The organism is Saccharopolyspora sp. CA-218241 (genome assembly GCF_050954615.1).
In the GTDB taxonomy this organism is placed as follows: Bacteria; Actinomycetota; Actinomycetes; order Mycobacteriales; family Pseudonocardiaceae; genus Saccharopolyspora; species Saccharopolyspora cebuensis.
Genome location: NZ_CP191860.1, coordinates 5,495,853 through 5,920,819, shown reverse-complemented (window position 1 = coordinate 5,920,819; position 424,967 = coordinate 5,495,853). Strand labels below are relative to the sequence as shown.

421 protein-coding genes, 5 tRNA genes and 10 pseudogenes (1 of these 436 only partly in view) are annotated in these 424,967 nt (G+C 72.3%); 257 read left to right on the top strand and 179 right to left on the bottom strand.

Features of this window, described 5'->3' with window-relative positions; all coding sequences use genetic code 11:
• The first annotated feature begins 603 nt into the window (after positions 1-603).
• The 5 genes from rpmH to ACQP0T_RS28085 are packed head-to-tail and all read left to right on the top strand — an operon-like array spanning position 604 to position 3,155.
• A complete protein-coding gene (gene rpmH / locus ACQP0T_RS28105) occupies positions 604-747 on the top strand; it encodes a 50S ribosomal protein L34 (protein WP_345360124.1) in 144 nt (47 codons plus the stop codon).
• Between the two features lie 10 nt (positions 748-757).
• A complete protein-coding gene (gene rnpA, locus ACQP0T_RS28100) occupies positions 758-1,153 on the top strand; it encodes a ribonuclease P protein component (protein ID WP_433870725.1) in 396 nt (131 codons plus the stop codon).
• On the top strand, positions 1,150-1,458 hold the full coding sequence (yidD, locus tag ACQP0T_RS28095; protein WP_345360130.1) for a membrane protein insertion efficiency factor YidD: 309 nt from the start codon (positions 1,150-1,152) through the stop codon (positions 1,456-1,458). Before rnpA ends, yidD begins: the two co-directional genes overlap by 4 nt.
• 6 nt (positions 1,459-1,464) lie before the next feature.
• Complete coding sequence (gene yidC / locus ACQP0T_RS28090) at positions 1,465-2,508, top strand: membrane protein insertase YidC (protein ID WP_433870724.1); 1,044 nt, start codon at positions 1,465-1,467, stop codon at positions 2,506-2,508.
• A 32-nt stretch (positions 2,509-2,540) separates the two neighbouring features.
• Positions 2,541-3,155: a protein jag gene (locus tag ACQP0T_RS28085; RefSeq protein ID WP_433870723.1), complete on the top strand. Its 615-nt coding sequence runs from the start codon at positions 2,541-2,543 to the stop codon at positions 3,153-3,155.
• A gap of 65 nt (positions 3,156-3,220) precedes the next feature.
• Here the strand turns inward: ACQP0T_RS28085 and ACQP0T_RS28080 are convergent, their stop codons facing one another.
• Positions 3,221-4,396, bottom strand: a complete 1,176-nt coding sequence (locus tag ACQP0T_RS28080; RefSeq protein ID WP_433873818.1) for an IS30 family transposase — start codon at positions 4,394-4,396, stop codon at positions 3,221-3,223.
• Positions 4,397-4,672: 276 nt separating this feature from the next.
• Here ACQP0T_RS28080 and rsmG point away from each other — a divergent pair, with 276 nt between their 5' ends.
• Genes rsmG through ACQP0T_RS28065 form a run of 3 tightly spaced genes read left to right on the top strand, consistent with a single transcriptional unit; the run spans position 4,673 to position 7,373 of the window.
• Complete coding sequence (gene rsmG / locus ACQP0T_RS28075) at positions 4,673-5,383, top strand: 16S rRNA (guanine(527)-N(7))-methyltransferase RsmG (RefSeq protein ID WP_433870722.1); 711 nt, start codon at positions 4,673-4,675, stop codon at positions 5,381-5,383.
• Positions 5,384-5,433: 50 nt separating this feature from the next.
• Positions 5,434-6,366 (top strand): ParA family protein, encoded by a 933-nt coding sequence (locus ACQP0T_RS28070; protein ID WP_433870721.1) that lies wholly within the window; start codon positions 5,434-5,436, stop codon positions 6,364-6,366.
• Positions 6,363-7,373: a ParB/RepB/Spo0J family partition protein gene (locus ACQP0T_RS28065; RefSeq protein WP_433870720.1), complete on the top strand. Its 1,011-nt coding sequence runs from the start codon at positions 6,363-6,365 to the stop codon at positions 7,371-7,373. The genes ACQP0T_RS28070 and ACQP0T_RS28065 overlap by 4 nt, the downstream gene beginning before the upstream one ends.
• Positions 7,374-7,510: 137 nt before the next feature.
• On the opposite strand, the gene ACQP0T_RS28060 is transcribed toward ACQP0T_RS28065, so the two are convergent.
• Entirely contained in the window at positions 7,511-8,458 is a 948-nt protein-coding gene (locus tag ACQP0T_RS28060) for a D-alanine--D-alanine ligase family protein (protein WP_345360148.1), read from the bottom strand.
• A gap of 103 nt (positions 8,459-8,561) precedes the next feature.
• Positions 8,562-9,893 carry a PLP-dependent aminotransferase family protein gene (locus tag ACQP0T_RS28055; protein WP_433870719.1) on the bottom strand — a complete coding sequence of 444 codons (1,332 nt, stop codon included), beginning with the start codon at positions 9,891-9,893 and terminating at the stop codon, positions 8,562-8,564.
• Between the two features lie 248 nt (positions 9,894-10,141).
• On the opposite strand from ACQP0T_RS28055, the gene ACQP0T_RS28050 reads away from it, so the two are divergent.
• Positions 10,142-10,762, top strand: a complete 621-nt coding sequence (locus ACQP0T_RS28050) for a GNAT family N-acetyltransferase (protein ID WP_433870718.1) — start codon at positions 10,142-10,144, stop codon at positions 10,760-10,762.
• A 305-nt stretch (positions 10,763-11,067) separates the two neighbouring features.
• Here the strand turns inward: ACQP0T_RS28050 and ACQP0T_RS28045 are convergent, their stop codons facing one another.
• The 9 genes from ACQP0T_RS28045 to ACQP0T_RS28005 all read right to left on the bottom strand — a co-directional run bounded on the left by ACQP0T_RS28045 (position 11,068) and on the right by ACQP0T_RS28005 (position 22,074).
• A complete protein-coding gene (locus ACQP0T_RS28045; protein ID WP_345360156.1) occupies positions 11,068-12,219 on the bottom strand; it encodes an N-acetylmuramoyl-L-alanine amidase in 1,152 nt (383 codons plus the stop codon).
• Between the two features lie 297 nt (positions 12,220-12,516).
• Positions 12,517-12,843, bottom strand: coding sequence for a thioredoxin (gene trxA, locus ACQP0T_RS28040; RefSeq protein ID WP_345360159.1), 327 nt, complete (start codon positions 12,841-12,843; stop codon positions 12,517-12,519).
• Positions 12,844-12,871: 28 nt separating this feature from the next.
• Positions 12,872-13,864: a thioredoxin-disulfide reductase gene (gene trxB / locus ACQP0T_RS28035; protein ID WP_433870717.1), complete on the bottom strand. Its 993-nt coding sequence runs from the start codon at positions 13,862-13,864 to the stop codon at positions 12,872-12,874.
• Between the two features lie 312 nt (positions 13,865-14,176).
• A complete protein-coding gene (locus tag ACQP0T_RS28030) occupies positions 14,177-14,962 on the bottom strand; it encodes a hypothetical protein (protein WP_433870716.1) in 786 nt (261 codons plus the stop codon).
• Positions 14,959-15,567 (bottom strand): RNA polymerase sigma factor SigM, encoded by a 609-nt coding sequence (gene sigM / locus ACQP0T_RS28025; protein ID WP_433870715.1) that lies wholly within the window; start codon positions 15,565-15,567, stop codon positions 14,959-14,961. Before sigM ends, ACQP0T_RS28030 begins: the two co-directional genes overlap by 4 nt.
• Before the next feature lie 117 nt (positions 15,568-15,684).
• On the bottom strand, positions 15,685-17,250 hold the full coding sequence (locus ACQP0T_RS28020) for a protein kinase family protein (protein ID WP_433870714.1): 1,566 nt from the start codon (positions 17,248-17,250) through the stop codon (positions 15,685-15,687).
• A gap of 98 nt (positions 17,251-17,348) precedes the next feature.
• Complete coding sequence (gene murJ / locus ACQP0T_RS28015) at positions 17,349-19,256, bottom strand: murein biosynthesis integral membrane protein MurJ (protein ID WP_433870713.1); 1,908 nt, start codon at positions 19,254-19,256, stop codon at positions 17,349-17,351.
• Between the two features lie 71 nt (positions 19,257-19,327).
• Entirely contained in the window at positions 19,328-21,550 is a 2,223-nt protein-coding gene (locus ACQP0T_RS28010) for a DUF6049 family protein (protein WP_433870712.1), read from the bottom strand.
• Positions 21,547-22,074: an NUDIX hydrolase gene (locus tag ACQP0T_RS28005; protein ID WP_433870711.1), complete on the bottom strand. Its 528-nt coding sequence runs from the start codon at positions 22,072-22,074 to the stop codon at positions 21,547-21,549. The genes ACQP0T_RS28010 and ACQP0T_RS28005 overlap by 4 nt, the downstream gene beginning before the upstream one ends.
• Before the next feature lie 212 nt (positions 22,075-22,286).
• Between ACQP0T_RS28005 and ACQP0T_RS28000 the strand changes: the two genes are divergently transcribed.
• Together ACQP0T_RS28000 and ACQP0T_RS27995 are read left to right on the top strand one after the other, a co-directional pair.
• On the top strand, positions 22,287-23,786 hold the full coding sequence (locus ACQP0T_RS28000) for a CCA tRNA nucleotidyltransferase (protein ID WP_433870710.1): 1,500 nt from the start codon (positions 22,287-22,289) through the stop codon (positions 23,784-23,786).
• A 176-nt stretch (positions 23,787-23,962) separates the two neighbouring features.
• Complete coding sequence (locus tag ACQP0T_RS27995) at positions 23,963-24,535, top strand: YqgE/AlgH family protein (protein WP_345360186.1); 573 nt, start codon at positions 23,963-23,965, stop codon at positions 24,533-24,535.
• A 266-nt stretch (positions 24,536-24,801) separates the two neighbouring features.
• Here the strand turns inward: ACQP0T_RS27995 and ACQP0T_RS27990 are convergent, their stop codons facing one another.
• The 7 genes from ACQP0T_RS27990 to ACQP0T_RS27960 form a co-directional block, all read right to left on the bottom strand.
• Entirely contained in the window at positions 24,802-25,116 is a 315-nt protein-coding gene (locus ACQP0T_RS27990; RefSeq protein ID WP_433870709.1) for an SdpI family protein, read from the bottom strand.
• A gap of 76 nt (positions 25,117-25,192) precedes the next feature.
• On the bottom strand, positions 25,193-25,339 hold the full coding sequence (locus tag ACQP0T_RS27985; RefSeq protein WP_433870708.1) for a hypothetical protein: 147 nt from the start codon (positions 25,337-25,339) through the stop codon (positions 25,193-25,195).
• 127 nt (positions 25,340-25,466) lie between these two features.
• Positions 25,467-26,414, bottom strand: coding sequence for a hypothetical protein (locus ACQP0T_RS27980; RefSeq protein ID WP_433870707.1), 948 nt, complete (start codon positions 26,412-26,414; stop codon positions 25,467-25,469).
• Positions 26,411-26,728, bottom strand: coding sequence for a TauD/TfdA family dioxygenase (locus ACQP0T_RS27975; RefSeq protein ID WP_433870706.1), 318 nt, complete (start codon positions 26,726-26,728; stop codon positions 26,411-26,413). Before ACQP0T_RS27975 ends, ACQP0T_RS27980 begins: the two co-directional genes overlap by 4 nt.
• 552 nt (positions 26,729-27,280) lie before the next feature.
• Positions 27,281-29,674, bottom strand: a complete 2,394-nt coding sequence (locus ACQP0T_RS27970; protein WP_433870705.1) for a tyrosine-type recombinase/integrase — start codon at positions 29,672-29,674, stop codon at positions 27,281-27,283.
• A 58-nt stretch (positions 29,675-29,732) separates the two neighbouring features.
• Entirely contained in the window at positions 29,733-30,833 is a 1,101-nt protein-coding gene (locus tag ACQP0T_RS27965; RefSeq protein WP_433870704.1) for a tyrosine-type recombinase/integrase, read from the bottom strand.
• A 130-nt stretch (positions 30,834-30,963) separates the two neighbouring features.
• Positions 30,964-31,485, bottom strand: coding sequence for a hypothetical protein (locus ACQP0T_RS27960; protein ID WP_433870703.1), 522 nt, complete (start codon positions 31,483-31,485; stop codon positions 30,964-30,966).
• Between the two features lie 406 nt (positions 31,486-31,891).
• On the opposite strand from ACQP0T_RS27960, the gene leuS reads away from it, so the two are divergent.
• Together leuS and ACQP0T_RS27950 are read left to right on the top strand one after the other, a co-directional pair.
• A complete protein-coding gene (gene leuS / locus ACQP0T_RS27955) occupies positions 31,892-34,777 on the top strand; it encodes a leucine--tRNA ligase (protein WP_433870702.1) in 2,886 nt (961 codons plus the stop codon).
• 404 nt (positions 34,778-35,181) lie between these two features.
• Positions 35,182-37,149 (top strand): acyl-CoA dehydrogenase family protein, encoded by a 1,968-nt coding sequence (locus tag ACQP0T_RS27950; RefSeq protein ID WP_433870701.1) that lies wholly within the window; start codon positions 35,182-35,184, stop codon positions 37,147-37,149.
• An 86-nt stretch (positions 37,150-37,235) separates the two neighbouring features.
• On the opposite strand, the gene ACQP0T_RS27945 is transcribed toward ACQP0T_RS27950, so the two are convergent.
• Both ACQP0T_RS27945 and ACQP0T_RS27940 read right to left on the bottom strand, forming a co-directional pair.
• The gene (locus ACQP0T_RS27945) at positions 37,236-37,709 is read right to left on the bottom strand and encodes a hypothetical protein (RefSeq protein ID WP_433870700.1); all 474 of its coding nucleotides are present in this window, start codon (positions 37,707-37,709) and stop codon (positions 37,236-37,238) included.
• A gap of 146 nt (positions 37,710-37,855) precedes the next feature.
• On the bottom strand, positions 37,856-38,557 hold the full coding sequence (locus ACQP0T_RS27940; protein WP_433870699.1) for a TetR/AcrR family transcriptional regulator: 702 nt from the start codon (positions 38,555-38,557) through the stop codon (positions 37,856-37,858).
• A 126-nt stretch (positions 38,558-38,683) separates the two neighbouring features.
• On the opposite strand from ACQP0T_RS27940, the gene ACQP0T_RS27935 reads away from it, so the two are divergent.
• Positions 38,684-40,819 (top strand): MMPL family transporter, encoded by a 2,136-nt coding sequence (locus ACQP0T_RS27935; protein WP_433870698.1) that lies wholly within the window; start codon positions 38,684-38,686, stop codon positions 40,817-40,819.
• 23 nt (positions 40,820-40,842) lie between these two features.
• Positions 40,843-41,181, top strand: coding sequence for a glutaredoxin domain-containing protein (locus ACQP0T_RS27930; RefSeq protein ID WP_433870697.1), 339 nt, complete (start codon positions 40,843-40,845; stop codon positions 41,179-41,181).
• A gap of 337 nt (positions 41,182-41,518) precedes the next feature.
• On the opposite strand, the gene ACQP0T_RS27925 is transcribed toward ACQP0T_RS27930, so the two are convergent.
• A complete protein-coding gene (locus ACQP0T_RS27925; RefSeq protein WP_345360212.1) occupies positions 41,519-41,788 on the bottom strand; it encodes a hypothetical protein in 270 nt (89 codons plus the stop codon).
• A gap of 212 nt (positions 41,789-42,000) precedes the next feature.
• Between ACQP0T_RS27925 and ACQP0T_RS27920 the strand changes: the two genes are divergently transcribed.
• Entirely contained in the window at positions 42,001-43,638 is a 1,638-nt protein-coding gene (locus tag ACQP0T_RS27920) for a putative PEP-binding protein (protein ID WP_433870696.1), read from the top strand.
• Between the two features lie 31 nt (positions 43,639-43,669).
• Here the strand turns inward: ACQP0T_RS27920 and ACQP0T_RS27915 are convergent, their stop codons facing one another.
• From ACQP0T_RS27915 to macS, 4 genes are all read right to left on the bottom strand, one after another.
• The gene (locus ACQP0T_RS27915) at positions 43,670-44,398 is read right to left on the bottom strand and encodes a MerR family transcriptional regulator (protein ID WP_433870695.1); all 729 of its coding nucleotides are present in this window, start codon (positions 44,396-44,398) and stop codon (positions 43,670-43,672) included.
• Between the two features lie 508 nt (positions 44,399-44,906).
• Positions 44,907-45,158, bottom strand: a complete 252-nt coding sequence (locus ACQP0T_RS27910) for a hypothetical protein (protein ID WP_433870694.1) — start codon at positions 45,156-45,158, stop codon at positions 44,907-44,909.
• 101 nt (positions 45,159-45,259) lie between these two features.
• Positions 45,260-45,934, bottom strand: coding sequence for a response regulator (locus tag ACQP0T_RS27905; RefSeq protein WP_433870693.1), 675 nt, complete (start codon positions 45,932-45,934; stop codon positions 45,260-45,262).
• The gene (macS, locus tag ACQP0T_RS27900) at positions 45,931-47,112 is read right to left on the bottom strand and encodes a MacS family sensor histidine kinase (protein WP_433870692.1); all 1,182 of its coding nucleotides are present in this window, start codon (positions 47,110-47,112) and stop codon (positions 45,931-45,933) included. Before macS ends, ACQP0T_RS27905 begins: the two co-directional genes overlap by 4 nt.
• A 250-nt stretch (positions 47,113-47,362) precedes the next feature.
• Between macS and ACQP0T_RS27895 the strand changes: the two genes are divergently transcribed.
• Positions 47,363-48,559 (top strand): diguanylate cyclase, encoded by a 1,197-nt coding sequence (locus tag ACQP0T_RS27895; protein WP_433870691.1) that lies wholly within the window; start codon positions 47,363-47,365, stop codon positions 48,557-48,559.
• A gap of 27 nt (positions 48,560-48,586) precedes the next feature.
• On the opposite strand, the gene ACQP0T_RS27890 is transcribed toward ACQP0T_RS27895, so the two are convergent.
• Entirely contained in the window at positions 48,587-49,813 is a 1,227-nt protein-coding gene (locus ACQP0T_RS27890) for an AI-2E family transporter (protein ID WP_433870690.1), read from the bottom strand.
• Between the two features lie 206 nt (positions 49,814-50,019).
• On the opposite strand from ACQP0T_RS27890, the gene ACQP0T_RS27885 reads away from it, so the two are divergent.
• Both ACQP0T_RS27885 and ACQP0T_RS27880 read left to right on the top strand, forming a co-directional pair.
• Positions 50,020-50,904 carry a hypothetical protein gene (locus ACQP0T_RS27885; protein ID WP_433870689.1) on the top strand — a complete coding sequence of 295 codons (885 nt, stop codon included), beginning with the start codon at positions 50,020-50,022 and terminating at the stop codon, positions 50,902-50,904.
• Between the two features lie 129 nt (positions 50,905-51,033).
• Positions 51,034-52,314 (top strand): hypothetical protein, encoded by a 1,281-nt coding sequence (locus ACQP0T_RS27880; protein WP_433870688.1) that lies wholly within the window; start codon positions 51,034-51,036, stop codon positions 52,312-52,314.
• A gap of 97 nt (positions 52,315-52,411) precedes the next feature.
• Here the strand turns inward: ACQP0T_RS27880 and ACQP0T_RS27875 are convergent, their stop codons facing one another.
• On the bottom strand, positions 52,412-53,701 hold the full coding sequence (locus ACQP0T_RS27875) for a glycosyltransferase 87 family protein (protein ID WP_433870687.1): 1,290 nt from the start codon (positions 53,699-53,701) through the stop codon (positions 52,412-52,414).
• A gap of 316 nt (positions 53,702-54,017) precedes the next feature.
• On the opposite strand from ACQP0T_RS27875, the gene ACQP0T_RS27870 reads away from it, so the two are divergent.
• Positions 54,018-54,854, top strand: a complete 837-nt coding sequence (locus ACQP0T_RS27870; RefSeq protein ID WP_433870686.1) for a GGDEF domain-containing protein — start codon at positions 54,018-54,020, stop codon at positions 54,852-54,854.
• 34 nt (positions 54,855-54,888) lie between these two features.
• Here ACQP0T_RS27870 and ACQP0T_RS27865 read toward each other — a convergent pair whose 3' ends face one another.
• Both ACQP0T_RS27865 and ACQP0T_RS27860 read right to left on the bottom strand, forming a co-directional pair.
• On the bottom strand, positions 54,889-55,989 hold the full coding sequence (locus ACQP0T_RS27865) for an inositol-3-phosphate synthase (protein WP_433870685.1): 1,101 nt from the start codon (positions 55,987-55,989) through the stop codon (positions 54,889-54,891).
• Between the two features lie 13 nt (positions 55,990-56,002).
• The gene (locus ACQP0T_RS27860; RefSeq protein WP_345360251.1) at positions 56,003-56,593 is read right to left on the bottom strand and encodes a PadR family transcriptional regulator; all 591 of its coding nucleotides are present in this window, start codon (positions 56,591-56,593) and stop codon (positions 56,003-56,005) included.
• A gap of 221 nt (positions 56,594-56,814) precedes the next feature.
• Here ACQP0T_RS27860 and ACQP0T_RS27855 point away from each other — a divergent pair, with 221 nt between their 5' ends.
• Positions 56,815-57,216, top strand: coding sequence for a DUF5318 domain-containing protein (locus tag ACQP0T_RS27855; RefSeq protein ID WP_433870684.1), 402 nt, complete (start codon positions 56,815-56,817; stop codon positions 57,214-57,216).
• Positions 57,217-57,374: 158 nt separating this feature from the next.
• Here ACQP0T_RS27855 and ACQP0T_RS27850 read toward each other — a convergent pair whose 3' ends face one another.
• Positions 57,375-58,316, bottom strand: a complete 942-nt coding sequence (locus ACQP0T_RS27850) for a hypothetical protein (protein WP_433870683.1) — start codon at positions 58,314-58,316, stop codon at positions 57,375-57,377.
• On the opposite strand from ACQP0T_RS27850, the gene ACQP0T_RS27845 reads away from it, so the two are divergent.
• The 3 genes from ACQP0T_RS27845 (at position 58,287) to ACQP0T_RS27835 (ending at position 62,887) form a co-directional block, all read left to right on the top strand.
• Complete coding sequence (locus ACQP0T_RS27845; RefSeq protein ID WP_433870682.1) at positions 58,287-60,707, top strand: transglycosylase domain-containing protein; 2,421 nt, start codon at positions 58,287-58,289, stop codon at positions 60,705-60,707. The genes ACQP0T_RS27850 and ACQP0T_RS27845 overlap by 30 nt on opposite strands.
• A gap of 79 nt (positions 60,708-60,786) precedes the next feature.
• Entirely contained in the window at positions 60,787-62,418 is a 1,632-nt protein-coding gene (locus tag ACQP0T_RS27840) for a glycosyltransferase family 87 protein (protein WP_433870681.1), read from the top strand.
• Between the two features lie 67 nt (positions 62,419-62,485).
• Positions 62,486-62,887: a hypothetical protein gene (locus ACQP0T_RS27835; protein WP_433870680.1), complete on the top strand. Its 402-nt coding sequence runs from the start codon at positions 62,486-62,488 to the stop codon at positions 62,885-62,887.
• 80 nt (positions 62,888-62,967) lie between these two features.
• Here ACQP0T_RS27835 and ACQP0T_RS27830 read toward each other — a convergent pair whose 3' ends face one another.
• Together ACQP0T_RS27830 and ACQP0T_RS27825 are read right to left on the bottom strand one after the other, a co-directional pair.
• Positions 62,968-64,320, bottom strand: a complete 1,353-nt coding sequence (locus ACQP0T_RS27830) for a glycosyltransferase 87 family protein (RefSeq protein WP_433873869.1) — start codon at positions 64,318-64,320, stop codon at positions 62,968-62,970.
• 48 nt (positions 64,321-64,368) lie between these two features.
• Entirely contained in the window at positions 64,369-65,136 is a 768-nt protein-coding gene (locus ACQP0T_RS27825; protein WP_433870679.1) for a deoxyribonuclease IV, read from the bottom strand.
• Between the two features lie 172 nt (positions 65,137-65,308).
• On the opposite strand from ACQP0T_RS27825, the gene ACQP0T_RS27820 reads away from it, so the two are divergent.
• The 6 genes from ACQP0T_RS27820 to dnaB all read left to right on the top strand — a co-directional run bounded on the left by ACQP0T_RS27820 (position 65,309) and on the right by dnaB (position 70,140).
• Positions 65,309-66,286 carry a hypothetical protein gene (locus ACQP0T_RS27820; RefSeq protein WP_433870678.1) on the top strand — a complete coding sequence of 326 codons (978 nt, stop codon included), beginning with the start codon at positions 65,309-65,311 and terminating at the stop codon, positions 66,284-66,286.
• Positions 66,287-66,542: 256 nt separating this feature from the next.
• Entirely contained in the window at positions 66,543-66,878 is a 336-nt protein-coding gene (gene rpsF, locus ACQP0T_RS27815) for a 30S ribosomal protein S6 (protein ID WP_433870677.1), read from the top strand.
• 54 nt (positions 66,879-66,932) lie between these two features.
• Positions 66,933-67,412 (top strand): single-stranded DNA-binding protein, encoded by a 480-nt coding sequence (locus ACQP0T_RS27810; RefSeq protein ID WP_345360273.1) that lies wholly within the window; start codon positions 66,933-66,935, stop codon positions 67,410-67,412.
• 44 nt (positions 67,413-67,456) lie between these two features.
• Positions 67,457-67,696 carry a 30S ribosomal protein S18 gene (rpsR, locus tag ACQP0T_RS27805; RefSeq protein ID WP_345360276.1) on the top strand — a complete coding sequence of 80 codons (240 nt, stop codon included), beginning with the start codon at positions 67,457-67,459 and terminating at the stop codon, positions 67,694-67,696.
• Positions 67,697-67,767: 71 nt separating this feature from the next.
• Positions 67,768-68,220, top strand: coding sequence for a 50S ribosomal protein L9 (gene rplI / locus ACQP0T_RS27800; protein ID WP_433870676.1), 453 nt, complete (start codon positions 67,768-67,770; stop codon positions 68,218-68,220).
• Between the two features lie 531 nt (positions 68,221-68,751).
• Positions 68,752-70,140, top strand: a complete 1,389-nt coding sequence (gene dnaB, locus ACQP0T_RS27795; protein WP_433870675.1) for a replicative DNA helicase — start codon at positions 68,752-68,754, stop codon at positions 70,138-70,140.
• A 101-nt stretch (positions 70,141-70,241) separates the two neighbouring features.
• Here the strand turns inward: dnaB and ACQP0T_RS27790 are convergent, their stop codons facing one another.
• A complete protein-coding gene (locus tag ACQP0T_RS27790) occupies positions 70,242-71,183 on the bottom strand; it encodes an NmrA family NAD(P)-binding protein (RefSeq protein WP_433870674.1) in 942 nt (313 codons plus the stop codon).
• 98 nt (positions 71,184-71,281) lie between these two features.
• On the opposite strand from ACQP0T_RS27790, the gene ACQP0T_RS27785 reads away from it, so the two are divergent.
• Both ACQP0T_RS27785 and rox read left to right on the top strand, forming a co-directional pair.
• Positions 71,282-71,848 (top strand): TetR/AcrR family transcriptional regulator, encoded by a 567-nt coding sequence (locus ACQP0T_RS27785; protein WP_433870673.1) that lies wholly within the window; start codon positions 71,282-71,284, stop codon positions 71,846-71,848.
• Positions 71,849-72,319: 471 nt separating this feature from the next.
• Positions 72,320-73,770 (top strand): annotated as a pseudogene (gene rox, locus ACQP0T_RS27780) (rifampin monooxygenase).
• Between the two features lie 71 nt (positions 73,771-73,841).
• Here the strand turns inward: rox and ACQP0T_RS27775 are convergent.
• Together ACQP0T_RS27775 and ACQP0T_RS27770 are read right to left on the bottom strand one after the other, a co-directional pair.
• Positions 73,842-74,675, bottom strand: a complete 834-nt coding sequence (locus ACQP0T_RS27775) for an alpha/beta hydrolase family protein (RefSeq protein ID WP_433870672.1) — start codon at positions 74,673-74,675, stop codon at positions 73,842-73,844.
• Between the two features lie 175 nt (positions 74,676-74,850).
• The gene (locus ACQP0T_RS27770; protein WP_433870671.1) at positions 74,851-75,276 is read right to left on the bottom strand and encodes a DUF6010 family protein; all 426 of its coding nucleotides are present in this window, start codon (positions 75,274-75,276) and stop codon (positions 74,851-74,853) included.
• A 196-nt stretch (positions 75,277-75,472) separates the two neighbouring features.
• On the opposite strand from ACQP0T_RS27770, the gene ACQP0T_RS27765 reads away from it, so the two are divergent.
• From ACQP0T_RS27765 to ACQP0T_RS27755, 3 genes are all read left to right on the top strand, one after another.
• Positions 75,473-76,108, top strand: a complete 636-nt coding sequence (locus ACQP0T_RS27765) for a GNAT family N-acetyltransferase (protein WP_433870670.1) — start codon at positions 75,473-75,475, stop codon at positions 76,106-76,108.
• A 71-nt stretch (positions 76,109-76,179) separates the two neighbouring features.
• The gene (locus ACQP0T_RS27760) at positions 76,180-76,368 is read left to right on the top strand and encodes a PspC domain-containing protein (protein WP_433870669.1); all 189 of its coding nucleotides are present in this window, start codon (positions 76,180-76,182) and stop codon (positions 76,366-76,368) included.
• A gap of 281 nt (positions 76,369-76,649) precedes the next feature.
• The gene (locus tag ACQP0T_RS27755) at positions 76,650-77,591 is read left to right on the top strand and encodes an ethyl tert-butyl ether degradation protein EthD (protein ID WP_433870668.1); all 942 of its coding nucleotides are present in this window, start codon (positions 76,650-76,652) and stop codon (positions 77,589-77,591) included.
• A gap of 48 nt (positions 77,592-77,639) precedes the next feature.
• On the opposite strand, the gene ACQP0T_RS27750 is transcribed toward ACQP0T_RS27755, so the two are convergent.
• Both ACQP0T_RS27750 and ACQP0T_RS27745 read right to left on the bottom strand, forming a co-directional pair.
• Entirely contained in the window at positions 77,640-79,061 is a 1,422-nt protein-coding gene (locus ACQP0T_RS27750; RefSeq protein ID WP_433873867.1) for a M20/M25/M40 family metallo-hydrolase, read from the bottom strand.
• Positions 79,062-79,092: 31 nt separating this feature from the next.
• Complete coding sequence (locus ACQP0T_RS27745; protein ID WP_433870667.1) at positions 79,093-79,734, bottom strand: GOLPH3/VPS74 family protein; 642 nt, start codon at positions 79,732-79,734, stop codon at positions 79,093-79,095.
• Positions 79,735-79,940: 206 nt separating this feature from the next.
• Here ACQP0T_RS27745 and ACQP0T_RS27740 point away from each other — a divergent pair, with 206 nt between their 5' ends.
• Entirely contained in the window at positions 79,941-80,798 is an 858-nt protein-coding gene (locus ACQP0T_RS27740; RefSeq protein WP_433870666.1) for a PIG-L family deacetylase, read from the top strand.
• A gap of 129 nt (positions 80,799-80,927) precedes the next feature.
• On the opposite strand, the gene ACQP0T_RS27735 is transcribed toward ACQP0T_RS27740, so the two are convergent.
• From ACQP0T_RS27735 to ACQP0T_RS27720, 4 genes are read right to left on the bottom strand one after another with little or no spacing between them, the layout of a single operon-like run.
• Positions 80,928-81,146, bottom strand: coding sequence for a hypothetical protein (locus ACQP0T_RS27735; RefSeq protein WP_433870665.1), 219 nt, complete (start codon positions 81,144-81,146; stop codon positions 80,928-80,930).
• The gene (locus ACQP0T_RS27730) at positions 81,143-81,535 is read right to left on the bottom strand and encodes a hypothetical protein (protein WP_433870664.1); all 393 of its coding nucleotides are present in this window, start codon (positions 81,533-81,535) and stop codon (positions 81,143-81,145) included. Before ACQP0T_RS27730 ends, ACQP0T_RS27735 begins: the two co-directional genes overlap by 4 nt.
• The gene (locus ACQP0T_RS27725; protein WP_433870663.1) at positions 81,532-81,882 is read right to left on the bottom strand and encodes a hypothetical protein; all 351 of its coding nucleotides are present in this window, start codon (positions 81,880-81,882) and stop codon (positions 81,532-81,534) included. Before ACQP0T_RS27725 ends, ACQP0T_RS27730 begins: the two co-directional genes overlap by 4 nt.
• Positions 81,879-82,031 (bottom strand): hypothetical protein, encoded by a 153-nt coding sequence (locus ACQP0T_RS27720; protein ID WP_433870662.1) that lies wholly within the window; start codon positions 82,029-82,031, stop codon positions 81,879-81,881. Before ACQP0T_RS27720 ends, ACQP0T_RS27725 begins: the two co-directional genes overlap by 4 nt.
• A gap of 138 nt (positions 82,032-82,169) precedes the next feature.
• Here ACQP0T_RS27720 and ACQP0T_RS27715 point away from each other — a divergent pair, with 138 nt between their 5' ends.
• The 3 genes from ACQP0T_RS27715 to ACQP0T_RS27705 all read left to right on the top strand — a co-directional run bounded on the left by ACQP0T_RS27715 (position 82,170) and on the right by ACQP0T_RS27705 (position 84,234).
• A complete protein-coding gene (locus tag ACQP0T_RS27715) occupies positions 82,170-83,042 on the top strand; it encodes a helix-turn-helix domain-containing protein (protein WP_433870661.1) in 873 nt (290 codons plus the stop codon).
• A complete protein-coding gene (locus tag ACQP0T_RS27710) occupies positions 83,039-83,275 on the top strand; it encodes a DUF397 domain-containing protein (RefSeq protein ID WP_433870660.1) in 237 nt (78 codons plus the stop codon). The genes ACQP0T_RS27715 and ACQP0T_RS27710 overlap by 4 nt, the downstream gene beginning before the upstream one ends.
• 203 nt (positions 83,276-83,478) lie before the next feature.
• On the top strand, positions 83,479-84,234 hold the full coding sequence (locus tag ACQP0T_RS27705) for a MerR family transcriptional regulator (RefSeq protein WP_433870659.1): 756 nt from the start codon (positions 83,479-83,481) through the stop codon (positions 84,232-84,234).
• Here the strand turns inward: ACQP0T_RS27705 and ACQP0T_RS27700 are convergent.
• Positions 84,231-84,761 carry a GNAT family N-acetyltransferase gene (locus ACQP0T_RS27700; RefSeq protein ID WP_433870658.1) on the bottom strand — a complete coding sequence of 177 codons (531 nt, stop codon included), beginning with the start codon at positions 84,759-84,761 and terminating at the stop codon, positions 84,231-84,233. The two genes, ACQP0T_RS27705 and ACQP0T_RS27700, sit on opposite strands and share 4 nt — an antisense overlap.
• A 93-nt stretch (positions 84,762-84,854) precedes the next feature.
• Between ACQP0T_RS27700 and ACQP0T_RS27695 the strand changes: the two genes are divergently transcribed.
• The 5 genes and pseudogenes from ACQP0T_RS27695 to ACQP0T_RS27675 all read left to right on the top strand — a co-directional run bounded on the left by ACQP0T_RS27695 (position 84,855) and on the right by ACQP0T_RS27675 (position 87,480).
• Positions 84,855-85,280 carry a fluoride efflux transporter FluC gene (locus ACQP0T_RS27695; protein WP_433870657.1) on the top strand — a complete coding sequence of 142 codons (426 nt, stop codon included), beginning with the start codon at positions 84,855-84,857 and terminating at the stop codon, positions 85,278-85,280.
• 2 nt (positions 85,281-85,282) lie between these two features.
• Positions 85,283-85,608: pseudogene (locus tag ACQP0T_RS27690) on the top strand (DUF190 domain-containing protein).
• Entirely contained in the window at positions 85,605-85,949 is a 345-nt protein-coding gene (gene crcB, locus ACQP0T_RS27685; protein WP_433870656.1) for a fluoride efflux transporter CrcB, read from the top strand. The pseudogene ACQP0T_RS27690 and the gene crcB overlap by 4 nt, the downstream one beginning before the upstream one ends.
• A 281-nt stretch (positions 85,950-86,230) precedes the next feature.
• On the top strand, positions 86,231-87,091 hold the full coding sequence (locus ACQP0T_RS27680) for a hypothetical protein (RefSeq protein ID WP_433870655.1): 861 nt from the start codon (positions 86,231-86,233) through the stop codon (positions 87,089-87,091).
• 8 nt (positions 87,092-87,099) lie between these two features.
• Positions 87,100-87,480 carry an SdpI family protein gene (locus tag ACQP0T_RS27675; protein ID WP_433870654.1) on the top strand — a complete coding sequence of 127 codons (381 nt, stop codon included), beginning with the start codon at positions 87,100-87,102 and terminating at the stop codon, positions 87,478-87,480.
• Positions 87,481-87,644: 164 nt separating this feature from the next.
• Here the strand turns inward: ACQP0T_RS27675 and ACQP0T_RS27670 are convergent.
• Positions 87,645-87,715 (bottom strand) — tRNA-Gly (locus ACQP0T_RS27670).
• Between the two features lie 78 nt (positions 87,716-87,793).
• Between ACQP0T_RS27670 and dcd the strand changes: the two genes are divergently transcribed.
• From dcd to ACQP0T_RS27650, 4 genes and pseudogenes are all read left to right on the top strand, one after another.
• A complete protein-coding gene (gene dcd / locus ACQP0T_RS27665; protein ID WP_433870653.1) occupies positions 87,794-88,375 on the top strand; it encodes a dCTP deaminase in 582 nt (193 codons plus the stop codon).
• A gap of 51 nt (positions 88,376-88,426) precedes the next feature.
• A pseudogene (locus tag ACQP0T_RS27660) lies at positions 88,427-89,997 on the top strand (sugar porter family MFS transporter).
• 356 nt (positions 89,998-90,353) lie between these two features.
• Positions 90,354-91,511, top strand: coding sequence for an epoxide hydrolase family protein (locus tag ACQP0T_RS27655; protein ID WP_433870652.1), 1,158 nt, complete (start codon positions 90,354-90,356; stop codon positions 91,509-91,511).
• A 240-nt stretch (positions 91,512-91,751) separates the two neighbouring features.
• Positions 91,752-91,982 (top strand): hypothetical protein, encoded by a 231-nt coding sequence (locus ACQP0T_RS27650; RefSeq protein WP_345360366.1) that lies wholly within the window; start codon positions 91,752-91,754, stop codon positions 91,980-91,982.
• Between the two features lie 126 nt (positions 91,983-92,108).
• Here the strand turns inward: ACQP0T_RS27650 and ACQP0T_RS27645 are convergent, their stop codons facing one another.
• Positions 92,109-94,325 carry a (Fe-S)-binding protein gene (locus ACQP0T_RS27645; RefSeq protein ID WP_433870651.1) on the bottom strand — a complete coding sequence of 739 codons (2,217 nt, stop codon included), beginning with the start codon at positions 94,323-94,325 and terminating at the stop codon, positions 92,109-92,111.
• A 474-nt stretch (positions 94,326-94,799) separates the two neighbouring features.
• Here ACQP0T_RS27645 and ACQP0T_RS27640 point away from each other — a divergent pair, with 474 nt between their 5' ends.
• The 9 genes from ACQP0T_RS27640 (at position 94,800) to ACQP0T_RS27600 (ending at position 102,430) form a co-directional block, all read left to right on the top strand.
• On the top strand, positions 94,800-95,294 hold the full coding sequence (locus ACQP0T_RS27640; protein WP_433870650.1) for a DUF1707 SHOCT-like domain-containing protein: 495 nt from the start codon (positions 94,800-94,802) through the stop codon (positions 95,292-95,294).
• A gap of 49 nt (positions 95,295-95,343) precedes the next feature.
• A complete protein-coding gene (locus ACQP0T_RS27635; RefSeq protein WP_433870649.1) occupies positions 95,344-95,667 on the top strand; it encodes a DMT family transporter in 324 nt (107 codons plus the stop codon).
• Positions 95,664-96,236: a TetR/AcrR family transcriptional regulator gene (locus ACQP0T_RS27630; RefSeq protein ID WP_433870648.1), complete on the top strand. Its 573-nt coding sequence runs from the start codon at positions 95,664-95,666 to the stop codon at positions 96,234-96,236. Before ACQP0T_RS27635 ends, ACQP0T_RS27630 begins: the two co-directional genes overlap by 4 nt.
• Positions 96,237-96,460: 224 nt before the next feature.
• Positions 96,461-96,979: an O-acetyl-ADP-ribose deacetylase gene (locus tag ACQP0T_RS27625; RefSeq protein WP_433873866.1), complete on the top strand. Its 519-nt coding sequence runs from the start codon at positions 96,461-96,463 to the stop codon at positions 96,977-96,979.
• Positions 96,980-97,094: 115 nt separating this feature from the next.
• On the top strand, positions 97,095-97,871 hold the full coding sequence (locus tag ACQP0T_RS27620; protein WP_433870647.1) for a DUF4097 family beta strand repeat-containing protein: 777 nt from the start codon (positions 97,095-97,097) through the stop codon (positions 97,869-97,871).
• A gap of 238 nt (positions 97,872-98,109) precedes the next feature.
• Positions 98,110-99,984 carry a molecular chaperone DnaK gene (dnaK, locus tag ACQP0T_RS27615; RefSeq protein WP_433870646.1) on the top strand — a complete coding sequence of 625 codons (1,875 nt, stop codon included), beginning with the start codon at positions 98,110-98,112 and terminating at the stop codon, positions 99,982-99,984.
• 17 nt (positions 99,985-100,001) lie between these two features.
• Entirely contained in the window at positions 100,002-100,682 is a 681-nt protein-coding gene (grpE, locus tag ACQP0T_RS27610) for a nucleotide exchange factor GrpE (RefSeq protein WP_433870645.1), read from the top strand.
• A 99-nt stretch (positions 100,683-100,781) separates the two neighbouring features.
• Positions 100,782-101,978 carry a molecular chaperone DnaJ gene (gene dnaJ, locus ACQP0T_RS27605; RefSeq protein ID WP_433870644.1) on the top strand — a complete coding sequence of 399 codons (1,197 nt, stop codon included), beginning with the start codon at positions 100,782-100,784 and terminating at the stop codon, positions 101,976-101,978.
• Positions 101,979-101,980: 2 nt separating this feature from the next.
• Complete coding sequence (locus ACQP0T_RS27600; protein WP_345360396.1) at positions 101,981-102,430, top strand: heat shock protein transcriptional repressor HspR; 450 nt, start codon at positions 101,981-101,983, stop codon at positions 102,428-102,430.
• A gap of 197 nt (positions 102,431-102,627) precedes the next feature.
• Here ACQP0T_RS27600 and ACQP0T_RS27595 read toward each other — a convergent pair whose 3' ends face one another.
• Entirely contained in the window at positions 102,628-103,734 is a 1,107-nt protein-coding gene (locus ACQP0T_RS27595) for an FAD-binding oxidoreductase (protein ID WP_433873864.1), read from the bottom strand.
• Between the two features lie 344 nt (positions 103,735-104,078).
• Between ACQP0T_RS27595 and ACQP0T_RS27590 the strand changes: the two genes are divergently transcribed.
• From ACQP0T_RS27590 to ACQP0T_RS27570, 5 genes are all read left to right on the top strand, one after another.
• The gene (locus tag ACQP0T_RS27590; protein WP_433870643.1) at positions 104,079-104,831 is read left to right on the top strand and encodes a pyridoxamine 5'-phosphate oxidase family protein; all 753 of its coding nucleotides are present in this window, start codon (positions 104,079-104,081) and stop codon (positions 104,829-104,831) included.
• Positions 104,832-104,880: 49 nt separating this feature from the next.
• Positions 104,881-105,354, top strand: a complete 474-nt coding sequence (locus ACQP0T_RS27585) for a MarR family winged helix-turn-helix transcriptional regulator (protein WP_433870642.1) — start codon at positions 104,881-104,883, stop codon at positions 105,352-105,354.
• 196 nt (positions 105,355-105,550) lie between these two features.
• Positions 105,551-106,093, top strand: a complete 543-nt coding sequence (locus tag ACQP0T_RS27580) for a MarR family winged helix-turn-helix transcriptional regulator (RefSeq protein ID WP_433870641.1) — start codon at positions 105,551-105,553, stop codon at positions 106,091-106,093.
• The gene (locus tag ACQP0T_RS27575) at positions 106,090-108,552 is read left to right on the top strand and encodes an MFS transporter (protein ID WP_433870640.1); all 2,463 of its coding nucleotides are present in this window, start codon (positions 106,090-106,092) and stop codon (positions 108,550-108,552) included. Before ACQP0T_RS27580 ends, ACQP0T_RS27575 begins: the two co-directional genes overlap by 4 nt.
• A gap of 8 nt (positions 108,553-108,560) precedes the next feature.
• Positions 108,561-109,391, top strand: coding sequence for a YceI family protein (locus ACQP0T_RS27570; RefSeq protein WP_433870639.1), 831 nt, complete (start codon positions 108,561-108,563; stop codon positions 109,389-109,391).
• A gap of 70 nt (positions 109,392-109,461) precedes the next feature.
• Here ACQP0T_RS27570 and ACQP0T_RS27565 read toward each other — a convergent pair whose 3' ends face one another.
• From ACQP0T_RS27565 to ACQP0T_RS27555, 3 genes are all read right to left on the bottom strand, one after another.
• Complete coding sequence (locus tag ACQP0T_RS27565) at positions 109,462-109,638, bottom strand: hypothetical protein (protein ID WP_433870638.1); 177 nt, start codon at positions 109,636-109,638, stop codon at positions 109,462-109,464.
• Positions 109,635-109,802 (bottom strand): hypothetical protein, encoded by a 168-nt coding sequence (locus ACQP0T_RS27560; protein ID WP_433870637.1) that lies wholly within the window; start codon positions 109,800-109,802, stop codon positions 109,635-109,637. The genes ACQP0T_RS27565 and ACQP0T_RS27560 overlap by 4 nt, the downstream gene beginning before the upstream one ends.
• A gap of 155 nt (positions 109,803-109,957) precedes the next feature.
• A complete protein-coding gene (locus ACQP0T_RS27555; RefSeq protein ID WP_433873862.1) occupies positions 109,958-111,529 on the bottom strand; it encodes an alanine/glycine:cation symporter family protein in 1,572 nt (523 codons plus the stop codon).
• Between the two features lie 197 nt (positions 111,530-111,726).
• Here ACQP0T_RS27555 and clpB point away from each other — a divergent pair, with 197 nt between their 5' ends.
• The 5 genes from clpB to ACQP0T_RS27530 all read left to right on the top strand — a co-directional run bounded on the left by clpB (position 111,727) and on the right by ACQP0T_RS27530 (position 117,255).
• Positions 111,727-114,306: an ATP-dependent chaperone ClpB gene (gene clpB, locus ACQP0T_RS27550; protein ID WP_433870636.1), complete on the top strand. Its 2,580-nt coding sequence runs from the start codon at positions 111,727-111,729 to the stop codon at positions 114,304-114,306.
• A gap of 130 nt (positions 114,307-114,436) precedes the next feature.
• Positions 114,437-115,138 carry a hypothetical protein gene (locus ACQP0T_RS27545; RefSeq protein WP_433870635.1) on the top strand — a complete coding sequence of 234 codons (702 nt, stop codon included), beginning with the start codon at positions 114,437-114,439 and terminating at the stop codon, positions 115,136-115,138.
• A gap of 127 nt (positions 115,139-115,265) precedes the next feature.
• Positions 115,266-116,039: an SDR family NAD(P)-dependent oxidoreductase gene (locus ACQP0T_RS27540; protein ID WP_433870634.1), complete on the top strand. Its 774-nt coding sequence runs from the start codon at positions 115,266-115,268 to the stop codon at positions 116,037-116,039.
• A 32-nt stretch (positions 116,040-116,071) separates the two neighbouring features.
• Entirely contained in the window at positions 116,072-116,611 is a 540-nt protein-coding gene (gene pyrE, locus ACQP0T_RS27535; protein WP_433870633.1) for an orotate phosphoribosyltransferase, read from the top strand.
• Positions 116,608-117,255 carry a TrmH family RNA methyltransferase gene (locus ACQP0T_RS27530; protein WP_345360431.1) on the top strand — a complete coding sequence of 216 codons (648 nt, stop codon included), beginning with the start codon at positions 116,608-116,610 and terminating at the stop codon, positions 117,253-117,255. The genes pyrE and ACQP0T_RS27530 overlap by 4 nt, the downstream gene beginning before the upstream one ends.
• A gap of 274 nt (positions 117,256-117,529) precedes the next feature.
• Here ACQP0T_RS27530 and ACQP0T_RS27525 read toward each other — a convergent pair whose 3' ends face one another.
• The 4 genes and pseudogenes from ACQP0T_RS27525 to ACQP0T_RS27510 all read right to left on the bottom strand — a co-directional run bounded on the left by ACQP0T_RS27525 (position 117,530) and on the right by ACQP0T_RS27510 (position 120,418).
• A complete protein-coding gene (locus ACQP0T_RS27525) occupies positions 117,530-117,703 on the bottom strand; it encodes a hypothetical protein (protein ID WP_345360434.1) in 174 nt (57 codons plus the stop codon).
• Positions 117,704-117,720: 17 nt separating this feature from the next.
• Positions 117,721-118,868, bottom strand: a pseudogene (gene nagA, locus ACQP0T_RS27520) (N-acetylglucosamine-6-phosphate deacetylase).
• Positions 118,865-119,770, bottom strand: a complete 906-nt coding sequence (locus ACQP0T_RS27515) for an ROK family protein (RefSeq protein ID WP_433870632.1) — start codon at positions 119,768-119,770, stop codon at positions 118,865-118,867. The pseudogene nagA and the gene ACQP0T_RS27515 overlap by 4 nt, the downstream one beginning before the upstream one ends.
• A gap of 75 nt (positions 119,771-119,845) precedes the next feature.
• A complete protein-coding gene (locus ACQP0T_RS27510) occupies positions 119,846-120,418 on the bottom strand; it encodes a SigE family RNA polymerase sigma factor (protein ID WP_345360443.1) in 573 nt (190 codons plus the stop codon).
• A gap of 84 nt (positions 120,419-120,502) precedes the next feature.
• On the opposite strand from ACQP0T_RS27510, the gene ACQP0T_RS27505 reads away from it, so the two are divergent.
• The 4 genes from ACQP0T_RS27505 to ACQP0T_RS27490 all read left to right on the top strand — a co-directional run bounded on the left by ACQP0T_RS27505 (position 120,503) and on the right by ACQP0T_RS27490 (position 123,724).
• Positions 120,503-120,781 carry a YciI family protein gene (locus ACQP0T_RS27505; RefSeq protein ID WP_345360446.1) on the top strand — a complete coding sequence of 93 codons (279 nt, stop codon included), beginning with the start codon at positions 120,503-120,505 and terminating at the stop codon, positions 120,779-120,781.
• A gap of 181 nt (positions 120,782-120,962) precedes the next feature.
• Positions 120,963-121,997, top strand: coding sequence for a class II fructose-bisphosphate aldolase (fbaA, locus tag ACQP0T_RS27500; protein ID WP_345360449.1), 1,035 nt, complete (start codon positions 120,963-120,965; stop codon positions 121,995-121,997).
• A gap of 162 nt (positions 121,998-122,159) precedes the next feature.
• Complete coding sequence (locus tag ACQP0T_RS27495; protein WP_433870631.1) at positions 122,160-122,573, top strand: DUF3151 domain-containing protein; 414 nt, start codon at positions 122,160-122,162, stop codon at positions 122,571-122,573.
• Positions 122,574-122,626: 53 nt separating this feature from the next.
• The gene (locus tag ACQP0T_RS27490) at positions 122,627-123,724 is read left to right on the top strand and encodes an FUSC family protein (RefSeq protein WP_433870630.1); all 1,098 of its coding nucleotides are present in this window, start codon (positions 122,627-122,629) and stop codon (positions 123,722-123,724) included.
• Between the two features lie 139 nt (positions 123,725-123,863).
• On the opposite strand, the gene ACQP0T_RS27485 is transcribed toward ACQP0T_RS27490, so the two are convergent.
• Complete coding sequence (locus ACQP0T_RS27485; protein ID WP_433870629.1) at positions 123,864-124,244, bottom strand: winged helix-turn-helix transcriptional regulator; 381 nt, start codon at positions 124,242-124,244, stop codon at positions 123,864-123,866.
• A 110-nt stretch (positions 124,245-124,354) separates the two neighbouring features.
• Here ACQP0T_RS27485 and ACQP0T_RS27480 point away from each other — a divergent pair, with 110 nt between their 5' ends.
• Positions 124,355-124,762: a RidA family protein gene (locus ACQP0T_RS27480; protein WP_433870628.1), complete on the top strand. Its 408-nt coding sequence runs from the start codon at positions 124,355-124,357 to the stop codon at positions 124,760-124,762.
• A gap of 21 nt (positions 124,763-124,783) precedes the next feature.
• On the opposite strand, the gene ACQP0T_RS27475 is transcribed toward ACQP0T_RS27480, so the two are convergent.
• The 3 genes from ACQP0T_RS27475 to ACQP0T_RS27465 form a co-directional block, all read right to left on the bottom strand.
• Positions 124,784-125,038 (bottom strand): hypothetical protein, encoded by a 255-nt coding sequence (locus ACQP0T_RS27475; RefSeq protein WP_433870627.1) that lies wholly within the window; start codon positions 125,036-125,038, stop codon positions 124,784-124,786.
• 24 nt (positions 125,039-125,062) lie between these two features.
• Positions 125,063-125,701, bottom strand: coding sequence for an HNH endonuclease family protein (locus ACQP0T_RS27470; protein ID WP_433870626.1), 639 nt, complete (start codon positions 125,699-125,701; stop codon positions 125,063-125,065).
• 277 nt (positions 125,702-125,978) lie between these two features.
• Positions 125,979-126,584, bottom strand: coding sequence for a hypothetical protein (locus ACQP0T_RS27465; protein ID WP_433870625.1), 606 nt, complete (start codon positions 126,582-126,584; stop codon positions 125,979-125,981).
• Positions 126,585-126,750: 166 nt separating this feature from the next.
• On the opposite strand from ACQP0T_RS27465, the gene ACQP0T_RS27460 reads away from it, so the two are divergent.
• Complete coding sequence (locus ACQP0T_RS27460; RefSeq protein WP_345360473.1) at positions 126,751-128,037, top strand: adenylosuccinate synthase; 1,287 nt, start codon at positions 126,751-126,753, stop codon at positions 128,035-128,037.
• A 304-nt stretch (positions 128,038-128,341) separates the two neighbouring features.
• On the opposite strand, the gene ACQP0T_RS27455 is transcribed toward ACQP0T_RS27460, so the two are convergent.
• Positions 128,342-129,949, bottom strand: a complete 1,608-nt coding sequence (locus tag ACQP0T_RS27455; RefSeq protein WP_433870624.1) for a Na+/H+ antiporter — start codon at positions 129,947-129,949, stop codon at positions 128,342-128,344.
• 59 nt (positions 129,950-130,008) lie between these two features.
• Positions 130,009-131,127: a glycerophosphodiester phosphodiesterase gene (locus ACQP0T_RS27450; RefSeq protein WP_433870623.1), complete on the bottom strand. Its 1,119-nt coding sequence runs from the start codon at positions 131,125-131,127 to the stop codon at positions 130,009-130,011.
• A 194-nt stretch (positions 131,128-131,321) separates the two neighbouring features.
• Between ACQP0T_RS27450 and purD the strand changes: the two genes are divergently transcribed.
• From purD to ACQP0T_RS27430, 4 genes are all read left to right on the top strand, one after another.
• The gene (gene purD, locus ACQP0T_RS27445) at positions 131,322-132,587 is read left to right on the top strand and encodes a phosphoribosylamine--glycine ligase (RefSeq protein WP_433870622.1); all 1,266 of its coding nucleotides are present in this window, start codon (positions 131,322-131,324) and stop codon (positions 132,585-132,587) included.
• An 895-nt stretch (positions 132,588-133,482) separates the two neighbouring features.
• Positions 133,483-134,406 (top strand): YihY/virulence factor BrkB family protein, encoded by a 924-nt coding sequence (locus ACQP0T_RS27440; RefSeq protein WP_433870621.1) that lies wholly within the window; start codon positions 133,483-133,485, stop codon positions 134,404-134,406.
• Positions 134,407-134,793: 387 nt separating this feature from the next.
• The gene (locus ACQP0T_RS27435) at positions 134,794-134,982 is read left to right on the top strand and encodes a hypothetical protein (protein WP_433870620.1); all 189 of its coding nucleotides are present in this window, start codon (positions 134,794-134,796) and stop codon (positions 134,980-134,982) included.
• Between the two features lie 88 nt (positions 134,983-135,070).
• Positions 135,071-135,541 (top strand): pyridoxamine 5'-phosphate oxidase family protein, encoded by a 471-nt coding sequence (locus ACQP0T_RS27430; RefSeq protein ID WP_433870619.1) that lies wholly within the window; start codon positions 135,071-135,073, stop codon positions 135,539-135,541.
• A gap of 278 nt (positions 135,542-135,819) precedes the next feature.
• On the opposite strand, the gene ACQP0T_RS27425 is transcribed toward ACQP0T_RS27430, so the two are convergent.
• Genes ACQP0T_RS27425 through pdhA form a run of 3 tightly spaced genes read right to left on the bottom strand, consistent with a single transcriptional unit; the run spans position 135,820 to position 139,483 of the window.
• Entirely contained in the window at positions 135,820-137,184 is a 1,365-nt protein-coding gene (locus ACQP0T_RS27425) for a dihydrolipoamide acetyltransferase family protein (protein WP_433870618.1), read from the bottom strand.
• Positions 137,185-137,240: 56 nt separating this feature from the next.
• A complete protein-coding gene (locus ACQP0T_RS27420; protein ID WP_433870617.1) occupies positions 137,241-138,260 on the bottom strand; it encodes an alpha-ketoacid dehydrogenase subunit beta in 1,020 nt (339 codons plus the stop codon).
• Positions 138,260-139,483, bottom strand: coding sequence for a pyruvate dehydrogenase (acetyl-transferring) E1 component subunit alpha (gene pdhA / locus ACQP0T_RS27415; protein ID WP_433870616.1), 1,224 nt, complete (start codon positions 139,481-139,483; stop codon positions 138,260-138,262). Before pdhA ends, ACQP0T_RS27420 begins: the two co-directional genes overlap by 1 nt.
• A gap of 400 nt (positions 139,484-139,883) precedes the next feature.
• On the opposite strand from pdhA, the gene ACQP0T_RS27410 reads away from it, so the two are divergent.
• From ACQP0T_RS27410 to ACQP0T_RS27395, 4 genes are read left to right on the top strand one after another with little or no spacing between them, the layout of a single operon-like run.
• Positions 139,884-140,186, top strand: a complete 303-nt coding sequence (locus tag ACQP0T_RS27410) for a type VII secretion target (protein WP_433870615.1) — start codon at positions 139,884-139,886, stop codon at positions 140,184-140,186.
• Complete coding sequence (locus ACQP0T_RS27405) at positions 140,183-141,463, top strand: DUF6973 domain-containing protein (protein WP_433870614.1); 1,281 nt, start codon at positions 140,183-140,185, stop codon at positions 141,461-141,463. The genes ACQP0T_RS27410 and ACQP0T_RS27405 overlap by 4 nt, the downstream gene beginning before the upstream one ends.
• A gap of 23 nt (positions 141,464-141,486) precedes the next feature.
• The gene (locus tag ACQP0T_RS27400) at positions 141,487-141,831 is read left to right on the top strand and encodes a hypothetical protein (RefSeq protein WP_433870613.1); all 345 of its coding nucleotides are present in this window, start codon (positions 141,487-141,489) and stop codon (positions 141,829-141,831) included.
• Positions 141,828-142,229 (top strand): hypothetical protein, encoded by a 402-nt coding sequence (locus ACQP0T_RS27395; RefSeq protein WP_433870612.1) that lies wholly within the window; start codon positions 141,828-141,830, stop codon positions 142,227-142,229. The genes ACQP0T_RS27400 and ACQP0T_RS27395 overlap by 4 nt, the downstream gene beginning before the upstream one ends.
• Positions 142,230-142,392: 163 nt before the next feature.
• Here the strand turns inward: ACQP0T_RS27395 and ACQP0T_RS27390 are convergent, their stop codons facing one another.
• The 3 genes from ACQP0T_RS27390 to ACQP0T_RS27380 all read right to left on the bottom strand — a co-directional run bounded on the left by ACQP0T_RS27390 (position 142,393) and on the right by ACQP0T_RS27380 (position 146,213).
• Positions 142,393-144,240 carry a dynamin family protein gene (locus tag ACQP0T_RS27390; RefSeq protein ID WP_433870611.1) on the bottom strand — a complete coding sequence of 616 codons (1,848 nt, stop codon included), beginning with the start codon at positions 144,238-144,240 and terminating at the stop codon, positions 142,393-142,395.
• The gene (locus ACQP0T_RS27385) at positions 144,237-144,581 is read right to left on the bottom strand and encodes a nucleotide exchange factor GrpE (protein WP_433870610.1); all 345 of its coding nucleotides are present in this window, start codon (positions 144,579-144,581) and stop codon (positions 144,237-144,239) included. The genes ACQP0T_RS27390 and ACQP0T_RS27385 overlap by 4 nt, the downstream gene beginning before the upstream one ends.
• A 90-nt stretch (positions 144,582-144,671) precedes the next feature.
• A complete protein-coding gene (locus ACQP0T_RS27380; protein ID WP_433870609.1) occupies positions 144,672-146,213 on the bottom strand; it encodes a dynamin family protein in 1,542 nt (513 codons plus the stop codon).
• 235 nt (positions 146,214-146,448) lie between these two features.
• Between ACQP0T_RS27380 and ACQP0T_RS27375 the strand changes: the two genes are divergently transcribed.
• The 5 genes from ACQP0T_RS27375 to ACQP0T_RS27355 all read left to right on the top strand — a co-directional run bounded on the left by ACQP0T_RS27375 (position 146,449) and on the right by ACQP0T_RS27355 (position 151,271).
• Positions 146,449-147,645 (top strand): sensor histidine kinase, encoded by a 1,197-nt coding sequence (locus ACQP0T_RS27375; protein WP_433870608.1) that lies wholly within the window; start codon positions 146,449-146,451, stop codon positions 147,643-147,645.
• A 38-nt stretch (positions 147,646-147,683) separates the two neighbouring features.
• Positions 147,684-148,340 (top strand): response regulator, encoded by a 657-nt coding sequence (locus ACQP0T_RS27370; RefSeq protein WP_433870607.1) that lies wholly within the window; start codon positions 147,684-147,686, stop codon positions 148,338-148,340.
• Positions 148,341-148,392: 52 nt separating this feature from the next.
• Positions 148,393-149,193, top strand: coding sequence for an HAD family hydrolase (locus tag ACQP0T_RS27365; RefSeq protein ID WP_433870606.1), 801 nt, complete (start codon positions 148,393-148,395; stop codon positions 149,191-149,193).
• A 411-nt stretch (positions 149,194-149,604) separates the two neighbouring features.
• On the top strand, positions 149,605-150,549 hold the full coding sequence (locus ACQP0T_RS27360) for an ATP-binding cassette domain-containing protein (RefSeq protein ID WP_433870605.1): 945 nt from the start codon (positions 149,605-149,607) through the stop codon (positions 150,547-150,549).
• The gene (locus tag ACQP0T_RS27355; RefSeq protein WP_433870604.1) at positions 150,546-151,271 is read left to right on the top strand and encodes a hypothetical protein; all 726 of its coding nucleotides are present in this window, start codon (positions 150,546-150,548) and stop codon (positions 151,269-151,271) included. The genes ACQP0T_RS27360 and ACQP0T_RS27355 overlap by 4 nt, the downstream gene beginning before the upstream one ends.
• Positions 151,272-151,685: 414 nt before the next feature.
• Here ACQP0T_RS27355 and ACQP0T_RS27350 read toward each other — a convergent pair whose 3' ends face one another.
• Both ACQP0T_RS27350 and ACQP0T_RS27345 read right to left on the bottom strand, forming a co-directional pair.
• Positions 151,686-151,976 (bottom strand): universal stress protein, encoded by a 291-nt coding sequence (locus ACQP0T_RS27350; RefSeq protein ID WP_433870603.1) that lies wholly within the window; start codon positions 151,974-151,976, stop codon positions 151,686-151,688.
• Positions 151,977-152,047: 71 nt separating this feature from the next.
• Positions 152,048-152,107, bottom strand: a pseudogene (locus ACQP0T_RS27345) (hypothetical protein); the annotation flags it as partial.
• Between the two features lie 286 nt (positions 152,108-152,393).
• On the opposite strand from ACQP0T_RS27345, the gene ACQP0T_RS27340 reads away from it, so the two are divergent.
• The 3 genes from ACQP0T_RS27340 to ACQP0T_RS27330 all read left to right on the top strand — a co-directional run bounded on the left by ACQP0T_RS27340 (position 152,394) and on the right by ACQP0T_RS27330 (position 155,647).
• Positions 152,394-152,963 (top strand): hypothetical protein, encoded by a 570-nt coding sequence (locus ACQP0T_RS27340; protein WP_433870602.1) that lies wholly within the window; start codon positions 152,394-152,396, stop codon positions 152,961-152,963.
• Between the two features lie 126 nt (positions 152,964-153,089).
• Entirely contained in the window at positions 153,090-153,734 is a 645-nt protein-coding gene (gene trmB, locus ACQP0T_RS27335) for a tRNA (guanosine(46)-N7)-methyltransferase TrmB (protein ID WP_433873860.1), read from the top strand.
• A gap of 743 nt (positions 153,735-154,477) precedes the next feature.
• On the top strand, positions 154,478-155,647 hold the full coding sequence (locus ACQP0T_RS27330; RefSeq protein ID WP_433870601.1) for a nitric oxide synthase oxygenase: 1,170 nt from the start codon (positions 154,478-154,480) through the stop codon (positions 155,645-155,647).
• Between the two features lie 92 nt (positions 155,648-155,739).
• Here the strand turns inward: ACQP0T_RS27330 and ACQP0T_RS27325 are convergent, their stop codons facing one another.
• The 3 genes from ACQP0T_RS27325 to ACQP0T_RS27315 form a co-directional block, all read right to left on the bottom strand.
• Entirely contained in the window at positions 155,740-155,871 is a 132-nt protein-coding gene (locus ACQP0T_RS27325; RefSeq protein ID WP_345360542.1) for a hypothetical protein, read from the bottom strand.
• 176 nt (positions 155,872-156,047) lie between these two features.
• The gene (locus tag ACQP0T_RS27320) at positions 156,048-158,249 is read right to left on the bottom strand and encodes an FtsX-like permease family protein (protein WP_433870600.1); all 2,202 of its coding nucleotides are present in this window, start codon (positions 158,247-158,249) and stop codon (positions 156,048-156,050) included.
• A complete protein-coding gene (locus tag ACQP0T_RS27315) occupies positions 158,246-158,893 on the bottom strand; it encodes an ABC transporter ATP-binding protein (protein WP_433870599.1) in 648 nt (215 codons plus the stop codon). The genes ACQP0T_RS27320 and ACQP0T_RS27315 overlap by 4 nt, the downstream gene beginning before the upstream one ends.
• 203 nt (positions 158,894-159,096) lie before the next feature.
• Between ACQP0T_RS27315 and ACQP0T_RS27310 the strand changes: the two genes are divergently transcribed.
• The 3 genes from ACQP0T_RS27310 to ACQP0T_RS27300 all read left to right on the top strand — a co-directional run bounded on the left by ACQP0T_RS27310 (position 159,097) and on the right by ACQP0T_RS27300 (position 163,120).
• The gene (locus ACQP0T_RS27310; RefSeq protein WP_433870598.1) at positions 159,097-160,923 is read left to right on the top strand and encodes a sensor histidine kinase; all 1,827 of its coding nucleotides are present in this window, start codon (positions 159,097-159,099) and stop codon (positions 160,921-160,923) included.
• A complete protein-coding gene (locus ACQP0T_RS27305) occupies positions 160,898-161,563 on the top strand; it encodes a response regulator transcription factor (RefSeq protein ID WP_345360554.1) in 666 nt (221 codons plus the stop codon). The genes ACQP0T_RS27310 and ACQP0T_RS27305 overlap by 26 nt, the downstream gene beginning before the upstream one ends.
• Before the next feature lie 231 nt (positions 161,564-161,794).
• Positions 161,795-163,120 (top strand): amidohydrolase family protein, encoded by a 1,326-nt coding sequence (locus ACQP0T_RS27300; protein ID WP_433873859.1) that lies wholly within the window; start codon positions 161,795-161,797, stop codon positions 163,118-163,120.
• Positions 163,121-163,798: 678 nt separating this feature from the next.
• Here the strand turns inward: ACQP0T_RS27300 and ACQP0T_RS27295 are convergent.
• A complete protein-coding gene (locus tag ACQP0T_RS27295; RefSeq protein ID WP_433870597.1) occupies positions 163,799-164,482 on the bottom strand; it encodes an SDR family oxidoreductase in 684 nt (227 codons plus the stop codon).
• Between the two features lie 166 nt (positions 164,483-164,648).
• Between ACQP0T_RS27295 and ACQP0T_RS27290 the strand changes: the two genes are divergently transcribed.
• On the top strand, positions 164,649-165,932 hold the full coding sequence (locus ACQP0T_RS27290; protein ID WP_433873857.1) for an MFS transporter: 1,284 nt from the start codon (positions 164,649-164,651) through the stop codon (positions 165,930-165,932).
• 63 nt (positions 165,933-165,995) lie between these two features.
• On the opposite strand, the gene ACQP0T_RS27285 is transcribed toward ACQP0T_RS27290, so the two are convergent.
• Positions 165,996-168,071 (bottom strand): PhoX family protein, encoded by a 2,076-nt coding sequence (locus tag ACQP0T_RS27285; protein WP_433870596.1) that lies wholly within the window; start codon positions 168,069-168,071, stop codon positions 165,996-165,998.
• Positions 168,072-168,438: 367 nt separating this feature from the next.
• Between ACQP0T_RS27285 and erm the strand changes: the two genes are divergently transcribed.
• Complete coding sequence (gene erm, locus ACQP0T_RS27280) at positions 168,439-169,176, top strand: 23S ribosomal RNA methyltransferase Erm (protein WP_433870595.1); 738 nt, start codon at positions 168,439-168,441, stop codon at positions 169,174-169,176.
• Between the two features lie 63 nt (positions 169,177-169,239).
• Positions 169,240-170,019 carry an SDR family NAD(P)-dependent oxidoreductase gene (locus tag ACQP0T_RS27275; protein WP_433870594.1) on the top strand — a complete coding sequence of 260 codons (780 nt, stop codon included), beginning with the start codon at positions 169,240-169,242 and terminating at the stop codon, positions 170,017-170,019.
• Positions 170,020-170,042: 23 nt separating this feature from the next.
• On the opposite strand, the gene ACQP0T_RS27270 is transcribed toward ACQP0T_RS27275, so the two are convergent.
• Positions 170,043-171,092: a zinc-binding dehydrogenase gene (locus ACQP0T_RS27270; RefSeq protein WP_433870593.1), complete on the bottom strand. Its 1,050-nt coding sequence runs from the start codon at positions 171,090-171,092 to the stop codon at positions 170,043-170,045.
• Positions 171,093-171,520: 428 nt separating this feature from the next.
• Here ACQP0T_RS27270 and ACQP0T_RS27265 point away from each other — a divergent pair, with 428 nt between their 5' ends.
• The 5 genes from ACQP0T_RS27265 (at position 171,521) to ACQP0T_RS27245 (ending at position 178,401) form a co-directional block, all read left to right on the top strand.
• Positions 171,521-172,210: a heme oxygenase (biliverdin-producing) gene (locus tag ACQP0T_RS27265; protein ID WP_433870592.1), complete on the top strand. Its 690-nt coding sequence runs from the start codon at positions 171,521-171,523 to the stop codon at positions 172,208-172,210.
• Between the two features lie 105 nt (positions 172,211-172,315).
• On the top strand, positions 172,316-174,160 hold the full coding sequence (locus ACQP0T_RS27260; protein WP_433870591.1) for an acyl-CoA dehydrogenase: 1,845 nt from the start codon (positions 172,316-172,318) through the stop codon (positions 174,158-174,160).
• A 131-nt stretch (positions 174,161-174,291) separates the two neighbouring features.
• Complete coding sequence (locus tag ACQP0T_RS27255; RefSeq protein WP_433870590.1) at positions 174,292-175,500, top strand: MFS transporter; 1,209 nt, start codon at positions 174,292-174,294, stop codon at positions 175,498-175,500.
• Positions 175,501-175,702: 202 nt separating this feature from the next.
• The gene (locus ACQP0T_RS27250; RefSeq protein ID WP_433870589.1) at positions 175,703-177,667 is read left to right on the top strand and encodes a PhoX family protein; all 1,965 of its coding nucleotides are present in this window, start codon (positions 175,703-175,705) and stop codon (positions 177,665-177,667) included.
• Between the two features lie 179 nt (positions 177,668-177,846).
• Positions 177,847-178,401, top strand: a complete 555-nt coding sequence (locus ACQP0T_RS27245; RefSeq protein ID WP_433870588.1) for a TetR/AcrR family transcriptional regulator — start codon at positions 177,847-177,849, stop codon at positions 178,399-178,401.
• A gap of 111 nt (positions 178,402-178,512) precedes the next feature.
• On the opposite strand, the gene ACQP0T_RS27240 is transcribed toward ACQP0T_RS27245, so the two are convergent.
• The 5 genes from ACQP0T_RS27240 to ACQP0T_RS27220 form a co-directional block, all read right to left on the bottom strand.
• Complete coding sequence (locus tag ACQP0T_RS27240) at positions 178,513-178,713, bottom strand: hypothetical protein (RefSeq protein ID WP_433870587.1); 201 nt, start codon at positions 178,711-178,713, stop codon at positions 178,513-178,515.
• Positions 178,710-178,931, bottom strand: coding sequence for a hypothetical protein (locus tag ACQP0T_RS27235; protein ID WP_433870586.1), 222 nt, complete (start codon positions 178,929-178,931; stop codon positions 178,710-178,712). The genes ACQP0T_RS27240 and ACQP0T_RS27235 overlap by 4 nt, the downstream gene beginning before the upstream one ends.
• A gap of 72 nt (positions 178,932-179,003) precedes the next feature.
• Positions 179,004-179,999: a helix-turn-helix transcriptional regulator gene (locus ACQP0T_RS27230; protein ID WP_433870585.1), complete on the bottom strand. Its 996-nt coding sequence runs from the start codon at positions 179,997-179,999 to the stop codon at positions 179,004-179,006.
• Between the two features lie 117 nt (positions 180,000-180,116).
• Complete coding sequence (locus ACQP0T_RS27225) at positions 180,117-181,325, bottom strand: acyl-CoA dehydrogenase family protein (RefSeq protein ID WP_433870584.1); 1,209 nt, start codon at positions 181,323-181,325, stop codon at positions 180,117-180,119.
• 7 nt (positions 181,326-181,332) lie between these two features.
• Entirely contained in the window at positions 181,333-181,869 is a 537-nt protein-coding gene (locus ACQP0T_RS27220; protein WP_433870583.1) for an SCP2 sterol-binding domain-containing protein, read from the bottom strand.
• Between the two features lie 119 nt (positions 181,870-181,988).
• On the opposite strand from ACQP0T_RS27220, the gene ACQP0T_RS27215 reads away from it, so the two are divergent.
• On the top strand, positions 181,989-182,645 hold the full coding sequence (locus ACQP0T_RS27215; protein WP_433870582.1) for a TetR/AcrR family transcriptional regulator: 657 nt from the start codon (positions 181,989-181,991) through the stop codon (positions 182,643-182,645).
• A gap of 82 nt (positions 182,646-182,727) precedes the next feature.
• Here the strand turns inward: ACQP0T_RS27215 and ACQP0T_RS27210 are convergent, their stop codons facing one another.
• The 3 genes from ACQP0T_RS27210 to ACQP0T_RS27200 form a co-directional block, all read right to left on the bottom strand.
• On the bottom strand, positions 182,728-183,279 hold the full coding sequence (locus tag ACQP0T_RS27210; RefSeq protein ID WP_433870581.1) for a DUF4232 domain-containing protein: 552 nt from the start codon (positions 183,277-183,279) through the stop codon (positions 182,728-182,730).
• A 166-nt stretch (positions 183,280-183,445) separates the two neighbouring features.
• Positions 183,446-184,264 carry a MaoC family dehydratase gene (locus tag ACQP0T_RS27205; protein WP_433870580.1) on the bottom strand — a complete coding sequence of 273 codons (819 nt, stop codon included), beginning with the start codon at positions 184,262-184,264 and terminating at the stop codon, positions 183,446-183,448.
• Positions 184,265-184,266: 2 nt separating this feature from the next.
• The gene (locus ACQP0T_RS27200; protein ID WP_433870579.1) at positions 184,267-185,604 is read right to left on the bottom strand and encodes a 3-oxoacyl-ACP reductase; all 1,338 of its coding nucleotides are present in this window, start codon (positions 185,602-185,604) and stop codon (positions 184,267-184,269) included.
• Positions 185,605-185,715: 111 nt separating this feature from the next.
• Here ACQP0T_RS27200 and ACQP0T_RS27195 point away from each other — a divergent pair, with 111 nt between their 5' ends.
• Positions 185,716-186,990 carry an acetyl-CoA C-acetyltransferase gene (locus ACQP0T_RS27195; protein ID WP_433870578.1) on the top strand — a complete coding sequence of 425 codons (1,275 nt, stop codon included), beginning with the start codon at positions 185,716-185,718 and terminating at the stop codon, positions 186,988-186,990.
• 245 nt (positions 186,991-187,235) lie between these two features.
• Here the strand turns inward: ACQP0T_RS27195 and ACQP0T_RS27190 are convergent, their stop codons facing one another.
• Positions 187,236-187,853 (bottom strand): SIMPL domain-containing protein, encoded by a 618-nt coding sequence (locus ACQP0T_RS27190; protein WP_433870577.1) that lies wholly within the window; start codon positions 187,851-187,853, stop codon positions 187,236-187,238.
• Positions 187,854-188,369: 516 nt separating this feature from the next.
• Here ACQP0T_RS27190 and ACQP0T_RS27185 point away from each other — a divergent pair.
• Positions 188,370-188,813, top strand: a pseudogene (locus tag ACQP0T_RS27185) (trimeric intracellular cation channel family protein); the annotation flags it as partial.
• Positions 188,814-189,028: 215 nt separating this feature from the next.
• On the opposite strand, the gene ACQP0T_RS27180 reads toward ACQP0T_RS27185, so the two are convergent.
• The 4 genes from ACQP0T_RS27180 to ACQP0T_RS27165 form a co-directional block, all read right to left on the bottom strand.
• A complete protein-coding gene (locus ACQP0T_RS27180) occupies positions 189,029-189,973 on the bottom strand; it encodes a phosphotransferase family protein (protein WP_433870576.1) in 945 nt (314 codons plus the stop codon).
• A gap of 58 nt (positions 189,974-190,031) precedes the next feature.
• Positions 190,032-190,439, bottom strand: coding sequence for a type II toxin-antitoxin system VapC family toxin (locus tag ACQP0T_RS27175; protein ID WP_433870575.1), 408 nt, complete (start codon positions 190,437-190,439; stop codon positions 190,032-190,034).
• Positions 190,436-190,720, bottom strand: a complete 285-nt coding sequence (locus tag ACQP0T_RS27170) for a type II toxin-antitoxin system Phd/YefM family antitoxin (protein ID WP_345356574.1) — start codon at positions 190,718-190,720, stop codon at positions 190,436-190,438. The genes ACQP0T_RS27175 and ACQP0T_RS27170 overlap by 4 nt, the downstream gene beginning before the upstream one ends.
• A gap of 76 nt (positions 190,721-190,796) precedes the next feature.
• Positions 190,797-191,507: an SDR family oxidoreductase gene (locus ACQP0T_RS27165; protein WP_433870574.1), complete on the bottom strand. Its 711-nt coding sequence runs from the start codon at positions 191,505-191,507 to the stop codon at positions 190,797-190,799.
• Positions 191,508-191,625: 118 nt separating this feature from the next.
• Between ACQP0T_RS27165 and ACQP0T_RS27160 the strand changes: the two genes are divergently transcribed.
• From ACQP0T_RS27160 to ACQP0T_RS27115, 10 genes are all read left to right on the top strand, one after another.
• Entirely contained in the window at positions 191,626-191,994 is a 369-nt protein-coding gene (locus ACQP0T_RS27160) for a MerR family transcriptional regulator (RefSeq protein WP_433870573.1), read from the top strand.
• 140 nt (positions 191,995-192,134) lie between these two features.
• A complete protein-coding gene (locus ACQP0T_RS27155; RefSeq protein ID WP_433870572.1) occupies positions 192,135-193,928 on the top strand; it encodes an NHL domain-containing thioredoxin family protein in 1,794 nt (597 codons plus the stop codon).
• A gap of 46 nt (positions 193,929-193,974) precedes the next feature.
• Complete coding sequence (locus tag ACQP0T_RS27150) at positions 193,975-194,295, top strand: GroES family chaperonin (protein ID WP_433870571.1); 321 nt, start codon at positions 193,975-193,977, stop codon at positions 194,293-194,295.
• 93 nt (positions 194,296-194,388) lie between these two features.
• Positions 194,389-196,410, top strand: a complete 2,022-nt coding sequence (locus ACQP0T_RS27145; protein WP_433870570.1) for a VanW family protein — start codon at positions 194,389-194,391, stop codon at positions 196,408-196,410.
• Between the two features lie 414 nt (positions 196,411-196,824).
• Positions 196,825-197,634 carry a basic amino acid ABC transporter substrate-binding protein gene (locus tag ACQP0T_RS27140; RefSeq protein ID WP_433870569.1) on the top strand — a complete coding sequence of 270 codons (810 nt, stop codon included), beginning with the start codon at positions 196,825-196,827 and terminating at the stop codon, positions 197,632-197,634.
• 172 nt (positions 197,635-197,806) lie between these two features.
• Complete coding sequence (locus tag ACQP0T_RS27135; protein ID WP_433873855.1) at positions 197,807-198,616, top strand: amino acid ABC transporter permease; 810 nt, start codon at positions 197,807-197,809, stop codon at positions 198,614-198,616.
• Positions 198,613-199,368, top strand: coding sequence for an amino acid ABC transporter ATP-binding protein (locus tag ACQP0T_RS27130; protein WP_433870568.1), 756 nt, complete (start codon positions 198,613-198,615; stop codon positions 199,366-199,368). The genes ACQP0T_RS27135 and ACQP0T_RS27130 overlap by 4 nt, the downstream gene beginning before the upstream one ends.
• Positions 199,369-199,538: 170 nt before the next feature.
• Complete coding sequence (locus ACQP0T_RS27125) at positions 199,539-199,757, top strand: hypothetical protein (RefSeq protein WP_433870567.1); 219 nt, start codon at positions 199,539-199,541, stop codon at positions 199,755-199,757.
• 230 nt (positions 199,758-199,987) lie between these two features.
• The gene (locus ACQP0T_RS27120) at positions 199,988-202,255 is read left to right on the top strand and encodes an oxidoreductase (protein WP_345358667.1); all 2,268 of its coding nucleotides are present in this window, start codon (positions 199,988-199,990) and stop codon (positions 202,253-202,255) included.
• Positions 202,256-202,340: 85 nt separating this feature from the next.
• Positions 202,341-203,207 (top strand): SGNH/GDSL hydrolase family protein, encoded by an 867-nt coding sequence (locus tag ACQP0T_RS27115; RefSeq protein WP_433870566.1) that lies wholly within the window; start codon positions 202,341-202,343, stop codon positions 203,205-203,207.
• 59 nt (positions 203,208-203,266) lie between these two features.
• Here the strand turns inward: ACQP0T_RS27115 and ACQP0T_RS27110 are convergent, their stop codons facing one another.
• The gene (locus ACQP0T_RS27110; RefSeq protein WP_433870565.1) at positions 203,267-204,451 is read right to left on the bottom strand and encodes a serine hydrolase domain-containing protein; all 1,185 of its coding nucleotides are present in this window, start codon (positions 204,449-204,451) and stop codon (positions 203,267-203,269) included.
• Positions 204,452-204,586: 135 nt separating this feature from the next.
• On the opposite strand from ACQP0T_RS27110, the gene ACQP0T_RS27105 reads away from it, so the two are divergent.
• The 5 genes from ACQP0T_RS27105 (at position 204,587) to ACQP0T_RS27085 (ending at position 208,681) form a co-directional block, all read left to right on the top strand.
• Positions 204,587-205,711 (top strand): sensor histidine kinase, encoded by a 1,125-nt coding sequence (locus tag ACQP0T_RS27105; protein ID WP_433870564.1) that lies wholly within the window; start codon positions 204,587-204,589, stop codon positions 205,709-205,711.
• Entirely contained in the window at positions 205,708-206,400 is a 693-nt protein-coding gene (locus tag ACQP0T_RS27100; protein ID WP_433870563.1) for a response regulator, read from the top strand. The genes ACQP0T_RS27105 and ACQP0T_RS27100 overlap by 4 nt, the downstream gene beginning before the upstream one ends.
• 222 nt (positions 206,401-206,622) lie before the next feature.
• Positions 206,623-206,994, top strand: coding sequence for a type VII secretion target (locus ACQP0T_RS27095; RefSeq protein ID WP_433870562.1), 372 nt, complete (start codon positions 206,623-206,625; stop codon positions 206,992-206,994).
• An 8-nt stretch (positions 206,995-207,002) separates the two neighbouring features.
• Positions 207,003-208,094 (top strand): polymorphic toxin type 44 domain-containing protein, encoded by a 1,092-nt coding sequence (locus tag ACQP0T_RS27090; RefSeq protein ID WP_433870561.1) that lies wholly within the window; start codon positions 207,003-207,005, stop codon positions 208,092-208,094.
• Positions 208,094-208,681, top strand: coding sequence for a hypothetical protein (locus tag ACQP0T_RS27085; protein ID WP_433870560.1), 588 nt, complete (start codon positions 208,094-208,096; stop codon positions 208,679-208,681). Before ACQP0T_RS27090 ends, ACQP0T_RS27085 begins: the two co-directional genes overlap by 1 nt.
• Here the strand turns inward: ACQP0T_RS27085 and ACQP0T_RS27080 are convergent.
• On the bottom strand, positions 208,662-209,891 hold the full coding sequence (locus tag ACQP0T_RS27080; protein ID WP_433870559.1) for an ROK family transcriptional regulator: 1,230 nt from the start codon (positions 209,889-209,891) through the stop codon (positions 208,662-208,664). The genes ACQP0T_RS27085 and ACQP0T_RS27080 overlap by 20 nt on opposite strands.
• 112 nt (positions 209,892-210,003) lie before the next feature.
• Between ACQP0T_RS27080 and ACQP0T_RS27075 the strand changes: the two genes are divergently transcribed.
• Genes ACQP0T_RS27075 through ACQP0T_RS27065 form a run of 3 tightly spaced genes read left to right on the top strand, consistent with a single transcriptional unit; the run spans position 210,004 to position 213,043 of the window.
• Complete coding sequence (locus ACQP0T_RS27075; protein WP_433870558.1) at positions 210,004-211,338, top strand: extracellular solute-binding protein; 1,335 nt, start codon at positions 210,004-210,006, stop codon at positions 211,336-211,338.
• Positions 211,338-212,207 (top strand): carbohydrate ABC transporter permease, encoded by an 870-nt coding sequence (locus tag ACQP0T_RS27070; RefSeq protein WP_433870557.1) that lies wholly within the window; start codon positions 211,338-211,340, stop codon positions 212,205-212,207. The genes ACQP0T_RS27075 and ACQP0T_RS27070 overlap by 1 nt, the downstream gene beginning before the upstream one ends.
• An 8-nt stretch (positions 212,208-212,215) precedes the next feature.
• Entirely contained in the window at positions 212,216-213,043 is an 828-nt protein-coding gene (locus ACQP0T_RS27065; protein ID WP_433870556.1) for a carbohydrate ABC transporter permease, read from the top strand.
• A 156-nt stretch (positions 213,044-213,199) separates the two neighbouring features.
• Here the strand turns inward: ACQP0T_RS27065 and ACQP0T_RS27060 are convergent, their stop codons facing one another.
• Positions 213,200-213,361 (bottom strand): hypothetical protein, encoded by a 162-nt coding sequence (locus ACQP0T_RS27060; RefSeq protein ID WP_433870555.1) that lies wholly within the window; start codon positions 213,359-213,361, stop codon positions 213,200-213,202.
• A gap of 96 nt (positions 213,362-213,457) precedes the next feature.
• Between ACQP0T_RS27060 and ACQP0T_RS27055 the strand changes: the two genes are divergently transcribed.
• Positions 213,458-215,077 (top strand): alpha/beta hydrolase, encoded by a 1,620-nt coding sequence (locus tag ACQP0T_RS27055; protein WP_433870554.1) that lies wholly within the window; start codon positions 213,458-213,460, stop codon positions 215,075-215,077.
• A gap of 513 nt (positions 215,078-215,590) precedes the next feature.
• Here ACQP0T_RS27055 and ACQP0T_RS27050 read toward each other — a convergent pair.
• The 4 genes from ACQP0T_RS27050 to ACQP0T_RS27035 all read right to left on the bottom strand — a co-directional run bounded on the left by ACQP0T_RS27050 (position 215,591) and on the right by ACQP0T_RS27035 (position 219,414).
• Positions 215,591-215,749 carry a hypothetical protein gene (locus tag ACQP0T_RS27050; protein WP_433870553.1) on the bottom strand — a complete coding sequence of 53 codons (159 nt, stop codon included), beginning with the start codon at positions 215,747-215,749 and terminating at the stop codon, positions 215,591-215,593.
• Positions 215,750-216,036: 287 nt separating this feature from the next.
• Positions 216,037-217,851, bottom strand: coding sequence for a phosphoenolpyruvate carboxykinase (GTP) (locus ACQP0T_RS27045; RefSeq protein WP_433870552.1), 1,815 nt, complete (start codon positions 217,849-217,851; stop codon positions 216,037-216,039).
• 396 nt (positions 217,852-218,247) lie between these two features.
• Positions 218,248-218,946 (bottom strand): DUF6802 family protein, encoded by a 699-nt coding sequence (locus tag ACQP0T_RS27040; protein ID WP_433870551.1) that lies wholly within the window; start codon positions 218,944-218,946, stop codon positions 218,248-218,250.
• A gap of 87 nt (positions 218,947-219,033) precedes the next feature.
• Complete coding sequence (locus ACQP0T_RS27035) at positions 219,034-219,414, bottom strand: effector-associated constant component EACC1 (RefSeq protein ID WP_433870550.1); 381 nt, start codon at positions 219,412-219,414, stop codon at positions 219,034-219,036.
• A 201-nt stretch (positions 219,415-219,615) separates the two neighbouring features.
• Here ACQP0T_RS27035 and ACQP0T_RS27030 point away from each other — a divergent pair, with 201 nt between their 5' ends.
• On the top strand, positions 219,616-221,520 hold the full coding sequence (locus ACQP0T_RS27030) for a caspase, EACC1-associated type (RefSeq protein ID WP_433870549.1): 1,905 nt from the start codon (positions 219,616-219,618) through the stop codon (positions 221,518-221,520).
• A gap of 49 nt (positions 221,521-221,569) precedes the next feature.
• Here the strand turns inward: ACQP0T_RS27030 and ACQP0T_RS27025 are convergent, their stop codons facing one another.
• Both ACQP0T_RS27025 and ACQP0T_RS27020 read right to left on the bottom strand, forming a co-directional pair.
• A complete protein-coding gene (locus ACQP0T_RS27025) occupies positions 221,570-221,755 on the bottom strand; it encodes a DUF397 domain-containing protein (RefSeq protein WP_433870548.1) in 186 nt (61 codons plus the stop codon).
• The gene (locus ACQP0T_RS27020) at positions 221,752-222,609 is read right to left on the bottom strand and encodes a helix-turn-helix domain-containing protein (RefSeq protein WP_433870547.1); all 858 of its coding nucleotides are present in this window, start codon (positions 222,607-222,609) and stop codon (positions 221,752-221,754) included. The genes ACQP0T_RS27025 and ACQP0T_RS27020 overlap by 4 nt, the downstream gene beginning before the upstream one ends.
• Before the next feature lie 145 nt (positions 222,610-222,754).
• Here ACQP0T_RS27020 and ACQP0T_RS27015 point away from each other — a divergent pair, with 145 nt between their 5' ends.
• The 5 genes from ACQP0T_RS27015 (at position 222,755) to ACQP0T_RS26995 (ending at position 225,808) form a co-directional block, all read left to right on the top strand.
• Positions 222,755-223,042: a zinc finger protein gene (locus ACQP0T_RS27015; protein WP_433870546.1), complete on the top strand. Its 288-nt coding sequence runs from the start codon at positions 222,755-222,757 to the stop codon at positions 223,040-223,042.
• The gene (locus tag ACQP0T_RS27010; protein ID WP_433870545.1) at positions 223,039-223,497 is read left to right on the top strand and encodes a hypothetical protein; all 459 of its coding nucleotides are present in this window, start codon (positions 223,039-223,041) and stop codon (positions 223,495-223,497) included. The genes ACQP0T_RS27015 and ACQP0T_RS27010 overlap by 4 nt, the downstream gene beginning before the upstream one ends.
• A gap of 174 nt (positions 223,498-223,671) precedes the next feature.
• Positions 223,672-224,697 carry a MerR family transcriptional regulator gene (locus tag ACQP0T_RS27005; protein WP_433870544.1) on the top strand — a complete coding sequence of 342 codons (1,026 nt, stop codon included), beginning with the start codon at positions 223,672-223,674 and terminating at the stop codon, positions 224,695-224,697.
• A gap of 134 nt (positions 224,698-224,831) precedes the next feature.
• The gene (locus ACQP0T_RS27000) at positions 224,832-225,056 is read left to right on the top strand and encodes a DUF2283 domain-containing protein (RefSeq protein WP_433870543.1); all 225 of its coding nucleotides are present in this window, start codon (positions 224,832-224,834) and stop codon (positions 225,054-225,056) included.
• A gap of 68 nt (positions 225,057-225,124) precedes the next feature.
• Entirely contained in the window at positions 225,125-225,808 is a 684-nt protein-coding gene (locus tag ACQP0T_RS26995) for a TenA family protein (protein ID WP_433870542.1), read from the top strand.
• Positions 225,809-226,151: 343 nt separating this feature from the next.
• Here the strand turns inward: ACQP0T_RS26995 and purB are convergent, their stop codons facing one another.
• Positions 226,152-227,585, bottom strand: a complete 1,434-nt coding sequence (gene purB / locus ACQP0T_RS26990; protein WP_433870541.1) for an adenylosuccinate lyase — start codon at positions 227,583-227,585, stop codon at positions 226,152-226,154.
• 294 nt (positions 227,586-227,879) lie between these two features.
• Between purB and ACQP0T_RS26985 the strand changes: the two genes are divergently transcribed.
• Complete coding sequence (locus ACQP0T_RS26985) at positions 227,880-228,146, top strand: hypothetical protein (protein ID WP_433870540.1); 267 nt, start codon at positions 227,880-227,882, stop codon at positions 228,144-228,146.
• 72 nt (positions 228,147-228,218) lie between these two features.
• Positions 228,219-229,589: pseudogene (locus ACQP0T_RS26980) on the top strand (ABC transporter transmembrane domain-containing protein); the annotation flags it as partial.
• On the opposite strand, the gene ACQP0T_RS26975 reads toward ACQP0T_RS26980, so the two are convergent.
• Positions 229,574-229,762: a hypothetical protein gene (locus ACQP0T_RS26975; protein WP_433870539.1), complete on the bottom strand. Its 189-nt coding sequence runs from the start codon at positions 229,760-229,762 to the stop codon at positions 229,574-229,576. The pseudogene ACQP0T_RS26980 and the gene ACQP0T_RS26975 sit on opposite strands and share 16 nt — an antisense overlap.
• A 17-nt stretch (positions 229,763-229,779) precedes the next feature.
• Here ACQP0T_RS26975 and ACQP0T_RS26970 point away from each other — a divergent pair, with 17 nt between their 5' ends.
• Complete coding sequence (locus ACQP0T_RS26970; protein ID WP_433870538.1) at positions 229,780-231,519, top strand: ABC transporter ATP-binding protein; 1,740 nt, start codon at positions 229,780-229,782, stop codon at positions 231,517-231,519.
• Here ACQP0T_RS26970 and ACQP0T_RS26965 read toward each other — a convergent pair.
• From ACQP0T_RS26965 to ACQP0T_RS26950, 4 genes are all read right to left on the bottom strand, one after another.
• Positions 231,507-232,091 (bottom strand): TetR/AcrR family transcriptional regulator, encoded by a 585-nt coding sequence (locus ACQP0T_RS26965; protein WP_345356700.1) that lies wholly within the window; start codon positions 232,089-232,091, stop codon positions 231,507-231,509. The two genes, ACQP0T_RS26970 and ACQP0T_RS26965, sit on opposite strands and share 13 nt — an antisense overlap.
• A gap of 169 nt (positions 232,092-232,260) precedes the next feature.
• Positions 232,261-232,581 (bottom strand): DMT family transporter, encoded by a 321-nt coding sequence (locus ACQP0T_RS26960; protein ID WP_345356703.1) that lies wholly within the window; start codon positions 232,579-232,581, stop codon positions 232,261-232,263.
• 133 nt (positions 232,582-232,714) lie between these two features.
• A complete protein-coding gene (locus ACQP0T_RS26955) occupies positions 232,715-233,362 on the bottom strand; it encodes a hypothetical protein (RefSeq protein WP_345356706.1) in 648 nt (215 codons plus the stop codon).
• Positions 233,363-233,375: 13 nt separating this feature from the next.
• The gene (locus tag ACQP0T_RS26950; protein ID WP_345356709.1) at positions 233,376-233,891 is read right to left on the bottom strand and encodes a SigE family RNA polymerase sigma factor; all 516 of its coding nucleotides are present in this window, start codon (positions 233,889-233,891) and stop codon (positions 233,376-233,378) included.
• 157 nt (positions 233,892-234,048) lie between these two features.
• Between ACQP0T_RS26950 and ACQP0T_RS26945 the strand changes: the two genes are divergently transcribed.
• Together ACQP0T_RS26945 and ACQP0T_RS26940 are read left to right on the top strand one after the other, a co-directional pair.
• Positions 234,049-235,080: a threonine aldolase family protein gene (locus ACQP0T_RS26945; protein WP_433870537.1), complete on the top strand. Its 1,032-nt coding sequence runs from the start codon at positions 234,049-234,051 to the stop codon at positions 235,078-235,080.
• Entirely contained in the window at positions 235,077-235,673 is a 597-nt protein-coding gene (locus ACQP0T_RS26940) for an HAD family hydrolase (protein WP_433870536.1), read from the top strand. The genes ACQP0T_RS26945 and ACQP0T_RS26940 overlap by 4 nt, the downstream gene beginning before the upstream one ends.
• Positions 235,674-235,959: 286 nt before the next feature.
• Here ACQP0T_RS26940 and ACQP0T_RS26935 read toward each other — a convergent pair whose 3' ends face one another.
• The gene (locus tag ACQP0T_RS26935; protein ID WP_345356718.1) at positions 235,960-236,124 is read right to left on the bottom strand and encodes a hypothetical protein; all 165 of its coding nucleotides are present in this window, start codon (positions 236,122-236,124) and stop codon (positions 235,960-235,962) included.
• Positions 236,125-236,245: 121 nt separating this feature from the next.
• Complete coding sequence (locus ACQP0T_RS26930) at positions 236,246-237,424, bottom strand: pyridoxal phosphate-dependent aminotransferase (protein ID WP_433870535.1); 1,179 nt, start codon at positions 237,422-237,424, stop codon at positions 236,246-236,248.
• An 82-nt stretch (positions 237,425-237,506) separates the two neighbouring features.
• On the opposite strand from ACQP0T_RS26930, the gene ACQP0T_RS26925 reads away from it, so the two are divergent.
• Entirely contained in the window at positions 237,507-238,391 is an 885-nt protein-coding gene (locus tag ACQP0T_RS26925) for a phosphoribosylaminoimidazolesuccinocarboxamide synthase (protein WP_433870534.1), read from the top strand.
• Between the two features lie 45 nt (positions 238,392-238,436).
• Entirely contained in the window at positions 238,437-238,985 is a 549-nt protein-coding gene (locus tag ACQP0T_RS26920) for a hypothetical protein (protein ID WP_433870533.1), read from the top strand.
• Between the two features lie 87 nt (positions 238,986-239,072).
• Here the strand turns inward: ACQP0T_RS26920 and ACQP0T_RS26915 are convergent, their stop codons facing one another.
• The gene (locus ACQP0T_RS26915) at positions 239,073-239,708 is read right to left on the bottom strand and encodes an MBL fold metallo-hydrolase (RefSeq protein WP_433870532.1); all 636 of its coding nucleotides are present in this window, start codon (positions 239,706-239,708) and stop codon (positions 239,073-239,075) included.
• A gap of 403 nt (positions 239,709-240,111) precedes the next feature.
• Positions 240,112-241,110, bottom strand: a complete 999-nt coding sequence (locus ACQP0T_RS26910; RefSeq protein WP_433870531.1) for an NAD-dependent epimerase/dehydratase family protein — start codon at positions 241,108-241,110, stop codon at positions 240,112-240,114.
• A gap of 211 nt (positions 241,111-241,321) precedes the next feature.
• On the opposite strand from ACQP0T_RS26910, the gene purS reads away from it, so the two are divergent.
• From purS to purL, 3 genes are read left to right on the top strand one after another with little or no spacing between them, the layout of a single operon-like run.
• The gene (gene purS, locus ACQP0T_RS26905; protein WP_433870530.1) at positions 241,322-241,561 is read left to right on the top strand and encodes a phosphoribosylformylglycinamidine synthase subunit PurS; all 240 of its coding nucleotides are present in this window, start codon (positions 241,322-241,324) and stop codon (positions 241,559-241,561) included.
• The gene (gene purQ / locus ACQP0T_RS26900; protein ID WP_433870529.1) at positions 241,558-242,235 is read left to right on the top strand and encodes a phosphoribosylformylglycinamidine synthase subunit PurQ; all 678 of its coding nucleotides are present in this window, start codon (positions 241,558-241,560) and stop codon (positions 242,233-242,235) included. The genes purS and purQ overlap by 4 nt, the downstream gene beginning before the upstream one ends.
• On the top strand, positions 242,232-244,535 hold the full coding sequence (purL, locus tag ACQP0T_RS26895; RefSeq protein ID WP_433870528.1) for a phosphoribosylformylglycinamidine synthase subunit PurL: 2,304 nt from the start codon (positions 242,232-242,234) through the stop codon (positions 244,533-244,535). Before purQ ends, purL begins: the two co-directional genes overlap by 4 nt.
• A gap of 108 nt (positions 244,536-244,643) precedes the next feature.
• Here the strand turns inward: purL and ACQP0T_RS26890 are convergent, their stop codons facing one another.
• Together ACQP0T_RS26890 and ACQP0T_RS26885 are read right to left on the bottom strand one after the other, a co-directional pair.
• Complete coding sequence (locus ACQP0T_RS26890; protein ID WP_433870527.1) at positions 244,644-245,639, bottom strand: pentapeptide repeat-containing protein; 996 nt, start codon at positions 245,637-245,639, stop codon at positions 244,644-244,646.
• A gap of 126 nt (positions 245,640-245,765) precedes the next feature.
• Positions 245,766-246,500: a lysozyme gene (locus ACQP0T_RS26885; protein ID WP_433870526.1), complete on the bottom strand. Its 735-nt coding sequence runs from the start codon at positions 246,498-246,500 to the stop codon at positions 245,766-245,768.
• A gap of 544 nt (positions 246,501-247,044) precedes the next feature.
• On the opposite strand from ACQP0T_RS26885, the gene ACQP0T_RS26880 reads away from it, so the two are divergent.
• Positions 247,045-249,204, top strand: coding sequence for a putative bifunctional diguanylate cyclase/phosphodiesterase (locus ACQP0T_RS26880; RefSeq protein WP_433870525.1), 2,160 nt, complete (start codon positions 247,045-247,047; stop codon positions 249,202-249,204).
• A gap of 72 nt (positions 249,205-249,276) precedes the next feature.
• Here the strand turns inward: ACQP0T_RS26880 and ACQP0T_RS26875 are convergent, their stop codons facing one another.
• The 3 genes from ACQP0T_RS26875 to ACQP0T_RS26865 all read right to left on the bottom strand — a co-directional run bounded on the left by ACQP0T_RS26875 (position 249,277) and on the right by ACQP0T_RS26865 (position 252,281).
• Positions 249,277-251,208 (bottom strand): glycoside hydrolase family 15 protein, encoded by a 1,932-nt coding sequence (locus ACQP0T_RS26875; protein WP_433870524.1) that lies wholly within the window; start codon positions 251,206-251,208, stop codon positions 249,277-249,279.
• A 33-nt stretch (positions 251,209-251,241) separates the two neighbouring features.
• Positions 251,242-251,823 (bottom strand): type VII secretion system-associated protein, encoded by a 582-nt coding sequence (locus ACQP0T_RS26870; protein WP_433870523.1) that lies wholly within the window; start codon positions 251,821-251,823, stop codon positions 251,242-251,244.
• An 80-nt stretch (positions 251,824-251,903) separates the two neighbouring features.
• Positions 251,904-252,281: a PRC-barrel domain-containing protein gene (locus tag ACQP0T_RS26865; RefSeq protein ID WP_433870522.1), complete on the bottom strand. Its 378-nt coding sequence runs from the start codon at positions 252,279-252,281 to the stop codon at positions 251,904-251,906.
• Between the two features lie 383 nt (positions 252,282-252,664).
• On the opposite strand from ACQP0T_RS26865, the gene ACQP0T_RS26860 reads away from it, so the two are divergent.
• From ACQP0T_RS26860 to ACQP0T_RS26850, 3 genes are all read left to right on the top strand, one after another.
• Positions 252,665-253,672 carry a sodium:calcium antiporter gene (locus ACQP0T_RS26860; RefSeq protein ID WP_433870521.1) on the top strand — a complete coding sequence of 336 codons (1,008 nt, stop codon included), beginning with the start codon at positions 252,665-252,667 and terminating at the stop codon, positions 253,670-253,672.
• Positions 253,673-254,081: 409 nt separating this feature from the next.
• Complete coding sequence (locus ACQP0T_RS26855) at positions 254,082-255,245, top strand: S8 family serine peptidase (RefSeq protein ID WP_433870520.1); 1,164 nt, start codon at positions 254,082-254,084, stop codon at positions 255,243-255,245.
• Between the two features lie 317 nt (positions 255,246-255,562).
• A complete protein-coding gene (locus ACQP0T_RS26850; RefSeq protein WP_433870519.1) occupies positions 255,563-256,261 on the top strand; it encodes a DNA-binding response regulator in 699 nt (232 codons plus the stop codon).
• Between the two features lie 243 nt (positions 256,262-256,504).
• Here ACQP0T_RS26850 and ACQP0T_RS26845 read toward each other — a convergent pair whose 3' ends face one another.
• From ACQP0T_RS26845 to ACQP0T_RS26830, 4 genes and pseudogenes are all read right to left on the bottom strand, one after another.
• The gene (locus tag ACQP0T_RS26845; RefSeq protein ID WP_433870518.1) at positions 256,505-257,287 is read right to left on the bottom strand and encodes a sensor domain-containing protein; all 783 of its coding nucleotides are present in this window, start codon (positions 257,285-257,287) and stop codon (positions 256,505-256,507) included.
• 106 nt (positions 257,288-257,393) lie between these two features.
• Positions 257,394-257,797: pseudogene (locus tag ACQP0T_RS26840) on the bottom strand (DUF4259 domain-containing protein).
• A gap of 2 nt (positions 257,798-257,799) precedes the next feature.
• On the bottom strand, positions 257,800-259,545 hold the full coding sequence (locus ACQP0T_RS26835) for a polymorphic toxin-type HINT domain-containing protein (RefSeq protein ID WP_433870517.1): 1,746 nt from the start codon (positions 259,543-259,545) through the stop codon (positions 257,800-257,802).
• Between the two features lies 1 nt (position 259,546).
• Entirely contained in the window at positions 259,547-260,338 is a 792-nt protein-coding gene (locus tag ACQP0T_RS26830; protein WP_433870516.1) for a sensor domain-containing protein, read from the bottom strand.
• Positions 260,339-260,829: 491 nt separating this feature from the next.
• Here ACQP0T_RS26830 and ACQP0T_RS26825 point away from each other — a divergent pair, with 491 nt between their 5' ends.
• The 4 genes from ACQP0T_RS26825 to purM all read left to right on the top strand — a co-directional run bounded on the left by ACQP0T_RS26825 (position 260,830) and on the right by purM (position 265,445).
• Positions 260,830-261,726, top strand: coding sequence for a MerR family transcriptional regulator (locus tag ACQP0T_RS26825; RefSeq protein ID WP_433870515.1), 897 nt, complete (start codon positions 260,830-260,832; stop codon positions 261,724-261,726).
• A gap of 398 nt (positions 261,727-262,124) precedes the next feature.
• Positions 262,125-262,514, top strand: a complete 390-nt coding sequence (locus tag ACQP0T_RS26820) for a sterol carrier family protein (RefSeq protein WP_433870514.1) — start codon at positions 262,125-262,127, stop codon at positions 262,512-262,514.
• 130 nt (positions 262,515-262,644) lie between these two features.
• Positions 262,645-264,240 carry an amidophosphoribosyltransferase gene (purF, locus tag ACQP0T_RS26815; protein WP_433870513.1) on the top strand — a complete coding sequence of 532 codons (1,596 nt, stop codon included), beginning with the start codon at positions 262,645-262,647 and terminating at the stop codon, positions 264,238-264,240.
• A 98-nt stretch (positions 264,241-264,338) separates the two neighbouring features.
• Positions 264,339-265,445: a phosphoribosylformylglycinamidine cyclo-ligase gene (purM, locus tag ACQP0T_RS26810; protein ID WP_433870512.1), complete on the top strand. Its 1,107-nt coding sequence runs from the start codon at positions 264,339-264,341 to the stop codon at positions 265,443-265,445.
• 405 nt (positions 265,446-265,850) lie between these two features.
• On the opposite strand, the gene ACQP0T_RS26805 is transcribed toward purM, so the two are convergent.
• The 3 genes from ACQP0T_RS26805 to ACQP0T_RS26795 all read right to left on the bottom strand — a co-directional run bounded on the left by ACQP0T_RS26805 (position 265,851) and on the right by ACQP0T_RS26795 (position 267,698).
• The gene (locus ACQP0T_RS26805) at positions 265,851-266,483 is read right to left on the bottom strand and encodes a DUF305 domain-containing protein (RefSeq protein ID WP_433870511.1); all 633 of its coding nucleotides are present in this window, start codon (positions 266,481-266,483) and stop codon (positions 265,851-265,853) included.
• A 68-nt stretch (positions 266,484-266,551) separates the two neighbouring features.
• Positions 266,552-266,944 (bottom strand): DUF6153 family protein, encoded by a 393-nt coding sequence (locus ACQP0T_RS26800; protein ID WP_433870510.1) that lies wholly within the window; start codon positions 266,942-266,944, stop codon positions 266,552-266,554.
• A gap of 565 nt (positions 266,945-267,509) precedes the next feature.
• On the bottom strand, positions 267,510-267,698 hold the full coding sequence (locus tag ACQP0T_RS26795) for a DUF3073 domain-containing protein (RefSeq protein WP_345356808.1): 189 nt from the start codon (positions 267,696-267,698) through the stop codon (positions 267,510-267,512).
• Between the two features lie 223 nt (positions 267,699-267,921).
• On the opposite strand from ACQP0T_RS26795, the gene ACQP0T_RS26790 reads away from it, so the two are divergent.
• On the top strand, positions 267,922-268,791 hold the full coding sequence (locus ACQP0T_RS26790) for a hypothetical protein (RefSeq protein ID WP_345356811.1): 870 nt from the start codon (positions 267,922-267,924) through the stop codon (positions 268,789-268,791).
• Positions 268,792-268,918: 127 nt separating this feature from the next.
• On the opposite strand, the gene ACQP0T_RS26785 is transcribed toward ACQP0T_RS26790, so the two are convergent.
• The 5 genes from ACQP0T_RS26785 to ACQP0T_RS26765 form a co-directional block, all read right to left on the bottom strand.
• The gene (locus tag ACQP0T_RS26785; RefSeq protein ID WP_433870509.1) at positions 268,919-269,704 is read right to left on the bottom strand and encodes a methyltransferase domain-containing protein; all 786 of its coding nucleotides are present in this window, start codon (positions 269,702-269,704) and stop codon (positions 268,919-268,921) included.
• A 14-nt stretch (positions 269,705-269,718) separates the two neighbouring features.
• The gene (locus ACQP0T_RS26780; RefSeq protein ID WP_433870508.1) at positions 269,719-270,651 is read right to left on the bottom strand and encodes an asparaginase; all 933 of its coding nucleotides are present in this window, start codon (positions 270,649-270,651) and stop codon (positions 269,719-269,721) included.
• Positions 270,648-271,208, bottom strand: a complete 561-nt coding sequence (locus ACQP0T_RS26775; RefSeq protein ID WP_433870507.1) for an RsiG family protein — start codon at positions 271,206-271,208, stop codon at positions 270,648-270,650. The genes ACQP0T_RS26780 and ACQP0T_RS26775 overlap by 4 nt, the downstream gene beginning before the upstream one ends.
• A 135-nt stretch (positions 271,209-271,343) precedes the next feature.
• Positions 271,344-272,486, bottom strand: a complete 1,143-nt coding sequence (locus ACQP0T_RS26770; RefSeq protein WP_345356823.1) for a YgfZ/GcvT domain-containing protein — start codon at positions 272,484-272,486, stop codon at positions 271,344-271,346.
• On the bottom strand, positions 272,483-272,914 hold the full coding sequence (locus ACQP0T_RS26765; protein ID WP_433870506.1) for a Fur family transcriptional regulator: 432 nt from the start codon (positions 272,912-272,914) through the stop codon (positions 272,483-272,485). The genes ACQP0T_RS26770 and ACQP0T_RS26765 overlap by 4 nt, the downstream gene beginning before the upstream one ends.
• A gap of 103 nt (positions 272,915-273,017) precedes the next feature.
• Between ACQP0T_RS26765 and ACQP0T_RS26760 the strand changes: the two genes are divergently transcribed.
• On the top strand, positions 273,018-273,866 hold the full coding sequence (locus tag ACQP0T_RS26760) for an aminodeoxychorismate lyase (protein ID WP_433870505.1): 849 nt from the start codon (positions 273,018-273,020) through the stop codon (positions 273,864-273,866).
• 47 nt (positions 273,867-273,913) lie between these two features.
• Here ACQP0T_RS26760 and ACQP0T_RS26755 read toward each other — a convergent pair whose 3' ends face one another.
• Positions 273,914-274,408 (bottom strand): DinB family protein, encoded by a 495-nt coding sequence (locus ACQP0T_RS26755; RefSeq protein ID WP_433870504.1) that lies wholly within the window; start codon positions 274,406-274,408, stop codon positions 273,914-273,916.
• Positions 274,409-274,460: 52 nt separating this feature from the next.
• Positions 274,461-275,102, bottom strand: coding sequence for an FABP family protein (locus tag ACQP0T_RS26750; RefSeq protein ID WP_433870503.1), 642 nt, complete (start codon positions 275,100-275,102; stop codon positions 274,461-274,463).
• Between the two features lie 228 nt (positions 275,103-275,330).
• On the opposite strand from ACQP0T_RS26750, the gene ACQP0T_RS26745 reads away from it, so the two are divergent.
• The gene (locus tag ACQP0T_RS26745) at positions 275,331-276,074 is read left to right on the top strand and encodes a methyltransferase domain-containing protein (protein ID WP_433870502.1); all 744 of its coding nucleotides are present in this window, start codon (positions 275,331-275,333) and stop codon (positions 276,072-276,074) included.
• A 187-nt stretch (positions 276,075-276,261) separates the two neighbouring features.
• Here ACQP0T_RS26745 and ACQP0T_RS26740 read toward each other — a convergent pair whose 3' ends face one another.
• The 6 genes from ACQP0T_RS26740 to ACQP0T_RS26715 all read right to left on the bottom strand — a co-directional run bounded on the left by ACQP0T_RS26740 (position 276,262) and on the right by ACQP0T_RS26715 (position 280,469).
• On the bottom strand, positions 276,262-276,561 hold the full coding sequence (locus ACQP0T_RS26740; protein ID WP_433870501.1) for a DUF1416 domain-containing protein: 300 nt from the start codon (positions 276,559-276,561) through the stop codon (positions 276,262-276,264).
• Between the two features lie 17 nt (positions 276,562-276,578).
• Positions 276,579-277,421 (bottom strand): sulfurtransferase, encoded by an 843-nt coding sequence (locus tag ACQP0T_RS26735; RefSeq protein WP_433870500.1) that lies wholly within the window; start codon positions 277,419-277,421, stop codon positions 276,579-276,581.
• 33 nt (positions 277,422-277,454) lie between these two features.
• On the bottom strand, positions 277,455-277,889 hold the full coding sequence (locus ACQP0T_RS26730; protein WP_433870499.1) for a DUF4395 domain-containing protein: 435 nt from the start codon (positions 277,887-277,889) through the stop codon (positions 277,455-277,457).
• 565 nt (positions 277,890-278,454) lie between these two features.
• Positions 278,455-278,883, bottom strand: coding sequence for a TlpA family protein disulfide reductase (locus ACQP0T_RS26725; RefSeq protein ID WP_433870498.1), 429 nt, complete (start codon positions 278,881-278,883; stop codon positions 278,455-278,457).
• The gene (locus ACQP0T_RS26720) at positions 278,880-279,668 is read right to left on the bottom strand and encodes an LmeA family phospholipid-binding protein (protein ID WP_433870497.1); all 789 of its coding nucleotides are present in this window, start codon (positions 279,666-279,668) and stop codon (positions 278,880-278,882) included. Before ACQP0T_RS26720 ends, ACQP0T_RS26725 begins: the two co-directional genes overlap by 4 nt.
• A gap of 39 nt (positions 279,669-279,707) precedes the next feature.
• Positions 279,708-280,469: an alpha/beta hydrolase gene (locus tag ACQP0T_RS26715; protein WP_433870496.1), complete on the bottom strand. Its 762-nt coding sequence runs from the start codon at positions 280,467-280,469 to the stop codon at positions 279,708-279,710.
• A gap of 183 nt (positions 280,470-280,652) precedes the next feature.
• On the opposite strand from ACQP0T_RS26715, the gene ACQP0T_RS26710 reads away from it, so the two are divergent.
• The 6 genes from ACQP0T_RS26710 to pstB all read left to right on the top strand — a co-directional run bounded on the left by ACQP0T_RS26710 (position 280,653) and on the right by pstB (position 287,163).
• Complete coding sequence (locus ACQP0T_RS26710; protein WP_433870495.1) at positions 280,653-281,387, top strand: winged helix-turn-helix transcriptional regulator; 735 nt, start codon at positions 280,653-280,655, stop codon at positions 281,385-281,387.
• Positions 281,388-282,004: 617 nt separating this feature from the next.
• Positions 282,005-282,961, top strand: coding sequence for a mycothiol synthase (gene mshD, locus ACQP0T_RS26705; protein WP_433870494.1), 957 nt, complete (start codon positions 282,005-282,007; stop codon positions 282,959-282,961).
• A 216-nt stretch (positions 282,962-283,177) separates the two neighbouring features.
• Positions 283,178-284,293, top strand: a complete 1,116-nt coding sequence (gene pstS / locus ACQP0T_RS26700) for a phosphate ABC transporter substrate-binding protein PstS (protein WP_433870493.1) — start codon at positions 283,178-283,180, stop codon at positions 284,291-284,293.
• Positions 284,294-284,424: 131 nt separating this feature from the next.
• A complete protein-coding gene (pstC, locus tag ACQP0T_RS26695; protein WP_433870492.1) occupies positions 284,425-285,465 on the top strand; it encodes a phosphate ABC transporter permease subunit PstC in 1,041 nt (346 codons plus the stop codon).
• A complete protein-coding gene (gene pstA, locus ACQP0T_RS26690; RefSeq protein ID WP_433870491.1) occupies positions 285,462-286,376 on the top strand; it encodes a phosphate ABC transporter permease PstA in 915 nt (304 codons plus the stop codon). The genes pstC and pstA overlap by 4 nt, the downstream gene beginning before the upstream one ends.
• Before the next feature lie 10 nt (positions 286,377-286,386).
• Positions 286,387-287,163, top strand: a complete 777-nt coding sequence (pstB, locus tag ACQP0T_RS26685; protein ID WP_345356868.1) for a phosphate ABC transporter ATP-binding protein PstB — start codon at positions 286,387-286,389, stop codon at positions 287,161-287,163.
• Positions 287,164-287,340: 177 nt separating this feature from the next.
• Here the strand turns inward: pstB and ACQP0T_RS26680 are convergent, their stop codons facing one another.
• From ACQP0T_RS26680 to ACQP0T_RS26650, 7 genes are all read right to left on the bottom strand, one after another.
• Positions 287,341-288,198 carry a helix-turn-helix domain-containing protein gene (locus tag ACQP0T_RS26680; protein WP_345356871.1) on the bottom strand — a complete coding sequence of 286 codons (858 nt, stop codon included), beginning with the start codon at positions 288,196-288,198 and terminating at the stop codon, positions 287,341-287,343.
• A gap of 169 nt (positions 288,199-288,367) precedes the next feature.
• The gene (phoU, locus tag ACQP0T_RS26675; protein WP_433870490.1) at positions 288,368-289,015 is read right to left on the bottom strand and encodes a phosphate signaling complex protein PhoU; all 648 of its coding nucleotides are present in this window, start codon (positions 289,013-289,015) and stop codon (positions 288,368-288,370) included.
• A 92-nt stretch (positions 289,016-289,107) separates the two neighbouring features.
• Positions 289,108-291,753 carry an LCP family protein gene (locus ACQP0T_RS26670; protein WP_433870489.1) on the bottom strand — a complete coding sequence of 882 codons (2,646 nt, stop codon included), beginning with the start codon at positions 291,751-291,753 and terminating at the stop codon, positions 289,108-289,110.
• 250 nt (positions 291,754-292,003) lie between these two features.
• Entirely contained in the window at positions 292,004-292,864 is an 861-nt protein-coding gene (locus ACQP0T_RS26665; RefSeq protein WP_433870488.1) for a GGDEF domain-containing protein, read from the bottom strand.
• Positions 292,865-293,270: 406 nt separating this feature from the next.
• Positions 293,271-293,693: a hypothetical protein gene (locus tag ACQP0T_RS26660; RefSeq protein ID WP_433870487.1), complete on the bottom strand. Its 423-nt coding sequence runs from the start codon at positions 293,691-293,693 to the stop codon at positions 293,271-293,273.
• A complete protein-coding gene (gene dusB / locus ACQP0T_RS26655) occupies positions 293,690-294,838 on the bottom strand; it encodes a tRNA dihydrouridine synthase DusB (RefSeq protein ID WP_345356886.1) in 1,149 nt (382 codons plus the stop codon). The genes ACQP0T_RS26660 and dusB overlap by 4 nt, the downstream gene beginning before the upstream one ends.
• Positions 294,826-295,638, bottom strand: coding sequence for a helix-turn-helix transcriptional regulator (locus tag ACQP0T_RS26650; RefSeq protein WP_433870486.1), 813 nt, complete (start codon positions 295,636-295,638; stop codon positions 294,826-294,828). Before ACQP0T_RS26650 ends, dusB begins: the two co-directional genes overlap by 13 nt.
• 103 nt (positions 295,639-295,741) lie before the next feature.
• Here ACQP0T_RS26650 and ACQP0T_RS26645 point away from each other — a divergent pair, with 103 nt between their 5' ends.
• Complete coding sequence (locus tag ACQP0T_RS26645; protein WP_433870485.1) at positions 295,742-296,188, top strand: nuclear transport factor 2 family protein; 447 nt, start codon at positions 295,742-295,744, stop codon at positions 296,186-296,188.
• Complete coding sequence (locus ACQP0T_RS26640; RefSeq protein ID WP_433870484.1) at positions 296,185-297,015, top strand: NAD(P)H-binding protein; 831 nt, start codon at positions 296,185-296,187, stop codon at positions 297,013-297,015. Before ACQP0T_RS26645 ends, ACQP0T_RS26640 begins: the two co-directional genes overlap by 4 nt.
• Positions 297,016-297,026: 11 nt before the next feature.
• On the opposite strand, the gene ACQP0T_RS26635 is transcribed toward ACQP0T_RS26640, so the two are convergent.
• Positions 297,027-297,707, bottom strand: a complete 681-nt coding sequence (locus ACQP0T_RS26635) for a superoxide dismutase family protein (protein WP_433870483.1) — start codon at positions 297,705-297,707, stop codon at positions 297,027-297,029.
• A 174-nt stretch (positions 297,708-297,881) separates the two neighbouring features.
• On the opposite strand from ACQP0T_RS26635, the gene ACQP0T_RS26630 reads away from it, so the two are divergent.
• Together ACQP0T_RS26630 and ACQP0T_RS26625 are read left to right on the top strand one after the other, a co-directional pair.
• Entirely contained in the window at positions 297,882-298,808 is a 927-nt protein-coding gene (locus ACQP0T_RS26630) for a DMT family transporter (RefSeq protein WP_433870482.1), read from the top strand.
• 88 nt (positions 298,809-298,896) lie between these two features.
• Positions 298,897-298,969: transfer RNA gene (locus tag ACQP0T_RS26625), tRNA-Lys, on the top strand.
• Positions 298,970-299,040: 71 nt separating this feature from the next.
• Here ACQP0T_RS26625 and ACQP0T_RS26620 read toward each other — a convergent pair.
• Positions 299,041-299,871: a site-specific integrase gene (locus ACQP0T_RS26620; protein ID WP_433870481.1), complete on the bottom strand. Its 831-nt coding sequence runs from the start codon at positions 299,869-299,871 to the stop codon at positions 299,041-299,043.
• 397 nt (positions 299,872-300,268) lie between these two features.
• Between ACQP0T_RS26620 and ACQP0T_RS26615 the strand changes: the two genes are divergently transcribed.
• Positions 300,269-300,790, top strand: a complete 522-nt coding sequence (locus ACQP0T_RS26615) for a DUF6416 domain-containing protein (protein WP_433870480.1) — start codon at positions 300,269-300,271, stop codon at positions 300,788-300,790.
• A 434-nt stretch (positions 300,791-301,224) separates the two neighbouring features.
• Positions 301,225-301,989 (top strand): class I SAM-dependent DNA methyltransferase, encoded by a 765-nt coding sequence (locus ACQP0T_RS26610; RefSeq protein ID WP_433870479.1) that lies wholly within the window; start codon positions 301,225-301,227, stop codon positions 301,987-301,989.
• 14 nt (positions 301,990-302,003) lie between these two features.
• On the opposite strand, the gene ACQP0T_RS26605 is transcribed toward ACQP0T_RS26610, so the two are convergent.
• Entirely contained in the window at positions 302,004-302,573 is a 570-nt protein-coding gene (locus ACQP0T_RS26605) for a maleylpyruvate isomerase family mycothiol-dependent enzyme (RefSeq protein ID WP_433870478.1), read from the bottom strand.
• 93 nt (positions 302,574-302,666) lie between these two features.
• On the opposite strand from ACQP0T_RS26605, the gene ACQP0T_RS26600 reads away from it, so the two are divergent.
• Together ACQP0T_RS26600 and ACQP0T_RS26595 are read left to right on the top strand one after the other, a co-directional pair.
• Positions 302,667-303,101: a VOC family protein gene (locus tag ACQP0T_RS26600; protein ID WP_433870477.1), complete on the top strand. Its 435-nt coding sequence runs from the start codon at positions 302,667-302,669 to the stop codon at positions 303,099-303,101.
• A gap of 412 nt (positions 303,102-303,513) precedes the next feature.
• Positions 303,514-303,825 (top strand): hypothetical protein, encoded by a 312-nt coding sequence (locus ACQP0T_RS26595; RefSeq protein ID WP_433870476.1) that lies wholly within the window; start codon positions 303,514-303,516, stop codon positions 303,823-303,825.
• A 48-nt stretch (positions 303,826-303,873) separates the two neighbouring features.
• Here the strand turns inward: ACQP0T_RS26595 and ACQP0T_RS26590 are convergent, their stop codons facing one another.
• Entirely contained in the window at positions 303,874-304,362 is a 489-nt protein-coding gene (locus tag ACQP0T_RS26590) for an SRPBCC family protein (RefSeq protein WP_433870475.1), read from the bottom strand.
• 154 nt (positions 304,363-304,516) lie between these two features.
• On the opposite strand from ACQP0T_RS26590, the gene ACQP0T_RS26585 reads away from it, so the two are divergent.
• Complete coding sequence (locus ACQP0T_RS26585; protein WP_433870474.1) at positions 304,517-304,828, top strand: DUF6506 family protein; 312 nt, start codon at positions 304,517-304,519, stop codon at positions 304,826-304,828.
• Positions 304,829-304,870: 42 nt separating this feature from the next.
• Here ACQP0T_RS26585 and ACQP0T_RS26580 read toward each other — a convergent pair whose 3' ends face one another.
• Both ACQP0T_RS26580 and ACQP0T_RS26575 read right to left on the bottom strand, forming a co-directional pair.
• Positions 304,871-306,031, bottom strand: coding sequence for an esterase-like activity of phytase family protein (locus ACQP0T_RS26580; protein ID WP_433870473.1), 1,161 nt, complete (start codon positions 306,029-306,031; stop codon positions 304,871-304,873).
• A gap of 117 nt (positions 306,032-306,148) precedes the next feature.
• Positions 306,149-306,820, bottom strand: coding sequence for a helix-turn-helix domain-containing protein (locus ACQP0T_RS26575; protein WP_433870472.1), 672 nt, complete (start codon positions 306,818-306,820; stop codon positions 306,149-306,151).
• Between the two features lie 20 nt (positions 306,821-306,840).
• Here ACQP0T_RS26575 and ACQP0T_RS26570 point away from each other — a divergent pair, with 20 nt between their 5' ends.
• Genes ACQP0T_RS26570 through ACQP0T_RS26560 form a run of 3 tightly spaced genes read left to right on the top strand, consistent with a single transcriptional unit; the run spans position 306,841 to position 308,148 of the window.
• The gene (locus tag ACQP0T_RS26570; RefSeq protein ID WP_433870471.1) at positions 306,841-307,272 is read left to right on the top strand and encodes a VOC family protein; all 432 of its coding nucleotides are present in this window, start codon (positions 306,841-306,843) and stop codon (positions 307,270-307,272) included.
• 20 nt (positions 307,273-307,292) lie between these two features.
• The gene (locus ACQP0T_RS26565) at positions 307,293-307,727 is read left to right on the top strand and encodes a helix-turn-helix transcriptional regulator (RefSeq protein ID WP_433870470.1); all 435 of its coding nucleotides are present in this window, start codon (positions 307,293-307,295) and stop codon (positions 307,725-307,727) included.
• Between the two features lie 10 nt (positions 307,728-307,737).
• Complete coding sequence (locus ACQP0T_RS26560; protein WP_433870469.1) at positions 307,738-308,148, top strand: VOC family protein; 411 nt, start codon at positions 307,738-307,740, stop codon at positions 308,146-308,148.
• Positions 308,149-308,150: 2 nt separating this feature from the next.
• Here the strand turns inward: ACQP0T_RS26560 and ACQP0T_RS26555 are convergent, their stop codons facing one another.
• The 4 genes from ACQP0T_RS26555 to ACQP0T_RS26540 form a co-directional block, all read right to left on the bottom strand.
• Positions 308,151-308,684 (bottom strand): GAF domain-containing protein, encoded by a 534-nt coding sequence (locus ACQP0T_RS26555; RefSeq protein WP_345356955.1) that lies wholly within the window; start codon positions 308,682-308,684, stop codon positions 308,151-308,153.
• 112 nt (positions 308,685-308,796) lie between these two features.
• A complete protein-coding gene (locus ACQP0T_RS26550; protein ID WP_433870468.1) occupies positions 308,797-309,600 on the bottom strand; it encodes an ABC transporter permease subunit in 804 nt (267 codons plus the stop codon).
• Positions 309,593-310,504 carry an ABC transporter ATP-binding protein gene (locus tag ACQP0T_RS26545; RefSeq protein ID WP_433870467.1) on the bottom strand — a complete coding sequence of 304 codons (912 nt, stop codon included), beginning with the start codon at positions 310,502-310,504 and terminating at the stop codon, positions 309,593-309,595. Before ACQP0T_RS26545 ends, ACQP0T_RS26550 begins: the two co-directional genes overlap by 8 nt.
• Before the next feature lie 194 nt (positions 310,505-310,698).
• Positions 310,699-311,544, bottom strand: a complete 846-nt coding sequence (locus ACQP0T_RS26540) for a methylenetetrahydrofolate reductase (protein WP_433870466.1) — start codon at positions 311,542-311,544, stop codon at positions 310,699-310,701.
• Between the two features lie 138 nt (positions 311,545-311,682).
• Here ACQP0T_RS26540 and ACQP0T_RS26535 point away from each other — a divergent pair, with 138 nt between their 5' ends.
• Entirely contained in the window at positions 311,683-312,432 is a 750-nt protein-coding gene (locus ACQP0T_RS26535) for a maleylpyruvate isomerase family mycothiol-dependent enzyme (protein WP_433870465.1), read from the top strand.
• On the opposite strand, the gene ACQP0T_RS26530 is transcribed toward ACQP0T_RS26535, so the two are convergent.
• Together ACQP0T_RS26530 and ACQP0T_RS26525 are read right to left on the bottom strand one after the other, a co-directional pair.
• Positions 312,433-313,074, bottom strand: coding sequence for a DUF6518 family protein (locus ACQP0T_RS26530; RefSeq protein WP_433870464.1), 642 nt, complete (start codon positions 313,072-313,074; stop codon positions 312,433-312,435). It lies immediately after the preceding gene.
• A gap of 28 nt (positions 313,075-313,102) precedes the next feature.
• Positions 313,103-313,555 carry a nitroreductase family deazaflavin-dependent oxidoreductase gene (locus tag ACQP0T_RS26525; protein WP_433870463.1) on the bottom strand — a complete coding sequence of 151 codons (453 nt, stop codon included), beginning with the start codon at positions 313,553-313,555 and terminating at the stop codon, positions 313,103-313,105.
• Between the two features lie 164 nt (positions 313,556-313,719).
• On the opposite strand from ACQP0T_RS26525, the gene ACQP0T_RS26520 reads away from it, so the two are divergent.
• A complete protein-coding gene (locus ACQP0T_RS26520; RefSeq protein ID WP_433870462.1) occupies positions 313,720-314,946 on the top strand; it encodes an NRAMP family divalent metal transporter in 1,227 nt (408 codons plus the stop codon).
• A 357-nt stretch (positions 314,947-315,303) separates the two neighbouring features.
• On the opposite strand, the gene aroQ is transcribed toward ACQP0T_RS26520, so the two are convergent.
• Positions 315,304-315,843 carry a gamma subclass chorismate mutase AroQ gene (gene aroQ / locus ACQP0T_RS26515; RefSeq protein WP_433870461.1) on the bottom strand — a complete coding sequence of 180 codons (540 nt, stop codon included), beginning with the start codon at positions 315,841-315,843 and terminating at the stop codon, positions 315,304-315,306.
• 128 nt (positions 315,844-315,971) lie between these two features.
• Between aroQ and ACQP0T_RS26510 the strand changes: the two genes are divergently transcribed.
• Both ACQP0T_RS26510 and ACQP0T_RS26505 read left to right on the top strand, forming a co-directional pair.
• Positions 315,972-316,586, top strand: a complete 615-nt coding sequence (locus ACQP0T_RS26510; protein WP_433870460.1) for a phosphatase PAP2 family protein — start codon at positions 315,972-315,974, stop codon at positions 316,584-316,586.
• Between the two features lie 100 nt (positions 316,587-316,686).
• On the top strand, positions 316,687-317,265 hold the full coding sequence (locus ACQP0T_RS26505) for a phosphatase PAP2 family protein (protein ID WP_433870459.1): 579 nt from the start codon (positions 316,687-316,689) through the stop codon (positions 317,263-317,265).
• On the opposite strand, the gene ACQP0T_RS26500 is transcribed toward ACQP0T_RS26505, so the two are convergent.
• Positions 317,235-318,377 carry a DUF418 domain-containing protein gene (locus ACQP0T_RS26500; RefSeq protein ID WP_433870458.1) on the bottom strand — a complete coding sequence of 381 codons (1,143 nt, stop codon included), beginning with the start codon at positions 318,375-318,377 and terminating at the stop codon, positions 317,235-317,237. The two genes, ACQP0T_RS26505 and ACQP0T_RS26500, sit on opposite strands and share 31 nt — an antisense overlap.
• 96 nt (positions 318,378-318,473) lie before the next feature.
• Here ACQP0T_RS26500 and ACQP0T_RS26495 point away from each other — a divergent pair, with 96 nt between their 5' ends.
• Positions 318,474-319,070: a TetR/AcrR family transcriptional regulator gene (locus ACQP0T_RS26495; protein WP_433870457.1), complete on the top strand. Its 597-nt coding sequence runs from the start codon at positions 318,474-318,476 to the stop codon at positions 319,068-319,070.
• A 50-nt stretch (positions 319,071-319,120) separates the two neighbouring features.
• Here the strand turns inward: ACQP0T_RS26495 and ACQP0T_RS26490 are convergent, their stop codons facing one another.
• Positions 319,121-319,735, bottom strand: a complete 615-nt coding sequence (locus ACQP0T_RS26490) for a YigZ family protein (RefSeq protein WP_345356996.1) — start codon at positions 319,733-319,735, stop codon at positions 319,121-319,123.
• 162 nt (positions 319,736-319,897) lie between these two features.
• Here ACQP0T_RS26490 and ACQP0T_RS26485 point away from each other — a divergent pair, with 162 nt between their 5' ends.
• Positions 319,898-320,098 carry a hypothetical protein gene (locus ACQP0T_RS26485; protein WP_345356999.1) on the top strand — a complete coding sequence of 67 codons (201 nt, stop codon included), beginning with the start codon at positions 319,898-319,900 and terminating at the stop codon, positions 320,096-320,098.
• A 56-nt stretch (positions 320,099-320,154) separates the two neighbouring features.
• Here the strand turns inward: ACQP0T_RS26485 and ACQP0T_RS26480 are convergent, their stop codons facing one another.
• The gene (locus ACQP0T_RS26480) at positions 320,155-321,273 is read right to left on the bottom strand and encodes a 5-methyltetrahydropteroyltriglutamate--homocysteine S-methyltransferase (RefSeq protein WP_345357002.1); all 1,119 of its coding nucleotides are present in this window, start codon (positions 321,271-321,273) and stop codon (positions 320,155-320,157) included.
• Between the two features lie 188 nt (positions 321,274-321,461).
• Here ACQP0T_RS26480 and ACQP0T_RS26475 point away from each other — a divergent pair, with 188 nt between their 5' ends.
• The 3 genes from ACQP0T_RS26475 to ACQP0T_RS26465 all read left to right on the top strand — a co-directional run bounded on the left by ACQP0T_RS26475 (position 321,462) and on the right by ACQP0T_RS26465 (position 324,716).
• The gene (locus ACQP0T_RS26475) at positions 321,462-322,616 is read left to right on the top strand and encodes an FAD-dependent monooxygenase (protein WP_433870456.1); all 1,155 of its coding nucleotides are present in this window, start codon (positions 321,462-321,464) and stop codon (positions 322,614-322,616) included.
• Between the two features lie 161 nt (positions 322,617-322,777).
• Complete coding sequence (locus ACQP0T_RS26470) at positions 322,778-324,028, top strand: FAD-dependent monooxygenase (RefSeq protein ID WP_433870455.1); 1,251 nt, start codon at positions 322,778-322,780, stop codon at positions 324,026-324,028.
• Positions 324,012-324,716 carry a TetR/AcrR family transcriptional regulator gene (locus tag ACQP0T_RS26465; RefSeq protein WP_433870454.1) on the top strand — a complete coding sequence of 235 codons (705 nt, stop codon included), beginning with the start codon at positions 324,012-324,014 and terminating at the stop codon, positions 324,714-324,716. The genes ACQP0T_RS26470 and ACQP0T_RS26465 overlap by 17 nt, the downstream gene beginning before the upstream one ends.
• Positions 324,717-324,864: 148 nt before the next feature.
• Here the strand turns inward: ACQP0T_RS26465 and ACQP0T_RS26460 are convergent, their stop codons facing one another.
• Entirely contained in the window at positions 324,865-325,062 is a 198-nt protein-coding gene (locus tag ACQP0T_RS26460; RefSeq protein WP_433870453.1) for a DUF397 domain-containing protein, read from the bottom strand.
• Positions 325,025-325,906 (bottom strand): helix-turn-helix domain-containing protein, encoded by an 882-nt coding sequence (locus ACQP0T_RS26455; protein ID WP_433870452.1) that lies wholly within the window; start codon positions 325,904-325,906, stop codon positions 325,025-325,027. The genes ACQP0T_RS26460 and ACQP0T_RS26455 overlap by 38 nt, the downstream gene beginning before the upstream one ends.
• Positions 325,907-326,057: 151 nt before the next feature.
• On the opposite strand from ACQP0T_RS26455, the gene ACQP0T_RS26450 reads away from it, so the two are divergent.
• On the top strand, positions 326,058-326,291 hold the full coding sequence (locus ACQP0T_RS26450) for a zinc finger protein (RefSeq protein WP_345357014.1): 234 nt from the start codon (positions 326,058-326,060) through the stop codon (positions 326,289-326,291).
• Positions 326,288-326,782, top strand: coding sequence for a hypothetical protein (locus ACQP0T_RS26445; RefSeq protein WP_433870451.1), 495 nt, complete (start codon positions 326,288-326,290; stop codon positions 326,780-326,782). Before ACQP0T_RS26450 ends, ACQP0T_RS26445 begins: the two co-directional genes overlap by 4 nt.
• A 1-nt stretch (position 326,783) precedes the next feature.
• On the opposite strand, the gene ACQP0T_RS26440 is transcribed toward ACQP0T_RS26445, so the two are convergent.
• From ACQP0T_RS26440 to ACQP0T_RS26425, 4 genes are all read right to left on the bottom strand, one after another.
• Positions 326,784-327,614: an aldo/keto reductase gene (locus ACQP0T_RS26440; RefSeq protein ID WP_433870450.1), complete on the bottom strand. Its 831-nt coding sequence runs from the start codon at positions 327,612-327,614 to the stop codon at positions 326,784-326,786.
• Between the two features lie 129 nt (positions 327,615-327,743).
• Complete coding sequence (locus ACQP0T_RS26435; RefSeq protein ID WP_345357023.1) at positions 327,744-328,952, bottom strand: MFS transporter; 1,209 nt, start codon at positions 328,950-328,952, stop codon at positions 327,744-327,746.
• 198 nt (positions 328,953-329,150) lie between these two features.
• Complete coding sequence (gene ctaD / locus ACQP0T_RS26430; RefSeq protein WP_433870449.1) at positions 329,151-330,893, bottom strand: aa3-type cytochrome oxidase subunit I; 1,743 nt, start codon at positions 330,891-330,893, stop codon at positions 329,151-329,153.
• A 252-nt stretch (positions 330,894-331,145) separates the two neighbouring features.
• Positions 331,146-331,718 (bottom strand): SACE_7040 family transcriptional regulator, encoded by a 573-nt coding sequence (locus ACQP0T_RS26425; RefSeq protein ID WP_345357029.1) that lies wholly within the window; start codon positions 331,716-331,718, stop codon positions 331,146-331,148.
• 79 nt (positions 331,719-331,797) lie between these two features.
• On the opposite strand from ACQP0T_RS26425, the gene ACQP0T_RS26420 reads away from it, so the two are divergent.
• The 3 genes from ACQP0T_RS26420 (at position 331,798) to ACQP0T_RS26410 (ending at position 336,645) form a co-directional block, all read left to right on the top strand.
• Positions 331,798-333,411 carry a carboxyl transferase domain-containing protein gene (locus ACQP0T_RS26420; RefSeq protein WP_433870448.1) on the top strand — a complete coding sequence of 538 codons (1,614 nt, stop codon included), beginning with the start codon at positions 331,798-331,800 and terminating at the stop codon, positions 333,409-333,411.
• Positions 333,412-333,422: 11 nt separating this feature from the next.
• Entirely contained in the window at positions 333,423-335,405 is a 1,983-nt protein-coding gene (locus ACQP0T_RS26415) for an acetyl/propionyl/methylcrotonyl-CoA carboxylase subunit alpha (RefSeq protein WP_433870447.1), read from the top strand.
• 88 nt (positions 335,406-335,493) lie between these two features.
• A complete protein-coding gene (locus tag ACQP0T_RS26410) occupies positions 335,494-336,645 on the top strand; it encodes an acyl-CoA dehydrogenase family protein (RefSeq protein WP_433870446.1) in 1,152 nt (383 codons plus the stop codon).
• Between the two features lie 42 nt (positions 336,646-336,687).
• Here ACQP0T_RS26410 and ACQP0T_RS26405 read toward each other — a convergent pair whose 3' ends face one another.
• Entirely contained in the window at positions 336,688-337,311 is a 624-nt protein-coding gene (locus ACQP0T_RS26405) for a hypothetical protein (protein ID WP_433870445.1), read from the bottom strand.
• A 262-nt stretch (positions 337,312-337,573) separates the two neighbouring features.
• Positions 337,574-337,795: a heavy-metal-associated domain-containing protein gene (locus tag ACQP0T_RS26400; RefSeq protein ID WP_345357044.1), complete on the bottom strand. Its 222-nt coding sequence runs from the start codon at positions 337,793-337,795 to the stop codon at positions 337,574-337,576.
• Positions 337,796-337,997: 202 nt separating this feature from the next.
• On the opposite strand from ACQP0T_RS26400, the gene ACQP0T_RS26395 reads away from it, so the two are divergent.
• The 4 genes from ACQP0T_RS26395 (at position 337,998) to ACQP0T_RS26380 (ending at position 339,016) form a co-directional block, all read left to right on the top strand.
• A complete protein-coding gene (locus ACQP0T_RS26395) occupies positions 337,998-338,240 on the top strand; it encodes a hypothetical protein (RefSeq protein ID WP_345357047.1) in 243 nt (80 codons plus the stop codon).
• A 500-nt stretch (positions 338,241-338,740) separates the two neighbouring features.
• A tRNA-Glu gene (locus ACQP0T_RS26390) sits at positions 338,741-338,813 on the top strand.
• 25 nt (positions 338,814-338,838) lie between these two features.
• Positions 338,839-338,915: transfer RNA gene (locus ACQP0T_RS26385), tRNA-Asp, on the top strand.
• 27 nt (positions 338,916-338,942) lie between these two features.
• Positions 338,943-339,016: transfer RNA gene (locus ACQP0T_RS26380), tRNA-Phe, on the top strand.
• Between the two features lie 88 nt (positions 339,017-339,104).
• Here the strand turns inward: ACQP0T_RS26380 and ACQP0T_RS26375 are convergent.
• Entirely contained in the window at positions 339,105-339,212 is a 108-nt protein-coding gene (locus tag ACQP0T_RS26375) for a lasso RiPP family leader peptide-containing protein (RefSeq protein WP_433870444.1), read from the bottom strand.
• A 190-nt stretch (positions 339,213-339,402) separates the two neighbouring features.
• Entirely contained in the window at positions 339,403-340,593 is a 1,191-nt protein-coding gene (locus ACQP0T_RS26370) for an MFS transporter (RefSeq protein ID WP_433870443.1), read from the bottom strand.
• 54 nt (positions 340,594-340,647) lie between these two features.
• On the opposite strand from ACQP0T_RS26370, the gene ACQP0T_RS26365 reads away from it, so the two are divergent.
• The 4 genes from ACQP0T_RS26365 to ACQP0T_RS26350 all read left to right on the top strand — a co-directional run bounded on the left by ACQP0T_RS26365 (position 340,648) and on the right by ACQP0T_RS26350 (position 344,657).
• Entirely contained in the window at positions 340,648-341,391 is a 744-nt protein-coding gene (locus ACQP0T_RS26365) for an AraC family transcriptional regulator (protein WP_433870442.1), read from the top strand.
• A gap of 100 nt (positions 341,392-341,491) precedes the next feature.
• Positions 341,492-342,430, top strand: coding sequence for a hypothetical protein (locus tag ACQP0T_RS26360; protein ID WP_433870441.1), 939 nt, complete (start codon positions 341,492-341,494; stop codon positions 342,428-342,430).
• A 52-nt stretch (positions 342,431-342,482) separates the two neighbouring features.
• Complete coding sequence (locus tag ACQP0T_RS26355; RefSeq protein ID WP_433870440.1) at positions 342,483-342,704, top strand: hypothetical protein; 222 nt, start codon at positions 342,483-342,485, stop codon at positions 342,702-342,704.
• A 558-nt stretch (positions 342,705-343,262) separates the two neighbouring features.
• Positions 343,263-344,657, top strand: coding sequence for an amidase (locus tag ACQP0T_RS26350; RefSeq protein WP_433870439.1), 1,395 nt, complete (start codon positions 343,263-343,265; stop codon positions 344,655-344,657).
• A gap of 211 nt (positions 344,658-344,868) precedes the next feature.
• Here the strand turns inward: ACQP0T_RS26350 and ACQP0T_RS26345 are convergent, their stop codons facing one another.
• The gene (locus ACQP0T_RS26345; RefSeq protein ID WP_433870438.1) at positions 344,869-345,525 is read right to left on the bottom strand and encodes a YczE/YyaS/YitT family protein; all 657 of its coding nucleotides are present in this window, start codon (positions 345,523-345,525) and stop codon (positions 344,869-344,871) included.
• Between the two features lie 52 nt (positions 345,526-345,577).
• Here ACQP0T_RS26345 and ACQP0T_RS26340 point away from each other — a divergent pair, with 52 nt between their 5' ends.
• Positions 345,578-347,005: a PLP-dependent aminotransferase family protein gene (locus ACQP0T_RS26340; RefSeq protein WP_433870437.1), complete on the top strand. Its 1,428-nt coding sequence runs from the start codon at positions 345,578-345,580 to the stop codon at positions 347,003-347,005.
• 257 nt (positions 347,006-347,262) lie between these two features.
• Here ACQP0T_RS26340 and ACQP0T_RS26335 read toward each other — a convergent pair whose 3' ends face one another.
• Complete coding sequence (locus tag ACQP0T_RS26335) at positions 347,263-347,946, bottom strand: hypothetical protein (protein WP_433870436.1); 684 nt, start codon at positions 347,944-347,946, stop codon at positions 347,263-347,265.
• Positions 347,947-348,137: 191 nt separating this feature from the next.
• On the opposite strand from ACQP0T_RS26335, the gene ACQP0T_RS26330 reads away from it, so the two are divergent.
• The 18 genes and pseudogenes from ACQP0T_RS26330 (at position 348,138) to hypE (ending at position 366,333) form a co-directional block, all read left to right on the top strand.
• Positions 348,138-349,280 carry a S8 family serine peptidase gene (locus tag ACQP0T_RS26330; protein WP_433870435.1) on the top strand — a complete coding sequence of 381 codons (1,143 nt, stop codon included), beginning with the start codon at positions 348,138-348,140 and terminating at the stop codon, positions 349,278-349,280.
• A gap of 111 nt (positions 349,281-349,391) precedes the next feature.
• Positions 349,392-349,976: an RNA polymerase sigma factor gene (locus ACQP0T_RS26325; RefSeq protein ID WP_433870434.1), complete on the top strand. Its 585-nt coding sequence runs from the start codon at positions 349,392-349,394 to the stop codon at positions 349,974-349,976.
• Positions 349,973-350,440 carry a hypothetical protein gene (locus tag ACQP0T_RS26320; protein WP_433870433.1) on the top strand — a complete coding sequence of 156 codons (468 nt, stop codon included), beginning with the start codon at positions 349,973-349,975 and terminating at the stop codon, positions 350,438-350,440. The genes ACQP0T_RS26325 and ACQP0T_RS26320 overlap by 4 nt, the downstream gene beginning before the upstream one ends.
• Complete coding sequence (locus ACQP0T_RS26315; RefSeq protein WP_433870432.1) at positions 350,437-353,064, top strand: CHAT domain-containing protein; 2,628 nt, start codon at positions 350,437-350,439, stop codon at positions 353,062-353,064. The genes ACQP0T_RS26320 and ACQP0T_RS26315 overlap by 4 nt, the downstream gene beginning before the upstream one ends.
• 378 nt (positions 353,065-353,442) lie before the next feature.
• On the top strand, positions 353,443-353,775 hold the full coding sequence (locus ACQP0T_RS26310) for a hydrogenase maturation nickel metallochaperone HypA (RefSeq protein WP_433870431.1): 333 nt from the start codon (positions 353,443-353,445) through the stop codon (positions 353,773-353,775).
• Complete coding sequence (gene hypB / locus ACQP0T_RS26305) at positions 353,776-354,954, top strand: hydrogenase nickel incorporation protein HypB (RefSeq protein WP_433870430.1); 1,179 nt, start codon at positions 353,776-353,778, stop codon at positions 354,952-354,954.
• A 46-nt stretch (positions 354,955-355,000) separates the two neighbouring features.
• Complete coding sequence (locus ACQP0T_RS26300; protein WP_433870429.1) at positions 355,001-356,401, top strand: hypothetical protein; 1,401 nt, start codon at positions 355,001-355,003, stop codon at positions 356,399-356,401.
• Positions 356,398-356,859: pseudogene (locus ACQP0T_RS26295) on the top strand (hydrogenase maturation protease); the annotation flags it as partial. The gene ACQP0T_RS26300 and the pseudogene ACQP0T_RS26295, both read left to right, overlap by 4 nt.
• Before the next feature lie 40 nt (positions 356,860-356,899).
• Positions 356,900-357,939: pseudogene (locus ACQP0T_RS26290) on the top strand (hydrogenase expression protein HypE).
• A 20-nt stretch (positions 357,940-357,959) separates the two neighbouring features.
• Positions 357,960-359,738, top strand: a complete 1,779-nt coding sequence (locus ACQP0T_RS26285) for a nickel-dependent hydrogenase large subunit (RefSeq protein ID WP_433873853.1) — start codon at positions 357,960-357,962, stop codon at positions 359,736-359,738.
• Positions 359,731-360,249 (top strand): NifU family protein, encoded by a 519-nt coding sequence (locus tag ACQP0T_RS26280; RefSeq protein ID WP_345357104.1) that lies wholly within the window; start codon positions 359,731-359,733, stop codon positions 360,247-360,249. The genes ACQP0T_RS26285 and ACQP0T_RS26280 overlap by 8 nt, the downstream gene beginning before the upstream one ends.
• A complete protein-coding gene (locus ACQP0T_RS26275) occupies positions 360,246-360,857 on the top strand; it encodes a DUF5947 family protein (protein ID WP_433870428.1) in 612 nt (203 codons plus the stop codon). The genes ACQP0T_RS26280 and ACQP0T_RS26275 overlap by 4 nt, the downstream gene beginning before the upstream one ends.
• 14 nt (positions 360,858-360,871) lie before the next feature.
• Positions 360,872-361,081, top strand: coding sequence for a hypothetical protein (locus tag ACQP0T_RS26270; protein ID WP_433870427.1), 210 nt, complete (start codon positions 360,872-360,874; stop codon positions 361,079-361,081).
• Between the two features lie 310 nt (positions 361,082-361,391).
• Complete coding sequence (locus tag ACQP0T_RS26265; RefSeq protein WP_433870426.1) at positions 361,392-361,502, top strand: DUF6893 family small protein; 111 nt, start codon at positions 361,392-361,394, stop codon at positions 361,500-361,502.
• Positions 361,502-363,853, top strand: a complete 2,352-nt coding sequence (hypF, locus tag ACQP0T_RS26260) for a carbamoyltransferase HypF (protein ID WP_433870425.1) — start codon at positions 361,502-361,504, stop codon at positions 363,851-363,853. The genes ACQP0T_RS26265 and hypF overlap by 1 nt, the downstream gene beginning before the upstream one ends.
• A 5-nt stretch (positions 363,854-363,858) precedes the next feature.
• Positions 363,859-364,173, top strand: coding sequence for a HypC/HybG/HupF family hydrogenase formation chaperone (locus ACQP0T_RS26255; RefSeq protein WP_433870424.1), 315 nt, complete (start codon positions 363,859-363,861; stop codon positions 364,171-364,173).
• Positions 364,170-365,282 (top strand): hydrogenase formation protein HypD, encoded by a 1,113-nt coding sequence (gene hypD, locus ACQP0T_RS26250; RefSeq protein WP_433870423.1) that lies wholly within the window; start codon positions 364,170-364,172, stop codon positions 365,280-365,282. The genes ACQP0T_RS26255 and hypD overlap by 4 nt, the downstream gene beginning before the upstream one ends.
• The gene (hypE, locus tag ACQP0T_RS26245; protein WP_433870422.1) at positions 365,275-366,333 is read left to right on the top strand and encodes a hydrogenase expression/formation protein HypE; all 1,059 of its coding nucleotides are present in this window, start codon (positions 365,275-365,277) and stop codon (positions 366,331-366,333) included. Before hypD ends, hypE begins: the two co-directional genes overlap by 8 nt.
• Positions 366,334-366,689: 356 nt before the next feature.
• Here hypE and ACQP0T_RS26240 read toward each other — a convergent pair whose 3' ends face one another.
• A complete protein-coding gene (locus ACQP0T_RS26240; RefSeq protein WP_433870421.1) occupies positions 366,690-367,064 on the bottom strand; it encodes a VOC family protein in 375 nt (124 codons plus the stop codon).
• A 139-nt stretch (positions 367,065-367,203) separates the two neighbouring features.
• Here ACQP0T_RS26240 and ACQP0T_RS26235 point away from each other — a divergent pair, with 139 nt between their 5' ends.
• A complete protein-coding gene (locus ACQP0T_RS26235) occupies positions 367,204-367,761 on the top strand; it encodes a CGNR zinc finger domain-containing protein (RefSeq protein ID WP_433870420.1) in 558 nt (185 codons plus the stop codon).
• A 108-nt stretch (positions 367,762-367,869) separates the two neighbouring features.
• Here ACQP0T_RS26235 and ACQP0T_RS26230 read toward each other — a convergent pair whose 3' ends face one another.
• Positions 367,870-369,078 carry a DUF445 domain-containing protein gene (locus tag ACQP0T_RS26230; protein ID WP_433873852.1) on the bottom strand — a complete coding sequence of 403 codons (1,209 nt, stop codon included), beginning with the start codon at positions 369,076-369,078 and terminating at the stop codon, positions 367,870-367,872.
• Positions 369,079-369,208: 130 nt separating this feature from the next.
• Here ACQP0T_RS26230 and ACQP0T_RS26225 point away from each other — a divergent pair, with 130 nt between their 5' ends.
• From ACQP0T_RS26225 to ACQP0T_RS26195, 7 genes are all read left to right on the top strand, one after another.
• On the top strand, positions 369,209-370,378 hold the full coding sequence (locus tag ACQP0T_RS26225; protein ID WP_433870419.1) for a pyridoxal phosphate-dependent aminotransferase: 1,170 nt from the start codon (positions 369,209-369,211) through the stop codon (positions 370,376-370,378).
• A 202-nt stretch (positions 370,379-370,580) separates the two neighbouring features.
• Entirely contained in the window at positions 370,581-370,970 is a 390-nt protein-coding gene (locus ACQP0T_RS26220) for a helix-turn-helix domain-containing protein (protein ID WP_345357134.1), read from the top strand.
• Between the two features lie 5 nt (positions 370,971-370,975).
• Entirely contained in the window at positions 370,976-371,581 is a 606-nt protein-coding gene (locus tag ACQP0T_RS26215) for a hypothetical protein (RefSeq protein ID WP_433870418.1), read from the top strand.
• Between the two features lie 61 nt (positions 371,582-371,642).
• On the top strand, positions 371,643-371,906 hold the full coding sequence (locus ACQP0T_RS26210) for a DUF2516 family protein (RefSeq protein WP_345357140.1): 264 nt from the start codon (positions 371,643-371,645) through the stop codon (positions 371,904-371,906).
• Positions 371,907-371,944: 38 nt separating this feature from the next.
• Complete coding sequence (locus tag ACQP0T_RS26205) at positions 371,945-372,652, top strand: alpha/beta fold hydrolase (protein ID WP_433870417.1); 708 nt, start codon at positions 371,945-371,947, stop codon at positions 372,650-372,652.
• Between the two features lie 10 nt (positions 372,653-372,662).
• Positions 372,663-373,211, top strand: coding sequence for a YbaK/EbsC family protein (locus tag ACQP0T_RS26200; RefSeq protein ID WP_433870416.1), 549 nt, complete (start codon positions 372,663-372,665; stop codon positions 373,209-373,211).
• 143 nt (positions 373,212-373,354) lie between these two features.
• A complete protein-coding gene (locus ACQP0T_RS26195; protein ID WP_433870415.1) occupies positions 373,355-374,530 on the top strand; it encodes a TerC/Alx family metal homeostasis membrane protein in 1,176 nt (391 codons plus the stop codon).
• Positions 374,531-374,678: 148 nt separating this feature from the next.
• On the opposite strand, the gene purU is transcribed toward ACQP0T_RS26195, so the two are convergent.
• The 4 genes from purU to ACQP0T_RS26175 all read right to left on the bottom strand — a co-directional run bounded on the left by purU (position 374,679) and on the right by ACQP0T_RS26175 (position 377,748).
• Positions 374,679-375,545, bottom strand: a complete 867-nt coding sequence (gene purU, locus ACQP0T_RS26190; RefSeq protein ID WP_433870414.1) for a formyltetrahydrofolate deformylase — start codon at positions 375,543-375,545, stop codon at positions 374,679-374,681.
• Positions 375,546-375,609: 64 nt separating this feature from the next.
• On the bottom strand, positions 375,610-376,332 hold the full coding sequence (locus ACQP0T_RS26185; protein WP_433870413.1) for a maleylpyruvate isomerase family mycothiol-dependent enzyme: 723 nt from the start codon (positions 376,330-376,332) through the stop codon (positions 375,610-375,612).
• A 46-nt stretch (positions 376,333-376,378) separates the two neighbouring features.
• The gene (locus ACQP0T_RS26180) at positions 376,379-377,230 is read right to left on the bottom strand and encodes a class I SAM-dependent methyltransferase (protein ID WP_433870412.1); all 852 of its coding nucleotides are present in this window, start codon (positions 377,228-377,230) and stop codon (positions 376,379-376,381) included.
• Positions 377,227-377,748 carry a DUF2505 domain-containing protein gene (locus ACQP0T_RS26175; RefSeq protein WP_433870411.1) on the bottom strand — a complete coding sequence of 174 codons (522 nt, stop codon included), beginning with the start codon at positions 377,746-377,748 and terminating at the stop codon, positions 377,227-377,229. Before ACQP0T_RS26175 ends, ACQP0T_RS26180 begins: the two co-directional genes overlap by 4 nt.
• Between ACQP0T_RS26175 and ACQP0T_RS26170 the strand changes: the two genes are divergently transcribed.
• Positions 377,735-378,901: a UDP-N-acetylmuramate dehydrogenase gene (locus ACQP0T_RS26170; RefSeq protein WP_433870410.1), complete on the top strand. Its 1,167-nt coding sequence runs from the start codon at positions 377,735-377,737 to the stop codon at positions 378,899-378,901. The two genes, ACQP0T_RS26175 and ACQP0T_RS26170, sit on opposite strands and share 14 nt — an antisense overlap.
• Before the next feature lie 91 nt (positions 378,902-378,992).
• The gene (locus ACQP0T_RS26165) at positions 378,993-379,997 is read left to right on the top strand and encodes a hypothetical protein (protein WP_433870409.1); all 1,005 of its coding nucleotides are present in this window, start codon (positions 378,993-378,995) and stop codon (positions 379,995-379,997) included.
• A gap of 144 nt (positions 379,998-380,141) precedes the next feature.
• On the opposite strand, the gene ACQP0T_RS26160 is transcribed toward ACQP0T_RS26165, so the two are convergent.
• Entirely contained in the window at positions 380,142-380,882 is a 741-nt protein-coding gene (locus tag ACQP0T_RS26160; protein WP_433870408.1) for an SDR family NAD(P)-dependent oxidoreductase, read from the bottom strand.
• Between the two features lie 175 nt (positions 380,883-381,057).
• Between ACQP0T_RS26160 and ACQP0T_RS26155 the strand changes: the two genes are divergently transcribed.
• From ACQP0T_RS26155 to ACQP0T_RS26105, 11 genes are all read left to right on the top strand, one after another.
• On the top strand, positions 381,058-382,194 hold the full coding sequence (locus ACQP0T_RS26155) for a L,D-transpeptidase (RefSeq protein ID WP_433870407.1): 1,137 nt from the start codon (positions 381,058-381,060) through the stop codon (positions 382,192-382,194).
• Between the two features lie 519 nt (positions 382,195-382,713).
• Positions 382,714-384,003 carry a D-inositol-3-phosphate glycosyltransferase gene (gene mshA, locus ACQP0T_RS26150; protein WP_433870406.1) on the top strand — a complete coding sequence of 430 codons (1,290 nt, stop codon included), beginning with the start codon at positions 382,714-382,716 and terminating at the stop codon, positions 384,001-384,003.
• Positions 384,000-384,506, top strand: coding sequence for a YbjN domain-containing protein (locus ACQP0T_RS26145; protein WP_433870405.1), 507 nt, complete (start codon positions 384,000-384,002; stop codon positions 384,504-384,506). Before mshA ends, ACQP0T_RS26145 begins: the two co-directional genes overlap by 4 nt.
• Positions 384,507-384,943: 437 nt before the next feature.
• Positions 384,944-385,729: a DUF4349 domain-containing protein gene (locus ACQP0T_RS26140; RefSeq protein WP_433870404.1), complete on the top strand. Its 786-nt coding sequence runs from the start codon at positions 384,944-384,946 to the stop codon at positions 385,727-385,729.
• A 558-nt stretch (positions 385,730-386,287) separates the two neighbouring features.
• Positions 386,288-387,031 (top strand): phosphoglyceromutase, encoded by a 744-nt coding sequence (locus ACQP0T_RS26135; RefSeq protein WP_433870403.1) that lies wholly within the window; start codon positions 386,288-386,290, stop codon positions 387,029-387,031.
• Between the two features lie 159 nt (positions 387,032-387,190).
• Complete coding sequence (locus ACQP0T_RS26130; RefSeq protein WP_433870402.1) at positions 387,191-388,417, top strand: sensor histidine kinase; 1,227 nt, start codon at positions 387,191-387,193, stop codon at positions 388,415-388,417.
• Entirely contained in the window at positions 388,414-389,097 is a 684-nt protein-coding gene (locus ACQP0T_RS26125; RefSeq protein WP_433870401.1) for a response regulator, read from the top strand. The genes ACQP0T_RS26130 and ACQP0T_RS26125 overlap by 4 nt, the downstream gene beginning before the upstream one ends.
• Before the next feature lie 259 nt (positions 389,098-389,356).
• Positions 389,357-390,400 carry a hypothetical protein gene (locus tag ACQP0T_RS26120; protein WP_433870400.1) on the top strand — a complete coding sequence of 348 codons (1,044 nt, stop codon included), beginning with the start codon at positions 389,357-389,359 and terminating at the stop codon, positions 390,398-390,400.
• The gene (locus ACQP0T_RS26115; protein ID WP_433870399.1) at positions 390,397-391,662 is read left to right on the top strand and encodes a hypothetical protein; all 1,266 of its coding nucleotides are present in this window, start codon (positions 390,397-390,399) and stop codon (positions 391,660-391,662) included. Before ACQP0T_RS26120 ends, ACQP0T_RS26115 begins: the two co-directional genes overlap by 4 nt.
• Positions 391,663-391,737: 75 nt before the next feature.
• On the top strand, positions 391,738-392,619 hold the full coding sequence (locus ACQP0T_RS26110) for a sugar phosphate isomerase/epimerase family protein (RefSeq protein WP_345357204.1): 882 nt from the start codon (positions 391,738-391,740) through the stop codon (positions 392,617-392,619).
• A 69-nt stretch (positions 392,620-392,688) separates the two neighbouring features.
• Complete coding sequence (locus ACQP0T_RS26105; protein ID WP_433870398.1) at positions 392,689-393,480, top strand: thioesterase family protein; 792 nt, start codon at positions 392,689-392,691, stop codon at positions 393,478-393,480.
• A 148-nt stretch (positions 393,481-393,628) separates the two neighbouring features.
• Here the strand turns inward: ACQP0T_RS26105 and ACQP0T_RS26100 are convergent, their stop codons facing one another.
• On the bottom strand, positions 393,629-395,254 hold the full coding sequence (locus tag ACQP0T_RS26100; protein WP_433870397.1) for a long-chain fatty acid--CoA ligase: 1,626 nt from the start codon (positions 395,252-395,254) through the stop codon (positions 393,629-393,631).
• A 150-nt stretch (positions 395,255-395,404) separates the two neighbouring features.
• Between ACQP0T_RS26100 and proC the strand changes: the two genes are divergently transcribed.
• From proC to ACQP0T_RS26075, 5 genes are all read left to right on the top strand, one after another.
• Positions 395,405-396,217 carry a pyrroline-5-carboxylate reductase gene (proC, locus tag ACQP0T_RS26095; protein ID WP_433870396.1) on the top strand — a complete coding sequence of 271 codons (813 nt, stop codon included), beginning with the start codon at positions 395,405-395,407 and terminating at the stop codon, positions 396,215-396,217.
• 241 nt (positions 396,218-396,458) lie between these two features.
• Positions 396,459-396,677, top strand: coding sequence for a helix-turn-helix domain-containing protein (locus ACQP0T_RS26090; protein WP_345357216.1), 219 nt, complete (start codon positions 396,459-396,461; stop codon positions 396,675-396,677).
• A gap of 134 nt (positions 396,678-396,811) precedes the next feature.
• Positions 396,812-396,913, top strand: a complete 102-nt coding sequence (locus ACQP0T_RS26085) for a 30S ribosomal protein bS22 (protein WP_003402602.1) — start codon at positions 396,812-396,814, stop codon at positions 396,911-396,913.
• A 151-nt stretch (positions 396,914-397,064) separates the two neighbouring features.
• On the top strand, positions 397,065-398,099 hold the full coding sequence (locus tag ACQP0T_RS26080; protein ID WP_433870395.1) for an NAD-dependent epimerase/dehydratase family protein: 1,035 nt from the start codon (positions 397,065-397,067) through the stop codon (positions 398,097-398,099).
• Positions 398,100-398,157: 58 nt separating this feature from the next.
• Complete coding sequence (locus ACQP0T_RS26075) at positions 398,158-399,057, top strand: lysophospholipid acyltransferase family protein (RefSeq protein WP_433870394.1); 900 nt, start codon at positions 398,158-398,160, stop codon at positions 399,055-399,057.
• Between the two features lie 37 nt (positions 399,058-399,094).
• On the opposite strand, the gene ACQP0T_RS26070 is transcribed toward ACQP0T_RS26075, so the two are convergent.
• Both ACQP0T_RS26070 and ACQP0T_RS26065 read right to left on the bottom strand, forming a co-directional pair.
• On the bottom strand, positions 399,095-399,841 hold the full coding sequence (locus tag ACQP0T_RS26070; protein ID WP_433870393.1) for an HAD family hydrolase: 747 nt from the start codon (positions 399,839-399,841) through the stop codon (positions 399,095-399,097).
• A 356-nt stretch (positions 399,842-400,197) separates the two neighbouring features.
• Complete coding sequence (locus tag ACQP0T_RS26065; RefSeq protein WP_433870392.1) at positions 400,198-400,821, bottom strand: RNA polymerase sigma factor; 624 nt, start codon at positions 400,819-400,821, stop codon at positions 400,198-400,200.
• Positions 400,822-401,136: 315 nt separating this feature from the next.
• On the opposite strand from ACQP0T_RS26065, the gene ACQP0T_RS26060 reads away from it, so the two are divergent.
• From ACQP0T_RS26060 to ACQP0T_RS25970, 19 genes are all read left to right on the top strand, one after another.
• Entirely contained in the window at positions 401,137-401,379 is a 243-nt protein-coding gene (locus tag ACQP0T_RS26060; RefSeq protein WP_345357234.1) for a glutaredoxin family protein, read from the top strand.
• A gap of 392 nt (positions 401,380-401,771) precedes the next feature.
• Complete coding sequence (locus ACQP0T_RS26055; protein ID WP_433870391.1) at positions 401,772-402,611, top strand: redox-sensing transcriptional repressor Rex; 840 nt, start codon at positions 401,772-401,774, stop codon at positions 402,609-402,611.
• Positions 402,608-404,020 (top strand): glutamyl-tRNA reductase, encoded by a 1,413-nt coding sequence (locus tag ACQP0T_RS26050; RefSeq protein ID WP_433870390.1) that lies wholly within the window; start codon positions 402,608-402,610, stop codon positions 404,018-404,020. Before ACQP0T_RS26055 ends, ACQP0T_RS26050 begins: the two co-directional genes overlap by 4 nt.
• Positions 404,017-404,952 carry a hydroxymethylbilane synthase gene (gene hemC, locus ACQP0T_RS26045; protein WP_433870389.1) on the top strand — a complete coding sequence of 312 codons (936 nt, stop codon included), beginning with the start codon at positions 404,017-404,019 and terminating at the stop codon, positions 404,950-404,952. The genes ACQP0T_RS26050 and hemC overlap by 4 nt, the downstream gene beginning before the upstream one ends.
• Before the next feature lie 18 nt (positions 404,953-404,970).
• The gene (locus ACQP0T_RS26040; protein ID WP_345357246.1) at positions 404,971-406,503 is read left to right on the top strand and encodes a bifunctional uroporphyrinogen-III C-methyltransferase/uroporphyrinogen-III synthase; all 1,533 of its coding nucleotides are present in this window, start codon (positions 404,971-404,973) and stop codon (positions 406,501-406,503) included.
• A 290-nt stretch (positions 406,504-406,793) separates the two neighbouring features.
• Positions 406,794-407,768 (top strand): porphobilinogen synthase, encoded by a 975-nt coding sequence (gene hemB, locus ACQP0T_RS26035; RefSeq protein ID WP_433870388.1) that lies wholly within the window; start codon positions 406,794-406,796, stop codon positions 407,766-407,768.
• On the top strand, positions 407,765-408,298 hold the full coding sequence (locus tag ACQP0T_RS26030; protein ID WP_433870387.1) for a hypothetical protein: 534 nt from the start codon (positions 407,765-407,767) through the stop codon (positions 408,296-408,298). Before hemB ends, ACQP0T_RS26030 begins: the two co-directional genes overlap by 4 nt.
• A 61-nt stretch (positions 408,299-408,359) precedes the next feature.
• Positions 408,360-409,271 (top strand): hypothetical protein, encoded by a 912-nt coding sequence (locus tag ACQP0T_RS26025; protein WP_433870386.1) that lies wholly within the window; start codon positions 408,360-408,362, stop codon positions 409,269-409,271.
• Positions 409,272-409,333: 62 nt separating this feature from the next.
• Positions 409,334-410,011 (top strand): hypothetical protein, encoded by a 678-nt coding sequence (locus ACQP0T_RS26020; RefSeq protein ID WP_433873851.1) that lies wholly within the window; start codon positions 409,334-409,336, stop codon positions 410,009-410,011.
• Positions 410,012-410,016: 5 nt separating this feature from the next.
• Positions 410,017-410,442 (top strand): hypothetical protein, encoded by a 426-nt coding sequence (locus ACQP0T_RS26015; protein ID WP_433870385.1) that lies wholly within the window; start codon positions 410,017-410,019, stop codon positions 410,440-410,442.
• Positions 410,435-410,872, top strand: a complete 438-nt coding sequence (locus ACQP0T_RS26010) for a hypothetical protein (protein ID WP_433870384.1) — start codon at positions 410,435-410,437, stop codon at positions 410,870-410,872. The genes ACQP0T_RS26015 and ACQP0T_RS26010 overlap by 8 nt, the downstream gene beginning before the upstream one ends.
• Before the next feature lie 345 nt (positions 410,873-411,217).
• The gene (locus tag ACQP0T_RS26005) at positions 411,218-411,535 is read left to right on the top strand and encodes a hypothetical protein (protein WP_433870383.1); all 318 of its coding nucleotides are present in this window, start codon (positions 411,218-411,220) and stop codon (positions 411,533-411,535) included.
• Between the two features lie 52 nt (positions 411,536-411,587).
• Entirely contained in the window at positions 411,588-412,913 is a 1,326-nt protein-coding gene (gene hemL / locus ACQP0T_RS26000) for a glutamate-1-semialdehyde 2,1-aminomutase (protein WP_433870382.1), read from the top strand.
• Positions 412,910-413,539 carry a histidine phosphatase family protein gene (locus ACQP0T_RS25995; RefSeq protein ID WP_433870381.1) on the top strand — a complete coding sequence of 210 codons (630 nt, stop codon included), beginning with the start codon at positions 412,910-412,912 and terminating at the stop codon, positions 413,537-413,539. Before hemL ends, ACQP0T_RS25995 begins: the two co-directional genes overlap by 4 nt.
• A gap of 11 nt (positions 413,540-413,550) precedes the next feature.
• Positions 413,551-414,147: a TlpA disulfide reductase family protein gene (locus ACQP0T_RS25990; RefSeq protein ID WP_345357273.1), complete on the top strand. Its 597-nt coding sequence runs from the start codon at positions 413,551-413,553 to the stop codon at positions 414,145-414,147.
• 666 nt (positions 414,148-414,813) lie between these two features.
• Positions 414,814-415,596 carry a cytochrome c biogenesis CcdA family protein gene (locus ACQP0T_RS25985; protein ID WP_345357276.1) on the top strand — a complete coding sequence of 261 codons (783 nt, stop codon included), beginning with the start codon at positions 414,814-414,816 and terminating at the stop codon, positions 415,594-415,596.
• A complete protein-coding gene (gene resB / locus ACQP0T_RS25980; RefSeq protein WP_433870380.1) occupies positions 415,596-417,218 on the top strand; it encodes a cytochrome c biogenesis protein ResB in 1,623 nt (540 codons plus the stop codon). Before ACQP0T_RS25985 ends, resB begins: the two co-directional genes overlap by 1 nt.
• Complete coding sequence (gene ccsB, locus ACQP0T_RS25975; RefSeq protein WP_433870379.1) at positions 417,218-418,219, top strand: c-type cytochrome biogenesis protein CcsB; 1,002 nt, start codon at positions 417,218-417,220, stop codon at positions 418,217-418,219. Before resB ends, ccsB begins: the two co-directional genes overlap by 1 nt.
• 223 nt (positions 418,220-418,442) lie before the next feature.
• A complete protein-coding gene (locus ACQP0T_RS25970; RefSeq protein ID WP_433870378.1) occupies positions 418,443-419,948 on the top strand; it encodes an AAA family ATPase in 1,506 nt (501 codons plus the stop codon).
• 18 nt (positions 419,949-419,966) lie between these two features.
• Here the strand turns inward: ACQP0T_RS25970 and ACQP0T_RS25965 are convergent, their stop codons facing one another.
• Together ACQP0T_RS25965 and ACQP0T_RS25960 are read right to left on the bottom strand one after the other, a co-directional pair.
• The gene (locus ACQP0T_RS25965; protein ID WP_433873850.1) at positions 419,967-420,146 is read right to left on the bottom strand and encodes a hypothetical protein; all 180 of its coding nucleotides are present in this window, start codon (positions 420,144-420,146) and stop codon (positions 419,967-419,969) included.
• Positions 420,147-420,412: 266 nt separating this feature from the next.
• Entirely contained in the window at positions 420,413-420,637 is a 225-nt protein-coding gene (locus ACQP0T_RS25960; RefSeq protein ID WP_345357288.1) for a BldC family transcriptional regulator, read from the bottom strand.
• A 184-nt stretch (positions 420,638-420,821) separates the two neighbouring features.
• Here ACQP0T_RS25960 and ACQP0T_RS25955 point away from each other — a divergent pair, with 184 nt between their 5' ends.
• From ACQP0T_RS25955 to ACQP0T_RS25945, 3 genes are read left to right on the top strand one after another with little or no spacing between them, the layout of a single operon-like run.
• A complete protein-coding gene (locus tag ACQP0T_RS25955; RefSeq protein WP_433870377.1) occupies positions 420,822-421,136 on the top strand; it encodes a DUF4229 domain-containing protein in 315 nt (104 codons plus the stop codon).
• Positions 421,133-422,230 carry a PLP-dependent cysteine synthase family protein gene (locus ACQP0T_RS25950; RefSeq protein WP_345357294.1) on the top strand — a complete coding sequence of 366 codons (1,098 nt, stop codon included), beginning with the start codon at positions 421,133-421,135 and terminating at the stop codon, positions 422,228-422,230. Before ACQP0T_RS25955 ends, ACQP0T_RS25950 begins: the two co-directional genes overlap by 4 nt.
• Positions 422,224-422,820: a DUF3558 family protein gene (locus tag ACQP0T_RS25945; RefSeq protein WP_433870376.1), complete on the top strand. Its 597-nt coding sequence runs from the start codon at positions 422,224-422,226 to the stop codon at positions 422,818-422,820. The genes ACQP0T_RS25950 and ACQP0T_RS25945 overlap by 7 nt, the downstream gene beginning before the upstream one ends.
• A 333-nt stretch (positions 422,821-423,153) precedes the next feature.
• On the opposite strand, the gene ACQP0T_RS25940 is transcribed toward ACQP0T_RS25945, so the two are convergent.
• On the bottom strand, positions 423,154-423,591 hold the full coding sequence (locus ACQP0T_RS25940) for a DUF3224 domain-containing protein (RefSeq protein WP_433870375.1): 438 nt from the start codon (positions 423,589-423,591) through the stop codon (positions 423,154-423,156).
• An 84-nt stretch (positions 423,592-423,675) separates the two neighbouring features.
• Between ACQP0T_RS25940 and ACQP0T_RS25935 the strand changes: the two genes are divergently transcribed.
• A complete protein-coding gene (locus ACQP0T_RS25935) occupies positions 423,676-424,482 on the top strand; it encodes an AraC family transcriptional regulator (protein WP_433870374.1) in 807 nt (268 codons plus the stop codon).
• A gap of 25 nt (positions 424,483-424,507) precedes the next feature.
• Here ACQP0T_RS25935 and ACQP0T_RS25930 read toward each other — a convergent pair whose 3' ends face one another.
• Positions 424,508-424,967, bottom strand: partial view of a 1,4-dihydroxy-2-naphthoate polyprenyltransferase gene (locus ACQP0T_RS25930; protein WP_433870373.1) — the 3' portion only. 413 nt of this gene lie beyond the right edge of the window; 460 of the gene's 873 nt are visible here — the last part of the coding sequence; the start codon falls outside the window, past its right edge; the stop codon is at positions 424,508-424,510.

Genomic DNA, 424,967 nt, shown 5'->3' with positions numbered 1-424,967 from the left:
CGCTGTGCTCCCCTCCCCTCGTTCGCGCTCGGCTTCCCCGCGGACCGACGTTCCGGCCACGGCGTCGGACGCTGGGACGGGTGATACCGGACGTGGTTGAACTTCTGTTCGACGAGCTGTCCACAGAGTTGTCCACAGCCTGTGTATGAAGGTACGGCAGCGCGCCCCGGTGATCAGCCGGACCCCCGAGATTCCGCTGCCACCGAGGTCAGCTCGGTCGTCCCCCGTCGAACCCGGTGCTCCCACCACCGGGTCGCGCAACGCAGAGGGGCACGCTAACAAGCTGTCCTGCCGCTCACAAGCACACCCCGCTGACTGTAGGGCCATGATCGGCATGTGGCAGGCTGAGATCGACTCGGTAGCCCGGTCGTGGCGCCCCCGGTTGTGAGCGCCACGTGTGCGGTGCGTATTCTCGTGCAGTCCCCCGCTTTGACGAGCGGGCGTGTCACTGCGCCTGGTGGCCGGTGTGCGTGCACCCGCTCGGTTCGTGCCGACGATCGCACGACCGGCCCGCAGCGGATGCGGCTTCGTCGAGACGGGGATACCTGACCGAACCGTGGCCCACGAGGGTCAACGCGCCTGTAGTAACCGGGAGATCCGACCGTGAGCAAGGGCAAGCGCACTTTCCAGCCGAACAACCGCCGCCGCGCGAGGAAGCACGGGTTCCGGCTGCGCATGCGCACCCGGGCGGGGCGGGCCATCGTGGCCGCCCGTCGTCGCCGGGGTCGCGCTCGCCTGTCTGCCTGATCGCGCCGCCGTGCTTCCCGCGGCAGCCCGGCTGACCAGCAGCGAGGAGTTCCGGTTGGTGGTCCGTCGGGGCCGCCGGGCCGGTCGTCCACGCCTGGTCGTCCACGCGCTGCGGCCGGACGCGGTGACGTCGTGGCAGCAGACGTCGCTGGAAGCCGAGCTGAATACGGCACCCACCCGGGACTCGAGGGTCTCGACCCGGGTGGGTTTTGTCGTGAGCAAAGCCGTGGGCAACGCCGTGGTGCGGCACCAGGTGACCCGGCGGCTGCGGCACCTCCTGCGCGACCGCCTCGACGCCGTGGCGCCTGGCACACTGGTGGTGGTCCGCGCGCTGCCACCGGCGGCGACCGCGTCCAGTCGCGAACTCGGCGCGGACCTCGATGCTGCGCTGCGAAGGCTGCGATGACGAAGGACTCCGCCCCCTCGGCTGCCCGGCCGAGCCCGATGGCCCGGGTGCTGCTGGGGCCGGTCCACGTCTACCGCAAGGTGATCTCGCCGCTGCTCCCGCCGACCTGCCGGTTCTACCCGACCTGCAGCGCGTACGCGGTGGAGGCGCTCACCGCGCACGGCGCGCTGCGCGGCGGTTGGCTGGCCGCGCGCCGCCTGCTGCGCTGCGGTCCCTGGCACCCCGGCGGCCTGGACCCCGTCCCCCCGGCGCGCGGACCCGCGGACCGGACCGGGGGATCAACCGCATCCGAGACCCAGGAGTAGCCCGCTTTGCTGGACTTCATCTACTACCCGGTGTCGGCCATCCTGTGGTTCTGGCACAAGGTGTTCGGCTTCCTCCTCGACCCGGCGAGCGGGTACGCCTGGGCGCTGTCGATCATCTTCCTCGTCTTCACCCTGCGGGCCCTGCTGTTCAAGCCGTTCGTGCACCAGGTGCGCGCGATGCGCAAGATGCAGGAGTTCGCGCCGAAGATCCGCGAGCTCCAGGCCCAGCACGGCGACGACCGCGAGAAGCTCGCGCGGGAGATGCAGAAGCTCCAGCTCGAACAGGGCTTCAACCCGCTGGGCGGCTGCTTGCCGATGCTGGTGCAGATCCCGGTGCTGTTCGGCCTGTTCCACGTGCTCAACGGCTTCAAGCCGGGGGCGCCGTCGAACTTCGTGTTCAACGCCGACGAGGTCGCCTCCTTCGTGGCGGCGGACCTGTTCGGCGCCAAGCTGTCGAACCACATCGTGCAGCCCGCCGAGGTCCTGGCGAACTTCGACACCGACCGGTTCCACATGCTGCTGGTCGGCATCCCGCTGATGATCGCCGCCGCGATCGCCACCCACTTCACCGCCCGGCACTCGGTGCAGCGGCAGACCGCCGAGCAGGCGGACAACCCGCAGGCGCAGATGATGAACCGGATGACGCTGTGGATCTTCCCGATGTTCGCCATCATCGGTGGTCCGTTCCTGCCGCTGGCGATCCTGCTCTACTGGCTGGCGAACAACTTCTGGACGCTCGGCCAGCAGCGCGTGGTGTTCGGCCGGATCGACCAGGAGGAAGCGGCGAAGCAGGCCGAGTCCACCACCGTCGTCGAGTCGACGGTCGTGACGGCCGAGCGGGAGGACTCCCCCGCCGCCGAGGCCGATCCGGCGCAGCGGACCGAGACGCCGCAGCAGATCGACGCCGCTCCGGCCACCGACTCCGATGCCGAGACGCCGCGGACGGCGCCGTCGGAGCGGGTCGAGGCCGCTCAGGACCAACCCGGTGAGACCCCCGGGGTGATCGAAGACCGTTCCCGCGACGCGGACAAGCCGGGCGAGACCCGGTAACCGCGCGCGACCCCGTGGAGAGGAGACACCTAGTGTCCGAAACCGTGCAGGAGCCGAGCCAGGTCACCGAGGCGCCGGTCGAGCCGGAGGCCCCGGAGCAGACTGACGCGGACCAAACCGAGTCGGAGGCCGCAGAGTCGGAGGCCGCAGAGTCGGAGGCCGCCGAAGAGGGCGAGTCGAACACCGAGTCGCTGCTGGTCCAGGAAGGCGACATCGCGGGCGACTACCTCGAACGCCTGCTCGACCTCCTTGACTTCGACGGCGACATCGATCTCGACGTCGAGGCCGGCCGTGCGGTGGTGAGCATCGACGGCGGGAGCGATCTGGAGAAGCTGGTCGGCAACCGCGGCCAGGTGCTCGAAGCCCTCCAGGAGCTGACCCGGCTCGCGGTGCAGCAGGACACCGGCGTCCGCAGCAGGCTCATGCTCGACGTCGCCGGGTGGCGGGCCGACCGCCGCGCGGAGCTCACCGAGCTCGGCCGCTCCACCGCGCAGACCGTGCTGGAGACCGGCGAGGAGGCGCGGCTGCGGCCGATGACGCCGTTCGAGCGCAAGATCATCCACGACGCGGTCGCCGCGGTGGACGGCGTGCGGAGCGAGAGCGAGGGCGAGGAGCCGAACCGCAAGGTGGTCGTGCTCAAGGGCTGACCCCTCCCCGCCCGCGGTGCCCCCGACCGGCGAGGTGGATTCCAGGGGTTGTTGCAACACCGCTGCTAGTTGGTGTTGGTGAGTAGCGTAGCGAGACGCTCGGCTGGGGTTTTCCAGCCGAGCGTTTTGCGTGGACGGCCGTTGAGTTCGGCGGCGACGGCATCCAGGTGCTCGCGGCTGTGGATGCTGAGGTCGGTGCCTTTCGGGAAGTACTGGCGCAGCAGGCCGTTCGTGTTTTCGTTCGAGCCGCGTTGCCAGGGTGAGTGCGGATCGCAGAAGTAGACCGGGATGCCAGTGGCCAGGGAGAACTCGCGGTGCAACCCCATCTCCACGCCCTGGTCCCAGGTCAGCGACCGGGTCAGGTGCTCAGGCACTCGCCGCATGGTGCGGATGAGGGCATCGCGAACAGCCACGGCGTCGCGGCTGCCCGACAGGTGCATGAGCATGACGTAGCGGGTGCTGCGTTCGACCAGGGTGCCGATCGCCGAACCGCTGTCCCGGCCGATGATCAGATCGCCTTCCCAGTGGCCGGGCACGGCCCGGTCAGCGACTTCGGCCGGCCTCTGGCTGATCATCAGCATAGGATGGGTGAACCGGGGAAGTCGCTGGTCAGGCTTGCGGTGGGGCTTGCGTATCGCCCGGCCGGTGCGCAGCGCCTTGGCCAGCTCACGCCGTAGCTCGCCGCGGCCCTGGACGTAGAGCGCCTGGTAGATCGTCTCGTGAACCACGTGCATCTCCTGGTCATACGGGTAGTCCTGGCGGAGCATGGTCGCGATCTGTTCCGGACTCCACTTGCGGTTCAACCCGTCCTGAATGACCGCTCTGAGCTGCGGAGTCGTGTGGATCTTGCGTGGTTTGGGCCGTTTGCGGCGCGTTTTCGCACGTCGATGCGCTGAGTGAGGCCGGTAAGACCACCGGCGAGCATCGCCCCGCAGCGGCATCCCATTGCGGCGGATCTCCCGGCTGACCGTCGACGGTGCGCGCCCCAGCTCCTGGGCGATGGTGCGGATCGACGCCCTCTCCCGCCACCGGTCGGCGATGTGAACCCGCTCGTCCTCGCCTAGGTAGCGCGAGGACCCGCGTACCTCGATCGACCTGCCCGAACGAGAAAGAGCCACGGGACCGGCCGCATCAGCCGGAACCCGTGGCCTCTTCTTACGTCCGTCCGGTCGCCCGTGACGCCATTCCCGCCCGGTCCGCTCATTCACACCGACGAGCGCGCACGCCTGCCGGTTGCTCAACCCCTGCCGCACAAGATCAAGATAGGCAGCCCGCTCCTCGTGGAGCTTCTTGCCTCCCTGCGGCTTGCGGTCCTTGCGGATCTCGAAGTCCATCGCATCCCCGGAACCCGGGTGTTGCAACGACCACTAGAACCCAAGTGCTCGGCCGGGGGCACCGTTGTTTCACGTGGAACATCGGCGGGTTGCCGCGAGTGCTCCGGACGTGATCCGGCAGGCTGGGGTGGCACGTCCGCGCGGACGTGTTTCACGTGGAACATCGACATCGGGGTAGAGGCAGTGACCGCAGCGGAAGGTGAGCCGGAGCAGGTGCCTGCGGCGGCTGGAGACGTGTTCGGCGATCGGGTGGAGCTCGCGGAGCGGTTCGTGGCGCGGCTTCGGGAGGAGGGCGTGCGCCGCGGACTGATCGGTCCGCGCGAAGCGGGACGCCTCTGGGAGCGACATGTGCTGAACTCCGCGATCGTTGCGGAGTTGCTCCCAGCGGAGTGCGGGGTGATCGACGTAGGCTCTGGGGCGGGGCTGCCGGGCATCCCGTTGGCGATCGCCCGCCCGGATCTCCACCTGACCCTGTTGGAACCGATGGCTCGACGGGTGACGTGGTTGCAGGAAGTCATCACCGAGTTGGACCTCAGCGTCGAGGTGGTGCGCGGTCGTGCCGAGGAAGTACCGGTGCGCACGCGACTGGCGGATCACGACGTCGTGACCGCCCGTGCCGTGGCGCCGATGGAACGGCTCGCCAAGTGGTGCATCCCCCTGCTGCGCCCCGGTGGCCGGCTGCTCGCGATGAAGGGCGAGTCGGCGGCCGAGGAACTGGAGCGGGACGCGGCAGCCATCGCCGCGGTCGGAGGCGACCGGGGCGAAGTGGTCTCGTGCGGTGACGGTGTGCTCGACGTGCCGACAACGGTCGTCGTGGTCGAACGGGTGGCGGCGAACGCATCCGCCCGGCGTCGCGACGGCGGACGTCGGCCGAGGAAGGATCGTGGACGGTGAATCCAAACGGAGCGGGTCGTGTTTCACGTGAAACCAGGTCGGTCGGGGGGATGCGCTTCCCCAGCACCGGCGGTGACGGTGCGGTCAGCGGTCTCGGCGCCGACGACATCGGCTGGACCCCGATCATGGAGGAGGCGCAGCGGGCGACCAGCGTGCTGCACCCCGAGGCGTTGCAACTCCCCCGCCCCGAGCGCAGGCGGATCATGACCGTCGCCAACCAGAAGGGCGGCGTCGGCAAGACGACCAGCACGGTGAATCTCGCGGCCGGGCTCGCGCTGCACGGGCTCACGGTGCTCGTCATCGACCTCGACCCGCAGGGGAACGCGAGCACCGCGCTCGGCGTGGAGCACCGCGCGGGCACGCCCTCGGTGTACGAGGTGCTGCTCGGCGAGATGAGCGTGGTCGACGCCGCGGGCCAGAGCACCCAGTCCCCCAACCTGTGGTGCGTGCCCGCGACGATCGACCTGGCCGGGTCGGAGATCGAGTTGGTCACGATGGTCGCCCGCGAGGGGCGGCTCAAGGAGGCGCTGAACTCGCCGGCGATGGACGAGCTCGCGCCCGACTACGTCCTCATCGACTGCCCGCCGTCGCTGGGCCTGCTCACGGTGAACGCGATGGTCGCCGCGCACGAGGTGCTGATCCCGATCCAGTGCGAGTACTACGCGCTGGAGGGGCTGGGGCAGCTCCTGCGCAACATCGAGCTGGTCCAGGCGCACCTGAACCCCTCGCTGTGGGTGTCGACGGTTCTGCTGACCATGTACGACGGGCGCACCAAGCTGGCCGACCAGGTCACCGCGGAGGTGCGCGGTCACTTCGGCGACCTGGCGCTGCGGACGGTCATCCCGCGCAGCGTGAAGATCTCCGAGGCCCCGGGCTTCGGGCAGACGGTGCTGACCTACGATCCCGGCTCGCGCGGCTCGATGAGCTACCTCGACGCCGCTCGCGAGATCGCGGAACGCGGGGCGGAAAGGAAGACGGCATGACCGAGCGTCGAGGCGGATTGGGGCGCGGCCTGGCCGCGCTGATCCCCAGCGGCCCGCAGCAGGGCGCCGAGACCCCGGTTCTGCGCGGCGGTGGGGCGGACGGTCCGCGTTTCGGCGAGGGGGCGTGGGCGCCGACCGCCGAGGCGGCTCCGGTTTCACGTGAAACGTCCGGCGGTGAGGTCGCGGGGGCCGTGTACCGGGAGATCCCGGTCGCGGCCATCACGCCCAATCCGCGCCAGCCGCGCCAGGTCTTCGACGAGGCCGCGCTGGCCGAGCTGGAGCACTCGATCCGCGAGTTCGGGCTGATGCAGCCGATCGTCGTGCGCGAGATCGCGCCCGAGGCGTTCGAACTCATCATGGGCGAGCGCCGCTGGCGGGCGTCGCAGCAGGCCGGGCTCGACGTGATCCCGGCGATCGTGCGCGAGACCCAGGACGACGACCTGCTGCGCGACGCGCTGCTGGAGAACATCCACCGGGTCCAGCTCAACCCGCTCGAGGAGGCGGCGGCGTACCAGCAGTTGCTGGACGAGTTCGGGGTGACGCACGACGAGCTCGCGGACCGGCTCGGCCGGTCCCGCTCGGTCATCACCAACACCATCCGGCTGCTCCGGCTGCCGGTCATGGTGCAGCGGCGGGTCGCGGTCGGCGTGCTCACCGCCGGGCACGCCCGGGCGCTGCTCGGGCTGAGCGATCCGGACGGTCAGGAGGAGTTGGCCGGCCGCGTCGTCAAGGAAGGGCTGTCGGTCCGGGCGACCGAGGAGGAAGTTACCCTCAAGAAGGGCGAAGCCCCGGCCAAGAAGAAGGCCCCGGCGAAGAAGTCCGAACCCGAGTCCCCCGACTTCGACGGGCTGGCGAACCGGCTCTCCGATCGGCTCGACACCCGGGTGAAGGTGGAGCGGGGCCAGCGCAAGGGACGGATCGTCGTCGAGTTCGGCTCGGTGGACGATCTGGAACGGCTGGCGATGGTGATCTTGGGCGATCAGGCCGATGAAGACCACGATCTATGACACCGACGCCTTTCGTCACGGTGACGGTGACATTCAGTAGTGGTTTTCCGGACGACGCGTCTCGACCGCGGACCGCGTAGCGACCAAGGGGCCGCCTCCCAGTGGAAGGCGGCCCCTGATGTTTCACGTGGAACAGTTCAGTCGCGAGCGATCGCCTGCTCGATCAACCCGGCGAAGACCTCGCCCAGCGAGCGGTCCGCCGCCTCGACCGCCATCGGCAGCAGCGAGGTCTCGGTCAGCCCGGGCGAGACGTTCACCTCCAGGAAGTGCGGCACGCCGCGCTGGTCGATGATCGCGTCGGTGCGGGAGAGGTCGCGCAGGCCGAGCAGCCGGTGCGCGGCGACGGCCAGCTCCCCCGCCGCGGTCGCGACCTCGCGCGGCAGTTCCGCCGGGGTGCGGTAGCTCGTCAGTCCGGCGGTGTAGCGGGCGGTGTAGTCGTACACGCCGTCCGCGGCCTCGATCTGCACCGCGGGCAGCGCCTGCGGTCCGTCCGCCCCGTCGACGACGGTGATCGCCACCTCGGTGCCTTCGATGAACTTCTCGACCAGCACGGTGTCGCCGTAGGACAGGGCGCCGACCATCGCCGAGGGCAGCTCCGCGGCATCGCGGACCACGTGCGCGCCCAGCGCCGACCCGCCCTGGTCGGGCTTGAGCATCAGCGGCAGCCCCAGCTTGGAGACCAGCGCGTCGAGCACGGCCTGGGCACCCAGCTCGCGGAAGGTCGCGTGCGGCAGCACCACCCAGTCCGGCGTGGCCAGGCCGGAGCGGGCCAGCTCGGCCTTCGCGGTCGGCTTGTCCCAGGCGCGGCGGCAGGCGTGCGGGCCGGTGCCGACGTAGGGCACGCCCATCATGTCGAGCACGCTCTGCACCGCGCCGTTCTCGCCCTCGCCGCCGTGCAGCGCGACGACGACCGCCTCCGGGCGCTCCTGCTCGATCCGGGCCAGCAGCCGGGAGTCGGCGTCCCACTCCTCCACCGTCATGCCGGAGGACCGCAGCGCCGCGGACAGGCGGCGGCCCGATCGCAACGAGACCTCGCGCTCGTGCGACAAGCCCCCGGCCAGCACGGCAACCCAGCGATCAGACACGTTCAGCACACCTCAGCTACTACTACTCGACGGACGACAGACGAGCAGTCCACCGCGCGGGCGGGCGCGGTGGACTGCACGGACGGACCCTTGACCCGGACGCTCAGGCGGTGTCCGGGGACGGTGCCTGCGGGCCGGGCACCTCGCGTTGCGGGATGCTGCCGAAGGTGCGGACCAGTTCCCGCTCCTCGGTCAGCGTGTTGGCCAGACGCCGGACGCCCTCGCGGATGCGTTCCGGCGTCGGGTAGCAGAAGGACAGCCGCATCTGCCTGCTGCCGAAGCCATCGGTGTAGAAGCCGGTGCCCGAGGCGTAGGCCACGCGCTGGGTCACCGCCCGCGGCAGCATCGCCTTGGTGTCGATGCCCTCCGGCACGGTGACCCACACGAAGAAGCCCCCGTCCGGCGTGTTCCAGGTGCAGCCCTCGGGCATGTGCTGCTCCAAGGCGCTGAGCATCGCGTCGCGGCGCTCCCGGTACTGCTCGCGGAAGGCCTTGATCTGGCCCTTCCAGTCGTGCGTGGTGAGGTAGCGGGACACGATCATCTGGTTCAGCGTGGGCGGGCACAGCGTCGCCGACTCGGCCGCCAGCACCAGCTTCTCCCGGACCGCGTGCGGGGCCAGCACCCAGCCCACCCGCAGGCCCGAGGCGAAGGTCTTGGAGAACGAGCCGAGGTAGACCACGTTGTCCGCGTCGAGGCTGCGCAGCGGCGGGTAGACTTGCCCGTCGAAGCCGAGCAGCCCGTACGGGTTGTCCTCCACCACGAGGATGCCGTGCTCAGCGCAGATCTCCAGCACCTCGGCGCGCCGGTTCAGCGCCATCGTCACGCCGCCCGGGTTGTGGAAGTTCGGGATGGTGTAGAGGAACTTGATCCGCCCGCCCCGGGCCGTCACGTTCCCGATGGCCTCGCGCAGCGCCTCCGGCTGCAAGCCGTCGTCGTCCATCGCGACGTGCACGACCTCGGCCTGGTAGGCGGAGAAGGAGCCGAGCGCGCCGACGTAGGACGGTCCCTCGGCCAGCACCACGTCGCCCGGATCGCAGAAGATGCGGGTGACCATGTCCAGCGCCATCTGCGAGCCGACGGTGACCATCACGTCGTCCGGGTGGGCGCTGATGCCCTCCATCGCCATCACGTCGCAGATCTGTTCGCGCAGCTCCGGGACGCCGTGCGCCGAGCCGTACTGCAACGCGCCCTGGCCGTCCTGGGCGATCAGCGAGGCGACCTCGCCGGCCAGCGAGTCCAGCGGCAGGGCCGCGAGGTTGGGCATGCCGCCGGCCAGCGAGACCACCTCGGGGCGGTTGGCGACGGCGAACAGAGCTCGTACCTCCGAGGCCGTCATCCCTGCGGTGCGCTGGGCGTAGCGCGCCCGGTGCGCGTCGAGGTTGCGCGCCGGTCCGTGCTTCTCCGGCGGGGTGGTCGGCTGGTGCTCGTCGGACATATTCGCGCTCCGGGGTTCGGTCGTGCGCCGCGACCGCAGCGTGACGGTTGCGATCGGGCGATTCTAACGGTCCTATCGCCACGACCCCCGCGGTGTGTCACGCACGACTCCTGCTGCGGCGGATGGGTAACCCATCTCACCCCATCGGGTAGCGGACGGTGACCTGCGGAACTTCCCCGGGTCCGGTGGGCGGCCTATCCTGACGACCAGCCGCAGTTCGCGGGCCCCTCGCGCTCCCAGGAGGTCAGGTGTCGCGACGCGTCGTGGGCGTCACGCTCGACAACCTCGATCACCTCCCCCCGCGGTGCCGCCGCTGCGTGTACTGGGAGCTGGCGCCGCACATCCGGGAGCAGGCCGAGGAGTTCGGCGAGACCGGCCTGGAGAAGGAGGCGTGGGTCTCCAGCGTGCTGCTGGAGTGGGGCTCCTGCGGCCGCATCGTCCACGTCGACGGCGTTCCGGCCGGGTACGCGATGTACGCCCCGCCCGCCGCGGTCCCCCGGGCGGCGAGCTTCCCCACCGCCCCGGTCAGCGCCGACGCGGTGCTGCTCACCGCGCTCAAGATCGTCCCGGAGTTCGAGGACGCCGGGTTCGGGCGCGTGCTGGTGCAGAACGTGGCCAAGGACCTCACCCGGCGCGGGGTCAAGGCCGTCGAGGCGTTCGGCGACCTGCAGGGCAGCGGCGAGGGCTGCGTGATCCCCGCCGGGTTCCTCCAACAGGTCGGCTTCAAGACCGTCCGCGCCCACCCGAGGTGGCCCAGGCTGCGCCTGGAGCTGCGCACCGCGATCACCTGGAAGGAAGACGTCGAGGCAGCCCTGGAGAGGCTGCTGGGCACGGTCAGCATCACCACAGCCGAGCCGGCTTTTCGGTGAGGCCTTTTTGCGTGGCGGTGCGGGTGGCGGAACCCCAGCGGCCGCCCTACCTGAGCGGCCTTCCGGTGAGCACCGGTAGGACGCCAGCAAAGGCACCTGCCCACAGTCAGGTAAGCGGCGAAAGCCGCTTCCGCTCTACCCCACGCACGCAACTTGCACCGCCGCGGGTTCTCAGGGGCCTTCTCGCGAGGACGCCCTGATGCCGTGTATTGGCATACATCAAGAAGGGCGCCCGGAGCGAGAAGGCCCCTGAGGTTCCGCCACCCGCACCGCCAAGCAGCAGAACCACCCCGACCAAAAGAAGCTCAGGCGCCTTCTGCTCTGGCTAGCTCGTGCCGCAGCAGGTCGTCGAAGGTGAAGGTGCCGGTGGGCTGGTCGTCCTTGCCCAGCAGGTACAGGCGCTTCACCGCCACCAGCAGGCCCTCGGCGACGACGTCCCGGAAGGCGGGGTCGAGCAGCCGGTCGCGGTCCCTCGGGTTGGTGAGGTAGCCGATCTCCATCCGCACCGCGGGCATCCGGGTCAGCCGCAGCACCTCCCAGGTCTTGGGGTGCGTCTGGCAGTCCAGCATCCCGGTGCGGGCGACGATCTCCCGCTGCAGGAACCCGGCCAGCGCCTCGCCCACCGTGGAGGTGGTGCCGTTGCCGGTGCCGAAGTGGAAGCTCGCGACGCCCTGTGCCTCCGGCGAGCGGTTGGCGTCGATGTGCAGCGACAGGAACATGTCGGCGCCGGCCTCGTTGGCCAGCCCCGCGCGCTCGGCGTCCGCCGGGCAGGAGTGCGGGCCGCGGGTGATCAGCGCTTCCATCCCGGTGGCGACCATCCGGCCTTCCAGCCGACGCGCCAGGTCCCAGGTGAGGTCGGATTCGCACACGTTGCCGACCCGGGCGCCGCGGTCCGGTCCGCCGTGCCCGGGATCGATCACGATCCGCTTGCCGCGCAGCCGCGGCCCCGCCCGGCGGACCTTCTCCTGCTCGCGCAGGAAGACGGGTCGGCCGCCGCGCACCTTCGGCGCGAGCTGGCGGAACGTGCGCAGGGTGTCCGGGCCGCAGATGCCGTCCGCGTTCAGGCCGCAGTCGCGCTGGAAGTTGCGCAGCGCCAGGTCGGTCTCCCGGCCGAAGATGCCGTCCGGGCGGCCGGCGTCGTAGCCGAGTTCCAGCAGCCGTTCCTGGAGCGCGAAGACGTCGTCGCCGCTGATCGGGCGCGAGACGAGGAAGGCCAGCGAGCGGTCGCCGAGGCGCCACCGGGCGTCGGTGAGCGCGCGGTAGGTCGCCGGACCCACCACGCCGTCGGTGATCAGGCCCCGCTGTTGCTGGAAGCCACGGACCGCGTGTTCCACCGCCGCGTCGAAGACCGCGGGCCCCGGCCTGCCGTTGGCGGCCGGGAGCAGTCCCAGCGCAGCAAGGGTGTTCCTGATCTCGGCAACGGCCGGACCGACGTCACCGCGGTGGAGTAGCTGCATGCACTCCTCGCTCGATTCAGGCGCCGGGGTGGCTCCGACGCGAACGTTTCGGGACTCCCCCGGTGTCCGCTGACTGCGATTCGGGAGAACTACCCCGAACCCACCGGGTATTGTGCCTTGCCCGCCAGGACCTGGCGTCGCGGCCCACGCGTACCGCGCGGACGTGCGCAGACGTGCGGTGCCTGGGCGATCTCAGCGGAACGGGCGCTGTGCGCGAAAACACGGCCCCGCCGTCACACGTGTCATCGTGTGGACGGCGGGGCCGTGTTAGTCGGTTGCCTCAGGGAGAGGCCGAATTCACAGGTACTCGGACAGATCGGACAGCAGAGCGGCCTTCGGCTTGGCCCCGACGATCTGCTTGACGGGCTCGCCGTTGTGGAACAGCAGCAGCGTCGGCACCGACATGACCTGGTAGTCGCGCTGCAAGGACGGGTTCTTGTCGATGTCCAGCTTCGCGATCTTGATCGCCTCCGGGTTCTCCGCGGCGATCTCCTCCAGCACCGGGGCGACCATCTTGCACGGGCCGCACCAGGTGGCCCAGAAGTCCACCAGGACCGGCTTGTCGCTCTTGATCACCTCGGTGTCGAAGTTCTCGGCGTTGACCTCGACGGGCGTGCCTGCCATGTGTTTGCTCCTCTTCCCGGTGGGTGGGTCAGTTCGTGCCGGGGCCGTAGCCGCCGCCGACGAGCTCGGGCGCGACCTCGGCGACGCCGGAGGCCTCCTGCTCGGCCAGCCAGCGCTCGGCGTCGATCGCCGCCGAGCAGCCGGAGCCGGCGGCGGTGACGGCCTGCCGGTAGGTGCTGTCGACCAGGTCACCGGCGGCGAACACGCCGGGGACGCCGGTGTGGGTGGTCGGGTGCTGGACGCCGACGTAGCCCTCCTCGTCGACCTCGACCTGGCCGCGCACCAGCTCGCTGCGCGGGTCGTGGCCGATGGCGACGAACATGCCGGACACGTCCAGCCGCGAGGTCTCGCCGGTGGTGGTGTCGGTCAGCTCCAGGCCCTGCACGGTACCGTCCCCGATCACCTCGCTGACCTGGGCGTTCGTCCGCCACTGGATCTTGTCGTTGGCGCGGGCCCGGTCCAGCATGATGCGCGAGGCGCGGAACTCGTCGCGGCGGTGGATGATCGTCACCGACCGGGCGAACCGGGTCAGGAACGTCGCCTCCTCCATCGCCGAGTCGCCGCCGCCGACCACCGCGATGTCCTGGTCGCGGAAGAAGAAGCCGTCGCAGGTCGCGCAGGCCGAGACGCCGCGTCCGAGCAGCGTCTCCTCGCCCGGCACGCCCAGGTAGCGGGCCGCCGCGCCCATCGCCAGGATGACCGCCTTCGCGCGGTACTCCACGCCGTTGGCCAGCACGGTCTTGACGTCACCGGCCAGGTCGAGCCGCTCGACGTCCTCCGCGCGCAGCTCGGCGCCGAAGCGCTCCGCCTGCTGGCGCATCTGGTCCATCAGGTCCGGGCCCATGATGCCCTCGCGGAAACCCGGGTAGTTCTCCACGTCGGTGGTGGTCATCAGCGCACCGCCGAACTGGGTCCCCTCGAACACCAGGGGTTGCAGCTCGGCCCGGGCGGCGTACACCGCGGCGGTGTACCCGGCGGGCCCGGAGCCCACGATGATCACGTTGCGAACGTCGTCAGTCACCGCGTGCCTTTCCGTCGTCACGTGCCCCTCGCGCGCTCGCCGCGCGACCGTACTGGGGGTAACGCGATCCTATTCGGCTCTGTTCCCGATCACCGGGGCCAGTGGGACGTCCCACCCACCGGAACCCGAAGGCCTGACCCCGGCCGCCCCCGCAGGCCGCACCGCCGCCCCACGTCGAACACACCGGCCCACCACCCGTTCCAGGTGAGGGGCACCTTCATCCCGCATGGTCGGATGAAGGTGCCCCGCACGCAGAAGCCTTCCGGGTGAACCGGCGCGTCGCGGTGGTGGGCGGCCGGTGGTGGGTGCGGATCAGCCGCCGCCGAAGGTGGTGTCGGAGAGGGTGGCCGGGTTGTCCGGGCCGCAGTCGGGACCGACCGCGAGCAGCCGGAACTGCCCGATCTGACCGGTCGGGAGGACCAGGAGCTGGGCCGGACGTCCGTCGAGGGTGATCTCGCGGGCGCCCATCGGCCGACCGCTGGAGACCCCGTTGGCCTGCAAGCAGCCGAGCAGGCGTTGCGGGTCGGCCAGCGCGCCGTACTGCTCGGTGCCGAGCACGTCGGCGAACTGCGCCCCGGTCAGCGACACCTGGCCGCCGGCCAGCGCCAGCGGGGGCGGTCCGTCGGCGGCGGGCGGCGGTGCGGCCGTGCGGTCGGTGTCGTCACCGGTCGGGACCAGCGAGAACACCGTGACGGCGGCCGCCGCGACGCCGAGCAGCCCGGCACCGGCGGTGATCCCCCGCCGTCTGCGGCGCTGGGCCGCGGCGAAGTCGACCACCTCGGCGGGCGGGCCCTGCTCCGCGGCGGGCCGGGACCAGTTCCGGACCTCGTTCTCCAGCGCTTCGTCGATCCGCGCCGCGACGTCGTCCGGGATGCTCAGCGGTGGCGGGTGCGCGAGGTCGGCGCGGAGCCCGGCCAGGTCGGCTTCGGCCGCCTCCAGCGCCGCGAGCACCTGGCGGGCGTCGGGGTCCTCGCGCACCTGGACCCGCAGCGCGTCCGCGGTGTCCCGGTCCAGCGCGCCGGCGTGGAGATCGGCCAGCAGGTCCTGGGACCAGGGTGGCCCCTGCGGCGCTCCAGCGCGCCGTTCCTCGCCACTCATCGTCCCTCCCGTCGACGCATGGCCATCGCGTCATCTGGGACGTTCGCATCTGCACTGGCGTTCCGCAGATGTCCCAGAAGTTTGGCGAGCTTGACCCGGCCGCGTGCGCACCGGCTCTTGATGGTGCCTTCGGCGACGCCGAGGATCGTCGCGGTCTCGGCCACCGAGTAGCCCTCGACGTCGACCAGCACGATGGGCGCGCGCTGCTCCTCGGGGAGCTCGGCCAAGGCGTCCTGGACGACCATCCGGGTGTCCTGCTCGGCGATGGCGTCGCGGGGAACGGCCGGCTCGGCCGGGCCGGTGTCCGGTAGCGGAACGGTGGGGCGCGCCTGGCGGCGGCGGATGCGGTCCAGGCAGGCGTTCACCACGATCCGGTGCAGCCACGTGGTGACCTGCGCTTCGGCGCGGAACGAAGAAGCGTTGCGGAACGCCGAGATCATCGCGTCCTGCAGTGCATCGGCCGCCTCTTCGTGGTCGCGCATGGTGCGCAGCGCCACCGCCCAGAGCCGATCCCGATGCCTGCGGAAGAGCTCGGAGAACGCGTTCGGATCTCCGCTGGTGTGCGCCGCGATGAGCTCGGCGTCCGAGCTGGCGGGAACAGACACGGTTCAGCACTGTACTGAACGTGAAAAGACGAACACGCCCGACGCTGATCTCCCCCGGCGCCCCGGTACGACGACGGGCCGGTGACCTCGTGGATCACCGGCCCGCCGGGAACGTCCTCAGGTGGCGGAGCCGAGCACCGACACCTCGTTGATGCTGGAGGAGAACCCGCCCTCGGAGGGCACCAACTGGGTGATCACCACCAGCACCTTGTCCACGGGCTGGGTGGAGCGGAGCTGGATCGGGGTCTCGCCCGCCTCCAGCGTGGCCTCCCCGATCACCTCGCCGGACTGCATGCTCGGCTGCCCGGAGATGGTGCGCACCTGCACCGTGGCCCCCGCGCTCGGCGAGTCGATCACGAGCTGGCGCAGCGCGGTCGGCTGGCCGAAGCTCAGCACCGCGCCGGTGCCGTCGCTGATCCCGCCCGGACCGAGCTGCTGGTTGTAGCGGGAGGTCCCCCAGTCGGTGTTCGGGTCGCCGTCGGCGAGGTAGGCGACGCTGTTCGGGTTGTCCGGCGAGCCGTTGGCGCTGAACTGGACGACGTCGGTGATGTCCACCTTCGTCGCCGGGACCTGCTGCGGCGGCTGCGTCGGATCGCCGTTGGTGTCGAGCGTGCGGGTGTCGCCGGTGGGGCCCTCGGTGAACGCGCCGATCAGCTGCACCGCGATCCAGCTCACCACCAGCAGCGTGGCCACCGACAGCACGCCGAGGCTGACCATCAGCTTGCGCCGCTTGGTGCGGTCCGGCTTGGGGTCCTCGCGCCGCCACACCTCGCCGGTCTCCCCGGAGGAGGCGGCACCGGCCTGCCCGGTGCTCGGCGCGGGTTCGTAGGTGGCGTGCTGCTCCAGCACCCGCAGCACCGCCGCCCCGGTGCGCACGCCGCCGGTCGTCCCGGTGGAATCCGGGTTCCCCAGGGCGCGCACCGCGACGGTCGACAGCTCCATCGGCACGGTCGGCCGCAGCGTGCGCGGCGCGACCACGGTGCCGTCCGGTCCGGTCGGCGCGGTGGGCAGGTTCTCCGGCGGGTTGCCCAGCGCCCACCGGCCGGTGAGCAGCAGGTACAGCGCGGCACCGAGGCCGCGCACGTCGTCGCTGGAACTCGCCTGCGCCATCGGGCCCGGGAACGCCATCCGGATCTCGCCCTCGGGGGTGATCCGGATGCGCTGCGGGTGGTCCGCGCCGAGGACCAGGCCCGCGTGGTGCGCCGCCTCCACCGCGGCGGCCAGCGGCTGCAGCAGCCGCGCCGCGGTGCCGGGCGGCAGCGGCCCCTCGGCCACCAGGTCCAGCAGGTCGGTCCCGTGCGTCCACTCGGCGATCACCACGCCGAGCACGCCGGTCGGATCCCCCGTCGACGGTGTGACGACGTCGAGCACCCGCGCGACGCCGAGGTGGTTGAACGTGCTCGCGTGCATCGCGCGTTCCAAGGTGCGGCGCGCGTTCGTCGCGGACTCGGAATCGGAGCGGTCCCCCACCAGGATCGTCAGCGCGACGTCGCGACCCAGCACGCCGTCCTTGGCGCGCCAGAGCTGTGCGTCGCACCGGGCATCCGAACCGACCTGCGCGAGGAGTCGGTATCGGCCGTGGTCCAGGACGGCTCCCGCGACGAGCCCCTGGTCCGCCGGACCCTCGTTGCCACCGGTCTCGTCGCGTTCCGCCGCGATCTGCTCGGTCGGTTTGCTGGTCACCTTCCCTCTCCCGCTCCTCCCGGTCCCGCCGAGGTACGTGCCAACCCACTTTCCCGCACGGGAGGAGACTTCACCGTTGAGGGTACGTGACGCAGGAGTCAGCCACGACGCAGCAAACCGGTGAGCCGTCCGATCGCGGGTTGAAGTTCGGCGACCCGCAGCAAGGCCATCAGGCCGAAGATCGCAGCGAACCCGACCACGGCACCGACGACGAGCTGCACCCACGCCACCGCGGCACCGACCTGCCCGCCGATCTGGCCCGCGCCGATCAGCCACGCGCACAGGAAGCTCAGCCCGCCGCCGACCACCGAGGCGACCAGCGTTTTGCCCAGCGTCACCAGGAAACGCCGACTGCCCAAGGGCCCGAGCCGGTGCCGCAGCCACGCCTCCCCGACCAGCCAGCCGACCACGAAGCTCAGCGAGTTGATGAACGTCAACCCGTACACCACCCGCTCCGGCGGCAGCAGCGCGCTCACCGCCAGCGCCATGAGCAGCTTGGCGGCGGTCATCACCACCATGATCAGCGTCGGGGTGCGCGCGTCCTTCAACGCGTTGAAGGTCCGCATCTGCATCATCGTGATCGCGTACGGCAGCACGCCGAACGACGACACCGCCAGCGCGACGCCCAGCGTCGAGGCGTCCTCGCCGGAACCGTTGAGCGCGAACAGCGCGGTCCCCAGCGGCACCCCGAGCCCGGTCATGACACCGCTGATCGGCAGCAGCATCGCGGTGGACAGCCGGTTGCCGAGCGACAGGTCGCCCTTGACCCGCTCGTAGTCCTGATCGGCCGCCGCGGCGCTCATCCGGGGCAGGATCGCGGTCATCACCGAGAACCCGATGACGCCGTAGGGCAGTTGGAGCAGCATCCACACGTAGTTGTAGGTCGACCAGCTCCCGACCTCGGCGGCGGTGGCCACCCGGGTCAGCGCGACCAGCCCGATCATGCTCACCGCGACGTAGCCGACCGTCCACAGCGCCAGGCCGCCGAACTCGCCGAGCCGGGAGTCCCAGCCGAACCGCCACCGGAACCGGAACCCGGTCCGGCGCAGCGCGGGGAGCTGGATCAGCGCCTGGGCGACCACGCCGAGGGTGACGCCGACGCCGAGGACGAGCAGGTGGGAATCGGTCATCCGCACCGGGTCGACGGTGATCTGCCCGGGCAGCGCCATGTAGGCGAGGATCGTGGCGATGACGACCAGGTTGTTCACCACCGGCGCCCAGGCCGGCGGGCTGAAGGTCTGCTTGGACTGCAGGATCGCCCCGACCAGCGCGCTGATCCCGTAGAAGAAGATCTGCGGCAGCAGCAGGTACGCCAGCGCGGTGACCAGCTCCGGGTTGGAACCGTCGGACTCGGTGACCATCACCCAGGTCAGCGCGGGCGCGGCGATCAGGGACAGCACGGTGCCGATGCCCAGCACGACGATCGCGATCGACATCATCTGCTGGGTGAACCGCTGGCCGCCGTCCGGGTCGGACTTCTGCGCCCGGACCAGCACCGGCACCACGATGCTGGTCAGCACCCCGCCGATCAGCAGCTCGAAGATGCTGTTCGGCAGCGTGTTGGCCACCGTGAAGGAGTCGTTGACGACGCCGAAGCCGACTGCGAAGGCCAGCAGCAGCTTCCACAGGAACCCGGTGGCCCGGCTGATCAGCGTCGCGATGGCCATCGACCCGGTCGCCTTGAGCAGCGACGGCTTGCCCGGCGAGACCGGGCGGATCACCTGGGTCTGCTCGACCGCCTGCTCGGTGGCCTGGTCCACGCCCGGCTCCGGCACCACCAGCGGGATCGGCTCGGTGGGCGCCGCGTGCCAGCCGCGCGGTGGTCCCGGCTGCGGTGGCGGTGGGCGGTGCCCCGCGGGAGGCTGCGGCGGTCGGGGCGGACCGGGAGCGGGCCGGTGCGGCCCGCCGCCGGGCTGGGGGCGGGACAGCGGTCGCGTCGGCTGCGCGTCAGGTGGTGGCTGGGGTCGGCCGGACGGCGGTCGACCGCCGTCCCTGTCGTGGTTCACTCGCTCACTACCTCCGCCCGTGGCGACCCGCGGTCACCGCCAAGCACTCATCCGTGGACCCGCACAGGATGTCAGTCCGCGTCCCGATCACCGTCAGTGGCGGCGGGGACCGCCGCGTCGACCGGACCCGACTGATCGGTCCCGCCGCCGGTCCGCTCGTCGCGGCGCTTGGCCCGCACCTTGCGGACGATGCGCCGGACCGACAGACCCACCAGCAGCGCTCCGGCGATGGCCGTGATGATCGGGATCACCGCACCGTAGGCGGTCGACTGCACCGGCATCCGGGCGCCGGAGCTGAGCCGGGTGCCGCCCTCGGTGACCAGGCCGACGTCGATGAAGAACTTGCCGGGCCGCTGCGCCGAGGTCTCCAGCCAGAACGTCCGCTTGCCGTTGGCCGGGATGCGCAGCACGCCCAGCTCGCGGTACTCCACGCCCGGCAGCCGGGGCAGCACCAGCTCCACCCGGAGCTGGATCGGCAGGTCGTTGATCACCGTGATCGGCACGTGGCTGGTGTTCGAGCCCATCATGATGGTGCCCGGGAACGCGCCGATCCGGACCTGCGAGAGGACGCCCTCCAGCGTCCGGGTCGCCAGCCGCACCCAGTGCCGCGCGGCGTCCGGATCGCCCCGCCACGCGCTCGACGCGCCGCGCAGCAGGCCGTTGCGCAGCGGCGTGGTGACGTGCCCCGGCTGCACCTGGCTGGACGGCTCGTTGTCCGAGCTCCGGTACAGGTCGCCCACCTTGTAGTTCTGGGCCGCCAGCGCGTCGAGCACCGGCTGCGGGATCTCGTCGGCGCCCGCGTCCACCGGGTAGGTCAGGTCCGCCTCGGGCAGGCTCGCCGGGTCCGGGGTGGGCAGCGCGGTCGGTTCGACGTACCCGGCTTCGGACAGGTCCTGCATCCCGCGCAGCAGCCCGCGCAGGTCGTCGCCGCCCATCCGCCAGCGGCGCGGCGGGGCCAGCACCGAGGTGGCGTTCGGCACGCGCGCCGTCGTCGCCCGGACGGTCAGCGCGCCCAGCACGTTCTGCGCCGACAACCGGCCGTTCTCCGGCGGGGACAGCGCGGTGACCCGCTGCGGCGTGTCGTGAAGCGGGTCCAGCGCCCGGCTCAGCAGCGGATCGATCGGCACCGCGGCGATGTCGGTCCCGTGGACCCGCGCGGGCGAGAGGGACCCGGCCGGGATGCCGATCGCCTCCGGCTGCATCAGCACCGTGCGCGGCATCTGCTCCACCGCCGGACCGGCCAGCGCGCCCTCGACCGGCCACATCACCTCGCGCGGCTCGGTGCCCAGCTCGCCGCGCACCAGGGCGCGGCCCTCCATCGCCCCGGTCACCAGGTCGGGCAGGTCGGCGCGGCCGAGGGCGACCACGTCGACGTCGGCGTAGGGCAGCGCGATCACGCAGCGGCCGTTGGTCGCCTCGCGCAGCTTGCTCAGCCACAGCTCCGCCGCGCTCGACCCGATGCCCTCCGCGAGGGTGCCGTCGTCCTGCCGGACCAGGTAGCCCGACTGCATGGTGCGGACCGTCATCAGCAGGTCCGGATCGATCGCGAAGCACAGCCCGTTGCCCAGCGGGGACCCCGGCGGCGCGGTCTCGCTCACCGCCTGCACCAGCTCGTAGAGCCGTCCGCCCGGCGCCAGCGAGGTGGAGAGCTGGTCGTCGACCAGGATGCCCCGGGCGTTGGGCAGCGCCTCCCGCTCCATCCGCGGGTAGTCGACGATCGGCACCAGCATCGACATCGGCGTGGGCTGCGGCGGCGGCGCGGCGGGCGCCCCGCCCGGCAACGCCAGCACCGGGAGCAGGAACTGCGCCTCGGCCACCCGGGCCCGGCCGCCCGCCTCGGGCACGCCGTTGATGTTCACCAGCAGCGGGTACACCCCGGGTTGGGTGAGCTGGAGCGAGTTCGGGCCGGTGAGCGGGATGCGCAGTTCGATGGGCAGCACCTGCCCGGGGCCCAGCTCGTCGACCACCGGGCGGAACGCGGGTCCGGTCGCGCTGCGCGAACCCGCGCGCAGCGCCCGCTGCGCCTCGGCCTCGGTCGCCGCGGGGTTGCCGCGCTCGATCCGAGCCTCCACGCCGCTGATCGTGCGGTCGCTGATGTTCGTCAGGCGCCCGGTGACGACCAGCTCACCCGGCGAATTCCCCTGGACCACCGAAGGGGTGACATTGGTCACTTCCAGTTGGGTCAGCGGCGCGTCCTGGGCGTGCGCGCGCGGTGCGATCCCCGGGACCACCCCCGGGAGCACCGTCGCCGCCATCCCCAGCGCCGCGATCACGGCGACCAGCAGAAACCTCACCCCGGCTGCTCCGTCCTCCGCGTCGCCGCGCCGTCCGCGCGCAGGCTCAGCGCGTGCCGCACGAGCCGTCGTTCGTCGGCGTAAGCCAGGACCGCGTCCAGCTCGCCCAGCGGCACCCACGCCACCTCGGTGACCTCCACGTCCTCGTCGGAAAGGTCGCCGCCCACCGCCTCCAGCAGGAAGTGGTGCACGGTCTTGTGTATTCGCCTGCTGCCCGCGACGAACCAGTAGTCGATGGATCCGATCGGGACCAGCACCCGGCCGATGATCCCGGTCTCCTCCGAGACCTCGCGCACCGCGGTCACCTCGGGCGTCTCACCAGCCTCGATGTGCCCCTTCGGCAGCGACCACAGCATTCGGCCCCGACGATCCAACCGCCCGATGATCGCAGCGCGCTCCGAGGCCGCGTCGACCACCAGCCCACCCGCCGAGGTCTCGTCGACCGTCCGCAGCCTGCGCCGCCGCCGGCGCCGGTTCCGGCGCCCCGGCTCGGCGCCACCGGAGCGGCCAGGCGACGGGGGCATGCCCCGATGGTAGTGCGACCGGCCCCACCCCCGGCGGCGTACGAGGTACGCCCGCTCCCGCCGGACGCCCTGCCGCCGCGGTGGGGCCGGGTGACAGGAAGGTTCCCCTGCTGCCACCCGTGACAGGAAAGTGGCCCTGCTGCCACCGGGTGCGGCCCTCTCGGGACCGGTGCGCACGAGGCGGGCGGGAGCGGCCGATACCCTGCTTCCTCGTGTCATCCTCGCAGCCCAACGCCGGTACGACGTCCGCTGAGCACCGCGCGCGCGAACGCCAAGCGCAGCGCAACGCCGTCGTGGAGCTGGTGCGGGTCGCGCCGATGGCCGAGGAGCTCGGCGAGCTGTTCGCCGCCGCCGGGCACCGGCTCTACCTGGTCGGTGGCAGCGTGCGCGATGCACTGCTGGGCCGGTTGGGCACCGACCTGGACTTCACCACCGACGCCCTGCCGCACCAGGTGCGGGCGCTGCTCGACGGCTGGGCCGAGACGGTGTGGGACACCGGCATCCAGTTCGGCACGCTCGGCGCCTACCGCCGGGGCGCCACCGTCGAGATCACGACCTTCCGCGCGGACACCTACGACCGCGTGACGCGCAACCCCGACGTGGCCTTCGGCGACAGCATCGAGGGCGACCTGGTGCGCCGCGACTTCACGGTCAACGCGATGGCCATCGAGCTGCCGGGCCGGTCGTTCGTCGACCTGCACGACGGGATGGCGGACCTGGTCGACGAGCGGCTGGACACCCCGGCCGCCCCGGAGGACTCCTTCGCCGACGATCCGCTGCGGATGCTGCGCGCGGCCCGGTTCGTCGCCCAGCTCGGCTTCACCCCGGCCGAGCGGGTGGTTCGCGCGATGACCGGGATGGCCGAGCAGATCACCCGGATCACCGCCGAGCGGGTGCAGGCGGAGCTGTCCAAGCTGCTGTGCGGCCGGTACCCGCGGCGCGGGATCGAGCTGTTGGTGGACAGCGGGCTGGCCGAGCACGTGCTGCCCGAGCTGCCGGCGATGAAGCTGGAGATCGACGAGCACCACCAGCACAAGGACGTCTACCGGCATTCGCTGACCGTGCTGGACCAGGCGATCGATCTGGAGCGCGCGGCCGATCCGGAGGGCGAGCCGGACCTGGTGCTGCGGCTGGCGGCGCTGCTGCACGACATCGGCAAGCCGGCGACGCGGCGGTTCGAGCCGGGCGGCGGGGTGAGCTTCCACCACCACGAGGTCGTCGGGGCGAAGATGACCCGCAAGCGGCTGCGCGCGCTGAAGTTCTCGAAGGAGATCGTCTCCGACGTCTCCGGGCTGGTGTTCCTGCACCTGCGCTTCCACGGCTACAGCGACGGCCACTGGACCGACTCGGCGGTGCGCCGCTACGTCACCGACGCGGGGCATCTGCTGCCCCGGCTGAACAAGCTCGTCCGGGCCGACTGCACGACCCGCAACCGGCGCAAGGCGGCGGCGCTCCAGCGCGCCTACGACGACCTGGAGGAGCGGATCGCCCGGATCGCCGCCGAGGAGGACTTGGCCCGGGTGCGCCCCGACCTGGACGGCAACGAGATCATGCGGCTGCTCGGCGTCGAGCCCGGACCGCTGGTCGGCCAGGCGTGGCGGCACCTGAAGGAGCTCCGGCTGGACCAGGGGCCGATGAACCGCGACGAGGCCGTCGAGGCGCTGCTGCGGTGGGCCCGGGACCAGGGCATCGAGCCGCCCGCCGACCGCTGACCGAGACGTCATCGCAGGTCACGAGGCTGTTAATAATACCTGGTGGTAATGCTGGGTGGTACTGCTCGGTGCTGCCCGCGCGGTGCTAGTACCGCTGGTACGCCGAGGTCGGGTTTCTTCGGGAACTTCGGCACACTTCGGGTTCCGGAGCGGCGCCGCGGTGAGATCATGCGGCGGTGGGAACTGACGTGGACGTGGAACCGGGGACGCTGCTCGTGGCCGCGCCGCAGCTCGTCGACCAGAACTTCCGGCGGACGGTCGTCTTCGTCATCCACCACCGCCCGGAAGGCACCCTCGGGGTCGTGCTGAACCGGCCCAGCGAGGTGGCGGTCGGCGAGGTGCTGCCCAAGTGGGGGCCGCACGCCACCGAGCCGTCGGCGCTGTTCGTCGGCGGACCGGTCGAGCAGCGCACGGCGATCTGCCTGGCCGCGCTGCGCGCCGGGGAGGACGTCGCGGCGGTCTCCGGCATGGTGGGCGTGCGCGGACCGGTCGGACTGGTGGACCTCGACGGCGAACCCGACGAGCTGGTGGCCAAGGCGCGCGGGATGCGGTTCTTCGCCGGGTACGCGGGCTGGGAGGCCGGGCAGCTCGCGGGTGAGATCGAGCGCGGCGACTGGCACGTGGTCCCGGCCCTGCCCGACGACGTGGTCGGTGCCCCGGGCACCGAGCTCTGGGGCCGGGTGCTGCGCCGCCAGGGACCACCGCTGGCGTTCCTCGCCACCCACCCCGGAGACGTCCAGGTCAACTGAGCGCAACCGCTCCGGGACGACGGCTCGCGGTATCGAGCACGGGCTAATAATGCCGAGTGGGGTTCCGCAGGTCGTGCGCTCGGACGTCGCGCCGTTGATAACAACGGCTGGTGCCTGCCGCCGGAACGCGGCGCGCGGCAGCGGTCGGGCGCCGTCGGCGATCCCTTCAGATCACTGCGCGGCGCCGCAGCAGCCCCCGGCGCAGCCGCCGCAGCCACCGACGGCCGGAGCCGGGGCGGGCATCGCCTCGGCGGCGCGGTTGCCCATCACCCCGCCGACGGCCTGCAGCACCACGGCACCGACCAGGCCGAGCGCACCGACCAGCAGCACGCTCGCGGTCGAGGCCAGCGCGGGCAGCGAGATCCCGGCCAGCACGGCCACCGCCCCCCGGCGATGTTGGCGGGCGCGGCGACCCGGTTGGCGAGGGCGAACGCCTCCTCGCCGCGCAGCGCCGCCGGGGTGCGGACGCCGACGAAGCGGTTGCGGGCCAGCCGACCGCGCCAGCCGCGCAGTCCGACGTAGAGCAGCGCGATCCCGCCGACGAGCAGCAGGGCGCAGAGGATCACCTGAACAGCGAGCACCCGCCCAGCCTAAGCCTCCGGGCGACGCACCCCCGCCGCTCACCCGTTCGGATGTGCCCCAGCCCATGCCGAGCCGTCACAGCGGAGCGCGGTCCAGCTCGGCCCGGATGCGGTCCAGCTTCGAGGTCTCGGCGTGCAGCGCGGCGGACAGGTAGCCGAGGACCCGGTACACCCGTTCGCGGTGCTCCGGGAGGTCGCGGTTGAAGATGGGTTCGTGGTGCATGATCCGGTTCCTTGTCTGCACCTTGTCAAGCCGGGTCGTGGCTTGGCCCCTCCTTGGACGGTCGGCTGGATGCATCAAGGGTCCGGCCGACTACGCCGCCAAGCACTCAGAGTCACGGACACCCCGATCAGTCATTTCCATACTCGGGCTCTTGACCGACGTAATCATCGACATCGCCTTCGATGTGGAATTCGGTCACAAGTCCAGCCTGACTGATCAGCTCGTAACTGTTCAAGACCAACTGGCAAGTGGAGCAACTGAAGTAGTCAGCACCGACTGTCAGCGTTACCGAGACATCGTCCAGGAGGTAGCTACTATACTCCTCGTCGATACCGTAGCCGCTGTCGGCTGGGTAATGAAACTCTGCGTTAAGAATCTCCTCACCTTCGAGGAGCCCGTCGGACTCGCAAGCCGGGCAAGTCATGACCTCAAGGTGATTTAGCTGCGCCGACAACTGCTGATCGGTCTTCCACTCCGCGGCGACCTTCGCCGGGAGAGTTCCTTCGCGCCGCTGCTGAAGACGCTGTTTAGCCCTCTCAATCAAAGCGACGGTGCGCTGTTCAATATTCTTGGCATTCTGCTCGAGATGCTTGGTTACCGTGAGCTCGCGATCACTACCGACAAGCTCGTCGATGTTGCGATCGAGCGCTGTGACAAGGATGGCAGCCTGGGCCCAATATCTGGGCCACCAGGCGTGGGACGGGATCGTCATGAATCCCGCACCGCTGCTGTGGAGGTACTCGTTCCGTCCGTTGATGATCTTCATGGCTTCTGCCTGGTCAAAGGGTTTGAACGCCTTGTGACATCTGGCCATCAGTGTCTTTGCGCGCACGGAGGTGAACCTGGCGTCGCCCTTGACAAGTCCGCTCGCAATGAGGAGGTTAGTGCCTTCCTCGTTCGGCTCTGCGATCAAGAGAGGCGAGACGCGAGCTAGAGCAGCTTTGGCCAGCAGTTCGAGTGCTAGGGCCGCCCACAAGGCTTGTTCATCGAACGACCTGTCGTCGTTGTCCATGGCCCGGTTAAGGAAGAGTTTCGCCTTCGTCCAAAGCGCCTCATGATCGAACGGCCTAGTCATGATGCCTCGTGGTTTAGGTGGAAACTGACCCGCTGGATTTCTCTATGCGGCTCGTCGACGGCAGAGGCCCGGGCATGCAGAACTCGACGATTGTCGATCAGAAGTACTTGACCTGGCTCGCTCCATGCGTGCTCGGTCGCGGAGGTCGCCGCTTCATCAAAGAACTGCACCGCCTGTCGCGCCCGCGCGTCGCAGGGCAACATGCAACCTGGATCGTAACGCAGGCGCCCGCTTGCGTAGGGCGTCGCGAAGAAGCTGTCGTTACCGCTGCTAATCAGAAAGACACCATGCAGTGCGTATACCGGCGTCCTCATGACATAGCGCCCGGAGTGCGTCCCGTTCCAGAGGTAGGTTGGCGTCGTACTGGTGGTTGCGCACGCAAGAACGACGATGTCGGGCGGTTGCGGCAAGTGTGCGCCGTCGGTATGAAGCGGCTGAGCCCCCTTGCCATACCGTGAGCTTAGAGAATTGGGTTCCGCATCAGCGGGGTCGACCGGGCGCAAGGTGGTAACGGCTGGGCCGCCGCGACGCGTTGGTATCTCAGTCCACCTGAGCATCGAGGCCTCACGTTGAACCTGAGCTATAGTCCCCGGGCCTGCGGCCCAACCCCTAGCTTGGCTCTCCCCGAGGAGAGCCTCCAACATCATCGCCATGCAACAGTATGTACTGGCATGGCGCTCGATTTTCCACCACTTTGAGGGTCCGATTTCTGGCACGACCGCGCGTCCAGCCCGTGAGCGTCCGGACACAGCCGCGGTTTGCGCGAGCTTCCGAGGGCCCGCCGCAGCCGGACCTCGGTGATCGTCCTGACGGTTCCACCACCAGTCCACGGTCAAGTCCAAGGTCCGTTGCAGCGCCTTGCTACCTCATGCGGTCGTTGGACTTCGCAGGGCGGGGAGGCCAAGGTCTGTCGTCCTGGTGATTCCGGCGAGGCGTTGTGTGTCGTCGCGTTTGTCTCGGAGGAATTTCAAGGTGAGGTCGAGTCCTTCGATCTCACCGAGCCAGCCTTGCTGTTCAGCCCGGGTTCGCCGGTTGATGAGGTCTTCTTCGAGTTCGTCAAGCCTCGGGATCATGTCCGGGCTGATGTGCAGCATCGGACAACGCAGGCAGGCGTGTTCGTGCTGGCATGGAGTTCCGTAAGGTCTCGCGCAGGACCCGAGTTCGACTTTGCGTTTGTCGAAGTGCTGCTCGAACTCCGCCCATTCTTCGCTTGTAACATCGCGGTATTCCTCAACTGGCCGCTTGGTGCGACGCTGCTGCAGGAAATCGTGGTAGTGACGAACGACGTCTTCCTCGAAGACCCCGACATAGGTTCTGGTTGTCTGGACGTTGAGGTGGCCGAGCAGGGCTGCGCCGATATGGATCGGAAGCCCGTTGTTGACCAGGTCGGTTGCGAACAATCTCCGAAAATCGTGAGGACTGAAGTTTGTTCTAGCAAATGCCGGGTGCGTTTCGGACAGATCTTCGCAGATCAGTTTGAGTCGACGGTGGACCGTGCTTCCGCTGATCACCACGAGCCGGGACCCGTATGGACGCTGGAAGAGAAATGGCATCGGTGCGGTCCAGATTTTTTCGTGGGAGTCATATCGCCTCGTCAACGGAACGGTCTTGTTGACCCTCGTGTGGCGCCGGACGATTGTCGCGATGACATGGAAAAGCTCGGCCGACATCGGGATCACTCGTTCCCGGTCGGCTTTCGACGGCGCGATAACGAGCAGGGCGATGACTTCGCCGTTGGGCCGTTCGTATTGCCGGATGCTGAGGTGCGTGAGTTCGGTCAGCTCCTCGATGCGGATGCCGCTCAAACGGAGCGTCTCGACGGCTGCCCAGTCCCAAAACGCAAGATCTTCTGCGGCGGTCAGGTCGATCCGCTTGCCGGTGGCCAGGTCCTCAACGCGGACGGGCTCGATTGCCTGATCCCTGTACTCGCGCTTGCTCTTGAGAATGTCGACTCTTCTATAGCTGGAGCCGTCGAACTCGAAGAGCTCGTTCGTTTCCTTTTCCTGTGCTGCGGCCAGGAGGTCGCGCGACCGCGTGTAGCGGCGCTCGACCTCTGCCACGAGGATGGGAAGCAGGGGTTGGCGGCTGCGGATGCGGTCGGCGGTGCGCTCGACCTGGCGGCGTCGGCGGCCGGCAAAGCCGCGGAGCTCGCCTGGTGCGATTGGGCTGGGCACTGCCCAGTGGGCCCAGCGTTCGGGTTCTTCAACGGCCCAGGTTTGCAGGTCCAGGTAGAGGGCCCGGACTGCGAGCAGTATGTGGTCGCAGTCCAGCCGTTCCTGGTCGCTGTTCTCCCGCAAGCGGATCAGTTCCCGCCATCGCAGGTAGGTGTCCTGGTCAAGCCGAAGGTCGGCTTGCCCAGGGTTGATCTGTTCGATCTTGGTCCAGAACAGACCCACGAGCGACAGGGCAAGCCCTCTGAGCGTGGAGTAGTCGCAGCCGCTGGCGCGGCGCCGATCGAGGTAGTCGATGAACAGCTGCCGGACCGCCTGATTGCGGATTGAGTAGTAGTCGACGAGCTCTTCCGTGCTGCGTTGCCCCACCAGCAGTGCGGCCTTCAACGTCGGCGGGGTGCCGTGGGAAAACATCCCCATCTCGTGGAGAACTTCCCAGGCCAGCTGCGACGGGATCCTGCTGCGCGTGTGATCGTTGTGCATGGTCAGCCCAAGTCGGCGACACTCCAGCGCGTAGTGCAAGACAGCTTCCGGAGTGATGTCGCACAACGCGACACCCTGCACTGTGAGCAAGCAAGTCACGTCAAACAGCGCGATCCGCTGATGGGTTCGGCGGACCGGAACTGCGGCGACTCGCCCGAAATACTCATCGAGCAGGCCGTCCCGTTGAGCTAGCGCGAATGCTTCGGGGTAGCGCCCGAACGTGTTGGAACGAAACGCCGGCAGTGAGGGCCGGAGGACACGCATAACCAGCAGGGTCCGCAAACCAGTCGAAGCATTCCTGCGTTCGTTGTCGCTGGTGAAGAGATCTCGGACTGGCCGGCCGGGTTCGTCCAGCCCGGAGGCGATCCAGCGCTCCTGCCAGGTGTCGCCAGGAAATCGTTCAAGCCAATCCAGGATCATGCGGGCGCTGCGAACGTACTGCTCCGGTTTGGTCCCGGAGCCGACCGGTTGCGTGCGAACCAGGTCGACGATTTCCGGCGCCGTGGCACTCGACAGATTGCCAAACGGTCCTGGCGGTATCGAGGGTGGTTCGGCCGGCGCGGGCGTAAGTTCACGCGGCACCAATCGGCTCGACGAGGTGGGCATAGATGCAGGTCGGCGACGGCCCCGCATCGGGTGGGACATGGCCGTGCCGTTGAGAGCTTCAACCACCGAACACCGCCGCAAGATCCGCCGGGTCGTAACCGGCCGCGGGCTTCCGCTCGGGGCGAGGACGTTCATAATGGTCCGTTAGCTTGTCGAACATGTCTTCGACCCGAACCCGCAAATACGTGCCCGTGGTGTCCAGGTGCGCGTGCCGCAGAATCGCCTGAACTTCGACCAGCGTCAGCCCCGGATCATTAGCCATTCGAGTGGCAGCCGTGTGCCGCAGGTCGTGCAACGTCCAATTCGCACCCAGTAGCTCGTTGGCACGTTGCACTACGCGCCTCATCGCCCAGTAGGTCAACGGCCGTTCCGGTCCGCGACGTGTGCGCCACAACGGTGTTCCTGGAGCTGGAGGGCCGCACTTATCCAGATACCGCGCCAGATAGACGAACGCCTTCGGGCTCGCTGGGATCGCTTGCCTCAGTCGCGTCCCCTTTGACACCACATAGATGAGCCTCGCCGACCAATCCACGTCTTCCGGCCGGACGGCCAACAGTTCAGATGCCCGCGCTGCCGAACTCACATAGAACAACAGCAACGATCGATCGCGGTCACATCCCATCGCGTCAAACAGCTCTTCCCACTGTTTGTCAGGAATCGACCGCGGAAGCTGCTCAGGAACCGCCTGCCGCAACCGCGCTCGACGGATCGCCGGAGCAGGTTCCAGTGGGCTACGGTGCCGTAGTCGACCACAGTCCGGCGACTCCGGAATAGGATTGATCACCGGACCACGACCAAAATGCGCGTGAAAGGCATAGAAGCTGCGAATCACCGACAGTGCATGGTTGATGGTCCTCGGCGCGTAGCCGTCGCCCAGTTCGCGCTTTCCGGTCTTCGGATTCACTGAACCCGGCTGAGGCGACGACGAATACCGCCTGCGTCGCTGAGGATTCGACGCGGTCCGCAGCCATCCCACCATCGAAACCACGTGCGACTCCGCCGCGCAGGACCACTCGACATCGAGAAACCAGAGAACCCGGAACCATCGGAGCAAGTCATACGCATAGCTCCGGCACGTTCTAGGACTGCAATCACCAACCAGCAGGTCCATCAAGTATGTGCTGACCGGCTCGACTTCATTTCCGTCGGCATCGATCACCCGAAAAGGGAGCCGACCTTCCCCCGCGACCACCCCGCCAACCCGAGGGGGCTCGACCAGCCCATCCCTCAGTGCGGCCTCTCCGTCTTCCACGCATCGCCTCCACAGTGGGCGCCCAACGAGGGCGTGATCATCTCACCGTGGTGCAGTCAACAGTACGGAAGCCGCGGATCGCGTTCAGCTCCCGGTGCAGGTCCCTGCGCTTCCCGGAGTAGTGCGGGAAGGCGGCGTGCAGCGACTTGTGCCAGAACTCCCGGTCGTAGCTGTGGCCGCGGCTGACCAGCGACACCCAGAACCCGAGCGTGAGCCTCGCGACGACGTCGTCCGGTGCCGCCGGGCGCCCCTTCCGCTCGGCCTGCCCGGAGCGGGCCTTGGCGACCATGGCCCGGCCGTTGGCGTCGAGCGGCGCGGCGTCCCACCAGTGGTCGGTCCGGTAGTGGGCGCGCAGGGCGTCGTGCATCGCGTTGCGCAGCGCCACCTCGCACCAGTGCAGCGGCGCGTAGAAGGCGGCGCACACGTCGAGGTTCCACTGGTAGAGCGCCCAGGCGGCGTCCGGATCGCCGTCCGCGCCCGCGAGGTAGGGCCGCAGGCGTGCCGCGGACAGCGCCTCGTACAGCCAGGCCTCCGGCCGCGCTCCAGGTTCCGTGATCAACGCTGGTCTCCTCCGGTGAGCTGTGGTAGCGTACGGGTCGTACGCCCCGGGTCCGCCTCTGCTTCGCATGCCGCCCGGGCCTTCTGCTGCTCAGGCTTTGTTGCTGCTCAGGCTCCGGTCCTCGCGCCGCTCGGGGCGCGGGTCGTCGTGAGCAGCGTGCCGGTCACCCTCCGCTGCGCGGCGATCACTTCCCGATGCCGGATCCCGGTTGCGCGCTCGGCTACCATGTCGATATGAGCACCGCCCGTACGCTGCTCCTTCCGAGGCCGCGTTGACCGACCGCTGACGGCGGATCGACGCGGCTACCCCTCACGCCCGGCAGGGCTGGGGGTTTTGCTTTTCCGGCAGGCGGCACACTGAGGGCGATTTTTCCGCGCGTTCGGGCGACCAGGGAAGGACGCAGACGATGACTGGCCAGGAAGACGGCGCGACGACCGGCGGCGAGGAAGCCCCGCGGTTCCGCTACACCGCGGAGACCGCCGCCGAGATCGAGCAGCGGTGGCAGCGCCGCTGGGAGGAACGCGGCACGTTCCACGCACCGAACCCGGTCGGTTCGCTCGCCGGCGAGGTCCCGGACGACAAGCTGTTCATCCAGGACATGTTCCCGTACCCCTCGGGCAGCGGGCTGCACGTCGGGCACCCGCTGGGCTACATCAGCACCGACGTCTACGCGCGGTTCCACCGGATGCTGGGTCGCAACGTGCTGCACACGATGGGCTTCGACTCGTTCGGGCTGCCCGCCGAGCAGTACGCGGTGCAGACCGGCACCCACCCGCGCACCACGACCGAGGCCAACATCGAGCGGTACCTGGCGCAGATCCGCCGGCTGGGCCTGGGGCACGACGAGCGCCGCCGGATCGCCACCACCGACATCCCGTTCTACCGCTGGACCCAGTGGATCTTCCTGCAGATCTTCCACTCCTGGTACGACACCGAGGCCGACGGCGGGCGCGGCCGGGCCCGGCCGATCAGCGCGCTGGTCGAGCAGTTCGCCACCGGTGAGCGCGCCACCCCGGACGGCACGCCGTGGGGCGAGCTGACCGACGAGCAGCAGCGCCGGGTGGTCGACTCCTACCGGCTGGCCTACCTGTCCGAGGCCCCGGTGAACTGGGTTCCCGGCCTGGGCACCGTGGTGGCCAACGAGGAGGTCACCGCCGAGGGCCTGAGCGAGCGCGGCAACTTCCCGGTGTTCCGCCGCAACCTCAAGCAGTGGATGATGCGGATCACCGCCTACGCCGACCGCCTGGTCGACGACCTGGACCGGCTGGACTGGCCGGAGAAGGTCAAGACCATGCAGCGGAACTGGATCGGTCGCTCGCAGGGCGCCAACGTCGAGTTCCCGCTGGACGGCTCCGCGGACCGCATCGAGGTGTTCACCACCCGCCCGGACACGCTGTTCGGCGTGACCTACATGGTGCTGGCGCCGGAGCACCCGCTGGTCGACGAGCTGACCGCCGCGGCGTGGCCGGCCGACGTCGACGGGCGCTGGACCGGCGGCGCGGCGACCCCCGCGGAGGCCGTCGCGGCGTACCGGCGGGACGCCTCGATGAAGTCCGACCTGGACCGCCAGGAGAACAAGGTCAAAACGGGCGTGTTCACCGGCGCCTGGGCGACCAACCCGGTCGACGGGCGGCAGATCCCGGTGTTCATCGCCGACTACGTGCTGATGGGCTACGGCACCGGCGCGATCATGGCGGTGCCCGGCGAGGACGCCCGGGACTGGGACTTCGCGCACGCCTTCGGGTTGCCGGTGGTGCGCACCGTGCAGCCGCCGGAGGACTTCGACGGCGGCGCCTTCACCGGCGAGGGCCCGCGGATCAACTCGGCCAACCCGGCGGCCGGGCTGGACCTGGACGGGCTGGACCTGGCCGACGCCAAGAAGACGGTGATCGCCTGGCTGGAGGACCGCGGTCACGGCCGCGGGACCGTCCAGTACAAGCTGCGCGACTGGCTGTTCGCCCGGCAGCGCTACTGGGGCGAGCCGTTCCCGATCGTCTACGACGAGCACGGCGTGCCGCGCGGTGTGCCGGAGGACCAGCTCCCGGTGGTGCTGCCCGACGTCGACGACTACTCGCCGCGCACCTTCGACCCGGAGGACGCCGACACCCTGCCGGAACCGCCGCTGTCCAAGGCGACCGACTGGGCCGAGGTGGAGCTGGACCTGGGCGACGGGCTGCGGCGCTACCAGCGCGACACCAACGTGATGCCGCAGTGGGCCGGTTCCTGCTGGTACCAGCTCCGCTACGTCGACCCGGACAACGACCAGCGGTTCGTCGACCCGGACAACGAGCGCTACTGGATGGGCAAGCGCCCGGCCGAGCACGGCGCCGACGACCCGGGCGGGGTGGACCTCTACGTCGGCGGCGTGGAGCACGCGGTGCTGCACCTGCTGTACTCCCGGTTCTGGCACAAGGTGCTCTACGACCTGGGCCTGCTGTCCTCGGAGGAGCCCTACCGGCGGCTGTACAACCAGGGCTACATCCAGGCCTACGCCTTCACCGACGCGCGCGGCGTCTACGTGCCCGCCGAGCAGGTGGAGGAGCGCGGCGGGAGGTTCTTCTTCCAAGGCGAGGAGGTCCAGCGCGAGTACGGCAAGATGGGCAAGAGCCTGAAGAACGCCGTCTCCCCGGACGAGATGATCGACAGCTACGGCGTGGACACGCTGCGGCTCTACGAGATGTCGATGGGCCCGGTGGAGGCGTCCCGGCCGTGGGTGACCAAGGACGTGGTCGGCTCGCACCGGTTCCTGCAGCGGTTGTGGCGCAACGCGGTCGACGAGCAGTCCGGTGCGCTCAAGGTCGGTGACGTCGAGCCGGACGAGGAGTCGCTGCGCGCGCTGCACAAGACCGTCGCCGGGGTCCGGGAGGACTACGCCGAGCTGCGCTTCAACACCGCGGTGGCCAAGCTGATCGAGTTCAACAACCGGATCACCAAGGCCTACGCGGGTCAGGACGCCACGCCGCGCGCCCTGGTGGAGCCGCTGGTGCTGATGGTCGCCCCGCTGTCCCCGCACCTGGCCGAGGAGCTGTGGGAGCGGCTGGGCCACGGCGAGAGCCTGGTGCACGCGCCGTTCCCGGTCGCCGACGAGCGCTACCTGGTCGAGGACACCGCGGAGTACCCGATCCAGGTCAACGGCAAGGTGCGGTCGCGGGTCGTGGTGCCCGCCTCGGCCGACCAGGACGCGGTGAAGACCGCGGCGCTGGCCGACGAGAAGATCGCCGCCGCGCTGGAGGGCAAGGAGCCGCGCAAGGTGATCGTCGTGCCAGGACGCCTCGTCAACGTCGTCGCTTGATTTTTCCGGTGTTGTGGTCGTTTTGCCTGGCGGTGCCGGTGCCGTGCGCGGGGTAAGGCGGAAGCGGCTTTCGCCGCTTGCCTGACGGGAGTTAAGTCAGCTCGCGGGTTCGGCGGAAGCGGCTGCGCCGCTTGCGTGGGCGGTGCGTTTCTCTTTTTCGAGGTGAGGGGCACCCTTGTCCGAGTTGCTTGGGCAAGGGTGCCCCTCACTCATGTCGACAACGGGTGACGCCCGTTCGGGAGCGGTCGCGCGGGGTGGTTCTCGTTCGATCACGGGGTACTCCCCGGTGCTGCCCGGGCGGGTGCGGTGTTCCGTTCGGCGGTGGCGAGCCAGGTCACGTGGCGGGGTTACCCGCCGGTAACTACGCTCGGGGTCACGGCACCGACTGGCGTGGAGGCGGGCAGATGGACATCCCGAAGACCCCGAGCGGGTTCGACGCGGCGGAGCTCTCGGCGCTGCTGGACGGCCGGTGGGCCGGAGTCCGCGCCGAGGTCCGCGAGGCGCTGGCCGGCCTCGACCTCTCCCCCGGCGACGACCTCGACACCGAGGCGCACCGGGCGCGGACGCTGGAGCAGCTCGGCATGGTCGCCCGGTCCGGCGCCATCGACCACGGCTTCCCCGCCGAGCACGGCGGTCGGGGCGACGTCGGCGGTTCGGTGGTGGCGCTGGAGATGCTGCCCGGCAACCTGTCGCTGATGGTCAAGTCCGGCGTGCAGTGGGGCCTGTTCGGCGGGGCGGTCGTCGCGCTGGGCACCGAGCGCCACCACGAGCGGTACCTGCACGACATCATGCGGCTGGAACTGCCCGGCTGCTTCGCGATGACCGAGAGCGGCCACGGCTCCGACGTGCAGCGCCTGCGCACCACCGCGACCTACGACCCGGACGCCGGGGAGTTCGTGGTGCACACCCCGCACGAGGCGGCCCGCAAGGAGTACATCGGCAACGCCGCCCGGGACGGCCGGATGGCGGTGGTGTTCGCCCAGCTCATCACCGGCGGCAAGGGCCACGGCGTGCACGCGCTGATGGTGCCGCTCCGCGACGCCGAGGGCCGCCCGATGCCCGGCGTGCACATCGAGGACACCGGGCGCAAGGCCGGGCTCAACGGCGTGGACAACGGCCGGATCACCTTCGACCGGGTGCGGGTGCCGCGCGAGGCGCTGCTCAACCGCTACGGCGACGTCGAGCCGGACGGCACCTACCGCAGCCCGATCGCCGGGGCCAACAAGCGGTTCTTCACCATGCTCGGCACCCTGATCCGGGGCCGGATCGCGGTGTCCGGCACCGCGGGCGGCGCCACCAAGCTCGCGCTGGAGATCGCGCTGCGCTACGGCGACACCCGCCGCCAGTTCCCCCGGCCGGGCACCGACGAGGAAGCGGTGCTGCTGGACTACCGGGGTCACCAGCGCAAGCTGCTGCCCGCGCTGGCGCGCACCTTCGCGCTGCACTTCGCCCAGGAGGACCTGGTCTCGACGCTGCACGACGTGCAGGGCGGTGGGGACGAGCGCGCCCAGCGCGCCCTGGAGTCGCGCGCCGCCGGGATCAAGGCGCTGTCCACCTGGCACGCGACCGCCACCATCCAGGCCTGCCGCGAGGCGTGCGGCGGCGCGGGGTACATCGCGGAGAACCAGCTCGCCGGGCTCAAGGCCGACACCGACGTGTTCACCACGTTCGAGGGCGACAACACCGTCCTGCTGCAACTGGTCGCCAAGGGCCTGCTGACCGGCTACAAGGACCAGTTCGGGGACCTGAGCCCGCTGGGCATGGTCCGGTTCGTCGCCGACCGGTTCGTCGGCGCGGTCGCCGAGCGCACCGCGGCGCGGTCGCTGGTGCAGCGGTTGATCGCCGCCGCGCCGGGCAAGGACGACGAGGACGTCATCTTCGACCGGGGCTGGCAGCTCGCGATGTTCGACGACCGGGAAAAGCACGTCCTCGACGGGCTCGGCCGCCGGTTGCGCGGGGCCGGGAGCGACGACGCCTTCGAGGTGTTCAACAACGCGCAGGACCACGTGCTGCACGCGGCCCGGGTGCACGTCGAGCGGTCGGTGCTGGAGTCGTTCGTCGCGGCGATCGACCGGTGCCGGGACCGCGACGTCGCGGCGGTGCTGGAGCGGCTGTGCGACCTGTTCGCGCTGTCGGCGATCGAGCAGGACCGGGGCTGGTTCCTGGAGCACGAGCGGATCACCCCGCGCCGGTCGAAGTCGATCACGGCGGCGGTCAACGCGCTGTGCGGCGCGCTGCGCCCGCACGCCGTGGAGCTGGTCACCGCCTTCGGCGTGCCGCGGCAGTGGCTGACCGCCCCCATCGCGACGGGCGCGGAGGAGCGCAGGCAGCGGGAGATGCGCGAGCACGACACCGCATCCCCGACCGGGTGATCTTTTTCCAGGTGAGGGGCACCTTCATCCGGCATAGTCGGATGAAGGTGCCCCTCACTCACCACCCCTTCGAGTGGTGCGGGACGTCAGTCGGACCCGGTGAAGTCGAGCTCGTAGTCGTCGGGTTCGAGGGCGCCGGGCCACTCCAGCCGGTAGCGCGTGTACTGCACCACCTGCCCGATGCGCTCGGTGTCGCGCAGGGTGATCCAGACGCCGGGGATGTGGTCGGTGCGCCCGTCCTCGCGCTCGACCACGGCGGTCCCGAGGGCCTCGGCGCGGTCGGAGTCCCAGCGCTGCCAGCGGAGTTCGGTGAGCCGCAGGTCGCCCGGCCCCTCTTCGTCGGGGGCCGGGGGGACGAACTCGGTGGGCCACCGGACGGTCTCGATCGCCGGACCGACGGGCGCGTAGCTGCGGACGAACACGTCCGGGGCGAAGGCCGCGTCGGTCACGCCCGGGCGCTCCTCGGCGTCCCACCCGGGATCGGCCGTGACCACCCCGGTGACCAGCACCGCCGCTCCGAGCGCCGCCGCGACCGCCGGGCGCGTCCAGTCGCCGATCACTGCCGTCCTCCAGTCGTTGGCCGGGCCCGCCCCGGGAGGCCCCCGGGAATCGATCCGGGGGCATCGTTCCAGCTGGGACCACTTTCGAGCCCGGTCTCATGGTAGCGCTCAGCTGACCGCGCATCACCGAGGGCGACGGTGCCCGTTCAGGGCAGTCCGATCTCGTGCGCGAGCTCGTGCAGCATCGAGTCGAAGAGCTGGTCGGCGTGCTTGAGGTCGAACGGGAAGCGGCCGAACACCTCCAGCGCGACGTGCCCGTAGAGCCGCACCCACCAGCGCAGCAGGAAGTACACCGCGTGCGGTCCCAGCGCCTCGGGCGGGACCTCGATGCCCTGGTCGGAGAACGCGGTGGCCAGCACCTCCTGCTGGGCGCTGAGGTCGGGCAGGGCGAACCCGGGTTCGCTGGGCGCGACGGTCGGCTGGGCGGCCATGAACGGGCCGACGATGCCCAGGAAGACCTCGGCGAACCGGTCCTGCGCGCCGTCGCGCACCTGGCCCGCGGGGCTGGCGAAGACCAGCGTGAACTCCTCCGGGTGGGCCAGCGCCCAGCGGCGGAACGCCCGGCAGACCGCGAACACCTTGTCCATGAACTCCTCGCCGGCCGGGCCGACGTGGGTGTGCAGCTCGGCGGCGAGGTCGGTGCAGATGTCGTCGCAGAGCTGGCGGAGCAGCTCCTCGCGGGAGTCGTAGTAGCGGTAGAGCGCGGGCGCGGTGATGCCGAGCTCGCGGGCGATGGCGCGCAGGGTCACGGCTTCCCGGCCGTGCTCGACGAGCAGCGCCCGGGCGTGCTGGCGGATCTCCTGCTCGGTCTCGGCGCGCATCCGCTCCCGGCGGGTGAGCTCGGTCATGCCTTCCTCCGTTGAATGCTGAAGCGGATTCGCGTCAGTACAGTGTGCAGGGTAAACGGCGTTCACCTTTGTTGACGGCGTTTACCGAACCGTAACCCGTTCGGGTCAGTCACTGGAGGACAAGTCATGTTCGCGTCCTGGGGATCGTTCGCCTTCCGGCATCGCCGCGTGGTGCTGATCGCCATCCTCCTCGCCGTCATCGGAGGCGGTACGTGGGGCCTCGGCGTCTTCGACCGGATGAGCCAAGGCGGCTACGAAGCCCCGGGCAGCGAGGCGGTGGCCGCCGCCGACCTCGCCGAGCAGGCCCAGGGAACCAGCGGTGACCTGGTCGTGGTGTACCAGGCGCCCGACGGCCGCACCATCGACGAACCCCAGTACGCCCAGGACATCAACCGCGTCCTCGGCGACCTGCCCCCGGACGCGGTCAGCGGGGTCACCTCCTACTGGCAGCTCCCCGCTCCCCAGCTCGCCAACGACGACCGCACCGCCGGGATCGCCTCCGTCGAACTAGCCGGGGCGGACATGGCGGCCAAGACGGCCTCCTACGAGAAGGTCGCCGACTCCTTCGAGGTGGCGGGGCTGGACAGCCACGTCGCGGGGATGATCCCGATGCAGGCCTCGGTGGAGGAGCACGCCACCTCCGACCTGGTGATGGCCGAGGCGGTGTCGCTGCCCATCACGCTGGTGCTGCTGGTGCTGATCTTCGGCGGTCTGGTCGCCGCTTCGCTGCCGGTGCTGGTCGGCGGGCTGGCCGTGTTCGGCTCGCTGGGCCTGCTGCACCTGGTGTCGCTGTTCTCCGACGTCAACGTCTTCGCCGTCAACGTGGCCAGCCTGCTCGGACTGGGGCTGGCGATCGACTACGGCCTGTTCATCGTCGGCCGGTTCCGCGAGGAGATGTCCACCGGGATGGCCACCGGCGAGGCGGTGCGCCGCTCGGTGGCCAGCGCCGGGCGCACCGTGGCCTTCTCGGCGACCCTGCTGGTCATCGCGCTGGGCGGGCTGACCCTGTTCCCGCAGAGCTTCCTCAAGTCGCTGGCCTACGGCGGCATGGCCGCGGTGGGGCTGGCCGCCGTCATCTCGCTGACCGTGCTGCCCGCGATGCTGGGGATGCTCGGCCACCGGATCGACAAGCTCGCCGTGCCGTGGCGCAAGAACCGCCCGGCCACCGACGACAACGGCTGGTCCCGGTTCGCCACCAAGGTGATGAAGCGCCCGCTGCTCACCGCCGTCCCGATCGTCGCGGTGCTCGGCGTGCTCGCCGCCCCGTTCTTCAACGTGCAGTTCGGCACCCCGGACGAGCGGATGCTGCCCGAGGGCGACCCGTCCCGGCAGGCCATCGAGACGCTGCGCGCCGAGTTCCCGGCGATGAGCGACAACGGCATCCAGGTGGTGCTCGACGGCACCGCCGCACCCGCCGACGTGCAGCGCTTCACCCAGGACGTCGGCGCGATCGACGGCGTGACCCAGGTGGCGCCGAGCGCCCAGCAGGGCGAGGTCACCGTGCTCTCCGCCGGGATCCAGGGCGACCCCTACGGCGACCAGGCCAACGCCGCGGTCGAGGCGATCCGCGACCTGCCCGCCCCGGCGGGCAGCGAGGTGCTGGTCGGCGGCCCGACCGCGCTGAACGTGGACAGCCTCCAGGCCACCGCCGAGGCGCTGCCGCTGGTGGCGGCGGTGCTGATCGGCGCGACGCTGGTGCTGATGTTCTTCGCCTTCGGGTCGATCCTGCTGCCGGTCAAGGCCGTGGTGATGAGCGCGCTCAGCCTGCTCGCCACCTTCGGCGTGCTGACCTGGATCTTCGTCCAGGGCCACGGGGCCGAGCTGATCGGCGTCACGCCGTCGCCGCTGGAGGTCGGCATCGTGGTGCTGATGGCCTCGGTGGTGTTCGGGTTGTCCACCGACTACGAGGTGTTCCTGCTGTCCCGGATGGTCGAGGCCCGGGCGGGCGGCGCCTCCACGGAGGAGGCGGTCCGCGTCGGGTTGTCGCGCACCGGCCGGATGATCACCGCCGCCGCGCTGCTGCTCATCGTGGTCACCGGCGCGTTCGCCTTCTCCCAGGTCACCATCATGCGGTTCGTCGGCATCGGGATGATCTTCGCGCTGGCGCTGGACGCGACCGTGGTGCGGATGATTCTGGTGCCCGCGGTGTTGAAGCTGATGGGCCGGTCCGCGTGGTGGGCGCCGGGCCCGTTGCAGCGGATGCAGCAGAAGGCGGGTATCCACGAGTCCGAGGACCAGCGGGAGCTGGAATCGGTGCGGTGACGCCCGCGGACTAGGAGGACAGCATGGCCAGCGAAGTGATCGTCTACACCCGACCGGGATGCCCGTTCTGCATGTCGCTGCGGTCCGGGCTCCGCCGCCGGGAGCTGTCCTTCACCGAGGTCGACATCTGGCGGGAAGCCGAGGCGGCGGCGGTGGTGCGGTCCATCGCCGACGGCAACGAGACGGTGCCGACCGTGGTGGTCGACCGCGATGCGCAGCGCCGGTGGCAGGCGGTCAACCCGTCGGCCGCCGAGGTGCTCGACGCGGTCGCCGAGCACGCGCCGGAACTCGTCCCGGCGCAGCGGCCCGGACCGGTGCGCGGCGCGCTGGACGCGCTCGGGCTGCGCAAGAAGGAGAACTAGCCCGCCGACAGCGGTGCTCCCGGGGAACGTCCCTCGGGGGCACCGCTGTTTCGGTCGGTTTGGGGACCCTTCGGTCTGGGGACCCGGGCCGCGGGGTCCACCGTGCTCGGGGTGTCGCCGTGGACCGGCCGCACGGGGGGCGTTGCGGCCGGCCCACAGCTCGGTTGCGATCGTCGGTGGCGCGATACCGGCGAGCAGCAACCACTTCAGTTTGACGCGCGGCGGGCCCAAAAAGATCCACGTCGACCGTCAAGTTCGCTCGAACGGTGGACCCCCGGGCGTAGGCCGCGATCCTCCACTGTGGCCGTGCGCTGCGGTTTCGCCGATATCGCCGCCATCATCGGGTGGACGGGTCGGAGGGGTCCTCGGCGTACGGTCCGGGGTCGGCGAAGCTGGTGTCCACCGGCTCGCCGGGAACCGGGTCGGGTCGCGCCGCGGTGGTCGGTGGAGGCAACCGGTCGGCTCCGCGGGCGCCGGTGCGCGGTCGCGGGTCACCGGGGCGCCGGTCGTCGGAAGCGGACATGACCAGCAGCGCGGTGAGCGCGGCCCGGAGCCGGTCGCCTGCTGCGCGGGGGTCGGTGAGCGGTGCGTTCATCGTCAAGGTCATGGCCCCAAGGGTGCTGTTCGACCGTTCTGGCCGGATCCGTACGGCTACTCACTTGTTACTCAGCAGTAATCGCGGACGTTGCGACGATCGAGCGACGTAGGAACCACTTCGGCGGCGGAGGGTGACCACGGGAGGGCCGCTGGTGCAGTCGATCGGTGCAGCACTGCCTACGATCGCCCCATCGGCCCGTTGAGGGGAGTATGGTCTAGACCATGTCGCGTTGGACTGGTGTCGGAGTGAGCCCGGGGCGCGCCTCCGGGCCGATCGCCCGGGTCGCCGAGCCGCTGCCGGAACCCGCTGCCCACCCGGAACCCGCGGACCCGGCCGCCGAGGCGGCCCGCATCCGCCCGGCCGCCGAGGAGGTCGCCGACGCGCTGTTCCAGCGCGCCGCGCGGGTCACCGGCGAAGCCAAGGCGGTGCTGGAGACGACCGCCGCGATGGCCCTCGACCCGGCGCTGACCGCCCAGGCCGAGAAGCTCGTCACCGGGCGCGCGCTGCCCGCCCCGCGCGCCGTCTACGAGTCCGCCAACGGGTTCGCCGACGGCCTCGCCGCCGCGGGCGGCTACCTGGCCGAGCGGGTCCGCGACGTGCACGACGTGCGCGACCGGATCATCGCCGCGCTGCTCGGCGCCACCCCGCCCGGCGTGCCCGACCTGGACCGGCCCAGCGTGCTGGTGGCCCGCGACCTGGCCCCCGCCGACACCGCCGACCTCGACCCCGGGCAGGTGCTCGCGCTGGTCACCGCCGAGGGCGGCCCGACCAGCCACACCGCGATCCTGGCGCGTTCCCTGGGCATCCCGGCCGTCGTCGCGGTCCGCGGCCTGCTCGCCGAGACCGGCGCGGTGGGCGCGGTCGTCGACGGGTCCACCGGCGCCGTGGAGCTCTCCGCCGAACCGGTGCCGACCCGCGCCGCCGAGCCAGCCGCCGACGCCGACTGGGACGGCACCGGCCGCACCGCCGACGACCGGCCGGTCGGCATCCTCGGCAACGTCGGCGCGGCGGGCGACGCCCGCGCGGCGGTCGCGGCGGGCGCGGGCGGCGTGGGGCTGTTCCGCACCGAGTTCTGCTTCCTGGCCGCCATCGAGGAGCCCGGCGAGGACGTCCAGCGCGCCGCCTACGCCGAGGTGCTCGCGCCGTTCGCGGGCAAGCCGGTGGTGGTCCGCACCCTCGACGCGGGGGCCGACAAGCCGCTGCCGTTCCTGGACATGGGGACCGAACCGAACCCGGCGCTGGGCGTGCGCGGACTGCGCGTGGCGCGGGACCGGACCGACGTGCTCGACCGCCAGCTCAGCGCCATCGCCGGTGCCGCCGCCGACAGCGGCGCGCAGGTCTCGGTGATGGCGCCGATGGTCTCCACCGCCGAGGAGGCCGCCTGGTTCGCCGCGCGGGCCCGCGCCGCCGGGATCGACCGGGCCGGGGTGATGATCGAGGTGCCCGCCGCCGCGCTCACCGCCGCCGAGGTGCTCGCCGAGGTCGACTTCGTCAGCCTCGGCACCAACGACCTGGCGCAGTACGTCTTCGCCGCCGACCGGATGGCCGGGGCGCTGGCCGAGCTCGGCGACCCGTGGCAGCCCGCCCTGCTGCGGCTGATCGGGGTGGTCGGCCGGGCCGGCGCCGAGGCGGGCAAGCCGGTGGGCGTCTGCGGCGAGGCCGCGGCCGACCCGCTGCTGGCCGGGGTCCTCGCCGGGCTCGGGGTCACCAGCCTGTCGATGACCGCCTCGGCGATCCCCGCGGTCGGCGCGGCCGTGCGCGCGCACCCGATGGCCGCGCACCGCGCCGCCGCCGAGGCCGCGCTCGCCGCCCCGTCCCCCGCCGCCGCCAAGGAGGCCGCCGCGGCGGCCCTCGCCTGAGCTCCGCACCCGGAGCGCATCCCCGGGCGCATCACGGTGCGCCCGGATCCTCCTCCTGGATGAAGTCGTTCAGGCGCACGAGGACCCGGATCTGCGCGCGGTTGTACAACTGCACCACGGCCTCGGCCATCGTCCGCTCGGCGTGCTGCGCCCCGCGCGGCGCGTCGGCCCCGGGGTTCTTCACCCACGGGTGCTGCTCGCGCCTGCTGCGGACGACCGGTGCCATGCGCGCGGCGAGGCGGTCGATCGCGGCCTCGTCGGCGTCCGCGGGCAGCGCTTCGAACTCGTCGTCCAGCTCGTCGGGTTCGCTCAGCAGTTCGCGGAACCCCTCGACGGACCGCTCGCTGAGCACGGTCGAGTAGACCATCAGCAGGGATCGCTGCCGATCGGTGAGGGCGCGGGAGAACGGGGCGAACGCGGGCGGGACGTAGGCCGGGGCGCGGTGGCGCAGGATGACGGCCAGTTCCGCCCGCACCCGGTTGAGCCGCTCGACCGTCGCCGCCAGCTCCCGGTCCAGCACGCGGATCGCCTCGTCCGGGTCGTCGTCGGCCCGGCCCATCGACGCGACCTCCGACAGCGGGACCCCCAGATCGCGCAACCGCGTGATCTGCAGCAGGCGGACCAGGTGCGCCACCTCGTACTGCTTGTAGCCGTTGGCCGTCCGCTCCGGCACCTCCAGCAAGCCGATCTCGTGGTAGTACCGAACGGCCTTCACCGTGGTGCCCGCGAGCTCGGCGACCTGCTGAGTGCTCCACGCCACGCGATGCCTCCTCTTCCGCCGCTCCCGCGCCCCGCGCGGATCCGCAGTCCACACCCTGCCCGGGGGCAGGGTCAAGCCGCAGGTCCGCCGGTCGGTGTTGACCCTGCCCCGAGGGCAGGCCCTGGAATGAGGCGCACCGGCCGCGCCAGGCCGGCCACCGACCTTCGCGAACGGACTCGGAGCCCGAAGTGATCACGAATCGGAAGCAGCGCGGGGCGGCGAAGCGGATCAAGCGCGGGAACGGGCGTCCGCTGAAGCGCTTCCGCTGGTGGCAGCCGCTCTCCCGCGCGCTGTTCTACCTCCCCTCGACCGACGATGCCGGACGTCGCGCGGTCTACGCCGTCGACGTCCGCCACTGGCAGCAGGTCATGACGGAGAACGGCGAGGGCAAGGCCCACCTCTACCTCGACGGGAGGCATCACGCCGTGTCCGCGCTCCCCGCGGCCTTCCCCGTGCCGGGCGGGGCGATCGAGGTGGAATCGACGGCGTTCGGGCTCAAGCGCTGCCACTACGTGACCGCCGGGGGCGAGGCGCACCAGCTCACCCCGGACGCGCGTTCGGCGGAGGGGCGTCGCACCCGCCTCGACCGCGAGCACCCGGCGCTGAGCCGCTCGATCGGGACGTTGTCGCTGCTCCTGCTGATCGTGCCGATCGTCCTCGTCATCCCGCAGGTCGCCGAGGCGGTCTCGCACGTGCCGCCGGTGGCCCAGCGCTTCGGCACCTTCACCTCGCCCGTCGACCTGCCGCTCTGGTCCAACATCGTGCTCGGGCTCTGCGCCTCGACCTCCAGCGTGGAGCGGGCGACGCGGCTGCGCTGGAACGCGCTGCTCGACGGCAGCAGCCTGACCGGCCACCGAGCGGTCAGCTCTCCTCGTCCTCCTCGTCGTTGTCCAACCCGTGCTCGATGGCGTAGCGGGCCAGCTCGACCCGGTTGTGCAGCTGGAGCTTGCGCAGCGTGGACTGCACGTGGTTCTCCACGGTCCGGTGCGAGATGCTCAGCTTCTTGGCGATCTGCCGGGCGGTCAGGCCCTTGGCCACCAGCCGCAGCACCCCGGTCTCCCGGTCGGTGAGCTGCGGCGCCTGCGCCGAGGAATCCGGGGTGGCCGACATCCGCCGGTACTCGCCCAGCACCAGGCCCGCCAGGCCCGGGGTGAACACCGCGTCCCCGTCGGCGGTGCGCTGCACGGCGTCGACGAGCTCGGCCGCCGAGGCGGACTTCACCAGGTAGCCCGACGCGCCGGCCTTCACGGCCTCCAGCACGTCGTTGTGCTCGCCGCTGGCCGACAGCACCAGCACCCGGGTGCCCGGGATCTCCTGGGTGATCTGCCAGGTCGCGGCGACCCCGGAGCTCTCGCCGAGGTTGAGGTCCATCAGCACCACGTCCGGCGTGACGGTCCGCGCGATGCGCAGCGCGGCGGCGGCGCCACCGGCGGTGGCGCGCACGTCGAAGCCGCGCTCGGAAAGGTCGCGGGCCACTCCGTCCCGCCACATCGGGTGGTCGTCCACCACCATCACCGAGACGGTGGGCTGGGTCATCGTCGTCCTCCTCCTTCGCGGCAGCCGGCCGGGCGCGGTACCCGTACCTCCCACTCGGTCCCCTCGCCCGGGGCCGTGTCGAGCTCCACCGTGCCGCCCATCGCCGCCGCGCGTCCGCGGATCGACTGGGCCACCCCCATCCGGCCCTCCTCGGCGGCCTGGTCGAGCCTGCCCTGCGGAATTCCCGGACCGTCGTCCCGGATCGTCAGCGCCACCTCGTCGGGCAGCTCCTCCAGGAACACCCACGCGCGGGCCGATTCGCCGGCGTGGCGCGCCACGTTGGCCAGCGCCTCGCGGGCCAGCGAGACCAGTTCGGAGCACATCGGCTCGGGCAGCCGCACCGGACCGCCCGGCGTGGACACCTCGATCCGCGCGGTGCGCAGCGCGTGCAACCGCCCCGCCAGGTCCGCATCACCGTCCGATGTGGACTCGTGCTCGGTGGTGGCGATCAGCGCCCGCAGCGCGATCTCCTGCTCCCCGGCCAGCGTCGCGAGTTCGGCGGCTTCCCCGCCGAGTTCCGCGCCGCGGTGGCGGACCCGGGCCAGCACCTGCAGCACGCTGTCGTGGATGGACCGGGCCAGCCGTTCCCGCTCGGCCGTCGCGGCCTCCGCCCGCAGCGCGCGGGCCAGCCGCTCGGTCGACCGGCGCGCCGTGTCCGCGGCCAGCCCCAGCACCAGCCCGACGCCGACCAGCAGCAGCGTGTCCATCCAGATGTCCGGTGCCAGGTAGCCGCGCAGCAGGAAGTTCGCCGCCGCCGACACCAGGCCCGAGGCGGCCCCGGCGTACACCCCGAACTGGATCGCCGCCGTGATCACCATCACCGGCTGCCAGGTGGTCACCACCGACGGCAGGCCGGTGGCCATCTGCTGCTCGGTGAGCACGAACTCGCTGGCGAGGAACAGCACCGTCACCACGACCTGGTCCGTCAGCACCAACCGCTTCGTGCGTCCGGTCCGGTGGACGTACCGCCGCACGGTGTAGGCCGTCCAGACGACCATCAGCGCGTACACCACCGCGGCCAGCCAGGGACGCCGGTACTCCGGGTACAGCAGCACCACCCACACCCCCGCGTACAGCAGGGTCACCACCCGGTAGACGTTGTGGGCGCGCCACAGCGGCGTGCGCCCATCGGCCACCCGGGGGGCGGGCGGTGGACCTGAGGATTGGGCAGTTGCCACGATCTCGCTCCTTCCTCGGGGGATCATCCTGCCGCACCCGGTCGGACGGCGAGACCGCCTGTCAGAGCACGCCGGGTGTTCGTGCTCACCGCCGGTGCAAGCCGATTGCCGCGAGTGGCCTACACCGCACCGGAGCCGCGCTGTGCCACGCTGCTCCCGGAACGACCGGTGGGCGCGGCCCGGGGGCGGAGGTTCGAGCCCCGGGGACGGAACCTCGAGCCCGGGGAAGAAACCTCGAGGAGGTGCCGCGGTGCGGCGGTGGCTGCTGTGGAGCCTGCGTCCGGTGGCGATCGGTTACGTCCTGCTGGTGCAAGCCCTCGCCGTGCTCCTGGTGGCGCTGGTCGTCGCGCTCACGCCGGTGCCCTCGGCGCGGCAGTGGGCGGTCTTCGCCCTGCTCGCCCTCACCGCGGGCTCGGTGATCCTGCTCACCTCGCTGTCGATCACCGTGCGGCGGCAGGTCCGGCGCGACCCGTGGACCCTGCACATCGCGTACCTGGCCACCGGAATCCTCACCCTGCCGCCGAACCTGCTCGTCCTGCTGCTGCTCGGCCCCGCGCTGCACGGCGTCCTCGACGTGCGCCCCGAGCTGCACCGCTGGCTGTTCACCACCGGGGCGATCACGCTGGCCACCTTCTCCGCCCGGTTCGCGATCGGCTGGACCGAACCCCGCTGGGGCGCGGTGACGTTCGTGCTGGCCGGCGCCGTGCTGCTGGTGGTGCGCTCCGGCCTGGTCGCGCTCGGCATCCGGCTGCGCAACCCCCGCGCGGCCCGGGTGGACGTGCTCGGCGAGCCGATCGACGTGCTGCTCGGCATCGTCGCGGCCAGCCTCGGCGGACTGCTCGCCGTCGCGGTGACCGCCGAACCGGCCTGCGCGCTGCTCGCCGGTCCGCCGCTGGCGTTGCTCGACTTGGCCGGGCAGCTCCCGCAGTGGCGCCGGTCGGCCCAGCGCGACGGCAAGACCGGGCTGGCCAACGCGGCGCACTGGGACCGGCTGGCCCGCGCCGAACTCGCCCGCGCCCGCCCGCGCACCCAGCCGGTCGGCCTGCTGCTGCTGGACCTCGACCACTTCAAGCGGGTCAACGACCGGATCGGGCACATGGCGGGCGACGCGGTGCTCGTCGCCGTCGCCGAGGTGCTGCGGGCCAACGTGCGGCGCGCCGACGTGGTCGGCCGCTTCGGCGGCGAGGAGTTCGTGGTCCTGCTGCCCGGTGCCGACGCCGGGATCGCCCGCGCGGTCGCCGACCGGGTGCGGGTGGCCACCGCCGCGCTGTCGGTCAGCACCCGCGACACCCGGGGCCGGGCCTGCGAGCTCGACGGCCTCACCGCGAGCATCGGCGTCGCCACCACGGCGCGCTTCGGCTACGAGCTCGCCGACCTGCTCAGCGCCGCCGACGCCGCGCTGCTGGCGGCCAAGGCGGGCGGTCGCAACCTCGTCGCACTGGCGTGACGGCGCGGGGACGTGACCGGGCAGGGGTCAGGTCCGATCCTCGCCGGACGGGGGTTCGTCGCGGTGCTTCTCCCCGTCCGGGCCGGGAACGGGGCCGTCGTCGGCCTCGTGCTGTTCGGCCGGGATCGGGGTGACGGGCACCGCTTCGCCCGGGTCGGTGGGCGTCACCTCCTGGTCCGGGTCCTCCCCGGAGACCAGCGAGCGGATCGCCGAGTTGAGCACCGCGACCAGCGGGACCGCCAGCAGCGCGCCGATGATGCCGGAGACCACCACGCCGATGCTGATCGCGAGCACCACCGCCAAGGCGTGCACCTGGACCGCGCGGCCGAGCAGCAGCGGTTGCAGCACGTTGCCCTCGAGCTGCTGGACGGCCAGCACGATGCCGAGCACGATCAGCGCGGTGATCCAGCCCTTGGTGACCAGGGCCACCAGCACCGCGACCACCCCGGAGGCCACCGCGCCGACGATCGGCACGAACCCGCCGAGGAACACCAGCGCCGCCAGCGGCACGGCCAGCGGCACGCCGAGGATCGCCAGCCCCAGCCCGATGCCCAGCGCGTCCACCACCGCGACCAGCGCGGTCGCCCGCACGTAGCCGACCAGCGAGGCGAAGCCGCGCACGCCGGCCAGGTCCACCCGCGCCCGGACTCCGCGCGGCACCAGCCGGATCACGAACAGCCACACCCGGCGGCCGTCGTAGAGCAGGAAGATCAGCGTGAACAGCATCAGCAGGATGCCGGTGAGCAGATTGCCGAAGGTGCCCGCGGTGGACAGCGCCCCGCTGGTCAGCATGGCCTGGTTGGCCTCCAACCAGTTCCGCGCCTGGTCCAGGTAGTTGCTGATCTGCTGGTCGTTGATGTGCAGCGGGCCTTGGGCCAGCCACATCCGCAGCTCGTTGAGGCTGCGGATCACCTGGTCCTGCAGGCTCGGGAAGCCCGCGATGAACGCGTTGATCACGAACGTGAGCACGCCGCCGACGGCGGCCAGCCCGCCGATCAGCATCACCACGGTGGCCAGCACCCGGGGCACGCCCCACCGGGCCAGCGCGGACACCGCGGGCGCCAGCAGCGCCGAGAGCAGCAGCGCGATGGCGACCGGGATCACCACGACGTAGATCCGGGAGAGCACGAGCCCGAGCACGTACAGGGCCAGGCCGATCACGAGGAATCGCCAGCTCACCGCGGCGGAGATCCGCAGCGCGGGCGGCAGCGAAGCCGCCGCGTCGTCCCGGGTGGTGATCTTGTCGTCGGTCACGGTCTCCACCGTAGCGCCGTCGCGGCGCGAACTGGTCGTGAACGGGCCGCGCGCCGTCGGTCCGGTCCGAGCGGCCTCCCGCCGAACCAGTAACCCGATGTAGCGAATTGATCGCGCAACGCATGGGCAATCCGGCGCCGTTCTGAAACAGTGCGGCTCGACGACACACCGGGTCGACCGCACACCGGGGAGGTTCGAGCAGCACGATGGCGCCCACCGAGCTGAGGACGGGAGGCTTCCGCCCCGGGCGGTTGCTGTCCCGGGCCCTCGTCGTGCTCGGCGCGACCGCCGCGGGCACCTCGGCCGCCTGGCTGCTCGGCACCGGAACCCCGGCCCAGGCGGCGGATCCCGGCCCCGCGTCCTTCGTCGACACCGTGCTGCCCGGCGACACCGCGCTGCCCGGGGTGGACGCGCTCCCCGGCCTGTCCGGGGACGCGCTGTCCGCCGTGGACGGTGCGACCGCCCGGCTCGGTCTCGACCGGCCCGCGCAGGCCCTGCTCGGCGCGGCGGAGCCGGTCACCGGCGTGCTGCGGGAATCCGCCGACGAGGTCGGGAAGGTGGCCGGACGGGCCCTCACCGGTGCGGGCGAGCAGGCCGAGGAGCTCGGCTCATCGGTCGGTCTGGCACCGGCGGAGCCCGGCCCGGCGGTCGGCCCGGCGCTCGAACCCGGGAGGCCCGCACCCGCCGCGCGTCCGGCGCTCCCCGAACCGGAGCCCGCGCCGGAGCCCGCACCGCAACCCCCGGCCCCCGCACCGCCGTCCGCCGCGGACACCACCGCCCGCGTGGTCCTCACCGAACCCGCCGCGCAGCCCGCGGAACCCGCGCCCGGCCCGGCTCAGGACGGCCCGGCCCAGGACGACCCGGCCCGCGATCGCCCGGTCCACGAAGGACCCGGGCCGTTCGTGCTGCCCGCGCCCGCCGGGGCGGGGTGCGCGGTGGGCGCCGACGGGCCGCAGCACGGCGGTTCCGCCCTCGGCTGGCACCCCGTCGACCGGTTGCCCGGCCGCGCCGGTCCCACCGCCGCCGCCCGCGAGGCCGCGTCGCTGCCCACCGGGCTCCCCGAGCCGCAGCCCGGCACCACCCCGGACTGATCGCGTCCGCCGCGCCCGAGCGCGGCCGCAGCAGCGCCATGTCCGGACATCCGCGCCCGCCGTCCCGCGACGGCCGAGGCGTCCCCCGATTTCCCCGTTCCCCCGGGGAGCACTGTGAAGGAGAGTTCCATGCAGACTTGGGCGAAGCGCGGTGTGCAGGCCGCGTTGGTCACCGGCGGCATGCTTGCCGCGGGTACCGGCGTCGCCTCCGCCGACGGAACCTGCCCGCACGGCCCGTCGCACCCCGACCACCCGACCCGACCGATGGACGCGGTGCCGCCGCTGCCCGGCGGCCACGAGGCGGGCCGCACCTGCTTCGCCGGCGAGCTGTTCCCCGAGGTCGAGCGCGGCAGGCACCACCTGGCGACCCCGCGCCACGCGGCACCGGCCCGCCCGGTGACCACCATGACCGGCACCATCGACCCGGTCCGCGACCTGCTCCCCGAGGTCGAGAACGAGCTGACCCGGGAGATCCCGGTGCTGCGCGACCTCGACGCGCCGGAGCCGGTGGACCCGATGCGGCTGGCGGGCTGGGTCGCCGAGGAGGCCGCCCCGGCGCCCCAGCCGCGGGTCGGCTCCCCCGCCGCCGGCTTCCACCGCTCGTTGAGCTGGGCCGGACCCATCGGCGAGGTCATCCGCGGCGGTGCGGAAAGCCTGCGGGCCAGCGCCTTTCCCGTTGACGGCCAGCATGTCGCTGCGGGCCTGGTGACCCCGGCGGACGACCCGGCGCACGCCGCGGACTTCGGTTCCACCGGCATCGTCGACCTGTGGCAGGGCGCGCTCGGCCGCGGTCTGCTCGTCACCGAGGACGTCGACCTCACCGAGACCGGCCTGCCGGAGCACCGGGTCGACCTGGTGGACGTGCCGCGCGGGCTGGTCGGCGCGCTGCTCACGGCGTTCGGGGCCGAGCCGGTCGTGGCGCGCCAGGACTTCGTGCCGCTGGCCGTGCCGGGCGAGCACCAGGTCGCCGTCGACGAGGTCCCGACGCTGCACGGCCTGCCCGAGGGCCGCGGCATCGAGGCGCCGCTGCCGCTGGTCGGCGAGCTCAACGGCTTCAGCGGCGGCCAGACCTCGCTGCCGGTGCTCAACCGGATCACCGCCGCGCTCACCGGCGCCGACGCCCGCGTCGCCTTCAGCGCCGACCCGATGAGCGCTCCGGTGGAGGTCGTGCTCCTCGACGAGCTGGCGGCCGGGATGCCGGAGGGCAAGCAGGTCACCACCAACCCGTTCCGCGAGCCCGCCGCGCCCGCCCCCGCCCTCGGCGGGATGGCGCTGCCGGTGATCGACGCGGTGCCGGTGATCGATGCGGTGCCGACGCTGACCGACGACACCGTCCGGTTCGACCTCACCGCGGTCTTCGCCGACCGCGGTGGTGCCGAGGACGACACGGTGGTCTTCGCCCGCATCTGAGCGCCCCGCAGCTGGGCACCGGGGGTCGCAGCGAGGACGGGAACGAGAACCGGGGCGGGAGCCGAGCTCCCGCCCCGGTTCTTCGTCGTCCGGGCGATCACGGCACGGCGGCCGGTGCCTCCGGGGTCTGGTCGGTGCTGAGCGCGGCGGTCCGCTGGCGGCTGCGCCACCACTGCACGGCCCAGTAGGCCAGGAACGCCAGTCCGAAGTAGACGTAGGCGTTGCCGATCAGGTGCTCGAAGAAGTTCCAGCGCAGCTCCCGGCCCCGGCCCTGCGGCACGTTCCAGTGCGGTCCCATCACGAACAGCAGGGCGGCCAGCGTCGAGGCCAGCAGCAGGGCGTGGTCCCGGCGCGACCACGCCGCGCCGATCAGCAGCACCAGCGCCGGGATCGCCCACACCCAGTGGTGCGACCACGAGATCGGCGACACCAGGAGCCCGAGCACGCCGTTGAGCACCACCGCGGTCGGCAGGTCGCGGCGGCGCAGCGCGTGCACCATCCCGAGCACCGCGATGGCCAGCACGACCACCGACAGCGCCAGGAACACCGGGGTCAGCCCGGGCACCTCCAGCTTGCTCAGCAGCGACCGCACCGACTGGTTGCCCGCGTACGTGGAGGCGTCACCGGTGAACTTCGGGCCGAACGAGACGTCGCTGGTCGCCATGATCTCGCGCACCCAGAAGTGCCGGGCGTTGTCGAAGGTGACCAGGAACCCGAGCACCGCCGTGCCCAGGAAGGTCAACAGCGCGGTCGCGATCAGCCGGAAGTCCCGGCGCAGCAGCGGGAACAGCAGGAACACCAGCGGGGTCAGCTTGATCCCGGCGGCGATCCCGATCAGCATCCCGCGCGGGTAGGGCAGCTTCTTGTCGCTGCCGACCCGCCACAGGCAGTCCACCGCCACCAGCGCCATCAGCACCAGATTTATCTGGGCGTAGGTGATGGTCTCCAGCACCGGCTCGGTGACCGTGGCCAGCGGCAGCACCGCCGCCGTGACGAGCAGCACCCGCTCCCGGTGCGCGGTGAGGAACGTCGAGGCGCCCAGCACCACGTACAGCGTGGCCAGCAGCGCCAGGTGCGAGACCACCATGATCACCACGACCGCGCCCATCTTGGGCAGCAGCGCCAGCGGCGCGAAGAGGATCGCGGCGAACGGCGGGTAGATGAAGGGCAGGCTCAGCCCCGAGTTGGTGGGCGGCAGGTTGTGGTAGATGTCCTTGCCGTCGAGCAGCGCCCGCGCACCGAGCCGGTACACCTCGCCGTCGATGTGGTCGTGCGGGCTGATCGCCGAGACCATGAGCAACGCGATCAGCTCCGCCACGCCGATCACCACGAGCAGGGCGCGATGCTCGCGCCACCACCCGGCCCGGACCCCTGCTGCTCCGTTCACCGGCACATCCTCCTCGCCATCGCCCGCAGGTGGGGAGGCCGCGCCACTTGCGGCCCAGCCGCTCGCGACCAGGGTAGAGGTCGAAGCTGAGCGGCCCGCTCAGGTGCACTGTCACCTGCTCGAATCACCAAGTTCCGATCGACGAGGTGACCCCGTTCTGTTTATCGGGTGAATCACTGACACTGCGTTAGTCGCGGACCGTGAATACCACCGTTACGGGTGGTCGCGGCTCTCTTGAAACCGGTCGTCGCCGGGGGAGGCTCAGAACAACTGCTCCGTTTGGTGGGGAGGTGAGGGCCGAATGAGTGTCCTCGGGGTGACCGCTCCGTCCCAACTGCCGCCGGTGTGGGACGAGCTGATCACCGGGTTGACCGTGGGAATGCTGCTCACCGACGAGCGGGGTCAGGTGCTGGCCACCAACGACGTCGCCGCGGACCTGATGCAGCTGGCGAAGTCCGATCTGCTCACCGGCAACCGCCCGAGCGGCTGGACGGTGCGCGACGACACCGGTGCGCCGATGCCGGACTGGGCCGACCTGGCGGGCCAGGTGCTGCGGGCCGGGAGCCCGCTGTCCACGCCGATGGTGATCGAGCGCACCGGCCAGCCCAGGACCCGGATCTGGGCGGATTACCACGCCGTCGAGGTCCAGGGCAGGCGCCGGGTGCTGATCCTGCTCCAGTCGGTGCACACCGACGTCTCGCACAGCAGAGGGCTGCGCGATCCGCTGACCGGCCTGCCGGGCCGGGTGCTGCTGCTGGACCGGCTCGAGCAGTCGCTGGTCCGGGCCCGCACCCGCGGCACGCTGTCCACCCTGGTGCTGGTGGACGTGCACCGGCTGGCCGACTTCAACGGCGAACACGGCTTCGACCGCGGCGACGAGCTGCTGACCACGCTGGCCGCCCGGCTGCGCGAGGGGCTCAGCGACGAGTACACCGTCGCGCGCTTCGGCGGGGACGAGTTCGCGGTGGTCGCCGAGCACCCGAACGGCGCCGGCGAGCAGATCGCCGAGCACGCCCGGGAGCTGGCGAGCTGGCCGATGCGGATCGGTCGGCGGCGGGTCCAGCCCGCGCTGCGGGTGTCCTGGGTGACCACCGACGGCCAGGCATCGGTGCACTCGGTGCTGTCCAGGGCCGAACAGCAGCTCGCGCGCTGAGCCGGGGTCGCGCGACCCCGGCTCAGCGCGCGGCTCAGCGCTCCCGCTCGCCCGCGATGAACTCCTCGACCGCCTGGTAGGCGGCCGAGTCCGAGTACTGCTCGGGCGGCGACTTCATGAAGTACGAGGACGCCGACAGGATCGGACCGCCGATGCCCCGGTCCTTGGCGATCTTGGCCGCGCGCACCGCGTCGATGATGATCCCCGCCGAGTTCGGCGAGTCCCACACCTCCAGCTTGTACTCCAGGCTCAGCGGCACGTCGCCGAACGCCCGGCCCTCCAGCCGCACGTAGGCCCACTTGCGGTCGTCCAGCCACGGCACGTAGTCCGACGGGCCGATGTGCACGTTGTTCTTGCCGAGGTCGCGCTCGACCTGGGAGGTGACCGACTGGGTCTTGGAGGTCTTCTTCGACTCCAGCCGGTCGAGCTCCTTCATGTTCAGGAAGTCCATGTTGCCGCCGACGTTGAGCTGCATCGTGCGGTCCAGGTGCACGCCCCGGTCCTCGAACAGCTTGGCCAGCACCCGGTGGGTGATGGTCGCGCCGACCTGCGACTTGATGTCGTCGCCGACGATCGGCACCCCGGCGTCGGTGAACTTCTGCGCCCACTCCGGGTCGGAGGCGATGAACACCGGCAGCGCGTTGACGAACGCCACCCCGGCGTCCAGCGCGCACTGCGCGTAGTAGCGGTCGGCGCCCTCGGAGCCCACCGGCAGGTAGGACACCAGCACGTCGACCTCGGCCTCGCGCAGAGCCGCCACCACGTCGACCGGCTGCTCGTCGGACTCCTCGATGGTGTCGGTGTAGAAGCGGCCGAGCCCGTCGAGGGTCGGGCCGCGCTGCACCGCCACGCCCAGCGGCGGCACGTCGGCGATCGAGATGGTGTTGTTCTCGCTGGCCACGATGGCCTCGGACAGGTCACGGCCGACCTTCTTGGCGTCCACGTCGAACGCGGCGACGAACTGCACGTCGCCGACGTGGTAGTCGCCGAAGGTGACGTGCATCAACCCGGGCACCCGGGTCTGCGGATCGGCGTCGGCGTAGTAGTGGACGCCCTGCACCAGGGATGCCGCGCAGTTCCCGACGCCGACGATGGCCACCCGCACCGCGGCTTCACCGGGACGATCTCCGCCCATGGCAGGGCCCTCCTCATTGCTCATCAGTGATGTCCTTGCGATTCGCACCGGCTCGTGGCCGGTCTTCCACCGAGGTTGCCTGCTCGGCGCGTTCCTGCCGGATGATCTCGTCCAGCCAGCGGACCTCCCGCTCGCTGCGGTCGAGCTGCAACCGGTGCAGTTCGACCAGGTACCGGTCGAACCCGTTGCCGGACCGGGCCAGCGCCTGCAGCAGGCCGTCGCGCTGCTCCTCGACCCGGAGGCGGCGCCGTTCCAGCAGCCGCAGCCGAACGTCGGCCGGGGTGCGGGAGAAGAACGCCACGTGCACGCCGAAGGAGGCGTCCTCGCAGGCCTGCGGGCCGCACTCGCCGACCAGCTCGTCGAAGCGGACCACGCCGTCCGCGGTGAGCCGGTACACCCGCCGGGCGCGGCGGCCCGAGCCCGCCGCCGGGTCGTCGGCGACCTCCTCGATCAGCCCGGCGCGCAACATCCGGCGTAATGTCGGGTACAGCGTTCCGCAGGAGCACGCGCGGAAGGCCCCCGGGGCCTCGCGGAGCTGCCTGCGCAGCTCGTACCCGTGCATCGGCGCCTCGTGCAGCAGGCCGAGCACGGCGAGCTCCAGCATCGGCGCACCTCCGGTCGCGGGTTCGCGCTGTTCACCGGCGTGATCACGCCGGTGCGGGCCGCGCGCCAGTATATCGCGTCGATATATCGGGTCACACTTCCCGGTGACCGGGGACGGAGAGCGACGAACACCACGTCGATTCGGCGTCTCCCCCTGCCCTGGACGGCTCCCTGCCCTGAACGGCGCATGGAGCGGTGGCGACCGGCACGTACCCTGTGGTCGTGCGGACCCAACGGCAGGTGGTCGATTACGCGTTGCAGCGCAGGTCGCTGCTCGCGCAGGTCCACTCGGGTCGCGTCGGGGTGATGGAGGTCTGCGATGCGGATCCGTACCTGCTGCGGGCGGCGGCCTTCCACGGGGTGTCGACCGACCACCTCTGCCCCGTGTGCCGGAAGGAACAGCTCACCGAGGTCTTCTGGATCTTCGGCGACGAGCTCGGCAAGGCCTCCGGGACGGCTCGCGCCCCCGATGAGCTGGAACGGATGGCAACCGTGTTCGATGAGTTCAACGTCTACGTCGTAGAGGTGTGCCGCACATGTAGTTGGAACCACCTGGTGCTGTCATACGTCTCGGGCAGGGGCTGGAACGAGGGCCGTTCGCGGCGCCGTACCGCCGCCGAGTGAAGATGGCTGCCGCCGAGTGAAGATTCCGGCCGTCCCCGAAGCGGCCGGGCGCCGGGTGCGGCGCACCCCGACAAGAACGCATCACCACGGCGCCGCGTGGCGCCCGTCCTGGAGGCCAACTCGTGAACGACGAGCGTGACGACCGATCGGGCCGCCACTCACGGCACGAAGGTCGAGACCCCGGTCGGCCCGACGACCGGGGTACGCCACCCCCGCCACCGCCCCCCGGCCGTCCCCGGCAGGGTGAGCAGGGCTGGCCGCCACCGCAGCGCCCCGGCCCGCCGCCCGGCGGGCCCGCATGGCCGGGCGAGGACCCGCGCGGCGGCGGTCCGCGGCCGCCGCAGCCCCCGCCCCGGCCCCAGCAAGGTGGACCCCAGCAAGGTGGACCCCAGTGGCCGGGCGAGCCGCCCGCGCGCCAGGACGAGGACGCCACGCAGCAGCACGGCGTCGTGCCGCCCTCCGGAGGGCGCCGCCCCGAGGCCGGTTCGAACACCGAGCAGACCGGTGCCTGGACCCCGTCGTTCGACGACGACGAGGAGGAAACGCCGCTGAGCAGGCGGCTCGCGGCCGAGGACACCCGGTACTCGGCCGCCCCGCCGCCCGGACCTCCCGGAGCGCACGGCCACCAGGGCCCGCCGAACCGCCCGGGACCGCCCCCGGGTGGCCCCCAACAAGGTGGTCCCCAGCAGGGTGGTCCCCAGCAGGGTGGACCCCAACAAGGCGGACCCCAGCAGCACCGGCAGGGGCCGCCGCCCCCGCCGCCCGGACGTCCGCCGCAGCGCGGCGAGCAACCGACCGAGAACATCCCGCAAGCCCCCGGCGGTGACCGGGGCCGCGACGACCGCGGGCGCGGTGGCGCCGCCGCGGCGGGCGGGATCGCCGGTGCCGCCGCCGGAGGGGCCCTCGGCGCCGCCGGTGCGGCGGGTGCCGCCGGAGCTGCGGGCGCCGGTGCGGCCGGTGCCGCGGGCGCTGGTGCCGCGGGCATGGCGGGCCACGGCCCGGGCGGCCCCGGTGGACCCGGCCAGGGTGGTCCCGGCGCGCCGGGCGGCCCCGGCCAAGGCGGCGGTGACGTGCCGCGCGAGCCGGAGCTGCTCACGCACGAGGAGTCGCCCGGCCGCTACAACTACTACGCCGAGGAACTCGACGACGACGATCCCTACGGCCACCGGGACGACCGCTACGACGACGACCGCTACGACGACGACCGGTACGACGACGACCGGTACGACGACGAGTTCGCGGCGTTCGGGCCGGACGAGCCGGACGACGATTCGGACGACGAGATGAGCCCGAAGCAGGTCAAGCGGCGCACGATCTGGCGCCGCGTCCGCAGGACCGCCTACGTGGCGCTGACGCTGATGATCCTGGTGCCGGTGGGCGTGTTCACCTACGGCTACTTCGCGTGGGAGATCCCCGACGCGGAGCGCCTGGCCAACGCCCAGGAGTCCATCGAGATCCAGTACGCCAACGGTGAGCCGCTGGCCACCATCGACCCGGAGGAGGGCGGGCCCACGGCGATGGTCCGCAGCCTCGACGAGGTCTCCAAGCCGATGCAGCAGGCGACCATCGCCGCCGAGGACGGGAGCTTCTACAGCAACCCGGGCTTCGACATGATGGGCATCCTGCGGTCGGTGTTCTTCCTGGCCACCGGCTCCGGCGTCGGCGGCGGTTCGACGATCACGCAGCAGTTCATCAAGCTCGACCTCGAGCTCAACACCAAGATGAGCTCCTACGAGCGCAAGATCCGCGAGATCGTCCTCGCCTACAAGATGACCAACGAGCGCAGCAAGGACGAGATCCTGCTGGCCTACCTCAACACCGCCTACTACGGGCGCAGCGCCAACGGCATCACCGTCGCCGCCGACCACTACTTCGGCAAGAAGCCCAGCGAGCTCAACGCGCAGGAGGCCGCGGTGCTGGCCGGCGTCGTGCAGCGCCCGACGGACAACGACCCCGGCTACGACCCCGAGCTCGGCTGGGACCGCTGGGACTACGTGATCGGCCAGATGGAGCGGCACGGGTTCATCCCGCCGGGGTCGAGCAGCTCGATGCAGCACCCGCAGATGCGCGACCGCGACGCCTACCGCAAGGACAGCAAGCTCACCCCGCCGCAGGACGCGATCCGGCGGCAGGTCATCGCCGAGCTGGAGGAGAAGGGCTGGCGGGAGGACACCCTGATGCGCGGCGGCTTCACCATCAAGACGACCATCGACCCGAAGGCCCAGCAGGCGGCCGAGCAGTCGGTGAACGAGGTGATGAACGGCCAGCCGGAGAACCTCCGCTCCACCCTGGTGGCGGTCGAACCCGGAACCGGGGCGGTGAAGGCGTACTACGGCGGCAGCACCGAGGTCGGTGGTCTGGACTACGCCAGCCAACCGCAGGAACCCGGGTCCTCGTTCAAGCCGTTCGTGGTGATGGCCGGGTTGCAGCAGGGCATCGGCATCGGGGAGACCTACGACGGCTCGCCGGACCAGGAGATCTTCGGCACGCGGTTCGACAACGCGCCCGGCTCGGCGTGCGAGAACCCGAGGTACTGCGGTGTCCGGGAGGCGATGAACGAGTCGGTCAACACCGCGTTCGTCAACATGGCCGCCCAGTTCGGCACCGACAAGGTCGCCGAAGCCGCCTACGACGCGGGCATCCCCCGCGAGTACCGGGGCGACCCGACGCTGCAGAGCCCCAACGGCCAGGTCCACGCCGGTATCGCGCTGGGCATGTACCAGGTCCGGACCATCGACATGGCCGCCTCGTACGCCACCATCGCCAACGACGGGCAGCGGGTCACCCCGCACCTGGTCTCCAGCGTCCGCAACGAGCAGGGCGAAGGCGAGGAGTGGGGCAACGCCGCTCCCGAACCGGCCTTCGCCAACGACCAGGAGGAGAGCTCCAACCTGGCGGCCAACCTCATCGAGTCGATGATCGGCGTGGCCGACGCCTCCAAGCTGCCCCTGGACGACGGCCGTCCGGTGATGTCGAAGACCGGTACCCACCAGTTCTTCGACACCAAGGACAACAAGAACGCCTGGATGGTCGGGGCCACCCCGCAATTGTCCGCGGCGGTCGGGATGCTCGCCGAGAGCGAGGACCACACGCCGGCCCCGCTCTACAACGCGCAGGGCAGCATCGTCTACGGCTCGGGCCTGCCCGGCGACATCTGGCAGAAGTTCATGAGCAAGTACCACCAGGGCCTGCCGGTCGAGCAGTTCCCGGAGCCGGAGCCGATCGGCCAGTTCGCCCCCGAGCCCCCGCCGACCTCGACCACCACGGCGCCGCCGCCGACCAGCACCGAGCCGCCCACCACCACCTCCGAACCGACCGACACCTCGGAGCCGACGGACTCGTCGACCACCGAGACCTCCGAGGAGTGCGTCGTGTTCTGCCCGCCGTCGAACGACAACGGCGACGGTGATGGCGGCAGCGGTGACGGCGACGGCGGCGGTGGTGACGGCCCGAACGGCGCGCTACCGACGGGCCGCCGCGAAGGCCAGTAGCGCGGGCACCGCACGACAGGGGCACCCGGTTCCGCCGGGTGCCCCTTCGTCGTCACCGCCCCAAGTAGCATCTCCGGGCGTGCCCACCTCCGAGCCCAGCCCCGGACCGACACCGCGGCGCAGCGCCGCGGTGGACGGCGAGTCGCTCGGTCCCGCCGACCGGGTGGTGCCGACCTGGACCGAAGCGCTGGCCCGGGCGGCGAGCCGCCCCTTCGGCGGGGAGCTGGGCAGGCACGCCCAGGTCGGCAGGCAGTGGTTCTGGACGCCGCTGCGGGTGATCCTGCTGCTGGCCGTGCTGCTGCTCGCGGCGGCCTGGCTGTTCAAGGCGCCGTGCACGGTCACCTACGACACCGACGCCGGGCCGCAGCTCGACTGGCGGGACAACCGCCAGTACGTCGCGATGTGCTACACCGACATCATCCCGCGCTACGGCGTCGGCGACCTCGCCCCGGACGGCGTCTTCCCCTACGTCACGTCGTGGGTGGAGAACCAGGGCACCGCCGAGGAGCAGGTCCGGTACATGGAGTACCCGGTGCTCACCGGGGTGTTCCAGTGGGTCAACGCCAAGATCACCGACGGCTGGTCCACGCTGGCCGGGCTCGACCTGCTGCCCGGCGGCAACTCCTCGGTGCTCTACTTCAACATCACCGCCTTCTGGCTGGCCGCCGCCTGGCTGGTCACCATCTGGGCGCTGACCTCGCTGTGCCGCAGGCGGGTCTGGGACGCCGCGCTGGCCGCGCTGTCCCCGCTGGTGTTCGTGCACGCCTTCACCAACTTCGACGCGCTGGCCACCGCGCTGGGCACCGCGGGCCTGCTCGCCTGGGCGCGACGACGACCCGTCCTCGCCGGGGTCCTCATCGGACTCGGCGGGGCCGCCAAGCTCTACCCGCTGTTCTTCCTCGGGCCGCTGCTGCTGCTGTGCCTGCGCGCCGGGCGGGTCCGCGACGGGCTGCGCGCGCTGACCGCCGCCGCCGCGAGCTGGCTCGCGGTCAACGTGCCGCTGCTGCTGGTGGCCCCGACGGGCTGGGCGGAGTTCTTCCGGCTCAACAGCGCACGACCCGCCGACCCGGACTCGCTCTACAACGTGCTGATGCACTTCACCGGCTGGGCGGGCTTCGACGGGCAGCTGGCACCCGGTGCGCCACCGGTCGTGCTCAACGCGGTGAGCCTGGTGCTGTTCCTGCTGGCCTGCGCCGGGATCGGCTGGCTCGCGCTGGCCGCGCCCCGGCGCCCCCGGCTGGCCCAGCTGTGCTTCCTGGTCGTCGCCGCGTTCCTGCTCACCAACAAGGTGTGGAGCCCGCAGTACTCGCTGTGGCTGGTGCCGCTCGCGGTGCTCGCGCTGCCCCGCTGGCGGCTGCTGCTGGCCTGGATGGCCGTCGACGCGGCGATCTGGGCGCCGCGCATGTACTACTACCTCGGCACCGGCAACAAGGGCCTGCCCGAGGGGTGGTTCCTCGGCGCGGTGCTGATCCGCGACGCGGTGGTCGTCGCGCTGTGCGTGCTGATCGTGCGCGAGGTGCTGCGCCCGGAACTGGACCGGGTGCGCACCACGCTGGCGGTGCCGTCCCGGCTGGTCCCGGACGCGGTGGACGATCCCACCGGCGGCGTCCTGGACGGGCGCGGCGACCGGTTCGTGCTACCCGGCATCCCACGTTGGAGGCACTCAGCCGACGGAGATCAACGGGAGCACCTAGCTTCGGGGCGTCACTGACCGGATTCCCCCGGCGGACCAGCGGTGCGCTGGGGGGAATCCTTCCCCCCCCAGGAGGTAGTACGCCGTGATCCGCCGAGCCCTCGTCCTGGCCGCCGCCGCGCTCGCCACCACCGCCGTCCCCGCCGCCGCTGCCGCGCCACCGTCCGCGCCGATCCAGGCCCGGCTCGGCGCGGCCGCCTGCCAGGACATGTCCGCGCTGCAGGCGGTCCCGCTGATCGGCCAGCACCTCGCCCACCTCCCCGCGGTGCCGACGGTCCGCTACGAGATCCGGGGCACCGCCGCCCTGGACCGGCCCACGCCGTACGAGGTGACCGTCGACGGGAAGGTCCGCGGCAGCGGTCTGGTCGGGCCGAACGGCTTCATCTCCGCGCAGCTCACCGTGCCCGCGGAGCGCACGACCACGGTCCGGGTCCGCGCGGCGGGCACCGTCCACGCCGAGCGCACCTACGCCCCCCTCCGGTGCTGACCACCCGCGGGATCCCGTGAGTGCGGGGCATCTCCATCCGGCGTGGTCGGATGGAGATGCCCCGCACCAGGAACGGTGGTTCATCCGGTGGCGCTTCGGGCGCTCCGGCAGGTGCGGTCGTCGATCACCGCCCGCGCGGACAGGAACGCGACGAACAACCCGACCAGCAGCGCGGCCCGCCCCCACACCCCGATCATCAACGCCTGCGCGGTGAACCCGTCGTGGATGCCCGAGGGCTCCCCGGCCATGTTCAGGTACAGCCAGTGGAAGATGCTGATCCCCATCGCCACGTCGGCGACCAGGTAGGCCGCGATCCACCCCCACCGCACGGCCAGCAGCACGAAGAACGGCAGCAGCCACAACGTGTACTGCGGCGAGTGCACCTTGTGCAGCAGCAGGAAACCGCACAGCATCGCGGCCGAGACCTGCACCCACGGGAACGTCCCGGTGCGCCGCAGCAGCCACCACCCGGCCAGGCAGGCCACCGCGAACGACAGCAGCACCAGCGCGGGCGAGATCACACCCATCGCCGACTGGAACTCCTCGTCGCCCGTCCAGTGCCGGAAACCCCAGTACCACACCGAGTTCGTGCTCAGGTCGACCTGCCGCCGGGACTGGAACTCGAACGAGGCGAGCCAGCCGCCGAACCCGGCGATCGCGAACGGCAGGTTCACCACGACCACGGTCCCGACCGCGGCGCCGACCGCGCCCAGCGCGCCCGCCACGTCGAACCGGCTCCGCGCGGGCAGCTCCGCACCGTCGCGGCCACCGGTGAGCACGTACAGCGCCAGCGGCAGCACGAACATCGCCGGGTACAGCTTCAGCGCCGCGCCCAACCCGAGCAGCACCGCCGCGACCAGCGCCCGCCGCCGCAGCGGCACCCGCCACCGGTGCACCACGAACACCGCCGCCACCGCGCACGCCACCACCGGCAGGTCCCAGTTGTGGAACGCGTAGAGCACCACCGGCGGACCGATCGCCCACAGCAGCGCCCGCCAGCCGCTCAACCGGCCCAGCCACCACGTCACCGCCAGCCCGAACGGCGCCATCAGCAGCGCCGAGGCGAGCAGGAACCCCGCGTCGGTCTCGACGAACAGCGCGCCCAGCCACATCAGCAGCCCGGACAGCACCGGGTACTCCACGACCCCGCCGTACAGCGAGCCGTCCGGGGTGATGCCGCCGTGGACGTACGGGAACACGTGCCGGTCGATGTCCCGGCCGATCCACAGGTTCTGGATGTCGGAGTAGCAGGCGTCCCGGTAGGCGCGCTCCTGGTAGTCCGGGGTCGAACGCCCCCACACGTCGAACCCGGGACCGGTGCAGCGGGCCTTGTTCGCCCAGCCCAGCACCAACGTCACCGCGCTGAGCAGGCACAGCGACACCGCACCGGACAGGGTCAGGCCCCGCCACCGGGAGCCGGGCCAGCGCCGCAGGTCCACCACCGGATCTCCGACTCCTTCCCCGTCGTGCCGGTCGACGCCTCAGCCGACCGCGCCGCGCAGGTAGGCGATGTCGGCCGCCTGGCCCTCGCCCGGCGTCTCCACCACCACCGGGGCCCCCGCCGCGCGGACCACCGCGGCCAGCAGTTCCGGTTCGATGCGCCCGGCGCCGATGTTGGCGTGCCGGTCCCGGGAGGAGCCGAACTCGTCGCGGGAGTCGTTGAGGTGCACCAGGTCGATCCGCCCGGTGATCGCCTTCACCCGGTCGACCACGTCGAGCAGGTCCTCGCCCGCCGCGTGCGCGTGGCAGGTGTCCAGGCAGAACCCGGCGCCGAACTCGCCGACGGCGTCCCACAACCGGGCCAGCGCGTCGAACCGCCGGGCCATCGCGTTCGCCCCGCCCGCGGTGTTCTCGATCAGGATCGGCACCGCGAAGCCCCCGTCGGCGGCCTGCCGCTCGAACATCTTGCGCCAGTTGGCCACGCCCTCGGCCGGGTCGTCGTCCTTGGTGACGTGCCCGCCGTGCACGATCAGCCCCTCCGCGCCGACCTCCGCCGCGGCGGCCGACTGCTGGAGCACCGCCTTGCGGGACGGGATCCGGATCCGGTTGTTCAGCGACGCCACGTTGATCACGTACGGGGCGTGCACGAACACCGACAGGTCGCCGTCGCGGAGCAGCTCGGCCTGCGGGTGCGGCTTGGGCGCCTTCCAGCCCTGCGGGTCGGACAGGAAGAACTGCACGACCTCGGCGTTCCGCTCGGTGGCGGCGGTCACCGGATCGTCGTCGCGGACGTGGGCCCCGATTCGCATGGTGCGGAGTCTAGAGTTCCCCGGTCGCCGAGGTGGCGCGCGGTGCGCTCGGCCCGCCCGGCGGCCATCCGGACGAAAATCCCCGCCGGCACGTCACCGGAGCGGCTGGTCGTGCGTTGAAACCTCTGCGAAGGTGACAGCAGTTCACGAACGAGTCGCGGGAGGCGAGGAGATGAGCCGGCGAGCGCATCCGCTGATCAAGCCGACAGCACTGCGGCGGACGGTCGCGGCAGGACTCGGCGGCGCGGTGCTCGCCGCGGGCGGACTGCTCGGGGCCGCGCCCGCCGCGGCCGCCGCCGAACCGCTGGTGATCAGCACCGCCTGGTCGATCGTCGACGCCGAACCCGGCCAGGACGTCGTCATCGACCCCGAGACGATGGACTTCAAGCTGCGCCGGGCCGTCGAGCTCGCCATGCCGCTGCGGCTGGGCGCCGCCGCCGAGGCCTCCGAGCGGTTCCTCGCGCTCGGCACCATCCCGCTGACCACCGCCGAAGCGGGCCGCAGCTTCTTCTCCGGCCGCGACGTCGCCGAGGCCGCGGAGGACCGGCTGGCCCGGATCGGCCTGCCCGAGGACCGGGTCGAGGCCGCGCGGTGGCACTTCGTCAACCTGGTCAGCCTCGGCAACGCGATCACGGTCCGCGCCGAACCCGCCGAGGAACCACCGCCGTCCAGCGAACCCGCCCCACCGCCGACCACCCAGCCGCCGGGCACCGAGCCCCCCACCACCGAGCCGCCGGACACCGCCCCGGCCGCACCACCCCAGGCCCAGACCTCCGCGCCCGGGACCTCGGCGGCCGGTACACCTCCGACCACCGCTCAGGTCCCCGCGGCCAGCGGCGCGCTCGGCGGCATCGTCCCCGACTACACCTACGTGCCCGGCTCGCTGCCGCCGTGGGCGCACGCCGAGTTCGGCCAGGTCCCCGGCTCCGACCCGCGGGTCGGCGACCTGCTGGCCGAGTCCCGCGAGCAGCAGCGCCAGCAGGAGCAACGCCAGCAGGAGCAGCGTGAGGAGGTCCGCGCCGCCGGGCAGGCCCAGGCCATGCCGACCGAGGTGGCCGAACGGGTGGCGCTGCCGGTGCTGGTGGCGGCCGTGGCGCTCGCGGTGGCCACCGCCGCCCTGGTCCGCACCTGGGTCCTGCGCCGCACCTGAACCCGACCGGGTGGTCGACGCTGAGTGAGGGGCACCCTTGCCCGAGTAACTGGGACAAGGGTGCCCCTCACTCATTCCCCGCTCGGGTGATCCATGCGGTGAGCGGCGTCACGCCCGGGAGGCGACGTCGCAGGTGGCGGGCCCCCGTCGGCGGTCGTGGCGGTGGTGCTTGCTAGCCTTGACCAGTTCGTCGACGCGACGACCCTCCTGCCACGGAGAGCCCGTGGCCGTGAGTCCACAGGAGGTGAAGGTCATCATGCGTCACTACGAGCTCATGGTCATCCTCGACCCGAGCCTGGACGAGCGCACCGTCGCTCAGTCCCTGGAGAAGTTCCTCAACGTCGTCCGCAACGACGGCGGTGCCGTCGAGAAGGTCGACGTGTGGGGGCGCCGCCGGCTGTCCTACGAGATCGACAAGAAGACCGAGGGCATCTACGTCGTCCTGGACGTCGCCAGCGAGTCCGCGTCGGTCAAGGAGCTCGACCGCCAGCTCAACCTGAACGAGTCCATCCTGCGGACCAAGGTGCTGCGCCGGGTTCAGCCCCGCAAGGCCGCTCGCAACGCCAAGGCGAAGGCCAAGGCGACGGCCTGACGCCGACGCCGGTGGTAGCCGAACCCGCTTCGAGCAGACTGGAGTCCCCAGGTCATGGCCGGTGAAACGGTAATCACGGTGGTCGGCAACCTCACCGCCGACCCGGAACTGCGCTTCACCCCGTCCGGCGCGGCGGTCGCGAACTTCACGGTCGCTTCGACGCCGCGGATGTTCGACCGCCAGACGGGCGAGTGGAAGGACGGCGAAGCTCTCTTCCTGCGCTGCAACATCTGGCGCCAGGCCGCCGAGAACGTGGCCGAGACGCTGACCCGCGGGATGCGGGTCGTGGTGCAGGGCCGGTTGCGGCAGCGTTCCTTCGAGACGAAGGAAGGCGAGAAGCGGACCGTCGTGGAGCTGGAGGTCGACGAGATCGGTCCGTCGCTGCGCTACGCCACCGCGAAGGTGAACAAGGTGAGCCGCGGCGGCAGCGGGTTCGGCGGAGGTCAGTCGAACCCCAGCCAGGCCGACGACCCGTGGGGTTCCGCACCGCCCGCCGGTTCCGGCAGCGGGTTCAGCGACGAGCCGCCGTTCTAGCGCATCCAGGCAGCTAACAGAGTTTTTGCTCAGGAGGAAGACCGATGGCCAAGGCGCCCGTGCGCAAGCCGAAGAAGAAGGTCTGCGTGTTCTGCAAGGACAAGGCAGCCGTGCAGATCGACTACAAGGACACCACCCTGCTGCGGAAGTACATCTCCGACCGCGGCAAGATCCGGGCCCGTCGCGTGACCGGCAACTGCAGCCAGCACCAGCGCGACGTCGCCATCGCGGTGAAGAACGCCCGCGAAATGGCCCTGCTGCCCTACACCTCGACCGCCCGCTGATCCGGCGCAGTGGTCACCGCCCGCCGCGGCGGTGACCGAGCGGATCGAAGAGACTTCGAAGGAGACACGTCGTGAAGATCATCCTCACCGCGGACGTGGCCGGTCTCGGCGAGTCGGGTGACATCGTCGAGGTGAAGGACGGCTACGCCCGCAACTACCTGCTCCCGCGGAGCCTGGCGATGGTCGCCTCCAAGGGCGCGCAGAAGCAGATCGAGACGATCCGCCGCGCCCAGGAATCCCGCCGGGTGCGCAACCTGGAGCACGCGCACGAGCTCAAGCAGCAGGTCCAGGACCTCGGCGCGGTCGAGCTGACCGCGAAGGTGTCCGCCCAGGGCAAGCTGTTCGGCTCGATCACCGGCGGCGACGTCGTCGCCGCGGTGCGCAAGGCCGGCGGCCCGAACCTGGACAAGCGCTCCGTCGCGCTGCGCGGTCACATCAAGTCGCTGGGCAAGCACGTCGTCGACGTGAACCTGCACCCCGACGTGAAGGCGACCGTCAGCGTCCAGGTGACCGCCGCTCAGTGAGCCACGTCGATCGCTGAACCGGCCCGGTTCCCCGGGTCCGGTCGGCGGTCGTCCGAGGTGGTCCGTCGACCGGATCACCCGTCGTCCGCGGTGGGCGGCGTCGTCCGCCCACCGCCGGAAGTCCCGTCGCGGTCGGTCGTTCCCGCATCGCCTCGTCCGGTCCACCGCGGTGCCGCGCGCCCGGAGACCGACACGCCCGGGGCTACCTCGTCCTCGCGGCGCGTCGACGCCTTGACGACACGCCGAAGAGGTCCTTTTCACGCGACACGCCGAAGGTTTTCCACGGGTTTTTTCCACAGCCTGCACACAGGGTATGACCTGCGGTTTCTAGTTGATCACTACTAGTTGTCCCCAGGTTGTCCCCAGTTCCTGCGGAAGTTGTCCCCGGTTGTCCACAGGCCGAGGAGAACCATCCCCAGGTTGTCCCGAGGTTTGTCCACAGCTTGAGTTGCCGGTTCGACGGGGGCGATCTAACTTCGCCGCGCACACGTGCGACCGTCGCGAGGTCGGCGCGAGGAGGTGACGGTTCCGGTGGGGGCACCCGACGTCCGGGACGAGCCGTACTACGGCGACGAAGGCGCGAGCAGTCCGAGCACCTTCGAGCGACACCCGCCGCAGGACCTCGCGGCGGAGCAGTCGGTGCTCGGCGGCATGATGCTGAGCAAGGACGCCATCGCCGACGTCGTCGAGGCGCTCAGCCCGAACGATTTCTACCGCCCCGCGCACCAGGCGATCTACGACTGCGTGCTCGACCTCTACGGCCGCGGTGAACCCGCCGACGCGATCACCGTCTCCGCCGAGCTGGAACGGCGCCAGGAGCTCGTCAAGGTCGGCGGCGCGCCGTACCTGCACACCCTGATCGCCACCGTCCCCACCGCCGCCAACGCCAACTACTACGCCGAGATCGTCGCCGAGAAGGCGGTGCTGCGGCGGCTGGTCGAGGCGGGCACCCGGATCGTCCAGCTCGGCTACCACGGCTCCGAGGGCGCCGCGATCGAGGAGGTCGTGGACCGCGCCCAGGCGGCGATCTACGACGTCACCGAGCGCCGCACCAGCGAGGACTACGCCGCGCTGGAGGACCTGCTCCAGCCCACGATGGACGAGATCGACGCCATCGCCTCGCGCGGCGGCGAGTCCCAGGGCATCCCCACCGGCTTCGCCGACCTCGACGCGGTCACCAACGGCCTGCACCCCGGCCAGATGATCATCGTCGCGGCCCGGCCGGGCGTGGGCAAATCGACGCTGGGACTGGATTTTTCGCGGTCGGCGTCGGTCAAGCACAACATGGCCAGCGTGATCTTCTCGCTGGAGATGGGGCGCACCGAGATCGTGATGCGGATGCTCTCGGCGGAGGCCCGCATCCGGCTCGGCGACATGCGCGGCGGCCGGATGACCGACGACGACTGGACCCGGCTGGCCCGGCGGATGAGCGAGATCAGCGAGGCGCCGATCTTCGTCGACGACTCGCCGAACCTGACCATGATGGAGATCCGCGCGAAGGCCCGCCGGCTCAAGCAGCGGCACGACATCCAGCTCATCGTGGTCGACTACATGCAGCTCATGACCTCGGGCAAGCGCGTCGAGTCGCGCCAGCAGGAGGTCTCGGAGTTCTCCCGGAACCTGAAGCTGCTGGCCAAGGAGCTGGAGGTCCCGGTGGTCGCGATCTCCCAGCTCAACCGAGGCCCCGAGCAGCGCACCGACAAGAAGCCGCAACTCTCCGACCTGCGCGAAAGCGGTTCGCTGGAACAGGATGCGGACATGGTGATCCTGATCCACCGGCCGGACGCCTTCGAACGGGACGACCCGAGGATGGGTGAGGCGGACCTGATCCTGGCCAAGCACCGGGCCGGGCCGACCTCGACGATCACCGTGGCGCACCAGCTCCACTACAGCCGCTTCGTCGACATGGCCCAGGAGTAGTCCGGGGAACTGCAGGGTCTCGAAGTCGACGTCCCATTCTCAAGTCCGATGTCCGCTGTCCGTCCAATTGGACATCGGACTGAGAATGTGGTGACGGGTCGCTAGATCGGGTAAGCAGGTTCTTCGGTTGCCCTCATGTGCCTCTGCGACCATTCCTCGAAGCTGGTGAGCGTGAGGCCGAGTTCCCTGGCGTACTGCGGGCGGGCCGGCTGGCCGGCCACGTTCAGCCACTCGTGCGTAGCGCCCATGGTCGGCATTCCGGCGGCGAGGGCCTCCTGCTCGGTCATGTCCGGTGCGGACAGTGGCGTGCCCAGTGCGCGGGAGAGGACTTCGGCGATCTCCGTCATCGACAGGTAGTCGCTGGCCAGTTCCAGTTCGACCTCGTCGAACCGCTCCGGCTCGGCGATGGCCGCGGCCGCCGCCTTGCCGATGTCGTCCACCGCGACCAGGGACAGTCGGGTCTCGGGGTTCAGGACGCTCACCAGGCCGCCCTCTATGCCGCGCGGGAACAGGAACGCCATGGAGGGGAGGAAGTTCTCCATGAAGAAGCCCGGCTTGAGAAGGGTCGAGTGGAGGAAGCCGGCCGCGCGGAGGCGCTCCTGGATCGCGCTCTTGGCGCCCAGGGTGAATTCCATCGAAGCCCAGCGACCTTCGGCCCAGCCGGGGGTTTCGGTGTGCTGGCCGGCGCCGGTGACGGAGGTGTGCACGAACTGCGGCACCCCGGCGGCCAATGCGGCCTCGATGAGGTTGATGCCCTGGGCCACCTCTCCGTCGAAGTCGAAGCCTTCCGCGGTCACGGCGGGCAGTTGTACGGAGAAGACGGCGCGGGCGCCCTCGGCGGCCCGGATCACCGAGTCGCGGTCATGGAGATCGCCGGTGATCAATTCGGCCCCGAGTGCTTCGACAGCCTTGGCCTGGTCAGTGGCCGGGTCACGCACCAGGGCGCGGACGGGAACGCCCGCCGCGCGCAGGGCGCGGGCGGTGGCCCCGCCCTGCTTGCCGGTGGCGCCGGTGACCAGGACGGGCGCGGAATCTGCGGACATGGTGCTCCTCAGGCTCATCGATAAGTGGCGGGGTCCGCCGCTTCTGGCGGGATACAATACGGCGGGCCCCGCCACTTAGCAAACTGGGAGACGACGCCATGCCCGATCGCCGACGCGCCGATGCGCGGCGCAACTACACGCGCATCCTCCTCGTGGCCGAGGAGGAGGTCGCTGCCCATGGTGTCGACGCCTCCCTGGAACAGATCGCCCGCACCGCGGGGGTTGGCTCGGCGACCGTGCGCCGCCACTTCCCCACTCGCCGCGCACTGTTGGAAGCGGTTTCCCGGGAACGGATCGAGGCCCTGCGCGTCCGCGCTCACGACCTGGCAGGCGAGGGCGACAGCCGCAACGCACTGCTGGAATGGCTGAGTGACGTCGTCGCCTACTGCGTCTCCGCCCGAGGACTGGCGGCCGCACTGGCCTACGACGATGCCGGGTCCGACCCGGCACACGAGAACACCTGCTCGGCGGCGCTGGAAGAGGCGGCAGGTCCGCTGCTGCGCCGCGCGGTGCAGGATGGTGCGGTGGCGGCAGGCCTCACCGTCGCAGACCTGATCATGCTGATCGTCGGCATCGTCCTGGCCACGGAACACTGCCCCGACCCCGCCGCCCGGGCGGACCGGCTGTTCCGGCTGGCCGTGGCGGGACTGAGCCCGCAGAGCTGAACAAGGCGTGTGACCAGCGGGGTCGAGCACCTGCCTGCTCACCACTGAAACGCCTGACCGGCTCCGTCGGTCGCACGACCGCCCGTCACCGCTGCCGGGCGGACTCGACGAGTGCGAAAATCATCCCCGGGTCTGGGCGGCAGCGTCGTCACGAGCCTCGGGCACGAAGAAGTGCCACCGGGATGAGACGCCACCGGAGTGGTCAGTCAGTGAGACAACTGCGAAACCGCAGGTCAACCAAAGTCGCGGGGTTTGAGTTCCGACAGGAACCTTTCGGCCGGGCGCGGGTCCCGCCTCGCCGGTGGGCGATCCCGTCCACAACGGACGGTGCGCGGGGGCTTCCCCCGGCCACCTTCAACTTATAGCGCACCCCTGGCCTTGCGGCAAGACCCCGGCCGTGCCGCAGAATTCGCCGTCCGAGGCCGGAATCGCGGGGATGTCCGGCCGGAATCGTCGAACGGGGGAATCCGCGTGATCGATGTGACCGTCGTCGGCGGCGGGCCGACCGGCCTGATGCTGGCGGGCGAGCTGCGGCTGCACGGGGTGCGGGTGGTCGTGCTGGAGCGGGAAGCGGCGCCGACCGGGCAGGTCCGCGCGCTCGGCCTGCACGTGCGCAGCATCGAGGTGATGGACCAGCGCGGCCTGCTGGGGCGGTTCCTGGAGCACGGCCGGAAGGTCGTGGCAGGGGGTTTCTTCGCCGGGATCGGCAGGTCGTGGCCGGAACGGCTGGACACCGCGCATTCCTACGTCCTGGCCCTCCCGCAGACCACCACCGAGCGCCTGCTGGCCGAGCGCGCCACCGAGCTCGGCGCCGAGGTCCGCCGGGGCCGCGAACTGGTCGGGCTGGCCCAGGACGAGGGCGGAGTGACCGCCGAGCTGGCGGACGGCACCGAGCTGCGCGCCCGCTACCTGGTCGGTTGCGACGGCGGTCGCAGCGCGGTTCGGAAGCTGCTCGGCGTCGCGTTCCCCGGCGAGCCCAGCCGGGTGGAGACGCTGCTGGGCGAGGTGGAGCTGGACGTGCCGCGCGAGACGTTGGACGAGGTGGTGGCCGAGGTCGGCAAGACCCAGAAGCGGTTCGGCGCGATGCCCCTCGACGACGGCGGGTACCGCGTCATCGTGCCCGCCGACGGGGTGGCCGAGGACCGCGCGGTCGCGCCGACCTTCGACGAGCTGCGGCAGCAGTTGCGGGCGTTCGCGGGCACCGACTTCGGGGCGCATTCGCCGCGCTGGCTGTCCCGCTTCGGCGACGCCACCCGGCTGGCCGAGCGGTACCGGACCGGTCGGGTGCTGCTGGCCGGGGACGCGGCGCACGTCCACCCGCCGACCGGCGGGCAGGGGCTCAACCTCGGCCTGCAGGACGCGTTCAACCTCGGCTGGAAGCTGGCGGCCGAGGTCGGCGGCTGGGCGCCGGAGGGCCTGCTGGACAGCTACCACGCCGAGCGGCACCCGGTGGCCGCCGCCGTGCTGGACAACACCCGGGCGCAGATGGAGCTGCTGTCCGACGAGCCGGGCCCCGGGCGGCGCGGCGGCTGGTGGCGGAGCTGATGGAGTTCGAGGAGGTGAACCGGTACCTGATCGAGAAGATCACCGCGATCGGGGTGCGCTACGACTTCGGGCCGGGGCACCACCTGCTCGGCCGCCGGATGCGCGACGTGGAGCTGGGGCGCGGGCGGCTCTACGAGCTGACGCGCGGCGGTCGCGGACTGCTGCTCGACCGGACCGGTCGGCTGTCGGTCGCGGGCTGGGCGGACCGGGTCGACCACGTCGCCGACGCTGGCGCGGAGCCGGACGTGCCCGCCGTGCTGCTGCGACCGGACGGATACGTGGCGTGGGTGGGCGACGACCAGCAGGACCTGCGCGCCCACCTCTCGAAGTGGTTCGGCGCCCCGGGCCCGCACGAACCCGAGCACACGCCCGGGTGACCTGTTCGGGTGGCATGGTGCCAGGTGAGGGGCACCCTCATCCCAGTTGCTCGGGCAAGGGTGCCCCTCACTCAGGTACCTGATGGGTGAGCTCGGCCGCTGTCCTGGAGGTGGCTGCCCGGGAGGTGGCGGCGGAACCACGCGGTCAGCCCGGCGTCGACTTCGCGGGCGGGTGGGAGCTGCGGTGCGGGTTCGATGCCGGGTTCGTCGGCGAGCGGATGCGCCAGCCCGGGGACGGTCAGCAGTTCGGCCCGGTCGCCCACCGCGTCGACCAGCTCGGACGCGTCGGTGCGCAGCGCCGGGTGGTCCAGCTCGCCGCTGACGACCAGCAGCGGTGCGCGCCTGGCGATGGCCTCCGCCCGGCTGACGAAGTCCAGGCCGTCGGCGACCTCCGCGGACTCGGCGTCGTAGGGGTACTCGCCGGGGAACAGGTCGACGACCGACCGGATCCGGATGGCGGCGTTGACGAGGGCGGCGGCGAAGACCGGGACCCCGGTGTCGGCGAGGACCCGCAGCGCGACGGCGCCGCCGAGCGAGCCGCCGAGCACGCCGATCGGCCCGTCGTCGACCGGCAGCTGCGCGCGGATCGACGCCAGCGCCGCGGGGAATTCCTCGGTCGCCTGCCGGACGAACGGGTGCAGCGCCGACATCAGGACGTCCTGCTGGATCAGTTCCCAGCCGGCGTCCATGCTGCCGTCGACCATGCGGGCCCCGCACATCGGCATGCCGAGGTGGACTCGCCACGCGGGCAGCTCGTCCATCGGCAGCGCGGCGGCGAACGCGGCGTCCGACCTCGGCGCGTCCAGCATGTGCCACGTGACGATGAGCGGCGCGGGGCCGTCGTGGGCCGGTGGCAGGGCGGTGAAGGGCACGCCGGCCGCCGTGCCGGTGATCGGGGAGCGCATGCGGCCACGGTAGGGCGGCGACCGCGCGCCGGGAATCGGTTGCGCTCCGGGTGAATTCCGCGCCCAGCGGATTCGTCGCGGTGGTGGCGCCGCCGAGCGCGCGAGGACCGGGGCCCAGGTGCCAGGTCGGGACTGAGCCGCCGCGCTGCGCAACGCGGAACGAGCACGGCCGGGCTCAGGCCGGGAGGTGGTCGGCGGCGGGGTCGCGGCGGCTGAAGCGGGCCCGGAGTTCGCCGACCGAGGGGCCGCCGGCCAAGCACCACAGCGCGATCACCGGGTCGCAGATCGCGCAGCCCAGGGAGGAGTGCTCGGCGAACGGGATGATCGGGTCGCCGCTGAGGTGGTGCGCCACGTCCCAGGCGGTGTGCAGGAGCCAGGCGATGCCGATGAAGGTCCAGGATCGCAGGCCGCGGTAGGCGCAGCAGGTCGCGACGATGGTGAAGGCGAACTCCCAGAGCCCGAAGCCGCCGCCGCTGAGGTAGGCGGCCCCGGCCCCGGCGACCACGATGGCGTTGAACCGGCGTCGGCTGTCCGGGTCGCGGATGAGCGAGTTCAGCAGCACGTACAGCACGCCGATCGAGAGGGCCGTGACGACGATCATGGTGGTCTCCTGGTTGTGGTGCCGGTCCTCCCCGGACGCTAGGAGTCGGCGCCGGGCACCGGAACTGGCGAGAACGCCACCTGCCACCGGAATCCCGCCACCGCGGGGACGCGACCGCCGAGCGGCCCCGGGTGGCCGCGCCGAGCAGCGGGAAAACCGGCTGCGCGGCCGGGTCGCGGTCGGTCATGCTGGGCCGGTGCTGACCGATCACTGGCCGCTGGCGGGGCTGCGGGTGCGGACCCCGCGCCTCGAACTGCGGCTGCCCGACGGCGCGGAGCTGGCCGCGCTGGCCGACGTCGCGCTGGCGGGCGTGCACCCGCCGGAGCAGATGCCGTTCGCGCGGCCCTGGACCGACCTGCCGCCCGCCGAGCGGGGGCGTTCGGTGCTGCAGCACCACTGGCGGGCGCTGGCCGACTGGTCCGCCGAGCGGTGGGTGCTGCCGTTGGCGGTGTTCGCCGAGGGTCGCCCGGTCGGGATCCAGGCGGTGCAGGCGCAGGACTTCGCGGTGCTGCGGCAGGTGAGCACCGGTTCGTGGCTGGGCCAGGCGCACCAGGGGCAGGGCATCGGCACCGAGATGCGCCGGGCGGTGCTGCACCTGGCCTTCGCCGGGCTCGGCGCCGAGGAGGCGGTGTCGGGGGCGCACGACGACAACCCGGCCTCGCTGGCGGTGACGCGCAAGCTGGGCTACCGGCCGGACGGCGTCCAGCGGGCGGTGGTGCGCGGGCGGCGCTGCACGGAGCTGCGGTTCCGCCTGAATCGGGCGGAATGGGCGGCTCGCGATGAGTTCTCGATCACCGGTCTGCCTCCGTGCCTGCCGATGTTCGGGGTATGACCTGCGGTTCCGGGTTCGCTCGGGGTTCGCCCCCGAGGTGCGGGGACGCGCGGGACGGGCACGATGGGGACATGGCTACTCGGATGCCCCTTCGACGTCCCCATCACGGCAAGCGGATCGCCGGTGTGTGCGCCGGGCTCGCCGACCGGTTCGGGATGAGGCCGTTCACCGTGCGGCTGCTGTTCGTGGTCTCGTGCGTGCTGCCGGGACCGCAGTTCCTGCTCTACCTGCTGCTGTGGGTCCTGGTGCCCAAGGCCTGACCACCACCGCCGCGCCCACCAGGCGGTGACCAGCAGCACCGCCTGGTCAGGACACCCCGGTGGCCGGGCCGCCAGGAGCCGAACACCGGCTACCCGGCACGGCTACCGGTGCCCGTGGCGCTTCGCCCCTTCGCGGGCAACCGCCGTTCGCCCTCGCCGCGGGGTCGCCCGCGAGCTGACCGGCCCGGGCGCTCGCGTCCTCCAGCGCCGCCTCGGCTGACGGCGCGACCGGACGGGTGTTGCGAGGTCGCTCGCGACCGTGGCGCTGGCACACTCGACCCGTGGATGCATCGTTCGAGGTGCCGGACGTGGTCGGCCTGGAGAACGCCGCCGAACTGGCCCTGACGTCCTTCTGCTGGTGGCGCGCCGACCTCCCCCGGGCCGTGTGCGAGACCTACTGGCGCGACGTGCACGGGATCATGTTCGCCCGCGCCCCGGGCCTGTGGCAGTACCGGCAGCTGCGCCTGGGGAGCAACCGCCCCGACCTCTGGCCCGTGGTCGAGGGCCTCTCGTTCGACGCGCCGGAGGTGGCCCAGCCGCAGGGCATCCCGCACGGGCTTTTCCTGTCCGAGGCCGACCTGGTCGCCTTCGGCGAGCATCCGCTGCCCGAGGACGTCATCCCCCGCGATGCGCACCACTTCCTCGGCCGCATCGGTGCGCTGCTGTCACCTCCGGGCGGTGGCCGCACCCTCGTCGACCGGATCAACGATCCCGCCGTGCAGGGACCTCCGCCGGTGCCGACCTTCGCGCTCTGCTTCGTCCCCCGAGCGGGAGCGACCGACGGGTTCCACGCCTACCTGACCGAGCACGTGGCGCGCCCGTGGAGCGAGCACCCGGACGTCGTCCGGCTGCGCGTCGAGCCGCTTCCGCCGTACGAGCGGTCGGCGATGAGCTCGCCCGGTGTGGCGCACCGGTGGCCGAGCGCGCAGACCTACCTCGGCTGGATCGAGATCGCGGTGCGCGACGGGGGCGTGCTCGGCGATCTCCTCGCGGGCCCGGCCGCCGACGACTTCGCCCACCACGTCAGCGCCCTGCACACCTACCCGGTCCGCGAGGTCTACACGCTCATCTCCGGGGGACGGCCGACCGAGGTGGGCCTGCGCGGATATCCGGCGGTGCGGGCGATCATCGCCGCGGGCGCGGAGGACCAGCGCGGTGCGGCGGTCCTGACCCGCCTGTTCGGCGATGCCGTGCGCGGCCTGGACCAGCTCAGGAAGCCCTGACCGGGCGGCGGCCCGAGCGGGGCCGCCGCCGTCGCGGTGATCGCCGGGTCAGCGCCGGGCGTGCGCGTCGAGGACGCAGGCCACCGCGGCGGTGATGCGCGCGGCGAAGTCCAGGTGCAGCGACTCGTCGGGCACGTGGGCGTTGCTGTCCGGGCCGAGGGCGCCGGTGACCACGAACTGGGCCTGCGGGTACTTGGCGTGCAGCAGGCCCATGAACGGGATCGAGCCGCCGAGCCCCATCGTCCGCCAGCCCGCGCCGAAGACGTCCGCCGAGGCGCTGTCCAAGGCGTCGGACAGCCACGGCGCCGGGGCCGGGGCGTTCCAGCCGGGACCGGCTTCCTGGTGGCCGAAGGTGATCCGGGCGCCGTGCGGCACGTCGGTGCTCAGCACCTCGCGCACCGCGGCCAGCGCCGCTTCGGCGTCGGTGGTCGGCGGCAGCCGGAACCCGAGCATCAGCGTGGTGGAGGGCCGCAGCACGTTGCCCGCCTCGGCCGGGTCGGGCAGCCCGGCGGCGCCGATCACCGCGAGGCTGGGCCGCCAGGTGTTGTTCAGCGCGAGCTCGACCTCGTCGTCGGCCTCGGGGCGCAGGCCCTCGGGCAGCGGGACGGAGCGGCGGACCAGTCCGGGGACGGCCTCGATCGCCGCGCGGGCCTCCTCGACGCGTTCCTCCGGGATCGGGCCGTGCAGCTCGGGCAGCAGGATCTCGCCGGTGCGGGAGTCCTCGATGCGGTCGAGCAGCCGGCGCAGCACCCGGAAGGAGCTCGGCACGATGCCGCCCGCGGTGCCGGAGTGCTGCCCGGAGTCGAGCACGTGGGCGGTGACCTCCAGCTGCACCAGACCGCGCAGCGAGGTGGTCAGCCACATCCGCTCGTAGTCCCCGGCGCCGGAGTCCAGGCACACCACCAGGGAGACGGCGCCGAGCCGGTCGGCGAGGTGGTCGAGGTAGGCGGGCAGGTCGGGGCTGCCGGATTCCTCGCCGGTCTCCAGCAGCACGACGCAGCGGGCGTGTTCGCCGCCGTGCGCGCGCGCCGCTTCCAGGGCGGTGACGGCGGCGTACCCGGCGTAGCCGTCGTCGACCGAGCCGCGGCCGTAGAGCCTGCCGTCGCGGACGACCGGGGTCCACGGGTCGAGTCCCTCGGACCAGCCGCCGACCGGGGGCTGCTTGTCGAGGTGCCCGTAGAGCAGCACGGTGTCGTCGGACTCGCCGGTGGCGGGCACGTCGACCAGCAGCAGCGGGGTGCGCCCGGGCAGCCGCACCACCTCGATCTCGACGCCGGGCAGCTCGCGGTCGGCGATCCAGCTCCGCACGTGCTCGACGGCGGCGTCCAGATGTCCGGTGTCCGCCCAGTCGGCGTCGAAGGCGGGCGAGACGGCGGGGATGCGCACCAGGTCCGACAGGCTGGGCAGCACGGAGTCGTGCCAGGTCCGGCGGACGGTGGCGGTCAGGGCTGAGCGGTCCACGCCCGCGATCCTATGCCCACCGGCCGGCGCCCCGGTCCGCTCAGCCCGCGGCGGCGGTGGCGGCGGTGGCGGCGACGACGGCGCCCCCGGCCATCGCGGCGTTGGCGGCGGCGACGGCGTGCTCGACGGCGGTGCCGAGCTGCTCGCCGCGGCAGATCTGCTTGAGGCGGGCGCGCTGCGGACCGGTGAAGCCCAGCGACCAGGACAGCCGGGTGGCGTGCACCAGCGCCGCGAGCAGCGCGAGCCGGTTGGTGAGCTGTCCACCGTCGGCGCAGTGCCGCAGCTCGGCGAGCAGCTGCGCGTGCGCGGCCGGGTGCGGGTGGAAGCGGTCGACGGGGAACAGCCCGAGCACCTTCTCCGGCTGGTGGGTCATCAGGCCCGCGCGGACCAGGTCGCTCGCGTGCTGCACCCGGGTGCGGCGGGACTGCACGAAGCGGGCGGCGTCCACCGGCCGCCCGGCCGGACCGGAGCGTCTGACCAGCAGGCCCAGCGCTTCGTCGATCCACCGCTCCCCGGCGGGCGAGGCGTCGAGGACCCGGACCTTCCGGCGGACGAACTCGATGCGGTGCCGCAGCACGAGCTCGCCCAGTTCCGCCGCGCCGAGGTAGTTGGAGGAGGCGTAGTGGCCGCCGTTGGGCTTGTGCAGCAGGAGCGCGAACTCCCCGGGGATGGTCACCGTCATGCGCGAAGTATGCCGCCCGGCGGCGGCCCTCGAGGCCGGTCCGGACCGATCGGCCTCGAAATGCTGATCGCGCCCCGCTGCCTGTCCGGGTGAGCGCCGTGCCTGCTCCCGTCACCGGTCCGGATGAGCGGGCGGCGAGCGTCCCCGGTCCGGCGCCTCCCCCGCCGCACCCTGTCGATGACGGACTTCGGCCGTGGGGAGGCACGATGGTTTCTTCGATCGGGTTCTACTTCGGCGCGCACCAGGACGACGCGCTGCTGTTCCGGGGCGAGTTCCTGCGATCCGACGCGGGCACGCCGGACGCGCGGGTGGTGCACGTGGTGACCACGGCGGGCGACGCCGGGCTGGAGGCGTACTGGTGGCGGGCCCGCGAGAAGGGCCTGATCGACGCGCACAAGCGCGCCCACGCCGCCGACCCGTCCGGCGTGAAGCGGCGGTTCGGCGGCAAGAACGTCACCGTCTACGACGCGGGGAAGTGGGCGGTCTACTGCCTGCGGCTGCCGGACGGCAACATCGGCGGCGGCGGGTTCCCGCGCACCGGACACGCGAGCCTGGTGAAGCTGCGCGACGGCCGGATCAACCGGATGCAGGCCGTCGACGGCGACGCGGCCTCGGTCTACACGAGCTGGAGCGATTTCCGGAACACGCTCCGGGCGATCGTCGACCAGGAGATGTCCGCGGCGCGGCTGCGGCCACCGCAGTGGGTCAACACCTCCGACTATCTGGCGGCGAACAACCCGAACGACCACACCGACCACTACGCCACCAGCCAGGCGGTCCGCGACGTCGTCGGCGGCGCCTACCACCGCGTCCACTGGGTCAGCTACGACACCGAGCACCGCCCGGCCAACCTCGGCGACCCGCAGCTGACCTGGAAGCGCGACCTCTTCTACGCCTACGCGCACGCGGTGAGCCGGGACACCGGTACCGGCATCGGCTACTTCGACGCCGAGTGGAACAGGTGGGGCAACAAGAGCTACTGGCGCGAACAACGAGCCGGCCGCACCACCGAGGACCAGCCCGAGCAGCCCGAGCAGCAAGCCCCAGAGCCCACCGCCACCTGAGTGAGGGGCACCTTCATCCGGCTATGTCGGATGAAGGTGCCCCTCACCCAGCTCCCATCCGGGTGACGCCGCAGCGGAGGCGCAGCTCGTCCAGGCGCGCTGATTGGTCCGGGCACGGGTTGCTCTCGGTCAGAGGCGGTGGAGGCCGTCGAGGATGCGTTGCAGGGTGGCCGGGTCGTAGGAGTAGGTGGTGCTGAGCGGCTCCGGTTCGGGCTCGGCCGCGGGCTCCGGGGCGGGGTCGGGCGAGGTGACCGGCGGCTCGGGTGGGCGTCGTGCGGTGCGGCGGTGGACGGCCCAGGCGGTGAGCGCGGCGGTGGCGAGGAGTCCGGCGGCGATCCAGCGCTTCACGAGGTGGTCTCCTGGGTGGTGGCGCGGTCGAAGACGGCGTCGGCGAGTTCGGGCGGGAGGTCGCGCAGCCGGTGCGCGCGGTCGTCGTCGGTCAGCCAGGCCGGGACGCCCAGCGCGGTGAGCTCGGCCCGCAGCGCCGTCGCGAACGCCCAGGTGACGTGCCGCTTCTCCCGGGCGATGGCGGACCGCGGTCCGCCGGGAGCGGTGGGCATCACCACCAGGTCGCCGATCGTCCACGCGCGACCGTCGTCGACGAGCCAGCGGCCGAGGGCGCCGCGGCGCAGCACGAGCACCGGGTTCCCGGCGCGTTCCGCGTCGAGCCCGGCCGACCACGCGGTGCCGGCGGAGCGCTCCTCGGCGCGGCGCAGCACTTCGGCGGGGGCGGTCACGGGGCGGGCTCCGGGAGCGAGCCGGAGACCATCCACGACCCGGCGGGTCCGAGCCCGGCGACCAGTCCGCGCAGCGCGCTGACCGGATCGTCGTCGACCCTGGTCAGCAACCGCCCGGCGTGCACGAGCGGTTCCGACGGTTCGTAGCGCGCTTCGTAGCGGCTCACCGTCGCGTAGCCGTACTCCGACAGCACGGCGATCACCACCTCGTCGCGCACCCGCACGAGCTGCACGTCCCCGCCCGCCCACGGGCAGGGCAGCGGGCTGAACCCCGCCTCGACGAGCCGCCGCACCAGCGGTTCCACCGCCCGGTCGACGGCCTTGCGCACTCCGGTCACGTCGATCACCGGACCCGCACCCGCGACCCGGCGGTCGCGTCGCCGTGGGCGTTGACGAGCAGCTGCGTCTCCTCGACCGGAGCGGTGACGAACCACTCGACGACCGCCCGCAATACCGCGGCCTCCACCGACTCCGGCACCTGATCAGCACATCGCATCGAACACCTCCCATGAAGTACGTGAATGCAACACTGTGAATACAACAATGTTGTGTTCACAACGTCAACGACCAAGTGGTCATCCGATCCGGTGGACGATGCCGTAGGGCACGCTTGTGCCCCGAACCTGAGCGAAAGGTGAGCAGCGTGGTTACGCCGTCGAGTCCTGCCGTGCTCAAGCGCTGGATCGCGCTGGAGTTGCGACGTCTGCGAAAGCAGGCCGGGCTGAAGCAGAAGGACGCCGCACAGCGCATCGGTCGCTCGCAACAGCACATCGGCTACCTGGAGAGCGCTCGGAATCTGCCATCCCACGGCGATCTGGAACTCTTGCTTGGGCTCTACGGGATGCAGGACCGCCACGACTTCATGCGCGACCTGCTTTCCGCGGCGAAGAAGGGACGCAACTGGTGGACCGGCCTGAGCGGTGCGGTTCCGAAGTGGTTCGACCTCTTCCTGGGGCTCGAAGCCGGTGCGGCCGAGCTGTCGTCGTTCGACGCCCTCCTCGTGACTGGACTTCTCCAGACACGCGCTTACGCCGAGGCTGTCGTCCGTTCCGACACAGACCTTTCCGACGATGAGGTCGGTCAACGGGTCGAACTGAGGATGAGACGACAGGACCTGCTGGATCGGTCTGAAGAACCTGTTCGGCTGTGGACCATCATGGACGAATCGGTCTTGTACCGGACGCTCGGCAGCTCCGACGTGATGCGGGACCAACTCAGGCAGTTGCTCGCCATGTCGGAACGGCCACGCGTAGATCTCCAGGTCCTACCGCTGTCCGGCAACGCCCATACCGCTCAACAGGGCGGCACCTTCACGTTGATGCGGTTCCCAGTTGACATGGTCGGTGACCCCGGCGTCGTCTACCACGAACTGCTCAGCAGCGGCCACTACCTCGAAGACCCCTCCGAAGTCCTGCTCTACGAGCGGACGTTCCGCCGAATTGCGGGCTTGGCTGCCGAACCGGGTGACTCCCGGAGGATGATTGAGCGGGCCATCAAGGAGGTGTGAAGGTGCGCGACGGAGAGTTAGACGTTCCCCGGTGCGGGGCACCGCGCAACGGATTCCGCAGGTCCAGCTACAGCGGGCAGAACGGTCACTGCGTCGAGGTGGCGGGCTCCGGCGGTGGCGGTCGGTGGGTGCGGGACAGCAAGGCGCCCGGGTCCGGCCTCCACCGGTTCACCGCCGGGCAGTGGCGGTCATTCCTCGCCCACCTCAAGGCGGGCGGACTCGACTCGCGCTGATCCGAGCCCGATGCGGCCTCACCCGTTCGGGAGCTGAGTGAGGGGCACCCTGTACCACTTGACTTGGTACAGGGTGCCCCTCACCTGCAAAAAGCCCACCTGGACGGGCGGTGCTCCGGCGTGTTGCGGGGGGCGTGGTGGCGGCGCGGGTTGACCCTCACGTGGCGGGAGGCCCCAGGCTGAGCGTCGTGGAGGTGAGGGCGGTGGGTTACACGGTGGGCCAGGTGGCCCGGCTGACCGGCGTGACGGTGCGGACGCTGCACCACTACGACGAGGTGGGGCTGCTGGTGCCCTCCGGACGCACGTCCGCGGGGTACCGCAGCTACTCGGACGCGGACCTGGACCGGCTGCGCCGCGTCCTGTTCTACCGGGAGCTGGACCTCGGCCTCGACGACATCGCGGCGGTCCTCGCCGAAGGCGGCGCACGTGCGCACCTGGAGCGGCAGCACGAGCTGCTGCTGGAGCGGATCGACCGGCTCCAGCGGATCGCCGCGGCCGTGCGCGAGGAGATGGAGGCGGTTTCGATGGGCGTCAACCTGACGCAGGAGGAGAAGTTCGCGCTGTTCGGCGACTTCGACCCGGACGACCACGCGTCCGAGGTCGAGCGCCGGTGGGGCGGCAGCGACGCCTACCGGCAGTCGCGGGAGCGGATGGCCGGGTACGGCGAGCAGGACTGGCGGCAGTTCCTCGGGGAGCAGAGCGCTGTGCACGAGCGGCTCGCCGAGGCGCTGCGCTCCGGCGCGGCCCCGGACGAGGCGGCGGTGCTCGACCTCGCCGAGGAGCACCGGCAGGTGATCACGCGCTGGTGCTACGACTGCACCTACGAGATCCACCGGGGCCTGGGCGAGATGTACGTGGCCGACGAGCGGTTCACCGCCACCTACGAGGCCATCGAGCCGGGCCTGGCGGAGTTCGTCCGCGCCGCGATCGTCGCCAACGCCGACCGCCGCGAAGGCTAGCCCTGGCGGTGCCGCTGCCGGGCAGCGGCGTGCAGCCTGGCCTTCGCCGGGTCCTCCCGCACCCGCGGTGGGCGCGGCGGGCCCGGCTCGGGGGCGTGCCGGATGAACAGCGTCACGGTCACGCTGTCGGTGAACCCGCTGCGCCGCATCAGCTTCGCCGAGGACTCGTTGCCCTTCTCGACGTCGGTGATGATCCGGGTCGCCCCCGCCGCGAACAGCGCCTGGCAGGACGCTTCCAGCAGGGCGCGGGCCAAGCCCTCGCCCTGGTGGTCCGGGTCGACGCCGATCCACTCGACGTAACCCCAGTCCTCCCGCTCGTCGTAGGACAACGACCCGAGCACGAAGGCGACCACGCGCCCGTCGTGCTCGGCGACCCAGCACGAGTCCGGCTGGGCGTCCAGGTGCACCGCCACGCTGGACAGCGACCACGACGTGTACGGCATGGCGGAGACGTCGAAGACGCGGTTGCCCAGTTCGAGGACGCCGGCCAAGTGCTCCAGCCGCATCGGGACGGGTTCGGTGGCCATGGTGCGGGACTCCTGTTCGACGCACCCAGCCTACGGTGACCCGGGCACCGCCGCGGTGCGGCGACCTCGCGTGGAGGTTCGGGCGGTGGTGTAGTGGCAGCGTTTTCGAGGAGGTGCGCCATCCGACCGGTTCCGTGGGACGTGCTGGGCGTCGTCGCGCTCGGCGGCGCGCTCGGCGCCGTGCTGCGGCACGGGATCTCGGTGCTGCTGCCGCACCGGGGTTTCCCGTGGGCGACGTTGCTGACCAACGTCGCGGGCTGCCTGGCCATCGGGGTGCTGATGTACGTCATCACCGAGCTCGTGCAGGCGCACCGGCTGGTCCGGCCGTTCGTCGGGATCGGCGTGCTCGGCGGGTTCACCACCCTGTCGACCTACGTGGTCGAGGGGCTCGGGCTCGCCGAGCGCGCACCCGCCCTCGCCGCGCTGTACCTGGTGGGTTCGGTGTTCGCCTGCCTGGGCGCGGTGCTCCTCGGGCTGCTGGGCAGCCGCTCGGTGGCCGAATCGCTGCGACGGAGGTGACCATGCGGTTGAGCGGACGGGCGCTGCGCCTGACCGTGGTGCTCGGCGAGAGCGACACCTACCGGCACCACCCGGCCTACCACGAGATCGTGCTGCGGGCCCGCGGCGCCGGGTTGGCGGGGGCATCGGTGTACCGGGGGTCGAGGGCTTCGGCGCGTCCTCGACGATCCACACCACGCGGGTGCTGGCGCTCAGCGAGGACCTGCCCATCTCGGTCGTGATCGTCGACGAGGAGCAGTGCGTCCGGGACTTCCTGCCGCAGCTCGACGACGTGGCCGCGGGCGGTCTGGTGCTGCTCGACGAGGTGGAAGTGGTCCGGTACGGATGACGGTCCTGCTGGTCGCGCTCGGCGGCGCGGTGGGCGCGAGCGCGCGGTTCCTCCTGGACCGGTGGGTGCAGCGCCACTCCGCCGGATTCCCGCTGGGCACTCTCGCGGCGAACGTGCTCGGCTCGCTGCTGCTGGGTGCGCTGGTCGGCACGTCGTGGCCGGTGTTCCCGCTGCTCGGCACGGGTTTCTGCGGGGCGCTCACCACGTTCAGCACCTTCGGCTACGAGACGGTCCGGTTGTTCGCCGAACGCGCCCGGCTGCTCGCGGTGCTCAACGTGCTCGGCACCGCGGCGGCCGGGCTCGTCGCCGGGGCCCTCGGGATGCTGCTCACCGGGGCGTGAACGGATCAGCGGTGCCGCAGGCGCCAAGAGGCCGAGCGGATCAGCTTGGCAGCACGGGGTTTCCTCGGGCTCTCCGGCACTGCGCCGAGGGTTCGAGCCGGGTACCTGCTGCGCTGGCGGAGCCTCACCGACCGCACCCGGGGGATCGCCGGAATACCAGCGGTGGAAGGAACTCCTGCACCACTGCTGCGACCCGTTCCCGACCGTGCGGCACCACGAGCTCGTCGACACCGCGTGAAAAACCGCCCCCGCGCGGGAAATCGGAGCCGTAAGGTTCCGACATGGCGGCCCCCGAGCCCTCGCTGAGCCAGTTCGCGGAACGCGCCCTCACCGCCGCGCGGCGGGCGAGCGCGGACGGCACCGCGGCGCTGGTCGTCGCCGTCATCCCGGTGGTCGTGGTGGTGATCCGGATCCTGCTGGTGGCGGGGCACGATCCGGCCGCCGTGCGGATCCTGCTCACCACGCTGAACATCCCGGCGATCGCGCTCGACGCCACGACGGTGCTGGTGCCGGTGCTGCTGTTCTTCGCGATGATCCGGGTGCTGGACTGGACGCTGCGGCGCGAGGACCCGGGAACGGCGGCGCTGACGCTGGGTTTCGGCGTGGCGATCGTCGTGCTGCTGCTGCCGATGCAGATGGCGCCGTGGATCGTGCTGCCCTGCGCCGCCTACGCCGCGGCGGCGCTGCGCCGCCGGACCGCCGGACGCGTCGTGCTGTCGGCGATCGTGGGCCAGCTCTCCGGCCTGGTGCTGCTCGGCCTCACCTTCGTCGCGCTGTTCACGCCCGCGTCCTTCGCGTTCTCCATGAACCAGATGTGGCTGCCCGCCGAGATGATCACGGTGCGGGCGGCGGACGGCACCGTGCGGGACCGCTTCCCGGGCTACGTCCTGCACTCCGGCGACCACCACCTCACCGCGATGCGCCACGTGCCGACCAGCGGAACCGCCGACGACTTCCCCGGCTACCGCCCCGGCCCGCAGTTCGCCATCCTCGACCCGACCGCGGTGCGCCGCGAGCTCTGCTCCGTCCCCGGCGGCGACCTCGCGGTGACCCGCCAGTCCCTCGCCCACCTCACCGGACTCCTCGGCGAGACCACGGCTCCGGCCGAACTGCCCACCTGCGCGCAGCTCTGGCGGGGATGATGGACGTCGTGGAAGCCATCAGCGGATTCATCGGACTGGCCATCGGACTGCTGTCCCTCGCGGCCGTCGCGCACGCCGTCCGGAACCAGACGCTGGCGGGCACCCTCGCCCGCAACCACGCGATCGGCATCCGCACCAAGGCGACGATGGCCTCCGACACCGCCTGGTGGGCCGGGCACCGAGCCGCCGCCCCGTGGATGCTCGCCGCCGCCCGCACCGGCTACACCACCGCAGCGGTGACCACCGCGCTCATCGCCGCCCAGCTCGCCCTCGGCGAGACCTACCCGCTCGCCCTGATCGTCCCCGGCGGCGGCTTCACCGCCGTCCTGGCCGCAGCCCTCCTCGCCACCCGCAAGGCCAACCGTGCAGCCCGCGCCACCGAGCCGTAGCGCCCACGTCGTGGAAATCATCGCGGGACCCCAGCACTCGTGGACCGGCCCGGCGATTCCGCCCGGCACAGCGCAGAGGCACCGAAGGCGCAGAGGCACCGAAGGCCCAGAAACACCGAAGGCCCAGGCCGGAACTGCGCTCCGGGCTGGGCCTTCGTCTGCTGAGCGGATGACGGGAATCGAACCCGCGTATTCAGCTTGGGAAGCTGATGTTCTACCATTGAACTACATCCGCGCATCGCTGTCGCGACGTGATCGAGCTTAGCACGGTGGGCGTCGTCGATCGTCGACGGGGTGCGGATAGGGTGGTTCCGTGCTGCTGAGTGACGGGGACCTGCGCAAAGAGCTCGACGAGGGGCGCCTGCACGTCGATCCGTTCGACGCGGCGATGATCCAGCCGTCGAGCATCGACGTTCGGCTGGACCGGTTCTTCCGGGTCTTCGACAACACGAAGTACACCCACATCGACCCGTCGCAGCAGCAGGACGAGCTGACCTCGCTGGTCGAGACGCCGGACGACGTTCCGTTCGTGCTGCACCCCGGGGAGTTCGTGCTGGGCGCGACCTTCGAGGAGGTCCGGCTGCCGGAGGACCTCGCGGGCCGGCTGGAGGGCAAGTCCTCGCTCGGGCGGCTCGGGCTGCTGACGCACTCCACCGCGGGCTTCATCGACCCGGGGTTCAGCGGGCACATCACGCTGGAGCTGTCCAACGTCGCCAACCTGCCGATCACGCTGTGGCCCGGGATGAAGATCGGCCAGCTCTGCCTGTTCCGGCTGTCCAGCCCCGCCGACCACCCGTACGGCTCGAAGCGGGCCGGTTCGCGGTACCAGGGACAGCGCGGTCCGACCCCGTCGCGGGCCTACATCAACTTCTCCCGCGCCGACACTCGGCGGTAACTCTGCGTGCACGTTCGGGCGTGCAAGTGATCTGAAACTCATCTGTTCGGCATGGCGAAAAGGCCCAAGTGGCCGAGTTTCGATTACGGTGAGCTACTTCACGCTGGATCGTGTCAGCAAAGAAGGGGTTCAGAACTTACGATCCCTCAAGCCCGACGTTCTAGAACGATCCCGCACCGTGGCGGGTCGACGTGCGGGCAGCAGGAGAACGCGATGTCAGCAACCCAGTCGCGTGCCTCGGGAGCTGCCACCGAGCACTTCGGGCACGTCGTGATGATCGCCTGCGCCGCGGCGCTCGGCGGATTCCTCTTCGGCTACGACACCTCCGTTATCAACGGCGGCGTGGACGCGATCCAGCAGCACTTCGGTGTCGGCCCCGCCCTGACCGGCCTCACCGTCTCCTCCGCCCTGCTGGGCTCGGCGGTCGGCGCCGGGATCGCGGGCGGCTTGGCCGACCGGGTCGGGCGCATCCGCGTCATGCAGCTCGCCGCCGTCCTGTTCATCGTCAGCGCCATCGGCTCGGCGCTGCCCTTCGCGATCTGGGACCTCGCCGCCTGGCGGGTCGTCGGCGGTGTCGCCATCGGCATCGCCTCGGTGATCGCCCCCGCCTACATCGCCGAGGTCGCACCCGCGGCCTACCGGGGCGGCTGGCCTCGTTGCAGCAGTTGGCGATCGTGCTGGGCATCGCCCTGTCGCAACTGGTGAACTACGGGCTGGCCGCCGGCGCCGGGGGCAGCGCCTCCGGGATGCTCGGGCCGCTCCAGGCGTGGCAGTGGATGCTCGCCGCCGCCGCGATCCCCGCGGTCGTCTACCTCGTGGTGGCCTCGCGCATCCCCGAATCGCCGCGCTACCTGGTGGCCGCCGGGCGGCTGGCCGAGGCGCGCAGCGTGCTGACCCGCATCGACTCCGGTGACGCGGGCGCCAAGGTTTCCGAGATCCAGGCCGCGCTCGGCGGCGAGCGCAAGCCCCGGCTCAGCGACCTGCGCGGCCGGTTCGGGCTGCTGCCGATCGTCTGGGTCGGCATGGCGATCGCCGCGTTGCAGCAGTTCGTCGGGATCAACGTCATCTTCTACTACTCCTCGTCGCTGTGGAGCTCGGTCGGCGTCGACGAGAGCAGCTCGCTGCTGCTGAGCCTGTTCACCTCGATCGTCAACATCATCGGCACCCTCGTGGCAATCGCCCTGGTCGACAAGATCGGCCGCAAACCGCTGCTGGTCATCGGCTCGATCGGCATGGCGGTGTCGCTGGCGATCACCGGCTGGGCGTTCAGCTTCGCCGAGGTCGTCGGCGAGGACGCGCAGCTCCCGTTCGTCTGGGGCGCCGTGGCGCTGGTGTCGGCGAGCGCGTTCGTGCTGTTCTTCGCCTCCTCCTGGGGCGTGGTGATGTGGGTGCTGCTCGGCGAGATGTTCCCGGTGCGCATCCGGGCCGCCGCGCTCGCCGTGGGCACCGCGACGAACTGGATCGCGAACTGGCTGGTGACGGTGAGCTTCCCGTCCATGCGCGACTGGAACCTGCCCGTGACCTACTTCCTCTACGCCGGGTTCGCCCTGCTCTCCCTGGTGTTCGTGCTGCGGTATCTGAAGGAGACGAAGGGCAAGACCCTAGAGGAAATCGGTAGTTGATCTAGCTCCGGTCGCTTTGCGTGGCGGTGCGGGTGGCGGAACCTCAGCGGCCTTCTCGCTGCGGGATCGCCTCCTGATGTACCCACTTCGTACACGGCGTCGGCGCTGTCCTCGCGAGAAGGCCGCGGAGAACCCGCGGCGGTGCTGGTTGCTTAGGTGGGGCAAGGCGGAAGCGGCTTCGCCGCATGCCTGACGGTGGTGCCGATCAGCGCGTGCGTGGGCTGGAAGCGGCTTCGCCGCTTGGTTGTGGTCGAGGGGTGTCCGGTTCGGGCACCCCTCGATTGCTGTTCGGGGGCGGGAACAAATCCGGGGCTTCGCGCGTAGGGGGTACCGTACGTTGTACGGAAGGAGCGCGCATGGCCATCACCCCGTTCCACCTCGACATCCCGCAGGAGCAGCTCGACGACCTGCGGGCCCGGCTCTCCCGGGTCCGCTGGCCCGATGCCGTGCCCGGTGGCGATCACGGCGACGACTGGCGGTACGGGCCGCCGCTGGCTCACGTCCGCGACCTCGTCGAGCACGCGCTGCACCGCTACGACTGGCGCGCGCAGGAGGCGCGGCTGCGCGCGTTCCCGCAGTTCACCACCGAGATCGACGGCCAGCGGGTGCACTTCCTGCACGTGCGCTCCTCGCGGCCGGACGCGCTGCCGCTGATCGTCACGCACGGCTGGCCCAGCTCCCCCGCCGAGTACCTGGACGTGATCGTGCCGCTGACCGAGCCCGAGGACGACGGGCCCGCGTTCCACCTGGTGATCCCGTCGCCGCCCGGTTACGTCCTGTCCGGCCCGACCCGGGAGTTCGGCTGGGGTTCCCGCCGGATCGCCGAGACCTGGGCGGAGCTGATGGCGCGGCTGGGCTACCGCCGCTACGGGGCGCAGGGCGGTGACTGGGGGACCTGGATCAGCCGGGAGCTGGCGCTGGTGGCGCCGGATTCGGTTGTCGGGGTGCACACCAACGGCATGATCACCTTCCCCTCCGGCGATCCCGCGGAGCTCGCCGGGCTCTCGGCGGCCGACCAGGAGCGGATGGCGGGCTGGCAGCGCTACACCGACGAGCTCTACGGCTACAAGCTGATCCAGTCCACCAAGCCGCAGGCCCTCGCCTACGCGCTGGCCGACTCGCCGGTCGGCCTGCTCGGCTGGCTCAGCGGGGTCTTCCGGGAGTGGACCGATCCGCGCACCCCGCTGGCGGCCGACCTGGTGCTCACCCACGCGCTGCTCTACTGGTTCACCGGCACCGCGAACTCGGCAGCCCGGTCGTTCGTGGAGACGCCGGACGACGCCGAGCACGCCGAGCGCGAAGGCGTGCTGGCGGAGCTGGAGACCGGTGCGGTGCCGCACGGGATCGCGGTGTTCCCGCACGACGTGCTGCGCCCGGTGCGGCCGTTCGCCGAGCGGATCAACAACGTGGTCCGGTGGACCGAGCACGACCGCGGCGGCACCTTCCCGGCCGCGGAGGTCCCGGAGCTGTTCGCCGCGGACGTCCGCGCCTTCTTCGCGGCCGTGACCGGATGACACCCGCCCCGGGTCCGGCGAAGGTGATTCGGGATTTTCATACGCCCAGGAGCCTCGCCGATCCTGATCACGAAGCGTGGTTTTACAGGATCGAGTGACACTCTGAAGGCCGACTCGGTGTCACCGGTCGGTGTGATCGTGGATCTCGGGGGCAGCGCTCGAACCCCGTCGGCCTCTAGGACTGGACGCGGCGGTCACAACGGCCGCCGCTCACGAAGTCGAAATGGAGTGGATCCCCGAATGAAGTCCTCGAACCTCGCCAAGGCCGCCGCCGTCGCGACCCTGACGCTGGGCTTCGGTGCCCTCGCCGCCCCCGCCGCCTTCGCCGACATCTACGTCATCGGCAACGACGGCGACGTCGCCGTCCAGGAGGCCGAGGCCAACGGCATCGGCAACGACATCGAGCAGAGCGCCCAGAACGAGTACGACTTCTGGGCCGGTCTCGGCAGCTCGATCTCCTTCGACGGCTGAGCTAGCGCGGGCGGGACGAGGGGCGGGTCCGGCCGGACCCGCCCCTCGGTCGTTCCCGGAGCGGGCGCCGGTGAGACAGCGCGGGCCCCTCCGGTGCGCACCGGAGGGGCCCGCTCGCTCGGTCGGTCAGCTCCCGGACGTGGCCGGGGCGTCGGTGCTCTCGCCGCGCTTGACGGCGTTGAGCAGGAGTTGCGCGACGTCGACGACCTCGACGTTCTCCGAGGCGACCTTGTCGCTCTGCCGCGTGGTGAGCCCGTCGGAGAGCATCACCTTGCAGAACGGGCAGCCGGTCGCGATCTTCTGCGGGGCGGTGCCCAGCGCCTCGTCGACGCGGTCCAGGTTGATCCGCTTGCCGATGCGCTCCTCCATCCACATCCGCGCCCCGCCGGCGCCGCAGCACATCGAGCGGTCCGCGTGCCGGGGCATCTCCCGGAAGTTGGCGCCCGCGGCACCGACCAGGTCGCGCGGCGGCGTGTAGACCTTGTTGTGGCGGCCCAGGAAGCACGGGTCGTGGTAGGTGACGTCCTCGGCGACCGGGGCCACCGGGGTCAGCCGCTTCTCCCGCACCAGCTTGTTCAGCAGCTGGGTGTGGTGCACGACCTCGAAGTCCCCGCCGAGCTGCGAGTACTCGTTGGCCAGGCTGTTGAAGCAGTGCGCGCAGGTGGCGACGATCTTGCGCTTGCCGGGTTCGCGGCCCTCGAAGACGCCGTTGAGCACCTCGACGTTCTGCTGCGCGAGCATCTGGAAGACGAACTCGTTGCCCGCGCGCCGGGCCGGGTCACCGGTGCAGGTCTCCTCGGAGCCGAGCACCACGTACTTGACCCCGGCCGTGTGCAGCAGCTCGGCGACGGCGCGGGTGGTCTTCTTCGCGCGGTCCTCGAACGCCCCGGCGCAGCCGACCCAGAACACGTACTCGACGTCGTCGGCGAGCTCGCCGTCGAACACCGGCACTTCGAAGTCCAGGTCCTCGGTCCAGGCCAGCCGGTCCTTGGCGTTCTGGCCCCACGGGTTGCCCTTGTTCTCCAGGTTCTTGAACATCCCGCCGAGCTCGGTCGGGAAGTTCGACTCGATCATCACCTGGTAGCGGCGCATGTCGATGATGTGGTCGACGTGCTCGATGTCCACCGGGCACTGCTCGACGCAGGCGCCGCAGCTCGTGCAGGACCACAGCACCTCGGGGTCGATGACGCCCATCTCCTCGGGGCCGCCGACCAGCGGGCGGTCCGACTCGGCCAGCGCCAGCGCGTCGATCCCGGCGAGCTTGTCCTCGGCGCCGTCACCGGTGATGCCGACCTCGTCGCCCGCCATGTCCTTCTTGCCCCCGGCCAGCAGGTAGGGGGCCTTGGCGTAGGCGTGGTCGCGCAGCGAGGTGATGACCAGCTTCGGCGAGAGCGGCTTGCCGGTGTTCCACGCCGGGCACTGCGACTGGCAGCGACCGCACTCGGTGCAGGTGGTGAAGTCCAGCCAGCCCTTCCAGGAGAAGTCCTCGACCTGCCCGGCGCCGAAGACGTCGGTGTCCGGGTCGGCCTCCTCGAAGTCCAGCGGCTTGCCCCCGCTGGTCATCGGCTTCACCGCGCCCAGCGCCGGGGCGTCGCCCAGCTCGCGCTTGAAGTAGATGTTGAAGAACGCGGTGAACCGGTGCCAGGCCACGCCCATCGTGATGTTCCGCGCGATCACGATCACCCAGATCATCGCGGACAGGATCTTGAACGCGGCGAACAGCGTGATCGCGGCGGTGCTGGCCGGCAGCACGGCGCCGAGCGCGTGGGTCAGCGGCGCCGACCACACCGGCGCGTGGAACAGCCCGCTGGACTCCTTGAACGCCCGCAGCCCGATGATCCCGACGCCTTCGAGGATCACCACCGCCTCGACGAAGTAGGCCTGCCAGAAGTTGGAGCCCTGGAACCGCGAGACCCGCCCGGCCCGGCGCGGGTGGTTGAGCTGGCGCACGACCACCAGCCAGATCCCGGCGACCAGGGTCGCGAACCCGATCAGCTCGATGGCCAGGTTCCACGGGCCGAACCCGCCGAGGAACCAGAACTCGAACTCGGGGTTGGCGACCTCGCCGTAGGCCTCCAGCACGCTCAGGCTCAGCAGCCCGAAGCCGACCATGACGAACCAGTGGGCGACCCCGACGTGCCCCCACTTGAGCATCTTGGTGTGGCCGAGGATCTCCTTGACCATGTTCCCGAACCGGGCGCCGAACGGCCCGCCCCTCGTCGGATCGGGTTGGCCGAGGCGGATGGACGACACCATCCGCCGGACGGTCCTGACGACCATCACCACCGCGACCACCGTCACGGCGAGGCAGATCAGGCCCAGGACGAGCTGCAGGGCTCCCATGCTCGCGGCCTCCAGTTCGAGACGTTGTCCGTTTGGGGAGCGTACGCCCTGTTACTCGTTGGTAACCATCGGGGCGCGGCTTCGTGTCGAGAACAGTGCGTGATTCTGCGATGCCGCTGGACGAAAAACTAGTTGGGCGAACGCCCGATTTTCCGGGAGGGAGCGTCACCTGGCCTGATCGTCGAACCGGGTCCGCACCGGCGTGTCGTCCGGGAGCGCCCGGGTTGTCCCTGCTGGACGCGCCGGAACCCCGTGCCCCGGTCGCCCGGCCCGCTCCCGCCGCGCCTCGGGCCTGATCGATCCCGCGCCGCGGCGCACCGGAGGTGCGATCTTCGCCACGTGATCCCCGCTCCGCCCGCCGGCGTGCGCCGAACGCGGCCGGTCGCCCGTGATCGCTGGGTATCGTGGGCCTCCTCCTGACCGGGCGCCGCCCGGACCGGCGCTGGTAGCTGTTCTTGTCACCGGGGGTGTGCGATGACGGATTCGACGCGGGCGTCCGACCGCGACCGGGAACGCAGCGCCGAGCGGCTGCGCGTCGCGCTCGACGAGGGGCGGCTGACGCTCACCGAGTACGACGAGCGGCTGCGGCAGGCCTACGCCGCGGTGACCCTCGGCGAGCTGGCGCCGATCACCTCCGACCTGCCCGCGCCGGCGCCCGAACCGCCCGCCGAGCCCGCCCTCGACGAGCAGGCGAAGGAGGTGGCCAAGCGCAAGCGGGACAAGGAGTGGCGCGAGTGGGCCTCGGTCACCGTCGTGCTGGTCGGCATCTGGCTGTTCACCTCGATCGCCTCGGGTGGGCTGAACTTCTTCTGGCCGCTCATCCCCTCCGGCATCTGGGCGCTCGTGCTGGTGGCCGGGATGATCTCCGGCGAGGACGTGGCGGAGCAGCGCAAGAAGCTGGAGAAGAAGCGCCGGAAGCTGGAGCGGAAGAAGCGCCGCGACGACGCCGAGGAGCTGCCCGGCGGCTGAGCTAGGATGAAACCTGGGCATCCGTTCAGGTTTCTTCGTGGGAGGTGTCGTGGCGTACCTGCTCCTGGCCGTGGCGATCGTCAGCGAGGTCTTCGCGACGATCTCGCTGAAGTTCTCCGAGGGCTTCAGCAAGCCGCTGCCCACGGTGTTCGTCGTGATCGGCTACGTCGCCGCGTTCAGCGCGCTGGCCTACGTGCTCAAGCTCGGGCTGCCGATCGGCGTCGCCTACGCGATCTGGGCCGGGGCCGGGGTCGCGCTGGTGGCGATCGTCGGCGCGCTGTTCCTCGGCGAGACCATCACCGCCGTGCAGATCGGCGGCATCTTCCTGATCGTCGGCGGCGTGGTGGCGCTCGAACTCGGCGGCGCGCATTGAGCGCCGAGACCGACGGCAGGCGCGCCAAGGGCGAGCGGCGGCGCCGGGCGATCATCGACGCCGCGCTGCGGGTGGTCGCCCGCGACGGGGTGGCCGCGATCAGCCACCGCGTCGTGGCCCGCGAGGCCGAGGTGCCGCCCGCCTCCATCGCCTACTACTTCGACGGCATCGACGAGCTGCTGGTGGCGGCGCTGCTCGATGGCGTGGACGCGCTGGTCGCCGACGTCGACGCGCTGCGCGAGCGGGTCGACGACCCCGAGGACTGGCCCGGTGCGGTGGCCGACCTGCTGGTCGCGATGGTCCGGGACAACCGGGAGCGGACCATCGCCGAGTACGAGCTGTACCTGCTGGCGGCCCGCCGCCCCGCGCTGCGCCCCGCCGCGCGCCGCTGGATCGACGTCGCGTCCGGCTACTTGGGCGACGCCTGCGGCGGCGACCCGGTGGCGGTGCGGGTGCTGCTCGCCGCCGTCGACGGCTTCCTGGTCCAAGCCCTGATCGCCGACGAGCCGCCGGACCCGGAGGCCCTGCAACAGTCCCTCCGGGCCATCATGCGCCTCCGGGACGGCTGAACTGCGCCGAACGGGTGCGGCGGACCTGAGTGAGGGGCACCCTTGCCCAAGTAACTCGGGCAAGGGTGCCCCTCACTCAGCTCTCGAACGGGTGACGCGGCTGCCGGGCCGCGGTGGTGCGGATGCGGTCGCTTCGCTCGCCGGGCACCTGCTGGTGGGCGGGCTCCTGGGTGGCGGGCGGGTTCCGGGTCGCCCGGGTGCTCGTCCGGGAGGACACTGCCGCCATGCGGATCTCGTTGCTGCGGGGCGACATCACCGAGCAGCAGGTCGACGCGGTGGTCAACGCCGCGAACTCCGGCCTGCTCGGCGGGGGCGGGGTGGACGGGGCGATCCACCGCCGCGGCGGTCCGGCGATCCTCGCCGAGTGCGAGCTGCTGCGCACCCGCGACTACCCGGACGGGCTGCCCACCGGGCAGGCCGTGCCCACCACCGCGGGCGAGCTCCCGGCGCGCTGGGTGATCCACGCGGTCGGGCCCACCTACGCCCGGTCCGCCGACCGTTCCGAGCAGCTCGCGGACTGCTACCGCTCCTCGCTGCGGGTGGCCGACGAGCTCGGCGCGGGCAGCGTCGCGTTCCCGGCCATCTCGACCGGCATCTACCGCTACCCGCTCGACGAGGCGGCCCGGATCGCGCTGCGCACCGTGCGGGAGACCCCGACCGACGTCGCGGACGTGCGCTTCGTGCTGTTCGACGACGCCGCGCTGAGCGCCTTCGAAGCCGCCCGCGACGAGCTCGGTTCCTGAAATCCTCCCCACCGGGGCGCCCCGATGCGCTGTGCTGGTGCGTGGGGGATCTCCCCGATGCGGGTCGGGCGCGCACCGGCCTAGCGTCGATCGGGACGACCACGAGGGGGTTGCGGTGCGAGTGGGGATGGCGGTCGGCGGAGCGGCGCTGGTGCTGCTCGGCGGTGCGGCGCTGAGCTGGGGGGCGAGATCCGAGGCCACGAGCACCGACGTGGTCGTGGGCATCGACTCGGTCGTGCTGGAGGGCGGTCGCGGCGACGTCGAGGTGCGCCACGTGCCGGGCAGCCGGGGCGAGGTCACCGCGACGGTCAGCCGGAGCTGGTTCGGCGCGGGCCCGGGGGACGAGGCGCACCGGCGGATGGGCTCCCGGCTGGTCCTGGACACCGACTGCGGGCGGGGCTGCTCGGTGGACTACGTCGTCGAGCTGCCGGAGCCGGTCGAGGTCTCGGGGCGGCTCGGCTCCGGTGACCTGCGGGTGCGCGGGATGGGCGCGGTGCGGGCCGAGACCGGTTCCGGCGAGATCGACGTGCGCGGCGTCGCCGGACCGGTCGATGTGCGGACCAGCTCGGGCGGGATCGAGCTCGCCGACGTCGACGGCGACCTGGTGGCGGAGACGGGCAGCGGCCGGATCGAGGGCGAGGGGTTGCGCGGCCGGTCGGTGCGCGCGCACAGCGGTTCCGGGGAGGTCGAGCTGGTCGCCGAGGCGCCGGGGACCGTGCTGGTGGAGACCGGCAGCGGCGGGATCGAGCTGACCGTGCCCGACGGCGCCTACCGGGTGCTCACCGACACCGGCAGCGGATCCGCCGACGTGGAGGTCGCCGAGCGGCGGGACGCGCCGCGCTCCCTGGAGCTGTCCACCGGCAGCGGCGACATCGAAGTCCGCGCCGACTGATCCGCCCGGGTGATCCCCACCGGGTGCCCCAGCCGGGTGACGCGGCGCACTCCGCTCGGGTCCGGGCGGCCGGGCGGGAACTCCCGGGGCTGGTCGGACGTTGGGTCGGCAGGAAGGTTGAGCGGCGCGTGCTCAACCCGGTTTGACGTCCGCGACCCGCGGTCGGTAGAACTTGAGTGAGCAAGGCTCAAGGGGATGGACCCTTGGGTGCACAGGTGTAGAGCAGGAGGAACCTTTCATGGCGCGAGCGGTCGGCATCGACCTGGGGACGACCAACTCCGTCGTTTCCGTCCTGGAGGGCGGTGAGTCGACGGTGATCGCCAACTCCGAGGGCTCGCGGACCACCCCGTCCATCGTGGCCTTCGCGAAGAACGGCGAGATCCTCACCGGGCAGCCAGCGAAGAACCAGGCGGTCACCAACGTCGACCGCACCATCCGGTCGGTCAAGCGCCACATGGGCACCGACTGGAAGGTCGGCATCGACGACAAGGACTACACCCCGCAGGAGATCAGCGCCCGCGTGCTGATGAAGCTCAAGCGGGACGCCGAGTCCTACCTGGGCGAGGACGTCACCGACGCGGTGATCACGGTCCCGGCGTACTTCGAGGACGCGCAGCGGCAGGCCACCAAGGAGGCCGGCCAGATCGCGGGCCTCAACGTGCTGCGCATCGTCAACGAGCCGACCGCGGCGGCGCTGGCCTACGGCCTGGACAAGGGCGAGAAGGAGCAGACCATCCTGGTCTTCGACCTCGGTGGTGGCACCTTTGACGTCTCGCTGCTGGAGATCGGCGAGGGCGTCGTCGAGGTCCGCGCGACCAGCGGTGACAACCACCTCGGTGGTGACGACTGGGACGAGCGCATCGTCGAGTGGCTGGTGGACAAGTTCAAGTCCTCCAACGGCATCGACCTGACCAAGGACCGGATGGCCCTCCAGCGCATCAAGGAGGCCGCCGAGAAGGCCAAGATCGAGCTGTCCAGCTCCTCCACGGCCAACATCAACCTCCCGTACATCACCGTCGACGCGGACAAGAACCCGATGTTCCTCGACGAGACGCTGTCCCGGGCGGAGTTCCAGCGGATCTCCTCCGACCTGCTGGAGCGCACCCGCAAGCCGTTCGAGGCGGTCATCCGCGACGCCGGCGTCAAGGTCGACGACATCGACCACGTGGTGATGGTCGGCGGTTCCACCCGGATGCCCGCGGTCAGCGACCTGGTCAAGGAGCTGACCGACGGCAAGGAGCCGAACAAGGGCGTCAACCCGGACGAGGTCGTGGCGGTCGGCGCCAGCCTCCAGGCCGGTGTGATGCGCGGTGAGGTCAAGGACGTCCTGCTGCTCGACGTCACCCCGCTGTCCCTGGGCATCGAGACCAAGGGCGGCATCATGACGAAGCTGATCGAGCGCAACACCACGATCCCGACCAAGCGCTCCGAGACCTTCACCACCGCCGACGACAACCAGCCGTCGGTGCAGATCCAGGTCTTCCAGGGCGAGCGCGAGATCGCCGCGCACAACAAGAAGCTCGGCATGTTCGAGCTGACCGGTCTGCCGCCCGCGCCGCGCGGGGTGCCGCAGATCGAGGTCACCTTCGACATCGACGCCAACGGCATCGTGCACGTCTCCGCCAAGGACCTGGGCACCGGCAAGGAGCAGTCGATGACCATCACCGGCGGCTCCGCGCTGCCGAAGGACGACATCGACCGGATGGTCAAGGACGCCGAGGCCCACGCGGAGGAGGACAAGCAGCGCCGCGAGGAGGCCGAGGCCCGCAACCAGGCCGAGACCCTCGTCTACCAGACCGAGAAGGTCCTCAAGGACAACGACGAGAAGCTGCCCGCCGAGGCCAAGGAGAAGGTCCAGGGCGCGATCGGCGAGGTCAACGAGGCGCTCAAGGGCGAGGACGTCGCCGCGATCAAGGCCGCGGTGGAGAAGCTCGCCACCGAGTCCCAGGCGCTGGGCCAGGCCCTCTACGCCGACGCCGGGGCGAACGCCGCGGGCGCCGACGCCGGGGCCACCGGCGGTGGTGAGTCCACCTCCACCGGCTCGACCTCCGGCAAGGACGAGGACGTGGTGGACGCCGAGATCGTCGACGACGAGGACGAGAAGAAGAAGTGACCGCGGACGGGCCAGGTATGTCACGAGACGAAGGCGAGCAGGAGCCCGTCGTGGTCCGGGACCGGCGGCGGATCGATCCCGAGACCGGGCAGCGGCGGGTGCCCGAGGACGGAGGAGAGACGCAGGTGGCCGAGAGCATGTCCGGAACGCTCGACGAGGAGCTCCTCCAGCAAGCCGAGCAGGCCGCTCCGCAGGAGGACTCCGGTGCCGGGCAGGACGGCGCGCAGGCGGCGCTGCAGCAGCAGGTCGACGAGCTGACCGCCGATCTCAAGCGGGTGACCGCCGAGTACGCCAACTACCGCAAGCGGGTGGAGCGCGACCGCGAGGCCGTGATCAGCACCGCGAAGGCGGGGGTGGCGAGCGACCTGCTGACGGTGCTCGACGACGTGGAGCGGGCCGAGGCGCACGGCGACCTCACCGGCGCGTTCAAGGCGGTCACCGACAAGCTGATCGCGTCGCTGGGCTCGGCGGGCCTGGAGCCGTTCGGCGCCGAGGGTGACGAGTTCGACCCGTCGGTGCACGAGGCCGTGCAGCACGCCACCTCGCCGGAGGTCTCCGGGCCGACGGTGACCACCGTGCTGCGCCGCGGCTACCGCTTCGACGACCGGGTGCTGCGGCCCGCGATGGTCGCGGTGACCGATCACGAACCGGCCGCCGAGCCCGCCGCGGACGAGGCCGATGGCAGCGCGCAGGGATGATCCCGCGCGCGGTGGTGGCCGGGTGACCGCGCCCGGCCGCCACCGCCGCGGTCCCGCGGGCGGGTACGTGGCCGATCAGGTCGGAAGGAGGGGCGCCGGGTGAGCGCGCGGGAGTGGCTCAACAAGGATTACTACGCCGATCTGGGCGTCTCCTCCGGAGCGAGCGCGGACGAGATCAAGAAGGCGTACCGGAAGCTGGCCCGGGAGAACCACCCCGACGCCAACCCCGGCAACGCCCAGGCGGAGAACCGGTTCAAGGCCGTCTCCGAGGCCTACGGCGTGCTCTCCGACCCGGACAAGCGCAAGCAGTACGACGAGTCGCGGCGGCTGTTCGGCTCCGGCGGTTTCGGCGGCGGAGGCGGCCAGGGCGGCTTCGGCGGTTTCGGTGGCGGAGGTACCGGGGGCTTCGACATCGGTGACCTCTTCGGTGGCGGCCAGACCACCACCACCGGCGGCGGCGCGGGCGGCCTCGGCGACCTGTTCGGCGGCCTGTTCGGCAACCGGCGCTCCGGCGGCGGTTCGACCACGGCCAACCGGCCGCGGCGCGGCGCCGACGTGGAGACCGAGGTCCGCATCGACTTCGCCGAGTCGGTGCGCGGGGCGACCGTGCCGCTGCGGCTGTCCAGCCCGGCCACGTGCTCGACCTGCCACGGCTCGGGGGCCAGGCCGGGGACCCGCCCGCGCGGGTGCTCCACCTGCGACGGCTCCGGGCTGGTCACCCGCAACCAGGGCGCGTTCGCGTTCAGCGAGGCGTGCCCGGACTGCCAGGGGCGCGGGAAGGTCATCGACGACCCGTGCGCCGAGTGCCGGGGCGAGGGCGTCAGCACCCGCAGCCGGACGCTGACCGTGCGCATCCCGGCCGGGGTGTCCGACGGGCAGCGCATCCGGCTCGCCGGGCAGGGCGAGCCGGGGCGCAACGGCGCCGCGGCCGGTGACCTGTTCGTGGTGGTGCACGTCGCGCCGCACCGGGTGTTCGGACGATCCGGTGATGATCTGACGATCACGGTGCCGGTCACCTTCCCGGAGCTGGCCCTGGGCACTACGTTGACCGTGCCGACGCTCGACGGGAAGGTCTCGCTGCGGGTGGCGGCGGGCACGGGCACCGGACGGATCCTGCGGGTGCGCGGCAAGGGCGTCGGCCGCAAGGACGGCACCCACGGCGACCTGCTGGTCACCCTGCAGGTGGCGGTCCCGTCGAAGCTCGACGGGAAGGCGGCCGAAGCGCTGGAGGCCTACGCCGAGGCCACCGCCGACGACGATCCGCGGCAGGACTTGGACGAGCTGCTCGGGAGGTAGTCATGGCCGGTCGAGGCGCATCCGTGCCGCCGGGGTTCCCGCCCGGGGCCAACGAGGACACGCCCATGTTCGTGATCTCGGTGGCCGCCGAGCTATCCGGCCTGCACGCGCAGACGCTGCGCAGCTACGACCGGCTCGGGCTGGTCTCGCCCGGCCGCACCCCCGCAGGCGGGAGGCGCTACTCGTTCCGGGACATCGCGCTGCTGCGCGAGGTGCAGCGGCTGTCCCAGGAGGAAGGCGTCAACCTCGCCGGGATCAAGCGGATCATCGACCTGGAGAACCAGGTCGACGCCCTCCGCGACAAGGTCCGCGAGCTGACCGAGGAGCTCGCCGCCGCCTACGGCGCCGCCGAGCAGGTGGCGGCCCAGGTCCACGCCTCGTACCGCCGCGACCTGGTCCCGATCCACCAGGAGACGGCCCTCGTCGTCTGGCGCCCCGACCGCAAGCGCTGACCGCCTTGGAGCTGAGTGAGGGGCACCCTTGCCCGAGTGGGACAAGGGTGCCCCTCACTCACGTCCCGAACGGCTGATCGTCGCCCGGCAGCGCGGTGAGTGAGGGGCACGTTCATCCGGCATGGTCGGCTGAAGGCGCCCCTCACCCAGTTCGACCTCGGGTGAGGGCCGCGCGGAAGTCCTCCGCGCGGGGCGGATCAGTCCAGGGCGAACGGGTCGTAGTGGATCCGGTCCAGCGCCGTTCCCGCCACCAGCATCTTCGACACGGTCGCCCGGATCATCGCCGGGGATCCGCTGACCAGCACGTCGCGGTCCTCCCAGGCGCCGCCGTAGCGGGTCACGACCTCGGCGAGGGTGCCGTGCTCGACCCCGGAGACGTTCGGGTCGTTCTCCAGCACCGGGGTGACCGACAACCACGGGTTGCTCACCGCTACCCGCTGGAGGTTCTCCAGCTCGTAGAGGTCCTCGCGGGTGCGACCGCCGTAGAAGAGGTGGACGTGCGGGTTCTCGCCGTACTGGGCGAGGTCGTCGATGATCGAGCGCATCGGGGTGAGCCCGGTGCCGCCCGCGACCATCACCACGTCGCGGCCGTGCTCCCGGTCGACGCCGAGCCGTCCCATCGGGGCACCGATCCGCCACTGGTCCCCCGGCCGGGCGTGGGCGACCAGCGCCCGGCTCACCCAGCCGCCGTGCACGGAGCGGACGTGGAACTCCAGGGTGCCGTCGTCGCTCGGGGCGTTGGCCGGCGTGAGGTAGCGCCACAGGCGCGGCCGCTGCGGGACTTCGACGCTGACGTACTGCCCGGCGTGGTAGGGCACCGGGTGGTCGGTGCGGATCCGGATCACGGCGACGTCCCAGCTCAGCCGCTCGTGCTGGACGATCTCGCCGTTGTACCAGGCGGGGCCCTCGTCGTTGCTGGCCGCTTCGGTCATCGCCGAGGCCATCACGGTGTAGGCCTCGGCCCAGGCCCGCTCGACGTGCGGGGTCCAGGTGTCACCCGCGTACTTCTTGATCGCGGCCAGCAGCGCGGTGCCCACCGCTTCGTAGTGCACGGTGACGACGCCGAACTTGCGGTGGTCGCGGCCGAGCTGGTGCAGGAAGGGCAGCAGCTCGTCCGGCCGGTCGACCATCTGGATGACGTGCACCAGCGCCCGCAGCAGCCGGCTGCGCTGCACCTCCATGTTGACCGCGAACAGCTCGCGGGTCGCCGGGGACAGGCTGAACAGCATCCCGTAGAAGAACCGCGCCACGTCATCGGAGTGGGGTTCGACGACCGCCCAGCTCTCGCGGATCAGCCGCACCATCCGGTCCACACCGGTGGTGGGCTCGGAGTCGCGGTTCGGGGGCGGCCCGGGGCTCAGTACGGCGTCGGCGTTCGAGGTCATGGTGAGGGGCAGTCTTCTCCACGTTGGCGGCCTGTCGGCACTGGCACATTCTCCGGCACTGGCGCAGATCGCTCTTGGTACACGTCCCCCGACTACCCGGGACCCTAACCGCTGCTGGGCTCCGCGTGTGCCTTGATGCCACTTTTGAGGGATTCTTAACTACTTCTTGTAGAGATCGCATGGACCTAAGGGGGGAACCTCCGGGAGGTCGTTGTCCGGCACATGGGTGGCGTGGCACCGTGTCGGCCGTGATCCCGGATTCCATGCCCCCGAGTGGAACCGCGGACCCGGAGCTGCTCGCGCTGGAGCTGTCCGACCCGCCGCCCCCGACCGATCGGCGAGCCGTCCCGGCGTCCGCGACGAGCCCCGGCGACCCGTTCGCCGGCGGTTCGGCACCGCTGCCCGGTTCCGCGGGTGAACACCTGCTGCAGGCCGCCTACGGCACCGAGCAGCGCGCCCGCCGATTCTACGACGAGCAGGTCCTCGACCACCTCAACCCGCGGATGCGGGAGTTCATCGGCCGGATGGAGCTCGCCTTCGTCGCCACCGCCGACGCCCGGGGTGAGTGCGACAGCACGCTGCGCGCGGGCCCGCCCGGCTTCGTCGAGGTGCTCGGCGAACGGCACCTGGCCTACCCGGAGTACCGCGGCAACGGCGTGCACGCCAGCCTCGGCAACATCAGCGAGAACCCGCACGTCGGCATCCTGCTGGTCGACTTCGCCGAGGCCCTCATCGGGCTGCACGTCAACGGCAAGGCCCGCATCGTCGAGGACGGCGACCTGCGCGCCATCCACCCCTCGCTGCCGACCGGCTCCGCGCCCGGCCGCAGTCCGCAGCGCTGGGTCGTGGTGCAGGTCGAGGAGGCCTACCTGCACTGCCGCAAGCACATCCCGCGGCTGGTCCCGATGCCGCACGAGCGGAGCTGGGGCACCGACGACGCCCGCCGCAAGGGCGGTGACTACTTCGACGCGAAGGAGACCGACCGGCCCTGGCGCCGCGCGACCCAGCCCGCCTGACCGGCCGCGCGATCGGTCCGGCCCGGGCCGCTGCCCGTAGGGTTGGGGCGTGATCGAGCAGGACGAGGTCGGCGCGGCACCCGACGAGGACGCCCGGCGGCGCGGCGCCGCGGAGGCGATCGAGCGCGAGCTGGCGCTGATGTTCCGGCGGGCGCGGTCGCTGTCGGCCGCCGTCGCCGCGCACGTCCACCCGGACCTCGACGCCGCGTCCTACAGCCTGCTGCTGGTGATCGCCGACGCCGGTTCGCTGCGCGGCATGGACCTCGCCGAACGCACCGGGCTCGACAAGTCGACCGTCAGCAGGCAGATCGCCACCCTCGTGGACCTCGACCTGCTGGAGCGGGTGCCCGACCCGGACGACGGCCGCGCCCGCCGCATCCAACTATCCGCGCACGGCCGCCGCCGCTTCGCCGAGCTCCGCGCCATCCGGCGCAACCACCTCTTCGGCGAGTTCGACACCTGGCCCACCGCCGACCTGGCCGACCTGGCGCGGCTCCTGGGCAAGCTCAACGACATGCTCTGACCCGCACCTGCGCGGGACCACCGCTGCGCTTGTGGTGCGCCTCTCAACGGCGATCCTCGTGGCGACGACATGCCTGGTCGCGCGGGGGAATGCGGCGGACGGACGCGTCGAGCGGGGGCCGGAGGGTCGAATATCGGTTGCGTTGCGCAACTAACCTTCCGTACAGTTGCGTGCAGCAACTAAAGGATTGGGCGCGATGGGACCGACGCAGGAAACCTGCAGCGAATTGCTCCGCCCGCTCCGCGCTCTGATGGGCCTGAAGCAGATCGCTCTGCAACGAGGCCACTTCACCACCGACCAGGTGCCCTACGCGGCGGCCGGACTGCTCGCCGAGCTGGTCTTCCGGGGTGAATGCCGGGCGTCCGACCTGGCGCACCACCGCGTCGTCGACGCCTCGGTGGTGAGCAGGCAGGTCGGCCAGCTCGAACAGGCCGGGCTGATCACGCGCCGCCCGGACCCGGACGACCGCCGGGTCTCGATGCTCCGGGCCACGCCCAGGGGCGAGCAGGCGGTCGCGGAGCTGGAGCGGCGCAAGGCCGAGTGGCTCAGCGAGGCGCTGGTCGGCTGGGACGACGAGCGGGTGCGCGAACTGGCGGACCTGCTCGGCGCGGCGATGGACGACGTCCGCCGCCACACGATCGACGCGATGAGCCCGGCGACCGCTTCGGGGAGCGGACCGGGCAAGACCACCGACGCGCCGGCCGAAGCCGGCGGTTCGAACGCGGAAGGAGCTCGATGACCAGCTCGACGGTGCGGGAGGCGGAGGCCGCGGGGCCGACGTCCGGCGGGTCCGCCGGGTCCGCCGATGCTGCACCGATGACGCACCGGCAGGTGCTGGAGGCGATGTCCGGGCTGATGCTGGCGCTGCTGGTCGCCATCCTCAGCTCCACCATCGTCTCCAACGCCCTGCCGCGCATCATCGGTGATCTCGACGGCACCCAGAGCCAGTACACCTGGGTGGTCACCGCGATGCTGCTGACGTCCACGGCGACCACCCCGATCTGGGGCAAGCTGTCGGACCTGTTCAGCAAGAAGCTGCTCTACCAGCTCGCCATCACGATCTTCACGGTCGGCTCGGTGCTCGGCGGGTTCGCGCAGTCCATGGAGATGCTGATCGGCTTCCGCGCGGTGCAGGGCATCGGCATGGGCGGTCTGCAGGCGCTGATCCAGGTCGTGATCGCCGCGATGGTCTCGCCGCGCGAGCGCGGTCGCTACACCGGTTACATCGGCGCGGTGTTCGCCGTGGCCACGGTGAGCGGCCCGCTGATCGGCGGCGTCATCGTGGACACCTCCTGGCTGGGCTGGCGCTGGTGCTTCTGGATCACGGTGCCGATCGCGGTGCTCGCGTTCATCGTGCTGGGCAAGACGCTGAAGCTGCCGGTGATCAAGCGCCCGGTGAAGATCGACTGGCTGGGTGCGCTGTTCCTGGTCGGCGGCGTGAGCCTGCTGCTGATCTGGGTGTCGCTGGCGGGCCAGTCCTTCGACTGGTGGTCGGTGGAGACGGCGGCCTACGTCGGCGGCGGCCTGGTCTCGCTGATCATCGCCGTGATCATCGAGACCCGGGTGAGCGAGCCGATCGTGCCGCTGCGGATGTTCCGCAACCCGACGGTCACGCTGGCCACGATCGGCACCGTGGCGGTGGGCACCGCGATGTTCGGCGGGGCGGTCTTCCTCGGCCAGTACTTCCAGATCGCGCGCAGCTACTCGCCCACCGAGGCGGGGCTGATGACGCTGCCGATGGTGATCGGGATGTTCCTGTCGACCACCGCGTCGGGCCAGATCATCTCCCGGCGCACCGGCCGCATCAAGCCGTTCCTGCTGCTCGGCTCGGTGCTGATGATCGTGGCGATGAGCCTGCTGAGCACGATCGACCACGAGACCGATCTGGTCCTGGTCGGCTGCTACCTCGCGCTGATGGGCATGGGCGTGGGGATGCTGATGCAGAACCTGGTGCTGGCGGTGCAGAACACCACCAGCGCGCGGGACATGGGGTCGGTGACCTCGGTGGTCACCTTCTTCCGGACCCTCGGCGGGTCGGCCGGGGTGTCGGTGCTGGGCGCGGTGCTGGCCGCGCGGGTGTCCGACTACATCCTCGAAGGGCTGGCCGACCTGGGCGTGCCGCCCGGGGCCGGGGTGCAGAGCGGATCGCTGGACGTCGGGGCGTTGCCGGCGCCGGTGCAGGTCGTGGTGCGCGCCGCCTACGGCGACGCGATCGGGGACATCTTCCTCATCTCGGCGTGCATCTCGGTGGTGACCCTGATCGCGGTGCTGTTCCTGAAGGAGACCCCGCTGCGCAGCACCATCGACAGTTCGGAGGAACGGGAGGAAGCGCTGGTGGCGACGGCGGACCGGGAGACCGAGGCGACGACCCGCGAGGAACCGGTGCGGCAGGTCTGGACCGAACCGACCACGCCCGGCACCGCGACCGCGGACGGAGGCGGGCTGTTCGTGCACGGCACCGTGCAGGACACCGGCGGCAACCCGGTCCCGGGCGTGGTGCTGACGCTGACCGACGCCAACGGGCGCCAGGTCGAGCGGGCCCGCGGCGAGCAGGACGGCGCGTTCCGGCTGGCGGTCGAGCACGGCGGCAGCTACGTGCTCATCGCCTCCGGCGGCCACTACCAGCCGACCGCCTCGATGGTGGTCGTGGTGGACCGGCCGGTGCGCCACGACGTGCAGATGCTGGGCGCCGGGCGGCTCGCCGGGCTCGTGCAGGCCGGGGGTTCCCCGGTGGCCGGGGCGATGGCCGTGCTGACCGACGTGCGCGGTGAGGTGGTGGCCAGCGCGCCGACCGGGGCCGACGGGCGCTACGCGTTCGCCGACCTGGTCGGGGGTTCCTACGCGCTCACGGTGACGGCTCCCGGCTACCGCCCGGTGGCCTCGCCGGTGGAGGTGGCCGACGGCAGGCAGCAGACGCTGGACGTCGCGTTGCAGGACGGCGGCCGGCTGACCGGCGTGGTCCGCTCCGCCGAGCTCGGGGTGGCGGTGCCGGACGCGCGGGTGACGCTGCTCGACGGCGGCGGTGCGGTGGTCGCGGCGACCACCACCGACGCCGACGGCGGCTACTCCTTCACCGACCTGCCCGCGGGGGAGTACACGGTGATCGCGACCGGCTACCCGCCGAACGCGTCGTCGCTGCGGTTGGCCGGGGAGCACAACGAGCACGACATCGCCCTCGGCTACCCGGAAGCGGACTGAACGGAGGGATGTTCGGGATGGACCTGGAGGCCGGGACCGGCGCGGTGACCGCGCAGGTCCGAGCGGGGGACGGCTGGCCGGTGCCGGAGGCGGTGCTGACCGTGATCGACGGCTCGGGGACGCAGGTGGCGCGGGTGCAGGGCGACGGCCAGGGGTCGGTGGTCGCCTCGGGGCTGCGCCCCGCCGCCTACACCGCGATCGTCACGGCGATGGGGTACGAGCCGGTCGCCCGCACCACGCTGGTGCACGAGGGCGGCGCGGCGGCGTTGGGCGAGGTGGAGCTGCGCCGGGCCGGCGGGGCCGACCTGCCCGCGCCGGGGACGTGGCGGATCGACGCCGCGCACTCGTCGATCCGGGCGACCGCGCGGCACCTCGGGATCAGCAGCATCCACGGCCGGTTCGACGAGTTCGAGGGCGAGGTGCTGATCGGCAACCCGGTGGAGTCCTCGTCGGTCTCGGTGCGGATCGCGGCGGACAGCATCGACACCGGCAACCGGCAGCGCGACGACCACCTGCGCACGGCGGACTTCCTCGACGTGGCGCGGTACCCGGCGATCGAGTTCCGGTCGACGGGGCTGCGCCCGCGCGGCGAGGACCGCTGGGACCTGGCGGGCGAGCTGACGCTGTGCGGGGTGACCCGGCGGGTGGTGCTGGACACCCGGTTCGCCGGGGTGGGGCCGGACCCGTGGGGCGGCACCCGCGCCTCGGCGACGGCGACCACCCGGCTGCACCGCGAGGACTTCGCGATCAGCTTCAACCAGTCGCTCAAGACCGGGATCGCGGCGATCGGCACCACCCTGAAGGTGGAGATCGACATCCAGGCGGTCCGCGAGGACTGACCCCCGGATGCCTTATTCCCCGAGCGAGGGGCACCCTGTACCGCGCTACTTGGTACGGGGTGCCCCTCACTCATGTCCCGTTCGGGTGCGGTGGGCGGCGGGTGCGGCCCGGGGCCGGGTCCGGTCGGGGCCGGGTGTCGTCCGGGGCTAGGGGTTCGTCGAGCCAGCGGCCGAGGGCGTGGGCGCTGAGGTAGACCGCGCTGATGCCCAGTCCGGCGATGAACAGCGCGGCGCTGAACCGGCTCATCGGGCCACCGCCCGGGCCGGGAGGTCGCGGTGGTGGCCCCGTTGCGGGGCGACCAGCGCGGCGGCGAGTTCGGGCCAGGTGTCGTCGAGGTGCGCGAGGCGTTCCGGCTCGGCTTCGAGGGCGCTGAGCACTGCCGCCGTGCTGGTCGGTGCGTAGGGGGTCATGGTCTCGCTCCACGGTCCGGTGTCCGGTCCGCGCGACCACGCCGCGTGGTGCCGACTACGCGGACCGGAGCCGGAAGGTAGCGAGCGGGCCGTCGCCGGTCGCGGCGCCGCGCCGGGCGGCGGGCGCCCACCACCCGGGTGGGCGCCCGCCCGGGTCATCGGGTGGCCTTCTCCTTCTTGACCACTTCGCCGGAGGCGATCCGCGCCTTGTAGTCCGCGAGTTCGCGCTTGACCGTCGGGATCATGATGTAGAGCCCGATGATGTTGAACAGCGCCAGCGAGAACAGCACCGCGTCGGCGAAGTTCAGCACGCTGTTGAGCGTCAGCACCGCGCCGATCACGACGAACACGCAGAACAGCGCGTTGTAGACGTGCAGGCTGCTCTTGCCGCCGCCGAACAGGTACAGCCAGGCCCGCTGGCCGTAGTAGCCCCAGGTGATGATCGTCGAGACCGCGAACAGCACCACCGCCACGGTCAGCACGTACGGGAACCACGGCAGCACGGTGGCGAAGGCCTCCGAGGTGACCGTGACGCCGTCCGGGGTCTCGCCGCCGGAGAGCACGGTCTGCTGCGCGTCGACCCAGAACTGCGGCCGGGCGATGATGATGGTCAGCGCCGTCATGGTGCAGACGACCACGGTGTCGATGAACGGTTCCAGCAGCGCGACCAGGCCCTCGGTGGCGGGGTGCTTGGTGCGCACGGCGGAGTGCGCGATGGGGGACGAGCCGAGCCCGGCCTCGTTGGAGAACGCGGCGCGCTGGAAGCCGACGATGAGCACGCCGATCAGGCCGCCGAGCCCGGCTTCCGGGGTGAACGCGCCGGAGAGGATCTCGCCGACGGCGGCGGGCACCAGGGTGATGTTGGTGCCGATGACGATCAGGCAGGCGGTCACGTAGATGACGGCCATCGCCGGGACGAGCCGGCTGGTGACCGCGCCGATGGACTTGATCCCGCCGATGATCACCAGGCCGATGACGGCGGCCAGCAGGATGCCGAAGATCAGGGCGGCGCCGTCGGACCCGAAGATCCCGTCGTCGCCGCCGGTGACGTCGCGGAGCTGGGCGAAGGTCTGGTTGGCCTGGAACATGTTGCCGCCGGCCAGCGCGAAGAACAGGATCCCCACCGCGGCCAGCACCGCGAGCACCTTGCCCAGTACGACCCCGAACGCGCCGGGGATGCGCTCGGCGAGGCCCTTGCGCAGGTAGTGCATGGGCCCGCCGGAGACGGTGCCGTCCGCAGCGACCTCCCGGTACTTCACGCCGAGGGTGCATTCGACGAACTTGGTCGCCATGCCGAGGAAGCCGCAGACGATCATCCAGAAGGTGGCCCCGGCACCGCCGACGGTGACCGCCACGCCGACGCCCGCGACGTTGCCCAGCCCCACGGTGCCGGACACCGCCGAGGCCAGCGCCTGGAAGTGGTTGATCTCGCCGGGGTCGTCCTCGTCGGTGTACTTGCCGCGCACCAGGTCGAGGGCGAGCTTGAACTCGCGCACCTGGATGAACCCGAAGACGAGGGTGAAGATCAGCGCGGCGAGCGCCAGCCAGATCACGATCCACTGGAAGGTGAGCCCGAAGACCGTGACCTCGCCGAGCACGAGGTTGTAGAACGCGTCGGAGACCGGGGTGAACACGGAGTCGATCGCGTTCTCCACGTCGTTGAGCATCCCGCCTTCGGCGGCGAGGACCGCCGTCGGCGGGGATAACTCTGCGTGCGCATGCGTCATCATGACGGGTTACTGAATCAGTCTCGCGTTACCCCGACAAGCGCAGCGCGTGACATTTGCCCGAAAAGAAGCCGGGTTGTGTCGTACCGTGTCAAGTTGAGCGGCGGTAGCTCAACTTTCCTCAGGTCCTGCGTAGTAGCATGGGTTCGCCGGGGAGGATGTCCCCGGCCCCGGTTCCGGACCGCTCGAGGTGAGGAATGGACGCGTTCAACCCGACCACGAAGACCCAGCAGGCGATCTCCTCGGCGGTGCAGGCCGCCACCGTGGCCGGACATCCCGACGTCGGCGCCGCCCACCTGCTCGGCGCGCTGCTGGCCCAGGGCGACGGGCTGACCGCCCCGCTGCTCTCGGCCGTCGGCGCCGACCCGGCCGCGGTGCGCGGTGAGCTGGAGCGGCTCGTCGGCGGCCTGCCCGCCGCCAGCGGCGCCACCGTGTCGGCCCCGCAGTTCGACCGCGAGGCGGTCGCGGCGCTCGGCCACGCGCAGCGGCTGGCCACCGAGATGGGCGACGAGTACGTCTCCACCGAGCACCTGCTCGTCGGCCTCGCCGCCGAGGGCGGCCGGGTCGCGGGACTGCTCCGCGCGCACGGCGCCACGCCCGACGCGCTCACCGAGGCGTTCTCCCGGGTGCGCGGCTCGGCCCGGGTCACCAGCCCCGATCCCGAGGGCACCTACCAGGCATTGGAGAAGTACGGCCAGGACCTCACCGACCGCGCCCGCGGGGGCGACCTGGACCCGGTGATCGGCCGCGACGCCGAGATCCGCCGGGTGGTGCAGGTGCTGTCCCGCCGCACCAAGAACAACCCGGTGCTCATCGGTGAACCCGGCGTCGGCAAGACGGCGATCGTCGAGGGCCTGGCGCAGCGGATCGTCGCGGGCGACGTGCCGGAGTCGTTGCGCGGCAAGCGCGTGGTGGCGCTGGACCTCGGCTCGATGGTGGCCGGGGCGAAGTACCGCGGCGAGTTCGAGGAACGGCTCAAGGCGGTGCTCAAGGAGATCACCGACTCCGCCGGGCAGGTCATCACCTTCATCGACGAGCTGCACACCATCGTCGGCGCGGGCGCGACCGGCGAGGGCGCGATGGACGCGGGCAACATGATCAAGCCGATGCTGGCCCGCGGCGAGCTGCGCATGGTCGGCGCCACCACCCTCGACGAGTACCGCCAGCACGTCGAGACCGATGCCGCCCTGGAGCGCCGGTTCCAGCAGGTCCTGGTCGGTGAGCCCGGCCCGGAGGACGCGGTGGCCATCCTGCGCGGGCTCAAGGAGCGCTACGAGGTCCACCACGGGGTGCGGATCACCGACGGCGCGCTGGTGGCCGCCGCGACCCTGTCCGACCGCTACATCACCGCCCGGTACCTGCCGGACAAGGCGATCGACCTGGTCGACGAGGCGGCGTCCCGGCTGCGGATGGAGATCGACTCCCGGCCGGTGGAGATCGACGAGGTCGAGCGCGCCGTGCGCCGACTGGAGATCGAGGAGATGGCGCTGGCCAAGGAGGACGACCCGGCCTCCCTGGACCGGCTGGCGGCGCTGCGCGGCGAGCTCGCCGACCGCCGCGAGCGGCTCTCCGGGCTGACCGCCCGCTGGCAGCAGGAGAAGGAGTCCATCGACCGGGTCCGCGACCTCAAGACCCAGTTGGAGCAGCTCCGCGGCCAGGCTGAGCGGGCCGAGCGCGACGGCGACCTGGGCAAGGCCGCCGAGCTCCGCTACGGCCGCATCCCCGGGCTGGAGAAGGAGCTCGACGCCGCCACCGAGGCGCAGGACGAGCGCAAGGCGATGCTCCAGGAGGAGGTCACCCCCGACGACATCGCCGACGTGATCAGCGCGTGGACCGGCATCCCCGCCGGGCGGCTGCTGGAGGGCGAGACCGCCAAGCTGCTGCGCATGGAGGAGGCGCTCGGCGCCCGCGTGGTCGGCCAGGACGAGGCGGTCCGCGCGGTCTCCGACGCGGTGCGCCGGTCCCGCGCCGGGGTCGCCGACCCGGACCGCCCGACCGGATCGTTCCTGTTCCTGGGCCCGACCGGCGTCGGCAAGACCGAGCTGGCCAAGGCGCTCGCGGAGTTCCTGTTCGACGACGAGCGGGCGATGGTCCGCGTCGACATGAGCGAGTACGCGGAGAAGCACTCGGTGGCGCGGCTGGTCGGCGCCCCGCCCGGCTACGTCGGCCACGACCAGGGCGGGCAGCTCACCGAGGCGGTGCGCAGGCGGCCCTACTCGGTGGTGCTGCTCGACGAGGTGGAGAAGGCCCACCAGGACGTCTTCGACGTGCTGCTCCAGGTGCTCGACGACGGCAGGCTCACCGACGGCCAGGGCCGCACGGTGGACTTCCGCAACACCATCCTGGTGCTCACCTCGAACCTCGGCTCGCAGGCCATCGCCGACCCGGCGCTGACCGAGCGGGACCGCGGCGAGGCGGTGATGTCGGTGGTGCGCGGGCACTTCAAGCCCGAGTTCCTCAACCGGCTGGACGACTCGGTGGTGTTCCACGCGCTGTCCACCGAGGAGCTGACCGCCATCGTCGACATCCAGGTCGACCGGCTCGCGCGGCGGCTGGCCCAGCGCAGGCTCACCCTCGACGTGCGCCCGGCCGCGCGGGAATGGCTGGCGCTCAACGGCTTCGACCCGGTCTACGGCGCCCGGCCGCTGCGCCGCTCGGTGCAGTCGGCCATCGGGGACGAGCTGGCGCGCAAGCTGCTGGCCGGGGACGTCCGGGAAGGCGACGTGGTCACGGTCGACGTGGACCGGGACAACACCGGCCTCACCGTCGGGTGCTGACGCGCGAACCGTTTCGCGCAGCGCGTAGCGGTGATCGTCGTCGCTGGTCATGGTCGGGCGGCTGGGCCGTTCGTCGTCGGTTGCCCGGCTGATCTTCGCGGCGCGCGGGGATCGGACTACCCTGCGTCGTGTGGGCATACCTGCGTGGCTCTGGTTCGTCATCGCCGCGATCGCCGTCGGGGCGGGTGTCGCTCTGCTGCTCTCCGGCCGCTCCCAGCGCGCGTCGGGCAACAAGGAGCGACGACGCTGGGCGGCGCTGCGCGGCTGGCAGTTCGAGGAGGCCGACCGGGTGCTGCCGACCCGGTGGGAGCGCGGCGTGCTCGCCCAGCACAGCGGCACCACCGCGGTCGACGTGGTGGCGGGCACGACGTTCACCACCGACGGGCGGCGCCAGGTCTACGTGCTCGACCTGGACCACGGCGGCCGGACCCGCGCGGTGCTGGTCGCGCTGCGCTGCCGCCGCCGGACCCCGGCGACCGTCGAGCTGTGGCTGCCCGACGTCCCGGTGCCGCAGGACTCCGAGCTCGACCTGCTCGGGCCGGTCGGTTCCCGCTACGCCTTCGTCACCGACGTCGGCGCCGCGCGCCGGTTGCTCACCCCCGCGCTGGTGACGGCGGCGGAGGACTTCGGCCACGACGTCACCGTGGTGTGGCTGGAGCAGGACTGGGTGCTGGCGGCGCTCGACCCGGCCGACGCCGAGCCGTCCCGGCTGGAGCGGGTGCTGCGCGCGCTCGGCGACCTCGCCGACCTGGTGGACCCGTTCGACACCGACCCGAACGAGGAGCCCACCGAGCGCGTCGAGTCCGAGGAGTCCTCGGAGAGCCGTCGCTGAGCAGGTGCCCGGGAGCTCGATTCGTCCGCTTTCCCCGGAGCGGCGGCGAAGCCGCTTCCGCGCTACCTCCGCGGCTCGCACCGCGGCGGTTCCCAGCGCGGTCGCGCCGCTCGGTTAGGTTGGGGTCATGCCGACCGCTCTTGTCACCGGTGCCACCTCCGGCATCGGCCGGGCCTACGCCCGCCGTCTCACCGCCGAGGGCCACGACGTGGTCCTGGTCGCCAGGAACACCTCCCGGCTCGACGAGCTGGCGCAGCGGCTGCACGCCCGGCACGGGGTGCGGACCGAGGTGCTCACCGCCGACCTCGCCGACCCCGAGCAGCGCGCGGCGGTCGCGCGGCGGCTCGCCGACCCGCAGCGCCCGGTCGACCTGCTGGTGAACAACGCCGGGTTCGGCACCGCCGGCTCGTTCTGGGACACCCCGACCGAGACCTTCCGCGAGCAGCTCGAGGTCAACGTCGCCGCGGTGCTGGAGCTGACCCGCGCGGTGGTCCCGGGGATGCGCGAGCGCGGACGCGGCGACGTGCTCAACGTGTCCAGCGTGTCCGGCTTCTTCCCGTCCTCCGGCTCCACCTACGCCGCCACCAAGTCGTACGTGACCACGTTCAGCCAGGGCCTCGCGGTGTCGCTGGCCGGCACCGGGGTCCGGGTGCTGGCGGTGTGCCCGGGGTTCACCCGCACCGAGTTCCACCAGCGCGCCGACCTGGACATGGGCCGGTTGCCGAAGGCGTTCTGGTTGCAGGTCGACTTCGTGGTGCACGAGTCGCTGGCGGACCTGCGGCGCGGCCGGGCGGTGTCGATCCCCGGCGCGCAGTACAAGGCGCTGGTCGCGCTCGGCCGCCTGGTGCCGCAGTCGGTGCAGCGGGCCATCGTCCTCCGCACCACGCCCGGCCGCACCTGAGCGCCACCGGCCGCCGGGTACGCTGGAACCTCGTGGTCGATGAACAGCAGCGCACCGAGCTCGCCCGCCTGGTCCGGGAACTGGCCGTGGTGCGCGGACGCGTCACGTTGTCCTCCGGCGAGGAGGCCGACTACTACGTCGATCTGCGGCGGGTGACGTTGCAGCACCGGGCGGCGCCGCTGATCGGGTCGCTGCTGCGGCAGCTCACCGCCGACTGGGACTACACCGCCGTCGGCGGCCTGACCCTCGGCGCGGACCCGGTCGCGGCGGCCATGCTGCACGCGGAGGGCGCCCCGCTGGACAGCTTCGTGGTGCGCAAGAACGCCAAGGCGCACGGGATGCAGCGGCGGATCGAGGGCCCGGACGTCACCGGCCGCCGGGTGCTGGCCGTCGAGGACACCTCCACCACCGGCGGCAGCGTGCTGACCGCCGTCGAGGCGCTGCGCGACGGCGGCGCGGAGGTCGTCGGGGTGGCCACCGTGGTGGATCGCGACACCGGCGCGCGGGAGGCCGTCGAGGCCGCCGGGCTGCCGTACCGGACGCTGCTCGGACTGGCCGAGCTGGGCCTGTGACCGAGCCCGAGGTCGGCCCGACCGAGTGGGGGACGGCGGTCGGCGTCGGCCCGTGGGAGGGGCCGCCGCCCGAGGACGAGCGCTACGACCCGGACCTGCTCGCGCACGGCGACCGGCGCAACGTCGTCGACCACTACCGGTACTGGCGGCGGGAGGCGATCGTCGCCGACCTCGACCGGCGGCGGCACGGCTTCCACGTGGCCATCGAGAACTTCCAGCACGACCACAACATCGGCACGGTGGTCCGCACCGCGAACGCCTTCGCGGCCGAGGCGGTGCACATCGTGGGCAGGCGGCGCTGGAACCGGCGCGGCGCGATGGTCACCGACCGCTACCAGCACGTCCGGCACCACCCGGAGGTGGCGGACCTGCGCGCGTTCGCCTCGGCGCACGACCTGGCGGTGGTCGCGGTGGACAACGCGCCCGGCGCCGAGCCGGTGGAGCGCACCGAGCTGCCCCGCCGCTGCGTGCTGCTGTTCGGCCAGGAGGGCCCGGGGCTGCGCGCGGACGCGCGCGAGGCCGCCGACCTGGTCGTCTCCATCGCGCAGTTCGGCTCGACCCGCTCGATCAACGCCGGGGTCGCCGCCGGGATCGTGATGCACACCTGGGTCCGCCAGCACGCCGACCTCACCCAGGCCTGGTGACGCGGCTCGGCACCTGAGTGCGGCGCATCTGAGTGAGGGCCACCTGCTCCGCACCAGGTTCTTCAGAATGCGGCGGAGCCGCATTGCGGTGGGGCACCCAGCTCGCACCGCCGCGGGTTCTCAGCGGTCTTCTCGCGAGGACGCCCTGACGCTGTGTACGCGCTTGTACATGACGAAGGGCGCCCGGAGCGAGAAGGCCGCCGAGGTTCCGCCACCCGCACCGCCACGCAGACCCTCGACGGGAGCCTCGTCAGAGGCGCCCCTCGCTCGGCCTTCAGAGGAGGGTGATGACCGCTGCTAGGGCGCCCGCGACGACGCCGAGCAGCAGGGCGAAGAGCAGCACCCCGGCCACCGGCAGCTTCCGGCGCGGCGCCGGGGCGGGGTTGCCGCCGACGGCGTGCGCGCGCAGCGCGGCGGCCAGGACGTCCTGGGGTTCGCGGGTGGTCACGCCCCCGAGGGTAGCGATCAACCCGGCCGCACCGCCCAGGAACCGTCCTTGAGCACGCCCTCCAACCGCAGGTCCTCGTCGAGCACCACGAGGTCGGCCGCCAGCCCCGGCCGGATGGCGCCGACCCGGTCGGCGGTGCCGAGCAGCGCGGCGGGGCGCGTGGACGCCGCCGCGACGGCTTCCGGCACCGAGAGCCCGCACACCTCGACCAGGTTGCGGAAGGCCACGTCCATGGTCAGGGTGCTGCCCGCCAGCGATCCGTCGGCCAGCCGGGCCTCCCCGTCGACCACGGTGATCGGCAGCTTGCCCAGCTCGTAGCTGCCGTCCCCGGCCTCGGTGGCGCTGATCGCGTCGGTGACCAGCACGGTGCGTTCGGTCCCGGCGTGCGAGGCGGCCAGCTTCGCCACCGTCGGGTGCAGGTGGACGAGGTCGCAGATCAGCTCCACCGTCACCCGCTCGTCGTCCAGCAGCACCCCGATCGGCCCCGGTTCGCGGTGGTGCAGCGGGCGCATGGCGTTGAACAGGTGGGTCGCCACCGTCGCCCCGGCCTCGACGGCGGGCACCACCTCGTCGAGCACCGCGTCGGTGTGCCCGACGGCGGCGATCACCCCGGCGTCGACGAGATCGCGGATGGCGTCGAGCGAGCCGGGCAGCTCCGGGGCCAGGGTGACCATCCGGACCGCGCCCGCTCCGGCGTCGAGCAGCCCGCGCACCGAGTCCCGGTCCGGCGGTCGCAGCACCGCCGGGTCGTGCGCCCCGCAGCGCGCCGAGGACAGGAACGGGCCTTCGAGGTGGATCCCGGCGAGCAGCCCGTCGGTGACCAGCTCGGCCAGCGCGCCGATCTGCTTGGCCAGGTCCGGCAGCGGGGCCGACACCAGGCTGGCCTGGAGGGTGGTGGTGCCGTGCGCGAGGTGGGCGCGGACGGCGTCCACCGCCTGCGCGGGGTCGAGGCTGGTGAACGAGCCCCCGCCGCCCCGTGGCAGTGCAGGTCGATGAACCCGGGCACCAACCAGCGCCCGGCGAGGTCGAACGCGGGGCCGGTGGGGTCCGGTTCGCCGAGGCCGACCTCGCGGATCGTCGTCCCGGACAGCCGGACCCAACCCCGGTCCAGCACCCCCTCCGGGGTGACGATCCGCCCGCCGGACAGCAGTTCTGGTGTGTTCACGCCGTTGTCAGCCCTTCCGTCGCCAGCAGGGCCGCCCCGAGGCAGCCCGCGGTGTCCCCTAGCTCCGCCAGCTCCAGGCGCGGTTTCCGGTGGTGCGGGGCGAGCAGCTCGTCGATCCGCGCGGTCAGCGGTTCGACGAGCAGTCCGCCCGCGCGGGCCAGCCCGCCGCCGAGCACCACGCATTCCGGTGCCACCACGCCGGCCAGCACGATCAGCCCGCGGGCCAGTCCGTCGACCGCGTCCTGCCAGACGGCCGCGGCGTGCGGATCGCCGTCGCGCAGCGCGGCGACGACCTCCGCGCCCCCGGCCGCCGGTTCGCCGGAGCGCGCCCGGTACCGCCGGGCGATCGCCGCCGAGGACGCCACCGCCTCCAGGCAGCCGGTCCGGCCGCAGCCGCACCGCTCGCCGTGGCCGACGTCGACGTGCCCGAGCTCCCCGGCCCGCCCGCCCCCGGTGTGCAGCGCGCCGCCGAGGATCAGCGCGGCGGCGATGCCGGTGCCGATGGGCAGCACCGCCACGTCGCGCAGCCCTCGGGCGGCGCCCAGCCGCGCTTCGGCGAGCCCGCCCGCGCGCACGTCGTGCCCGAGGATCACCGGCACGTCGAGCTGCTCGGCGAGCCGGTCGCGGATCGGCAGGTCGCGCCAGCCGAGGTTGGCCGAGTAGATCCCGACGCCGGTGCGCTCGTCGACGACACCGGGCACCACCACCCCGGCGGCGGCCAGCTCGACCCCGCCGCGCAGGCTCTCGACGAGCCCCCGCACCGCGTCGAGGATCGGCCCGTCCCCGCGCGGGGTGGGCTGGCGGATCTCGCGCAGCGGCGTGGCGGTGCCGGGTTCCACCGCCACCAGGGCGGCCTTCATCTCCGTGCCGCCGACGTCGACGGCGATGACGTGTGTGGTCACGCCGTCGATCCTCCGCCACCGCACACCCATTGGTCTACACCAACTTGGGGGGCGGTGCCGAACGGGGGTGCGCGGCTACCCGACGCCGAGGATCTTCTGCAGGGCGTCCAGCGCCCGGCTCGCGGTCGACTTCACCGTCCCCCGGGACACCCCGGTGGCCTCGGAGATCTCCGCCTCCGACAGGTCGCCGTAGTAGCGCAGCACCAGCACCTCGCGCTGGCGGCGCGGCAGTTCGCCCAGCGCCGCCACCACCGCCTGGTGCTCGGCGCTGAGCATCGCCAGCGACTCCGCGGAGCGCGCGTCTGCCTGGTGCGGCGGCTGGTACTCGCGGGCGGTCTTGCGCCGCCGCAGCACCGACCGGCTGCCGTTGACCACCGCGGTGCGCAGGTAACCGACGGCCGCGCGCGCGTCGCGCAGCTTCCCCCAGTTGCGGTAGAGGCCGGTGAACGCCTCCTGCACCACGTCCTCGGCGGTGGCCGGTTCGTCGACCAGCAGGATCGCCAGCCGGACCAACCGCATCCGGTGCTGCCGGTACAGGTCTTCCAAGGTCAGCGGCCGGTCCGGAGCGGGCTCCGGTTCGGAGTCCAGCGCGCGCAGGTGGCCGAGCGTGCGCTCGACGGTCCGTTCCACTCCGTGCTGCTCGCCCATGATCTGCAAAACTACCGGTTGAGCGGTCCCCAGGATCGCCCGACCGGGTAGCGTGCCCGGAGATCCGCTGTCAGGGAGGTCCGGATGGCCAAGTTCGTGGTCGAGCTCGTGTACGGGGAGCAGGAGGAGCGCCGGCTGGAGGTGCGCCCGGCGCACCGCGAGTACTCCCGGGAGCTGGCCGAGCAGGGCGTGCTGCTGGCGGGCGGGCCGTTCGAGGACCAGCGCGGCGCCCTGATCGTCTACGAGGCCGCAGACGCCGACGCCGTCCAGCGCATCCTGGACGACGACCCGTACACCCGGGCGGGTGTGATCGCCTCGACGTCGATCCGCGAGTGGAACACCGTGACCGGCTCCTGGCTATGATTCCTGTGAGCATGTCCACAGGTCCGGTCCGCCTCTGAATCCAGTCACCGGCTTTGCAAAGCCGACCGAGCTGCGGCACTGTGACGCGAAAGTGTAGCGCCGATCTCGACAGCTCCGCCGCTGCGGACTCGTAGGATCCTGCGCGACTCCACGCCACACTCCACCCCGAGGAGGACCACCGATGCCCATCGCGACCCCCGAGGTCTACGCGGAGATGCTGGACCGGGCCAAGGCGGGAGAATTCGCCTACCCGGCCATCAACGTCACTTCGTCGGAGACGCTCAACGCGGCGCTGCGCGGGTTCGCCGAGGCCGAGAGCGACGGCATCATCCAATTCTCCACCGGGGGCTCGGAATTCGCCTCCGGGACCAAGGTCAAGGACATGGTCACCGGCGCGACCGCGCTGGCCGAGTACGCCCACGTCGTCGCGGCGAAGTACCCGGTGAACATCGCCCTGCACACCGACCACTGCCCGAAGGACAAGCTGGACGGCTTCGTCCGGCCGCTGATCAAGGTCAGCCAGGAGCGCGTCGACCGGGGCGAGAACCCGCTGTTCCAGTCGCACATGTGGGACGGCTCGGCGGTGGAGCTGACCGAGAACCTGGAGATCGCCTCCGAGCTGCTCGACCAGGCGGCCAAGGCGAAGATCGTGCTGGAGATCGAGGTCGGCGTCGTCGGTGGCGAGGAGGACGGCGTCGCCAACGACATCAACGAGAAGCTCTACACCGCGCCCGGCGACTACGAGCGCACCGTGGCGACCCTCGGCAACGGCGAGAAGGGCCGCTACCTGCTGGCCGCGACCTTCGGCAACGTGCACGGCGTCTACAAGCCGGGCAACGTCAAGCTGCGCCCGGAGATCCTGAAGCAGGGCCAGGAGGTCGCCGCCGAGAAGCTCGGGCTGCCCGCCGGTTCCAAGCCGTTCGACCTGGTCTTCCACGGCGGGTCCGGCTCGCTGCTGGAGGAGATCCACGAGGCGGTGTCCTACGGCGTCATCAAGATGAACATCGACACCGACACCCAGTACGCCTTCACCCGGCCGATCGCCGACCACATGCTGAAGAACTACGACGGCGTGCTCAAGGTGGACGGCGAGGTCGGCAACAAGAAGGTCTACGACCCGCGCAGCTACCTCAAGGTCGCCGAGCAGGCGATGGCCGCCCGCGTGGCCAACGCCTGCGAGACGCTCAAGTCCGCAGGCCGGATGCTCGCGGGCTGAACCACCCGTTCGTGTCCTGAGTCCCGTTCGTGTCCCGAGTGAGGGGCACCCTTGTCCCAGTATGTTGGGCAAGGGTGCCCCTCACTCCGTTCGGTCTCACCTGGACGAGCGCTTTCCGGCGGTGCCCGACCGCCGACTCGCGCGGATGACAGGATTGCGCCCATGACGAACCGAAACCTGCTCGAACCGCCGGAAACGCTGCTGCCCACCGACGAGGTCGCGCAGCAGGAGCTCGACACCGGTACCGACCCGTCGCGGGTGGCCGCCGGGCACCCGGCGTTCAGCGCCGCCTGGGCGTCGCTGGCCGAGGCCGCGCTGGAGGCCGGTGAGCCGGTCGCCGCCTACGCCTACGCCCGGACCGGTTACCACCGCGGGCTGGACGCCCTGCGCAAGGCGGGGTGGAAGGGCTTCGGGCCGGTGCCGTGGCGGCACGAGCCCAACCGCGGCGTGCTCCGCTCGGTGGCCGCGCTGGCCAAGGCCGCCCGCGAGATCGGCGAGACCGACGAGTTCGACCGGTGCAGGCAACTGCTCCTGGACAGCGACGAGGCCGCGCTGGAGGCCACCGGCTTGGCGTGACCTCGCCCGTCCGCTCCGGGTGTCGCGCCCGGAGCGGGCCGGGTTGGCGGACAATGACGCCCGTGTTGCGTTTGCGCGAGGAAGTCATCCGCCGGATCCGCAGGTTGCTGCGCACCGGGGTGCCGATCGTGCAGTGCGCGATCGCGGCCGGGGTCGCCTGGTTCCTGGCGACCGAGGTCATCGGGCACCCGAAGCCGTTCTTCGCGCCGATCGCCGCCGTCATCTCGCTGGGCGTGTCGCTCGGCCAGCGGATGCGGCGCGCGCTGGAACTCGTCGTCGGCGTCAGCATCGGCATCGGCGTCGGCGACATCCTGATCTCGTTCATCGGGACCGGCTCCTGGCAGATCGCGCTGGTCGTGGCGCTGGCGATGAGCACCGCCGTGCTGCTGGACAGCGGCGCGATCATCGTGCTGCAAGCCGCCTCGTCCTCGGTGCTGGTGGCGACGCTGCTGCCCCCGGCCAGCGCCGGCGGGCTGACCCGGATGCTCGACGCGGCGATCGGCGGGCTGGTCGGCTTCGTCGTCGCCGCGCTGCTGCCCGCCAACCCGCTGGCGGTGGCGCACCGCAACGGTCGCCTGGTGCTCGGCGCGCTGGCCGACGCGCTGCGCGGCATCGCGGGCGCGGTGTCCCGCAGCGACGTGGAACGCGCCTCCGACGTGCTGGCCGACGCCCGCAAGAGCCAGCGGCTCGTCGAGGAGTTCCGCACCGCGCTGGAAGCCGGGCTGGAGATCTCCCGGTTCGCCCCGATCCGCTGGCGCAGCCGCGGCGAGCTCCAGCGCTACGAATCCGCCTCCACCCCGATCGACCGGGCGTTGCGCAACACCCGCGTGCTCGCCAGACGCGCGATGGCGGCGCTGCGCGACGACGAACCCGTACCCAGACCGCTGCCCGGCTTGCTCGAGGAGCTCGCCGGGGCGGTGGTGCTGCTGCGCGACGAACTGGCCAGCGGCGCGGAACCGATGCAGGCGCGCGAAGCCGCCCGGTCGGTCGCCCGCCGGTCCACCGTCGAGCTGCTCGGCGAGGGGGACTTCTCGATGCAGGTCGTGGTGCTCCAGGTCCGCTCGATCGCGGTGGACCTGCTCCAGGCCAGCGGTCTGAGCAGAACAGAAGCCAGTGCAGCCCTACCACCCCTGCATCCGGAAGTGGAGTGATTTTTTGGTGGTGTTGTGGTCCGGTTGCGTGGCGGTGCGGGTGGCGGAACCCCAGCGGTGCCGTGCTCTGGTGGGGCAAAGCGGAAGCGGCTTCGCCGCTTGCCTGACGATGACCGGGTTTCGCGCGTGCGTGGGTTGCTCAGGTGTCGAAGCGGTTGCGGGATTGCTCGATGTGGGTGATGTGCTGGTGGGTCCAGTCGCACATCGCGTCGACCGTCCCGCGCAGCGCCAGGCCGGGGCCGGTGAGGGCGTAGTCGACGCGCGGCGGCACGGTCGGGTGGACGGTGCGCTCGACCAAGCCGTTGCGCTCCAGCATCCGCAGGTTCTGGGTGAGCATCTTGTGGCTGATGCCCTCGACTTCGTCGCGCAGCTCGCTGAACCGCAGGGTGCGCCCGGCCAGCACGTCGATGATCAGCAGCGCCCACTTGTTGGCGACGTCGGAGAAGATCTCCCGCGCCAGGGAATCCGCGCGCCGGAGGTCCGCGTCGTCGGCCGTGCCGCTGCCCTGCTTGGTCACCATGAGGTTCCCCAGTCACTGGAAAGTGCGTTCTTCCACGTCAGCGCACACTCTCCTACGGTGATCGAGTAACCGCAAGAGACCGCGTGGTCTCGAACGAGGAGGGCGACAGCATGGCCGTGAGCACGGTGCACCCCGCCGGATTGCCGGAGATCGACATCTACCGGCACGTGTCGATCGCGACGGGGACGAAGCTGGTCTCCATCGCCGGGCAGGTCTCCTGGGACGCCGACGAGGTCGTGGTCGGCGCGGGCGACCTCGCGGCGCAGGTCGAGCGCTGCTACCGCAACGTCGGCACCGCGCTGGCCGCGGTCGGCGGGACCTTCGACGACGTGGTGCGGCTGTCCCTCTACGTCGTCGACTGGCACCCGGACAAGATGCCCGTGCTGCTGGCGGGCATCGCCCGGGCCAAGGAGGCGCTGGGGACCACCGCCGTCCCGCCGCTGACCATGCTGGGCGTCGCGGCGCTGGACGTGCCCGAGCACCTGGTCGAGGTGCAGGCCACCGCGATGCTCGACTGAGCGCCCGGTCAGCCGGCGCCGTCAGCCCGCGGGCCGGTGCAGGACGGCGGCGAGGGCGCGGTGCAGGGCGGCGTGGTCGCGCGCGTCGTGCAGCTCGACGTCGGCGCCGGAGATCCGGTACCACTCGTCGGCGCCCGCGTAGCGCAACCACACCACCACCGCACCGGCCTCGCACTCGGTGGCGAGTTCGAGGTCACCGGTGATCACGCCGACCTCGTCGGTCCGCACCCCGCCCGGGGGCGCGGTCAGCGAGGAGCGCAGCACCTCCGCGGCCATCGGGAACCTCCCCCCGTCGGTGCGTCAGCACCCGCTGAGCGTGCTCTCCAGGCTGGACTTCTCGGCGTCGGAGACGGTGAGCTGCCACTTGTGCTTGGTGGCGATCCACATCGCGGCGTAGGTGCAGTGGTAGCCGGCCTCCGGCGGCATCCACTCGTCCGGCGTCTGGTCGCCCTTGCTCTGGTTCACGTTGTCGGTGACGGCGATGAGCTGCGGGCCGTCGAGGTCGTTGGCGAACTGCTCGCGGCGGTCGTCGGTCCAGTCGGCCGCGCCGGAGCGCCACGCGGCGGCCAGCGGCACCACGTGGTCGATGTCCACATCGGAGGGCTGCTGCCAGGTGGCGCCGTCGTAGGGGCTGAACCAGGACCCGGCGGTCGGGTAGCAGTCGGTGCCCACCTGCACGCCGTCGCCGTCGCGCTTGAGCACCTCCTCGCGGGTGTTGCAGTTGTCCGGGTGGGCGCTCCAGTGCGGGAAGCGGTCCCGGCTGTAGCCGTCCATGGAACCTTCGGGGGCGACGGTGAGCTCGGCGAGCTGGGACTTCGCGGTCCCGGGCGTCGGGATGCCGGGCGGCTCGGCCACGGCCGAGGAGGCCGGCGCCAGGCCGAGCAGGGCCGTGAGCGGGAGGGCGGTGAGGGTCGCGCGCAACGATCGGTGGACTGCCATGGGTGCCTCCGAGTGAGCGTCGTATCAGGCGATCGGCCTGATCAGACGATGACCGAGCCCGGTGGACGGAGCAATGCCCGAGCGTGTCGACCAGGTGACCTGACGTGAAACCGCCACCGATGGCGCAGTCCCACATCACCCACCCCAGCGACCAACCAAGGACCGCCACCAGACAAGCGGTGCCAGCCGCGTCCGCACGCACGCGCCGATCGGCACCACAGTCAGGCAAGCTGAGGTTCCGCCACCCGCACCGCCACGCAAAAAGACCACCACACCATCACCGGGCCAGCAGCAGGTCCTCGGTGTGCCGGTACCAGACCCACTTCTCCGCCGGGCGCGGGTGCGCCAGGCCGTCGCGGTGCACGGTCGCGGCGCGGAAGCTCGCCTGCACCGCGCGCCCGCGCGCGACCTGCTGCCTGCGCAGCAACCCGCGCCGCACCGCGGTGACCAGCAGTCCGTCGGTGGCCGGTTCGAGCTGGGTGCTCAGCGGGTCCGAGGTCGACTCGGGCAGCGGGGTCGCCGCCGGATCGGGCGAGACCACCAGGCGCCGCGCCGGCCCGTTGAGCACCCGCTGGTCGTCGCAGTAGACCTGGCCGGTGATCGGGGTGACGACGCCGGAGCCCAGCAGCACCCCGCCGGAGTCGTCCCGGACCAGCGGCGCCGGACGGCCGGGCGCGGTCATCGCGCGGTCCAGGTCGCCCGGGGTGAGCCCCCACAGCCGCGCGACCGGGGAGTCGGCCACCGGCACGTAGGCCACGACCAGGTCCGCGAGCCGCTGCTTGCGCAGCATCCGCAGCACCACGGCGGCGAGGTCGGCGTCGGTGCCGTGCACCACGATCCGCCCGGCGTCGAGCAGCGGATCGATCTCGGCGCGCCCCGGCACGGCCGGTACCTCGGTCCATCGCACACCGTGACCGGACGGGCGCTCTGCGCGGTGGTCGTTTCCGCAGGACAATGCGGTGGTACTCACGTTCTGCTCCTGGTTTACCCTGATCGACCGGCAGTGGTCGGACACGTTGGCGGCTTCCCCGCCCGGTTTGGAGTTGCAGATGCCGGCGATCGTGCTGATCGGAGCCCAATGGGGCGACGAGGGCAAGGGTAAGGCGACCGATCTGCTCGGCGAGCAGGCGCAGTGGGTCGTCCGCTACCAGGGCGGCAACAACGCGGGTCACACCGTGGTGCTGCCGGACGGGCAGGACTTCGCGCTGCACCTGATCCCGTCGGGCATCCTGACGCCCGGCGTGACCAACGTGATCGGCAACGGCGTGGTGGTCGACCCGGGCGTGCTGCTGGAGGAGCTCGCCGGGCTGGAGGAGCGCGGCGTGGACACCTCCCGCCTGCTGCTGTCCGCCGACGCGCACCTGATCATGCCGTACCACGTGGCGATCGACCGGGTCACCGAGCGCTACCTGGGCAAGAAGCAGATCGGCACCACCGGCCGCGGCATCGGGCCCTGCTACCAGGACAAGATCGCCCGGGTCGGGGTCCGCGCCCAGGACCTGCTGGACGAGAAGATCCTGCGGCAGAAGGTCGAGGCCGCCCTCGACGTCAAGAACCAGATCCTGGTCAAGGTCTACAACCGGCGCGCGCTGGACGTCGACGAGGTGGTGGACACGGTGCTCGGCCAGGCCGAGCGGTTCGCCTCCCGGATCGCCGACACCAAGCTGGAGATCAACCAGGCGCTGGAGCGCGGCGAGACCGTGCTGCTGGAAGGCTCGCAGGGCACCCTGCTCGACGTCGACCACGGCACCTACCCGTTCGTCACCTCCTCGAACCCCACGGCGGGCGGCGCCAGCGCCGGATCGGGCATCGGGCCGACCCGGATCAACGCGGTGATCGGCATCCTCAAGGCGTACACGACGCGGGTCGGCGCCGGCCCGTTCCCCACCGAGCTGACCGACGAGGCCGGCGAGAACCTGCGCAAGCAGGGCGGCGAGTTCGGCGTCACCACCGGCCGCTCGCGGCGCACCGGCTGGTTCGACTCGGTCATCGCGCGCTACGCGACCCGGGTCAACGGCATCACCGACTACTTCCTCACCAAGCTCGACGTGCTCTCCGGCCTGGAGACCATCCCGGTGTGCGTGGCCTACGACGTCGACGGCGAGCGGGTCACCGAGATGCCGATGACCCAGACCGGCGTGCACCACGCGGTGCCGGTGTACGAGGAGATGCCGGGCTGGTGGGAGGACATCAGCCACGCCCGCACCTTCGAGGACCTGCCCGCCAACGCCCGGTCCTACGTGCTGCGCCTGGAGGAGCTCTCCGGCGCCCGGATGTCGGCCATCGGAGTGGGCCCGGGCAGGGACCAGACAATCGTCCGCCACACCATGGCTTGAGCTTGGTGGTGCGGGTGGCGGAACCTCAGCGGCCTGCTCGCTCCGGGCGCCCTTCCTCATGTACAAGCGCGTACACAGCGTCAGGGCGTCCTCGCGAGAAGACCGCTGAGGACCCGCGGCGGTGCAAGTTGCGAGGGTGGGGTAGTGCGGAAGCGGCTGGCGCCGCTTGCCTGACGGGGTTCCGTTCGGCGCGTGCGTGGGCTGGAAGCGGCTTCGCCGCTTGCCTCACCTGATCGTGTTTTGGGCGAGGGGCACCTCCGGCATGGTCGGATGAAGGTGCCCCTCACCCGCGTTCGCGGGTGGGTCAGCGGTTGCGCCAGGAGGAGTCGAGGGCGGCTTCCTGCATGTCGAGTTCGCGGAGCACGCGGCGCAGGACCTCGTCGTCGATGCGGCCCGCGTCGCGCTCGTCGGCCATCGCGCGGCGTTCCACTTCGAGCAGGTCGCGGCGCAGCTCGGCGAACTTCTTGCCGGTGGTGTCGGCGCGTTCGGCGGGGGTGCGGCCGATCTGCTCGGCCGCGGTCATCCCCTGGTGCTCGATCAGCCCCTTCATCCGGTTGACGACGCGGTGGAAGCGCTGCTCGTCGTAGCCGAGGTCGGCCGGGCGCAGCTCGTCGAGGTGGCGCAGCGCGGCGGCGGTCGCGGTGCGGCGGGCGCCGGCCTCGGCGCGGTCGTCGCGCTCGGTCTCCTGCGGGTCGGACACCCGCAGCCGCCGGATCACCCACGGCAGCGTGGTCCCCTGGATCAGGATGGTGCCCACGGTGATCACGAACGCGAGGAACTGGATGGCGTTGCGCGCGGGGAACTCCGCGCCGTCGGCCGTGGTGTAGGGGACGGCGCCCGCGGCGGCCAGGGTCACCACGCCGCGCATCCCGGTCCAGGACAGCACCGCCGTGCGCCGCCACCGCCCGCCGGTGTCACCGCGCCGCACCAGCGCGGGCAGCCCGGGGACCAGGTTCGACCCGTACATCCACAGCACCCGGAAGGCCATCGTGGCCAGCAGCAGCAGGAGTCCGTCGACGACCAGCAGGCCGATGTCGCGGCGCTGGCCCACCTCGTTGACGACCTCGTGGAGCTGGAGCCCGATCAGGGCGAACACCAGGCTCTCCAGCAGCAGGTTGATCGACGCCCACACGGTCTGCTCCTGCAACCGGCCCGCCGACCGCGCGCGCGGCTGGTTGTGCCCGACGTAGAGCCCGGCGGTGACCACCGCGAGCACCCCGGAGCCGTGGAACTGCTCGGCCAGCAGGTAGGCGACGAACGGCACCAGCACGCCGAGCACGGTGGACACCAGCACGTCCGGCACGTGGGTGCGGGCGGTGTGGGCGAGCACCCCCAGCAGCAGCCCGACGAGGACCCCGACGCCCACGGCCAGGGCGAACATCCCGGCGCCGTGCGCGAAGCTGGGCGCGGTGCCGGCGACGGCGGCGATGGCCATCCGGTAGAGCGTGAGCGCGGCGGCGTCGTTGATCAGGCTCTCGCCGCCGAGCACCGTCATGATGCCGCGCGGCAGTTTGAGCTGGCGGCCGATGGCCGCGGCGGTCACCGCGTCGGGCGGGGCGACCACGGCGCCGAGCACCAGCGCGGAGGACAGCGGCAGCTCCGGCACCAGCACGGAGGCGATCCAGCCGATGACCGCGGTGGTGACGACGACTTGGAGCACGCCGTGGTGCGCGATCGGCCGGATGCGGGCCCGGAAGTTCAGGTAGGAGCTCTCCAGCGCCGCGGCGTAGAGCAGCGGCGGCAGCACCACGGTCAGCAGCGCCTCGGGCGGGATGTGCGGTTCGTCGACGCCCGGGATCAGCGACACGGCCAGCCCGACGAGCACGAGCAGCAGCGGGGCCGCGATCTCGCGGCTGCGCGCCACCGCCGTGACCAGCAGGGCACCGATCAGCACGAGCAGCAGTGCGGCCACCGGGCGTCACCTCCTGCGCGGAGGTTAGGCCGCCCGGTGGCCGTCGCGCCCGGTTGCGGTCAGCGCCGCGCGTGCTCCTGGGCGGCGAGCACGGCGGTGTCCGGGTGGTCGCTGAAGATCCCGTCGATGCCCTGGTCGAACAGCGCCTCGTAGAAGGCGAACACGTCGCCGTAGGCGGCCGGGTCGGCGGAGGACCGGAAGTCGGCGGGCAGGAACTCGTTCTCGGCGCGGACGGTGTAGGGCACGACGTCCAGACCGGCGCGGTGCGCGTCGGCCACCACCTCGGTGGGCTCGGTGAGGAAGCCCCGCTCGTCGACCGGCAGCACGACCTCGGTGTCCGGCCCGATGACGTCGGCGTAGCCGGCGATCTCCCGCAGCCCCTCGGGGGTGACCAGGTCGGCGTAGGTGCGCGGGTCACCGGCCTCGATGAAGTCCTGCGGGGCGCCGCTGGAGCTGATCAGCTGCACCAGCCGGACCCGCACCTCCCGGTCGAGCCGCTTCAGGTTGCCGACCTCGAAGGACTGCACGGCGACCTTGGCGCGCGGGTGGTTGAGCCGGTTGCGGTCGAGCACGTCGGCCAGCTTCGGTTCCAGCGGCAGCCCGATGGCGGCGAAGTAGCTGGGGTGCTTGGTCTCGGGCGCGACGCCGATCTCGCGGCCGAGCTCGCGGGAGAGCCGGGCGCGCAGGTCCAGCACCTCCTGGAGGGTGGGGACCTCGAACCGGCCGTCGTAGATCGTGTTGTTCGGTCGCAGTTCGGGGATGCGCTCCACGGCGCGCAGCGTCTTGAGCTCGGCGAGGGTGAAGTCCTCGGTGAACCAGCCGGTGATCGCGGTGCCGTCGATGACCTTGGTGGTCTTGCGGTCGGCGAACTCCGGGCGCTCGGCGACGTCGGTGGTGCCGCTGATCTCGTTCTCGTGCCGGGCGACGAGGTGGCCGTCCTTGGTCGGCACCAGGTCCGGCTCGATGAAGTCGGCGCCCATCCGGGCGGCGAGCTCGTAGGCGGCGAGGGTGTGCTCGGGCCGGTAGCCGGAGGCGCCCCGGTGGCCGTAGACGTCGATCTCGTCCACGTGCTGGTGCGGCGGCCGGACGGGGGCCGCGCTCGCGCCGGTCTGGGCGACCAGGCCCAGCACCGCCGCCCCGGTGACGGCCAGCGCCGTCAGTCGAGCCGGGATCGTCATGGGGTGACCTCCTGTCGGTGCGGGTCGCGCGCTGCGACCGGCAGTCGCACGTTCGGCCAGAACCCTGCGCTCCGCAATCGACCGTCCGCGAGCGTTCGGGCGACACCCGGGTGAACGAACGAGGACAGCATCACCACGCGCGGTAGTCGGGGGCCTGGCCACCGCGCCGCGTCCCACGCTCTACGCTGCGGTTCGTGCGAATCCTCGTGATCGGTGCCGGCGGCCGGGAACACGCGATCGTGCTGGCGCTCTCCCGCGACCCGCAGGTGACCGCGCTCGCCTGCGCCCCGGGCAACGCCGGGACAGCCGCGCTCGCCGAGTCCTACGCCGTCGACGCGGCCAAACCGCGCCAGGTCGTCGACCTGGCGACCCGCTGGCACGCCGACCTGGTGGTCTTCGGGCCCGAGGTGCCGCTGGTCGCCGGGGCGGCCGACGCGGTGCGCGAAGCGGGCATCCCCTGCTTCGGGCCGTCCGGGGCCGCCGCCCGCATCGAGGGCTCGAAGGCGTTCGCCAAGGACGTCATGGAGGCGGCCGGGGTGCCGACCGCGCAGAGCGAGATCGTGGACAACCCGGCGAAGCTGGACGCCGCGCTGGCCCGCTTCGGCCCCACCTGGGTGGTCAAGGACGACGGGCTGGCCGCGGGCAAGGGCGTGCTGGTCACCCGCGACTTCGACGCCGCGCGGGCGCACGCGCTGACGCTGCTCGACGGCGGCCACCCGGTGCTGCTGGAAAGCTTCCTGGACGGCCCCGAGGCGTCCCTGTTCTGCTTCGTCGACGGCACGACGGTGGTGCCGCTGGTGCCCGCCCAGGACTTCAAGCGGGTCGGCGACGACGACGCCGGGCCCAACACCGGCGGCATGGGCGCCTACGCGCCGCTGCCGTGGGCGCCGGAGGGCTTGGTCGACGAGGTGGTGCGCACCGTCGTGCAGCCCACCGTCGACGAGCTGGACCGGCGCGGGGCGACCTTCAGCGGCCTGCTCTACGCGGGCCTGGCGCTGACCTCGGACGGACCGCAGGTCATCGAGTTCAACTGCCGGTTCGGCGACCCCGAGACCCAGGCCGTGCTGGCGCTGCTCCAGACGCCGCTGGCGACCGTGCTGCACGCCGTGGCCACCGGCGAGCTCGCCGCGCAGCCGCCGCTGGTGTGGGAACCGGGCTACGCGGTCGCGGTGGTGCTGGCCGCCGAGGGCTACCCGGGCCGGCCGCGCGTCGACGACACCATCCAGGGCGGCGACGCGCCGGGCGTGCTGCACTCCGGCACCCGGCGCCGGGAGGACGGCGCGGTGCTGTCGGCGGGCGGCCGGGTGCTGTCCGTGGTGGCCACCGGCCCCGACCTGGAGGCCGCGCGCACCGAGGTCTACCACCGGGTCTCCCGGGTCCACCTACCCGGCGCGCACTACCGCACCGACATCGCGCAGCGGGCCGCCCACGGCGAGATCGCCCTCCCGGCACGCGCGTAGCGGTCGCACTGCAAAACGGTGCGGGCTCGCGGCTGACGCGATGACGTAGGTGAGGGGCCCCTCACTCAGTTCACGATCGAGGCGGGAGGCGGGAGGCGCCCCCGTCGGAGATCCGAGGACGGGGGCGCCCCTCGCCGCTCACTCATCCGGGGTGTGGCGCGGACCGGACGCAGTGAGTTCGGGTGCGCGGAGAACCGGTTGGTCAGGTCGATTCAACCGCGCACCCCCGGGGGTGGCGTGAATTGCGGGACGCGGATTCCGGTGAATTCGCGGAGGCTATTCGTGTTCAGGGGTCTTTTCAGAACTCGGCGGAGCCGCTTTGCGGTGAGGCCGCCAACTTGCACCGCCACCGACACCGGCAACGGCACCGCCACGCACACCATTGTGAAAGCGGTCCTTCGTTCCGGAGAAGGCGCGGAATGGGTGCCGCGCACGTTCCCGCCGTGCTGCCGGGACGCCGTCGGACCCGGTCGCACCGGGCCCCGGGCGACCACTGCCGTCGCGCGTTGTCATGGGTGCCCTCCATGCCAATCGCCGCGGGGAATCGCTGTGGACGCGACGAACTCTAGCGATGCCGATCTTGACCGTCCAGCCGACCCCCGTGCTCATTCGAATGCCGCGGCCGTGGCCGGAACGGACCATTTCCGGTCACTCCCGGCTAGTGCGGAATCGCGAATCGCGCACCGCCGGTTACCAGCGCCGGGCCGGGAGGCGCAAGGCGGACAACGGTTACCCCGGCGTGGGCGCGCGGTGATCGTTCCGGCCGCGCGGGCACCGCCGACCGGGCAACGCGATGCCCTCCAAGTTACGTGATCTGCGTCACTACACCGTGACGCGCGGGGGTCACCGGGAATCAGCAGGGGGGGCGGAACGGACGTCGGGGACGGGAGCGCGGATGTGGGCGGCACGGCTGACCGAGGGCCGGTTGGCGGGCGCGGCGCGGTGGGCCGGGCGGACCGCCGCCGGTCGGCTCGCGGTCGGCACCGTCGTGACCAGCTCGCGCAACCGGATCACCGGGCTGGCGGGTGAGGCGGCGTTCTTCACGCTGCTCTCGCTGCCGCCGCTGCTGCTCGGGCTCGTCGGGCTGCTCGGCTACCTCGCCGGGGCGCTCGGCGCCGACACCCTCGGCCAGACCCGGGAGCTGCTCCTCGGCGGGGCCGGCGCGGTGCTCTCGCCGCAGTCGGTCGCCGAGGTGGTGCGCCCGGCGTTGGACGACGTGCTCGGCACCGGGCGCGCCGGGGTCAGCGCGGCCGGCTTCGTGGTGGCGCTGTGGTCCGGGTCCCGGGCGCTGAACGTCTACATCGACGCGATCACCGTGCTCTACGACCTCAGCGGGCAGCGCGGTGTGATCCGGCAGCGGGCCATGTCCGTCGCGCTCTACGCGCTCGGACTGGTCGCCGGGGTCGCCCTGGTGCCGCTGCTCGCCGTCGGGCCGAACGTGCTGGTCCAGCTCCTGCCCGCCGCAGACGCGCTGATCCGGTGGGTGTACTGGCCCGCGGTGCTGCTGCTGTCCACGCTGTTCCTGGCGACGCTCTACGCGCTGTCGGTGCCGGTCCGCACGCCGTGGCGGGAGCACCTGCCCGGCGCCGCGGTGGCCCTGCTGGTGTGGGTCGGCGGCAGCGCCGGCCTGCGCGGCTACCTGGCGCTGACCATCGAGAACAGCCCGCTCTACGGCGCCCTGTCCGCCCCGATCGCGGTGCTGCTGTGGGTCTACGTGACCGCGCTCGCGGTGCTGGTCGGCGCCGCGGTCAACGCCGAGCTGGACCGGCTGCACCCGGATCGCACCACCGCGCGGACCCGCGCCGAGGCGACCGGGTGAGCGGGCGCCGCGGGCCGCAGCGTGGGATACGGCCCGCGGCGCCCTGGGTGACCGGCACGGGGGCCGGCCACGGCGGGGGAAGCACCGACCGCTGCTGATGGTGATCGGGTCTCGCCCGCCGCGCCGCGCGAGTAGCACGATCAGGCAGCGAGCGGGGAGTGGCGTTCGACACGCCGCGGAATGGCCGTCCCGAGTCGCTGGTTGTACTCGCCCGGTGCACGATTCGCGGGGGACCATGATCGGGTCCGGTTCGGGGGCGGCGAACATGTTAGGCCGAACGGGTGAGTACCGTATTCGGTCCGCCTGCCTCCACCGGTCCGGCGGGCCACGAGCTGACCGGAGACCTCCGCTCCGGTCGTCGGCACAGCGATCTGGGAGGGCCGATCCATGAGCAAGACCACGTCAGACCCGAACACGCCGATCTTCGGCGAACTGACCGCCGAACTCGGGCTGCCGCAGCTCGACATCCACGACTTCGACCAGCACGCCTTCGACCTCGCCGAGGACGAGGGCGCCGCGGATGACGACGGCGCCGAGTCACCGCGCAAGGGCGGCCGCCGCCGCAAGCCGGAGTGAGCCCGGCGGGCGGGTCCGCCCGCGGGCGCGGGCCCGCCCGCCGGAAGCACGACAGCGGACGTCCGGTATCGCCAGCACGATGACCGGCATGGTCACGTGGCAGGAATTCGAAGGGCGAGCACCCGACATGGCCGCCGCGGTCCGCGCGCGGCTGACCGCGCACCGGCACCACGTGCTCGCGACGCTGCGGGCGGACGGCTCGCCCCGGGTCAGCGGCACCGAGCTCGACTGGCGGGGCACCGACCTGGTGCTCGGCTCGATGCCGCGCTCCCGCAAGGCGCTGGACCTGCGCCGCGACGGGCGGTGCGCGGTTCACGCCGATCCGGCCGACGAGCTGGCCGACGGGCCGGACTGCAAGCTGGCCGGGACCGCGGTCGAGGTCACCGGCGCCGAGCACCGCGAGTGGGTGGCGCAGGTGCGGCCGCCGAGCGCGGACTCCCACCTGTTCCGCCTGGACCTCGCCGAGGTCGTCACCACCGGCCTCAGCCCGGAGCGGACCCACCTGGTGATCCGCCGCTGGACCCCCGACCGCGGCATCGAGGAGCACCACCGCACCTGACTCACCCGGAAGGGTGCTGAGTGCTTTCGCCAATGGCCTGCGTAGCGGTGCGGGTGGCGGAACCTCAGCGGCCTTCTCGCTCCGGGTGCCCTTTCTCATGTACCAACCACGTACACAGCGTCAGGGCGTCCTCGCGAGAAGGCCGCTGAGCGGTCACGTCCGAGCACGAGCGGCGGTGCCGGTTGACGGCCTCACCGCATGCGGCTCCGCCGCATGCTGAAAGGACTCCTTGCTCGGGCAAGGGTGCCCCTCACCTGGCCCGGACCACCCGGACGTGGTCAGTAGGTGATGGCCATGCTCGGGTCGGACAGCAGGGCGCCGACGTCGGCGAGGAAGCGGGAGCCCTGCTCGCCGTCCACCACGCGGTGGTCGAAGCTCAGCGCGAGCTGGCAGACCTTGCGCGGCACCACCTGGCCGTCGACCACCCACGGCATGTCCCGGACCGCGCCCAGCGCCAGGATCGCCGACTCACCCGGGTTGAGGATCGGCGTTCCGGTGTCGACGCCGAAGACGCCGACGTTGGTGATGGTGAACGTCCCGTCGCGCAGCGCCTCGGGCGAGGTGCGGCCCTCCCGCGCGGTGGCGGTGAGCTGCTCCAGCGCTTCGGCCAGCTCGCGCAGCGACATGCCGTCGGCGTCGCGGACCTTGGGCACCACCAGACCGCGCGGGGTGGCCGCCGCGATCCCCAGGTGCACGTAATCCTTGTAGACGATCTCCCCGGCCGGCTCGTCCCAGGTGGCGTTGACGTCCGGGGTCCGGCGCGCCGCCAGGCACACCGCCTTGGCCGCGAAGGCCAGCGGCGAGACCCGCACGTCCCGGAACCCCGGGTGCGCCTTGAGCCGCTCGCGCAGCTCCATCATCGGCGTCACGTCGACGGTGAGGAACTCGGTGACGTGCGGCGCGGTGAACGCGCTGTCCACCATCGCCTGCGCGGTGGCCTTGCGGACGCCCTTGACCGGGACCCTGCGTTCACGGGCGCCGGGCTCCCGAGCCCCGGGTTCACGGGCCCCGGCCCGCACCGGCTCCTCCTCGGCGGCCGTCCGCACGTCCTCGCGGGTGATCACGCCGCCGTCGCCGGACCCGTGCAGCACGTGCAGGTCCACCCCGAGGTCCTTGGCGAGCTTGCGCACCGGCGGCTTGGCCAGCGGCACGTATCCGCCGGAGCGCGGGGCGGTCGGCTGCGGCTCCGGTGCCGGTTCCGGCTCGGCGACCTCGGTGGCGGCCGGTGCGGCGCCCTGCATGGCCCCCTGCACCGCCTGCTGCGCGGCCCCGGCCGAGCCCGCCTTGCGCGGGCGGCGCTTGCCGCTGCTGGCCCGCGGCCCGTACCCGACGAGGTTGGCCACCTGGCCGTTGGACTCGCCCTCCTCGGCGGGCTGCTCGGCGGCCTCCGCCGAGGCCGGGTCCAGGTCGATGGCGATGATCGGCGACCCGACCTCCACCGTCTGCCCCGGTTCGACGAGCAGTTGGTGCACCGTGCCCGCCCACGGGCACGGCAGTTCGACCGCGGCCTTCGCGGTCTCGATCTCCACGATGACCTGGTTGACGGTCACGGTGTCCCCGGCCTGGACCTTCCAGCCGAGGATCTCCGCTTCGGTGAGCCCCTCCCCGACGTCGGGCAGGGGGAAGTGCTTGAGCTGTGCCATCGACGACTCCCTCGCGGGCCCGCCGCGCGGCGGGCCCGCTGAACGCGCGAGCAGGATCAGTAGGCGAGCGAGCGGTCGACCGCGTCCAGCACCCGGTCGAGGTCGGGCAGGAAGCCCTCCTCCAACTTGCTCGGCGGGTACGGCGCGTCGAAACCGGTTACGCGCAGCACCGGTGCCTCCAGCGAGTAGAAGCACTCCTGCTGCACCCGGGTCGCGATCTCCGAGGTCACCGACGACTCCGACGGCGCCTCGCTGACTAGCACCAGCCGACCGGTGCGGCGCACCGACTCGAACACCGGCGCCAGGTCCAGCGGGGACAGCGTCCGCAGGTCCACGACCTCCAGGTCGAGGCCCTCCTCCTCGGCGGCGGTCGCCGCGTCCAGGCAGGTCCGCATCACCGGGCCGTACCCGGCCACGGTCACCTTCGACCCGGTGCGCCGCACCTGCGAGGTGAGCAGCGGCGGCGGGGCGGCCGACAGGTCCAGCTCCGCCTTCTCGTAGTAGCGGCGCTTGGGTTCGAAGAACAGCACCGGGTCGTCGCAGTCGATGGCCTGCTGGAGCATCCAGTAGGCGTCGGCCGGGTTCGAGCAGGACACCACCTTGAGCCCGGCGACGTGCGCGAACAGCGATTCGGGCGACTCCGAGTGGTGCTCCACCGCGCCGATCCCACCGCCGAACGGCACCCGCACCACGATCGGCGCCTTCACCTTGCCCTGGCTGCGGAAGTGCAGCTTGGCGAGCTGGGAGACGATCTGGTCGAAGCCGGGGAAGATGAACCCGTCGAACTGGATCTCGCACACCGGCCGGTAGCCGCGGATGGCCAGGCCGATCGCGGTGCCGATGATCCCGGACTCGGCCAGCGGGGTGTCCAGCACCCGGTGCTCGCCGAAGTCCTTCTGCAGGCCGTCGGTGATCCGGAAGACGCCGCCGAGCTTGCCGACGTCCTCCCCCATCACCAGCACCTTCGGGTCGCGTTCCATCGCGGCCCGCAGCCCCATGTTCAGGGCCTTGGCGATGGTGACCGTGCGCGTTCCCGACTCCGCCGAGGTCGGGCGCTCCAGCGCGGGCGCGGCCATCAGCGAACACCTCCCGCCAGCGTCTCGTCCGCGAAGCCGGCGAGGTAGCGCAGGTAGTCCTCGCGCTGCCCGGCGAGCTGCGGCGTCTCCTCCGCGTAGACCTCGGAGAAGATCCGCTCGGGTGGTGGTTCGGGCATGTTGAAGCAGAAGTCCCGGAACCGCGCCGCCAGCTCGTCGGCCTCGGCGTCGATCGAGCGCACGAAGTCCTCGTCGGCGATCCGGTCGCGCAGCAGGTGCGCCTTCAGCCGCTCGATCGGGTCCTTGAGCTTCCACGCCTCCATCTCGTCGCTGAGCCGGTAGCGGCTCGGGTCGTCGGAGGTGGTGTGCGCGTCCATCCGGTAGGTGTAGGCCTCGATGAGCACCGGACCGTTGCCCTGGCGGCACTCGTCCAGCGCCCACCGGGAGACCGCGAGGCTGGCCAGCACGTCGTTGCCGTCCACCCGGATGCCGGGGAAGCCGTAGCCGGCGGCCCGCTGGTAGATCGGGACGCGGGTCTGGCGCTCCAGCGGCTCGGAGATCGCCCACTGATTGTTCTGGCAGAAGAACACCACCGGCGAGTCGTAGACGGCCGCCCACACCATCGCCTCGTGCACGTCGCCCTGGCTGGTGGCGCCGTCGCCGAAGAACGCCATGGTCGCCTCGCCGTCGACGTCGCCGACCTTGCCGTCGAAGCGCTGGCCCATCGCGTACCCGGCGGCGTTGAGGCACTGGTTGCCGATGACGATCGTGTACAGGTGGAACCCGGCGGCGATCGGGTCCCAGGAGCCGTGGTCGGTCCCGCGGAAGATGCCCAGCAGGTCGGTGGGGTCGATGCCCCGGCACCACGCGACGCCGTGCTCCCGGTAGCTCGGGAAGGCCATGTCCTGCGAGCGCAGCGCGCGGCCGGCCCCGATCTGCGCGGCCTCCTGCCCCAGCAGCGGCACCCAGATGCCGAGCTGCCCCTGGCGCTGGAGCGCGTTGCCCTCCCGGTCGGCGCGGCGCACCAGCACCATGTCCCGGTACAGGTCGCGCAGCTCCGCGTCGGTCAGATCGATGTCGAAGGCGGGGTGCTCGACCCGCTGGCCTTCCGGGCTGAGGAGCTGAACGAGGTCAGCCCCACCTTCACTCGTCGCGCGCAAACCGGCGATCACCTGCTCCCGTGTGGGTTTCGCTGCGGTAGCGGCAGGGGGTCCGGTCGCGGTGTCGGTCTCGTCTCCGGGGCGTGTCCATCGTTCAGGGGACATGCGGATCTCCTCGTGTCGCACCGGACCGCCGCTTGTGGCGGCGTGCCCGGCTGGCCGCGGTCACCGCGGGGCGCGGGGTGTGCGCCCGGGCGGAAGGCCGGGGCCGGTGGGAACGCTCACCGCCATCCTGGCACGAAACCGGGCCCTTCCGTGAGCCCTGCCACAGGGGGAAGGCTCGGCCGAGCCCGCCCGCGGATCACCGTACGACCGCGCCCCCGGCGGAGAATCCGCAGGTCATCAAAGCAAATCAGGGGGCCATCGCACCCCCAACTTGGCCCCGACCCGCCCCCGCCGCTGACGTGAATTCGCCACGGGTCCGCGGCGGGGACGAATCCGTTTCGTTCTGCTTACGCGCCTGGACCGATTTGAGTACCTTGATCGCACGATCGAGGAGGGGGTCATGACGGGATTCGAAGTGCGGCCCGAGGAGCTCGCCGCGGCGGGCCGGATGCTCGGCACCCTCGCTGAGGACGCCCACGCGCTGACCGGGACTTGGACGGGAGCCACCTCCGACGCGGCCGGAGCGTTCCCCGACTCGGCTTCCGCCGAGGCGTTCAACGCGCTCCAGCAGGACCTGGCGAAATCGCTCGGCGGGCACGTCCGGGCCCTCGGCGAACTCGCCACCGCGGTGCGCGACAGCAGCGTCGACTACGACCGCACCGACGCCGGAGCCGCCTCGACCGTGGGCGGATCCGCCTCGTGATCGCCGTGGCCGAACTCGCCCAGCGGGCCGACGGCCTCGGCTCGCTCGCCGGTGCGCTGAATCCCGCGAACCTGGTCGGTGCCATCCGCGACGGGATTTCGCAGCTCGACGAACCCCCTGGTGACGCCGACGCGCTCGACGACCTCGCCGCCGAGTTCAGCAAGGCGGGCGGACAACTGCGCGCCCTCGGTGAGGAGCTGGTCCAGGACTGCGTGGCCAAGCTGAAAGGGGCGGGGGAGGGTGACGCCTTGGCCGCGGCTGCGCAGCAGGTCACCAGCACCGCCGACGCCGTGCTAGGTGACGCCGACCGGCTACTCGCCGCCGGTGAGGTGCTGGGCAGCTTCGCCGAGGCGGTCCGCGCGGGAACCCGCGACCACGGTGCGCTGGTGCAGGATCTGCTCGACCTGGGCAACACCGCCGCGGGAGGCTCGCTCGCCGAGCTGGTCGGGCGGGTCGGCGGCGCCCTCAGCGGTGCGGCCGACGTGCTGCGGCGCTTCCTCGTCGACGGCGAGGAGACCGCGCTCGCGCTCAACGGCCTCGTGCACGCCGCCGAGGACAGCGGCGGGCCCGGCTCGAAGGACGGCGGCAAACCGACCCCGGAGGAGATCATCGAGCGCTACCAGGTCGCCGAGGACCCGGGTGGGATGGTCGACTACCCCGACGGCGTGGCCGGTTGGCTGGCGGGCAAGCTCGGCGTCGGACCGATCGAGATGACGGCCATCGAAGCCGAGCACATGGACGACATCGGCCCGGTCGGCGCCAAGGACGCCTACGACATCTACAAGACCGCCCTCAACCGCGCCGAGAACGTCTTCGAAGGCCAAGGTGAGACGCACGGGCACTCCGACGCGTTCCGGCACGCGTACTGGAACGCCATGCTCACGCAGCGGTTCGGCGAGGAGTGGACGGCGTCGTACACGACCGCGCACGAGCGCGTCCCGGACCAGCCGCGCGCCGAGGAGGCCATGGACCTGCACAACAACGAGGTCGGCCGCCGGATCGCGATGGAGAATCCCGATTCTTCCCCGGAGGAGCTCGAACAGCTCGTCGCCGATGCGGTGCGCGGCGGGGAGATGGTGGTCATCACCCCGGAGCAGGACCTCTCCTACAGCGATGACATCGAGATGGGCCGGACCTTCGACCCGGAGGACGACCCGACCGGTTCCGGCATCGACCACGACGCCCCCGCGCCGGAGCACACCACCGAGGGCAACTGGTCCGGCGGGTACAACCCCGGCAGCGACGGCGACAGCTACGGCACCGCCCAGAACGACTGAGCGACCGATGGAGGCGCAACGGCGTGATCACCAAGGATCCGGAACTCACCGAACGGCTGCGCGCGCTCAGCAGGTGCGGCGGCGAGGTGCGGTTCGCCGACCTCGCGCCCGGTGACTGGGACCGGGTGCACGTGTTCGGCGAGGGCGTCACCCGCGAGCGGGTCGAGCGCACCCTCGGTAGCCCGGTGCCGATGGACGAGTTCTTCATGACCAGCGGCCACCTGCTCGCTTTCCAGCGCGGGGCGCAGGTGCGCCGGATCGTGCTGAGCACTCCGGCGAACCTCGCCACCGGCAGCTACTCGGCTGACGCGGTGCTGCGGGTGGACGCTCCGCTGCGCCCGGCGATCATTCGGGTGGTGGAGCCGTGAGGCGGCTGTTCGGCGGTCTGCTGCTGGCCGCGCTGCTGGTCACCGGCTGCGCGACCGAGGTGGCGGACGGGGAGCGGCTCACCGCGGGCATCGAGCGGCTGCGCGCCGAGGGCGGTGAGCGCCCGCTCAAGGCGCTGGTGCCCGGCGACTGGGACACCGCGCACGTGATTCTCGGCCCGGCGACCTCGGAAGCCATCGACGAGCAGGTCGGCCACCGCACCGGCCTCGGCGATTTCCTCACCGAGCGCGCCGAGCTGCTGGTGCTCACCCGCGACGGCGAGCTGGAGCGCGCGGTGCGCATCTCCACCCGGGGCATCCCGGAGGGCAGCTACCGCGCCACCGTCCGCCTCCGCGCCCCCGGCGGCCCCGGCTCCGAGCTGGACCTCGTCGGCGGGTGACCCGTCAACGGCGGCTGACCCGTTCGTGTCCTGAGTGAGGGGCACCCTTGCCCCAGTATGTTCGGCAAGGGTGCCCCTCAAATGAGGCGCGAACGGGCGTCGGCCCGGTGTGTCGGACCCCGTCCCCGTGCCCCCGCGGCCCCGCGTGCAGGCCCCCGGTGGGTCAGGGCTGGGGTGCGTCGCGGAGCGTGCGGATGGCGGTGAGCAGCTTCTCGGCGCGGTCGCGTCCGGAGGTGGCCTCGGCGATCCGGCGGTCGAGGTCCTGGACCTGCTCGCCGCGCTCGGCGGCGTCCAGCTTCAGCGCCTGGTCCACCTCGCGCAGCTCCGCCTCGATGCCCTCGATCCGCTTGGCCAGCGCGTCGTCCAGGGCCAGCGACAACTGCTGCTCGGCCTCGATGAGCTGCTCGGCGACGAGCTGGTCCAGCGCCGACCGGGCGTCCGCGATGGCCTCGGTGAGCCACTGCTTGAGGTGCTGCTTGTCGGCCGCGTGCTTGCGGGTGCGGGCCATCCACCAGCCCGCGCCGAGCCCGAGCACGATGGTCACCGGCAGCACGACCGGGTTCAGCGCGGCCACCCCGAGCCCGGCCAGCGGCATCGCCGCCGCCCGCCCCACCCCGAGCCCGCCGGACACGCCCATGAACACCAGCAGCTTGTCCTCGGCGGTCGGCGGTCGCCGGTCCGGTGGGCGCAGCGCGATCGGCGCCTGCACGCCCCGCGCGAACTGCGACCGGATCACGTCCAGCTCCTCGGCGGAGAACAGGTCGGCCAGCGCGTGCTCGGCGACCTGCGCCAACCGCGCGGAGAGCTGACCGGCGACCCGCGTCGAGGCCATCTGCAGCGCCACGTCCACCTGCTGCGGGAGCTGGGCGAGCTGCGCGCGGTCGGCGGTGTCGATGGCCCGGCGGAACCAGTTCTGCACGTCGCGGACCTGCCGGGTGACCTCGTGGCCGGACTCGACCCGGGTGCGCTGGACCTCACCGCGCAGCTTGACCTGCCAGCCCCGGGTCGACGACCGCCGCTCGGCGGCCAGCTCGTCGCGCCGCCGCCGCAGCACCTCCGCCTCGTCCTCCCCGACGCTCAGCGCCCGCTTCCGGCCCGCCAGCGTCACCCGGAGCTCGCCGAGCACGGTGGCCAGCGCGCGCATCGTGTTGGCCTCGCCGAGCATCGCCGTCCGGCCGCCGATCAGCTGCTCCAGCGCGCTGCGCAGCTCGCCGATCCCGGAGCGCTCCAGCAGCGCCGCCGCGGCCTGCTCGCTCGGCGCCCGCGCGGCCAGCTCCTGCATCCGCGCCGAGACCGGGTGGATCGGCAGCTCGGCGAACCGGGGCGCGTGCTCGGCCAGCAGCGCGCGGTCGGCCTCCAACACCTGCCGCCAGCCCCGGTGCAGATCGGTCTTGGCCAGCGCGAACACCACGGTCTCCACGCGTTCGGCGACCCGGCGCAGGAAGTCCAGCTCGCCCCGGGTGAACGGGGCCGAGGCGTCCACCACGAACAGCAGCGCGGTGGCCGAGGCGGCGGCCTCCATCGCCAGCTCGCCGTGGACCTCGTCCAGCCCGCCGACGCCGGGCGTGTCCACCACCGACACCTGCTCCAGCGCGTCCAGCGGCGCCGTCACCTGAACGTGGCGCGGGGGCAGCCGCCCCTCCGGCAGCCGGCCGCCGACGCTGACCCAGTCGGCCAGCTCGGCGGGATCGAACGGCACCGGGTCCTGGTGCGGGTAGCAGGCCCGGGCCGCCCACTCCGGCCCGTGCTCGAACCGCAGGTACGTCGTGGTCGCCACGTCGGCGTCCACCGGGGAGAGCCCCGGCTGCCCGACGAGCGCGTTGACCAGCGAGCTCTTGCCCCGGTTGGTCTCCCCGACGACCACCACGCTGGGCGTCGCGGGCCGGTTCCGGCGCACCGACGCGACCCAGTCGGCGGCCCGCGGATCGGCCTCCCGGAGCAGCGCGAGGAGCTGGTCCCGGGTCTGCTTCACCTGCTGCGGCAGCGCGGCGGTGGTGATCGGCGAGCTCATGCCGAGGCCCCGGCGGGCTGGTAGACGGTGACCACCGGCGGGCGCAGCACCCGCTCGCGATCGGCGAAGCCGAGGACCTCGGTCTCGGCGATGGTGCCGATCAGCGCCGGGTCGTCGGTCGGCGCGGTGCCGCCCGCCTCGTGGTGCGCCGGGTCGAACCGCTGCCCGTCGGGCCGCAGCGCCGTGACCCCGATCCGCCCCAGCCCCTCGGCGAGCCGCTCCACCACGCCCGCGCTGCGGGCCCGGTCCATCGCGTACACGCACAGCTCGATCAGGGTCGCGCGCTCGGTCAGGGCGCGGTCGAGCGGATCGGTGACGGCATCGCTGGTCATGGCATCCATGTCCTCACCACCTCGGCATCGCCAGCCCCCGGCCGGCCCTCGACGTCTCCGACGCGGCCCCCGATCGCCGCGTTCCCCCGGTCGGGGAAATCACCGCCGCTCACCGCGGAGCTGCTGCCAGATCAGGAAGTAGGCGCGGTGCACCACGTGCGCCACCCGGGCCTGCGCGGGGGTGGCGCCGAACGAGGAGAACGACCGCCACCAGCCCGCCCGTTCCAGCGCGTAGTCGGCGAGCTCCTGGTGCCCGTGCCCGACCAGGCCGAGCTGCTCGGCGGCGTCGGTGCTGCTGCCCACCCGCACGACCTCCTCGGCGAGGTCCGCCGGCATGTCCACCGCCCCGGCGGCGACCAGCGTCAACGCCTCCAGCACCCGGAGCTGGTGCGCCTCCGGCCTGGCCAGCAGCACCTCGATGGCGTCGTGCACGCGCTGCCGCTCGCCCGGGTCCCCGGAGGCGTGCGCGAGCGCGGTCACCGACGCCAGCGCGGCGGCGGCCTTGATCCCGTCCGCGCGGGCGCGGAACACCGCGTCGAGCCTGCCGAGCACGGCGGCGAGCCCGGAGGAGTCCAGCAGCGCCCGGCGCAGCGCCCCGGCCGTCAGCCCGGGATCGGCGTCCAGGGCGGCCAGCGCCCGCTTGACGCCGAACAGGTCCATCCGCTCCAGCAACCCGGCTCGCACGCCTTCCGGGACGTCGCACTCCCAGCTCGTGAACAGGTCGGCCGACAGCAGCAGCGTCTCCCGGGTGACCTCGTCGAGCGCGGCCAGCGAGCGCAGCGCCTCGGCGTCGGCAGTGGTGAACGCCCCCGTCTCGGCGGTCTCGGCGAGCAGCCCGATCACCGGCAGCACGTCGGCGACCCGGGACCCCAGCAGCCGCGCCTGCGTCTCGGCGAGCCGGGCGGCGGTGCCCCACACCTCGCCGGCCTCGTCCGGGTCGAGGGTGTCGGCCTTGTTGAGCACCGCGATGGCGTTCACCGGACCGGCTTCGCGGCTGGCGGTGGCGGCGGTGAACGAGGCGAGCGCGTCCTGGTCGTCGGCGCGCACGCCCTGGGTGACCACGTAGAGCACGGCTTCGGCACCCGCGACGGCGTTGCGCGACACCGGGTCCAGGTCGGCGGGTTCCTCGGTGCCGAGGAGTTCCTCGGTGCGCGCCACCGAGGCGCTGTCCAGCGAACCGAGGCCGGGGGTGTCGATGACGGTGAGGTCGCGCAGCACCGCGTTGGTCAGGTACGCCTCCAGGTGCGAGACGGTGCCGCTGTCCACCCCGAGGTCGGCGGGGATGCCGCCGTCGGCGTCGAACGGCACGGCCTGCTTGCGGCCGTCCCGGAAGACGACCTCGACGCGGTCCACCGTGCCGTACTGGAAGCGGGTCACCAGCCGGGTGCACTCGCCGACGTCGGTGGGCGCGACCCGACGGCCGATCAGCGCGTTGACCAGGGTGGACTTGCCGGACTTGATCCGGCCCGCGACGGCGACCTGCAACGGCGCCGCCAACCGCCGCAGCACCTCGCCGAACCCGGCGGCGGTGCGCTCGGACACCTGCGGTTGCAGACCGGTGCACAGCCGCGCGACAGCGGCCGACAGCGGACCGGCCCCGTGCTGACCGGCCCAGTGCTGCTGTTCGGTTGCCGTGCTCACGTCGACCTCTCGTCCCACCGATCCAGCGGCCCATCCTGCCACGAGCCGCCCCTCGCCCGGGCGGGGAACTACGACCTCGGGAGCACTCCCGGACGGTCCCCGGGACCGACGGCGCGGGGCCTCCGAACCGTGTCGTTCGAAGCGGCGCCAGCCGCTCGCCACCAGCACCGCTGAGGTTCCGCTGTCCGCACCGCTGCGCAGGACGGGCACCGCGAAGAGCGCTTAACCTCGGGCAATGCGGAGGTTGAGCCTGTGGCTGAGCGCGCACCCGGTGGTCGGCGACAGCGCGATCGCCGCGGTGGTGCTGCTGCTGCACCTGTGGTCGCTCGACATCTCCGGGCAGGGCATGTGGGTTCCGCTGTACGTGCTGACCGGGCTGCTGGTGGCCGCGGCGCTGGTGGGGCGCAGGCGGTGGCCGGTGCCCGCCGCCTACACAGCGCTCGGCGGGCTCGGGATCGCCTCGGTCGCGCAGTACGGGCCGCACCTGTCGATCGGGACGCTCGTCCCGTGCCTGATGATCTACACCCTGGTCGCCTACACCAGCAGGCCGATCGCCACGCTCTACACCGTCCTGGTCGGGGTGTTCTCCGTGGTGCGGTTGTTCACCAACCGGACGCTGCCGGACGACGTGCTCGGCCTGGTGCTGATCCAGCTCGCGTTCTTCGCCGTCATCGCCGGGTTCTGCTGGATGCTCGGCGAGTTCATCGGGGCCCGCCGCGCCTACCACGCGGAGGTGGAGCGGCGGCTGCGCAACCTGGAGTTCGAGCGCGACCAGCGGGCCCGGATCGCGGTCGCCGAGGAGCGCAACCGGATCGCCCGCGAGCTGCACGACGTGCTCGCCCACTCGGTCAGCGTGATGATCACCCAGGCCGACGGCGCCGGGTACGCGATGCCGGCCCGGCCGGAACTGGTGGAGCGGGCGCTGCGGGCGATCAGCGGCACCGGCCGCACCGCGCTCGCCGAACTGCGGGAACTGCTCACCGTGCTGCGCGACACCGACACCCCCGGCGAGCGGGCGCCGCAGCCGTCCGCCGAAGGGCTGCACGAGCTCGTCGACCGGGTGCGCGGGCTGGGGCTGCCGGTGCGGCTGGCGATGTCCGGCGACCTGGCCGGGCTGCCCACCGGCATCGGGCTGAGCCTCTACCGGATCGTGCAGGAGTCGCTGACCAACACCGTCAAGCACAGCGGTCCGGGAACCACCGCCGCGGTGCGGGTGGACAACGACGGCTCCCGGGTGCTGGTCGAGGTGGTCGACGACGGCACCACCGCGCGGACCTCCGGGCTGGCCTCCGGGGGCAACGGGCTGATCGGGCTGCGGGAGCGCGCCGCGGTCTACGGCGGCACGCTCGACGCCGGTCCGGCGGCGGGCGGCGGCTGGCGGGTGCGGGCGGAACTGCCGCTGGCGGCCCGGTCGGAACCCGCGGCGAAGTAGCGGCGTTGCGCCGCGTCGCGGGCTCTAGGCTGGTCGGCATGGTGCGGGTGCTGCTGGTGGACGACCAGGAACTCATGCGGATGGGTTTCCGGATGGTCCTGGATTCGCAGGACGACGTCGAGGTCGTCGGCGAGGCGGGCGACGGCGAGCGCGCCGTCGAGCTGGCCGCCGAGCTGCACCCGGACGTGGTGCTGATGGACATCCGGATGCCGGGCGTGGACGGCGTGGAGGCGACCCGCCGGATCGCGGCGGCCGACACGGCGAAGGTGCTGGTGATGACCACCTTCGACCTCGACGAGTACGCCTTGGCGGCGCTGCGCGGCGGGGCCAGCGGGTTCCTGCTCAAGGACACCCCGCCGGAGAACCTGGTCTCGGCGGTGCGCTCGGTGGCCAGCGGCGACGCGGTGGTCGCGCCCAGCGTCACCCGCAGGCTGCTGGACCGGTTCGTGCCCGAGGGCAGCGGTCCGCTGCGCGACGCCTCGGTGCTCGACGTGCTCACCGACCGGGAGCGCGAGGTGCTGGTGCTGGTCGCCAAGGGGCTGTCCAACACCGAGCTCGCCGCCGAGCTGTACTTGTCCGAGGCGACGGTGAAGACCCACTTCGGCCGGGTGCTGTCCAAGTTGGACCTGCGGGACCGGGTGCAGGCCGTGGTGCTCGCCTACGAGACGGGCCTGGTCCGGCCCGGGGAGTCGTGATTTCGGCCTCGCGCCGGAACGCCCCGCGGGCTCGCCCGGCTACCCTGCGGTCGTGCCCGACGCGACCTGGAAGCCCCGCCTGATCGCCCTCGACGTCGACGGAACCCTGTTGGACCCCGACACCCAGACCATCTCCGCGGCGGTGCGCACCTCGGTGCGGCGCGCGGTCGACGCGGGTGCCGAGGTGATCGTCGCGACCGGCCGCAGCATGCTGGGCGCCCTGCCGGTGCTGGCGGACCTCGGCCTGACCCGGGGCGTGGCGCTGTGCTCCAACGGCGCGGTGGTGCTCGACGCGGCCACCGGTGAGGCGGTGTCGGTGGAGACCTTCGAACCGGCGCCGGTGGTGGCCGCGCTCGCCCGCCGGGTGCCCGGCTCGATCCTGGCCGTCGAACGGCTCGGCGAGGGGAACCTGGTCACCGCGCCGTTCGGCCCGGACGAGCTGCACGGCCCGCAGCACGTCGGCACGGTCGAGGACGTGACCGCCGGACCGGTGCCCAGGCTGGTCGCCAACTGGGTCGGGCACGAGCCCGCCGAGGTCGTCGCGGCGATGCGCGGCGCGGTGCTGCCCGGCGCGACCTACACGCTGGACCACTACGAGCCGTGGGTGACGGTGGTGCCGCAGGACGTCACCAAGGGCGCGGCGCTGGAGAAGCTGCGCGCCGAGCTGGGCATTCCGGCGGCGGAGACCTTCGCCGCCGGTGACGGGGACAACGACGTCCAGATGCTGGAGTGGGCCGCGCACGGCGTCGCGATGGGCCAGGGGCCCGCGGTCGTGCACGCCGCCGCCGACGAGGTCACCGCACCGGTCGCCGAGGACGGGCTGGCCGCGGCCCTGGACCGCTGGTTCCGCTGACCGCGGCCCCTTCGGCTGGGCCGCTTTCAGAGGGCTTGCGTGGCGGTGCGGGTAGCGGAACCCCAGCGGTCTTCTCGCTGCGGGATCCCACTTCGTACACGGCCCGCGGCGGTGCCGGTTGACGGCCTCACCGCATGCGGCTCCGCCGCATGGTGAAGACCCGGAGTGAGGGGCGCCCTGCCCCCGGTGACCTGGTACGGGGTGCCACGTCCCGAACGGCGAGGACCGCGGGGATTGCTCCGGGGTGAGGTCGGGGTGGCCCCTGAGGCGCGTGGGGTCGCTCGCGGGGTTCACTACGACCTGAGGCTGACCCAGGTCCAGACGAGGGGCCGATGTGCTCCGACCGTGGGGACTGCCACCCTTAGCAGGTGACCCCCGAGCGGGGGAAAGTTCGCGGGAGCGGGAGCAGACATGATCGAGGCGATCGGCCTCACCAAGCGCTACGGGAAGAAGGTGGTGGTGAACAACCTGACGTTCACCGCCAAGCCGGGCAAGGTCACCGGCTTCCTCGGCCCGAACGGGGCGGGCAAGTCCACCACCATGCGGATGGTCCTGGGGCTCGACCGGCCGACGGCGGGCGAGGTCCGCATCGACGGTCGCGCCTACCGCGACCTGAAGCACCCGCTGCGCACCGTGGGGGCGCTGATGGACGCCAAGTGGGTCCACCCGAACCGGTCGGCCCGCACCCACCTGCGCTGGCTGGCGAAGTCCAACGGCATCCCGGGCGGCCGGGTCGACGAGGTGCTCGGCATGGTCGGCCTGGAAGAGGTGGCCGGTCGCAACGCGGGCGGGTTCTCGCTGGGCATGTCGCAGCGGCTGGGGATCGCCGGCGCGCTGCTCGGCGACCCGCAGGTGCTGATGTTCGACGAGCCGGTCAACGGGCTGGACCCGGAGGGCATCCACTGGATCCGCCGGTTCATGCAGGGCCTGGCCGCCGAGGGGCGGACCGTGCTGGTGTCCAGCCACCTGCTCTCCGAGATGGCGCTGACCGCCGAGGAGCTGGTGGTCATCGGGCGCGGCGAGCTGATCGCCGAGTGCAGCACCGAGGAGTTCGTCACCAACGCGGGTGACCGTTCCGTGCTGGTCCGCACGCCGCAGGTGCCGGTGCTGCAGAAGGCGCTGGTCGAAGCGGGCCTGAGCGTCCAGTCCACCGAGACCGACACGCTGGTCGTCGAGGACGCCAGCACCGACCAGATCGGGGAGCTGGCGGCCGAACGCGGCGTCGTGCTGCACGAGCTGTCCGCCCGCCAGGGCTCCTTGGAAGAGGCGTTCATGCAGATGACCAGTGGTGCCGTGGAGTACCAGACGCAACTGCGCGGCGACGGCTCCGACCAGCTCGCGGGGGTGGCCCGATGACCTTGCTCGCCGTGGAGCGGATGAAGCTGTTCTCCACCCGGTCGCCGTGGTGGTGCATCTCCCTCGCGCTGGTGCTGACCGTCGGCATGGCGGCGATGATGGCCTGGCAGTGGGACGGGCCGATGACCCTGGGGATGACCCAGGGCGGACGTCAGCTCGGCATGATGGTGATGCTGGTGCTGGCGGCGCTGTCGGTGACCACCGAGTACCGCTTCGGCACCATCCGGGCGACGTTCCTCGCGGTGCCGAACCGGATCGCCGCGCTGGTCGCCAAGGCCGTGGTCGTCGCGGTGCTGGCGCTGGTCGTCGGCGAGGTCGCGGCCTTCGGGTCGTGGGGCCTGGCCGGGGTGCTCTCACCCGAATCCGACTTGGCGCTGTCCGGTGTGGACGCGTGGCGGCAGGTCGCGGGCGGCGGGCTGATCTACGGGCTCTGCGCGATCCTCGCCGTGGGGGTCGGCGCGCTGGTGCGGCAGAGCGCCGGGGCGATCACCCTGCTGCTGATGTGGCCGCTGCTGCTGGAGAACCTGATCTCGCTCATCCCCAACATCGGGCCGGAGATCCAGAAGTGGATGCCGTTCAGCGCGGTGAGCCACTTCCTCGCGGCGGACGGCTCGGGATCGGACATGCCGTTCGGCCAGTGGGCCGCCCTCGGCTACTTCGCGGCGGTCTCGGTGGCGGTGTTCGCGCTGGCGCTGTTCGTCACGCACCGCAGGGACGCCTGACCAGCCGGTACTGATCAACAGGGGAACCTACCATGATCAACGCATCGAAGGCCCTGGTGGTGCGGTCGGCGCACGGTGTTACCCGGGGCGGCCGAGAGGCTGATCACGTCGGGCGATAAGATCGCGGCGAGGTAGCGCCCAGCTCCGCGGTAGTCCCCAGTGGACACCAGCGGTGGCGCGGGCAGGCACAACAGGATCGACCGACTGCATCAGCGCTCGGGGGCGCCAGCGGTCGGGACGGGGGAGGGCCCGGGCTGTCATTCGGGGGATGGCCCGGGCCCTGTGCTGTCCGAGGTCTTCCCCGGAGGGAGCGGTTCGCCCGTTTCGGTGGTTCTGCCGGTTCGGTGTTGTCGCGCCGTGCCGCGGTGCGCGTCGGGCAGGCGTCCGCGCTGCGCGGCGACGGCTCCCCGGCGGTCAGACGTTGGGGCGAACGACCAGGACCGGGCACGCGGCGTGCCGCACGCACTGCTCGGCGACCGAGCCGAGCATGAGTCCCGCGAAGCCGCCGCGACCGCGGTGGCCGACGACGATGACGTCGGCGCCCTTCGAGGCGGACAGCAGCGCGTGCGGGGAAGGTGCGTGCGCGACGTGGTAGCGGATCGTGATGCCGGGGTCCTCGCCGATCCGCTTCGCCACGATCCGCTGGGTGTCCTTGAGGACCTCGTCGTGGAACTGGTCGACGCTCGGGATGGCGTTCGGGGGCAATCCGGTGGACGCGGTGCGGTCCGGATGCTCCAGGCGCGCACCACGTGCAGCACCGCATCGCGGATGCGGGCTTCGTCGGCCGCGATGGCCAGGGCCCGCAACGAGGACGGGGAGCCGTCGACGCCGACCACGACGCCGCCGTCGACCTCGACGTGCTGAATCGTCTGATCTGCCACGAGTCCACTCCAACCCCCGGCCTCCGGCTTGTCGAGTTGACCAGCGCCGGGACTCGGAAACAGGCCGCCAGTATGTGAGGTTTACCACAATACATCCGTTTCTGCGGTTCACCCATCGGCCGTGGGTAGGGCATTATGTGAGAACAGTGCTCCGCACCAGCGTTGCTCGGGGCATGGGTCGATCAAGGGCGGCCCACTCCTGCTGGGTCCGCGCTTGCCAACAGCAGATGGGGTGGGCCACATGGTGCATTCGACTGACGAGTCGGCGCTGAACGCCGCGCGGGACGAAGAGCGGGCGCGGCGCTCCGAGGTCCTGCTGGAACCGGTCCCCCACCTGGAATGGTCGTTGGCGACCGAGGCGCACCCACCCCCGCCCGAACCCGCCACCCCCGCTTCGCTGCGTCGCAGCTGGATCCACCGCGCGACGGAGGAGCAGGTCCTCGGCCTGTACCGGAAGCTGCACGGCTCCGACCGGCGGCTGCCCGCCCCGTGGTGGCTGCGCGCCCTCGATCGGGGTGAGATCGAATCCCGCGCGGCGGCGTTCGAGATCGAGGACGAGGTGCACCACGTGCTGAGCGAGCGCCCCGGCTGGGTGTTCGTGCCGTGGGCGGGGATCAGCGAGGCGGGTTTCTGGGAGTACGCGCCGTCCGACCGCGCTCCCATGATGATGCCCACCACCGTGGTGCTCACCGATGAGCACCGGGGCTGGCTGAGCGTCGTCCCGGCGCACCGGGACACCCCCCCGCTGCCGGTACCGATCAGCGGGATGCCGGGGCTGGTCGCGGCGCTCCCGCAGATCGAGACCTGGTGAGGTCGGGCGGTCGGTCGCCGGTTGTCGTCGTCCTCGCGCGGTTTGCGATACTGGCTCCCTGTGAATGCCTCTGACCAGCAGGTTCCGTTCCGCCAGGTTGTCAGCTACGTCCAGCGCGGTGAGCGGATGACGGTGGGCCAGCAGCGCGCGTGGGACCGGCACTGGCCGGAACTCGGCGCGGAGGTAGCCGGGCTGCCCGACGGACCGCTCGACACCGCGACGTGGTTCGACCGCACCGCGCCGGTCGTGCTGGAGATCGGCTCCGGCATGGGCGAGACGACGGCGCAGCTCGCCGCTGCCCAGCCCGAGGTGAACTACCTGGCGGTGGAGGTCTACAAGCCGGGGCTCGCCCAGCTCCTGCTGCGCGCGGAGAACTTCGGCGTGACCAACCTGCGCCTCCTCCGAGGTGATGCCGTCGTCCTGCTGCGCGAGCACCTGGCCCCGGGGTCGCTGGACGAGGTCCGGATCTACTTCCCGGACCCGTGGCCGAAGAAGCGCCACCACAAGCGGCGGCTCGTGCAGCCGGAGACGGTCGGGTTGGTCGCCTCCCGACTCGCCCCCGGCGGTGTGCTGCACCTGGCGACGGACTGGGAGAACTACGCGGAGCAGATGCTGGAGGTCTGCGAGGCAGAACCGCTGCTGCGCAATCGCCACGCCGACGAACCCGGCGGCTGGGCCCCGCGGCCCGACTGGCGGCCGGTGACGAAGTTCGAGAACCGCGCCCACGACGAGGGCCGTGTCATCCGGGACCTGATCTTCGAACGCCCCTGAAGAACCGAGCCGTACCCGGGCCGAGTCCTACCTGGGCCGAGTCACCTCGTGAGGCACGGGTCGCGCCTGAGGTCGAGTCGGCTCGTGAGGCTCTTGGCTGTCCATGAGGGTCGAGTTGCTCGCTGAGGGCTGAGTCGCGTTCGTCATGAGGCTCGTGGGCTGAGTTGCGCATGAGGGTCGAGTCGCTCGTGAGTCGTCGAGTCCCGCCTGGGCCATTCGTTCCGGCGGACGACTTGGGGCACCACTCCACCAGGTCACGAGCGCAGCGTCCTGGTCGGAGCATTGCCATCGGGCGCTCGGGCCGGTGCAGTCGCCGCGCGGTGCGAGCCGGGGAAGAACCATCGGCAAGAGGCCGAGAGCATCGCCTCTCGGGCAGCCGGGCAGCCGGGCAGCCGGGCAGCCGGGCAGCCGGGCAGCCGGGCAGTGCTCGGGCCGTCGGGTGGTCGGGCAGTGTTCGGGTGGCTGGGTCGTCGGGTCGCCGCCGACCGCCGCCAGGAGCCCCGCACGTGTTGCTTCCGGGCTCGTCGGTCGGTTGCTGCTGTCGGTCCTGCCGCCAAGGCCGAGTACGTCGCCTGCGTCGGTCCTACCTGTTCGGGCTATCGCCACCGAGGTCGCGTTTCGGTGACTAATTCACCCGAAAGAATGCTCAATCGGCGGCTGCGCGTCACGATAGGGTCGTAACGGCGCGTGCTTCGCCTTGTTGACGAGGCCGCATTGTTCACCTGAAAGGCGACCCATGTGCGGTGACGCGTGAGCGTGCTCGGCGACTACGTTGTGACGTCGTGACGGTCATTCGCGACGGAGTGGTGCTTGCGAGCGCGGAACGAGGCGGTCGTCCGTCCACGCCGGCGCATCGCGAGCAACTCGCGGACATCGACGCCGCAGAGGACTTCCTCCGCGCCTACCACGATGCGCATCCGGCATCCGGCTCGCTCGCCGACCGGTTGGCCGAGGTGCGCGCCGAGATCGCCAGGTCCGGTACGTACCGGCACACCGCGGCCGAGTTGGCCTACGGAGCGCGAGTGGCGTTGCGCGACAGCGGCTGGTGCACCAGTGGTGTGCCGTGGCGGCGGCTGAAGGTCCGCGACCTGCGTGGGATCCGCAACGCTCCGGCGGTCGCCGAAGAATGCTTCGAGCACCTCCGGTTGGCCACCCACGGCGGCAAGATCCAGCCGCTGGTCACCGTCTTCGCGCCCGACGCGCCGTACCGACCGGGGCCTCGGATCTGGAACGAACAGGTCGTTCGGTACGCGGGGTACGAGTCGGCCGACGGAACCGTGCTCGGCGATGCCCGGTACACCGGTTTCACCGCTGCGGCCCAGCGGCTCGGCTGGAAGCCGCCCACGCAACGGAGCAAGTTCGACCACCTTCCGCTCGTCGTGGAGACCGCGAGCGAAGGGCCGCAGGTCTTCACCCTGCCGCGCGACGTCGTCCACGAGGTCCCGTTGGAGCACCCCGAGCTGCCGTGGTTCGTGGAGCTCGGACTTCGCTGGCACACCGTTCCGCTCATCAGCAACATGCGGTTGCTCATCGGTGGTATCTCCTATCCGGCTGCTCCGTTCAACACGTGGTTCGTGGGGACCGAGATCGGTACCCGGGGCTTGGCCGACGAGAACGCCTACGGCGTCACCCGCACGGTCGCCGCCCGCTTGGGCTTGGACACCCGCTCGGAGCGGAGCCTCTGGCGGGACCGGGCGATCGTCGAGATCAACCGCGCCGTGCTGTTCTCCTTCGACTCGGCGCGGGTCACGGTCACCGATCACCACACCGAAGCCCTGCACCGGCTCGCCTGGTTGCGCGCCGGGCCGCGCAACGGTGTGCACCGGCCGGCGTTCACGCTGGCCAAGCAAGCCGCTCACCGCGCTCGTCACGGTTCCCCGCCTTGCTTCGAGGAACGCGCGGGCCGGAGCTGAGCTACCGGCCCAGGGCGCTGGGTCCCGGACTGCGGCGGAGCGTGCCTCCGGGGCCCCCGAATCGCGACGTCGGTGCATGGTGGGTCGTTTCCTCACTCGGCGGTGCGGTGGCCGGGCTGCGGAAGCCGATCCCAGACGTCCGGCAGCACCGAGCTGACTGCCATCAGAACGAGGACGAACACGGCAGCGGCGGAGCCGATGATGGTGAAAGCGTCGGCGAACATTTCCGGTACCTCCTTGGTGGTGCTGTCTTTGTTCTCTTCAAGAGTCGCGGTTGAGGGGGTGGTTTCGGATCGGTCATGTGGCCGGGGTCGATGGCCATCCGGCCAGGGTTTCGTTGACCTTTCGGCTGAGGGCAGCCGGGACGAACCGCGTCGGCTCGTCCCGGCTGTCCCGGGCATCACTCCTCCGAGAGCCCTTCGGCGCTCACCTTGCGGAGCATCGGACCGCTCACCGCGGACGCCAGCAGTGCGACCGCGATTCCCAGCACGGCCGGTGCGAAGGCCCAAGGCGTGAACACCGAACCGGCGTCGAACAGGGACAGCAGGCCGAAGGCCACGGCCACCCCGCCGGCGCCCGCGCCCATGGTCGCCACCAGCGCCGGGAGCGCGGCTTCGGTGCGCAGCGCCCGCGTCAGCAGGCGCACCGGTGTTCCTGCCGCGATCAGCGCCGCGAAGGTCTTCCGCCGGTCGAAGACGGACGACGCCGCTGTGATGGCGGCGCTGGCACCCGTCAGCAGGGCGATCAGCGACAGTCCCACGGTGGTGACGCGGCGCAGGTCACTGAGCACGGTCTGCTGCTCGTAGAGCATGAGATCCCGGCTGTCCGCGACCACACCCGGCATGACCTGGGAGAGGACGGTGCGGGCCTGTTCCCGGTCGGCTGCGGTGGGTGTCTCGATGACGAGCTCCGTTTCGGCCGGAGCACCCGCCGCGGGGACGAGGGCCGGGTCGATCAGCGCTGAGACCGAGATGTCGTCCTTCTGATCATCGAGCGGGCGGACCTCGCCGGGAGTCAGCGGGACGTCGCTTCCGCCCGCCTCCTCGGACATGAGCGCCAATTCGGTGCTGTTCGGCATCGCCGAGCCGTCGAGCCGCACCGCCGGTGGCCCACCGCAGTCGTCGATGCGCAGTCGGGTGATCTCCGCAGCCGACGCGCAGTCCATCACCAGCCCGCTCGCCGTCGCGCCGTTCGGCGTGGTGAGGATGACGCGCTGGCTCTTCGCGGTGATCGCCTCCGTTCCGCTCGCGGACAAACCCTCGGTGAGCCGCCGCAGGTGCTCGTCGGCTTCCTCGGAGGAAACTTCGACGTAGAGCGCCGAATTGGCGTAGGGGCGTCCGCCACCGCTGAGCGTCTCGAGCCCGGGTAGCACGGTCAGGGCCATCGAGCCGACGAAGGCGGCGAGAACGACGCCGGACACGGAGCGGTACGCCGCTTGCGGGTCGCTGCGCAACCGCCTGCCCGCCAGCAGGAGGGCCGGTCGCCGCCACACCCCCGTGAGGGTCCGTCCGAGCATGCCGGTCACCCATGGGCCGACGATCGACGCGGAGAGCACGATCGCCGCCAGAGCGGACAGGAGCATTCCAAAGCCGCCGCCCCCGTTGGCCTGGGTCAGGCTGAAGGCGAAGAGGGCACCGACCGCGACCAAGCTGAGCAGTCGCCACGCGCTCGGCCTGGCGCGCCGGTGCTCCATGGCCGCGCTGACCGGAGCTCGCACGACCCGGCGCAACCCGAGCCCCGCGGCCAGCACCACCAGCAGCGGGATGCCGATCACCACGGCGGCCAGCGCGGTGCCGGGCGGCGTGAAGTCGGAGACGTACCAGGTGCCGCCGCTCCACGGGATCTGGGCGCCGAGGTGGCGCAGCGGCAGGCTGAGCACCGCGCCGACCGCGGTGCCGACGACCGCGGCCAGCGCCGTTTCGGCGATGACCGCCGTGACCACCTGCTTCGGGGTGGCCCCGGCCAACCGCAGGGCCGCGAGCCGGCGTTCCCGTCGTGCCGCGGCGAGGCGGGACGCCGAGGCGACCAGGACCAGGCTCGGCACGGTGAGCAGCACGATGCCGACCCCGGCCAGGAAGAGGAGCAGGTAGTCGACCGAGCTGTTGGCGACGTGACTCAGCTCGTCCGGTTCGGGCGAGAGCACGCCCTCCGGATGCCCGACGACGGCGACGAGCTGCTCGGGGAACTTCAGCGATTCCGGCGCCAGCTCCCCGATCACTTCGCCGGGGAACCGGTCGCCGAGCTGCTCCCCGGGGTGCTCGGCGACGTGCTCGGCGAGCGCCGGTGAGAGCAGCACTTCTCCGGCGTCCGGGAACTCCGCTGGTGCGTTCGGCTCGGGAGCCGGTTGCCCGGCGACGTCCAGCCGCACGATCTTCTCGTCCTGGAAGAAGTCGATCCCGGCGATCGTCACCGCACCGTCCGCTCCGATGCCGCCGTGCTGCCAAGCGGACCGCTCCTGCCGGGCGTCGGTCGCGTTCGGGATGCTCGCCATGAACAGGACCAGCGCGGTGGCGACCGCCACGCCGACCGCGGTGAGCACCGCGGAAAGGCGCGTACGGGAGTCCTCGCGGAGCACCCGCAGCGCCAACTGCACCGGGTTCACACCAGCACCTCCTTGGCGATGAGCCCGTCCCGGATCTCCACGGTGCGGCCGGCCTTGGCGGCGAGTTCGCGATCGTGCGTCACGATGACCACCGCGGAATTCGTCGTCCGCGCGGCGGACAGCAGCGCCTGCATGGTCGCCGCGCCGGTCTTGGTGTCGAGGGCGCCGGTCGGTTCGTCGGCGAAGATGACCTTCGGCCGGTGGGCCAGCGCGCGGGCGATCGCGACCCGCTGGGCCTGGCCCCCGGACATCTCACCGGGGTGCCGGTCCTCCATCCCGGACAGCCCGAGCCGCTCCAGCCAGCCCCGCGCCTCGCTCATCGCCTGCGCTTTCCGGGTTCCGGCCAGCAGCAGGGGCAGCGCGGTGTTCTCGGCCGCGGTCAGCTCGGCCACGAGCATGCCCTGCTGGAAGACGAACCCGAACTCGTGCCGCCGCAGGGCGCTGCGCTTGGCCTCGCCGAGCTGGTCGATCCGGTGGCCGCCGAGCAGCACCTGCCCGTCGTCCGGACGCAGGATGCCCGCCAGGACGTGCAGCAGGGTGGTCTTCCCGGAACCGGATGGACCGACGATCGCCAGCACCTCGCCCGGCCTGATCGCGAGATCGACCCCGGCCAGCGCGGCGGCCTCCCCATAGCTCTTGACCAAGCCGCGTCCTACGAGAAAATCTGTGTCGGCAACGGGCGTCGTCACGGTGTCTCCTCCCACTCGTCCGCCGCGGCGTCGGACCGCGGGCTTCGATGTCGAGGATCTCCGGGGAACGCCTGCTCGCGGATCGTCCGAAAAGCTCGTGGAAGTCGCCGAAGATCGACCGATCGGCCAGGGTTGAATGACCGATCGGCCAGGGGCGGGTGACCGGACGCACGCTCTACTGTCGTGGCGTGAGCTACTTCGCCGGGACTTCCCCCGCACCGACCGGACGGCTGCGGCGGTTCGTCGACCTGCTGCGCGACCAATGGGTCTTCGCCGGCCTGCTGGGGTTGCTGTGGTGCGGTGAGGTCCTGCTGGCGGTCGAGGCCGGGGACGGGGCGGTGGCGCTGATCCCCGGCAACGCCGCGCTGGTGCTCCTGGCCATCGTGGCCCGGGTGCGCCCGGTCCAGGGCGGGATGGCGGCGGCCGTCGTCCTCGTGGCCAACACCGGGGTCGTCGCGCTGACGGATCCGCGGCTGTACTCGGTGGGGCTGGAGAAGATCCTGGTCACGGAGAACGCGGCCGGGATGCTGATCGTGCTGTACCTGTTCCGGAGCGGTCGGATCAGCCGCGCCATCCCGGTCACCGCGGTGCTCGTGATGTCGTGCCTGGGATCCATCGTGCTCCGCCGCGCGTTCCTCGGGAACGAGGACCATCCCGTGGGCACCACCTTCGCTCTCGGATTCCTGCAGCTCGTGCTCGCGGTGGGCACCGGTCTCTACCTGCGTCGCCCCCATCCCTGGCGGCCGGACGCACCGCTGCTCGACCTGCTGCGCAGGCAGTGGCCCGCGACGGCCGCGCTCGTCGTGCTGCTGTTCCTGGAGTTCGCCAGCACCGCGCACGAGGGTGTGGTGCCTGCCGTCATCGGCATGTCGGGCGGCGTCGTGCTCGCCGGGCTCGCGATCATCGCCCCGGCGCGGCCGGTGCAGGCGGCGGCTCTCGGCGCGCTGGCCGTGGTGACCTTCGCGGTGTCGATGCGAACCTTCGGCATCGAGCCGCCGACGCCGCTGGTGGGCGATCTGTCGCCGTCGATCGTGGCGTCGGGGATGCTGCTCGTCGCTTACGTCACCAGGTACGCCGAACCCAGGCAGGCGACGTGGTGCGGTGCGGGCCTCGTCGGGGCCGCGCTCTTCGCGATGGTCGTCATCCCGCCGAGCTACCTCAGCGGGATGCCCGCCTCGCTGTTCATGGGAGCGTTGCTGCTGATCATCTCGGTCAGCACCGGCATGTACTTCCGGGCGCGCGACGGTGAGCGGCTGAACTCGGTCCAGTCCGCGATCGCCAGCGCGCAGCAGGAGGAGCGCATGGCGCTGGCCCGAGAATTGCACGACGTGGTCGCGCACCACGTCACCGGGATCGTGGTCCAGGCGCAGGCGGCGCACTTGGTCGCGGAGAAGAATCCGCAGGCGGCCACCGAGGCGCTGGCCCGCATCAGCGACAGCGGGACGGAAGCGCTGACCGCGATGCGCCGGTTGGTCGCCAGCATGCGCGGCGCGGAATCAGGCGGTACGACGGAGCTGCCCGATCAGGCGACCACGGACTTGGCCGCAGACCTCGAGGCGCTCGTGGAGTCGACCATCCGCCGCGTCGCCGGAGATCACGCGTCGACGCGCTTCGACCTGCAGGTGGATCTCGCGGAGCCGGTACCGCCGGAGGTGTCCCGGTCCGCCTTGCGCATCGTCCAGGAATCGTTGACCAACGCCGAGAAGCACGCCGCCGACGCCACCGTCGTGCAGATCGACGTGCGGTCCGCGGACGACGAGCTCCGGATCAAGATCACCGATGACGGCAGGTATGCCGGGGGACCGCCGGTCGGCGGTTCGGGAGGATACGGTCTGGTGGGCATGCGCGAGCGGATCGAACTGCTCGGCGGACGGTTCTACGCCGGCCCCGGCGAACACGTCGGCTGGCGGGTCGAAGTGTCCTTGCCCTTGGCGGAGCTGAGCGGAACGGGGAGCCACGATGATTCGGGTGCTGATCGCCGATGATCAGGAGATGGTGCGGGCCGGCTTCCGAATGATCCTGGAATCGCAGGACGACTTGGAGGTCGTCGGCGACGTGTCCAACGGTGTGGACGCCGTGCGGGTCGCCAAGGAGACGAGGCCGGACGTGTGCCTCATGGACATCCGGATGCCGGGCATCGACGGGCTGGAAGCCACCAAGCAGCTCGCCGGCCCGGAGGCCACCGACCCGATCAAGGTCGTCGTGGTCACGACCTTCGACCTCGACGAGTACGTCGAGGCGGCGCTGCGCAACGGTGCCAGCGGATTCCTGCTCAAGGACGCGGGCCCCGCATTGCTCGTCGAAGCGGTGCACGCCGCCGTGCGCGGTGATGCCCTGGTTTCCCCGCAGATCACCGTCCGGCTGCTGAAGCACTTCGCCCAGCCGCCCACGCCGCAGCGCCGTCCGGCCAAGGCGAACCCGGCAGCGGAGGCGCTGACCGAGCGGGAGCTGGTCGTGGTGCGGGCAGCGGCGCGCGGGCTGACCAACGGCGAGATCGGCCAGGAGCTGTTCATGTCCTTGTCGACGGTCAAGACCCATCTCGCGTCGGCACAGGCCAAGATTCGTGCGCGCAACCGGGTCGAGACCGCCGCGTGGGCGTGGCGCAGTGGCCTGATGGAGGACTGACTCGGTCGATCGGCCAGTCGGCAGTAGCCGATCGACCGAGGTCTGCTGACCGATCAGCTGAGGTGCGAACCCCTGGCACCGGGCGATGCTAGAAGCATGACACAGCGATTGAACGACATCATCTTCATGGCGTTCCTGGTGATCATCGCAAGCGCGGCGGGGGTGACCATGATGCTCACCGTGGGCTCAGTGGGCGGTGGCTGATCGGGGCGGCAGAATGCAGCCATGCCGATCGCACTTCGCCTGCACGCTCCGATGATCCTCCCGTGCGACCCCGCGTGCTCGGTGCTCCGGGACGCAGTGCTGGACATCGACGAGATGGGGCGGGTTCTCCACTGCGGCCCCCGCAGTTCCGCGCCGGAGCGTCCGCACGGCGTCGTTGTTCAAGAATGCAGCGGAATCCTGTTGCCAGGATTGGTCAACGCGCACGCGCATACCCCGATGACCTTGCTTCGCGGGATGGGCGGTGACCTTCCGCTGCTGCGGTGGTTGGAGGAGGTGATCTGGCCCGCGGAGGCGAAGTTGCGCCCCTCGGACATCCGAGCGGGAATGGAACTCGGCAGCGTCGAGATGTTGCAGGCCGGGGTCACCACGAGCGCGGAGATGTACTTCCGCGGCGACGCCGTCGTGGAAGCCACCCTGTCCGTCGGCTCTCGTGTGGTCTTCGCGGGTGCGGTGATCGGCATGGCCGAGCTGAGCGGTACGGGCGGCTGGCGCGGCATGGTCGACGAGATCAGCAGGTGGATCGACGCCGACGGACTGCGGTTCGGTGCCGGGGAACGCATTGAGCTCTCGTACGGCCCGCATTCGGCGTACACGCTCCCACCGGAAGCGCTCGCGCTGATCGGTGAAGCCGCGCAGCAGCGGGGCGCCTTGCTGCAAACGCACGTGGCCGAGACGGCGGCCGAGGACGCCGAGCAGCGAGCCCGGCACGGGTCGGTACCGGCCTTGCTGGAGGAGCTGGGAGTGCTGCGGGGACGGGTGCTCGCGGCGCACTGCGTGCACCTCTCCGACGACGACATCGAGCTGTTCGCTCGGCGCGGCGTCGGCGTGGCGCACTGCCCGGGATCGAACGCCAAGCTGGCTTCGGGAACGGCGCGGTTGGTCGACCTGCTCGCGGCCGGGATCCCGGTCGGCCTCGGGACGGACGGCCCGTCCAGCAACGACGACTTGGATCTGTGGGAGGAGGTGCAACTGGCGGGAATGTTCGCGCGCAACGCTACGGGGGATGCCACCGCGCTCAGCGCGGCCAGTGCGCTCCTCGCCGCCACCAGGGGCGGTGCGGACGCGCTGCACCGCGACGACATCGGTGCTCTGGAACCCGGTCGGTGGGCCGACGTCGCGCACCTCGACGTGGACAACCCGGCGTTCGCGACGGGCCTCGACGCACCTGACTCGCAGGTTCTGGCCAACGTGGTGTGGGCCGCGGGCTCACGCGCCGTTCGCGACGTGTGGGTCGCCGGTGAGGAGGTGCTCCGCGACCGGGAACCGACTCGCATCGACCGGCACCAAGTCCAGGCCGCCGCGCGCAAGGCAGCCGAGCACGTCCGCAGCTGACGGCAAAACCCGGGCAGCACCGGTGCTCGACCGCACCCGGCTTCCCGGGCACTACGCACCGGCCACCGGCCACCGGCCACCGGCCACCGGCCATCGGCACCGGCCACCGTCGTCGGCCGCAGCCACGACGCGACGCGATCACCGACCGTGGCCACGACGCGCGCGCGACCACGCCACGACGCGCCGTGAACACCGACCACGCCACGACGCGTCGTGACCACTGATCGCGGTCTCGACGTGCGGCCACGACGTACCACGATCGCCGACGCGACCGCGACCACCGCCTCGACGTGCCACGACCACCGATCGCGGTCTCGACGTGCGCGATCACCGATCGCGGTCTCGACGCGCCGTCGATCAACGCCCAGGCCACCGGCTACCGACCACCGCCGCGATGCGCTGCGACCACCGGCGCCGACCACCGGCCACCGGCGCCGACCACCGGCCACCGACGCCGACCGCCGACGCCGACCACCGCCTCGACGCGCCCGGACCACCGGCGCCGACCACCGACCACCGACGCCGACCACCGACCACCGACCACCGACCACCGACGCCGACCACCGACCACCGACCACCGGCGCCGACCGCCGCCACGACGCGCCCGGAGCACCGGCGCCGACCACCGACGCCGCCCACCGGCACGACCGTCGCACGCGGCGAGGTGGAGCGAAGCGATCAGGACGGGCGCACGATGATCTCGGTGAGGTGGGCGTCGGGCGTGGCGCGGATGGCCGACACGATCGGTGCCGCCACGGACTCCGGCCGGAGGTAGCGATCGGCCTCGAACTCGCCGCCCTCTTGGTCGCGGACGGTGCGCTGCATGTCGGTCGCGGTCCGGCCGGGGAACACCGAGGTGACCTGCACGCCGTTCGCGGCTTCCTCGGCCCGGAGCACGTCGGCGAAGGCCCGCAGCGCGAACTTGCTCGCCGCGTACGAGCCCCAGTTCGGCTTCGCGCTCAGCCCGGCGCCGGAGTTGACCAGCACCACGTGCCCGCGCGCCGCGCGGAGCGCGGGCAGCAGCACCCGGGTCAGCTCGGTTACCGCGAACAGGTTGATCTCGAAGGTGCGCCGCCACGACGAGGTGGGGGCGTCGGCGACGGGAGCCAGTTCGACCAGGCCCGCGCTGTGGACCACCACGTCGAGCCGGTCGATGCTCGCCGCCGCGGCCGCCACGGACTCGTCGTCGGTCAGCTCGACCGGCCACGGGGTCGCGCCGGGGAGCTCGTCGGCGAGGGCGTGCAGCGCCTCGGCGTCCCGGCCGCCCAGCAGCAGGTCGTGCGTGTCGGACAGGGAGCGGGCGACGGCGGCACCGATGCCGCGCGAGGCACCCGTGACCAGGGCGATCGGGCGTTCGGACATACCTCCACGGTAGTCCTGGGTTCGGGTCGGTCGGTGACCGCCCGTCCCAGTCCGCGGTCGCACCTTGACCCGGCCGGGCGGGGCGGCTTAGGACTGCCGGGTGAGTGTCGATGCCGCCACCTCGGATCCGGGCGATCGCGTCCTGCGCAAGGTCGCGCTCCGCCTGATGCCGTTCCTCTGCCTGCTCTACTTCGTCAACTACCTGGACCGGGTGAACATCGGCTTCGCCGGTCCGAACGGCATGAACGAGGAGCTCGGGCTGACCGCGACCATGTTCGGGCTCGCCTCGGGCATCTTCTTCCTCGGCTACCTGGTGCTGGAGGTGCCGAGCAACCTGGCGCTGCACCGCTTCGGCGCTCGCCGGTGGCTGGCGCGGATCATGATCTCCTGGGGCGTCATCGCCACCGCGATGGGCTTCGTGCCCAACGCCGCCACGCTCGTCGTGCTGCGCTTCCTGCTGGGCGTGGCCGAGGCCGGGTTCTTCCCCGGCATCATCCTGTACCTCACCTACTGGTTCCCGAAGGCGCAGCGCGCCAAGGCCGTCGCGATGTTCATGGCGGCCGTCCCGGTCTCCAGCGCGATCGGCGCGACGGTGTCCAGCGTGCTGATCGACGCCGGGGACGGCCTCTTCGGGCTCTCCGGGTGGCGGGTGATGTTCCTCGTCGAGGGCGTTCCGGCCATCCTGCTCGCCGCCGCCACCTGGTTCTACCTCACGGATCGTCCGGAGAAGGCCGCGTGGCTCACCGCCGACGAGCGCCGCTGGCTCGCCGACACGATGGCGGCCGAGCGCGCGGAGACCGAGCAGACCCACCACTGGCCGCTGCGCAAGGCTCTGACCCATCCGCGCATCCTGGCGCTCGCCTTCGTCTACTTCGGCATCTCCTACGGCCTCTACGCGCTGGGCTTCTTCCTCCCGTCCATCATCGCCGGGTTCGAGCAGCAGTTCGGCACCGAGCTGACCACCGTCGAAGCCGGGCTGGTCACGGCGGTCCCGTACGCGGTGGCGGCGGTGGCGATGGTGCTGTGGGCGGCGCACGGCGATCGGACCGGTGAGCGGGTGTGGCACGTCGCGCTGCCGATGCTGCTCGGCGGGGTGAGCATCCCGATCGCCCTCTACCTCGGCAACCCGTTCAGCGCGATGGTCGCGGTGACCTGCTGCGCGGTCGGCGTGTGCGCGGCGGTGGCGTGCTTCTGGACGTTGCCGAGCGGTTTCCTGGCGGGTGCCGCGGCGGCGGGCGGGATCGCCCTGATCAACTCGCTGGGCAACATCAGCGGGTTCGCCGCCCCGTACATCACCGGTGCGCTGCGGGACCTGACCGGCTCGCAGCGCACCGGGATGTGGGTGGTGGGCGTCGTGATGGTGGTCGCCGCCGTCGTGGTCGTCGTGCTGCGCGCCACGCCCGCCGGTCGCGACGAGGGGACCGGCCGGCGCGTGGAGCACGCCGACTGACGCCCCGGAAAAGCGCAGCGGGGGCCTCCGGTGTTCCGGAAACCCCCGCGCTCGCCGGGCGGATCAGCGTTGGCCGATCTCACCGCCGTGCTTGCGCCACACCACGGCCACCGCGGGCCGGGGACGCGAGTCGCCACCGTCGGGCCAGTGCGAGGTGGGCCGGCTGGGGTCCTCGGCGTCCTCGCCGGGGTGCTGCACGCACACCGTGACGAGGTCGTCGGTGATCACGGGACCGCAGGTCTCGGCACCCACCGGAACGGTGAGGAACTGCTTGACCTTGCCGCGTTCCGGGCCCTCGACGGGCACCGCGAACAGGCCGTCGTGCGAGTCCAGCGCGTTGCCGTCGGTGGAGATCCACAGGTTGCCGTGCCGGTCGAAGGCCACGTTGTCCGGGCACGAGATCGGGCTGACCTCGGACTTGTCGAAGCCGCCGAAGTAGGTCGACGGGTCGTTCGGGTCGCCGCAGACCAGCAGCAGGTTCCAGCGGAACCGGGTGCCGGTGTGCTCGTCGTCGACCTCCAGGACGTGCCCGTGCTTGTTGCCGATCCGCGGGTTGACCTCGTCCGGCGCCGCGTTGCCCGCGGAACCGCGGTTGGAGTTGTTGGTCAGCGCGCAGTAGATGCGGCCGTTGACCGGGCTCGGCTGGATGTCCTCGGGCCGGTCCATCTTGGTGGCGCCCACCGCGTCGGCGGCGAGGCGGGTGAAGATGTAGACCTCCTCGGCGCTGAACCCGGGCACGAACGACCGGTCGCCGCTGGCCAGCGCGATCCACTCGCCGGTGCCGTCGAACTCGCCGTCGGAGGGCAGCTTGCCGGAGCCGTCGATCTCGGACTCCGGGCTGTCGCCCCGGAACTTCGCGACGTAGAGGGTGCCGTCGTCGAGCAGCCCCATGTTGTGCCTGCGGGCGTGCGCGCTGCGGCCCGGCTTCATCCGCCCGTTCGACACGAACTTGTAGATGTAGTCGAACCGCTCGTCATCGCCGGAGTAGGCGACCACCCGCCGGTCGCGGGTGACGTGGACGGCCGCGCCCTCGTGCTTGAACCGGCCCAGCGCGGTGTGCTTGACCGGGGTGGAGTCGGGGTCGTTCGGGTCGATCTCGACGACCCAGCCGAAGCGGTTCGCCTCGTTCGGCTCCTGGGCAAGGTCCCAGCGCTTGTCGAAGCGCTCCCACTTGCGGTCGCTGGCCCCGCCGCTGAAGCCGTAGCGGTCGAGCCGCTGCTTGGTCTTCGGGTCGGTGACCTGGTCGGCGTTGGCGAAGTACTGGTTGACGTTCTCCTCGCCGGACAGCACCGTGCCCCACGGCGTGACGCTGCCCGCGCAGTTGTTCTGGGTGCCGAAGACCTTGGTGCCGGTCGGGTCGGCGGAGGTCTTGAGGTGGTCGCTGCCGGCGGCCGGTCCGCGCAGCTCGAACTCGGTGTTGAGCGTGATGCGGCGGTTGTGGCGGCCGGCCTGCGGGGTGAGTCCGCCGCCCCGCTCCCGGTGCACCTCGACGACGGACAGCCCGTGCGCGGCCCAGGCGATGCGCACCTGCTCCTCGGTCGGGTTCTCCTCGTCGTAGTCGGGGAACATGTGCGGCTCGGTGGTGTACTCGTGGTTGACCACCAGCAGGTTGCGCTTGCCGCTGCCGTTGAGCGGGATCAGCCCGGCGAAGTCGTTGTTGTAGCCGAACTGCTTCTCCTGCGCGGCGGCGGTCTGGTTGTGGAAGTCGAACTCCGGCGCGCCGGGGACCACCGGGTCGCCCCAGCCGATGACGACGTCCTGCTCGTACCCCTCGGGGATCACGACGCGGTCTTCGGTGTTCGGCGGCACCGGCTCGAAGTCGGTCCCGGGCACGCCGTGCGGGCGGTCGCCGTGGTCGGGGCCGTGGCCGCGGTCGCCGGGTGCGGCGGCGGCGGTGCCGGTGAGCGCGGTGGCCGCGCCGAAGGAGAGCGCGAGCGCGCCACCGGTCCGCAGCGCCTTGCGGCGGCTCAGCACGTTGCGGACCACGTCGCCGAAGTAGGCGTTGTCCGAGGTGTTGGGCGCGTCGTGGGCGCAGGCGTCACCGCAGCGGTACCGGCACGTGGTGGCCGAACGGCTGGCGGAGTGGCTGGTCAGCAGGGGGAGCGGGACGACCCGCCCGCTGTCCTGGTGGGAAGACAAGCGGACCTCCTGGAAGATTCGGGAACAAGCGCACATTAAGCCGATCGAGCGAGTAGTCCTGGACGTTCAGGTGAACTTGGGCCGAACAGCCAGTACCGGTTGGTCTCTTCGGCGTCCCGAAATTCACTCGCGGCCCAGCACGGCACCTTGTTAACGTCGTCGCATGGGCATCGCCGTCTTCTTCGCCCGGCTGCGCACCGCGTAGTCGGCGCCCCTCCGGCCGGGTCTCCCGGGCCGGCTTCCTGCGCCGACCGCACCGCACCGGGTCCCCGCTCCCGCACGTGATGCGCCGCACGGGTGTCAACCGTGCCGATGGCTGCTGCGCGGACCCGCTCGTCGTCCGCTCGCCAGCGCAGGAGCCCTCCGCATGCCTTCCCGACGCCCGTCGGCGCGCGATCGCGCGCGCCGCGAACTCGGCCAGAACTTCCTGATCAGCACGTCCGCGATCGATCGCGTTCTCGCCCTCCTCGAGCACCGGCGCGGTCCGGTCGTGGAACTCGGGGCCGGGCGCGGGGCGATCACCGGCGCGCTCGTCGCCACCGGCCGTCCCGTCACCGCCGTCGAACTCGACCCGCACTGGGCCGAGGTGCTGCGCCGCACCGTCCCGCGGGCCCGCGTCGTCCGCTGCGACCTGCGGCGGTTCCGGGTGCCCGACGGCACCCGCAGCGTGATCGGCAACCTCCCGTTCGGCCGCACCACCGCCGCGCTCCGCCACCTGCTCACCGAACCCGCCTGGGCGGAGGCGGTGCTGCTGGTGCAGTGGGAGGTCGCGCGCAAGCGCGGTGCGCCCGGCACGATGCTCGGCGCGCAGTGGGCGCCGTGGTTCGAGTTCAGCGCGCACGGGCGCGTGCCGGCGCGCGCCTTCCGACCGATGCCCGCCGTCGACGGCGGGCTGCTGCGCATCCGGCGGCGTCCCGCGCCGCTGGTCGCCGGGCACGACCGCGCCGCCTACCAGCGGTTCGTCGAGGAGGTGTTCACCGGGCGCGGCAGGGACGTCGGCGAGATCGTCCGCCGCCGCACCGGCCGCCGCCCGGCGGTGCCGCCCGGTGCGCTCCCGCGCGACCTCGACCCGGTGACCTGGGCGCGCCTGTTCGCCGGTTCATGACGGGCGCCGCCGCGGCGAAATCCGCGCGACAGCGCCGCCGCGGACGTGGCAGGGTCGACGACCGTGATCGATCCTCGACTCGACGGCCAGGTCGTCCTGGTCACCGGCGGCGCGGGCGGCATCGGCGCGGCGATCAGCGAGGCGTTCGCCGCCCAGGGAGCCCGCGTGGCGGTGCACCACCTGGGCGGCGATCCGGCCGCGCCCGCCGGGGTCCGGTGGGAGCACCGCACCCCGGCGGCCGGGAGCGCGCAGCGGTTCGCCCGCGACCTGCCGGGGGCGGCCATCGCCGTCGAGGCCGACCTCGCGGACGACGCGGCGATCACCCGGCTGCTGGACGAGGTCGAGGCGCGGCTCGGGCCGGTCGACGTGCTGGTGAACAACGCCGCCCACTGCGAGGACCCGGACGGCATCGACGCGGTGACCGGCGACGGGCTCCAGCGCCACTACCGGGTCAACGCCATCGCCCCGGCACTGCTCACCGGCGAGCTGGCCCGTCGCCGACGCGGCGCCGGGGCGCGGGTCATCAACATCTCCACCGACGCCGCGCGCGCCTTCCCCGGCCAGATCGGCTACGGCACCTCGAAGGCAGCGGTGGAGGCCCTGACCCGCGCCACGGCCCTCGACCTCGCGGGCGCGGACATCCGGGTCAACGCCATCGCCCCCGGGCCGGTGCAGACCGGGTGGCTCACCGGCGAGCTCCTCGACCACGCCACCTCCGTCGTGCCGCTGGGCCGCGTCGGCGATCCCGAGGACATCGCCGACGCCGCCGTCTTCCTGGCCTCGCACCAGGCGCGGTGGATCACCGGGCAGGTCCTCCAGGTCGCGGGCGGCCACGCCCTCTGACCGGGCTCACCCTCTGACCGGGCTCAGGGGTGCAGGACGATCTTCCCGACGTGGTTCCTGCGGGCGAGTTCCTCCTGCGCCCGCGCGGCCTGCTCCAGCGGGAACGTCGCGGCGATGACGGGCTGGATCGCGCCCTGCCTGGCCAGGTCCACGAGGAGTCCGAAGTGCGTCGGCGTGTGCATCGCGGACCCGATCACCTGCGCGTTGTGCAGGTACAGACGGCGCACGTCGAAGCTGACCCCGTACCCGCCGAGCGCACCGGCGATGACCCAACGCCCGCCTTCGCGCAGCAGCGGGAGACCGTCGCCCACCAGCTCCCCGGCGACCACGTCGAGACCGACGTCGACGCCCTCCGGAGCGGCGGCGCGGACCTGCTCCACGACGTCCCGAGCGCGGTCGAGGACGTGGTGCGCGCCCGCCTCCCGCACCGCGTCGATCTTGGCGCCGCTGCTGATGGCGAGGACCTCGGCACCGCGCGCCCGGGCGATCTGCACCAGCGCGAGGCCGACACCGCCGGAGGCGCCCGAGACCAGCACGGTCTCCCCCTCCCGCAGCCGGCCCCGCTCGATCATGCCCAGCGCCGTGCCGTAGGCGGTCGGCAACGACGCGAGCTGGTCGTCGGTGAGCGGGGACCCCGTCACGTCGTGCACCCGATCCGCCCGCGCGGTCGCGTACTCGGCGTAACCGCCGTCGCGCTCGCTGCCCATCAGACCCACCGGGTTCGCATCCGGCCCGTCGGTGTCGTAGATCGCCGGGTCGACGACCACTCGGCGACCGACGAGGCCCTCGTCCACGTCGGCGCCGACCGCCACGACCTCCCCGGCCACGTCAGCGCCCTGGATGCGCGGGAAGTCGATCGGGCCGCGCCAGCCCGACAGCGCCTCCGGGTCCCCCGGGCGGCCGTAGGCGCCTTCCCGGGTCCACAGGTCGGTGTTGTTCAGCGCTACCGCGCTGACCTGGACCAGCACCTCTCCCGCCCGCGGAGCGGGCACGGCGACCTCGGTCAGCTCGACGACCTCGGGCCCGCCGTGCTCGGCGATCCGCGCCGCGCGCATGGTCTCGGGCACACCCATCGCGTGAACCTCCTTGGGTATACAGATCTGTGAAGTCGTCGGCCACGGTACACCGCGCGGCCCGGGGGTGCCCAGGGTGGGAAGTGCCGGGCGGTACCGGTCGACCGCCGCGTCGCGGCGGCCGTCGAGGAACCGCCCGCGGTCGGTTGCGCTGCGGAAAGGCCCCTGGCGAGGTGATCGCCGCTCGCGGGTCGGGTTCCGCGGTCGCCGATGGCAGGAAGGTTGCCCTCCTGCCACGGGTGAGAGGAAAGTTCCCCTGCTGTCACCGCTGCGAGAAAAGTTCCCCTGCTGTCGTCCGGGGTCGCCGGTCGTGACGGCGGGTCGTGCGGGGTTGGGTCGGGCGGGTGATGTCGAGACCGCATGGCTGTGCGTCTGGTGCCGGGGGCGGGCCGTGCCCTAAGGCGCCAGTAATCTTAGCCTTACCTAACATGGAGGATGGCATGGCCGAGGTCCAGATCCGCACTGGTTTCGCCCAGCGCCTGCGGGCGCTGACCCGCGCCGCGCACGAGGAGGTGGAGTCCCGGCCGTTCGTCCGCGCGCTGCTGGCCGGGCGCGTCGAGGCCGACGGGTTCGCCGCGCTGCTCGCCCAGCGCCACTTCGCCTACCGGGTGCTCGAGGACGCCGCCGACCGGATGCGCAGCGATCTGATCGCGGGCCCGTTCGTCTCCGACCGGCTGCACCGGCTGCCCGCGCTGGAGGCTGACCTGCACTACTACCTCGGCCCGGACTGGCGCGGGCTGATCCGTCCGAGCGCCGCGACGGAGGTCTACTGCGCGCGGTTGCGCGAGCTGTGCTTCGACCGGCCGGAGTGCTTCGTGGCGCACCACTACGCGCGCTACCTCGGCGACCTCTCCGGTGGTCAGGTGCTCCGCGCCGCGCTGTCCCGCAGCCTGGGGTTGGTGGACGACGGCGGCTTCGCGTTCCTGACGTTCGAGGAGATCCCGAACCGGCCGCGGTTCAAGGACGCCTACCGCACGCTGCTGGACACCGCGGGCTGGGACGGCGCGACCGAGAACCGGATCATCGCCGAGGTCCGGCACGCCTTCGCGCTCAACGCCGCGGTGCTCGACGAGCTGGGCCGACGCCTGGTTCCCCCGATCCCGCGGTCCCGCCGCTGACCTTTCCGGCGGACCTGCTTGGCAGAAGTTACCGCCAGGTAATACCCTCTTGTTACCGACGAGTAAGGGCCGGTGAGCCGGCAGCGGCGCAAGAGGGAGCCTTCGATGGGCCACTACAAGAGCAACGTCCGCGACCTCGAATTCAACCTCTTCGAGGTTTTCGGGGTGCAGAACATGCTGGGCAAGGGGGCGTTCGAGCAGTCCGACGAGGACACCGTCCGGGGCGTGCTGCAGGAGCTCAACGTGCTGGCGACCGGCCCGCTGGCCGACTCCTTCGCCGAGGGCGACCGCACCCCCGCCGCCTTCGACCCGGCCACCCACTCGGTCACGCTGCCGACGGCGTTCAAGAAGTCCTACCAGCAGGTCGTCGACGGCGAGTGGTGGCGGCTGAGCCTGCCCGACGAGCTCGGCGGGTACGGCACGCCGCCGTCGGTGGTGTGGTCGGCCGCCGAGCTGATGCTGGGCGCCAACCCGGCCGTGTACATGTACATGGCCGGGTACAACTTCGCCACGATCCTGTGGCGCAACGGCACCGAGGAGCAGCGCCGCTGGGCGCAGCTGATGATCGACCGGCACTGGGGCGCCACGATGGTGCTCACCGAGCCCGACGCGGGTTCCGACGTCGGCGCGGGCCGCACCAAGGCCGTCCGGCAGGAAGACGGGACCTGGCACCTCGACGGCGTGAAGCGGTTCATCACCTCCGCCGACCAGGACATGACCGAGAACATCATGCACCTGGTGCTGGCCCGCCCCGAGGGACCGGGCGTGGAGGCCAAACCGGGAACCAAGGGCTTGAGCCTGTTCCTGGTACCGAAGTTCCACTTCGACTCCGAGACCGGTGAGCCGGGCGAGCGCAACGGCGCCTTCGTGACCAACGTCGAGCACAAGATGGGCCTGAACGCCTCGGCCACCTGCGAGCTGACCTTCGGCCAGCACGGCACCCCGGCCAAGGGCTGGCTGCTCGGCGAGGTGCACGACGGCATCGCGCAGATGTTCCAGGTGATCGAGTACGCCCGGATGATGGTCGGCACCAAGGCCATCGGCACCCTGTCCACCGGGTACCTCAACGCGCTGGAGTACGCCAAGGAGCGGGTGCAGGGCGCCGACCTGACCCGGTCGACCGACAAGACCGCGCCCCGGGTCCCGATCACCCACCACCCCGACGTGCGCCGCTGCCTGATGTTGCAGAAGGCCTACGCCGAGGGGCTGCGCGCGGTGTACCTCTACACCGGCACCTACCAGGACGCGGTGACCCAGGCCGAGGCCGACGGTTCCGATGCGACGCTGGCCGAGCAGGTCAACGACCTGCTGCTGCCGATCGTCAAGGGCGTCGGCTCCGAGCGCGCCTACGAGATGCTGAACCTGGCGTTGCAGACCCTGGGCGGGTCCGGCTACCTGCAGGACTACCCGATCGAGCAGTACATCCGGGACGCGAAGATCGACAGCCTGTACGAGGGCACCACGGCGATCCAGGCGCAGGACTTCTTCTTCCGCAAGATCGTGCGCAACAACGGCGCCGCGCTGGGCCACGTCGCGGGCGAGATCCAGCGGACCCTGGAGGCCGAGGGTGCCGACGAGCGGCTGAAGGAGGAGCGCGCGCTGGTCGCGGCGGCGCTCGACGACGCGCAGGGGATGCTCGGCGCGCTGATCGGCTACCTGACCTCGGCGCAGGAGGACGTGGCCGAGGTCTACAAGGTCGGCCAGCACGCGGTGACGCTGCTGATGAGCATGGGCGACCTGCTGGTCGGCTGGCTGCTGCTGCGCCAGGCCGAGGTCGCGCTGACCGCGCTGGACGGCGGCGCCTCCGCCAAGGACCAGCCGTTCTACCAGGGCAAGGTCGCGGTGGCCCGGTTCTTCGCCAAGAACGTGCTGCCCGAGCTGCGGTCCCGCCGGGCGGTCGTCGAGGCGGCCGACAACTCGCTGATGGAGATCGACGAAGCGGCCTTCTGATCGCGCGTGGCGGCGGCGGTGTCCCCCGGGGCACCGCCGCCGTCGTGTGCGGGCGACCACATCGTTTGCCCTGCTAATGGTCGCTCCGTTAGCATTGCAAACGAATTCGTGCCGTCCGTCCGGGAGAGCAGATGAGCGCCCACGTGCGATTGCTCGACGTGTTCAAGGGCCAGCCGCGCGCCGTGTGGATCACCGCGTTCGCCGCGGTGATCGCCTTCATGGGCATCGGCCTGGTCGATCCGATCATGCTGTCCATCGCCGAGGCGCTGGACGCCGGACCGGAGCAGGTCACGCTGCTGTTCTCCTCCTACCTCGCGGTCCAGGTCGTCGCCATGCTCGTCACCGGCGCGTTCAGCGCGCGGTTCGGTGCCAAGCGGACGGTGCTCACCGGCTTGGGGCTCATCGTGCTGGCGACGCTGGCCTGCGCGCTCGCGGGCACCATCGAGCAGCTCGTCGCGCTGCGCGCGGTGTGGGGCCTGGGCAACGCGTTCTTCATCGCCACCGCGCTGTCGGTGATCGTCGGCGCGGCCAGCGGCGGGCAGCAGGCGGCGATCCTGCTCTACGAGGCGGCGCTGGGCATCGGGCTGTCCACCGGACCGCTGCTCGGCGCGCTGCTGGGCAACCTGTCCTGGCGCGGACCGTTCGCCGGCACGGCGGTGCTGATGGCGATCGCGCTGATCCTGTCGGTCCAGCTCCCCAAGGACGGCCCGCGCGCGCAGCGGGCCCCGGTGCGGCTGCTCGACCCGCTGCGGGCGCTCAAGCACCGCGCGCTGCTGCGCACCTCGATCGGCTCCGCCTTCTACACCGCGGCGTTCTTCGTGGTGCTGGCCTGGTCGCCGTTCGTGCTGGAGTTCGGCGCCATCGCCGTCGGGCTGGTGTTCTTCGGCTGGGGCGTGTGCGTCGCCGTGGCCGGGGTGACGCTGGCGCCGCGCGCCGCCGCCCGGTTCGGCGAGGTGGGCGCGACGGTGCTCGCGGTGCTGGCCTACGCGGTGCTGCTCGGCGTGATGGCGATCGGGTCCAAGCCCGTGGTGGTGGCCGCGGTGATCCTCAGCGGCATCGCCTCCGGCCTGCTCAACACCCTGTTCACCGGAGCCGCGATGAGCGCGAGCAGCGCGCCCCGCGCGGTGGCCAGCGCCGGGTACAACTTCTGCCGCTGGCTCGGCGGCGCGGTCGCCGCGACGCTGGTCGGCCACGTCGCCGAGTGGCTCGGGTTCACCCAGGCGCCGTTCGCGGTCGCCGCCGTGCTCTGCCTGATCGCCGCCGGGCTGCTGCTGGTGGGCCTGCGCCGGGACCAGCGCTCGGTGCCCGCCGAGGCAGCGGTGGTCGGCGAAGAGCTCTGAACCGCCCCGCGCCGCGTAGGGGTCGCCGCCACCCGAACGGGAGGCAGGTGAGGGGCACCCTTGCCCGAGCAACTCGGGCAAGGGTGCCCCTCACTACCGATCGGATGACGGGCCGACACGTCGACGTGCTGGTGGTTCCGCGACCGGCGGTCGGGACGGGCTTACGCTGCGGTTTCCTTCGCGAGCAGCCTTGGAGGTCGCGGTGCCGGAACCGTCGGGCGAACATCGGCCCCTGCCCCTCGCGGGCCGGGCGCGGGCGACGTGCCGCCACCGGTGCGGCGACCAGTGCGCGGGTCCCCCGCCGAACCCCTCGGACGCCCCGCACTTCGGCGACGTGCTGCGCGCGGTGCTGGACCGCCGAGGTCTGCTCAAGGCCGGTGCGGTGGTCGGCACCTCGATCGCGGTGCTGCCCGCGCTGCCGGGGCGGGAGGCCCGCGCCGCGCCGGGGCTCGACTTCACCCCGATCCGACCGAGCACCGCCGACGCCGTGGTGGTCCCGGACGGCTACCGGCAGGACGTGGTGATCCGCTGGGGCGACCCGGTGCTGCCCGGCGCCCCGCAGTTCGACCCCGACGCGCAGACCCCCGAGGCCCAGGCCGCCCAGTTCGGCTACAACAACGACTTCTGCGCGCTGCTGCCGCTGTCCGGCCACCTCGACCTCATGGTCAACAACCACGAGTACACCAGCGAGGAGTTCCTGTTCCGCGGTTACGACCCGGCGCACCCCACCGAGGAGCAGGTGCGGATCGCCTGGGCGGCGCACGGCATGTCGGTGGTGGTGCTGGACCGCCGCGGAGCCCCGCGCCCCGTGCCGCACCGGCTGAACCGGCGGATCACCCTGCACACGGAGTTCGAGGTGCGCGGACCCGCGGCGGGCAGCGACCTGCTGAAGACCCCCGCCGACCCCACCGGCACCCGCGTGCTGGGCACCATGAACAACTGCTCCGGCGGGGTCACGCCGTGGGGCACGGTGCTCTCCGGCGAGGAGAACTTCCACTTCTACTTCGCCGGGGCCGACCGGATCACCGACCCGGAGACGACGCGGCGGCTCGGCCGCTACGGGATCCGCGGCGGCGCCAGCGACCGCGGGTGGGAGCGGTTCGACTCCCGGTGGGACCTCGCGCGGCAGCCGAACGAGCCGAACCGGTTCGGCTGGGTCGTCGAGGTCGACCCGTACGACCCCGGCTCGACCCCGGTCAAGCACACCGCGCTGGGCCGGCTCAAGCACGAGGGCGCCACCGTCCGGATCGCCGACGACGGCCGCGTCGTGGCCTACACCGGCGACGACGAGCGGTTCGAGTACCTCTACCGCTTCGTCTCCGACGGCCGGGTCAAGCGCGGCGGCAGCAGGCACGCCCGCAGGCACAACATGGCGCTGCTGGACTCGGGGACGCTCTCGGTCGCCCGGTTCACCGGGGACAGCCCACCCGCCGAGCTCGACGGTTCCGGCACGCTGCCCGCCGACGGCGAGTTCGACGGCACCGGTGAGTGGATCCCGCTGGCGCACGGCGACGTCAGCTTCGTGCCCGGGATGAGCGCCGAGGAGGTCCACGTCTTCACCCGGCTCGCCGCCGACGCGGTCGGCGCCACCAGGATGGACCGCCCCGAGGACGTGCAGCCGCACCCGCGCACCGGTCGGGTCTACTGCGCGCTGACCAACAACCGCCGCCGCGACCCGGCCGAGGTCGACGAGGCCAATCCGCGCGCCGCCAACAAGCACGGGCAGGTCCTGGAGCTCGACGACGACCACACCGGCACCGCGTTCCGCTGGAACCTGCTGCTGGTCTGCGGCGACCCGAACGACCCGTCGACCTACTTCGGCGGCTTCGACAAGTCGCAGGTCAGCCCCATCTCCTGCCCGGACAACCTGGCCTTCGACCGGCACGGCAACCTGTGGATCACCACCGACGGCAACGCGCTCGGCGCCAACGACGGCCTCTACGCGGTGCCGCTGGACGGACCGCAGCGCGGGCGGGTGATGCAGTTCCTCAGCGTGCCGCGCGGCGCGGAGGCCTGCGGGCCGGTGATCGACGACGACCTCGTGCTGGTCTCCGCCCAGCACCCGGGCGAGGTCGACGGCGCCGACGCCGACCACCCGGCGTCGCACTGGCCGGACGGCGGGAACTCCCTGCCGCGGCCCGCGGTCGTCGCCGTCCGCCGCCGGTAAGACCACCCGTTCAGGTGGACTTTCGCCGAGTCAGGGGCACCTTCGTCCGACTTAGCCGGATGAAGGTGCCCCGCACTCCGGAACGGATCACCCGCACCGCCGCGGCTCCCCGACCGGCGTGCCCCGGACGCGCCGCCGAACCACCCGGGTCGTCGCCGACCGCCGGTAGACTGCGCTGCGTGCCCACCGGTCAGACGAGCGTGCACTCCGAGGACAAGCGGGCGCGGCGCTCGCGGGAAGCGATCGTCGGCGCGACCATCCGCTTGGTGTCCCGCGCGGGAAGCGAGGTCTCGGTCGCCGAGATCGCCCACGAGGCCGGGGTCAGCCGCCGCGCCGTCTACCTGAACTACGAGACGCGCGACAACGTGCTGCTGGCCTCGGTCGCCCACCTGCTGCGCTCGGCGTTCCCGGAGCACGACATCAGCGCCGCGCGCGGCGACGGCGACGAACCCCCCGAGCTGCTCCGGGACCTCGCCGGACACCTGCTGGCGCACCGCGACTTCTACGCCACGGTGCTCACCGGCCCCAGCGCCCACCACGTGCAGCGCCACGTGCTCGACACCTTCGCCGCCGACGTCGCGGGCATCATGGGCACCGACCGGCCCGACCACGACATCCACTTCGTGATGTACGGGATCATCGGGCTGTGCACCGAGGCCCTCACCACGGCCGGGCCGACCGACGCCGAAGCCGTGGCCGCGACCATCTGGTGCACCCTCCGCCGCATCCGCTGAGTGCGCTACAGGCGGCGGAGTCCGGCGAGGACCCGTTCGAGCAGCCATCGGGGTGGTCGGTGGAGGTCGCCGGAGAACGCGGTCACGTAGCCGCGCGGGGGCCGGCGGTGCTCAGCCATGGCAGCCCGGTCCGCAGGCGTGGTGGCGGGCGTAGTCGGCGATCGAGGCCGTCACGCACGCCGTGCAGGCTTCCCGGGGCCTCGCCGCCGGGCTGTAGGCCGACGGCATGCCGCAGAGCGTTCTCGGCCCGCGCACCCGGATGTGCACGGTGCCGCTCGCGTCGGTCCACGGACCGGTCGAGATCGTCGTCATCCCCGGACCACCACCCGAGGGCGGGCCGGGTCGGTGGTGCTGGCCACCGGCCCCGCCGGGGTGCCGCCGCGCGCCGCGCGGGAGTTCGGGGGTTCGCGTCGCGTCGGGCGGTCGGTGGCCGCTCCGGGTCTGCTGATCCGCCACCACAGGTAGCAGCCGGGGACGAAGATCGCGGCCCAGACCAGCACGGAGGCGAGGACCAGCAGCGGTTGCGGCATGTCCGTAGCGTCGTCACGCGCTCACCGATGGCACAGGGGTTGCGCGCGGATGCGCATGCCCTCGCATACCGCCTACCTGGCGGCTATCGCACCGTCCAGGGCTTGCCGGTACTCGGTGGTCCAGGCCGCGCCCCGCTGGTCCGGGGGGAGCCCCTCCAAGCCTCGACCGAGGTGATCGGCGGCCAGGTCGTAGGAGCCCAGCGACAGGTGGGCCAACCCGAGGTTGAGCCGGTGGAAGGTGGGGCTGAGCCAGTACGCGGTTGCGGGCGCGGGCACGTTCGCGGACTCGTCCAGCAGGCCGTCCGCCACGCCGAGCAGTCGGCGCGCGCCGTCCCGATCGCCCAGCCGTCCGGCGCCCTGGGCGGCCTGCGCCGCCGCGCCGACTCGCTGGTGGATGCTCGCGCCGGGGGTGTGGTGCTCGGTCAGGAACCAGCGTGCGACCCCGCGCCAGTTCCCTTGCTGGCGCGCGACGTAGCCCCGGAAGTTCGCGGCCTGGGCGGCCAGGACGCCGTTGCCGATCTCGTCGGCGGCCTGCTCGGCGTCGGCCAGCCACCGCAGCGCCTCGTGGTCCTGCCGGGTCTCGGCGTAGAGCCACCCGGCGAACTGCACCCATTCCGCGGCCACCTCGGCGAGGGTGGTGCGGTGCGGCGCTGCGGCTTGCCGGACCAGGGAGCGGACCAACCGCACCTGCGCGAGCGTCACGGGGATCAGCGGCACCGGGCCGAGGGTGTCGTCCAAGCGACGCTGCGCGGCGAGCACGTCGGCCAGCGCTGCTACGGAAACACCGTCGAGCCGGTGGGGGCGTTCGATCACGCGCGCGAGGCGCTCGCGGTCATCGGCGGTGAGCACGTCCGGTGCGGCGCTTCCGGTTGCCAGGCGCCGGAGTTCGCCGTCCGCTTCGAGGAGCTCGTCCAGGCGGACGACGGTGCTCGGCGACGGGCGCTGCCTGTCGTTCTCGTACCGGGACACGTTGCCCTGGTCGACGTGCACCTGCCGTGCCAGGGCCGGCTGGGACAGGCCGGCAGCCAACCGCAGCCGCCGCAACGCTTGCCCGAAGGTTTCCGACATGGGCCGCCTCTTCCGCCGAGTCCCCGCCGGAGGCCCCCGGCATCCCCGGGGCCTCCGGCGGGGAGGTACTACGAGCGTAGCGACGTCCTGATCAGGTGACGAGCAGCGTTCGGCGGGTCACTGGATGTGGCGGCCGGAGATGGCTCGGGCGATGACGAGCTGCTGGATCTGCTCGGTGCCCTCGAAGATGTCGTAGATCTTGGCGTCGCGGTGCATCCGCTCGACGGGGAACTCCCGGGTGTAGCCGTTGCCGCCGAGGATCTGGATGGCGCGCTCGGTGGCCCAGGTGGCGACCCGGCCCGCCTTGAGCTTGGACATCGAGCCCTCGCCCGCCCGGAACCCGTCGTTGCGGCCGAGCCAGGCGGCGCGGTGCACCAGCAGCCGGGCCGCGTCGATCTCCATCCGCATGTCGGCGAGGGTGAAGGCGATCGACTGGTTGTCGATGATCGGCCGCCCGAAGGTCTCGCGCTGCTGCGCGTACTCCAGCGCGGTCTCGTAGGCGGCGCGGGCGATGCCGAGGGCCTGGGCGCCGACCGTGGGGCGGGAGAGCTCGAAGGTCTTCATCGCGGCCTGACCGCTGGCCTTGCCGCCCTCGCGGGCGCGGGCGAGCCGCTCGTCGAGCTTCTCCTTGCCGCCCAGCAGGCACCGGCCCGGCACCCGCACGTCGTCGAGGAACACATCGGCGGTGTGCGAGGCGCGCAGCCCGTGCTTGCGGATCTTGCTCGGGGCGCTGAGCCCCTTGGTGCCCGGTGGGACGACGAACGCGGCCTGACCGCGCGAGCCCAGCTCGGGGTCGACCACGGCCTGCACCACGTGGACGGTGGCGATGCCGCCGTTGGTGGCCCACGCCTTCTGGCCGTTGAGCACCCATTCGTCGGTGGCCTCGTCGTAGACGGCCTTGGTCCGCATCGCGGCGACGTCGGAACCGGCGTCCGGCTCGGAGGAGCAGAACGCGGCGACCTTCGGGTCGTCGGCGTCGCCGTAGCACTGCGGCACCCACTCGGCGAGCTGGTCAGGCGTGCCCGCGGCGAAGATCCCGGCGACGGCGAGCGTGGTGCCGAAGATCGCCATCCCGATGCCGCCGTCGCCCCAGAACAGCTCCTCGTTGGCGATGGGCAGCGACAGCCCGGTGTCGTCGGCCCAGAACGTGGCGACCGACTCGAAGCCGTAGAGCCCGACCTTGGCGGCCTCCTGGATGATCGGCCAGGGCGTTTCCTCGCGCTCGTCCCACTCGGCGGCGGCGGGGCGGATGGTCTTCTCGGCGAAGCCGCGCACCCAGTCGCGCAGCTCCCGCTGCTCCTCGCTCAGTTCCAACGAGAAAGTCATGGCGTCCTCAGGCTTTGGGGATCTGGAACAGCTTCGTGAGCCCGGCGGCGAAACCGACGTCGCCGGCCACCTTCAGCTTGCCGGTCATGAACATCATCGGTGCCGAGGCGTTCCCGGAGGCCAGTTTGAGGAATTCCGCCGGGGCCGCGGTGATGGTGACCCGGGGGTCGTGCTCGGGTTCCTTGCTGGTGGTGCAGGTCCCGCCGGAGAGCACGCACTCGTAGCGCAGCAGGTCGGACTCGTCGGTGCCGATCCGCCAGCGCACCACGGCCTCGGTGCGCTCCCCGCCGTCGTAGTGCTCGCCCATCCGCCGGAACACCTCGTCGAGGATGCGTTCGCGCAGTTCCGGGTGGGCCATCACGGCCTGGATCTGGGCGTCGGAGGCGCGCGAGATGAGCCGGGCGAACTGCTCGGGCGCCAGCTCGGCCAGCGCGGCGCCGGTGTCCGGCTGCGCGGCGGCGGCTTCGAGCAGGGCGACGAACCGCTCCTGGTCGACCTTCTTGGGATCGAGGTCGCCGAGGGCGGCGATCGGGTTCTCCGGCATCTGGTCCTCCATTACCTACTCGCGAGTAAGACTACGTTCGAGTAGCTTCGGTGGCAACCGCGCGCGGGTGTTCTGTCCTGATCTAACCTGGTGGGCAGGACCGGGGGACAAGAGGTGTGATGAAGGCCGAGGACAACGGGGGGCCGCGCCCGCGCAGCCGAAGACTGCCGCGCGAGGTCCGGGAGCGGCAGATCCTGGACGCGGCCGTCGAGGTCTTCGCCGCCAGGGGCTTCCACAACGCCTCGATGGACGAGATCTCCGAGGTCGCGGGCGTGTCCAAGCCGATGCTCTACGCCTACCTCGGCGCGAAGGACGAGCTGTTCATCGCCTGCGTGCGGCGCGAATCCACGCTGCTCATCGAGACCATCGGCGGCGCGGCCGAAAGCGGCCTGCCGCCCGTCGAACAGCTCTGGCGCGCGCTGCGGGTCTTCTTCGAGTACGTGCAGCGCAACCGCGCGGGCTGGACCGTGCTGCACCGGCAGACCAATTCCCAGGGCGAACCGAACGTCGCCGAGCTCGTCGAATGGCGGGAACGCGCGATGGTGCTCATCGCCGAACTCCTCGCCCGCGCCACCGACGGCTCGGCCCAGCCGATGCAGCCGCAGCAGACCGAGCCGTTCGCCGCCGCCCTCGCCGGGGCGGGCGAAGCCCTGGCGGACTGGTGGGTGGACAACCCCGAGCACACCGCCGACGGCCTGGCGATGCGGCTGATGAACATGGTCTGGATGGGCTTCGGCGACCTCGTCGAAGGCCGCACCTGGACCCCCGCGGAGTAGGACGCGCGGGTCCTCCCGGTGCGGCTGCTGGCCGAGGGACGCGGTCGGCCGGGGTGGGGCGCCCGGCCGACCGCGTTCGGGCTCAGCTGAGCTGACCCGGGTCGGCGACCATCTCGGTGACCTCGAGGGACTTGGCGGGGATCTCGATGGCGCCCTGCGGGAGGTCCACCACCAGCTGCTCCGGCATGTCGGGCAGGTGGGCCTGGAAGCCGGTGATCACGTAGCTGTTCGGGTCGCCCTTGGCGCCCACGTGCACCGCGACGCCCGCGTAGGCGGCCTGCCCCGGGGTCAGGCTGAAGTGGTCCACCGCGGGCGGCGTCTGCACGTTCTCGGTCGGCAGCTGCTCGACCGGCTCGCCGGTCATGTCGGTGCCGGACACGCCCGGCCATCCGCCGTTGAGCTCGCAGGTCTTGTCGGAGGTGTTCTTGATCTCCAGCGCGAAGGCGGGCCCCGGCTTGTCCGGCAGCGGCGTCATCGACAGGGCGAAGTCCGAGGCCGCGCAGTTGGAGGTGCCGATGTCGCCCGGGGCGGGGTCGGCCTGCTGCGACGCGGCCATCGCACCGCCACCGAGGAGCAGCATCGCGCCGCCGGCGATCGCGGCGATGGTCGAGGTTTTCTTGGTGCGGTTGAACATTTCGTCCCCCGTGCGCTCGTTGGTTCTTTCACTCCCTAAGACGCCCATCCCCCGAAGGGGTTGCGCACCCGCCGGAAAAAAGATCATCGGCGCGCTCGACCGTCGTGGCACAGGCACCTTCATCCGAGTGGGCCGGATGAAGGCGTCCCTTGTCCCCGAGTGACGATCAGCGGACGGTGCCGAGGAGGTGCGGCCTGCCGGAGCGGGACGTCAGGGCGAAGTCGCGGCCTCCCCCGGTGCGCCGCGCCGCGAAGTCCACGGTGGACGGCAGCAGCAGCGGCTTGGCGAAGTCCACCTCGACGGTGCAGGACTCCGGCAGCCGCAACGCCGCCAGGCACCGCGCCTTCGACCACATGCCGTGCGCGATCGCGCGCGTGAAGCCGAACGCCTTGGCCGCCAACGGGTTCAAGTGGATCGGGTTGCGGTCGCCGGAGACCGCGGCGTAGCGGCGGCCGAGGTCGCCGGGCACCCGCCAGGTCGCGGTGCGCTCGCCGGCGTCCACCTCGCGCCGCGACGGCTCCCCCGAACCCGGACCGCGCCGCAGGTAGGTGCTGGTCTCCCGCCACACCACCGCGCCGTCCACCTCGGTCTCGGTGAGCACGTCGAACCGGACGCCCTTGGGATGCGGGCGCGCGTCGGCGACCCGGATCCGCTGGGTCAGCTCCTCGGTCAGCAGCAGCGGCCGGTGCTGCTCGATGCGGTTGGCCACGTGCACCAGGCCCACCAGCGGGAACGGGAAGCCGGGGTCGGTCATCAGCTTCACCGACATGCCAAAGGACAGCACGTGCGGGTAGGTGATGGGCAGCTCGTCGCGCAGGCCGAACCCGCACACCCGGTCGTAGGCGGCGAGGTGGTCGGGGTCGACGCGGATGCCGCGCCGGACGTACTCGGTGCTCGGCAGCTCACCCCCGCGCCGGGTGGGCGTGGTGGCCACCGCCTTGGCGTAGAGCGCGGTGAGGTTCGGCGCGCCGGTCAGCTCGGTCATCGTCACGCTCCCAGCAGGCTCTGGCCGCAGACCCGGACCACGTTGCCGTTCACCCCGGCGGAGGACGGGTCGGCGAACCACGCGATCGTCTCGGCGACGTCGACCGGCAGACCGCCCTGGCGCAGGCTGTTCATCCGGCGCCCCGCCTCGCGCACGGTGATCGGGATCGCCGCGGTCATCGACGTCTCGATGAACCCGGGCGCCACCGCGTTGATCGTCGCGCCGTGCTCGGCCGCCGCCGTCGCGGTGGCGCCGACCAAGCCGATCACCCCGGCCTTGGAGGCGGCGTAGTTGCTCTGCCCGACGTTGCCCGCGATGCCGCTCATCGACGACACGCAGACGATCCGGCCACCGGGGCGCAGCGGCGACCCGGGCGCCAGCAGCGCCTCGGTGATCCGCTCCGGCGCGGTGAGGTTCACCGCGAGCACCGCGGCCCACTGCTGCTCGTCCATCCGGCCGATCGTCTTGTCCCGTGTGATCCCGGCGTTGTGCACCACGACGTCCACCCCGCCGTGCCGCTGCGCCAGGTGCTCGGTGATCCGGCGCGGCGCGTCCTCGCCGGTGATGTCGAGCTGGAGGGTGGAGCCGCCGATCTCGTTCGCCACCGCGGCCAGGTCGCCGCCCTGCGCGGGCACGTCCAGGCACACCACGTGCGCGCCGTCGCGGGCCAGGGTCCGCGCGATGGACGCGCCGATGCCGCGCGAGGCGCCGGTGACCAACGCGACCCTGTCCGCCAGCGGGCGATCCGGGTCGACCTCGGGCACCTCGGCCGCGCCGACCCGCACGACCTGCCCGGAGACGAACGCCGACTTCGCCGACAGCAGGAAGCGCAGCGTCGAGCCGGTGGCGCCTTCGGCGCCGCGCGAGACGTGGACGAGCTGGGCGGTGGCGCCGCGCTTGAGCTCCTTGCCCGCGGTGCGGACGAAGCCCTCCAGCGCGCGCTGGGCGGCCCGCTCGCGCGGATCGGTGATCTCCTCCGGCGGGGTGCCCAGCACGAGCAGCCGACCGCAGCGGTCGATCTCGCGGATCGTGGGGCCGAAGAAGTCGCGCAGCAAGTGCAGGTCCTCGCTGCGCGCGATGCCGGTGGCGTCGAACACCAGGCCCGCGTACCGCTCACCCTCCTGGCCGGTGTGCCGGACCGGGGCGCCGACCTCGGCCAGCGTCGCGGCGATCGCGTCGCCGAGCCGGGAACCGGGCGCCGCACCGACCAGGACCGGGCCGGTGACGACCGGGTCGCCGGGCTGGTGGCGGCGCAGCGGGGTCGGTGCGGGCAGCCCGAGGCGCTTGGTGATCTGCCGCCCGATCGGCGACGTGGTGAACTGCTGGTACCGGTCGGACATAGGACACTCCTGCGGGTTCGGCCATCGCTCGACGCACAAGCTACCCGCCGGTAACGTAGATTGCCCAGTGATGGCGTCGCCGCCGCCCAGCCGACCAGCCGAGGAGTCACCATGTCCGTTCGCCGAGTAGCCATCGTCGGTGGCAACCGGATTCCGTTCGCGCGGGCGGGCGGGCCCTACTCGCGCGCTTCCAACCAGGACATGCTCACCGCCGCGCTGGACGGGCTGGTCGCCCGCTTCGGCCTCCAGGACGAGCGCGTCGGCGAGTTCGTCGCGGGCGCGGTGCTCAAGCACAGCCGGGACTTCAACCTCGCCCGCGAGACCGTGCTCGGCTCCCGCCTCGACGCGGCCACCCCCGCCCACGACGTGCAGATGGCCTGCGCGACCGGGCTGGAGGCCGTGGTGTCGGTGGCGAACAAGATCGCCCTCGGCCAGCTCGACTCCGGCATCGCCGGCGGCGTCGACACCACCAGCGACGCCCCCATCGAGCTCAACGACGACCTGCGCCGGGTGCTGCTGGAGCTCAACAACGCCAAGACCGCCGCCGGACGGCTCAAGGCGCTGCGCGGGCTCCGGCCGCAGCAGGTCGTCCCCGGCCTGCCGCGCAACGCCGAACCGCGCACCGGGCTGTCCATGGGCGAGCACGCCGCCACCACCGCGCAGGCCTGGGAGATCGGCCGCCAGGAGCAGGATGAGCTCGCCGCCCGCAGCCACCAGCGCCTCGCCGCGGCCTACGAACGGGGCTTCTTCGACGACCTGCTCACCTCCTACCAGGGCCTGTCCCGCGACCAGAACCTGCGGCCGGACAGCGACGCCGACAAGCTCGCCAAGCTCAAGACCGTCTACGGGCGCGGCGCGGACGCCACCATGACCGCGGGCAACTCCACCCCGCTGTCCGACGGCGCCTCCACCGTGCTGCTGGCCAGCGAGGAGTGGGCCCGGCAGCGCCGGCTCCCGGTGCTGGCCTACCTCGGCGACGTGGTCACCGGCGCCGTCGACTACGTCGGTGGGGACGAGGGCCTGCTCATGGCGCCGACCTACGCCGTGCCGAAGCTGCTCGCCCGCACCGGCCTCGGCCTCGGCGACTTCGACTTCTACGAGATCCACGAGGCGTTCGCCTCGCAGGTGCTCGCCACGCTCAAGGCCTGGGAGGACCCCGAGTTCGGCCGCGACCGGCTCGGCCTCGACGGCGCCCTCGGCAGCCTCGACCGGGACAAGCTCAACGTCGTCGGCTCCTCGCTGGCCGCCGGGCACCCGTTCGCCGCCACCGGCGGCCGGCTCGTGGCCACCCTCGCGAAGCTGCTCGCCGAGCGCGGCTCCGGCCGCGGCCTCATCTCGGTCTGCGCGGCGGGCGGCCAAGGCATGACCGCGGTCCTGGAGCGCTGAGCACCCGGGCACCCGCGCACGACGCCGCTCGGAGCACTGCGGGTTCGACGCCCGGGTGAATCCGGCTGAGTGAGGGGCACCCTTGTCCCAGTTACTTGGGCAAGGGTGCCCCTCACTCATGTCCCCAACGGGTGATGCGGGCGTCGGTTCACCCGGACGGTTGGTGAGTGAGGGGCACCTTCATCCGGGTATGTCGGATGAAGGTGCCCCTCACCCGGAACGGATCACCCGGGCGGGGAGCGTGGTCAGGCGAGGTTCCAGGTGGCGTTGCAGACGACGGTGACGGTGACCTCGCCGGGCGTGAGGTCGAGTTCCCGGACGTGCGCGGCGGTGCCCCGGGAGGCGCCGCCGAGCTGCGGGGCGGCGGGGCCCGAAGCGCGCGGGCGGTCGGCGCCGACGTCGCTGAGCCGGACGAGCTCGCCGAGGCGCACGCCCAGCGCGTCGGCGTAGGACTCGGCGCGGCGGCGGGCGTCGTGGACGGCGAGCCGCTGCGCCTCGTCGGTGGCCTCGGTCGGATCGCTCAGCTCCCAGCGGGGGCCGTCCAGGCGCTCCGGTTCGGCGTCGATGAGCTCGGCGGCGAGCTGCTCCAGCGCCGCCGGGTCGGCGACCCGCAGCATGAAGTGCTGGACGGCGCGGCTGCCCGCGGGCGCGCCGTCCGCGACGTGCGGGCGGACCGACAGGGTCCTGGACGCGACCTCGACGTGCTCGGCGCCGAGGGTGGTCTCCAGCCCGGAGACGCGGGCGGCGAGATCGGCGATCGCCTGCTGGCGCTCGGCGGCGACCGCGCTGAACACGACGGTGAGGACGGCGCGGTCGGCGGTGCGCGGCACCTGCCCCGTTCCGGTGGTGACGACTTCGGCCATGCCCCCAGCCAACCACTCCCGCGGTGCCGATCGCTCGTGAGCGGACGCGGGCACCGGCTCGCGGAACGTCGTAACGCGGCGCTGACCAGGTCTGATGCGGTCCGCGTATGGTCCCGGGGCGGGCCACGTCGAAGTGACGTACGACACACCCGGCCGGGTGTGTAACGCCGGCCCGTCGTACGCCGATATGCAGGATGACCCCGCGGTGCTGTCGGACCCCCGACCTGGCAGCATCGCGGGGCTTTCCAATTTCCCCGGGACTCGGCCCCTCTTCCCTGTTGCCCGAAGAACCTCCGTTCATTCGCGTTTGTTCCCGAATGCCCGGTTTTTCACCCGTTTCGACGATGCGGAAAGGAGAACGTGGCGTGGAAGCGCTCATCATCCTGATCGGCACCCTGGTCCCGACGCTGGCCGCGACCGCGTTCTACGTCGGCGACCGGCGCCGCTGACCCCACGAACCGACCCGCGGCGCGGGACGGCGGGTGGGCGCGCACCGGTCGGCGCCAGACTGGTGGCATGCCGCCCTCGCCGCTGCTCCTCGCGCTGGACCTGACCGGAACGTTCGCGTTCGGTCTCAACGGCGCGCTGACCGCGGTGCGCGCCGTCCGGCTGGACCTCGTCGGCGTCCTCGCCCTGGGCATGATGACCGCGCTCGGCGGCGGGATCATCCGCGATGTGCTGATCGGTTCGCTGCCGCCGGCGACGTTCAGCGATCTGCGCTACCTGGGGGTCGCCGCGGGCGGGGCGCTGGTGGCCTTCTTCCTGAGCGTGGAGCTGGAGCGCTTCACCAAGCTGATCACGATCTTCGACGCGGTCGGGTTGGGCGTGTTCTGCGTGACCGGGGCGCACAAGGCGATCGAGTTCGGCCTGGGGCCGGTGCAGGCGGTGCTGCTCGGCACGGTCACCGCGGTCGGCGGGGGAACGCTGCGCGACGTGGCCGTGCGGCGGGTCCCCTCGGTGCTGACCAGCGACTTCTACGCCGTTCCCGCCTTGGTGGGCGCCGCGCTCACCGTCCTGGCGATGCACCTCGGGATCTACGGGATCGCGAGCGCGCTGGTCGCGGCGGGGTGGCCGTCGCGATCCGGCTGGCCGGGGTGCGCTACCGGCTCCGCGTGCCGAGCACCCCGAGGCGGCGCGGCGGGGCCGATCCGGGGCGCGGCGGGGAGTGAGGCGCGTCAGCCGGTCATGCCGCCGGCGAACGGCAGCCCCCGCCAGTGCTCGACGGACGGCTTCAGCAGGTCGGCCAGCGACGGGAGCTGGGGCACCAGGGCCAGGCACATCAGCGTCCGGGACATGCCCACCGCCTCGATGAACCGCAGCGCCCGCTGGTCGAGCCGGCGCAGGCCGCGGCGCTGCGCGGCCTCGTCGTAGGCGGCCGCGCACTCGGGGCCGAAGGAGGCGAGGTCCCACTCCACCGGGCCGAGCGCGGTCAGCTCGAAATCGCCGTGCAGCGGGCCGTCGGCGGTGACGATGACGTTGTAGGCGGGGGCGTCGCCGTGCAGCGGTTGCAGGTCGACGCCGGGGAACTCCGCCTCGAACCGCTCGCGCGAGCCGACCAGGGGCGCCAGCACCGCCCACTCCCGCTGCGCGCGGTCGAGGTCGGCCGGGTCCATGAGGTCGGGGCGCCCTTCGAGGGCGGTGAGCCCGGCCCGCACCGCGTCCGGCTCGTCCGACGACAGGAACGGCAGCTCGCCGGGGTACTCGCGGAGGGTGGCGTGCAGGTCCGCGGTCAGCCGGGCGCCCTGCACGAAGTCCGGTTCGGCGGTCTTGTCCACCAGCTGCCAGAACGTCATCGAGAAGCCGTCCCGCCGCACCGGTTCCAGCGGCACCAGCGGGCTCGGCGGGACCACCGGCGCGCCCTGCTCGACGAGCCAGCGCACCACGTCGAGCTCCCGGCGCTGCCGCGCGGCCTGGATCTCCGGGTCGCTGCCCGGCATCAGCACGGTGGGGACCCGCACCACCACCGGCGACGGGGCCAGGTGCACCACCACGGAGAACAGGTCGTAGAGCACGGTCGGCTCGGTCACCTCGAGCCCGAGGTCCCGGCCCGCCGCGGCGGCAGCTGCCACGGCGCGCGACGTGCGGGCGGCGATCTGCTCGGGCGTCATGAGTTCGGGCACGTCGGCGATGGTGCCACGCCCGGCGCGGCGGCGGCGACGGATTTTCCGGGGGCAGGTGTCAGCCGAGACCGGGTGCGGTGCAGTCGAATCCCACCCGCGCTGCCGCGTCGAGCAGTCGGCGGTCGTAGGTCACGAAGGTGAGCTCCTGGTCGCCGGTCCGCGCCAGCACGGAGGCCGTCGCCAGGTGGATCGCGTCGAGGCTCCGCATCCGGTGGTCGTCGTAGGCGGCTGCGGTGGCGCGCACGGTGCTGTCGATGTCGACGCGGAAGAGCCGGTTCAGGACCGCGGGAACGGCGGGCAGGGCGTGCGGGGCGCTCCGGCGCAGCGCTCTCGGGACCTCGATCTCCGCCAGAGCGGACGAGACCAGCGCGCGTTCGCTTCGGTCGCGAAGCCAGTCGACCAGCTCGTCGGTGCCCGGTTCCGAATGGCAGAGCTTCACGATGGCGGCCGCGTCCAGGTAGATCACCAGCGCTCCTCGTCGCGCTCGGCGGCGAGGGCGGCTGCCACGTCGACGGGGTCGCCCGCTGACGGCGGTGGTGCGGTGATCGGGCCGTGCACCGTGGGAGCGGTGGCCCGTCCGGCCGCGACGAGCTGGTCGAGCACGGCCGGTCCACGACTGACCGGCACCAGTTGGACACCGGTCGGCTCGCCATTGCTTGTGATCTCCACGGCATGCCGTTCGGCGGCGATCCTGCGGACGACCTCGCTGGTCCGCTGGTTCAGGTCGCGCATCGAAATCGAGTCCACGGTCCCGAGTGTAGAACAAGGCGTTCTATCCCGACCCGTCTGCGCCTCGGGAACACCGCTCCCTACCGCCGAATGCTCAGGCGTCGGAGGCGATCTGCGGGTAGAGCATGCCGGGGTCGGCGGACAGGCCGGCCTTGATCCGGGCGCTGTCTTCGTCCGCAAGGACCTCGATGCTGCGGCCCTCCACGCCGTCCAGCGCGGTGTGCACGACATCGGCGGGATCGTTCTTGTCGATGTCGTATGCGGCCATCATGTCGGTGTCGGTGCTGGCCAGGTGCAGGCCCGTCACCATGGTTCCCTGATCCGCGAGTTCCAGGCGAATACCGTTGGTCAGGCTCCACTCAGCCGCCTTCGCCGCGCTGTAGGCGTTGGCCCCGTCGTAGGACAGCCACGACATCGCCGACAGGACGTTGAGTATCGCTCCTCCCCCGTTGGCGGCCAGGACGGGCGCGAAGGCCCGGACCACGTTCAGCGTGCCGAAGTAGCTCGTGTCCATCTCCAGCCTGATCTTCGCGAGGTCTCCGGTCACGAGGTTCTGGCCGGTGGCGACGCCGGCGTTGTTGATCAGGAAGGTTGCGTCGTCGGCCGTGGCCGCCGCGGCGGCGACCGATTCCGGGTCGGTGATGTCCAGCTGCAGTACCTCCGCACCAGGAATGTCGACGAGCCGGGGGTTGCGCGCGGTCGCGTACACCTTGTCCGCACCCCGCTCCAGCAACTGCTGGACGAAGTGTCGGCCGATGCCGCGGTTGGCGCCGGTGACCAGGGCGACAGAACCGGCGATCTTCATGGTTGGCTCCAAGTGGATGTCGTGGGATGGCTCAACACGAGCCGTTCGCGGGCTACGTTAAAAGCTGACGTCGACGTCAGAGGCAAGAAAAGGGATCCGCGTCACAGGGAAAGGCGCTATGCGCATCGGTGAACTCGCCGCCGCTACGGGCGTGAGCGTGCGGGCGCTGCGGTACTACGAGGAGCAGGACCTGCTCACGGCGGAACGCAGTCCCAGCGGCCAGCGGCACTATCCGGACAGCGCCGCTGATCGCGTCTGCCTGATTCAGCAGCTGTATGCGGCCGGGCTGTCGAGCAAGACGATCGTGGAACTACTGCCATGTATCGAGACCGACGAAGTGCCCGTGGAGCTGCTCGACCGACTCTCCACCGAGCGCGACCGCATCGACAGGCAGGTCAAAGATCTGGTGAACACCCGGGACAGGCTTGACACCGCCATCACGTTGGCCACCGACGCCAGGAAGCAGGGCCGCCCCTGCCCCCGCTGAGGACTCACCAGTGAGGCTCGGCTCGACAGCCGCCCCCTCGGAACAGTCCACTACGACGTGTTGTTGACTCCGGGCGTGAGTGCTGAGCAGCAGAAGCGCCGTGCCCGTGTCCGCGCCCCGAGCTGGTCGGCCGCCAGTGGTTGAACACCGGTGGTGAGTCGCCCCGGCTCGCCGACCTGCGCGGACGTGTCGTGTTGCTGGACTTCTGGACGTTCTGCTGCATCAACTGCCTGCACGTGCTCGACGAGCTGCGCCCGCTGGAGGAGGAGTTCGCCGCGGAGCTGGTGGTGCTCGGCGTGCACTCGCCGAAGTTCGAGCACGAGGCGGACCCGGACGCGCTGGCCGCCGCCGTGGAGCGCTACGCGGTGCACCACCCGGTGCTCGACGATCCGGAGCTGGCGACCTGGCAGAACTACGCGGTCAAGGCGTGGCCGACCCTGGTGGTGATCGACCCGGAGGGCTACGTGGTGCACGTCGCCGCCGGTGAGGGGCACTTGGAGGCGCTGCGCGGGGTGGTCGCGGAGCTGGTCGCCGAGCACGGCGCGAAGGGCACCCTGCGGCGCGGTGACGACCCGTACGTGCCGCCGCCCGCGCCCGCCACGACGTTGCGCTTCCCCGGCAAGGTCGCCGCCCTGGACAGCGGGAACCTGCTGGTCTCGGACTCGGCGAACCACGCGCTGGTGGAGTTCGAGCCCGACGGCGAGACGGTGCGGCGGCGGATCGGCAGCGGGCGCCGCGGCGCCGCCGACGGCGGTCCGGGCCAGGCGGAGTTCGCCGAGCCCGCCGGGGTCGCGGTGCTGCCCGCCGAGGTCGCCGAGCGGGTCGATTACGACGTGGTGGTGGCCGACACGGTCAACCACCTGCTGCGCGGGGTGCGGCTGTCCGACGGGCAGGTCACGACGCTGGCCGGCACCGGTGCGCAGTGGCGCGACGGCGCCGACTCCGGTCCGGCCCGCGAGGTCGCGCTGAGCAGTCCGTGGGACCTCGCCTGGTGGGAGCCCGCCGGTGGCGTGGTGATCGCGATGGCCGGCAACCACACCCTCGGCTGCTTCGACCCGATCACCGGGCAGGTGCGCCGGTTCGCCGGGACGACGGTGGAGAGCCTGCGCGACGGCGAGGTGTCGCAGGCGTTCTTCGCCCAGCCCTCCGGCCTGGCCGCCGCTGCGGACCGGTTGTGGCTGGCCGACTCCGAGACCTCCGCGCTGCGCTGGGTGGAACCGGTCGAGGGCGGTTTCGCGGTGCGCACCGCCGTGGGCACCGGGCTGTTCGACTTCGGCCACGTCGACGGGCCCGCCGCCGAGGCGCTGCTGCAGCACCCGCTGGGCGTGGCGGTGCTGCCGGACGGCTCGGTCGCGGTGTGCGACACCTACAACGGCGCGATCCGCCGCTACGACCCGGCGACCGAGGAGGTCTCCACGCTGGCCTCCGACGTCGCCGAGCCCTCCGGTGCGGTGGTGGTCGACGGCGAGCTGGTCGTGGTGGCCTCGGCCGCGCACCGGCTGGAGCGCCCGGTGCCGCCGGGGGTGTCGGCCACCCTGGTCCGGGGCGCGGCCCAGCAGGTCACCCGGCCGGACACCGAGCTGTCCCCGGGCGAGGTGGAGGTGGCGGTGGTGTTCACCCCACCGGCGGGCACCAAGCTCGACGAGCGCTACGGGCCCTCGACCCGGGTGGAGATCAGCGCTTCGCCGCCGGAACTGCTCGTCGAGGGAGCCGGGGCCGACACCGCGCTGAGCCGCCGCGTGGTGCTCTCCGACACCGTCGAGCACGGCGTGCTGCACGTCGTGGCGCAGGCCGCGAGCTGCGACGACGACCCCGCCGTGGAGCACCCGGTGTGCCGGCTCACCCGCCAGGACTGGGGCGTGCCGATCAAGGTGACCGCCGCCGGTCCGCGGCGGCTGCCGCTCATGATGGGCGGTCTCGATGCCGAGGTGTGATGCCCTGCTCACCGACACGCGTGGTAGCGCCGAGTAAACTTTTCGGGTGACCGATGGCAAGCTCGAAATCCAGATGCTGCACGACCGGGTCATGGTGCGGATGTCCCAGGAATCGGGGGAACGCCGCAGCAACGGCGGCATCGTGATTCCGGCGACCGCCCAGATGGCCAAACGGCTCGTCTGGGGCGAGGTCTTCGGGGTCGGCAGCCACGTCCGTGCCGTCAAGACGGGCGATCAGGTGCTGTTCAACCCCGAGGACCAGTTCGAGGTCGAGGTCCGGGGGCAGGCGTACCTGGTGATGCGGGAGCGGGACCTGCACGCGGTGGCCAGCGAGGGCACCGAGCAGGGCACCGGCCTGTACCTGTGACCCGGCGGCCCGCCCGCGTGCGCGGAGCCGATGCGCCGACCTCCGACGTTCTGACGTGCCCCGCCGCAAGACCGACAGGGAGAAGGGGAAGCGGTGTCGGAAAACCACGACCGCCGTCACGGTGGTGAGGAGCCGACCGAGCGGCTCTCCGCCGGGCCGGAGACCAGCGCGGAGCAGACCCAGCGGATCCCGCCGGTCGACGACCGGACCCGCCCGGACGTCCCGCGCCCGCCGGCCGAGACCGACGCCGAGCGCACCGAGCAGATCGCCGCGCTGCCGTCGGACTTCCCCGGCTACTCGGCGCACGAGGCCACCCGGGCCATCCCGCGCTACCCGGAACCCCCGCAGCAGCAGCCGCAGCCGCCGCAACAGCCGCAGTCGCCCAGGGGGCGCAAGAGCGGTCTGGTCAAGGCGGGCATCGCGGCCGGTTCGGTGGTCGGCGCCTTGGCCCTGCTCTACCTCGGCGACCTGGCGTTGAGCAGCGGTACCGTGCCGCGCGGCACCGTCGTCGCCGACGTGGCGATCGGCGGTCTGGAACCGGCGGCGGCCGAGCAGCGGCTGCGCACCGAGCTGGAGCCGCGGCTGGACGACCCGGTGCAGCTCCAGGTCGGCGACAACCTGGCCCCGCTGGACCCGGCGCAGGCCGGGCTGCGGATGGACTGGGCGGCGACGGTCGAGCACGCGGGCAGCCAGCCGCTGAACCCGTTCACCCGGATCTCCTCGCTGTTCAGCACCCGCGAGGTCGCGCCCGTCAACGGCGGCGACCGGGATCAGCTCGTGCAGGCGCTGGAGGAGGTCAAGCCCCGGCTGGACCGCGCGCCCGCCGAGGGCACCATCCGGTTCGAGGGCACCCGGCCGGTCCCGGTGGACCCGGTGACCGGGCGCAGCGTCGACGTCGCGGCGGCCGCGGACACCGTGCTGGCCGACTGGGCCGACGAGGGACCGGTGCGGCTGCCGTTCTCCGAGCAGCAGGTGAGCACCACCGCCGACGGCGTCCGCCAGGCGGTCCGGGAGGTGGCCCGTCCGGCGGTGTCCGCGCCGGTGACGGTGCGCGGCGAGGGCAAGGACGCCCAGCTCACCCCGGAGACGATGGCCGCCGCGCTGCGGTTCGAGCCCGACGGCCAAGGCGGGCTGAAGGCCTCGATCGACGTGCCGGCCGCGGTCGCCGGGGTGGAGCCGCAGCTCGCGGACACCATCAAGCCGGGCAAGGACGCGCAGATCGTGGTGGAGGGCGGCCGACCGGTGGTCAAGCCGTCCAGCGACGGCATCGGCATCGACTGGGGCAAGAGCTTCGAGAACCTGCTGGAGGTCGCCAAGCGCGAGCAGGACCGCTCGGTGCGGGCGATCTACGTCCACGAGCCGGCCGAGCTCACCACCGACGAGGCCAACGCGCTCGGGGTGCGGGAGGTCGTCGGCGAGTTCACCACCCGCGGGTTCGAGCAGGCGTCCGGGGTGAACATCCGGCGCACCGCCGAGGAGGTCAACGGCGCGCTGGTCAAGCCGGGCGAGGTGTTCAGCCTCAACGGGCACACCGGTCCGCGCGGCGTCGAGCAGGGCTACGTGGAGTCCGGGATCATCGAGGACGGTCGCCCGGCGAAGGCGGTCGGCGGCGGCATCTCGCAGTTCGCCACCACGATCTACAACGCGGCGTACTTCGCCGGGATGCAGGACGTGGAGCACAAGCCGCACAGCTACTACATCAGCCGCTACCCGGAGGGCCGGGAGTCGACGGTGTTCCAGAGCCCCTCCGGCAAGAGCCTCATCGACGTGAAGTTCAAGAACGTCTCGGACAGCGGCATCCTGATCACGACGCAGTGGACGCCGTCGTCGATCACGGTGAAGCTGTGGGGCACCAAGCAGTTCGACGTGTCCTCCGAGATCGGGCCGCGGACGGATCCGACGCAGCCGGAGGAGAAGGTGATCCCGCCGGGCGAACCGTGCAGCCCGAGCAGCGGCATCGGCGGCTTCACGGTCACCGACACCCGCACGATCCGCAACATCAAGACCGGCGAGGTGCGCACCGAGCGGCAGACCACGGTGTACAAGCCGCAGCCGATCATCCACTGCGGCGGGCCGCCCCCGGCCCCGGGCGCGGCAGGCGCGCCGCCCCGCTGAGCCCTGATCGGCAGCCGCCGCTCGACCGCTGATCGAACCGAGTGCGGGGCACCTTCATCCGACATGGCCGGATGAAGGTGCCCCGCACTCATGCATCGGACGGGTGGGGCCGCGTTCCGTCACCGTGCGCGCACGGGAGGTGCGCCGCGCCGGTCCGGCCGGGAGGGCGTCGACCCGTGGTGGTGGCCACACCGCCGCGGCGCGCAGCGCCGCAACAACCCGGTGGTGCCCGGACGCCGACCGGAAGGTTTCCGGTACCGATCCGTCTCGGCGAACGGGTTTCCCGGAGATGGCCATCCGGTGTCGGTCCGGGGCGGCAAGACGTGATGGCTTCGCAATCCGGGCGGCTGGGCTTGCGCCTGAACGAGTGGCACCATTCGAGAACTTGCGTTCTCACCTACTAGGAGTGACATCGTGGCGCGTCGCAGAACTCCCCGAGCGCTGGCCCTGCTGCCCGCCCTGGCGCTCGCCGCCGCGGCGGCCGGCTGCGCGGAACCGACCACCAGCGGCACCGGCGAGGGCGGGGTGGCCCTGATCGAACCGGGATTCCTCACCACCTGCACCCACCTGCCCTACGAGCCGTTCCAGTTCCCGCAGGGACCGGAGATCGTCGGCTTCGACGTGGACCTCGTCGACCTCGTCGCCCGCGACCTCGGGGTGGAGCAGAAGATCGTCGACGCGCCCTTCGACGAGGGCATCCAATCCGGTGAGTCGCTCAACACCGGGCAGTGCGACGTGGCGGCCGCGGCGATGACCATCACCGAGGAGCGCCAGCAGAACATGGACTTCTCGGAGCCGTACTTCGACGCCACCCAGGCGCTGCTGGTCAAGCCGGACTCCGGGATCACCGACTTCGAGCAGCTCCGGGGCAAGAAGCTCGGCGTGCAGGTCGGCACCACCGGCTTCGAGTACGCCGAGGAGAACAAGGAGAAGTTCGGCTACGAGATCATCGTCTTCGACGACCTCGCGCTGCAGACCACCGCGGTCAAGACCGGCCAGATCGACGCCGCGATCAACGACAACGGCGTGCTGCTGAACTTCGCCAAGCAGAACCCGGACACCCGCGTCACCACCGAGTTCCCCACCGGCGACCAGTACGGCATCGGGGTGCGGACCGGCAACACCGCGCTGCTGGAGCAGGTCAACGAAACCCTGCGCAAGGCCAAGGAATCCGGCGAGTACGACGCCATCTACGAGAAGTGGTTCGGCACCAAGCCGCAGTGAGGGACGCCCTCCCCGGGGGCCGGCGCGAACCGCCGGCCCCCGATACTGACCGGGGCGCGGTGGCACCCCCACCGAACGCCCGGCCCGCCGGAACGCCAGCGGTGCGCCACCCGCGCGCCGAGACACACAGGAGAGGTCGATGACAACCGAGATCGACCGGCCCAAGAGCGGGATGGGCCGTCGGCAACGCGCGAAGCTCAACCGGGCGATCCAGTACGCGGTGCTGGTGGTCGTCCTGGTCGTGCTCGCCCTGGTCGCCGACTGGGAGCAGATCGGGCGGGCGTTCTTCAACGTCGAGGTCGCCAAGGCGCAGTTCCCGGGCGTGATCACCACCGCGCTGCTGAACACCGTCGTCTACACCGTGCTCGGCTTCGCCTTCGGCCTCGGCCTGGGCGTCCTGCTCGCGCTGATGAAGATGTCCCCGGTCGCGCCGTACCGGTGGATCGCCACCGGCTACATCGAGCTGTTCCGCGGGCTGCCCGCGCTGCTGGTGTTCATCGCGCTGGGCTTCGGCGTGCCGATCGCCTTCCAGCTCCGCTTCGACATCTACTCCACGGTCATGCTCAGCCTCGGCCTGGTCGGCGCCGCCTACATCGCCGAGACCATCCGGGCGGGCATCCAGGCGGTCCCCAAGGGCCAGGTGGAAGCGGCCCGCTCGCTGGGCATGTCGCCGAGCCGCACCATGCTGACCGTGGTGCTGCCGCAGGCGTTCCGCATCATCCTGCCGCCGCTGACCAACGAGCTGATCCTGATCACCAAGGACTCCTCGCTGATCTACCTGCTCGGCCTGTCCGCCAGCCAGTACGAGCTGGCCAAGTTCGGCCGCGGCGCGCTGAACCAGTACCAATCGCTGACCCCGATCCTGATCGCGGGTCTGTGCTACCTGATCATCACCATCCCGCTGTCCCGGCTGTCGGTGCTGCTGGAGCGCAAGTACGGCGGCGGGGCGCGGTCCAAGGCCGGACACGGAGGCGCGGCATGAGCGACGTCGTGATCGAGATCGCCGGACTGCACAAGTCCTTCGGGTCGCTGGAAGTGCTGCGCGGTGTCGACGTGCGGGTGGAGCGCGGCGAGGTGGTGTGCGTCATCGGGCCGTCCGGCTCCGGCAAGTCCACCCTGCTGCGCTGCGTGAACCTCCTGGAGGAGCCCACCGCGGGGACCGTCTCGGTGGACGGCGCCGAGCTGACCGACCCGGACGCCGACATCGACGCCGCGCGCCGCCGGATCGGGATGGTCTTCCAGCAGTTCAACCTGTTCTCGCACCTGTCCGTGCTGGACAACCTCACCGTCGCGCAGCGCAAGGTGCTCAAGCGGGACAAGCAGGAGGCCGAGCGCGTCGCGCGGGAGAACCTGGCGCGGGTCGGGCTCGCCGAGAAGGCCGATTCGATGCCCGCGCAGCTCTCCGGCGGCCAGCAGCAGCGCGTCGCGATCGCCCGCGCGCTGGCGATGAACCCGCAGGTGATGCTGTTCGACGAGCCGACCTCGGCGCTGGACCCCGAGCTGGTCGGCGACGTCCTCGGCGTGATGCGCCAGCTCGCCGACGAGGGCATGACGATGCTCGTGGTCACCCACGAGATGCAGTTCGCCCGCGAGGTCGCCGACCGGGTGCTGTTCATGGACGGCGGCGGCATCGTCGAGCAGGGCCCGCCCGCCGAGGTGATCGGCGCCCCGAAGCAGGAGCGGACGAAGACGTTCCTCGCCCGGGTCCTCGACCCGACGCACGCGGTGGAGTAGGCGGCGGGCGCCGTGGTTCCACGTGGAACCACGGCGCCCGCCGTTGGGCGACATGGTGGATTTCCGCCGCTCTTTCGGGTCGCGTCCGGCCGCACCGCGGTCCGGGGCTTGTCTAATCACCGGCGGAAGCGGCGCACGAGGCGTCGCTCACGTTCGAGGTGGGAGTCCCCATGCTTCGCAAGATCGCCGTCAGCGCCGCGCTCGCGGCCGGGTTCCTGGTCACCGCCGCCCCGGGCATCGCCGCCGCCGAGCCCACGTGGCGGTACGTGACCTCGGGTGGCCACTCATACGTGCACGCCGAGTGCAACAACCTCAAGCGGTTCAGCAACGTCACCGAATGCATGATCGTGAAGGTCGGCAACCGCGAGTACAAGCTCTACGTCCGATGACCCCGGGCCGAGCCGGGTGACGCTTTCCTGAGTGAGGGGCACCCTTGCCCGAGTAACCGGGACAGGGGTCCCCCTCACTCGGAACTCTTCCGGGTGACTGGTCCGATCGGTTGGACCCTGCCGATCGGTGAAACTCTCAGGGGCCGCCGCACGTCCGAACCGGTAGCGGTAGTCGATCGGCTACCGTTCGCGTGGAGCAGCGGGGCGGACATCCGGGGGTGCGGGCGTTGGTGGTCAGGCCGTGGGACAGCAGCACCGGTCCGACGTCCCTGGCGGAGCACCGGTTCGACGAGTCGCTGCGCCAGAGCCGCGGTGAGCGGCGCGCGACCCTGCCGCTGGACGTCCACTCGCCGCACTACGACGACGCCCGCGTGCTGCGCGGCGAGTACCTGACCCGGCGGCTGATCGAGTCGCTCGAGGAAGCCGGTGGCTGGCGGCCGTTCTCCCGCCGCACCGGGCAGCAGCCGGTGATCGTCATCGAGGACGCGGTGATCACCGGGCAGGTGGACCTGCGCGCGGCGGACCTGCCGTACCTGCTGGAGTTCGTCCGCTGCCGGTTCGAGACCACCCCGGACCTGCGGCAGGCGACGTTGGCCGGGCTGGTGCTGTGGCACTGCCGGTTCCCGGGGCTCAACGCGCGCAACCTCAACGCCGCCAACGACACCGTGCTGCGCGGCTGCACCAGCGTGGACGGCATCGTGGACCTGGCCGACGCCGACCTGGGCGGCTCGCTGCTGCTCAACGACAGCGAGCTGCGCAACCCCGGCGGCCGGGCGATCTACGCCGACCGGCTCTCGGTGTCCGGTGCGCTGCTGGCGCTGCGGTTGCGGACGGCGGGCGAGATCCGCATCCCCGGCGCGAAGGTCGGCGGCAACCTCACGATTTCCGGCGGCTCGCTGCGCAACCGCGGCCACTTCGCCATCAACGGCAACGGGATACAGATCGGCGGCAGCCTGCGCCTCGACGTCGACCCGCACACCGGTCGGGCGTTCACCACCGCCGGGCTGCTGTTCCTGCCCAGCGCGCACATCAGCGGCGACCTGCGGCTGCGCGACGCGGTGCTGGAACCGGGCGTGCCGCCGCCCAAGCGCGGCGAGTCCAAGTACGACGACCCGACCAGCACGCTGATCCTGGACCGGGGCAGCGTCCGGGGCGACATCCAGATCGACCAGAACTTCCGCAGCGGTGGCACCCTCCGGATGGTCAGCACGCACGTCGGCGGTGACCTGCGGATGTCCGGCGCGCACATCGACCTGAGCTGGTCGCGTTCGCAGTCGGCGTCGGTGGAGCAGCCGCTGCGGGCGCTGCACATCGACGGCGCCGAGATCCTCGGCAACCTGGAGGCCTCGCGGGTCGCGCTGCACGGGCAGCTGCGGATGATAGACGTCCACGTGCACGGCAGCTTCCAGCTCAACCACAGCACGGTGGTCGGTCCGCGCACGGACGCGGTGCTGGCCAGCCGCCTGCAAGTGGGCAGCAACCTGGAGTGCCGGGACGCCGACGTCCTCGGCAGCCTCCAGCTCCAGGGCGCCCGGTTCGGCGCGAACGTCGACCTGCGCGCCAGCCACCTCACCAAACCCGCCTGGCACCGGCACCGGATGGCCTACAAGCCGTCGGTGGACCTGCGCGCCGCGCACATCGAGCGCGACCTGGTGTGCGCGGCCAGCAACGTGCGGGCGTTCCGCGCCGAGGGCGAGATCCAGCTGCGCCGCGCGGAGGTCGGTCGGCAGGCCAACTTCTGGGGTTGCCAGCTCGGCGACGGCGGTTCCCGCAACGCGATCAACGCCTTCGGGCTGGTCGCCCAGGAGCTCACCCTGGTGCCGGGCGAGCCGCCGCTGGGCCGGATCATGCTGCGCCGCGCCCAGTGCGAGCTGCTGGCCGACAACGCCGAGCTGTGGCGGGCGCAGGGCGGCGTGGACGTCGAGGACTTCGGCTACGACAACTTCTCCGAGCCGGTGGAGCCGACCGACACCGCGCGGGTGCGGGAGCGGCTGGACTGGCTGCGCACCACCGGCGGCCGGTACCAGCCCGGCCCGTACGACCAGCTCGCGAAGGTGTTCCGGGGCAACGGCAACGAGGAGCACGCGGTCACGGTGCTGATCGAGAAGCAGCGCCGCCGCTACCAGGCCATCGCGGCGGCGACCCGGCCCGCGTTCCGCTGGCCGGTGCGGCTGTGGAGCATGCTGCAACTGGTGACGGTCAGCTACGGCTTCCGCCCGCTGCGCGCGCTGATCTGGCTGCTGCTGCTCACCGGGGCGGGCTCGACCTGGTTCAGCTTCCACGAGCTGCGCCCGATCAACGAGGAGGACCACCCGGTGTGGAACCCGTTCCTCTACACGGTCGACCAGCTCGTGCCGATCATCAACCTGGGCCACGACGTGATGTGGCAGGCGCACGGGAGCTCGCAGTGGATCACCGTGGTGCTCATCGCCGCGGGCTGGATCCTGGCCACGACGGTGGCGGCCGGCATCACCAGATCGCTGCGCCGGGAGGTGTAACTTCGCGCGGGATTCGGGTGATTCGTCCGATCCGGCGCTGCGGGACGTGCTAGTTCAGGAAGGTCCGCCTGACCAGGAGGTCCTCGTGCGCCTTCCCGCCCGCCTCACCGCCGCGGTCACCACCGCCGCCGCCGCGTCCGCGCTCCTCGCCCCGGCCGCCGCCGCCCAGGACACCTACGAGTACGTCGCGCTCGGCGATTCCGCCGCGGCCGGCCCGCTGATCCCGAACCCGGACCCGAACCTGCTGTGCCTGCGATCCCGGTCGAACTACCCGGGCGTGGCGGCCGACCTGCTCGGCGCCGCGCTCACCGACGTCACCTGCTCCGGGGCGGTGATCGACGACTTCAGCGGGCGGCAGCACGGTTTCCTCGCCCCGCAGTACGACGCGCTGTCGGCGACCACCGACCTGGTCACCGTCACCATCGGCGGCAACGACGCCGAGCTGGTGCAGGCCGCGATCTCCTGCATCAACCTGCTGCCGGAACCGATCGGCCGGTCCTGCGCGGACCGCTTCACCGCGGGCGGCCGGGACGAGCTGGCGGCGCGGATCGCCGCCGTGGAGCCGGAGTTCGACGCCGCGCTGCGCACCATCCGGCAGCGCTCGCCGCAGGCGCACGTCGTGGTGGTCGGCTACGGCACCTACATCCGCCCCGGCGGCTGCTACCCGAAGCAGCCGATCTGGGGCCGCGACGCCACCTACGTCCAGCAGGCGGTGGACGGGATCAGCGCGATGCTGGCCGAGGTGTCCGCCCGGCACGGGGCCACCTTCGTCGACATCGGGCCGATGAGCGTCGGCCACGACGTGTGCGCCCCGATCGGCGAGAAGTGGTTCGAAGGGGTGCTGCCCACCTCGCCCGCCGCGCCGCTGCACCCCAACGAGGCTGGGATGCGCGCGTTCGGCGAGGCCGTCGCCGCCGCCGTCGAGGCCACCACACCCGCCCCGGCCACCTAGCCGCGCGGCGGACGACGGCGCCCCCGCCGGTGGAGGGCAGGGGCGCCGTCGCCGCGTCGTCAGCGGGTGCCGCAGAGGGCGTTCTCGACGAGGTCCGCGGCGTGGTCGCCCGTCACGGGCGGGGCGCCTTCCTCGGGCAGCATGGAGTCGGTGTTGATGGTGACCATCACGCTGCGGCTGCCGTCCTCGGTGACGCCGTTGCGGGTCATGAAGCCCGGGATGTCGCCGCCGTGCGACCAGAAACCGCCGCACTCGTTGGGCGACCACATCAGGCCGAGGCCGTAGCGGGCACCGGGCCACACGACGTCGAACATCTCGGCGCGCACGGTCTTCTTCATCTCGGCGAGCTCGGCGGGGCGCAGCACCTCCCCGCGCATCAGGGCCTGCAGGAACCGGTTGCCGTCCTCGGTGGTGCTGATGATCTCACCGGCCGCCCCGGCCCAGGACGGGTTGAGCGCCGTGGCGTCGATCTGCGGGCCGTAGGTGGGGTTCGGCGAGGTCATGTCGTCGGGGAAGCGCTCGTAGCCGACGGCGTGCGGGGCGGGCAGGAACGGGAATTCGCCGGGGATGTAGGTGTCGTGCAGGCCGAGCGGCTCGATGATGCGCTCCCGCGTCTCCTGCGCCCACTCGTTGCCGGTGACCGACTCGATGACCATCCCGGCCAGGATGTAGTTCGTGTTGGAGTAGGCCCAGGAGGTGCCGGGGGCGAACTGGGGCTCCTGGCGCATCGCCAACTCGACGAGCTGCTCCGGCTCGAAGCTGGTGAACCGCTCCCGCAGGAAGCCTTCCTGCTCGAACATGTCGGTCATCCCGTTGATGAACTCGGGCAGCCCGCTGGTGTGCTGGAGCAGCTGCCGCACGGTGATCGCGCGGCCGTCGTTGCCGTTGCCGGTGACGACCCCGGGCAGCCACTTCGCCACGGGGTCCTCCAGCGAGAGCTTGCCCTCGCCGACCAGTTGCAGCAGGGTCGTGGCCACGAACGTCTTGGTGTAGCTGCCGATCCGGAACTTGGCGTCCCACGGGACCGGGGTGCCGGTCGTGGTGTTGCCGACGCCGCTGCGCACCTTGATCTCGCCGCGCGGGGTGTCGAGCTCGGCCAGCACGCCGGGAGCGCCCTGGACCAGCAGTGCGTCGGCGTCGCGCTGCATGGTGTCGGCCTGGGGGGTGGCCTGGGCGAGCCCGGCCATCATGGTGCTCTGCGCGGTGACGATCATCAGGGCGGCTGCTACGAAAGTTCGCTTCATGGGGAGGAACACTAGGTTCGCCGAGCACGGTGGGTCGTCGCCCCGGAACGGGATCTTCGGCTACCCCTCGGAGGTAGCCGCGGATACCCCCGGAGGTGGGTCCGCGCGGGGGAGGCGCTCACCTAACGTGAGCCCATGCCCGCGAATCCCCGAACCACCGCGGCCGACGTGCTGCTCGCGGTGCTGCTGACCGCGTTGGCCGTCGTCACGCAGGCGGGCTCGCCCGCCCCGGAACCGGACTGGTCGGCGTACGTGCTCGCCGCGCTGACCGCCGCGCCGGTCGCGCTGCGGCAGACCGCTCCGGTGCTGACGCTGCTGGTCATCCTGGCCGCGACCACCGCGAGCGGCCTGCTCGGCCACGGCCTGACCAACGTCGGGATCGGCTCGCTGATCGGGCTGTTCTCGGTCGCCATCCTGCGTTCCAGGCCGGTGGCCGCGGCCATGTGGGCGCTGTCCTTCGCCGTGATCCTGTTCAACGGCTTCCACTCCGTGCCCGAGGTCGTCTGGACGCACGGCCTGATGGCCGGGGTGGCGCTGGCCGGTGTCTGGATGCTCGGCGACAGCACGAAGCGCTGGTCGCAGCGCGCCGAACGGGCCGCCGAGGAGGCGGCGCAGGCGGTCGCCAACGAGCGGGTGCGCATCGGCCGGGAGCTGCACGACATCGTCGCGCACCACATGTCGGTGATCTCGTTGCAGGCCGGGCTCGCCAAGTACGTCATCGACACCGATCCGCCGACCGCGGTGCGGGCGATCGACACCGTCGGGGACACCAGCCGCGAAGCGCTCACCGAACTGCGTCGGCTGCTCGACGTGCTGCGGGTGGACGACGACGCGTCCGAGCCGGACCACGCCTACCACCCGCAACCGGGGCTGGCGTCGCTGGACGAGCTCGTGGAGCGGACCCGCGGCGCCGGGTTGCGGGTCGACCTGGTGACCACCGGGCAGCCCCGCGACCTCCCGGCGGGACCCGATCTGTGCGCCTACCGCATCGCCCAGGAGTCGTTGACCAACGTGCTCAAGCACGCGGGACCGGCCAGCGCGCGGATCGAGCTCGATTACGGTGAGCGGATGCTCACCCTGGAAGTGACCGACGACGGTGCCGCACCCGCGAAGTCCAGGACTTCCCCCCAGTCGCACGGGATTCGCGGGATGCGGGAGCGCGCGGAGCTCTACGGCGGCGCGCTCACCGCCGGGCCGCTGGCGTCCGGGGGGTTCGGCGTGGTGCTGCGCTTGCCGATCGACGAGGTGGGGAAGGCATGAACATCCGCGTGCTGGTCGCCGACGACCAGGACCTGATCCGCGCCGGCCTCGTCGCGCTGCTCACGGCCGCCCCGGGCCTGGAGGTCGCGGGCGAGGCCGCCGACGGCGCCCAGGCGGTGCGGGTGGCCGCCGAGACCCGTCCGGACGTGATCCTGATGGACATCAAGATGCCCGGCGTGGACGGGATCAGCGCGACGCACCAGATCCTCCAGGCGCACCAGGAGGACCCGCCGCGGGTGATCGTGCTGACCACCTTCGACCTGCCGGAGTACGTCTACACCGCGTTGGGCGAAGGCGCCGCGGGGTTCCTGCTCAAGGACACCCCGCCGGATCGGATCATCACCGCGGTGCACGCGATCGCGGCGGGCGACGTGCTGATCTCGCCGCACATCACCTACCAGCTGGTCGAGACCTACGCCCAGCACCACCACCGCGCCACGGCCGTCGAGGACTCCGCGCTGCGGGCCCTGACCGCGCGGGAGACCGAGGTGCTGCGCCTGGTCGGCAACGGGCTCACCAACGCGCAGATCGCCCGGCGGCTGGTGCTCAGCGAGGCGACGGTCAAGACCCACGTCAAGCGGATGATGGGCAAGCTGCACCTCACCAGCCGCGCCCAGGCCGTCGTCGTGGCCTACGAGACCGGCCTGATCGTCGCCGCAGCGAACGCCCCTCACCCGAACGTGAAGTGAGTGAGGGGCACCCTTGCCCAAGTTACTCGGACAAGGGGGCCCTCACCTGGTTCCCGGACCGGTGACGGCGGCGGCTGCCGAATGGCCGCGCGCGGAATCGGACAACGAGGGGTTGATCCCCCATCGGGGTGGCGGCAGGATGAACCGTCCGGAATCCGCGGGGCCGGCTGGGGGGTCTCCTCGCGATCGTGTTCTGTTCGCGGCCTGGTGGGGTGGAGGCGCATGGGCATCTTCGATCGGCTCAATCCTGGTTCCGAACCGCCCGCCGGCGGCGGGGGAGGTGAGATCCAGGTCGATCCCGCGAAGCTGACGCAGATCTCCGGCGCGGCCGGGGACGTCGCGGGCGGGGTCCGGTCGGGCGGCACGCACGCCGAGGAGGGTTCGGGCGCGGCGTCGCGGGCGCTCGGCGGCGCGGACTTCGCGCTGGGGGACGCGCTCGCGAAGACCTCCGAGACGTGGGGGACGCAGATCGGCACGCTGGAACTGGCCTGCACCAAGATCGCCGACTCGCTGGCGGCCACGGCGAAGGACCACGAGTACACCGAGGCCGAGAACGAGATGTCGATGGCCGAGATCGCCCAGCACTTCGAGTGAGGTAGTCGATGCTGTCCTACGAATCCGTCTACAACGCGCCGGTGGACGAGCTCAAGGCCGCCGTCGACGCCTGGAGCGAGCAGATCGGCAAGCTCAAGTCCCTCGAAGCCGACATGAACGAGACCGTGCTGATGCCCGTGCAGACCTGCGGGTGGACCGGGCAGGACGCCTCGGCGGCCATCTCCTTCATCGACCAGACCTCGCAGGAGTTCGCCGACGCGGTCGAGCAGGCCACCGGGATCCGCGACATCCTCCAGGAGGCCCACGACGCGATCCGCACGGCCAAGGAGCGGCTGCACACCATCGCCGAGACGGAGGCGCCGGACAAGGGCCTGAAGGTCAGCGGCTCCGGCGAGGTCGAGGCCGACAGCTGGATCCCCGGCTCCGACTGGTGGAACGAGGAGGAGATCCAGCAGATCTCGCTGGAGATCGACCGCGCCCGGGTCAACGCCACCGAGGCCGACGACAACGCCGCCGCCGCGCTGCGCCGCAACGTCGCCGAGGACCACGACTTCAACGCGCCGACCCACCAGACCCTCGCCGAGGCCGAGGCCGCGATCAGCGAGGGCCGGTTCAACAAGGCCGAGAAGCTGATGTTCGACGAGATGATGCGCAACGTCAACAGCGACGAGGTCAAGGAGATGCGGGAGAACCTCGACTCCAAGCTCACCACGCCCGAGGCGTTCCTGGACTGGTTCAACCAGGTCAAGACCGGCGCGGAGTGGGACCACAAACCGATCCTGGAGGAGGAGCTCGGGCTGGAGGTGCAGCAGGAGTACAACCTCAAGATCCCGGGCGATCCGGAGGGCCGCTCGGTCAGCTACGACATGTGGTCCAACATCCACTACGGTTACGTCGGCGCCGCGGCGGGTTTCGACGCCGAGACGCTGATCCAGGGCGCGTCGATCAGCGAGGGCGCGACCGGCCGGGACGACGCGGGCGACCAGGTCACCATGCGCGCCGGGATCGAGCTGTACGAGAAGTACGGCGACGACCTGACGCAGGAGCAGTTCCACCAGGAGATGATCAAGACCATCGACGAGATGGAGGACCAGGGGGCGCCCCAGGTCGACGAGTGGGAAGCGCGGAAGTACGAGTGATGCGCCGGATCTGGTGGATCGTCCTCGGGGTCGTCGTGCTGCTCGTCGTCGGGCTCGCCGCGTGGGCCGTGCCGCTGCTCGCCCAGGGGCGCGCCGACGTCCCGGCCCGGCGGTTGGTGGTCGCGACGCCCGCCGCGCCCGGGGACTGGCGGGTGACCTCGGACGAGCTCCGCGCGGGCCCCGAGCTGACCGGGCTCGACGAGCGGTGGTCGCGGGTGTGGGAGCGGCCCGACGGCGCGGACGTGCAGCAGGCCGCGCTCCGGTTCTCCTCGCCGCTGTGGGCCGCGCGGGCGTTCGGCGGCGACGATCCGGCGCAGCAGCAGGCGGAGTTCTTCGACGCGGTCGACGAGCTGCCGGTCGAGCCGGACACGGGTGCCGACGAGGCGGCGGTGTTCTGCGGCCGGGAGTTCGCCCGGGGCGACGGCTGCGCGAGCTGGTTCGTGTGGCTGCGCTACGGCCAGTACGTCATCTCGCTGACCGCTGATGACTTGACCGCCGACGACGACGCCCCGGGCGACCGGCTGCCCGGGTGGCTCGCCGACACCGTCGCCGAGGCCGACCGCGCGGTCACCGGCGCCCTGCGCTGAGGTCCGGGCCGGCCTCGGCGCCGAGCAGGGTGGTGAGCCGGGGCGAGTAGCTGCGGTCCAGGACCAGCGAGGCCGCGCCGACCGCGCCCGCGTGCTCGCCGATCAGCGCGGTCTGCACCCGCACCGGGCGGACCTCCGGCGCCCACACCTGGGCGTCGAGGACGGCGGCGACCCGGTCGCGGACGAGGTCGCCGACGTGGCGCAGCGCCGGTCCGCCGAGCACCACCCGGTCCACGTCGAGCACCCCGACCACCGCGGCCAGCGAGCGGCCGAGCCGGGTGGCGGCCTGCCGCAGCACCTTCACCGCGTCGGCCTCGCCCGCGGCGGCGCGGCGGCACAGCCGCGCGTAGGACTCGGCGACCGGACCGCCGTCCCCGCCGCCGGAATCGGCGACGATGGCGCGCATCGAGCAGTACGCCTCCAGGCAACCGCGCCGACCGCAGTGGCACAGCCGGGTGCCGCCCGCGGGCACGTGCCCGATCTCGCCCGCGTTGCCGCTGACCCCGCGGTGCGCCCGGTCGGCGAGCACCACGCCGAGCCCGACCCCCGAGCCGAGGTAGGCGTAGGCGAACGAGCCGGCGCGCTGCTCGCCCCCGGCCCAGCGTTCGCCGATCGCCGCGGCGGTCGCGTCGTTGTCCATCACCACCGGCAGCCCGGTCCGCTCCGACACCGCGTCGGCCAGCGGGACCGCGGGCCAGCCGGTGAGGTTCGGTGGGGACAGCACGGTGCGCTGCGCGGCGTCCAGCGGGCCGGGCACGGCGAGCCCGGCGCCGAGCACTTCGTCCGGGTCGACGCGGGAGACGAGCTGCTTGCAGGTCCGCGCCAGCGCGCTGATCACGGCGGCGGGTTCGGCGCCGGCGGGCACCCGCCTGCTCGCGGTGTGCCGCACGCCGCCCGCCAGGTCCAGCAGCACGCCGGTGATCCGTTCCGGGTCCAGGTGCAGCCCGACCGCCGAGCAAGCCTCGGGCACCACTTGGAGCAGCACCCGCCGCTTGCCGCCGGTGGACGGCGCGTGCCCGCTCTCGCTGACCAGCCCGTCGGCGATCAGGGCGCGCACGATGTTGGACATGGTCTGCGCGGTGAGCCCGGTGCGCTGGGCGAGTTCGACCCGGCTGACGCCGCCGCCGCGGCGGATCGCGTCGAGCACCACCGCCCGGTTGAACCCGCCCACTCGGGGGAGATTGGTGCCCTGCCACGACTCCTCCGCCATCGGCGCTCCTCATCCGGTGGGCGACACGTTGACTTGGTTCAACTAATGGAATTAACGTGCTCGAAGAGTGTGATCCGGGTCTCAGGTCAGGCGCAACCACCGGAGGACCGCAATGCGTCGAAGAACCGCTCTGCTGCTCGCCGGACTGCTGGCGCTGCCGCTCGCCGCGTGCGGGGGCGGCGCCGCCGCCGACCCCGACACCATCACCGTCGCCTACCACCGCTACGGCAACATCCAATCCGTCGAAACCTGGATGCAGCGCGTCAAAGCCCAGTACGAGCAGGCGAATCCGGGCAAGCACGTCAAGCTCGACCCGGTGGTGGCCCCGGAGAGCGAGTACCTCTCCAAGCTCCAGCTCCGGATGCGCTCGCCGTCCACCGCGCCCGACGTGCTCTACGAGGACAGCTTCAGCATCAACTCCGACGTCGCCGCCGGGTACCTCGCCCCGCTGGACGAGCGGCTCGCGCAGTGGCCCGACTGGGACCAGTACATCGAGACCACCAAGCAGGCCGGGCGCGCCGCGGACGGGCGGATCTACGGGGTTCCGCTGGACACCGACACCCGCGGCCTCTGGTACAACCGCGAGCTGTTCGCCGACGCCGGGCTGCCGACCGACTGGCGGCCCCGCACCTGGGCCGACGTGCTCGACGCCGCGCGCCGGATCACCCAGCGGCATCCCGACGTCATCGGCCTCGACCTGGCGCTGGGCAAGTCCGAGGGCGAGTCGGTGAGCATGCAGACGGTGGAGATGCTGCTCTACGGCACGCCCACCGGCACCCTCTACGACGAGCGGGCGGGCAAGTGGATCGCGCCCAGCGCCGGGTTCACCGACGCCATGCGGTTCCTGTCCACCGCGATCGGCGAGGGCCTGACGCAGAGCAAGGCGCAGATCGCCGACGCCCAGTACGACAAGCGGCTGCGCGATGAACTGGCCCGGCAGGGCAAAGTCGCGATCCGGCTCGACGGCAGCTTCGCCTCCGGCAACTGGGAGAACGCGGGCTGGACCGACTGGCATCGCACCATGTCCGCCGCGCCGATGCCCACCCAGCACGGCCAGCCGCCGGGAACGGTGACGCTCTCCGGCGGGTGGACGCTGGCGATGAGCGCGTCCGGGCAGAAGAAGGACGCCGCGTTCGAGTTCATCAAGCAGGCCATGACCGAGGACAACGTCGTCCAGTACGCGCTGGCCAGCGGCAACCTGCCCGCCCGGGCCGACGCCGCCGCCGACCCCCGCATCGCCGAGTCCAACCCGCTCAACCCGTTCTGGATCGGTCTGCTCGGCAACACCCACTACCGGCCCGCGCTGCCGGAATACCCCAAGGTGTCGGAGGAGATCCAGCGGTCGGTGCTCGACGTGGTCGGCGGCGCACCGCCGGAGCAGGTAGGCGACGAATGGTCGCGCCGGGTCGCCGAGATCGTCGATCCGGCCAACACCCGCGCCGGCTGATGATCGCGCTCGCCGGCCGGTTGCGGTGGTTGCCGCCGATGCTCCCGGCGCTGCTGCTGCTCGGGTTGTTCGTGGCCGGGCCGATCCTGTGGAGCGGCTACATCTCGCTGACCAACGCGGCGCTGACCGGGGCGGCGGCCACCGACCCGGAGTTCGTCGGGCTGGAGAACTTCCGGCGGCTGTTCACCGATCCGGAGCTGTGGCGCTCGGTGTGGCTGACCGTGGTGTTCGTCGCGGGTTCGGCGGTGTTCGGGCAGAACCTGCTCGGCCTGGGCATCGCGCTGCTCACCCGGCACCGCAACCGGTTCATCAGCGGCGCGGTGGGCACCGTGGTGGTCTCGGCGTGGGTGCTGCCGGAACTGGTGGCGGCGTTCGCCGTCTACGCGTTCCTCAACCCCGACGGCACGCTGAACGCGCTGCTGGCCTCGTTCGGGCTGGACGGCCAGCAGTGGTTGTTCACGGCGCCGATGCTGGCGGTGGTCCTGGCGAACGTGTGGCGCGGCACCGCGTTCTCGATGCTGGTCTACCAGGCCGCGCTCGCCGAGGTGCCCGGCGATCTGACCGAGGCGGCGCAGGTGGACGGCGCGGGTTCGGTGCGGCGGTTCTGGCACGTGGTGCTGCCGGTGATCCGCCGGTCGGTGCTGACCAACCTGATGCTCATCACGTTGCAGACCATCGGGGTGTTCACGCTGATCTACGTGCTCACCGCGGGCAGCCTCGACGGCGCCACCCGCACGCTGCCGCTGCTGATGTACGAGCAGGCCTTCGAGCTGGACGAGATCGGTTACGCCGCCGCGAGTTCGCTGGTGCTGCTGGGCATCGGCGCGCTGTTCGCGGTGGTGTACGCGGCGACGCTGGAGGAGAAGTGATCCCGTCGGTGACCGCCGCGCGCCGGCGCACGGCGTCGGCCGTGGTGAACCTGGTGCTGGCCGCGATCGGCCTGGTGTTCCTGGCCCCGCTGCTGTGGCTGCTCACGGCCGCCTTTGACGCCGACGCGCCGCTGGCCGCCCGGCCGCCGCGGGAGCTGACGCTGGACAACTTCGCCCGGGTGCTCACCTGGGACGTCAGCCTCGGCCCGGTGCTGAACGGGCTGCTGATGTGCGGCGGCGCGGCGCTGGTCGCGGTCTCGGCGGCGGTGCTGTGCGCCTACCCGCTGTCGCGCTACCAGCTCCGGTTCCGGCGGCCGTTCCTCTACGCCGTGCTGTTCGCCTCCGGGCTGCCGATGACGGCGGTGATGGTGCCGGTGTACAGCATGTTCGTCCGGCTGCACCTGATCGACTCGATGGCGGGCACCGCGCTGTTCCTGGCCGCGACCTCGCTGCCGATCGCGATCTGGATGACGAAGAACTTCATGGACGGCGTGCCGATCGCGCTGGAGGAGGCGGCGTGGGTCGACGGCGCGTCCGGGATGCAGGCGCTGCGGCGGATCGTGTTGCCGCTGGTGCTGCCCGGGCTGAGCGTGGTCACCATCTTCACGTTCATCACGGCGTGGGGGAACTTCTACGTGCCGTTCGTGCTGCTGCTCGACCCGGCCAAGCAGCCCGCCTCGGTCGGCGTCCACACGTTCTTCGGCCAGGGCGGGCTCATCGCCTACGGCGAGCTCGCGGCCTACTCGCTGGTCTACACGGCGCCGGTGGTGCTGCTCTACCTGCTCGTCAGCCGGGCCCTCGGCGGCGCCTTCGCCCTCTCCGGCGCCATCAAGTGACCCGTTCCTGGTGAGGGGCACCCTGTACCCCATGACGTGGTACAGGGTGCCCCTCACTCACCACCCGACCGAGCGCCACACCACCCGCCCTCACCCGCCCGGGAGCTGAGTGAGGGGCACCCTTGCCCAAGTAACTCGGGCAAGGGTGCCCCTCACTCAAGGCGCATTCGGGTGACGGGCCGGATCAGCGGCCTCGGCCTTGCTGGTCTGGGCGGTGGTCCGCCCGCGCTCGCAGGTCGCGTCCGGGGCGACCTCGACGAGGGCGAGGGCGCTCGGCGGGCCGACCCGGTGAAAAGCCCCGTAGCTGACATTTGTCATCGCGGTAGTTGACCGAAAGCGGTACCAGGGTGGGGTGTCGCCTGATCGAATGACCTCGTGATCACCAAGGGTCACCTTGAGGATTGAGGGGGTTCGATGCGCAAGGCGACGCTGACCACGGCGGTCGCGGTCGCGGTCGGGGCGCTGGTGGGCTCGGCCGCACCGGTGCTCGCCGCGCCCGCCGACGCGCCGTTCGAGGTGCCGGAGCGGTACGCGAAGCAGCGGATCGAGTGGGCGCCCTGCCTGCCCGATCCGCTGCCGCCCGGACTGCCGCCGGGCTCGGAACGGCTGGAGTGCGGGACGTTCACCGCGCCGATGGACTGGCACGACCCGGAATCCGGCGAGGACGTCACGATCGCGGTGAGTCGGCTGGCCGCGCCGGGCGGGGACGGCCGCGCGCTGTTCACCAACCCCGGCGGACCCGGCGGCGCGGGCCTGTCCATGCCGCTCGCGCTGCTCCAGATGGGCCGCACCGACCTGCTGGCGAACTTCGACGTCTACGGCATCGACGTGCGCGGCACCGGGGCGAGCAGCACGGTGTCCTGCGGCCCGCAGGAGTACTCGCCGCTGGACCTGAAGGACCGCAGCCCGGACAACATCCGCGCGGTGCTCGGGATGGTCGAGGGCCTCGCGCGCGACTGCCAGGAGCACAGCGGTGAGCTCGGCCGCCACGTCACCACCGAGCAGACCGTCGCCGACCTCGACCTGCTGCGCCTGGTCGAGCAGCGCGAGCAGGTGAGCTGGTACGGCATCTCGGGCGGCACCTGGCTCGGCGCCTACTACGCGACGTACTTCCCGGACTCGGTGGAGCGCGCGGTGCTGGACTCCAACACCCAGTTCACCGGGAGCTGGCAGCAGGTCTTCGGCTGGCAGCCGCTGGCCATCGAACGGCGCTGGCGGGAGGACCTGCGGCCGTGGCTGGCCGAGGGCGACCACGCCTACGGACTCGGCGCGACCCCGGAGGCCGTGCAGGCCACCGTCGACCGCGTCCGGGCGGAGCTCAAGGCGAACCCCATCCCGACGCCGAACGGGCCGCTCGACCACAACGTCGTCGACAACCTGCTGGTGCAGTCGCTCTACAGCAAGAGCAGCTTCGACACCTACGGCCGGACGATGGCCGAGCTCGCCGCCGGGGCGCCGTCGGAGCAGGCGGTGTCGGCGCTGGTGGCGACCCGGAGCCGGCAGCTACCGATGCAGGCCGACCCGGCCGACTCGATGTCCGCCACGTTCTACTCGATCCGCTGCAACGACACCGCCTACCGCGGCGGGCCGGGCTGGGCCGTGGCCAACTCCGAGATCCAGGGCCGGATGTTCCCCACCTACGGCTACCACACGATCAGCCAGCCGTGCGCCTACTGGGACCGCCCCGACGTGCAGCTGAAGCGGCCGAGCGGGGAGGGCGTGGTCCCGGTGCTGATGCTCCAGTCGGAGAACGACATGGCCACCGCCACCGAGGGCGCGAAGATCGCGCACCACCAGTTCGAGGGCTCCCGCATGGTGCTGGTCCGCGACGAGGGCGACCACGGGGTCTACGGGATCGGCAACACCTGCGTCGACGACGCGGTGGAGCGCTACCTGATCGACGGCGTGGTGCCCGAGCAAGACCTCACCTGCCAGGGCACCGGACTCCCCGAGCCGGGCGCGATCAGCGCTTTCGGGGAGGGGCGGGCAAGTATCTGGGAAAACCTGGAGCACTTCTCCGACGTCATGCGGTGATCGCGCTGTTTCGGACTCGCCCTGCTGAGCGGTGCGGGTAGCGGAACCTCAGCGGCCTGCTCGCTCCGGGCGCCCTTCCTGATGTACAACCACGTACACGGCGTCAGGGCGTCCTCGCGAGAAGGCCGCTGAGAACCCGCAGCGGTGCGAGCTGCGAGGGTGGGGCAAAGCGGAAGCGGCTGACGCCGCTTGCCTGACGGTGGTCCCGGTGGCGCGTGCGTGGTGCGGCCGGTGGTTTCGTCCGGTGATCTTCGTGGAGTGAGGGGCACCCTTGTCCAAGTATGTTGGGCAAGGGTGCCCACTCATTCAACTTTCGAGTGAGCGGCGGGTTCCGGGTGGCCGGGCGCGTTGGCCGCCGGTCGTGGTGAGGGCGGGTGGGTCGCGCACCGCCCGGGTCGTTCGGCTTCGTCCTCGGTCGTGGTACCCGCCGGGAGCCCCGCCTCCGGGAGGGCCGTCTCCGGCAGGTCTGTCTCCGGGAGGCCCGGAGACGGGCTGTCGCGGGTCGGTGGTCGACTAGCGGGTCCGGGGTCCTCCGTCCAGCTCGTCGATCCACTCGTCCGGCGTGCGGCGGTCGTCGTCCGCGTCGAACACCTCGTCGGCGTCGGAGCGCAGTGCGACGAACAGCGCGGCGATCGCGATCAGCGTCAGCATCAGCAGTGCCAGTGAAGCCACGGCACACCCCCCATCCGCCCCGGACGGGTCCGCCGTTCGGCGGGCCGGCGGGACACCGCCAGTGTCCGCCGAGTCGCTGGTCAGGAGCATTCCCCCACACCAGCGGCGGAACCGCGGCAAGATCGCCGGTGGCCGGACGCGAGAACGGCGCTCCCCCGAAAGGACTTCACCTTCCCTGGGGGAACGCCGCACGATCGCGCACGATTCGCCGTTCAGCACTGCGGGCAGGTGGCCCGGGCTGCTTCCCACGTTGCCGCCCGAAGACCACCTGCCCGAGTGTCGCCCGGTCAGTTACCGAGACGCTGTTTCAAGGCCACGAGCTCGTCGCGCATGGAGCTGGGCAGCGCGTCGCCGATGGTGTCGAACCACTCGTCGATCAGCGGCAGCTCCGCCTTCCACTCCTCGACGTCGACCTTGAGGGACTCATCCACGTCCGAAGCCGGGGTGTCCAACCCGGAGAGGTCCAGGGAGTCGGCGGACGGGACCATGCCGACCGGGGTCTCGGCGGCGGTCGCCCGGCCCTCGATCCGCTCCACGATCCACTTCAGCACGCGGCCGTTCTCGCCGAACCCGGGCCACAGGAACCGCTTGTCGTCACCGCGGCGGAACCAGTTGACGTAGAAGATCCGGGGCAGCTTGGCGGAGTCGGCCGCCTTGCCGATGTTCACCCAGTGCTGGAAGTAGTCGCCGACGTTGTAGCCGATGAACGGCAGCATCGCCATCGGGTCGCGGCGCACCTCGCCGACCTTGCCCGCCGCGGCGGCGGTCTTCTCCGACGACAGGGTGGCGCCCATGAACACGCCGTGCTGCCAGTCGAACGACTCGTTGACCAGCGGGATCGTCGTCTTGCGCCGGCCGCCGAACAGGATCGCCGAGATCGGCACGCCCTTCGGGTCGTCCCACTCCGGCGCCAGGATCGGGCACTGCGACATCGGCGTGCAGTAGCGGGAGTTCGGGTGCGCGGCGGGCTCGTCGGACTCCGGCGTCCAGTCCCGGCCCTTCCAGTCGGTGAGGTGCTCGGGCTGGCCCTCCATCTCCTCCCACCAGACGTCGCCCTCGTCGGTCAGCGCGACGTTGGTGAACAGCGAGTTGCCCTGCTCGATGGTGCGCATCGCGTTCGGGTTGGTCTTCCAGTTGGTGCCCGGCGCGACGCCGAAGAAACCGGCCTCCGGGTTCACCGCGTAGAGCCGCCCGTCCTCGCCGAAGCGCATCCAGGCGATGTCGTCACCCAGGGTCTCCACCTTCCAGCCGGGGATGGTCGGCTGGAGCATGGCGAGGTTGGTCTTGCCGCACGCCGACGGGAACGCGGCGGCGACGTAGTAGACCTTGTTCTCCGGCGAGATGAGCTTGAGGATGAGCATGTGCTCGGCGAGCCAGCCCTCGTCCCGGGCCATCGCCGAGGCGATCCGCAGCGAGTAGCACTTCTTGCCGAGCAGCGCGTTCCCGCCGTAGCCGGAGCCGAAGCTCCAGATCATCCGCTCCTCGGGGAAGTGGGTGATGTACTTGGTGTCGTTGCAGGGCCACGGCACGTCCTGCTCGCCGGGCTCCAGCGGGGCGCCGACCGAGTGCAGCGCGGGCACGAAGTCGCCGTCGTCGCCGAGCCGCTCCAGCGCCGCGCTGCCCATCCGGGTCATGATCCGCATCGAGGCCACGACGTACTCGGAGTCGCTGATCTCCACGCCGAGCTTGGGCTCGTCGGCGTCCAGCGGGCCCATGCAGAACGGGATCACGTACATCGTCCGGCCACGCATGCAGCCCCGGTAGAGCTCGGTCATGATGGCCTTCATCTCGGCCGGGTCCATCCAGTTGTTGGTGACCCCCGAGTCCTTCTCCTCGCGGGAGCAGATGAAGGTCCGCTCCTCGACCCGCGCCACGTCGCTGGGGTCGGAGGCCGCGTGGAAGGAGTTCGGCTTGTCCGCCAGCCGGGTGAAGGTGCCCGCGGCTACCAGCCGGTCGGTCATGCGCTGCCATTCGGCGTCGGAGCCGTCGCACCACACCACCTGGTCCGGGGTGGTGAGCTCGGCGACCTCGCGCACCCACGACAGCAGCCGTTCGTGCGTGGTCGGTGCCTGGTCGAGACCGGGGATGGTCAATGCCGTCATCTCGTCGTGTCTCCTGACTGGGCGCCACAGCCCGGATTTTCGACGTCGGTCTCCCGACGTCTTGAGGGAATGCTCCGCCCGGCCCGAAGGCCGAGTGGATTGGGAAGGGATGCACCGAGGTTAACGGGGAAGGCGCCGCACAACGGAGATCGGAGTTGTTCCATCTCTCACAGGAACGATAAGGGAATCGATTCAGAACCGGACAGGGCAATGGTCTGGACGAAATCCCGCCGGAGTCTCCGGCGGGCCATGCAAGGATTTCCGGCAATTCGGTCCCGGAGCCGGAGGGGTATGCGTGGTGACCCGCGGTGGTGAGCGCGGGTCATCGCGCGCTCAAACCCCCGATGGCCTGGAATTCGATGGGATTTCCGGATTACTCCGGGTGGAAAGGGAAACTCAGTTCCACGCGGAGTCGGAAGGCGCACCGGAAGCGGCGGAGGTGCCCGCGGCTCCGCCCGCGGCCGGGGCGGGCGGCGGCTCCTCGTCGAACGTCCAGGCGGCGTCGTCGGTGGCGGCGGTGAGCCGGTCCGGGGTGTAGCTGCCGGACTGGTCCATGCTGCCCTGTTCGATGACCCGCCACTCGCCGTCGCCGGAGTGGTGGGAGATCGTCACCCCGCCGGCCTGGTCGATCTCGACCACCTGGTCGGCCGAGCCGTCGCCGTCGATGTCGGTGACCAGCATGGTGCCCTGCTCGTTCTGCACCACGGCGGTGTCGGCGATGCCGTCGGAGTTGGTGTCCTCGGTGGCCGGGCCGACCTGCACGTCGCCCTGCGGGGTGTCGAGCACCATCGACTGCTCGCCGCCGCCCTGGTCGCCGCCGTGCTGCTGCGGGGCCTCGCCGGTCCAGTGGCCGCTCGCCCCGTCGTACCGGGCCTGGCTGACGACCTGGCCTTCGGCGCCGATCGTCTGCATCACGTCGGCCTGCCCGTCGGCGTTCTCGTCGATGTAGGCGACGTAGCCGGTGTCGGTCATCACCGCGACGGTCTCGTCGATGCCGTTGCCGTCCAGGTCGTAGTTGGCCTCGGCGGTGTACTCCTCGCCTTCGACGGTGATGGTGAGATCACCATTGCCGGCGCCGGTCTCCTCGATGTACACGTGCGGCCCCCTCGCGTAGCGGTCACTTGTCGATGAGATGCAGCGTAGGGCTCCCCGGTTCCACCCGACCAGGGGTTCGATCAGAGGTCAGTCGCGTTCGACGGCTTCGGCTTCGCGCGCCTTCAGCAGGCCGTCGATGATCCGGTCGTGCTGCTCCTGCGACGAGGCGACCAGTTCGATGCTGCGCTCGCCGTCCTTGATCAGCACCTTGCGGTTCTTGTTGGTCTGCACCCACATCCGGGCGAGCTGGCACACGGCGATCAGGACGGTGGAGTTCGCCAGCGTGACGACCAGCGTCCCCAGCTCGGTCGCCGCGCCCTTGGCGCCCTCCGGCGCGGGCGGCCCGTCCGGGATCGCCACGTCCTCGACGTCCAGGGCGAGCAGGTCGGCCCGCAGCCGCCGGGTCAGGCGATCCAGCTCCTCGCCGTCGCTCCCGGCTTCGCTGACCTCGATGGAAATGCGGTTCATCGGTCCCCTCCGCTGGTTGAATGCGGGACACCGTAGCGGAGGCGGGCGGTGGCCGGGCGGGCTTTCCGTGCGGACGTGACCGCGGGCGAGTTGTCTGATCTGCCCTCGGGGTGATCGGGAACCGTGATACATTCGTTATATTCGCGAGCGGAAGATCGCTGGCGTGGCACGCTGATCGTGGGTATGGGGGTAGGGGCTGTGGTGACGGGAAAGCGCCGGGCGCTGCTCATCGCGACCGAGAGCTATACCGACGCCACCTTCCGGCGATTGCGGGCGCCGCACGCCGACGCCGAGGCGCTGGCCGCGGTGCTCGCCGACCCGGCCATCGGCGGGTACGAGGTGGAAGCGCTGCGCAGCCCGCCCGCGCACGTGGCGAACCTGGCGATCGAAGACCTCTTCGCGGCGGCGCGGCTGGACGACCTGGTCCTGCTCTACATCTCCGGGCACGGCATCAAGGACGACTACGGCCGACTGCACCTGGCGATGGCCAACTCCCGCCACGACCGGCTCAACGCGACCGCGGTCAGCGCCCAGTTCGTCCGCAACCAGATGGACGGCACCAGGTCCCGCCGGGTGGTGGTCGTGCTGGACTGCTGCTTCGCCGGTGCGTTCCCACCGGGATCGACCCACCGGACCGGGGAGAACGCCGGAGCCCTCGAACAGCTCGGCGGGCGCGGCAGCGCGGTCATGACGTCCTCGTCCGCGCTGGAGTACTCCTTCGAATCGAGCGATGACGCCGGGTCGACGCTCGTCGGGGCGGCCGGTCCGTCGGTGTTCACCGGGGCCCTGGTCGAGGGCCTGCGCACCGGTGGCGCGGACCGCAACGCCGACGGCCTGGTCGACGTCGACGAGCTCTACGACTTCATCTACGCCCAGGTCGAAGCCGCGGGCAAACCCCAAACCCCCGGCCTGGACAGCAGGTTCCAGGGTCGGCTGGTCGTCGCCACCAGCCCCGCCCGGTCCGACCTCCCGCCCGAGATCGGCCAGGCGATGCGCAGCCCGCTCCCGTTGGTGCGCATGGCGATCGTGGGCGAGCTGGCCAAGCTGCTGCGCTCGGGCAGCGCCGAGGAGGCGGGGGCCGCCCGGGACGCGCTGGCGATGCTCGTCGAGGACGACACCGATTCCGTCGCCGCCGCCGCGAACGCGGCCCTGGCCCGAGCCGAGGCCGCCGCGAAGGAGGCGGCGGACGAGCAGGCCAGCCGCCCGATGACGGCGCCGGACCCGGCGGCGCTCGATCCGACCGGCCAAGCCCAGGCCCCGGGGGTGTGGGCGAAGACGCGGCGGGCGGTGCGCACGGGTATCCCGTCGGCGGCGGCCATCGCGGCGCTGGTCGCCGCCTTCGCACTGATCGTCTGGCAGGAGCGCTACGACGGTCGCTCCGCCGGTGTTCCGGTCGGTGATCCGGCCGGTGAGGCCGTCACGCAGACCGAGCAGGTGCTGATCCCCCAGGGCTTCGTGACCCCACCGACGCGGCCGACCCCGCTACCCGAACAGGTCACGTGCCAGTACCGGCCGAACGGGAAGGAACCGGACCGGCCGGTGGAGCTGCCGGCCGACGGCGAGGTTTCCGCGAGGGGCATCGTGCGGGCCAACATCAACACCAACATCGGCACCGTCCCGGTGATCCTTGACCGGTCGCTGGCCCCGTGCACGGTCAACGCCTTCATCGATCGGGTCGAGCAGCACTTCTACGACAACACCAGCTGCAACAGCGGAAAGGTCGAGTTCCTGATGTGCGGCCCCGACCCGGCTTGGGACGAAGAGCTCCCGCCTCCGCCCCCGCCTCCGCCTCCGCCTCCGCCCGGGGAGGAGCCTCCGCCCTCAGCCCCGCCTCAGCCCTGGGGTGGGGAGTCCGGCTACTACTGGACCGACGAGGTCATCACTGGCGAGCCGAACCGCCGTGGGTACCTGATGATGAGCTCTGCCTATCACGCGGAATTTGGCATGGCCTTCGGAGACCACGGGCATTTGCCTCGCACCACGGTGTTCGGCACGATCTCCGAAGAGGGCCTGAACGTCATCGACGCTAAACGGGCCGAGAGCGACGACCCCTACAACAGCCACCTGGCTGAGATCGTCGTCACCAGCGTCGACATCCAGGGCTGAGACGACGAGTGCCCGCCCGGGAGTCCGGGCGGGCACGTCGGGCGGTGCGTCAGCGGAAGCGGTCGATCTTGATGGCGTCGATGAAGGTGGTCCACTGGTCGGTGGTGGTGGTGAAGTAGCCGCCTGCGCGGTGCTTGGTGTCGCGGACGGCGGCGCCGTCACAGATGTGACCGACCTCGACGCAGTTGCCGTTCGGGTTCGTATAGCTGGACGTGCGCCATGCTTTCGGCTTCATCTGCTGCGCTCCATCTCGTCTGCGAGTTCCCGTAGGAAGTTCGTCGTTGCGTCGGGACCCAATGCCTTTGCTCGGATCGTATCTATGGCAGCTTTGTAGGCACGTACATCGTCGTCATCGGGAACGAAGGCGCCGGAGCTGTGATGCTCGAAGTGCACCACAGGCGGTGCTATGGCGAAGTCGTACAGCACGAAGGGGCCAGCATGCCCGGGATGCCAGCCAACTCGGGAGGGAACGACCTGCACTGTGAGGTTCGGGCGGCCCGCTAGATCTACCAAGTACCGGAGCTGCTCCGCCATCATCTCTGCTGTTCCCACTAGATCTCGGACCGCGTTCTCGCCGATCAGCGCAGCGAAGTGAACCGGGTTCTTCCGTGTGAGGACTTCCCGCCTGGCGATGCGGAGCATCACGCGCGTTTCGACCGCGTGAGGCGAAAGTCCGCTCTCCTCTTGGATCGTTCGCGCGTATTCGGTGGTCTGCAGCAAACCGGGAATGCACGAGGGAGCCCACTCGACGATCGACGACGCCGACCGCTCGCACTCGACCGCACCCGCGAGCTGCTGCGGGATGCCCGGCATGCCCACGGTGAGCCAGTTGGGCTCGCTGGCGTGGCGTGCCAGTTCGACCACGCGGTCCTTCTCCGCGCCGATGACGCCGATCGCGGTCATCAGCGAAGCGACTTCCTCCGGAGTCGGAACGCGCCGTCCTCGCTCCCAGTGCGACACCATGCTGTGACTCACGCCGAGACGTCGGCTCACTTCGCGCCCGCTGAAGCCGGACGCTTCGCGTGCCGTTCGGAGGGCAGCCGAGAGAGCTCGCGCCCTGGGCGTCAATCCGTTGATGTCTACAGCCACCAGACAGATCCTAGGCAGCTAATCCATCGCATGTGATCCCACAATCGGGTACTCGTCTATCTGTCTACTAGACGGCGATGTGGCTACATCCATACCTTCTGTTCATCCATCAACACGGACGGCTACGAACAGGAGGTGGGACACCATGTCCGAGAATCCCTGCGGCGGGCAGCAAGCCGATTCGGCGTCCATCACCATCGGGGGCCGCAAGTACCAGCCGCATCCGTTCCACTGGGTGCCTGGTGCTGGTCTGCGGCACGCGAGCACCGCGCCGAACTTCGGCCTGTACCCGGATGGCGAGGAGGTCGTGACGTTGTGCGGTGCTCTCGTCGCGGCCGACAACTCGGTGCTGGCGTGGTTGTGGCGGACCTGCACGACCTGCGACGCCGAGGCGCGGGTGCTCGCCGGGATGCCGAAGGCGGGCACCCGATGAACTGCGCCGGGTGGATCGCCTTCGGGGCGACCGCCGTCGCCGCCGTCGCCTCGGTGTGGGCGGCGCGCTACTTCGCTCCCGGCCGCCACGGCAGCGCCGGAGCCGGGGCCACCTCCGCCTGGCAGGTCATCGACGAGTGCCGCCGCGCACCCGCTCCCGCCCGCGCCAGGACGCCCGCGCGCACCCGGGTACCGGCGCACCCGCGCACGCCCGCACCTGCCCGCCCGCGTGTGTCCGCCGCTTCCCACGCCGGTGAAAGCCTCCCGCCGGTCCCCACGCCCGCCCCCAAACCTCCGCGATGGCTGACGCTGCGCGGCGACCTCGCCGACGCGCTCGCCGACGAACCCACCCGCCTGCTGCCGCGCATCCCCGCCCCGCGCGTGGAACTCCCGCCCGGCTACACCCGCGACACCGCGACGCTGAACCGCATCCTCGACGCGCTGCACCGGCTCTGATCGCCGTGCGCCCCGACGTCCCGGCGCCCCCTTCCCCGACACCGCCGGGACCGCTCACCACTCGGAAGGGTGGTGAATGAGGGGCACCCTGTACCACGTCACTGGGTACAGGGTGCCCCTCACCTGGATCGCGGGGCTTGCACCTCGAGCGGCTTGAGGTCGCATGGTGGGCGCATGAACGTCACCGACGACCGCTTGTTCCCCATCGGAGATACCGCGCGCCGGACCGGATTGGCCGTCAGCGCGATCCGCTTCTACGCCGACGAAGGCATCGTCGAGCCCACCGAGGTGACCGCCGCCGGGCACCGGCTGTACGACGTGCGGGCGATCGCACGGCTGGAGCTCATCCGCACCTTGCGGGACCTCGGTACCGGCTTGGAGCAGATCCGCCGCCTGCTCTCGGGCGAGTCGGCGTTGCGCTACCTGCTGGCGGAGCACCTGGACCTCGTCGAGCGGCAGGGCGCCGAGCTGCGGACCAAGCGGGCCGTGCTCCGGGCCTTGGTGCGGCACGACGATCCCGGCGAGCGGCTCCTGCTGATGCGCGGTCTGGTCACGATGCCGGACGCGGAGCGGGAGCGGCTGCTCGACGAGTTCTGGGACGAGGTGAGCGCCGGGCTGCCCGCCGGGTCCGCCGAGCGGCTCCGCGGGGTCCGGCCCCGACTGCCGGACGACCCCACCGCCGAGCAGCTCCAGGCGTGGATCGAGCTGGCCGAACTCGTCCAGGACCCGGATTTCCGCGCGGCCGTCCGCAGCTACCTGCACGACACCTACGCGACCGGCCCCGGGCTGCTGATGGGCGCGGAACCGGTGCAGGACTTCATCGCCTCGTCCGGGCAGGACCTCATGTCGCGGATCATCGCGGCGCACCGCAGTGGGTTGGCCCCGGACGCCTCGCACGCTCGGGACCTGGCCGCCCGGTTGGTGCGGCAGACCGCCGAGGCGACGGGCGCGACCGTCGACGCGGAGCTGTGGGACCGGATGGCGACGGGTTTCCCGGTGATCGCCGAGATGCACCACGAAGTCCTGCACGACCCGGAGTACGAGGCCACCCACGGCAGGTACCTGTCCCTGGTCGCGGCGATCAGCGGGACGCCCGAAGCGGAGCCGGGCGGCGATCCGGCGGACCCGCGCGGGGAGGACCTGGCCGGGCTGGGCACCTGGCTGTCCGAGGCGCTGCTGGCGTCGAAGCCGACGCCCTGAACAGCCCGATCACCCGGTGGGGTGGTGAGTGAGGGGCACCCTGTACCACGTCACCGGGTACAGGGTGCCCCTCACCAGGTTCGAGCGCGCGGTTTCGGCCCTGCGGGGTGGTGGCGCCGTCCTAGGGTCGGCCGATGGCGTACCCGGAGTTCACGTTCGATCCCGAGGCCGATGCCGCTTACGTGGCGTTCCGGGAGATCGGGCGCGGTGCAGCGGCGCGGAACGTGCCGGTGGAGGACGCGGCGGGGCAGGTCGGCGTGGTGCTCGACTACTCGGCGGACGGGGAACTGCTCGGGGTGGAGATCCTCGGCGCGGCGCGGTCGCTCGATCCGGCGCTGCTCGATCGGTACCGCAGCTGAACGTTGATCTTCCGGGGGCGGTGCCCGGATGGGATGCTCGGCGGCGGCACCGTCGTCGAGGAGGAGTCGTGACGTTCAGCGAGTGGTTGCGGGAGCGCAGCGAGCCGGCGTGGACGAAGGTGGTCGAGCACCGGTTCGTCGACGAGCTGTTCGCCGGGTGCGTGCCGGCGGAGCGGATGCGCTCGTACCTGGTGCAGGACTACCAGTTCGTCGACGGGTTCCTCGCGCTGCTCGGCGCGGCCGTGGCCCGGGCCGACCGGTACACCTCGCGGCTGGCCGTGGCGGGCAGCATCGGGGTGGTCACCAGCGAGGAGAACACCTACTTCCAGCGGGCCTTCGACGAGCTCGACGTGCCGAAATCCGACCGCACCGCCCCGGTTCTCGACCCGGCCACCGCCGCCTTCCGCGAGCTGATGGCCGACACCACCGACAAGGGCAGCTACGCCGACGTGCTGACCGTGCTGCTGGTCGCCGAGTGGACCTACCTCGACTGGGCCTCCCGGGCGCCCGACTCGCCGCCCCCGAGCTTCGTGCACGCCGAGTGGATCGCGCTGCACGCCAACCCCGAGTTCCGGCACTGGGTCGACTGGCTGCGCGCCGAGGTGGACCGGATCGGCGAAGGGCTCGACGAGCGCGAGCGCGCCCGCTGCCTCCGGCTGTTCCAGCACGCCACCCGCTGCGAGCTCGACTTCTTCGACGCCCACGGCCCCGTCCCGCCCGACGTCCGAGGCGACGGTCCCGACGAGGGGTGAACCCGCTGCGGCGACCGGGTGAGCGAGCTTCCGGCGCGCGCCACACTCACCCGTTCGGAAGCTGAGTGAGGGACACCCTCGCCCAAGTAACTTGGACAAGGGTGCCCCTCACCTACATCCGGTCCAGGTGCGCGCGCCGAACCCGACCACTGTCAGGCAAGCGGCGCGAGCCGCTTCCGCTTTGCCCCACCAAGCAACCGGCACCGCCGCGGGTTCTCAGCGGCCTTCTCGCGAGGACGCCCCGCCGCTGTGTATTGGCATACATGAGAAGGGGCGCCCGGAGCGAGAAGGCCGCTGAGGTTCCGCTGCTGGCACCGCTACGCAGCCGGACCACAGAACAACCTCAAAGAATCGCGCCCGGGGTGTAGTCGGCCCCTCCTGGATACCGCTCGGCGACCTCCTGGACGGCTTCGACGATCGCCGTCACCTGGGCGGATGCGGCGCCGGTGAACTGGAGCCGGTCGGCCAGCAGCTCGTCGAGCTCGGCGCGGTCCAGCGGGAGCCGGTCGTCGGCGGCCAGCCGGTCCAGCAGGTCGTTGCGCTCGGCGCCCTGCTCGCGCATCGCCAGCGCCACCGCGACCGCGTTCTCCTTGATCGCCTCGTGGGCGGTCTCCCGGCCGACCCCGGCGCGCACCGACGCCATCAGCACCTTCGTCGTCGCCAGGAACGGCAGGTAGCGGTCCAGCTCGCGGTCGATCACCGCGGGGAACGCGCCGAATTCGTCGAGCACGGTCAGCAGCGTCTCCAGCAGCCCGTCGAGGGCGAAGAACGCGTCCGGCAGCGCGACCCGGCGCACCACCGAGCAGGACACGTCGCCCTCGTTCCACTGGTCGCCGGCCAGCTCGCCGACCATCGAGACGTAGCCGCGCAGCACCACCGCCAGGCCGTTGACCCGCTCGCAGGACCGGGTGTTCATCTTGTGCGGCATCGCGCTGGAGCCGACCTGGCCGGGCTGGAAGCCCTCGGTGACCAGCTCGTTCCCGGCCATCAGCCGGATCGTCTTGGCCAAGCTGGACGGCGCGGCGGCGAGCTGGGACAGCGCGGTGAGCACGTCGTAGTCCAGCGAGCGCGGGTAGACCTGCCCGACGCTGGTCAGGGTGCCGCCGAAGCCGAGGTGCGCGGCCACCCGCTGCTCCAGCTCGGCGAGCTTGGCGGTGTCGCCGCCGAGCAGGTCGAGCGCGTCCTGCGCGGTGCCGACCGGGCCCTTGATGCCGCGCAGCGGGTAGCGGCCCATCAGGTCCTCCAGCCGCCGGAACGCGGTGAGCAGCTCGTCGGCGGCGGTGGCGAAGCGCTTGCCGAGGGTGGTGGCCTGCGCGGCGACGTTGTGCGAGCGCCCGGCCATCACCAGCTCGCCGTGCTCGGCGGCCAGCCGGGCCAGCCGCACCAGCACCGCCACCGCGCGGTCGGCCACCAGTTCCAGGCTGCGCCGCACCTGGAGCTGCTCGACGTTCTCGGTGAGGTCGCGCGAGGTCATGCCCTTGTGGATCTGCTCGTGCCCGGCCAGCGCGTTGAACTCCTCGATCCGCGCCTTCACGTCGTGCCGGGTGGTGCGCTCGCGCTCGGCGATGGAGTCGAGGTCGACCTGCTCCAGCACCCGCTCGTAGTCGGCGAGCGCCTGCTCCGGGACGTCGACGCCGAGATCGGCCTGGGCGCGCAGCACCGCCAGCCACAGCCGCCGTTCCAGGACGACCTTGTGCTGCGGCGACCACAGCTCGACCAGCTCGGGCGAGGCGTAGCGGTGGGCGAGGACGTTCGGGATGCTGGGCTTGGCCGTCACGAAAACCCAGGATAGACGCAGGCCGCGGCCCGGCGGCCGGGGCACCGGTCGGTGCATCGGCAGGGGCGGATGCACGTGCGGGTGCACCGGCCCGCTGCACGTGCGAGAGGAAGTTACCGATGCGTAATCCGCATGTCGGCAGGTAGTCACCCGCTTCGGGCAAAGAACGCGATTCGGCCACTTCGCGCACAACATTAATTCGCTCTCAAAATGCGGGCCGACGGTGGACGCGGCACCCGTCCGAATCTAGTGTCGTCACCCCATCGGAACTGAAAAAAATAGGGATCTGAACGGATGGTCACTGACGTGTTCCACGACGAGCGGCAGGACGTGTTCTGGATCGTCGGCGTGGGAGCGGACCGCAGGCACGCCACCACGATGCGCCCCGGAGCGGTGTACTCCGGCCAGTGGGTACCGTCGCTGTGCGACGTCTGGCTGAAGATCCCCCCGGCCACGCCCGGCGGTCGCGAGCCGAAATCCCGGGCGATCACCGACCGGTGCGAGGATTGCGCGCGCAAGACCGCCGAAGGCGACTTCGCCCACACCATCTGGGATTTCTGAATCACCCGATCGGCGACCGACCTCGAAAATCGGTGGCTCCGCGGTCACGGCCCGCACTAGCGTGAACCGGCCATGGTCGACACCCGAGGCCCCGCGCGCCTCCTCTGGTCCCTGCTGCGCCAACGCCCCGGATTGCTGCTGCTCACCGCCGTGTCCGGGGCGCTGTGGATGCTGCCCACGGCGGTGCTCCCGCTGGTCGTCGGCGCCGCCATCGACAGCGGCATCCGCGCGGGCTCGGTGTCCGCGCTGCTGGCCTGGGCCGGGGTCGTGGTGCTGCTCGGGTTCACCCAGGCCGCCGGTTCGGCGCTGCTGACCTGGGCCGCGCACTCGTCGTGGATCCACGGTGCGGAGACCTCGCAACGGCTGGTGCACGACCACGTCGTCCGCCTCGGCGGCACCACCACCCGCCGGGTCGGCACCGGCGAGGTGGTCACCGCCGGCGGCTCGGACATCACCGAGGTCGCCACCTTCTTCGAGGTGACCGGGCGGCTGACCGGGGCGCTGGTGTCCTTCGCCGTCGCCGCCGTGGCGGTGCTCTACATCTCCCCGCTGCTCGGGCTGATCGTGCTGATCGGCATCCCGCTGGCCACCGCGGGCATCGCGCCGCTGCTGATCCCGTACCAGCGGCGCGAGGAGGTGCAGCGCGAGCGGTTCTCGGCGGTCACCTCGATGGCCGCCGACATCGTGGCCGGGCTGCGGGTGCTGCGCGGGCTCGGCGGCGAGGCGCGCTTCCGACGGCGCTTCCAGGAGCGCAGCGAGCGGATGCGCACCGCCGGGGTGGCGGCGGTGCGCGCCGAGTCCTGGCTGGAAGGCGCCGAGGTGCTGCTGCCCGGGCTCGTCACGGTGCTGGTGACCTGGCTCGGCGCCCGGCTCGCCCTCACCGGCACCATCAGCGTCGGCGAACTCGTCGCCTTCTACGGCATCTCGGCGTTCCTGGTGATCCCGGTGAGCACCGCGACCGAGGCCGCCAACTCCTACGCCGTCGCGCTGGTGGCCGCCGACCGCATCCGCGACCTGCTCAACCTCGAACCCGACGCCGCCGCGCCGCCGCACCCGGTGCCGCTGCCGCCCGGCGCGCTGGACCTCCAGGACGACGAGCTCAAGGCCCCCGCCGGGCAGCTCACCGTGATCGACGCGGGCGAGGGCGGCTCGGCGCTGGCCGAACGGCTCGCCGGGCACCCGGTCGGCGGCGGCGTGCTGGCCGGCGGGGTGCGGCTTTCCGACGTCGAACCCGCCGAGCTGCGCCGCCGCATCGTGCTCGTGCACAACCAGGACCCGCTGTTCTCCGGACCCGCGCGCGCCGAGGTGGACCAGGGCACGCCGGTGCCGGTGGACACCGCGCTGCACGCCGCCGACGCCGCCGACGTGCTCGCCGCGCTGCCCGGCGACGCCGAGCTCGACGAACTCGGCCGCTCGCTGTCCGGCGGTCAGCGGCAACGGCTGGTGCTGGCCCGCGCGCTGTGCGCGGACGCCGACGTGCTGGTGCTCGACGACCCGACCTCGGCGGTCGACGCGCACAGCGAGCAGCGGATCGCCCAGCGGGTGCGGGACCTGCGCAGCGGGCGCACCACGGTGGTGCTCACCCAGAGCCCGCTGTGGAAGGCCGTCGCCGACACCGCCCCGGGGGGACGCCGTGAGCGAGCCGCTGCCGCTGGCCCCGCACGCCGAGGTCCGCCGCTGGGTGTGGCGGACGCTGACCGAGCACCGGCGCCGGTTCGCCGCCACCTCCGCGCTGTTCGCCGCCTCCACCCTGCTCGGGCTGGTCGCCCCGCAGCTCATCGGGTGGATCGTCGACGCCGTGGTCTCGGGCGCCCCGACGGTGCGGGTGGACCTGCTCGCCGGGGCGTTCCTGCTGGTCCTGGTGGTGCACGCGCAGCTGGAGCGCTCCGCGCAACTGCGCGCGGGCGTGCTGGGCGAGCACCTGCTCGCGCGGTCCCGCGAGGACGTCGTGGCCAACGCGCTGCGGATGCCGCTGGGCACCGTCGAGGCCGCCGGCACCGGCGACCTGCTGACCCGCTCGACCAGCGACGTCAACCGGCTCGACCACACCGTCCGCGACGCCGTCCCGGAGATCACCGCGGCGGTGCTGGCGATCGTGCTCACCGCGGCGGCGATGCTGCTCACCTCACCGCTGCTGGCCTGCGGGATGCTCGCCGCGGTGCCGGTGATGCTGCTCAGCACCCGCTGGTACTACGGGCGCGCCCAGCCGGTCGTGGAGGCCAAGCTCGCCGGGTGGGCCCGGGTCAACGCCGGGCTGCACGAATCGGTGCACGGCGGCCGGGCGGTGGAATCGCTGCGGCTGGCCGACCGGCGCACCGCGCACAACGAGCGGGTGCTCGGCGACGCCGTCGCGCTGGAGCGCAGGCACCGCGGCCTGCTCGCCCGCTGGCTGCCGCTGCTGGACCTGTCCTACCTGCTGCCGGTCGCCGCGATCCTGCTGCTCGGCGGCTGGGCCTACCAGGCCGGGATCGCCGAGCTCGGCACCATCACCACGGTGGTGCTCTACGCCGAGTCGCTGTCGGAGCCCTTCGACGACCTGTTCATGTGGGTCGACGAGCTCCAGGTCGGCGGGGCGGCGCTGCGCCGCATCCTCGGCGTGCGCGCCGACCCGGAACCCGAGGACGCCCGGCCGGTCGGACCCGGCGACCTGGAGCTGCGCGACGTCCGGTTCAGCTACCGCACCGGACGCGAGGTGCTGCACGGCATCGACCTGGCGGTGCCCGCCGGGTCGCGGTTGGTGGTGGTCGGCCCCTCCGGCGCGGGCAAGTCGACGGTGGCGCGGCTGATCGCCGGGATCAACGCGCCGGACAGCGGCTCGGTCACCTTCGGCGGGGTGGAGATCACCGACCTGGCCCCCGAGCGGCGGCGCCGCGCGGTGCTGCTGCTGACCCAGGAGCACCACGTGTTCGCCGCGACGCTGCGGGAGAACGTGGCGCTGTCCGACGTCGCCGGGGAGTGGTCGGACGCCGACCTGCTGGCCGCGCTGCACGACGTGGGCCTGCGGGACTGGGTCGACGCGCTGCCGGACGGGCTGGACACCGCGCTCGGCAGCGGCGGCCACCCGGTGCCCGCGGCGCGCGCCCAGCAGCTCGCGCTGGCCCGGGTGCTGCTGGCCGACCCGCAGGTGGTGGTGCTGGACGAGGCGACCTCGCTGCTGGACACCGGCACCTCGCGGCACCTGGAGAGCGCGCTGGCCCGGCTGCTCGCCGGGCGGACCGTCATCGCCATCGCGCACCGGCTGCACAGCGCCCGGGACGCCGACCGGGTGGCGGTGCTCGCCGACGGCCGGATCGCCGAGCTGGGCTCGCACGAGGAGCTGATGGCGGCGGACGGCTCCTACGCCGCCCTGCACCGGCTGGCTCAGCCGAGCTGAGCGCGCAGCACCCGGCGGGCCGCGGCGCGCGGGTCGGGGGCGCTCTCGATGAGGGCGTTCACCACCGCGCCGTCCACCAGGAAGGTCAGCACCCGCAGCCGCTCCCGGTCCACCGGCATCCCGCTGCGGGTGAAGATCTCGACGAGCAGGTCCTGGAGCTCGGCGCCGAGCTCGCGCATCAGCGGCGCCAGGTAGGGGCGGCGCGGCGAGCCGACGAACCGCTCGTAGCGCAGCAGCACCGACTCCGCCCCGCCGTCCCGGGACCGGGCGCCCAGCAGCAGGTCGAGCACCAGTTCGGTGACCACCTCGGTGCCGCGGGGGCGCTCCGCCAGGGTGTCGAGCTCCGCGCGGGCGTCGTCGAGCTCCTTGCGGCTCTCGTGCTCCACCGCCGCCGCGGTCAGGTCGTCCAGTGACGAGAAGTAGTACGTGGTCGACGCCAGCGGCAGCCCGGCGCGCTCGGCGACGGCGCGGTGCCGCACCGCTTCGAAGCCGCCCTCCGCCAGCAGCTCGGCCGCGGCCTCGACCAGCGCCTGCCGCCGTCGCTCACCTTTGGGAGTGCTGGCCGAAGTCATGCCGACGCATCCTAATCCTCCCCTTCCGCCCCACCGCCGCACCGGTGCGCCCCTCCGGCGCCCACCAGCACCCGTTTCACCCGGAAGGTTGGTGAGTGAGGGGCACCCTTGTCCCAGTTACTCGGGCAAGGGTGCCCCTCACCTGGAACGAGATCACCTGAACGGGTGGTCAGTGGCCGCCGGAGAGGTTGAGGCCCACGACGCCGGCCAGGATGAGCATGATCGACACGATCTTGATCGTCGTCACCGGATCGTTGAGCCACACCATCCCGATGACCGCCGTCAGGGCGGCGCCGATGCCGGTCCACACCGCGTAGGCGGGTCCGGCGGGCAGCACCCGCATCGCCCACGCCAGGCCCGCGAAGCTCAGCGTCGCCAGGACCGCGAACGACAGCGAAGGCCACAGCCGGGTGAACCCGTTGGACAGCTTCAGCGAGATCGCCCAGCCGGCCTCGAGCACCCCCGAGATCATCAGCACGATCCAGGCCATCGGAGGCCACCACCTTCCTCGCGGGAACAGATTGGCACCACCGTACCTATAATCTGGTACTCACGTACCATTCTGGTGGGCGAGGGCACCACGGGCGGCTCCATTGAAACCGGCGCCGCCCGGTGGTGCAGGTTCAGTAGCGCGCCGCGAGGTCCCCGGCCAGCAGCGGGATGCGCTCGCCGTAGGGCGCGGTCGACCCCGCGTCGGGGCGGCTGACCACCACCAGGCGCTGCCCGCTGCGGGTCTGCCGGACGGCCTCCTGCGCGCCGTCCGGGTGCCGCACGTCGGTCGCCTCGGCGCCCTCCGGGGACGGCACCACCGACACCGTCACGGTCCCCGCCGCCGCCCCGTCGCGGAGCACGAACTTCGCCGCGCGGGTGCCGGGCGGGCACGGGCCGTCGGCCGGGACCGGCGAGGTCGCCGCCACCGCGGGCAGCTCCGCCGCCACCGCCGCCGCCAGCTGGGCGTCCGGCGGGCCGCACGCCGCCGACCGGGTCATCGGCTCCATCAGCACCCCCGGTCCGGTGCTCTCCGCGGGCGGGGGCGCGGTGCGCTGGGCCACCGCGGCGGTCTGCTGCTGATCACCGCCGAACATCCCCGTCGCCCAGCCGAGGCCGCCGACCAGCACGGCCGCGGCCGCGAACGTCCCCCCAGCGGCGGCGATCCGCCGCCGCGCGGTGATCCGGCGCGACGCCCGCGCGACGTCCCGCTCGTCGAACGACGACTCGGGGGCCGCGGACACCGCTTCCCGGAACAACTCGCGCAGTTCGCGATCGTCCACCTCACGCACCTCCTCACGCCGACCGCAGGTCGCCGAGCTGGTCCCCCAGGGCTTCCCGCAGCGCGGTCAGTCCGCGAGCGCACTGGCTCTTGACCGTGCCCTCGCTGCACCGCATCACCTCGGCGACACCGCTGACGTCGAGGCCCTCCAGGAATCGCAGCACCAGCACGGCGCGCTGCTTCGGCGGCACCTGCTGCAGGCCCGCGAGCAAGGTCTGCTTGGTCGCCACCGCGTCCGACACCGAACCGGAGTCGGCGGGCCGGTCCGGCAGCACCTCCGTGGCGCGCTCCCGCCGCCACGGCCGCCGCGACTCGTCGATCACCGCCCGGGTCAGGATGCGCCGCACGTAGGCGTCCAGCGCACCCTTGTCCCGGACCTTGCGCCAGTGCCGGTGCAACGCGATGAACGCGGTCTGGGCGAGGTCGTCCGCGCGGTGCCAGTCACCGCACATCATGTACGCCATCCGACGCACCGCCTCCCGCCGAGCCGTGAAGTACTCCGCGAACTCCTGCTCCTCGCGTTGGTCCACGCGGAACTCTCCGCTCGTCCGTGCCTGCACGTCTGGGACGGAACGCCCGGGTGCAACGGTTGCACGTCCAGGCCCCCGGTTCCACCCCGTGATTGATACCGCAGCGGTCGCGCCGGGTCGTTGCCCCCACCCCGCCCCCGTGTGGTGTGATCTGTTCGTGACCAAACCGGCCCCGATCGACCTCCGCTCCGACACGGTCACGCGTCCCGACGACTCGATGTACGCGGCGATGAGCGCCGCGCAGGTCGGCGACGACGTGCTCGACCACGACCCGACCATGCGCGCCCTGGAGGACGAGGTGGCGCGGTTGCTGGGCACCGCCGCCGCCCTGTGGGTCCCCACCGGCACCCAGGGCAACCTCATCGCGCTCGCCCTGCACCTGCGCCGGGGCGACCGCTTCCTGGCCCCGCGCGGCGCCCACGTGCTCACCCACGAGCTCGGCTCCGCGGCCTGGCTGGCGGGCGGGATGCCCGACCCGCTGGAGTGGAGCGCCGGACCCGGCCGCCCCACCCCCGACGTGATCCGGGCCGCCGCCGACGGCGGCGCCCGCTACGACGCGCTGCGCACCACGCTGCTGTGCCTGGAGAACACCCACAACGAGGCGGGCGGCGCGGTGGTGCCCCCGCACGAGCACGCCCAGCTCGCCGCGGCGGCGCGCGACGGCGGGCTCGCCGTGCACCTGGACGGCGCCCGGCTCTGGAACGCCTCGGTCGCGCTCGGCGTTCCGCCCGCCGCGCTCACCGTCGGGGTGGACAGCGCGCAGGTGTGCCTGAGCAAGGGGCTCGGCGCCCCGGTGGGCTCCGTCCTCGCCGGGGACCGGGACTTCATCGCCGAGGCGCGGCGGATGCGCAAGGCGCTCGGCGGCGGGGTCCGGCAGGGCGGGGTGCTCGCCGCGGCCGGGCTGATCGCCCTCAAGCGGATCGACCAGCTGGCCGAGGACCACGCCCACGCCGCCCGGCTGGCCAGCGGCCTCGCCGGGCTCGGCTTCGACGTCACCACGCCGCAGACCAACATCGTGCTCGCCGCGGTCCCGGACGTGCGGCTGTCGCTGGCGCGGATGCGGGCGCTCGGGGTGCTGGCGGTGCCGATGGCGGGCAAGATCAGGTTCGTCACGCACCGGGACGTGACCGAGGCGGACGTCGACGAGGCGCTCCGCCGCATCGGGGAGGACCAGGGAGGTCAGCGATGACGCGGTGGGTCGTCTTCGACTACGGCGAGGTGATCAGCCTGCGCACCGCGGCGCTGCCGTCCATCGCCGACGTGCTCGGGGCGCCGGTGCGGGAGTTCGAGGAGGCGTACTGGGCGGAGCGCACCGCCTACGACCGGGGGCGCACCGACCTGGAGTACTGGATGTCCATCGGCAACCGGCTCGGGGTGCGGGTCGACGCCGCGCTGGCCCAGCGGCTCACCGCGATGGACAACGACGGCTGGCTGGAGACCTCGCCGGAGACGGTCAAGCTGATCGAGGACCTCGCGGGCGCGGACGTCCGGCTGGCCCTGCTGTCCAACGCCCCCGCGTCCTTCGGTCGGGCCGTCGAGCAGCAGCCGTGGGCGGAGCGCTTCGACCACCTGCTGTTCTCCGGCGACCTCGGCGTGGTCAAGCCCGAGGCGCTGATCTGGCAGATCCTGCTCGCCGGCCTGGGCGCCACCCCGGACCGGTGCGTCTACTTCGACGACCGCGCGGACAACGTCGAAGCGGGCCTCCAGGCGGGCCTGCACGCCCACCACTGGGCCGGAGCCGAGGCCGCCCGGGACGTCCTGCACACCCACGAAGCCCTCTGACCCGCAGGGACCGCTTCCGCCCATGATCTGCGTGGCGGTGCGGGTGGCGGAACCTCAGCGGCCTGCTCGCTCCGGGAGCCGTTCGGCGATGTACCCACGACGTACACGGCGTCACGGCTGTCCTCGCGAGAAGGCCGCTGAGCGGCACCGTCCGAGCACGGGCGGCGGTGCCGGTTGCGTGCCTCACCGCATGCGGCTCCGCCGCATGCTGAAGGGACCCCTCACCGGGACCAGGGCCCCTCACCCAGTTCGAGAGACTCGGGTCGGGGGACTCAGTTCGAGGGCTTCAGGGGCCGAGCTTCTTGCGGTCCCGGGCCCAGCCGACGGCGGCGGTGGCCGCGAACAGCACGCCGCCGACCACCGCGAGCCAGAACAGGCCCTCGATCACCGCTCCCGCCACCGACAGCACGAGCCACAGCACCAGCAGCCCGCCGATCACCTTCCACACCACGTCCACGCACCTCAGCTCACCCGGGGACTTCACCCCAGGTTGCCAGAGAATCGGGCCGCCGGAACCCGGACGAGGCCCAGACCAGGGACATCTCAGGGTCGGCTCGCGGGATCGGTCCGCCTCAGGGGCGCGGGAGCCGTTCGCCGAGGCGGGCCAGGGCCCCGGCGATGGCGTCGGTGTCGCCGGCGAAGGAGATTCGCAGGTAGCGGTGCCCGGCCACCGGGTCGAAGTCCACGCCCGGCACCACCGCGACCCCGGTGTCGTCGAGCAGCTCCCGGCAGAAGGCGGTCGAGTCGTCGGTGAGATGCCCGACGTCGGCCCAGGCGTAGAACGCGCCGTCGGCGGGGGCCACCCGGGTGATGCCGAGCTCGGCGAGGCCGTCGAGCAGCAGGTCCCGGTTGGTGCGGTAGCGCGCGACGTGGCCCTCGACCTCGGCGGTGGCGGCCGGGTCGAACGCCGCCACCGCGGCGTGCTGGGACAGCGCGGGCGGGCACAGCGCGAAGTTGCCCGCCAGCGAATCCACCGCGCGGCGCAGCTCGGGCGGCACCAGCATCCAGCCGAGCCGCCAGCCGGTCATGCACCAGAGCTTCGAGAAGGAGTTGACCACGACCGCCTCGGTGGTCAGCTCCCGAGCGGTGCGCGGCGGCTCGCCGTCGGCGTAGCTGATGCCGTGGTAGATCTCGTCGCTGATCAGCCGCACCCCGCGCGCCCGGCACCAGTCCACCAGCTCGGCGAGCTCGGCCCCGGGGATCACCGTGCCGGTCGGGTTGGACGGGCTGGCCAGCACCAGCCCCTGCACCGGCTCGTCGAGCGCGTCGAGCATCGCCGCGGTCGGCTGGAAGCGGGTCGACTCGTCGCAGGGCAGCTCCACGACCTCGCAGCCCAGCGCCGACAGGATGCCCCGGTAGGCGGGGTAGCCGGGCCGGGCCAGCGCCACCCGGTCGCCCGCGTCGAAGGCGGCGAGGAAGGCCAGCAGGAAGCCGCCGGAGGCACCGGTGGTCACCACCACCTCCGCCGGATCGACCGGCACGCCGTGCGCGCGGTCGTAGTGCCCGGCGATCGCCTCGCGCAGCTCGGGCAGCCCGAGCTGCTCGGTGTAGCCGAGCGGGTGCTGCCGCAACGCCTCGGCGGCGGCCTGGCGCACCACCTCCGGGGCGGGGCTCGACGGCTGGCCCGCGGCCAGCGAGATCACGTCGCCGTGCGTGCGCTGGCGCGCGGCGGCCGCGGTCAGCACCTCCATCACCTGGAACGGAGCGATGTTCGCGCGGCGGGCCGCGGTGAGCGCGTCTGGCGTGACCATGCCGATCAGCGTGCCAGACGAGCCGCCGGTGCCCGACCGACCCGGTCGACCCGTGCCGGGGCCGGTGGGTGAGAATCCGCCCGTGGTCGCACTCGCCGAATACCCCCTGATCGCCGCGGGCAAGGTCCGCCAGCTGCACGCCGTCGACGACGAGCACCTGCTGCTCGTGGCCTCGGACCGCATCTCGGCCTACGACCACGTGCTGGACACGCCGATCCCGGACAAGGGCCGGGTGCTCACCGCGATGAGCGTGTTCTGGTTCGAGCTGCTCGCCGACCTGGTGCCGAACCACCTGGTCGCCGCCGACGACCCGCGCATCCCCGGTGAGGTGCGCGGCCGGGCGCTGCTGGTGCGGCGGCTGGACATGGTGCCGGTGGAGTGCGTGGCGCGCGGCTACCTCACCGGCTCGGGGCTCGCCGACTACCAGCGCACCGGCGCGGTCTGCGGGGTGCCGCTGCCCGCCGGGCTGGTCGAGTCCGCCGCGCTGCCCGAACCGATCTTCACCCCGGCCACCAAGGCCGAGCTGGGCGCCCACGACGAGAACGTCAGCTTCGCCGCCGTCGCCGCCCAGGAGGGCGAGCAGCGCGCCGCCGAGCTGCGCGACCTCACCCTGCGGATCTACCGCCGGGCCGCCGAGCACGCCCGGGAGCGCGGCGTGGTGCTGGCCGACACCAAGTTCGAGTTCGGCACCGGCGCCGACGGCTCGCTGGTGCTCGGCGACGAGGTGCTCACCCCCGACTCCTCCCGCTTCTGGCCCGCCGACCAGTACCGGCCCGGACGGGTCCAGCCCTCGTTCGACAAGCAGTACGTGCGCGACTGGCTGACCTCGGCGGAGTCCGGCTGGGACCGCGCCGCCGACGTCCCGCCGCCCCCGCTGCCCGAGCACGTCGTGGCCGCCACCCGGGACCGCTACGTCGAGGCCTACGAGCGGATCACCGGGCACCGCTTCGCCGACTGGCCCGCCTGAGCCGGTCGCGGGTCGAGCTGTTCTCGCAGCGCAACGGCCCGCCGCTTGGATGAGAACGCCTTCATCCGGACTTCAGAGCAGACTCACGATCGGCCGCGAAGCTTGTCCTCGTCAGCACGAAGACGAGGGGAAGTGACCATCATGGGCATTCGGAACGCGAAGCGGGCAGTGATCATCCCGGCGGCGGCGCTCGCCGCGGCGGCGCTGTGCGGGGCGGGCGTGGCCATCGCCAAGGACACCGCGCCTGCCGACCCGGCGCCGGTGGCGGCGCAGGCTCCGATGCCGCCCGCGCCGGTCCCGCCGCAGGACTGCCTCGACGACGACCGCGATGACCGGTTCGACGACCGGCACGACGACGACCGGGACGACCGGGACGACCGGTTCGACGACCGCGATGACCGGGACGACCGGTTCGACGACGACTGCCGACCCGGCCAGGTCGACGACCGGCACGACGACGACCGCGACGACCGGCACGACGACCGGGACGACCGGTTCGACGACGACCGCGATGACCGCGACGACCGCGATGACGACCGCGACGACCGCGACGACCGGCACGACGACGACCACGACGACCGCGGCGACGACTGATCGGCACCCGCCGGAGGCCGGGCCCCGGCGCTCGCCGCGGCGAGTGCACCCGGGGCCGCTCCTCGCGACCGGGCGCCGTCCCGGCGCTCAGACCGAGGTGGCCCGGCCGCGCTCCAGCACGTCGATCCGGGTGCCGGACGGCCCCAGCCGCTCGAACATCCCGTAGTGCATCTCGGGCCGGGCCAGCACCGCCTCGTGGATCGGCACCGCCGAGCGCGGCGCCACCTCGCGCAGGAAGTCCACCGCTTCGGAGACCTTCAGCCACGGCGCCCCGGTCGGCAGGCCGAGCACGTCGATCTCCTGCTGGGGGACGAAGAACGAGTCGCCCGGGTGGTAGAAGGCGCCGCCGTCGACGACGTAGCCCACGTTGTCGATCACCGGGATGTCCGGGTGGATGACGGCGTGCGCACCGCCGACCACGTCGATCGACATCCCGCCGAGCCGCAGCGCGTCCCCGGGGCGCGCGGTCCTGGGCTCCAGCCCCGAGTCGGCCAGCGACCCGGCGGAGTCGGCGTCGGCGACCAGCCGCGCGTCCGGGTTCGCGGTGAGCAGCGCGGGTAGCCGGTCCAGGTCGAGGTGGTCGGCGTGCTGGTGGGTGACGAGCACCGCGTCGAGGTCGCGCAGGCCCTCGAAGTCCGAGGCGAAGGTGCCCGGGTCGATCAGCACCCGACCGGAGTCACCCTCCACCAGCACGCACGAATGACCGTAATGAGTGATCCGCACACCGTCTCCTTCCTGAGCGTCCGCCTGTCGGACCCGCGTCGGCGCCTCCGGCGCCAGGGACCCTCCCCACCACCGGGCGAGGCGAGCGCGGAGGCAGGTTCCGGGTGAGGGGCACCTGCATCCGGCATACCCGGGTGGAGGTGCCCCTCACTCAGCACCCTTCCGGGTGAGCCGCGCCCCGGATCCGAACGAGGTGAGGGGCACCCTTGCACCCCGTAACGTGGTACAGGGTGCCCCTCACTCGCCACCCTTCAGGGTGAAGTTGACGTAGGTGCTTTCAGGATGCGGCGGAGCCGCATGCGGTGAGGCCGTCAGCTTGCACCGCGGCCCGTGCTCGGACGTGACCGCTGAGGTTCCGCTACCGGCACCGCCGCGCAAGCCATTGGCGAAAGTGAGCGAGTCCTCACCGGGTGTACCAGGTGCGGGTGGGCGTGGTGCGCAGCAGCTCGGCCTCCTCGTCGGGGGTGAGCCCGGCGCGGCGCTCCCGGTCGATGCCGCGGGCGCGCTCGGTCTCCAGCGCGGCGCGGGCCGTGTCGGCCAGCGGGCGGACCGGGAGCCCGGCCGCCAGGACCGGACCGGCGTCCCGGGAGGCCAGCCCCCGGTGGCTGTTCGGCAGCCACAGCGGCAGCGACTTCGGGCCGCCCCACGGCTGCACCCCGGCCGCCGCCAGGTCCGCCGGGGCCGCCGCGACGAGTTCGGTGCCGGCCGGCGCCAGCGCGTCGGCGAGGCCGGTGAGCAGCTCGCGCAGCGGGACGGCCGGTCCGATCGCGTCGTGCGTGCCGCCCCGCCCGTGCTCGGCGGCGTCCAGCACCCAGGCGGCCAGGTCGCGCACGTCGACGTGCTGGATCGACTGCTCGGGGTCGTCGGGCACCAGCACCCGGCCGCCGCGCGCCATCCGCTGCGCCCAGTAGCCGAACCGGTCCGACCCGTCGTCGGGTCCGGTGATCAGCCCGGGGCGGACCACGAACGCGCCCGGGTGCGCGGCGCGCACGGCGTTCTCGCAGGCCACCTTGATGGCGCCGTAGATCGCCGGGTCGCGCTGGGCGTAGTCCTCGACGGTGGACTCGTCGGTGACCGGGTCGAGCACCTCGGGGCCCGGGACGAGCGTGTCGGCGTAGACGTTGATCGTGGACACGAAGGTCCAGTGCCCGGCCCGCAGCGAGGCCAGCGCGTCGCGGACGTAGCCGTAGGACATGGTGGCGAGGTCCACCACGGCGTCGAACTCCGCCCCGTCCAGCGGGCCGAGGCCCTCCCGCCGGTCCACCCGGACCAGTTCGGCGCCGTCGGGCACGTCGCCGCTGATGCCCCGCGCCGCGCAGGTCACCTCGTGCTCGCGGCGCACCGCCTCGGCGGCCACCGCGCGCCCGACGAAGGCCGTTCCGCCCAGAACCAGGATTCGCATGGGCACACACTGCACGCGATCGGCTGCCGAGGGCGACGGTTCTCGCTGTGGGCTGAACACCTGAGGTGAGGCAGGCCACCTCCGACCCCCTGTCCGCGAGGGTGAACTCCCAGCTCAGTTACCCTTTGGCAGTATTGCTGGCCATCCGTCGGGCGGCAGTGAGCTGCGTTGCCTGCCCGGGCGGACCGCACGGAAACCGGGAGCTGCACCCGTGGCCCGAGTCGTTGTCGACGTCATGCCGAAGCAGGAGATCCTGGACCCGCAGGGACAGGCGGTGGCCAACGCGCTGCCGCGGCTCGGGTTCGACGGCATCTCCGGAGTCCGGCAGGGGAAGCGTTTCGAGCTGGAGGTCGCCGACTCCGTCGACGACGACACGCTCGCCCAGATCGCCGAGACCCTGCTCGCCAACCCCGTGATCGAGGACTTCACCGTGCGGTGGGTGGAGGCGTGAGCGCGCGGATCGGGGTCATCACCTTCCCCGGCACCCTCGACGACGTGGACGCCGCCCGGGCGGTGCGGCGGGCCGGTGGGGAAGCCGTGGCGCTCTGGCACGCCGACCACGACCTCAAGGGCGTGGACGCGGTGGTCGTGCCCGGCGGCTTCTCCTACGGCGACTACCTGCGCTGCGGCGCGATCGCGAAGTTCGCCCCGGTGATGACCGAGGTCGTCACCGCCGCGCACCGCGGGATGCCGGTGCTCGGCGTGTGCAACGGCTTCCAGATCCTCTGCGAGACCGGGCTGCTGCCGGGCGTGCTCACCCGCAACGCCGGGCTGCACTACGTCTGCCGCGACCAGTGGCTGAAGGTGGAGAACAACACCAGCGCCTGGACCACCCGCTTCGACGCGGGCGCCGAGCTGCTCATCCCGATCAAGCACGGCGAGGGCAACTACATGGCCGACACCGCGGTCCTCGACCAGCTCGAGGGTGACGGCCGGGTGCTGTTCCGCTACGCCGGGGACAACCCGAACGGTTCGCAGCGCGGCATCGCGGGGATCACCGACGAGCGCGGTCGGGTCGCGGGCATGATGCCCCACCCCGAGCACGCGATCGACCCGTTGACCGGCCCGACCGACGACGGCCTCGGCCTGTTCCTGTCCGCCCTCGACGCACTGGTGGCAGCGTGACCGACATCGTGGACGTCGACGGCCCGGCCGTCGACAGCGTGGAGCACGCGAAGGCGTCTCCCGAGCTCCCCCAGCCCTACCAGGAGCTGGGGCTCAAGGACGACGAGTACGCCCGGATCAAGGAGATCCTGGGCCGCCGGCCGACCGAGGCCGAGCTGGCGATGTACTCGGTGATGTGGAGCGAGCACTGCTCCTACAAGTCCTCCAAGGTGCACCTGAAGTACTTCGGCGAGACCACCACCGACGAGATGCGCGCCAAGATGCTCGCGGGCATCGGCGAGAACGCCGGAGTGGTGGACATCGGCGACGGCTGGGCGGTGACCTTCAAGCTGGAGAGCCACAACCACCCGTCCTACGTGGAGCCCTACCAGGGCGCCGCGACCGGGGTCGGCGGCATCGTCCGCGACATCATGGCGATGGGGGCGCGGCCGGTGGCGGTGGCCGACCCGCTGCGGTTCGGCCCGGCCGACGCCGAGGACACCGCGCGGGTGCTGCCCGGCGTGGTCGCCGGGGTCGGCGGCTACGGCAACTGCCTGGGGCTGCCCAACATCGGCGGCGAGGTCGTCTTCGACGACTGCTACGCGGGCAATCCGCTGGTCAACGCCATGTGCGTGGGCGTGATGAAGGTCGACGACCTGCACCTCGCGCACGCCAGCGGGACCGGGAACAAGATCGTCCTGTTCGGCGCCCGCACCGGGCTGGACGGCATCGGCGGGGTGTCGGTGCTGGCCTCGGAGACCTTCGAGGGCGACGAGTCCGGCTCCGGCCGCAAGAAGCTGCCCAGCGTGCAGGTCGGCGACCCGTTCGCCGAGAAGGTGCTCATCGAGTGCTGCCTGGACCTGTACCACTCCGGGCTGGTCGTGGGCATCCAGGACCTCGGCGGCGCCGGGCTGGCGTGCGCGACCTCGGAGCTCGCGGCGGCCGGTGACGGCGGGATGCGGGTGGACCTGGACCAGGTCCCGCTGCGCGCCACCGGGATGAACGCGGCCGAGATCCTCTCCAGCGAGTCGCAGGAGCGGATGTGCGCCGTGGTGCGCCCGTCCGACGTGGACGCCTTCATGGACGTCTGCCGCAAGTGGGACGTCACCGCCACCGTGATCGGCGAGGTCACCGACGAGGAGAACCTGCGGATCGACTGGCGGGGCGAGCTCGTCGTCGACGTGCCGCCGCGCACCGTCGCCCACCAGGGCCCGGTGTACGAGCGGCCGGTCGAGCGCCCCGCCGAGCAGGACCTGATCGCCGCGGACAACGCCGCCACCCTGGCGCGTCCGTCCACACCGGACGAACTGCGGGACACCCTGCTGCGGATGGCCGCCTCGCCGAACCTGTGCTCCCGCGCGTGGGTCACCGACCAGTACGACCGCTACGTGCGGGGCAACACCGTGCTGGCCCAGCCCTCCGACGGCGGGGTGCTGCGGATCGACGAGGAGACCGGCCGGGGCATCGCCGTCGCCACCGACTGCAACTCCCGCTACACCCGGCTCGACCCGTACGAGGGCGCGAAGCTGGCGCTGGCCGAGGCCTACCGCAACGTGGCCACCACCGGCGCCACCCCGATGGCGGTGACCAACTGCCTGAACTTCGGCTCGCCCGAGGACCCGGGCGTGATGTGGCAGTTCCAGCAGGCGGTGCGCGGCCTCGCCGACGGCTGCCAGGAGCTCGGCATCCCGGTCACCGGCGGCAACGTCAGCTTCTACAACCAGACCGGGAACAGGGCGATCCTGCCGACCCCGGTGGTCGGCGTGCTCGGCACCATCGACGACGTCAGCCGCCGCATCCCCACCGGCATCGGCGGGGAGCAGGGCGAGACGCTGCTGCTGCTCGGCGAGACCCGCGAGGAGTTCGGCGGCTCCGAGTGGTCCCGCGTCGTGCACGACCACCTCGGCGGCACCCCGCCGAAGGTCGACCTGGCGCGGGAGAAGCTGCTCGCCGAGGTCCTCGTGGCGGGCTCCCGCGACGGCATGATCTCCGCGGCGCACGACCTCTCCGAGGGCGGCTTGGCGCAGGCCCTGGTCGAGACGGCGCTGATCGGCGAGTGCGGCGCGCGGGTGGTGCTGCCCGAGGACGCGGACCCGTTCGTCTGGCTGTTCTCCGAGTCCGCGGGCCGGGTGCTCGTCGCCGTCCCGCGCAGCGAGGAACTGCGGTTCACCGACATGTGCACCGCCAGGCAGCTCCCCTGGACCCGGATCGGCGTCGCCGACTCCGGCTCGTCGAGCCTGGACGTCCAGGGCGTCGCGGACATCCCGCTGGCCGAGCTCAGCGAGGCCTGGGAAGGCACCCTCCCGGCCCTCTTCGGCTGACCACCCCGGTCGGCTGACCAGCGCTCCGTTCCAGGTGAGGGGCACCTTCATCCGGCATAGGCGGATGAGGGTGCCCCTCACTCAGGTCCCGAACGGGTGATCGCGGGGTCAGAGGCCGGGGAGCGGGGCGTCGGTTCGCGGGGGTTGGGCCCAGGTGGTGCCCGCGAAGTCGGGGTCTTCGGCGAAATCGATCGCCCGGAGATCCGCCGGTCCGGTGAACTCCGCGTCGCGGAAGGTGATCCGGTCGCCGAACCGGCTGCGGGCGAACTTCACCTCGCCCGCGAACAGGGTCCGGTCGAAGCTCGCCGGACCGGAGAAGTCCACGCCGCTGAACCACGCCCGGCCGTGGAACACCGCGTCCTCGCAGCGGACCCGCCCGGACAGCCGACCGGAACCGATCGTCGCGCCGGTGAGCCACACCGGGCCCAGGAACGCGCACCGGCTGAAGTTGTTGCTGCTGCGCAGCAGCGCGTGCCGCAGCACCACCGAGCCGATCTTGCGGTCGCTGAGGTCGAAGTACTCCAGCGCCGCGCCGGTGAGGTCGAGGTCGTAGGCGGGCGCCGCGTCGTCGTCGGCGGCGGGCAGCAGTTCGGTGATGAGCCGCTGCGCGGTGAGCCGGATGCCGAGCTTGCGGTCCGCTTCGTGCCGCTCGCGCTGCGACCACCCGGGTTCGCCGTCGGCGGCCTGGAGGGGGTCGTCACCGTAGCGCGGGTGCAGGAACGGCCGGCGCAGGTACGAGCACAGCACGTCGATCACCGTCCGGGTGTAGGCCGGATTCGTCCGCGCGAGCCCGGCCAGCGCGTGCAGCGCGCCCACCCGGACCTGGTCGGCCTCGCTGCCGAGCAGCTCCACGGCCCGCGCGAACCGCTCGTCGGCCACCCGGTCGTGCTCCAGCGCGTGCCGCTGCTCCTCGGTGCGGCGGCGCCGGTCGTTGAGCCAGAGGGCGTAGAGGGCGACGATGGAACCGGCGGCGAGCCCGCCGGTGCGCAGCGCGTCGGCCCCGGTGGCGCGGGTGTCGAGCAGCAGCAGCGCCGCGCTGATGCCGACCAGGGCCAGCACGGCGAGCACGATGGTCAGCACCAGCCCGACACGACGATCACCCATGCGCGTGATTGTGCCCGCGCGGCCCCGGCGCCCGGGGCGTTTCCGCCGACCCGGCCGGCATCCGGGAGCGGTGCCTGGACGGACCGCGGCGGGTCGTCGACGGCCCGCCGCGGTCGAGGGCCCGGGTCAGCCGTTGGCCAGGGCCTGCAGCCGGTCGTAGGCGCCGTTGAACGAGTTCTGGTCCAGCGGCGAGGACGTGTACTGCCAGAAGGTGTGGAAGCCCCAGCCCACCGGGAGCGGGCCGACCGAGTCGGCGTAGCGGGCCACCCACAGCGGGTTGGTGTCGCCGAAGTCGGCGTTGACGCACTGGTTCCACCAGCTCGTGCTGGTGTAGATGACGGGCCAGCGGCCGGTGCGGGCGTGGTAGGTGTCGCTGAAGCTCTTGATCCAGGCGGTCATCTGCGACTGGTTGAGCCCGTAGCAGGTGCTGCCGTAGGGGTTGTACTCCATGTCGAGCGCGCCGGGCAGCGTCTTGCCGTCGCGGGACCAGCCGCCGCCGTTGTCGACGAAGTAGTTGGCCTGGGCCGCGCCGCTGGACCGGTCCGGCAGCGCGAAGTGGTAGGCGCCGCGGATCATGCCGATGTTGTAGGAACCGTTGTACTGCTGGGCGAAGTAGGGGTTCTCGTACCCGGTGCCCTCGGTCGCCTTGACGTAGGCGAAGCGCATCCCCTGGCCCCACCAGTGCGGCCAGTCCACGTTGCCCTGGTGGCTGCTGACGTCGATGCCGCGCACCGTGGCGAGCGGGTCGAGCCGGGGTTCCAGGCCCGGTTCGCCGGAGCCTTCGTGCTTGCGGATCTGCGAGCCCATCGCGTGATCTTCGGTCGGAGTCCCGCTGGGCGGTTCGGTGACCTGCGTGCCCATCGCCTGCTCCTTCGCCGGAGGTGCTGTGCTTGCATGCGCGGGCGCACAGAGGATCAGAGCGCCTGTGCAGAACATCGATAGTAGGAAGGCCCAGCGCGGGCGGCGAGCAGATCCACTCGGTCGGTACATCGCAACCTCTCGGGGTTTCGTAGCTGAGCGTCGCACGGGGAGTGACGCCTCTGCCCCGGAAGTGTGGCGAAGACTTTTCGCCCTCCCCAGCACCTGTGTTAGTTTTTCACCGCACTGGCCCAATCCGGACATCCGGTCGGGAAACACGTGTCCCCGGTCGCGTGATGTGTTCCGCGCACAACCCGCCGCCGGGTTCGGGCGTCGACAAGAGCAAGACCCATTCACGCTTCCGGGGCAGGCGGTCCGTTCCGCCCTCCGCCACCGGCGGCGGTCGCCCGGTGGCTCACCTGGCCTGCTCAGATGAGGTGGACGACGATTGCCCAGGGCGCGATACGAGGTTCGACCATCCGACCGATCCGGTCGTATGCTCCGGACATCGGCCCAGGCGAGTACGACGAGTGGAGGGCGCCCAGGCATGACTGGCTGGACCGCGCCGGTGCCCAGCGCTCAGGACTCGACCGCCGAGGTCACCCGCGGTGACCGGCAGCACTTCGCGGCGGTGTGGGCGCAGAACCTGATGGGCACCAGCTACGTGCCGATGACCAGCGCCGAGGTGGAGAGCCGGTTGGCCGGCTACACCGATCGGCTGGTCGACGCGCTGCTCAGCGAACCGTTCGACCCGGGCCCGGCCCGCTCCGTCGGCGTGGACCTCGTCGCGGTGCACTTCACCAGCGCCGAATCGCTCGGCCGCACCGTCGACCTGCTCGGCGCCGAGCTGCTCGACGCGCTGCGGCTCGGCGGGGACGGCTGGCGCGACCGGGTCGCCGCGCTGCAAGGCGCGCTGTGCGCCGGGTTCCTCCAGGCCGCGCGCAAGCGGACGCTCGACGAGCAGGAGGCCATCCGGCAGGCCGTGCTGGACGCCCGGGACGCCGTCGAGCAGGCGTTGCGCACCAGCGAGGCCCGCTTCCGGGCGATCTTCACCGAGGCCGCGATGGGCATCGGCATCGCGGACATGACCGGGCACGTCCTGGAGGTCAACGACTCGCTGCGGCGCATCCTGGACCGCCCGGCGGAGGACCTGCGCCGGATGACCGTGCACGAGATGGTGCACCCCACCGACGACGCCGGGCTGTGGCGGATGTACGAGGAGCTGGTCCGGGGTGAACGCGACCAGTACCGGGTGGAGAAGCAGTTCCACCGCCCCGACGGCAGCACCGTGTGGACCGAGATGATCGTGTCCCTGGTGCGCGCCGAGGACGGGATGCCGCAGTTCCAGGTCTACATGGTCGAGGACGTCACCGAGCGAAAGCGCCTCCAGGAACGCCTGCGCCACCAGGCGATGCACGACCCGCTGACCACGCTGCCGAACCGGGCGCTGTTCCTGGAGCGGCTGTCCGAGGTGATGCACGACCACGCGCCCGACGAGCGGATCGCGCTGTGCTACATGGACCTCGACGGGTTCAAGGTGATCAACGACAGCCTCGGCCACCACGTCGGCGACGACCTGCTGCTGGCGGTCGGCCAGCGGCTGGAGCGCGCGGTGCGCGGCGACGACCGGCTGGTGGCCCGGATGGGCGGCGACGAGTTCGTCATCCTGATCCAGGGTTCGCCGGGCACCGAGCACGCCATCGAGGTCGCCGACACGGTGCTCGGCGCGCTGCGCGCCCCGTTCCGGATCGGCGGCCACGAGCTGTCGGTGTCGGCCAGCATCGGCATCGTGGACCGCCCGCTGGACGGCCAGAGCGCCGCGGCGCTGATGCGCGACGCCGACGTGACGCTGTACTGGGCCAAGGCCGACGGCAAGAACCGGTGGGCGCTCTACGACCACGAGCGCAACGCCAGCGAGGTCGCCCAGTTCCGGCTCTCGGCCAAGATGCCCGCCGCCCTGGAGGCCGGGGAGTTCTACGTCGACTACCAGCCGCTGATGGGCCTGCGGGAGCAGACCGTGGTCGGCGCCGAGGCGCTGGTCCGCTGGTGGCACCCGGAGTTCGGCAGGCTCGGCCCGGACAAGTTCATCGGGCTGGCCGAGGAGACCGGCCTGATCGTCGCGCTCGGCCGCTGGGTGCTGCGCCAGGCGTGCCTGCAGGCCAAGCGCTGGCAGGACGAGTTCGGCAACCGCGCGCCGTTCATCAGCGTGAACCTCGCGGTGCGCCAGTCCCGCGACCCGGGGCTGGTCGCCGACGTGGAGGCGATCCTCGCCGAGACCGGCTTGGCCCCCACCCAGCTGCAGCTGGAGCTCACCGAGAGCGCCATCATGGGCACCGCGGACGAGCCGCTGGACGCGCTGCGGGCGTTGTCCCGGATGGGCGTGCGGATCGCCATCGACGACTTCGGCACCGGGTACTCCAACCTGGCCTACCTGCGGCACCTGCCGGTGCACGAGCTCAAGATCGCGGGGTCCTTCATGGAGGGGCTGCGCGACGCGGAGCGGGCCGATCCGGTGGACGCGCGGATCGTCGGCACCCTCGTGGAGCTCGCGCACGCCCTGGGGCTCACCGTCACCGCCGAAGGCGTGGAGACCTTCGCGCAGGCGCGGCGGCTGGCCGACATCGGCTGCGAGACGGGCCAGGGCTACTTCTTCGCCAAACCCGGCCCACCGGAGGACCTGCGCGACTTCATCACCGCCCACCTCTGAGGACCCCGGACCACCCGGAAGAGTGGTGAGTGAGGGGCACCCTGTACTCCGTGACGTGGTACAGGGTGCCCCTCACTCACGTACCGAACGGGTGGCGCGGTCCTGGCCGAAGTGGTGGCCCTCGCGGCGGCGTTGCGCTGCTCGGCGTCGGCTGCGGTCGGCGCGGGTGGGGCCCAGGTAGAGCGTCGACGCGGCGTTGACCAGGCCGAGGTGGCTGAAGGCCTGCGGGAAGTTGCCGGTGAACCGCTCGGCCACCGCGTCGTACTCCTCGGCGAGCAGCCCGACGTCGTTGGTGAGCTCCAGCAGCCGCTCGAACATCGCCTCGGCCTCGTCCCGCTCGCCGATCTCGACCAGCGCCTCCACCATCCAGAACGAGCAGGCCAGGAACGAACCCTCCACACCGGACAGCCCGTCCACCGCGTGCCGCTGCGCGGCGGTGCTGTAGCGGTCGACGAGCACCCCGTCGTGCTGGAGCTCGCGCTGCACCGCGCGGACCGTGGCCACCACCCGCTCGTCGTCACCAGGCAGGAAGCCGACGGTGGGCAGGAGCAGCGTGGCCGCGTCGAGCTCGGTCCCGCCGTAGTACTGGGTGAACGCGCCGACCTCGGAGTTCCAGCCGCGCTCCAGCACCTCGGCGTGCACGGTGTCGCGCAGCTCCCGCCAGCGCTCCACCGGACCGGGCAGACCGTCCTCCTCGGCGGCGCGCACCGCGCGGTCGAAGGCCACCCAGACCATCACCCGGGAGTGGGTGAACACCCGCTCCGGGCCGCGCACCTCCCACAGCCCCCGGTCCGGTCGCCGCCAGATCCGCTCCAGGTGCTCCAGCATCCCGCGCTGCACGCCCCAGGACTCGGCGTTCTCGGTGACGCCGCGCTCCCGCGCCAGGTGCAGCGCGTCCATCACCTCGCCGTAGATGTCGAGCTGGCGCTGCCGGTAGGCGTCGTTGCCCAGCCGCACCGGACCGTTGCCGTGGTAGCCGGGCAGCCAGTCCGCCTCCCACTCCGGCAGGTGCCGCGCCCCGTCGATGCCGTACATGATCCGGACCTGCGACGGGTCGCCCGCCACGGCCCGCACCAGCCAGCGGCGCCAGGCCGCCGCCTCCTCGTAGCAGCCGAAGTTGTCCAGCGCGAGCAGCGCCATCGTGGCGTCCCGCAGCCAGCAGTACCGGTAGTCCCAGTTCCGGTCGCCGGGGATCGCCTCCGGCAGCGACGTGGTGGGCGCGGCGACGATGCCGCCGGTCGGCGCGTAGGTCATCGCCTTGAGCGTCACCAGCGAGCGGTGCACCGCGTCCCGGTGCGGGCCGTCGTAGGTGATCCGCGAGCCCCACTCCCGCCAGAAGTCCTCGCTGTCCCGGATCTCCTGGTCGGGGTCCATCGGGGCGGGCAGGTCGTCCGGGTCGGGCGCCCACTGGAGCACCCAGGAGTAGCGCTCGCCCGCCGCGACGGTGCGGGTGAGCTGGTGCGCCCGCTCGTGCTCCACCCGGTGCGGCAGCAGGTCGCCGCGCAGCACCACCGAGTGCGGGCCGGCGATGGCGACGATGTACTCGTCGAGCACCGGCTCGGTAGCCCGCACCCGGTGGACCCACGGGATCGCCTCGCCGTAGGCGAACCGGATCACCCAGCGCATCCCGATCTCGACGTGCCCGGACACGCCTTCCACCGCCCGCACCAGGCACGGCTCGTCGCCCTGGTTCTTCTCGTGCGGCGGCATCGTGTCGATGAGCCGGACCACCCCGTCGTCGGTGTGGAACTCGGTCTCCAGCACCAGCGCGTCGCCCCGGTACCGACGCCGGACCTCGCGCACCGGGCCGGTCGGGGCGATCTGCCAGTGGCCTTCCGCGTCGCCGCCGAGCAGGCGGCAGAAGCACGACGGCGAGTCGAACCGGGGCAGGCACAGCCAGTCCACCGAGCCGTCGCGACCGATCAGCGCGGCGGTGCGCAGGTCGGACACCAGCGCGTAGTGCTCGATGGGTCCGGGGCCGCCCCGGAGGCGATCAGTGCTCATGCCGCCGAGGCTAGGCACCTCCCTCGATGGTGGCTACCGACTCGCGGCGGCCTCGGCCAGCACGCTGTTCGGGATGACCGCCTGCACCGCGTCGGTCAGGTTCAGCCCGAGGTCCAGCCCGCCGAGCAGCGCGGGCAGGTCGGCGCCCGCGACCCGGCGCGCGCCCGGCCAGTCCGCGGGCACCCGCGACTCGGACGTGCAGGCCGGGACGAGCTGGCTGCCGTCGGACATCTCCGCCGCGTAGACCGCCTCGGCATCGCCCGCGTCCTCGGGCGAGTACAGCAGCACCTCGCCGTCGAGCACGGCCTCGGGCAGCCGGTCCTCCGGCAGCTCGCCGTTGGCGATGCCCTGGAGCACCTCCTCCAGCGAGTTCGTCGGCTCCGGCAGTTCGCCCGCCAGGTCGGAGGGCTCGTAGGCGGAGTTGAACTGGAACTCCTCGTCGATGTCGCCGTTGTCGTCGATGTAGTACGCGCCGACGACGCCTTCCGGCGGCACGTCGTCCCCGGCGTCCTGGTAACCCGGGTCGACGATGTAGAGCCAGTTCCCCGGGTTCTCCCGGGCGTAGTCGCGCATCGCGTCGGTGATCGGCGGTGCGCCCTGCTCGCTCGGCTGCATGCGTTGCTCCGTCCTGGGCCGGTCGGACCGGCCGTCGTGGCTCCCGGTGGGTGCACCGGCTGTTGCCACCGAGGGTGCCATCAGCCGCCGGGCGTGCCGGGTGGACGGTGGCCCACGGCACCCGAGGTCCTCGGTGCGGGGATGCGGTCGTAGTGGTGCTGGAGGGCGTCCTCCTGCTCCTGGAGCAGGTCACCGCGCTCGGTGTCCACGAACGGCGCGCGCCGGACCACGTCGCGGCTCACCGCGACGGTGACCCGGGCGCCGTCGAAGGCCGCCCCGTCCAGCGGGACGAAGGTCTCGTTGGTGCCGAAGAGCCCGGTCTGGACGGTGATCCAGGCGGGCTCCTCGGTGCTGTCGTCGAGGAACAGGTCCCCGACGATGCCGATCCGCAGCCCCGCCGGGTCGAGGACCTCGCACCCGTACATGCGCAGCGCTTCCCGCTGTCCGATCGTGGTCATCGCGCCTCCCCCCACGCCCAGTCTCCCCCGGAGCACCCCCGCCCGGCACCTCGGAACCGGTTCGGGGGAGCCGCGAACGGGTAAGGACGAAGGCACAACCACCGACCACGAGCCGACCACCCACCGACAAGCGACCGACTACGAGCCGGACCACCGTCAGGCAAGCGGCGTCAGCCGCTTCCGCACTACCCCACCCTCGCAACTGGCACCGCCGCGGGTTCTCAGCGGTCTTCTCGCGAGGACGCCCTGACGCTGTGTACGCGCTTGTACATGAGGAAGGGCGCCCGGAACGAGAAGGCCGCTGAGGTTCCGCCACGGGCACCGCTCCGCAAAAAGACCACGACGCGAGACAGCAAGGAGGAGGACCGCTGGGGCCTTGGTCTTTGCCTTTCAGCCTGGTCGTCTTCGCCGTGGCGGCGACCGTGACGGTGCTCGGCGCGGTGCGGATGGCCCGGCTCGGCGACGTGCTGGCCGATCGCACCGGGTGGGGCGAGGCGGTCTTCGGTGCGCTGTTCTTCGGGGCCACCACCTCGTTGTCCGGGATCGTGATCACCGCGGTCACGGCGGCCACCGACAGCCCGACCCTGGCCTACAGCAACGCGGTCGGCGGGATCGCGGCGCAGACCGTCGCGATCGCGGTCGCCGACCTGTTCCACCGGCGCGGGAACCTCGAGCACGCCGCCGCGTCGCTGACAAACATCCTGTTCGGCTGCCTGCTGATCGGGATGCTGGTGCTGGTCGTGCTGGCGAGCTTCGTGCCGCCGGTCGTGGTCGCCGCCCTCCACCCGGTGTCGTTCCTGCTGGTCGCGGTGTACGTCGGCGGGCTGCTGCTGATCCGCCGCAGCGGGGACCGGCCGATGTGGCGGGCGGTGTTCACCCGGACGACGCAGCGGGACGAGCCGGTCGACGACGGTGCCGATCCGCGCCGGACGCGGACCATCTGGCTGGAGTTCACCGCGGTCGGGATCACGGTCGGCACCGGCGGCGCGGCGCTGGCCGTGGCCGCGGAGGGGATCGTGGCCGCCACCGCGCTCGGCGAGGGCTTCGTCGGCGCGGTGCTGCTCGGGGTCGTCAACGGGCTGCCCGAGGCGGTCACCGCGATCGCCGCCGTGCGCCGGGGTGCCCTGACCCTCGCGATCGCCGCGATCCTCGGCGGCAACTGCTTCGACGTGCTCAACGTGGCGATCGGCGACGTCGCCTTCCGCGGCGGTTCGCTCTACCACGCGGCGGGACCCGACGAGCTGTTCCTCACCCTGGCCAGCGCGCTGATGACGGTGATCGTGATCACCGGTCTCCTCGTCCGGCAGGACCGGGGTCCGGGCCGGGTCGGGTTCGAGGGGATCGCCCTGCTCGGCACCTACGCGGCCATCATCGCGGTCCTCGCGAACTGACCCGTCCGTGTCCTGCCGGCGCACGTCCGGCCCCCGAAAGGTGAGCAGGTGAGGGGCACCTTGCCCGAGTTACTCGGATGAAGGTGCCCCTCACTCGCCGGTCGCCACCCGGTCGGGTGCGGGGGCGCGGGCGCGTAACGTCGCGGGGCTTCCCGGCGATGCTCGATTCGGTGAGTTCTGCCCGGATATTTCGCCCAAGCCGGGGCAAAACACCGCGACCTGCGGAAACGCCATCGGGCATTCCCGCTCGGTGACGCCGGAGTTGGGAAAGTCTTCACCCGGCTTACCGATTGAGTGGCAACAATTCGCCAACATCACCCTTTCGTGTGGTCATCCCGGTTACGTTCCGAAATGCCAAGCCGTCAGGTTCCGCTCGGCCCCACCCGAGCGGCACTGAAGGAGGAACCACATGAAGAAGCTGTTCTACGGCACCGGTGCGGGTGTCGCCGCGGCAGCGATGGTCTTCGCGGCCGCTCCGGCGGGCGCCGAGCCCATCCTGGCCCCGCTCACCCTGCACCCGCAGGCCAAGGACGCGGGCGGCCAGGACACCTACCTCGTCAACCTCAAGGACGGCATCGCCGCCCAGGGGGTCGCCGAGGAACTCGGCGTGCAGGCCCGCAACGTCTACTCCGCCACCATGAACGGGTTCTCGGCGACGCTGAACGCCGAGCAGCTCGAGGACGTCCGCTCCAGCGGCAAGGTCGAGGGCGTCTCGCAGAGCTACTCGATCCAGGTGGAGCCCAGCGACGCCGCCGCCGTCGACTCCTGGGGCCTGGACCGGCTCGACCAGCCGCAGCTCCCGCTCGACGACACCTATGCCCCGGCCGGCGACGGCTCGGGCGTGACCGCCTACATCCTCGACACCGGCATCGACCCCTCCCACCCCGGCTTCGGCGGGCGCGCGTCGGTCGGCTTCGACGCCACCGGCGGCGACGGGCAGGACGGCCACGGCCACGGCACCCACGTCGCGGGCACCATCGGCGGCGAGACGCACGGCGTCGCCACGGGCGCCGAGCTGGTCGGCGTGAAGGTGCTCAACGACAACGGCAGCGGCACCACCGAGCAGATCGTGTCCGGCATGGAGTGGGTCGCGCAGAACGCCAGCGGCCCGTCCGTGGCGAACATGTCGCTCGGCGGCCCGAAGGATCCGGCGCTCGACGAGGCGGCCACCGCCCTGGTCGACAGCGGCGTGTTCCTCGCCGTCGCGGCGGGCAACGAGGGCCAGGACGCCGAGAACGTGTCCCCGGCCAGCGCCGAGGGCGTCTTCACCACCGCGGCCTCCGACCAGAACGACGGCTCCGCCAGCTTCACCAACTTCGGCTCCACCGTCGAGGGCTACGCGCCCGGTGTGGACATCGTCTCGCTCGCTCCCGGTGGCGGCACCGACACCATGAGCGGCACCTCGATGGCCAGCCCGCACGTCGCGGGTGTCGGTGCGCTGTACCTGGCGGCCAACGGCGGCGCGACCCCGGCCGACGTCATCTCCGGGCTCCAGGACCAGGCGGCGACCGACGTCATCCAGGGCGCCCCGACCGGCACCATCGCCGACCTGCTCCAGATCGGCGACCTCTGATCGCGAGCACGCCCGTGGACCGGCCCTTCCTGCACCGCCAGGGAGGGCCGGTCGCGTCCGGCTGGTGCGTTCAGGGGCGGACCGCTGCGCCGGTCGGGGTCAATCGGAGGTCGACCAGGGCGAACCGCCGAAAGTCGGTTACCCCGTTCCGCCCCGCTCGATACGTTGACGACGTCGGGGGTTTCGATGCCCGCGGGCCCAGGCCGCGGTGCTAAGTGAGGTGTGCTGTGCTACCCGGATACCCGGACACGCTGGAACAGACCCAGCCGCCGGTCGCGGGACCAGCGGAGACCGGACAGGCAACGGCCCGAGCCCACGTGGAGGCGCGCGCCGCGGTCGCCTCGGTCGCCCGCTCGCACAGCGGCAGCGGCGGGGTGCTCCAGGTCGTGCACGGCCCCAAGCGCGTCGGCTGGGCCGCCTACGAGCTGCAGAGCAACGCCACCACCCTCGTGCAGGGCGTTGCGAAACCGCCCTACGTCACCACGGGACCGCTGGACTCGCTGGAATCCCGCAAGCTCGCCGAAGGCGTGCGCTACCAGGTGCTCTACGACCGCTCCGCGCTCGCCCGGCCGCCGCAGCTCGACATCACCACCAAGCTCGTCGCGCTCGGCGAGCAGGCGCGGGTGATCCACGTCGCGCCCACCAAGCTCATCATGGTCGACGGCGAGATCGCGCTGCTGCCGCTGACCGTCAGCGAGAACTCCATCGAGAGCGCCGTGGTCGTGCGCAGCTCGGCCATGCTCGCCGCCATCGCCCGCATCTTCGAGGACCTCTGGCGTTTCGCCGCGCCGTTCAGCGCCGCGAACGACGTCTCCGGCGGTGAGGTCCAGCCCACCGAGGAGGAGCGCTGGATCCTCTCCCTGCTCGCCTCCGGCGCCACCGACGACACCATCGGCCGCCTGATGGGCTTCAGCGCCCGCACCGCGCACCGCCGCGTCCGCGAGCTCATCGCCCGCCTCGGCGTCGAAACCCGCTTCCAGGCCGGCATGCAAGCCGTGAAGCTCGGCTGGTTGTGAGGGGGCGGAAGCGGCTTCCCCGCTCGCCCGGGCCCCTGCGTTGCGGACCGAAGGTGCTCACTCGCGCCGTAGGTGAGGGGCACCCTCGTCCTGATCAGAGGACCTTCCCGCAAGCGGCGGAGCCGCTGTGCGGTGCGGCCGTCACCTCGCACCGCCGCTGAGGTCCCGCCACCCGCACCGCCCCGCAGGCCATGCTGAAAGCGGTCTTCACTGGGGCAAGGGGCTTCTCGAACAGGTCGGTAGTCAGGCGCCTGCTCGGCCGAAGAACCGTTCGGCGAGCCGCGCCGTGGCCGGGGCACCGTCGCCGGCTCGGCAGACCGAGACCTGCAGGACGCTCGACCCCTCCAGCCGGGCCTGCCGGAAGCAGGCCCACGGGGCGCCGTCCTGGAACCCGATCCAGATCAGCACGTCCGGGCTGGTCGTGTAGACGCCGTAGGACCAGGACGAGGTGGTCTCGCCGATCCGCCGGGCGGCGTCGCAGCCGCTGACCCCGTCGCTCAGCGTGCCGAACACCTCGGTGGCGCGCGCCCGGTCCGGGTAGGTGCCGATCACCTGGGTCACCACGGCGGACTCCGCGGAGTCCTGGTAGGTCGCCGAGTGGAACCGCGTCCACCCGGGGGCGTAGACCGCCTGCGTCGTGGGTCCGACGGCGACCGCGCACTCCGGCGGATCGGCCCGCGGCGGTGGTGGTGGTTCGCTCCGGCTCGTACCGGCGTGCAGCGGGACGCCCACCGCATCGCCGGCCTCGGCGGGCGTGAGCACCTCCGCCCGCACCGCGCCCGGGATCGCGCGCATCACCGCGGGCCAGGCGATCCACGCCACCAGCGCTGCGATCACCGCGAACTGCACGGCGGCGATGACCACCCAGAGGTGGCGGCGCGGTCGGCGCGGTTCGGGTTGCGGTGGTGGCGGTGGGGAGTACGGCCAGGGGTGCGGTTGCGGCGGGCCCCAGTCCGGCGGGTCGGGCGGCGTCGGGAACGGACGTGCGGGGGTGCGCTCCCCATCGGGCGGTGGGCTCTGCGGCACCGGCATCACTCCTGCACAATCGCGGCGCGGAAGGCCCAGGAGGGCTCGTGCGCAAGCATAGTCGCCCGCTCGGCGTCGAGATCCTCCGCGCAGCTCGCGAATTCCCTCAGCTCCCGGTGGCTTCCCGCCGGAGGCGTTCGACCTCGGCCCGCCAGGAGTCGCCGAGCCCGGCGTCCGCCCACAGTCCGCGGATCTCGGAATCCGGGGCCAGGGCTCGGGAAAGCGCCGGGGGGATCAAGCCGACGAGATCCGCGGGCGGCTCCGGCAGGGTGAGGTCGGCGTCGGCGAGCACCGCCGCCGCGCCGCCGCGCCGCGCCAGGACCAGGGCCGCGGCGGCGATGGCGGCTTCGGCGGTGTCGCGTTCCAAGTAGTCGCCCGGGGGACGTCGGCGGCCGAGCGCAGCGCTTCGCGGAGCGCGTCGACGGCCTGCTCCGGGGCCAGTTCCCGCAGGTCGTCGCAGAGGTCCAGCGCGGAGTCGTTGTCCAGCGGACCGGTTCCGGAGGCGCTCACCTTCACCCCCACCGGGCCAGGAAGTCGCGGGCCGCGCTCAGGTACTCGTCGTACCTCGGGTTGTCGCGGCGGATCGCCCGCTGGTTGGCCAGCACGGGCGAGTAGCGGTTCTCGGCCATCTGCTCCAATCCCCTCCGCGCTGCTCGGCTGTCGGTCCGGTAGAGCACCACCGGCGTCAGCTCCGGGTAGTTGCGCTGGTGCGTGGCCAGCCGGGACCGCAGATTCTTCGCCATCCCGGTGCGCACCACGATCCCGCTCGCCGACAGCAGGGCGTAGACGCCGCCCGTGGCGTTCGGGTCGCCCGGGGCGCGGTGGTCGGTGCCGAGCCGCGACGGTTGCGGGCAGGGCGCGCTGTTGTGGACCAGGACCGGGGTGCCGGCCGCGAGCACATAGTACGTGCGGAAGTCGGCGACGGAGAGGTTGTGGACGGTCCGGTGCTGCTGGACCGGGAAGTTGGCGGTGACCCGCACCGGCGCGCGGTCGGGAGTGCTGCTCAGCACTTGACCGGGGCGCAGTTCGTCGGCCTCGACCCAGGTTCGGCGGCCGGGGTCCCAGAACGGGTGGTCGGCGGTGGTCGTCAGCGTCGCGCCACCGATCGTGAGCCGCTGGAGGTCCTTCCGGCCGGTGTCCGTGCTCAGCGCCGTGACGGGCCGGGGCGCGGTGCGGCCGGTCACCGGGTCCGTCGACCGCACCAGGTCCCCGGGGCGGACCAGCTCGATCGGTCGGCTGCTGCCGTCGGCGAGCAGGACGCGGGTGCCGGGGGCGAAGCTGTTCGGCACCGGGCACCGGTCGGGCCTGCGGCGCGGGACGGTGGTGACCTCGTCGACGGTGACGCGCTTGCCGTCCCGAACCGCCACGGCACCGCCGCGCGCGACGGCGCGGTCGAAGTTCTGCTCCGCGGCGGAACGCGGGCCCACCACCAGGGCGGTGTAGGTCCCGGAGGGTTTGGGGACCAGCCCGGCGAACAGGCAGCGCGGTCGCAGCCCGGCGGCCTGGCCGACCGGGAGGCCACCCACCGCGCGGGGCGAGAGGGTCGCGGTGCCGGGCCGCATGTCGACCTCGACCCCGTGGCGCTCGGCGTAGTCGTCGAGCGCCGCCGCCTCGTCCTGCCGGGACGTCGGATCGCCCCGGGTCGCCCGGTCGCCCGGCGGGCGGGCCGGATCGCCACCCGGGGCTTGTCGCACCGTTGCCGGGAGTTCCCCGAGCGAGTCCACCAGGGCGCCGGCCCACTGCCGGAGGAGCTGCTGGCGCCGTCCCGGCAGCGCGGTGCGGTCGTGGTCGAGCTGCGCCTGCCGGGATTCGAGCTGCGCCTGCTCCGACGCGAGCGCACCGCTCCGGGCGGAGAGGGCGCCGTCCTCGGCCAGCAAGCGCGCCTGTTCGGCGTTGAGCGCGGCGGCCCGGGAGTTGAGGGCCCGCGCCACCGCGGGCGGCGCCCCGTTCGGGTACCGGTCCACCTCCGCGTTGTGCGCGTCGATCCGCCTGCGCACCGAGTCGAGCCGGGCCGCGACGTCGCGGGACCGCGCGTCGTGCGCGCCGGTCCGCGCCCGCAGCGACGTCTCGGCCGCCCGGAGTTCGGCTTCCCGGCCCGGCAGGGCAGCGAGCCGCTGGTCCACCGCCGCGACCTGCTCGCCGAGGTGGGCGGCGCTGCCGGCGTCCGGCGTGCCGGGGAGCGCGGCGGCGCTGGCGGTGCCGAGGACCAGCGACAGCACCAGGGTCAGGAGCACCGGCAGGGACCATCGTCGGGCCATGTCACGCCCCCGCTCTGCTGAAGAACCGCTCAGCGATCCGCTGGGCGGCGGGCGCGCCGTCACCGCCTTGGCAGACCGCTGCTTGCAGCAGCGAGCTGCCGTCGAGCCGGGCTTGGCGGAAGCAGGCCCAGTCGTTGCCGTCGTCCTCGAACGCGATCCAGATCAGCCGGTCCGGCGTCGCCGCGTACACCTCGTAGACCCAGTTCGAGACGCTCTCGCCCGAGGTCTCCCGGTCGGTCGCGGTCCGCACGGCGGAACCGCAGCCGCCGACGCCCTCGGCCAAGGTGCCGAACGCGGCGGCGGCCGCATCCCGTTCCGGGTATTCACCGAGCACCTGGATCACCACGTGATCGGCGATCTCCGCGGAATCCTGGTAGGTCACCGCGTGGAACGTGCTCCAGCCGGGGGCGTAGACGGCGCGCGTCGCCGGTCCGACGGCCACCGCGCACTCCGCCGGGTCGGCCCCCAGGGGCGGTGGCGGTTCGCTCCAGCTCGTGCCGTCGTGCAACGTGACGCCCAGGACCTCGCTGGCTTCTTCGGGCGTGAGCACGCTGGCCTGCACCGTTCCCGGGATCGCGCGCATCGCCGCGGGCCAGGCGAGCCACCCCACCAATGCGACGATCACGGCGAACTGCACGGCGGCGAGCACCACCCAGTGCCGCCCGCGCGGGGACAGGAGGCGGCGCACCCGGGACGGCTGGGATGGCGGTGGCGGACCCCAGTCCGGCGGGGGCGGATACGCGGTGGAGGTGTGCGGGAACCGCTCCTCGTCGGGCGGCTGGCTCTGCGTCACCGGCATCACCCCTGCACATAGCGGCGCGGAAGATCCAGGAAAGCTCGTAGGAGCAGCATCGCACCAGGCATGGGAGCGAAGGGGGCTTTTCGCTCAGCTCGCGGAAATTCGGACGTGCGGGGAGGTGCGGCGGTGCGGACGCGAAAACGCCCCGGTGCGAGGGGTTCCCGACCGGGGCGTCCGTTCCGTGCGCCAGCCGTGCGGCGTGCCGCTCCTGGCGCCCAGGAAGTCGCTCCACCTCGCGGCCGTGATGGCAAGCGTGCCGCCGTCGCGGTCCTCGGTGTCCCGGAACTGCTCGGGCGGCTCGGGAATCGTGCACCTGGCGCCACGTCTGCGCAGGTAAGCGCGATTCGCGCGGGAAGAGTGCGCCTTATCGCCTCGCACCCGTTCCTGGCATTCGCGCGGCGCGGTGCGCATGGGGTTGCACCTTCCGCGACGGCATGTGGTCCGGTGGACTTGCGTCCCGATGCCCGGAGGAAAGGTCCCCGCTCATGCATTCGTCTTTCATGCCACCCCGTCAGGTCAAGATCGGTGACGCGGCGGCCTTCGTCGGCAGCACGCCACGGGCGATTCGCCATTACCACGAGATCGGCCTGCTCCCCGAGCCGGAGCGGGGCGCCGATGACCGCCGCCGCTACGGGTACGAGGACATGATCCGCTTGCTGTGGATTCGCAAGATGGCCGACGCCGGGATCGCCCTGGACGACATCCGGGGCGCCGTCACCACCGGCACGGCTTCCGCCGGTGCGGACAGCGGGGAAGGTATCGCGGGCATCCTGGAGCGGTTGGAGGGGACCCTCGCCGAGCAGGAGGCGGAATTGCGGCGGCAACGGACGGCCGTGCAGCGGATGCGCACCGAAGGCAGCCGGATGGGCCTGCTCTCGGACTTCGTCACCGAACGCCTCAAGGGCCTGCCCGAGGGCTCCCTGCGCCAGGAGGACCTGGACACCCTGCTGGTCACCGAGCGGATCTTCAGCCCGCTCGGCGCGGCCGTCCAGGCCACCCGCTTCGTCGCCCTGGCCACGCATCCCGCTCTGCGGGCGGAATCCGACCGCATCGATGAGGCCGAGGAGGCACTCGATGACGGTGTCGCCGTCGACGATCCACGGGTGGCTCAGGTGGCCGCCGAGCGGCACGCTTTCGAAAGCGCCCTGCTGGCCGTCATCGAGGAGTCCGGCCTGGACGACGACGATGCCCTCTTCGACGCCTGGGACGCTTTGCACCCTGCCACCGCCGATGACGGCGAGGGCGACCTCGGCAGGCGGGAGGCTGACTCCATGAGCGCGTTCGAAGCCGCCGGCAAGATGCCCTACGACTTCTCCCCAGCCCGCCTGCGCTGCATGGAACTGGTGCTGGAACTCTCCGCCCAGGACTCACCCGCCACCTAGAACACAGCCCAGCGGCGCTTGGGAAAGGAGGACGGGAATCGTTCGCGACGTCGCCCTCGCGCTGGTCTGCCGGCGGTGCTGCTGGACCTCGGGCCGCGTCCGATCGAGGGGCCGCGTCGGATCGAGGAGCCGCGTCGAATCGAGGGGCCGCGTCCGATCGACTTCGCGGCGGAACCGGCGCTGCGGCCGTGGACGCGTTCGGGTTCGCGGTGGCACGTGGTCGGATCGCCCCGGGCGCCGGATACCTGGTGGCGTGCGGGCACGTGGCCCCGCACCGGCCGCGTCCGGCGACTGGCCGGTGGCCGCGCTCGCGCCGCGCGACCCCCTCGGCTCCGCCGCCGCGAAGCGCCCGCCGCCGGACGCCGTCGCTGCCGGGCGGGCGTCGTAGGGTCTGGTCCGTGGCTGGACGTCGTGGGGTTTCCGCTGAGGAGGTGCGGGCCGCCGTGGTGGCGGTGGCGCCGTGGTTGCGCGGGGAAGCGGACCGGCCCGGCCGGGCCGAGGTGGCCGCCGCGGTGCGGCTGAGCCTGCGCGCGCTGGAGCAGATCGCGCCGGGCAGCAGCGTGGAGGTGCGGGTGCCGCCGTTCGCGGCCGTGCAGTGCGTCGAAGGCCCCCGGCACACCCGGGGGACCCCGCCGAACGTGGTCGAGCTGGACGCCCGGACCTGGCTGCTGCTGGCCACCGGCCTGCTGTCCTGGGACACCGCGACGGCCGAGGGCGCGGTGAGCGCGTCGGGCACCCGCGCCGACGTCTCGGCGTGGCTGCCGCTGGTGCGGATCGACGGATCGTGACCGTCCGGGCGCCCGAAGTGCCTGGTGGGCGCCGGTGTGAGACGCCCGCCACCCTGGAGGTGGCCGCCAGCGCCCGCTGCGCTGTTTACACTGAGGTGTAACTCCGGCTCCGTCCCCGAGGGAGTTTTCGGTGGTCACCGACCGGCCAGATCCGGACCTCGCACGCAGCGACCGCACCTCGTCCCCCGAGGCCGACCCCGTCGAACACGACGTCCCCCGCGATGAATGCGGGGTCTTCGGCGTGTGGGCACCGGGGGAGGAAGTCGCGAAGCTGTCCTTCTACGGGCTCTACGCCCTCCAGCACCGAGGCCAGGAAGCGGCGGGGATCTCCGTCGGCGACGGCTCGCAGGTGCTGGTCTACAAGGACCTCGGCCTGGTCAGCCACGTGTTCAACGAGCAGGTGCTGGCCTCGCTGCGCGGCCACGTCGCCGTCGGGCACGCGCGCTACTCCACGACCGGCGGCGGGAGCTGGGAGAACGCCCAGCCCACCTTCCGCACGATGGCCGGGGGCGGCGGGCTCGCGCTCGGCCACAACGGCAACCTGGTCAACACCGCCGAGCTGATGGCCCGCTCGGCCGAACTGGGCGCCGACGCCGTGGCCGCGAACTCCTCCTCGCCCGCCAACGGGTGCGAGCGCGCGACCAGCGACTCCGACCTGGTGTGCGGGCTGCTCGCCGCCGCCGCCTCGGACAAGGGCATCGAGCAGGCCGCGATGGAGCTGTTCCCGACCGTGCGCGGCGGCTTCTCCATGGTGTTCTCCGACGAGACGACGCTGTACGCGGTGCGCGACCCGCAGGGCGTGCGCCCGCTGGTGCTCGGCCGGCTGGAGCGCGGCTGGGTGGTGGCCAGCGAGACGGCCGCCCTGGACATCGTCGGCGCGTCGTTCGTCCGCGAGGTGGAGCCCGGCGAGCTGCTGGCCATCGACCAGCACGGGCTGCGCTCCCAGCGCTTCGCCAGCCCGAACCCGAAGGGCTGCGTGTTCGAGTACGTCTACCTGGCGCGGCCGGACACCGCGATCGCCGGGCGGTCGGTGCACAGCACCCGCGTGGAGATCGGCCGCAAGCTCGCCGAGGAGCACCCGGTGGACGCCGACTTGGTGATCCCGGTGCCCGAGTCCGGCACCCCCGCCGCGATCGGCTACGCGCAGGCCAGCGGCATCCCGTACGGCAACGGCCTGGTGAAGAACTCCTACGTGGGGCGCACCTTCATCGAGCCGTCGCAGACCATCCGCCAGCTCGGCATCCGGCTCAAGCTGAACCCGCTGCGCGAGGTGATCCGGGGCAAGCGCCTGGTCGTGGTCGACGACTCCATCGTGCGCGGCAACACCCAGCGCGCGCTGGTCCGGATGCTGCGCGAGGCCGGTGCCATCGAGGTGCACGTGCGGATCGCCTCACCGCCGGTGAAGTGGCCCTGCTTCTACGGCATCGACTTCGCCTCCCGCGCCGAGCTCGTCGCCAACGGGCTGGACAACGACGGGGTGCGCCGCTCGATCGGCTCCGACAGCCTCGGCCACGTCTCGCTGGACGGGCTCATCGCCGCCACCGAGCAGCCGCGCACCCGGTTGTGCGCGGCCTGCTTCGACGGGCAGTACCCGATCCCGCTGCCCGACAGCGACCAGATCGGCAAGTTCCTGCTGGAAGGCGTGGACGAGCGCGGCGTGTCCGGACCGGCCGAGCCCGTGCTCCCCAGCGGCTACGGCGCCGAGGACGCCGTGCGCCGCCCCTGACGGAGCCTCCCGCTCAACTCCGCCCCGCGCGTAGTGTGGTCCGTGCCACACGAGCTCGTGGCGGCGAACCGCAAACACCACCAGATGTGGAGTCAGTCGTGTCCGAAGACCTGCTCGCTGGGTCTGCCCAGAGCCCGAAGGCCACCTACGCGGAGGCGGGGGTGAGCATCGAGGCCGGGGACGCCGCCGTGGAGCGGATGAAGCCCTGGGCGCAGCGCGCCACCCGGCCCGAGGTGCTGGGCTCGCTGGGCGGATTCGCCGGCCTGTTCCAGCTCAAGCTGGACCGGTGGAAGGAGCCGGTGCTGGCCTCCTCCACCGACGGCGTGGGCACCAAGCTCGCCGTCGCGCAAGCGGTGGACGCGCACGACACCGTGGGCATCGACCTGGTCGCGATGGTCGTCGACGACCTCGTGGTGTGCGGGGCCGAGCCGCTGTTCCTGCAGGACTACATCGCCGTCGGTCAGGTCGTCCCGGAACGGGTCGCCGACCTGGTCAAGGGCATCTCCGAGGGCTGCGTGCGGGCCGGCTGCGCGCTGCTGGGCGGGGAGACCGCCGAGCACCCGGGCATGATGGCCCCGGGCGAGTACGACATCTCCGCCACCGGCGTCGGCGTGGTGGAGGCCGACGCGATGCTCGGGCCGGACAAGGTCCGCCCCGGCGACGTGGTGATCGCGATGGGCTCCTCCGGCCTGCACTCCAACGGCTACTCGCTGGCCCGGCACGTGCTGCTGGACATCGCGCGGATGCCGCTGGAGGGGCACGTCGAGGAGTTCGGCCGCACCCTCGGCGAGGAGCTGCTGGAGCCCACCCGGATCTACGCCAAGGACTGCCTCGCGCTCGCCGCCGAAGCCGAGGTCCGGACCTTCGCGCACATCACCGGCGGCGGGCTGGCGCAGAACCTGGCGCGGGTGATCCCCGCCGGGCTCACCGCCGTGCTGGACCGGGGGAGCTGGACGCCGGACCCGGTGTTCCGGCTGATCGCCCAGCGCGGCCGGGTCGAGCCCGAGGAGATGGACCGCACGTTCAACATGGGCATCGGCATGGTCGCCGTGGTCACCGCCGAGGACGTGGACCGCGCGCTGGCCGTGCTCACCGCCCGGCACGTGCCCGCCTGGATCCTCGGCGAGGTCGCCAAGCAACCCACCGTCGAGGGCGCGACCGAGGACGACCGCGTCATCCTCCGAGGCGACCACCCGAGGTTCTGAGGCCCACTCCCAGCGCGGGGCCACGCCCGCACCGACCCGGGTGCCCACCCGCCAGCGCGGGGTCGCCTCACCCGTCCGATACCTGAGTGAGGGGCACCCTTGCCCCAGTTAGGGGTCTTTTCAGAATGCGGCGGAGCCGCATGCGGTGAGGCACGCAGCTTGCAGCGCGGCCCGTGCTCGGACGTGACCGCTCAGCGGTCTTCTCGCGAGGACAGCGCCGACGCCGTGTACGTCGTTGGTACATCAGGAGGCGATCGGCGCAGCGAGGGGACCGCTGAGGTTCCGCCACCCGCACCGCCACGCAAATCATTGGCGAAAGCGGTCCTTACTGGGGCAAGGGTGCCCCTCACTCGCTTCCCGGACGAGTGCACCCCCGGCGGTGGGACCGCCGGGGGTGCGTCGGGCTCAGCGCAGGAGCGCGTTCATCTCGTCGATCTCGGCCTGCTGCGAGTCGATGATCCGCTGGGCCATCGCCCCGGCCTCCGGGTTCGCACCCTCGGCCAGCTCGGTCTCGGCCATCTGCACGGCACCCTCGTGGTGCTCGATCATCATCTCCAGCCACATCCGGTCGAACTCCGCGCCCCGCGCCTGCTCCAAGGCCGCCATGTCCTCCGGCGTCATCATCCCGTGCATGCCCTCGTGACCGCCGTGCTCGGGCATCGAGTGCTCCTGCGGCATCTGGTGCCCCTGCGGCGGCGCCGGGCGCCACTCCGCGAGCCAGCCCTCGAGCTGGTCGATCTCCGGCTGCTGGGCCGCGCGGATGCGCTCGGCCAGGTCGAGGACCTCGGCGTTGCCGGTCCGCTCGGGCACCATGTCCGCCATCCGGAGGGCCTGCTGGTGGTGCGGGATCATGCCTTCGGCGAAGGCGATGTCGGCCTGGTTGTGGACCGCCTGCCCGCCCTGCTGCGGCGCGGGCTGCTCGGTCCGGTGCTGCTGGTGGTCGGCGGGCGGCGGCGGGGTCTGCTCCCCACCGCATCCGGCGATCCCGGCCAGCGCCGCCGCGCCGAGCAGTGCGGCGGCGGTCGTGCGTGCGTGCATCGTGTTCTCCCTGCGGGTGCGTTGTGCGCTTGCGACCGGAGGGCCGGGGCGTCCCCGGCCAGGCTCCGTCACAGCCGGAGCACCCGCAGGGCGTAGACGGTGGGGGTGGTGCGCGCCGGAGGTCGCCGACCGGGGGCGCTCCCCGGGTGCTGCCTCGGACCCGGCAGCAGGGTGCGCGGGGCGCGGGGACGACGGCCCCGCAGCGCCAGCAGTCCGGCGGCGCCGATGAGGATGGCCAGGCACAGGTGCAGCACCGAGTGCGCGCCGCCGTCGTCGGCCGACTCGTCGGCCGGCTGGTGCGCGGCACCGTGGTGGGCCTGCGCCGACTGCGCGGCGACGGGCGGGGCCGGCTCGTGCTCGCCACCACCGTCAGCGCCGTGCCCGACCGGGAGCTGGTGCATCGCGACGACGCCGAACAGCACCAGTGCGAGCAGCACGAACCTGGCCGCGGCGCGGGGCACTGCCGACCTCCTCGGGCTCGGTTCCGGACAGCCGCCACCATACCCCCGCGGGGTAAAGCACCACGTCGGGACGGGCTCTCACCGATCCGGGTGACGGGTCCCGGGAATGCGGGCCCGGGCCCGCGCGTTGTGCTGGATGACCGGCGTGCGCGTGCCCCCGGGCTCCAACACACGCCTGCAGGGAATACCGTTCGGCTGGAGCCCTGCAGCGCCATCCGCCGAGAGGCGGCCCGCACGTCGGTCCCCACTTCTTCCCCGGCTCACCCGCCGAACGAGGACCGCTTTCGCCGCCCTGCGTGGCGGAGGCAGAACCTCAGCGGCGCCTCCTGATGCACCAGCTACGCACCCGGCGTCGGCGCCGCGGTGCCACGTTGACCTGGGCCGCGATGACGAGTGGCGCCACCGGTTGCCGGTGGCGCCACTCACGGCGGTCCTCCTCTATCGAAATGCCCGCGAACCTCGGCACTCCCGCCCGCTCGTGCATGTCGGGTCGAACAGACGCCCAGCGGCACACCCCCGCCCACCGGACAGCGCACCGCGCCGCCCGGTGGAGGGGGAGTGTGCGTCAACGCCGGTCGTAGTCGCCGTACCCGTCGTCGTACGAGTCGTCATCGCGGTCCTCGTCGGACCACTCGCCAGATGGACCCGAGGTGCCCAGCTCGCGCTGCAACGCCTCGATGTCCATGGCGGGGGAACTGTACTTAAGCTCGCGGGCCACCTTCGTCTGCTTGGCCTTAGCCCGGCCGCGCCCCATGGCTCGACCCCCTCGCACAGGGTGTGCGGGGCGGACAGGGGAATGTCGGCCCCGCATGATCTCGACAACTTTTCCTGTAACTACCGTACCGTGCCGAGGCGGTTCTACGCGACGTGGTGTCGGCTCGGAGGGGCGTGTCGTGGGTGACCTCGCACTCCGCTCCCGAACCGCCGGTGGCGGAGCCTGCCGGAGCGCCGGTCGGGGCTCATGGCACGATGCTCGTGTGCCTGAGCCGTTCGTCGCCTACCTGCGGGTGTACGAACCGCTGTCGACCTTCGACTCCCCGCTGCGCGAGCAGCTCGGCGCCGCGCTGCGGCGCGGGACGGTCGATCCGTTCGACGCGGGGAGTGTCGAGGAAGGGGTGTGGCTGCGCACCCAGGTGTCCGCGCCGCCCCAGCTCCTGCCCGGTGACGCCGTCGCCGAACCGGACGTCGGACCGGTCCTGAGCCTGGACCCCGAGCAGGTGCCCACCGCGCCCGCCGCCGCGGTCGGCCCCGGGCCCCTGGTCTGCCCGCTGGACCTGCGCGGTCGGTCCGCCGCTGCGCTCGTCGGCTTCCTCGGGTCGGCCGAGCCGCCGCTGCGCTCGGCGGCGCTGGCGGTGCCGGTGGACAAGGCGAAGGTCCAGGCGAGTTCCGTGGTCGCCGAGCAGTCCCGGGGCGCGGTGCACGTGCTGTCGTCGACCTGGACGGTGCCGCTGCCCTGGTTCGTCCTGGTCGACCCGACCGAACGCGTGGTCATCACCGAGGAGCGCCGCCGGGTCTGCTGGCGCGTCGCGATGGCCGACGCGCGGCGCCGCATCGCCCGCGGGCACTCGGTGTGCCGGAAGTCGATCGGCGAGGAGGGCCCGACCCGCATCCTGCGCGAGACCGGGCGCTGGCTGGAGCGGTTCCACCCGCACTCGGCGGTGGAACTCGACTACGGCGGGCTGGTCCAGATGATGAACGGCGGCGACTTCGACGCCGACACCTCCGCCGAGGACGTGCACGCCATCATCGACGCGATGGAGGCCGGGGACATGGGCGAGGTCGGCGAGCGCTACGAGGCGCTGCGGGACTTCTGGTCGGAGTTCGCCTCCCGCGAACGCCACAACTGAACCCACCCCGTCCGGGTTTGGTACATCAGGAGCGGCTCCCGGAGCGAGAAGGCCGCTGAGGTTCCGCTCCCGGCACCGCCACGCAGGCCATTCCGGAAGCGTCCTCGCTGGGGTGAGGGGTGGCCCGTCAGGGGTGGCAGCGGAGTTCGCCGTGGGGGACCGCGAACCAGCCGTCCGGGTCGTCGGCCCAGGTGCGCCAGGCCGCCGCGAGCCGGTCGAGCTCGGCGGGGTCGGACAGCCCGCGCCCCACGGCCTGCTCGGCCAGCGACGACCGCCGCACCCGGTCCGCCCACAGGCCGCCCCACCAGTCCCGCTCCTCGTCGTCGGCGAAGCACCACGTCGAGGCCGAGCAGCGCACCTCGGCGAACCCGGCCGCCCGCGCCCAGGGCTTGAGCATCCGGCCGGCGTCCGGGAACGCCCGGTTGCCGCGCGCGACCTGCCGGTACAGCTCCAGCCAGCGGTCCAGCCCCGGGTGCTCCGGCCACCACCGCATCCCGCCGTAGTCGGCGTCGCGCACCGCGACCACCCCGCCCGGGCGGCAGACCCGGCGCATCTCGCGCAGCGCGGCCACCGGGTCGGTCAGGTGCTGGAGGACCTGGTGGGCGTGCACCACGTCGAACGAGTCGTCCGGATGCGGCAGGGCGTAGACGTCGGCGACGGCGAACTCGGCGCCCGGGTGCTCGGCGCGGGCCCGCGCCACCGGCTCCGGTGCGTTGTCCACGCCGAGCACCCGGCCGGGCGCGACCAGCCGGGCCAGGTCGGCGGTGATGGTGCCGGGCCCGCACCCGACGTCGAGCACGTCGAGGCCGGGCCGCAGGTGCGGCAGCAGGTGCGCCGCGGAGTTCTGGGCGGTCCGCCAGCGGTGCGAGCGCAGCACGCTCTCGTGGTGGCCGTGGGTGTAGGTGTCGGCCATGCCGGGGCGTCCTCCTAGCCGACCAGCGCGTCGTCGAGCAGCCGGACCGCGCCGACCGGCGCACCGCCGCCCAGCACCGGTTCCTCGGCCAGCGCGTCCAGCGCGGGGCTGCGCACCCCGAGCAGCCGCAGCGCGCCCACCGCGACGGGCAGCCGCGCGCGGTCCGCCCCGTCGGCGATCTTGAGCGCCACCGCCGCGCCGTCGGGCAGGCCCAGCGCCATCACGCCCTCCGCGCCGATCTTGGTCACCAGCCCCGGCACCGCGCGCATCAGCTCGGTGTCGGCCCGGCCGGTGCCCGCCACCAGCCACGGGTGCGCGCGCATCGCGGCGGCGACCGGGTGGTCGGCCAGCGCCCCGAACATCCGCGCCAGGCCGGTGAGGCTCAGCGCGTGCAGCGGGGCACCGCAGCCGTCCACGGAGGACACCGCGATCGCTTCCCCGGCGAGCCCGCCGACGGCCTCGCGGATCGCCACCTGCACCGGGTGCTCCGGGGCGAGGTAGTCCGCGGTGGACCAGCCGAGCTGCACGCAGGTCGCCAGCATCGCGGCGTGCTTGCCGGAGCAGTTCATGGTGATCCGGCGCATCCCGGTCCCGGCGTGCGCGGTGCGGGCGGCCTCGCCCAGCGGCCAGTCCGGCGGGCAGCGCAGGTCGTCCTCGGTGAGGTCGTGCCGGTCCAGCAGGTCGCGGACCCGCTCCAGGTGCTCCTGCTCGCCGCTGTGCGAGGCCGCGGCCAGCGCCAGGTCGATCGGCGGCAGCTCCAGACCCGCGTCGAGCATCCCGGCGAGCTGCGCCGGCTTCAGCGAGGAGCGCGGGTACATCGGCGAGCCGGTGTCGCCGACCGCGAAGCGGACCCCGCCGTCCGGCCCGAGCACCACGACGGAACCGTGGTGCAGGCTCTCCCGGAGCCCGCTGCGGAGCACCTCGACGAGCGGCGCCGGTGCGGTCACGGCTGGTCCCTCTCGCGGGCCAGCAGCGCGTCCACCGATGCCGCGCCCTCCCGGTAGCGGCGGGCGATCTCGGCGTTGAGCCGGTCCACCACCTCCTGCACCTCGCGGCGCCGCGTCGACACCGAATCCTCCTCGGCGGTGTAGGCGGCCAGCGCGCGGTCCAGCTTGGCCGCCGAGAGCGAGGTCACATCGGACAGGTCCACATCGGAGACCAGCGCCTCGACGTGCCTGCGGTGCGCCTCCGCGCGCGAGGGCTCGGTGGTCTGGTGGCGGCCCGAACCGGCGGCCGGGCCCATCGCGCCGTCGGACAGGATCTGCACGAGCTGCTCGACGACCGACGCCGAGCCGCCGTCGCGCCGCCTGCGCTGCTCGGCGTGCACGATGTCGATCCGCGCGTGCAGCACCCGGCGGAGGTAGGACAGGTCGGTCTCCTCCTGCGCCGCCTCGTCGCGCAGCTCCCGGACCCCGCCGAGGTCGCGGTGCTCGATCCCGCTGGCGTAGTCCGGGGACAGCACCCTGTCGATGCGGCGGCGCCCACCCGGGCGGACTTCGATCACCTCATCAGCCTCCGGTCAGTCGTGGCGCGCTCGCCAGGAGCGGGCGCGACGCTGCCAGCATCCTGGCACAGCGCGGCGGTGCCGGGGGCGCCGCGCAACCCGGGCTGCGGCACTCGGCGCAGCGACCCGGGCCGATCAGCGCCCCCGCAGCCCCTGGGCCGCGACCCGGCCCGGCGGTTCGCCGGTGTCCGCCGGGACCGAGTCCGGGTCGACCGCGGCGGCCACCGCGCGCTCCTCGTCCCGGTCGCCGGCGACGAGCTCGCCGTCCACCGGCGCCGAGCGCTTGAGCAGCGCCAGCGCCACCGGACCGAGCTCGTGGTGCAGCACCACGCTGCCGACCCGGCCGACGCGGCGGTCGCCGTGCCACACCGGGTCGCCGGTCTCCGGCCGGACCTCCACCGAGCCGTCCAGGTGCAGCAGCACCATGCGGCGCGGCGGTTTGCCGACGTTGTGCACCTTGGCGACGGTCTCCTGACCCCGGTAGCAGCCCTTGGCGACGTGCGCGGCCACGTGCACCCAGCCCAGCTCGTGCGGGATCGCGCGCTCGTCGGTGTCCGGCCCCACCCGGGGGCGCAGCGCCTCGACCCGCAGCGCCTCGTAGGCGAGCGTGCCGGACGGGCGCACGCCCGCGTCGGTGAGCTGGAGCCACCGCTCGACCAGCGACTCCCGGGGCACCACCAGGTCGAACGAGGGCAACGCGCCCAGCGGCACGTTCCGCGCGAAGCCGCCGCCGGGCAGCCCGACCACCTCGTAGGGCTCGGCGGGCACAGGACCGAACCCGGCCAGGATCCCCGCGGCGTCCGGGCCGATCACGCTGAGCACCGCGAACTCCGCGGTGGCGTCGCGGGGCTCGACCGCCGACCAGAACCGCATCGCCTCCAGGTACTCGGCGATCGGCTGGCTGCCGCCCTCGCCCATGCTGGGCAGCGCGCTGCTGGCCCGCGCGCCGCGCTCGGTGTCGAGGTAGACCACGCCGTCGTGGTGGGCGACGAGCAGGTGGCAGTCGATCCGGCCCTGGCTGTCCAGCACCAGCGCCTCGGTGCCCCGGCCCTCGGGCAGCTCGGTGAGGTGCTGGGAGAGCACCAGGTGCAGCCAGCTCAGCCGCTCGTCACCGGGCACCGCGAGGACCTCGCGGTGCGAGCGGTCCACGACCACGGCTGAGCGGGCGGCGGAGCGCTGCTCGGCGAACGGGTCGCCGAAGTGCCACGGCACGCCGACATCGAGGTCGGCGTCCGGCGCGGGGACCGCTCCGGGCAGCTCCAGCAGGGGTGAACTCATCGAGGCTCCTCGGCGTCGTGGCAGTCGCGGCAGGTGCCGGACAGGGCGAGGTGGCTGGGATCCAGGACGAACCCGTGCTGCGCCCGCAGCGCCGCGCCGAGCTCGTCGAGCTCCTCGGTGGGGATCTCGACGATCCCGCCGCAGCGGTGGCAGGCCAGGTGCACGTGCTCGTGCTCCTGCGCCGAGTACGTCGGGGCGCCGTGGCCCAGGTGGGTGTGCCGGACCAGCCCGAGCTCCTCCAGCAGGTCCAGCGCCCGGTAGACGGTGGTGATGTTGACCGGTGCGGCCGTGCCGCGCACCCGGTTGCACACCTGCTCCGGGGTGGCGTGGCCCAGTTCGCGCACCGCGTCGAGCACCAACTGCCGCTGCGGCGTCATCCGCAGGCCCCGCTGGTGCAGGGTGCTGCGCAGCGATCCCTGGTCGCTCAATGCCCGCTCCTGTGGTCGGTTTGCTCCCTCGATCGTAACGCCGTCGCCACCCCCGCCCGGCCCAGCGGCGCGGCCCCGGCGCACCGGGTTCTACGCTGCTGGCATGCGTGTACTGGCACTCCTGGACGGAACCCTGGTCGATCCGGAGGCGCCGCTGCTGCGCGCCGACGACCTGGCGGTGACCCGAGGCGACGGTGTGTTCGAGACCATCCTGGTGGTCGACCGCGCACCCCGTGAACTCGGGCCGCACCTGGACCGGATGGAGCAGTCCGCGTCGATGCTGTCGCTGCCGCTGCCCGAGCGCGCCGGCTGGGAGCGCGCGGTGCGCGCGGTGATCGACGCCTGGCCGTGGGACACCGAGCGGGAGCTGGCGCTCAAACTGGTGTGCAGCCGCGGCGTGGACGGCGGCGACGGCACCCCCTCGGCGTTCGCGATGGGGATGCAGGTGGGCGAGAGGACCCGGCGGCTGCGCGCCGAGGGCGTCGACGCCATCACCCTCGACCGCGGCTTCGCCCCGGACCTGCGGCAACGCGCGCCGTGGCTGCTGCTGTCCGCCAAGACGCTGTCCTACGCGGTGAACATGGCCGCGATGCGGGAGGCCGAAGCGCGCGGCGCGGACGAGGTGCTGTTCACCGCCACCGACGGCTCGGTGCTCGAAGGCCCCACGTCGACCGTGGTGCTGGCGCGCGGTCGCACCCTGGTCACCACCCCGCCGAGCTCCGGCATCCTCCGGGGCACCACCCAGGGCGCGCTGTTCCGCGCGGCGGAGGCGGCGGGCTGGACCACCGAGACCCGCCTGTTCCCGGTGGACGAGCTGTTCGAGGCCGACGGCGTGTGGCTGGCCTCCAGCGTGCGGCTGGTCACCCAGGTGCGGACGGTGGACGGCAAGCCGGTCGCCGTCGATCCCGACCTGCACGCCGAGCTCCTCGGGCTCTACGAGTCGAACTACTAGCGGGTTCCTCGGGTGTCGAACGGGCGAGCTGCGCGTTCCGCGCGGGTTCAGCCCATCGTCTTCTGGCCGTCGAGCGCCTCGCGGATGATGTCGGCGTGCCCGGCGTGCTGGGCGGTCTCGGCGAGGACGTGCGCCACCACCCGGCGCGGCGTCCAGGACGTGCCCTCCTCGAACCAGGGCGCGGGCGGCAGCGGTCGCGCCGCGTCGAGGTCGGTGGTGGCGATCAGCTCGTCGGTGCGGCGGGCCACCTCGGCGTAGGCGTCGAGCAGCCCGGCGAGGGTCTCCGCCTCGCCCAACTCGAACTCCGCCGCACCGGCGGCGAGCTTCTCGGCCGAGAAGGCGTCCTCGGGCAACCCGCGCTCGATGAAGTCGGTCCACTGGCGCTCGACCGCGGTGACGTGCTTGATCAGCCCGCCGAGGGTCAGCTCGCTGGGCGTGGTGCGCCGCCGGGCCTGCTCGTCGGTCAGGCCCTCGACGGTGTGCCGGAAGAGCTGCCGGTGCAAGGCCAGGGCGTCGAGCAGGTCGGTGCGTTCGCGGGTCATGGTGGCGCTCCGTTCGGTCGTGGGAGACGAACGTAGCGCCGGGGACCGACGCTCAGCCGGCGACGCGGTCGAGCTTGGCCGACAGCCGGGGCTGCAACTCGTGCTCGGCGGTGGCGCGCTCCTCGACGTAGGCCAGCGCGCCGTCCACGACCCCGTAGAGCCGGTTGGCCGCGGTCACGTCGTCGCCGGTGGGGGTGCGCAGCACCGCGTCGGTGCCGAACTCCCAGGTGGTCTGGTTGCGCGGGGAACCGAAGAACATCTCGATCACGCCGGCCTCGTGCACCAGCAGCAGTTCGATGGTGTCGTCGGCCTGCGGGCGCCAGAAGCCGTACTCGCGGAAGGCCGGGCCGACCACCGAGCCGCCTTCGCCGTCGAGGCGCCAGGCGCGGCTCTCGTAGACCAGGAAGGGGCGGCCGTCGTGCGCCAGCGTGATCTGCTGGACGAAGCGGTAGGGCTCCGGCAGCGACGGGTGGTTCGCCTCGCCCTCGCCCCGCCACACGCCGACCAGCGGCAGCAGGGACAGGCAGGCGTCGTTCAGGTCCGGGCCGAGGCGCAGGTTGGCGGTGTCGCCGGCGCCGGGCAGGTCGTCGAGCTCCGGGACGTTGCGGTGCCGGGTGAGCTCGGCGCGTTCAGCAGCGGCCTGGACGGCGGCGTCGCCGCTGCCCGGGACCGGTTCGTTGGGCGTGGCAGTCATCGCCCAGCAGCGTACCTACCTGGACCGGTCAGTCGTTGTGCAGCCGGTACACCACGTAGCAGGCGAACCAGATCGTGGCCAGCGCGGCGATCCCGACGAGGGTGACGAGGCCGTAGTGCAGGAAGTCGATGAGTGTCACGGGCAAAGGATAACCACCGGCCGACCCCCGTGGGGTGTGGCGTCGGGCATGATTCCCCCGTCGGCCACCACCCACCGGACGGGGAGCAGATGGACTTCGAGACGTTGCGCGAACGGGCCTTGGCCTTCCGGGAGGACCTGCTGGCGCGCAAGGAGCGGATCGCGCCCGAGGACTTCGACTGGTACCCGTACGACACGATGGCCAACGTGCTGCACCTGGACGCGCTGCTGTCCGGGCCGAACCGGTCGGTGTTCGACTCGGTCGCGGGCACCCGGATCGCCGACTTCGGTGCCGCCGACGGTGACTTCGGGTTCTTCCTGGAGGCCGAGCTCGGCTGCGGGGTGGACATCGTCGACCACGCCCCGACGAACTTCAACGGCCTGCGCGGCGCCCGGCGGCTGGTCGAGGAGCTGCCGTCGAAGGCCGAGGTGCACGAGGTCGACCTCGACACCCAGTTCCGGATGCCCGCGCAGCACTACGGCGCGGTGTTCTTCCTCGGCCTGCTCTACCACCTGAAGAACCCGTTCTACGTGCTGGAGCAGCTCGCCCGGCACGCCGACCTGTGCTTCCTGTCCACCCGCGTCGCCCAGCTCGCCCCGGACCGCACCACGCAGCTGAAGGACCAGCCGGTCGCCTACCTGCTGCACCCCAGCGAGGCCAACGACGACGCGACGAACTTCTGGATCTTCAGCGAGGCCGGGCTCAAGCGGCTGTTCGAGCGCACCGGCTGGGAGGTCCTGGACTTCACCACCGTCGGCTGCACCGAGGGCTCGGACCCCAGCGCCCAGGACCGCGACGAACGGGCCTTCGCCCTGCTCCGCTCCCGCGCCTGACGTCACCCGCCGGGACATGAGTGAGGGGCACCCTTGCCGAAGTCACTTGGACAAGGGAGCCCCTCACCTACCTCAACTTCACCCGAGAGTGTGGTGAGTGAGGGGCGCATTCATCCGGGTATGTCGGATGAAGGCGCCCCTCACCTGGGAGTTCACCCGGGCGGGTGGTCTCGGGTCCGGTGGGTCGTCAGGCTACGGCGATGTCGACCGCGTGGACGCCCGGTCCGGCGGCGGCCACCTCGGCCTGGCCCTTGCCGTCGCGGTGCAGGGCGCGGACGGTCCACTCGCCCGGCGCCGCGTAGAACCGGAAGTCACCGCCCTCGGCGGAGACGACCTCCGCGGTGAACTCGCCGTCGGCGTCCAGCAGGCGGACGAAAGCGCCGCCGACCGGCTGGTCGCCCGAGCGCACCGTGCCCTTCAGCACGACCTGGTCGGTGTCCTCGGCCACGGGCGCGGCCGACTGCTGCGGTGCTCCGCATCCACTCATGCTCAAACTCCTCGCCTTCAGCCCTTCTCGGAGGGGTTCTCGATCGGCACGCCGACCAGCGAGCCGTACTCGGTCCAGGAACCGTCGTAGTTCTTGACGTCCTGGTGGCCGAGCAGTTCGCGCAGCACGAACCAGGTGTGCGACGAGCGCTCGCCGATCCGGCAGTAGGCGATGGTCCGCTTGCCCTCGTCGAGGCCCGCGTCGCCGTAGATCTGCTTCAGCTCGTCGTCGGACTTGAAGGTGCCGTCCTCGTTCGCGGCCTTGCTCCACGGCACGTTGATCGCGCTGGGGATGTGGCCGCCGCGCTGCGCCGCCTCCTGCGGGAGGTGCGCCGGGGCCAGCAGCTTGCCGGAGAACTCGTCGGGCGAGCGCACGTCGACCAGGTTCTTGGTGCCGATCGCGTCGACGACCTCGTCGCGGAACGCGCGGATCGAGGTGTCGGGCTCCTGCGCGGTGTACCGGGCGGCGGGCCGCTCCGGCTCGTCCTTGGTCAGCTCCCGGCCGTCGAGCTCCCACTTCTTGCGCCCGCCGTCGAGCAGCTTGACGTCGGAGTGGCCGTAGAGCTTGAAGTACCAGTACGCGTAGGCGGCGAACCAGTTGTTGTTGCCGCCGTAGAGCACCACCGTGTCGTCGTTGCCGATGCCCTTGGCGGACAGCAGCTCTTCGAAGCCCACGCGGTCGACGAAGTCGCGGCGCACGTGGTCCTGGAGCTCGTTCTTCCAGTCGATCTTGACCGCGCCCGGGATGTGGCCGCCGTCGTAGGCGGTGGTGTCCTCGTCCACCTCGGCGAACACCACGCCGGGGGTGTTCAGGTTCTCCTCGGCCCACTCGGTGGAAACCAGGACGTCTGCACGGCTCATCGAGCGACTCCTTCTTCGTTGTTCATCCGTCGATCACGGTGTTCCCGCGGGCCGCACCCGCCGGAACACCAGGTAGAGCTGGCAGCCGAGGCAGTAGCCGAAGGCCGCGTTGAGCAGCGCCGCCACCAGCGCCAACGCGTTGGCGACCAGGCCGAACGCGGTCCACCCGGCCGCGTAGCCGATCGTCGCCGCCACGGCGAAGCAGAACCCCACTCCCTGCGAGAACCGCACCGGCGAGGCGTCCTCGCGCTCCTCGGGCGGCAGTTCCGGGAGCCTGGGCCGCACCGCCCGCCGGTACATGTACCCCCACGGGTTGGTCCGCATCCCCACGAAGGCGCACAGGGCGAACAGCGCGGTCTGCGCCGCGAGGACCCGCCAACTGGTGGTGATCAGGCCGAGCGCGAGCACGGCGCTGGTGACCGCGGCGGTGAACCGCACACCGCGGGGATCGACCGTTCCGGCAGACATGGGGCCTCCTGACTGTGGACTTCGGCTGCCGAGTCCGTCAGGCGGGGAACGCAGGCCATCGCCGGGGCACACCCGTGACGCGCACTTCGTCCTACCGCCCGGTCAGTGCCCTTGACACAGGCTGCTGCCCACGCGGCAGAAGTCCACCGCGCGCCGTCGGGTCAGCAGAACGTGCACGGTCCGGAGGCTACCCGGACGGCCCCGCGCCGGGAAGGTCGTTCACAAGGTGGGACGGACCCCGCGCCCCCGGCCAGCACCCAGGCCCGCTTCCGCCGGTGATCCGCGCGGCGGTGCCGGTGGCGGAACCTCAGCGGCCTTCTCACTCCGGGAGCCGCTCCTGATGTACCCACCCCGTACACGGCGTCGCGGCTGTCCTCGCGAGAAGACCGCTGAGGACCCGCCGCGGTGCACGCTGCGTGCCTCACCGCATGCGGCTCCGCCGCATACTGCAAGGACACCCAGGCACAACAACCACCCGTCCGAGTGAACTCTGTCCAGGTGAGGGGCACCCTTGCCCGACATACTGGGACAAGGGTGCCCCTCACTCCGAGCGCGAAGGGTGACGTCAGGCGAGGAGGGGGCGGAGGGCTTCGGCGAGGGCGTCGCGCCGGGGGACGCCGCCGATCCGGAACAGCTCTTCGCCTCCGGAGTCCAGCACCAGGGTGGTGGGCGTGGTGTGCACCCGCAGGGTCGTGGACCACTCCGGGTGGTGGGCGAGGTCCACCTCGACGTGCCGGAGCCCGTCGGTGCGCCGCGCGAGGTCGTCGAGCAGCACCCGGGTGTGGCGGCACGGCGCGCAGAACGTCGTGGACAGTTGCAGCAGCGTCACCCGCGCCTCGCCGTCGAGCCGCTCGCGCAGCTCCGCGGGCAGGTCGAGCACGGACGCACCTCCTCCCTTCGGCGGGCGGATCCCGCCCTGCCGAGCACGGTGGGCCAGCCCCAGCACCGCGGTGACCAGCACCGCGGCCAGCAGGACCCACCAGCCGGGACTCACCCGGTGGTCACCCCGCCCGCCCCGATGGTCACATCGCGGACGGTGCCCTCGATGACCAGGGCGCCGTGCTCGGCGCGGACCCCGGTGGGCGTGACCTGGAACGGCAGCATCCCCGGGTCCAGGCTGAAGGTGAACTGGCGCAGCACGGACTCCTCGAACACCGCGGGCAGGTCGATCGGCCCGATCGAGCTGTTGTCCAGTTCCAGCTTCTTCGGCTCGATCTCCAGCTTCCCGCCGACCAGCGACAGCAGCGCGATGATCTGCACCTGGTTCTCCGTGCCCGCGATCGGGACGGTTCCGTTGAGCTGCACCGCGGTCTGCGTGCCGTCCTCGGTGCGGGCCACCTGCTCGTCGCCGTCGGTGCCCGCCAGCGCGTCCTTCGGCGCCGGGGCGATCCGCAGGTCCGGGATGCCGATGTAGCGGCCGACGTCGGCGGCGGTGACCTTCACCCGGCCGGTCAGCTCGTCCACGGTGAGCTCGCGCACGTTCCCGCTGAACAGGTCCGAGGGCGCCAGCCGGGCGTGGTGCAGGTTCGCCTCGATGCCCAGCTCGCGGAACTCGCCCACCGGCACCGCCTCGGCGGAGAGCTCCACGTCCCGGTAATCGCCCGCCGCGACCTGCGTCAGGAACGGGAAGCCGTTGATCCGCACGTCGGGATCGCGGGGGAGCGCGAGCTGGGAGCGGACCTGCTTGGCCACCTGGTGCTCGGCCACCGCGGCGGCGCCGAAGTCGGCGGCGACCAGCAGGCCGAAGAGGATGACGACAGTGATGGCGAGCTTCTTCACCGCGTGCGGTCCGTTCTGTCGGGGCCGGGCCGGGGCCCGTCAGCGGGCCCCACGATCGGGTGGGGCCACTGTATCGGCCGCCCAACGAGCGATGCGGTCCACCAATTCGGGGGTGGTCGCGCTCTCCGCGTGCCGCATGGTCGGCTCCACCCACAGCTCGCCGTCCCCGGCCTCGGCCAACGCCACCGCGTCGGACAGCGGGAAGTAGTGGTCCTGGTCGCCGTGCACCAGCAGCAGCGGGACGGTGACCCGCGACACCAGCTCGATCGGCGAGACCGGCACCTCCGGCCACGGCGGGGCCAGCCGGACGCCGAGCAGCCGCGCGCTGAACCGGCCGTGCGGCTGCTCCAGCAGCCAGTGCACCCGGCGCATCGCGGGGGTCTCGCGCACCCACCAGCGGGCCGGGCTGCTCACCGCGACCACCGCGTCCGGCGGCCGTTCGGCCAGCGCCGCATCGCGCAGCACCACCGAGCCGCCCAGCGAGAAGCCGATCGTCACCACCCGCCGGCAACCGCGTTCCCGCAGGTGAGCCACCCCGGCGGCGATGTCCAGCGCCTCGTCGGGGCCCACCGAGGTGCGCCCGCCGGATCGGCCGTGCCCCCGGAAGTCCAGCGCCAGCACCGGGGCGCGCCCGGCCAGCCGGCGCAGCACCCGGGCCACGTGCGGCTTGCGGGTGTGGTTGGTGAACCCGTGCCCGACCACGAACCCCAGGTCGGCGGGCAGGCCCGGACCGGGCAGCAGCTCGCCGCGCAGGCGGGTCCCGTCGGCCGCCCGCAGCACCACCTGGTGCGCCGGACACACGCCCGCAACATCCGCGCCACCGCTGTTCACAAATGTGACGCCGGTGGCCGGACCTGGGTTTTTCCACCGCATCTCGGTTATTCTCCTTGCCATCCGCAGGCAACGACGCCGGGTCGGGCGGTTGCGGCTGGTCGCGCGCCGCCGGCTGTCGATTCTTGCCGCCTTGGGACGGAGGTCCTGCCCATGAGCTCAGAGCTGCTGCTGCTCACCAGCGAATCCGACGCCGAAACCGTGCTGCCCTCGCTCCCCCTGCTGCCGCACCGCGTGCGGACGCTACCCGCCGACCCCGGCGCGCTGCTGTCCGGCGGCCCGCACGACGCGGTGCTGGTCGACGCCCGCACCGACCTCGCCGGGGCCCGCGACCTGTGCCGCCTGCTCGCCGCCGGGGACGCCCCGGTCGTCGCGGTGGTCAACGAGGGCGGACTGGTGACGATCAACGCCGAGTGGGGTGTCGACGACATCCTGCTGCCGACCACCGGTCCGGCCGAGATCGACGCCCGCCTGCGCTTGTTGCTCTCCCGGCGCAGCTCCGGCCCGACCGACGACGGCTCGCTCACCGTGGGCGAGCTGGTCATCGAGGAGGCCACCTACACCGCGCGGGTCAAGGGCCGGGCGCTGGAGCTGACCTACAAGGAGTTCGAGCTGCTGAAGTACCTGGCCCAGCACGCGGGCCGGGTGTTCACCCGTGCGCAGCTCCTCCAGGAGGTGTGGGGCTACGACTTCTTCGGCGGCACCCGCACCGTCGACGTGCACGTCCGGCGGCTGCGCGCCAAGCTCGGCCCCGAGCACGACTCGATGATCGGCACCGTGCGCAACGTCGGGTACAAGTTCGTCCGCCCCCGGCAGCGGGACGTGCCGCCGGAGCCCACCGCCGCTCCGGCACCCGCCCGGCAGCAGCAGCGGCCGGCGCTGCGCTGACGGCGTGCGGAACCCCGTTCCGCGTGGTCCACTGGTGGTCGGGTGATGCGGAGCCCCGGCTCCGCGCTGCTTGAGTTCTCCCAGGTGAAGGGCATCCCGGAAACGGGATGCCCTTCTTTTTGGTCTGTGCCGTGGTCCCGTTGCGGAGCGGTGCGGGTGGCGGAACCTCAGCGGCCTTCTCGCTCCGGGCGCCCTTCTTGATGGATCGCCAATACACGGCATCAGGGCGTCCTCGCGAGAAGGCCGCTGAGAACCCGCGGCGGTGCCGGTTGATCAGGTGGGGTAAAGCGGAAGCGGCTTTCGCCGCTTGCCTGACGGTGGTTGCTGGTGGCGCGTGCGTGGGCGGAAGCGGCTCGCGCCGCTTGCCTGGCGGTGGTTGTGGGTGGCGCGTGCGTGGGCGGAAGCGGCTCGCGCCGCTTGCCTGGCGGTGGTTGTGGGTGGCGCGTGCGTGGGCGCTTCGGCTTCGCCGCTTGCCTGAGGTGGTTCGGGTGTGGTTCCGGGCACATCGGGCAGGGCTGGTGGAACGGGGAGAAAACGGGCGCTGACCTGCTGATCCGAAGGATTTTCGGGGTTGATCCGCTACGTTGTGGGCCGTGATCGCGGGTAGCGTTCCGGGTGTGCAGCTCACTTGGCGCAACGGTGTGGACGGCGACGAGACGGCCGAGGTGATGGGCCTGCTCGCCGAGGCGGAGCGGGCCGACGGCGTGGCTCCGGTCGGCGAGCACGTGGTGCTGCGGCTGCGGGCGCGGCGCGACGTGGTGGAGCAGATCGAGCCGGTGCAGGCCGATGTGCGCTCGGAGCACTTCCTGGTGCGCGACGCCGACGGCGCGCTGGTCGGGTACGCGCACCTCGACGTCGAGCAGGACGGGGCGGACGGTCCGCTGGTCGCGGAGCTGGCGGTGCGCCCGGAGCAGCGCGGCCGGGGTGCCGGGACCCGGCTGGTGACCGCCCTGCTGGAGCGCGCCGAGCTGCCGCTGGAGGGCGGCGCGGGCGACGCGGGCGCGCTGCGCGTCTGGTCGCACGGCGAGCACCCGGCGGCGCTGCGGCTCGCCGAGCGGTTCGGCTTGGTCCGGGCCCGGGAGCTGTGGCGGATGGGGCGCGAGCTGGCCGGGGCGGAGCTGCCGGAGCCGGCGCTGCCCGAGGGCGTCCGGCTGCGCACCTTCCAGCCCGGGGTGGACGAGGCCGAGGTGGTGCGGGTGAACCGCAAGGCCTTCGCCTGGCACCCGGAGCAGGGCGGGATGACCGAGTCCGACCTGCGGACGAAGGAGGGCGAGGACTGGTTCGACCCGGCCGGGTTCCTCCTCGCGGTGGACGCCGAGGACCGGCTGCTGGGCTTCCACTGGACCAAGGTGCACCCGGGCGAGCTCGGCGAGGTCTACGTCGTGGGCGTGGACCCGGACGCACAGGGCGGCGGCCTGGGCCGCTCGCTGACGGTCGCCGGACTTCGCCACCTGCGTGACACTGGGTGCGGCCGGGCGATGCTCTACGTCGAGGCCGACAACGCCCCGGCCATCGCGGTGTACCGGCGGTTGGGGTTCGAGAGGTGGGACGTGGACGTGCAGTTCGGTCGCTGACCCCGGACGGTGCTCTGAGTCACCGTTCTGGCATAGTTGATCTTGAACATCCCCCGATGGAAGGTGGGGATGCTTACTAAGCGTGCCTTGTTCACCGAGCGTTCATCTGAACGGCGGTACCTGTCCACCCCTACTGCTTACCGTTTCGAGGTAGAGCGCGCGAAGCATCTCGCTCGCCCGCCGGTTGGGCAGATCCCCTTGAGTGGAGGAACCTTCGTGAAGATCAAGCGGCACAGCGCTGCGGCCGGCTTCCTGGCGGCGGGCACCCTCGTGCTCTCCGCCTGCGGGACCGACCAGAACGTGTCCTCGGGTGGGAACAACCCGGCCCTGGAGGGGCTCCAGGTCGAGTGCGGCACCGTCCCGATCTCCGGGGAGGGGTCGTCCGCGCAGAAGAACGCCATGGACGTGTTCATGCGCGACTACCAGCAGGTCTGCTCCGGGCAGAACGTCAACTACACCCGGTCCGGCTCCGGGAAGGGCGTCGCGAACTTCACCGCGGGCCAGGTCGACTTCGGCGGCTCGGACTCGCCGCTGGACGCCGAGGCCGGTGAGGTCGCCGCCGCCGCGGAGCGCTGCCAGGGCAACCCCGCCTGGCACCTGCCGATGGTGTTCGGCCCGATCGCCATGGCCTACAACGTCCCGGGCGTCACCGACCTCACCCTGACCCCCGAGCTGATCGCCAAGATCTACCAGGGCCAGATCACCAAGTGGAACGACCCGGCGATCCAGGCGGCGAACCCGAACGCGCAGCTCCCGGACCTCGACATCGTGCCGTTCTTCCGCTCCGACGAGTCCGGCACCTCGGACAACTTCCAGAAGTACCTGAGCACCGCCACCAACGGCATGTGGACCGGTGAGGGCAAGCAGTTCCGCCCCGGCCCGGGCGTCGGCCAGGGCCGCGACGGCAGCGACCAGGTCGCCCAGTCCGTCCAGTCGACCGAGGGCGGCATCACCTACGCCGAGTGGTCCTTCCCGAAGAACCTCGGCCTGAGCATCGCCAAGATCGACAGCGGGGCCGGCCCGGTCGAGCTGAACAGCCAGACCGTCGGTGCGGCCATCGAGGGCGCCGAGATCCAGGGCCAGGGCAACGACCTGGTGGTCAACCTCGACTCGATCTACGGCAACGCGGCCCCCGGCGTCTACCCGGTGGTCCTCAACACCTACGAGATCGTCTGCTCCAAGGGCTACAACCCGGAGCAGGCCAAGGCCGTCAAGGCGTTCATGACGGTCGCGGCCAACGCCGACCCGGCCCAGCTGGAGAAGGCGGGCTACGTCCCGCTGCCGCAGGGCTTCAAGACCCGGGTGCTGGACGCGGTCAACGCCATCCAGTGACGCCGACCGGGGCCGGGAGGTGGCACGCGCCGCCTCCCGGCCCCCGCGCTGGGCCATGAGTGTTGTTCACGTCGCAGATGGCCAGCGGGCGCAACATGATGAACGGACGAAGTGAGAGGCTGCACCCAGCAGTGACCGACTCGACGCACGCCGAGCCGCGCCGCGCGGGACCGCGTGGTGGTTCGGCGCCCAGCCCCGGACCGGAGGCTCCCATTTCCGCTCCAGACGGTGAGAAGAAGAAGGTCGTCCGCGTCGGCGACCAGGTCTTCCGCGCCCTAGCTTCCGGATCGGGCGCCTTCGTGGTCGCGCTGATCGCCGCGATCGGCATCTTCCTGCTGATCCGGGCCGTGCCCTCGTTGCAGGTGAACCAGGTCAGCTTCCTGTTCAGCCGGGTGTGGGACACCTCCGACCCGAGCGCCCTGGCCTTCGGCATCTTCGACCTGGCGTGGATCACGGTGGCCAGCTCGGTCTTCGCCCTGGTGCTGGCGATGCCGGTCGCCTGCGGCATCGCGCTGTTCCTCACCCAGTACGCGCCGCGCAGCCTGGCCCGGCCGTTCGCCTACCTGGTCGACCTGCTGGCCGCCGTGCCGTCGGTGATCTACGGCCTGTGGGGCGCGCTGGTGCTGGCACCCGTGATCAACCCGGTCGCCTCGTGGCTGAACACCAACCTCGGCTGGATCCCGATCTTCGCCGACGGCAACATCCGCGCCGACAGCGGCGCGAACGTGTTCACCGCGGGCATCGTGCTGGCCGTGATGATCCTGCCGACCATCACCGGGGTGACCCGCGAGGTCTTCGCCCGCACGCCCACCGCGCACATCGAGGGCGCCCTGGCGCTGGGCGCGACCCAGTGGGAGGTCGTGCGCACGACGGTGTGGCCGTTCGGCCGCAACGGCTTCATCGGCGGGTCGATGCTCGGGCTCGGCCGGGCGCTGGGCGAGACGGTGGCGCTGACCATCATCCTCAGCTTCACCTTCCAGGCGCCGAACTACAGCATCTTCGACGCGGGGGCGACGTTCGCCTCCAAGATCGCGCTCGGCTCCGCGGAGTTCAACCACAACCTCCAGGTCGGTGCCTACATCTCCGCCGGGCTGGTGCTGTTCATCATCACCTTCGCCGTCAACGCGATCGCCCGCTGGATCGAAAGCGCCAGCGGTAAGGGGAAAGCATGAGGACCGACGCCGCGAACGTTGACCAGCCGGCCACGACACCGGCGTTCCAGCGGATCAGCTTCGGTCGCAAGGCCAAGAACCACCTGGCCACGACGCTGTTCGCGCTCGCCTTCCTGATCGCGGTCGTCCCGCTGCTGTGGGTGATCTACACCCTGCTGTCCCGCGGGCTCACGCCGCTGCTGAGCACGAACTGGTGGAGCCACTCGTTCAGCGGGCTGCTGCCCACCGACTTCGGCGGTGGCATCAACCACGCGCTCGCCGGTACCTTGTTGCAAGGGCTGGTCACCGCGGTGATCTCGGTCCCGCTGGGCGTCATGGTCGCGATCTACCTGGTGGAATACGGCCAGGGCTCCCGGTTCGCCCGCGCGGCGACCTTCATGGTGGACATCCTCAGCGGCTTGCCGTCGATCGTGGCGGGCCTGTTCATCTACGCGCTGTGGATCACCACCTTCGGCCTCAACCGGAGCGCCTTCGCGGTCTCGTTGTCGCTGGTGCTGCTGATGCTGCCGATGGTGGTGCGCACCACCGAGACGATGTTGCGGATCGTCCCCGACGAGCTCCGGGAAGCCTCCTACGCGCTCGGCGTCCCCAAGTGGAAGACGATCGTGCGCGTGGTGCTGCCGACCGCGCTGTCCGGCATCCTCACCGGGGTGATGCTCGGACTGGCCAGGGTGCTGGGCGAAACGGCGCCGCTGCTGATCCTGGTGGGCTACACGAACTCGATCAGCTACAACATGTTCGGCGGCGAGATGGCCTCCCTCCCGCTGACCATCTACATGGAGCGCGGCACCGCGACCGAGGCCGGTGATTACCGGATGTGGGGCGCGGCGCTGACCCTGGTCCTCGTCATCATGCTGATCAACCTGGTGGCGACGGCGTTGTCCAAGCTGTTCGCCGTCAAGACCAAGTAGGGCAGGAATCATGGCCAAGCGACTCGACATCAAGGATCTGAACCTGCACTACGGCAAGTTCCACGCCGTGCAGGACGTGACGCTCCAGGTCCAGGCCCGCAGCGTGACCGCGTTCATCGGTCCGTCGGGCTGCGGCAAGTCCACCGTGCTGCGCGCGCTGAACCGGATGCACGAGGTGATCCCGGGCGCCCGCGTGGACGGCAAGGTGCTGCTCGACGGCGAGGACGTCTACGGCTCCGACGTCGACCCGGTGCAGGTCCGCAAGACCATCGGCATGGTGTTCCAGCGGGCGAACCCGTTCCCGACCATGTCGATCCGGGACAACGTGGTGGCCGGGCTGAAGCTGGCCGGCGCCAGGAACAAGAAGGAGCTCGACGAGATCGCCGAGCACGCGCTGCGCGGCGCGAACCTCTGGGAGGAGGTCAAGGACCGGCTGAACAAGCCGGGCGGCGGCCTCTCCGGTGGTCAGCAGCAGCGGCTGTGCATCGCCCGCGCCATCGCGGTGCGGCCGGACGTGCTGCTGATGGACGAGCCCTGCTCGGCGCTGGACCCGATCTCCACGCTGGCGATCGAGGACCTCATCGCGCAGCTCAAGCAGGACTACACGATCGTCATCGTGACCCACAACATGCAGCAGGCGGCGCGGGTCAGCGACCAGACGGCGTTCTTCAACCTGCGCGCGGTGGGCGAGCCGGGCCAGCTCGTCGAGATCGACGAGACCGGCAAGATCTTCTCCAACCCGGATCAGAAGGCCACCGAGGACTACATCTCCGGCCGCTTCGGCTGATCGTTGCCGGTTTTGTGGTCCCGTTGCGGAGCGGTGCCGGTGGCGGAACCTCAGCGGACCTCCTCGCTGCGGGAGCCTTCCAACACCGGCGCGCACCACTCGGAAGGGTTGTGAGTGAGGGGCACCTTCATCCGGCATAGTCGGATGAAGGTGCCCCTCACGCGTTTCCCGAGCGGGTCAGGTCGCCCAGTCGTCGGCGACGGTGGAGATGAACGCGCTGGTGTCCTTCGGGCTCATCGCCCGGCGGCAGAGCTCGCCGAACGCGGTGAGGTAGGCGCCGGTGTCGGACGGCTTGTCCAGGAACCGGGCGTTCGCCGAATCACCGAGGTGCACCACCTGCGGGTCGCCGTCGTCGGGGAACGAGAACACCGAGATCCGGTCGCCCATCAGCGGATGCCCGCCCGCCCGGAACGGCAGCACCTGGATCGTCACGTTGCGGCGGTAGCCCAGCAGCACCAGGTGTTCGAGCTGCCTGCGCATCACCGCCGGGCCGCCGACGGCGCGGCGCAGCGCGGACTCGTCGAGCACCGCCCACAGCTCCAGCGGGTCGTCGCCGAAGAGCCGGTGCTGGCGGTTGGCCAGCACCTCGGTGCGCTCCTCGGCCTCCCCGCCGCCGTGCTGGCCCGCGTCGGCGGCCAGCAGCGCGCGCCCGTACTCGGCGGTCTGCAGCAGCTCCGGCAGCGGGTCGGCGCCGTAGCTGCTGACCGCGGCGGCGGCGGTCTCCAACCCGAGGTAGGTCTGCAGGCCCGGGCGCAGCGCGGTGCTCGGGTAGTCCTGCCACCAGCCGCGCTGCTTGGAGTCCTGGGCCAGGTCGATCAGCGCGTCGAGCTGCGCGGTGCCCGCGCCGAAGAACTCGGCCATCAGCCGGATGTCGGAGGTGCGGACCGGCACCCGGCCCAGCTCGATCTGGCTGATCTTGCCCTGGGAGCAGTCGAGGTGGGCGGCGACCTCGCGGTGGGTGCGCCCGGCGGATTCGCGGAGCCTGCGCAGTTCGCTGCCCAGTCGCCGCCGGTGCACTGTCGGGGACTTACGCACCGCTCGCACCTCGGGGGAAGGGGATCGGGACGTCACAGGGGGCAGCTTCGCACATCCTGATCGCACCAGCGAGAGATGAGAATCGCTAGTAATACTCCGGCGTCGGCGCGGCCGGAACGACAGCGCGGCCGGGCGGTGCTGGACCGCCCGGCCGCGCCGCGGGGAATCGTCAGGCGCTGGGCATCTTGCCGGTGACGACGAAGACCACCCGGCGGGCCACCGCGACCGCGTGGTCGGCGAAGCGCTCGTAGAACCGGCCGAGCAGGGTCACGTCGACCGCCGCCGCCACGCCGTGGTTCCACTCCGGGCTCATCGTCACGGTGAACAGGTGCCGGTGCAGGTCGTCCATCTCGTCGTCGTCGCCTTCCAGCCCGCGCGCCGAGTCGACGTCCTGGGTCTGGATGACCGACCGGACCCGTCCGGCCAGCTTGACCGCGATCCGGCCCATCTCGGCGAAGTACTCCTGCACGTCCTCCGGGAGCACCTCGTTGGGGTGCCTGCGCCGCGCGGTCTTGGCCACGTGCAGCGCCAGGTCGCCCATCCGCTCGAGGTCCTCGGCGGCGTGGATGGTGGAGATCACCGTGCGCAGATCACCGGCGACCGGGGCCTGCAACGCCAGCAGCCCGAAGGCGTGCTCCTCGGCGCGGGCCCGGGCCTCGTCGACCTGCGAGTCCTCCTCGATGACCTGCTCGGCCAGCGAGAGGTCGGCTTCCAGCAGCGCCTTGGTGGCGCGCTCCATCGCGGTGCCGACCATCGCCGACATCGACGCCAGTTCGTCGGCGAGCTTGCCGAGCTGTTCCTGGTAGACCTCACGCATGCCGACCACCCTACTGCCGTTGGGAAGACCGGGAGATTCGCCCGGGTGAACCAACGGTGAACGGGCCATGAGGAGCACCCGGACGTGGCTGGTCAGCCGCAGAGGTCGGTCCCGGCGTTGACGGTGGACAGGTTCTCCGGTGCCTCGGGCGGCGGGGGCGGCGCGGTCGGCGGCTGGGCCGGTCGCCGGGCCGAGCCGCCGCTGGGCTGGTTCTCCGGCGGCAGGTCGGTCGAACCGGCGACCTGCCGAGGGGTGGCGGTGGTCGGCTCGGCCGCGACCGGGGCGCCCTCGATGATCGCCCGGAACAGCGCCTCGGTGTCGCCCTCCCGCAGCACCTCCATGCCGTTGTCGTCGGCGTAGCCGGTGGTCGGCACGGTGATGAAGGTGACCTTGGAGGCGTCCAGCCCGCGCAGCGACTGGCCCAGCGACATCAGGTTGTCGGTGCGCACGTTCTCGCCGAAGGTGTTGGCCGCGACCGCGTTGACGAAGTCGGTGAGCTTGCCCGGGTCGAGCAGCACCTGGCCGGACATCGCCTTGCGCAGCAGCGCGGACAGGAACATCTGCTGGCGCTGCATCCGGCCGTAGTCCGAGGTGGGGTCGCCCTGGACGTGCCGCGCCCGCACGTAGTTCAGCGCCTGGTCGCCCTTGAGCACGTGGGTTCCCGCGGTGGGGATCACGGTGCCGAGGGTGTCGTCGATGATCGGCTTCTCGGTGCAGATCTCGACCCCGCCGACGGCCTCGACCATCGACTCGAAGCCCTGGAAGTCGATGCCGAGGAAGCTGTCCATCCGCAGCCCGGAGATCTGCTGGATCACCTTCGTCGTGCACAGCGGGCCCCCGGCCGCGTAGGCCTCGTTGAGCCGGACGTCCTCGCGGGGTTGCAACTCCGCGCCGTACTTCCCGGTCGCCGGGTCCCACGCCTGGCAGGCCGGCATGTCGACCTTGAGGTCGCGCGGGAACGACACCACCACGACGCGGCTCCGGTCGGCCGGGATGTGCGCGATCATCGTGGTGTCCGACCGCGCGCCGGGCGCCTCCTCGGCGGTGCCCACGCCGTCGGCGGCGGTGGCCCCCGCGCGGGTGTCCGAGCCGACCAGCAGGAAGTTCTGGTCGCCGGTCTGCTTCGGCGCGTCCTTGATCGACGCCGAGTTCGGGTCCAGCGCCAGGACTTCCTTGAACTTGCCGTCCACCCAGGACTTCGCGCTCCAGGCCATCCCGATGGTGACGAACACGGTCAGCGAGCACGCCACCGCGACCGCCATCACGATCAGGTTGGTGCGGCGCTTGCGCTGCTGCTTCTTCCACTCCATCCGGGACCGGCCGTCGCGCCCCTCGACGAAGTCGAAGGCCAGGTCGGTGCCGAGCTCGGGTTCCTTGCGCTTGCCGAGCAGCCACGAGTACTTCTTGCGGCGCTCGGCCTCCTCCTCGGCGATCTCGTCGTGCACCGCCGAGAAGCGGGCCAGCGTGGCGTCGATCTCGTCGACGTCGTTGTGCCGCTCCTCCCTCGGCTGGTCCTCGTCGTCGAGGTCGTCGAAGTCGTCGGCGTACTCGTCGAGCTCGTCGTACTCGTCGTCGGCGGGCACCGCCTCGACGATCGCGGTCTCCTCGGCGTCGGCGGGCGCCGGGCGCACCGGCCGGGCGACCTTGGTGCGCTCGGCCCCCGGCGCCGGGGCGGCGGCCTCGGGCGGGCGGACCGGGGAGTGCTGGGTGGTGGCCTCGGGATCACCGGCACCCGCACCGGCGGCGGCTCCGGCCGCGGCGGCCCCCGCCGCAGCGGCACCGGCGGCGCCCGCCGCGGGACGGCCGGGCCGGGCCGGACGACGCGGGGCGTCCCCGTTGAGCGCCTGGGTGATCCGGGTCGGCTCGGCGGTCGGTTCGGCCGCCCCGCGCGCGGGCGGCGCAGCGGGACGGGCGCGACGCCGGGTGGGTTCCGCGGCGGGCGGGTTCGGTGCGTCGGCAGGTCGGGCGGCGGTCTGGTCGCCCGTCGAGGGCCCGCCGGGACGACGTCCGGGCGGGGCGGCCCAGCCCTGCGGCGGCCGGGGCGGCTGCTGGGCCTGCCCGTTCGGGGCTTGCGGCGGCTGCGCGTTCGGGGCCTGCTGGGCTTGCGGGGGCTGCGCCGGTTGCGGGGGCCGGGGTGGCTGCTGCGCGGCGGGCTGCGGGCCGGTGCCGCGCGGCGGCTGGGCGCGGCGGGAGCGTCGACCGCCGCCCTCGGGAGCCGGGGCCTCGGGCCGCGCGGGCGGCTCCGGGCGCGCGGCGTCCGGGCGCTGCGGTGCCTGCTCCGGGGTGCGCCAACCGCGCGATTCGGCGGGGCGCTGCGGCGGCTGGGCCGGTTGCGCTGGCTGGGCCGGTTGCGCTGGCTGGGCCGACTGCGGGGGCTGGGCCGATTGCGGGGGTTGGGGCGGCTGCGGGGGTTGGGGCGAGTGCGGGGGCGGCGCTACCGGCGGTTCGGCGGGCGGCTGCGGTGCGGCGCGGCGGCGCGGCGGGTTCGCCGGGGGCTGGTGGTTCGCGGGCGGGGCGGCCGGTGGCTGCTGCTCCTGCTCCTGCTCGGCGCGGCGGCGGTGCCCACCGTTGGCACCCGAGGATTTGCCGTGCTTGGACAGCAGGTCCATGACCCGCGTGCCGCCGGTGCCGTCATCACCGAGCGCGCGCCGCCTGCGGTTGGAGGGGCTGGCCGCGCCGTCCTGCTCCGGGCGGGACCGACGGGGTCCGCCATCGCCTTGCCGGGGGTCTTGCGGCACCCGTGTTCCCTCCCACCTGGACATGCCAACGCAACATCGGCCACGTCGACGTCCCTACCCCCCGACACGTAATCGTCGACGCCATTCGAAATAGTACGGCTGATCGCCCGAACTGACGACACTGCCGACAACTTCTTCACAATCAGTGCACGATCCTCTAGCGTAGCTCGCCCCGTTCAGCGGCCTGTGCTAGGCCGGATGACCGGTAGCCGGGCTAGCACCCGCACTTGCGGCGCGGGTGGGATCGCGGTCAGTAACCGACGGCGCGGCTCCCCATGACCAGCCGTCGCCCGGCGGCCATCCCGGCCAACCGGACCTCGTCGCCGACCCGGTAGGCCACGGCGTTGCGCCCGGCCTGCTTGCCCGCGTAGAGCAGCGCGTCGGCGCTGATGAGCTGCTGCTCGGCCGACGCGGGCGACTGCTCGGGCCCCCGCTCGTGGGCGAGCCCGATGGTCACCGTCACGCGCAGGCCCGGCGCCATCTGCTCCCACGAGTGGAGTTCGACGCGCGAGCGGGCCGCTTCGCACACGGTGACCGCCTCGCCCGGGTCGGCCCCGGGCAGCACCAGCACGAACTCCTCGCCGCCGTAGCGCGCGCAGAACGCCCCGGTGGGCAGGGCTTCCTGGAGCAGTTCCACGACGCGTTGCAGCACCCGGTCCCCGAGCAGGTGGCCGAAGTTGTCGTTGACCTGCTTGAACCAGTCCAGGTCAACCAGCGCCACGGCCAGTCCGGCGTCGGAGCCGGCGTGCTCGGCGAGCAGCGCGGCGAGCCGTTCGTCGAGGTAGCGGCGGTTGTAGCTGGCCGTGAGGCTGTCGCGCAAGCTCTGCTCGCGGGCCTCCGCGTGCTCCTTGCGCAACCGGTTGACCTCGTGCCGGAGCTGTTCCGGGACGCGGGGTGCCTCGGCCACCGACATCAGGTCCACCGCCGAGCGCAGGTGGTGGTAGGCCTGCCGCCACTGGCCGCGCGAGGCCAGCAGTCCGGCGATCGACTCGTGCAGCTCCGCCATGCCCGTGCCGGTCGGTCGATTGCGGCTGCCGACGGGAGGCAGCACCGGGGCGTCGTCCTCGCGCAGGGGTTCCGGTCCGGCGAAGCCGTTGCGCAGTCCGGGCATCGCACTCACCTCCCGTCCGTGGTGTCGTCGGGTAGGACTCCCCGCTTGAGCAGGTAGGACACGAGAAGTGCTCAAATTCGCTCGACCGGTGGATCCTGTCGTGGTCCGAATAGGCGAACGATTCTCGAATCTCGCCTGCCTAGGATGTGTACCGCCCGGGCCCGGGATGGGGAAGTGAATCAGCTCGTCCCCACCCGCACGGACGATCCTTGCGCCCTGTGTTCTCCGCCACTTCATCGCAACGTCATCGGTCCGCGGGCGCCCGGCGTTAACAGGCCGTTGTGCGCGCAACCACCCAAACCGGACGGGCGGACGCAACCGGACGGCCGAAGGCCACCTCACCCCGAAGGCCACCTCACCCCGAAGGCCACCTCACCCCGAAGGCCACCTCAACCCGAAGGCCACCTCAACCCGAAGGACAGGGCGCGAACCCGACGAGCCGGTCGCCGAGCACGACGACGTGCTGCGAGCCGATCTGGCGGCCGGTGATCCCGCCGACGTCCCGGACGGTGACCTCGACGCCGACCACCCAGACCTCCCCGCGCGGCGGCGAGCCGCCCGGGGCGAAGTGCGGATCGGGCCGCAACGTGGACATCGCCGGGTCGAACTCCACGGTCCGCGCGCCCAGCGAGCAGGCCCGGGAGGCGAAGTCCGGGTGCTGGGTGCGGTCCAGGAAGTCCTGCTGCTCCGCCGGTCCCCGGCGCGCGGCGGCGTTGTTGGCCGCGAAGTGCTCCTCGACCAACCGCCGCGGCGGTTCCTCGGCCGGTGCCGAGCAGCCCGCGACCAGCGCGGCCAGCGCCAGCCCGGCTCCCCGGAGGCCCGGGCTCATCCGCCGTTGTGGTCCAGCTCGGCCCCGCACGGCACGGTGGCGTCGTCCGGGTCGTCCAGCCAGCCCTCCGGCAGCACCACCTTGCCCGCCGAGCCCTGGCGCCCGCGCGGTCCCTCGGCGTCGGTCGGGAACGGCACGGTGGGGTCCAGCCCGGCCAGCAGCTCGTCGAGCTCGGCCAGCGTGGAGATCAGGCCGAAGCGGTGCCGCAGGTCCGAGCCGACCGGGAAGCCGCGCAGGTACTGCGTCATGTGCTTGCGCAGGTCGCGGACGCCCTTGGCCTCGCCCATGTGGTCGGCGAGCAGCTCGGCGTGCCTGCGCAGCACCCGGCACACCTCGCCGAGGTCCGGTCCGGCGGGCACCGGTTCCCCGGCGAAGGCGGCTTGCAGGTCGCGGAACAGCCACGGCCTGCCGAGGCAACCGCGACCCACCACGACCCCGTCGCAGCCGGTCTCGGCGCGCATCCGCAGCGCGTCCTCGGCGCTGAAGATGTCGCCGTTGCCCAGCACCGGGATGCCGGTCACGTGCTCCTTGAGCCGGGCGATCGCCGACCAGTCCGCCGTCCCGGAGTAGCGCTGGGCGGCGGTGCGGCCGTGCAGCGCGACGGCGGCGGCGCCGCTGTCCTCGGCGATCCGCCCGGCGTCGAGGTAGGTGGTGTGGTCGTCGTCGATGCCGATCCGGAACTTCACCGTCACCGGGATGCCCGCGGGCTCGGCCGCCTCGACCGCCGCGCGCACGATCTCGCCGAACAGCCGCCGCTTGTAGGGCAGCGCCGAGCCGCCGCCCTTGCGGGTCACCTTGGGCACCGGGCAGCCGAAGTTCATGTCCACGTGGTCGGCGAGGCCCTCGTCGGCGATCATCCGCACGGCCTGCCGCATGGTCTCCGGGTCGACGCCGTAGAGCTGGAGCGAGCGCGGGTGCTCGTCGGCGTCGAAGGTGACCATCTCCATGGTCTTGGGATGCCGTTCGACCAGCGCGCGGCTGGTGATCATCTCGCACACGTAGAACCCGGCGCCGTACTCGCGGCACAACCGCCGGAACGCGACGTTGGTGATCCCGGCCATCGGCGCGAGCACCACCGGCGTCGCGGACTCGTACGGGCCGATCCGCAGGGCCGAGCTGGTCAGGGTGGCAGTCACGGCCGCCATTCTCCCCGGTCGGGCGATCCCGTCCCAGCCAGGGCGTCCAGGGAGGAGCCGGGCGCGGCGCTGTGCAGCACCAGCTTCAGGCCGCCGGGCGCGTCGAGGATCTCGCAGTCCACCTCCACCGGGCCCAGGTCCGGGTGCTGGACGCGTTTGCGCAGGCCGGTGCGGTAGCGCACGTCGTGGCGCGACCAGGCCGCCGCGAACGCGGGGTCGCGCCGGGCGGCCAGCTCGACGCGGCGGCGCAGCACCGGGTCGTCCGGGTACCGGGCGGTCGCCTCGCGGAGCTGGGCGGCGAGCTGTTCGGCGAACCCCCGGGACGCGCCGCAGCGGTCCGACCGCATCGCGATGCCCAGCACGTCGCGCTCGGCGGTGGGCACCGCGGCGAAGTCGCCGAGCAGCGCCGCGGCCAGCGGATTCCACGCCAGCACGTCGCCGCGCGCGTTGATCGCGTACCCGGCGACCGGGCCGAGCCGGTCGAGGAGCCGCCGCACGCCGTCGGGCACCGCCGCGGGCGGGGCGGTCGGCGCCGGGGCGTGCCCGGCCAGCCGGTGCGCGTGCTCGCGCTCCTCGGCGGCGAGCCGCAGCACGTCCCCGAGCGCGTCCAGCACCCGGGGCGACGGGCGCGGTGCCCTGGCCTGCTCCAGCCGCTCGTAGTAGTTCACCGACACCCCCGCCAGCCAGGCGACCTCCTCGCGGCGCAGGCCGGGGGTGCGGCGCCGCCCGGACGCGGGCAGGCCCACCTCGCCGGGCAGCACCGCCGCGCGGCGGTGCCGGAGGAACTCGGCCAGTTCACGTCTGCGCACCGCACCAGCATCCCGCAACCCCGGAGCGCCGAGCCACGGATCGCCGGTCCGGGGCTGCGCCGGACCTGCCGCCGCACCCCGGCCGGGGCGCACGGTGGGGACCATGACGCAGAACAACGAGCCGGTCGACCTGCTGCACCGGTTGCTGGACGCGCTGCGGCGCTACGACTGGTCCGAGGTCGAGGCGCTGTGGGGCGAGGACGGCGTGATCGAGTACCCGTTCGCCGGGCCGGGGATGCCGGAGCGGCTGGTCGGCGGCCGGCGCATCGCCGAGCACATCGCGGCGATCTACCCGGTCCGCTCCGAGGTCACCGATGTCGGCCCGGTGGTCGTGCACCGCACCGAGGACCCGGCCACGATCGTCGCCGAGTTCACCGCGCGCGGTCGGGTGGTGCGCACCGGAGCGCCCTACGAGCTGAGCTACCTCGGCGTGCTCACCGCTTCCGGCGGCCGGATCGCCCGCTACCGCGACCACTTCAGCCCGGTGGCGGCGGCGGTGGCCACCGGATCGGTCGCCGAGCTGGTCGCGGCCCTGGGGGAGGCGGCATGACCGTGCTCGTCACCGGGGGGACCGGCCACACCGGGGCCGCGCTGGCCGCGCTGCTGGCCGACCGGGGCGTGCCGGTGCGGAGCGCGAGCAGGCGGCCTGGCCCGAATGGGGTCCGGTTCGCCTGGGTCCGTTTCGACTGGGCCGATCCCGCCACCCACGGCCCGGCGCTGGACGGGGTCGACGCGGTCTACCTGCTGCCGCCCCCGGCCACCGTGGAACCGCTGGAGCAGGTGGGGCCGTTCCTCGACGCAGCGCGGGCCGCCGGGGTGCGGCGGGTGGTGCTGCTGGGCGCGCTCGCGGTGCTGCCCGGCGCACCGGGGATGGCGGAGCTGGTCGGCGCGGTCCGCGCGATGCCGGAGTGGGCGGTGCTGCGGCCCAGCGGGTTCATGCAGAACTTCACCGGCCAGTTCGCCGCCGACATCGCCCGCGGCGAGATCCGCAGCGCGGCCGGCCCCGGCCGGGTGGGCTGGATCGACACCGCCGACATCGCGGCGGTGGCCGCCCGGACCGTGCTGGACCCGGACCTGCCCTCCGCCGAGCACGTGCTCACCGGCCCGGAAGCCCTCGACCACGACGAGGTGGCGCGGACCATCGCCGAGGTCACCGGACGACCGGTGCGCCACGTCCCCACCACCACCGGCGAAGTCGCCGACCGCTACCGCGCCGCGGGCCTCCCCGAGCCCTACGCCACCGCGCTGGCCGGGATGGACGACACCCGCCGCGCGGGCGCCGAGGACGTGGTCAGCCCCGCGGTGCGGGACCTGGTGGGCCGACCACCCCGCTCATTCCGCGATTTCGTCCGCGCCCACCGCCGCACCTGGGGGTGAGCCGCCGGTGCTCAGAAGTCGGCGTTGAGGCAGGCCAGCCGCGCACCGGCCTCCCCGGCCTGGCCGGGCTGGGTGTGGGTGTGCTCCTCGTGGATGACGAAGGACTGCGCGTCGTCGCGCTCGCCGAAGGCCCAGGTGCCGGTGGTGCTCGAGGTGGCGTTGCCCTGGGCGTCGGTGCGGAAGTCCAGCCAGACCTCGTTCTGCGGGTTGGCGTAGGCCGGGTCGACGGAGGGCTGCACCGGGTCCGGGTTCTGCTGGAAGTGCGGTCCGGCGTCCTGGCCGGTCGGCCCGCATTCCCGGACGTGCACGTGCGCGCCGTAGTCCCGATCGGGTTGCAACCCGGTGGCCTCGGCGGTCACCGTGGTGCGGCCGTCCGGCGCGGGGGCGCTGGTGATCTTCGCGGTGGAGCCGGGCGGCACCGCCTGCGGGTCGTAGGTGATGGCGTCGCGGTCGGGTGCGAACTCCTCGAAGGTGCCCGTGCTGACCTCCTGGCCACCGGGTTCCTGGCCTTCGGGCTGTTGCTGCTGGCCGGCGGGCGGGTTCTGGTCGGCGGGCGCGGGCTCGGTGCGCTCGTCGTCGCCACCGGCGCAACCGGCGAGCAGGAGCCCGGCGGTGCAGGCACCGGCGAGGGCGGTCACCAAGCGGGTCCGCTGGAAGTGCATGAGCTGTCCGTCCTTTCCGTCCCCGTTCACCTGATTCACTGACGACCGTAAGGGCCTGCCCGTGCGGCGTCATCTCGGGGAAATCCCGAGCTTAGGGCCGAAGTCGGTGACCAGTGCATCGCTGGAACGAGTGATCTTGTCCTACACGGTGGCCTGATCCACTTTCGGGGTGGCTCCGGAGGGTGTTCGGGTTAGCTTGCTCCCATGGGTGCGGTGCGAGGTCGGGACCGGACGTGGCTGGTGGCGCTGGCGACGGCGATGTGGGGCACCGACGCGCTGTGGCGGATGCCGCTGGCCACCACGCTGCCCTCGGCCAGCGTGGTGTTCTGGGAGCACCTGATCATCGTGGCGCTGCTGTCGCCGCTGCTGCCGCGGGCGTGGCGGGCGCTGCGGGCCTGCGGGGTGCGGGAGCGGCTCGCGCTGGTGGTGATCGGCGGCGGCTCCTCGGCGCTGGCGACCTCGCTGTTCACCGCCGCCTTCCAGGCCGGTGATCCGGTGACGCCGCTGGTGCTGCAGAAGTTGCAGCCGATCTTCGCGGCGCTGGCCGCCTTCGCGCTGCTGCGCGAGCGACCGCGCGGCCGCTACTTCGCCTTCGCGGTGCCCGCGCTGGTCGGGGCCTGGCTGCTGGCGTTCCCCGACCCGCTGGACGTCCGGGTCGCCCAGCTCGCGCCGGCCCTGCTCGCGCTCGGTGCCGCGGTGCTGTGGGCGGCGGGCACCGTGCTGGGCCGGATGGTCAGCCGCACCGTGCCGTCGCAGGACGTCACCACGCTGCGGTTCGCCATCGGCCTGCCGACCGCGGCGGTGATCCTGCTGCTGCGCGGCGACCCGGTGGCCGTGGGCTGGGACAACGCCTTCGGGCTGGTGCTGCTGGCGCTCATCCCGGGCCTGATCGCGCTGCGCCTCTACTACCTCGGCCTGCGCACCACGCCCGCCGCCCGCGCCACCCTCGCCGAGCTGTCCTTCCCGGCGACGGCGGCGATCATCGGGGTGTTCGTGCTCGGCGCGGAGCTCACCGCGACCCAGTGGATCGGCTTCGCCGCGGTGATCACCATGGTCGCCGCCCTCGGCTGGCACGAGCGCACGACCCGCACCGCCCTCGTCGACGACCCCACCCCCGCAACCCGGACGTGAACGAGCGGCGGGCGGCTGTGACCAGTGCGCCACTTGCCAGCACCAGCCCCCGCACGATCGCCATGACCTTGTAGCCTGAGGCACGGCAGGGGCGTTAGCTCAACTGGCAGAGCAGCGGACTTTTAATCCGCGGGTTCAGGGTTCGATCCCCTGGCGCCCCACTCTTCCCCCAGGTCAACCGGGGTGCGATGGGGTCCACGCGATTGACCGCCCATGGTTTACCCATGGAGAACTACGACGAGCCCTCGGTGAAGGCCCCTTCCAGGGCGGTCGCTGCGGCGCGGCTCATCGTCGAGCGTGCCATGTAGACGTCCTGGGTCATCGACGGCCGCGAGTGCCCGAGCTGATCGGCGATCAACCGAGCTGTCAGCCCCGCCTCATCGAGGATCGTCGCGGCGGTCTTGCGGAACACGTGCGAGGTCACCCAGGCGAAGCCTTCGCTGCCGCGCGTCTCCCGCAGCACCCGACGCACATTCGACGGGTCGCGGAGGCCGCCAAGGCTGTCCGGGAAGAGGGGGCCGTCCGGGTCGTCGGCGTCCTCCAGGCGCTGCCGCAGCATTTCGACGGCCCAGGACGGCAGGGGCAGTGTGCGATCCCCGTGCTCGGACTTCGTGGACTTGCGGATCAGTCCCTTGCCCTTCACCCGCACCACGGTGTGATCCACCTCGACCGCAGAGTCGTCGAGATCGAGTTCAGGCCAGTACACCGCGAGGGCTTCACCGATGCGGACTCCGGTCGCCAGCATGAACCGCGACAGGTCGGGCAGGTCCCACCGCCGAGCCTTCTCGTCCGCCTCCAACTGCGCGAGCCACTGGACTCGTTCTTCCAAGGTCAAAGCCCGTGGCCTCTTCCTGCGCCGCCGCTCCAAGCGCGCGGTGTCCCGGGTGGGGTTCTGAGCGAGCGCACCGTGTCGCACGGCCAACCCCATCACCCCGGAGACCACCGAGCGGGAGGTCTTCGCGACGGACACGCTCTTGGCCGTTCGCAGCGCCTGCAAGAACGCATCAACAGCGGGGACGGTCACCTCGTGACCGACGCGGAGTTCACCCAATGCGGGCAGCACGTGACAGTCAAGGGCGGCCCTTCCGGGGCCGTCTGCCTGCTGTTTGTGTCTGGCCGTAAGCGGGGTCCGCCGTGCGTGCGGCCTGGCGGTCGGGAACCACGGAGGGGTCGCAGTGACGAGCGAAGCTCGACGAGCGACAGGATCACGACGATCGGTACAGCAGGAGACTGCGGACTCCGGCCGCAGACGTCGGCGGTCTGGGTACCGTTCCCGGCATGCCACTTCCGGGAGTATGCCGATGTTCCTGCCGTGTAGCGGATTGCCTGGCCGTGGTCCTGCTGCCTTTCCCGAAGGGGAGCAGAAGGGGAAGTAGAGGGATGTATGGCTCTTGACATCGAGCGACCCGCAAGGGGATGATCCCTTTTAGACGGCTTTGGGGATGAGTAGGAGTTAGTCGATGTCGGAGATCGTTCGCTTGCAGATCGCGCCGGGTATGGAGCTGAGCCTGTCGCAGGCGCGCGCGGAAGAGCTGATGGCAACTTTGAAGCATCAGGTAGAAGGGTCGGCCCCTGAGGCAAACGCGTCTCATGGCAGGATCGTGTTGCCCGATGACCATCCGCTCTGGGAGCAGCACAGCGGTCTCGATGGCCATCGCGATCACCCTGAGTGGGACGCCGGTGCGGACTTGGCGGTTGCTGAGGCGTTCTACGGCCAGGTCGGGGGCAAGGCCAAGGTCTTTCTGGACCTGCTCATCGATCACCCCGGCCAGCAGCTCACCGTCGACGACCTTTGCGGCCTCGCCAAAGGTGAGGTCTTCTCGGGCAAGCACTCGGTTGCCGGTGCTATCAACGGTCTTAACCATCCGCGCCAGGCATCCGGGCGGCGCTACCCGTTTTACTGGTGGACGGGATCGCGCTACGCGATGAAGCCGAGCGTGGCGGGACTGTTCCGGCAGGCCCGCATCAACCTTGGCTCGTAGTCCGTAAGCGCCCACAAGCCCCGGATGTACAGCTCGACCTCGGGTACATCCGGGGCGCGGCAGTCAGCAACGCCCGGAACGATGCCAACTGACCGGGAACACCAGAGGTGCGAACCAGGGGAGACCCCCGGCGGCGGCGCATTCGGGGGAGACGAGCGGATCGCCTTTGCAAAGCGGATGTTCTCGCGTCCCAAGTCGAGGTGACGGCACGGGGAGCGACTGCTGTTCCCACCTCGACCGTGTGTGAAACGACGGTCCCGGCCCGTGCATGCGTGGATAGCCAGGCGATCCGGCCCACGCGGCCCCCACTCATCGCTGGTCGCGGTCGCGAGTACGTCCGGCGCAACACCTTGGTCCGGGTGGGGTTCCGCATCGCGAGGTGGGGCCGGAAATGGGTTGGACTGGTCGGTCGTGGCTTCGGTTGAATGCCGCTCATGGTCTTTGACGCGATGTCGTTCGACCCTCGTACCAGCTTCGGCCCCCGGGTGGCGGCGGCTTATGACGACGTGCCGCGGGGTGACGAAGCCCCGGCTGTTGAACGGCTCGCGGAGCTGGCCGGGCGGGGACCGGCTTTGGAGTTCGCGATCGGTACGGGTCGGCTGGCTCTGCCGCTGGCCGCAACCGGCGTGCGCGTCGACGGGATCGAGCTGTCAGCTGCGATGATCGAGCAGCTTCGGGCGAAGCCGGGCGGGGCATCGCTGACGGTGGTCTGCGGCGACATGGCAGTGGTCGAGATGCCCGAGCGGTACTCCCTGGTCTACATCGCGTTCAATTCGCTCATGAACCTGCTCACCCAGGACGAGCAGGTCCAGTGCGTTGCCAACGCCGCGCGACACCTGGACTCCGGCGGGAGATTCGTGGTCGAGAACGTGGTGCCCGACGCGATGTACGTGCTGCGGCAGGACCGCGACGGCATCGATCAGTACGTCAACGCCGGGCAGATCGGCTCCGAGGGGGTCACCGTCGAGGTCGGGCGCTTCGACCGCGTCACGCAGCGGGTCGACAAGTGCCACCTCGGAGTCACTGCCTCGGGCATCGCACTCGATCCGCTCGCGTTGCGCTACGTCTGGCCCAGCGAGCTGGACCTCATGGCCCGCCTCGCCGGCCTGCGGCTGCTCACGCGGTGGAGCGGCTGGACCGGCGAACCGTTCGACAGTCGCAGCGTGCGGCACGTTTCGGTGTACGGCCGCGCCACCTGACTCGCAGCCGAGGCTCACCGGGAGCCGCGTGCGGTCCTCGTCCGCTTGTGGCCCAGCAGGTGCGCGAGCTGTTCCGTCGTGGAGAAGGCCCCGGCGACAACCACCGGAGCGTCGTAGCTGACACCCCGCGGGATGACGGCGTCGGCGAAGGGCAGGCAGCGATCAGCGATGTCGTTCGGGGCGTCACTCGGCTGACCAGTCGCGACGGCGAGGTCCCCACCGCGCGTGACCGTCTCGACGGTGAATCCGCGTGCTGCCTCCGACGCCGTGCACGGCCCCCAGGGCGGGACGACCTCGTCAGCCCCGGCGAGCGGTGACCAAGCCTCGCGAATCGAGGTCGACAGCGCTCCGTACGTGGCGGCGAGCTCCGCATCGGGCACGTCGGTGATCACGTGCGGAATCTCCCGTGTCGGGAGGTGCCGGGCGGTGGCCAGCCCACGGTGCGCGGTGCCGATGAGATGGCCCATCAGGCTCCGGACGTCGAAGTCCTCGCAGGGCGTACGAGCGTCCAAGTGCCTTGGCCGCACCGCCGTCATCAACCGCGTTGCCCAGGCCAGGGCGTCGAAGTAGTCCTGCTGTGCCACGGGACCACGACAATCGCCAGGCGATCCACCCCTCGGTGCAGCTCTCCCACCGTTGGCGGATGCCTTGGTACGTCGCCGTGGTTGCCTGGCGGGGTGCACTTCGAACAGTTCGCCCTGATCGTCGATGACTACGACGACGCGATCCGGTTCTTCGTCGATGTCCTCGGGTTCGAGCTCGTCCAGGACTCGGCGTCCTGCACCAACGACGGGCGTCCGAAGCGCTGGGTCATCGTGCGACCGCCGGGCGCCACGACGGGGCTGCTGCTCGCGCGAGCTGACGGTGACCGCCAGGAGCGCGCCGTGGGAGAGCAGTTCGCGGGCCGCGTGGGACTGTTCCTCCGCGTTGACGACTTCCAGGCGTCGTACGACCGGATGCGCGCAGCCGGAGTCGAGTTCGTCACCGAGCCGCGCCAGGAGCCGTACGGGGAGGTCGCGGTCTTCGTCGACATCGCAGGCAACCGCTGGGACCTGCTGGGACCGGCACCGTCGCAGCAACCGGCCTGCTGCGAGACCGGCAGACCCGGCTGATCTCAAGGCGGCTCGTCGATGAGCGGTGCGGAAGGACCGAAGCGGTGCGCTCTCGGGCGGGTGGACCGGCACGTCGGTGGTGGGTACCAGGATTTCCGATGCCGTGCTCGCGGTGAGCAGCCCGCTGCTGATCACCCGCTTCGAGCACCACGAATCGGGTCCCGCGCCGGGCGGTGCGCAGGTAGCGGAAGGCAACCTCAGCAGCCCCGAGGGCGACTCGAAGAGGCTCTTCCACAACCACGGGACACGTCCGCAGGAGCGCACCACCGCTGCGGCGGGGAGTGGTTCCGGCGCCGCACTGGTCAGCGGAGGTGCCGGTTGCGCTGGCAGGCGCGCCGTTCACCCCGCTCGGGGCAACGCGATCACCGGCTCGGCGGTGCCCGGGAGCCGGTGCGGCGGCGACGATGAGCACGTGTCCGCGCACGGTCAGGGGTCCGATCGAGCAGCGGCGGAGCGGCACCTCCGCCGGTTTGAAGGCCACAACCTGCGCATCGGTCCCGGCCGCAGGGTGCACCGCGTCAAGGTCGGTTTCGAGGACGGCCTGACGCAGCCGACGCCGGTGTGCGGTCAGAACGTCAGCCGGTACTCGGTGTTCAACTGCGAAGCGGTCGACCTGCCCGCTGACTGCCGCCGGTGCCGGGAACTGTGCGGCACGCCCGATCCCTGCGCGGAAGCGCGGTTCACCGAAACCAGCGGAGGTCAGCTCGCGCTGTTCGACGGATGATCGTCCGGGAGACGGGGCTGCGCCTCGGGGCCCGTTGCTGCCCGGGGCTCACCTCGCGTCGGCGAGTTCGGCCAGGTGGTGCAGGGAGTTGGCGAGGTGGTCGGGGTCGAACGGGGGGAACCGGAGGTACTCCCGGATCGACCGCGGCGCCGCCGACCAGTCGTAGGTGAGCGTGACCTCGGCCTCGGCGGGGCCGGAAGGCGCGAGGTCGTAGCGCCAGAACCAGCCGCCGAACTCCAGGTGACCGTCGCCCTCCGGGTCGTGCCCGGTGTACCAGCCGATGGCGCGCGGCGGCTCGAGCACGTGGACCTCGTTGGCCACCTGGTAGTCGCCGCGCTCAGCGCCGGGGTGGTACATGTCCATCCGGAAGATCTGCCCGACCTCGGTCAGCCGCGCCCGGTCGACGGGCTCCTTGACCCAGCCGGTGCCGTCGATCGCGGGGTGCGTCGTCGGGTCCGCCAGCACCGCGAACACCGTCTCGACGGGCGCGGTGATGGTCCGGGTGGCGCTGACGTTCTCCTGGTCCACTGCGTGCACGCTCCTCACCTCGTCGATCCGGCCCCGCGCGGAGCCTCCCAGCATGCCGACCACCCGGCGAGGCGGAACTCATCGCCGACGGGCCGGCCGGAATCACCGCGCACGCCCGGGAGTTCAGCTACCTGACGAGCCGGTTCTGCGGGAGGTGGGCGCGATGCCGTTCAACAACTGGGGTTTCCTCTACCTGGGCACCGGGTCGGAGGATCCGGCCACCGACCGGGCGGTGATCGACACCGGTGGGTTGACCACGACGGTGGTGGCCGTGCCGGACCACGGGTCGGCGGTGCGGGTGGCGCAGGAGCTGGTCGCCGCCGGAGCCCAGTCCATCGAGCTGTGCGGTGGTTTCGGGCCGAAGGTGGTGGCCGAGGTGGCCGCGGCCCTGGAGGGGAAGGTGCCGGTCGGCGGGGTCACCTACGGCGTGGAATCGGTCCACGCCCTCGCGGCCCTGTTCCCCCGGGACGAGTAGGGCGGCGTCCCGCGCGTGGTGGGCGCGGGACGCCGCGGCGGGTCAGCGGACGGCGAGGGCGACGAAGCGGTTGTTCTCGCCGGGCCAGAAGTTGTCGTCGCTGACCACGAGGAGCGTGCGCTCGCCCGTGGGCAGCCGCGGTCCCCACGCCATGCCTTCGAAGTTGTCCATCCGGGGGAGCGGGAACCGGGCGAAGTCGGCGAGCAGGCGTTTGCGGACGGGCACGACGTCGGTCCGGGCCAACGAGTCGACGTGCTGGACGTCGGTGGCGCCGCGGGTGCTCATCTCGAACAGCTTGACGTCGTAGCCGTGGCCGGTGGCGAAACCGCGTTCGAGCACCAGGTACCGGGTGGGATCGGTGGGGTGGGCCAGGATCTCGGGGACCCCGGAGTCGGCGAAGGAACCGGGCGGGTTCGGCGCGGCGAACAGGGGTTCTTGCGGGTAGGCGTACTGGGCGACGACGTGGCCGGTGCGGTCCTGCACGGTGATCCGCGACAGCTCCCCGGAGCCCGGTGACGGCAGCGGACCGTCCTGGAGCAGTGGGGACTCGACCGCGCTGGCCACCAGCGCGCCCCCGGCGGCGAAGGTGATCGCCTCCAGCGAGAGGTTGCGGCGCGGGCCGCGCGGCTCGGTGGTGATCCGGTAGTTCTCCGGCAGCGGCAGGGAGCCGGCGTAGGCGCCGGTGCGGTCGGCCTGCTGGATCGACGGCTGGATCACCGCGTCGGTGGGTGTGGGCGCGCCCTGCGGCCGGTTGCCCTCCTGGCTCCACCAGTACTGGCCGGTCCACGGGTCGACGCGGATGTCCTCGGGGTCGACGGTGGTCCCGTCACCGGCCGACGCGGGCGGGTAGGGCGCGCCGTCGGGGCGCCGGAACGGGTGCGTGCCGGTGAAGCGCACGTCGTGGACGCCCGCGGCGTCGACGTCGATCCGCGCGGTGTAGAACCGCGCCGGTTGCCGGTCGGAGCGGTCGTCGCTGATCAGCACCCATTCGCCGGTGCGGTGGTCCCGGTCGATGCCGGAGAACCCGCCCAGTTCGGTGCCCTGGAACAGCTGCCCGGCCGCCACGGTGGTCTCGCCGAGGAACCGGACGCGGTCGCCGTTCGCGTGCGGGGAAGCGGCCACCGCGGGGGCGGCCAGCCCGGAAGTGGCCAGCACGCAGGAAATCCCGACCGCGAGGGCGCGGGCGACGTGTCGAGTGCGCATGGGCTGGAACGTTGCCGCAGCCCGGTTGGACCGGTCCAGCCACTTCCGTGGGAAACACCCTCCCGATCAGGTGAAGTTGGTGGCCGTTTCGTTCAAGACCCGGGGAGGGGCGCGCGGCTACGTTGACCGGGTGGTGGCGAGGCGTGCGGGGGCCAGACCCGCGAACCGGGTGAACTCGCGGGTCAGGTGCGGCTGGTCGGCGTACCCGACCCGGGCGGCGGCGTCCGCGAGTTCGGCGCCCGCGCGCACCAGTTCCCACGCCCGCTGGAACCGCCGGATGCCGCTCAGGGTCTTCAGCCCGTACCCGAACAGCAGGTGGCTCGTCCGGCGCAGCGACCGCTCCGCGACCCCGGCCCGCTCGGCCACGGCCGCCACCGGGTCGCCGCGGTCGGCGGCCCGGTCCAGGGCGGCGCCCGCGCGGATCAGGTCCCGGTCCGGGTCCGCCGCCGCCCAGAGGTCCAGGTACACCTGCTCCAGCAGGGCCGCCGGGGCACCGGTCGGGACCGTCGTCGGGACGAGGTCGCGCAGCTCGACCCGCTCGTCGCGCAGGTCCGCCGCCGAGGTCCGCAGCAGCAGCGGGGCCACCCCGGGCGGGAAGCGCAGGCCGACGGTCTCCGGCCCGTCGCGCACCACCACCGCGGCGGTGTCGGGCCCGGCCACGACGAGGCGCCCGCCGGACCACATCAGGTCGAGCGCGCCGTCGGGTACCACGCGGTGCGCACCGGTCGACCGCACGCGCCAGAGCAGGGCGCCGGTGCGGGCGCCGATCCGGGCCGAGTACGCATTCATCGAGATGGGAGAACGGTTCCGTGGAGCAGAACGTGCACTTCATCACCTTCGCCGTGGCGGACCTCGACGCCGCGCGGCGCTGCTACGTCGACGCCCTGGGCTGGCGGGCCTTGCTGGACGTGCCCGACGAGATCATCTTCCTCCAGGTCGCCCCGGGCGTCGTGCTCGGCCTCTTCCGCGCGGACAAGTTCAACCAGGACATCGCCGACGGGGCGGACCGGGCCACCGTCTCCGGGGTGACGCTCTCGCACAACGTGCCCGGCCCGGCGGAGGTCGAGCGCACCGTCGAGGCGCTTCGCCGCGCCGGGGCGGTGGTGCTGAAGCCGCCGCAGGCCGGGGAGTTCGGCGGCATCTTCCACGCGCACGTCCAGGACCCGAACGGGATCGTCTGGGAGATCGCGCACAACCCCGGCTGGCGCGTCGAGCCGGACGGCACCGTGGTCCTCGGCTGACGTTGTGGCACGATCCCCTGGTGAGCCCCGACGCGGAGCGCCTGCGCGACCTCGCCCTGCTGCGCCGCGCCCGCGACCGGATCGACCGGGAGTACGCGCAACCGCTGGACGTCGAGTCGATCGCCCGCGGGGTCGGCATGTCGGCCGGGCACTTCAGCCGCCAGTTCCGGCGCGCCTACGGCGAGTCGCCGTACGGGTACCTGATGACGCGGCGCATCGAACGCGCGATGGCGCTGCTGCGCCGCGGCGACCTCAGCGTCACCGAGGTCTGCTTCGCGGTCGGCTGCTCGTCGCTGGGCACCTTCAGCACCCGGTTCGCCGAGCTGGTCGGGGTGCCGCCCAGCACCTACCGGCGGCGCGCGGCGCGCGCCACGGCCGGGATGCCGCCGTGCGTCGCGAAGCGGGTCACCAGGCCGATCAGGAATGGAGAAGCGCCGGTCGCCGACCGCGCCTAGCGTGGCGGCCATGAACATCACCATCCACCAGACGTTCCTCCCGCACCGCGACCGGGACGCCACGCTGGCCTTCTACCGCGACGCCCTCGGCTTTGCGGTCCGCGACGACGTCGGCTACGGCGGGATGCACTGGATCACGGTCGGCCCCGTCGGCGGGCCCGGCACGTCGCTCGTCCTGTCCCCGCCCGTCGCGGACCCCGGCGTCACCGACGAGGAGCGCCGCACCATCGACGAGATGATGGCCAAGGGCACCTACGCGGGCATCAACCTGGCCACCGACGACCTCGACGGCACCTTCGAGCGGCTGCGCGGCAGCGGCGCCGAGGTCGTCCAGGAGCCGACCGAGCAGCCCTACGGCGTCCGCGACTGCGCCTTCCGCGATCCGGCGGGCAACCTGATCCGCATCCAGCAGCGGAGCTGAGTTCAGCCCTCGATGCGCAGCTCGTCGCCGCCTCGGGAGCCGGCGATGGCCACGGCGGCGTGCGAGGCGAAGAGCCAGGCGAGCTGCTGGGACTTCGGGGTGAGGGTGTAGGGCTCCTCCGAGTACAGGTCCAGCGCGGCGAGGCTGTCGGGTTCGGCGAAGAGCTGGAAGCCCATCATGGCGCCGATGCCCAGTTCGCGGGCCGCGGGCGCGTAGCGGGGCCAGCGCGTCTCGGTGCGCATGTCGACCACGCGGTAGGACCGGCCCTCGCGGGCCGCGTCGAAGCAGGGGCCTTCCCCCAGGTCGCCCTGCGCCTTGTCGGAGCCCTCGACGAGCTGGCTGGTCGAGGCCACGGCTTCGACCCGCCTGCCGGGACGGACCAGCAGCACTCCCGCGTGGTCGCAGCCCGCCAGGGTGTCGACGGCCAGTTGGGTGATCCGGTTCAGGGTCTCGGACAACGAGCGCGGGGCGATGAGGTCGCGGGCGAGGTCGGTGACGGTGTCGGCGAACTTCTCGATGTCTTCTTCGAACCGCACGGCGCTCCTCCTGGCGTGGTCGACCCACCCAGGGTGGAGCATCGCGGCGGTCGCCGCCCGGTCCGAGCCGCCTCGGCCCTCGCGTCCACGTCGGCCTCCACGCGGAGCACGGTCAGGGCCGCAGGTCGCGGCGGTCGAGCAGCCAGACCGCCGCGCCGACCAGCACCGCGCTCGTGCCCCACAGGGCGATCAGCCCCGGCACGTCCCAGCCCGCCTCCAGCGGCGCGCCGCGCCACGCCCAGGCGTACGGCGAGAGCGCGTGGAGCCAGTCGAGGTCGGGTGACTGGTTGGCGACCGCGTTGGTCCCGTAACCACCGAAGGCGATGATCGCCCCGGCGCTGGTGGCCCACCGGGCCCGTCCCGTCGCGGCTCCGGCCGCGAGCGACGCGGCTCCGGTGAGGACGGCGAGCCCGGCGAGGGACACCCCTGCCGCCGCGACGTGGGCGGGGGCGAGCCCGAGCTGGGACGGGCCGTCGAGCGCGAGCACCAGCAGCACCGCGACCAGCGCGAGTCCCGCGACGCGGACCAGGACCGACAGGGCGGATTCGAGGACGTGCCGCGCGCGGCTCACGCCGTGGGCGAGGGTGAGCTCCAGCCGTCCGGACTCCTCGGCTCCGGCGATCGCGGCCGCGCCCCAGGAGACCGCCGCGAACGCGGTCAGCGCGAAGGCCATCAGCCCGAAGAACGTGCTCTGCGCGTAGCCGGCACCGGACACGATGTCCTCGTACCCGAGCGTCTTGACCAGCGCGGGCGGGAGCGACCGGATCAGCTCGGCGAGCTGGCTGTCGCGTCCGCCGAAGGTCGGGAACAGCGGCAGGTACAGCCCGGCGAACACGGCCAGTCCGGACGCCCAGCCGACCAGCCCCCACCGGGACTCGGCGAGGTCGCGCCGGAGGAGCGGCAGGGCGCTACGCATCGCCGGTCCCCTGCCCGTACAAGGTCAGCACCGAGTGCTCCAGGTCCGGTTCCTCGATGACGACGTCCAGCACACCGAGCCCGGCGAGCGCGGTGAGCAGCGGTGCGGGCGGACCGTCCAGCACGGCCGAGAACCGGCCGGACTCGGAGACGTCGAGCTCGCGGACCTCCGGCAGCGCCGCCAGCGCGGCGCGCGCGCCGGGGGCCGCGTCGGCCGGGACCTGCCCGCGGACGTGCCGGATCGCCGTCAGCCGCAGTTCGGACACGCTGCCGTCGGCGACGAGCTCTCCCCCGGACAGCACGGCGACCCGGTCGGCGGCCTGCTGGATCTCGCTGAGCACGTGCGAGCTCAGCAGCACCGTCTGCCCGGCGTCGCGCGCTTCGCGCACCATCCGCAGGAATTCGCGCTGCACCAGCGGATCGAGCCCGCTCGTCGGTTCGTCGAGCACGAGCAGTTCGGGGCGGTGCAGGAACGCCTGCACCAGGCCCAGCTTCTGCTTGTTGCCCTTGGACAGGGTGCGGACCGGGCGCGCGAGGTCGAGGTCGAGGCGTTCCGCGAGGGAGTCGACGGCCCCCGGCGCGACCGGTCCGCTGATCTCGGCGTAGTGGCGCAGCAGGGCTCGTCCGGTCGCCCGGCCGTCCAGCCGCAGCTCGCCGGGGACGTAGCCGATGCGGCGGCGCAGCGCCGGGCCGCCCTCGCGCGGAACGCTCCCGAGCACGCGGACCTCGCCCGAGGTGGGCCGGATGATGTCCAGCAGCATCCGCAACGCCGTGGTCTTGCCCGCACCGTTCGGGCCGACGAGACCGTAGACGCAGCCCGGCTCGACGGTCAGGTCCATCCCGCGCAGCGCGGTGCGGCGGCCGTAGTCCTTGCGCAGCTCGCGCGTCTCGATCGCGGGCGTCATCCCGCCTCGCGGTCCGGTCGGAGGCGGCCGTCCGGCGCATCCCGGTTCACGACGAGGCACCCTACGCCCGGACGGGCGACATGACCACGGTCCCGGGCAGATCCCCGGCCGGGTCCGCGCCGGTCGGGTCGGCGGTCGGTCGCGGACCCGAGCAGCGCCCGCGGCAGGGGGCGGGCAGCGCGGTGGTGCCCGCCTCAGCCCTCGGCGCGGGCGCGGGTGATCCAGTCGGCCGTGGCCCGGAGGCCGCCGAAGGTGTAGAAGTGCAGCGCGATCTCGCCGTGCCGCCGCGGGTCGTGGCGGGCGGCGAGGTCGCGGACGAAGCGGTCGGGGCCGGCCGTGCCCATCAGGTTGGTCAGCGACAGCCCGTACTTGCGCGCGATGCCCGCGCCGGTGCTCACGCCGAAGCGGGTGGCGTAGCGCAGCAGCCGCTTGACCCCGGCGGGACCGGGGACGCCGATGCGCACCGGCAGGTCGACACCGCGGTCGCGCAGCGCCGCCAGCCAGGACAGCACCGGGTCGACGTCGAAGCCGAACTGGGTGGTGATGCTGCCGCCGAGCCCCTGCTGGTCGAGGGCGGTGCACTTGCGCTTCAGCGCGGTCCGCAGCGCGGCGTCGTCGATGGTCGGGTGGCCCTCCGGGTAGCCGCCGATGCCGACGTGGCGCACGCCGTGGCGGGGGAGGAGCCCGGATTCGAGGACGTCGGCGGCGTCCTCGTACGGTCCGAGCGGCTCGGCCGGATCACCGCCGACGACGAAGACCTCCGGGCCCGCGCCGGCGTCCCGGGCCCCGGCCAGGAACTCCTCCAGCGCCGCCCGCGACTCCAGCCTGCGGGCCGCGAGGTGCGGCACCGGCACCAGTCCGGCGCGCGCGATCCGGCGCACCGCGTCGAGCCGCTGCCCCGAGTCCTCGGTGCCCAGGAAGGTCACGTTCACCCGGGTGCCGGGCGGCAGGGCGCCGCGCGCCGCGTCGAACTCGGCGGCGTCCTTGCCGGTCATCTCCAGCGAGAAGTCCTGGAGCAGGGCGGCGACAGCGGTGTTCATGGTGCTCCTCGTCGGGAGGCTCGGGGCGGGTCCTGCCAGCGGTGGACCCCCGAAAGGATAGCTCCGGTCGGACGGCGGTGACGCTGCGTGCTGCGTCACCGCCAGCGGTGTCGGGGTGCTCACCTAACGTGTCGGCCCGTGGACCACGACCGCTGCTGCGACGAGATCGTCGCGCAATCCGAGCTGCTGCGATCCCTCGTCGAGGGCGCTGACCCGACCGTGCCGGTGCCGTCCTGCCCGGGGTGGAACCTCGGGCAGCTGGTGCGGCACCTCGGCGGAGGGCACCGCTGGGCGGAGGAGATCGTGCGGACGCGGGCCGCCGGGCCGCCGTCCGACGAGCACTTCCGCGATCTCTCCCGCTACGCCGACGAGGACCCCGCGGTGCTCGCCCCGTGGCTGGCCGAGGGCGCCGCGCGGTTGGCGGAGGCGTTGCGCTCGGCCGGGCCCGACCTGGACGTGTGGGCGCCGTTGCCCGGCGGCCGGACCGCGTTCCTCGCGCGTCGCTTCGCCCACGAGACCGCGATCCACCGGGCCGACGCGGCGCTGGCCCTGGACAGCGATTTCGACCTCGACAGCGACGTCGCGACCGACTGCCTCGACGAGTGGCTGGAGCTCGGTTCGCTGCCGCAGCCCGGTCGGGAACCGCTGCTCGGTCCCGGCCGCGTGCTGCTCCTGGCGGCCACCGACGCCCCGGTGTCGCGGGTCGTCGACCTCACCGGCGAGGTCGTCACCTGGCGGCGCGGGACCGGGACGGCCGCCGTCACCGCGCGTGGGCCGCTGGGTGACCTGCTGCTCGTCTGCTACCGGCGGCGGTCACCGCGCGCCGTCGACGTGCGCGGCGACGCGGCGCTGCTGGACTCCTGGTTGGCGCACAACGGCTTCGGCTGATCAGAGCAGCCGCATGAGGGCGCCGCCGTTCGAGTAGGCCAGCACGAAGACGGCGGCGACCGCGGCGGTGAGCAGCGCCGCCGTCGCGGTGGTGGACCAGCGGCGGAAGCGCCACGCGTGCGCGGCGAGCAGCAGCAGGACGCCGACGACGATCTCGCCCCACCAGTACGGCGGGTAGGTCGTGTCGGCGATGTGGAGCAGCCCGTAGGCGCCTTCGCCGACGAGCACGCCGCTGATCGCCCCGACGCCCCAGATCGCCGCGCGGCCCCGGGACCACCGCAGCAGGTGCGCCCCGGCGCCGAGCAGCGGTCCGGCGACCACCGCGGCGGCGGACCAGAACAGCACCAGGCCGGTCGACGAGGGGTAGCCGCGCGCCTCGTTCACCAGCACGTAGCCGAGCAGCATGCAGGCCAGCGCCGCGAAACCGGACAGCGCCGCCGCGCCCCGGTGGCGCGCGACCAGCGCCAGCGCGAAGGCCAGCAGCGACCAGGACCCCGAGGAGTTGGCCAGCGATCGGAGGGCGTCCGGCAGCCACGCCTGCCCGAAGGCCGTCAGGCCCCCGGCGAGCAGACCGGCGCCGATCGCGGTGGCGACGGCGGCCGGTCCGCCGAGGCCTGTCGGCTGCGTCGTTCCCGTGCTCACGGGGCAGCACCCTCGCACACCGGGAACGTCAGCGGGGCGCGATCCGGACGATCGGGAGCCGGTCGGCGATGTCCTCGGGCAGCGGCGCCGGGTCGGCGAGGGCGGGCAGGTCCAGCGCCCGGCCGAGGGCCCGCGCGGCGGCGGGGTGGACGTCCCGGTAGCGCTGGAGGCGGGCGCGGGCTTCGGCTGCGGGCAGGACCTCGGCGCGGCCGGGGGCGCCGCGCAGCGCGCCGGTCCAGATCCGCACCGCCGGATCGGCCAGCACGTTGCGGAACCACTGCGACCGCCGCCCGTACCCGGACACCAGGTAGAGCGCGCCGGGCTCGCGGGCGAGCACCTCCAGCGCCACCAGCCTCGGTTCGCCGCTGCGCCTGCCCCGGTGTTCGAGCACCATCAGGCGTCCACCGAGCAACGGGCCCAGGCCGATGCGGAACAGCGGGATCGGCAGCCTCGCCAGCCACCTCGGGATGCGTCGCGGCACGGGGACCTCCGGTGGTTCGGGGACCGCACGCACAGGTTCTCAGATCGCGGCCTCGGTGTCGGGAGCGGCGTTGGGCCGTCCGGGTGTTCTGTGGGGATGTTGTATTGCCGGATTGTTCAACAACTCTGTACCTTCGCTCGCACTCTATGTGATCGGAGACACAGATGACCGGAAATCTCGCCACGGCCCGCGGTGCGGGCGCGGGCAGCGTCGGGGGACCGTTGCTGGGTGCGATCTTCCTGATGGCCACCAGCGCCGTCGGTCCTGGCTTCATCACGCAGACCACGACGTTCACGGTGCGGCTGGGCGCGGCCTTCGCGTTCGCGATCCTGGTGTCGATCCTGGTCGACATCGCCGTGCAGCTCAACGTCTGGCGGGTCATCGGGGTGTCCGGACGGCGGGCCCAGGACCTCGGCAACGCGGTCCTGCCCGGCGCCGGGTGCGCGATGGCGGCCCTGGTCGTGTTCGGCGGCCTGGTGTTCAACATCGGCAACGTCGCGGGCACCTCGCTGGGGCTCGACGCGCTGTTCGGGACGGAGGCCAAGATCGGCGGGGCGATCTCGGCGCTGGTCGCGATCGGCATCTTCCTGAGCAAGCGCGCCGGGATCGCGATGGACCGCATCGTGGTGGTGCTCGGCGTGCTCATGATCGGGCTGACCGGCTACGTCGCGATCGTGGCGGGGCCGCCGGTCGGCGAGGTGCTGCGGCAGTCGGTGCTGCCCGACGACGTCGACTTCCTCGTCATCACCACGCTGATCGGCGGCACGGTCGGCGGCTACATCACCTACGCCGGGGCGCACCGGCTGGTCGACGCGGGGATCAGCGGGCCGGAGAAGGTCGCCGAGGTCAGCCGCGGTTCCGTGGTGGCGCTGCTGGTCACCGGGGCGATGCGGATCGTGCTGTTCCTGGCGGTCCTCGGCGTCGTGTCCGGGGGCGTGGTGCTGGCCGGGGAGAACGCGGCGGCCAGCGCGTTCCTGCACGCGGCGGGCGAGGTCGGGCTGCGGCTGTTCGGCTTGATCCTGTGGGGTGCGGCGATCACCTCCGTGATCGGCGCCTCCTACACCTCGGTGTCGTTCGTGGTGACGTTCTCCCCGGCGTTGGAGCGCAGGCGAAACTGGCTGGTCGTCGGGTTCATCGCGCTGTCGGCGGTGCTGTTCCTGGTCCTCGACCGGGCTCCGGCGACGTTGCTGGTGCTGGCCGGGGCGATCAACGGGCTGATCCTGCCGATCGGCTTCGGGGTGCTGATGTGGGTGGCCGCGCGGCGGCGCGACCTGCTCGGCGGCTACCGCTACCCGAGGGGGCTGCTGGTGGCCGGGGTGCTCACCTGGCTGCTCACCCTCTACCTCGGCGTGAGCTCCCTCGGCGGCATCGCCGCCCTCTGGACCGGCTGATGCCCTGGTGAGGAGCACCTTCATCCGACCATGCCGAATGGAGGTGCCCCTCACTCACCACCCGCCCGAGTGCGGCGCGCACCGGATCCGATCGAGGTGAGGGGCACCCTTGTCCGAGTTGGGGGTCTTTTCGGAATGCGGCGGAGCCGCATGCGGTGAGGCACGCAACCGGCACCACCGCGGGTTCTCAGCGGCCTTCTCGCGAGGACAGCCGTGACGCCGTGTACGTCGTTGGTACATCAGGAACGGCTCCCGGAGCGAGAAGGCCGCTGAGGTTCCGCCACCGGCACCGCCACGCACGTGGAAGCGGTCCTTATTCGGGCAAGGGTGCCCCTCACTCCTTTCCCGAACGGGTGGTCAGCAGAGCGAGGTGGACGCGCGGGCGAGGCCGAGCCGGTGCAGCGGGATCAGGTCCTCGGCGGTGCGGTGGTAGGAGGCGGCCAGGGCGCTCGGGCAGGACGGGCCGGTGCGGACCTCGGCGGTGGCGCGCAGGCCGAGCAGGATCGCCTCGGTGGCCCGGTCGATCTCGGGGCGGACCTCGCCGAGGTCGGGGCGCCGTTCGGGCCGTTGGTCGGGGTGGGCGGCCCAGTGGCCGTGCCAGGCGCGCTGGACGAGCTTGCTCGCCTCGATCTGGTCGCGCAGCACCCGCACCGCCACGTCGGGGTCGACGCCGAGTTCGGCGGCCCGCCGGCTCACCCGGTCGAGCACCTGCCGCTCCCGCGCCGGGTCCTCGATCGGCTTGCCGGTGCCCCACTTGGCGGCGGCGACCAGGTCGGCGGTGGCGATCCGGTCGGCGGCCGGGTCCAGCACCGGGTCCAGCGTCCCGCCCGCGGCGGCTGCCGGGGTGGTGACCAGGGCGAACGTTGCGGTGGCTGCGGCCAGCAGGAGTCGGCGCACGGTGCTCCTCCGGGGGAGGGGGGACTGGACGAAAGTCAACCTAGCCGGTGCCGAAGGCCCACTGCGGGCGCTGCGCCTCGTTCCCTAATGTTGATCAACGATTCACTTGAACGAGGTAAGGAGTTCCGATGGCGACACCCGTGGCGGACGTGCCGGGCTTCAGCGTCGACTGGTACCGGACGATCACCGATCTCGCCCACGCCTCACCGGAGTGGGTGCGGACGCTCGCGGGTGTCGCCACCGAAGCCGTCGTGATCGTGCTGGGACTGTTCGTGCTGGCCGACCTGTGGCGCAACCGGCGGGCGACGCCGCGCGCCAAGGCGTTCGCCGTCGCCGCCCCCGCGCTGACCGTGCTCGCCTACGGCATCAGCGAGTTCGCCAAGCTGGCCGCCGAGCAGGACCGGCCGTGCCGGGCGGTGCGCGGCATCGCGGCGACGATCTCGGAATGCCCGGCGCTGGGCGACTTCTCGCTGCCCAGCAACCACACGACGATCGCCACGGCGGCGGCCGTCGGGCTGGCGATCTCGTGGCGGCGGATCACCGCGCTGGTGCTCCCGCTGGCCCCGCTCGAAGCGTTCCTGCGGGTCTACGTGGGCGTGCACTACCCGCACGACGTCCTCGTCGGGCTCGTGCTGGGCACCACGGTGGTCGTGTTCGGCACGGCGGTGCTGCACCTGCTGCTGGTCCGCCGGGACGCGCCGCTGCCTCACGCCGGTCCCGCGCCCACCAAGCCCGCCTCGTAGGCCACTGCGCCCGGGTCTCCAGCTCCACGCCTTGCTCGGATGAGGGTGCCCCTCACCTCGAAAAGATCACCTGGTCGGGGTGGCAGTAGGGTGCGGCTCCGTGTGGACGGGGGACCTCAGCGCGGCCTGGTACCGGAGCATCGCGGAGTGGGCGGTGGGCCTGCCGGAGCCGGTGCACCAGCTGGCGCTGCTGGGCACCCAGGGGTTGCTGGTGCTGCTCGGCCTGCTGCCGCTGGTGCTGTTCGCCCGCACCCGGGACCTCCGGGCGCTGGTCCCGGTGGTCGCCGGGGTGGCGGGGTGGTTCCTCAGCCAGGCGGCGAAGGGGCTGTTCCGGCAGGAGCGGCCCTGCGCGGCGGTGGACGTCGCGGCCACCATCGCCGAGTGCCCGCCGCCGGGCGACTGGTCCTTCCCGAGCAGCCACGCCACCGCCGCCGCGGCCTTCGCGATCGGGTGGGCGCTGCTGCGGCGGCGCGGCACCGGCGTCGTCGTGGCGCTCGCGGTGCTCGTCGCGGCCTCCCGCGTGCTGATCGGCGTGCACTACCCGCACGACGTGCTCGTCGGGTTCGCCTTCGGCGCCGCGCTGGCCACCGCCCTGGTGCGGCTCGCGGGCGCCCGGCAACGCGCCGGAGCACCGGGGCCGCTCGGCGCTCAGGAGCGGTCCCGGAACGGACGCTGGTAGGCCCAGTTCCAGGCGGCTTCCAGCGGGCCGCGCTCGAAGTGCCGCAGCCACCACGTCGCCAGCACCATGAACGTCGCGCAGATGGCCGCCCACAGCCCGAACACCCACCAGGGCCGGAACTCGTCGAATCGCGCGGCCAGGCCGAATCCCCAGCCGTAGCACACGATCGACGCCACCAGGTTCTGGAAGACGTAGCAGGACAACGCCGTTCGGCCGACCGAGGTCAGACCGCGGTGCAGCGGACCGGGATCACCGCGCAGTCCGAACAGGATCGTCGGCACCAGGCCGAGCAGTCCGATCGCGACGATCGGCGGCACCAGGTAGCGGTCCACCAGCGCCCAGCCCGGACCGGCCGCGGTGGTCAGCGCGTTCAGCGGCAGGCCGAGGCCGAATCCCCACGCCATCAAGCGGTTCCGCAGCGGTTGCCCGTCGGCGGCGAACGCCCCGGCGCGCAGCAGCCGCGCGCCCGCGAGGAACAGCAGCACCGACATCGGCAGGATGAACATCGCCTCCGCGCGGAACTGCGCCCAGTCGGTGAGCCGGGCGTGGACCTGGTCGAGCCAGCTCCCGGAGGTGTAGAGCGCGGTGCTCGGGTTGGTCTGCGGCCACGGGTTGGTGAGCTGCCCGGCGGTGCCCCCGGCGACCAGCAGCACGTGCAGCGCTCCCGCCATGACCATCCAGCTCCGCTGCGCCCGGTCGCTGCGGCCGATCAGGTAGGCGACCAGCATCGACGTCACCGCGTAGCTCATCAGCACGTCGTACTCGAAGACCAGCACGTAGTGCAGCAGCCCCTCGACGAAAAGCAGCGCCGCCCGCCAGAGGTAGCGGCCGGGCCAGCGCATCCCGCGCCGCACCGCCGACCGGTACTGCAGCTCCAGGCCGACGCCGAACAGCAGCGTGAGCAGGGCCAGGAACTTCCCGTTGGCCACCGCGCGCAGCCCCGTCTCCACCGCGCCCGCGACGCCGGTGGTGTCCGGGAACAGCGAGAACGGGCCGGAGGGGTGGGTGAAGATCCAGATGTTGGTGCCGAGCGTGCCGAGGATCGCCACGCCCCGGACCACGTCGATCGCCGCGATGCGGCCGGTGGGGCGCTCGGTGCGCACGGCGCTCATGGGTTCCTCCAGGAACCGATCGGGTTTACGATGCATTCGCATGGTAAAAGCTCGGCCGCCCGGTTGGCAATGCGGGTGCATCGGAAAGGCGGGGGAATGCCCAAGAAGGTCGATCACGCCCAGCGGCGGGTGCTCATCGCCGAGGCGCTGCTGCGGCTCGCCAGCACCGGCGGGCTAGAAGCGGTGAGCCTGCGCGACGTCGCGGCCGAGGCGGGCATCTCGATGGGCGCGGTGCAGCACTACTTCGCGACGAAGGAGGAGATGCTCGCGCACGCGATGGACTACGCGGTCCAGCGCGCCGGGGAGCGGATCGAGGCCCGGCTGGCCGAGAACCCCGAGCAGGTCACCACCCGCGACGTGCTGCGGGCCCTGATGCTGGAGATGCTCGCCACCACCGACGACAGCCGTCGCGAGTTCCTCGTCTCGATCGCGTTCTTCCAGCGCGCCGTCGCAGCGCCCGAGCTCGCCGCCCACTACCGGGAGTTCTGGCCCCGGCTGGAGAAGTGGATCACCGAGGAGCTCCGCGAGGCCCAGACCGCCGGTGAGCTGACCGAGGAGGTCGACCCGGCCCGCGAGGCGGAGCTGATCGTGCTGCTGCCGGACGCGCTGTCCCAGGGACTGCTGCTCGGGCACCGCACCGAGCAGGACGCCGCCGCGACCATCGACTACCACCTGGACCAGCTCTTCGACTGATCAGCGCGCCGGCGCGGGCGCGGAGGCGGCTCGCCGGACGACCGGGTAGATCAGTCCTCGACGTGGGTGCGGTCGCCGACCTCGGCCGTGGCGGTGCCGCCGGTGGCCTCGGCGAGCCAGGTGCGGAAGTCCGCCACGCCGTCCTCGGCGACCAGGACGCGCAGCCGCGCCCGCTCCGCGTAGTCGGTGCCGATCACCTGGTAACCGGCGCTGCGCAGGTCGTTGTCCAGCCGCCCGGCCAGCGCGTGGTCCACCGTGGTCGACACCACGCGGACCGGACGCCGGTCGACCAGGCCGACCTCCTCCAGCGCCGCCGACACCGCGCCGCCGTAGGCGCGGACCAGGCCGCCCGCGCCGAGCAGCACCCCGCCGAAGTAGCGGATCACCACCGCGACGGTGTTGGTGATGTCGTTGCGGCGCAGCACTTCCAGCATCGGGGTGCCCGCGGTGCCCGCCGGTTCGCCGTCGTCGTTGGACTTCTGGGTGCGGCCGTCGTCGCCGAGCACGAAGGCCGAGCAGTGGTGCCGCGCCTCGTGGTGCCGCCTGCGCTGCAGCGCGATGAACTCGCGCGCCTCCTCCTCGGTGCGCACCACCTCCAGCGCGCAGCGGAAGCGCGACCGCTTGATCTCGATCTCGTGCTCGCCCGGCCGCTTGATCGTCCGCATCCCGCTCCCCGTGAACCCGATCACGCCGCTTCGCCCCGACACCTGCCGAAACGGCCTTCCGACATCCTCGCACCGGGGCGATCTCGCAGGTCACGGGACCATGAACGGAACTTGACGGGCGCGATTTCCGTTGAGTCCCGCGGGCACGTACCGTCCCTCTCCATGGAGCAGTCATCGAGCCCGTTGGAACCAGGCGTGCGGGTGCGCGCCACGTTCGGCCGGTTCCGTGATCAGACCGGTGTCGTGGTGGAGGCCGCCACGGGACTGCCGGAGGTCTTCGAGGGCCCAGTGCTGTGGGTCCGGTTCGACGGTGACGAGGAGCCCGGCCTGGTGGCGGGCCAGTTCCTGGAGCGCGCGGCGTGATCCGGTGACGAGCGGCACCTCCGCGCGGGAGGTGCCGTCGCGCACGTCCGCCGTGGTCAGCCCCAGACCTCGGCGGCTGTTTCGACGACCAGGCGCAGCTTGGCGACCTCCTGGTCGTAGCTCAACGCGTTGCCTTCCTTGGTGGACGCGAAGCCGCACTGCGGCGACAGGCAGAGCTGGTCGAGGTCGATGTACTCGGTCGCCTCGTCGATGCGGCGCTTGAGGGCGTCCTTGGATTCCAGCTCGCCGCTCTTGGTGGTGACCAGGCCGAGCACCACGGTCTTGCCCTTCGGGACGAAGCGCAGCGGCGCGAAGCCGCCGGAGCGCGCGTCGTCGAACTCCAGGAAGAAGCCGTCCACGTCCAGCTCGCTGAACAGGGCCTCGGCCACGTAGTCGTAGCCGCCCTCGGCGACCCAGGACGAGCGGTAGTTGCCCCGGCACATGTGCGTGGTCACGGCCATCGTGTCCGGCCGGTCCCGGATCGAATCGTTGATCAATTCGATGGTCCGCAGATGGCCGTCCGGGTCGTCGCCGCGGGCGGCGAGCTGCTCGCGCTGCCTCGGGTCGTTGTAGTAGGCGAGGCTGGTGTCGTCGAGCTGCAGGTAGTGGCAGCCCATCCCGGCCAGCGCGTGCACCTCGGCGCGGTAGGCGGCGGCCAGGTCGGCGCGGAACTCGGCGAGGTCGGGGTAGACGGTCTCGTCGATGGCGGCGCGCCCGCCCCGGTAGTGCACCATGCCCGGCGAGGGGATGGTCAGCTTGGGCGTGGCGGTGGTGGTCCGCCGCGACAGGTAGTCGAAGGCGTCGGCGAAGATCGTGGAGCTCAGCCCGATCCGGCCGTCCACCTTCATGTCCGGCGTGGTGAACTCCAGGTCGCCCTCGGCGTTGGTGAACTTCACCGTGAGGCGCTCGTCGTCGACCCGGTTGATGCCGTCGAGCTGGTACAGGAAGTCCATGTGCCAGGAGGTGCGGCGGAACTCCCCGTCGGTGGCGCTGTGCAGGCCGACCTCTTCCTGCATCGCGACGACCTCGGCGATCGCCTCGTCCTCGATGCGGCGCAGCTCGGCGTCGTCGATGCGTCCGGCGGCGTGCTCGTCCCGGGCGTCCAGCAGGCGGCCCGGGCGGAGCAGGCTGCCGACGTGGTCGGCGCGGAAGGGGGGTGTGACGCGTGGACTCATTCCTGCAAACTAGTTTGCGTTCGCGACGATGGGTAGGGCATTCCGCCGGTGACCCTGGCCGCACCGGCGTGTCCGGTTCGGGGTCTTCGTCACGTTAGCTCACGGAGTGTGAGCAACGACAATCCGGTGTCACCCGTCGAGTGGATAAAATCGCACGAGCGAGGGCGTCGGGTGGACGGATGGAGACGATGCGGGTTCTGGTCATCGGAGCCGGAGTCGGGGGACTCGCCGCGGCCAACGGCTTGGCCGGTCGAGGTCACGAGGTGGAGGTCTTCGAGCACGCCGATTCGCTGCGCACCAGCGGCGCCGGGATCACCGTGTGGAGCAACGGCACGGCCGCGCTGCGCGGGCTCGGCGTGGACATCGAGCCGCTCGGACGGCCGCTGCGCAGCCTCCGGTCCATCACCGACACCGGCCGGCTGCTCTGGGAGGCCGACCTCGGCGAGGTCACCGAACGGCTGGGGGCGCCGACCGTGCAGATCCCCCGCCGGGTGCTGATCGCCGCCCTGGCCGGGGCGCTGCCGCCGGGGATGGTCCACTTCGGCCGCCGCTGCACCCGCGTCGTCGAAAACCCCGACCACGTCGTCGTCGAGTTCGCCGACGGCACCTCCGCCACCGGTGACCTGCTGATCGGCGCCGACGGCCAGCGCTCGGTGATCCGCCGCGAACTGCTCGGCGGCCGGGACGCGCGGCCGACCGGCTGGGCGAGCTGGCAGGGCCTCACCGCCAGCGACCTGCCCATCGCGCGCGGTCACCAGACCCTCAACATCGCCGGCCGCGCCGGGCACGCCGGGCTGATCCCCAGCGGCGACGGGCTGCTGCACTGGTGGTTCGACACCCCGTGGCGCGAGGGCGACCCGGTGCTGTCGGTGGCCGACCTGCGCGAGGTGTTCCGCGGCTGGCCGGAGCCGGTGGAGGCGCTGCTGGCCTCGGTCACCGACGACGACCTCGGCTTCTTCCCGCACATCCGGCACAAGGTCCCCGAGGTCTGGGGCGGGGCGCGCAGCACGCTGCTCGGCGACGCGGTGCACGCGATGCCGCCCGCGGTCGCCCAAGCCGCGAACCAGACGTTGGAGGACGCCTGGATGCTCACCCAGTTCCTGTCCGAGGTCGACCGGCCGCCCGCCGAGCTGCTGCGCGCCTACGAGCAGGAGCGCCGCCCCCGGGTGCTCAAGGTGTCGCGGACCGCGGCGCTGACCTCCGCGCAGCGCAGCACCCCGCTGCAACGACTCGGCCGGTTCCCCAAGTGGGCGGCCACCCGCAGCCAGCTCGTCACGCTGCGCTCCGGCAGCAACGTCCTGCAAACGTCCGCCCCGGTCCCCGCAGGCGCCCACGCCGCCTGACACGCCCGTTCGCGCACGCTTTCGCGCTCTGAGTGAGGGGCCCCCTGCACCGCGTCACGTGGTACAGGGGCCCCTCACTCAGGGCGCCATCGGATGCGGCGGCGGTGTGACGCGTGCCATTGGCTGACCGGATGACTGAATTGGTCAGTACGATCGGCGGCATGGCTGAGGAGAAGCGGGTGCTGGTCGTCGGGATGGGGATCAGCGGGATCGCGACCGCCGCCCGGTTGCGCAGGTCGGGGTGGACGCCGGTGCTCGTCGAGCGGGCTCCGCAGCGGCGCGCCGGTGGCTACTTCGTCGCGCTGTTCGGCGCGGGCCAGGCCGCCGCGCGACGGCTGGGCGTGCTCGACCACCTGCACGACCGCTCGTCGGCGACGCCGGTCGTGGACCTCGACCGCAGCGGCCGGAAGCGGCCGGGGATGGCGTTCGGCGACATGCCCGGCAAGCCGTGGATGATGCTGCGCGGTGACGCCGAGCGCGCCGCGTTCGCGACCCTGCCCGAGGACGTCGAGATCCGGTACGCCACCGTCCCGACCGCGATCGAGCAGGACCCCGACGGCGTCGACGTCACCCTGCGGGACGCGGCGGGGACGTCGGTGACCGAGCGGTTCGACCTGGTGGTGGGCGCCGACGGGTTGCGCTCGACGGTCCGGTCCCTGGTCTTCGGCCCGCACGAGCGGTACCTGCACCGGCTCGGCTACATGATCGCCGCGTTCGAGCACCCCGGCACGCCGGCGGGGCTCGCGCCGGAGCAGGGCGCCACCCTGCTCGAACCCGACCGCTCGATGTGGGTCTTCGCGTTCGCCGACCACGACCCGACCATCCTGCTGAGCTACCGCACCGACGACGTCGACGCCGAGTTCACCCGTCCGCCCGCCGAGAGCGTCCGGGCCGCCTTCGGCCCGCAGCCGCTCGGGACCACGCTCGGCGACGCGATCGCGACCCTGGAATCCGCCGAGGCGGCGCTGTTCGACTCGGCGGAGCAGGTGCGCATGGACACCTGGCACCGCGGCCGGGTCGTGCTCGTCGGCGACGCCGCCTGGTGCGTGACGCTCTACGCGGGCATGGGCGTCTCCGCCGGGTTCACCGGCGCCGAACTGCTCGGCACCTTCCTCGACCGCCACCCGGGTGACGTCGGCGCCGCCCTCGGCGGGTGGGAGCGGGCGCTGCGGCCCTACATCGAGGAGTTCCAGGCCACCGGCATCACCCAGCGCAAGATCTTCGTGGTGGACGACCGGCGGGAGATCCTGTTCCGGCGGATGATGCCGCTGCTGGCCCGGTCCCGGTTCGGCGCGCGGCTGGTCCAGCGGATCCTCGGCGTCGGCGGCGCGGCCGATCCGAAGGGCGCCGATATCGTCGGGAAGGTCCTGACCGGCTCGCAGGGGAGGAACACCGTTGCCGGAACTGCCTGAACAGGGCTCGCCGAAGGCGGCGCGCATCCTCGCCGCCGCCGGTGAGCTGCTGCTCGGCCGGGGCAGCAGGGGGTTCACCATCGCCGACGTGGCGCAGCGGGCGCACGTCGGCAAGGGGACCGCCTACCTGTACTGGAAGACCAAGGAGGACCTGCTGCTCGGCCTGATCTGCCGGGACTTCGTCGCGCTCGCCGACGCGGTCACCGAGGCGGTCACGGCGGATCCGGAGCTGGCCCGGCCGTCGCGGTGGTGCCCGCGCGTCCTGCGCACCGCGGCCGAGCACCCGTTCGTCAACGCGCTGCGCAGCCACGACGACGACCTGCTCGGCGTGCTCGCCGACGATCCCCGGTCGGCGACCCTGCTCGACACCCTCGGGCCGGACGCCGTGATGCACGAGGTGCTGCCGATCTGGCGACGCCACGGGCTCGCCCGGACCGACTGGCCGCTGGCCGACCAGGCCCTCGCCCTGCACGCGCTCACCTTCGGCTTCGCACCGGCGGCCGGCCTCCCCCGGTTCCGCGCCGAGGTGGCCGAGCCCGAACAGGTGCTCGCCGCCGCCGTGACCGCGCTGCTCGGCCCCGAACAGGCCACCCCCGAGCAGGTGCGCGCCACCGCGACGGAGGGCTTGCGCTCCCTAGCCGAAGGCCGCGCCACCGCGCTGCGGATCATCGACCCGGCGACCGCCTGAGCACCCCGCAACACGCCCGAACGCCACCCGACCGCCCGGTCCACGCTCGGAGTGAGGGGCACCCTTGTCCAAGTAACTCGGGCAAGGGGGCCCTCACCTGGTGTTCCACCGGGTGAACGGGTGGCGCGACGCGCTCGTCGGTGGGTGTTCAGGCGTCGTAGCGGCCGTGCTTGATCGCTGCGATGAAGCTCGTCCACTGGTCGGTGGTGGTGGTGAAGTACCCGGCGGCTCGGTCCTTGGTGTCCCGCACAGCGCCGCCGTCGCCGGTCCGGCCGACCTCGACGCAGGCGTTTCCCGTGGAGCTGCGACTAGAAGTGCGCCAGTTCCGCGGGCTTTCGATCGTCATCGGATTCTCCTTCTGCCTCGGCGATCCGGGTGATGAGCTCCGTCGTAGCCTCCGGGCTCATAGCTATGTTCCGGAGGCTATCGATCGCGTGCCCGAACGCACGCGTTTCCTTGGGCGTATGCAGCAACGTCAGCGAGCTGAAGTGCTCGATGTAAACGATCGGCGATGCTTTGGCGAACTCGAAATGCAGGAAACTTCCTGCGTGGCTCGGGTTCCACTCGCCGGTTCCGCACGGTATGGCGATGACCTCGACGTTCGGCAGCTTCGCCAAGGACAGCAGGTGGTGGAGCTGCTCGGCATGGACCGCCGAGCCGCCGATCGGCTCGCGCAATGCGTTCTCGGTGATGATCGCAACGAACTCGGGAGCATTGCGCTTGGTCAGCGTGTCACGCCTGCCCACTCGGATAGCCGTGCGTGCGTCGGCATCCGCTGGTGACCACTTCGAGATGATCGACCGAGCGTAGTCGTAGGTCTGGAGAATTCCGGGGACCACGGTCGTCGCCACTTCGACGATGCGGCATGCGGTCCGCTCGTACTCGATGAGCGTGGTCATGTCGCGGTGCGAGGAATCGCCGACTGCAACCCAGTTCGCGTCTTCGGCATCCCGTGCGAGGTTGACGATCCGCGTCCGCTCGATGTCGGAGGCGCCGAGCGCCGTCATGATCGCGGCGACGGTCTCCGACTCCGGTCGCTTCTCGCCTGTCTCGTACCGGGCGAGCACGCTGTGGTGCTTCTGGAGCTGTTCCGCCAGCTTGCGGACCGATATGCCCGCCGCCTTGCGGTGTTCCCGCAGCTCAGCGCCGAGAGCGCGAACTTTCGGGGATTCCTTGTTGTCGCTGGGCACGCGACAACTTTAACGCGTTCGTGGGCATGGGCTGCCTTCATCCGATCAGTCGATTGTCGCCTTTGTCGCTAGCAACATTGATATGTCGTTGGCGACACTCTGGATCTACCGGTCTTCCGCGTTCCGCGGCTGTCGTTGAGGAGTGATCACCATGAACTACCGGCCGTATCCGTTCAGCTGGGCGCCGGGGGCGGCGTTGCGGCACGCGACCGCCGTGGCGGAGTGGCGGCTCCGGGAGCACGTCACCACCTTGTGCGGTGAGGTGGTCGAGCCGGTGAACACCACGCTCGCCTGGTTGTGGCCGACGTGCGCGCCCTGCGACGTCGAGGCCCACCGCATCGCGGGGGCGCCGATGCCGCGCCGCCGCGCGGCCGGTGCGCGATGAGCGCGGTGGAGTGGCTGGTCGTCGGCGGCTTCGTGCTCCTCGCCGCGATCGCCGTGCGGCTGATCCCCGAGCCCGACGAACCCGCCGAACCCGCCGCACCGGAGCCGCCGGAGCCCGCGCCGCGGCGGCCGGTGGTGCTCTGGGTGATCTCGCCCGACCAGACGCGGTTCCACCTGAGCACCGGGCCCGAGCGGGCGCTCTGCGGGCATCCGCTGCGCGGCACCTGGTTCCCCGCCGACGGGCTCGACGGGCTGCGCCCCGGCGCGCACTCGGCCTGCGACGGCTGCCTCACCTCGCCGCTGGCCACGCCGCGCCGGTCCGGGCAGGCGCTGCTCGCGTGGACGCCGCGCACGCCCGCCGCCGCTCCCGAACCCGCGACCTGGGAGACCGACGAGTTCCCCGCCCTGATCGCCGCCTACCTCGACGCCCGGACGCGAACGGCCCCCGGCAGGTCGTGCCTGCCGGGGGCCGCCTCGCTCCAGCGCGCCTAGCTCAGCCGCCGAAGGTGTCGGGGTCCGGACCGATCCGCTCGCCGGTCTCCAGGGCCTCGATGCCCTTCACGTCATCGTCGGCCAGCTCGAAGTCGAACACCTCGATGTTCTTGGCGATCCGCTCCGGGGTCGCCGACTTCGGGATCGCGACGTTGCCGAGCTGCACGTGCCAGCGCAGCATGATCTGCGCCGGGGTCTTGTCGTACTTCTCGGCCAGCGAGGTCAGCAGCGGGTCGTCGAACAGCCCGCTGTTGCGACCGAGCGGGCTCCACGCCTCGGTCACGATGTCGTGCTCGGCGTGGAAGGCGCGCAGGTCCCGCTGCTGGAAGCGCGGGTGCAGCTCGACCTGGTTCAGCGCGGGGACCACGTCGGTCTCCTCGAACAACCGCCGCAGGTGCGGGATCTGGAAGTTCGACACGCCGATCGACTTGATCCGGCCGTCGGCGTGCAGGCGTTCGAACGCCTTCCAGGTCTCGACGAACTTGTCCGCGGCGGGCGTCGGCCAGTGGATGAGGTAGAGGTCGACGTAGTCGAGCCCGAGCTTGCCGATGCTGGCGTCGAACGCGCGCAGGGTGCTGTCGTACCCCTGGTCGTCGTTCCACAGCTTGGTGGTGATGAACAGCTCGTCGCGCGGGATGCCCGACTCGGCGATGGCCCGTCCCACGCCTTCCTCGTTGCCGTAGGCCGAGGCCGTGTCGATGCTGCGGTAACCCGCCCGCAGCGCCGCCGCCACCGGCTCGACGACCTCCTCCGCCGGGATGAGGAACACCCCGTAACCGATCTGCGGAATCTTCGCACCGGTGTTCAGCGTGACGTTGGGTACCTGGGTCATCTTGGGTGTCGTCCTCCGCGGATCTCGGATGGTGCGGGCCGCGATCACGACCCACCGGGTGCAACACGTGCGACCGGCGCGGGATTCCGGCCCGCGCGGTCCCATCTCACCACGCGGGCCGGAGCCGGGCTAGCGGATCTCGACCGACCCGGTCTGGTGCTCGGTGACCTCCTCGGACGGCCCGGTCGGGGCGCCCGTCCTGCGGTCCAGCACCACCGAGGCCAGCGCGAAGCCGAGGCCCACGATCGCCAGCAGCGCACCGACCCAGCTCGGCGAGAGCAACCCGAAGCCGGCCGCGATGACCAGTCCGCCCAGGTAGGCGCCGAGGGAGTTGGCGATGTTGAAGGTGGACTGGATGCTCGCCGAACCCAGCGCCGGGGCGTCCCGCGCCGAGTCCAGGATGCGCGCCTGGACGCTGGGGATGGCCGCGAAGCCGGTGGCGCCGATGAAGAACACGTTGGCCGCCGCCAGCCACATGTTGTGCGCGGTGAACAGGAACAGGAACAGCGTCACGGCCAGCGCGGCGAGCCCGATGCACAGCGTGCGCATCGGCGAGCGGTCGGCGAGCCGGCCGCCGACCGCGGTCCCGACCGTCATGCCCAGGCCGAACAGCGCCAGCAGCCCCGTCACCGCCGTCGGCGTGTAGCCGGTGATGTCGGTGAGCACCGGCTTGATGTAGCTGTAGAACGAGAACGTCGCGGCGAAGCCGAACACCACCACGCCGAAGGCCAGCCACACCTGCGGGCTGGTGAACGCGCGCAGCTCACCGCGCAGGCTCACGTTCTCCGGCTTCGGCTGGCGCGGCACCAGCACCAGCACCGCCAGCAGCGCCACGACCCCGATGAAGGCGACCAGGCCGAACGCCCAGCGCCACCCGAGCGCCTGCCCGAGCAGCGTCCCCGCGGGCACGCCGACGATGTTGGCCACGGTCAGGCCGATGAACATCATCGAGATGGCGCTGGCCCGCTTGTCGTGGCTGACCAGGCTCGCGGCCACCACCGCGCCGACCCCGAAGAACGTCCCGTGCGGCAGTCCGGCGAGGAACCGGGCGCCGAGCAGCAGTTCGTGGGTGGGCGCGAAGGCCGAGCACAGGTTCCCGACGGTGAACAGCACCATCATGGACAGCAGCATCGTCTTGCGCCGCGTGCGCAACCCGGCGATCGTGAGCAGCGGTGCGCCGACCACGACGCCCAAGGCGTACAGCGAGATGTAGCCCCCGGCGTCCGGGATGGACACGCCCAGGTCCGCGGCCACCTCGGGCAGCAACCCCATCATGACGAACTCGGTCGTGCCGATCCCGAACCCTGCGATGGCCAGTGCCAGCAGTGCGATGGGCATGGAAGGTCTCTCCCCAGAACACGTGTACCTCGGACGGTGTACCTCGCCGCCTCGGCGCGGCACCGCGCGGCACGGGGCACCGGAACGGCCGAGGGGAACGATCAGGAAGCCGGTGCGGTCCGGCGCTTCCCTGCCGTCAACACTAGGCGGAGACCTGCTTGTTCCCGCAATGATCGTGAAGCGGGCCACGCACGAACTTCATCCATCCGAACTACCGCTTGAGGACTCCTTTCGGGTCTTCAGCTTGGTGTCGGGACGGCTCATCGTACGCACGTGCGCCTCGTTCGCCATGCGTTCGATCATGTGCGGGTAGTGCAGTTCGAACGCTGGTCGGACGGACCGGATCCGGGGCAGCTCGTGGAAGTTGTGCCGGGGCGGCGGCGAGGTGGTGGCCCACTCCAGGGAGTTGCCGTGGCCCCACGGGTCGTCGACCTGCGCGGGGGTACCCATCCGGTAGCTGACGAACACGTTGTAGAGGAACGGCAGCATCGAGGCGCCGAGGATGAATGCGCCGATCGTCGAAACCACGTTCAGCGCGGTGAACCCGTCGGTCTCCAGGTAGTCGGCGTAGCGGCGGGGCATCCCCTCGTTGCCGACCCAGTGCTGCACCAGGAACGTGGTGTGGAAGCCGATGAACGTGAGCCAGAAGTGCAGCTTGGCCAGCCGCTCGTCCATCATCCGGCCGGTGATCTTCGGGAACCAGAAGTACAGCCCGCCGAACACGGCGAACACGATGGTCCCGAACAGGACGTAGTGGAAGTGCGCGACCACGAAGTACGTGTCGGTCACGTGGAAGTCCACCGGGGGCATCGCCAGCAGCACCCCGGTCAGCCCGCCGAGCAGGAAGGTCACCAGGAAGCCGACCGAGAACAGCATCGGCGACTCGAAGGTGATCTGGCCCTTCCACATGGTGCCGGTCCAGTTGAAGAACTTGATCCCGGTCGGCACCGCGATGAGGAACGTCGCGAACGAGAAGAACGGCAGCAGCACCGCGCCGGTGGCGAACATGTGGTGCGCCCACACCACCGCCGAGAGCACCCCGATCGTCAAGGTGGCGAACACCAGACCGGTGTAGCCGAACAGCGGCTTGCGGCTGAACACCGGGATGATCTCCGTGATGATGCCGAAGAACGGCAGCGCCACGATGTAGACCTCGGGGTGGCCGAAGAACCAGAACAGGTGCTGGTACAGGATCGCGCCGCCGTTGGCCGGGTCGAACACGTGCGCGCCGAGCTGCCGGTCGGCCAGCAGGCCCATCAGCGCGGCGGTCAGGATCGGGAACGCCAGCAGGATCAGGAAGCTGGTGACCAGGATGTTCCAGCAGAAGATCGGCATCCGCCACATGGTCATCCCGGGTGCCCGCAGGCAGACCGTCGTGGTGATCATGTTGACCGCGCCGAGGATGGTGCCCAGACCGCTGACCACCAGCCCGGTGATCCACAGGTCGCCGCCGACGTCCGGGGAGTGCGCATCGCGGGACAGCGGCGGGTAGGCCGTCCAGCCGAAGTCCGGCGCGCCCGCCGGGGTGAGGAACCCCGAGATCACGATCAGCCCGCCGAGCAGGAACAACCAGTACGAGAAGGCGTTGAGCCGGGGGAACGCGACGTCCGGCGCGCCGATCTGCAACGGCAGGATGATGTTCGAGAAGCCGAACACGATCGGGGTGGCGAACAGCAGCAGCATGATCGTGCCGTGCATGGTGAAGAGCTGGTTGTACTGCTCCTGGGACAGGAATTGCAGCCCCGGCACCGCGAGTTCGCCGCGCATCAGCAGCGCCATCGCCCCGCCGATCAGGAAGAACGCGAACGCGGTGGCCAGGTAGAGCACGCCGATCTGCTTCGGGTCGGTGGTCCGCAGCCACGGGATGAACTTGCCGCCCTTGCGTCCGCGCTGCACCGAGTACGCCCGCGTCGGGAACGGTCGGCGCTCCGTCGTGGTCATGCTGCCTCCAGCGTCGGCGGCCGGTCCTGATCAGCGATACCCGGATCGCGGCCACCGCAATCCCCCCACACCGAGGCGGCGTCGGCAACCGGAAACGCCGGAGCCTGCACCGAAGGGCTGGCGGGGGCGCGATCAGCGCGCGGTGCCCGAAGGGCCCTGGAGATGCGTGGAGCCAGTGTCCCGGTCTGCCCCAGGTGCACCTGGTTCCACGACTCGCCCGGCGCCCACGACGCCGGACTGCTGCCGGTGAGCCTAGCCGGTTACCTCGGCGAGGGCGGCGCGCGCCATCCGGTGCAGCAGGTCGGTCATGGCGCCGCTGCTCAGGCGGGTGCTGTGCGGGGTGGAGTTGATCAGCCCGAAGGCGGCGTGCGCGGCGGCGCGGGCGGTCGAGCGGGCCAGGCCCGGGTGCAGGCGGCACAGCACGTCGACCCACACCTCCACGTAGGCGCGCTGCCGCTCGCGCACCCGGTTCCGGTCCGGCGACCCGAGGCTGTCGAGGTCGCGGGCCTGCACGGTGATCAGGTCCGGGTTGCCCAGCGCGAACCCGACGTGCCAGGCGACCAGCCGGTCGAGGTCGGCGGCGGGGTCCTCGCCCCCGACCCGCTCCCGGCCGCCCGCCAGCAGGGTGTCGCTGATCCCGGTGAGCATCTCGGCGAGCACCGCCTCCTTGCCCCGGAAGTGCCGGTACAGGGCGGGTCCGGAGATTCCGACGGCGGCGCCGATGTCGTCGATCCCGACGCCGTGGAAGCCGTAGCGCGCGAACTTCGCCGCCGCGGCGGCGAGGATCTGCTCGCGGCGGTTCGGTTCGCGCGTCGGGGTGGCCATCGGATCCGATGCTAGACGAGTGGCGTGAGCCACCGTTAACATCCTCGGTTAACGACGACTAACCGATCGAGGGGGACGCATGGACCCGTCCGTCCTGGGCACCACCGCCGACCCCGGGTCGGCGGCGTTCGCCCGGAACGCGCAGGAGCACGCCCGGCTGGTCGCCGACCTCACCGCCCGGCTCGACGCCGCTCGGCTCGGCGGTCCGGCGAAGGCCCGCGACCGGCACGTCGCGCGCGGCAAGCTGCTGCCCCGGGACCGGGTCGACGCGCTGCTGGACCGGGGATCGCCGTTCCTGGAGCTCTCCCCGCTGGCCGCCACCGGCCTGTACGACGACGAGGCGCCCGCCGCGGGCATCATCACCGGCATCGGCCGGGTCGAGGGCCGCGAGTGCGTGATCGTGGCCAACGACGCCACCGTCAAGGGCGGCACCTACTACCCGATGACGGTGAAGAAGCACCTGCGCGCCCAGGAGGTCGCGCTGGACAACGAGCTGCCGTGCCTCTACCTGGTCGACTCCGGAGGCGCGTTCCTGCCCCGGCAGGACGAGGTGTTCCCGGACCGCGAGCACTTCGGCCGGATCTTCTACAACCAGGCGACCATGTCCGCCCGCGGCATCCCGCAGCTCGCCGCCGTCCTCGGCTCCTGCACCGCGGGCGGCGCCTACGTCCCGGCGATGAGCGACGAGGCGATCATCGTCCGCGAGCAGGGCACCATCTTCCTCGGCGGACCGCCGCTGGTGAAGGCCGCGACCGGCGAGGAGGTCACCGCCGAGGAGCTCGGCGGCGGCGAGCTGCACTCCCGCACCTCCGGCGTCACCGACCACCTCGCCGTGGACGACGCCGACGCGCTGCGCCGGATGCGCGCCATCGTCGCCACCCTCGGCCCCCGCGCGCCGCGGCCGTGGGACGTCGCGCCGGTGCGCGAACCCGCCGTCGACCCCGGCGAGCTCTACGGCGCGGTCCCCACCGACAGCCGCACCCCCTACGACGTGCGCGAGGTGATCGCGCGCGTCGTCGACGGCAGCGAGTTCGCCGAGTTCAAGCAGGAGTACGGGCCGACGCTGGTCACCGGGTTCGCCCGGATCCACGGTCACCCGGTCGGCGTGATCGCCAACAACGGCATCCTGTTCGGCGAATCGGCGCAGAAGGGCGCGCACTTCGTCCAGCTCTGCGACAAGCGCTCGGTGCCGCTGGTGTTCCTGCAGAACATCTCCGGGTTCATGGTCGGCCGCGACTACGAGGCGGGCGGCATCGCCAAGCACGGCGCCAAGATGGTCACCGCCGTGGCCTGCGCCCGGGTGCCGAAGTTCACCGTGGTCATCGGCGGCTCCTTCGGCGCCGGCAACTACTCGATGTGCGGGCGGGCGTACTCGCCCCGGTTCCTGTGGATGTGGCCGAACGCCCGGATCTCGGTGATGGGCGGCGAGCAGGCCGCCTCGGTGCTGGCCACCGTCCGCCGCGACCAGCACGAAGCGCGCGGCGAGGAGTGGTCCGCGGCGGCCGAGGAGGAGTTCAAGCAGCCCGTCCGGGACCAGTACGAGCAGCAGGGACATCCCTACTACGCGACCGCGCGGTTGTGGGACGACGGCGTCATCGACCCGGGGCAGACCCGCACCGTGCTCGGCCTCGCCCTGTCGGCGGCGGCCCACGCGCCGCTGGAGCCGGTCTCCTACGGCGTCTTCCGGATGTGATGGAGGTGCGGATGCAGCAGTTCGACGCGGTCCTGGTGGCCAACCGGGGCGAGATCGCGGTGCGGGTGGTCCGGACCCTGCGGCGGTTGGGCATCCGTTCCGTCGCCGTGCACAGCGACGCCGACCGGGCCGCCCGGCACGTCGCCGAGGCCGACGAGGCGGTGCACCTGCCCGGCGGCTACCTCGACGCCGACGGGGTGGTCGAGGCCGCCCGCCGCACCGGTGCGCAGGCGGTCCACCCCGGCTACGGCTTCCTCGCCGAGAACGCCCGGTTCGCCACCGCCTGCGCCGAAGCGGGCCTGGTGTTCATCGGTCCGCCCGCTGCCGCGATCGACTCGATGGGCGACAAGATCCGGGCCAAGGCCACCGTCTCGGCCGCGGGCGTCCCGGTGGTGCCCGGCCGCAGCGACCCGGGCATGTCCGACGAGGAGCTGCGCGAGGCCGCGCTGGAAGTCGGCCTGCCGGTGCTGCTCAAGCCCTCCGCGGGCGGCGGCGGCAAGGGGATGCGGCTGGTTCACGACCCGGCGGCGCTGGCCGAGCAGATCGCTTCCGCCCGGCGCGAGGCCCGCTCCTCCTTCGGCGACGACGCGCTGTTCGTGGAGCGCTTCGTGGCCACCCCCCGGCACGTCGAGGTGCAGGTGCTCGCCGACGCCCGGGGCGGGGTGGTGCACCTCGGCGAGCGGGAGTGCAGCCTCCAGCGCAGGCACCAGAAGATCGTCGAGGAAGCGCCGTCCCCGCTCCTCGACGACGCAACCCGGGAGCGGATCGGCGCCGCGGCGGTGGAGGCCGCGCGCTCGGTCGGCTACGTCGGCGCGGGCACCGTGGAGTTCATCGTCTCCGCCGACCGGCCCGACGAGTTCTTCTTCATGGAGATGAACACCCGCCTCCAGGTGGAGCACCCGGTGACCGAGCTGGTGATCAGCGCGGGCGGGCGGCGCGGGGTGGACCTCGTCGAGCAGCAGGTCCGGATCGCCGAGGGCGCCCCGCTGCCGTGGACCCAGGACGAGCTGCGGCTCGACGGGCACGCCGTGGAGGCCCGCGTCTACGCCGAGGACCCGGCGCGCGGCTTCCTGCCCACCGGCGGGCGGGTGCTCGCGCTGCGCGAACCGGCGGACGTGCGGGTGGACTCCGGCATCCGCGACGGCGACGAGATCGGCTCGGACTACGACCCGATGCTGGCCAAGGTGATCGCCTGGGCGCCGACCCGCGACGACGCGCTGCGCCGGCTCGACGCCGCGCTCGGCGACACCGCGATCCTCGGCCTGCACACCAACGTCGGCTTCCTGCGGGCGCTGCTCGGCCACCCCGACGTGCGCGCCGGACGGCTCGACACCGGGCTCGTCGAGCGGGAGCTGGACGCGCTGGTCGACGGCACCGCCGACGAGGACGTGCCCGTGGCCGCCGCGCTGGAACGGCTGCTCGCCGCCGAACCGGCCGGACCGGTCGTCGACCCGTGGGAGCGGCCGACCGGCTGGCGGCTCGGCGAACCCGCGTGGAGCCGCTGGCGCTTCGCCACCCCGGACGGGGAGACCGCCGTGCTGCTGCGCGGGTCCGCCGCCGACGCCGAGGTCCGGATCGGGGAGGACACCACCCGCGCCGCCGCCGAATCCGACGGCGAGGTGCTCACCGTGACCCACCGGGGCCGGCGCCGCCGCTACCGGTACGCCCACCGCGACGGCACCACCTGGCTCTCCGCCGGCGGCCGGACCTGGGCGCTGCGGGAGCACCGGATGCTCGCCGAGGCCGCCGACCGGGCCGCCTCCTCCGGCGGGGTGCTCACCAGCCCGATGCCGGGAACCGTGCTGGTCGCCGACGCCGCCGTCGGGCAGCAGGTGCGCTCCGGGCAGATCCTGTTCGTGGTCGAGGCGATGAAGATGGAGCACGCGGTCACCGCGCCCTCCGACGGCGTCGTCACCGAAGTGCACGTCCGCAAGGGGCAGTCCGTCGGGCTGGAGCAGCCGCTGGCCGCCCTCAGCACCGACGAGGCGGGGTAGCCCCGCGCGCAGCGCCCGGGCGTCCTCACGAGGCGACGCCCGAGATCCCGCGGCGATCCCGCCGCTTCCCTGGAGAGGAGTCCGAGCGATGGTGGACAACCGGCTCAGCGAGGAGCACGAACTGCTCCGCGACAGCGTGCGGACGTTCGCGCGCAAGGACGTGGCCCCGGTGATCGGCGATTACTACGAACGGGCGGAATTCCCGACGCCGCTGGTGCGCGCGATGGGCCGGATGGGCCTGTTCGGGCTGCCCGTCCCGGAGCAGGACGGCGGCATGGGCGGTGACTACTTCGCCCTGTGCCTGGCCCTGGAGGAGCTCGCCCGGGTCGACTCCTCGGTGGCCATCACGCTCGAAGCGGGCGTCTCGCTGGGCGCCATGCCGATCCAGCGGTTCGGCAGCGCCGAGCAGAAGGCGACCTGGCTGCCGAAGCTGGCCACCGGCGAGGTCCTCGGCGCGTTCGGCCTCACCGAACCCGACGGCGGCTCCGACGCGGGCGCCACCCGCACCACCGCGGTGCTCGACGGCGACGAGTGGGTGATCAACGGCGCCAAGGCGTTCATCACCAACTCCGGCACCGAGCTCACCGGATTCGTCGTGGTCACCGCCGTCACCGGGACCAGGCCCGACGGCGGCAAGGAGATCTCGACGATCATCGTGCCCAGCGGTACCCCCGGCTTCACCGTCGCCCCGAAGTACTCCAAGGTCGGCTGGGAGGCCTCGGACACCCACGCGCTGTCGTTCGACGACTGCCGCGTCCCGGCCGCCAACCTGCTCGGCGAGCGCGGGCGCGGCTACGCCCAGTTCCTGTCGATCCTCACCGAGGGCCGGATCGCGATCGCCGCGCTCGGCGTCGGGCTCGCCCAGGGCTGCGTCGACGAGTGCCTGCGCTACGTCGGCGAGCGGGAGGCGTTCGGCCGCAAGATCGGCGAGTACCAGGCGATCCAGTTCAAGCTCGCCGACATGGAGCTGCGCGCGCACACCGCCCGGCTGGCCTACTACGAGGCCGCGGCCCGGATGCTGCGCGGCGAGCGCTACAAGAAGGAGGCCGCCATCGCCAAGCTGGCCTCCTCGAACGCCGCGATGGACAACGCGCGGGAGGCCACCCAGATCTTCGGCGGCTACGGGTTCATGAACGAGACGCCGGTCGGCCGGTTCTACCGGGACGCCAAGATCCTGGAGATCGGCGAGGGGACCAGCGAGGTGCAGCGGATGCTCATCGCCCGCGAGCTCGGGCTGTGAGCCGGCCGATGCCGACCGGAGGCGGTCGGCACCGGCCGCGGGTCAGCGCCGCAGGCGGCGGTGCGGAACGGTGATCTCGTCGGTCCGCTCCACGTCGGCGGCGTGCGGTGCGTACAGGTCACCGGCGTACGGGTCGTACTGGTCGAGGTCGTACTGCCCCGGCCCGTAGCCGTAGGGGTCCGCGGCGTGCGGGTCGAGGCCGTACGGGTCGGGGTGCGGCTCGGGCCGCTCGGGTTCGGCCTGCACCTGGCCCTGCTGGGCCTGCCCGTGCTGAGCCTGGCCGTGCGCGGGGTGCGGGGCGACCGCCGTCGGTTCGTCGGAGCCCGGCCACACCGGTCCACCGCCGCTCGGCGGCTGCGGGGCCTCCCGCAGGTCGGCTTCGGAGAGGTGCTGGAGCACCCAGTCGCGGGCCAGCGCCGCGGGCGAGGTGCCCTGCTTGAACGCCAGCTCCTTGAGCCGTTCGTTGGCCATCAGCGGCAGCCGGAGCTGGTGGACCTCCGAGGCGCCGAACCTGCGTCCGGAGCCGGTGCTCTCCACGTCTTCCTCGGGAGCGAGCGCCGCCAGGTACGAATCCAGTTCGGGATCCGGTTCGGCGACCGCTGCCGCATCGGCGGGGGCGGAGTCCGGCCTCTGCCGCCGGCCGATCTTCGTTCGTCCTAGAGCCACGCGCCCACGATAACGGTTCGGTTGCGGGAAGCGCATCGCTGTGCTCGCCGACACCGGCCGGTGGACGCGGAGGGCCCCCGCGTCAGGGGGAGTAACGCGGGGCCCGGAGGGGATCTCCACTTGTGCTGGCCGGGGGAGTGCCAGCGGTCATGATTGTGGCACGCGAGGTGGCCTTTGGGGAGGCTTCCGAGCAGGATTCGTGTCGTCGGCCGGACCGGCCGCGGTCATCCGCCGGTCATCTCCAGGGGTCTCGCGCGAACGCTCAGTTGGTGCTGGGCCACTCGGCGATCACGTACCCGGCCTCGCCGATGGCCGCGGTGGCGGCCTGCTCGGTCAGCCCGTGGTCGCTGAGCACCGTGACCCGGCCGCTCTCCACGGCGACCTCGACCTGCGTCACGCCCGGGAGGACCGAAAGCTCCTCGCTGACCGATTCGGCGCAGTGTCCGCACGTCATCCCGCTCACGGTGAAGGTCTGGGCTGGCATCGCACTCCTCTCTCCGCACGGCCCGGCGCCGTCCGCTGTGGACGATCATGCCAGCGGTGCGGGCCGCGGCGGTTGATTCCGAAGTGGATCGACGGCTCCCACTCGATTACGCAGAGTCGGTGCCAAATCACTCTCTGGGGGGCTGCGGGTGTCGCGGCCGTCTGGCTAGCCTGCGGGCGACACCCGAGGCCGGGGAGGCGCCATGTACGGGTCGCTCGACGTACGGAAGTTCTTGTGGCAGCAGGACGAAGACGCCGCGCGCGGGGCACCGTCGGTGCCCGTGCAGCGGGGCGGCGAGCCCGCGCGGCTCTCACCTGAGGAGATCCACCGCGCGCGGATCGCGGTCGCGCGGAGCGCGGCGGACGCGGAGGACTGCCGCCTGCTGCTCGACATGCTCGGACTCGTCCCGGACGAGGACGACGGGGAACCGCCGGTGAACCGCTGACGCTGGCTCCGCCGACCCGGACGGGCGGGTGGACTTCACCGGTGCGGACGGGCCCCCGGTGATCACGTGCCGTGATCGCCCAGCCGGGATCAAGATCAACCGACCGGGCGCCGACTCCGCCGAACGAGTGGATGTGCTCGGCCGCCCAGGCGGGGCGCCGCGCTCCGGCAAGGCCCCGCTGGGAGTGCTGTGGATCACAAAACCGGCGGATGTCCGAAAAGTCCGCCCCGGCGGTCCGCAGGCCGGTCCGCCGGCCCCGCGCCGAGGCTCGCCGAGGTGGTTCCGACGGCGCCGAGATCAATTGTCGTTGCTGGTCAGAGCGGCGCGCTGGTATCGTGGCCACCTGATCGCGGAGGTCGGCCGACCCCGTCCCCCGCGATGGGCACCCCCCGTGCACGGCCGCAGGAGGGCATGTCGTAAGCTTTCATTGCTCCCAACGGGGCGCTCCCGAAAGGGAAAGCCGGTTGGAGGCAAGGCCGGGTCGGTGACGAATCGGCCGGGCCCCCATCGTCTAGCGGCCTAGGACGCCGCCCTTTCAAGGCGGTAGCGCGGGTTCGAATCCCGTTGGGGGTACGCTACAACTGAAGACAGCAAGCAAGGCCCAGTGGCGCAGTTGGTTAGCGCGCCGCCCTGTCACGGCGGAGGTCGCGGGTTCGAGTCCCGTCTGGGTCGCCACGGCGAACGGCACTGCCGGACGCTCCTGGCCAGGTAGCTCAGTTGGTACGAGCGTCCGCCTGAAAAGCGGAAGGTCGGCGGTTCGACCCCGCCCCTGGCCACCGCTTCGACCAGCGAAAACGAGCCCCACCGATCCCGGTGGGGCTCGCTTCGTCTCAGCCGGGGTCTCAGTCGTCGCCCAGCGGACCACTACAGCCAGAAGTAGTCGTAGAGGTCGTGGACGTGACTGGCGCCGCCGCCGAGGGTGTCGGCGCTGAAGTCGCCGACCTCGGTCAACTCGGGCGGGGTGTAGGTCATCGTGGTTCCCCTCTCTCCTCTCCCGCCGCTGGTCGGCGGGCACCACACGCAGTTCAGCGCAGCTCGGACGGCATGGACAACCGTGCTCGTGGTGCCTCACCTGTCCGGCCCGGCTGCGCCACCTGAACCAGGGACACCGCCGTGCCCGGAGAGGGGCCGCCCTGCTCGTCGCGCCACCGGAGCCCGCAGGTCAGGCGTTCCGTCGTGCTGGTGCGGCGGGCCGGGGACGGTGGACCGCGGGTTCGGGCAGGTCGCGGAAGAGCAGCCAGCTCAGGGCGGGCATGGCGATCAGCGGCGTCAGGGCCGTTTGCAGGGAGGTGGCGTCGGCCAGGTGCCCCAGCAGGGGGCTGATCAGGCCGCCCATGCTGACGGTGAGGCCGAGGGTGACGCCGCTGGCGGTGCCGACCCGGGAGGGCAGGTAGTCCTGGCCCAGGGTGACCTGCAAGGAGAAGGGCACGTACAGGCCCGCGGAGGTGAGGGCCACGAAGCCGAACAGGGCCGGGCCGGGAACGTGGACCACCCCGGCGACGGCGGCGATCGAGACCAGGTAGGACCAGCGGGAGACGCGGACGCGGTCGTAGCGGTGGGCCAGGTAACCGCCCAGGACCGAGCCGACGGCACCGCCCAGGAAGAGCAGGAACAGGGCCGCGGTGCCCGCGATCGGGTTGCCCGGCATCCGCTGCTGGGCGTGGAGCGAGAGGAAGGTGCTCAGGCCGACGAAGACGACGGAGCGGAAGACCACCGCCAAGGACAGCTTCACGAACGAGGCCACGTCGTCGGTTCCCGCTGCCGCCGACGTCGCCGCCCCGGCCCGCCGTCGGCCGAGCGCCCGGAGCACCGGTAGGCCCCGGAGCAGTGGCAAGCACAGGGCGGCGCCGACGAGCGCGGGCAGGACCAGCACCGGCGTCCACCGCAGCGAGCCGTGTCCGATCGCGAGCGACACCATGATCGGCGCGAGCGCGAAACCGACGTTGCCGCCGAGCGAGAACCAGCTCATCGCGCGGTGGCTGCCCCGGCTGGCCAGCCGGGCCACGCGGGCCGACTCGGGGTGGTAGGCGGCGACGCCGAGCCCGGAGATCGCGACGAAGACCAGGGTGAGCCCGTAGGAACCGCTCAGGCCGCTCAGCGCGATGCCCGCACCGCCCAGCACCGTGCTCACCGGCAACAGCCACGGCATCGCCCACCGGTCGGTGAGCGCGCCGAAGACCGGCTGGGCCACCGACGACAGCAGCGACGCGGCCAGCGCGAGAGCGGAGGCGACGGCGTAGCTGTAGTCGCGTTCGGCCACGAAGAACGGGATCAGCGCCGCGACGGACCCCTGGTAGATGTCGACGCAGGCATGGCCCACGGCCAGCAGGGTGATCGAGGTGTTCCGCCGCACCGCTCCATGCTGGTCGGCCCCGGGGCTGTCCCGCTTTCGATAACCTGCCCGGTGATGTGGAAAATCCGCCACACACCGGTCGCGCCGACCCGGACCCAGCGCCTCGCCTCCGGCGGCGAGATCGACGCCCACCGCCACGACGACCACCAGATCGTCTACGCCAGCCAGGGCACCATCGCCGTCACCACCGACGCCGGCTCCTGGGTCGCCCCCGCCACCCGCGCGCTCTGGATCCCGGCGGGCACCGTCCACCACCACCAGGCCCACGGTGAACTCGACCTCCACCTCGTCGGCCTGCCCGCCGCGGAGAACCCGCTCGGCCTCGACGAGCCGGCCGTCCTCGCCGTCAGCTCGCTGCTCCGCGAGCTCCTCGTCGCCTACACGCGCGCCCCCGAGGACGACAGCGCGCCCCGCCTGCGCCTGCGCGCCGTGCTGCTCGACCAGCTCACGATCTCCGCCGAACAGCCGCTGCACCTGCCGATCCCCAGCACGCCGCTGCTCCGGGAACTGCACGACATCCTGCGCGCCGACCCGGCGGACAACCGCTCCCTCGACGAACTCGGCAGGCAGCTCGGCGCCAGCGCCCGCACGCTCTCCCGCCGCCTGCGCGACGACCTCGGCCTCACCTACCCGCGGTGGCGCACCCAGGTCAGGCTCCACCACGCGCTGATCCTCCTGGCCGACGGCACCCCCGTCACCGCGGTCGCCCACCGCTGCGGCTGGTCCTCGGCGAGCACCTTCATCGACGTCTTCCGCCGCACCTTCGGCCACACCCCCGGTTCCCGCCCTACCACCTGATCCGCGCTCCCGCCCGGCGAGGACATCCAGGACAAACGGGTGCGGTGGATGATCCGGACAGCGGGGCCGTGGTCGAGGAATGCGGGGCGGGCTGCGGCTGATGGACGGGTTCTCCGCGGGCAGGGTGCTGGTGGTGTTCGGCGCCGCACTGCTGCTCGCCCTGGTGGCGGCGATCGTGCTGGTCGTGATCCGGAAAGGCGCGACTTCAGGTGCTCGACCCGATCGGAGTCCGGGTGGGGGGCCGGTTCGGCAGCAGGAGGCTGCGGTGGGCGAGCGAGGTTCGGCGGTGACTGCGGGCGGACCGGGCTTCCCGGACAACGTGCTTCCCTTCGAAGGCGAGCGGATCATCGCCAGGTATTGGGCGAACCGCAGGCAGGAGGTGGTGAACTTCGGCGGGACGCTGTACCTGTCGAGCCATCGCATCCTGTTCCTGCCGAACCGGATCAACGCGAACCTCGGCGGCAAGAAGTGGTGGTGCCCGCGTGCGGACGTCGCGGGTGCCGGTGTCGTGTGCCGGAACGGGGTGGACCTCTTCAGCGGTGGGCTCGTGCGGCGGCTGAAGGTGGAGACCGGTACCGGACCGGCCCCGCTGTTCGTCGTACCCGAGCCGAACCTGGTCGCCCAGGACATCCGGACGTGGGCGTCTTCGCGGGACGGCGGTGCGGATCGGCACGCCGGGTCGAAGGGTGACGACCAACCCCGGCCACGGGATGCCGAGCTCCGGCGGAGCAGCCGTCGCACGGTTGGCGGGAAGCCGCACGTGGCGGATTCGCCCGCATCGGCCTGGATGAGCGGTTGCTCCGCCGAACTCGCGGAGGTGTCCGACCTGGTTCCGGCTGAGGTGCCGAGCTCCGGCGGCTGCGGAGTGGCTCCCGGCGGAGGTGGGTGTGCGCCGTCCGTCGGGGCCGGCCCGGTGAGTGCACCCCCGGGTCGCCGTCCGTCCCGGTCTGCTGGCAGCCGGGAAAAAGGGGTGGGTCGCCGTGTCCGTTCGGGCACATCGGCTCTCGGCGATGTCCTCGGGCGCAGCGCCGCGCCCTAGTCTTCGCGGCGAAGCAACGCCCGAAGTCCTTCGGATCGAGAGGAATGCGGACATGAAGCGAACCGCTCTGACCATCGCCGCGGTCGCCCTGGGCTCCCTCGCCTTCGGCGCCCCGGCCTCGGCCGCGTCCGGTCACTTCGCCGGCGTCTACCCGTCGCACGAGGCCGCCCATGCGGCCTGCGACGCGGGCAAGCAGCAGGGCCGCTGGTCGAGCTGCGCCTTCTCGTTGAAGGGCCCGGACGCGTCGCAGATCGAGATGTGGGTCTGGCTCTGACCGAAGGCGCGGCCCGGCCCCAACCGGCCTCGGGGAGGGGGAGGCGCGACCGCGGTCGCGCCTCCCCCCTCCCGTTGCACCATCGCGACCGCAAACGCGACGTCGAGCGAGGTTCAAGAGGCCCGGAGAGGACTAGCCGTCCCCGACAGAACTCCGAACCTGAGCGGACAGCGGGCACGAGCCGCCTCACCCTGATCATCGCCACCGCCGCCGCGGGCACCCTCGCCTTCGGCGCTCCGGCCTCGGCTGCGCCCAGCGACTACATCGCTACCTGGATGACCCACGAGGTCGCCGTCGAGGCCTGTGAGTTGGGCGAGCAGCAGGGCTGCTGGTCCAACTGCGCCCCCTCGTTCGAGCCCGCGGGTACGTGGACCGAGCTGTGGGTCGACTACTGACCGGACGTCCAGTCCGGCGGATCACCGCAGCACCGGCATGGCGGCCCTCCCGCGCCGTTGCCGAACGGTTCTGACGACAGCGGGTGGGAGCGGACGCGCCGCCGCTGCTCCCGGCCGGAAAACCGGTACCGCTGGTGCGGAGCGGGCCGTAGCGTGCTGCGGCGTGGACGAGGTGTGGTGGTGGGGCGCGGCGGCGATCGGGCGGGCCGTGGGACGCGGGGAGATCACCGCCCGCGCGGTGGTCGAGGCGCACCTGGCGCGGGTGGCGCGGTGCGATCCGGCGATCGGTGCGATCACGGTGCTGTTCGAGGGGGCCCTGGCGGAGGCCGACCGGATCGACGCGCGGGTCCGGGCGGGGGAGGTGGTCGGGCCGCTGGCCGGGGTGCCGTTCACCGCGAAGGAGAACGTCGACGTGGCCGGGCATCCGACCACGCACGGCGTCCCGCACTTCCGCGACGCCGTGGCCGCCGCGGACGCGCCCGGGGTGCGGCGGCTGCGCGCGGCGGGGGCGATCCCGCTGGGCCACAGCAACATGCCGGACCTCGCGATCGCGGGCAACACCACGGTCAGCCAGTTGTTCGGCGAGACCCGGAACCCGTGGGGCGCGATCCGCACGCCCGGCGGCAGCAGCGGCGGCGACGCGGCGGCCACCGCCTCGGGCATGGTGCCGTTGGGCTTGGGCAACGACTCCGGCGGTTCGCTGCGGCTGCCCGCGATGTACTGCGGGGTGGCGGCGCTCAAACCGGGGTTCGGCGCCCTCGCCCAGGACCACCGCGTCGGCGGCGCCGATCCGACGCTCGCGTCCCAGGTCTTCCCGGTCGACGGGCCGATGGCCCGCAGCGTCGGCGATCTGGCGGTCGCGTTCGACGTGCTCTCCGGGCGGGACGTCGCCGATCCGCGCACCGCCTCCCCCGCGCCCCGGCCGCTGCCGCCCCGCCGGGTCGCGCTGTGCGCGGACCCCGCCGGGCTCGGCGTGCACCCGCAGGTCCGGGACCAGCTCCAGCGGTCGGCGGCGGCGCTCTCCGACGCGGGGTGGGAGGTGGCGGAGGCCGAACCACCGCGCCTGGCGGACGTGCTGACCAGCTACGGCACCCTGATCACCGCCGAGTTCGGGCTCCGCTGGCCGCGGTTGCGCGGACTGCTCACCGCGGAATCCGCGCGGCACATGGAACTCTCGATGCAGCAGGCCCCACCGGCGGACCTGGAGACCTACCTCGCCGCGACCGCGACCCGGTTCGGCGCGATGCGGGAGTGGGACGCCTTCGCCGAGCGCTACCCGGTGATCCTCGGCCCGGTGTCGGCGGAACGCCCCTTCGACGTCGATCCTGCCGAGCCCGACCAGCAGCTCCGGATGATGCTGGCGATGCGGCTGTGCACCGCGACGACCTGCGTCGGGGTCCCGGCGGTCGCGGTGCCGACCGGTGTCGTCGACGGCCAGCCGCTCGGCGTCCAGGTGGTCGGCCCGCGCCACCGCGAGGACGTCTGCCTCGCCGCCGCCCACGACCTCGAAGCCGCCTTCGGCACCACCTGGCCGCCCATCGAGGGGTTCTCGGTCTGAGCGAGGGGCACCTTCATCCGACTATGCCGGATGAAGGTGCCCCTCACTCCGAGCGCGATCGGGTGAGCGGAAGTCGTGCCGGCGCACGGGAAGTAAGACGCCCCCGCGCTCAACCAGCCTGGGGGTTGCCGGGAGTGCGGGGGCGTCGGGGTCCACCCCTGGGGGTCGGGTGGACGGCGACCATGTTACTTCGTGGTACCCCGAGATGTCTCTAGGGGCAGAGATCTTTTTTCTCCCGCACGACGGCGAAGCGGAGGAACAACTGGGTCAGCGGCCCGATGCCCAGCGCGAAGATCACCGTCGCCACCCCGATCGTCCCGCCGAGCAGCGCTCCGGTCGCCACCACGGCGACCTCGAGCGTGGTGCGGACCGCGCGCACCGAGTACCCGGTCCGCGCGTGCAACCCGGTCATCAGCCCGTCGCGCGGGCCGGGACCGAAGCGGGCGCCGACGTAGACCGCGGTGGCCGCCGCGTTGAGCACCACCGCGCCGAGCATCACCGGCACCTGCGCGGCGAGCGGGTCCAGCGGCGGGACCAGCGCCAGGGTGGCGTCCACGGACACGCCGATGACCAGGATGTTGGCCACCGTCCCCAGCCCCGGGCGCTGCCGCAGCGGGAGCCAGGCGAGCAGCACCAGCACCCCGGTCAGCACCGTCACCGACCCGAAGGTCCAGCCGAGCCGTTCCGCCAGCCCCTCGTGCAGCACGTCCCACGGCATCAGCCCGAGCTGGGCGCGGACCAGCAGGCCCATGCTGGCGCCGTAGAGCACCAGCCCGCCGAACAACTGGGTGAACCGGAGTGCCGGACGGCTGCGGATCGGCAGCGCGGAGAGATCCAATCCGGGAGTTGTGGTAGCCACGGACACCATTGCAGCCCGATTGGGTGCGACCGACAAGGTCCAATTCCGCTAGGGTGGACCGGTGAACGGCACGTCGCTCTCCGCCCGGAAGCTGGCGGACCTGCTCGGTGCCTGGACCGGCACCGGGCGACCCTCCTCGCGGGCGCTGGCCGCCGAGGTCCGGCAGCTCGTCCGCGACGGGAGGTTGCCCCCGGACACCCGGCTGCCCGCCGAACGGGAGCTCGCCGACGCCCTCGGGGTCAGCCGCACGCTCGTCGTGCGCACCTTGGAGCTGCTCCGGGAGGACGGGTTCGCGTCGAGCAGGCGCGGCGCCGGGTCGTGGGTGCGGCTGCCCGGGGGCGACCGCACCGGGGGCGCGCCCGCGGGTTGGGTGCCGGGCGAGGACTCCGAGGTCATCAACCTCGCGCAGGCCACCCCCGCCGCGCCCGCCGAGCTCGTCGGTGCCGCCCGGCGCGCCCAGGAGCGGTTGCCGGAGCACCTCGGCGAGCACGGCTACCTGCCGCACGGGCTGCTCGCGCTGCGCGCGCGGATCGCCGAGGGCTACACCCGCCGCGGCCTGCCCACCGGTCCGGAGCAGGTGCTGATCACCCACGGTGCGCAGCACGCGTTCGCGCTGGTGCTGCGGACGCTCGTCGCGCCGGGCGACCGGGTGCTGGTGGAGCACCCGACCTACCCGAACGCGCTGACCGCGATCCACGGCGTCCACGCGCGCCCGGTCGCGGTGCCGATGGCCGAGGACGGCTGGGACCTGGAGCAGCTCGCCGCCACCCTGCGGCAGACCTCGCCCCGGCTCGCCTACCTGATCCCGGACTTCCACAACCCGACCGGTTTCCGGCTCGACGCCGGGGGACGCGCCCGCCTCGGTCAGGCGTTGCGGCGCACCTGCACCACGGCCGTCGTCGACGAGACGCTGGTGGACCTCGACCTCACCGGCCAGCCGCCTCCGCCGCCGATGGCCGCCTTCAGCAACCGGGTGATCACCGTCGGCTCGGCGAGCAAGGCGTTCTGGGGCGGGTTGCGCCTCGGCTGGGTCCGCGCGCCGGAGGACCTGGTGCGGCGGATGGTGCTGGGGCGGGCGGCCGTCGACCTGGGCGGACCGCTGCTGGAACAGCTCGTGCTGGACGAACTGCTCGCCGCGTCGGACGAGGTGCTGGCGCGGCGGCGCCAGGAGATCACCGACCGGCGCGGTGATCTGGTGGCCGCGCTGGCCGCGCACCTGCCGCACTGGCGCTACCGGTTGCCCGACGGCGGGTTGTCGCTGTGGTGCGACATCGGGGCGCCGGTGAGCAGCCGGTTGTCGGTGGCCGCCGAGCAGCGCGGGGTCCGGCTGGCGCCGGGAGCGCGGTTCTCGGTGAACGGCTCGTTGGAGCGCTGGGTGCGGGTGCCCTGCACGTTGCCGGGCGAGCAGGCGGCCGAGGCGGTGCGGCGTCTCGCGCGCGCGGCCGGATCGCTCCGGGAGATCGGCGGCCAGGACGACCCGATCGTGTGATGGAGTCGTCCGCCGGCACGGCCCCTCGTCGTGCCGGCGGACGACCTCCGCTGCGCCGGGCCCCGGTGCCGCAGGGGCATTGCGGCACCGGGGCGGGCACCGAGCTCGGCGTTCCGGCAGGTCATGATCGGACCGGAAACTGGCTGGTGGTGCCCTTTCCCGAGCAGGCCGGGCGCAGTCGGCCGACTCGGAGCCGGGATGCGTGCGCGACCCCGTGCAGACACCAGGGTCGGGCCAACCGGACGAACGCGCAGGTTTCAGTCGGGTGACGTCGACGGCGCCGCGGCGCTCACGTCGCGCAGGCGCACCGGCGCCGGGCGGACGGCGTCGCCCGCACCCGACCGGACGAGTTCCGGGACGGGGGTGACGATCGCGACGGCGCCGCGCACCCCGCCGGGCGCGCCGCACGCACTGCTGGACGACAGGCTGCTCACCGGGCACGGCGGGCTCACCGGCGCGGGCGGCGGTTCGACGGGGCCCCGGTCCGGTTCCTCCGGCGCGGTCGGCGGCTCGACGGTGTCCGGCTCGGGCGGCGCGGCGGGCGGCGACGGTTCGGGCGCGGTGGTCCCGGTGCGCCGCGGTGCCTCCGCGACCGGAGCCGGGTCGGGCTCGGTGACGTGCCGCCGCTGCGGTGCGGCGGTGGGCTCCGGTTCGACGGCGGCGAGCTCGCCGATCACCTCGACCGGCGCGTCGGTGGGGTCCGCCGCGTCGACGGGTCCCGGCGGTGCGGCGACGTCCGGTGGCTCGAACGGCGGCTCGACCTCGGGGATCTCCGGCGCGTCGACCCGGACGACGATGTCCGGCGCGGTGATCTCGGGGACCGCGATCGCCACGTCCGGCGGTTCCACGTCCGCCGAGGCGACGCCGACCCCGGCGAACCCGCCGCCGAGCAGGAAGCCGCCGATGACCAGCGCGCGGCGCAGCGCGCGAGAACCCGTCACCGCCACCACCACCTGTCGTCGGACATCGCGCCGGTGCCCGCCGCGGTGATCATCCGCGACCGACGTCCGCGATTCTGCACGGCGGCGGGGTGCGAGGAAAGGGGCCGAACGTCGTCAGATCGGTGGGAACCACGTCCGCGGGACGGCGTGTCCGCAATGGACTGATCGACCGATCGGCAGAGTTCGGCGCCGTGAACGCTGAGCGGACGTGGGGTCTGGACATCGCCGAACTCCAGCGGGCCTGGTCGTCCTACGGGCACGACTTCCTGCTGCACGATCCGGGCGGTCCGGCCGAATCCTTGGTGCGGCGCGGGGAACTCCTCGCCACGGTGGACGTGTTCGAGCCGGTGCTGGCGCGCTGCCGCCGGTGGGTCGACGAGGTCCGGCACGACGCGGCGGCGGGCGTGTCCCGCGTGCTGCTGCGGCCCGCCGAACGCGACCGGTGCGTGGAGATGGCGCAGGAATCCGGAGGCGCGGCCCACCACGTGCACCTCGGTTCGCCGGTCATGTTCGGCACGCCGGTGATGTTCGGGACACCGGTGATGTTCGGGACCGGCGCGGAGCCGGGGGATGCGGCGGCGCCGTCGCCGCCCGCGCCCGGCACCTGGTCGCCCCGCGTGGTGGTCGACGTGCTCGACACCGGCTGCGACCCGCACCCGTGGTTCCGGGACGAGGCGTGGTTCGAGCCGGTGCCCGAGGTGCTCGACGCCGACGACGATTCCGGGCAGGACCGGCAGGCCGGGCACGGCACCTTCGTCAGCGGTGTGGTGCGCCGCCACGCGCCGGGAGCGGTGGTGCGGGCGCACCGGGTGCTGTCCTCGCTGGGTTTCACCGACGACCTGCGGGTGGTCGCCGGGCTGCGGCGGGCGCGCGAGCTCGCGGCGCGGCGCGGGGAGCGGATCGGTGCGCTGGTGCTGACCTCGGGGTGCCGCACCGCCGACGACCGCTGCCCACCGGTGCTGCGCGCGGAACTGGCGCGCTGGGCCGGGGCGGTGGTCGTGGCCGCGGCGGGCAACCACGGCGGGACCAGGCCGTTCTGGCCCGCCGCGCTGGATTCGGTGGTGGCGGTCGCGGCCACCGGTCCGGACGGCGCGGTCGCCGGGTTCTCCGGCGCGGGCGACTGGGTGGACGCCGCCGCGCCCGGGGTCGACGTGGTCAGCAGCTACGTGCGGATGTCCGGTCCGGACGGCCGGGTCTACGGCTACGCGCGGTGGAGCGGGACGTCGTTCGCGGCGCCCCGGGTGGCCGCCGCCGCGGTGACCGCGCTGCACGAGGGCCGCGGTCCGGCCGAGGCGCGCGCCATCGCGTGCCGGGATTACCCGTTCGGGCGGTAATCGAGCCGGGGCGAATCCACGGGCCCGCCCCGGTCCTCTTAATCCCGCGAAGGGACCCGGAAGGCCGGGTGTCCCACGAGCCGCGGTCGGGGACCGGGGAAGGGGGCCGTGATGCAGGAGGTCGGAAAGCGCTGCACGACAGCGGTTCTGCTCCGCCGCGCGGCGGCAGGGGAGCAGTGGGCGTGGCGCGAGCTGGTGGATCGCCACGAACCCGTGGTGTGGAGCACCGCGCGGGCGTTCACCCACTGCGCCGCCGACGCGGAGGACGTGTCGCAGGCGACGTGGTTGTTGCTCGCCGAGAACCTGGGCCGCCTGCGGTCACCGGAGGCGCTGCCGGGGTGGCTGGCCACCACGGCCCGCCGGGAAGCGGCGCGGCTGGCCAAGGCGCGGCGGCGGGAGGCCCCGTTCGGGCTGGACAGCGCGCTGCTCGCGCCGTCCGGTGCGGCGGAGGGCCCGGAGCAGACCGTGCTCCGGTCGATGACCCACACCCGCCTGTGGCGCGCGTTCGCCGAACTGCCGCAGCGCTGCCAGCAGCTGCTCCGGGTGCTCGCCGCGAGCCCCGAGGCCAGCTACGCGCAGATCAGCGCCGCGCTCGGGATGCCGAAGGGCACGATCGGGCCGAAGCGCGGCCGGTGCCTGGCCGAACTGCGCAGGCGCATGGTCGGCGCCGATCTCGCCGGGGAGGTGGCGGGATGAGCGGGCCGCCGGAGGAGCTGCGCGCGCTCCGCGAGATCTTCCAGAGCTGCGACCCGGTGCCGCAGCGCGCGGTCGACGCCGCCTACGCGGCGGTGCGGTTCCGGTCGGGCACGTCGACGTCGGCGCTCGAACTGGTCGCGGACTCGGTCGACGAGCCGGCGCCGGTCCGGTCCTGGGGCCCCGCGTCCCGGGTGCTGACCTTCCTGATGCCCGGGCGCATCGTGGAGCTGGAGCTGGTCCCGACCGTGCCGGGGCTCTACCGGGTTTCCGGGCTGGTGATCAACCGGGCCGGGCAGTCCCGGCCGGGCGGGCGCCTCGCGGTGCGGCATCCCGCCGGGGAACGCGCGGCCGAGCTCGACGAGCACGGCGCCTTCGCGGTGCCGGACGTGCCGCGGGGACCGATCAGCGTGGTGTTCCAGGCACCCCGCTCGGCCCCCGCCATCGCGGATTGGCTGGTCTGTTGAGCACCGGGGCCGCGGTGGAACCGACCACCGAGGCGGTGCTCGCGACGGCGCAGCGCTGGCTCGACAAGGTCAGCACCGCACCGGAGGCGGCGGCCCGCCGGGCGCACGAGTGGTTGTCCTGCGGGACCCGCGATCCCGAGGTGCGCGTGGTCGCCCGGCACCTCGCGGCGCTCGCGGCGGTGGAGCGGGGCCGGGTGCGCGACGCCCGGCGGCACGTGCGGTTGGGCCTGAGCGCGGCGCGGCGGGCCGGGCTGGCCGAGCGCGCGGCGCAGTTGCGGCTGACCTCCGCGTGGATCGAGTTCGAACGCGGTGCCGTCGACGAGAGCACCCGGCAGCTCGCCGCCGCCGAGGACGCGCTGCCCGCGGCCGAGGTGTTCCGGTTCCGCTGCCTGCGCGGTCTGCTCGCCTGCCGCGCGGACCGGTACGACGAGGCCGTCGCGGAGCTGACCGCCGCGATGCGGCGCCCCGAGTTCCGCAGGCAGCACCGGTGGGCGGCCAACGCGCTCGTCGGGCGCGGCACGGCGCACCTCTACACCGGCCGGTGGGAGCAGGCGGAAGCGGACTTCTTCACCGCGGAGCGGCTGCTGCTGGCCGACGGCAGCACCGCGCGGGCGGCGGCGTGCCGGCACAACCAGGGCTGCGTCGCGCTGCGCTCCGGCGACCTGCCGCGGGCGTTGCGGCTGTTCGAGCAGGCGGCGCCCGAACTCGACCTCGACGCGGTGCCCGAGACGCTGGTGGACCGCGCGGAGGCGTTCGCCGCCGCCGGGCTCGACGCCGAGGCGCGCTCCGCGATGGAACGGGCCGCGACCCGGCTGGAGCGGCACGGCCGGGCCGCCAAGCTCGCCGAGACCCGGCTCGGGCTGGCCGGCTGCGCGCTGCGCTCCGGCGACGTCGAGGCCGCCGCCGAGTCCGCCGCGCTGGCCCGGCGGCTCTTCCGGCAGCAGCGGCGCCCGGCGTGGGTGGCGCTGGCCGCGGCGGTGGAGTGGCGGGCCAAGCTGCTCCGCGAGCGGCCGTCCCGGCACGCGCTGGCCGCCGCTCGGCGGGCCGGTGCGGCGTGCGCCGGGCACGGGTGGCCGGAGGCCGCCGCCGAGCTGTGGCTGACCGCGGCGCACCGCGCGCGGCAGGCGGGTGCGCCCGGGACCGCGCGCACCCTGCTGCGGCTGGTCACCGGTGCGGTGGAACCGACCGGCTCGGCGCGGCTGCGGCTGCTCGGCCGCGTCGCCGCGGCGCGGCTCGCCGAGCAGTCCGGTGACCTGCCCGGGCTGTTCCGCACGTGCTGGTCGGGGTTGCGGGAGGTCGAAGCCCACGCCGCGGCGCTGGGCGCCTTCGAGCTCCGGGTCCACGTGCTCGGGCTGGCCGAGGAGCTCGGCGAGCTGCTGGTGGGCGCCGCGCTGCGCACCGGCGACCCGCAGTGGGTGCTGCGCTGCGTCGAACGGGCCCGCACGGGCGTGCTGCACCGGCGGTCCCCGGCGCCCGCGGCCGACGCCGGGTTGACCGCCGCGCTGGCCGACCTGCGCGCGGCCGTGGTCGGCACCCGCACCGCCCCGGACCGGCACGCGGAGCACGAGGCGGTCGCGGCGCTGGAGGGGCGGGTCCGCCGCCGCGCGCTCCTGGCCGACGGCGGTGCGCAGGGTTCCGGCGGCCGGTGGTGCCTGGACGAGGTGGTGGACCGGCTCGGTGGCGCGGTGCTGCTGAACCTGTTCGCGCACGGCGACGCGCTGCACGCGCTCGTCGTGGCCGACGGGGAGGTGGCGCTGCACCGGCTCGGTTCGGAGTCGGGCGCGGAGCAGCGGTCCCGGCGGCTGCGGTACTTCCTCGCCCGCCGGGCCGAGCTCGGGGCGCTGCGGTTCAACGACGCGTACCGGGCCGGTGCCAAGCGGATGGCCGCCGAGCTCCAGGCCCAGCTCCTCGGCCCGGTGCTGCCCGCGCTGGCGCGCGGTCGGCCGCTCGTGGTGGTGCCCACCGGGCGGTTGCACGCGCTGCCGTGGGCGGCGCTGCCCGACTGCCGGGGCCGCCCGGTCACGGTCACCCCGTCGCTGCCGGTGTGGTTCCGGGCCGCCCGGGACGCGCGGGCGGCCGATCCCGATGGGGACCAGGTCTGGATCGCCGGTCCCGGGTTGGAGCACGCGGCGCAGGAGGTGGAGTCGTTGCACCGGGCGTCCGGCGGGACGCTGCTCGTCGGACCGGCCGCCACCGCGGCGCGAGCGATGTCCACTGCGGACGGTGCGGCCACCGTGCACATCGCCGCGCACGGCCGGTTCCGCGACGACCGGCCGCTGCTGTCCTGCGTGGACCTCGCCGACGGACCGCTCTACGCCTACGACTTGGACCGGTTGCCGCGCGGTCCGGCAACGGTGGTGCTGTCGGCGTGCGAAGTGGGGCAGTCGGCGGTCCGCCCCGGCGACCAGATCAGCGGGCTGGCCGCCACCCTGCTCGGTCGCGGGACCGCGACGGTCATCGCGAGCGTCGTTCCGGTCCCGGACGAGCGCACCGCCGCGATGATGGAGACGCTGCACTCCGCCCTGCGCCGCGGGACGACGCCCGCCACTGCGTTGGCCGCGGCGCAGGCGGAGCACGGCGAATCCGGCTTCCTCTGCATCGGGTACGGAGGTGAGCGCCGCTAGGACGAGGCGATCGCGGACCGCCGCTCGGCAGGCCCCTCGGGCGAGCGCCCGCGGAAGGCCCGGCCCGGAACCTGTTCCCCGGTTCGCCGGGCGGCGGCAGCCGCGTGCGGCCACTTGCTGCGCAGCTCGCACCGAGGCCACCGGAACCCGTTCGCGTGGCGAGTGCCGCCACGGTCCCGCGGGTGCGATGAACCGCCGCTCCTCCCGGCAGGCCCGGGTGGCGCGGAAACGTTCATCAATCCGCGTGGTCGATGACCATGAGGCCCGACGCCGAGTCGCGGACCCGTGAGCGCGGACCTACGGTCGGGTTCCTCGGTTGGCCGGGGCGCGAACGGAATTCGCGGTTCCGGGCCAAGGACCTCGGTACCGGGAGCGCGGATGCACGAGCTCGCCATCACCCAGAACATCGTCGACACCATCGTGGAGCGCACGGACAGCGCGGAGATCCTCGCCGTCCACATGCGCATCGGCAAGGTCGCCGGCGTCGTTCCGGACGCGGTGCGGTTCTGCTTCGACCTCGTGGCCCAGGGGTCGCCGGTGGCCGGTGCGCGGCTGGAGATCGACGAGCCGCCGGGTCGCGCCCGGTGCCGGACGTGCGCGGACGAGTTCGCGGTCGAGGACCTGGCGGTGCTCTGCTCCTGCGGCAGCACCGAGGTCGCGGTGATCGGCGGCGACGAACTGTCGGTGACGGCCGTGGAGGTGGCGGCGTAGATGTGCGCGACGTGCGGGTGCGACGAGGACGCCCAGGTGCGGATCAGCATCCCCACCGGCCCCTGGCACGCCACCGGCCATCCCGGTCGGCACGACCACGACCACGCGCAGGACGACGCGCTCGGGCCCGACCACGCGCACGATCACGGGCACGGGTCACGAGCGCACGGGCACGGCGAGTGCGGAGACGCGCACATGCACGACCACGCGCACTCCGACCACGCGCACTCCGACCACGCGCACTCCGACCACGTGCGCCACGGGCACGGCGAAGGGGACCACGTCCACCCCGGGCACGAGGACGACTCCCGCGATACCGCCGCTCATGCCGACACCGCTGCCCGAGCCGACGGCGCCGCCCGCGACACCGCCGGCCGCGCCGACGGCGCTGCCCGCGCCGGCACCGCCGCCCGCGCCGGTGGTGCGGCGCTGCGCGTCGAGGGGCGTGCGGGGGTGCCGCCTGCGCGGCACCGCAGGCCTCGGGCGTCGCGCAAGGTGAGCATCGAGCAGGACGTGCTGGCGAAGAACAACGCGCTCGCCGCGGCGAACCGGCGCGACCTCGCCGAGCGCGGTGTGGTGGCGGTGAACCTGATGAGCTCGCCCGGCGCGGGCAAGACCACGCTGCTGGAGCGCACCATCCGCGAGCTCGGCGGGTCCGCGCCGATCGCGGTCGTCGAAGGCGACCAGGAGACGCAGGTCGACGCCGAGCGCATCCGCGCGGCCGGTTGTCCGGTCGTCCAGGTCAACACCGGGTCCGGGTGCCACCTCGACGCCGAGATGCTGGCTCGCGCGGTGGTCGCGCTCGATCCCGGGCCGGGTTCGCTGCTGTTCGTCGAGAACGTCGGCAACCTGGTCTGCCCGGCGCTGTTCGACCTCGGCGAGACCCGCCGGGTGGTGGTGATGTCGGTGCCCGAGGGCGCGGACAAGCCGATCAAGTACCCGCACATGTTCCGCGAGGCGGACCTGGTGCTGATCAACAAGGCCGACCTGCTGCCGCACGTCGACTTCGACCCGGCTCGGTGCGCCGAGCAGGTCAGGCGGCTCAACCCCGGAGCGGAGGTGCTGCTGGTGTCGGCCACCACCGGCGAAGGACTGCCGGAGTGGTTCGGCTGGTTGCGCTCCGGACCGGGCCGCCCGGTCGCGGCGCCGCGCGGTGCCGCCGAGCCGGCGGACGGGTGATCACTGTGGACCAGCGGTGCTGGAGGAGGCGGGAGTTGTGGTGAGGATGGCCAGCCCCGAGCCGGTCGAGGACGTCCCGGACGGATTCGCCGCGGCGCAGTCCGTCGCCGACGCGGTGCTCTACGAGGGCTACCTGCTCTACCCGTACCGGCGGTCGTCCGGCAAGAACAAGGTGCGCTGGCAGTTCGGCGTGCTCGCGCCGCCCGCGTGGGTCCGGGCGCAGGGCCCCGAGCGGCCGAGCGTGTCCGGGTCGGCCGACTCCTGGCGGCAGCGGACCGAGTGCCTGCTCGAAGCCGCCCCGGGCGCCCGGGTCCGGGTGCGGGTGCGGTACCTGCAACCGCAGCACCGGTCGGTGCAGGTTCGCGGGCCCCGCGGTGGGTTCACCGAGGTCGACGCCGCCGACGTCGGCGGCGAGCGGTACCTGACCTTCGACGAGGCCATCCCCCGGGAATGCGACGTCGAGGTGGACGTCGACGCCCTCGCGGCGCAGCCGCACGTCGAGGTGGTCGAGCAGGAGGGCGGCGAGTCCGTCGAAGCCCTCGACGACGACACCCGGATCGTCCGGCGGAGCCTTCCGCTCTCGGCCGCGGTGCGCGTGTCGGTCGCCGACGCGGAGGCCCCGTTCCGGCTGCGGCTGCTGCGCGTGGAGGTCGAGAACGCCGCCGAGGACGTGCCCGCCGGGGTGCCGCGGCCCGAAGCGCTGCGCCGCTCGCTGGTCGCCGCGCACACCCTGATCGGGGTCCGGGGCGGGTCGTTCCTGTCGCTGCTCGACCCGCCGGCCTGGGCATCGGTGGCGGCGCGGCGCTGCGCGAACCTGCACACCTTCCCGGTGCTGGCGGGCGAGGGCGATTCCCGCTCGGTCGTGCTGTCCTCGCCGATCATCCTCTACGACCACCCGGAGGTCGCCCCGGAGAGCCCCGGCGACCTGTTCGACGCCACCGAGATCGACGAGATCCTGTCGCTGCGCACGCTGACCCTCACCGAGGACGAGAAGCGGGAGGCCCGGGCCACCGATCCCCGGGCCGCGGCGATCCTCGACCGGGTCGAGGTGATCCCGAAGGAGGTCTTCTCCCGGCTGCACGGCGCGGTGCGCTCGGTGCGTCCGGTCGAAGCGGACGCCGAGGGCGCCGACGAGCCGCCCTGGTGGTCCCCTGAGGGCGAGGCGGCGGTGTCGCCGGAGTGCGACGCCGTGCTGGTCGACGGCACCCCGGTGGCCCGGGGGTCGCGGGTGCGGCTGCGGCCCCGGCGCAGCGGCGGCGACGTGCACGACATGTTCCTGGCGGGCCGCACCGCGCGGGTCGAGGCGGTGTTCCTCGACGTCGACGACGCCCGGCACCTCGCGGTGGTGCTGGAGGACGACCCGGGCGCCGACCTGCACCGCTGGTACGGCCGCTACCACTACTTCGCGCCGGAGGAGATCGAGCCGCTCGACGGGGCCCCGTCGTGACCGGGCGGACCCTGATCGCGGGCATCGGCAACGTGTTCCTCGGCGACGACGGCTTCGGCGTCGAGGTCGTGCGGCGGATCGACCCGGCGCTGCTGCCCGGCGGCGTGGACGTCGCGGACTTCGGCATCCGCGGCCTGCACCTGGCCTACGAACTCCTCGGTGACCGCTACGGGACGGTCGTGCTGGTCGACGCGGTACCGCTGGACGGTCCACCCGGGACGCTCGCGGTGCTGGAGGTCGATCCCGGCGAGGACCGCGCCGCGGCGGCCGTCGACGCCCACGGCATGACGCCGGACGCGGTGCTGGCGCTGCTGCGCGGGCTCGGCGGCTCGCTGGACCGGGTGGTGGTCGTGGGCTGCCGGCCCGCCGAGCTCGACGAGGGGATGCGGCTGTCCGGACCGGTCGCCGCCGCGGTCGACGACGCGGTGCGCCTGGTCCTCGACGTCGTGGGCGGGGCGGCGGCCTTGCAGACCACCGGGGAGAGCGGAGGGACGCGAGATGACCGAGCGGAACCGGGGCCTCGACGAGGTCCACGTGCTGTGGATCTCGGAAGGCATGAGCTGCGACGGCGACACCGTCTCGGTGACCGCCGCCGCCCAACCGCCGATCGAGGACGTGGTGGCCGGGCTGGTGCCCGGGCTGCCGACCGTCCACCTGCACAACAAGGTGCTGTCGCCGACCGTCGGCGGCGAGGAGTTCCTGGCCCCGTTCCGCGCCGCCGCGCGCGGCGAGCTGGGGCCGTTCATCCTGGTGATCGAGGGTTCGATCCCCAACGAGAAGATCAACGGCGAGGGCTACTGGACCTCGTTCGGCAACGACCCGAGACCGGTCAGCCGCTGACCCTGAACTGGTGGATCGACCGGCTGGCGCCGCAGTCGTGGGCGGCGGTGGCCATCGGCACCTGTGCCACCAACGGCGGCATCCACGCCATGGCGGGCAATCCGACCGGCTGCATGGGTCTGGCCGACTACCTCGGCTGGGACTTCACCTCCAGCGGTGGCCTGCCGATCGTCAACGTCCCGGGCTGCCCGGTGCAGCCGGACAACTTCATGGAGACGCTGACCTGGCTGCTCCACCACGCGGCCGGCTCCGCGCCCCCGCCGCCGCTGGACGAGCTGCTGCGCCCGCAGTGGCTGTTCGGCAAGACCGTGCACGAGGGCTGCGACCGCGCCGGGTACTACGAGCAGGGCGACTTCGCCGGGGACTACAACTCGCCCAAGTGCCAGGTCAAGATCGGCTGCTGGGGACCGGTGGTCAACTGCAACGTCCCCAAGCGCGGCTGGATGGCAGGGCTCGGCGGCTGCCCCAACGTCGGCGGCATCTGCATCGGCTGCACGATGCCCGGTTTCCCGGACAAGTTCATGCCGTTCATGGACATGCCGCCGGGCGGCAGCCTCTCGTCGATGATGGTCAAGCCCTACGGGGCGTTCATCCGGCGGATGCGGGGCATCACCAACAGGACCGTCAACACCGAACCCAAGTGGCGGCACAACCGGGAAGCCCTGACCAGCGGCTTCGACCCGGCCTGGCGTCCCTGACCCCGAGAGGCGACCGCAGAATGACGGCCAAGGAGCAGCAGACCGGCAAGCTCGTGGAGATGTCGTGGGACCCGATCACCCGCATCATCGGCAACCTCGGCATCTACACCAAGATCGATTTCGCCAACCGGCGCGTGGCCGAGTGCCACAGCACGTCGTCGCTGTTCCGCGGTTACTCGATGTTCATGAAGGGCAAGGACCCGCGGGACGCCGGTTTCATCACCAGCCGGATCTGCGGCATCTGCGGGGACAACCACACGACCTGCTCGGTGTACGCGCAGAACATGGCCTACGGCCTCAAACCGCCGCCGATGGCGGAGTGGATCGTCAATCTCGGCGAGGCCGCCGAGTACATGTTCGACCACACGATCTTCCAGGACAACCTGGTGTTCGTGGACTTCTCCGAGGCGATGGTCAAGCAGACCAACCCCTCGGTGCTGGCGCGGGCGGAGAACACCGAGGCGCCCGGTGCGGCGGTGCACGGCAAGCGGACCATCGCCGACATCATGCGCTCGTTCAACCCGTTCGAGGGCGACTTCTACAAGGAGGCGCTGCAGGTCTCGCGGGTGACGCGGGAGATGTTCTGCCTGATGGAGGGCAGGCACGTGCACCCGTCGACGGTCTACCCGGGCGGCGTCGGCACGATGCCGGAGCCGAACCTGGTCACCGACTACCTCACCCGCCTGCTGGGCATCCTTGACTTCGTCAAGAAGTCGGTGGCGATGAACGACGACATCTTCGACTTCTTCTACGAGGCGCTGCCCGGCTACGAGGAGGTCGGCAGGCGCCGGGTGCTGCTCGGCTGCTGGGGCGCCTGGCAGGACCCGTCGGTCTGCGACTACCGCTACGACACGATGACCGACTGGGGCCGGGCGATGTACGTGACGCCGGGCATCGTGGTCGACGGCGAGCTGATCACCACCGACCTGGTGGACATCAACCTCGGGATGCGCATCCTGCTCGGCAGCTCCTTCTACCAGGACTGGGTGAACGAGGACCCGTTCGTCACGCACGACCCGCTGGGCAACCCGGTCGACATGCGGCACCCGTGGAACCAGACGACGTTCCCGGACCCGCAGAAGCGCGACTTCGGCGACAAGTACAGCTGGGTGATGAGCCCGCGCTGGTACGACCGGCGCACCGGCGACCACCTCGCGCTGGACACCGGCGGCGGCCCGTTCGCCCGGCTCTACACCACGGCGTTGGCCGGGATCGTGGACACGCCGTACGTGCGCTCCACCGGTCGCAGCGTGGAGATCTCCCTGCCCAAGAGCGAGAAGCTGCCGGAGATGACGCTGGAGTGGCGCATCCCGCAGTGGTCCAACGCGCTGGAGCGCGACCGCGCCCGGGTCTACTTCGTGGCCTACTCGGCGGCGATGGCGGTGTTCTTCCTGGAACGGGCGATGGAGGGCATCCGCTCCGGCGACACCAAGGTGTTCACCGACTTCGAGGTCCCCGACGAGGCCATCGGCTGCGGGTTCCACGAGGCGGTGCGCGGGGTGCTGTCGCACCACATGGTCATCAAGGACGGCAAGATCGCGAACTACCACCCGTACCCGCCGACGCCGTGGAACGGCAGCCCCCGCGACAGCTTCGGCACGCCGGGCCCCTACGAGGACGCGGTGCAGGACATGCCGATCTTCGAGGAGAACGGCCCGGACGACTTCAAGGGCGTCGACATCATGCGCGCGGTGCGCAGCTTCGACCCCTGCCTGCCCTGCGGCGTGCACATGTACCTGGGCAACGGCCGCAACATCACCCAGCAGCACTCGCCGATGCTGGGCGGCCAGCATGGCTGAGCGGGTCGACGACGCCGGGGTCCGGGAGCGGCTGGCCCGGATCGACGAGCTGCTCGGCCAAGTCGAGCAGGCCCCCGGCCCGGCCGCGCGGATCGCGCTGGACGCGGTGTCGGCGCTGGCCGAGGTCTACGGCGAGGCGCTGGCCCGGGCCGTCGAGCAGGCCGGTGCCGCGCGCGAACCGCTGCTGGCCGACGAACTCGTGGGTCACCTGCTGGTGCTGCACGACCTGCACCCGGACCCGCCGGAGCGGCGGGTCGCCCGGGCGCTGGACGCGCTGCGGCCGGAGCTCGCGGCGCGCGGCGTCGAGGTGGCGCTGCTCGGTGCCGCGGACGGCGTCGCCTCGGTGCGGCTCTCCGGCGGCGGCTGCGGCTGCTCCTCGGCGGAGGCGGAGGAACCGGTGCGCGCGGCGGTGCTGGCCGCGGCACCGGAGCTGGCGGAGGTCCGCTTCGACGGCGCGGCCGAGGCGGCGTTCGTGCCGCTGGACGCGCTGCGGCCCGGGGCGGCCGGATGAGCGCCGGGGCGCTGCGCCGCGCGCTGCACCGGCCTTCCTCGGTCCGGGCCGCGACGGAGCAGCGGTGCGACCTGTGCGCGGCGGGTGTCCTGGCGCGGCACCGGCACGTGCTCGACGAGCGGCGCGACGAGCTGCTGTGCGTCTGCCAGGCGTGCGCGCTGCTGTTCCACCGGGACGCCGCCGGGCGCGGTCACTACCGGCTGGTGCCGGACCGGCACCGCCGGGTGCCGGAGCTCACCGACCTCGGCATCCCGGTGGGCCTGGCCTACTTCGTCGGCCACGACGACGGCACCGCCACCGCGCACTACCCGAGCCCGGCGGGCGCGACCCGGTGGGAGGTCGACCCCGCGACGTGGGAGCGGGTGCGGCAGCGGTGCCCGGAAGTCGCCGGGCTCGCGCCCCGCGTCGAAGCGCTGCTGGTCAACACCGCGCGCGGCGCCCGGGAGCACTGGATCGTGCCGGTCGACACCTGCTACCGGCTGGTGGCGCTGGTGCGGTCGGAGTGGCGCGGGCTCTCCGGCGGCAGCCGGGTGTGGCCCGCGATCGACCGGTTCTTCGCCGACCTCGCCGACGGGCGGGACAGCCCGCTGCGCGGCATCGGCGGCTGAGAGGAGGAGCAGGGATGGGCGAGATCAAGCGGGGCAGGCCCGACGTGCGGATCGACGCCTCGGCCCACGTCGAGGGCGTGGCGCAGGGCAACGCGGAAGGCTCCTACGACGAGCAGCCGGGCCACCACGAGGACGGGACCGCGGACGCCAGGAGGTCGACCGGGGTGAACCCGTCGAAGCACGACGCGGCAAGGCCGGAGATGCCGAACTTGCCACCGGGGTGACGATTTGCGTGGCGGTGCGGGTGGCGGAACCTCCGCGGCCCTCTCGCTCCGGGATCGCCTCCTGATGTACCCACTTCGTACACGGCGTCGGCGCTGTCCTCGCGAGAAGGCCGCGGAGAACCCGCGGCGGTGCGAGCTGCGTGCGCGGGGTAAGGCGGAAGCGGCTTTGCCGCTTGCCTGACGGTGTGTCGGTGTTGGCGAACCGGCGGGCCCTCCTTTTTACTTCAGGTAAGAGCTTTCAGTTTGCTCTTGAATTTTCTTTTGGTTTTTCAACCGTTTTCACGTCTTGGAATGGTGAAGGAGCGGTGTGGTGCGGAAGTTCGGGTTCGTGGTGCTGGTGGTGGCCGCGGCGGGGGCGGCGGTGCTGCTGAAGAAGGAGCTGCCCGCGATGCGGCGGTACCTCCGGATCGAGCGGATGTGATGGCGGGACCACCGGACGGCCCCGGAACCGGTACCGCGCCGACGCCGGTGCGGTACCGGTACTCGGTGCGCGGCGTGGTCCAGGGCGTCGGCTTCCGGCCCTTCGTGCACGCGGTCGCGACCGCGCTCGGGCTGTCCGGATCGGTGCGCAACACCTCCGGCGGCGTGGTCGTCGAGGTGGAGGGCGGCCGGGCCGAGGTGGCCGAGTTCGGCCGCCGGTTGCGCGCGGAACCACCGCCGCTGGCCTCGGTGGAAGAGGTGGAATCCGCCGAGCTGGCGCCGACCGGCGCCACCGGTTTCGCGATCGCGGCCTCGCACCGGGACGCCACCGCCCGCACCCCGGCCGCCCCGGACACCGCGATCTGCGCCGACTGCCTGCGGGAGATGGCCGACCCCGCCGACCGCCGGTACCGGCACCCGTTCATCACCTGCACGAACTGCGGTCCCCGGTTCACCATCATCACCGGTCTGCCCTACGACCGGCCCGCGACGACGATGGCCGGGTTCGAGCTGTGCGCCGCGTGCTCCCACGAGTACGCCGACCCGACCGACCGGCGCTTCCACGCCCAACCCGTCTCCTGCCGCGACTGCGGTCCCCGGCTGGAGTTCGTGGCGGCCGACGGCGGCCGGGTGGTGGGCGACGACGCGGCGGCGGAGGCGGCGCGGCGGCTGCTCGCGGCGGGCGGCGTGCTGGCGGTGAAGGGGATCGGCGGCTACCACCTGGCCTGCGTCGCCACCGACGAGCGCGCGGTGACCGCGCTGCGGGAGCGCAAGCGCCGCGGCGCCAAGCCCTTCGCGGTCATGGTCGCCGACCTCGCGACCGCGCGGGCCGTGGCCGAGCTCGACGATCGGGAGACCGCGCTGCTCACCGGCCCCGCTCGGCCGATCGTGCTGGCCCGCCGCCGACCGGACCCGCCGCTGCCGATCGCGGAGGCGGTCGCCCCCGGCAACCCGGACCTGGGGCTGCTGCTGCCCTACGCGCCGGTGCACCACCTGCTGCACGGGCTGCCCGGCGACCGCCCGATCGAGGCGCTGGTGATGACCTCGGGCAACACCAGCGGCGAACCGCTGGCCGCCGACGACGCCGACGCGCTGCACCGGCTGGCCCCGCTGGTCGACGGCTGGCTGCGGCACGACCGCCCGATCCACGTGCCCTGCGACGATTCGGTGGTCCGGGTGGTCGACGGCGAGGAGCTGGTGCTGCGCCGCTCCCGCGGGTACGCGCCGCTGCCGCTGCGGCTGCCGTTCGAGGTGCCCCCGACGCTCGCCGTCGGCGCCGACCTGAAGAACACCTGCTGCCTGGGTTCCGGCCGGTCGGCCTGGTTCAGCGGGCACATCGGCGACATGGACGACGTCGCCACGCTCACCGCCTTCGGCGCCGCCGAGCGCCACCTCGAACACCTCACCGGGGTGGCGCCGCAGCGGCTGGCCGCCGACGCGCACCCCGAGTACCGCTCGCGGGCGTGGGCGGTGCGCCACGCCGCGGGGCGCCCGGTGCGCTCGGTGCAGCACCACCACGCGCACCTCGCCTCGGTGCTGGCCGACCACGGGCTCGACGGGAGCAGCCCGGTGGTCGGCATCGCCTTCGACGGCACCGGCTACGGCACCGACGGCGCGGTCTGGGGCGGCGAGGTGCTCGTCGGGGACTACCTCGGGTTCCGGCGCTTCGCCCAGCTCGGCTACGTGCCGCTGCCCGGCGGCGACGCGGCGGTGCGGCGGCCGTACCGGATGGCGCTGGCGCACCTGCACGCCGCCGGGATCGCCTGGGACGCCGACCTGCCGCCGGTCGCCGCCTGCCCCGACGCCGAGCGCGGCGCGCTGGCCCACCAGCTCGGCACCGGGCTCGGCTGCGCGCCGACGTCCAGCATGGGCCGGTTGTTCGACGCGGTCAGCGCCCTGCTCGGCGTCCGGCAGGTGGTGGACTTCGAGGCGCAGGCGGCGATCGAGCTGGAAGCGCGGGCGCGGGAGGCGGGCCCCGGCACGCCGACCGGCACCTTCGCGGTGCGCGAGTCCGGCGACCGGCTCGTCGCCGACCCCGCGCCGGTGCTGCGCTCGCTGATCGCCCAGCGGCGCGCGGGAACCCCGGTCGCGGTGTCGGCCCGGCGGTTCCACGACGCGGTGGCCGTGCTGGTCGTGGAGCTCGCGCTGCGGGCCCGCGCCGAGCTCGACCTGGACACCGTCGCGCTCACCGGCGGGGTCTTCCAGAACGCGCTGCTGCTCGGCACCACCGGCCGGGCCCTGCGCGCGGCGGGTTTCACCGTCCTGCGGCACCGCGGGACACCACCTGGTGATGGCGGGCTGGCGTTGGGCCAGCTCCTGGTCGCGGCAGCGACGGACAACGGAAGGGGATGAGGCCGGTGTGCCTCGCGGTACCGGGCAAGGTCGTCCAGCTCTGGGAGCGGGACGGCACCCTGATGGCCGATGTGGACTTCGGCGGGGTGCGCAAGCAGGTGTGCCTGCAATACCTGCCGGAAGTGGTGGTCGGTGACTACGTGATCGTCCACGTCGGATTCGCGATCCAGCACCTCGACGAGAAGTCCGCGCTGGAGACGCTGGCGGCCTTCCAGGAGCTCGGGCTGCTGGAGGAGGAGTTCGCCGATCCCTTCGCCGACGGCGGCGGCGCCCAGGACCTCCCGCCACCCCGAACGACGACCGAGGAGATGGGATCGTGAAGTACCTCGACGAATTCAGCGACCCCGAGCTGGCGGGCCGCCTGTTCGACCGCATCCGCGCCATCACCACGCGCCCGTGGGCGCTGATGGAGGTCTGCGGCGGCCAGACGCACTCGATCATCCGCCACGGCATCGACCAACTGCTGCCCGAGGGCATCGAGATGATCCACGGGCCCGGCTGTCCGGTGTGCGTGACGCCGCTGGAGGTCATCGACAAGGCGCTGGAGATCGCCTCCCGCCCGGAGGTCATCTTCTGCTCCTTCGGTGACATGCTGCGGGTGCCGGGCAGCGACCGGGACCTGTTCCGGGTCAAGGGCGACGGCGGTGACGTCCGCGTCGTCTACTCCCCGCTGGACGCGCTGGCCCTGGCCCAGCAGCACCCCGACCGCGAGGTCGTGTTCTTCGGCATCGGCTTCGAGACCACCGCGCCGGCCAACGCGATGGCCGTGCACCAGGCGAAGAAGCTCGGGGTGCGGAACTTCTCGCTGCTGGTCTCGCACGTGCTGGTGCCCCCGGCGATCGCGGCCATCATGGAGTCGCCGAGCTGCCGGGTGCAGGGCTTCCTCGCCGCCGGGCACGTGTGCAGCGTGATGGGCACCGAGGAGTACCCCGAGCTGGCCCGCCGCTACCGGGTGCCGATCGTGGTCACCGGGTTCGAACCGCTGGACATCCTCGAAGGCGTCCGCCGGACCGTCGAGCAGCTCGAAGCCGGGCGGCACGAGGTCGACAACGCCTACACCCGCGCGGTGCCGCCGGAGGGCAACCCCGCCGCCAAGGCCATGCTGCGGGACGTCTTCGAGGTGACCGACCGGGCCTGGCGCGGCATCGGCGAGATCCCGCGCAGCGGATGGCGGTTGGCCGCCGACTACCGGGAGTTCGACGCCGAGTTCCGGTTCGACGTCGCCGACCTGCGCACCGCCGAATCGGCGCTGTGCCGCTCCGGCGAGGTGCTGCAAGGGCTGATCAAACCGCACGAGTGCGCGGCCTTCGGCGTCGAGTGCCACCCGCGCAACCCGCTCGGCGCCACCATGGTCTCTTCGGAAGGCGCCTGCGCGGCCTACTACCAGTACCGGCGACTGGAGCTGCAGGAGGTGGCGCAGCGTGGCTGAGACGACCGACCTCGCGGCCTGGACCTGCCCGCTGCCGCTGCGGGACTCCCCGACGATCGTGATGGGCCACGGCGGTGGTGGCGCGATGTCCGCCGAACTCGTCGAGCACCTGTTCCTGCCCGCCTACTCCGACGCGGCCCCCGGCGAGCTCACCGACTCCGCGGTGCTGCCCGCCGGGCCCGCCCGGATCGCCTTCAGCACCGACTCCTACGTGGTGAAACCGCTGTTCTTCCCCGGCGGGTCGATCGGCGACCTCGCCGTCAACGGCACGGTCAACGACCTCGCCATGTCCGGCGCGGTGCCGCTCTACCTGTCCACCGCGTTCATCCTGGAGGAGGGCACCGCGCTGGACGAGCTCGGCATGGTCGCCACCGCGCTCGGCGACGCCGCCCGCGCCGCGGGCGTGCGGCTGGTCACCGGCGACACCAAGGTCGTCGACGCCGGGCACGGCGACGGCATCTTCGTCAACACCGCGGGGGTCGGGCTCGTCGCCGACGGCGTCGACATCCGGCCCTCCCGCGCCCGACCCGGGGACGCGGTGCTGGTCAGCGGCGACATCGGGGTGCACGGCGTGGCGGTGCTGAGCTGCCGCGAAGGGCTGGAGTTCGGCACCGCGGTGGAAAGCGACACCGCACCGCTGCACGACCTGGTCGCCACCGCCCTGGCCACCGGCGCCGACGTGCACGTGCTGCGCGACCCCACCCGGGGCGGGCTCGCCGCCTCGCTCAACGAGATCGCCGCGGCCGCCGGGGTCGGCGTCGAGATCGCCGAGCGCGACGTGCCGGTCCCGCCCGAGGTGGCCGACGCGTGCAGCATCCTCGGCCTCGACCCCTTCTACAGCGCCAACGAGGGCAAGCTCGTCGCCGTCGTACCGCCCGAGGACGCCGACCGGGTGCTCGAAGCCATGCGCGCCCACCCGCGCGGCACCCGGGCCGCCCGCATCGGCACCGTCGTGGCCGACCACGCGGGCATGGTGGTGGCCAGGACCGGGCTCGGCGCCAGCAGGGTGGTGGATCTACCACCAGGAGAACAACTCCCCCGGATTTGTTGATTTCGGTGTGGTGGTCCTTTTGCGGTGCGGTGCGGGTGGCGGGTTCTCAGCGGCCTTCTCGCTCCGGGCGCCCCTTCTCATGGATGCCAATTACACAGCGGCGGGGCGTCCTCGCAAGAAGGCCGCTGAGAACCCGCGGCGGTGCCGGTTGCTTGGGTGGGGCAAGGCGGAAGCGGCTGCGCCGCTTGCCTGACGGTGGTTCCGTTCGGCGCGTGCGGTGCGTTGCGGTGTGTTGCGTTCCGGGGTTCGGGTGGGTGCGCTTCAGCCGTTCAGGCGGGAGTGACGAGGTGAGGGGCACCCTGTACCGCGCTACTTGGTACAGGGCCCCTCACCTGGTGTCCGAACGGGTGACGGGTTCAGGCGCAGAGGCAGAACGGGTGGCCGTCGGGGTCGGCGTAGACGCGGAAGGTGGCGTCGGCCTGGTCCGGGGGTTGGGGGAGCTGGGTCGCTCCGGCGGCGAGGGCGCGCTCGTGGCCGGTGTCGAGGTCGTCGACCCGGACGTCCACGTGCGCCATCTGCGGGACCTCGGGGCTCGGCCAGGTGGACGGGCGGTAGTGCGGGTCGCGCTGGAAGGCCAGCCGGACGCCGCCCTCCGGGTGGGCGAGCTCGACCCAGTCGGCGTCGGACTCCGGCTCGTCGATCTCCCAGCCCAGCAGGCGGCCGTAGAACCCGGCGAGCCGGTGCGGATCGGGGCAGTCGAGGGCGAAGGCGATCACGTTCAGCGCGGACATGGCGTCCTCCTGTCGTCGGCCGGAGCGCTGTCCGACCCTCCGGTAACCACTGAATGGTGATGAGGAGTTACTAACTGGTGATCGGAGTATGCCGGTTACCGCACTCGGGGGCAACCCCCGGGGGCTTACGATGGGGTGCGTGAACAGCAGAGCTGTCGCTCCGCAAGTCGACGGGCCCGGCGTCCTCGGACTCGACGTCGAACGCGATGTCGAACTCGTCCTGGCCTTCCTGAACACCCGCGACGTGGACCGGGGCACCGACGTCCTGTCGGACCCCGAGCAGTGGCGCCGGTGGTGCGCGAACCGGCGGATCGGCGAGGCCCCCGAGGTCCGCACCGCCCACGCGTACCGGGACGCGATGCGGGCCGCGGTCGCCGACGGGGCGCTGTCCGAGGTGGTCGTCGACCGGCCGTGGGCCGTCGAGGTCGAGCTGCGCCACGGCGTGCCCGTGCTGGTGGGCACCGACGCGCTCGGCGAGGTGCTGGCCGCCGCGACCGGGCTCGTCCGCACCGGGCACTGGAGCCGGATCAAGATCTGCCCCGCCGACGACTGCCTGTGGGCGTTCTACGACCGCTCCCGGAACCGCTCCCGCACCTGGTGCTCGATGCGCATCTGCGGGAACCGGGAGAAGGCGCGCTCCTGGCGCGAACGCCACACCGCCGAGCCCCCCGCGGTCCAGGTCGCCCCCGGGAGCTGACCCGAAGTTCACCGGAACGGGTCCTGAGAGTGAGGGGCACCCTTGCCCGAGTGCCCGGGACGAGGGTGCCCCTCACCTGGCCAACGTTCACCCGGTCGTGCAGCGGGGTCAGAGCAGGACGTGGGAGATGGTGTGGATGATCAGCCCGGCCAGCGCGCCGACGACGGTGCCGTTGATCCGGATGAACTGGAGGTCCCGGCCCACCTGGAGCTCGATCTTGCGCGAGGTCTCCTCGGCGTCCCAGCGCTCCACCGTGTCGCTGATCAACCCGGTCAGCTCGCCGCGGTAGTTGTTCACCACGTAGACCACGGCGCCCTCCACCCAGCCGTCGACCTTGGCGCGCAGCTCCGGCTCGTCGACCAGCCGGCGGCCCAGCGAGCGCAGCCCGTCGCGGACCCGCACGCGCAGCTCGCTGGAGGGGTCCTCGGCCGCGTCGAGCAGCATCTTCTTCGCGGTGCCCCAGGCCGCGGCGACGAGGTTCTGCACCTCGGGGTGGGCCAGCACCTGCTGCTGGATCTGGTCGGCCTTGGCCATCGTCTTCGGGTCGTGCTGGAGGTCGTCGGCGAACTCGACGAGGAACCGGTCGACGGCCTGGCGCATCGGGTGCTCGGGATCGGTCTTGACCGCCCACGCGAACGACAGCACCTCGGCGTAGATCTTGTCCGCCACCAGCGAGTCGAAGAACCTCGGCGACCAGGTCGGGGCGCGCTGGCTCACCACCCGCAGCACGGTGTCGTGGTTGTCCCGCACCCAGTCGTAGGCGCGGTCGCAGACCAGGTCGACGAGCTTGTGGTGCGAGCCGTCGGCGAACACCTGCGCGAGGATGCGCCCCAGCGGCGGGCCCCACGGCCGGTCCAGCACCTTCCGGACGAGCGCCTGCTCCAGCACCGCCTGCACGTCGTCGTCGCGCAGCACCCGCACCGCGCCCCGGGTGGCGGCGGCGAGCTCGGAGGTGACCCGCTCGGCGTGCTCCGGCACCGCGATCCAGGACCCGACCCGCTTGCCGACCTCGGCGTTGCCCAGCTTGTCCCGGATGACCTGCTCGGACAGGAAGTTGGTGCCGACGAAATCACCCAGCGTGCGTCCGATCGCGTCCTTGCGGGTCGGGATGATCGCGGTGTGCGGGATGGGCAGGCCCAGCGGGCGGCGGAACAGCGCGGTGACCGCGAACCAGTCCGCGAGCGCACCCACCATCCCCGCCTCGGCCGCGGCCCGGACGAAACCCACCCACGGCGGGGCGCCCGCGTTCTCGTACCAGCGGGTGATCGCGTAGATCGCGGTGGCGGCCAGCAGGAGCCCGCCGGCCACCCCCTTCATCCGCCGCAGCGCGCGACGCTTGTCCCGGTCGGGATCCGCAGTGGAGTGCACGTCGACGATTGTGCCAACGCCGCGGGTGATCAGGTCGGGCCTCGCCGTCCGGCCAGGTCGTCGACTACCCTCGCCGATCGTGCGAACACCTGCCCTCACCACCCGGCTGCGCCCGTTCACCTCGACGATCTTCGCCGAGATCACCGAACTCGCCCGGCGCACCGGTGCGGTCAACCTCGGGCAGGGCTTCCCGGACACCGACGGGCCCGCCGGGATGCTGCGGGTCGCCCAGGAGGCCATCGGCCGCGGCGTGAACCAGTACCCGCCCGGCGCGGGTGAGCCGGACCTGCGCGCCGCGATCGCCGAGCACCGCCGCGACCGCTACGGCATCGAGCACGATCCCGAGGGGGAAGTGCTGGTCACGGTGGGTGCCACCGAGGCGCTGACCGCCGCGATGCTCGCCCTGGTGGAGCCGGGCGACGAGGTGGTGCTCGTCGAGCCCTACTACGACTCCTACCCGGTGGCCGTGGCGATGGCCGGGGGCGTGCGGCGCACCGCGGCCCTGCGGCAGGGGCCGGACCACCGCTTCGAGCTCGACCTCGACTCGCTGCGCGCGGCCGTGGGCCCGCGGACCCGCGCGCTGGTGCTCAACTCGCCGCACAACCCGACCGGCACCGTCTTCACCGACGCCGAGCTGGCCGCCATCGCGGAGGTCTGCCGCGAGCACGACGTGATCGCCATCACCGACGAGGTCTACGAGCACCTCCTCTACGACGGCCGCGAGCACCACCCGCTCGCCGCGCTGCCCGGCATGGCCGAGCGGACCCTGTCGATCTCCAGCGTCGGCAAGAGCTTCAGCGCCACCGGCTGGAAGATCGGCTGGGTCTGCGGTCCGGCCGAGCTGGTGGCGGCCGTGCGCGCGGCCAAGCAGTTCCTCACCTTCGTCGGCGGAGCGCCGTTCCAGCCCGCCGTCGCGCACGCGCTGCGCCACGAGCGGCCCTGGGTCGAGGAGCTGCGCTCCGACCTCCAGCGCAAGCGCGACCACCTCGCCGCCGGGCTCGCCGACGCCGGGTTCGACGTGCTGGCCAGCGAGGGCACCTACTTCATCTGCACCGACGTCCGGCCGCTCGGCTTCGACGACGGCGCCGAGTTCTGCCGCGCGCTGCCCGAGCGCGTCGGCGTCGCCGCCATCCCCGTGCAGGTCTTCTGCGACGACCCGGCGGGCACCCGCCACCTGGTGCGCTTCGCCTTCTGCAAGCGGGACGAGGTCCTCGACGAGGCCGTCCAGCGTCTCCGCAAGCTCCGCTGACCCCGGCTGCTCGCCGGGGGTGGACGGCCGTGGTCGCCGTCGGGCGCGTCCGCACCCGCGGGTGTACTGAGTGAGGGGCACCTTCATCCGGGTATGCCGGTTGAAGGTGCCCCTCACCTGCCGTTCGGGGTGCAAGCTGCGTGCTTGCAGGAGCTAGCACTCGGGGTTATCGTGGTGGGTGGGACCGGAGAGGTGAACGTCGATGGGGCGCGTGGACGAGTCCGTCAACAAGGCCGTGAACCAGGCGGTCAGCGACCTCGGCGGGTACATCCGGCAACAACGGAACAACGCCCAGATCTCGCTGCGGCAGCTGGCCAAGCTCGCCGGCGTGTCGAACCCGTACCTGAGCCAGGTGGAGCGGGGTCTGCGCAAGCCGAGCGCGGAGATCCTGCAGCAGATCGCCAAGGGGCTCCGGATCTCCGCCGAGGCGCTCTACGTGCAGGCCGGGATTCTGGAGAGCCGCGAGGCCGGTCCGGTGGTGGAGGCCATCCGCGCCGACGCGGACCTCAGCGAGCGGCAGAAACAAGTGCTTCTGGACATCTACGCCTCGTTCCGTCGCGAACGCGACGCCGACGGGGAGACCGAGGAGTGATCGCGATGCCGGGATTCAAGACCGAGGACGTCACCAAGGTCCGCGAGCAGGCCCAGCAGGCCGTCGGCGGAGCCGTCGAGCAGGCGCGCACGCCGCTGCTCGCCGCGCTGGGCGCCGGTGACCTCGCCGCCCAGACGCTGCTGGACGCGGTGCAGAAGGTCCGCACCCAGCTCAACGAGCGGGCCGAGGCGGCGCAGCGGGACCTGCCCACCGACCTGGGCGAGCTGCGCGGCCGGCTCGACCCGGCCGAGCTGCGCAAGCGGGTCGACAGCTACACCCGGTCGGCGCGGGAGCTCTACGACTACCTGGCCGAGCGCGGCGGCGAGACGCTGGACCGCATCCAGGCGCAGCCGCAGGTCAAGGTCGCGCAGGACAAGGTGCAGGACACCGCCGAGGACGTCCGCGACGTGGCCGACGACGTGCTGGGCAAGGTCACCCGCAACACCCGCTCGGCCGGTGAGAAGGCGGCGCGGCAGACGGAAGAGGCCGCCGCGGAGGCCGCGGAGAAGGTGCAGGAGGCGGGCGCCAAGGCGGCGTCGAGCACCCGCAGCACCGCGCGCAAGGCGGCGAACAAGACCGAGTCGGCGCGCGGCTCCGCGTCGGAGGGCTGACGGGTGCCCCTCCGTTCGGCGACCACGTAGGCTGGGCGCCGTGGAGCTGGCGAATTGGATCATGCTGATTCTCTGGGCCGCTGGCTGGCCGGTCGGGGCGTTCGCGTTCGTGCACGCGGCGATGCAGCGCGCCGACGCGTACACCGCGGCCGACAAGATGTCCAAGCCCGCGTGGCTGGGCATCACCGGCGGCGGCCTGCTGGTGCTGATCGTGTTCCAGGGGCCGGGCACGCTGTTCTGGATCGCCGGGCTGGTCGCCGCGCTCGTCTACATCGTCGACGTCCGGCCCAAGGTCAAGGAGGTTCAGCGCGGGGGCTCCTGGTAGTGGGCGCGCGCTGGGTGGCCCGCGGGCGGGGCGCGCCGGTGACGCTGGTCGTCCCCGGGCTGGGTGCCACGGAGGGCGAGGCCCGCATCCCCGCGTCCGGGCTGCCCGGCACCCGCGTGGTGGTCACCCTGCCGGGGCACGGCAGCGCCCAGGACGCGCCGGAGGGCTACTGGGACTACGGCACCATCGCCGCCGACGTCCGCGCCGTCGCCGACGAGGTGGGGGCGACCCGGGCGGTCGGCGTCTCGCTCGGCGCCGGGGCGTTGACCAGGATCGCCGCCGAGGACCCCGACCGCTTCGAGCGGCTCGCCCTGCTGCTGCCCGCCGCCCTGGACCGGCCGCGCGGTGCGACGGCCACCGCGGCCTACGCCCGGCTGGCCGAGGCCGTGGACCGCGCCGGGACCGACGGCGGGCGACGGCTGCGCGAGGTGCTGGCCGCCGAGGTGCCGGACGGCGTGTCCGTCGGCGACCACGTCGAGCGCCGGGCCGAGGCGCTGCTGCGGCTCGGCGCCGCGCTGCGCGAACTCCCCGACCGGGCGCCGCTGGCCGACGCCGCCGCGCTCGCCGAGGTCGGCGCCGAGGTGCTGGTCGTCGGCGCGACGGAGGACCCGCTGCACCCGGCCGAGGTCGCCGAGGCGGTGGCCGGGGCGTTCCCCCGGGCCGGGCTGGAGCTGCTGCCCTCGATGGCGCCGATGCTGACCCACCGCGCCCGGATGCGCGCCCTGCTGACCGGCTGGGCTGAGTAGGGTTCGGCGCATGGCTGTTGACTGGTCCGCCGCGGCGGGGACCCTCGCGGTCGCCCCGGCGCTGGAACACCCGGAACTGCTCGCCGATCCGGTCGCCGACGCGGTGCGCGCGCTCGACGACGACCGGATCGGGGTCGTCGCGATCGATCCCGGGCTCGCCGACACCGCCGCGTTCTGCGCCGAGTACGGCTCGCCGCTGGAGCTGTCGGCGAACTGCGTGGTGGTCGCGGGCAAGCGCGGTGGCGAGGTGCGCTACGCCGCGTGCCTCGTGCTGGCCACCACCCGCGTCGACGTCAACGGCGTGGTGAAGCGGCGGCTCGACGTCCGCAAGGCCTCGTTCGCGCCGATGGACGACGCGGTGCGGCTGACCGGCATGGAGTACGGCGGCATCACCCCGTTCGGGCTGCCCGGGGACTGGCCGCTGCTGGTCGACCCCGCCGTGGTCGCCGCCCCCGCCGTGGTGGTGGGCAGCGGGCTGCGGCGCGGCAAGCTCATCGCCGCCGGATCGGTGCTGGCCGACCTCCCCGGCGCGGAGGTCGCCGAATCCCTGGGTCGCTGACCGGCCGCTGATCGTCCACACCCGACATGCGTCCGCCGCGCGGACCACCGACCCCCGGTTTCTCCGAGGCGGCGCCGAACTCGCCGGACGAGCGTCCTACCAGGACACTCGTGGGTGCGGCGTCGTCGACGGGGGGAAGCGCGATGGGCGTGCCTGGACCGGTCTGGGCGGTGACGGTCGCCGGAATCGCCGCCCTGCTGCTGTTCGACTACTTCTTCCACGTGCGCAAGGCGCACACCCCCGCGCTGCGGGAGGCCGCCGTGTGGTCGGCCGGTTACGTGGGGGTCGCGCTCCTGTTCGGCGTCGGGGTGTGGTTCTTCGGCGGCACGGTGATGGGGACGGAGTACTTCGCCGGGTACGTCACGGAGAAGGCGCTGTCCGTCGACAACCTGTTCGTGTTCCTCATCATCATCGGCAGCTTCCACGTCCCGCGCCCGGACCAGCAGAAGGTGCTGCTGTTCGGCATCACGTTCTCGCTGCTGGCGCGCACGGCGTTCATCTTCCTGGGCGCCACCCTGATCAACACCTTCGCCTGGGTGTTCTACCTCTTCGGGCTGGTCCTGCTGCTCACCGCGGGGAACCTGCTCAGACCCGAGGGGACCGAGGGGCGCACGGCCGACAACACCGTCGTCCGGATCGTCCAGCGGCTGTTCCCCACCTCGGACACCTTCGACGGGGACAAGCTGTTCACCACCGTGGACGGCAAGCGGGTGCTGACCCCGATGCTGCTGGTGATGGTCGCGATCGGCGGCACCGACATCCTCTTCGCCCTGGACTCGATCCCGGCGATCTTCGGCCTGACCCAGAACGTGTACCTGGTGTTCACCGCCACCGCGTTCTCCCTGCTGGGGCTGCGGCAGCTCTACTTCCTCATCGACGGGCTGCTGGACCGGCTCGTCTACCTCTCCTACGGCTTGGCCGCGATCCTCGCCTTCATCGGGGTCAAGCTGATCCTGCACGCGCTGCACGAGAACAACGTGCCGTTCATCAACGGCGGCGAACCCGTCCACGTCATCGAGATCAGCACCGGCCTCTCGCTGGGCGTGATCATCGGCGCGCTGCTCATCACCGTCCTCGCCTCGCTGTTCAGCGCGAAGGGCAAGGCCCAGAACGTCGTCGCGGCGGCGCGGCGGCACGCCGCCGAGTACCTCGACGAGAGCGACGAGGCCGACGCCGCCGCCCAGGAGCGGACCTTCCGCAAGATGCTCGCCGAGGAGCAGCAGATGCGGGAGCTCCCCGAGAAGTACCGCGCCCGGATCCGGGAGCAGCGGCAGCTGATGGACCTGCTCCGCGCCGCCCACGACAAGCACGAGCGCTGACGGGCGCGCGGGCGGCGCGGGTTTTCTTCTGAAATGCGGCGGAGCCGCATGCGGTGGGGCCGTCAGCTTGCACCGCGGCCCGTGCTCGGACGTGACCGCTGAGGTTCCGCCACCCGCACCGCCACGCAAGCCCCCTGAAAGCGCGTCCTCAGAAGACGACGGTGCGTCCGCCGTGGACGAGCACGCGGTGCTCCAGGTGGTAGCGCAGGCCGCGGGCCAGCACGACCTTCTCGATGTCGCGTCCCTTGCGGACCATGTCGGCCACCGCGTCGCCGTGGTCGACGCGGGTCACGTCCTGCTCGATGATCGGTCCGGCGTCGAGTTCGGCGGTGACGTAGTGGCAGGTCGCGCCGACCAGCTTGACGCCGCGCTCGTGGGCCTGGTGGTAGGGGCGGGCACCGGCGAACGAGGGCAGGAAGCTGTGGTGGATGTTGATCGCCCGCCCGGACCACGCCGCGCACAGCTCCGGCGGCAGGACCTGCATGAACCGGGCGAGCACGATCGCGTCCGGGTCGTGCTCGTCGACCAGGCCGCGGACCTGCTCGAAGGCCGCCGCCTTGGACTCCGGGTCGGTGCCGAACGGCACGTGGTGGAAGGGCACGCCGTGCGCCTCGGTGATCGGGCCGAGGCGCGGGTGGTTGCCGATCACCGCGCGCAGGTCGAGGTCGAGCTCCCCGGAAGAGACGCGGCCGAGCAGGTCGTGCAGGCAGTGACCGTCCTTGGACACCAGGAACACCGCGCGCGGCGGCTCGCCGGTGTCGGACACCCGCCAGGAGCCGCCGAGCTCGTCGGCGACCGCGCCGAAGCGCTCCCGCAGCTCCTCGACGCCGAACGGCAGCGAGTCCGCCCGCACCACCTGGCGGGTGAAGAACCAGCCGGTGTCCGGGTCGGTGTGGTAGCCCGCCTCGACGATCCAGCCGCCGTGCTCGGCGAGGAAACCCGCGATGCGGGCGACGATGCCGGTGCGGTCCGGGCAGCCCAGGGTGAGGACGAAGCGGCGGTCGGGGTTGGTCACGACCCGGCATCCTCCCAGGTCGCGAGGGGCGCGCGCGGCCCGGGGCCGGTCGCTGAGGTCTGGCTCACCGACCGGCGGCAAGGCCGGCGAGGGCGCGATCGCCGGTGATCACCGCGCCGCTGGGCCGGCCCCACACCTGCCGGTAGAGCGCGTCGGCGGTGCCCGCGACGGTGGCGTCGACGTCCAGCGCCGCGTCGGTGGTCTCGCCGACGGTCGGCCGCAACCCGGGCTGGTAGGCCACCGACCAGGTCCGGCCCGCGTCGGCGGCGTGGTAGACGACCCGCCCCGAGCCGGTGCCCGCGGACCAGTCGCCCAGCGGCAGCAGCAGCGCGAGCATCTCGTCGATGCCGTCGGCGGCCAGGTCCGGCGTGAAGATCAGCTCGGGCGCGCTGGTGCGCGCGGCCTCGACGTCGAGCCGGTGCACGGCCGTCTCGTGCGCCATCCGCCGGGCCCAGCTCGTCGCCGAGCCGTCCGGGAAGAACGCCCACACCGGGTCGCCCGCCGCGGTCGACAGCGCCTCGACCAGGTGGCGGAGCCGCTCGTCCTGCCAGGCCAGCGCCTCGTCGAAGTCCTCGGGCGGGCGCGGCGGGCTGGGCCGTTCGGCGGCCGGGTCGAGTTCGAGGGCCAGCCCGGCCATCGCGTACACCCGGCCCAGGTGCCGGACCAGCTTCCGCACGTCCCAGCCCGGGCAGGTCGGCACCGCGGCGTCCGGACCGGCCGCGACCGCGGCGGTGCGCAGCGCGGCGGCCTGCTCCCGCACGGCGTTGAGGTGGAATTCGCTCGCCATGCCCGGAGTCTAGGAGGCGCCGGCAAGAGGGCGCGGCTGATCGAACTCAGGGGGCCACCGCGGACCAGTCCACGGTGAGCTCGCCGAGCCGCCAGCGCCGGTGCCGGTCGCGGACCGGCCAGCCCAGCGCGGCGAACCGGCGCACCGCCTCGGCCCACCGCGCGCGGGGGCCGAACGGGGCCAGCGGCGCCGCCTTCGCCCAGCAGTCGTCGAGCGCGGCGAGCAGCTCGTGCACCGGCTGGCCGTCGACGTTGCGGTGGATCAGCGTCTTGGGCAGCCGCTCCGCGAGGTCCGAGGGGCGTTCCAGGTCGGCGGGCAGGCAGGACAGCGTGAAGGTGCGCGGTCCCTCCCGGTCGAGGGTCACCCAGCAGCAGCGCCTGCCGATCTCGTCGCAGGTGCCCTCCACGAGCAGGCCGTCCGGGGCGAGCCGCGCGCGCAGCTCGTCCCAGGTCCGCCACGCCTCCGGCTCGGTGTACTGGCGCAGCACGTTGAACGCCCGCACCAGCACCGGGCCGCGCGCCCCGGCGACCCCGGCGGCCAGCCCGGCCAGCTCGAAACCGCCGCGCCGGAACTCCAGCGCGGGTGGCTCGGCGACCCGCTTGCCCGCCGCCACCCGATCCGGGTCGATCTCCAGGCCCACCACCCGCAGGTCCGGGCGCACCGGGCGCAGCCGCGACGCGAACTCCACCGTGGTCACCGGGGTGGCGCCGTAGCCGAGGTCGACCACCACCGGTTCCGCGGCGCGGCGCAGCGCCCCGGCCACCCACGGGGTGCCGGTGATCCAGCGGTCGACGCGGCGCAACCGGTTCGGGTTCGTCGTCCCCCGGGTGGGCATCCCCAGCGCGCGGGCGCGACCGGCGGCCAGCCGGGGCGCCCGCTTCTTCGGCGCGGAGCTCATCCGCGGCGGGCGAGCCATTCGCCGGTGAACTGCTCCTCGGCCGCGAGCAGCTTCTGCACCTGGTCGGCGACGAGGTCCTCCAGCTTGCCGCCCACCAGCGGCACGCCCACCCGGACGGTTCCGGACACGACGAACTCGCTGATCTCGGTGCCCACCGGCTCGTCCAGGTCGCGCAGCCACATCGAACCCGCGATGGTGCACGGCACCCCGGCGATCTCGGCGGCCACCTCGCCGGTGTAGTGCTCGTCGTCCTGCCGCCGCCACGACTCGCTGCGGTCGATGACCAGGTCGCCGCCGACCACCGAGCGCGCGAGCTGCGGCAGCGCGTCGGAGCGCACGCCGTGCCGGATCTGGTACCGCACGCCGCCGTCCGGAGTGGAGACGTGCTCCACCAGCTCGGCGTGCGCGCCGCCGAGGGTGCGCAGCCGGTCGGTGAGGTAGTCGACGTCGATCAACGCCTGGTGCACCGCGGACGCGCTCCATTCGGAGGTGCTGCGGTGCTCGATGCGGCGGGCCATGCCCGGGAGGTTACCGTTGGCCACTGTGAACCCCTCGACGTCCGGTGCTCGGGCCCAGCGCGGTGACGTGCCGCTGCCCGGTGAGCACCCCGCCGCCGACGTGCCGCTGGCCGGTTGCACCACGCTGCGGCTGGGCGGTCCGGCGACGGGCCTGGTGGTCGCCGAGCGGCCCGACGAGCTCACCGCCGCGGTCTCGGCCGCGGACGCGGGCGGGCACCGGTTGCTCGTGCTCGGCGGCGGGTCGAACCTCGTCGTCTCCGATGCGGGCTTCGCCGGGCACGTGGTGCGCATCGCCACCCGCGGGCGGCAGTACGACAGCGTCGGCGACGGCCTGGTGCAGCTCACCGCCGAGGCGGGGGAGGACTGGGACGAGGTGGTCGCCGACACCGTCCGGCAGGGGCTCGGCGGGCTGGAGTGCCTGTCCGGCATCCCGGGGCTGACCGGGGCGACGCCGGTGCAGAACGTCGGCGCCTACGGCGTGGAGGTCTCCGAGCTGCTGGTGTCGGTGGATCTGCTGGACCGGGCGACCGGCCGGGTGCGCACCGTCGCCGCCGCGGACCTGGGGCTGGTGTACCGGGGCAGCGTGCTCAAGGGCAGCGACGCGGCCGTGGTGCTGCGGGCGCGGTTCCTGCTGCGCGACGGCGGGAAGTCGCACCCGATCCGCTACGCCGAGCTGGCCCGCGCGCTGGGCGTGGAACCGGGGGAGCGGGTCGGCGTGGCCGAGGCGCGGGAGGCGGTGCTCGGCCTGCGCCGGGGCAAGGGCATGGTGCTCGACCCGGCCGATCACGACACCTGGAGCGCGGGGTCGTTCTTCACCAACCCGCTGGTCCCGGCCGAGGAGCTGCCCGGCGTGCTGACCCGGATCGAGGAGCGCGTCGGCGCCGACGTGCGCATCCCGCGCTACCCGGCGGAGGACGGCGCGACCAAGCTGTCCGCGGCGTGGCTGATCGAGCGGGCCGGGTTCGGCAAGGGGCACCCGGGGCCGGGCGGCCGGGTCGGACTGTCCACCAAGCACACCCTGGCGCTCACCAACCGGGGGACCGGCACGACGCGTGACCTGCTCCTTCTCGCGCGTGAAGTCCGCGATGGGGTGCGCGCGGCCTTCGGCGTGTCGCTGGCCCCGGAACCGGTTCTCGTGGACTGTGCCCTGTAGGAGCTGAGCCCGCCCCACCGGCCGTTGGGGTGACGCTTAGTGACGAACACGTCACCCTGAGTGTTAAATGGTGTAGGTGGAGGGGGCCACCATGCTGAGCATCAGGGAACTTCGCGACCGCGCAGTCATCCGCCCCGTCAAGCGGGCGGTGGAGGACCAACTGCTCGATCTCCCCGGCGTCACCATCGTCGACATCGGGGAGAAGCTCCGCGCCGGACGCCGCACCGGTGAACAGGTCATCGTGGTGTCGGTCATGCGCAAGAAGCCCGCCGACGAGCTGCGTCCCGGCACCCGGATCCCGCACCACATCCTCGGCATCCCGACCGACGTGGTCGAGGAGCAGCCCGTGCTGGAGCACATCCACCGCGGCTCCCAGGAGAACCTCGCGCCGCGGCTGCGCCGGCTGCGCGGGGGCGCGGTGGCCGGGGGCGCCGGGATCGCGCCGTACCGGGCCGCCTACCTCGTGCCGCCGGTGGTGCCGGTGCCCGGCAGCTACCGGCGGATCGGCACGCTCGGCGTGCTGGTCACGGCGAACGAACCGAGCGCGACCACGATGGGTCTGACCACGTTCGACGTCGCCTGCCTCGACGACGCCTGGGCGGTCGGGGACCGGATGGTCGATCCCGCGGGCGGCCGGGTGCACGCCGACCTGGCCCGCGCGGCGCTGTCCGGCCGGGTCGACGCCGCGGCGGTCACCATCGCGAGCAGGCTGGACACCTCGCACGTGGTCGGCGGGATCGGGCCGGTGACCGGGCACGCGGGCACCTACCCGGGCGAGCGGGTGCGCAAGTGCGGCTTCGGCACCGGGCTGACCCTCGGCGTGGTGACCTCGGTGGACGCCACGCTGCGCCTGGACCACGGCGACAGCCTGGGCATCCGGGTGCTGCGCGAGCAGATCCGGGTGGACACCTCGGGGCGGCGCTACTGCGGGCCGGGCGATTCCGGCGCAGCGGTGATCGACCCGGGCGGGCGGGTGATCGGGCTGCACGTCGCGGGCGGGCGGCGCGGTCGCGTCGGGTTCGCCTGCCCGATCGGCGGGGTGCTGGACGAACTCGACGTCGCCCTGCGCACCGCCGCCGAACTCGTCGGCCCCTGACCCCCGCTCCACGTCACCCTTTCGGGAGCTGAGTGAGGGGCACCCCGTATCACGGGGTGCCCCTCACTCAGCGGTCCCCTCGTGCTGGCAGCGCCGACGACGGGGCGCGTCGCGGGTGCCGCAGGAGGCGATCCCGTCCCTGGTTCACCTGCGGTGGGCTCGGGTGGCGGAGTGCTGGTCGCGCGGCTTGACGACGATCCGGTCCAGGTTGACGTGCGCGGGGCGGGTCACCGCGAACCCGATCACGTCGGCGACGTCCTCCCCGGTCAGCGGGGTGAGTCCCTGGTAGACCGCCGCGGCGCGCTCCGTGTCGCCGCCGAAGCGGACCTCGGAGAACTCGGTCTCGACCAGCCCCGGCACGACCTCGGTGAACCGCACCGGCTCGCCGAGGTGCTCGCCGCGCAGCGTCCGGTGCAGCGCCGACTGGGCGTGCTTGGCCGAGGTGTAGCCCGACCCGTTGTCGTAGACCTCGTCGGCCGCCACCGAGGTCACCGTCACCACGTGCCCGTCGCCGGACTCCACGAGCTTCGGCAGCAGCGCCCGGGTGAGGCGCAGGGTGCCGAGCACGTTGGTCTCCCACATCCAGCGCCAGTCGGCCTCGTCGGCCTCGACGACCTTCGCCAGCCCCTTCGCGCCACCGGCGTTGTTGACCAGCACGTCGCAGCGCGGCACCCGCTCGGCGAACGCGGTCACCGACTCCTGGTCGGTGACGTCCAGCGGCAGCGCGGTGCCGCCGACCTCCTCCGCCAGCGCGCTCAGCCGGTCGGTGCGGCGGGCGCCCAGCACCACGTGGAATCCCGCGTCGGCCAGCGTGCGCGCGGTCGCCGCGCCGATCCCCGCGCTCGCTCCGGTCACCACTGCCCATCGTTGCGTCTCGGTGCTCATGTCCCCGATCCTGCCGCAATCCGTGTGGGTGCATCGGCGTGGCTCGTCGGCTGCGGAAAGCGCCGGTTCGGGACACGATCCGAGGAGGCGGTCGCGCCGAACCGGTCCCCGGTGATCGAGGCGCACCGCCGATCAGCGCTCATGGGGGTGGGCGCGGCGTTGCGGAGGGGGTCCGATGCGTGGCGCGAAGGTGTTCTGGGGGGCGCTGGCCGCTGGGCTGGCGATGGTCGCCGGGTGCGCGGCACCCGAGGCGGAGGTGCCGAGGGGCCCGGTCGCGCAGGTGCGGGCCGGACCGTCGGCGGGCGGTGCCGCGGAGGTCAGTCCGTCCGCGCCGATCACCGCCGAGGTGGTGCGGGGACGCTTCGACCTGGTGACGCTGATGGGCTCGGACGGCAGCGCCGTCACCGGCCGGATCGCGCCCGACGGCCGGAGCTGGCAGGCGACCGAGCCGCTGGCCTACGACACGTCCTACACGTGGTCCGGCCAGGCGATCGGCTCCGACGGGAAGCTGGTGCCGGTCGGTGGCGCGTTCAGCACCGTCGCGCCGAAGCGGACGACGGGGGCCACGGTGAGCCCGACCGACGGCCAGCAGGTCGGCATCGCGATGCCGATCAGCGTGAAGTTCGACGAGCCGGTCCAGGACAAGGCCGCGGTGCAGCGCGCGCTGTCGGTGGAGACCTCGGTGCCGGTCGAAGGGGCGTGGGCCTGGCTGGCCGACGACGAGGCCCACTGGCGGCCCCGCGAGTACTGGCCCGCCGGGACGCAGGTGCAGGTGCACGCCCGGCTGTTCGGCGCGCACTTCGGCGGCGGCGTCTACGGCGAAGGCGACCTGCGGACGGAGTTCGAGATCGGCCGCGCGCAGATCGTCAAGGCCGACGTGGACAGCCACCAGCTCGTCGTGGAACGCGACGGGGAGCAGGTCGCCAGCTACCCGGCGAGCTACGGGCTGGAGTCCGACCCGGGCAGGCACACGAGCAACGGCACCTACGTCGTGATGGCGCGCGTCCCGTTGCAGCTCATGACCAACCCGAAGTACGGCTACTTCGACCTGCCGAAAAAGTGGGCGGTGCGGATCTCCAACCACGGCGAGTTCATCCACGAGAACCAGGCCAACGCCGCCGCGCTGGGCAGCTACAACAACTCGCACGGCTGCATCAACCTCAGCGCCGCCAACGCCAAGGAGTACTACGACAGCGCGCTGATCGGCGATCCGGTCGTGGTCACCGGCTCCGGGACGGACATGGAACCCGGGTACGCCATGTACGACTGGCTGCTCAACTGGGAAGAGTGGACCGCGAAATCCGCTGTGTGAGTTTTTGGTGTTGTGGTCCGGTTGCGTAGGGGTGCGGGTGGCGGAACCTCAGCGGCCTTCTCGCTCCGGGCGCCCTTCTTGATGGATCGCCAATACACGGCATCAGGGCGTCCTCGCGAGAAGACCGCTGAGAACCCGCGGCGGTGCAAGTTGCGAGGGTGGGGTGAAGCGGAAGCGGCTTCGCCGCTTGCCTGACGGGGGTTGTGGGTGGCGTGTGCGTGGGCCGGAAGCGGCTGGCGCCGCTTGGTTGCGATCGGCGCGTGTGCGGCTGGAATCGGCTTCGCCGCTCTCGGTCGTCGGGGGTGTCCGGTCGGGGCGCCCACAGGCGGCGGGGAAAGTCAGCGCGGGTGTGTGATGCGTGCCACGTGGTAGGGCGGGAGTCGCAGGTCGGAGGTGTGGCGGGGAGTAGCGTCGGGCCGTTGCCCGGCCGCGGCACGGGAATGTTCGCGGGGCGCCGGGTGTAGGGACTTGTGGTGCGATCCGGGACCGGGTCGCCGACGGTCTGGCGATGGGCAGTAGATGACGACCTTGCGCTTGCGGCCGCGTCGTGCCGCGGTCTTCTCGTTGCACACCTCTCCCCTGGAGCAGCCCGGCACCGGCGACGCCGGCGGGATGAACGTCTACATCGCGCAGACCGCCCGGCGGCTCGCGGCGTTCGGCACCGAGGTCGAGATCTTCACCCGCAGCACCTCCTCGGACATCCCGCCGGTGGTCGAGCTGGCGCCCGGCGTGCTGGTCCGCAACGTGGTGGCCGGTCCCTTCGAAGGGCTGGACAAGCACGAACTGCCGTCGCAGCTCTGCGCGTTCGCGGCAGGCGCCCTGCGCGTCGAGGCCCGGCACGAATCCGGCTACTACGACGTCGTGCACTCGCACTACTGGCTGTCCGGCCAGGTCGGCTGGCTGGCGCGGGAACGCTGGGGCGTGCCGCTGGTGCACACCGCGCACACCCTGGCCAAGGTCAAGAACGCCGCGCTGGCCGAAGGCGACGAACCCGAACCGCGCAGCCGGGTCCTCGGCGAGGAGCAGGTCGTGGCCCAGGCGGACCGGCTGGTCGCCAACACCGCCGTCGAGGCGGCGGACCTGGTCGATCGCTACGGGGCGGGCACCGACCAGGTCGTGACCATCCCGCCCGGCGTGGACCTGGAGCGCTTCACCCCCGGCGACCAGCTCGCCGCGCGGGCCGGGCTGGGGCTGCGCCGCGACGCGGTGGTGCTCGCGTTCGTCGGCCGCATCCAGCCGCTCAAGGCCCCGGACGTGCTGCTGCGGGCCACCGCCGCGCTGCTGGAACGGTACCCCGAGCTCCGCCGCGACCTGGTGGTGCTGATCGTCGGCGGCCCCTCCGGCAGCGGGCTGGAACGACCGGAGGCGCTGCACGAGCTCGCCGCCCGGCTCGGCATCACCGACGTGGTCCGCTTCCTGCCGCCGCAGGGCGGCGACGACCTCGCGCGGGTCTACCGGGCCGCCGACGTCGTCGCGGTGCCCAGCTACAACGAATCCTTCGGCCTGGTCGCGCTGGAAGCCCAGGCGTGCGGCACGCCGGTGGTCGCGGCCTCGGTCGGCGGGCTGCCCGTCGCCGTCGCCGACGGGATGTCCGGCCTGCTGGTCCCCGGGCACGGCACCGAGCAGTGGGCCGAAGCGCTCGCCTCGGTCGCCACCCGGCCCCGGTGGCGCGCCGAACTGGCCGAGCACGCCATCGAGCACGCCGCGACGTTCTCGTGGGAGCGCACCACCGAGGCGCTGCTGGACACCTACGCCGAGGCCAAGCGCGCGTTCCACTCCCGGCTGCGGATCGAGGAGGCCACCGCATGACCGAACCCGCCGAGGTCATCGCGGCGGCGCTGGACGCCGCCGAACTGGACTACCAGGCCAAGGGCGACGGGCGCTTCTTCGTCACCCTGCCCGGCACCAAGAAGCTCCAGACGAACTGCTGGCTGATCGTCTCCGACCACGCCCTGCTGGTGGAGGCCTTCGTGTGCCGCCGCCCCGACGAGGCCCACGAAGAGGTCTACCGCTACCTGCTGCGCCGCAACGCCAAGCTCTACGGCGTCCACTACACCCTCGACGAGCGGGGCGACATCCACCTCGTCGGCCGGGTCTCGCGGGAGGCGGTGTCCGCCGACGAGCTCGACACCCTGCTCGGGCAGGTCCTGGAGGCCGCCGACGGGGACTTCAACACGTTGCTGGAGCTGGGCTTCCGGACGGCCATCAGGCGGGAGTGGGGCTGGCGGGAAGCCCGCGGCGAGTCGTTGGCCAACCTGCGCCCCTTCCGGAAGCTGGTCGAGGCCGAAGGCCCCCTCTTCCCGGAGAGCTGACCCGACCACGCACCGCCTCGACGTCGTGACGAGGCTGCGCACCGAGCTGCTCGTCCGGGTGAAGGTTTCCAGGTGAGGGGCACCCTTGTCCCAGTGAGGGGTCCTTTCGGAATGCGGCGGAGCCGCATGCGGTGCGGGACGCAACCGGCACCGCGGCCCGTGCTCGGACGTGACCGCTCAGCGGTCTTCTCGCGAGGACAGCCGTGACGCCGTGTACGTGCCTGGTTCATCAGGAGCGGCTCCCGGAGCGAGGGGGCCGCTGAGGTTCCGCCACCCGCACCGCCACGCAAGCCATTGGCGAAAGCGGTCCTTGCTCGGGCAAGGGTGCCCCTCGCTCAGCTCCCCATCGGGTGAACGTGCTCGGCGGTGGTGGGCGTGCAACCGGGTGTGGGGGTCGCGCCGTCGTCGTCGTTGATCGCGATGACGAGGAGTGGGGCATGGGTGCAGGCCGGGTCGCCGGGTTGGTGCTGGCGGGGGCGTTGTTGGTCGGGTGCTCCTCCGGTGGGGTGGTGGACACCGTGGGGCGGGCCGGGTCGGCGCCCGCCGAGGTGGCGTCCGCCGAGGTGGTCGACGCGGAGCGGCGGGTGGTCCGCAGCGCCGAGCTGGAGCTGGCGGTGGACGATCCGGCCGGGACCGCCGGGGCGGTGCGCCGCGCCGGGGAGCGGTCCGGCGGGCACCTCGCGCGGGAGCGCGGGGACGCCGACCGCGTGCGGTTGTCGCTGCGGGTCCCGGCCGAGCGGCTGGACGCGGTGCTGGCGGAGCTGTCCGGGCTGGGGCGGGTGCTCTCGCGCTCCACCAGCACCGAGGACGTCACCGAGCAGGTCGTCGACACCGGCAGCCGGCTCGAATCGCAGCGGGCCAGCGTGCGCCGGCTGCGCGAGCTGCTGGACCGGGCGACGACGGTGGCCGAGGTGGTCCAGGTAGAAGCCGAGCTGACCGAGCGGGAGACCGAGCTGGAGGCGCTGGAGCGGCGGCGGGCGGCGCTGGCCGACCGGGTGGCGATGGCGGAGGTCGACGTGGTGCTGGAGCGGTCGGCGGCGCGCGGCGCCGGATTCCTGGCCGGGGTCACCACCGGGCTGCACTCGCTGGGCGGAGCGGGGTCGCTGCTGCTCACCTGGCTCGGCGTGGCGCTGCCCTACGTCGTGCTGCTCGCGCTGCCCGCGGCCGCGGGCGTGCTGCTGGTGCGGCGCAGGCGACGGGCCCGCACACCCCCGCTCGGATGATCGCCGTTCCAGGCCCCTCACTCAGCACACTTCCGGGTGAGGCGACGGCGGGGTGAAGCGACGGGGTGAGGCGACGGCGGGGCGCGGGTCCGGGGGACCCGCGCGGGGCGGCTCGGGAGAGAGGGGGAGTCGCGAATCGAGCCGCCCCGCGTGGGGTTCCGCCTGCTGGGCTGTCGGGCGGGGGGCACCCGGCGGCCCGGCGGGGGCGCGATCCCTATGGGGGATGTGGACCGCGCCGGTGCCCTCGTCCCGATCGGGGAGTGCGTGGGAGCCGATCAAGATGAGAGCTCCGACAACTTCGCAGAGTCGCGAAGCGGCCACAAGGCCGCCACATTGGTCCATCAGTGTGATGTTGGCCTCAAAAGGTAACTCGCTGGAACCTGGCTCTGCGTGGTCGCCTCGGAACGGTGACGCCCGCCACTTCCGTGTCACGGTGGCGCGGTGATCAGGTAACTCTCGGATGACGGTGCCAACGGGACGGCCGCGCCGCCGCCGCGGCCCTGCGCTCCCCGTCACCTCGCGCCGCGCCGGGAACGGCTCGATCTATAGCCTGGAACGATGACTGCGACGCTGGTGCTGCTGCGGCACGGAGAGAGCACGTGGAACGCCGAGAACCTGTTCACCGGCTGGGTGGACGTCCCGCTGTCCGAGAAGGGCGAGCTGGAGGCCAAGCGCGGCGGTGAGCTGCTGCGCGAGTCCGGGGTGCTCCCGGACGTGCTGCACACCTCGCTGCTGCGCCGCGCCATCGCCACCGCGAACATCGCCCTGGACGCCGCCGACCGGCACTGGATCGCGGTGCGGCGGGACTGGCGCCTCAACGAGCGCCACTACGGCGCCCTCCAGGGCAAGAACAAGAAGCAGACCCTGGATACCTACGGCGAGGAGCAGTACATGCTCTGGCGCCGCTCCTACGACACCCCGCCGCCGCCGATCGAGCCGGGCTCCGAGTACAGCCAGGACGCCGACGTGCGCTACGCCGGGCTGGGCGCGGAGATGCCGCTGACCGAGTGCCTGAAGGACGTCGTGGTCCGGCTGCTGCCGTACTGGGAGTCGGCGATCGTGCCGGACCTGCGCGCCGGGAAGGTGGTGGCCGTCGCCGCGCACGGCAACTCGCTGCGCGCCCTGGTCAAGCACCTGGACGGGATCTCCGACGCCGACATCGCCGGGCTCAACATCCCCACCGGCATCCCGCTGCGCTACGACCTCGACGCGGACCTCAAGCCGGTGAACCCGGGCGGGACCTACCTGGACCCGGACGCGGCGGAGGCCGCGGCCGCCGCGGTGGCCAACCAGGGCCGCTGAGCACGCCGGGTCGCCCGCCGCGCGGCGGGCGACCCGGATGAACCGACCGCCAGCGCGGGGTGTCGCGGAGGTGAATCGGCACCGGATTCATGTCGCGGGCATCACGGAACGGCCGCGCAGACTGGCATACCCCCACGGGGCCCTGCTTACGATGCGAACGTGACCGCATTGGGCTACACCGCCCTGATCTTCGTCGCGCTGCTCGTCGGCGCGACCGGCGGCATCGTCGGCACTCGCGCGACCCAGCGCTACCGCCGCGCCCAGGTGACCGGGCCCACCGTGGCGGAGCTGCTCCAGCGGCTCGTGCACACCGGTCGGGGCGGCATCGTCGTGCTCAACCGCTTCGGCGACGTCGTGCTGCACAACCCACGGGCCGACGAGCTCGGGCTGATCCGCGACCACCGGGCCGATCCCCGGGCGCGGCACGCCGCCGACGAGGTGCTGACCACCGGCGAACCGGTGCCGGTGGACCTCTCGCCGCTGGAGCGCACGCTGCGCGGCCGGGGCCCGGCGGCGGTGCTCGGCGAGGTCCGCCCGCTGGGTGACGGCTTCACCGTGATCGACGCGGGCGACGAGTCCGACGCCGTGCGGTTGGAGGCCACCCGGCGCGACTTCGTGGCCAACGTCAGCCACGAGCTCAAGACCCCGGTCGGCGCGCTGGCGCTGCTGGCCGAGGCGGTGCTCGACGCGGCCGAGGACCCCGAGGAGGTCCGCCGCTTCTCCACCAAGATCCTGCACGAGTCCACCCGGCTGGGCACCCTGGTCTCCGAGCTGATCGCGCTGTCCCGGTTGCAGGGCGCCGAGCGGATGCCGGACCTGACCACCCTGGAGGTGGACGAGGTGGTGGACGAGGCGCTGGGCCGCAGCCAGCTCGCCGCCGAGTCCGCCGAGACCGAGATCGCCGTCGACGGCCCCTCCGGCTACCTGCTAGACGGGGACCGGACGCTGCTGGTCACCGCGCTGAGCAACCTCATCGACAACGCCCTGTCCTACTCGCCGCCCGGCAGCCCGGTGTCCATCAGCAGGCGGCTGGCGGGCGACCACGTCGAGATCGCGGTCACCGACCGGGGCATCGGCATCGAACCGGAGCACCACGAGCGCGTCTTCGAGCGCTTCTTCCGGGTCGATCCGGCGCGCTCCCGGGCGACCGGGGGAACCGGGCTGGGGCTGGCCATCGTCAAGCACGTCGCCGCCAACCACGGCGGCGAGGTGAAGCTGTGGAGCAGTCCGGGGACCGGCTCCACCTTCACCCTCCGGATCCCGAAGCACGGGGCCGGAGCGGTCGAGGAGACCGAGGTGCCGGGGCCGGACGCCCCGGCGGCGGCCCGACCGATGACCGAGGATGCCGACGGGAAGACCACCGTCGAAACGGGAGGAGTCCGGTGACCAGGGTGCTGATCGTCGAGGACGAGGAGTCCTTCGCCGACCCGCTTGCCTTCCTGCTCCGCAAGGAGGGGTTCACCGCGGCCGTCGCCGCCGACGGCCAGGAGGCGCTGGAGGAGTTCGACCGCAACGGCGCGGACATCGTGCTGCTCGACCTGATGCTGCCGGGGATGAGCGGCACCGACGTGTGCAAGCAGCTCCGCCAGCGCTCCGCGGTGCCGGTGATCATGGTGACCGCGCGGGACAGCGAGATCGACAAGGTGGTGGGCCTGGAGCTCGGCGCCGACGACTACGTCACCAAGCCGTACTCGGCGCGGGAGCTGATCGCCCGGGTCCGCGCGGTGCTGCGCCGGCGCGGCGAGTCCGAGGAAGTGCAGCCGCAGGTGCTCGAGGCCGGGCCGGTGCGGATGGACGTGGAGCGGCACGTGGTGACGGTCTCCGGCGAGGAGATCGGGCTGCCGCTCAAGGAGTTCGACCTGCTGGAGTACCTGCTGCGCAACGTGGGCCGGGTGCTGACCCGGGCGCAGCTCATCGACCGGGTGTGGGGCGCGGACTACGTCGGCGACACCAAGACCCTCGACGTGCACGTCAAGCGGCTGCGCTCCAAGATCGAGCCCGACCCGGCGGACCCGAGGTTCCTGCTCACCGTCCGTGGTCTCGGGTACAAGCTCGAAGCATCGTGAGATTCCCCGCGTAACGCTGTTTCGCCCACTTCGCCCCCGTTGTGGTGCGAGTGGCCCGGGTGGCGGAAAAGCGGCTTCGCCGCTTTCTGGAACGGGCGTCGCCCTGCCGGGAACGCCTGCTCCGGGCGGCGCCGAGACCGGGTGCCGGGGCCGGTGCGGGACCGAACCGGACGTACCGGGCGGGGCCCGATGAGGTGGGCGCCACGCCGCCGCCCCCACCGGGCCCCGGCGGTCACTCGCAGCCGGTAATTTGTCGGTCATGCGCCTAGGGGTGCTCGACGTCGGTTCCAACACCGTCCACCTCCTCGTGGTGGACGCGCACCGCGGTGCCCACCCGACGCCGATGACGTCAGACAAGACCGTCCTGCGGTTGGCCGAGCGGATCAGCTCCCACCGCGGCCGGTTGGCGCCCGACGACGCCGAGGAGCTGGTCGGGGCGGTCGCCGCCGCCCGCGAGGCGGCGGTCGAGGCCGGGTGCGAGGAGCTGATGGCCTTCGCGACCTCGGCGATCCGGGAGGCCGACAACGCCGCCGAGGTGCTCGCGCTGGTCGCCGACCGGACCGGCGTGGAGCTGCGGGTGCTCACCGGCGAGGACGAGGCGCGCTGGACCTTCCTGGCCGCGCGCCGCTGGTACGGCTGGTCTGCCGGTGACCTGCTGCTGCTGGACATCGGCGGCGGCTCCCTGGAGATGGCCGTCGGCGTGGACGAGCAGCCCGACCTCGCGGCGTCGGTGCCGCTGGGCGCCGGACGCGTCGCCCGTACGATGCTGCACGACCCGCCGAAGCGGGACGAGGTGAAGCGGCAGCGCGAGCGGCTCGCCGACGAGCTCGCCGGGACCGCACAGCGGTTCCGCGAGCGGGGTGCGCCGGACCGCGCCGTGGCCACGTCGAAGACCTTCCGGACGCTGGCCCGGTTGACCGGCTCCGCGCCCGCGTCGGCAGGTCTCCGCGTGCGGCGGACGCTCACCGACACCGGGCTGCGCCAACTGCTGGCGTTCATCACCCGGATGTCGGCGAAGGACCTGGCCCAGCTCGACGGCGTCAGCTCGGCCCGGGCGCACCAGCTCGTCGGGGGCGCGCTGGTGGCCGAGGCGGCGATGGCGGCGCTCGGGGTGAGCGAACTCGACATCTGCCCGTGGGCACTGCGCGAGGGCGTCATCCTGCGCCGGCTGGACCGCACCAACGGAGACACTCACACCGCCCTCCGCGCCGCGGCCGGGCTCGGGCTCGGCGCACCGGCCGCCGCAGCAGGGCAGGCCGGTACTGGACGGAAGGCCGACCACGGGGCACGGTGGAAGCGATGAGTCGGGACAGCGGGGGCGACCAGCCCACCCAGCGCACCGTTGCGGAGTTGCTGGCCGAGTACGGCAACAGCAACAAGGGGGGTAGCCGTCGACGCCGCAGGCGGGCGGAGGACCCCACCGAAACGGCTCCGCAGGCGATCATCGACCGGGTGCTGTCGGACAGCGGCCAGATGCGCGCGGTGGACGCCGAGGCCGAGCCGCCGCAGCGGCGCAGCCACCGGCCCGGCGCCGCGCCGACGCCGCCGGTACCGCCCACCCCGAAGAACACCGGGGCCCCGGCGCCCCCCGAGCCCGCCGCGCCGCAGCCCGCTGGTCCCCAGCCCGCCGCGCCCCAGCCCGGTGCGCCCGAGACGGGCGGACCGCAGCAGTCGGCCCCCGCCCAGCCGTCCGGTGCGCCCCAGGTGGGCGGGCCCCAGTCCGGCGGGGAGCAGCCGCCCGCGCAGCAGACCCCGGTCCCGCCGACCGCCGAACCGGCCCAGGCCGAGGACGACGAGGCGGCGCCGGGCTCGGCGAACTACTGGGCCCAGCGCTTCGCCGCGGCGGGCCAGGGCCCCGCCGCTCCGGCCCCGCAGTCGTCCCCGGCCCCGGCGGAGAGCGACGCCGAGGTGACCCTCCAGCAGCCCGCGCTGCCCCGGCGGCCCTCGCCGCACCCGGCCCCGCCCGCGCCGCCGAAGCCGGCGCCGCCGGTGGAAGGCGCCACCGAGCAGCTGCCGAAGGTCCAGGCCGAGGAGGTGGCCGCCGCCGACGAGGAGGGCACCGCGGTCCTCGCCTACCCGCCGCCGCCCGCGCCCGCGGAGGAGCAGGAGAAGGACCCGTACGACTTCGACTCCTACGACGAGGACTTCGACCCGTACGACGAGGCCGACGACGAGTACGGGTCCTACGGCACCCGCCGCGAGTCCGAGGGCGAGCGCTACGACGACTACGACGAGGAGCTGCCCGCCGGGCTCGACTCCGAGGACTACCGCGCCGGGGACGACGAGCCGGAGGAGGAGCCGTCCGCGGGCAAGGAGTGGGCCACCCTGGCCGTCCAGTGCGTCGCGGGCCTGCTCGGCGGTGGTCTGGTGTGGCTGAGCTTCCGCTGGCTGTGGATCAACGTGGCGCTGGCCGCGCTGGTCGCCGCGCTGGTGATCACCGGCTGCCTGGTGTTCATCGCCCGGAAGTTCCTGCGCAGCGACGACCTGCAGACGATCCTGCTGGCGGTGCTGGTGGGGCTGGTGTGCACGGTCTCGCCCGCCGCCCTGCTGCTGATCGGCCACTAGCCACGTCGCCGACGGACCGCTGGATCGGTACCGCATCGCGACCTCGCGTGAGCCCTCCGTCATGCTGGGCGGGTCATGACCGCGCAACAGCCTGAACCGCACCGCCAGTCCGCCGAGCGCATCCCGGTCGGCCTGTCCAGCGCATCGGTGTGGCCCCAACCTGCCTCCGCGGCCTTCGAGATGGCCGCCGAACTCGGCTTCGACGGGGTCGAGGTGATGGTCTGGGCGGACGCCGTCAGCCAGGACGTCGCGGCGCTGGAGCGGCTCTCCGAGCAGTACGACGTGCCGATCCTCGCGGTGCACGCGCCGTGCCTGCTGATCACCCAGCGGGTGTGGTCGCCCGAACCCGAGGAGCGGCTGCGGCGTGCGGTGGTCGCCGCGAGCGAGCTCGGCGCCCGCACCGTCGTGGTGCACCCGCCGTTCCGCTGGCAGCGCCGCTACGCCGAGATGTTCTCCGAGCTGGTCACCGAGCTGGAGGAGACCAGCGGGATCGACGTCGCGGTGGAGAACATGTTCCCGCTGCGCCCGCCCAACAGCTGGAACCGCATCCGGGGCGGCGGGCGTTCCGGCGGCGCGCCGACGTTCAACGGGCTCTCGGCGTTCAAACCCTCGCCCGACCCGACCGAGGTCGGCCACGCCCACTACACCCTCGACGTCTCGCACGCGGCGGCCGCGCACGTCGACGCGCTGGCGCTGCTCAAGCGGATGAACAGCGGGCTCGCCCACGTCCACCTCGCCGACGGCACCGGGGCCTCCCGGGACGAGCACCTGGTGCCGGGCCAGGGCAAGCAGCCGTGCGCCGAGGTGTGCGAGGCGCTGGCCGCCGACGACTACCGGGGATCGGTGGTGCTGGAGGTCAACACCCGCAAGGCCCGCGGGCCCCAGCAACGCGCCGAGATGCTCGCGGAATCGTTGCTGTTCGCCCGGCTGCACCTGGAACGGCCGCGGGGAGGATGATCAACTTCTGCGGGGGTTCACTAGAATAGGTGAAATGAACCCGGTGCACCTCGAGCTGCGGGACCCGCGGTGAGCGAGGCCCCCGACCACTTCTCCGCGGCCAGCGCGGTCCGGCCGCTCGGCGACGGCAGCTACGTCGCCCACCTGCATCCCCACTGGGCGATCGGGGACAAGCCGCACGGCGGCTACCTGCTCGCGGTGCTGGCCAGAGCGGCCGCCGAGCGCGCCGGGCGGGCACCGCTGACGATCAGCGCGCACTTCCTCAGCGCACCCCGGGTCGGACCGGTGCTGATCCGCACCGAACTCCTCAAGTCCGGACGCACCGTCACCGCGCTGCGGGCCGTCCTGGAGCAGAGCGGGCGGACCTGCGTCGACGCCACCCTCGGCCTCGGTGACCTGCCCACCGACGAACCCGCCTGGTCGGACGTGCCGGACATGCCGGTCAACCCCCCGTCCGGCGCCCTCGACCTCGGCACCAGCGAAGCCCGCAAGTTCTTCTCGCTGTCCCGCGTCTGCGACGTCCGGCTGGACCCCGCCGACGCCCACTTCGTGCACGGCGGCACCGGAGCGCCCCGGCTGCGGCTGTGGGTCAAGCCCCGCGCCGAGCAGCCCGACCTCTTCTTCGGCCTCACCGCGGGCGACATCACCGTGCCGGTCACCTTCAACCTGGGCCGCCGCGGCTGGGCGCCGACCGTGCAGCTCACCGCGCTGATGCGGGCCGAACCGGCGAACGGGTGGCTGCGGCTGGTGGTGAACTGCGCCGCCGTGCACGGGGCGTGGTTCGACGAGGACGTCACGGTGGTGGACTCGGTGGGACGGCTGATCTGCCAGTCCCGCCAGCTCGCCCTGTCGACAGGGTGATCCTGACCTGGCTGCCCAACGGGTGAACGCGCCCCGGGGTAGCCCACCCGGGTGATCTCGTGGTGAGTGAGGGGCACCTTCATCCGGCATAGTCGGGCAAGGGTGCCCCTCACTCGGTGCGACACGCCGGGTGCGTTCCCGGGGCGGCTCAGGTCAGGTGGGTGATGTCGAGTTCGCCCTGGGAGTGCTGCTGGCGGAGGCGCTTCTTGTCGAACTTGCCGACGCTGGTCTTCGGCGCTTCGGCGACGAAGGTCCAGTACTCCGGGAGCTGCCACTTGGCGACCTTGGCGCTGAGGAACTCGCGCAGCTCGTCGGGGGTGGCGGTGGCGCCGTCCTCCAGGACGACCGCGACCAGCGGGCGCTCGCTCCACCGCTCGTCCGGCACCCCGATGACCATCGCCTCGGCCACCGCCGGGTGCCCCATCACCTCGTTCTCCAGCTCGACCGAGGAGATCCACTCGCCGCCGGACTTGATGACGTCCTTGGCCCGGTCGGTGAGGACCAGGTAGCCGTCCGGAGTGAGGTAGCCGACGTCGCCGGTGCGCAGCCAGCCGTCGTGGAACTTCTCCGGGTCCTCCTCGCCGTAGTAGGAGGCGGTGACCCACGGCCCGCGCACCTGCAGCTCGCCGACGCTGGCGCCGTCGCGCGGCAGCACGGTGCCGTCGTCGGCGACCACCCGCGCCTGCACGCTCGCGGGCGTGCGGCCCTGGCTGACCCGGTAGGCCCACCGCTGGTCGCCGGTCGCCTCCGCGGGCGGGCGCGCCACGCTGCCCAGCGGGGAGGTCTCGGTCATGCCCCAGGCCTGGAGCACCGGGATGCCGAACTCCGCCTCGAAGTCGCGCATCAGCGACGGCGGGCAGGCGGCGCCGCCGACCACGACCTCGCGCAGCGACGAGACGTCCGGGCGCTTCGCCTGGAGCTCGGCGAGCACGCCCTGCCAGATGGTCGGCACCGCCTCCGCCGTGGTGGGCCGCTCGGCGACCATCATCTCCACCAGCGGGGCCGGCTGGAGGAAGCGGTCGGGCATGATCAGCGAGGCGCCGACCAGGAACGCGGCGTAGGGCAGGCCCCAGGACATCGCGTGGAACATCGGCACCACGGCCAGCGACCGGTCCCCCTGGGACAGCCCCATCCCGTCGGACATGCACACCTGCATCGAGTGCAGGTAGATCGAGCGGTGCGAGTACACCACGCCCTTGGGGTTGCCGGTGGTGCCGGAGGTGTAGCACATCGCGGCGGCGGTCCGCTCGTCCAGCTCGGGCCAGTCGAACTCGTCGGGCTGGGCGGCCAGCAGCGCCTCGTAGTCGTGCACCTCGACGCCGCCCGGGGCGGGCACCGCGGCGGGGTCGCCGCCGACGACCACCACGTGCCGCACGGTGGACAGCTCCGGCAGCACCTTCTGGAACAGCGGCAGCAGCGTCGCGTCGACCAGCACGACGTGGTCCTCGGCGTGGTCGGCGACGTAGACGAGCTGCTCCGGGAACAGCCGGACGTTGAGGGTGTGCAGCACGGCGCCCATCGACGGCACCGCCAGGTAGGCCTCCAGGTGCTCGGCGTTGTTCCACATGAAGGTGCCGACCCGCTGGTCGCCGGTGACGCCGAGGCCGCGCAGCGCGTGCGCGAGCCGGGCGGCGCGGCGCCCGACCTCGGCGAAGGTGGTGCGGCGCGACCCCTCGCCGGTCCACGTGACCACCTCGGCGTCCCCGTGCGGCCCGGTGCCCTGCTGGAGGATCCGCGAGATCGTCAGCGGGGCGTCCTGCATCGTGCTCAACATGGTCAGGGCTCCTTCACCGGTGAAGACAGCTCGGCCTGCGCTGTGGTGGCAGCCACACTAACGGGTCAATCCGCTGCTCGGGAGGGTGCGACGCGGGGTGACCCGTCGGCGCGTGCCGCCTGCGCTGCGTGGTCTGGCACCCTGATCCGCATGACGACGATCGCCGTGCTGGGAGCTGGGAAGATCGGCGAGGCGCTGCTGTCCGGGCTGTGCTCCGCCGGACGCGCGCGGGAGGACCTGCTGTTCACCGAGCGGCACCCGGAACGCGCCGCGGAGCTGACCGAGCGGTACGGCGTCGGGCACGTCGGGCTGGCCGAGGCGGTGCGCCGGGCGGAGGTCCTGATCGTCGCGGTCAAGCCGCAGGACATCGACGCGGTGCTGGCCGAGCTCGCCGAGCACATCGCCGAGCGCAAGCTGGTGGTGTCGCTGTGCGCCGGGCTGCCCACGGCGCTGTTCGAGCGCACCCTGCCGCGGGGCACCGCGGTGGTCCGGGTGATGCCGAACACGCCGATGCTGGTCGGTGAGGCGATGGCGGCGGTCTCCGGCGGCGCGCACGCCGCGGAGTCCGACCTGGCGCTGGTGGAGGAGCTGCTGGCCAGCGTCGGCAAGGTGGTGCGGGTCCCGGAGGGCCAGCAGGACGCGGTCACCGCGCTGTCCGGCTCCGGTCCGGCGTACTTCTTCTACCTGGTCGAGGCGATGATCGACGCGGGCATCCTGCTGGGCATCCCGCGCGCCACCGCCGCCGAGCTGATCGTGCAGTCCGCGGTCGGCGCGGCGGCGATGCTGCGCGACGGCGACGGGCACCCGGTGATGCTGCGGGAGGCCGTGACCTCCCCGGCGGGCACCACCATCGCGGGCATCCGGGAGCTGGAGAAGCACGGCGTGCGCGCCGCGCTGATCGACGCCATCGAGGCGGCGCGCAACCGTTCGGTGGAACTCGGGGCGGCGCACGAGGGCGACTGAGCGCGGCGCCGACCCCACCGGGTCGATCTCCGTTCCCGGGAACGCGCTGTTCACCCCGGCGGGACCGGGGGCGGTGGGAACCCGGTCGCACAGGTGGTCGGGTGGCTGCCGGGGACCGGGTGGGTTAATCCGGACATCGCAGCCTTCCCACCCATCCCGTTACTCTCGACGGAGCACGTGCGTGAGCCTCCGTCGGAGGGGAAGCCGGCGGCACGGTGCGTGCTGAAGGGCACGGTGCAGCATGTCTGCGAACTCCGATCCCGGTGCGCCTCCGGGGATGGGTCAGGTCCGGTTCCTCACCGTCGCCGAGGTGGCCAAGCTGATGCGCGTTTCGAAGATGACCGTCTACCGGCTCGTGCACGCGGGCGAGCTGCCCGCCGCGCGCGTCGGGCGATCGTTCCGGGTGGCCGAGAAGGACGTCCACGCCTACCTGGACAACGCCTACTACAACGCGGGCTGACGACGGCGGACCCGTGCTGACGGGGGACGTGGCCCGACCGGTAAGGTGTCGGGTTGGTAGTGCCTGGTGCGCGTGCTCGCCGCACCGGTACGCGAGCACGTCGAACCGCCGTCAACAGCGAAGGAGTCCGCCGCATGGGCTCGGTCATCAAGAAGCGCCGCAAGCGCATGTCCAAGAAGAAGCACCGCAAGCTGCTGCGGAGGACGCGCGTTCAGCGTCGCAAGTTGGGCAAGTGATCCGCACCGCCGTCGACCGTTCGGTCGGCGGCGGTCGTGTCCCGGCCGCCCGCGACGTTCACCGGGGCGTTGCACCGCGCAGCCGGAAGACCCGGATCACCGGCGGTAGCATGGCGTGCGGTGCAACGCCGGTGAGCGCAGGGAGCCCCCATTGGGACCGAACGTCGTGCTGGTGACCGGGGTCAGCCGCTTCCTCGGCGGCCACCTCGCGGCCCGGCTGGCGGCCGACCCCGGCGTCGAGCGGGTCCTCGCGGTCGACACCGAGCGGCCCGGTCGCGACCTGCTGCGCCGGATGGGCCGCGCCGAGTTCGTGCGGGCCGACATCCGCAACCCGCTCATCGCCAAGGTCATCTCCCGCGCCGGGGTGGACACCGTGGTGCACGCCGCGGTGAACTCCCGGGCCGCGCCCGGCGGCCGGTCCGCGGTCAAGGAGATGAACGTCATCGGCACGATGCAGCTCCTGGCCGCCTGCCAGAAGGCGCCGTCGGTGCGCCGGGTGGTGGTCCGCTCCACCAGCGCGGTGTACGGGGCGAGCTCCCGGGACCCCGCGGTGTTCACCGAGTCGATGATGCCGAAGGACCTGCCGTCCTCGGGCTACGCCAAGGACGCCGTGGAGATCGAGGGCTACGTGCGCGCCTTCGGCCGCAGACGGCCCGACGTCGCGGTCACCACGCTGCGCTTCAGCGATCTGATCGGTCCGCGCATCGACGCGATGCTGACCCGCTACTTCGCCATGCCGGTGGTGCCGGTGGTGCTGGGCTTCGACGCCCGGCTCCAGTTGCTGCACGCCGAGGACGCGCTGGCGGTGCTGGAACGCGCCGCGCTGGCGGAGCTGCCCGGCGTGTTCAACGTCGGCGGCGACGGCGTGCTGATGCTGTCCCAGGCGATCCGCCGGGCGGGCCGGCTGCCGATGCCCGTCCCGGGACCGGCGATGTCGCCGCTGAGCCGGTTCTTCCGCGGCTCGCGGCTGGTCGACTTCTCCCCGGAGCAGATGCGCTACCTCAACTACGGTCGGGTGCTCGACACCGCGAAGCTGCGCACCGAGTTCGGCTACACCCCGAAGTGGACCACCCGGGAGGCGTTCGACGACTACGTCCGCGGCCGGGGGTTGCGGCCGGTGGTCGACCCGGACCAGGTGCTGGCGGCGGAACGCGGCGTCGGTGACGTGCTGACCAGACTGCGCTAGGGCGCGCGGACCGGCGGCTCCGCCGCTTCCCGGAACACGACCCAGGCGAGGAGGAGCGATGGCGGACGCGGAGGTGATCCCGCTGCACGGACGCCGGTCCGCGCCCGGACCGGAGGCCGTGCAGGAGGACGCGCTGATCGACGCGCTGGCCTTCCTGCGGCGCAGGCTGCTCGGCGACTACCGGGTCGACGAGTTCGGCTTCGACGCCGAGCTCAACGAGCAGGTGTTCCTGCGCGCGCTGCGGCCGTTCTACGAGAAGTGGTTCCGGGTCGAGGCGATCGGGACGCACCACGTCCCCGGCGACCGGGGCGCGCTGGTGGTCGCCAACCACTCGGGCACCCTGCCGTGGGACGCGTTGATGACCACCGTCGCGCTGCACGACCAGCACCCGGCCCGGCGGAACCTGCGGATGCTGGGCGCCGACCTGGTGTTCCGCACCCCGGTGGTCGGGGCGCTGGCCCGCAAGGCGGGGCACACCCTGGCGTGCAACCCGGACGCCGAGCGGTTGCTGTCCGGCGGCGAGCTGGTCGGGGTGTGGCCGGAGGGCTTCAAGGGCATCGGCAAGCCGTACAAGGACCGCTACAAGCTCCAGCGGTTCGGCCGCGGCGGGTTCGTCTCGGCTGCGATCCGCTCCGGGGTGCCGATCGTGCCGTGCGCCATCGTCGGCGCCGAGGAGATCTACCCGAAGCTCGCCGACCTGACCCCGCTGGCACGGCTGCTGGGCCTGCCGTACTTCCCGGTGACGCCGACGTTCCCGCACCTCGGGCCGCTGGGCGCCGTGCCGCTGCCGTCGAAGTGGTACATCGAGTTCGGCGAGCCGATCGAGACGGCGGACTACCCGGAGGGCTCGGCGGAGGACCCGATGCTGGTGTTCAGCGCGGCCGACCAGGTGCGGGAGATCATCCAGCAGACCCTCTACCGCCTGCTGTCCCAGCGCACCAACGTCTTCCTGGGCTGACCTCCGCCGCCCGGGCGGATGGGCGAGCAGCTCCGGGTCACGAGCGGTCGCGGCGGCGGTAGGCGAGCCCGGCCGCGAACGCCCCGGCCACGGCGCCCGCCCCGGCGATGGAGTTGAGGCCGATGCGGGCGGCCCGGCGGCCGGTGCGGAAGTCGCGGATGGGCCAGCCCCGGGAGCGGGCGATCTCGCGCAGCCGGGTGTCCGGGTTGACCGCCACGGCGGTGCCGACCGCGCTGAGCATCGGGATGTCGTTGGACGAGTCCGAGTAGGCCGTGCAGCGCCGCAGGTCCAGGCCCTCGCTGGCGGCCAGCGCGCGGACCGCGTGCGCCTTGGCCCGGCCGTGCAGCATCTCGCCGACCAGCCTGCCGGTGTAGACGCCGTCGGTGTTCTCCGCGACGGTGCCCAGCGCACCGGTGAGGCCGAGCCGGCGCGCCATGATCTGCGCCAGTTCCACCGGGGTCGCGGTGACCAGCCAGACCCGCTGCCCGGCGTCCAGGTGCTGCTGGGCCAGCGCCCGGGTGCCCGCCCAGATGCGGTCGGCCATCAGCTCGTCGTAGATCTGCTCGCTGAGCTCCACCAGTTCGGAGACCTGGCGCCCGGCCACGAACGACAGCGCCTGCTCGCGGCTGGCCTGGATGTCCTCCGGGTTCTCCCGGCCGCCGACCCGGAACTTGAGCTGCTGCCAGGCGAACCCGGCGAGGTCGGAGGCGGTGAGGAACTTGCGGGCGGCCATCCCGCGCGCGAAGTGGAACAGCGAGGCGCCGACCATCATGGTGTTGTCCACGTCGAAGAACGCCGCGGCGGTGAGGTCCGGGGCGGTCGGCCCGCCCCCGCCGCCCCCGGTGGGGCCGCCGCGACGGCGGCCTCGGCCGACGCCCGACCGGCCAGCTTGGCGCTGTCGACCGGCACCCCGCCCGCGTCCGCGCGCACGCCGTCCTGGTTCGCGCCATCGGCTGAGCCCTGACGTGTCGGCACCGCCGCGCCTCCCCGGGTTCTCCGGTGTGTCCGTGTCGGTCGTATCCAGGTCTGCCGACGGATCAGCAGGCGTCCAGCTTAAGACCTGCGCTCAACCGGATCGGGACGGCTGTCGCGGCGGTGTCGGGGAACCACCGGAACCGGTGCGACCGGCGGCGATGGCGGTCAGCGGAGATCGTCGGGCAAGAGCTGGGCGAGCCTGCGCACCGCGCGGTGTTGCAGAGCCTTCACCGCACCTTCGCCGCGGCGCATCGCACTCGCCGTTTCCGCGACCGACAGGCCCTGGAGGAACCGCAGCCGGATGCACTCGCGCTGGTCGGGGTTGAGCCGCCGCACGCAGTCCAGCAGCTCGCGCTGGGTGAACTCGGCGAGCACGTGGGCTTCCGGCCCGAGCTGGGCGCGACCGGGCGCGGTGCTCTCCACCAGCTCGGAGGTGGGGATCTCCAGCCGGTGGCGGCTGGACTTGACGTGGTCGAGCACCAGGTTCTTGGCGATGGTGATGAACCACGCGGCGACGTCGCGGCCCTGGTAGCTCACCGAGGCGATCCGGCGCAGCGCGCGCAGGAAGGTCTCGCTGGTGAGGTCCTCGGCCAGCGCCGGGTCACCGACCCGGAACAGCACGTACCGGTGCACCACCGGCGCGTACTCGTCGTAGAGCCGGCCGAAGGCGGCGATGTCGCCGCGCTGCGCGGCGCGGACGTTGGCCCAGCACGCGGGAGCCGGGACGGGTCGGTGGCGCGGTGCGGCGCGGACCGCGGGGGCGGGGGGTGCGAGCGCGGTGCTGCTCATGTCTGCCGACCTCCTGCCGTCGGTGGCGGACGGGTCCGCGGTGCGCCGGGACGCGGTCGCGGGCCTGGTCGTCGCCCGGGCGTGGCGTTGGGAGCCGCAGCATACGTGGAGTTACTGGGAAGTAGGTAGTGCTCGCGGCGGACTCGTGCTGTCCGGCCGGGCGCCCGCCGGAGGCCTTCGGCGGGTGATGTTCGCCACCGGACCGCATCCTGACCTGTGCCCTTGCCGGTGCGCCCGGTGCTCGACCCGGGACCGAGCACCCCCGTGGTGCGGGTAAGTTGGAAGTGTTCCAGTTTCAGTGCCAGCGGGAGAGCCATGCACGAGGTGACGGTGATGACCCGGCGGGACTGCCACGCCTGCGACGAGGCGCTCGCCGACGTCCGGCGCATCTGCGCTGACCTGGGGGTTCCCTGGACGGCTTCGGACGTCGACGCCGATCCCGAGCTGCGCGCCGAGTACGGCGACCGGGTGCCGGTGATCCTGGTCGACGGGGACGAGCACGGCTTCTGGAAGGTGGAGGAGTCCCGGCTCCGCGCCGCGCTGACCGGACGGTGGTGATCTTGACCCGCCCCGGTGCCGCGGAAGCGCCGCGCCCGCGCCCCCGAAAGTGCCCCGGACCACGCGTTTTGGCACGTAGAGGGGCCATGGGCGATGATGTCGGGGCAGGCGTGCGAACGCGCTGCCCGGCGACTCCGGCGACTTTGTGCCTGTGTTCACAAGCGGTTACCGTGTACGGGGCCGTGCCGCCGGGTGGGCGACTCCGGTCGGACGTCGCACCGGGAACGCTCGTGGATCCCGGACGCCGGGGCCGCGGTACCGCACCGCGACCGCCGCGGGCAGGGCTCGTCGGAATCGAGGCCCGCTCCTGGTCGGCGCGGGTGCCCGCGGTCGGCGGGCCACGGGGCGCGGGGGCAGGTGCAGGCAGTGAGCAGGGCGAGGGAGAAGTCAGCGTGACGTCCCACGGAGACGACGTGCAGGGCGGTGAGGACCGGTCCGGGACCGGCGACCGCGCTGCGGCCAAGGAGTCACCCGACGTCGAGGTGCCCGCGGCGCGCGAACGGGCCCGAGCCATCCCGGAAGCGGCGGTCGCGCGGCTGGCGGTGTACCTGCGGGTGCTGTCCGGCTTCGACGAGGAGTCCGTGACCACCGTCTCCAGCGAGGAGCTCGCCGCCGCCGCCGGGGTCAACTCGGCCAAGCTGCGCAAGGACCTGTCCTACATCGGGTCCTACGGCACCCGCGGCGTCGGCTACGAGGTCTCGGTGCTCATCGGGCAGATCGAGCGCACCCTCGGGCTCACCCGCAAGCACAGCGTCGCGGTGGTCGGCATCGGCAACCTCGGGCACGCGCTGGCCAACTACGGCGGCTTCCCGAGCCGCGGCTTCCCGGTCTCCGCGCTGTTCGACCTCGATCCGGACCTCGACGGCGTGCCGGTCGGCGGCATCCCGGTCCGGCACATCGACGACATCGTCGAGGTGTGCCAGGAGCGCGAGGTCACCATCGGCGTCATCGCCACCCCCACCCAGGGCGCGCAGGAGGTCTGCGACCGGCTGGTGGCCGGTGGGGTGAGCTGCATCCTCAACTTCGCCCCCGTCGTGCTCCAGGTGCCCGACGACGTCGAGGTCCGCAAGGTCGACCTCGCGGTGGAGATGCAGATCCTGTCGTTCCACGTGGCCCGGCGCCAGCAGGACGCCGCCGCCACCGCGGACGGCGCGGACCTCGGTCCGCTGGACGGTGCGGGACCGGTGCCCGCCGAGATGGACTCCGTGAACGGGATGGTGGTTCGGCCGTGAACCTGCTCACCGTGGGCATGTCCCACCGCAGCGCCCCGGTGCGGGTGCTGGAGCGCGTCGCGATCAGCCCGGAGCAGATCGGCAAGGTGCTCGACGAGCTGCTGCACCGCGACCACCTCACCGAGGCCTTCGTGGTCTCCACCTGCAACCGGGTCGAGGTCTACGCCGTGGCCGAGACCTTCCACGGCGGCTTGGACGACGTGACCTCGGTGCTGGCCCGGCACGCCGGGGCCGAGGTGGGCGAGCTGGCCGACCACCTGTACGTCTACTACGCGGGCGCCGCCGTCGAGCACCTGTTCTCGGTGGCCGCCGGGCTCGACTCGATGGTCGTCGGCGAGGCCCAGATCCTCGGGCAGCTCCGCACCGCCTACGGCGCCGCCGACGAGAACGGCACCGTGGGCAAGGCGCTGCACGAGCTGGCCCAGCAGGCGCTGCGGGTCGGCAAGCGGGTGCACGCCGAGACCGAGATCGACGACGAGGGCGCCTCGGTGGTCTCCGAGGCGCTGGCCGACGGGGACGCCGTGCTCGGCGGCCTGGCCGGGCGCAGTGCGCTGCTGGTCGGCGCCGGCTCGATGGGCGGCCTGGCCGCGGCGCAGCTGCGCCGGGCGGGCATCGGCGAGGTCGTCATCGCCAACCGCACCGCCGCCAACGGCGAGCGGCTGGCCGCCTCGCTGCGCGCCGACGGGGTCACCGCCCGCACCGTCGCGCTGGCCGGCCTGCACGACGCCATCGCCACCGCTGACCTGGTCGTGACCTGCACCGGAGCCGTGGGCGCGGTGGTCACCGAGGACGTGGTGAGCGCGGCGATCGACGGGCGCGGCGAGCGCCCCCTGGTGTTCTGCGACCTCGGCCTGCCCCGCGACACCGCGCCCGAGGTGGCGCTGCTGCCCGGGGTCACCGTGGTCGACCTGGCCAGCCTGCAGCAGCGGCTCACCGAGCAGCGCGGCGCGGGCGAGTCGGAGCGGGCCGCCGCGATCGTCGCCGAGGAGCTGCGCGGCTACCTCGCGGCGCAGCGCTCGGCCGAGGTGACGCCCACCGTGACGGCGCTGCGCAAGCGCGCCGCCGAGGTGGTCGACGCCGAACTCCTGCGGCTGGATTCCCGGCTGCCCGAGCTGGAGGGCAAGGTCCGCGACGAGCTGACCCGCACCGTCCGGCGGGTGGTCGACAAGCTCCTGCACGCCCCGACCGTCCGGGTCAAGCAGCTCGCCTCGGTGCCCGGCGGCGCCGGGTACGCCGACGCGCTGCGCGAGCTGTTCGAACTCGACCCGCAGACCACCGCGCTGATCGGTTCGCCGCAGGCCGACGAGGTGCTCGACGGTGGGGCGAACGTCGCGCGCACCCAGCGGGCCAAGTCCGCCGGGCGCGCCGACCTGCGCGACAGCACCCGACAGGACGGTGAGGACCGTTGATGAAGACCCTGCGCATCGGCACCCGGAGCAGCGCGCTGGCCATGGCGCAGAGCGCCTGGGTCGCCGAGCAGCTCGAACAGGCCGGTTACCAGACCCAGCTCGTCACGGTGAGCACGCCGGGCGACCGCTCGATGGCGCCCATCGCCGAGATCGGCGTCGGCGTGTTCACCTCGGCGCTGCGCGAGGCGCTCGCTGGCGGTGAGGTCGACGTCGCGGTGCACTCCTTCAAGGACCTGCCGACCGAACCCGACCCCCGGCTGTCGGAGGCCGCCGTGCCGGTCCGCGAGGACCCGCGCGACGCGCTCATCGCCCGGGACGGTCTGACGCTCGGCGAATTGCCCCCGGGCTCCGTCGTGGGCACCGGTTCGCCGCGCCGCGCCAGCCAGCTCCAGGCCCTCGGCCTGGGCTTGGAGGTGCGCGGCATCCGCGGCAACGTGGACACCCGGATGCGGAAGGTGACCGACGGCGAAGTCGACGCCGTCGTGCTCGCCCGAGCCGGGCTGGCCCGGGTGGGCCGGCTTGAGGTGATCACGGAAACGCTCGATCCACTGCAGATGCTGCCCGCGCCCGCCCAGGGCGCGCTCGCCGTGGAATGCCGCGTCGACGACGTGGACACCGAGCACTTGCTGCAGTCCGTTCTGGACGATCCGGCCAGCCGCGCCGCGGTGGCCGCCGAGCGCGCCATGCTGGCCGCGCTCGAAGCAGGCTGTAGCGCGCCGATCGGCGCGCTGGCCGAAGTGGTGGAGGACCTCGACGAGGACGGCCGCGTGGCGCAGCGGCTGTCCTTCCGCGGGGTGGTGGCCACCGACGACGACCAGTTGGTCCGTGCCTCCGCCACTGGTGAGACGACCGCCGCTGAGCAGCTCGGCCGCGACCTGGCCGCCGAACTGCTCGATGCCAGGGCCGCTCTGCTCAGCGGCCCCGGGCAGTAGTTGATGGGGAGTGCCCTGATGACCCGAGCACGCAAGACCCCCGGACGAATCGCCTTCGTGGGCTCCGGTCCCGGTGACGCGGGACTGCTCACCGTCCGGGGCCGGGAGACGATCACCCGCGCCTCGCTGGTGGTGACCGACCCGGACGTTCCGGCCGATGTCGTCGGATTCGCCTCCGACGGCGCCGAGGTGCGCCCGGCCGTGGGCGACCCGGCCGACGTGGCCAAGGACCTGGCGAACGAGGCGGCCACCGGCCGTCCCGTGGTGCGCCTGGTCGCCGCCGACCCGCTGACCGCCGACGCGGTGGTCCGCGAGGTGCGGGAGGTGGCCAGGACCGGCGCCGCCTTCGACGTCATCCCCGGCGTCGCGGCGGGCAGCGCGGTCCCGGCCTACGCGGGCATCGCGCTGGGCGCGACGCACACCGAGGTCGACGTCCGCGGTGACGTGGACTGGCCCGCGCTGGCCGGGGTTCCGGGCGCGCTGGTGCTGCACACCACCGGCAGCCACCTCGCCGAGGCGGCCTCCGCGCTGGTCGAGCACGGCAAGCCCGCGCAGACCCCGGTCGCGGTGACCGCGTTCGGCACCACGGTGCAGCAGCGCACCATCGACACCACGCTGGCCTCGCTGCCCGCCGACGCCGGTGAGCTGCAGGGCCCGCTGGTGGTGACGATCGGCGAGCTGGCCGCGGACCGGTCCGGGCTGTCCTGGTGGGAGTCCCGCGCGCTGTACGGCTGGAAGGTGCTGGTGCCGCGCACCAAGGAGCAGGCGGGCGTGATGAGCGACCGGCTGTGGTCGCACGGCGCCGTTTCGCACGAGGTGCCGACCATCTCGGTGGAGCCGCCGCGCAGCCCCGCGCAGATGGAGCGCGCGGTCAAGGGCCTGGTCGACGGCCGCTACCAGTGGGTCGTGTTCACCTCGGCCAACGCGGTGCGCGCGGTGTGGGAGAAGTTCGCCGAGTTCGGCCTCGACGCCCGCGCGTTCTCCGGCGTGAAGATCGCCTGCGTCGGGGAGGCCACCGCCGAGAAGGTGCGCTCCTTCGGCATCATGCCGGAGCTGCTGCCCTCCGGGGACCAGACCAGCGAGGGCCTGCTGCAGGACTTCCCGCCGCACGACGACATCCTCGACCCGGTGGACCGGGTGCTGCTGCCGCGCGCCGACATCGCCACCGAGACGCTGTCGGCCGGGCTGCGCGAGCGCGGCTGGGAGGTCGACGACGTCACGGCCTACCGGACCGTGCGCGCCGCGCCGCCGCCGGCCGACACCCGCGAGATGATCAAGACCGGCGGCTTCGACGCGGTGTGCTTCACCTCCTCGTCCACCGTGCGGAACCTGGTCGGCATCGCGGGCAAGCCGCACGCCCGGACGCTGGTCGCCTGCATCGGCCCGAACACCGCCGAGACGGCCAAGGAGTTCGGCCTGCGGGTGGACGTGCAGCCGGAGGTCGCGCAGGTCCCCGCGCTGGTCGACGCCCTGGCCGAGCACGCGGCCCGGCTGCGCGCGGAGGGCGCGCTGCCGCCGCCGCGCAAGGCCAAGCGCGCGCGCCGGAGCTGAGCTGACGCGGCCGGGCGGGGTGGCACAAGACCACCCCGCCCGGCCGCTTCAGGGTGTTTCGCCAATGGCCTGCGTGGCGGTGCGGGTGGCGGAACCTCAGCGGCCTTCTCGCTGCGGGATCCGCTCCTGATGTACCAACGACGTACACGGCGTCGCGGCTGTCCTCGCGAGAAGACCGCTGAGAACCCGCCTCGGTGCGAGTTGACGGCCGCACCGCAAAGCGGCTCCGCCGCTTTCTGAAGAGCAGTCCTTCGGCTCCCCAGTCCTCGAACCCGCGAATGGAGTCCCGCATGTACCCGTCGCACCGGCCCCGGCGGCTCCGCCGCAACGGCGCCGTCCGCCGCCTGGTGTCGGAGACCTCGGTCGAGCCCCGCCACCTGGTGCTGCCGATGTTCGTCCGCGAGGGCGCCGCCGAACCCGTGCCGATCCCGTCGATGCCCGGCGTCGTCCAGCACACCCGCGACTCGCTGCGGCAGGCCGCGGCCGACGCGGTGGCCGCCGGGGTCGGCGGGCTGATGCTGTTCGGCGTGCCAGCGGCGCGGGACGCGACCGGCTCCGGCGCGGTCGACCCCGAGGGCGTGCTCAACGTGGCGCTGCGCGACGTGCGCGCCGAGGTCGGCGACGACACCGTGGTGATGGCCGACCTGTGCCTCGACGAGTTCACCGACCACGGCCACTGCGGCGTGCTCGACGAGCGCGGCGTGGTCGACAACGACCGCACCCTCCAGCTCTACGGCGAGATGGCGGTCGCGCAGGCCGACGCCGGGGCGCACGTGGTCGCCCCCAGCGGCATGATGGACGGCCAGGTCGGCGTCATCCGGGACTCGCTGGACGCCACCGGCTTCGAGGACACCGGCATCCTGGCGTACTCGGCGAAGTACGCCTCGGCGTTCTACGGCCCGTTCCGCGACGCGGTGGACTCGCAGCTCACCGGCGACCGCAACACCTACCAGCAGGACCCCGCCAACGGGCGGGAAGCGCTGCGCGAGGTCGACCTGGACCTCGCCGAGGGCGCCGACATGGTGATGGTCAAGCCCGCGCTGTCCTACCTGGACGTGCTGCGCGACGTCGCCGGGGTCGCCGACGTGCCCGTCGCCGCCTACCAGGTCTCCGGCGAGTACTCGATGATCGAGGCCGCCGTGGCGCAGGGCTGGCTGGACCGGGAGCGCACCGTGCTGGAATCGCTGACCTCGATCCGCCGGGCCGGGGCCGACGTCGTGCTCACCTACTGGGCGACCGAGGCCGCGAGGTGGCTGCGGCGATGAGCGTCGAATCCGAGCAGCGGCCGACCAAGCCCGGGGACGCGGCGCCGGTGTGGCTGCACCGGGCGCGCTGGGTGTGGATCGCCGCGGTGCTGGTCGGCTTCATCCGCTCCTTCGTGCAGCTCGCCGACCGGGAAGCGCTGGTCACCCAGCTCCGGGAGGAGGCGCCGGAGCTGCGGCAGGACCAGGTCGACGCCGCCGCCAGCAGCGGCATCCTGTTCGCGGTGCTGCTGTCGGCGCTGTCGCTGATGGTCTACCTGCTGCTGTCCCGGCGGATGCTCGAAGGCCGCAACTGGGCGCGGATCGTGCTCACCGCGTTCGGCGGCTTCAACGCCTTCAGCACGGCGGTCACCCTGCTCACCGTGATCACCGTGGACCGGGCGGTGCTGGTCGAGCTGACCGGCATCGAGGTGCCCACCAGCAACCTGGTCTTCTCGGCCGTCGTGATGGTGCTGCAGGTGGTGGCCATCGCGTTCATGTTCCACCCCGGGTCCAACCGCTACTTCCGCGAGGTGCGGCGCCGGGCGCGCTGACGCAGCGTCACCGCGCGGTCACGGCTGGTCGTGACCGCAGGTCCGGGGCTACCGTGAGGACGTGACCCCGCCGCAGGAACCAGGGCGACCGCAGCCCGACGACGATCGTCGTGCGGACGACGGCTCCGCGGGCGACCAGGGCCCGTCCGGTCCGGAGGAGCAGACGCCGCACGGCGACCAGCCGTCCGGGCCCTACGGCGCGCCCGGCGAGCAGTGGCCCGCCCAGGGCCCGGGGCCCTACGGCACGCCCGAGCAGGGCGGCTCCGGCAGGCCCCCGCCGAACGCGGCGGGCGGCCACCCGCCGCCGGGGCAGCCCCACGGCCAACCGGGATACGGGCAACCGCAGTACGGCCAGCCGCAGTACGGCCAGCCCTACGGCCACCCGCAGTACGGCCAGCCGGGGCAGCCCTACGGGCAGCCGCACGGGACGCAACCGCCGCCGTACGGGCAGCCCCCGCCCTACGCCCAGCAGCACGGCGCTCCGCCCGCGCCCGACAACGGGCCGGTCGAGCGGCCGGGCACGGTCGACGCCTCGTTCTGGGCGGGCATCGCCAGCGTCGTGGTCGGCTTCGCGATGCTGGCCGCCGCCTACTTCATGGTCTCGCCCGCGCAGCTGCAAGCCGTGGTGGCGGAGGCGCGCGCCCTCGGCCAGCCGCTCACCCTGGAGCAGGCCCGCGCGCTGTACTCGGTGACGCTGGGGATGCTCGTGCTGGTCACCGTCGTCCTCGCGGCGCTGTGGATCATGTTCCTGGTGTTCATGCGGCGCGGGCGCGGCTGGGCGCGGGTGGTGATCACCGTGGTGGGCGTGGTCTGGATCCTGTTCACCGTCCCGTCGGTGTCCGAGGGCGCGGGCGGCGGTGCGGTCACCGTCCTGCTGTCGGTGCTGCAGGTGCTGGCCATCGGCGCGACGCTGGTGCTCGCCTTCCTGGCGCCGTCCAACGACTACTTCCAGGCCGTCCGCCGCAGGCGGTAGACGAGTTCACCCGAAGCGAGTGGACAGCGCCGATGACCCGTTCATACTGTTCAGCCGTGACGATGCCTCAAGACCCCTCGCAGTACGGCGGTCAGCCGCAGTACCCGCAGCAGACCCCGTACCCGCAGTCGGGCCCGATGCCGCAGTACCCGCAGCAGCCCGGCTACAACCCCTACGCGGCGCCGCAGGTGCCCGCGCACGAGATGCACGGACCGCGCCGCCCGGCGACCGTGGAGACCGCGTTCTGGATCAGCGTGGTCGTCCCGCTGGTGGTCACGGTGCTCACCGTGGTGTCGTTCATGCTCGTCCAGGGCTTCACGGAGGACGTGATCAACGCGACCGCGCGCGACTCCGGCATCCAGGACGGCCAGATGATGTCCGACATCGCCGCGGCCACCAGGGCGGCGATGATGGTGGTCTACATCATCATCACGGTGTTCTACCTGGTCCTGACCGGGCTGTGGATCCTGTTCGGCTTCAAGCTCCGCGCCGGGCGCAACTGGGCGCGGGTGACGCTCACCGTCTTCGCCGCGCTGTGGGTGCTCAACGCGCTGACCGGGCTCGTCAACGGCGGGATGACCGCTGGCACCATGCCGGAGGGCGTCGAGGTGCCCGGTTCGATGCTGGCGCTGGGCTACGCCGCCAACGGCATCGGCCTGGTGGCGATGGCGGCGTTCATCGTGCTGGTGTTCCTCAAGCCGTCGAACCACTACTTCCAGGCCGCGGCGTACCGGAGGTGAGCCAGGTGGGGAGCGGTCCACCGCGCCAGTTGCGGCTGTCCATCGTCGGGTGGTGGGTGGTCGCCCTCCTCCTGCTGCTGCAGACCGCGGTGATGTGGGCCGGTCGCGACGCGTTGCCGGACCAGGTCGCCGGCAGCGGTCTCGCCCCGCTCGGGGAGGCCGCCGGGCACGCCCGGCACCTCCTCGCGGTCAACACCGCCTTCGGGATCGGGCTCGCCGCGGCGTACCTGGTGCTCGGTGCGCTGCTGTTCCGGCGGCGGCCGTGGGCCCGGTTGCTGCTGACCGGCTTCGCCGTGGTGCACCTGCTGATGCTGCTGGGCACCGGTGCGGTGCTCAGCGTGAACGGGGTGCTGGTGCTGTTCGGGGCGGTCGCCGGGCTGCTGCTGTGGTGGCCGACCAGCACGGAGTGGGTGACCGGCGAACATGACTGACCACGTCCTCTACGCCGAACCCGGCAGCACCTGGTGGCCGGTGGCCTGGGGACCGGCGTTCGCGCTGGTCGGGCTGGCCGTCGAAGGGCTCACCCCGGGTCCGGTGCACCTCGTGCCGTGGACCCTGGTCGGGATGGCGCTGGCAGCGGCGGCGGCGCTGTGGGTCCACGGCAGGCGTCGGCTCTGCTCGCTGCGGCTGACCCCCGACGAGCTCGTGCAGGGCCGGGAGCGGTTGGAGGTGTCCCGGATCGCCGAGGTCGGCGACGTCGGCGCCCCGATCGGCGCCCGGGTGCTCGGCGGCGGCTGGACGGCGCCGAAGGGCACCGGCGAAGTGCCGATCCGGCTGACCGGCGGCGACGTCGTGCTGGGCTGGGCCAAGGAACCGGCGGCGCTCACCGAGCACCTGACCCCGCTCGTGCACCGGCCCTAGCGAGGCGGGGGCACCCTCGCCGTCAGCATGGCTTGCGCGGCGGTGCGGGTGGCGGAACCTCAGCGGCCTTCTCGCTCCGGGAGCCGTTCCTGATGTACCCACTTCGGCGTCACGGCTGTTCTCGCGAGAAGACCGCTGAGCGGTCACGTCCGAGCACGGGCCGCGGTGCAAGCTGACGGCCGCACCGCATGCGGCTCCGCCGCATCCTGAAACGACCCCTAACTCGGACAAGGGTGCCCCTCACTCCGCTCTCGAACGGGTGAGGTCCCGTCGGTGCTGACGTCGCGGGGCGTGGCGGTGGGGAGCGGGTCCGGGGCGTCGAGCGGACGTGAGAGGCTTTGCACCGTGACGGAATCGTGGCCCGTCGACGGGACGGAGCAGGGCACCCAGGAGCGGTCCGGCGTGCACCAGCCGTGGCGGACGGCGATCGCGGCGGTGGAACTGCTCATCGCGCTCGGCCTGGCCGTCACCGCCTGGTGGGCCTGGGGGCGCGGGATCGTGCCGATCTACCTGCCCGGACCGGGTGGCGCGACCGACGTGGTGACCCGCTCCGTCGGGAGCTGGCTGGCCACCGCCATCGCGGCGGGCGGCGTCGGTGCGCTGCTCGTGCTCGACGCGATCCGGCAACTCGTGCTGGCCATCCGGGTGCGCGATCGCGGCTGAGCGCCGCCGGGGTGTGCCCGGACACGCCGCGCCGCCTGTCAGACTGGGGGTCGTGACTCCTGCGAATCCCGCCAGCGACGAATCCGTCCCGCGGTCGCGCGAGCTGTTCGAGCGCGCCCGGTCCGTGACTCCCGGAGGCGTCAACTCGCCGGTCCGGGCGTTCCACTCGGTCGGCGGCTCGCCCCGCTTCATGGTGCGCGGGGAGGGTCCCCACCTCTGGGACGCCGACGGCAACCGGTACGTGGACCTGGTGTCCTCCTGGGGCCCGATGATCAACGGGCACGCCCACCCCGACGTGGTGCGGGCGGTCCGGGACGCGGCGTCCGAGGGGCTGTCGTTCGGCACCCCGGGCGTCGGGGAGATCGACCTGGCGCAGGAGATCATCGACCGGGTGCTGCCCGTCGAGCAGGTCCGGCTGGTCAACTCCGGGACCGAGGCGACGATGAGCGCGGTCCGGCTGGCGCGCGGCTTCACCGAGCGGCGCAAGGTCGTCAAGTTCGCCGGCTGCTACCACGGGCACGTCGACGCGCTGCTGGCCAGCGCCGGGTCCGGGGTCGCCACCCTGGGGCTGCCGACGACGCCCGGGGTCACCGGCGCGCAGGCCGCCGACACCCTCGTGCTGCCCTACAACGACCTCGACGCGGTGCGGCAGGTGTTCGCCGAGCAGGGCGACGAGATCGCGTGCGTGATCACCGAGGCCGCCGCGGGCAACATGGGCGCGGTCGCGCCCGCCCCGGGCTTCAACGCCGGGCTCAAGGAGCTGACCAGCGCGCACGGTGCGCTGCTCATCATGGACGAGGTGATGACCGGCTTCCGGGTGTCCCGGGCGGGCTGGTTCGGGATCGACGGCGTGGCCGGCGACCTCTACACCTTCGGCAAGGTGATGTCCGGCGGGCTGCCCGCCGCCGCGTTCGGCGGTCGCGCCGACGTGATGTCGAAGCTGGCGCCCTCCGGGCCCGTCTACCAGGCGGGCACCCTGGCCGGGAACCCGATCGCGGTCGCGGCCGGGCTGGCGAACCTGCGCGCCGCCGACGACGCGGTGTACGAGGCGCTGGACCGCAACGCCCGGCGGCTCGGCGAGCTGCTCGGCGAGGCGCTGACCGCCGAGGGCGTGCCGCACCAGGTCGCCGTCGCGGGCAACCTGACCAGCGTGTTCTTCACCGAGGAACCGGTGCACGACTACGCGGGCGCGCAGCGGCAGCAGACCTGGCGGTTCCCGCCGTTCTTCCACGAGCTGCTCCGGCGCGGCGTCTACCCGCCGCCGAGCGCCTTCGAGTCCTGGTTCGTCAACGCCGCGATGGACGACGCCGCGTTCGAGACCATCGCCGAGGCCGCGCCGCACGCGGCGAAGGCCGCGGCCCGGGCGGAAGCACCATGACCGGGACCATCGTGCACTTCCTGCGCCACGGCGAGGTGCACAACCCGGAGGGCGTGCTCTACGGCAGGCTGCCCGGGTACCGGTTGTCGGACCGGGGCGAGCAGCAGGCCAAGGGCGTCGCCGAGTTCCTCGTGGGACGCGACATCGCCCACGTCGTCGCCTCGCCGCTGGAACGCGCCCAGCAGACCGCCGCGCCGATCGGGGCGGCGTTCGAGCTCGACGTGGCCGTCGACGAGCGGCTGATCGAGGCGGACAACCAGTTCGAGGGGCTCAAGGTCTCGGTCGGCGACGGGGCGCTGCGCTCGCCCGCGCACTGGTCGAAGCTGTGGAACCCGCTGCGCCCGTCGTGGGGCGAGCCGTACCTGGAGATCGCGCGCCGGATGCTCGGCGCCGCCTACCGCGCGCGGACGGCCGCGGAAGGCCGCGAAGCCGTCTGCGTCTCGCACCAGTTGCCGATCTGGACGTTGCGCCGGTTCCTGGAGGGCAAGCCCATGTGGCACGACCCGCGGCGGCGGCAGTGCTCGCTCGCGTCGCTGACCTCCCTGGTGTTCCGGGGCGAGGAGCTGGTCCGCGTCGCCTACGTCGAACCCGCCGGGGGCACGGACCCGAAGTTGACCGGGGCATGAGGGAGTCGGGCATGAAGAAGCTGCTCACGCGCATCGGGATGGCCGTCGCGGTGCTGGCGCTCGTCGGCGGTTGCGCCGGGGCCGGCGGGAGCGAACCCCCGGGCGGGGAGTTCACCTTCGTCTCGCCGGGCGGCCAGACCCGGCTGTTCTACGAGCCGGAGGAGCGCGGCAAGGTCACCGGCCTGTCCGGGGAGTCGCTGCTCCAGGAGGGCAAGCAGATCTCGCTCAACGACTTCAAGGGCGAGGTCGTGGTGCTCAACATCTGGGGCTCCTGGTGCGGGCCGTGCCGCGCGGAGGCCGACGACCTCCAGGCGGTGCAGGACAAGACCGCTGATCAGGGCGTCCAGCTGCTCGGCATCAACGTCCGGGACAGCCGGTCCGCCGCCGCGGACTTCCACCGCGACCGGGGGCTGACCTACCCGTCGCTGTTCGACCCGTCCGGGCGGAGCCTCCTCGCGCTCAAGCAGTTCCCGCGCAGCACGGTGCCCGCCACGATCGTCCTGGACCGCCAGCACCGCGTCGCGGCCATCTTCCTGACCGAGCTGCTGGAGAGCGAATTGCTCCCCGAGGTCCAGAAGGTCGCCGCCGAACCCACGCCGACGGCCTGATCCGCACGCCCCCGTCCCGGCCCGGACCTCCGGGCCGGGACAGGTGTGCGCGACGTCCCGCCCGCAGACCGCCTGCCCCGGTGGTCCCGCCGGGGCGCGCCGCCCGAGGCACCGAGCGCGAAGCCGCCGAAGCTCGCGCGGCCCGGCCGTCACCCGCGCGACCGGGGCGAGGCGATCTCCGGAGCGGCGACCAGGTTCTTCGTCCCCCGAAGTCCCCCGGCGGGAATCACCGGCAGCGGCGCGGACGCGCCCTCGCCCGGACCCGCGCGAGCGACCGCCGCGCCTCGGTGGCAGCAAGGTTCCCCGCTTGGCGGCGCTGACAGGAAGGTTCCCCTGCTCGCCTCGCTCGGGCGGGGTGGTCGCGTCGGTGGTCGACGGCTCGGATGCGTGCTCGCCGCGTGGGTCGCGCACCGGGGCGCGGTCGATGCGGCGGGCGGCTGGCGCGGAGGTGCCGACCTTCGCGTCCGGCGGCGTGCGGTGGTGGTGCGCACCGGGAACGGGCGAACGGGGCGAAAAGTCCGGTCGTCCACAGGGACCCGATTTTCGGGACCTCTGGCCCTGGCGAGGTGGCCGTCCGGTGCGAACCTGGCGTTCACCAGCGCTGATGTGGTCGCCGTTACCAGGGCCGGTGCACGTCGGTGCACCTGACTTTCCTACCCTCGACGTGTGAACCCCACCGAGCTCGCCATGTCCGGCCCGCTGCTGTTCGCGGCCGCCATCGCCGTGCTCGCCGGGGCGATCAGCTTCGCGTCTCCGTGCGTCGTCCCGCTGGTCCCCGGATATCTGGCCTACCTGGCCGGGGTGGTCGGCGCCGAATCGCCGCCGGTGGACGAGGAGGAGGCCAAGCAGGCGCGTCGCGGCCGGTGGCGGGTCGCCGGTGCGGCGATGCTGTTCGTGGCGGGGTTCAGCGCGGTGTTCGCCGCCGGGATGCTGCTCCTGCTGGGCCTGTCCGATGTGCTGGCGGCCAACGAGATCATCCTGCAACGGGTCGGTGGGGTCGTCACGGTGGCGATGGGACTGGTCTTCATCGGACTGGTCCCGGCGCTGCAACGCGACGTGCGCATCCACCGCGCGCCGCGGGCGGGTCTGTGGGGCGCGCCGGTGCTGGGCGCCGTGTTCGGGCTCGGCTGGACGCCCTGCCTGAGCCCGACACTCGTCGGGGTGACGGCGGTGGCCGTCGGCACCGAGCCCGGTTCGAGCACGGTACTGCGCGGCGTCCTGCTGGTGATCGCCTACTGCGCGGGCCTGGGACTGCCCTTCGTGCTGCTCGCCCTGGGTGCGCGCTGGGCGGTGCGCAGCACGGGGTGGCTGCGGCGCCGGGCCCGCGCGATCCAGATCTTCGGCGGGGTGCTGCTGATTGTGGTGGGCTTGCTGCTCGTCACCGGTCTGTGGGGAGAACTGATCGCGGTGCTGAGAGGTCCGATCGCCGGTTTTGAGTTGCCGATCTGATGCCTGATTTCCTGAGAAGCGCGCTCGCGTTCCTGCGCAACACCTGGCGCGGCCTGACGTCGATGCGCACCGCGCTGGTGCTGCTGTTCCTGCTCGCGCTGGCCTCGCTGCCGGGCGCGCTCATCCCGCAGCGGTCGCTGAGCCCGACCGGGGTGGAGGACTACTACCGGCAGCACCCGACGCTGGCGCCCATCTTGGAGAAGCTCGGCGTTTTCGAGGTCTTCAGCTCGGTCTGGTTCGCCTCCATCTACGTCCTGCTGTTCATCTCGCTGATCGGCTGCCTGCTGCCGCGCTGCCTGGAGTACTACCGGCAGTTGCGCGGCAGGCCGGTGCGCACCCCGCGCAACCTCAGCCGGATGCCGCACTACGAGGACACCACTGTGGACACCTCGGTGGACGAGGTGATGACGGCGGCTCGCAAGCGGCTGCGCGGCTGGCGCAAGGTCGAGCAGGAGGAGGCCGACGGCACCAAGTCGATCTCCGCCGAGCGCGGCTACCTGCGCGAGGCGGGCAACCTGGTGTTCCACTTCGCACTGGTCGGGCTGCTCATCGGCGTCGCAGGCGGCAAGCTCTACGGCTACGAGGGCCAGGTCATCGTGATGGCCGACGGCTCCGAGTTCTGCAATTCGGGCACCTACAACTACGACTCCTTCAACCCGGGCCTGACCCGGGACGGGACCGATCTGACGCCGTTCTGCGTGCGGGTCAACGACCTCGAGGTGGACTACCTCAACACCGGACAGGTGGAGAACTACCACGTCGACCTGCAGTACCAGTCCGGAGAGGACCTGGAGAACGGCACCTGGCGTTCCCACGACCTGCAGGTCAACCACCCGCTGCGCACCGCGGGCGACCGGGTGTACCTGACCGGCAACGGCTACGCGCCGCAGTTCACGGTGACGTGGCCGGACGGGCAGCAGCGGACCGGCGAGGTCCAGTGGCAGCCGAACGACCTCACCACGATGCTGTCGCAGGGCGCGACGAAGTTCGACCCGCCCGGCATCGAGGACCCGGTGAAGCGCCGCGAGAACCAGATCGCCGTGACCGGGTTGTTCGCGCCGACCGCGGCCTACGACGGCGCGATCCTGAGCTCGCGGTTCCCCGACCTGATCGACCCGGCCGTGGCCGTCGACGTGCTGCGTGGTGACCTCGGTCTCGACTCCGGTCGCGGCCAGTCCATCTTCGGCGTGGACCAGAAGATGGTGGAGCAGGGCCGGCTCAACCGGGTGGCGCGGGAGAACCTGAGCGTCGGCGAGGAGATCCGCCTCGACGACGGCACCACGGTCCGCTTCGACGGCGTCGAGCGCTGGGTCAACCTGCAGGTCTCGCACGATCCGTTCCAGCCGTTCGTGCTGGGCTTCGCGATCGCGATGATTTTCGGTATCGGGACCTCCCTGATGATCAAGCGGCGCCGCGTCTGGGTGCGTGCGGTGCCGCGGCCGGATCCGGACGATGCCGGGAGCACGCGTACGTTGGTCGAAGTCGGCGGGCTGGCCCGCACCGATCACGCCGGTTACGGCGAAGAGTTCACCGTTCTCGCCGCGGACCTGCTCGCGATGGTGGGCGAGCAGAAGCCGACACCGGGTGCGGTCACAGGCCCCGCTCGCGGAAGGAAGAGCTGATGCCGGTTAACGAGACCCTGTCGACCTACAGCGACATGGCGTACGCGACCTCCGTGGTCATCTACGCGGTCGCCATGCTGCTGTACTTCGCCGAATTCGCCTCGAGCAGGGCCGTCGCGAAGACGGCCGCGCAGCGCGAACCCGCGATGGTGGGCTCGGGCTCCGGTCCGGACGAGACCCCCGAGGTCGGGCACATCAAGACCGAGCCGAAGCGCCCGATGTCCGAACGCTGGGGCGGCATGGCCGTGGCCATGACCGTGCTCGGCGGGCTGGTCCACCTCGCGTCGCTGGTGCTGCGCGGCGTGGCCACCGGGCGGGCCCCGTGGGGCAACATGTACGAGTTCGGTTCGGCGATCTGCCTCGCCGCCGTGATCGCCTGGGTGGTCGTGCTGTACCAGCAGATGCGCAAGGCGCGTCGCGAAGCGACCCCGGCGCAGCTCCGCTCGCTCGGCGGTTTTCTCATGCTGCCGGTGATCCTGCTGCTGTTCCTGTCCGGCACCGTGCTCTACGCGCAGGCCGCGCCGCTGCAGCCCGCCCTGCAGTCCTACTGGATCGTGATCCACGTCTCGGCCGCGATCGTGGCCAGCGGCGTGCTGCTGTTCTCCGGTGTCGCCAGCCTCCTGTACCTGGTGCGGGTCCGCTACGAGCGCGACGAGACGAAGATGGCGGCGTTCGCCTCCCGGCTGCCGAGCAGCCAGACCCTCGACCGCCTCGCCTACCGGACCACCGTGGTGATCTTCCCGGTGTGGACGTTCGCGATCGTCGCCGGCGCGATCTGGGCCGAGGCCGCGTGGGGCCGGTTCTGGGGCTGGGACCCCAAGGAGACCACCTCCTTCATCGCGTGGGTCGTCTACGCCGCCTACCTGCACGCGCGGGCGACCGCGGGCTGGCGCGGGGTGCGGGCCGCGTGGATCAACATCCTCGGCCTGGCCGTGATGATCTTCAACCTGTTCTTCATCAACATCGTCGTGTCGGGGCTGCACTCCTACGCCGGTCTGTGATCGGGTGGGCGGTGTCGGCTTCCCGGCCGGGGCCGCCGCGCCGCTGCCCGCGTCCGGTCCGCGATCGGTGCACACCCCTGGCGGGGAGTGCTGATCGTGACCTGGTAGACGCGGCCACCCCGGTGACGACCCGGTGCATCTGGGACTACCGTGCTGTGCGGAGACGGGGAGATCGCGATTCGGTCCGGCAGGGCTCGACTCGAACGTTGGAGGGACGGCGACGGTGACCGGACGGTACGAAGAGCCTGAGGCGCAGCGGCAGGCGAGCGGTGCCGACGGCGCCGCGCAGCAGCAAGGGCCCTACACCGAACCGGAGACCAGGCCGGCTGCTCCGAACCCGCTCGCCGAGCACCCCGCGCCGTCGTACGTGGATCCGGACCAGCCGCCCGCGTTCCCGCCGGAGGCGTACCAGGGCGACGCCGCCCGGTACCCCGGTGGCGCGCCCGCGCAGCAGCAGTTCCCGCCGGGCTACTACGAGGCGACCCCGTCCGGCCCGCAGCAGGCGGCCGCGTCGGGTCCGCACCAGGTCCCGGGCGCGCAGTCCGGTCCGCACCCGGTCTCCGGAGGCCCGTCCGGGCCGTACCCGCAGGCCGGTCAGTCCGGGCCGTACCCGGTGCAGGGCGGGCCCTCGGGTCCCTACCCGGTGCAGGGCGGGCCCTCGGGTCCGTACCCGGTTCCGGGCGGCCAGCCGTACCCGGGGCAGCAGGGGCAGCAGTTCCAGCAAGGCGGTCAGCACCAGTTCGGTCCATATGGCCAGGGTGCTCCGTCCGGCCCCGCCGCGGATCAGCCATTCGGCCAGGACCTCTCGTCCTCCCAGCTGCTCAAGCAGACCAAACGGCCTCCCCAATCCGGGTGGCGCAAGGCCCTCTACGTGGCCAGCGGAAAGACGGTCAACCTCGGCGAGAGCCCGGCCGACCTGCGGCGACGCCAGCTGATCGCACGGATCAACCAGCCGCTGCAGGGTTGCTACAAGATCGCGATGCTCAGCCTCAAGGGCGGGGTCGGCAAGACGACGACCACCACCACGCTCGGCTCGACGTTCTCGTCGCTGCGCGGTGACCGGGTGATCGCCGTCGACGCCAACCCGGACCGCGGCACGCTCAGCCAGAAGATCCCGCTGGAGACCACGGCCACCGTGCGGCACCTGCTGCGCGACGCCCACCGGATCACCAAGTACAGCGACGTGCGGTCCTACACCTCGCAGGGCCCGAGCCGGCTGGAGATCCTCGCCAGCGAGCAGGACCCGGCGGTGTCCGAGGCGTTCAGCGAGGACGACTACCGACGCACCGTGACGCTGCTGGAGCACTTCTACAACGTGGTGCTCACCGACTGCGGCACCGGGCTGATGCACTCGGCGATGAAGGGCGTGCTGGACGAGGCCGACTCGCTGGTCATCGTGTCGTCCAGCTCGATCGACGGGGCGCGCAGCGCCTCGGCCACGCTGGACTGGCTGGACGCGCACGGCTACGGCGAACTGGTGTCGCGCTCCGTCGCGGTGATCAACTCGGCGCGGCCGACGGCGGGCAAGGTCGACGTCGACAAGCTCGCCGCGCACTTCGCGTCGCGCTGCCGCGCGGTGTCGAAGATCCCGTTCGACCCGCACCTGGAGGAAGGCGCGGAGGTCGAGCTGGACCAGCTGGCCGCCCCGACCCGCTTGGCGCTGCTGGAGCTCGCCGCGATCGTGGCCGACGACTTCCCGCACGCGCTCGGGCGCAAGCGCCAGTCCTGAGCAGGGCGGCGCCGGAGGTCATTCCTCGTCGTGGCGCTGCCTGCGCTGCTCCTCGTCGATCCGGCGCAGGAAGTCCGGGTCGTCGTCCGGCGCGATCGGGGCCTGCCCGCGTCGGCGGGACCCCATCTCGGGGCCGAAGGCCTTCCACATCAGCACGGCTACCGTGAGCGCGCCGATCGCTGCCAGGACGTAGATCATCGCGGCCACCTCCAGTCTCTCCACCCGAGGTTAGCCGGTGGTGGCCGCGGTTGTCGTCGCCCCGAGGTGGCGGTTGGTGTGACGAACCCAGGTGGCGCCTCGCTGCGCTACGAGGCGCCACCTGGATCAGCGGTCGTCGGCGTGCCGTCGGCCGACCGCCGGGGCGTCGTTCGGGGTTCTCGCCGATCGTCGAGGCGTTCCGCCGGGAGCGTGGGGGCCCGGCGGCGGGGGGCCGTCGCGGCGATCGGTTCCGCCCTGGAGTCCGGTCAGGCCGGTCGGCCGACGTCGTTGGTCAGCTCGGCGAGCAGCGTCCGGACCTCCGACTCGCGGAACCGGCGGTGCCCGCCCGGCGTCCGGATGGAGCCGATGCGCCCTGCGGTGGCCCACCGGGTGACGGTCTTCGGATCGACCCGGAACAGCGCGGCGACCTCACCGGGGGTGAGGAGCTGCTCCTGGCCGTGCTGGCGGGACTGCTGGGTCGTCGCGGTCACGGCTGACCTCCTGAGTGCTGCGGATTCAATCGGGCATTCCGGTCGCATCCTGGCAGTTCGATGGTCAGGTACTCGAACATTTGGGTTTAGGTAAAGGGAAGGTAAGGGACGAAAGCGGCGAGGCGGCACGGTCCGCCCGCGCCCCCGGCCGGGTCGCGGCCCGGCTTGCTCTACCCTGGATGACGTGCTGGAACAGCAGGAGGCCGAATCCCCGGAGCGGACCCGGAGCTCCAGTCTCGCCACCGACGTCGTGCTGTACACGCTGGCCAGGTTCGGCATGCTCGCGGTCGCGATCGCGGCGCTGATGCTGTTCGGCGTCCCGCTGCTGGTCGCCGCCGCCGTCGGCGTGGTGCTGGTGATGCCGCTGTCGATGCTGGTGTTCGGCACGCTGCGCCGCCGCGTCGCGTCCGGGATGGCCGACCGCGCCGCCGAGCGACGGGCCCGCCGCGACGAGCTGCGCGCCCAGCTCCGCGGGGACCGGGACGCGGACGAGTCGTGACGCGGATCCTCGACCGCTCCTGCGACCGCACCAGGGGCTGGACCAGCGAAGCCGTCCGCAAGATCGAGGCCGACGCCAACCGCAGCGCCGACACGCACCTGCTGACCTACCCGTTGCCCGCCGAGTGGGAGATCGACCTCTATCTCAAGGACGAGTCAACCCATCCGACCGGTTCTCTCAAGCACCGCTTGGCCCGATCGCTGTTCCTGTACGCGATCTGCAACGGCTGGGTGACGGAGAACACGCCGGTGATCGAGGCATCGTCGGGTTCGACGGCGGTGTCCGAGGCTTATTTCGCCCGGATGCTCGGGCTGCCGTTCATCGCCGTGATGCCGCGCTCGACGAGCCGCGAGAAGGTCTCCCTGATCGAGTGGCACGGCGGGCGTTGCCACTTCGTCGACGAGCCGAGCGCGATCTACGCCGAATCCCGGCGGCTGGCCGCCGAGCTCGGCGGCCACTTCATGGACCAGTTCACCCACGCCGAGCGGGCGACCGACTGGCGGGGCAACAACAACATCGCCGAGTCGATCTTCCAGCAGCTCGCGCGGGAGCGCCACGCCGAGCCCCGGTGGATCGTGGTCGGCGCCGGGACCGGCGGCACCAGCGCCACCATCGGCCGCTACCTGCGCTACCGGATGCACCGGACGTCGCTGGCGGTGGTCGACCCCGAGCACTCGGTGTTCTTCGAGGCGTGGCGGGACGGTGATCCCGCCCGCACCGGGGACCGGGGCTCGATGATCGAGGGGATCGGCAGGCCGCGGGTCGAGCCGTCGTTCGTCGGCGAGTCGATCGACCGCATGATCAAGGTGCCGGACGCCGCCTCGATCGCCACCTCGCGCTACGTCGAGCACGTGCTCGGCCGCCGGGTCGGCGGCTCCACCGGCACGAACCTGTGGGGCGTGTTCGCGCTGATCGCCGAGATGCTCCGGGAAGGGCACCGCGGCAGCATCGTCACCCTGCTCTGCGATGGCGGCGAGCGGTACGCGAACACCTACTACGACGACGACTGGGTGGCGGCGCAGGGGCTCGACCTGGCGCCCGCGCACGCCGTGGTGGACCGCTTCCACGCCACCGGTGAGTTCCAGGCATGCTGAGCGCGGACCGGCGGTTCGGCTCGGGGAGGTTCGGCGTGCGGCGCCAGGGATGGCTGTGGTTGGCGGCGGTGGCGGTCGCGGCGACCGGATGCACCTCGGGCGAGGAGACCGCCCCGGTGCCGCCCAGCGCGCAGACGACCACCGAGGAGTCCGCGGCCGAGTCCGTGACCCCGCCGATCAGCCGGGAAGTGCCCCCGGACCAGCGCCGCGAGCTCGCCGCCGTCGCGGACCTGTGCTCGCTGGTGTCCCCGGAGGAGCTCGCGGAGCTGGCGTTCCTGGTGGAGGCCGGGCACCCCCGCCAACTCGGTACCGACCCGGTGGCGCGCGGCTGCCAGTTCGACCACGGCAGCAACCCCCGCTCGGTGCTCGTCGCCGCGCAGCCGGCGGGCTATGCCGGGCTCGGCCGCGAGGAGGTGGACCTCGGTGCGGTGACCGGGACGCAGACCCTGCACGTCAACGACTGCACGGTCCTCGCACCGGTCCGGGGGGCGACGCTGCAGGTCGCGGTCACCGCGCGGGAGGCGGGGACGACGCACTGCGAGACCGCCCAGTCCGTCGCCCAGTACGTCCTGGCCGCGCTGGTGCGCTGACCCCGCGGACCGCGAGCTGGACACGCTCGGCCATGCGGGCGCTACCCGGGCAGTTCCGTGTTCGGTGCTCGCTCCGAGCGGTTCCCGGGGCGAGAAGGCCGCTGAGGTCCCGCCACGCACACCGTTGTCGAGACGACGCGGCGCCCGACCCGCCGGCTCCGGCGGAGCCAGACCGGTTTCAGGACCTCCGGCCCACCGAACTCCTGCGCCTGGACCGCCCGCGTTCGCCACACCTCCGCGATGTCGTCGTCGCCACCGCGGTCGCACGGTGGGACATCGACCATTTCGCATCCGGGAACGCCTCGGTGCGGCTCGGACGACCCTTCCTGGCGCCTACCCCTGGTAGGACAGCACCAGTTCGTAGCCGTCCTCGGAGTGGCCGGCGACCGCCAGGTCGGCCTCGCCGCGCAACTCGGCCAGCTCCCCGGTGCCCAGCCCGGGAACCACCTCGACGTGCTCGAACACGCCGGTCTCGTCCTGGGTGCCGGTGTGCCGGAGGACGCAGCTCCCGGTGCGCCCGTCGATCGACCCCTCGAAGTGCTCGAACCCGAGGACCGGAGCGCCGCCCGGCCGGTAGGTGATCAGGTAGGTGAGGGTGCTGGTGCCCTCGATGGCGCCGGAGTAGGTGTAGGACACCTCGGCGCGGGTGATGCCCCGGGTGGGATAGCGGACGCCGCCGCGTTCCTGCCCCTCGCCATCGATGTCGGTGACGACCTGCTCGATCCAGGAGGTGACCGAGAACCGGCCGGTGGCCTTCTTCGCGAAACTCATGCGCGGACGGTAGGTCCGCTCGCCGCGCGGGGTATTGGAGAAACGCGACCCGCTCGTGTCGGGGCGGACTCCTACCCTGGCGCGGTGCGCGCTCCGCAGGGTTGTCCGCAGGCGATCGTGTTCCCGGAGCCGGGACGGCGGGCCTTCGACGTCGAACGCCTGGCTCCGGCGGCGGATCTGGCCGAGTTCGTGGACTACCACTGGGTGGTCCGCTGGCGGGTCGAGGGCGTGCACCGGCAGCAGGTCGTGCCCCAGCCCAGGGTGCACCTCGCGGTGGAGGACGGTCGGGTGCTCGTCCACGGCGTCACCCGCGAACCCTTCCACCGGGAGCTGCGCGGTACCGGGCACGTCCTCGGGGTGGCCTTCCACCCGGCGGGTTTCCGGCCCGTGCTGCACCGCGCGGTGGCGGACGTCGCCGGGCGGTACCGCCCCGGCGCGGAGGTGCTCGGGGTGGACGACCGGGAGGTCGCGGCGCGGGTGCTGGCGACCGGGAGCACCCGGCGCATGGTGGCGGCGGTCGAGGAGTACCTCCGCGCGTGCCGTCCCCGGCCCGATCCGGTCGCGGCGCGGGTCTCGGAGCTGGTCCGCACCGCTGAGCGCGATCCCTCGCTGGTCCGCGCCGATCAGCTCGCCGACCGGGCCGGGATGGGGTTGCGCCGGTTGCAGCGGCTGTTCGCCGAGTACGTCGGGATCGGGCCGAAGTGGGTGATCCGGCGCTTCCGGATCCTCGACGCGCTCGGCCGCGCCGGTGCCCCCGCCGCCGGTGCGCCCCTGGATTGGGCGGCGTTGGCCGACGAGCTCGGCTTCGCCGACCAGGCGCACCTGATCCGGGTGTTCACGCAGGTCGTCGGCACCCCACCGGCCACCTACCGGCGCACCGCGGCCGGGTGATCGACCAGCCGACGTGCCCGGCGGATCAGCCGATGGCCAGCGCCACGGCCGTGATGGCCGCCCACGCCAGCATCGCGAACCCGGTGTCGCGCACCGCGGGGATCAGCTTGCGCCCCTGCGCGCCGCCGAGCACCGCGCGCAACGGCACGATGAGCAGCGGCAGGGCCAGGAAGCCCAGCAGCGCCCAGGAGTTGCGCACCCCGATCAGCACGGTGATCAGGAACGGGATCAGCGCCAGCGCGACGTAGAGGGTCCGGGTGTCGCGGTCGCCGAGCAGCACGGCCAACGTCCGCTTGCCGCTGACCCGGTCCGACGGGATGTCCCGCAGGTTGTTGGCGACCAGCACGGCGCTGGAGATCGAGCCGATCGCGACCGCCGCGCCGATCGAGAACCCGGTGATGGTGTCCGCCTGGACGTACACCGTGCCGAGCACCGCGACCAGCCCGAAGAAGACGAACACCGCGATCTCGCCCAGCCCGGCGTAG

Coding starts and splice junctions, on each gene's coding strand:
- ACQP0T_RS27720 (WP_433870662.1), bottom strand. CDS start 82,031: ATGCGATGTGCTGATCAGGTGCCGGAGTCGGTGGAGGCCGCGGTATTG.
- ACQP0T_RS26480 (WP_345357002.1), bottom strand. CDS start 321,273: ATGAGTCCACGCGTCACACCCCCCTTCCGCGCCGACCACGTCGGCAGC.
- ACQP0T_RS26660 (WP_433870487.1), bottom strand. CDS start 293,693: ATGAGCCCGGGCCTCCGGGGAGCCGGGCTGGCGCTGGCCGCGCTGGTC.
- ACQP0T_RS27860 (WP_345360251.1), bottom strand. CDS start 56,593: ATGCTGGAGCTCGCCGTGCTCGGCCTGCTGCACGAGGCGCCGATGCAC.
- ACQP0T_RS27460 (WP_345360473.1), top strand. CDS start 126,751: ATGCCGGCGATCGTGCTGATCGGAGCCCAATGGGGCGACGAGGGCAAG.
- ACQP0T_RS27060 (WP_433870555.1), bottom strand. CDS start 213,361: ATGACAAATGTCAGCTACGGGGCTTTTCACCGGGTCGGCCCGCCGAGC.
- ACQP0T_RS26400 (WP_345357044.1), bottom strand. CDS start 337,795: ATGCCAGCCCAGACCTTCACCGTGAGCGGGATGACGTGCGGACACTGC.
- ACQP0T_RS26145 (WP_433870405.1), top strand. CDS start 384,000: ATGACCGAACCCGCCGAGGTCATCGCGGCGGCGCTGGACGCCGCCGAA.
- ACQP0T_RS26835 (WP_433870517.1), bottom strand. CDS start 259,545: ATGGCCCGACGATGGTCCCTGCCGGTGCTCCTGACCCTGGTGCTGTCG.
- ACQP0T_RS26640 (WP_433870484.1), top strand. CDS start 296,185: ATGACCGTGCTCGTCACCGGGGGGACCGGCCACACCGGGGCCGCGCTG.
- ACQP0T_RS27075 (WP_433870558.1), top strand. CDS start 210,004: ATGCGTCGAAGAACCGCTCTGCTGCTCGCCGGACTGCTGGCGCTGCCG.
- ACQP0T_RS27785 (WP_433870673.1), top strand. CDS start 71,282: ATGCCCGATCGCCGACGCGCCGATGCGCGGCGCAACTACACGCGCATC.
- ACQP0T_RS26240 (WP_433870421.1), bottom strand. CDS start 367,064: ATGTCCGCGCTGAACGTGATCGCCTTCGCCCTCGACTGCCCCGATCCG.
- ACQP0T_RS27760 (WP_433870669.1), top strand. CDS start 76,180: ATGGCTACTCGGATGCCCCTTCGACGTCCCCATCACGGCAAGCGGATC.
- grpE (WP_433870645.1), top strand. CDS start 100,002: ATGTCACGAGACGAAGGCGAGCAGGAGCCCGTCGTGGTCCGGGACCGG.
- ACQP0T_RS27970 (WP_433870705.1), bottom strand. CDS start 29,674: ATGCCCACCTCGTCGAGCCGATTGGTGCCGCGTGAACTTACGCCCGCG.
- ACQP0T_RS27920 (WP_433870696.1), top strand. CDS start 42,001: ATGTCGCGTTGGACTGGTGTCGGAGTGAGCCCGGGGCGCGCCTCCGGG.
- ACQP0T_RS26115 (WP_433870399.1), top strand. CDS start 390,397: ATGAGTCGGGACAGCGGGGGCGACCAGCCCACCCAGCGCACCGTTGCG.
- ACQP0T_RS26825 (WP_433870515.1), top strand. CDS start 260,830: ATGCATTCGTCTTTCATGCCACCCCGTCAGGTCAAGATCGGTGACGCG.
- ACQP0T_RS26195 (WP_433870415.1), top strand. CDS start 373,355: ATGGGCGTGCCTGGACCGGTCTGGGCGGTGACGGTCGCCGGAATCGCC.
- ACQP0T_RS26090 (WP_345357216.1), top strand. CDS start 396,459: ATGTCTGCGAACTCCGATCCCGGTGCGCCTCCGGGGATGGGTCAGGTC.
- ACQP0T_RS26805 (WP_433870511.1), bottom strand. CDS start 266,483: ATGCACGCACGCACGACCGCCGCCGCACTGCTCGGCGCGGCGGCGCTG.
- ACQP0T_RS27950 (WP_433870701.1), top strand. CDS start 35,182: ATGGACATCCCGAAGACCCCGAGCGGGTTCGACGCGGCGGAGCTCTCG.
- ACQP0T_RS26460 (WP_433870453.1), bottom strand. CDS start 325,062: ATGACGATCGAAAGCCCGCGGAACTGGCGCACTTCTAGTCGCAGCTCC.
- ACQP0T_RS26885 (WP_433870526.1), bottom strand. CDS start 246,500: ATGGGCACGCAGGTCACCGAACCGCCCAGCGGGACTCCGACCGAAGAT.
- erm (WP_433870595.1), top strand. CDS start 168,439: ATGCCTTCCCGACGCCCGTCGGCGCGCGATCGCGCGCGCCGCGAACTC.
- ACQP0T_RS27015 (WP_433870546.1), top strand. CDS start 222,755: ATGTCCGAGAATCCCTGCGGCGGGCAGCAAGCCGATTCGGCGTCCATC.
- ACQP0T_RS27510 (WP_345360443.1), bottom strand. CDS start 120,418: ATGGGCGAGCAGCACGGAGTGGAACGGACCGTCGAGCGCACGCTCGGC.
- ACQP0T_RS27160 (WP_433870573.1), top strand. CDS start 191,626: ATGCGCATCGGTGAACTCGCCGCCGCTACGGGCGTGAGCGTGCGGGCG.
- ACQP0T_RS27290 (WP_433873857.1), top strand. CDS start 164,649: ATGCCGTTCCTCTGCCTGCTCTACTTCGTCAACTACCTGGACCGGGTG.
- ACQP0T_RS26910 (WP_433870531.1), bottom strand. CDS start 241,110: ATGCGAATCCTGGTTCTGGGCGGAACGGCCTTCGTCGGGCGCGCGGTG.
- ACQP0T_RS26065 (WP_433870392.1), bottom strand. CDS start 400,821: ATGAGCAGCACCGCGCTCGCACCCCCCGCCCCCGCGGTCCGCGCCGCA.
- ACQP0T_RS26275 (WP_433870428.1), top strand. CDS start 360,246: ATGAGCGCCGGGGCGCTGCGCCGCGCGCTGCACCGGCCTTCCTCGGTC.
- ACQP0T_RS27440 (WP_433870621.1), top strand. CDS start 133,483: ATGTGGGCGGCACGGCTGACCGAGGGCCGGTTGGCGGGCGCGGCGCGG.
- ACQP0T_RS27645 (WP_433870651.1), bottom strand. CDS start 94,325: ATGGGAGCCCTGCAGCTCGTCCTGGGCCTGATCTGCCTCGCCGTGACG.
- ACQP0T_RS27230 (WP_433870585.1), bottom strand. CDS start 179,999: ATGTCGGAAACCTTCGGGCAAGCGTTGCGGCGGCTGCGGTTGGCTGCC.
- ACQP0T_RS26365 (WP_433870442.1), top strand. CDS start 340,648: ATGTGGAAAATCCGCCACACACCGGTCGCGCCGACCCGGACCCAGCGC.
- pstB (WP_345356868.1), top strand. CDS start 286,387: ATGGCCAAGCGACTCGACATCAAGGATCTGAACCTGCACTACGGCAAG.
- clpB (WP_433870636.1), top strand. CDS start 111,727: ATGGACGCGTTCAACCCGACCACGAAGACCCAGCAGGCGATCTCCTCG.
- ACQP0T_RS26965 (WP_345356700.1), bottom strand. CDS start 232,091: ATGACTTCGGCCAGCACTCCCAAAGGTGAGCGACGGCGGCAGGCGCTG.
- ACQP0T_RS26585 (WP_433870474.1), top strand. CDS start 304,517: ATGCCGTTCAACAACTGGGGTTTCCTCTACCTGGGCACCGGGTCGGAG.
- ACQP0T_RS27225 (WP_433870584.1), bottom strand. CDS start 181,325: ATGACTTTCTCGTTGGAACTGAGCGAGGAGCAGCGGGAGCTGCGCGAC.
- ACQP0T_RS25945 (WP_433870376.1), top strand. CDS start 422,224: ATGCTGAGCGCGGACCGGCGGTTCGGCTCGGGGAGGTTCGGCGTGCGG.
- ACQP0T_RS26580 (WP_433870473.1), bottom strand. CDS start 306,031: ATGCGCACTCGACACGTCGCCCGCGCCCTCGCGGTCGGGATTTCCTGC.
- ACQP0T_RS28070 (WP_433870721.1), top strand. CDS start 5,434: ATGCGCTTCCCCAGCACCGGCGGTGACGGTGCGGTCAGCGGTCTCGGC.
- ACQP0T_RS27035 (WP_433870550.1), bottom strand. CDS start 219,414: ATGAACCGCATTTCCATCGAGGTCAGCGAAGCCGGGAGCGACGGCGAG.
- ACQP0T_RS26875 (WP_433870524.1), bottom strand. CDS start 251,208: ATGAGCACTGATCGCCTCCGGGGCGGCCCCGGACCCATCGAGCACTAC.
- ACQP0T_RS26020 (WP_433873851.1), top strand. CDS start 409,334: ATGCCTCAAGACCCCTCGCAGTACGGCGGTCAGCCGCAGTACCCGCAG.
- ACQP0T_RS26510 (WP_433870460.1), top strand. CDS start 315,972: ATGGCGACACCCGTGGCGGACGTGCCGGGCTTCAGCGTCGACTGGTAC.
- ACQP0T_RS26475 (WP_433870456.1), top strand. CDS start 321,462: ATGCGGGTTCTGGTCATCGGAGCCGGAGTCGGGGGACTCGCCGCGGCC.
- ACQP0T_RS26425 (WP_345357029.1), bottom strand. CDS start 331,718: ATGGCCACCCCGACGCGCGAACCGAACCGCCGCGAGCAGATCCTCGCC.
- ccsB (WP_433870379.1), top strand. CDS start 417,218: ATGCCGGTTAACGAGACCCTGTCGACCTACAGCGACATGGCGTACGCG.
- ACQP0T_RS26490 (WP_345356996.1), bottom strand. CDS start 319,735: ATGCGGACGATCAAGCGGCCGGGCGAGCACGAGATCGAGATCAAGCGG.
- ACQP0T_RS27110 (WP_433870565.1), bottom strand. CDS start 204,451: ATGAAGCGAACTTTCGTAGCAGCCGCCCTGATGATCGTCACCGCGCAG.
- ACQP0T_RS26545 (WP_433870467.1), bottom strand. CDS start 310,504: ATGACGCCCGCGATCGAGACGCGCGAGCTGCGCAAGGACTACGGCCGC.
- ACQP0T_RS27790 (WP_433870674.1), bottom strand. CDS start 71,183: ATGTCCGCAGATTCCGCGCCCGTCCTGGTCACCGGCGCCACCGGCAAG.
- ACQP0T_RS27090 (WP_433870561.1), top strand. CDS start 207,003: ATGCTGTCCTACGAATCCGTCTACAACGCGCCGGTGGACGAGCTCAAG.
- ACQP0T_RS27210 (WP_433870581.1), bottom strand. CDS start 183,279: ATGTTCAACCGCACCAAGAAAACCTCGACCATCGCCGCGATCGCCGGC.
- ACQP0T_RS27905 (WP_433870693.1), bottom strand. CDS start 45,934: ATGACCCAGCCCACCGTCTCGGTGATGGTGGTGGACGACCACCCGATG.
- ACQP0T_RS27745 (WP_433870667.1), bottom strand. CDS start 79,734: ATGACGGTGACCATCCCCGGGGAGTTCGCGCTCCTGCTGCACAAGCCC.
- yidD (WP_345360130.1), top strand. CDS start 1,150: ATGACGAAGGACTCCGCCCCCTCGGCTGCCCGGCCGAGCCCGATGGCC.
- ACQP0T_RS26415 (WP_433870447.1), top strand. CDS start 333,423: ATGCAGCAGTTCGACGCGGTCCTGGTGGCCAACCGGGGCGAGATCGCG.
- pstA (WP_433870491.1), top strand. CDS start 285,462: ATGAGGACCGACGCCGCGAACGTTGACCAGCCGGCCACGACACCGGCG.
- ACQP0T_RS26135 (WP_433870403.1), top strand. CDS start 386,288: ATGACTGCGACGCTGGTGCTGCTGCGGCACGGAGAGAGCACGTGGAAC.
- ACQP0T_RS27680 (WP_433870655.1), top strand. CDS start 86,231: ATGGCGGCCCCCGAGCCCTCGCTGAGCCAGTTCGCGGAACGCGCCCTC.
- ACQP0T_RS26450 (WP_345357014.1), top strand. CDS start 326,058: ATGAACTACCGGCCGTATCCGTTCAGCTGGGCGCCGGGGGCGGCGTTG.
- ACQP0T_RS26755 (WP_433870504.1), bottom strand. CDS start 274,408: ATGACCCGCGAACGCACCGACCTGCTCGACGCCCTGGCCTTGCACCGG.
- ACQP0T_RS27770 (WP_433870671.1), bottom strand. CDS start 75,276: ATGATCGTCGTCACGGCCCTCTCGATCGGCGTGCTGTACGTGCTGCTG.
- ACQP0T_RS27085 (WP_433870560.1), top strand. CDS start 208,094: ATGCGCCGGATCTGGTGGATCGTCCTCGGGGTCGTCGTGCTGCTCGTC.
- ACQP0T_RS26890 (WP_433870527.1), bottom strand. CDS start 245,639: ATGGGTGATCGTCGTGTCGGGCTGGTGCTGACCATCGTGCTCGCCGTG.
- ACQP0T_RS27235 (WP_433870586.1), bottom strand. CDS start 178,931: ATGCCGCAACCGCTGCTGGTCCTCGCCTCCGTGCTGGTCTGGGCCGCG.
- ACQP0T_RS27070 (WP_433870557.1), top strand. CDS start 211,338: ATGATCGCGCTCGCCGGCCGGTTGCGGTGGTTGCCGCCGATGCTCCCG.
- ACQP0T_RS26710 (WP_433870495.1), top strand. CDS start 280,653: ATGAGCTCAGAGCTGCTGCTGCTCACCAGCGAATCCGACGCCGAAACC.
- ACQP0T_RS26210 (WP_345357140.1), top strand. CDS start 371,643: ATGCTGATTCTCTGGGCCGCTGGCTGGCCGGTCGGGGCGTTCGCGTTC.
- ACQP0T_RS27740 (WP_433870666.1), top strand. CDS start 79,941: ATGGTTTCTTCGATCGGGTTCTACTTCGGCGCGCACCAGGACGACGCG.
- ACQP0T_RS26610 (WP_433870479.1), top strand. CDS start 301,225: ATGGTCTTTGACGCGATGTCGTTCGACCCTCGTACCAGCTTCGGCCCC.
- ACQP0T_RS25995 (WP_433870381.1), top strand. CDS start 412,910: ATGACCGGGACCATCGTGCACTTCCTGCGCCACGGCGAGGTGCACAAC.
- hypF (WP_433870425.1), top strand. CDS start 361,502: ATGGCGGGACCACCGGACGGCCCCGGAACCGGTACCGCGCCGACGCCG.
- ACQP0T_RS27590 (WP_433870643.1), top strand. CDS start 104,079: ATGCCCCCGAGTGGAACCGCGGACCCGGAGCTGCTCGCGCTGGAGCTG.
- ACQP0T_RS27425 (WP_433870618.1), bottom strand. CDS start 137,184: ATGGCACAGCTCAAGCACTTCCCCCTGCCCGACGTCGGGGAGGGGCTC.
- mshA (WP_433870406.1), top strand. CDS start 382,714: ATGACGACCTTGCGCTTGCGGCCGCGTCGTGCCGCGGTCTTCTCGTTG.
- ACQP0T_RS27910 (WP_433870694.1), bottom strand. CDS start 45,158: ATGTTGGACCAGAGCGGCAGGTCGACGGGCGAGGTGAAGGTGCCGAAG.
- ACQP0T_RS27325 (WP_345360542.1), bottom strand. CDS start 155,871: ATGTTCGCCGACGCTTTCACCATCATCGGCTCCGCCGCTGCCGTGTTC.
- ACQP0T_RS27435 (WP_433870620.1), top strand. CDS start 134,794: ATGAGCAAGACCACGTCAGACCCGAACACGCCGATCTTCGGCGAACTG.
- ACQP0T_RS26395 (WP_345357047.1), top strand. CDS start 337,998: ATGTACGGGTCGCTCGACGTACGGAAGTTCTTGTGGCAGCAGGACGAA.
- ACQP0T_RS26985 (WP_433870540.1), top strand. CDS start 227,880: ATGGTCACTGACGTGTTCCACGACGAGCGGCAGGACGTGTTCTGGATC.
- ACQP0T_RS27925 (WP_345360212.1), bottom strand. CDS start 41,788: ATGACCTTGACGATGAACGCACCGCTCACCGACCCCCGCGCAGCAGGC.
- ACQP0T_RS27470 (WP_433870626.1), bottom strand. CDS start 125,701: ATGGCAGTCCACCGATCGTTGCGCGCGACCCTCACCGCCCTCCCGCTC.
- ACQP0T_RS25990 (WP_345357273.1), top strand. CDS start 413,551: ATGAAGAAGCTGCTCACGCGCATCGGGATGGCCGTCGCGGTGCTGGCG.
- trmB (WP_433873860.1), top strand. CDS start 153,090: ATGACGGTGGGCCAGCAGCGCGCGTGGGACCGGCACTGGCCGGAACTC.
- ACQP0T_RS27295 (WP_433870597.1), bottom strand. CDS start 164,482: ATGTCCGAACGCCCGATCGCCCTGGTCACGGGTGCCTCGCGCGGCATC.
- ACQP0T_RS27930 (WP_433870697.1), top strand. CDS start 40,843: ATGGCCAGCGAAGTGATCGTCTACACCCGACCGGGATGCCCGTTCTGC.
- ACQP0T_RS26560 (WP_433870469.1), top strand. CDS start 307,738: ATGAACATCACCATCCACCAGACGTTCCTCCCGCACCGCGACCGGGAC.
- ACQP0T_RS26495 (WP_433870457.1), top strand. CDS start 318,474: ATGCCCAAGAAGGTCGATCACGCCCAGCGGCGGGTGCTCATCGCCGAG.
- ACQP0T_RS27215 (WP_433870582.1), top strand. CDS start 181,989: ATGAAGGCCGAGGACAACGGGGGGCCGCGCCCGCGCAGCCGAAGACTG.
- ACQP0T_RS26375 (WP_433870444.1), bottom strand. CDS start 339,212: ATGACCTACACCCCGCCCGAGTTGACCGAGGTCGGCGACTTCAGCGCC.
- ACQP0T_RS27130 (WP_433870568.1), top strand. CDS start 198,613: ATGAGCGACGTCGTGATCGAGATCGCCGGACTGCACAAGTCCTTCGGG.
- hypB (WP_433870430.1), top strand. CDS start 353,776: ATGTGCGCGACGTGCGGGTGCGACGAGGACGCCCAGGTGCGGATCAGC.
- ACQP0T_RS26230 (WP_433873852.1), bottom strand. CDS start 369,078: ATGAAGGGGGTGGCCGGCGGGCTCCTGCTGGCCGCCACCGCGATCTAC.
- ACQP0T_RS27985 (WP_433870708.1), bottom strand. CDS start 25,339: ATGCACCACGAACCCATCTTCAACCGCGACCTCCCGGAGCACCGCGAA.
- ACQP0T_RS26740 (WP_433870501.1), bottom strand. CDS start 276,561: ATGAGTGGATGCGGAGCACCGCAGCAGTCGGCCGCGCCCGTGGCCGAG.
- ACQP0T_RS27540 (WP_433870634.1), top strand. CDS start 115,266: ATGCCGACCGCTCTTGTCACCGGTGCCACCTCCGGCATCGGCCGGGCC.
- ACQP0T_RS27490 (WP_433870630.1), top strand. CDS start 122,627: ATGACGCCCGTGTTGCGTTTGCGCGAGGAAGTCATCCGCCGGATCCGC.
- ACQP0T_RS27025 (WP_433870548.1), bottom strand. CDS start 221,755: ATGAAGCCGAAAGCATGGCGCACGTCCAGCTATACGAACCCGAACGGC.
- ACQP0T_RS26320 (WP_433870433.1), top strand. CDS start 349,973: ATGAGCGGGCCGCCGGAGGAGCTGCGCGCGCTCCGCGAGATCTTCCAG.
- ACQP0T_RS26155 (WP_433870407.1), top strand. CDS start 381,058: ATGCGTGGCGCGAAGGTGTTCTGGGGGGCGCTGGCCGCTGGGCTGGCG.
- ACQP0T_RS27420 (WP_433870617.1), bottom strand. CDS start 138,260: ATGGCCGCGCCCGCGCTGGAGCGCCCGACCTCGGCGGAGTCGGGAACG.
- proC (WP_433870396.1), top strand. CDS start 395,405: ATGACGACGATCGCCGTGCTGGGAGCTGGGAAGATCGGCGAGGCGCTG.
- ACQP0T_RS27820 (WP_433870678.1), top strand. CDS start 65,309: ATGAGCCGGCGAGCGCATCCGCTGATCAAGCCGACAGCACTGCGGCGG.
- ACQP0T_RS27865 (WP_433870685.1), bottom strand. CDS start 55,989: ATGGGCGGAGATCGTCCCGGTGAAGCCGCGGTGCGGGTGGCCATCGTC.
- ACQP0T_RS27340 (WP_433870602.1), top strand. CDS start 152,394: ATGGTGCATTCGACTGACGAGTCGGCGCTGAACGCCGCGCGGGACGAA.
- ACQP0T_RS26185 (WP_433870413.1), bottom strand. CDS start 376,332: ATGGCGAGCGAATTCCACCTCAACGCCGTGCGGGAGCAGGCCGCCGCG.
- ACQP0T_RS27555 (WP_433873862.1), bottom strand. CDS start 111,529: ATGACGCATGCGCACGCAGAGTTATCCCCGCCGACGGCGGTCCTCGCC.
- ACQP0T_RS27390 (WP_433870611.1), bottom strand. CDS start 144,240: ATGAGCTCGCCGATCACCACCGCCGCGCTGCCGCAGCAGGTGAAGCAG.
- ACQP0T_RS26410 (WP_433870446.1), top strand. CDS start 335,494: ATGGTGGACAACCGGCTCAGCGAGGAGCACGAACTGCTCCGCGACAGC.
- ACQP0T_RS27255 (WP_433870590.1), top strand. CDS start 174,292: ATGAGCGCCCACGTGCGATTGCTCGACGTGTTCAAGGGCCAGCCGCGC.
- ACQP0T_RS27480 (WP_433870628.1), top strand. CDS start 124,355: ATGGCCGTGAGCACGGTGCACCCCGCCGGATTGCCGGAGATCGACATC.
- ACQP0T_RS26735 (WP_433870500.1), bottom strand. CDS start 277,421: ATGAGCCGTGCAGACGTCCTGGTTTCCACCGAGTGGGCCGAGGAGAAC.
- pdhA (WP_433870616.1), bottom strand. CDS start 139,483: ATGTCCCCTGAACGATGGACACGCCCCGGAGACGAGACCGACACCGCG.
- ACQP0T_RS26930 (WP_433870535.1), bottom strand. CDS start 237,424: ATGGTCACGCCAGACGCGCTCACCGCGGCCCGCCGCGCGAACATCGCT.
- ACQP0T_RS26100 (WP_433870397.1), bottom strand. CDS start 395,254: ATGTTGAGCACGATGCAGGACGCCCCGCTGACGATCTCGCGGATCCTC.
- ACQP0T_RS27305 (WP_345360554.1), top strand. CDS start 160,898: ATGATTCGGGTGCTGATCGCCGATGATCAGGAGATGGTGCGGGCCGGC.
- ACQP0T_RS26435 (WP_345357023.1), bottom strand. CDS start 328,952: ATGCCCATCGCACTGCTGGCACTGGCCATCGCAGGGTTCGGGATCGGC.
- ACQP0T_RS26085 (WP_003402602.1), top strand. CDS start 396,812: ATGGGCTCGGTCATCAAGAAGCGCCGCAAGCGCATGTCCAAGAAGAAG.
- ACQP0T_RS26420 (WP_433870448.1), top strand. CDS start 331,798: ATGGACCCGTCCGTCCTGGGCACCACCGCCGACCCCGGGTCGGCGGCG.
- ACQP0T_RS26345 (WP_433870438.1), bottom strand. CDS start 345,525: ATGGTGTCCGTGGCTACCACAACTCCCGGATTGGATCTCTCCGCGCTG.
- ACQP0T_RS26750 (WP_433870503.1), bottom strand. CDS start 275,102: ATGACTGCCACGCCCAACGAACCGGTCCCGGGCAGCGGCGACGCCGCC.
- ACQP0T_RS27775 (WP_433870672.1), bottom strand. CDS start 74,675: ATGCGCTCCCCGATCACCGGCACGGCGGCCGGCGTGCCCTTCACCGCC.
- ACQP0T_RS26280 (WP_345357104.1), top strand. CDS start 359,731: ATGGCTGAGCGGGTCGACGACGCCGGGGTCCGGGAGCGGCTGGCCCGG.
- ACQP0T_RS27600 (WP_345360396.1), top strand. CDS start 101,981: ATGGCCGGTCGAGGCGCATCCGTGCCGCCGGGGTTCCCGCCCGGGGCC.
- ACQP0T_RS26160 (WP_433870408.1), bottom strand. CDS start 380,882: ATGAGCACCGAGACGCAACGATGGGCAGTGGTGACCGGAGCGAGCGCG.
- ACQP0T_RS27095 (WP_433870562.1), top strand. CDS start 206,623: ATGGGCATCTTCGATCGGCTCAATCCTGGTTCCGAACCGCCCGCCGGC.
- ACQP0T_RS27135 (WP_433873855.1), top strand. CDS start 197,807: ATGGGCCGTCGGCAACGCGCGAAGCTCAACCGGGCGATCCAGTACGCG.
- ACQP0T_RS26615 (WP_433870480.1), top strand. CDS start 300,269: ATGTCGGAGATCGTTCGCTTGCAGATCGCGCCGGGTATGGAGCTGAGC.
- ACQP0T_RS26785 (WP_433870509.1), bottom strand. CDS start 269,704: ATGGCCGACACCTACACCCACGGCCACCACGAGAGCGTGCTGCGCTCG.
- ACQP0T_RS26360 (WP_433870441.1), top strand. CDS start 341,492: ATGGACGGGTTCTCCGCGGGCAGGGTGCTGGTGGTGTTCGGCGCCGCA.
- ACQP0T_RS26880 (WP_433870525.1), top strand. CDS start 247,045: ATGACTGGCTGGACCGCGCCGGTGCCCAGCGCTCAGGACTCGACCGCC.
- ACQP0T_RS26520 (WP_433870462.1), top strand. CDS start 313,720: ATGACCGGAAATCTCGCCACGGCCCGCGGTGCGGGCGCGGGCAGCGTC.
- ACQP0T_RS26120 (WP_433870400.1), top strand. CDS start 389,357: ATGCGCCTAGGGGTGCTCGACGTCGGTTCCAACACCGTCCACCTCCTC.
- fbaA (WP_345360449.1), top strand. CDS start 120,963: ATGCCCATCGCGACCCCCGAGGTCTACGCGGAGATGCTGGACCGGGCC.
- ACQP0T_RS27570 (WP_433870639.1), top strand. CDS start 108,561: ATGTTCGGGATGGACCTGGAGGCCGGGACCGGCGCGGTGACCGCGCAG.
- ACQP0T_RS27475 (WP_433870627.1), bottom strand. CDS start 125,038: ATGGCCGCGGAGGTGCTGCGCTCCTCGCTGACCGCGCCCCCGGGCGGG.
- ACQP0T_RS26485 (WP_345356999.1), top strand. CDS start 319,898: ATGGAGCAGTCATCGAGCCCGTTGGAACCAGGCGTGCGGGTGCGCGCC.
- phoU (WP_433870490.1), bottom strand. CDS start 289,015: ATGCGTGAGGTCTACCAGGAACAGCTCGGCAAGCTCGCCGACGAACTG.
- ACQP0T_RS26110 (WP_345357204.1), top strand. CDS start 391,738: ATGACCGCGCAACAGCCTGAACCGCACCGCCAGTCCGCCGAGCGCATC.
- ACQP0T_RS26170 (WP_433870410.1), top strand. CDS start 377,735: ATGCGGCGGGCCATGCCCGGGAGGTTACCGTTGGCCACTGTGAACCCC.
- ACQP0T_RS27495 (WP_433870631.1), top strand. CDS start 122,160: ATGACGAACCGAAACCTGCTCGAACCGCCGGAAACGCTGCTGCCCACC.
- ACQP0T_RS28045 (WP_345360156.1), bottom strand. CDS start 12,219: ATGCAGCTACTCCACCGCGGTGACGTCGGTCCGGCCGTTGCCGAGATC.
- ACQP0T_RS27655 (WP_433870652.1), top strand. CDS start 90,354: ATGGCCATCACCCCGTTCCACCTCGACATCCCGCAGGAGCAGCTCGAC.
- ACQP0T_RS28030 (WP_433870716.1), bottom strand. CDS start 14,962: ATGAGTGGCGAGGAACGGCGCGCTGGAGCGCCGCAGGGGCCACCCTGG.
- ACQP0T_RS27450 (WP_433870623.1), bottom strand. CDS start 131,127: ATGACGATCCCGGCTCGACTGACGGCGCTGGCCGTCACCGGGGCGGCG.
- ACQP0T_RS27625 (WP_433873866.1), top strand. CDS start 96,461: ATGCGGATCTCGTTGCTGCGGGGCGACATCACCGAGCAGCAGGTCGAC.
- ACQP0T_RS27370 (WP_433870607.1), top strand. CDS start 147,684: ATGGTGCGGGTGCTGCTGGTGGACGACCAGGAACTCATGCGGATGGGT.
- ACQP0T_RS27195 (WP_433870578.1), top strand. CDS start 185,716: ATGTCCGTTCGCCGAGTAGCCATCGTCGGTGGCAACCGGATTCCGTTC.
- ACQP0T_RS26795 (WP_345356808.1), bottom strand. CDS start 267,698: ATGGGGCGCGGCCGGGCTAAGGCCAAGCAGACGAAGGTGGCCCGCGAG.
- ACQP0T_RS27595 (WP_433873864.1), bottom strand. CDS start 103,734: ATGGTGCGGCTGATCCGCGAGAGCTGGGCGGTCGTCGAACCCCACTCC.
- dnaK (WP_433870646.1), top strand. CDS start 98,110: ATGGCGCGAGCGGTCGGCATCGACCTGGGGACGACCAACTCCGTCGTT.
- rpsF (WP_433870677.1), top strand. CDS start 66,543: ATGCGTCACTACGAGCTCATGGTCATCCTCGACCCGAGCCTGGACGAG.
- ACQP0T_RS26355 (WP_433870440.1), top strand. CDS start 342,483: ATGAAGCGAACCGCTCTGACCATCGCCGCGGTCGCCCTGGGCTCCCTC.
- ACQP0T_RS26865 (WP_433870522.1), bottom strand. CDS start 252,281: ATGACCACGATCGGACAGCGGGAAGCGCTGCGCATGTACGGGTGCGAG.
- ACQP0T_RS26745 (WP_433870502.1), top strand. CDS start 275,331: ATGGACTTCGAGACGTTGCGCGAACGGGCCTTGGCCTTCCGGGAGGAC.
- ACQP0T_RS27360 (WP_433870605.1), top strand. CDS start 149,605: ATGATCGAGGCGATCGGCCTCACCAAGCGCTACGGGAAGAAGGTGGTG.
- dusB (WP_345356886.1), bottom strand. CDS start 294,838: ATGGCGGCCGTGACTGCCACCCTGACCAGCTCGGCCCTGCGGATCGGC.
- ACQP0T_RS26665 (WP_433870488.1), bottom strand. CDS start 292,864: ATGCCCGGACTGCGCAACGGCTTCGCCGGACCGGAACCCCTGCGCGAG.
- ACQP0T_RS26445 (WP_433870451.1), top strand. CDS start 326,288: ATGAGCGCGGTGGAGTGGCTGGTCGTCGGCGGCTTCGTGCTCCTCGCC.
- ACQP0T_RS26040 (WP_345357246.1), top strand. CDS start 404,971: ATGACCCGAGCACGCAAGACCCCCGGACGAATCGCCTTCGTGGGCTCC.
- ACQP0T_RS26855 (WP_433870520.1), top strand. CDS start 254,082: ATGAAGAAGCTGTTCTACGGCACCGGTGCGGGTGTCGCCGCGGCAGCG.
- ACQP0T_RS27055 (WP_433870554.1), top strand. CDS start 213,458: ATGCGCAAGGCGACGCTGACCACGGCGGTCGCGGTCGCGGTCGGGGCG.
- ACQP0T_RS27560 (WP_433870637.1), bottom strand. CDS start 109,802: ATGACCCCCTACGCACCGACCAGCACGGCGGCAGTGCTCAGCGCCCTC.
- ACQP0T_RS27940 (WP_433870699.1), bottom strand. CDS start 38,557: ATGACCGAGCTCACCCGCCGGGAGCGGATGCGCGCCGAGACCGAGCAG.
- ACQP0T_RS26575 (WP_433870472.1), bottom strand. CDS start 306,820: ATGAATGCGTACTCGGCCCGGATCGGCGCCCGCACCGGCGCCCTGCTC.
- ACQP0T_RS27885 (WP_433870689.1), top strand. CDS start 50,020: ATGGCGCCCACCGAGCTGAGGACGGGAGGCTTCCGCCCCGGGCGGTTG.
- ACQP0T_RS26645 (WP_433870485.1), top strand. CDS start 295,742: ATGACGCAGAACAACGAGCCGGTCGACCTGCTGCACCGGTTGCTGGAC.
- ACQP0T_RS27825 (WP_433870679.1), bottom strand. CDS start 65,136: ATGCGAATCGGGGCCCACGTCCGCGACGACGATCCGGTGACCGCCGCC.
- ACQP0T_RS27125 (WP_433870567.1), top strand. CDS start 199,539: ATGCTTCGCAAGATCGCCGTCAGCGCCGCGCTCGCGGCCGGGTTCCTG.
- ACQP0T_RS26870 (WP_433870523.1), bottom strand. CDS start 251,823: ATGCAGCCGAGCGAGCAGGGCGCACCGCCGATCACCGACGCGATGCGC.
- ACQP0T_RS27640 (WP_433870650.1), top strand. CDS start 94,800: ATGACGGATTCGACGCGGGCGTCCGACCGCGACCGGGAACGCAGCGCC.
- ACQP0T_RS28065 (WP_433870720.1), top strand. CDS start 6,363: ATGACCGAGCGTCGAGGCGGATTGGGGCGCGGCCTGGCCGCGCTGATC.
- rpsR (WP_345360276.1), top strand. CDS start 67,457: ATGGCCAAGGCGCCCGTGCGCAAGCCGAAGAAGAAGGTCTGCGTGTTC.
- ACQP0T_RS26940 (WP_433870536.1), top strand. CDS start 235,077: ATGACGCGGTGGGTCGTCTTCGACTACGGCGAGGTGATCAGCCTGCGC.
- ACQP0T_RS27005 (WP_433870544.1), top strand. CDS start 223,672: ATGAACGTCACCGACGACCGCTTGTTCCCCATCGGAGATACCGCGCGC.
- ACQP0T_RS26270 (WP_433870427.1), top strand. CDS start 360,872: ATGGGCGAGATCAAGCGGGGCAGGCCCGACGTGCGGATCGACGCCTCG.
- ACQP0T_RS27505 (WP_345360446.1), top strand. CDS start 120,503: ATGGCCAAGTTCGTGGTCGAGCTCGTGTACGGGGAGCAGGAGGAGCGC.
- ACQP0T_RS27935 (WP_433870698.1), top strand. CDS start 38,684: ATGTTCGCGTCCTGGGGATCGTTCGCCTTCCGGCATCGCCGCGTGGTG.
- ACQP0T_RS27580 (WP_433870641.1), top strand. CDS start 105,551: ATGGGACCGACGCAGGAAACCTGCAGCGAATTGCTCCGCCCGCTCCGC.
- ACQP0T_RS27105 (WP_433870564.1), top strand. CDS start 204,587: ATGCCCGCGAATCCCCGAACCACCGCGGCCGACGTGCTGCTCGCGGTG.
- ACQP0T_RS27240 (WP_433870587.1), bottom strand. CDS start 178,713: ATGACGACGATCTCGACCGGTCCGTGGACCGACGCGAGCGGCACCGTG.
- ACQP0T_RS27045 (WP_433870552.1), bottom strand. CDS start 217,851: ATGACGGCATTGACCATCCCCGGTCTCGACCAGGCACCGACCACGCAC.
- ACQP0T_RS27205 (WP_433870580.1), bottom strand. CDS start 184,264: ATGACCGAGCTGACCGGCGCGCCGAACCTCACCGCGCTCTACGCCAAG.
- ACQP0T_RS27200 (WP_433870579.1), bottom strand. CDS start 185,604: ATGTCCGACCGGTACCAGCAGTTCACCACGTCGCCGATCGGGCGGCAG.
- ACQP0T_RS25965 (WP_433873850.1), bottom strand. CDS start 420,146: ATGATCTACGTCCTGGCAGCGATCGGCGCGCTCACGGTAGCCGTGCTG.
- ACQP0T_RS26310 (WP_433870431.1), top strand. CDS start 353,443: ATGCACGAGCTCGCCATCACCCAGAACATCGTCGACACCATCGTGGAG.
- ACQP0T_RS27880 (WP_433870688.1), top strand. CDS start 51,034: ATGCAGACTTGGGCGAAGCGCGGTGTGCAGGCCGCGTTGGTCACCGGC.
- ACQP0T_RS26325 (WP_433870434.1), top strand. CDS start 349,392: ATGCAGGAGGTCGGAAAGCGCTGCACGACAGCGGTTCTGCTCCGCCGC.
- ACQP0T_RS28005 (WP_433870711.1), bottom strand. CDS start 22,074: ATGCCCCCGTCGCCTGGCCGCTCCGGTGGCGCCGAGCCGGGGCGCCGG.
- ACQP0T_RS26500 (WP_433870458.1), bottom strand. CDS start 318,377: ATGAGCGCCGTGCGCACCGAGCGCCCCACCGGCCGCATCGCGGCGATC.
- ACQP0T_RS27385 (WP_433870610.1), bottom strand. CDS start 144,581: ATGGATGCCATGACCAGCGATGCCGTCACCGATCCGCTCGACCGCGCC.
- ACQP0T_RS27260 (WP_433870591.1), top strand. CDS start 172,316: ATGGGCCACTACAAGAGCAACGTCCGCGACCTCGAATTCAACCTCTTC.
- ACQP0T_RS26175 (WP_433870411.1), bottom strand. CDS start 377,748: ATGGCCCGCCGCATCGAGCACCGCAGCACCTCCGAATGGAGCGCGTCC.
- ACQP0T_RS27810 (WP_345360273.1), top strand. CDS start 66,933: ATGGCCGGTGAAACGGTAATCACGGTGGTCGGCAACCTCACCGCCGAC.
- ACQP0T_RS26285 (WP_433873853.1), top strand. CDS start 357,960: ATGACGGCCAAGGAGCAGCAGACCGGCAAGCTCGTGGAGATGTCGTGG.
- ACQP0T_RS27700 (WP_433870658.1), bottom strand. CDS start 84,761: ATGGCCACCGAACCCGTCCCGATGCGGCTGGAGCACTTGGCCGGCGTC.
- ACQP0T_RS27575 (WP_433870640.1), top strand. CDS start 106,090: ATGACCAGCTCGACGGTGCGGGAGGCGGAGGCCGCGGGGCCGACGTCC.
- ACQP0T_RS26770 (WP_345356823.1), bottom strand. CDS start 272,486: ATGAGTTCACCCCTGCTGGAGCTGCCCGGAGCGGTCCCCGCGCCGGAC.
- ACQP0T_RS26540 (WP_433870466.1), bottom strand. CDS start 311,544: ATGAACACCGCTGTCGCCGCCCTGCTCCAGGACTTCTCGCTGGAGATG.
- ACQP0T_RS27375 (WP_433870608.1), top strand. CDS start 146,449: ATGCGGAGGTTGAGCCTGTGGCTGAGCGCGCACCCGGTGGTCGGCGAC.
- ACQP0T_RS27975 (WP_433870706.1), bottom strand. CDS start 26,728: ATGAGGACGCCGGTATACGCACTGCATGGTGTCTTTCTGATTAGCAGC.
- ACQP0T_RS26960 (WP_345356703.1), bottom strand. CDS start 232,581: ATGGCCTGGATCGTGCTGATGATCTCGGGGGTGCTCGAGGCCGGCTGG.
- ACQP0T_RS27165 (WP_433870574.1), bottom strand. CDS start 191,507: ATGAAGATCGCCGGTTCTGTCGCCCTGGTCACCGGCGCCAACCGCGGC.
- hemB (WP_433870388.1), top strand. CDS start 406,794: ATGTACCCGTCGCACCGGCCCCGGCGGCTCCGCCGCAACGGCGCCGTC.
- ACQP0T_RS26060 (WP_345357234.1), top strand. CDS start 401,137: ATGCACGAGGTGACGGTGATGACCCGGCGGGACTGCCACGCCTGCGAC.
- ACQP0T_RS27000 (WP_433870543.1), top strand. CDS start 224,832: ATGGCGTACCCGGAGTTCACGTTCGATCCCGAGGCCGATGCCGCTTAC.
- resB (WP_433870380.1), top strand. CDS start 415,596: ATGCCTGATTTCCTGAGAAGCGCGCTCGCGTTCCTGCGCAACACCTGG.
- ACQP0T_RS26730 (WP_433870499.1), bottom strand. CDS start 277,889: ATGTCTGCCGGAACGGTCGATCCCCGCGGTGTGCGGTTCACCGCCGCG.
- ACQP0T_RS26200 (WP_433870416.1), top strand. CDS start 372,663: ATGGCTGTTGACTGGTCCGCCGCGGCGGGGACCCTCGCGGTCGCCCCG.
- leuS (WP_433870702.1), top strand. CDS start 31,892: ATGACTGGCCAGGAAGACGGCGCGACGACCGGCGGCGAGGAAGCCCCG.
- ACQP0T_RS27410 (WP_433870615.1), top strand. CDS start 139,884: ATGACGGGATTCGAAGTGCGGCCCGAGGAGCTCGCCGCGGCGGGCCGG.
- ACQP0T_RS27010 (WP_433870545.1), top strand. CDS start 223,039: ATGAACTGCGCCGGGTGGATCGCCTTCGGGGCGACCGCCGTCGCCGCC.
- ACQP0T_RS27980 (WP_433870707.1), bottom strand. CDS start 26,414: ATGACTAGGCCGTTCGATCATGAGGCGCTTTGGACGAAGGCGAAACTC.
- ACQP0T_RS27430 (WP_433870619.1), top strand. CDS start 135,071: ATGGTCACGTGGCAGGAATTCGAAGGGCGAGCACCCGACATGGCCGCC.
- ACQP0T_RS28055 (WP_433870719.1), bottom strand. CDS start 9,893: ATGTCCGACGAGCACCAGCCGACCACCCCGCCGGAGAAGCACGGACCG.
- ACQP0T_RS27270 (WP_433870593.1), bottom strand. CDS start 171,092: ATGGGTGTGCCCGAGACCATGCGCGCGGCGCGGATCGCCGAGCACGGC.
- ACQP0T_RS26440 (WP_433870450.1), bottom strand. CDS start 327,614: ATGACCCAGGTACCCAACGTCACGCTGAACACCGGTGCGAAGATTCCG.
- ACQP0T_RS26165 (WP_433870409.1), top strand. CDS start 378,993: ATGCTGAGCATCAGGGAACTTCGCGACCGCGCAGTCATCCGCCCCGTC.
- ACQP0T_RS25940 (WP_433870375.1), bottom strand. CDS start 423,591: ATGAGTTTCGCGAAGAAGGCCACCGGCCGGTTCTCGGTCACCTCCTGG.
- ACQP0T_RS26760 (WP_433870505.1), top strand. CDS start 273,018: ATGCGTGTACTGGCACTCCTGGACGGAACCCTGGTCGATCCGGAGGCG.
- trxA (WP_345360159.1), bottom strand. CDS start 12,843: ATGGCAGGCACGCCCGTCGAGGTCAACGCCGAGAACTTCGACACCGAG.
- ctaD (WP_433870449.1), bottom strand. CDS start 330,893: ATGACCACGACGGAGCGCCGACCGTTCCCGACGCGGGCGTACTCGGTG.
- ACQP0T_RS26300 (WP_433870429.1), top strand. CDS start 355,001: ATGGCCAGCCCCGAGCCGGTCGAGGACGTCCCGGACGGATTCGCCGCG.
- ACQP0T_RS27355 (WP_433870604.1), top strand. CDS start 150,546: ATGACCTTGCTCGCCGTGGAGCGGATGAAGCTGTTCTCCACCCGGTCG.
- ACQP0T_RS27220 (WP_433870583.1), bottom strand. CDS start 181,869: ATGCCGGAGAACCCGATCGCCGCCCTCGGCGACCTCGATCCCAAGAAG.
- ACQP0T_RS26215 (WP_433870418.1), top strand. CDS start 370,976: ATGCCGGGATTCAAGACCGAGGACGTCACCAAGGTCCGCGAGCAGGCC.
- ACQP0T_RS26140 (WP_433870404.1), top strand. CDS start 384,944: ATGGGTGCAGGCCGGGTCGCCGGGTTGGTGCTGGCGGGGGCGTTGTTG.
- ACQP0T_RS27565 (WP_433870638.1), bottom strand. CDS start 109,638: ATGAGCCGGTTCAGCGCCGCGCTGTTCATCGCCGGACTGGGCATCAGC.
- ACQP0T_RS27190 (WP_433870577.1), bottom strand. CDS start 187,853: ATGGCCGAAGTCGTCACCACCGGAACGGGGCAGGTGCCGCGCACCGCC.
- ACQP0T_RS27100 (WP_433870563.1), top strand. CDS start 205,708: ATGAACATCCGCGTGCTGGTCGCCGACGACCAGGACCTGATCCGCGCC.
- ACQP0T_RS26220 (WP_345357134.1), top strand. CDS start 370,581: ATGGGGCGCGTGGACGAGTCCGTCAACAAGGCCGTGAACCAGGCGGTC.
- ACQP0T_RS26470 (WP_433870455.1), top strand. CDS start 322,778: ATGGCTGAGGAGAAGCGGGTGCTGGTCGTCGGGATGGGGATCAGCGGG.
- ACQP0T_RS26010 (WP_433870384.1), top strand. CDS start 410,435: ATGACTGACCACGTCCTCTACGCCGAACCCGGCAGCACCTGGTGGCCG.
- ACQP0T_RS27485 (WP_433870629.1), bottom strand. CDS start 124,244: ATGGTGACCAAGCAGGGCAGCGGCACGGCCGACGACGCGGACCTCCGG.
- ACQP0T_RS26030 (WP_433870387.1), top strand. CDS start 407,765: ATGAGCGTCGAATCCGAGCAGCGGCCGACCAAGCCCGGGGACGCGGCG.
- ACQP0T_RS27265 (WP_433870592.1), top strand. CDS start 171,521: ATGGAGGATGGCATGGCCGAGGTCCAGATCCGCACTGGTTTCGCCCAG.
- crcB (WP_433870656.1), top strand. CDS start 85,605: ATGACGGTCCTGCTGGTCGCGCTCGGCGGCGCGGTGGGCGCGAGCGCG.
- ACQP0T_RS26550 (WP_433870468.1), bottom strand. CDS start 309,600: ATGCGTAGCGCCCTGCCGCTCCTCCGGCGCGACCTCGCCGAGTCCCGG.
- ACQP0T_RS27080 (WP_433870559.1), bottom strand. CDS start 209,891: ATGGCGGAGGAGTCGTGGCAGGGCACCAATCTCCCCCGAGTGGGCGGG.
- ACQP0T_RS26630 (WP_433870482.1), top strand. CDS start 297,882: ATGGGTGCGGTGCGAGGTCGGGACCGGACGTGGCTGGTGGCGCTGGCG.
- ACQP0T_RS27650 (WP_345360366.1), top strand. CDS start 91,752: ATGAAGTCCTCGAACCTCGCCAAGGCCGCCGCCGTCGCGACCCTGACG.
- ACQP0T_RS26180 (WP_433870412.1), bottom strand. CDS start 377,230: ATGAGCTCCGCGCCGAAGAAGCGGGCGCCCCGGCTGGCCGCCGGTCGC.
- ACQP0T_RS26075 (WP_433870394.1), top strand. CDS start 398,158: ATGGCGGACGCGGAGGTGATCCCGCTGCACGGACGCCGGTCCGCGCCC.